Annotated in this window: 311 protein-coding genes and 1 pseudogene (1 of these 312 running past the window's edge); 199 read left to right on the top strand and 113 right to left on the bottom strand. The window is 65.5% G+C overall.

Annotation, left to right across the window (positions count from 1 at the left end):
- Positions 1-68 precede the first annotated feature (68 nt).
- Positions 69-1661 carry a serine/threonine-protein kinase gene (locus B2747_RS04475; protein ID WP_291157251.1) on the top strand — a complete coding sequence of 531 codons (1593 nt, stop codon included), beginning with the start codon at positions 69-71 and terminating at the stop codon, positions 1659-1661.
- 176 nt (positions 1662-1837) lie between these two features.
- Here B2747_RS04475 and B2747_RS04470 read toward each other — a convergent pair whose 3' ends face one another.
- The gene (locus B2747_RS04470; RefSeq protein ID WP_291157250.1) at positions 1838-2806 is read right to left on the bottom strand and encodes an acyl-ACP desaturase; all 969 of its coding nucleotides are present in this window, start codon (positions 2804-2806) and stop codon (positions 1838-1840) included.
- A gap of 105 nt (positions 2807-2911) precedes the next feature.
- On the opposite strand from B2747_RS04470, the gene B2747_RS04465 reads away from it, so the two are divergent.
- From B2747_RS04465 to B2747_RS04450, 4 genes are all read left to right on the top strand, one after another.
- Positions 2912-4717 (top strand): ABC transporter ATP-binding protein, encoded by a 1806-nt coding sequence (locus B2747_RS04465; RefSeq protein ID WP_291157249.1) that lies wholly within the window; start codon positions 2912-2914, stop codon positions 4715-4717.
- 90 nt (positions 4718-4807) lie between these two features.
- Complete coding sequence (locus B2747_RS04460) at positions 4808-6352, top strand: DEAD/DEAH box helicase (protein WP_291157248.1); 1545 nt, start codon at positions 4808-4810, stop codon at positions 6350-6352.
- A 27-nt stretch (positions 6353-6379) separates the two neighbouring features.
- Positions 6380-7027: a YigZ family protein gene (locus B2747_RS04455; protein WP_291157247.1), complete on the top strand. Its 648-nt coding sequence runs from the start codon at positions 6380-6382 to the stop codon at positions 7025-7027.
- A 25-nt stretch (positions 7028-7052) separates the two neighbouring features.
- A complete protein-coding gene (locus B2747_RS04450; RefSeq protein WP_291157246.1) occupies positions 7053-7469 on the top strand; it encodes a PaaI family thioesterase in 417 nt (138 codons plus the stop codon).
- Between the two features lie 12 nt (positions 7470-7481).
- Here B2747_RS04450 and B2747_RS04445 read toward each other — a convergent pair whose 3' ends face one another.
- The 3 genes from B2747_RS04445 to B2747_RS04435 all read right to left on the bottom strand — a co-directional run bounded on the left by B2747_RS04445 (position 7482) and on the right by B2747_RS04435 (position 9591).
- Positions 7482-8801: a TlpA family protein disulfide reductase gene (locus B2747_RS04445; RefSeq protein WP_291157245.1), complete on the bottom strand. Its 1320-nt coding sequence runs from the start codon at positions 8799-8801 to the stop codon at positions 7482-7484.
- Positions 8798-9313 (bottom strand): protein-disulfide reductase DsbD domain-containing protein, encoded by a 516-nt coding sequence (locus B2747_RS04440; RefSeq protein WP_291157244.1) that lies wholly within the window; start codon positions 9311-9313, stop codon positions 8798-8800. Before B2747_RS04440 ends, B2747_RS04445 begins: the two co-directional genes overlap by 4 nt.
- Positions 9314-9447: 134 nt before the next feature.
- The gene (locus tag B2747_RS04435; protein ID WP_291157243.1) at positions 9448-9591 is read right to left on the bottom strand and encodes a hypothetical protein; all 144 of its coding nucleotides are present in this window, start codon (positions 9589-9591) and stop codon (positions 9448-9450) included.
- Positions 9592-9842: 251 nt separating this feature from the next.
- On the opposite strand from B2747_RS04435, the gene metB reads away from it, so the two are divergent.
- A complete protein-coding gene (metB, locus tag B2747_RS04430) occupies positions 9843-11102 on the top strand; it encodes a cystathionine gamma-synthase (protein WP_291157242.1) in 1260 nt (419 codons plus the stop codon).
- On the opposite strand, the gene B2747_RS04425 is transcribed toward metB, so the two are convergent.
- Complete coding sequence (locus B2747_RS04425) at positions 11017-12681, bottom strand: formate--tetrahydrofolate ligase (protein WP_343125862.1); 1665 nt, start codon at positions 12679-12681, stop codon at positions 11017-11019. The two genes, metB and B2747_RS04425, sit on opposite strands and share 86 nt — an antisense overlap.
- Before the next feature lie 149 nt (positions 12682-12830).
- Here B2747_RS04425 and B2747_RS04420 point away from each other — a divergent pair, with 149 nt between their 5' ends.
- From B2747_RS04420 to B2747_RS04385, 8 genes are all read left to right on the top strand, one after another.
- Positions 12831-13466 (top strand): NAD(P)-dependent oxidoreductase, encoded by a 636-nt coding sequence (locus tag B2747_RS04420; protein ID WP_291157238.1) that lies wholly within the window; start codon positions 12831-12833, stop codon positions 13464-13466.
- An 84-nt stretch (positions 13467-13550) separates the two neighbouring features.
- Positions 13551-13973 carry a cupin domain-containing protein gene (locus tag B2747_RS04415; RefSeq protein WP_291157236.1) on the top strand — a complete coding sequence of 141 codons (423 nt, stop codon included), beginning with the start codon at positions 13551-13553 and terminating at the stop codon, positions 13971-13973.
- A complete protein-coding gene (locus B2747_RS04410) occupies positions 13973-14761 on the top strand; it encodes an SDR family oxidoreductase (RefSeq protein WP_291157234.1) in 789 nt (262 codons plus the stop codon). The genes B2747_RS04415 and B2747_RS04410 overlap by 1 nt, the downstream gene beginning before the upstream one ends.
- A gap of 39 nt (positions 14762-14800) precedes the next feature.
- Complete coding sequence (locus B2747_RS04405; protein ID WP_291157232.1) at positions 14801-15727, top strand: branched-chain amino acid transaminase; 927 nt, start codon at positions 14801-14803, stop codon at positions 15725-15727.
- Positions 15728-15766: 39 nt separating this feature from the next.
- Positions 15767-16303, top strand: coding sequence for a YaeQ family protein (locus B2747_RS04400; RefSeq protein WP_291157231.1), 537 nt, complete (start codon positions 15767-15769; stop codon positions 16301-16303).
- Positions 16304-16489: 186 nt separating this feature from the next.
- On the top strand, positions 16490-17665 hold the full coding sequence (locus tag B2747_RS04395) for a patatin-like phospholipase family protein (protein WP_291157230.1): 1176 nt from the start codon (positions 16490-16492) through the stop codon (positions 17663-17665).
- Positions 17662-18696 carry a sulfite oxidase gene (locus B2747_RS04390; protein ID WP_291157228.1) on the top strand — a complete coding sequence of 345 codons (1035 nt, stop codon included), beginning with the start codon at positions 17662-17664 and terminating at the stop codon, positions 18694-18696. Before B2747_RS04395 ends, B2747_RS04390 begins: the two co-directional genes overlap by 4 nt.
- A complete protein-coding gene (locus tag B2747_RS04385) occupies positions 18683-19231 on the top strand; it encodes a GNAT family N-acetyltransferase (RefSeq protein ID WP_291157226.1) in 549 nt (182 codons plus the stop codon). Before B2747_RS04390 ends, B2747_RS04385 begins: the two co-directional genes overlap by 14 nt.
- A gap of 18 nt (positions 19232-19249) precedes the next feature.
- On the opposite strand, the gene B2747_RS04380 is transcribed toward B2747_RS04385, so the two are convergent.
- From B2747_RS04380 to B2747_RS04365, 4 genes are all read right to left on the bottom strand, one after another.
- Positions 19250-19579 carry an FHA domain-containing protein gene (locus B2747_RS04380; RefSeq protein WP_291157224.1) on the bottom strand — a complete coding sequence of 110 codons (330 nt, stop codon included), beginning with the start codon at positions 19577-19579 and terminating at the stop codon, positions 19250-19252.
- 33 nt (positions 19580-19612) lie between these two features.
- Positions 19613-22144: a serine/threonine-protein kinase gene (locus B2747_RS04375; RefSeq protein WP_291157223.1), complete on the bottom strand. Its 2532-nt coding sequence runs from the start codon at positions 22142-22144 to the stop codon at positions 19613-19615.
- An 18-nt stretch (positions 22145-22162) separates the two neighbouring features.
- Positions 22163-22729, bottom strand: coding sequence for an ECF-type sigma factor (locus B2747_RS04370; protein WP_291157221.1), 567 nt, complete (start codon positions 22727-22729; stop codon positions 22163-22165).
- Positions 22730-22872: 143 nt separating this feature from the next.
- Positions 22873-23370, bottom strand: coding sequence for an SET domain-containing protein (locus tag B2747_RS04365; RefSeq protein ID WP_291157220.1), 498 nt, complete (start codon positions 23368-23370; stop codon positions 22873-22875).
- A 64-nt stretch (positions 23371-23434) separates the two neighbouring features.
- Here B2747_RS04365 and B2747_RS04360 point away from each other — a divergent pair, with 64 nt between their 5' ends.
- The 16 genes from B2747_RS04360 (at position 23435) to B2747_RS04285 (ending at position 41528) form a co-directional block, all read left to right on the top strand.
- Positions 23435-25204, top strand: coding sequence for a DEAD/DEAH box helicase (locus tag B2747_RS04360; RefSeq protein ID WP_291157219.1), 1770 nt, complete (start codon positions 23435-23437; stop codon positions 25202-25204).
- Between the two features lie 83 nt (positions 25205-25287).
- The gene (locus B2747_RS04355) at positions 25288-25776 is read left to right on the top strand and encodes a tyrosine-type recombinase/integrase (RefSeq protein ID WP_291157217.1); all 489 of its coding nucleotides are present in this window, start codon (positions 25288-25290) and stop codon (positions 25774-25776) included.
- Positions 25777-25806: 30 nt separating this feature from the next.
- On the top strand, positions 25807-26130 hold the full coding sequence (locus B2747_RS04350; protein ID WP_343125861.1) for a tyrosine-type recombinase/integrase: 324 nt from the start codon (positions 25807-25809) through the stop codon (positions 26128-26130).
- Between the two features lie 316 nt (positions 26131-26446).
- Positions 26447-27475 carry an IS21 family transposase gene (istA, locus tag B2747_RS04345; RefSeq protein WP_291157215.1) on the top strand — a complete coding sequence of 343 codons (1029 nt, stop codon included), beginning with the start codon at positions 26447-26449 and terminating at the stop codon, positions 27473-27475.
- Positions 27475-28293, top strand: a complete 819-nt coding sequence (gene istB, locus B2747_RS04340) for an IS21-like element helper ATPase IstB (RefSeq protein WP_291157214.1) — start codon at positions 27475-27477, stop codon at positions 28291-28293. The genes istA and istB overlap by 1 nt, the downstream gene beginning before the upstream one ends.
- 188 nt (positions 28294-28481) lie before the next feature.
- On the top strand, positions 28482-29357 hold the full coding sequence (locus B2747_RS04335) for a tyrosine-type recombinase/integrase (RefSeq protein WP_291157212.1): 876 nt from the start codon (positions 28482-28484) through the stop codon (positions 29355-29357).
- 27 nt (positions 29358-29384) lie between these two features.
- Positions 29385-30491 (top strand): IS91 family transposase, encoded by a 1107-nt coding sequence (locus B2747_RS04330; RefSeq protein ID WP_291157210.1) that lies wholly within the window; start codon positions 29385-29387, stop codon positions 30489-30491.
- A gap of 345 nt (positions 30492-30836) precedes the next feature.
- A complete protein-coding gene (locus B2747_RS04325; RefSeq protein WP_291157208.1) occupies positions 30837-31589 on the top strand; it encodes a hypothetical protein in 753 nt (250 codons plus the stop codon).
- Between the two features lie 762 nt (positions 31590-32351).
- Positions 32352-33437, top strand: coding sequence for an alpha/beta hydrolase family protein (locus tag B2747_RS04320; protein ID WP_291157206.1), 1086 nt, complete (start codon positions 32352-32354; stop codon positions 33435-33437).
- 162 nt (positions 33438-33599) lie between these two features.
- Complete coding sequence (locus B2747_RS04315) at positions 33600-34901, top strand: hypothetical protein (RefSeq protein ID WP_291157204.1); 1302 nt, start codon at positions 33600-33602, stop codon at positions 34899-34901.
- A gap of 324 nt (positions 34902-35225) precedes the next feature.
- Positions 35226-36755: an alpha/beta hydrolase gene (locus B2747_RS04310; RefSeq protein ID WP_291157203.1), complete on the top strand. Its 1530-nt coding sequence runs from the start codon at positions 35226-35228 to the stop codon at positions 36753-36755.
- Between the two features lie 238 nt (positions 36756-36993).
- On the top strand, positions 36994-37566 hold the full coding sequence (locus B2747_RS04305; protein WP_291157202.1) for a hypothetical protein: 573 nt from the start codon (positions 36994-36996) through the stop codon (positions 37564-37566).
- A gap of 500 nt (positions 37567-38066) precedes the next feature.
- Positions 38067-38450 (top strand): hypothetical protein, encoded by a 384-nt coding sequence (locus B2747_RS04300; RefSeq protein ID WP_291157201.1) that lies wholly within the window; start codon positions 38067-38069, stop codon positions 38448-38450.
- Positions 38451-38890: 440 nt separating this feature from the next.
- Positions 38891-39766: an Abi family protein gene (locus B2747_RS04295; RefSeq protein ID WP_291157200.1), complete on the top strand. Its 876-nt coding sequence runs from the start codon at positions 38891-38893 to the stop codon at positions 39764-39766.
- Between the two features lie 128 nt (positions 39767-39894).
- Positions 39895-40923: a hypothetical protein gene (locus B2747_RS04290; RefSeq protein ID WP_291157198.1), complete on the top strand. Its 1029-nt coding sequence runs from the start codon at positions 39895-39897 to the stop codon at positions 40921-40923.
- 152 nt (positions 40924-41075) lie between these two features.
- Positions 41076-41528 carry a DUF3291 domain-containing protein gene (locus tag B2747_RS04285; RefSeq protein ID WP_291157197.1) on the top strand — a complete coding sequence of 151 codons (453 nt, stop codon included), beginning with the start codon at positions 41076-41078 and terminating at the stop codon, positions 41526-41528.
- A gap of 700 nt (positions 41529-42228) precedes the next feature.
- On the opposite strand, the gene B2747_RS04280 is transcribed toward B2747_RS04285, so the two are convergent.
- The gene (locus tag B2747_RS04280; RefSeq protein ID WP_291157196.1) at positions 42229-43377 is read right to left on the bottom strand and encodes an IS481 family transposase; all 1149 of its coding nucleotides are present in this window, start codon (positions 43375-43377) and stop codon (positions 42229-42231) included.
- A 239-nt stretch (positions 43378-43616) separates the two neighbouring features.
- On the opposite strand from B2747_RS04280, the gene B2747_RS04275 reads away from it, so the two are divergent.
- From B2747_RS04275 to B2747_RS04255, 5 genes are all read left to right on the top strand, one after another.
- A complete protein-coding gene (locus B2747_RS04275) occupies positions 43617-44735 on the top strand; it encodes a toll/interleukin-1 receptor domain-containing protein (RefSeq protein WP_291157195.1) in 1119 nt (372 codons plus the stop codon).
- Positions 44736-44866: 131 nt separating this feature from the next.
- Positions 44867-45553, top strand: coding sequence for a DUF6946 family protein (locus B2747_RS04270; RefSeq protein WP_291157193.1), 687 nt, complete (start codon positions 44867-44869; stop codon positions 45551-45553).
- 266 nt (positions 45554-45819) lie between these two features.
- Positions 45820-46344, top strand: a complete 525-nt coding sequence (locus B2747_RS04265) for a hypothetical protein (RefSeq protein ID WP_291157192.1) — start codon at positions 45820-45822, stop codon at positions 46342-46344.
- Between the two features lie 444 nt (positions 46345-46788).
- The gene (locus tag B2747_RS04260) at positions 46789-48171 is read left to right on the top strand and encodes a carboxypeptidase regulatory-like domain-containing protein (protein ID WP_291157190.1); all 1383 of its coding nucleotides are present in this window, start codon (positions 46789-46791) and stop codon (positions 48169-48171) included.
- Positions 48172-48218: 47 nt separating this feature from the next.
- On the top strand, positions 48219-49454 hold the full coding sequence (locus B2747_RS04255) for a serine hydrolase domain-containing protein (RefSeq protein ID WP_291157188.1): 1236 nt from the start codon (positions 48219-48221) through the stop codon (positions 49452-49454).
- Between the two features lie 46 nt (positions 49455-49500).
- Here the strand turns inward: B2747_RS04255 and B2747_RS04250 are convergent, their stop codons facing one another.
- Positions 49501-50184, bottom strand: coding sequence for a carboxypeptidase-like regulatory domain-containing protein (locus B2747_RS04250; protein ID WP_291157186.1), 684 nt, complete (start codon positions 50182-50184; stop codon positions 49501-49503).
- Positions 50185-50518: 334 nt separating this feature from the next.
- On the opposite strand from B2747_RS04250, the gene B2747_RS04245 reads away from it, so the two are divergent.
- The 5 genes from B2747_RS04245 to B2747_RS04225 all read left to right on the top strand — a co-directional run bounded on the left by B2747_RS04245 (position 50519) and on the right by B2747_RS04225 (position 54890).
- The gene (locus B2747_RS04245) at positions 50519-50956 is read left to right on the top strand and encodes a hypothetical protein (RefSeq protein WP_291157184.1); all 438 of its coding nucleotides are present in this window, start codon (positions 50519-50521) and stop codon (positions 50954-50956) included.
- Positions 50957-50961: 5 nt separating this feature from the next.
- Entirely contained in the window at positions 50962-51408 is a 447-nt protein-coding gene (locus B2747_RS04240; RefSeq protein WP_291157182.1) for a hypothetical protein, read from the top strand.
- Between the two features lie 1210 nt (positions 51409-52618).
- Positions 52619-52960 carry a hypothetical protein gene (locus B2747_RS04235; protein ID WP_291157180.1) on the top strand — a complete coding sequence of 114 codons (342 nt, stop codon included), beginning with the start codon at positions 52619-52621 and terminating at the stop codon, positions 52958-52960.
- Positions 52961-53048: 88 nt separating this feature from the next.
- Positions 53049-53597 carry a hypothetical protein gene (locus B2747_RS04230; protein WP_291157178.1) on the top strand — a complete coding sequence of 183 codons (549 nt, stop codon included), beginning with the start codon at positions 53049-53051 and terminating at the stop codon, positions 53595-53597.
- Positions 53598-53624: 27 nt separating this feature from the next.
- Complete coding sequence (locus B2747_RS04225) at positions 53625-54890, top strand: hypothetical protein (RefSeq protein WP_291157177.1); 1266 nt, start codon at positions 53625-53627, stop codon at positions 54888-54890.
- A gap of 55 nt (positions 54891-54945) precedes the next feature.
- Here B2747_RS04225 and B2747_RS04220 read toward each other — a convergent pair whose 3' ends face one another.
- Both B2747_RS04220 and B2747_RS04215 read right to left on the bottom strand, forming a co-directional pair.
- Positions 54946-55305 carry a hypothetical protein gene (locus B2747_RS04220; RefSeq protein WP_291157175.1) on the bottom strand — a complete coding sequence of 120 codons (360 nt, stop codon included), beginning with the start codon at positions 55303-55305 and terminating at the stop codon, positions 54946-54948.
- Positions 55306-55640: 335 nt separating this feature from the next.
- Positions 55641-56318: a hypothetical protein gene (locus tag B2747_RS04215; protein WP_291157173.1), complete on the bottom strand. Its 678-nt coding sequence runs from the start codon at positions 56316-56318 to the stop codon at positions 55641-55643.
- 103 nt (positions 56319-56421) lie between these two features.
- Between B2747_RS04215 and B2747_RS04210 the strand changes: the two genes are divergently transcribed.
- The 9 genes from B2747_RS04210 (at position 56422) to B2747_RS04170 (ending at position 63696) form a co-directional block, all read left to right on the top strand.
- Positions 56422-56910, top strand: coding sequence for a hypothetical protein (locus B2747_RS04210; RefSeq protein ID WP_291157171.1), 489 nt, complete (start codon positions 56422-56424; stop codon positions 56908-56910).
- A 6-nt stretch (positions 56911-56916) separates the two neighbouring features.
- Entirely contained in the window at positions 56917-57390 is a 474-nt protein-coding gene (locus tag B2747_RS04205) for a hypothetical protein (protein WP_291157169.1), read from the top strand.
- A 102-nt stretch (positions 57391-57492) separates the two neighbouring features.
- Complete coding sequence (locus B2747_RS04200; RefSeq protein ID WP_291157167.1) at positions 57493-58125, top strand: pyridoxamine 5'-phosphate oxidase family protein; 633 nt, start codon at positions 57493-57495, stop codon at positions 58123-58125.
- 146 nt (positions 58126-58271) lie between these two features.
- A complete protein-coding gene (locus tag B2747_RS04195) occupies positions 58272-59567 on the top strand; it encodes an aldo/keto reductase (RefSeq protein WP_291157165.1) in 1296 nt (431 codons plus the stop codon).
- 438 nt (positions 59568-60005) lie between these two features.
- Complete coding sequence (locus B2747_RS04190; protein WP_291157164.1) at positions 60006-60176, top strand: hypothetical protein; 171 nt, start codon at positions 60006-60008, stop codon at positions 60174-60176.
- A 50-nt stretch (positions 60177-60226) separates the two neighbouring features.
- Entirely contained in the window at positions 60227-60769 is a 543-nt protein-coding gene (locus B2747_RS04185) for a hypothetical protein (RefSeq protein ID WP_291157162.1), read from the top strand.
- Positions 60770-60793: 24 nt separating this feature from the next.
- Positions 60794-61228 carry an alpha/beta hydrolase family protein gene (locus tag B2747_RS04180; protein ID WP_291157160.1) on the top strand — a complete coding sequence of 145 codons (435 nt, stop codon included), beginning with the start codon at positions 60794-60796 and terminating at the stop codon, positions 61226-61228.
- Between the two features lie 99 nt (positions 61229-61327).
- The gene (locus B2747_RS04175; protein WP_291157158.1) at positions 61328-62758 is read left to right on the top strand and encodes an RluA family pseudouridine synthase; all 1431 of its coding nucleotides are present in this window, start codon (positions 61328-61330) and stop codon (positions 62756-62758) included.
- A 26-nt stretch (positions 62759-62784) separates the two neighbouring features.
- Positions 62785-63696, top strand: a complete 912-nt coding sequence (locus B2747_RS04170; protein WP_291157157.1) for a hypothetical protein — start codon at positions 62785-62787, stop codon at positions 63694-63696.
- On the opposite strand, the gene B2747_RS04165 is transcribed toward B2747_RS04170, so the two are convergent.
- Both B2747_RS04165 and B2747_RS04160 read right to left on the bottom strand, forming a co-directional pair.
- Complete coding sequence (locus tag B2747_RS04165) at positions 63693-64226, bottom strand: type II toxin-antitoxin system VapC family toxin (RefSeq protein ID WP_291157156.1); 534 nt, start codon at positions 64224-64226, stop codon at positions 63693-63695. The two genes, B2747_RS04170 and B2747_RS04165, sit on opposite strands and share 4 nt — an antisense overlap.
- A gap of 1 nt (position 64227) precedes the next feature.
- On the bottom strand, positions 64228-64545 hold the full coding sequence (locus B2747_RS04160) for a type II toxin-antitoxin system Phd/YefM family antitoxin (RefSeq protein ID WP_291157155.1): 318 nt from the start codon (positions 64543-64545) through the stop codon (positions 64228-64230).
- A gap of 91 nt (positions 64546-64636) precedes the next feature.
- Here B2747_RS04160 and B2747_RS04155 point away from each other — a divergent pair, with 91 nt between their 5' ends.
- The 3 genes from B2747_RS04155 (at position 64637) to B2747_RS04145 (ending at position 66424) form a co-directional block, all read left to right on the top strand.
- Positions 64637-65278 (top strand): hypothetical protein, encoded by a 642-nt coding sequence (locus tag B2747_RS04155; protein ID WP_291157153.1) that lies wholly within the window; start codon positions 64637-64639, stop codon positions 65276-65278.
- A gap of 245 nt (positions 65279-65523) precedes the next feature.
- Complete coding sequence (locus tag B2747_RS04150; protein WP_291157151.1) at positions 65524-65946, top strand: hypothetical protein; 423 nt, start codon at positions 65524-65526, stop codon at positions 65944-65946.
- 193 nt (positions 65947-66139) lie between these two features.
- Positions 66140-66424, top strand: a complete 285-nt coding sequence (locus B2747_RS04145; RefSeq protein ID WP_291157256.1) for a helix-hairpin-helix domain-containing protein — start codon at positions 66140-66142, stop codon at positions 66422-66424.
- A gap of 39 nt (positions 66425-66463) precedes the next feature.
- Here B2747_RS04145 and B2747_RS04140 read toward each other — a convergent pair whose 3' ends face one another.
- Positions 66464-67600, bottom strand: a complete 1137-nt coding sequence (locus B2747_RS04140; RefSeq protein WP_291157149.1) for a serine hydrolase domain-containing protein — start codon at positions 67598-67600, stop codon at positions 66464-66466.
- Positions 67601-67770: 170 nt separating this feature from the next.
- Between B2747_RS04140 and B2747_RS04135 the strand changes: the two genes are divergently transcribed.
- The 8 genes from B2747_RS04135 (at position 67771) to B2747_RS04100 (ending at position 75026) form a co-directional block, all read left to right on the top strand.
- Positions 67771-68718, top strand: coding sequence for an alpha/beta fold hydrolase (locus B2747_RS04135; protein ID WP_291157147.1), 948 nt, complete (start codon positions 67771-67773; stop codon positions 68716-68718).
- 831 nt (positions 68719-69549) lie between these two features.
- Positions 69550-69975 (top strand): hypothetical protein, encoded by a 426-nt coding sequence (locus B2747_RS04130; RefSeq protein ID WP_291157145.1) that lies wholly within the window; start codon positions 69550-69552, stop codon positions 69973-69975.
- Positions 69976-70096: 121 nt separating this feature from the next.
- Positions 70097-70480 carry a hypothetical protein gene (locus B2747_RS04125; RefSeq protein WP_291157143.1) on the top strand — a complete coding sequence of 128 codons (384 nt, stop codon included), beginning with the start codon at positions 70097-70099 and terminating at the stop codon, positions 70478-70480.
- Positions 70481-70605: 125 nt separating this feature from the next.
- Complete coding sequence (gene ggt / locus B2747_RS04120) at positions 70606-72267, top strand: gamma-glutamyltransferase (RefSeq protein ID WP_291157141.1); 1662 nt, start codon at positions 70606-70608, stop codon at positions 72265-72267.
- 29 nt (positions 72268-72296) lie between these two features.
- Positions 72297-73103: a 5'-nucleotidase, lipoprotein e(P4) family gene (locus tag B2747_RS04115; protein WP_291157139.1), complete on the top strand. Its 807-nt coding sequence runs from the start codon at positions 72297-72299 to the stop codon at positions 73101-73103.
- A gap of 34 nt (positions 73104-73137) precedes the next feature.
- Positions 73138-73605: a DUF1269 domain-containing protein gene (locus B2747_RS04110; RefSeq protein ID WP_291157138.1), complete on the top strand. Its 468-nt coding sequence runs from the start codon at positions 73138-73140 to the stop codon at positions 73603-73605.
- 37 nt (positions 73606-73642) lie between these two features.
- Positions 73643-74368 carry an SDR family oxidoreductase gene (locus B2747_RS04105; protein ID WP_291157136.1) on the top strand — a complete coding sequence of 242 codons (726 nt, stop codon included), beginning with the start codon at positions 73643-73645 and terminating at the stop codon, positions 74366-74368.
- Positions 74369-74507: 139 nt separating this feature from the next.
- Positions 74508-75026: a cupin domain-containing protein gene (locus B2747_RS04100; protein ID WP_291157135.1), complete on the top strand. Its 519-nt coding sequence runs from the start codon at positions 74508-74510 to the stop codon at positions 75024-75026.
- A gap of 115 nt (positions 75027-75141) precedes the next feature.
- Here the strand turns inward: B2747_RS04100 and B2747_RS04095 are convergent, their stop codons facing one another.
- Positions 75142-75864, bottom strand: coding sequence for an ArsR/SmtB family transcription factor (locus B2747_RS04095; RefSeq protein ID WP_291157134.1), 723 nt, complete (start codon positions 75862-75864; stop codon positions 75142-75144).
- Positions 75865-75929: 65 nt separating this feature from the next.
- Between B2747_RS04095 and B2747_RS04090 the strand changes: the two genes are divergently transcribed.
- From B2747_RS04090 to B2747_RS04050, 9 genes are all read left to right on the top strand, one after another.
- Positions 75930-76253, top strand: coding sequence for an NIPSNAP family protein (locus B2747_RS04090; RefSeq protein ID WP_291157133.1), 324 nt, complete (start codon positions 75930-75932; stop codon positions 76251-76253).
- Positions 76250-76594: an antibiotic biosynthesis monooxygenase family protein gene (locus tag B2747_RS04085; RefSeq protein ID WP_291157132.1), complete on the top strand. Its 345-nt coding sequence runs from the start codon at positions 76250-76252 to the stop codon at positions 76592-76594. The genes B2747_RS04090 and B2747_RS04085 overlap by 4 nt, the downstream gene beginning before the upstream one ends.
- A gap of 116 nt (positions 76595-76710) precedes the next feature.
- A complete protein-coding gene (locus tag B2747_RS04080; protein ID WP_291157131.1) occupies positions 76711-77940 on the top strand; it encodes a serine hydrolase domain-containing protein in 1230 nt (409 codons plus the stop codon).
- 22 nt (positions 77941-77962) lie between these two features.
- Positions 77963-78379, top strand: coding sequence for a hypothetical protein (locus tag B2747_RS04075; protein ID WP_291157130.1), 417 nt, complete (start codon positions 77963-77965; stop codon positions 78377-78379).
- Between the two features lie 39 nt (positions 78380-78418).
- Positions 78419-78979 carry an ECF-type sigma factor gene (locus B2747_RS04070; protein ID WP_291157129.1) on the top strand — a complete coding sequence of 187 codons (561 nt, stop codon included), beginning with the start codon at positions 78419-78421 and terminating at the stop codon, positions 78977-78979.
- 107 nt (positions 78980-79086) lie between these two features.
- Entirely contained in the window at positions 79087-81747 is a 2661-nt protein-coding gene (locus tag B2747_RS04065; protein ID WP_291157127.1) for a serine/threonine protein kinase, read from the top strand.
- Positions 81748-81820: 73 nt separating this feature from the next.
- The gene (locus B2747_RS04060; RefSeq protein ID WP_291157125.1) at positions 81821-82504 is read left to right on the top strand and encodes a PEP-CTERM sorting domain-containing protein; all 684 of its coding nucleotides are present in this window, start codon (positions 81821-81823) and stop codon (positions 82502-82504) included.
- A gap of 222 nt (positions 82505-82726) precedes the next feature.
- Positions 82727-83080, top strand: coding sequence for a type II toxin-antitoxin system PemK/MazF family toxin (locus tag B2747_RS04055; protein WP_291157123.1), 354 nt, complete (start codon positions 82727-82729; stop codon positions 83078-83080).
- Between the two features lie 69 nt (positions 83081-83149).
- Entirely contained in the window at positions 83150-83626 is a 477-nt protein-coding gene (locus tag B2747_RS04050; RefSeq protein WP_291157122.1) for a GNAT family N-acetyltransferase, read from the top strand.
- Positions 83627-83673: 47 nt separating this feature from the next.
- Here B2747_RS04050 and B2747_RS04045 read toward each other — a convergent pair whose 3' ends face one another.
- On the bottom strand, positions 83674-84660 hold the full coding sequence (locus B2747_RS04045) for an NAD(P)-dependent alcohol dehydrogenase (RefSeq protein WP_291157121.1): 987 nt from the start codon (positions 84658-84660) through the stop codon (positions 83674-83676).
- Positions 84657-85403 carry a hypothetical protein gene (locus B2747_RS04040; RefSeq protein ID WP_291157120.1) on the bottom strand — a complete coding sequence of 249 codons (747 nt, stop codon included), beginning with the start codon at positions 85401-85403 and terminating at the stop codon, positions 84657-84659. The genes B2747_RS04045 and B2747_RS04040 overlap by 4 nt, the downstream gene beginning before the upstream one ends.
- Positions 85404-85534: 131 nt before the next feature.
- Here B2747_RS04040 and B2747_RS04035 point away from each other — a divergent pair, with 131 nt between their 5' ends.
- The 5 genes from B2747_RS04035 (at position 85535) to B2747_RS04015 (ending at position 90462) form a co-directional block, all read left to right on the top strand.
- Positions 85535-86188: a TetR/AcrR family transcriptional regulator gene (locus tag B2747_RS04035; RefSeq protein WP_291157119.1), complete on the top strand. Its 654-nt coding sequence runs from the start codon at positions 85535-85537 to the stop codon at positions 86186-86188.
- Positions 86189-86204: 16 nt separating this feature from the next.
- Complete coding sequence (locus B2747_RS04030; RefSeq protein ID WP_291157118.1) at positions 86205-86750, top strand: DUF7010 family protein; 546 nt, start codon at positions 86205-86207, stop codon at positions 86748-86750.
- Positions 86751-86823: 73 nt separating this feature from the next.
- Positions 86824-87876, top strand: a complete 1053-nt coding sequence (locus tag B2747_RS04025) for a serine hydrolase domain-containing protein (RefSeq protein WP_291157117.1) — start codon at positions 86824-86826, stop codon at positions 87874-87876.
- Positions 87877-87950: 74 nt separating this feature from the next.
- Positions 87951-89285 carry a glycosyltransferase gene (locus B2747_RS04020; RefSeq protein WP_291157116.1) on the top strand — a complete coding sequence of 445 codons (1335 nt, stop codon included), beginning with the start codon at positions 87951-87953 and terminating at the stop codon, positions 89283-89285.
- Positions 89286-89316: 31 nt separating this feature from the next.
- Complete coding sequence (locus B2747_RS04015; RefSeq protein WP_291157115.1) at positions 89317-90462, top strand: COX15/CtaA family protein; 1146 nt, start codon at positions 89317-89319, stop codon at positions 90460-90462.
- Here B2747_RS04015 and B2747_RS04010 read toward each other — a convergent pair.
- Positions 90392-91663 (bottom strand): ABC transporter permease, encoded by a 1272-nt coding sequence (locus tag B2747_RS04010; RefSeq protein ID WP_291157114.1) that lies wholly within the window; start codon positions 91661-91663, stop codon positions 90392-90394. The two genes, B2747_RS04015 and B2747_RS04010, sit on opposite strands and share 71 nt — an antisense overlap.
- Before the next feature lie 3 nt (positions 91664-91666).
- Complete coding sequence (locus tag B2747_RS04005; RefSeq protein ID WP_291157113.1) at positions 91667-92908, bottom strand: ABC transporter permease; 1242 nt, start codon at positions 92906-92908, stop codon at positions 91667-91669.
- 158 nt (positions 92909-93066) lie between these two features.
- On the opposite strand from B2747_RS04005, the gene B2747_RS04000 reads away from it, so the two are divergent.
- A complete protein-coding gene (locus B2747_RS04000; RefSeq protein WP_291157112.1) occupies positions 93067-93609 on the top strand; it encodes a hypothetical protein in 543 nt (180 codons plus the stop codon).
- Positions 93610-93713: 104 nt separating this feature from the next.
- Here B2747_RS04000 and B2747_RS03995 read toward each other — a convergent pair whose 3' ends face one another.
- On the bottom strand, positions 93714-94601 hold the full coding sequence (locus B2747_RS03995) for a DUF2306 domain-containing protein (RefSeq protein WP_291157111.1): 888 nt from the start codon (positions 94599-94601) through the stop codon (positions 93714-93716).
- Positions 94602-94715: 114 nt separating this feature from the next.
- On the opposite strand from B2747_RS03995, the gene B2747_RS03990 reads away from it, so the two are divergent.
- The 4 genes from B2747_RS03990 (at position 94716) to B2747_RS03975 (ending at position 98592) form a co-directional block, all read left to right on the top strand.
- Positions 94716-95846, top strand: coding sequence for an AraC family transcriptional regulator (locus tag B2747_RS03990; RefSeq protein WP_291157100.1), 1131 nt, complete (start codon positions 94716-94718; stop codon positions 95844-95846).
- 32 nt (positions 95847-95878) lie between these two features.
- The gene (locus tag B2747_RS03985; protein ID WP_291157098.1) at positions 95879-96418 is read left to right on the top strand and encodes a GNAT family N-acetyltransferase; all 540 of its coding nucleotides are present in this window, start codon (positions 95879-95881) and stop codon (positions 96416-96418) included.
- A gap of 862 nt (positions 96419-97280) precedes the next feature.
- Complete coding sequence (locus tag B2747_RS03980; protein ID WP_291157096.1) at positions 97281-97907, top strand: PEP-CTERM sorting domain-containing protein; 627 nt, start codon at positions 97281-97283, stop codon at positions 97905-97907.
- A gap of 91 nt (positions 97908-97998) precedes the next feature.
- Positions 97999-98592 (top strand): ECF-type sigma factor, encoded by a 594-nt coding sequence (locus B2747_RS03975; RefSeq protein WP_291157094.1) that lies wholly within the window; start codon positions 97999-98001, stop codon positions 98590-98592.
- Here B2747_RS03975 and B2747_RS03970 read toward each other — a convergent pair.
- The 4 genes from B2747_RS03970 to B2747_RS03955 are packed head-to-tail and all read right to left on the bottom strand — an operon-like array spanning position 98550 to position 103789.
- Positions 98550-101099: a serine/threonine-protein kinase gene (locus B2747_RS03970; protein ID WP_291157092.1), complete on the bottom strand. Its 2550-nt coding sequence runs from the start codon at positions 101097-101099 to the stop codon at positions 98550-98552. The genes B2747_RS03975 and B2747_RS03970 overlap by 43 nt on opposite strands.
- A gap of 50 nt (positions 101100-101149) precedes the next feature.
- Entirely contained in the window at positions 101150-101986 is an 837-nt protein-coding gene (locus B2747_RS03965) for a LytR/AlgR family response regulator transcription factor (protein ID WP_291157091.1), read from the bottom strand.
- Positions 101987-102006: 20 nt separating this feature from the next.
- Complete coding sequence (locus B2747_RS03960; protein WP_291157089.1) at positions 102007-103167, bottom strand: sensor histidine kinase; 1161 nt, start codon at positions 103165-103167, stop codon at positions 102007-102009.
- Positions 103168-103198: 31 nt separating this feature from the next.
- Positions 103199-103789: a hypothetical protein gene (locus B2747_RS03955; protein ID WP_291157087.1), complete on the bottom strand. Its 591-nt coding sequence runs from the start codon at positions 103787-103789 to the stop codon at positions 103199-103201.
- Positions 103790-103908: 119 nt separating this feature from the next.
- Between B2747_RS03955 and B2747_RS03950 the strand changes: the two genes are divergently transcribed.
- The gene (locus B2747_RS03950; protein ID WP_291157085.1) at positions 103909-104331 is read left to right on the top strand and encodes a VOC family protein; all 423 of its coding nucleotides are present in this window, start codon (positions 103909-103911) and stop codon (positions 104329-104331) included.
- Positions 104332-104357: 26 nt separating this feature from the next.
- Positions 104358-104651 carry a hypothetical protein gene (locus B2747_RS03945; protein WP_291157083.1) on the top strand — a complete coding sequence of 98 codons (294 nt, stop codon included), beginning with the start codon at positions 104358-104360 and terminating at the stop codon, positions 104649-104651.
- Positions 104652-104666: 15 nt separating this feature from the next.
- On the opposite strand, the gene B2747_RS03940 is transcribed toward B2747_RS03945, so the two are convergent.
- Positions 104667-104825, bottom strand: a complete 159-nt coding sequence (locus tag B2747_RS03940; RefSeq protein WP_291157082.1) for a hypothetical protein — start codon at positions 104823-104825, stop codon at positions 104667-104669.
- Positions 104826-104907: 82 nt separating this feature from the next.
- Between B2747_RS03940 and B2747_RS03935 the strand changes: the two genes are divergently transcribed.
- From B2747_RS03935 to B2747_RS03890, 10 genes are all read left to right on the top strand, one after another.
- Positions 104908-105306, top strand: a complete 399-nt coding sequence (locus tag B2747_RS03935; RefSeq protein ID WP_291157080.1) for a YciI family protein — start codon at positions 104908-104910, stop codon at positions 105304-105306.
- Entirely contained in the window at positions 105303-106586 is a 1284-nt protein-coding gene (locus tag B2747_RS03930) for an RNA polymerase sigma factor (RefSeq protein WP_291157078.1), read from the top strand. The genes B2747_RS03935 and B2747_RS03930 overlap by 4 nt, the downstream gene beginning before the upstream one ends.
- 9 nt (positions 106587-106595) lie before the next feature.
- Positions 106596-107156, top strand: a complete 561-nt coding sequence (locus B2747_RS03925; protein WP_291157077.1) for a dihydrofolate reductase family protein — start codon at positions 106596-106598, stop codon at positions 107154-107156.
- Positions 107157-107212: 56 nt separating this feature from the next.
- A complete protein-coding gene (locus B2747_RS03920; protein ID WP_291157076.1) occupies positions 107213-107632 on the top strand; it encodes an ankyrin repeat domain-containing protein in 420 nt (139 codons plus the stop codon).
- A gap of 30 nt (positions 107633-107662) precedes the next feature.
- Positions 107663-108337, top strand: a complete 675-nt coding sequence (locus B2747_RS03915) for a hypothetical protein (RefSeq protein ID WP_291157075.1) — start codon at positions 107663-107665, stop codon at positions 108335-108337.
- A gap of 18 nt (positions 108338-108355) precedes the next feature.
- The gene (locus B2747_RS03910) at positions 108356-109180 is read left to right on the top strand and encodes a trypsin-like serine protease (RefSeq protein WP_291157074.1); all 825 of its coding nucleotides are present in this window, start codon (positions 108356-108358) and stop codon (positions 109178-109180) included.
- Positions 109181-109217: 37 nt separating this feature from the next.
- Positions 109218-109619, top strand: coding sequence for a VOC family protein (locus B2747_RS03905; protein ID WP_291157073.1), 402 nt, complete (start codon positions 109218-109220; stop codon positions 109617-109619).
- A 68-nt stretch (positions 109620-109687) separates the two neighbouring features.
- Complete coding sequence (locus B2747_RS03900; protein WP_291157071.1) at positions 109688-110119, top strand: GNAT family N-acetyltransferase; 432 nt, start codon at positions 109688-109690, stop codon at positions 110117-110119.
- Positions 110100-110618, top strand: a complete 519-nt coding sequence (locus tag B2747_RS03895; RefSeq protein WP_291157070.1) for a hypothetical protein — start codon at positions 110100-110102, stop codon at positions 110616-110618. The genes B2747_RS03900 and B2747_RS03895 overlap by 20 nt, the downstream gene beginning before the upstream one ends.
- 51 nt (positions 110619-110669) lie before the next feature.
- The gene (locus B2747_RS03890) at positions 110670-110861 is read left to right on the top strand and encodes a Clp protease N-terminal domain-containing protein (protein WP_291157069.1); all 192 of its coding nucleotides are present in this window, start codon (positions 110670-110672) and stop codon (positions 110859-110861) included.
- Positions 110862-110946: 85 nt separating this feature from the next.
- Here the strand turns inward: B2747_RS03890 and B2747_RS03885 are convergent, their stop codons facing one another.
- The gene (locus B2747_RS03885; protein ID WP_291157067.1) at positions 110947-111609 is read right to left on the bottom strand and encodes a DNA-3-methyladenine glycosylase family protein; all 663 of its coding nucleotides are present in this window, start codon (positions 111607-111609) and stop codon (positions 110947-110949) included.
- A gap of 205 nt (positions 111610-111814) precedes the next feature.
- Here B2747_RS03885 and B2747_RS03880 point away from each other — a divergent pair, with 205 nt between their 5' ends.
- Complete coding sequence (locus B2747_RS03880; RefSeq protein WP_291157066.1) at positions 111815-112984, top strand: sensor histidine kinase; 1170 nt, start codon at positions 111815-111817, stop codon at positions 112982-112984.
- A 10-nt stretch (positions 112985-112994) separates the two neighbouring features.
- Here the strand turns inward: B2747_RS03880 and B2747_RS03875 are convergent, their stop codons facing one another.
- Positions 112995-113816 (bottom strand): hypothetical protein, encoded by an 822-nt coding sequence (locus tag B2747_RS03875; protein WP_291157064.1) that lies wholly within the window; start codon positions 113814-113816, stop codon positions 112995-112997.
- A 558-nt stretch (positions 113817-114374) separates the two neighbouring features.
- Here B2747_RS03875 and B2747_RS03870 point away from each other — a divergent pair.
- The 4 genes from B2747_RS03870 to B2747_RS03855 all read left to right on the top strand — a co-directional run bounded on the left by B2747_RS03870 (position 114375) and on the right by B2747_RS03855 (position 117745).
- The gene (locus B2747_RS03870; protein ID WP_291157062.1) at positions 114375-116090 is read left to right on the top strand and encodes a sensor histidine kinase; all 1716 of its coding nucleotides are present in this window, start codon (positions 114375-114377) and stop codon (positions 116088-116090) included.
- Positions 116087-116767, top strand: coding sequence for a response regulator transcription factor (locus B2747_RS03865; RefSeq protein WP_291157060.1), 681 nt, complete (start codon positions 116087-116089; stop codon positions 116765-116767). Before B2747_RS03870 ends, B2747_RS03865 begins: the two co-directional genes overlap by 4 nt.
- Positions 116768-116795: 28 nt before the next feature.
- Positions 116796-117242, top strand: a complete 447-nt coding sequence (locus B2747_RS03860; protein WP_291157058.1) for a GNAT family N-acetyltransferase — start codon at positions 116796-116798, stop codon at positions 117240-117242.
- Between the two features lie 71 nt (positions 117243-117313).
- Entirely contained in the window at positions 117314-117745 is a 432-nt protein-coding gene (locus B2747_RS03855) for a nuclear transport factor 2 family protein (protein ID WP_291157056.1), read from the top strand.
- An 81-nt stretch (positions 117746-117826) separates the two neighbouring features.
- Here the strand turns inward: B2747_RS03855 and B2747_RS03850 are convergent, their stop codons facing one another.
- Positions 117827-118207 (bottom strand): VOC family protein, encoded by a 381-nt coding sequence (locus B2747_RS03850; protein WP_291157054.1) that lies wholly within the window; start codon positions 118205-118207, stop codon positions 117827-117829.
- A gap of 243 nt (positions 118208-118450) precedes the next feature.
- Between B2747_RS03850 and B2747_RS03845 the strand changes: the two genes are divergently transcribed.
- The 3 genes from B2747_RS03845 to B2747_RS03835 all read left to right on the top strand — a co-directional run bounded on the left by B2747_RS03845 (position 118451) and on the right by B2747_RS03835 (position 119818).
- Complete coding sequence (locus tag B2747_RS03845) at positions 118451-118990, top strand: GrpB family protein (RefSeq protein WP_291157052.1); 540 nt, start codon at positions 118451-118453, stop codon at positions 118988-118990.
- 116 nt (positions 118991-119106) lie between these two features.
- A complete protein-coding gene (locus B2747_RS03840; protein ID WP_291157050.1) occupies positions 119107-119484 on the top strand; it encodes a VOC family protein in 378 nt (125 codons plus the stop codon).
- A 16-nt stretch (positions 119485-119500) separates the two neighbouring features.
- The gene (locus B2747_RS03835; protein WP_291157048.1) at positions 119501-119818 is read left to right on the top strand and encodes a hypothetical protein; all 318 of its coding nucleotides are present in this window, start codon (positions 119501-119503) and stop codon (positions 119816-119818) included.
- Positions 119819-119845: 27 nt separating this feature from the next.
- Here the strand turns inward: B2747_RS03835 and B2747_RS03830 are convergent, their stop codons facing one another.
- Entirely contained in the window at positions 119846-120544 is a 699-nt protein-coding gene (locus B2747_RS03830) for a VIT1/CCC1 transporter family protein (RefSeq protein WP_291157046.1), read from the bottom strand.
- A gap of 126 nt (positions 120545-120670) precedes the next feature.
- Positions 120671-122401, bottom strand: a complete 1731-nt coding sequence (locus B2747_RS03825; protein WP_291157044.1) for a PQQ-binding-like beta-propeller repeat protein — start codon at positions 122399-122401, stop codon at positions 120671-120673.
- A gap of 158 nt (positions 122402-122559) precedes the next feature.
- Here B2747_RS03825 and B2747_RS03820 point away from each other — a divergent pair, with 158 nt between their 5' ends.
- From B2747_RS03820 to B2747_RS03805, 4 genes are all read left to right on the top strand, one after another.
- Positions 122560-123681 (top strand): sensor histidine kinase, encoded by a 1122-nt coding sequence (locus tag B2747_RS03820; protein WP_291157043.1) that lies wholly within the window; start codon positions 122560-122562, stop codon positions 123679-123681.
- Between the two features lie 5 nt (positions 123682-123686).
- Entirely contained in the window at positions 123687-124457 is a 771-nt protein-coding gene (locus B2747_RS03815) for a LytR/AlgR family response regulator transcription factor (RefSeq protein ID WP_291157041.1), read from the top strand.
- A gap of 60 nt (positions 124458-124517) precedes the next feature.
- The gene (locus tag B2747_RS03810) at positions 124518-125576 is read left to right on the top strand and encodes a MaoC/PaaZ C-terminal domain-containing protein (RefSeq protein ID WP_291157039.1); all 1059 of its coding nucleotides are present in this window, start codon (positions 124518-124520) and stop codon (positions 125574-125576) included.
- Positions 125577-125638: 62 nt separating this feature from the next.
- Positions 125639-126607: a serine aminopeptidase domain-containing protein gene (locus tag B2747_RS03805; protein ID WP_291157038.1), complete on the top strand. Its 969-nt coding sequence runs from the start codon at positions 125639-125641 to the stop codon at positions 126605-126607.
- Positions 126608-126633: 26 nt separating this feature from the next.
- Here B2747_RS03805 and B2747_RS03800 read toward each other — a convergent pair whose 3' ends face one another.
- Positions 126634-127110, bottom strand: coding sequence for a DUF2214 family protein (locus tag B2747_RS03800; protein ID WP_291157037.1), 477 nt, complete (start codon positions 127108-127110; stop codon positions 126634-126636).
- Positions 127111-127125: 15 nt separating this feature from the next.
- On the bottom strand, positions 127126-127611 hold the full coding sequence (locus B2747_RS03795; protein WP_291157035.1) for a DUF2141 domain-containing protein: 486 nt from the start codon (positions 127609-127611) through the stop codon (positions 127126-127128).
- A 100-nt stretch (positions 127612-127711) separates the two neighbouring features.
- Here B2747_RS03795 and B2747_RS03790 point away from each other — a divergent pair, with 100 nt between their 5' ends.
- Complete coding sequence (locus B2747_RS03790; protein WP_291157033.1) at positions 127712-128293, top strand: TetR/AcrR family transcriptional regulator; 582 nt, start codon at positions 127712-127714, stop codon at positions 128291-128293.
- Positions 128294-128381: 88 nt separating this feature from the next.
- Here the strand turns inward: B2747_RS03790 and B2747_RS03785 are convergent, their stop codons facing one another.
- Positions 128382-128879: a DUF2938 domain-containing protein gene (locus B2747_RS03785; protein ID WP_291157032.1), complete on the bottom strand. Its 498-nt coding sequence runs from the start codon at positions 128877-128879 to the stop codon at positions 128382-128384.
- 72 nt (positions 128880-128951) lie between these two features.
- Between B2747_RS03785 and B2747_RS03780 the strand changes: the two genes are divergently transcribed.
- Entirely contained in the window at positions 128952-129392 is a 441-nt protein-coding gene (locus tag B2747_RS03780; RefSeq protein ID WP_291157031.1) for a helix-turn-helix domain-containing protein, read from the top strand.
- Here B2747_RS03780 and B2747_RS03775 read toward each other — a convergent pair.
- From B2747_RS03775 to B2747_RS03765, 3 genes are all read right to left on the bottom strand, one after another.
- The gene (locus B2747_RS03775) at positions 129379-129897 is read right to left on the bottom strand and encodes an SRPBCC domain-containing protein (RefSeq protein WP_291157030.1); all 519 of its coding nucleotides are present in this window, start codon (positions 129895-129897) and stop codon (positions 129379-129381) included. The two genes, B2747_RS03780 and B2747_RS03775, sit on opposite strands and share 14 nt — an antisense overlap.
- Complete coding sequence (locus tag B2747_RS03770) at positions 129894-130235, bottom strand: ArsR/SmtB family transcription factor (protein ID WP_291157029.1); 342 nt, start codon at positions 130233-130235, stop codon at positions 129894-129896. Before B2747_RS03770 ends, B2747_RS03775 begins: the two co-directional genes overlap by 4 nt.
- A gap of 151 nt (positions 130236-130386) precedes the next feature.
- The gene (locus B2747_RS03765) at positions 130387-131604 is read right to left on the bottom strand and encodes a hypothetical protein (RefSeq protein WP_291157028.1); all 1218 of its coding nucleotides are present in this window, start codon (positions 131602-131604) and stop codon (positions 130387-130389) included.
- Between the two features lie 212 nt (positions 131605-131816).
- On the opposite strand from B2747_RS03765, the gene B2747_RS03760 reads away from it, so the two are divergent.
- Together B2747_RS03760 and B2747_RS03755 are read left to right on the top strand one after the other, a co-directional pair.
- The gene (locus B2747_RS03760; RefSeq protein ID WP_291157026.1) at positions 131817-132791 is read left to right on the top strand and encodes an SGNH/GDSL hydrolase family protein; all 975 of its coding nucleotides are present in this window, start codon (positions 131817-131819) and stop codon (positions 132789-132791) included.
- Between the two features lie 42 nt (positions 132792-132833).
- On the top strand, positions 132834-134456 hold the full coding sequence (locus B2747_RS03755) for an ABC-F family ATP-binding cassette domain-containing protein (protein WP_291157023.1): 1623 nt from the start codon (positions 132834-132836) through the stop codon (positions 134454-134456).
- A gap of 33 nt (positions 134457-134489) precedes the next feature.
- On the opposite strand, the gene B2747_RS03750 is transcribed toward B2747_RS03755, so the two are convergent.
- The gene (locus B2747_RS03750) at positions 134490-135362 is read right to left on the bottom strand and encodes a sulfite exporter TauE/SafE family protein (protein ID WP_291157021.1); all 873 of its coding nucleotides are present in this window, start codon (positions 135360-135362) and stop codon (positions 134490-134492) included.
- Between the two features lie 125 nt (positions 135363-135487).
- Between B2747_RS03750 and B2747_RS03745 the strand changes: the two genes are divergently transcribed.
- Together B2747_RS03745 and B2747_RS03740 are read left to right on the top strand one after the other, a co-directional pair.
- Positions 135488-135835: a TIGR04076 family protein gene (locus tag B2747_RS03745; protein ID WP_291157019.1), complete on the top strand. Its 348-nt coding sequence runs from the start codon at positions 135488-135490 to the stop codon at positions 135833-135835.
- Complete coding sequence (locus B2747_RS03740) at positions 135832-136899, top strand: aldo/keto reductase (RefSeq protein WP_291157017.1); 1068 nt, start codon at positions 135832-135834, stop codon at positions 136897-136899. Before B2747_RS03745 ends, B2747_RS03740 begins: the two co-directional genes overlap by 4 nt.
- Before the next feature lie 36 nt (positions 136900-136935).
- On the opposite strand, the gene B2747_RS03735 is transcribed toward B2747_RS03740, so the two are convergent.
- The gene (locus tag B2747_RS03735; RefSeq protein WP_291157015.1) at positions 136936-138396 is read right to left on the bottom strand and encodes an alpha/beta fold hydrolase; all 1461 of its coding nucleotides are present in this window, start codon (positions 138394-138396) and stop codon (positions 136936-136938) included.
- 251 nt (positions 138397-138647) lie between these two features.
- Between B2747_RS03735 and B2747_RS03730 the strand changes: the two genes are divergently transcribed.
- From B2747_RS03730 to B2747_RS03715, 4 genes are all read left to right on the top strand, one after another.
- On the top strand, positions 138648-140459 hold the full coding sequence (locus B2747_RS03730) for a histidine kinase (RefSeq protein WP_291157013.1): 1812 nt from the start codon (positions 138648-138650) through the stop codon (positions 140457-140459).
- Positions 140456-141154 (top strand): LytR/AlgR family response regulator transcription factor, encoded by a 699-nt coding sequence (locus tag B2747_RS03725; protein WP_291157011.1) that lies wholly within the window; start codon positions 140456-140458, stop codon positions 141152-141154. Before B2747_RS03730 ends, B2747_RS03725 begins: the two co-directional genes overlap by 4 nt.
- A 245-nt stretch (positions 141155-141399) precedes the next feature.
- Positions 141400-143514: an outer membrane protein gene (locus tag B2747_RS03720; protein ID WP_291157009.1), complete on the top strand. Its 2115-nt coding sequence runs from the start codon at positions 141400-141402 to the stop codon at positions 143512-143514.
- 102 nt (positions 143515-143616) lie between these two features.
- Positions 143617-151773, top strand: coding sequence for a GH36-type glycosyl hydrolase domain-containing protein (locus B2747_RS03715; protein WP_291157008.1), 8157 nt, complete (start codon positions 143617-143619; stop codon positions 151771-151773).
- 52 nt (positions 151774-151825) lie between these two features.
- Here B2747_RS03715 and B2747_RS03710 read toward each other — a convergent pair whose 3' ends face one another.
- Both B2747_RS03710 and B2747_RS03705 read right to left on the bottom strand, forming a co-directional pair.
- A complete protein-coding gene (locus tag B2747_RS03710) occupies positions 151826-153238 on the bottom strand; it encodes a Glu/Leu/Phe/Val family dehydrogenase (protein ID WP_291157006.1) in 1413 nt (470 codons plus the stop codon).
- A 73-nt stretch (positions 153239-153311) separates the two neighbouring features.
- Positions 153312-154256, bottom strand: a complete 945-nt coding sequence (locus B2747_RS03705) for an OmpA family protein (RefSeq protein WP_291157004.1) — start codon at positions 154254-154256, stop codon at positions 153312-153314.
- A 163-nt stretch (positions 154257-154419) separates the two neighbouring features.
- Between B2747_RS03705 and B2747_RS03700 the strand changes: the two genes are divergently transcribed.
- Positions 154420-155322, top strand: a complete 903-nt coding sequence (locus tag B2747_RS03700) for an alpha/beta hydrolase family protein (RefSeq protein ID WP_291157002.1) — start codon at positions 154420-154422, stop codon at positions 155320-155322.
- Between the two features lie 37 nt (positions 155323-155359).
- Here the strand turns inward: B2747_RS03700 and B2747_RS03695 are convergent, their stop codons facing one another.
- The 3 genes from B2747_RS03695 to B2747_RS03685 form a co-directional block, all read right to left on the bottom strand.
- Positions 155360-155695, bottom strand: coding sequence for a DUF6691 family protein (locus B2747_RS03695; RefSeq protein ID WP_414652174.1), 336 nt, complete (start codon positions 155693-155695; stop codon positions 155360-155362).
- Positions 155696-155820: 125 nt separating this feature from the next.
- On the bottom strand, positions 155821-156285 hold the full coding sequence (locus tag B2747_RS03690; protein WP_291156998.1) for a YeeE/YedE family protein: 465 nt from the start codon (positions 156283-156285) through the stop codon (positions 155821-155823).
- A 33-nt stretch (positions 156286-156318) separates the two neighbouring features.
- On the bottom strand, positions 156319-156615 hold the full coding sequence (locus B2747_RS03685; RefSeq protein ID WP_291156997.1) for a hypothetical protein: 297 nt from the start codon (positions 156613-156615) through the stop codon (positions 156319-156321).
- Between the two features lie 200 nt (positions 156616-156815).
- Between B2747_RS03685 and B2747_RS03680 the strand changes: the two genes are divergently transcribed.
- On the top strand, positions 156816-157373 hold the full coding sequence (locus B2747_RS03680; RefSeq protein WP_291156996.1) for a DUF6624 domain-containing protein: 558 nt from the start codon (positions 156816-156818) through the stop codon (positions 157371-157373).
- 21 nt (positions 157374-157394) lie between these two features.
- Here B2747_RS03680 and B2747_RS03675 read toward each other — a convergent pair whose 3' ends face one another.
- On the bottom strand, positions 157395-157745 hold the full coding sequence (locus B2747_RS03675; protein ID WP_291156995.1) for a hypothetical protein: 351 nt from the start codon (positions 157743-157745) through the stop codon (positions 157395-157397).
- 133 nt (positions 157746-157878) lie between these two features.
- Between B2747_RS03675 and B2747_RS03670 the strand changes: the two genes are divergently transcribed.
- Positions 157879-158577: a helix-turn-helix transcriptional regulator gene (locus B2747_RS03670; protein WP_343125859.1), complete on the top strand. Its 699-nt coding sequence runs from the start codon at positions 157879-157881 to the stop codon at positions 158575-158577.
- 24 nt (positions 158578-158601) lie between these two features.
- Here B2747_RS03670 and B2747_RS03665 read toward each other — a convergent pair whose 3' ends face one another.
- Entirely contained in the window at positions 158602-160986 is a 2385-nt protein-coding gene (locus B2747_RS03665) for an FAD-dependent oxidoreductase (protein WP_291157254.1), read from the bottom strand.
- An 86-nt stretch (positions 160987-161072) separates the two neighbouring features.
- Here B2747_RS03665 and B2747_RS03660 point away from each other — a divergent pair, with 86 nt between their 5' ends.
- The 3 genes from B2747_RS03660 (at position 161073) to B2747_RS03650 (ending at position 163953) form a co-directional block, all read left to right on the top strand.
- Positions 161073-161825 (top strand): SDR family NAD(P)-dependent oxidoreductase, encoded by a 753-nt coding sequence (locus B2747_RS03660; RefSeq protein ID WP_291156993.1) that lies wholly within the window; start codon positions 161073-161075, stop codon positions 161823-161825.
- 299 nt (positions 161826-162124) lie between these two features.
- Positions 162125-162475, top strand: a complete 351-nt coding sequence (locus B2747_RS03655; RefSeq protein ID WP_291156991.1) for a DUF4332 domain-containing protein — start codon at positions 162125-162127, stop codon at positions 162473-162475.
- Positions 162476-162558: 83 nt separating this feature from the next.
- Entirely contained in the window at positions 162559-163953 is a 1395-nt protein-coding gene (locus B2747_RS03650; protein ID WP_291156990.1) for an alpha/beta fold hydrolase, read from the top strand.
- Positions 163954-163988: 35 nt separating this feature from the next.
- On the opposite strand, the gene B2747_RS03645 is transcribed toward B2747_RS03650, so the two are convergent.
- Positions 163989-165113 (bottom strand): EAL domain-containing protein, encoded by a 1125-nt coding sequence (locus B2747_RS03645; RefSeq protein WP_291156989.1) that lies wholly within the window; start codon positions 165111-165113, stop codon positions 163989-163991.
- 261 nt (positions 165114-165374) lie between these two features.
- Here B2747_RS03645 and B2747_RS03640 point away from each other — a divergent pair, with 261 nt between their 5' ends.
- From B2747_RS03640 to B2747_RS03610, 7 genes are all read left to right on the top strand, one after another.
- Positions 165375-166202: an alpha/beta fold hydrolase gene (locus B2747_RS03640; protein ID WP_291156988.1), complete on the top strand. Its 828-nt coding sequence runs from the start codon at positions 165375-165377 to the stop codon at positions 166200-166202.
- 153 nt (positions 166203-166355) lie between these two features.
- Positions 166356-169592, top strand: a complete 3237-nt coding sequence (locus B2747_RS03635) for a WD40/YVTN/BNR-like repeat-containing protein (protein WP_291156987.1) — start codon at positions 166356-166358, stop codon at positions 169590-169592.
- A gap of 210 nt (positions 169593-169802) precedes the next feature.
- The gene (locus tag B2747_RS03630; protein WP_291156985.1) at positions 169803-170357 is read left to right on the top strand and encodes a hypothetical protein; all 555 of its coding nucleotides are present in this window, start codon (positions 169803-169805) and stop codon (positions 170355-170357) included.
- On the top strand, positions 170357-170974 hold the full coding sequence (locus B2747_RS03625) for a hypothetical protein (protein ID WP_291156983.1): 618 nt from the start codon (positions 170357-170359) through the stop codon (positions 170972-170974). Before B2747_RS03630 ends, B2747_RS03625 begins: the two co-directional genes overlap by 1 nt.
- A 62-nt stretch (positions 170975-171036) precedes the next feature.
- Positions 171037-171567 (top strand): ECF-type sigma factor, encoded by a 531-nt coding sequence (locus tag B2747_RS03620; protein ID WP_291156981.1) that lies wholly within the window; start codon positions 171037-171039, stop codon positions 171565-171567.
- Positions 171568-171585: 18 nt separating this feature from the next.
- A complete protein-coding gene (locus B2747_RS03615; RefSeq protein WP_291156979.1) occupies positions 171586-174276 on the top strand; it encodes a serine/threonine-protein kinase in 2691 nt (896 codons plus the stop codon).
- Positions 174277-174319: 43 nt separating this feature from the next.
- Positions 174320-174814, top strand: a complete 495-nt coding sequence (locus B2747_RS03610; protein WP_291156977.1) for a hypothetical protein — start codon at positions 174320-174322, stop codon at positions 174812-174814.
- Positions 174815-174886: 72 nt separating this feature from the next.
- Here the strand turns inward: B2747_RS03610 and B2747_RS03605 are convergent, their stop codons facing one another.
- Together B2747_RS03605 and B2747_RS03600 are read right to left on the bottom strand one after the other, a co-directional pair.
- Positions 174887-176269 (bottom strand): amidohydrolase family protein, encoded by a 1383-nt coding sequence (locus B2747_RS03605; RefSeq protein ID WP_291156975.1) that lies wholly within the window; start codon positions 176267-176269, stop codon positions 174887-174889.
- Positions 176270-176307: 38 nt separating this feature from the next.
- Positions 176308-179304, bottom strand: a complete 2997-nt coding sequence (locus tag B2747_RS03600) for an amidohydrolase family protein (RefSeq protein WP_291156973.1) — start codon at positions 179302-179304, stop codon at positions 176308-176310.
- 246 nt (positions 179305-179550) lie between these two features.
- On the opposite strand from B2747_RS03600, the gene B2747_RS03595 reads away from it, so the two are divergent.
- Positions 179551-180195 carry a fatty acid desaturase CarF family protein gene (locus B2747_RS03595; RefSeq protein WP_291156971.1) on the top strand — a complete coding sequence of 215 codons (645 nt, stop codon included), beginning with the start codon at positions 179551-179553 and terminating at the stop codon, positions 180193-180195.
- A gap of 30 nt (positions 180196-180225) precedes the next feature.
- Here the strand turns inward: B2747_RS03595 and B2747_RS03590 are convergent, their stop codons facing one another.
- Positions 180226-182022 carry a cytochrome b N-terminal domain-containing protein gene (locus B2747_RS03590; RefSeq protein ID WP_291156969.1) on the bottom strand — a complete coding sequence of 599 codons (1797 nt, stop codon included), beginning with the start codon at positions 182020-182022 and terminating at the stop codon, positions 180226-180228.
- Complete coding sequence (locus tag B2747_RS03585; protein ID WP_291156967.1) at positions 182022-182558, bottom strand: Rieske 2Fe-2S domain-containing protein; 537 nt, start codon at positions 182556-182558, stop codon at positions 182022-182024. Before B2747_RS03585 ends, B2747_RS03590 begins: the two co-directional genes overlap by 1 nt.
- Positions 182559-182778: 220 nt before the next feature.
- Here B2747_RS03585 and B2747_RS03580 point away from each other — a divergent pair, with 220 nt between their 5' ends.
- The 4 genes from B2747_RS03580 to B2747_RS03565 all read left to right on the top strand — a co-directional run bounded on the left by B2747_RS03580 (position 182779) and on the right by B2747_RS03565 (position 184828).
- Positions 182779-183237 (top strand): cytochrome b562, encoded by a 459-nt coding sequence (locus tag B2747_RS03580; protein ID WP_291156965.1) that lies wholly within the window; start codon positions 182779-182781, stop codon positions 183235-183237.
- Between the two features lie 92 nt (positions 183238-183329).
- Positions 183330-183788 (top strand): cytochrome b562, encoded by a 459-nt coding sequence (locus B2747_RS03575; RefSeq protein WP_291156963.1) that lies wholly within the window; start codon positions 183330-183332, stop codon positions 183786-183788.
- Position 183789: 1 nt separating this feature from the next.
- On the top strand, positions 183790-184185 hold the full coding sequence (locus B2747_RS03570; RefSeq protein WP_291156961.1) for a hypothetical protein: 396 nt from the start codon (positions 183790-183792) through the stop codon (positions 184183-184185).
- 85 nt (positions 184186-184270) lie between these two features.
- The gene (locus B2747_RS03565; RefSeq protein ID WP_291156959.1) at positions 184271-184828 is read left to right on the top strand and encodes a DinB family protein; all 558 of its coding nucleotides are present in this window, start codon (positions 184271-184273) and stop codon (positions 184826-184828) included.
- A 348-nt stretch (positions 184829-185176) separates the two neighbouring features.
- Here the strand turns inward: B2747_RS03565 and B2747_RS20125 are convergent.
- Positions 185177-185680, bottom strand: a pseudogene (locus B2747_RS20125) (fasciclin domain-containing protein); the annotation flags it as partial.
- Positions 185681-185945: 265 nt separating this feature from the next.
- On the opposite strand from B2747_RS20125, the gene B2747_RS03555 reads away from it, so the two are divergent.
- Both B2747_RS03555 and B2747_RS03550 read left to right on the top strand, forming a co-directional pair.
- Positions 185946-186524, top strand: a complete 579-nt coding sequence (locus tag B2747_RS03555) for an RNA polymerase sigma factor (protein WP_291156957.1) — start codon at positions 185946-185948, stop codon at positions 186522-186524.
- Positions 186521-187303, top strand: a complete 783-nt coding sequence (locus B2747_RS03550) for an anti-sigma factor domain-containing protein (protein WP_291156955.1) — start codon at positions 186521-186523, stop codon at positions 187301-187303. The genes B2747_RS03555 and B2747_RS03550 overlap by 4 nt, the downstream gene beginning before the upstream one ends.
- 27 nt (positions 187304-187330) lie before the next feature.
- On the opposite strand, the gene B2747_RS03545 is transcribed toward B2747_RS03550, so the two are convergent.
- Together B2747_RS03545 and B2747_RS03540 are read right to left on the bottom strand one after the other, a co-directional pair.
- On the bottom strand, positions 187331-188653 hold the full coding sequence (locus tag B2747_RS03545; RefSeq protein ID WP_291156953.1) for an OmpA family protein: 1323 nt from the start codon (positions 188651-188653) through the stop codon (positions 187331-187333).
- Positions 188650-190281, bottom strand: coding sequence for an FAD-dependent monooxygenase (locus B2747_RS03540; protein ID WP_291156951.1), 1632 nt, complete (start codon positions 190279-190281; stop codon positions 188650-188652). The genes B2747_RS03545 and B2747_RS03540 overlap by 4 nt, the downstream gene beginning before the upstream one ends.
- Before the next feature lie 145 nt (positions 190282-190426).
- On the opposite strand from B2747_RS03540, the gene B2747_RS03535 reads away from it, so the two are divergent.
- From B2747_RS03535 to B2747_RS03520, 4 genes are all read left to right on the top strand, one after another.
- Positions 190427-191953, top strand: a complete 1527-nt coding sequence (locus B2747_RS03535) for a cryptochrome/deoxyribodipyrimidine photo-lyase family protein (RefSeq protein WP_291156949.1) — start codon at positions 190427-190429, stop codon at positions 191951-191953.
- Positions 191954-192015: 62 nt separating this feature from the next.
- A complete protein-coding gene (locus B2747_RS03530) occupies positions 192016-192822 on the top strand; it encodes an SDR family NAD(P)-dependent oxidoreductase (RefSeq protein WP_291156947.1) in 807 nt (268 codons plus the stop codon).
- Positions 192819-193343: a hypothetical protein gene (locus B2747_RS03525; RefSeq protein ID WP_291156945.1), complete on the top strand. Its 525-nt coding sequence runs from the start codon at positions 192819-192821 to the stop codon at positions 193341-193343. The genes B2747_RS03530 and B2747_RS03525 overlap by 4 nt, the downstream gene beginning before the upstream one ends.
- Positions 193344-193456: 113 nt before the next feature.
- Positions 193457-194254, top strand: coding sequence for an Ig-like domain-containing protein (locus B2747_RS03520; RefSeq protein ID WP_291156943.1), 798 nt, complete (start codon positions 193457-193459; stop codon positions 194252-194254).
- Between the two features lie 185 nt (positions 194255-194439).
- On the opposite strand, the gene B2747_RS03515 is transcribed toward B2747_RS03520, so the two are convergent.
- Positions 194440-195810 (bottom strand): esterase/lipase family protein, encoded by a 1371-nt coding sequence (locus B2747_RS03515; protein ID WP_291156941.1) that lies wholly within the window; start codon positions 195808-195810, stop codon positions 194440-194442.
- 170 nt (positions 195811-195980) lie between these two features.
- Here B2747_RS03515 and B2747_RS03510 point away from each other — a divergent pair, with 170 nt between their 5' ends.
- The 3 genes from B2747_RS03510 (at position 195981) to B2747_RS03500 (ending at position 199538) form a co-directional block, all read left to right on the top strand.
- Entirely contained in the window at positions 195981-196496 is a 516-nt protein-coding gene (locus B2747_RS03510) for a DUF2231 domain-containing protein (RefSeq protein WP_291156939.1), read from the top strand.
- Between the two features lie 38 nt (positions 196497-196534).
- Positions 196535-198673: a penicillin acylase family protein gene (locus B2747_RS03505; RefSeq protein ID WP_291156937.1), complete on the top strand. Its 2139-nt coding sequence runs from the start codon at positions 196535-196537 to the stop codon at positions 198671-198673.
- Between the two features lie 64 nt (positions 198674-198737).
- The gene (locus B2747_RS03500; protein WP_291156935.1) at positions 198738-199538 is read left to right on the top strand and encodes an APH(3') family aminoglycoside O-phosphotransferase; all 801 of its coding nucleotides are present in this window, start codon (positions 198738-198740) and stop codon (positions 199536-199538) included.
- A gap of 15 nt (positions 199539-199553) precedes the next feature.
- Here the strand turns inward: B2747_RS03500 and B2747_RS03495 are convergent, their stop codons facing one another.
- Together B2747_RS03495 and B2747_RS03490 are read right to left on the bottom strand one after the other, a co-directional pair.
- Positions 199554-200354, bottom strand: coding sequence for an exodeoxyribonuclease III (locus B2747_RS03495; RefSeq protein ID WP_291156933.1), 801 nt, complete (start codon positions 200352-200354; stop codon positions 199554-199556).
- Positions 200355-200454: 100 nt separating this feature from the next.
- Complete coding sequence (locus tag B2747_RS03490; protein WP_291156931.1) at positions 200455-200913, bottom strand: SRPBCC family protein; 459 nt, start codon at positions 200911-200913, stop codon at positions 200455-200457.
- Between the two features lie 93 nt (positions 200914-201006).
- On the opposite strand from B2747_RS03490, the gene B2747_RS03485 reads away from it, so the two are divergent.
- The 5 genes from B2747_RS03485 to B2747_RS03465 all read left to right on the top strand — a co-directional run bounded on the left by B2747_RS03485 (position 201007) and on the right by B2747_RS03465 (position 205754).
- Positions 201007-201495 carry a winged helix-turn-helix transcriptional regulator gene (locus tag B2747_RS03485; RefSeq protein WP_291156929.1) on the top strand — a complete coding sequence of 163 codons (489 nt, stop codon included), beginning with the start codon at positions 201007-201009 and terminating at the stop codon, positions 201493-201495.
- Positions 201496-201560: 65 nt separating this feature from the next.
- Positions 201561-201887 (top strand): ArsR/SmtB family transcription factor, encoded by a 327-nt coding sequence (locus tag B2747_RS03480; RefSeq protein WP_291156927.1) that lies wholly within the window; start codon positions 201561-201563, stop codon positions 201885-201887.
- Positions 201887-202327: an SRPBCC family protein gene (locus tag B2747_RS03475; RefSeq protein ID WP_291156925.1), complete on the top strand. Its 441-nt coding sequence runs from the start codon at positions 201887-201889 to the stop codon at positions 202325-202327. The genes B2747_RS03480 and B2747_RS03475 overlap by 1 nt, the downstream gene beginning before the upstream one ends.
- A complete protein-coding gene (locus B2747_RS03470; protein ID WP_291156922.1) occupies positions 202324-204741 on the top strand; it encodes an excinuclease ABC subunit UvrA in 2418 nt (805 codons plus the stop codon). Before B2747_RS03475 ends, B2747_RS03470 begins: the two co-directional genes overlap by 4 nt.
- 68 nt (positions 204742-204809) lie before the next feature.
- Positions 204810-205754: an alpha/beta hydrolase family protein gene (locus B2747_RS03465; protein WP_291156920.1), complete on the top strand. Its 945-nt coding sequence runs from the start codon at positions 204810-204812 to the stop codon at positions 205752-205754.
- Here the strand turns inward: B2747_RS03465 and B2747_RS03460 are convergent.
- On the bottom strand, positions 205679-206278 hold the full coding sequence (locus tag B2747_RS03460) for a hypothetical protein (protein ID WP_291156918.1): 600 nt from the start codon (positions 206276-206278) through the stop codon (positions 205679-205681). The two genes, B2747_RS03465 and B2747_RS03460, sit on opposite strands and share 76 nt — an antisense overlap.
- Positions 206279-206362: 84 nt before the next feature.
- Here B2747_RS03460 and B2747_RS03455 point away from each other — a divergent pair, with 84 nt between their 5' ends.
- The 3 genes from B2747_RS03455 (at position 206363) to uppS (ending at position 208177) form a co-directional block, all read left to right on the top strand.
- Complete coding sequence (locus B2747_RS03455) at positions 206363-206995, top strand: hypothetical protein (RefSeq protein WP_291156916.1); 633 nt, start codon at positions 206363-206365, stop codon at positions 206993-206995.
- A 109-nt stretch (positions 206996-207104) separates the two neighbouring features.
- Positions 207105-207407, top strand: coding sequence for a winged helix-turn-helix domain-containing protein (locus tag B2747_RS03450; RefSeq protein ID WP_291156914.1), 303 nt, complete (start codon positions 207105-207107; stop codon positions 207405-207407).
- Entirely contained in the window at positions 207404-208177 is a 774-nt protein-coding gene (uppS, locus tag B2747_RS03445) for a polyprenyl diphosphate synthase (protein ID WP_291156912.1), read from the top strand. Before B2747_RS03450 ends, uppS begins: the two co-directional genes overlap by 4 nt.
- On the opposite strand, the gene B2747_RS03440 is transcribed toward uppS, so the two are convergent.
- Complete coding sequence (locus tag B2747_RS03440) at positions 208090-209367, bottom strand: NAD(P)/FAD-dependent oxidoreductase (RefSeq protein WP_291156910.1); 1278 nt, start codon at positions 209365-209367, stop codon at positions 208090-208092. The two genes, uppS and B2747_RS03440, sit on opposite strands and share 88 nt — an antisense overlap.
- Before the next feature lie 180 nt (positions 209368-209547).
- Entirely contained in the window at positions 209548-211770 is a 2223-nt protein-coding gene (katG, locus tag B2747_RS03435; RefSeq protein ID WP_291156908.1) for a catalase/peroxidase HPI, read from the bottom strand.
- A 158-nt stretch (positions 211771-211928) separates the two neighbouring features.
- On the opposite strand from katG, the gene B2747_RS03430 reads away from it, so the two are divergent.
- Both B2747_RS03430 and B2747_RS03425 read left to right on the top strand, forming a co-directional pair.
- Positions 211929-212816 (top strand): LysR family transcriptional regulator, encoded by an 888-nt coding sequence (locus tag B2747_RS03430; RefSeq protein ID WP_291156906.1) that lies wholly within the window; start codon positions 211929-211931, stop codon positions 212814-212816.
- Between the two features lie 31 nt (positions 212817-212847).
- Complete coding sequence (locus B2747_RS03425) at positions 212848-213432, top strand: DUF5655 domain-containing protein (RefSeq protein WP_291156904.1); 585 nt, start codon at positions 212848-212850, stop codon at positions 213430-213432.
- A 43-nt stretch (positions 213433-213475) separates the two neighbouring features.
- On the opposite strand, the gene B2747_RS03420 is transcribed toward B2747_RS03425, so the two are convergent.
- A complete protein-coding gene (locus tag B2747_RS03420; protein ID WP_291156902.1) occupies positions 213476-216778 on the bottom strand; it encodes a S41 family peptidase in 3303 nt (1100 codons plus the stop codon).
- Between the two features lie 137 nt (positions 216779-216915).
- On the opposite strand from B2747_RS03420, the gene B2747_RS03415 reads away from it, so the two are divergent.
- From B2747_RS03415 to B2747_RS03370, 10 genes are all read left to right on the top strand, one after another.
- Positions 216916-217746: an alpha/beta family hydrolase gene (locus B2747_RS03415; RefSeq protein ID WP_291156900.1), complete on the top strand. Its 831-nt coding sequence runs from the start codon at positions 216916-216918 to the stop codon at positions 217744-217746.
- Between the two features lie 5 nt (positions 217747-217751).
- Entirely contained in the window at positions 217752-219599 is a 1848-nt protein-coding gene (locus B2747_RS03410; protein WP_291156898.1) for a serine/threonine-protein kinase, read from the top strand.
- Between the two features lie 42 nt (positions 219600-219641).
- Complete coding sequence (locus tag B2747_RS03405) at positions 219642-220157, top strand: hypothetical protein (RefSeq protein WP_291156896.1); 516 nt, start codon at positions 219642-219644, stop codon at positions 220155-220157.
- Positions 220158-220372: 215 nt separating this feature from the next.
- Positions 220373-222070, top strand: a complete 1698-nt coding sequence (locus B2747_RS03400) for an ABC-F family ATP-binding cassette domain-containing protein (protein ID WP_291156880.1) — start codon at positions 220373-220375, stop codon at positions 222068-222070.
- 51 nt (positions 222071-222121) lie between these two features.
- The gene (locus tag B2747_RS03395) at positions 222122-222595 is read left to right on the top strand and encodes a DinB family protein (protein ID WP_291156879.1); all 474 of its coding nucleotides are present in this window, start codon (positions 222122-222124) and stop codon (positions 222593-222595) included.
- A gap of 153 nt (positions 222596-222748) precedes the next feature.
- The gene (locus tag B2747_RS03390) at positions 222749-223420 is read left to right on the top strand and encodes a hypothetical protein (RefSeq protein WP_291156878.1); all 672 of its coding nucleotides are present in this window, start codon (positions 222749-222751) and stop codon (positions 223418-223420) included.
- Entirely contained in the window at positions 223417-223854 is a 438-nt protein-coding gene (locus B2747_RS03385) for a cbb3-type cytochrome c oxidase subunit I (RefSeq protein WP_291156876.1), read from the top strand. Before B2747_RS03390 ends, B2747_RS03385 begins: the two co-directional genes overlap by 4 nt.
- Before the next feature lie 101 nt (positions 223855-223955).
- Positions 223956-224789: a hypothetical protein gene (locus tag B2747_RS03380; RefSeq protein ID WP_291156874.1), complete on the top strand. Its 834-nt coding sequence runs from the start codon at positions 223956-223958 to the stop codon at positions 224787-224789.
- Positions 224789-225343: a DUF1697 domain-containing protein gene (locus B2747_RS03375; protein WP_291157253.1), complete on the top strand. Its 555-nt coding sequence runs from the start codon at positions 224789-224791 to the stop codon at positions 225341-225343. Before B2747_RS03380 ends, B2747_RS03375 begins: the two co-directional genes overlap by 1 nt.
- 22 nt (positions 225344-225365) lie before the next feature.
- The gene (locus B2747_RS03370) at positions 225366-225911 is read left to right on the top strand and encodes a GNAT family N-acetyltransferase (protein WP_291156872.1); all 546 of its coding nucleotides are present in this window, start codon (positions 225366-225368) and stop codon (positions 225909-225911) included.
- On the opposite strand, the gene B2747_RS03365 is transcribed toward B2747_RS03370, so the two are convergent.
- Positions 225881-228433, bottom strand: coding sequence for a serine/threonine-protein kinase (locus B2747_RS03365; protein WP_291156870.1), 2553 nt, complete (start codon positions 228431-228433; stop codon positions 225881-225883). The two genes, B2747_RS03370 and B2747_RS03365, sit on opposite strands and share 31 nt — an antisense overlap.
- Positions 228434-228442: 9 nt before the next feature.
- Positions 228443-231631 carry a choice-of-anchor Q domain-containing protein gene (locus B2747_RS03360; protein ID WP_291156868.1) on the bottom strand — a complete coding sequence of 1063 codons (3189 nt, stop codon included), beginning with the start codon at positions 231629-231631 and terminating at the stop codon, positions 228443-228445.
- A gap of 209 nt (positions 231632-231840) precedes the next feature.
- On the opposite strand from B2747_RS03360, the gene B2747_RS03355 reads away from it, so the two are divergent.
- On the top strand, positions 231841-232260 hold the full coding sequence (locus B2747_RS03355; RefSeq protein WP_291156866.1) for a hypothetical protein: 420 nt from the start codon (positions 231841-231843) through the stop codon (positions 232258-232260).
- A 31-nt stretch (positions 232261-232291) separates the two neighbouring features.
- Here B2747_RS03355 and B2747_RS03350 read toward each other — a convergent pair whose 3' ends face one another.
- The gene (locus tag B2747_RS03350; protein WP_291156865.1) at positions 232292-233020 is read right to left on the bottom strand and encodes a DUF4159 domain-containing protein; all 729 of its coding nucleotides are present in this window, start codon (positions 233018-233020) and stop codon (positions 232292-232294) included.
- Positions 233021-233200: 180 nt separating this feature from the next.
- On the opposite strand from B2747_RS03350, the gene B2747_RS03345 reads away from it, so the two are divergent.
- Both B2747_RS03345 and B2747_RS03340 read left to right on the top strand, forming a co-directional pair.
- Complete coding sequence (locus B2747_RS03345) at positions 233201-233632, top strand: DUF1801 domain-containing protein (RefSeq protein ID WP_291156863.1); 432 nt, start codon at positions 233201-233203, stop codon at positions 233630-233632.
- Positions 233633-233646: 14 nt separating this feature from the next.
- Positions 233647-234855: an ankyrin repeat domain-containing protein gene (locus tag B2747_RS03340; RefSeq protein ID WP_291157252.1), complete on the top strand. Its 1209-nt coding sequence runs from the start codon at positions 233647-233649 to the stop codon at positions 234853-234855.
- Here the strand turns inward: B2747_RS03340 and moeB are convergent.
- Positions 234828-235958, bottom strand: coding sequence for a molybdopterin-synthase adenylyltransferase MoeB (gene moeB / locus B2747_RS03335; RefSeq protein ID WP_291156862.1), 1131 nt, complete (start codon positions 235956-235958; stop codon positions 234828-234830). The two genes, B2747_RS03340 and moeB, sit on opposite strands and share 28 nt — an antisense overlap.
- 165 nt (positions 235959-236123) lie before the next feature.
- Here moeB and B2747_RS03330 point away from each other — a divergent pair, with 165 nt between their 5' ends.
- Positions 236124-237239 carry a WD40/YVTN/BNR-like repeat-containing protein gene (locus tag B2747_RS03330; RefSeq protein ID WP_343125857.1) on the top strand — a complete coding sequence of 372 codons (1116 nt, stop codon included), beginning with the start codon at positions 236124-236126 and terminating at the stop codon, positions 237237-237239.
- Entirely contained in the window at positions 237232-237573 is a 342-nt protein-coding gene (locus B2747_RS03325; protein ID WP_291156859.1) for a MoaD/ThiS family protein, read from the top strand. The genes B2747_RS03330 and B2747_RS03325 overlap by 8 nt, the downstream gene beginning before the upstream one ends.
- A 22-nt stretch (positions 237574-237595) precedes the next feature.
- Here the strand turns inward: B2747_RS03325 and B2747_RS03320 are convergent, their stop codons facing one another.
- The 5 genes from B2747_RS03320 to B2747_RS03300 form a co-directional block, all read right to left on the bottom strand.
- Positions 237596-238231, bottom strand: coding sequence for a hypothetical protein (locus B2747_RS03320; RefSeq protein ID WP_291156857.1), 636 nt, complete (start codon positions 238229-238231; stop codon positions 237596-237598).
- Positions 238232-238242: 11 nt separating this feature from the next.
- Positions 238243-238908, bottom strand: a complete 666-nt coding sequence (locus B2747_RS03315; RefSeq protein WP_291156855.1) for a YceI family protein — start codon at positions 238906-238908, stop codon at positions 238243-238245.
- 90 nt (positions 238909-238998) lie between these two features.
- A complete protein-coding gene (locus B2747_RS03310; protein ID WP_291156853.1) occupies positions 238999-239853 on the bottom strand; it encodes a DUF4097 family beta strand repeat-containing protein in 855 nt (284 codons plus the stop codon).
- Positions 239850-240467 (bottom strand): hypothetical protein, encoded by a 618-nt coding sequence (locus B2747_RS03305; protein WP_291156851.1) that lies wholly within the window; start codon positions 240465-240467, stop codon positions 239850-239852. Before B2747_RS03305 ends, B2747_RS03310 begins: the two co-directional genes overlap by 4 nt.
- Positions 240464-241027, bottom strand: a complete 564-nt coding sequence (locus tag B2747_RS03300) for an RNA polymerase sigma factor (protein ID WP_291156850.1) — start codon at positions 241025-241027, stop codon at positions 240464-240466. Before B2747_RS03300 ends, B2747_RS03305 begins: the two co-directional genes overlap by 4 nt.
- Before the next feature lie 206 nt (positions 241028-241233).
- Here B2747_RS03300 and B2747_RS03295 point away from each other — a divergent pair, with 206 nt between their 5' ends.
- Complete coding sequence (locus B2747_RS03295) at positions 241234-241827, top strand: hypothetical protein (protein WP_291156849.1); 594 nt, start codon at positions 241234-241236, stop codon at positions 241825-241827.
- Here B2747_RS03295 and B2747_RS03290 read toward each other — a convergent pair.
- Positions 241740-242312 carry a DUF5655 domain-containing protein gene (locus B2747_RS03290; RefSeq protein WP_291156848.1) on the bottom strand — a complete coding sequence of 191 codons (573 nt, stop codon included), beginning with the start codon at positions 242310-242312 and terminating at the stop codon, positions 241740-241742. The genes B2747_RS03295 and B2747_RS03290 overlap by 88 nt on opposite strands.
- A gap of 53 nt (positions 242313-242365) precedes the next feature.
- Here B2747_RS03290 and B2747_RS03285 point away from each other — a divergent pair, with 53 nt between their 5' ends.
- The 3 genes from B2747_RS03285 (at position 242366) to B2747_RS03275 (ending at position 243909) form a co-directional block, all read left to right on the top strand.
- Positions 242366-242731, top strand: coding sequence for a tRNA-binding protein (locus tag B2747_RS03285; RefSeq protein WP_291156846.1), 366 nt, complete (start codon positions 242366-242368; stop codon positions 242729-242731).
- A 26-nt stretch (positions 242732-242757) separates the two neighbouring features.
- Positions 242758-243228 (top strand): helix-turn-helix transcriptional regulator, encoded by a 471-nt coding sequence (locus B2747_RS03280; RefSeq protein ID WP_291156845.1) that lies wholly within the window; start codon positions 242758-242760, stop codon positions 243226-243228.
- Positions 243229-243390: 162 nt separating this feature from the next.
- Positions 243391-243909, top strand: a complete 519-nt coding sequence (locus B2747_RS03275) for a DUF4199 domain-containing protein (RefSeq protein ID WP_291156844.1) — start codon at positions 243391-243393, stop codon at positions 243907-243909.
- Here the strand turns inward: B2747_RS03275 and B2747_RS03270 are convergent.
- A complete protein-coding gene (locus B2747_RS03270) occupies positions 243887-244858 on the bottom strand; it encodes a peptidoglycan recognition protein family protein (protein WP_291156842.1) in 972 nt (323 codons plus the stop codon). The two genes, B2747_RS03275 and B2747_RS03270, sit on opposite strands and share 23 nt — an antisense overlap.
- 225 nt (positions 244859-245083) lie before the next feature.
- Between B2747_RS03270 and B2747_RS03265 the strand changes: the two genes are divergently transcribed.
- The 3 genes from B2747_RS03265 to B2747_RS03255 are packed head-to-tail and all read left to right on the top strand — an operon-like array spanning position 245084 to position 251318.
- A complete protein-coding gene (locus B2747_RS03265; protein ID WP_291156841.1) occupies positions 245084-246994 on the top strand; it encodes a DUF5689 domain-containing protein in 1911 nt (636 codons plus the stop codon).
- On the top strand, positions 246991-247977 hold the full coding sequence (locus B2747_RS03260) for a hypothetical protein (protein ID WP_291156840.1): 987 nt from the start codon (positions 246991-246993) through the stop codon (positions 247975-247977). The genes B2747_RS03265 and B2747_RS03260 overlap by 4 nt, the downstream gene beginning before the upstream one ends.
- A gap of 11 nt (positions 247978-247988) precedes the next feature.
- Positions 247989-251318, top strand: a complete 3330-nt coding sequence (locus B2747_RS03255; RefSeq protein ID WP_291156838.1) for a TonB-dependent receptor — start codon at positions 247989-247991, stop codon at positions 251316-251318.
- A gap of 307 nt (positions 251319-251625) precedes the next feature.
- Here B2747_RS03255 and B2747_RS03250 read toward each other — a convergent pair whose 3' ends face one another.
- A complete protein-coding gene (locus tag B2747_RS03250) occupies positions 251626-252525 on the bottom strand; it encodes an endonuclease I family protein (protein WP_291156836.1) in 900 nt (299 codons plus the stop codon).
- Between the two features lie 50 nt (positions 252526-252575).
- On the opposite strand from B2747_RS03250, the gene B2747_RS03245 reads away from it, so the two are divergent.
- From B2747_RS03245 to B2747_RS03235, 3 genes are all read left to right on the top strand, one after another.
- Positions 252576-253103: a DinB family protein gene (locus B2747_RS03245; protein ID WP_291156835.1), complete on the top strand. Its 528-nt coding sequence runs from the start codon at positions 252576-252578 to the stop codon at positions 253101-253103.
- Positions 253104-253268: 165 nt separating this feature from the next.
- Positions 253269-254216 (top strand): hypothetical protein, encoded by a 948-nt coding sequence (locus B2747_RS03240; RefSeq protein ID WP_291156833.1) that lies wholly within the window; start codon positions 253269-253271, stop codon positions 254214-254216.
- A 53-nt stretch (positions 254217-254269) separates the two neighbouring features.
- The gene (locus B2747_RS03235) at positions 254270-254659 is read left to right on the top strand and encodes a YccF domain-containing protein (protein WP_291156831.1); all 390 of its coding nucleotides are present in this window, start codon (positions 254270-254272) and stop codon (positions 254657-254659) included.
- Between the two features lie 100 nt (positions 254660-254759).
- Here the strand turns inward: B2747_RS03235 and B2747_RS03230 are convergent, their stop codons facing one another.
- Positions 254760-256217, bottom strand: a complete 1458-nt coding sequence (locus B2747_RS03230; protein ID WP_291156829.1) for a carboxypeptidase regulatory-like domain-containing protein — start codon at positions 256215-256217, stop codon at positions 254760-254762.
- Positions 256218-256339: 122 nt separating this feature from the next.
- Here B2747_RS03230 and B2747_RS03225 point away from each other — a divergent pair, with 122 nt between their 5' ends.
- A complete protein-coding gene (locus B2747_RS03225) occupies positions 256340-257254 on the top strand; it encodes a hypothetical protein (RefSeq protein WP_291156827.1) in 915 nt (304 codons plus the stop codon).
- Positions 257255-257285: 31 nt separating this feature from the next.
- Here the strand turns inward: B2747_RS03225 and B2747_RS03220 are convergent, their stop codons facing one another.
- Both B2747_RS03220 and B2747_RS03215 read right to left on the bottom strand, forming a co-directional pair.
- Positions 257286-258881: an endonuclease/exonuclease/phosphatase family protein gene (locus B2747_RS03220; RefSeq protein ID WP_291156825.1), complete on the bottom strand. Its 1596-nt coding sequence runs from the start codon at positions 258879-258881 to the stop codon at positions 257286-257288.
- 34 nt (positions 258882-258915) lie between these two features.
- Positions 258916-260187, bottom strand: coding sequence for a VanZ family protein (locus tag B2747_RS03215; RefSeq protein ID WP_291156823.1), 1272 nt, complete (start codon positions 260185-260187; stop codon positions 258916-258918).
- Between the two features lie 81 nt (positions 260188-260268).
- Here B2747_RS03215 and B2747_RS03210 point away from each other — a divergent pair, with 81 nt between their 5' ends.
- Genes B2747_RS03210 through B2747_RS03195 form a run of 4 tightly spaced genes read left to right on the top strand, consistent with a single transcriptional unit; the run spans position 260269 to position 268265 of the window.
- Complete coding sequence (locus B2747_RS03210; protein WP_291156822.1) at positions 260269-263466, top strand: WD40/YVTN/BNR-like repeat-containing protein; 3198 nt, start codon at positions 260269-260271, stop codon at positions 263464-263466.
- A complete protein-coding gene (locus B2747_RS03205; protein ID WP_291156821.1) occupies positions 263463-264725 on the top strand; it encodes a serine hydrolase domain-containing protein in 1263 nt (420 codons plus the stop codon). The genes B2747_RS03210 and B2747_RS03205 overlap by 4 nt, the downstream gene beginning before the upstream one ends.
- A gap of 47 nt (positions 264726-264772) precedes the next feature.
- The gene (locus B2747_RS03200; RefSeq protein ID WP_291156819.1) at positions 264773-265663 is read left to right on the top strand and encodes a DUF808 domain-containing protein; all 891 of its coding nucleotides are present in this window, start codon (positions 264773-264775) and stop codon (positions 265661-265663) included.
- Between the two features lie 22 nt (positions 265664-265685).
- Positions 265686-268265: a CHAT domain-containing protein gene (locus B2747_RS03195; RefSeq protein ID WP_291156817.1), complete on the top strand. Its 2580-nt coding sequence runs from the start codon at positions 265686-265688 to the stop codon at positions 268263-268265.
- Here B2747_RS03195 and B2747_RS03190 read toward each other — a convergent pair.
- Both B2747_RS03190 and B2747_RS03185 read right to left on the bottom strand, forming a co-directional pair.
- On the bottom strand, positions 268249-269028 hold the full coding sequence (locus B2747_RS03190; RefSeq protein WP_291156815.1) for a hypothetical protein: 780 nt from the start codon (positions 269026-269028) through the stop codon (positions 268249-268251). The two genes, B2747_RS03195 and B2747_RS03190, sit on opposite strands and share 17 nt — an antisense overlap.
- A complete protein-coding gene (locus B2747_RS03185) occupies positions 269025-269549 on the bottom strand; it encodes an RNA polymerase sigma factor (protein ID WP_291156813.1) in 525 nt (174 codons plus the stop codon). The genes B2747_RS03190 and B2747_RS03185 overlap by 4 nt, the downstream gene beginning before the upstream one ends.
- A gap of 133 nt (positions 269550-269682) precedes the next feature.
- On the opposite strand from B2747_RS03185, the gene B2747_RS03180 reads away from it, so the two are divergent.
- Positions 269683-270552 carry a PEP-CTERM sorting domain-containing protein gene (locus B2747_RS03180; RefSeq protein WP_291156811.1) on the top strand — a complete coding sequence of 290 codons (870 nt, stop codon included), beginning with the start codon at positions 269683-269685 and terminating at the stop codon, positions 270550-270552.
- Between the two features lie 135 nt (positions 270553-270687).
- On the opposite strand, the gene B2747_RS03175 is transcribed toward B2747_RS03180, so the two are convergent.
- The 4 genes from B2747_RS03175 to B2747_RS03160 form a co-directional block, all read right to left on the bottom strand.
- Positions 270688-271449 carry a DUF481 domain-containing protein gene (locus B2747_RS03175; protein ID WP_291156809.1) on the bottom strand — a complete coding sequence of 254 codons (762 nt, stop codon included), beginning with the start codon at positions 271447-271449 and terminating at the stop codon, positions 270688-270690.
- 9 nt (positions 271450-271458) lie between these two features.
- Positions 271459-272265: a DUF481 domain-containing protein gene (locus tag B2747_RS03170; protein WP_291156807.1), complete on the bottom strand. Its 807-nt coding sequence runs from the start codon at positions 272263-272265 to the stop codon at positions 271459-271461.
- Positions 272266-272287: 22 nt separating this feature from the next.
- Positions 272288-273193 carry a pirin family protein gene (locus tag B2747_RS03165; protein WP_291156806.1) on the bottom strand — a complete coding sequence of 302 codons (906 nt, stop codon included), beginning with the start codon at positions 273191-273193 and terminating at the stop codon, positions 272288-272290.
- A gap of 83 nt (positions 273194-273276) precedes the next feature.
- Complete coding sequence (locus tag B2747_RS03160) at positions 273277-275124, bottom strand: serine/threonine-protein kinase (RefSeq protein ID WP_291156805.1); 1848 nt, start codon at positions 275122-275124, stop codon at positions 273277-273279.
- Between the two features lie 129 nt (positions 275125-275253).
- On the opposite strand from B2747_RS03160, the gene B2747_RS03155 reads away from it, so the two are divergent.
- Positions 275254-277869, top strand: coding sequence for a GAF domain-containing protein (locus B2747_RS03155; RefSeq protein WP_291156804.1), 2616 nt, complete (start codon positions 275254-275256; stop codon positions 277867-277869).
- Here B2747_RS03155 and B2747_RS03150 read toward each other — a convergent pair.
- The 4 genes from B2747_RS03150 to B2747_RS03135 form a co-directional block, all read right to left on the bottom strand.
- Positions 277853-279061: an efflux RND transporter periplasmic adaptor subunit gene (locus B2747_RS03150; protein WP_291156802.1), complete on the bottom strand. Its 1209-nt coding sequence runs from the start codon at positions 279059-279061 to the stop codon at positions 277853-277855. The two genes, B2747_RS03155 and B2747_RS03150, sit on opposite strands and share 17 nt — an antisense overlap.
- Positions 279062-279126: 65 nt before the next feature.
- Entirely contained in the window at positions 279127-282327 is a 3201-nt protein-coding gene (locus B2747_RS03145) for an efflux RND transporter permease subunit (RefSeq protein WP_291156801.1), read from the bottom strand.
- Between the two features lie 209 nt (positions 282328-282536).
- Positions 282537-282815 (bottom strand): rhodanese-like domain-containing protein, encoded by a 279-nt coding sequence (locus tag B2747_RS03140; protein ID WP_291156799.1) that lies wholly within the window; start codon positions 282813-282815, stop codon positions 282537-282539.
- Positions 282816-283165: 350 nt separating this feature from the next.
- On the bottom strand, positions 283166-285769 hold the full coding sequence (locus B2747_RS03135; RefSeq protein WP_291156797.1) for a zinc-dependent metalloprotease: 2604 nt from the start codon (positions 285767-285769) through the stop codon (positions 283166-283168).
- Positions 285770-286015: 246 nt separating this feature from the next.
- Between B2747_RS03135 and bla the strand changes: the two genes are divergently transcribed.
- Positions 286016-286891: a subclass B3 metallo-beta-lactamase gene (gene bla / locus B2747_RS03130; protein ID WP_291156795.1), complete on the top strand. Its 876-nt coding sequence runs from the start codon at positions 286016-286018 to the stop codon at positions 286889-286891.
- Positions 286892-286946: 55 nt separating this feature from the next.
- Here bla and B2747_RS03125 read toward each other — a convergent pair whose 3' ends face one another.
- The 8 genes from B2747_RS03125 to B2747_RS03090 form a co-directional block, all read right to left on the bottom strand.
- The gene (locus B2747_RS03125) at positions 286947-290318 is read right to left on the bottom strand and encodes a DEAD/DEAH box helicase (protein ID WP_291156794.1); all 3372 of its coding nucleotides are present in this window, start codon (positions 290316-290318) and stop codon (positions 286947-286949) included.
- Positions 290319-290363: 45 nt separating this feature from the next.
- Entirely contained in the window at positions 290364-291308 is a 945-nt protein-coding gene (locus B2747_RS03120; protein WP_291156792.1) for a creatininase family protein, read from the bottom strand.
- 104 nt (positions 291309-291412) lie between these two features.
- On the bottom strand, positions 291413-293989 hold the full coding sequence (locus tag B2747_RS03115) for a zinc-dependent metalloprotease (RefSeq protein WP_291156790.1): 2577 nt from the start codon (positions 293987-293989) through the stop codon (positions 291413-291415).
- A gap of 317 nt (positions 293990-294306) precedes the next feature.
- A complete protein-coding gene (locus B2747_RS03110) occupies positions 294307-294957 on the bottom strand; it encodes a hypothetical protein (protein WP_291156787.1) in 651 nt (216 codons plus the stop codon).
- 87 nt (positions 294958-295044) lie between these two features.
- Positions 295045-295938: an alpha/beta hydrolase family protein gene (locus tag B2747_RS03105; protein ID WP_291156785.1), complete on the bottom strand. Its 894-nt coding sequence runs from the start codon at positions 295936-295938 to the stop codon at positions 295045-295047.
- An 818-nt stretch (positions 295939-296756) separates the two neighbouring features.
- Positions 296757-298397 carry an alpha/beta hydrolase family protein gene (locus tag B2747_RS03100; RefSeq protein ID WP_291156782.1) on the bottom strand — a complete coding sequence of 547 codons (1641 nt, stop codon included), beginning with the start codon at positions 298395-298397 and terminating at the stop codon, positions 296757-296759.
- Positions 298394-298639: a hypothetical protein gene (locus B2747_RS03095; RefSeq protein ID WP_291156780.1), complete on the bottom strand. Its 246-nt coding sequence runs from the start codon at positions 298637-298639 to the stop codon at positions 298394-298396. The genes B2747_RS03100 and B2747_RS03095 overlap by 4 nt, the downstream gene beginning before the upstream one ends.
- Before the next feature lie 24 nt (positions 298640-298663).
- Entirely contained in the window at positions 298664-299533 is an 870-nt protein-coding gene (locus B2747_RS03090) for an SPFH domain-containing protein (protein ID WP_291156777.1), read from the bottom strand.
- A gap of 194 nt (positions 299534-299727) precedes the next feature.
- On the opposite strand from B2747_RS03090, the gene B2747_RS03085 reads away from it, so the two are divergent.
- Entirely contained in the window at positions 299728-302991 is a 3264-nt protein-coding gene (locus tag B2747_RS03085) for a VPS10 domain-containing protein (protein ID WP_291156773.1), read from the top strand.
- Between the two features lie 110 nt (positions 302992-303101).
- Complete coding sequence (locus B2747_RS03080; protein ID WP_291156770.1) at positions 303102-305153, top strand: PAS domain-containing protein; 2052 nt, start codon at positions 303102-303104, stop codon at positions 305151-305153.
- On the opposite strand, the gene B2747_RS03075 is transcribed toward B2747_RS03080, so the two are convergent.
- From B2747_RS03075 to B2747_RS03050, 6 genes are all read right to left on the bottom strand, one after another.
- Positions 305150-306316 carry an MFS transporter gene (locus tag B2747_RS03075; RefSeq protein WP_291156768.1) on the bottom strand — a complete coding sequence of 389 codons (1167 nt, stop codon included), beginning with the start codon at positions 306314-306316 and terminating at the stop codon, positions 305150-305152. The two genes, B2747_RS03080 and B2747_RS03075, sit on opposite strands and share 4 nt — an antisense overlap.
- A gap of 22 nt (positions 306317-306338) precedes the next feature.
- On the bottom strand, positions 306339-306878 hold the full coding sequence (locus B2747_RS03070) for a hypothetical protein (protein WP_291156766.1): 540 nt from the start codon (positions 306876-306878) through the stop codon (positions 306339-306341).
- Positions 306875-308773, bottom strand: coding sequence for an ATP-binding protein (locus tag B2747_RS03065; protein ID WP_291156763.1), 1899 nt, complete (start codon positions 308771-308773; stop codon positions 306875-306877). The genes B2747_RS03070 and B2747_RS03065 overlap by 4 nt, the downstream gene beginning before the upstream one ends.
- A gap of 60 nt (positions 308774-308833) precedes the next feature.
- Positions 308834-309748, bottom strand: coding sequence for an enoyl-[acyl-carrier-protein] reductase (locus B2747_RS03060; RefSeq protein ID WP_291156760.1), 915 nt, complete (start codon positions 309746-309748; stop codon positions 308834-308836).
- A gap of 21 nt (positions 309749-309769) precedes the next feature.
- Entirely contained in the window at positions 309770-310849 is a 1080-nt protein-coding gene (locus B2747_RS03055) for an L-threonylcarbamoyladenylate synthase (RefSeq protein ID WP_291156757.1), read from the bottom strand.
- Positions 310850-310924: 75 nt separating this feature from the next.
- Positions 310925-311191 (bottom strand): putative signal transducing protein, encoded by a 267-nt coding sequence (locus B2747_RS03050; protein WP_291156755.1) that lies wholly within the window; start codon positions 311189-311191, stop codon positions 310925-310927.
- An 84-nt stretch (positions 311192-311275) separates the two neighbouring features.
- Here B2747_RS03050 and B2747_RS03045 point away from each other — a divergent pair, with 84 nt between their 5' ends.
- Positions 311276-311806, top strand: a complete 531-nt coding sequence (locus B2747_RS03045) for a 2'-5' RNA ligase family protein (protein WP_291156752.1) — start codon at positions 311276-311278, stop codon at positions 311804-311806.
- Between the two features lie 40 nt (positions 311807-311846).
- On the opposite strand, the gene B2747_RS03040 is transcribed toward B2747_RS03045, so the two are convergent.
- A complete protein-coding gene (locus B2747_RS03040) occupies positions 311847-312329 on the bottom strand; it encodes a hypothetical protein (RefSeq protein ID WP_291156749.1) in 483 nt (160 codons plus the stop codon).
- A gap of 235 nt (positions 312330-312564) precedes the next feature.
- Complete coding sequence (locus B2747_RS03035; RefSeq protein ID WP_291156746.1) at positions 312565-313755, bottom strand: mannose-1-phosphate guanylyltransferase; 1191 nt, start codon at positions 313753-313755, stop codon at positions 312565-312567.
- Positions 313756-313852: 97 nt separating this feature from the next.
- On the opposite strand from B2747_RS03035, the gene B2747_RS03030 reads away from it, so the two are divergent.
- Genes B2747_RS03030 through B2747_RS03020 form a run of 3 tightly spaced genes read left to right on the top strand, consistent with a single transcriptional unit; the run spans position 313853 to position 316863 of the window.
- Positions 313853-314878, top strand: coding sequence for a DUF1835 domain-containing protein (locus tag B2747_RS03030; RefSeq protein WP_291156743.1), 1026 nt, complete (start codon positions 313853-313855; stop codon positions 314876-314878).
- 29 nt (positions 314879-314907) lie between these two features.
- Complete coding sequence (locus B2747_RS03025) at positions 314908-316407, top strand: pyridoxal phosphate-dependent decarboxylase family protein (RefSeq protein WP_291156740.1); 1500 nt, start codon at positions 314908-314910, stop codon at positions 316405-316407.
- A gap of 9 nt (positions 316408-316416) precedes the next feature.
- Entirely contained in the window at positions 316417-316863 is a 447-nt protein-coding gene (locus B2747_RS03020; protein WP_291156737.1) for a DUF1569 domain-containing protein, read from the top strand.
- 217 nt (positions 316864-317080) lie between these two features.
- Here B2747_RS03020 and B2747_RS03015 read toward each other — a convergent pair whose 3' ends face one another.
- The 7 genes from B2747_RS03015 to B2747_RS02985 all read right to left on the bottom strand — a co-directional run bounded on the left by B2747_RS03015 (position 317081) and on the right by B2747_RS02985 (position 326454).
- A complete protein-coding gene (locus tag B2747_RS03015; protein WP_291156734.1) occupies positions 317081-319819 on the bottom strand; it encodes a response regulator in 2739 nt (912 codons plus the stop codon).
- Positions 319820-319823: 4 nt separating this feature from the next.
- Positions 319824-321005, bottom strand: coding sequence for an ABC transporter substrate-binding protein (locus B2747_RS03010; RefSeq protein ID WP_291156731.1), 1182 nt, complete (start codon positions 321003-321005; stop codon positions 319824-319826).
- Between the two features lie 57 nt (positions 321006-321062).
- Positions 321063-323132 carry a hybrid sensor histidine kinase/response regulator gene (locus tag B2747_RS03005; protein ID WP_291156729.1) on the bottom strand — a complete coding sequence of 690 codons (2070 nt, stop codon included), beginning with the start codon at positions 323130-323132 and terminating at the stop codon, positions 321063-321065.
- On the bottom strand, positions 323129-324268 hold the full coding sequence (locus B2747_RS03000; RefSeq protein ID WP_291156726.1) for an ABC transporter substrate-binding protein: 1140 nt from the start codon (positions 324266-324268) through the stop codon (positions 323129-323131). The genes B2747_RS03005 and B2747_RS03000 overlap by 4 nt, the downstream gene beginning before the upstream one ends.
- A 195-nt stretch (positions 324269-324463) precedes the next feature.
- Positions 324464-324664, bottom strand: a complete 201-nt coding sequence (locus B2747_RS02995; RefSeq protein WP_291156723.1) for a hypothetical protein — start codon at positions 324662-324664, stop codon at positions 324464-324466.
- Between the two features lie 181 nt (positions 324665-324845).
- On the bottom strand, positions 324846-325484 hold the full coding sequence (locus tag B2747_RS02990; RefSeq protein WP_291156721.1) for an alpha/beta hydrolase: 639 nt from the start codon (positions 325482-325484) through the stop codon (positions 324846-324848).
- A gap of 25 nt (positions 325485-325509) precedes the next feature.
- Positions 325510-326454, bottom strand: coding sequence for a ring-cleaving dioxygenase (locus B2747_RS02985; protein ID WP_291156718.1), 945 nt, complete (start codon positions 326452-326454; stop codon positions 325510-325512).
- A 134-nt stretch (positions 326455-326588) separates the two neighbouring features.
- Between B2747_RS02985 and B2747_RS02980 the strand changes: the two genes are divergently transcribed.
- Complete coding sequence (locus B2747_RS02980; protein ID WP_291156715.1) at positions 326589-327926, top strand: M1 family aminopeptidase; 1338 nt, start codon at positions 326589-326591, stop codon at positions 327924-327926.
- Between the two features lie 135 nt (positions 327927-328061).
- Here the strand turns inward: B2747_RS02980 and B2747_RS02975 are convergent, their stop codons facing one another.
- The 3 genes from B2747_RS02975 to B2747_RS02965 form a co-directional block, all read right to left on the bottom strand.
- A complete protein-coding gene (locus B2747_RS02975; RefSeq protein WP_291156713.1) occupies positions 328062-329114 on the bottom strand; it encodes a LacI family DNA-binding transcriptional regulator in 1053 nt (350 codons plus the stop codon).
- Positions 329115-329128: 14 nt separating this feature from the next.
- Positions 329129-329629, bottom strand: coding sequence for a TlpA family protein disulfide reductase (locus tag B2747_RS02970; RefSeq protein WP_291156712.1), 501 nt, complete (start codon positions 329627-329629; stop codon positions 329129-329131).
- 90 nt (positions 329630-329719) lie between these two features.
- Positions 329720-330457 carry a cytochrome c biogenesis protein CcdA gene (locus tag B2747_RS02965; protein WP_291156710.1) on the bottom strand — a complete coding sequence of 246 codons (738 nt, stop codon included), beginning with the start codon at positions 330455-330457 and terminating at the stop codon, positions 329720-329722.
- 155 nt (positions 330458-330612) lie between these two features.
- Between B2747_RS02965 and B2747_RS02960 the strand changes: the two genes are divergently transcribed.
- The 9 genes from B2747_RS02960 to mads7 form a co-directional block, all read left to right on the top strand.
- Positions 330613-331191 (top strand): RNA polymerase sigma factor, encoded by a 579-nt coding sequence (locus B2747_RS02960; RefSeq protein ID WP_291156708.1) that lies wholly within the window; start codon positions 330613-330615, stop codon positions 331189-331191.
- Positions 331188-331517 carry a zf-HC2 domain-containing protein gene (locus B2747_RS02955; protein ID WP_291156706.1) on the top strand — a complete coding sequence of 110 codons (330 nt, stop codon included), beginning with the start codon at positions 331188-331190 and terminating at the stop codon, positions 331515-331517. Before B2747_RS02960 ends, B2747_RS02955 begins: the two co-directional genes overlap by 4 nt.
- 60 nt (positions 331518-331577) lie before the next feature.
- Positions 331578-333248: an energy-dependent translational throttle protein EttA gene (ettA, locus tag B2747_RS02950; protein WP_291156702.1), complete on the top strand. Its 1671-nt coding sequence runs from the start codon at positions 331578-331580 to the stop codon at positions 333246-333248.
- Positions 333249-333890: 642 nt separating this feature from the next.
- The gene (gene mads2, locus B2747_RS02945; protein WP_291156700.1) at positions 333891-335960 is read left to right on the top strand and encodes a methylation-associated defense system DNA methyltransferase MAD2; all 2070 of its coding nucleotides are present in this window, start codon (positions 333891-333893) and stop codon (positions 335958-335960) included.
- Positions 335957-337246 (top strand): methylation-associated defense system AAA family ATPase MAD3, encoded by a 1290-nt coding sequence (gene mads3, locus B2747_RS02940; protein ID WP_291156697.1) that lies wholly within the window; start codon positions 335957-335959, stop codon positions 337244-337246. Before mads2 ends, mads3 begins: the two co-directional genes overlap by 4 nt.
- Before the next feature lie 11 nt (positions 337247-337257).
- Entirely contained in the window at positions 337258-337887 is a 630-nt protein-coding gene (mads4, locus tag B2747_RS02935) for a methylation-associated defense system protein MAD4 (RefSeq protein ID WP_291156694.1), read from the top strand.
- Entirely contained in the window at positions 337884-339296 is a 1413-nt protein-coding gene (mads5, locus tag B2747_RS02930) for a methylation-associated defense system restriction endonuclease subunit S MAD5 (RefSeq protein ID WP_291156691.1), read from the top strand. The genes mads4 and mads5 overlap by 4 nt, the downstream gene beginning before the upstream one ends.
- Positions 339296-343471 carry a methylation-associated defense system protein kinase MAD6 gene (mads6, locus tag B2747_RS02925; RefSeq protein ID WP_414652168.1) on the top strand — a complete coding sequence of 1392 codons (4176 nt, stop codon included), beginning with the start codon at positions 339296-339298 and terminating at the stop codon, positions 343469-343471. Before mads5 ends, mads6 begins: the two co-directional genes overlap by 1 nt.
- Positions 343471-344910 carry the 5' portion of a methylation-associated defense system protein MAD7 gene (mads7, locus tag B2747_RS02920; RefSeq protein ID WP_291156685.1) on the top strand. 246 nt of this gene lie beyond the right edge of the window, so 1440 of the gene's 1686 nt are visible here — the first part of the coding sequence; its start codon is at positions 343471-343473; its stop codon lies off the right edge, out of view. The genes mads6 and mads7 overlap by 1 nt, the downstream gene beginning before the upstream one ends.

Here is a 344910-nt window from a genome sequence, read left to right as displayed (position 1 = left end):
TCTGATCCTCACACCTTCAGTTCAACCCCAGCCGACGAAAACCAGACAAAGGCGGTAGCTTCGCCCACGTGACCCTCCCAACCTCCCTCGACCACATCCGCCAGGCCGTCGGCCACCGCTTCGACATCGAGCGGGCCATCGGCCAGGGCGGTATGGGTACCGTGTACCTGGCCCGCGACCGGCAGCTCGACCGGCCCGTGGCGCTCAAGGTGTTGCCCGCCGAGTACACGCGGCAGAGCGACTTGCGTGAGCGCTTTCTGCGCGAGACGCGCACCGCCGCGGCCTTTTCGCACCCGAACATCGTCCCGGTCTTCAGTATCGAGGACCACGGCGACGTGTTGGCCTACGCCATGGGCTTTGTGGAGGGCGAAACACTGGCCGAGTTGGTGGTGCGCAGCGGGCCGATGCCGGTACGGGACGTGGTGCGCGTGCTGCAGGACATTGGTTATGCGCTGGCCTACGCACACGGCCGCGGTGTAGTGCATCGCGACATCAAGCCCGACAACATCATGATCGAGCGCGCCACGGGACGTGCGCTGCTCATGGATTTTGGTATCTCGCGTTCGGTGCACTCGGTGCCCATGACGGCGCAAACCAACACCGCGCTTACCCGCGTGGGTGAAGTGGTGGGCACACCCGAGTTCATGAGCCCCGAGCAGGCGGCGGGCGACACGCTCGACGGACGCAGTGATCTCTACTCGCTGGGCCTCACGGCGTGGTTCGCGCTCACGGGACAGAGCGCCATGCAGGGCGAGAACACGCAGAAGGTGCTGGTCAAGCAGCTCACCGAGAACGTACCGCCGGTGTCGCAACGGCGTCCCGATGTGCCCGTGGCGTTGTCGCGGATCGTGGAGCAGTGCGTTGCCAAGGAGCCGGCCTCGCGATTTGCGTCGGCGGAGGCGCTTGTTGAGGCGCTCGATGCGTCGACACTTCGTGCGGTGGACGTCCCGCTTCCGGTGCGCTTGCTGGCGCAGGATCTGAGTCAGGTGTCCATCGTGGTGGGCTTCGTGGCCCTGCTCATGCCCCTCGCGTACAACGTGTTGGTGAACAGTGGCGCCGGTGATCTGGACGTCGTGATGCCGCTGGTGCTGGTCGCGGCCATCGTGTGGGGCCGCGTGGCGCAGACGGTGCAGCAGGCGCGTCGACTGTTTCTGCGCGGTTTCACGGTGGACGGCGTGCTGCACGGATTCGGTGGCCTGCGTGCCGAGCGTGATGCGGAGCGTGCCCAGCTCAAGGCCGATGCGGCGGTGCGGGCAAAGCGCCGTCGTCAGCAGGTGATGTTCGCGGGCATGATCGTGGCCGCTGTGCTGCTGCGGCAATGGGTACTGGCGGCGATGCGCACGGAGCTCAGCCCGGGTTGGTATGGCGTGTCGCTACCCGGTGTGATCATTCTCTACTCCGTGTATGTGATGTCCGGCATCAGCATTGTGGGGCTGCTGCGTTCGCCGCTGCGGCCGTCAATTGGTGAGCGTCTGTTCGGTTGGATCTGGGCGGGGTGGCCAGGCCGTATTCTGCTCTCGCTGCTGGCCGGGACACGCGGCACCGTAGACGCGCCTTCGCCTCGTGCGGTGGCACCGGCACCGGTAGCCAGTGGGTTGGAGCAGCGGGTGGCGGCGCTGGAGGCCTGGCAGCGCAAGGTGTCTGGCTCCGGATCGGGTTGAATTCACAGGCATCGTTGACAGAAGGTGTGAGGATCAGAGGATCTGGGGATAAGAGGGCGGGCCCGGGGGGCACTCGATAAGTGAGTGTCCCCCGGGCCCGCTCTCCAATCCTCCGATCCTCCCATCCTCACACCTTCTGTTCCAACGACGCCAGCCGACGCCAGCCGACGCCAGCCCTACTCCATCGCGAATTCCCGCGCGAACGCGACGTTGAACTGGAAGGTCTTGGCCTTGCTGCGTGTCTCCATGGCATCGGCAATGCGCTCGAGGCGCGCCGTGATACCCATGATCTTCTCCTGCGCCTTCTTGCCGGCCTCGTTCAGCCCCTCGACCTTGTCGAGCGCCCAGAACTTGATGAGGTCTTCCACGATCCGGATGTACTCGCGCGGCCCGTAAATGCCGGCGCGGCGAATGACATCGGCCATCTCGCGGAAGTGTGGCATGTTCACACCGGGCATGTCGATGCTGGGCATGACGAGCGACGCCGAGATCATGGCGTTGCTGGGGTCACGATCGAGCACCCGCTGGAAGATCTCGCGGTAGAACACGTAGTGGCGCGCTTCTTCCTTGGCCACGTTGGACAGCACCGTGCCGATGAGCGGCTCGTACTCGCTGGCGATCTTGCCGGTGTTGGCATGACTCACCTGCGTGGCCCGCTCCTGCAGCGAGGTGTACACGAACACGCGGTACGGGTCCTTGTCCCACTGGGGCTCGAAACCGGCCTTGAGGTACTCGAACTGCATGCGCTCCAGCACGGGGTTGTCGAGAATGCGACTCTCGCGTGCATAATCGTGCAGGATGGCGCCGTGCCGGTCTTCCTCGGCCGTCCACAGGTTGTTCCACTTGGCCCAGAACGTGTCACCGCCCAGGTAGGTGGCCAGCAGACGATGGAAGTGCGGGAGCCCTTCCTCGGTCAGCGTATTGAGCGCGAGGGCCACGCGGGCGGGCATGGAGATGCCGCGGGCGCGCTCCCGGAGCTGCTTGGCGTGCAGATCGGGGTCGGTATCGGGTTCGGGCGCCAGGACTTCGGACGGGAACCACAGGATGCGCTTGGCTTCGTGGGCGGCCATCAGCTGCTCGACATCGGGCTCGAGGTCAGCGAGCACTTCCACCTTGGCCAGGATCTCTTGACTCGGTATGAACATGCGTTCCTGAAAGTGAGGGCACTACGTCCCTGAAAGATACAGGGCCCGGGGAGGAGAAGCGACCGGGGCCGCTACGGGTTTCTATCTGGACGCTACATTGCAGTAATGACCCCACCCAAGAACAAGCCGAAGTACGATACCAAGCGCGCCTGGGGGGAAGCCCGGGCGCTGATGTGGGCGCACCGCCGCTCGGTCGGAATCGGCCTCGTGTTGATGCTCATCAGTCGGGCCAGTGGTTTTGTGTTGCCGTACTCCACCAAGATGGTGCTCGACGAGGTGCTGCCCTCGCGCGATGTGCGTCTGCTGGGCTGGATTGCACTGGCCGGCCTTGGCGCCACGCTGGTGCAGGCGCTCACGGGCTTTGCGCTCTCGCAGGTGGTGAGCGTGGCGGCGCAGCAGGCCATTGCCCGCCTGCGTGAAGAAGTGCAGGGGCATCTCATCCGTCTGCCCGTGCGTTACTTCGACAGCACCAAGAGCGGTGTGCTGGTGTCGCGTGTCATGACCGACCCCGAAGGCATCCGCAACCTCATCGGCACGGGGCTTATTCAGCTCACCGGTGGCATACTGAGTGCGCTGGGCGCGTTTGGTGTGCTGCTCTATCTCAACTGGCGCATGACGCTGGCGGCCGTCGTGCCGCTCGTGGCATTCAGCGCCGGCATGAGCATCGCCTTCAAGCGCCTGCGTCCGATCTTCCGCGAGCGCAGTGTCATCCAGTCGGAAGTGACCGGTCGTCTCACCGAAACACTCGGTGGAATCCGGCTCATCAAGGTGTACACGGCCGAAGAACGCGAGAAGGCCGTGTTCGGTGAAGGTGTGCAGCGACTCTTTCGCAACATCGCCAAGACCATCACCGGAACGTCACTCACCGGCACCCTGGGATTTGCGGTGGTCGGCGTAATTGGCGTCATCACCATGTATCAGGGCGGCGCCGACGTGATTGCCGGCCGCATGACGCTCGGCAGTCTCATCACCTTCGTGATTTTCATTGCCATGGTGACGGCGCCGCTGGTGCAGGTGGCCAGCATCGGCACGCAGATCACCGAAGCCTTTGCGGGACTCGATCGCATTCGTGAACTGCGTGACATGGCCACCGAAGATCAGGAAGACGCCAGCAAGCAGGACGTGCCCTCGGTGGTGGGACGCGTGCAGTTCGACGACGTGTCCTTCGAGTACGAGGAGGGCGTGCCGGTGCTGCAGCACGTGAGCTTCGTGGCACCGGCCGGCACCACCACGGCGCTGGTGGGATCGAGTGGCAGCGGCAAGAGCACACTCATCTCGCTCATCATGGCCTTCGCGCAGCCGCAGAAGGGGCGCATTCTGGTGGACGGTACGGCGGTCAGTGATCTCAAGCTGCGCGACTATCGCCGGCACCTCGGTGTGGTCATGCAGGACAACTTCCTTTTCGACGGCACGGTCAAGGACAACATCGCCTTCACCAAGCCCGGCGCCACCGATGAGGAAGTGATGGCCGTGGCCAAGATCGCCAACGCGCACGACTTCATCATGGGCTTCCCGCAACAATACGACACGATCGTGGGCGAGCGCGGTGTGAAGCTCTCGGGTGGTCAGCGGCAGCGCGTGGCTATCGCGCGCGCCATTCTCGCCGACCCGCGTGTGCTCATTCTCGATGAAGCCACCTCCAGTCTCGACTCGGAGAGCGAGCATCTCATCCAGGAAGGCCTGCGTCGTCTGCGTGCAGGACGCACGACGTTCGTCATCGCCCACCGGCTCTCCACCATCACCAGCGCCGATCAGATTCTCGTGCTGGAGAAGGGGCAGATCGTGGAGCGGGGTTCACATCAGGAGCTGCTCAAACTCGGCGGGCGTTACAGCGATCTGTACAACCGGCAGTATCAGCTCGAGCGCGATCAGTTCATCAATCCGGGTGAAGAGATCGCCGCGACGGGCTGACTTCTGCCGTTTCAGCAGGAAATGGGCTGACTCGTCCCCACCGCGTGTCGGAACTGATTAGGTTTATGGTTTACCCGAATCAGGACCCGAGTGACCGCCACGACGACATTTACCTCCCTGCAGCTTGATCCGAGTCTGCTGCAGGGCTTGAAGGATCTGGGCTTTGCCCGCCCCACGCCCATTCAGGGCGAGGCCATTCCACCGGCCCTGCAGGGCAAGGACGTACTCGCCTGCGCCATGACTGGCAGCGGCAAGACCTACGCCTTCCTGCTGCCCATTCTGCATCAGCTGCTCACGCGCAAGCGCGGCAAGACCCGCGCGCTCGTGCTCACACCCACGCGTGAGCTGGCTGCGCAGATTCTCGAAAGCTTCAACGACATCGCCACCCACACGCCGCTCACCGGCGCCGCCGTGTTCGGCGGCGTGGGCATGGGCCCGCAGGAACATGCCTTCCGCAGCGGCGTGGACGTGCTCATCGCCACGCCCGGTCGCCTGCTCGATCACTTCCGGCAGCCGTATGCCAAGCTCGACGAACTCGAGTTTCTCGTGCTCGACGAAGCCGATCGCATGCTCGACATGGGCTTCCTGCCCGAGATCAAGCGCATCCTGCGGCATCTGCCCAACACCAAGCGGCAGACGCTGTTCTTCAGCGCGACCATGCCGGCGCCCATTGCGGCGCTGTCGCAGGAGATGCTGAACAAGCCGGTCACGCTCAACCTCCAGCGTCAGGCCGCACCCGCCAAGGGCATCACGCAGGCCGTGTATCCGGTGTCGCAGGACCTCAAGAGCGCGCTGCTCGTGGCGCTGCTCAAGCGCGGCGACATGCCGCAGGCCCTGGTGTTCACCCGCACCAAGCATCGCGCCAACCGTTTGGCGTCGCAGTTGGTGACGGCTGGCATCAAGGCCGAGCGCATTCACGGCAATCGCTCGCAATCACAGCGCACGCAGGCGCTGGCCGGCTTCAAGGACGGCACGTATCAGGTGCTGGTGGCCACCGACATTGCCGCGCGTGGCATCGATGTCGAAGCGCTCGGCCACGTGGTCAACTTCGACGTGCCCGTGGCGTCGGAAGACTATATCCATCGCGTGGGTCGTACGGCGCGCGCCGAAGCGACCGGTGAAGCGTTCACCTTCGTGAGTCCGGAAGAAGAGGACGAACTCAAGGCCATCGAACGCGCCATCAAGAAGCAGTTGCCGCGCGTGACGGTGCCCGACTTCGACTACACGGCGCGTCCGCAGGCCAAGCTCGAAGTGCCGCTGGCCGAGCGCATTGCCGAGATCCGCAAGAAGAAGGCGGAGGATCGGGCGCGTGCGGCCGCGAAGGTGGCGCGCCGTGAAGCCGCGCAAAAGGAAGAGGCGGATCGTCGCGCGTCCAAGGACGCGCGCAAGCCTGCCGGCCGCAGCGGGCCGCCGCGTGATCGTGGTCCGCGCGCGGAAGGCGGTAGTGCGTCGAGTGGTCGACCGTCGAGCGGTCGTCCCGCCGGTGGTGGCTCGTCCGGTGGTCGGTCGTCTGGCGGTTCGTCGTCGAGTGGCCGTTCCGCGGGTGGTCGTACATCGAGCGGTCGCCCGTCCAGTGGTCGTCCGTCCGGTGGTCGCTCGTCGGCGCCGCGTGGCGACAACCCGTACAAGGCATAAGTCGGCCAGCGAGCGATGACGGGCTCAGTGCCTGACGCGCGCGCTCCCGATGCGCGCTATCCGGTGCCGATTGGCCGGCATCGGGTGGAGTCCGTCATCGATCGCAGTCGCTTCATCTGCACCATTGCGCGCGTGCGCACGGTGGACGACGCGCAGGCCTTCATTCGCGCCATGAATGCGGAGTTTGCCGACGCCACGCACAATTGCTGGGCCTATGTGGTAGGCGCGCCGGGGAGCACCGATCGCATAGGCTTGAGTGACGACGGCGAGCCGCACGGCACGGCCGGGCGTCCCATGCTGACTGTGCTGCAGCACTGCGGTGTCGGGGAGATTGCCGCCGTGGTCACGCGCTACTACGGTGGCATCAAGCTGGGTACGGGCGGCCTGGTGAAGGCGTATGGTGGCGCCGTGCAGGAGGCCCTGGCCACGCTGCCCACCGAGGAGCGGGTGGACACGGTCACGGTCAGCTTTGCCGTGGGCTACATGCATGTGGGCGCGGTGCAACAACTGCTGCCCGAGGTCAACGCCGAGGTGCTGCAGCAGGACTTTGGTGTGGAGGCGCAGTTTGTGCTGCGGCTGCCGCGTGTGGACCTGCCCGTGCTCAGCAACCACATTGGCAATCTCACGCGCGGCGCGGTGCAGCCGCGTGAAGTGAACGCTGAATCACCGACGTGATACGGTCGCGTCGCGGAGCACATACATGAGCATGACGGTTGCGCAGGCCAACGCACGCGCCGAGGGCCACTTCCCCGGGCACCTTGGCATTCATTTCACACGTGTTGAGCATGGTCGTGTGGATGGCCGCATGGCCGTGCGCGCCGAGTTCATGGCGCCCAACGGCTATCTGCATGCCGGGTCGGTGGTGACACTTGCGGACACCTGTGCCGGCTTCGGCTGCAACGCCTCACTGCCCGAGGGCGCGGCAGGCTACACCACCGTCGAGCTCAAGTCCAATTTCCTGGGCACCACGCGCGATGGCACGCTGACCTGCACCGCCACGCTGGTGCACGGCGGGCGCAGCACCCAGGTGTGGGACGCCACGGTGACACACGCAGAAACGGGCAAGACGCTGGCGCTGTTTCGCTGCACGCAGTTCGTGTTGTACGCCGCGCCCTGAGCTGACGCGCGGCTAACGCCCCTCCGCCAGCAGACGCTCCACGATGGCGCGGTAGTCGGCCACCATGGCGTCGTGGTGTGGGCCACTGGACTTGGCCGCAAACCCGGTGCGCACCGCGCGGACCCGGCCATCACGTCCGAGGAAGAACGTCGCCGGCCAGGTGTTCAGATTCACCGCCAACGGAATGCGCGCTGCCACCTCGCGTGGTGTGCCGGCAATGAGATACGGATAGGTCACGCCATACCGCCGGACAAAGGCCCGCACCCGCGCCAGATCCTGCAGCTCCTCGGCGTCCTCGAAATCCAGGGCGACCACCTCGAGGCCACGTGCCCCATACTCGGCGTACAGCGCCGTGAGGAAGGGTGCCTCGTCGTGGCAGTTGGGGCACCAGGTGCCGGTGACATTCACCACCACCACCTTGCCCGCAAAGCGCGCGTCGCGATCGCTGACACGTCGTCCCTCCACGTCGGGGAAGTCGAACGTGAAGCGCGCCGTGGAATCCCGCACGCCAGTGAAGGTGCGCACATCGGCTGGTGCCTCAAGGCCACGCGCCACCCGTTCGGCTTCACGCCAGGCGACATACACACGGGCCGGTCCACGCGGCGAACGCTGCGTCACATGCAGTGCACCATCTGAGTGCGGGCGCAATTCGAGCACGCCAGGACGCGTGCCATCGAAGTGCGAAAGACGAAAGACGGAATCCTGCCAACGGCCGACATGCGCGCCGGCGTCACCGTCCACTCGCAGCACGGTGGCCGTGACCTCGGCACCCTGCTGCGTCACCACCAGCCGCCAGGCATTCTCGCCCTTGGCTGAGGACACGGGCAGCAACCAGGTACCGTGGACGTCTGGTGCTGTGCGCTGTGTGGCATTGGCGTCGGCCTGCACGGGTGCCGACGACTGCGGCTCGGCCGTCACTCGCACCGAATCACCTCGACGTGGCGTCACCCACCAGCCGGCAAAGGCGCGGCCGCGAGAGTCACCTGGCGAACCGCCCGTGATCACGCCGCGCAGCAGCGCCGCCAGATGGTCAAAGTGCACCACGACGGAATCGCCAGCGCGGACGACGCGTGTGGAGATGATGGAATCGACGCCGTTGTAAAGCGCGAGCACCGGTTGTGTGGCCGGCCCAGACCAGGCAAACGTGAACGGCACCTGCAGCGAGTCGTAGTGCAGCACGGCCTGCCAGCGGTTGCGCTGCGTTTGCGTCGTGGGCGCCGCAGATGCCGGGGCAGATTGCCCATGCGCGAGGCGTGCGGCCAGCAGCGGCGCCACGCTGAGCAGACTCGTGGCCAGCAGAAACATCGTGCGGGTGAGTGGACGACGGCTCATCGTGCCACCTCCGTGGACAGCACTTCGACCTGGGTGGGTGGCAGGCAGAGTGTGGCGCTGCAGGCCTGATAGCGCACGGCCAGACGGGGCGCCCGACGGAAAAGCGTGCGCCCGTGCCGTTCGAGTGGCACGAGAATCACGGCGCCACTGTTGTACCACTCCACGGGGATGCCAAACACCGAGGTCTGTTGCCGCTCCGGCGCAGGACCGCGCGGTGCGCCACGCAGTTGCCACCCGCTGTCCTCGCTACTGCGGATGCGCAGCGGGTAGGGACCACTGGGTTCCTGCGTGAGCGCGTACACGTGCCAACCCGCATCGATGTGCAGCGTGAGCCGAGCGACGGTGGTGTCGTGCACGGCCGCCGTGTGTGTGGCGTCCCATCGCACGGTGGGCCCCTGACGCGGATGTCCGGCGGCGCGAGTGCGCGAAGGTGAGGCGAGGGCGCCCGCCGCGAGTGCCGCGTCCAGCGACAGGGGAAGGGTGAGACCGAGCGCGAGCAGACGAAGAGACATACGAGATCCTGGCGAAGTGAAAAACGACGCTCAGGGGTGTAGCGGTTCATCGCGCGATGAACGGCCAGAAAGCAAAACGCCCACCCCTGAGCAGGGGCGGGCGTGCACACACAAGTGAAACGGGGAACGCGCGTTCAGCGCGTCATGCCGATGCTCACCTGCTGGCGCATCACCGGCAGAGCCCTGCCGCGTGCTGCATGGTCATGCAGACGACAGGGACAACACCCGACCACATGGGCCGGAGGCATCGGTGAGGTGCGGCGCGAGGGTTCGATCATGATTCAATGCCTAACGCCACATGTGGCCATTCGTCAAGCGCCGCGACGTGCGGCACGCTTGACACCACTCTGCGATCGCGATAGGGTACACAGACAACCGAAGGTCCTGCAGCAGCCGTCCGTGGTGATTTGCCGCTATTGCCGCCACGTAAAACAAGGTGCTAAAACGCAAACACGCCCGGCGGCGCATCGTCCGGGCGTTTCTGTTTTGGTCACCTCGTGCATGCCACTCCCGCTCTCCGAGGTGTTCCATGTCCGAAGTGTCGACGTTTCGTGCCCCGCGCACCCGTGCCGTGCGGGCGGGCATCGATCGTGATGTTGCCCATGGCGCGGTGGTGCCGCCCATTCACCTGTCGTCGAACTTCTCGTTCGCGGGCTTTGCCGCGCCGCGCCCCTTCGACTACACCCGCAGTGGCAACCCCACGCGCTCGCTGCTGGCGGATGCCATCGCCGATCTCGAAGGGGGCGCCGGCGCGATCATCACGTCGAGTGGCATGAGCGCCATTGCGCTGGTGCTGCAGCTCGTGCCCACCGGTGGCCGCGTGCTCTGTGCGCACGACTGTTACGGCGGTACGTGGCGACTGCTGCACTCGCTCTCGCAGCGGGGCCACTTCACACTCGACCTCGTCGATCTCACCGCGCCCGAGGTGGGGGAACGGATACGCGAGGCACAGCCGGATCTGGTGTGGATCGAAACGCCCAGCAACCCGCTGCTGCGCATCACCGATCTGCGGGTCGTCTGTGGTGCGGCGCAGGCCGTGGGCGCCGTCGCGGTGGCTGACAACACCTTCCTTTCGCCAGCCCGCCAGCGTCCGCTCTCGTTGGGGTCCGATGTCGTGGTGCACTCCACCACCAAGTATCTCAATGGCCACAGTGACGTGGTGGGCGGTGCGGTGGTGGCGCGTGATGCCGTGCTGCTCGAGCAGCTCGGATTCTGGGCCAACTGTCTCGGCGTAACCGGCGCACCATTCGACAGCTATCTCACGCTGCGTGGTCTGCGCACTCTGCACCCCCGTCTTGCCCTGCACGAGGAGAATGCCGACGCCATCGTGGCGCGACTGGCACAACACGAGGCGGTGGAGACGGTGTACTACCCGGGCCTCGCGTCGCATCCGGGGCACGCCATTGCGCGCCGCCAGCAGGATGGCTTTGGCGCCATGATCGGGGTGACGCTGCGTGGCGGCTACGAAGCGGCACGCATTGTTGCCACGGCGCTCGAGTGTTTCACGCTGGCCGAATCACTGGGTGGCGTGGAAAGTCTCGTCGCCCATCCCGCTACCATGACACACGCGTCCATGGCACCCGAAGCCCGTGCGGCGGCGGGAATCACCGACGGGCTGCTGCGTCTCAGTGTGGGCATCGAAGACGCGGGCGATCTCGTGCGGGATGTCACGCGGGCGCTCGATGCGGCGGCCAAGGCATCGCCTAACTCAAACCCTCGATCGTCCCGTCCGGCCGAAGCCGCATGCCCTCGGCCGCCGGCACCTTGGCCAGACCCGGCATGGTCATGATGTCGCCGCACTTGGCCACCACGAAGCCGGCACCCGCTGATCCGTACACCTCGTTGACCGTGATACGGAAGCCCGTGGGCACGTTGAGCTTCGTGGGGTCGTCGGTGAGGGAGTACTGCGTCTTGGCCATGCACACCGGCGTGTTGGCCATGCCGTTGGTCTCCAGCCAGTCGATGGCCTTGTCGGCCGCGGGCGAGAAGTCCACGCCGTCGGCGCCGTACACTTTCTGTGCCACGGTACGCACCTTGTCGCGAATGGGCAGTGCGGTGTCGTAGAGCGGCGCATATCGGGCCGTGCGGCGATCCAACAGCGTGAGCACCTCGCGCGCCAACTGCTCGCCGCCCGCACCGCCCTCGGCCCACACATCGCACAGGGCCACCGGCACACCCAGTCCTTCCACATACTCGCGGACCATGCGCAGTTCGGCGTCGGTGTCGGACAGCCGACGGTTGATGGCCACCACCACCGGCACGCCGAACTGCTGCACGTTGCGCACGTGATGCGCCACATGCGGCAGGCCACGTTCCAGGGCGGCCACGTTCTCCTCGTTGAGCTGCGTCTTGGGCACACCGCCCTGCATCTTGAGCGAACGCACCGTGGCCACCAGTACCGCGGCTTCCGGGTTGAGCTCCCCAAAGCGGCACTTGATGTCGAAGAACTTCTCGGCGCCCAGGTCGCTGCCAAAGCCCGCCTCAGTGACCACGATGTCGCCCAGTGCGAGCCCGGCGCGTGTGGCCACCAACGAGTTGCAGCCGTGCGCGATGTTGCCAAACGGGCCGCAGTGCAGAATGGCTGGCCCGCCTTCGAGCGTCTGCACGAGATTGGGACGCAGCGCATCCTTGAGCAGGAGCGACATGGCGCCCGTGGCCTTGAAGTCGCGCGCGCGCACGGGGGTCTTGTCCTTGCCACTCGTCGTGCCCACCACGATCTCACCCAGGCGCCGCTCGAGATCTTCGCGGCTGCTCGCCAGCGCGAGAATGGCCATGATCTCGCTGGCAGGAATGATGACCCAGCGCTCTTCGCGCATGGTGCCGTTGCCGGCGCCCACGCCAATGATGGCGCTGCGCAGAGAGCGGTCATTCATGTCGATGGTGCGCGGCCAGGTCACGGCCTTGGGATTGAGCCCCAGCGCATTGCCGTGATAGAACTGGTTGTCCACCAGCGCCGAGAGCAGCGCGTGGGCGCTGGCTATGGCATGGAAGTCGCCGGTGAAATGCAGGTTGATGTCGTCCATGGGCAGCACCTGCGAATAGCCACCGCCCGCCGCGCCGCCCTTGACGCCAAAGACGGGCCCGAGACTGGGTTCACGCATACAGAGCACGGCATTGTGTCCCAGTCGGCGGAACGCCTGTGAGAGGCCAACGCTCACGGTGCTTTTGCCTTCACCGGCCGGTGTGGGATTGATGGCCGTAACCAGCACCAGACGCCCCTTGGCCGGCTGCGAGGCCAACTCCAGCGGCAGCTTGGCCTTGTACTTCCCGTACAGGTCGATGTCGTCTTCCCCGAGCCCCAACTCGGCGGCGACGTCGCGGATATGCCGCATGCGGGCCTGCTGGGCGATCTCGATGTCGGAAGGCACGACCTTGTTGGGTGCTGTCATGGCGAGAGTTGGCGTCCGAGTGCAAGTTCAGGGGATATGTACCGCCCTCCCCTCGTCGATACCGTTGCCGGTGATTGTGCCTCCGCACCCGGCTTTGCACAACAGGCCCCCGCAAACCGGGTGGTCACATGATCATTGCACTGTTCGGCGCCTCCGGGCGCCTCGGACAGTGTGTCATTGAGGCGGCCACCGAGGCCGGCCACACGCTGCGACTGCATTACCGCGCCAAGCCCGCCGAAGACGTTCCCGAATTCAGTACCGTGGTGGTCGGGCGTCTGGATGACCCCACGGCCGTGCGCGAAGTGCTGCGTGGATCCGACGCGGCGGTGGTGGTGCTGGGGCACAAGCCCGATGCCCGCGTGCCGTACATTGCCGAGGCCACGAAGCTCATCGTCAGCACCATGAAGACGCTCGAGCAGTCACGTCTGCTGGTGGTGACGGGTGCCATGATCGGTGAGCAGACCGGCGCCGTCGGACTCGGCATGCGTCTGCTCGGCATGGCCACGCGTTCGCGCAGCGCCGACGGCATGATGGAAGACCGCGACGAGCAGGAGCGGCGCGTGAAGGCCAGTCGCCTCGACGGCTGGACCGTCATCAAGCCACCGCGTCTCTCCGACGGACCGGCCACCGACGTGGACGCCGGCGCCACGCAGGGTGTGGGGTTGCGCAGCTCGGTGTCGCGCAAGGCGCTTGCGCGGTTCATCGTGAAGGAACTCGAAGCGCCGCAGTTCAAGCAGCAGGTGGCCTACGTGGCCGGTCGCTGAACACACCTCGCTGAAGCAACCTCGCTGAAGCAACCTCGCTGAAGCAATCTCGCGGCTCTGTTTCACCCTCCGCCTCACCAACTCATGTCCGACGTACGCAAGCATGTCTGGGACGACATGCCCATCGAGGAACTCACGCCCGACATCGGTCGTCGCCTCATCTGGTCCGAGCAGCAGATGCTCGCGCATGTGTACCTCAAGAAGGGCGCCATCGTGCCCGCGCATGATCATGTGAACGAGCAGTTCACCTATGTGGTGAACGGCTGGCTGCGCTTCTGGGTGGGTGAGCACGCCGATCATCCGGGCAGCGAGTACATCGACATCAAGTCGGGCGAAGTGCTCGTCATTCCCAGTCACGTGCGGCACCGCGCCGAGGCCATGGAAGACACGCTCGACGTGGACATCTTCAATCCGCCGCGTCAGGACTGGATCAACAAGGAAGACAGCTATCTGCGCACCGGACTGCCCATGGGCAACGTGCCCGACGGTTCGCAGGGCGCGCGCTGATGGACTTCGGCATCAGGGGACGGGTGGCGCTGGTGTGTGGCGCCAGTCGCGGCATCGCCTACGCCACCGCGGAGGAGTTGGCACGTGAGGGCTGCGATCTCTTCATCTGCTCGCGTGATGAGGCGTCGCTGAACGCGGCGGCCAGCAAGCTGCGTGCGCTGGGAGTGCGGGTGGAGCAGCAGGTGGCCGACCTGGCCACCGCCGACGGCATTGCGCAGGTGGTGGACGCGGTGAGGCAGAGCTTTGGCCACGTGGACATTCTCGTGTGCAACACCGGCGGTCCGCCAACGGGCGCTCCGCTGACGCACGACTGGGCCGCCTGGACCAAGGCCAGCGAGTTGCTGCTGCGCAGCGTGGTGGAGCTCACCCGCGCCTTCGTGCCGGGCATGCAGGAGCGAAAGTGGGGACGGGTGGTGACCATTACGTCGCTGGCCGTGAAACGCCCGCAACCTGCGCTGGTGCTGAGCAACAGTCTGCGTGCGGCCGTGACGGGCTATCTGCGCACGTTGGCCAACGACGTGGGCAAGGATGGTGTGACCGTGAACACGGTGCTGCCGGGCTTCACTGCCACCGAACGACTGGATGCGCTGGCCGAGGCCAACAGCAGCCGCACCGGGCAGTCGCGTGACGCGATTTTCAGCGGCTGGGCCGCGGAATCGCCACTCGGACGCATTGGACGTCCCGAGGAGTTGGCGGCCGTGATAGCTTTCCTCTGTTCGGATCGTGCGGGGTTCATGACGGGGCAGGCGATTCTCGCCGACGGCGGCGCCATCAACGCCCTGCTCTGACCTCGTGTTGTCGTCGCCTCACTATCAGCAGCGATTCCCATGAGCCGCATCACCGAGACGCAGTGGATCTGGCGCGATGGCCAGTTCATCCCTTGGGCCGACGCCACCGTGCATGTGCTGGCCCACTCCGTGCAGTTCGGCTCTTCGGCCTTCGAGGGCATCCGGGCGTACAGCACGCCCAAGGGCCCGGCCATCTTCCGTCTGCGTGAACACCTCGAGCGTCTGTACCACTCCTGCCGCATCTATCGCATGGACATTCCGTTCAGCATGGATCAGCTGGTGGAAGCCTCGCGTGATCTGGTGGTGCGCAACGGACTCGAGTCCTGCTACATCCGGCCCATGGTGGTGCGCGGCTACGGCACGGCGGGCATGGTGCCCATCGGCGCGCCCATCGAGGTGTACATCCCCTGCTGGCCCTGGGGGGCGTACCTCGGCGACGAAGCGCTCGAAGCCGGTGTGGACGCCTGCGTCAGCACCTGGCATCGCGTGGAGCCCAACACGATTCCCGCGATGGCCAAGATTGCCGGCAACTATCTGAGCGGTCAGCTCATCAAGATGGAAGCGCTGGCCAACGGCTACGCCGAAGGCATCGCCCTCTCGCCCAGCGGCATGGTGAGCGAAGGCTCGGGCCAGAACGTGTTCATCGTGTCCAAGGGCACGATCATCACCACGCCACTCGACGGCAGCATTCTGGGCGGCATCACGCGGGCCACCATCATGCAGCTCGCGGGTGATCTCGGCATTCCGGTGCGTGAGTTGCACATCCCGCGCGAAATGCTCTACATGGCCGACGAGGTGTTCTTCACCGGCACGGCGGCAGAACTCACGCCCGTGCGCAGCGTGGACAAGATCACCGTCGGCGCCGGCAAGGTGGGCCCCATCACGCGTCAGCTGCAGCAGCAGTACCTCGGCATCGCGAAGGGCACCATCGAAGACCGTCACGGCTGGCTGACGTACTGCAAGTGAGCGGTGATCGTGGGGACGTGAGCGCAGGCGGGTATTGAGATGGCGCTCACGTCCACCATGTATGTGCTCTCGGTGAATCTCTCGCACGTGGACCGTCACGTGTACGAGTCGTTCGAGCTGCGCATGGCCATGCATCCGTCCGAATCGCCCGAGTACTTCGTGGCGCGGCTGCTGGCCTATTGTCTCGAGTACGCCGAAGGCATCGGCTTCTCCAAGGGGGTCTCAGACCCCGACGATCCCACGGTGAGTGTACGCGATCTCACGGGCAGCATCACCACCTGGATCGAGATCGGGGCACCCGACGCCGCGCGCCTGCACAAGGCCAGCAAGGCGGCGCCGCGTGTGGCCGTGTACACGCACAAGGAGCCCACTCGCTGGCTGGAGCAGTTGGCAGGCCAGCGCATTCACAAGGCGGAGCAGATTGAAATCGTGGCGCTCGACCGCGATCTCATCGACGCGCTGGTGGAACGCCTCGACCGGCGCATGGCGTTGGACGTGAGTGTCACGGACGGCACGATGTACGTGACGGTGGGTGGGGCGGTGCTTACCGGGGAGCTGCTTCGCGTTGGGATCTGAGTTCTGGTGAGGATCCAAGGAACTGATGGTGTGAGGATTGGAGGATCTGGGGATAGGAGAGGCGGCCGGCCGGGGCTCGCCTTGGTTGGGAGCTCCGGCCGGCCGCCCCTCCAAGCCTCGGATCCTCCAATCCTCACACCTTCATCTTCCGGATCCTCCAGTCCACCGAGATCTCCGAATACGGCAATGCGTCTCCTCCCCCTCGCTCTCCTCCTCCTCTTCACCAGCGCCTGCGCGGCCATCAAGCGTCCGCCGGCCACGGTCGCCTCGCTCACCGCCGAGTCGACCACGCTGGCCACGCGTGACCGCACACTGCGTGACTCGGTCATCGCGCGACTGGTGCGCCGGGCCGAACGACGCGGCGATCGCCACCTCGATGTGCTGCTGCTTTCGGGTGGTGGTCAGAACGGAGCTTATGGCGCGGGCTTTCTGCGAGGGTGGCAGCGGCGCAGTGAGGGCGCCATGCCGCGCTTCGACCTGGTGAGTGGCATCAGCACCGGCGCGCTGCAGGCGCCGTATGCGCTGCTGGGTACTCGCGCGTCGCTTGATACCATTTCAGCGCTGTACGCACGCGCGGCGACCAGCATTGCGCCCACCTTCGATTGGTGGTTCTGGATTCGGCGCACCGGCGGCCTGGTCAACACCGGTCGCTTCGATCGCACGCTGGAGCAGGCCATCGACGGAGATTTCCGCACGGAGCTGCGCGAAGCATTTGCCGATGATCGTCAGATCATCTTTGGCACTACGGACTTTGACCTGGGCATCGGGCAGCTCTGGAGTCTGGGTGATGAGCTCGACAGCAGTGAGGTCGGCCTGCGTCGGGCGCGCACGCTGCTCAAGGCGGCCACTGCCATTCCGGCCATCTTCCCGCCGGTGGTGGTGGACGGTCATGTGCACGCCGACGGCGGCGTGGTGGAGAACGTGCTGCCGGTGCTCGGCCTGGCCGACTATCGCCGCCTCGGTGAGGCCCTCACGGCGCGCGGACTGCGTGACGTGACCGTGCGATTGTGGGTGGTGCTCAATGTGTGGTCGCACGCCGACCCGCGAGTCATCGCGCCGTCCAATCGTGGACAGATGGATGCGCGCTCCACCACGCTGTTGTTCTACTTGCACCAACCCTCCACGCTCGAGAAGCTCGATTATCTCGCGCGCGCCGTCTCGGCGGAGGTGCCGGGACTTCGCCTCGAAATGCGCGTCACGGCCATCCCGTCTGAACAGTCGGTGGCGCCGGGCGCGGACAAGCTCTTCAACCGCAGTTTCATGCAGCGTCTGGACTCGCTGGGCTTTGCGCGCGCGCAGAGCGGCAATCCGTGGGATGTGGTGCCAAGCGCCTTCGTGCGACCGGAGGCACCGCGCCGGTGAGTGAGAACCCGTCGCTGAACGTGGTGCGCGCGCATCCACTCTGTGCAGAAACACCGCCGGCGGTGCTGACACTGCCCTACACGCCAGCCGCCAGCGTGTATGTGCGCAGCAACTTTCCCACGCCCGCCCTCGATGCCTCGCATCGCGTGACGGTACGTGGCGCCGTGCAGAACGCACGCGAGTTTGTCGTGGCGGAGTTTGCCGACTGGCCGCAGCACGAATTGCTCGTCACCATGGAGTGTGCGGGCAACTGGCGACTGGGCATGGAGCCGGTGCCAGAAGGGGAGCCCTGGAGCTGGGGCGCCGTGAGCACCACCCGCTGGCGCGGTGTGCGACTGGCCGATGTGCTGGCAAGAGTCGGCGTGCAGCCGGATGTGGTGGAGGTAGTGGCCGTTGGTGCCGACAGTGGCCCGCGTGATGATGCCACCGAGCCCGGCGCGGTGACGTTTGCGCGTGCGCTGCCCATTGAAGTGGCCATGCACCCCGACACGCTGCTGGCCACGCACATGGATGGACAGCCGCTCACGCCCGATCACGGGGCGCCGCTGCGCCTGGTCGTGCCAGGCTGGTATGGCATGGCCAGTGTGAAGTGGGTGGCGGCGCTGGAGCTGGTCACCGCACCGTTCACGGGATACTTCCAGCGTCAGCGCTATGTGTACCGCACCAGCAACGGTGTGGAACCGGTTACGCGCGCGCGCGTCAAGAGTTTTGTGGTGTCGCCGGCGCCCAACGCCCGCTGCGATGCCGAGGTGATGTTGCGTGGGTGGGCGTGGTCGGGTTATGCGCCCATTGCCGAGGTGTCTGTGCAGGTTGGCGACGGTCCCTGGCTGACGGCTGCACTTGCACCGTCCGCGTCGGACTATGCGTGGACCGAGTTCACCTTGTCGCTGTCACTGCCTAGGGGTACGGTCACGCTGCGCACGCGTGCGCGCGACAGCGTAGGCAACGTGCAGCCCGAGCAGGCCGAGTGGAACGACCTGGGCTACGGCAACAACGCCATCCGGTCCTTCACGCTGCATGTCGCAGACTGAGTTCGCGCCGCTGGTGCACATTCGTGCCGGCACCGAGCAGGATGCCGAACTGCTGGCGCCGTTTGCGCGGCGCGTGTTCGACGCCACCTTTGCCGCCGACAACGACCCGGTGGCACTGGGCGCGTACATGGACGGCGCCTTCAACGTGGCGCGTCAGCGCGAGGAGTTGGGCAATCCGGCGTGCACCGTGCTGCTGGCGTACATGCATGACACGCTGGCTGCCTGGGCCCTGCTGCGCGATGACGTGGCGCCGCCCAATGACAGCCCCGTGCCCGGTGCGCGTCCGCTGTATCTCAATCGCTTCTATGTCGACCACGCCTGGCACGGCCGCGGCGTAGCGGTGGCACTCATGGCAGCTGTGCACGAGGCCACGCGCGCGCGTGGGTACGATGCCCTGTGGCTGAGCACCTGGGAGCGCAACACACGCGCCATCCGCTTCTACGAGCGCGAGGGCTTTACCGTTGTGGGCACGACCTGGTTTCAGCTGGGGGAAGAGCTGCAGCGCGACTACGTGCTGGGGCGCACGCTCGACTGAATCGGCGTGCGTTTGGCGTCAGTGCGGTAGCTCAACCCGAAGCAGCGGACCGTCGGCGCCCAGCATGATTTCATCACCATGGGTGAGCACGCGTAACTGCACGGGCTGACCGTTCACGCGTGTGCCCGCGGTGGACGCGAGATCAAACAGGTGCCACGAAAGCGGCGAATCACTGGCCAGCCACAGCAGCGCGTGCCGGCGACTCACCATGCGCGGCGTGTCGTCGTCAAAGGCCACGATGGCTGACTCGCTGCGCCCGATGAGTGCGGTGCCGCCGCTGTCGAGCTGCACACAGTCCACCGCGCCACGTCGCGGGCCCTGCAGGTGCACCAGACGGAGTTCTTGCATGTCCGTTGACGCGCAAAGCGGCGCGCGCCGGGGTCAGCGTGCTCCGCTGCGCGCTTTCCACTCCGCCGCTTCGCGCTCACGCCCCGTGGCCTCGAAGAGCAGTACCAGCCGGCGCGCAATGGCCACCGAATAGGGCGCCGACGCGCCGTGTGTGGCCACCACACCCTCGTAGCCCCGCCGCAGCAAACGCTCGGCCTCGGCGTAGCGCCGCACCAAAAGCAGATGCGCGCCCACCGTTGCTTCGGCACTGGCCACCGCCCAATGACCCGCCGGCATGCCCTGACGGCGCAGCTCCCAGGCGCGACGCAGCGCGGCCTCGCCCTCCGCGTACTGCCCCAGCGAATCGTGGGCAGCGGCCACAAACTGCAGCACCGACGCCGATGTCGGGTCGGTTGCCGGCAGCACCGTGCCAATGGCCTGCACCACGGGCTGTGCCACCTCGAGCGCTCCGCGGTAGTCGCCGCTGCGCACCCGCAAGCGCACCGCATTCGCCCGCGCGCGCAGGTAGGTGGTGTGCTCCGGCCCCAGCGAGGCCTCGAGGATGGGTAGCGCGTGACGCATGAGCGAGTCCGCTGCCGCATACTGACCACGCTCTTCAAGAATGCTGGCGAGGCCCCGTTCGAACTCGGCATACCGTGGGCGCTGTGTCGCGCCGCGCAGCGAACTGTCCGACAACGCCACGCGCTGCAACGATTCGGCCTCGGCCAGCTTGACCTGGTACACACGCCAGATGGCCAGATTGGACAGCGCAAGTGGCACACCGGCACGCGTGGCCGAGTCGCGACTGCTACGCCTGAGCGCCAGCTCTTCCTGTGCGAGTTGTTCGGCACGCGCGACATCGCCGTTGCCATCGAGCAATCGTGCGAGATTGCCCATGGCATCGGCCAGACGACGTTCATCACGCGGCGTGTGCTGCCGCAGCATGCGTACCGCACTGTCCAGCAGGGTCACGCCGCGCGGCACCTCACCCAGCGCTTCGGCAATGTTGCCGCGCAGCGCCAGCACCTCGGCTGTGCGCGGGTGTGCAGCGCCTAGCGTGCGTTGCCGGAGTGCCAATGCATCGAGCGCCTGGCTGTCGGCCGTGGCCCACTCGCCCAGAGCGTAGTAGGCATTGGCCAGCGTGAGATGAAGGTCGCCGGCAATGTCCGGGGCTACCTCACTCGTACGCAGCCGCCGCGCGGCGGCGTCGAGTGTACTGCGCACGCTCAGCGCGCGTCCGCCGATGTCCGGGTCGGCCGAAGCCAGCATGTCCTGCAGAAAGGTATTCACCGCGGCGGTGCGCTGCTGCTCGCGACGCGCATCCCGTGCGGCCAGTGTAGACCACCAGGCGGCGCCAAGCAGGGCGAGCAGCGCAATGCTGGCGGCGGCTGTTTCAAATGGCCGGCGACGCAACACACGCCACACCCGCTCGGCGCGCGAGGGCAGGCGCGCCGCCACGCGCTTGCCGTCCAGCCAGGCGGTGAGATCCGCGGCCAACTGCTGCACGGTGGCATAGCGATCGCGCGGTGACTTCTCGAGAGCCTTGAGCACGATGGCATCGAGGTCGCCCCGGAGTGCGCGGGCCCGCAGCGCATCGGGCGCGGCCTGCGCGAGGACCGCGCGTGACGGTGGCGCGACGCTGCGCTGCGTGACCAGCTCGAGCTGTTCGGCCCAGGGCTTGCCACGCAGCGTGTACGGGCGTGTGTCCGTCAGCAATTCGTACAGCACCACACCCAAGGCATAAACATCGGTGGTCAATTGCGGGGGCTCGCCCAGAAACTGCTCGGGGCTCGCGTAGTCGGGCGTGAGCGCGCGCAGGTTGGCCTCCGTGGGCGGCAACGCGTCGAGGTCGTCGGCCTCGCGCAGCAGGCGCGCGATGCCGAAGTCCAGCAGCCGCACAATGCCGTCAGTGGAGACGAGGATGTTGCCGGGCTTGAGATCACGGTGCACCACCAGGCGCCCGTGCGCGTGCGCGACGGCCGCGCACACGCCCAGCATGAGGCGCACACGGGCGCGTGTATCGAGCGCGGCGCGCTGCACATGTTGGGTGATGGGCACACCGTCCACGTACTCCATCACGATGTAGGGCTGCCCGTCGTCAGTGAGACCACCATCGAGCAATGCGGCAATGTTGGGGTGCCGCAGTGAAGCAAGAATCTGCCGTTCGTAGCGAAAGCGCTGCACGGCCAGCGCCGACCCGGCGTCGCGCCGCAGCAACTTGAGGGCCACACGCATGCGGAACTGCGCATCGTTGCGCTCGGCTTCGAACACGGCGCCCATGCCGCCGCGGCCAATGAGGCGCGTGATGCGATACGGTCCCACGCTGCGGCCGATCAGGTCGTCGTCCGACTCGATGCGCGCCATGCCCTGCGGCGGGGAGATCTGCCAGGGCGTGCCCAGCGCATCATCATCGGTGGCGAGGGCCAGCAGCTCCTGCACGTCGCGCCGAAGCGCCGGATCGTGCGCGGTGCGCGCGTCCAGCCAGCGGCTGCGCTCGTTTGCGGGCAGGGCGTCGGCTTCGTCAAAGAGCGCGCGCACCAGGCGCAGGCGCTCGGCGTCGCGGTCCGTGGAGTCCGCCGTGCTCATGAGACGCTCATGCGACGCTCATGCCGCACTGTCCAGGGCGCGCCGGAGAAAGGCCTGCGCGTAACGCCAGTCGCGCTTGGCCGTGGACAGCGACACATCGAGTGTGGTGGATACCTCCTCCATGCTCAGTCCTCCGAAGAAGCGCAGCTCCACCACCTGCGCTGCGCGGGCATCGTGTCTGGCGAGATTGGCGAGTGCTTCGTCCAGTAGGTCGAGCCGCTCGTCCTGGTCCTCGAAGCCGGTGAGCGTGTCAGGTGGTGGCGGGGCCTGACGCTTGAGGGCACGACGCCGGCGCGCGTGGTCGATGAGCAATCGTCTGATGACTTGCGCCGCGAGCCGATAGAACTGCGAGCGGTTCTGCCAGCTCACCTCCGACTGGCGCGTGAGGCGCAGGAAGGCCTCGTGCACGAGTACCGTGGTTTGCAGCGTGTGCCCGTCGCCCTCATGCCGCAGCGCATTGGCGGCCACGCGGTGCAGTTGTCCGTACACGGCGCGTGCGAGCCGGTCGAGCAGGGCAGGGTCGCCGTCGGCCGCCGCCTGCAGGAGCTGCGTGACCTCTGTCTCGTCGAGGGAGCTGGTCGACATGACAAACCGGGGGAGTGCGGAGACCCGCGAAATCGTCGTTGGCGCGGGCGCAGCAATAGTGCAGGCCATGCCCCATGACGCGCAAATCACGTGTGGCGGGGGTCAGCGCTCGGCGGGTCCGTCCCCGCCGGCCTTTGGTGGGCTCAGCGCTTCCTGGCCAGCATGGTGCCACGGCAGGTAATGGCGCCGCAGTGGCAGGGGTAGCGCTTCTTGGCGGCCGGCGTGTGGCGCTCGGGCAGGATGAAGGCGTAGTCGTAGACCAGCTCCTCGCCCACCTCGATGTCGTGAATGGTCTCAATCCAGAGCCGCTGCGCGTCTACCACCACGTCGCAATTGGGGGCGCAGGAGTGATTGAGAAAACGCGCCTCGTTGCCGTTCACCGAGGCGTCCACCACCACCTCGTCATCAATGGCAAAAAGAAAGGTGTGGTGCCGCTGCTCGGGGGTGTCCGGGTAGCGGGCCTCGGCCTCGGCGGGCGTGAGGCGCTCGCCGGCGTATTCAATGAGTCGGGTGCCGGCGGGAATGGCGCGAGTGGCAAAGGCGCCCAGACCCTGAATGGCGCTGGGGCGGATTTCGAAGGGGAAATCGGAGGAAGGCGCGCCCTCTGGGGGCGGGGTTGTGGTGTCACGGTGCGGGCCCATGTGGACAAATCTCACCGTTTGGGGCCGCGCTGGGGTAGATTTCAGGGCTACAGGAGAGTTTTACATGAACACATCAGACGCGGGCACGACGCCCGAGAGCGTCGTTTCCGAGTCGGTCGGCACGTTTGCCGCGATCGGGGTAGATCCGCGCATTGCCCAGGCGCTGACGGCGCTGGGATACGAAGAGCCCACGCCGGTCCAGCGGGCGTCCATTCCCCCGCTGCTTGAAGGGCGCGACGTGCTGGCCCAGGCGGCCACGGGTACGGGCAAGACGGCCGCCTTTTCCCTGCCGCTGCTGACGCGGGTGGGCAACGGACATCGCAGCGAGGGCGGGCCCTCGGTGCTCATTCTGGTCCCCACGCGCGAGCTGGCCATGCAGGTGGCCGAGGCGGTGCATCGCTACGGCAAGCCGCTGGGGCTCAACGCGTTGGCCGTGTATGGCGGTGCCAGCATGGACCTGCAGGTGCGGGCCCTGCGCCGCGGGGTGGATACCGTGATTGCCACGCCGGGTCGTGCGCTCGACCACATCAAGCGTGGCACGCTGCAGCTGGCCACACTGCGTGCGGTGGTGCTGGACGAAGCCGACGAAATGCTGGACATGGGTTTTGCCGACGAGCTCGAGGCCATTCTGCAGGCCACGCCGAGCACCAAGCAGACCGCCCTGTTCAGTGCCACGCTGCCGCCGCGCATCGCGGGCATTGCGCGCACCTATCTGCAGAACCCCGTGCACGTCACGGTGGAGCGCGAGGTGGTGGCCGAGGGTGAGACGGCGCGTGTGCGTCAGGTGGCCTACATCGTGCCGCGTGCGCACAAGATGCCGGCGCTGGCTCGTGTGCTGGACATCGAGCAGCCCACGAGTGCCATCGTGTTCTGCCGCACGCGCACCGAAGTGGACGAGTTGAGCGAGACGCTCACCGGTCGCGGTCTGCGTGCTGAGTCGCTGCATGGTGGCTTGTCGCAGGACCAGCGTGACCGTGTGATGCAGAAGTTCCGCGCCAAGAAGGTGGACCTGCTCATTGCCACCGACGTGGCGGCGCGTGGTCTCGACGTGAAGCATGTCAGTCACGTCGTCAACTTCGACGTGCCGGCCGACGCGGAAACCTATGTGCATCGCATCGGGCGCACGGGTCGTGCGGGCCGTGAGGGTGTGGCCATTACCCTGGCCGAGCCGCGTGAGCATCGATTGCTGCGCAACATCGAGCGGCAGACCAGTCAGCGTATCGAGATGGCGCAGGTGCCCACGGTGGCGGACCTGCGCGCGCATCGCACCGAGCTGGTGAAGGCCACCTTGCGTGAGGCCCTGCTGGAAGGTGGACTCGACGCGCATCGTGGCATGGTGGAGAGTCTGGCGGCCGAGTTCGACATCATGGACATCGCGGCGGCGGCGGTGAAGCTGGTGGCCGCGCGTGATGAGGGTGAGGAGGCCGAGATTCCGGCGGTGGCGCCGCGCAGCGAGCGTCCCAGTGGTGATCGCTACGCCGATCGGGGCGGTGATTCACGCTCGTTCGATCGTGGGTCGTCGCGTGGTCCGTCGCGCGGTCGCGAGGGTGGCCGTGAGAGCGGCGGCCGTTCGCGTCGTGAGCCCGGTTTTGCCGCGGCCAAGTTGTGGATTGGTGCGGGCCGCAAGCTCAAGATCCGTCCGGGCGATCTGGTGGGTGCGATTGCCAACGAGGCGGGTTTGGACGCAAGCAACATCGGGTCCATCCAGATTGCCGACAACTTCAGCACGGTGGAAGTGCCTGAGGCCGCGGCGGAGGACGTGATTGCCGCGCTCAAGCGCAGCAAGATCAAGGGTCTCAAGGTGCAGGTGCGCCGGGATCGGATGGGGCGCTGAGGCGCACCGGGGCGGCGTTGAGATGATGCCGCCAGTGAACAAATGATGACGGGACATGCGCGGCGCGGAGGTATGGTGCTGGCATGTCCCGTTTTCTGTTGTCCAGGTCGCCGCTGCTTTTCCTGTATCGCGACGTGTTGGAGCGGCCACTGCCGAGCCTGCCAACACTGGAAGCGGCGCCTCGGCCTACGGTGTTGCCCAATGTGCTTCCGCCCGAGGGCGTGATGCGGGTGCTGACGAAGATGCAGGGAGTGACGCGCCTTATGACGCAGGTGATGTACGGATCCGGGCTCCGCTTGATGGAGTGCTGTACCCTGCGATGTCAGGACCTGCGTCTCGACCGGCGCGAGATACTGGTGCGCAACACCAAGGGTGGTCGGCATCGCATCACCATGATTCCCGACGCGCTGATTGGGCCCCTGGGCCAGCAGATGGAAAGTGCGCGACGCACGATGGGCCGGCTGGCGGCGGCTGGCGGCGGGTATGTGGAGTTGCCGCATGCGTTCGGGATAAAGTCGCCGCGGTCGTCACATCACTGGGTGTGGATGTGGCTCTTTCCGGCCGCGCGGTAGTACTGGCACGCCGAGAGTCGGCAGTGGCGCATTCACCACCTGCACCAGTCGGTGGTGCAGCGGGCGGTGGGCGAGGCCGCGCGTCGGGCAGGCCTCAATCAGCGTGTGGGTTGCCACACCCTGCGTCATTCATTTGCCACCCATTTGCTCGAGTCGGGTTACGACATCCGCACGGTGCAGGAACTGCTGGGGCACAAGGACGTGAAGACCACCATGCTCTACACCCACGTTCTCAACCGGGGCGGGCGGGGAGTGCGCAGCCCACTGGATTCGGTGCTGGGACGAAACGTGGCCGCGAGCGATGGGGGTGCCTCTCCGGCTCTCTCTCGCGCCGCCCCCGCTATACCGCGATAACCGCAGCATAACGCGGACTGGCGCAACTTACGATTCGGGTCGTAAGTTGGCGGGAGTCAACAGGATTGCGCCAAGTCCGCTCGAAGAAGTGGGGGATGTTATGCTGTAGAATCGAGCGGTAGAAGCGCCGTGGCGCAGTAGTTTGGCGCGGTCTAATATGCGTTGAACTAAACCGCTGCGCGGTAGTTGTCAGTGCCGATTGAAAATTGCACAGAAGTGCCGACCGAAATTGCACACTCGGGACGCCTCCTGAGCGTCTGACTCAAGACGCTCCCCTGTGGGATTATTGGCCTCTTGCCCTTGAGGGAGGAGGTCGGTGTACAGCTGGGAGACCCTGGTGTTACTCAGGCATTTGTTGGAGTCCGGGCAGCCCAAAGCGGCCATTGCCCGAGAGTTGGGGATCAGTCGCCGACTGGTCTATCACCTGATCAGGACGGGTCAGGTAGATCGGGAGTTCGCGGTGGAGGCGCCGCGGCAGCGTCGGCAGAACCCGGGCAAGCTGGCCCCGTTTGTCCCGCTGATTCACGAGCGGCTGACGGCGTTTCCCGCGCTGTCGGCGACGCGCTTGTTGGCCGAGTGTCGGGCGGCCGGCTACACGGGCGGCTACTCGCAGCTGACCGCGTTGGTACGGCAGGTGCGCCCCCGCGAAGAGCCCGAGCCGCTCGTTCGGTTCGAGACCGAGCCGGGCGTGCAGGCGCAGTTCGACTTCGCCGAGTTTCGATTTCCGTGGGGGAAGCGGTACGCCGTGCTGGTGGTGCTCGGCTATTCGCGATTGCTCTACGTCGAGTGGGTGGCGCGGCAGACCGCGTGGACCGTGATGCAAGCGCTGGAGCGGGCGTTCGCGTTCTTTGGCGGCGTGCCCCTCGAAGTGCTGTTCGATCAGCTGAAAGCCGTCATTGTCGAGGATCATCGCGGTACCGGCGGCCGGCTGCTCGAAAACGCGGAGTTCGCGCGCTTCGCGGCGCACTGGGGCTTTCGCATTCGCGCGTGTCAGCCGTATCGCGCCCAAACGAAAGGCAAAGTGGAGCGGCCGGTGCGCTACCTGCGCGAGAATTTCGTGTACGGCCGCGAGTTTCTGGGCGACGGGGATCTTGCTGCGCAGACGCTCCCGTGGCTCGAGAGCGTCGCGAATGTGCGCGTGCATGGGACGACGCGCGAACAGCCCCTGGTGCGCTTCCAGCGCGACGAGCAGGCCACGCTGCAGCCGCTCGCGCCGCGGCCGTATCGCTCGCTCGTGCTCGAGCCCACGCCGCCCGTGCGCAGCACGACCGTCGTGGCCACGCCCGTGAGCGTGGAGCGGCGTCGGCTCACCGCGTACGCCGACCTGATCGCGGAGGCCGTCTGATGCCGCCCCTCGCGCCCACGTCCCTGCGCGACCGCCTGCGCACGCAGCTCGCCGATCTCAAGATGCCCGGCGCCCTCGAGGCGCTCGACGACATCCTACGGCAGGTCGATGGGGGCCAGCTCGCCGCCGGCGAGGCGATCAGCGCCGTGCTGCACTCGCAGATCCGGCTCCGCAATCAGCGCCGCTTGCAGACGGCCATGCGCAGTGCCCGCCTGCCCGCGGTGAAGACGCTCGGCGATTTCGACTTCAGCTTCCAGCCGAGCATTAAGCGCGAGCAACTCGACAATCTCCACACGCTGAGCTTTCTGGATCGCAAGGAGAACGTGGTCTTCCTCGGGCCCCCGGGCGTCGGCAAAACGCATCTCGCGATCAGTCTCGCCATCGCGGCCGCCGAGTACGGACGGCGTGTCTATTACGCGACGCTCGCCGATCTCATCACCTCACTCGAAGAGGCGCAGCAGGCCGGGCACCTCACGCGGCGCCTGCGCACGCTCGTCTTTCCGAGCCTCATGGTGATCGACGAGATCGGCTATCTGCCGATCTCCCGGACCGGCGCCCAGCTCTTCTTCCAGCTCATGAGCCGGCGCTACGAGCATGCCTCGACGGTGCTGACCAGCAACAAGGGCTTTGAGGAGTGGGGCGACGTCTTCGGCGACGAGACCATGGCCGCCGCGCTCATCGACCGCCTGCTCCACCACTGCCACATCGTGAACATCCGCGGCAACAGCTACCGCATGCGGCAGCACCGCGATCTCGCGCTCCGCCGCAGCGAGCCCGACCCTGAACCGGCGCGGCGTCCCCGCCGCCAGGAGCGCTAACCGCCACCCCGGGCCGGCCCCCCGCCGGGTGTGCAATTTCAATCAGCAGAAGTGTGCAATTTCAATCGGCGTTGACAGTAGTTTGTGGTTGAGGACGGTTCCTTTCGAGGGACCGTCCTTTTGTGTATCGGCCGGTCGTCGTAACGTCGTGGGAGCAGGTCGTTTCTTTCCCACAAACGGAGGTTGTGATGCAGACGCTCACCGACCGGATGGGCGAAGACATGCGGCTGCGCGGCTTCGCGCCGAGGACGCAGCAGGCGTACCGCGGTGCCGTGACGGGGTTGGCGACGCACTTTGCGCGATCGCCGGACACCCTGGACACATTGTCAGAAGACGAGCTGCGCCGCTTCTTCTTGGAGTTGGTTACGACGCGCCAAGTCTCGCGCAGTACGCTGATCGTCTACCGGAGCGGCATTCGCTTTCTGTACGAAGTGACCTTGCAGCGGACGTGGCCGGTCTTCGATCTCGTCCGCCCGGCGAAGCGCCATACGCTGCCCAATGTGCTTGCCGTGGCGGAAGTGCAGCAGCTGCTGACCGCGGTGCGCGATGCGCAGGCGCGCATGACGTTGACGTTGATCTACTCGTGCGGGCTGCGCCTGTCTGAGGGGATATCCCTACGGACGCGCGACATCGACCGGGCGCGGATGGTCGTGCACGTCCGCGCGGGAAAGGGCGGGCGGGATCGTTATGTGCCGCTCCCCCTGCGCACACTCGAGCTCTTGAGTGCGTACTGGCGGGCGGTACCGGTCGCGCGGCGTCGCGCCGCCACCACGAGCGGCTGGCTGTTCCCCAATCGCGAGGCGACCGGACCGTTGCATCCCTGCAGCCTGCAGAAGACGTTTGCCGCCGTGGTGCGGGCGAGTGGGCTCACCAAACACGCCTCGGTGCATACCTTGCGCCATTCGTATGCGACGCACTTGCTGGAGTGTGGGGTCCATCTGCGCACCATTCAAGAGCTGCTCGGGCATCGCAGCCCCGCGACGACCGCCGTGTACACGCACATCACGCCGACGGTCACGAGTGCGCTGCATGCGACGGTCAACGCCCTGATGGCGACGTTGTAACCCCGCGCCGGCGTCCGGAGCGGAGGCATGTCTGTCGCGACGGCCGTGCGGCGGTTTGGCCCAGCGTACGCGGCGCGTTTTGGCGCGGCGATGCCGGCGGGCCATCGGCGTGCCCTCGACGATCTCGCGGCCTGTCGCACCGCCGCGATGGGCGGACACGTCACGCAGTGTGACACGTGCGGGGCCGAACACTTCGTGTACCATTCCTGTCGACATCGTCAGTGCCCGACGTGTCATGGCGTCAGTACGCGCGCGTGGACCGCCGCGCGCGAGCGCGAGCTGCTGCCCGTGCCGTACTTCCACGTGGTGTTTACCCTGCCGGCCGAGCTGCGGCCCATCGTCCGTGCGCATCAACGCGTGTTGTTGGGGACATTGATGCAGACGGCGGCCGAAGCGCTCCAGCGGCTCGCGGCGGACGCGCACTATCTCGGGGGCACCGTGGGCGTGCTGGCCGTGCTGCACACGTGGACACGCACGCTCGCGTATCATCCGCATGTGCACTGTCTCGTCCCCGGCGGGGCCCTCGCTCCAGACGGGACATGGCGACGGGCGCGAGGCCAGTACTTGGTGCCGGTGCGGGCCCTGTCGGTCGGATTCCGCGCGCGGTTCCTGTTGCGATGGAAACGGCTCCTCCCTGACGTGGCTATCCCCGCCACGGTCTGGAAGAAGCCGTGGGTGGTGTACGCGAAACCGACGGTGCAGGGTGCCGACTGCGTGCTGCGCTATCTCGCGCGCTATGTGCATCGCGCGGCCATCACCGATGCGCGCATTCTCCACGTCGATCGCCGTGCGGTCACCTTCCGCTACGCGAATGCGACCACCGGTAGCTGGCGGACGATGACGTTGTGCGGCGACGAGTTTCTCCGGCGCTTCCTGCAGCATGTCCTGCCGCGCGGCTTCCATAAAGTCCGCTACTATGGCTTCTGGCGGCCTCAGGCCGCGGGTATCCGCGAGGCCTTACAAGAACGCCTCACGCCAGTTTCGGTCTCCACACCACGCACGGCGCGGGCTGAAGCGCCGCCTGCGACCCTCGCGCTGGTCCCCCGCTGCACGCAGTGCGGCCAGGGCCACCTGTACCGGACGCGGGCGCTGCGTCGAGCGAGTCACACCTTGGCTCGGTTGGATCCGGCATGACGCGTCTCCCGCGCGCTCACGTCGCCCCCACTACCGGTGCACCCGCTTGCCGGATGCGCCGCCGCGGCGTGCCCACGCGTCAGCCGACACCCCCTTTCGGTCTCGGCGACTGGCTCGTGGTCATCGCCGCAACCATACGTCGGCTCTTGTCTCAGCCACCAGCAGATCGCCGGGCTGCCATCCGCACACTGGCGGCGGGCTCACACCCGCAGCAAACTCCATAGTCGCCCCCTCCCGCGGTTCAGTTCAACGGAGGTTTGGCGTCGGCTGCGCGACGCAAAACCTCTATTTTGTTAGGTGCGCCAACGCAACCCTAGGACAACTAGGTCTTCGACTCATGGCTAGATGATCATGCTTGACTTGCCCGCAGGCAATCTTGGAGAGGCGATCAATATCGCTATCACCATAGTGGGTGCAGGCATCGTTACGCTGTTCACGGCCGGTAGAGCCGCTAGGCGCGCGGTAGCCGATGAACTGACCAAGCTTCGCAACGCAAGAGGGTTTGAACGCCGCGCTCGTTGGTACGAACGGGCCCGCAGAGAACTTCGAGCCCTTGGCGGTTACGGAGGTATGCTTATGAAGGCGACGGTAGATGTCGAGTATGGTGTGGGCGATGGCTTGGATTCGCCTCTCCATGAAGAGCACAAGCGTGCCGTAAGCACCGTGCAAGAACTAATTCTCGATGCGGTTGTGTACGCGACACCGGAGACGGTAGCCACACTAACACACTTGAACGAGGCGCTTGAAGAGCTGTCGCCTCAGCTCGTCATTCTGACGGGAGCGATCCAAGAAAATTCGGAGGCGTCGGCTATGGCGCTTGCGCTCAGCGAAGCGTTCGGAGACAATATTCCACCCGAAGCTAGGTCGCTTGCTGACGAGCGAGTAAAAGCTGGGCTGTGCGTATCAAGCATCCATGCAAGGATGACGCTTGCGATGCATCATGTTCTTCGTGAAACGAGGACGCTTCACGGCTATTCGGATATTGACGGTGAGCTCGACATTCCCGGAGGCGTAATTGTGGACGCAACTCTTGATCCAATCCCGCCCAGTGCATCTCGCTCTCGATCTAAGGTGTCGCGACGACGTCCGGGCACCTAACGGACCGCTGCTGCCGGCGGGCCAATTCGGTAGGCGGCGTGCGCGCGGCGCCCGCCCGCCGCAATTTGTTGTAGCTGCCCCGCGGCAGAGCGCTGGGCGTTAGGCAGAATCCCGTGGGAGCACCACTATGGTGACCCAGTTGATCTCACCAACATGCGAGGTGACGTGAAGAGGCTGCAACGCATCGTGCGCGGCGTGCTCGGGATGGCAATCACGTGGGGCGTCGCGTGGAGCATGCTGGCGTTTTCGATCCGCATCGCTCGCCACCTTACGCATCCAATCGAGCCCACGTGGGGTGACTTGTTGGTGAACAGTATCCTGCCTGCAAGCCGGTTTGGTCTCGTATATGGGGCCGCAATGGGTGCGCTGGTCGGTGTGTTGCTTGCGGCCACGTCCGTGCGCGTCAAATCAGTTCAGAGCCTCTCGATCCCACGGGTTGGCGCCTTGGGGGCCATTGTATCGGTTGTTGCGCACTTCGCCGTCACGGGACTCACGTACAGCGGCGTCGGACTTCTGTTGCTCTCGGGCGCGTTGGGTTTTGGTGTCTTATCCGGCACGGTCCTCGTTGCACGACGAGCGAAGACGCTCCCTGCCGCACCCGTATTCGGTGAGTTACCCTCTGCCTAACGTGCCGTTGCAGCTGACGGCGGCATTTCGGGTTGCGGCCATTGCTCGCTCCGTTCGCTGGCCGCATCGTTTCTGTAAGCCGCCGCCGCTGAACGCTGGGCGTTACACGGACTGAACCGGGAACCTCTTGCGCGCATGAATCGCCACCCTCTCGCTCTGCTCCTCCTTCTCGTTCTCGCGACGGCGTGCGCCAACGCTGATATCCGCGTTCAGCCCGTCGGTCGCATCACGCGGCACTACGTGGATTCCAGTCGCACCGACTGGGATGGCCGGGTCGGACGCCCATTAGTGACTCGCGTGTGGTACCCCGCGCGTGCCGGCAGCGAGGAATCCGCGTGGGCAGCAGGCGTGTTCCGCTTTGGGCGGAGCGCGCCAGACGCTCCGTTCGCCGACGATGCGCGGCGTCCGCTCATCGTGCTGTCACACGGCACGGGCGGGAGCGCTGCGCAACTGTCGTGGCTGGCCGAGGCGCTCGCAATTGAGGGCTTCATCGTCGCGGGGGTTGACCATCACGGTAATGCGGCGACCGAAGCGGCGTACCGACTTGGAGGCTTCGTACTTCCCGGCGAACGCGCCCGAGATCTCTCGGTGTTGGTGGATCTTCTTCTGGCGGACAGCCTTCTCGGGGCTCGTGTCGACACGAGCAGCATCGGAGCGGCCGGATTCTCGCTGGGCGGATTCTCTGTTCTCGCGCTCGCTGGAGCCCACCTGCCACCGGACGAATGGCAACGTCGATGCACGCTGGAGCCGAACGTTCCGTGGTGTGTGCTGCCCCCCGAGGCTCCCTTCACGCTGCGCGACATCGATTCGTTGCGACGCAGCGACGCGGCGTTTCAGGCTGCGGTATCTCGTGGCCGTGAGGTGACCCGGGATGCGCGCATCGCTGCCGTGTTCGCTATGGCACCGGCGCTCCTGCCGGTGACCGACACGCTCACCCTTCGCACAATCAGTGTGCCGGTGTACGTGCTTCTCGGTGATGACGACAAGCAGGTTCCACCGGAGATCACCACGAGCGTTGTCACCGCGCAGCTTCGAAGCGCACAGCTCTCACGATTGCCGGGGGTTTCGCACTACGCGTTCCTTGCGGAGTGTACGTGGCGCGGACGAATCTTCGCGCGTGCGTTATGCGCCTCGGACGGCGTCGATCGTGGTGAAGTACACGTGCGCGCAGCGCGTGAAGCGCTCACCTTCTTCCGCACGCATCTGCGGCGCGCCGACTGACGCGTAGATTCTCTCCGGCCGGTTGCTGCGGAATGCCCTGGGCGCAGCACGATGCCTCTTCAAGAGGCCGCAAAACCCCTGGTCCGATCCCGCGCCGTGTAACGACGCTTGCTGCCGACGAGCGCAGGTGCGGTAGCGGTTGGGGGGCCACTGCTCCACTTTATGAAAGGTCTGCAGCGGCCCCGCAACCGCATTTTGTGGGAACGCTCGCAGCAGAAGCACACCTTCGGCGGAGTCACAGGTCAACACATGGACAGCAGCTTTCGCCAATCGATACTCGTTGCCTTGTGTTTCGGCGCATCGATCGCGCTTACTCCCGCTCATGCACAAACCGCGGGCGACAACGCATCATCACGGGCGTTAGCACTTGGTTTCGCGGTTGACACGATGGTGGTGCCAGGAAGTTGGTGGGGCGTTGATCCGGCACGTGCGTCGTTACCGGATGTTGTCCGTGCTTGGCGCGACTACATATTGATGCGCCACGATGCCTCCCTTCGGTCCTCGTTCTGGTCCGACGCCGATCGCGCTCGAAGCACGGATCCTGATCCGCTCATGACCTCTGAGTCGTACCTCCTCGATGGTCGACCACTTCTCGTCGAAGCGGTACCCCTGGTCGCAGGTAGTTCAGACCGTTGGCTGCTCCGAACCGTTTACGTCGGTGGAGGTTCAACGGCTCGTCCGGGATTGTTTGGAATGGAGCGCAGCTACATCGTGAGAGAAGTCGACAAAGACGGCCGACACCGCTGGGTGCTCGCGAGTCCACTCCCTTTCGAAACGGCTGGATGGCGTCGAGTCCGTGTTGGTCTGATCGAATACGTGGTGCACCCGACACATCGCTTTGACGCAGCGCGCGCTCGCGGGACCGCGCAATGGGCTGAAGCGCTTCTGCGACGCTTCGGCATCACCGACAGATCACCGGTGACATACTATCAGGTGCCGGACCTGCAGGCAGGATTTCGGGTGCTGGGCCTTGAGTGGGTGCTCAGTGCTGATCGCGTCGGGGGTCGTGCCAGTCCGGATCGACGATTCGTCATTGCTGGTGACCCGCGCTACGGTGAAGCGTACCACCACGAACTCGTTCACGTGCTACTGCATCCATTGGTGCAGGAGCGCTCGGCGCTCGCGAGCGAAGGCATCGCGTATTGGCTCGGTGGCGCACGCGGCCTGACGTTTGTCGAAATGATGCGCAGTCTTGCCGTCTTCCTCTCCGATCGCCCTAACACTAAGCTCGCGGATGTCCTGTCGAATCAGGCTGACGGTGCGATCGGGAGTGCCACACTCCCGATGGTCGCGGCGCTGCTCGAATTGACGTACCGACGCAGTGGTGACGGTGGCGTTCTGCGCGTAATCGAGGCGCTCGGGGGCAAAGAGCCGACTATCACGGGTCTCGCCCGTGCACTCGACACTACTCCGCAGCAGTTGGAGGCTGACCTGGGAAGTCTAATTCAGAGCTTCGCGCGGTGATGCTCGCCGTTGGAATCATCGCCGCCGAACAGAGCATTGCCGCTGACAGCGCGATTCGGTGTGCGGCTGGCGGGCGCCGAGCTTGCGCCCGGCGCCCTTCCGGCCGCACTTATTTGTAGCGCTGCAGCAGAATGCTGTGCGTTACGCCGACGCGCGCGTATCCAGGGAGCTTCCGATGCTATCGACGCGTTGCGATCCGTGTGGTGTCGAGTACCCGGAGCGCGCCGAATCCTGTCCGGCGCAATTCAACCAAGCGCCTCTCCGAGCCGCCGTAGAACGGGCCGTAGCTGAAACCGCGTTCGGGGGGCATTCGTAGTGCGGGACATGACCTCTCATCCACGTATCGTCGGCCGTCGGTTCGTCGCACTGCTTGTTTCAGCAGCCATGCTCAGTGCCAGTGCAAGACTCACCGCGCAGACGCCGGTCGCCGACTCGGCTCTTACTCTCTGGCAGCAACGGAACAGCGCACTCGCGACATCGGCCTTCGCAGCGACGTGGCAGACGACACCGTCGGATTTCCGCCGCACATGGGACGCCGCGCTCGAGTCTGAACGCAGTGCGCTCGCGCAATACCGCGACCGCCTCACCGCGAGCCAGTTCGACGAGGAGCTGCTGCGCCTCCGCCTGCGGCACGCGTGGGGGCGGGTCCTGTGGCCATACTTCCACTGGCGTGAGAGCGACGCGACGGATGTGGTCCGCGACGTCGGACTGGACTCGCTCATCGGAACCCTGCCGCTCGACGACGATCGCTGGTGGGCGTTGCCGGAACACGGCGAGTTGCGAGGTGCGCTGGTGCACGAGCACGCGCGCACGCTACGCGCGCGCCGCCCGGCACTGCATAGCGGCGACGCGCAATGGCTTCGCGCCGAGTTCGCAGCGGCGCTGGAACTGTTCCGCAGTGAGTCGGCTCAGCGGCGTGTCACCACTGCACTGCTCCTCACGCACCTCGACGACAACAATGAACGTGGCGTTGACTCGGTCTATGCCCAGTGGGTCGCACTTCGCCCGGACTCGGCAACGCGCCAGCGTGTCGATTCATTGATCGCCGCCCACCACGCCGCGCGTGCTGGGCATGCGGTCGACACCTATCGACGGATCGACGACGTTCCACTAGAACTGCATATCTTGCGACCAACCGCCGGCGACACCAGCGGCATGCGTCCTGCCATGCTCTGGTTCCATGGCGGTTCAGGAACGTCGGGCAGTTGGAGCCACTCACCGGGCATCGTCCGCGAACTCAGGCGGCTCGGCCTCATCGTCGTGAGCGTGGAGTACCGCACTTCTAGCCGGTTCGACGCTGGCCCGATTGAACCGGCCGATGACGCACGCGCGGCATTCGAGTATGTCCAGCGCAATGCGGCCCGCCTTCGAATCGATCCCACACGGATCGGGGTCGCCGGCTTCTCGTCCGGCGCGGGCATCGCGCTCTGGCTCGGCACGCGCGGCCACTCCGTGCACGCGCTCGACACCGATGTCGCGCCGACCGAGCGTCGGTATCCGGCCGCTGTGATCACCAGCGGCGTGTGCGTGGATCCCGCTGGTCCTAAGGAGGACGGCTACTTCCGCAAACGTGTGAGTGCGCGCGCGCCGGTTCGGCTCTTCTCACCAATCGACCTCATCGCTGCCGGTCAGCCACGCACGCTGATGATTCACGCCGCGAAGGATGAGTATTGCGACTTTACCGACGCTGAACGGTTCAGTGTGATGTCGGCTGCGGTCGGGAATGACGTGAGGTTCGTGCCGGTACCCAATGCGACGCATTTCTTCGGTTTCTACGATCGATCCGGTCAAGCGATTATGCGCAGCGCGATTGAGGACGCGCTGGTTCAGTGGGGCTGGTTGCACCGCCAGTGATTCACAGTCCCCTGCGCCGTTTCTCAATATGCGCGGCTACAGCGACTGCGCCTCTTGTCCGTCTATTCAGGGCGGCATAACGAAGCTTGCTGCCGACGAGCGCGGGGTGCGGTAGCGGTTGTGGGTCCTCGGCATCATCTTCTGTAAGGTTTGCCGAGGCCCCACAACCGCATTCTATGGGAGCGCTCGCAGCAGAAGCACACGTTTGGCAGCTTCAACCTGACTGAAAGAGGGAACAATGGATTCATCAGAACAAGCGCTCTCGGAGCAAGTCTACGAGCTCAAGCAGCAGCTTCGGCGTACGCAAACGGTTGGATTACTCATGGGGCTGGGAACAGCCTTGGTGGCGCTTTCGGCATTCGTGGGTCAGGCTCCGACCTCGGACATTGTGCGCACTCGACAGCTCGTCATCGAAGACTCGGCCGGCCGAGATCGGATCGTGCTCGGCGCGCCAATGCGCGACAATTTCCAACGCATGTCTCCTTCGACCGGGATGGCGATCCGTGACTCGGCTGGCAACGAACGCTTTGGCCTCGGGCTGAATCAGCGTGGCGATATCGGCATGGGCTTTGACGCGCCTCCTTGCACCAGCCAGCCGTGCAACCCGGAGCGGATCAATATCACTGCTTCGAACACCGGCGGCGCTCAGATTCGCTTTCTCGATCGAGAGACCGGGGTCGCAGCGAGAATGGAGCTTGCCCCCGACGATCGCGTGTACCTTCGCTTCATGAAAGTGACGGATGATTCAATTCGGACGCGTAGCCTCAGTCTCTTGGGGGACACGGCTACCGCCGTGGCGCGACAGCGGTAGGTGTGCGCTGAACACCGACTCCGCGACGTACGATTCGCTGCCTCAGCTGCCTAACCTTGCGTAGCTGCAGGCAAACGCTACGAAGATCAACGTGGCGACCGCGGGGCGTTCGCTGTAACCTCACAGGATGGTGCGAACGCCCCGCTTGTTTCCGGTTGGGGGCGTTTGCTGCAGAACGTGAGCGTTACACACCCCACGGGTCTTGTGTGACCATGGAGGTCCTGCACGCCGCATCGGTGCTCGCTCGCCACCGGCCGACCGTCGTTGTCGCGGTGGCTGGCACGTCCGGGTCATGGAACACTCGGTGGGCGATGGGTTATTTGAGACAAGAGCTGTATCCGGTAGCGCGTGATCATTTTTCTTCGCTTCACATGCGCGTTCTCGTCGCCCTCGCATGCGCCGTCAGCGTCTCCGCCTGCAGTCTTGCCCCGCAGTTGAGCCCTCGCGCCCTGGGGTGCTACGCCGTGGAGCTGGACTCATTCCCCGCCGTCTTCCGTCACATGCTTGTGCCGCCGCCGCCGGACCTGGTGCGGCTGGACACAATCAATGGTGGCCAGCTCGAGGTGCCCACGGCCTGGCTGGAAGGTCAGGGGCTCAACACCCGGTCGGCCCTCCTTAGGCAGAGCCGTCCGGGGTGGCGCATTCAGGACGGGACCGTGCAACTCGAGCGCGTAGCGTTCTCCCTGCTGCCCCCTGACTCGCTGGTGCTCAGCTTCAGCGGAGGGGTCGCCAGCCTCACCGCCGTGCTGGGGGCCGACAGCACCGGGAACTGGCACGGCTGGGCGTTCTCCGTCAACAGCGCCTCGCCACGTGGCGAGCCACTCGTGCCCATGCGCCTGATCCGCCGCGACTGCGGGCGGACGCCACTCGGCATTTCGCGATAGCATCGGTCCACCCCGCGGCCATCTCCGCGTCTGCGCAACCGGTCCCTGCGCGAGGGTGCCGCCGCGGGCCGCCGGCTGGCGATGTCGTCGCGGCACACGCGCGCCACCGCCGTCGCGATCGGGGTGCGGCGTTGCTGGGGGTGTCCAACGATGCGTTGCTGCAGTCAAACGCTGCCAGCACTGGTGTGGCGAGCGCGGGGCGTTCGCGATAGCGTCAAGGGCCGGTGCGAACGCCTCGCTTGCATTGGCGTAGGCGTTTGCTGCAGAACGCGAGCGCTAGCTGGTATTCGCTTCCGATAGTCGGGAATCTACTATTGCCCAGTGCTTGACATTGGGCCGGCTGCCGCTAGACTCATTAGTAATCATAGCCCCCACGCCTCTTTAGGGTTCGCCCTAAATGCGCACCAGGGGGCTTGTTTCTTGTACCTACTTAGCTGCCAATGAGCCATACCGTAAGAGCATACGGAAAGCCGGCCAAGACCCCCTCTGACCTTGTCGCGCACATCCAGCGTAGAGGACTTGCAGTAACTGATGTGGCCGCCTGTGAGGCGGCCCTCTCTTTTGTAGGCTATTACCGGCTGCTCATTTATATGAGGCCGCTGCAGTTACTGCCGTCCAAAGCGTTCAAGGGTGGTACCAGCTTTGACGACGTTCTGGCGCTATACAACTTCGATCGAGAGTTGCGCCTGCTGTGTTTGGATGCAGTGGAAAAAGTTGAGGTTGCACTGCGAGCCGCCATTATCAACACGCTCGCTGTAGCCCACGGACCGCACTTTCATTGTGAGTCTGTCCACTACCAAGACTACGAAGCGTTCTCAGGCTTTCTGCGAATAGCGGCTGACGCGAAGTACCTTGCGATACATCACTACAAACAACGCTATAACTCGCCTCCGATTGCGCCCATCTGGGCGATCTCGGAGGCGATAACATACGGTGTGCTTTCTCGCCTGTACTCCGGGTTGCATCTAGACAATCGCAAACTCGTCGCAAAACAGTTTGGCTATGACGAAGCCATTTTGGTCTCATGGTTTCGATCGCTGAATGTGCTGCGTAACATGTGCGCGCACCATAACCGCCTCTGGAATGCTACCATCGAAGTCGATAAGCCAAGAATCGCCAAAGCGCTGAAAACTGAGTTCACAAATACCAATACTTTTCACGCGCGGGCCATCGTTCTCGTGGCTCTCTTGGCCGTGATTGATCCTACGTCCGACTGGAAACACCGGCTAAAGGCTTTAACGGCACGATACCCTGTTGTCAGCTCCTCAGCGATGGGATTCCCAAGCGGTTGGCAGGGCCGCGCGTTTTGGTCGTGACCACGAGGGAATGTGCCAGCTAACGTGCGTTGCAGCTGACAAAGCGGCCAATGCTGCCTGCCCTGGAGGCGGACTCCGAGTGGCCGCTTTGCAGCTGAACTTGGGCGCTAAGACCGCATTCCACCGCCATGTATTCCAACTGCCTCTTCTGTCCCTCATCACTCGGCAGGAACCGGGCGCTGGAGCACTTCCCGGTAGGCCGCCGGATCGCCTTCGACCTCGCGCGAGGCCGGATCTGGGCGGTGTGCCCGCGGTGCGGGCGATGGAACCTCTGTCCGTTCGACGAACGATGGGAGGCGCTCGACGATTGCGCGCGCCTTTCGGAGACGGCGCTGGTCCAGGAGGCCACGTCCGACATCTCGCTCTTGCGTCACCGCTCGGGACTGACGCTGATACAGGTTGGCCGACCGACGCTGGGCGAGCTCGTCAGTTGGCGATACGCTCGCAACCTCGTTCGACGGCGCAGGGGCTTCGTGGTGACCATGGCGGCGCTTGGTACCGTCAGTGCCGCGGGCCTGCTTGGTGTTGCGACAGGTGGCGGCGGCGCGTTCTCGCTTCTCGGGTCGTTTGCGGTTTTCCGTACTGTGTGGGAACTCTCACGACCCGTCATCGACGTGACTACGGCGGATGGGACCTGTCTGCAAGTCACCGCGCCGGCGGCCCGGGCGCTGTGCTTCGCCCCGGATGAGTCGGCGGGAGTCGCGCTCCGCGTCCGGACCAAGAATGTGGGCTTCCAAGACGTCTCAGGGCAGGACGTCGGCATCCTGCTTGCCCGGGCGATGCCTTACATCAACGAGACCGGCGGAACGGCGGATTCCGCGCTGTCAGCCGCCCAGGAGATCGCGGAGCGGGGAGGAACTGAGGGGTTCCTGAACTCCGTCGCCTCGGACGCGGCGCTTCACCGACGGTCGGTCCTCGGCCGTGGGTCTCAGGAGCGGAGAGTGGGCGCCATCTACAAGTTTCCCAAGAACCTGCAGCTGGGCCTCGAAGCCGCCAGCCAGATGCGCCAGGAAGACCTCGTGCTTTCCGGTGAGATGCGTTCCATACTCGCCGAGTGGCGTTCGGCGGAAGAAGTGGCCGAGATCGCCGACAACCTGCTGGAGCCTCCGGGATGGGATGACTTCAAGCGGACGCATCGGTCGGACAGAACACGATAGCTGCGGTCTAACCCGCGTTGGTGCGGACGGCGCTATGGGGAAGCAGCCGCAGGAGACGCCGGCTGGTGCACGCGCCCTCAGCCGCATTTGATTGTAGTGCCGCCGCACAACGCCAGTCGTTATACGGACCAAGCCTGCCGCATCGACATCGAATGGACTTCCAGCTCGCGCAACTCAACATCGGACGCTTGGTGGCCCCGCTCGAAGCGCCTGAGATTGCGGACTTCGTTGCCGCACTCGACGAGATCAACGCGCTTGCCGACGCCGCGCCCGGCTTCATCTGGCGCTTTCAGACCGAAACCGGCGACGCCACCGCCGTGCGGCCCTATGCCGACGACCGCATCATCGTCAACTTCTCCGTCTGGGAGTCGCTCGAGGCGCTGCACCAGTACGTCTATCGTAGCGGCCACGCGGAAGTTCTCGCGCGTCGACGGGAATGGTTCAGCCGGATGGCCGAGGCGTTTCTCGTACTCTGGTGGGTGCCCGCAGGCCACCGGCCTTCGCCTGAGGAAGCGGTCGCGCGCCTGGAGGATCTCCGCCGCGTCGGTCCCAGCCCCAACGCGTTCACGTTCAAACAGCCGTTTCCGCCCCCGTCCTCCTTTTGAGTCGGCTGCCTTTTCATGGAAGCGGCTGCAGCAGAAGCACACGTTAGCCTGTCACCTCCATGAAATACTTGATCCTGTTCCCTGTAGCGTTGGCGACTGCATGCGGCTCGGCGCGTCAAGCATTCCGCGCTCCAGACCAGTGCAATCGCCAGACCTTCCGCGATGCGGCGGTCTACGACTCCTCACAGTGGCGGGCGTTGGAAGGACACTTTCGGATCTTCCAGGTAGACACGGTGAACGGACGCGTTTCCGAAGTGGAGACTGTGCAACTCGCGGCGCCGGATAGCACTGCGCGGGCCCCCTTCGTAAGGCCACGCCGGAAGATTCGCCGCGGTGTTTTCGTGGCCGACTCTACGCCACTCCCGATCCCGCAACTCGTGGGGGTCGAACGCACGGCACCGTTCGTACAATTCGATCTGTCATGGAGACTCTACTCCGATCGGACGCTGGTACACGGATGTCCGATTACCTACCTGTGTTTCGATGATTCTCCGACACGGTACGCCATTACGCACGTATCCGGCACGGGCTTCTTCGGCGCATGGGACAATCCGATGAACGGGAACTACAGGCTCTACGATCCCAAGACCAATCGCATACTTCCTTCGCCATCGGGATACTTCTGCGCCGTCAGACGCTGAGCAACCGGGGAGATGGGTAACAGAGTAAACCGGCAACATGGGTAACACGTTCGAGCGGGTTACCCGCGAATGATGTAGTCCCGTTCGTCGAGCTTGGCCAAGAGGACGGTGTTGAAGAAGATGGACCAAATCCCATCATCGGTCTCTTCCAATCCAATGTGGTGATTGGTGAGCGACTGGGCGATGAACAGCAGTCGATGCTGGAAGCGGAACGTCCCTCCCGTGGTGATCTTCTTGACGAGGAAGTGTCCAGGGTACTCTTGGGCCGGGAGTCGTTTCGGGTACGGACGCGGCGAACTCGCGTAGTGTGTGGCCGGCGTCTCGCCGCCCAAGTACTCGTGCGGCCGTTCGGTGTTGTACTCGCGCCGGAAGGCGTCGAACGCGCGCTGCTGTGCCGCGGCATTGGCTCGCGGTGGGCGGATGGCTGCGCGCTTGAGGGTGCGGTGCATGCGCTCATGCGCACCGTTCTGTTGTGGTCGTCCAGGATGAATGCGTTGGTGCTGAATGCCGAGCCGCATCCACCAGACATTGAGCTGCGAGAGGCCGTGAATGCCGGTCGTGGCAAACGGCACCCCGTTGTCGGTGCGGATGGCCAAGGGCAATCCATACTCGCGGAAGGCGCGCTCGAAGAACGGTTTGACGCCGACGCCCTTGGTGGAGAGGAGCCCGCGACACGTGAGCAGGAAGCGCGTGTGCTGATCGGCAATCGTGAGGGGATAGCACCAGATGCCATCACGCGTCGTGAATTGGCCCTTGAAGTCGGCCGTCCACAGATCGTTGGGCGTCGTCGTCACGGGCGCCACCACCCCCGGGTGTTGATGTGGGCGCCGACGCCGACGCTTGACCACCAAACCGCGGCGCGCGAGCAAATCCCCCGCCGTACTCGTCGCCGGCCATTCGATGTCTGGATGCCGGGCGGCAAGCCAGTCGAGCAGCTTCGCTGGCCCCCAGTCCGGATGCTTCTTTCGCGCCTGACACAGATGCTCCGCCACGACGTCGCTGAGGCGATGCGGACAGGTGTGGGGCGCTCGACTCCGATCCGCCAGCCCGCGCCGTCCGCCGTCGGCGAACCGCTCGAGCCACTTGTAGCCGGTCTTGCGACTGATCCCATAGCGAGCGCAGAGCTCGGACATGGAATAGAAGCCCTCCTGATAGTCTTCGATGAACTGCTGGCGCTGCTCCACCGGTGCGGTCTCCAACCACGGCATCGTCGCTCCTCGCGGGGTACGAAGCGAAGATGCAGTTTGAATGGAGTGTTACCCATGCTGCCGGTTTGTTCTGTTACCTATCTACCCGGTTTGTACCGGTGAGTGTTCGAACGTGCCGTCTCACCCAGTGTTGCAGCAGACGAGCGGGCTATTCTGCGTTCGCTTCGCTCGCTCTATTTCATCCGCTCGCAGCTGAACACAAAGCGTTAAGCGTACCTACCCGACTTCCGCGATAACCAATGATCAGAAAGGACTGGACCCTGCTGTTCAGCGATTACGACCTGCGCTCAGTGCTAGACGATCAGCTGAAGGGCGTCGCTGAGCGTGTCCGCACGATCCCTGAGTCCGGATTCGCGTCGCGCACTGATGAAGACCTCGCCGCAATGACAGCTTCCGAACTCGTCGTAAGACCCATCTTGCTTCATGACGACCAAATCGAAGTGTCCACGCGCGACGTCAAGATCGACGTCAGCCACGACTTCAATCGCGCCCACAACCCGTGGGGACCAACGATCGTTGATGGACTTGAGGTCTGCTACCATCTCCCATTCAGCGGAGACCCTCAAGTATTAAGATGCCGGCCAAGCACATATACACTGAATGGTGCGCGGGCTGTGATTGGCAAAGACGAGTTACGGTTCCCGTACGATTCTCCGGGTCGCGACGTCGCCGCAACAAAAAAGTGGTTTGACGAAGATCTCACCAGGCTGAAGGAGTGGCTTGGTTGGGTTGACGCGCAGGTTGCGGAGTACAACCGCCAGCTTGAGCCCGCGGTTCGAGCGGCCGTAGCGGCCCGGCGCAGCGAGATCGAGAAGTCTCGGGCCGACGTTGAGGCGCTCGGCTTCAAGATACGCACCTCCACTTCTGGACCGTCTGCTCCCGCAACGGATCCAAGTACGGCCAAGGAGAAGCGGAGTGCGCGCCGCACGGCGGCTCGTCGAAAGTACGATGTCGCGCTCTCGTTCGCCGGAGAAGACCGCGAGTACGTTGAAAAGGTCGCAGATGCTCTACGCGAGGCCGGCGTGGACGTGTTCTACGACCGATACGAGCAGACAAATCTTTGGGGCAAGGATCTCGCCGAGCACTTTGGACACGTCTATGGACAAGACGCGAGCTTTGTCGTCATGTTCTCTTCACGACACTACGCCGCCAAAGCTTGGCCCAATCACGAGAAGAGCCATGCCCTCGCAACCCACCTCAAGGGCGTGGGCGGCAGGATGCTACCCGTGCGCTTCGACGATACGGACATTCCTGGAGTCCCCGGTACAATCGGTTACCTTGACCTCAGAGTGCTAACGCCCGAACAGCTGGCGGAGCTGGTTCGGCAGAAGATTGACGCCGATGCGCCTGACACATGACGACGCTTGCTGCTGACGGCCACGTTGTTGATGCAGCCGTTGCGCAGCCGCATCTTAGTGGGGTTTCCGCAGCAGAAGCGAACTTTATACCGACCTGAGAGAGATTCGTGTCGCGACTAGTTGTGCCTACAATGGGCCCCAGCGACTGGCGCCGCCTGCTTGCGAATCCGGCGACGCAGTGGCGACAGACTAAGTCCGCATTCGAGGCTGCCGTCGCGTGGGAAGCAGCTCGCGGGTCGGAGCGCGGCATCCCGCCTGCGGTCGCGGCCACCCTTGATGCAGAGCCAATATTCAGTGGCGCATCGCTTCTGCTGGGCATCCCCGAGCATCAGGTCGAGCTGGAAGGCGGCGGGCACGCATCGCAAACTGACTTCTGGGCCCTCTTTGCAACAAAGTCCGGAGTTGTGTCCGTGGCAGTCGAGGCGAAGGCCGGTGAGCCCTTTGACCGCCCAGTCGCTGAGTGGCTCGCCGATGCCTCGGAGAAGAGCGGTAAGCCCGCGCGGCTCGCCCAGCTGTGCAACATCCTTGAAATCAGCAGACAGGATACGGAGAGCCTCCGCTACCAGCTGATGCATCGGCCTGTCGCCGCGATTCTTGAAGCCGTGCGCTTCCAAGTCCCGCGTGCGCTGTTCCTGGTGCACGCATTTGGCGACAACGACGCATCGCTTGGCGACTACCAGCGCTGGGCTCGCTATCTCGGCGTCGAAGCCGACGCCAACCGTGTCCACCACGTCGGCCTTCGCTTCGGGATCGATTTCTGGATTGGCTGGGTCGGTGTGGCGCCGGCCGACGATCAGACTGTGCGCGCGGCGGTATAACGACGCTTGATGCTGACAGCCGCAGGTGCGGATTGGGTTGGGCGGGGCATCCATGATGGCCTAAGTCGGTTGCGGACGCCCTGCCAAACCCTTCTTGTCGGAGCGGCCGCAGCAGAAGCATACGCTATGCTGACCATTCACCATGGAAGCGGTATCTAGGACATGAGAGTACGCGACCTTCTGATGCGTACCGTACTGCTTTTCAGCTTGACGGTAGCGACCGCTGAGGCACAGCCAGCGCGATCACGTCCGTTCGGATGACAGAAATGCCGCTGACACTTTGGCGCGGCGATCAGCTGCTTGGCGAACTGCGAACGCGGGCGCCGGACCCGCATGAGCCTCCCCGCCGTCCAGACAGACCGCAAACACTGTCGGCAATCCTCGTAGCCGCACCGCACGCGCAGCCTATGGGCGTGTGGCAAGTACAGCTGCCTCTTCCAGGATCGTCCTCAATCCACCAGTATCCCGTTGAGCCGGACATCGTTGCCGAGCGATCGCGCCATGGTCCCGGCCGCGAGGTAAATACCGGCCACGTCGTGCTCCAGCCGATGTCTCCAGAGGAAGCCAAGGGGGTTCCTCGCGACGTCCAACTCACCGTGCAGGATGCCGGCGGGCGAGTGCATCTCCCGCTGCAGATCCGACTGCAGGAGCTGCGATATGAGCCCGAGCACGACGAGATCGCCTTGCGCGAGGTTCCCGCAGAGGCCCTGATGGACGGCAGCATTTGGTGGGCCATCGTCGTGTTCGCATCGGAGATCGACATGCCTGCCACATCGCTACCCTGTAGCTGACATAGCGGCACAAGGTGCGCCTTCGCCGCTGGAGCCACCCCATACCGGGTCTGGCACGAGCTAGGGAACACCGGCTCGCAAGGTCAGGTACAAGGCGCTTACCTGGTTGTGGGGGACGGCGCGACGCTGGTCCTGCAGGTTCCGTTTGGCATCCGTGAATACCTGTCAGGGCGGGCCGAACTGGCGGGGCCGGTGATCGAGCCGTATGCTCTACGCGAAGGCGATCAGCCCGATTGAAATTCCCAGCCCGCGCACGATCCCGACGACGTGCTCGGCGTGACTCGAACGCCGCAGTGTGATGGAGAATCGCAAGTGATGACGCACCGTACGAACTTCCTGGTCGCTGTCATGGTCACATGTCTGAGCACGCTCGGCGCCGCGCCTGTCCACGCGCAAGAGCAAGAGCAGGAGCAAGCGTCCCCGTCGCCGGGTCGTCCTGGCCGCGTGGACATCACGAGCGTGGACAGCATCACCGGAGTGCCGCTTGCGGGCGCGAGCGTACGTCTCGTGTCGGTACTCGATACGACACGCGTGCACGACGCCACGCTCGATGCGCGCGGACGCGCACGGGTGGACAACCTGCCGGCCGGGCCGTGGGTGCTCACGGCGCGTCACGCACGTCTCGACACACTCGGTGTGGGCAGCGTGGCGGTGCCGTTCACCGTGCGGGCCGGGCGTGGCGTGACCGTGCGCGCGGCGGTGCCGTCGGTGAACACCCTCGTGGCGCGCGTGTGCGGAAGCGCGGCCATTCCGGGCACCGGCTATCTGTTCGGCACCGTGCGGCGCGCCGTGCCGACCAGCGCGCCGCCGCGCGCGGCAGCGACGGTCAGCGAGCTGCCGCCCAGCGCCGGGCAGGTGACGGCGCAGTGGCTCGACCTGCGCATCGAGGAGGGGCGTGTCGAACGCACCATCGTGACCACCGACGTGCCGGTCGGTGACAACGGCCGCTACGTGGTGTGCGGCGTGCCCACTGAGACCACCGTCCGGCTGCGCGCGCTGGGAGCCGACGCGGCGAGCGGCGTGGCCACGTTCACGTCGTCGGCCACCGCCATTGCGCCGCGCGATCTGGTGCTGGGGCGTGCGGACGCGGTCGCGGCCACCTCGAGCGGCCCGCGGGCGCCGGAAGACAGCGGCGTCGTGGACATCGTGCTGCGTGGCGAGGGTGGGGTGCGCGGCACCGTGCAGACAGACGACGGACGTCCGCTTGCCAACGCCATGGTCGGGTTGGGTTCGACCGGCCTTGAAACGCGTACCGACAGTGCGGGGCGCTTCGTGCTGACGGCCACACCCACCGGCACCTGGACGCTTGATGTGCGCGCGCTGGGTTACGCGCCGCAGCAGCAGTCGGTAGACCTCGTGCCCGGCGACACCGTGGCGCAGGTGGTGGCGATGGCGCGTGCAGAGGTCATGGATACGGTGCGGGTGCGTGCGAACGCGATTCTGCGCACTGCGCTCGGGCGCAATCTCGCGGCCTTTGAAGAGCGACAGCGCATGGGCATCGGCCGGTTCGTTGGGCCTGCCGACCTGGAAGAGATGGTGCTGTTCCGCTTCACTGACGTGCTGCGCGAGATGCCGGGTGTGCGGCTCGAGATGCGCGGTAGGAGTACTGATCGCGTGATCACGATGCGCGGCACTCGGGGCGGGTGCGTGCCCACCGTGTTCGTTGACCGAATGCGCATGCCCGGCACCGAGGCGCTCGACAGCTTCATCCTGCCGGACAACGTGGCGGCGGTCGAGGTGTACCAGACCGGCTTCGTCCCGGCAGAGTTCCAGGACATCTTCAGCGGCTGCGGCACGATTGTGGTGTGGACGGGTCCGCGGCGGTGAGGGGGAGGCTGCTGCGAATGCGGCAGAGGTTGGCGTTCGTGTACTGCGTGGTCGCCGTGCTCGCGGCATGCAAAACGGACGCTCCCACCGAGAACTCCCCGGTCGATACGCCCGCGCCCGCGCCTGTAACAGACCGCGAAGGAATTCCTGTTTCGACGCCGGCTGCCGAGGGCATCAGCGACTCCGCGCTCAAGGTCTTGATCGCCAACGCGTCGGCGGAGCGCAGCGAAGGCGTAGTCATCCTGCGAAACGGCAAGGTCGTGTATGAGAACTACTTTGGTCGCATCGACGCGCCGATCATGGCGATGTCAGCGAGCAAGTCGTTCGTTGGCCTGGCGTTCGGATTCCTGCTCGCGGATCGCAAGCTCGCCTCGCTCGATGAACCGGTGGTGAAGCAGTTGCCGACGTTCGCCGACGCCGATCCGCGCAAGGCGAGCATCACGTACCGCCACCTGCTGTCACATACTTCCGGCCTCGATCCGACGCGGGACATGGGCGACATCGAAGCCAAGGCCATCGTGTCGCGCACGCTCTTCGCGCCGGGGACCGGATGGCAGTACAACAACGCGGGCGTCGATCTCCTCGCGCTGTTGGCGGGGCGTCTGGCGGGCAAGCCGATGGACCAGTACCTGAATGAGAAGCTGTTTGTCCCCATGGGCATCACGAGCGTCAGTTGGGTGCGTGATCTGCACGGCGTTCCCCTTGGCGCCGGCGAGATGCGGATTCGGCCGCTCGACCTGGCGAAGGTCGGACAGGCGATTCTCGATGGTGGTCAGTGGCAGGGAAAGCAGGTGATCCCGCTGGATTGGATGGCCGCGTCCGCCGCGGCGTCGACGACCTTTGCGCCGGAGTACGGGCTGCTTTGGTGGCGCCTCGTGAACTACACCGCGATCGGCATCACGTCGGACCTGCTGACCCAGTGGCGATCCATGGGCGCGCCCGATTCGACGATGGCGAAACTGCAACCGCTCGTGGCTGAGTCATACACGGCGCCGAGCGCGTACTACGCCGCGATGGCAGCGCGACTGACGCCAGCGGAGTACACCGCATTCATGAAGTGGCTCGGCGCCACCAATCACATGCCGTACTTTCGCGTCCTGGGCACGACTCCGTCGCTCGGCATTTCCGCGCAAGGGTGGCTTGGACAGTACCTCACGATCTTTCCGGAAAAGGGGCTGGTCGCGGTGCGCATGCGCCGAGCGCTCGCGGAAGACTACACGTCACCGACCGAGCAGTTTGGCTATCGCGCATTCCCATCGAACGTCTTCAGGCTCGTGCCCTAGGCGTCCAGCTTCAGTAGATGGAGCACTGCGCATACACGCCGCACGCTCATCGCAGCTTCCTCCACACCAGGATGAATATGCGACACCTGGTCGTCCCGCCGTACTTTGCGGGAACGGTCGCACCCGTATGGACCTCAAGGGCCGCGATCTCTTCGGGCAGCACGAGATTCGGATCGGATCCTACCACCGGGACGCCGTCAAGAATGAGGCACCGAGCGCCGCGGAATCTCGGGCCGGGTAGCCGTCTGTCGAGTACATCGGCCAACGGGGTGCCAGGAAACTCCTGAAATACCGTCGAGTCCATGAAGCTCCCGAGTCCGATCTTCTTGCGTTCCTCATACTCTGCCATCCGCGCGGCCCGCATCCCGCCGGTGGCTTCGACCTTTACCGTTTCGAGTTGCTGCGTGGTCGGCGTGAGCATGAGGTCCGCTTCGGCGGTATCGGACTGCGCAATATCGATTGCAAACAGCAGTGAGTCGTAGCCGACGGCGCGGACGAGCGCGATGTGCTTGCCTGCCGGCAATTGCGTGAGACGGATGTTGCCAAGCGAATCGCTCCTCGCGGTGCGCTCGAGCCCGGGCAGCAGAATACTCGCCTCAGCGATTGGTCGTTCGGTGCGCGCGTCGAGGATGCGCGCAGTGAACAGGGATGTCGCCGCCGGTGTCTGTGCGCAAAGCGGCGCGGCCAGGCCTGCACATAGTGCCATCAGGAATGCACCTCGCCAGCTCATTGTCGCCTCTTGTCGTAAGGAGTGTACTGCACCCGGTAACTGGTCATGGAACTGCAACGGAGCGGGAATACAGTCGAACCCAGGAAATTCTCGAGTCTGAACTACTTCCGGTCTTCATACGCCCGGATTGGACATCAGATCGGGTTGCTCGATTCTAGACTCGCGACCGATGGCGTCAAGAGCACCGAGGGGCGGGCTTGGGCGCGCTCCCTGATTGAAACTCCCCCAGCAGAAGCCAGCGTTGGACGGCCCGGAACTTTGCCATGTTCGGGGCAGTACTGGGTGCGAGAATCGTCCACTGCAATCCGCATCATTCTTCTCGCCTGAAACTGCCATGCCACGACTGCCGTCCATGTTTCGCCGCATTCCCACGACGCTGGCTATCGCGAGCATGCTCTCCGCGTGCGGAGGCGACACGCCAACAGAGACGAATGTGCTGGCGGGGAGCTATCGCGCGACCACCTTCCGTGTCACGCCATCCGGACAGGCCGCGACTGACGTGCTCGCGCAAAGCGGCTCCCTGACGATCACGATCGGCACGGACAATGCAACCAGCGGTTCACTCGTTCTCCCGGCCAGTGTCACGGGCGGGACGGCCCTGACGGAGAACATGGCCGGTACGGCCGTGCGCACGGGCAATGCTGTGCAGTTTCAGCAGGCGGCGGATACGTTTGTTCGCGACCTGACGTGGACGGTGAGTGGCAATGCGCTGACCGTGGCGGATCAGACGGTGGGGAGCGCGCGCTTTGCGATCACACTGACACGGCAGTAGCCTCAGTGAACGAAGATTCAACCGTATTCCTGTCTGTCGAGGCTGCCCGCGAGGTGCTGGCGCGTGCGACGGTACTTGACGCTGCGCGACATGAGTCGATCTCGCTTGTGCGACTGCGCGACGCTGCGCAAGAGGCGGGAATCGGAGTCGACGCACTCGATCGCGCAGTTGCCGAGGTGATCGAGCGCTCGGGCGACCAGGAGCGTGCCCCGCTCTGGGTCCGACGAAAGCTGTTTGGTGTGGTTGATCGCGCCGGAGCCATGGTCTTCTACTGGCTGTTCGTCCTGATGACACTGGGGGTACCAGTGTATCTGTTGGTTGCCCCGGGGCGCGCCACGCTTGCTCAAAGACTGACAGCGGCGATCGTTATGGGGATCATCACCACGTACATGACCTGGAGTACCGCGCGTGCAATCCGATGGGCAGACCGGCACGGTTGGGACAAGATCTGACAATCCGTTCACCATGCACCTATCACGTCGGGGCTAACGCTGCTTGCTGCAGCGGGACGACGTTTCGGAAGCGCGCTACGCGCGCTTCTTGATTGAGCGTCCGCTGCAGAAGCCGGTATTTTCGCGTCCAAACCACAACTTCCATTGCTCCGAGGATCATGACCTGGCGATACGACGACCCGCGATGGGCGCGACTTGACCATACCTTCGTGCTTCTGACGTCCGCACTCTTCGTTGCGAGCGTACTCGCCTGGCAAGGGGTTCCGGTGTTCGGCGGTGAGCCTCCGTTTCGGTCACTCGGCTCAGTGTTTCTCTCGGGAGCCATGTTGCTCCAGGCGGTCGCCGCACACTTTTCCCGAAGGCGCATGTACGTGGTAACTACAGCTTGTTGGCCACTCTCAATGGTGGGCCTATGGTTCAGCGCAACGACTCGCTAACGGCGGGCCGCTGTAGAAGGCCCGCTGCGGACGATGCCCCAAGCGCGTACCTTCATGGGAGCGCCGCAGCAAAGCGTTGCGCGTTGTGCACTATGCAGCGAATCACGCGAGGTGGAGTATGATGCAGAGAATCCGCGCTATTGTTCGCGATACGGCGAAAGTTTGCTCGTGTGTCTGTTCGGGCACCGCTCTCTTGCTTGTGGGCTGTCGGGATCTCTTGGGACCGAACCGCGAGGTGATGGTCGAGGTGCAGGGACACTATGTCGCCGGTTTCGAGTCGAGCGGCTTCGCGCCGTGCAATTCCGAACGCGGATGGTGGGTTGAGTCGACGGACGCTGTGCCAGAGTTCAGACGGTTTCTTTCCACCCTTCCACCTGTACAAGGACCGTACGTCATTGGCACGTACCCGCCGCCAGTGTTTGTGCGCTGGCGGGGAGTCAGGAGCCGCAAGGGCGAGTACGGTCACCTTGGTGCGATGCCCTACAAGTTCGAGCCACGCGCACTCGTCTTTGTTCGAGCCAAAGGGGAGAACGACTGCGCGAGCAGCTCGCAGCGATAGCGAGAAGGGCAAGGTTTCAAACATGTCCCGAATTGTGCGATTCTGTTCCGTCCTAACCGTAACAGCGGTTGGCGCATGCGGCGGGTCTCGTGACGACGCGCCATCCGCGCGGGTGGCGTCGCGTGGGGCGCTCCGGGAAGAGGCCGTGGGTTGCTGGCAGTTGTTCAATCAATTTGGTACATCGCCACCGGATGCTTATTGGGCTCCCACCTTCGTGCAGCTCGATACCGTGCTGGCTGGGACTGCTCACGGCGTCGGTGTTCGACTCGCACATCGATTCGATGAGAAGTGGGCGGCGTTGCCGCTGAACATGGAACCAGAAATCAACGGACTAAACACCTGGCAATCTGACAGCGGGAGTGATTCTATTCGCATCGGTTTCAACAACATGTTCAGTGGATCGGAGTTCGTCATGTCGTTGCGTTCTCGTGCAGCGGGGGGCGACACGATGCGAGGCCATCACGCGCAGTTCTCGGATGATATGCGCGATCCATTCAGAAGGTTGGGCGCCGCGTACGCGGTACGTGTCGAGTGCCGCGGGCATCGCGGTGTGTGACGGTGCGGCGCTGCTCCCCGTATCGTGGGGGATCCGACGTTCGACTCTCGCGCAAGAGCGCGCGGGCCGTACACATACGACCGGGCTGATGCTCGGCTATGGGACGGAAACCAACGTGGTCACGACTCAGCCAGGCGTACCCAGCAGCGCCAACGAGCACGTGGTCGGCCAAGGCCTCACACTCGGCTATGGCTTCACACGGCAATGGGCGGCGTACATCAATGCAGGCTGGGGCGGTTTCCAGACGACGGGGGGGAACCGAACAGGCGTCGGCTCGGTGGATATTGGGGCGCGCTACCATGCACCGACCGTCTTTCGCGTCATCACCCCGTTCCTACAAGGCGGTCTCTCAAGCCGCACGTTGAGTCGTGATCGTCTTGAGGCATCTACCGGACGTGTGGAGGACGGTATGTCGTGGCGCACGCTGGCGGCGTTTGGCTTCGGCGCGAACGTCCATGTCACGCGTAGCCTCGCGCTTACCGGCATGTCCACGTGGGGCGCGATGTCCGGCGGAATCGCAAGTCCGCGTCTGCACGTGGGTGTCACACTCCTGCCGGGTGCTTGGCGACGCGGAACTGTGGATCTGGTTGACCGTGCGATGAGCCGCCTTTCGACCTTTTCGCGCGTACATAGGTGAAGCGACACTCACCCGGTGCCCATGCCCATGTTTCCACGAATCCGATCTCACCTGCCGTTCGGCCGCTTCCTGCTACTCTGCGCGGTACTGTTCGGCTGCGATGCCACTGCCGAGGACAACTCCAACCGGCAGGGCGATGGGACCGGCGATGCCGCATTCAGTGACTCCATGGGCATGCGCGCGGGCAAGGGGTCAGGGAGATCGGTGAGGCCCACCACGCCGCTGCCACCCGATGCACTCATGCTGCAGCGCGTGAGCATCGATGACCCCGGCGTGATCGCGGCCATGCCGGCGATGTCGGTACTTGTGCCCATGGGCTGGCGCAGTACGGGCGGCGTCATTGCGGGATCCGGCCCCTGCAGCGCGCCGTACTCGGTGAACTGGCAGGCCACCTCTCCCGATGGACGGTCGACCATCTTGATCTTCCCCACCGAGGTGTGGGCGACGTCGAACACTGCAGGGAGCGGTGATTGCATGCCCGCCTCCTTCGCCAGTGCGCGCGAATATCTCGAAGCGCGCGTACAGCGCGCCTATCAGGGCGTCCGCATCATGGACTATCGCGAGCGTCCGGACTACGCGAGTTCCGCCGCTGACTACGCGCAGCGCACGCAGCAGATGATCAATTCGATGGGGCTGTCGATGCGGGTGCGTGCCGACGGCGGTGAAATTCTGTTTGCCTACACGCAGGACGGCGAGGAGATGCGGGGCGTGGCCGGTGTGTCGGCCGTGTTCTTTGCGTCGCAACTGCCGAATCCGATGGGTGGCACGCCGCTGATGTCCTCCTCAGGTGAAACGCTCGGCTCGTTCGCGGCGTCGGCGCCCGAAGGCCAACTGGACTTCGCCCTCGTCGAAGCCGCGCGTCGTTCGATCGTGCCGAACGGTGCGTGGCTGGAGCGACTCTTCGCGTTGCAGCAGCAGCTTGGTGCGGCCGCCGTTCAGGGCACGCGCGAACGTGCTGCCATCATCGTGGCTGGCGGTGCAGCCGCCACCAAGTCCAACATCGAAAGTTTCCAGCGCATGTCCGGGTTTGATCGCGCCACCAGCGGCTCGGGTGGCGGCGAACTGTATCCCGGGGAGTCCACAGACGATCGCATGCAGCGCCGCAGTCTCGAGGCGATCCGCGGTGTGGACACCTATATGGATCCCGTCAGCAATAGCCCCGTGCAACTCGATCACACCTACGGTAACGCGTGGCGTGTCCACGGGCAGGACGCGTACATCCTGACCAAGAATCCCAACTTCAATCCCGGCCAATACGGCATCGAGGCGACGCAAATGAAGGTGATCCCATGACCTCGCGGAGCATTCGCGGCTGACCGGATGTCATGCAATACAGCGCCGCGCGTGATCAACGCGGTGTCATCAACGCGGTGAGCGCCGCCTTCCACTCCGCGCCTGACTGACGGCTGCTGCGCATATCGCCGCCGTCATCCGGCGCGCTGTACTCGGGAAGATTTCCCGGTCGTGCGAATGAGAGGCGATAGGTCTCAGACCCGATGCGGAGCTTCATGCCGCCGCCGAAATAGTACCAGGGAAACGTTGCGCTGGTGAGCTCACTGAGTGCCGCGTCTAGCAGTCTGGCGCCATCACGCGTCTCGAACACGATCCGCCCATTCGTCAGCGTCAGCTCTCCAGCAACACTTCGCGTCAACCCCGAGAGAAGCCATGCCGGCGAACGAATGGCACGTGGATCGTGATGCGCCGTCATCCACCCTCCACGAGCCGGGCCAGCTTCCCGAGCGACTCTTCCCAGCCGCGCTCCGTTTGGAGTGTCGTTGTGATACGCCTCTCCGCCGTGATGGCAGGATGTTTCGCTTCCAACCAGAGTCGTTCCATGACGAAGGATATGTCGTCCGGAATCCTTCACTGCGGTATCCCGTCTCGGGATCCAGTGAGGATAGGAATTTCAGAAGGGGGTCGGTCGAGTATACGGTGTTCCCACCGACCGCGCGAGCACCGGCTGGCGGGCGGCGGCCTACCTGCACTCGTCGTGGCCGTCGTGCTCCTGTACAAACATCGGCCGAGTCGCCGCCGAGTCGTCGACTACGGCGCGCCGATGCGCCCGGTGACGGTGATGGGCGCCGGCACTGAGGTGGCGGACTGTCCGATCTGCACCTCCCGCGGCCGACGAATGCGCTGCGTGCCGGTGAAGCGGAACGTCGCCGTAAATGGGTTGAGCGATGTCACGGTGATCGAGCCGTCGTCGAGGAAAAAGGTATCCTCATGATCGGCACCTACGGGAATGATGAGGCGTGCCTGAAGGCTGGTGGCCGATGGCACGGTACCTTCGCGATGCACGCGATAGGTCCCGGTCTCCAGGCGACCGAACACGTTCATGGTGAGTTGCGATGACGACGCCAATGTCGTAATCGACTGAACAAGCACGACCGGAGTGAGGTCGACCACGTACTCCCGACCGTTCACAGTCTCACGATAGGCCACCAATTGGGTGGGTAGCGACAACGTCGTGCCGGTCAGCTCCATCGTCGTGCTGCCTGCCGTGGACAGCGTGAACGCGGCGCCGGCCTGCGGTATGGTGGGGCCGCTGTCGTTGCATGCCAGTGAGATTGCCAGCAGTGCGAGCAGGCTGAGGCGTATGTAGGTGCGGGTCATTGTAGGCAGGGAACGGGAATGAAGGGATGTCGTGGCGAACACCACTGGCGGCATCCGGCGGATGCGGAATGTTCCCATAGTTCGCATTGTCGTGCGCAGGTGCTGCATCTGTTGGATCAACGGCCATGAGGGCGTGACAGATGGCTTGGCGCACTGGACGTGCAGTCCGTCCCTCCCAAACACAGACGGCGATCGCGCGTAGATTCTCTCCATGCCCACCATTCTCCCGCTTCTCCTGATCGCGGCAATCGTTGCCGCGATGCCCGGCGCCCTACGCGCGCAGCCGACTGCAGACGAGAAGGCCGTCATCGCCATTGCGGATTCCGCCCTCGCCGCCATCAGCCGCGGGGACGCGGTGGCGTTCACCAACCTCATGGTTCCCGAAGCGATGCTGTATCCCACATCCACGCGGGACGGCGTCACCATCTACCGGGCACGCACTCGCGAGGCGCAGCGCGCGGCGAACCTCAGCGGCGTGGTAGAGCGCGGCTTTGCGCCCATGGCGCGGGTGAGTGGCGGTGTGGCAATGGTCTGGATGCCGTACGACCTGTATGTCAACGGCAACTGGTCCCACTGCGGCGCCGATGTGTTCACGTTGGTGAAGAGCGCCGGCATGTGGCGCATTGCGTCCATGGCGTGGAGCGCTGAGCAGCCTCCTGTTTGCGAAAAGCACCCCGCGGGGCCGCCGCCGAGGCCATGATCGGCGATGAGATACGGTGTCGTGGCGTTGTGGCAACTCACGGGAATGGCGTGCACGCTCGGCGTGGGCGCACTGCTGGTTTTCAGTACCAACATGATCGCGGGACAGGGAGCAACAACCAGCCTCCGTCTCCTACCTCACGATCTTCTTTGGCTGTTCTCCGGCGTTATCCTGATCACGCCGCTGTCCCTCGTGGTTCTCTGGGCATGGGTCCGAGCGTGCGGGAGGTTTCCGGCCCTTGAGGGCTCGCCGCAACGTGCCATCATGAACCTGGTTGCTGTGGCGATGATCCTCGCGATGCTGGCTGGAGCCATCAGCAGCTGGGAAGCGAGTATCGCGACGTTCCTTGACGAGACGTTCTCTGTCGCGCGAGCGGTGATCGGGTGGGCAACTGTCGGTGTGGTGCTGCCGCGTGTTCTCGTACCTGTGCTCCGGCCCGGACGGATCACGCAGCCAAGAGACGTGGTGAAGCGCGCCTGAGTTCTACGTACGTAGTTCAGCAAGCTCGGCAACATTGCACGATATGCGGGGGCGCCGCGCCGCAGTCGCACTTCAGCGTCCACCAGCCACCTGAGAGAACATATGTCCGGAACTGGTTTCAACCGCGGCGAGATCGATTCCCTGGATGCACTCTTGGCTCTGTTTGGCCCCGTGCAGGAAGCGTCACGTCGCAAGGAAGTCACCACGCTGCCGCTGGTCTACCAGGAGATGCTGCGCGCGTCGCCCTTCTGTGTGCTGGCCACCGCTGGCCCGGACGGCATGGATGCGTCGCCGCGGGGCGATGCGCCCGGATTTGTGGCAGTCGTCGACGAGCAGACCCTGCACCTACCGGAGCGGCGCGGGAACAACCGAATCGACAGCCTGCGCAACATCCTCCACGACCCTCGGGTGGCCATGCTCTTCCTCATCCCCGGCCGCGGTGAAACGCTGCGGATCAATGGGCGCGCCACGGTTCTCGCGGATCCGGCTGTGCTGGCGCCATACGCCGTCTCGGGCCGGCTGCCGACCTGCGTCGTGGAGGTGCGCGTCGAGGCCGCGTTCTTCCAGTGCGCGCGCGCCATACAGCGAAGCCGCCTCTGGGCGCCGGTGTCTCCAGAGTCGCTCGCGCACGTACCGTCGGCGGGCGAGATGCTCGCAGCGCTCACCGAGGGCGCGCTCGGCGGTCCCGCCTACGATGCGGAACTTCCCGCACGGCAGCAAGCGACGCTGTACTGACGGCACGCGCTGCCGTTTTCGCCGTGCCCACTTACACATTGCAAACACAATCCGAACACTTCCACCACCTCCATTTCCACGCGCCCGGGGTCTCAATTGAGGCAGCCGTAGTCGCCTCAGCTCACAACCCGCACGGAGATTCCGGGATGCTCTCACGTCGTGAATGGCTTGGCACCACCCTCGGCGCCGGTGCGGCGCTCGCGCTGACACCGGAAATGCGGCGCGCCCTGTCCGTACTGGCGCAGACTGACGGCACGCTCATCCAACGGGCCATTCCGTCAACCGGTGAGCTGCTTCCGGCTGTTGGCTTGTCGTTCTCCAATCACGTGTCCTGTGCGGACCCCGCCGCGCTCAAGGCCGTGCTCAAGGCGTTTGCGGACAACGGTGGCCGCGTGTTCGACGCCATGCATGGAAATACCGCCGCCGAGAACTTTCACATCAATGCGGCCGGCGAACTCGGTGTCCGGCAAAAGCTCTTCTGGTCGGTGCGCGGCTTTGCGCCTGCCCCCGGTGGCCCGCCACAGCCCACCGCCGAGGGCGCCAAGGCGCAGATCGCGTCGTTGCTTGAGCGGCTCAACGTGTCGAAGCTCGATCTCGCCATGGTGAACCCGGGCAGCGGCACCGCACACCTCGACGTGCTCAAGGCGGAGAAGAAGGCGGGTCGCATCCGGTACATCGGCGCTCAGGTAATCAGCGACAATCTCTACCCCCAGCTCGAAGCGGTCATGCGCAACGAGCCCATCGACTTCATCGGCGTCGACTACGATGTGGGCAACCGCGCCCGCGTCGAGGACACCATCCTGCCACTCGCGCTCGAGCGCAAGATCGGCGTGATGGCATTCTTCCCGCTGGGTGCCAATGCCGGGACGAGTTGCGGTGCCCTGAGCCGCAACCTGTTCGCGCGTGTCGGGACGACCCCGCTTCCTGAATGGGCGGCCGAGTTCGACGCGCGCACCTGGGCGCAGTTCTTCCTCAAGTACGTCATCAGCCACCCCGCCGTGACCGTTGCACGGGTTGGCACGACCAAGACGGCGCACATGATCGACAACATCGGCGGGGGCATTGGCCGATTGCCGGACGAGGCGACGCGCAAGCGCATGGCGGCGTTCATCGATGCATTGCCTGCGCTGCCGCCGCTGCCACAGAATCCCGCCGCCGCGCCGGGCATCGCGGTCTCCTCAGCCATCCTCAAGCGTTATGTCGGGCAGTATGCGGCGGCTTCCGGCTTCACGGCCACCTTCCGTCTCGATGGAGACCGGCTGTGGGTCAAGCCCGGCACCAATCCCGAGGCGCCCCTGAACGCGCGGTCGGAGACCCGCTTCCAGGATCCACGCGGACCGATGTTCGAATTCCAGGTCGACTCACAGAGCGAGGTCGCCGGCGTCGTGCTGGAGCAGCAGGGGCCGCAGGGGCCAACTCGCGTGCGTCTCGACCGCAAGTAGAAGGGCCGCCTTCAAAATCGAGCTTAACGAACAACAGTTGGAGTCCCAGCGCGAGAAACCTCGTCGGGTGACCGAGGGACAGCAATTCGTTGACGGTTCATGGTGCGGCGCGCAAGCTTGAGAGTACACAACCGGTCGTGCGCGCGCAGTCGCCGGCGGCGGACTCGACGGGCTTTCGCGCGGGGCAGTGGGGCGCAGGGTTCTCGCTCGGGAGCAATTTCTGCCCGGTCGCTTCTCATGAGGCGTATACCCATCGTGCTCCCCGGTACCGACGTGTTGATGTACCGCATTTCGTATGGACCGCCGCTCGATTGTCCCAGCGGGTGCTTCTACGCGCAAGCCTACCTTGCGAAGGTGGGCAGTCGAGTCGGCTGGTTGCCCGGTGCGAGCCCGGTACCGATGCGAAGGAGATTTCCCGTGCAGGCGCAGGATTCAACCGTGTTCACCGCGACGGTGTTCAGTCAACTCAAGGACCGTGATGCCAACGCGCGCTTCGCCCTCGCGCTTGCCATTGTGTGTGCTGCGGAAACGCCAGAGTCCTTCAGGAGGAAACTCGTTGCCGACGTCCCCAATGCAAATAATCCGCAGTTCTGTACACATTTAGGATGAAGGAATGTGAAGGCGGGGGGTGGGGGGCGCGATACCGCTCGGGACCTCCGATGCCGTCGTTCCTGACGGCCCGCCGGTCGTTCATGCAGACACGAGGACGCTACATGACATCCGACGACCTGAATCGAAGTCTCCCCACACTGTTTCGGGAACTCGTCTACGGTGCGCCCCCGACCGGTGCTTTCGTGCTGAATCCCGGTGATGGCGGGCTTCTTGTGGCGCTGGACGGCTTATCCTCGTCAGAGGCCTCGAAGTCAAGCAATGAGGGCGCGTCCATCGCTGCCCATGTCGAGCATCTGCGCTATGGCCTTTCGTTGATGAACCGCTGGGCCGCCGGGGAGAAGAACCCGTTCGCGGACGCGGACTGGACGGCGTCATGGGAGCGCAGGGCGGTATCGGATGTCGAGTGGGCAGCGTTGCGGCAGAGTCTGCGCGAGGAGGCCGAGCGGTGGTATGCTGCGCTCCAGGAATCACGCAAAGTTGTCGGTGTCGCGTTGGACGGCGTGATCGGTAGTGTGATGCACGTGGCGTACCATCTGGGAGCAATTCGTCAAATTGCTTCCGGCGCTCGGGGGCCCAGGGCCGACGCCTGACGATTTCGCCTGTCCAGGATGCGCATGCCTTCCGTCGCTGCGCGCCGCCCTCGCTTCCAGGTGCTGCTGGCCAGCCCCGCCGTCTCCACGGGTGTCGAACAGTACTACAGCGATCTCTCCGGCGACGGGTCGCGTCCCCCACAAGTATCCGATCGACGTGAGCTCGAGGCGCGTGTCCTCGCATATGCGGGACGACGCGGATACGACCCCGTTCCGGTCCTCGCCAGATCCACGGTCCCCACACTCTGGCTGCTCGGCGACCGTGACATGAGCGTGCCCACCTTCGCATCACGCCGCGTGCTGGACTCGCTGTCGGGCACCGGCGTGTCCATGCACACCGTGGTCAACTTTCCGAACGCCGACCACTTCCTTCGCGATGCCGACGGGGGGCCGCAACCGCCCGTGTGGAACGAAATGATGTCGTGGCTGCGGACACAGGGCGTCGTCCGCGGGCCGTAGCGGCGCTCGCAGCCGACGGCCACGCATCATCAGGCGCCAGGTCGGTGCGCGGCGAGTCCACCAGGCGACACGAGGTAGCGGTGCGATATCTTTCCCGCTGTGATTCCCTTTTCACCCGCCCCGCACACCGACGACGTCCCCACGCGGTTCCCGACCCCGTTCGACCGGAGGGCCGTGCACCCGTTGGCGCGGCGTGCCGCGCTCGAACTTGCCGATGCTGTTGAGTCGCAGTATGCGAGCGAATGGCGCCTGCACGAGCCCGGCAATGGCAAGATGTTCGGGGTGCTCGTGGTGGCAGCGCCCGACGGCACCATCGGCTATTTGCGCGGCTTCTCCGGAATGGTGAATGGGCAGTGGGAGATCGACGGCTGGGCGCCGCCCACCTTCGATCGCGTGCAGCGCGACCGCGTGTGGATTGACGGTGAAGCGGAGATGCTGGCGTTCAGCGCGCGACGCGCGGCGCTGCTCGCGTCGGGGTCCGAAGGCGCGAACACGGCGGTGGCGACTCGTGTCGACGCGGCCGTGCGCGAACTCGACGCCGTACGCACGCAGCGCTCGCGCATCCTCATGGCGCAGATTCAGGACAGCTATCACTTCGCCAACGCACGCGGTGAGGTGCGAGCGCTGCGCGACCTGTTCGTCCCAGCTGAACCACCCGCGGGCGCAGGCGACTGTGCAGCGCCGAAGCTGCTGGCCCATGCGTATCGCCTGGGGCTCACGCCACTGGCGCTCGCGGAACTGTGGCTGGGCGCGCCGTCCACAACCGGCGATCGCCGCGCGGGTGTGTTCTACGCCGCCTGTCGCGGCAAGTGTCTGCCCATCCTCACACACATGCTGGGTGGACTCCCCGCCGATTCGCCCCCGCTCTTCGGCTCGGCGGCCATCGACCCCGCCGAGCCATTGGCAATGTACGAGGACGAGCACCTGCTGGTGGTGAACAAGCCAAGTGGTCTGCTCACGGTGCCAGGCCGCAGTGCGGCGCTGCAGGATTGTGTGGTGAGTCGGCTGCGGGCGCGCTACCCCGACGCCACGGGGCCGCTGGTGGTGCATCGCCTCGACATGGACACCTCGGGGCTGCTGCTGGTGGCCAAGACACTCGATGTGGCCAAGGCGCTGCAGCGACTGTTCTCATTGCGCGAGGTTGAGAAGCACTACGTGGCGTGGCTGGACGGCGAGGTGGCAGGCGAACAGGGGCGCATCACCCTGCCGCTGCGCATCGATGTCGATGATCGGCCGCGCAACATTCATGACCCCGTGTTCGGAAAGCCGGCTGACACCGAATGGCAGGTGTTGGTGCGCGAGCCGGGGCGCACGCGGGTGCGCTTCACGCCGCACACGGGCCGCTCGCATCAGCTGCGGGTGCATGCCGCGCATCCGCTGGGACTGGATGCGCCCATCGTGGGTGACCGGCTGTACGGACGCACACCACCGCACGACGACGAGCGGCTGCTGTTGCACGCCGAGCATATGGCATTTGTGCATCCGGTGACGGGCGCGCCGGTGGTGGTGCAGCAAACGGCGCCGTTCTGACGAGATCTTGCATGCACGGTTCGGATATGTCTGCACCAGATCGCTTGTTCCGCGGTGACACAGTGCTCACAACCGCCGAGTGGCAGGCGCGCGCGGCCGCGCACCTCGCGCGCGTGGAAGTGTACACGCGCCCCCGTCGTGAGCGGCGGGCGCGCGGGGCGTCGCATCCGGTGCACGACTTCCTGTTCCAGTACTACAGCTATTCCCCCGCCAAGCTGGAAGCGTGGCACCCTTCATCGGGAGAGGGCTTGGTGGACAGCACCGAGGCGCGCGAGCGCTTCCCTGAACCGGTGTACGTCGCCGCCGATGGCGTCATTGGGCGCATGCCCGGCGCGATGAGCAGCGCCGAGCGTGACACCTTGGTGAAGGTGCTGGATGTGCTGCGCGCCACGCACGAACGACCGGCGCAGTTCGGCTGCTACGGCATGCACGAGTGGGCCATGGTCTACGGTGGGCACGACGTACGGCATGCGCAGGTTGCGCCACTCCGGATGCCGCAGGCGGAGCTCGATGCGTTTGTGGAGAGTCGGCCGGTCCTGTGCAGCCACTTCGAGGCGTTCCGATTTTTCGCGCCGGCCGCCAAACCGCTCAATCGCGTGCTGCTCACCTGGGAGACACGACACGACCTGGAGCAGCCCGGCTGCATTCACGCCAACATGGACCTCTACCGGTGGGCGTTCACCTGCATGCCCTGGGTGGGCAGCGAGCTGCTGTGGCAGTGCTTCGCGTTGGCGGCCGAATTGCGCGTGCTCGACATGGAAGCCGGCCCCTATGACCTACGGTCCTTTGGCGTCGAGCCAGTGCGCGTGGAGACACCCGAGGGGCGCGAGGAATACCAGCGGCGGCAGCGTGCGTTGAGTGAGCAGGCGCGCGGGCTGCGAGCGGCGTTGATCGACGCGATAGGGGCGGTACTTGAGGCTGGAGCGGGCCGCCGCTAACGCGCGTCGCACACCGGGATGCCCGGCGTGCGACGCGCGTAGTCGATGATCCCACGATCACAGGTCATCAGCGCCGCACCGAGCGTTTGGGCGTGGGCGATGAGGATGCGGTCGGCCGGATCGCCGTGCGGTTCTCCGGGGAGGCGGGTGCTGTGCACCAGCACGTCGCGCGTCACAGGCACCGACACGATCCCTGGCGCCGTAGCGGCGCGGTCGAGCCAGATGCCGACATCCGTGGTGAGTCGCAGCCGACCCTTGTTGACCAACATGGCGACCTCCCAATACGAAAAGTCGCTCACGAGAAGTCGCTGTGCGGCGGCGGCACGTTCGATGAGTCGGATCGTGTGGTTCGGGAGTGCACCCGACGATGGGTCGAGCGTCCAGATCCAGACGTGGGTATCGAGGAGGAGTGGGGTCTCGCGTGCGGGGGCATCACTGGCGCGCCACGCGGCGGGAAGCCCGACGTAGGTCGGTTCCGGCTCGCCTACTGTGCGCCGTCTCTTTGCGACCGGTGACTTCCTGGCCGGCATGTCAGCGACGCCGCGCGGCCAGGGGATCCGTGAACGATTCCCCCCAGAGTGACTCGTCAGCCGATACGATATCGCCGTGGCTCGCCACACTCGCCGCGAGAAAGCCTACTGGTGAAATTGCCGGCGGCTCGACGGCGGATACCCGCACCACCGGCCGCCCGTGCTTGGTCACGATCAGTTCAGACCGCGTGCGCGCGATCTCGTCCATCAGTTCGAGGCAGGTGGCCTTGAACGTGGTGGCGGAAACCTCAAGTGCGGGGGGGCGCCGCGAGGGGCGAGTCGGCTTTCGACGCATGGTGAGTTCGGGCAAAATGGTCATATTAATATGACCACTATGCACTGAGGCGACAAGACTGTCCGCCTTGCGCCCTGAGCTTGCGCGGGCCACACTCCCGGGACATGAGGTGGCGTTGACCGAGACTTCGCGAACATTCCATTGGGGCTGGCTGGCGGTCGCGCTGGCCGGCGTGCTTCTCCCGGCGCTGGCTATGCTGCGCGTTGATACGATGACGCTGGCAGCGCAAAGTGGCCCGATTCTCGCTGCCGGTCTGATGGGCACGGGCATGATCGCTGCGGCGGTCGCGGCGCGTTTCTGGATGGGCGTGGCGCTCGCGCTGACAACAGGCGTGGGCTTCATTGCCCTGGCGCAGCGCCTGGGCATGGCGCCGCTGGTGCATCCGCTGTCCACCACGCTGGCGCTGCTGGTGGCCAGCATCAGCTTCGCCGCGCGCGGCACCCTGTTCACGCGCGCGCATCCCCGTCACGGCTGGATCATCGCGGTGCTGGTGGTGTGTGGAGAGGCGGCGACGCTGCTTACTGCGGCGTGGCTGCCGGACTGGTTGCTGGTGCTGCTACCGGCGCAGTGGGCCAGCGCGGCCATTGCGACGGCCATTGTCGGGAGCGGGACGCGGGCTGCGTTGGCGGTGCTGATGGCGCTGGCGGGCACGGCCGCTACCACACTGCTGGTGGCGCGTCTCTTGCCACGCAAATGGCCGTATGCGCTCATGTTCACCGCGTGGCTCGCGCTGTCGGCGTACGTCGCGCGGAGTTGAACCAACGCGCAAGTTGTATGTCTGTTCTCTGATCCGTCATTTGGACGGATAGGGCTCTCCGGTCTTCGCAGAGCCGCACTCGCGCTGCTTGCTGCTCTCGACCGCCAACTCGGAGCGCAGAGCGGTATTGTCTCCGCGCTGAAAAGGCTGGCGAGCACATCACCAGCTGCGCCTTCAGGATTCGGCATATGGCATCTGACCGGTGGACCACTTCGAAGGAGAGCCTTGCGGCTCCGATCAGAGCCATGCTGGTCGGCATTGCACTCTCGGCAATGGCGGCGTGCAATGCCTTCACCGGTGACGCGTACCGCACAGGACCAGCGCTCATCGTCTTCTACCGGGATACCGCCACGATCGCAGCGCCTGATACCGTCGTTCGCGGTGAGGACTTTGCCGTCAGCATCAGGACCTTTGGCGGCGGCTGTACACGCGAGACGGTGCGGGCTGACGTGTCGGTCACGGGATCACTGGCTGAGATCAAACCGCTCAACCGTACGCGTAACGCCAGCGTTTGTACTTCAGATCTCCTGTATCTTGAGCATAACGTACGCGTGCGCTTCAATGTCGCTGGGCGGGTCGTGCTTCGCGTGATCGGGGAGCAGAGTGGCCCATCCACCGGTGGAGCCAACTGGCCCGCAGTTCTCGAGCGATCGATTGTCGTGCGTTAGGCAATTATCTGCGGTAGATCGGCCTGACGAATGCCTCGGCCGGCGCAGCGGACGTTCGACGCGCTCGCGCTGTCCTGGATCTGTACTGCGAAGCCCGATCGCCTTGCAGTCTGCCAGCTGCTCCCGAATGACGATGAGCGCACGTACCCTCGCAGAGTTCATGCTCGCCCATGCGTAACTCGACAGTCACCCCCTGAGCCACGTCAAACGCAACCCCGCCCAATCGCTCGCCGACCTGCGCAACGTGGGCAAGGCGGCCCTCAGTGACTTCGCCGTCCTGGGTATCACCACGCTGGCGGAACTCGCAGCGAGTGATCCCGACGTGCTTCATCAGACACTCGAACGCGCCACGGGCAAGCGTCAGGATCCGTGCGTGCGCGACGTGTTCGCTGCGACCATCCACCAGGCACGCACCGGGGAAGCGCTCGACTGGTGGCACTTCACTCCCGAACGCACGGGCGGCGTTCGAAAGCCGTAGAACCCAGGGATATCGGCTACGCCGCCGTGGGACTTTCGTTCATCGGACAGCTCGCCGTATCTGCACGGCAAGATCATACAGCATGCTTTCGACGCCGGCCTGGTTCGTGAGGAGCACGAGTGCATAGCCCGCATCGGGCCGCACTTCGATGTAGCTGCTCGATCCGAACGTTCCGCCCGATGCGCGAAGTACCAGCGCACCGTCGCGGCCAGGCGACATGCGCCAATTGAAGCCCAGGCCCGTGCCTGCCGATTCTCCGGTCGCCTGCTGGCTCAGTCGCAGCGCCGCTGATGTTGAGGCCAGCTGCGCACGCGCGAATCGCGCCATATCCGCACTGCTGTACCGCAGCCCGCCGGCGGACCGGATATACCGACTGTCGATGGCCGGCATCACCACACCAGCGGCATTGCATCCGGCAACGGCGGCACGGCCGCGCCCGGAACCGGTGCCACTGTTCATGCCGAACGGCTCTTCGATGTACGTCTGGATCAGCTTCTCGTAGGGTTGTGCAAAGACCTTCTCGAGTATGAAGCCGACCAGGGTTGCGGCGACGTTCGAATGCCGCGATGTGACGCCAGGCGTGTGATCGAGCGTCACGTGATGCAGGTCGGTGAGCAACTGTCGTGCGCCGTAGCGCTGCCAACGCTCTACGATCGCACGTGGCGCACGGTTGGGACCCTCCGTCTGTACGAGGGAGGTCAGGTCAGGAATATTGTCGGGTAAACCAGAGGTTGTTTCCACCAGGTGAACCAGGCGAACGGGCGTCCCATCGCGCTGCAGATTCGGATACTCCTCGGTCAGATACTTTCGGATGTCATCCTGAAGTTCGACGCGCCCCTCTGCTACCGCGTTGGCCAGCAGCAATGACGAGAACACCTTCGTGATCGAGCCAATCTCGTAAACCGTGTTCTGGTTTGGGGATTGAGCACAGGCTGACGGTCCACCTGCGAAGTTGAAGTAGCGAACGGTGTCATCTCGCACGATGGCCACGGACAAACCGCCGGCCCTGTTGTTGGCAACGAACTGTTCGCCTAATCGCTGCAGCGCACTGCTGTCTATCGCGATGGCATCCTGCGAACCTTGCGCGGTGAGTCCTGCGTTCGGACTTGTCAGAAGCAATGCAGTCGCCACGACAGAACAAAGGCGACGGCAATAAATGCCTGGAATCGACGGCATGTGGAGAGGCTTGAAGTGGTGGCGAAACATCGTGTGCTCGTGCCGCACCCTCAAGGGGCGAGCTCCCATCCAACTGCACTCCTGAGCGTCAGGCTGCATCAGCAATCTGCTGACAGCGCGGTTCGGATCTGGCCGATATCGTGGAGGCAGGCAACAATCGGGAGGGTTTCATGCGCAGAACGCTGCTGCGACTAGCCGGAGCACTGCTGGGACTCGTGGCGGTCGCCATCGGCGGCAGCTACGCGTGGGATATGCGCCAGTCATATGCGCGAATCCGCGGCAAGAGCCGGGTGATCTCGACGGCGTACGGCGACATCGAGTACGCGACCGGTGGTGCGGGAGTTCCCGTGCTGGTCGTGCATGGGGGCGGCGGCGGCTTCGACCAGGGGCGGCTGCTCGTCGACGCGCTGCTTGGCAATGATGTCCGCTGGATTGCGCCGTCGCGCTTCGGCTATCTGGGCTCCTCGATGCCCGACGGTGCCACCTGGGACGACCAGGCTGCGGCCTTCGTGGCCTTGCTCGACCATCTCCAGATTGAGCGTGTGGCCGTGGTCGCGCTGTCCGAGGGCGGCCCATCGACGCTCTTGCTCGCCGCGCAATATCCCGAGCGGGTATCGTCGCTGACCTGCCTGTCGTGCGGCGCGGTGGCGTCGGCGTCTGCCGACCACGCCGAGGCGAACAAGAATGGCAACACGCTGCGACGGGTCTTTTCCCACGACTACACGTACTGGGGCATTGCGAAATTCTTCAAGCCACAGCTCATGCGTGTGCTGGGTGCCAGCGATGCCGTGGTGGCCGGACTCACACCTGAGGCGCGCGGGTTGGTGTATCGGCTGATTGATGAAATGAACCCGGCCGCGCCGCGGTCCGCGGGTGTGGTGTTCGACAACACGGCAACCCTACCCGGCAAGCGGATTGCGTCGATTGTGGCGCCGACGCTCATCGTGCACGCGAGGGACGACCTGCTGCAGCTGTACCACAATGCAGAGTTCGCAGCGCAGACCATCCCGGGGGCCAGGTTGATGAGCTTTGAGGCCGGTGGGCATGTGCTGGTGGTGGTGCAGCAGCAGGCAGTGGGCGAGGCCGTACGGGCGCAGGTTCGAACGGGCTGGCCGTAAGCATATCGCCCTCGCCATCTTGAAGGTCGAGGGGCGTTCGGTTCTGGCGATACTCCAATTCAAAGCAGATGACCTTTCGACTTGCACTCGCTTGCATTCCCGCCTTCGGGGCGTGCGCCATTCTCGATCCGGGGGGAGACTGCACCCTCATTGGCGGCGAAAGCGGACTCACAGTACGTGTGAGCAACGTCACATCGCCGATCACTCGCATCGACGTCAGTCCAGTCGCCCCCGGGGGACAGCCAGCCTACGTGGCCGACTGCGCCAGACTAGTGAGCGGATGCGACCACGGAGTATTCTTTCCGGAGTACAGCGCACCGAGTGCCGGCATCACGGTCGCATCCGCAGCGGGCACGGTATCCGGAACCACGAGGCTGGAGTATAAGGTCTCGTACCCGAACGGCCCCAACTGCGCGCCACGCGTGGTCAGCGCAACCGCAACCATCGATGTGCGCAACGGGTCCGTGGTCAATGGGAGGTGAGCCTGGTTGATCACCCGATGGGTCGCTGGACTTTGCGTTGACTGCCTACTGCACGTTAACCATGATGCGCAGCGCGAAGGATGAACGAATCCTGTCGGGTGGCGGCCGATATCTTCGAGCGTATCCGCATCGGCGACATGCACTTGTGCACCTGGCAGTCGTCGCGCGGGTCTGGCGAGACGGTGTTGGGTGACCCCAAGCGAGGGGGCATCCAAGGTCTCGTAGAACGACCAAGGGTTCCTCCCAGAGGCGGTTCCAGACAGCTCCCTTGACCTCGAGGCTCCGACTCTTCGAGGTTGTAGTCTGAGAGGTTCCTGCGGGCGACACCCTGCGCACCGAGCTCAAGGGCATGGCCTTCGAGCCGACCGAGCGGTTGCCAATCACCTTGACACGGCTACGCGATCACGGGTTTGCCTACCAGAAGCCTGACTCCGTGATGTACACCACGCCAGATGGCACGCGTGCACTCGGTGTGCTCGGCGTACGGGAGTTGGTCATCGGCGTTGAAGACACGGCGACTGCACTCGTGCAATGGCGGCAGTTCCTCGAAACACCGGCGCAGGAGAAACACGGTGTATTGACGTTCCCTCGCGGGCCGGCGCTGCGATTCGTCGAGGCGCCCACCGGGGGCATCCTCGAGATGGCAGTACGCGTGAGGTCGCTCGAACACGCGGAACGAGTGCTGGTGGACAAGGGCATGCTCCGGAAGGATGGTGGACATGTGATGATCGCCGTGCCGAACGCCGGTGGACTTCGTGTTCGACTTGTGCAATGAGCCATAAGCACGCCAACCGCCACAGAAGCCCAGCGGGACGCGGAGTTCTGTGCGGCGATATATTGGCCGTAACATGGGTTTGCCAGTTGACCAGCGACTCGAGGCTCTACTTTCAGCGCAGATGATTTCTTCACTTGTGAATCGAACGAGCGCTGCGGTGCTCGCCGTCGCGGGCTTCCCGCTTCTCTTTGCCTCCGACGTGGTGCTCCCGCATCTCGTGCCGGGCCTGCCGGTCCACGCGAGCTGGCTCGGTCAGCTTCTCGCGGCCGCATGGCTCAGTGTTGCCTTCTACAACTGGAACACGCGCGACACGATACTCGGCGGCATCTATGGACGCCCCGCTGTACTGCTCAACCTTGGCGTCTACTTCATCAGTGCGCTCTCACTCATCAAGGGTGACGTCGGATCTCCGCTCGTTCGACTGGGGGCTATCCCGTGTGCTCTGCTCGCAGCGGTGTACGCCCTGCTGCTGCTGCGCGGTCCACTTGATCGACCCAAAGCATGAGCACGAATCGGCGGCCGATCATCGCGATGATCTTCCGCCACCCGCGCCGCTGTAGCCATCTTCCGGTGCCGGCCCTTCACGCTTCGTGCGGCATCGATCGCTCCACTCTCCCTTCGGCCGAATCCATGCGCCGCTCCGCCCGGCTCGTCCTGCCACTGCTGCTGCCCGTGGCAACGCTCACCGCTCAGCGCCCCACCACCCTCGCCGGCCGCTCGACCGTCTACGCCCCTCACGCCATGGTCGCGACCAGCCAACCGCTGGCGTCGGCTGCGGCGCTCGAAGTGCTGCGCACCGGTGGCAACGCTGTCGATGCGGCCGTTGCCGCTTCTGCGGTGCTCGGTGTGACGGAACCGCACATGACGGGCCTCGGCGGCGACATGTTCGCGATCGTGTGGCTCGCCAAGGAACAACGGCTGGTCGCCATCAACGCGAGCGGACGTGCGGGCTCACGCATGTTGCGCGACACCTTGATTGCCCGCGGCTTTCGCGCCGGCTCACAGCAGGGCGCGATGTCGGTAACCGTGCCGGGCGCACTGGCCGGCTGGGACACCCTGCTGCGCCGCCACGGCACGAGGACGCTGGCCCAGATGCTACAGCCCGCCATCGGCTACGCCCGCGATGGCTTCCCCGTCACGCCAATCATTGCCGCGCAGTGGGGCGAGCAGACCGAGCTCCTGGAACGCGATGCGGCGGCGACGGCGACTTACCTGCCGGGTGGCCGCGCACCGCGGGCTGGCGAATGGTTTCGCAACCCCGACCTGGCGCGCACCATGCAGGCCATCGCCGACAGCGGCGTCGCGCACTTCTACACGGGTACGCTGGGTCGCCGCATCGTGGACCACGTACAGCGACTCGGCGGCTTCATCACCGCCGAGGATATGCGCACCAACGCGCCGACCTGGATCACGCCCATCTCTGTACCCTTCCGCGGGTATCGCGTGTGGGAGCTGCCGCCCAACAATCAGGGAGTGGCCGCACTCGAGATGCTGCGCATCCTCGAGCCCTACGACTTGAAGGCGATGGGTCACAACTCGCCGGCCTACCTGCACCATCTGATCGAGGCCAAGAAGCTCGCCTACGCGGATCTCGATCGCTTCGTCGGCGACGCCGACCACCTGGAGCTCACGGCTGAACAGATGCTGAACGACACGTTCATCTCAGCGCGCCGGCAGCTGCTCAACCCGACGCGCGCGCAGGAACGTGTGGATCCCGGCCCGAGCCGGACGCGCAGCGAGACGGTGTATCTCGCCACGGCCGACGCCGAAGGCAACATGGTGTCGTTCATCAACTCCATCTACGACTACTTCGGCTCGGGCGTGGTGGTGCCGGGTACCGGGTTTGCGCTGCACAACCGTGGGGCAGGCTTCTCGCTCACGGAAGGGCTGCCCAATACGGTCGCGCCGGGCAAACGGCCCTTTCACACGCTGATTCCCGGCTTTGTCACCCAGACCGTGAACGGCCGCGAGCAGGCCTATATGAGCTTCGGGCTCATGGGTGGTGGCGTGCAGGCGCAGGGACACGTGCAAATGCTGCTGAATCACTTCGTGTTCGGGATGGACATCCAGGCGGCGATCGATGCGCCGCGGTTCCGGCACTACAACGGCTATCGTGTCGCACTTGAGGCGCCATTCACCGACGACGTGCGTGCCGCGCTGGAGGCGAAGGGGCATGTGCTGATCGAGCAGCCGCCCATTGCGTTTGGCGGAGCGCAGGCCATTCTCCGGCTGCCACGTGGCTACTCGGCAGGCAGCGACCCGCGCAAGGATGGACTGGCCATCGGCCACTAAGTTCTCTTCTCACTCTTCCCTGTTTCGCCATGCCGCACCCCGTCCATCTGACAACGCGCATTGCGCGACGCCTGTGCGCAGTCGGTGTCAGTGCGTTTGCGTTGATCTCCTGCGCCACCACCTCGCACACGTCATCCACTGGGATGGGCGCCGGAGCGACGGGCGCCGAGGCAGCGGCGACCATGCCGCGCCCGGCGGCTGCGAGAATCGGCAACGACATCCGGTGGTTTCGATCGTCGGCCGAGCAGCGCGCCGCGTTTCTTCAGGCGTACCGCGTCGCCGGTGAGCGGCTGGTGGCGCTCTCCGAAGGACGCAGCAGGGGCACGTGGGGCGTCATTCTCGACGCCGACGAAACGGTGCTCGACAACAGTCGCTACCAGCAGGAGCGCGCGCTCGTGGACTCCGGATATACCGAGGCGAGCTGGTCACGCTGGGTGGCGCGCCGCGAGGCTACGGCGCTCCCGGGCTCGCTCACGTTCATCCGCAATGTGCAGACACGCGGTGGACGCGTTGCGATCGTCACCAACCGCACAGCGGCGGAGTGCGACGACACACGCGCAAACCTGCGCGCGGAAGGTATCGAGGCCGATGTCGTGCTGTGCAAGGCGGAAACGAGCGACAAGAATCCGCGCTTCGCGCAGGTCGCCGCCGGAGTGAACGGGCTCCCACCGCTCGAGGTGATCATGTGGATCGGTGACAACATTCAGGACTTCCCCGGGATGGCGCAGGTGCCGATGCGCGCAGCGCCCGAGAGCGCGTACGCCGACTTCGGGCGGCGGTTTGTGCTGCTCCCCAACCCCATGTATGGGAGTTGGGAGCGCAATCCGCTACCGTAGCGTTCACAGCCACTCCAGGTCCACAGGAGATCACATGTCCGAATCCATTGCCCGCCGCATCGTCGTCGCCAGCTTCACGACGCCGACCGGCGCCGAGAGCGCCCGCGATCTTCTGAAGGGTGCCGCCGTTGGTCTTGGTAACGTCGCCGTGGTCACGCGAAAGCCGAGCGGCGAGGTAGCGTTCAGCGAAACAGAGGACTGGGGCGTGGGGAAGAGCGCGCTGATCGGGGCGATTGCCGGTCTTCTGCTTCCCGGCGTCGGTACCATCACCTTGGCTGCCGGCGGCGCGATTGCTGCCTACTTCATCGATCTGGGCTTCCCCGACGCATTGCTGCGACAGTTGGGAGAAGGGCTCGCGCCCGACACGTCCATGCTCATTGCGCTGGTGGCTGACGCCGACATTGAACGCGCGACGAGCGTGATTGCCATGAGCCACGGCAGCGTGATCGGTTCGACCACGGAGAGCGACCTGACAGCAGCGATCACGAAGATGCGCGGCTAGAGCGGCCGCTCCGGGACTACTCTGACACAGGCACAAGATGATTCAGGATCTCAAGGGTAGGACCGCCGTCGTTACCGGCGGCAGCAAGGGCATCGGCTACGCAATCGCCGCTTCGCTGGCGGCCGCCGGCTGCAACGTGAGCATTTCCTCGCGCCATGCGAGCGAGGTCGAGCGCGCGGCGCGTGAACTGTCGGAGCGTGGTGCGGGTACCGTGGAAGGCATCGTGTGTGATGTCCGCAACCGCGACGATGTGCGACGCATGATCGATCGCACGGTCGAGCGATTTGGCGGGCTGCAAATCCTCGTCAACAACGCCGGCGTCGGGAGATTCGCGCCCATGAGCGAGCTCACGCCGGAGGATTGGGACCAAGTCATTCGAACCAACCTTGACGGCGTGTACTTCTGTTGCCACGCCGCGATTCCGCATCTCCGGAACAACGACGACAGTTGGATCATCAACATCGCTTCGCTCGCCGGCAAGAACCCGTTGCCGGGTGGCGCAGCGTACAACGCATCCAAGTTCGGACTCGTCGGCTTCAGCGAGGCGCTGATGCTCGACGTGCGACAGTACGGCATCCGCGTGAACTACATCATGCCGGGCAGTGTGGCCACGCATTTCAATGATCACACGCCGAGCGACGCCGATGCGTGGAAAATCCAGCCGGAGGACATCGCGGAGCTCGTGATGGGGCTCGTGCGGTTTCCGTCGAGGTCGCTACCGTCGCGCATCGAGATCCGGCCGACCAAGCCGCCGCGGCGGTAGGGCGGCACGGCAGGACCGTGCCCCGAGCGGCCCTACCACGCCACAACTCCACAATATCTCCGAACTATATCCGGCAAAAACGATGACTGCGTCCAGATCACGTACCACCTGCCTGCTACTCACCGCCCCGGCGCTGTTCGTGCTCGCATCGACGGCACGCGGCCAGGTCACCGCGGAACTGCACACAGCCTCGCGGCCCCAAATTGTCAGGCCTGAGGATGGCGAGCGGCGTATTCTGCCAGATGGTCGCGCGATTCGCCTCAAAGTCGGGCCTGCGGCGACCGGGGCAGGTTACCTGTTCGTTGGCGCCGAGGAACTGCCGCCTGGGAGTCGCGTGCCGCGTCATCGACACGAGTTGGACGAGGAGGTGCTCATTGTTCAGCAGGGAGAGGTGACGTTTCTGTTGAACGATACGGCTCATGTGGCGCCAGCCGGCAGCGTCGTATACCTGCCGCCGCGGAACTGGATCACTGTGGAAAACCGGAGCAATGCGCCGGCGCGGATCATGTTCGTATTTCCACGTGGTGCCGTGGAGCGGTGTTTTCAGTTCATTGGTCGTTCGGTGGCCGACAGCGCAGCGGCCCGCGCGCCTGTCCAAACACCCGCTGCGGCGGCGGAAGAACGACACAGCTGCCAGATGACCTACCGGAGTCCATGATCCTCATCGCGATGACTGGCAGCTCGCCGTGAGAGTGGAATCGACGTGCGCCGGCAGGTGACGCCGTTCGCTCCGTGGGTCGTGCTGGATACGTTGCGCCTTGAGCAGCGTCCGTTCAAAGAAGCCGCACGCCGAACTCCCTCTGCAGCGCCCGTCGCCCATCATTGCTGAGGCGCAACGCCCGTGTGCCGGGCATTCGCACAAACCAGCCGCGCTCGAGCACCAGCGCAAGCAGCGCGCTGCCCAGCGCACCCGCCACGTGATGGCGTCGCTCACTCCAGTCGAGACACATGCGCGCAAAGTGACGGCGCCGCGCCGTGGCTTGCTCTGCAATTGCGTCGGTATCGATCCCGAGCGCGGCGAAGCGGTCACGTCCCGCTGCGGTGACACGATAGCCGAGGCCTTCTTCCATGAGCGCACGATTGTCCAGCAGCGCGCTGGTGATCGCCACACCGGCCTGTCCGGCCAGATGATCGTAACAGCTGCGCGCAAGTCGCATGGCGCCCGTGGGTCCGACCTGGCGCGCTGATGGCTGCGTTGTGCCCCCGACGACAGCCATGGTCTCAAGCAACTCTGCGACGCCCGGATGAATCAGGCGCAGATAGCGGTGACGTCCCGTCTGCTCCACGCCAAGCCATCCCGCTTCCACGAGACGCGCCAGATGTTCGCTGGCGGTGGATGGGCGAATGCCGGCAATGCGTGCGAGGTCGCCGGCGGGAAGACGGCGACCATCCATGAGCGCCCACAGCATGGCCACGCGTGAGGGATCGGCGAGCAGCTCGGCGGTGGGGACCACCGCGGCGTCAGGTTGTGGCACCGAACGGCGCGATCTCGGCATACGACCAAAGATCGCCGGCAAATGCTTCGGCGGCTACCGAAATGATCACGTGCCATACTGGCCGCATGACCATTACCTGCTTCATCCGATACGAGATCGACCCGTTTCAGCGGGACGCCTTTCGCCGCTACGCCGAAGCGTGGGGCCACATCATTCCTCGACTGGGCGGCGCCCTGCTGGGATACTTTCTCCCCCACGAGGGAACCAACAACGTGGCCTGGGGCCTGATCGGCTTCGAGAGTCTCGCCGAGTACGAGGCCTACCGCACACGTCTCAAGGCAGATCCCGAGGGACGGGCAAACTTTGCCATGGCGCAGGAGCTACGCTTCATCCTGAAGGAGGAGCGCAGCTTTGTGGAGTTCGTCCCAGGCACGCGGCGTCTCTCATGATTGCGGTGCTCTTCGAGGTGTGGCCGGCAGAGGGGCGCCGGTCAGAGTACCTCGATCTGGCGGCTGAGCTCAAGCCGCTGCTGCACGCGGTGGACGGGTTCGTCGCGGTGGAGCGATTTGAGAGCCTCGCCGAGCCGGGCAAGCTGTTGTCACTGAGCGTGTTTCGCGACGAAGTGGCGGTGCAGGCCTGGCGCAGTATCGCCGAGCACCGGGTGGCGCAGATGCGTGGCCGGTCGGGCATTTTTCGAGACTACCGACTGCGTGTGTCGCATGTCGTGCGCGACTACGGGCTGCACGAGCGGGACGAGGCCCCAAGTGACAGTCGTCGGGCCCACGAGTGATTGCCCCACCTTATGCGTTTGGTCCGCGAAACCCCGCCGCATGCGGCCTCGTAGTCGGCGTACCATGCGCTCGCCGTGCGCGAGAGCCCCCGCGCATCCCACCGCCGGAATTGCCCATGTCACTCAGAATTCTCCGCTGCCATTCGCGTGGCGCGCGCCTGGCCTTGCTCAGCGGTGCGGCGCTCGTCAGCCCATTCGGCCTGCTGCGTTCACAATCCGTTGAGCCCTCGGCGGCTCTGGACAGTGTCATTCGGCAACACATGGCGTCTGCGAACATCATGGGGGTCGCCGCGGCGGTGATAGTGAACAAGCAGGTCGTGTGGTCGCGCGGCTTTGGTTACGCCGACATCGCGCGAACCCGACCGTTCACACCCGCCACCATCATGAACGTCGGCTCCATTGCCAAGACGTTCACCGGGGTGGCCATGATGCGCGCGGTGCAGGAGGGCAAGTTGTCGCTCGACGAGGACATCAACCGCTACCTGCCATTTCGCGTCGAGAATCCCCAACGCCCGGGTGCCGTCATTACGCTGCGCCATCTCGCCACGCATACTTCGAGCATAACCGACCGCTGGGCTGTGTACTCGCGAACGTATCATTACGGCGGGGATGCGCCCGAACCGCTGGATCGATTCCTCACGCAATATTTCACGCCGAACGGCGCGTACTACGCCCGGGACAACTTTCTTGCCGCCAAGCCCGGGCAGTTGCGCGAGTACTCCAACATTGGCGCCGCGCTGGCCGGATACATTGTGGAGCGTGCCGTGGGGGAGCCACTCAATCGCTATACGCGCCGGCACATCTTCACGCCGCTTGGCATGACGACGAGTGGCTGGTTTCTGTCTGAAGTGGACACGACGCGGCATTCCACGCTCTTCGTATCCCAGAACGGTCACGTCATTCCGATCCCTCCATATGGTGGCACCACGTATCCGGATGGCGGGGTGCGGACTTCGGTGGCGGAACTGTCACGCTTCTTTGTGGCGCTGCTCGACACCGGGGCGTATCAGGGGGTGCGCATTCTGGACGCCAAACATGCCGCGGAAATGGTACGCTTTCAGTTCAACGATACCAACCGTCCCGAGAACTTTCCCGCTGTCGACGGTAACTCCGGCCTCTTCTGGCGTACCAAGTTTGGCGGGCGACGTGTCGGCCACGGTGGAAACGATCCCGGGCTGCAGACGGAGATGCTGGCGGATCCCAGCGGCCGTTTCGGCGTGGTGCTCTTTGTGAACACGTCCGTGAGCGGGGAAGATGGGCGCGCAGTGGCGGGCATTCTGGATGCGGTGTGGAAGGACGCGGAGGCGCGTGCGTCATTGGGAGCCGCTGGGCAGCGCGAGCGCTAGCGTTCAACACTCTTGGTCAATCATGTCCATTACTGTTGAATACCCGGATCCCGTGGTGACGAGCTTCCTGTCGCGTGTTCGGTTGCTGGCAGCGGAACCGGACGAGCCGAGTTGGGCGGAGCGACGTCGCAGGGTTTTTCAGGCCGATGGGTGGAAACGCCGCGTCATCGGACTTGTGGCGCTCGCCCTCAATGCCACCCTTCTGGATTTCATTGTCGCCCAACATACCTGGTTGGTAGGGTCGCGTAAGGCGTGGATTGCGTATCGCGCGCTCTTTAGTGATCTGAGGCGGGCCGGCTGGGGCCGGGAGCGTCTTGCTCCGATTGCCCAGGGTCTGTACGCCGTTCGCAATCGCCGAGGTAGCGCGAAGGTTGTCCGGCTGTACGACCTGACCATGCAGTCGCGCATTCCCCGTCAGAGCATAGGCTGGATCGAGTAAGGTTCTGTCCATTGCCGCCTCAAAGTACATATTGGAGAGATGAACGCGAATTCACCGAATCTTACGGAGCTTCTGCGAGCAGCCCAGGCTGGAGATCAGACTGCCGCCGATTCGGCATCCAGGATGGTGTACCACGAACTTCGCACGCTTGCGGCCGGCTTCATCGGACGAGAGCGCGACGACCACACCTTGCAGCCAACGGCCTTGGTGCACGAGGCGTACCTTCGGCTGCTTGGACAGGAAGTCCCATGGCGTAATCGTTCGCATTTCTTCGGCATTGCTGCCCAGATGATGCGACGCATTCTGGTGGACCATGCGCGCCGTAGCTCGGCTGCCCGGCGGGATCGTGCGAAGATGGTCCCGTTGGCTGAGGCCGACGTCCTGCCCGCTGACGCGATCCAGGATGTGCTTGATGTACACGAGGCTCTGAGTCGGCTCGAACAGATGGACCCTCGTCAGGCGCGTGTCGTGGAGCTCAAGTTCTTCGTGGGCCTGTCGCTTGATGAGATTGCGGACGTCCTCGGCATATCGCCAGCCACGGTAAGCCGCGAATGGATGCTTGCCCGACGATGGCTGCATCGTGAGATCTCGGAGCGCTGAGCGCCAGGCACCGGCGACGCTGAACCGAGCAAGGCAGTGGGCGTGAGGGAGAATGCCTCCTGAATGCGCGTTCTAGGGATGACCGACACCGCACAAGGCTTTCACCCATGATGCCTGACGCACGCTCTGCGGCGAATTCCGCACCAGCCCCACATCGCGCTCCAGAGCTCACTCCTGAAGAGTGGGCGCCACTCAAGGCGGTCTGGGAACGTTGCGCCACGCCAACAGATCCCGATGCCGTGTCGCGACTGGACACGGGCGATCTCTCACCGGCTGCTCTTCGCGTCCTGCAGGACCTCCTCGCGCTGGATTCTACGGTTGGTGAACGATTCGAGCGCCCGGCCCATGAGCGCCTTGGGTTGATGTCAGCCGGCAACGCCGAAGATTTGACGCTCCCGACCATGGTCGGACGCCGACTCGGTCCATATCGTGTCCTCGACTTGGTCGGGCGGGGCGGGATGGGCGCTGTGTACGAGGCGGAGCGGGCCGACCTTGTCTACCGGCAGCGCGTTGCGATCAAGACCCTGTGGCGCGGCGCTGACAGTGCGGTCCTCCTGCAGCGGTTTCGCTCCGAGCGGCAGATCCTCGCTGCGCTGCAACACCCCAACATTGCGCAGCTGCTCGACGGCGGAAGCACCGACGAGGGGACACCGTGGCTGGCCATGGAATTCGTGGAAGGTACACCGATCGATGAATGGTGTGATGCACGGACACTCGACATTCCGGCGCGACTCGACCTTTTTCGCGATGTGTGCGCTGCTGTGCAGCATGCGCATCAACGTCTCGTCGTCCATCGTGATCTCAAGCCGTCGAACATTCTCGTTTCGCCCGAGGGTGTGGTAAAGCTGCTGGACTTCGGCGTCGCAAAACTGATCGCACCCAACGACGAGGTCAGTACCTTGACCAATGCTGGACTGTCTCCGCTTACGGCGGCCTATGCAGCACCGGAACAGCTTGACGAGGTTCCGCCCTCCACTGCGACAGACATCTTTGCACTGGGTGCCATCCTCACCTGCCTGTTGGCCGGTGAACCGCCACGGGATGTGGCCGGACTTTCCGCCGCCGACCGCCTGCTGGCGATTCGCGAGCGGCCACTCCGCCAGCCGAGTGCAATCGCAGCGCTTGCGTCAATGCCGAGAGTCTCCGCTCGTCGCTACTCCGCCCGCGGCAAGCTGGCAGCGGCGTTGCGCGGTGATCTGGACGCGATTGCCGGGAAGGCGCTCCATCGCGAGCCGGCGCGCCGATACGCGAGCGCCGAGGCACTGAGTGATGACGTGCGACGCTATCTGCGCCGCGAGCGGGTCCTCGCACGACCAGACAGCACAGGCTATCGTGTCTGGTCGTTCGTCCGTCGCCAGCGCGTGCTCACGACGGCGGTCTTGGGTGTCCTGGCGTCCGTCACCGTTTCTGGTGGCGTGGCGTGGAGGCAGGCACGCGTCGCGAAGGCGGAAGCGCTGCGCGCGGAGCGAGCCGCAGCCTTCCTCTCGGGACTCGTGACCGGTACCGACGCCACTTCGTATGACCCACTCGTGCGACTGGCCCCGAACGGTACCGTTTCGCAGCTACTCGACAGTGCGCTTTCCCGCATTCCACGGGAGCTCTCCGATGATGATCGAACTCGGGCTCGGCTCTACACGGCCATCGGTGCCAGTCTGGTAGGTCAGGGCCGCCCACTTTCTGCCTTGGCCGTGCTGGATTCGGCACAACGCCTGGCGGTTCAGGCCTATGGCATCACGAGTATCGCGTTCGCGCGCGCCAGACTGGAACATGCCGCTGTGCAGCTTGACCTCGGCGGCCCCGCCGCCACTACCGGGGCTCTACGCGAGGTCGAGGCGGTAGCCGCAGCGCACCCAAGTGACCGTGAGCTGGCGGCGCGTATCGCCCTCTTTCGTTCGTCGCGCGCCATGCAACTGGGACGGGTGCGAGAAGCCGATTCGCTCGCTCTTGCCGTTCTCTCGAGTGAGCGTGGTGGCGCCCGCAGCATTCTCTCGCTTCGCGCGGAAGCGATGCGCCTATACGCATCAAGCTGGATACGGCGGGATCCACGGGACTACCTGCGTCGTGCTCGCGCGGTGCAAGCCTTGGCCGACTCGCTGGACTTGGACGTGACCAACGAAACCACGTCAGCACGAAACGCCGAGTTCGAGTCCCTCTTGGTCCTCGGACGTGCAGATGAGGCACGTGCGGTGCTCCCGCGGCTACGGGCGAGCATGGGGACTCGCAGTGATACGACCGCGGTCAATCGTGCGTGGACCGGCTATCAGCGCATATACCTCGCTACCGTATTGTCCGATACGATGAGCCGGCGGGTTGCGGCAAAGGAGTTGCACACGCTGCTGCGCTCGGATCCGCCGCTTGGCATCACCCTGTGGTTGCTTGCAACCGGCGCCATAGTGAACGAAGCGTTGACACGAAAGGACACAGCGGCCGCTCTCGACGTAGCGCGGCGTGCTGTCGCCCGGGTCGTGCCAACCGCGTCTCCGCTGTTTGCTACGTTCGCCATGTGGCACCTCGCCCAAGCCGAGACAGCGGCCGGAAATCCGGCGAGGGCACTCGCGGCAGTGGCGGAGGGGCAACGATGGCTGGCGGAAGCGCCTGATCTCGCCAGCATGCAGCCGGTCCTGGGTGAGGTAGAGCTCAAGGCGCTCGTTGCGCTCGGCCGAACGGTGCAGGCTGAACAGGTTCGGGCCCGTCTACCCAAGCCCGGCAGTATCCCACCGTGCACGGCCGGCGGAAGCTGGAAAGGGTGCCCGGATCAACTGCCGTGAGGGAATTGGCGCTCCGCTCACGCGTGAGAGAGAGCGGATCCATACCCCTTACCCCTGGACGGAGATTCATCACATGCTGCAAAAGTCTGTAGGCTTCCCTGCGCTACTTGTTGGAACCGGGTGTCTCTTGTGGGCGACATCCATAGCCAATGCTCAAGTGATCTATTCCGAGAACTTCAGTGGCGGGTTGCCGAGCAACGCGGCTTACCCACTCGGCGCCCCGATGTTTGGCACGACGGTGACGCCCACGGTTGGCAATGTGTACCTGCTACCCGCCAACCCTCCAGCATTCGGGACCACGAACTCACTGGGACTTTGGGCATCCAGCGCTGTTGGCGATGCAACAGCTCGCAGCTCTGCCACCTTGGGCCTGCTTGGCGGCTGGGAATACACAGTGAGTTTCGACATGAAGTCGAACGGTCTCGGGCAGCCGCATACGGGCGGATCGTGGTCGCTGCTGATGGCGCTTGGTGCGGGGACACAGCTGTTCGGTGGCACCGGCGAGACAGATTGGCTGTCGCAGAGCTTCATCTACACACCGACTGAGAACGAAGCGAACGCCATCTTCAGCTTCACGGCATCAAGCGTTGGCACGGGAATTCGATCGACGCCGGTCCTGCTGGACAATCTGCTCATCACCGCCCGGCAACTGCCGTCGCCACCCCCGAGCACGGTGCCCGAGCCGTCTTCACTTTCGCTGATGGCCCTCGGCCTTGCGGGCGCAGTGCTAGTCGGAGCACGGCGTCGCATCGCCTGAGACACTTCGGGCCACGATCGTGCGCGTTTGACACCAATGCCAATTGACGCCGGGCTGCTGTGCGCATCGGCAGCAGCCCGGTTCGCGTATACCCACACGCAATGAGACTCGCGAACGCGTGACGCCCGGGTTATGGTGTGTCGTGAACTACCTCTGACCAAAGCCCTGACTGGCGAGAGTCCCGTGGATCGAGTTGTAGAGCCTCAGCCCTATTCCCGGATAGTGAGTCGTGGCGAGATCTTCTGGGTCGCCGCCGACGAGTCCAAGGGGGCCGTGCCGGGGGTCGCTCACCCGCATGTGATTGTCCAGGAGGATGTCTTCAATCACTCCCGCATCAGCACGGTCATTGTGTGTGCGCTCAGCACCAACCTCCACAAGGCGACCGAACCGGGCAATGTCCTGCTGGATCCGGGAGAAGGGGGCCTCGAGCGACAGAGCGTTGTCGTGGCTTCCCAGATCTCCTGCATCTACAAGGCACGATTGGGTTCGCACATCGGCTCGCTGTCGCAGGCACGCGTGGATCAGGTGATCGCCGGTCTGCGCTTTGTGCAGGAATCGTTTCAGAGGCGAGGCTGACGTAGCCGGAGCGCGTGGGCCGAAGGTACCCGGGTGGCTACCGGCTCATGCCCGTTCACACAAGACATCATGAATCCAGTCATCATCCGCCCAGCCGAACGTCGTGATCTCGTCGCGATCGGCCGCCTCGCCGCGTTGCTCGTGGACACCCATCACGCCCTCGATCCGCAGCGTTTCATCGCCCCGACGCCCGACACGCCCAAAGGCTACGCGCAGTACCTCGGTTCGCAGCTTCGTCGTGCTGACAGTGTGCTGCTGGTGGCTGAGGACGAGGGGGTTGTCGGGTATGCCTGGGCACGGATGGAGGGTATGGACTGGATGACCCTGCGCGGACCAGCCGGCGTGCTCAACGACATCGTGGTGGATCCGATGGCGCGAGGGCGCGGCATCGGTCGCCAACTACTGGGCGCGATCATCGCCGAACTGACCACTCGCGGCGCCCCACGCGTGGTGCTGTCCACGGCCGCGCGGAACGAGGCGGCCCAACGACTCTTCCTGTCGGCGGGGTTCCGGCCAACAATGGTGGAGATGACGCGGGAGGGCTGATTGGCGCTCGCTCGGCCGAGCGACAGGGTTGGCACACTGTCGTCGCTCTACATGGCGTGCGTCACGATCACAGTCCCCCGTTTCCGCCCGGTATCAACCCGCGCATGCGCGGCGGCAACTTCGCTGAACGGGAAGCGGGAGTCGATGAGCGGCGTGAAACGTCCGTCCACCGCCATGTCCACCAAGGTCTGCAGGTCGTCCACCCGCTCAGCTGTCGGGCCGGCCACCACCCGATGTGCTGAGGTGATGTTCACCCACGGGGCACGCAGCATCTCGGGTAGCGTGGCCAGCACCAGCAGCAGACGTCCCCGTGCTGCCAGGACCGGGCGCACGCGGCTATACGGTGCGTTGCCCACGGTATCGGCAATGATGTCGTACTGCTGGCCGCCTGCAGCGAAGTCGACGCGTGTGTAGTCAATCGTGCGGGCAGCGCCGAGCTGCTGCATGGCTTCTGTATTGGCGCTGCTGCACACGGCCGTAACCTCCGCACCGGCCTGGACGGCGATCTGCACCATGGCTGAGCCCACGGTTCCCGATGCGCCGTTGATCAGCACACGGTCTCCCGCGCGCAGTACACCACGCCGAAAGAAGTCGAGTGCCGTGGTGCCGCCAAATGGGAGTGCCGCTGCTGTTTCATACGACAGTGCAGATGGTTTGTGTACCATCACACCATCCGCGCGTACGCGGCAGTACTCCGCGTGCGCGCCCAGCTTGGCGCCCGTGAACGCGACCACCGCGTCTCCCACGGTGAACGTGTGAACGCCAGCACCAACCTCCACGACGTCACCAGCCAGTTCGCTGCCAAGCACTGGCTGACGTGGTGCGTTCATGCCGAATGCCAGTCGCCCGGCAGCACCAAACCCGTGCGGCATACTCAGGCTGCGAATTCGCCAATCGGCCGACGTTACCGTCGCAGCACGCACCCGAATGAGGACATCATTCGCACCGGGCACCGGTTTGGGACATTCCTCCAGCCTGACCACGCTGGGCGGCCCGTATTGTCGATAGACCGCCGCCTTCATGAGTGATGTCATGGTGTCGATGTTGAGGGACGACGTCCCCAGCCCAATGTGGTGGTCACGCCAATGCGAATGGCAAAGAGGCTTGCCGTCGAGCGCTTGATGTCAAAGCCGAGCAAGCCATCGGGTTGGTCCGTCAGTCCGCCCTTGATGAGATACCTTCGTTCACCGTGGTGTTCGTAGCTCACACCTGCATCGATGGTGGCGCGGCGATGCACGGGCAACTGTAGTCCGATACCACCACTCAATACCACGCCCCCGTCACCAAAGTTTTCGTCGGCGGCGACGAAGTCCGGAACGAGGCCGCCTCCCAGCCCGCTGACGGTGGCGAAGCGACTCACGCCAACCAGCCCGTAGCCAAAGGTCCGGACTTTCCCGACTGGTACAGTGAACTGCGGCCCGAGCGCCATTGAGAAGATGCCGTTGGCCGTGGTGAGGTTGACGGCCACACGACAGTGAGGCGCCGTTCCGACGCAACTGCGCTGGCTTTCGTGTCCGTAGTTGAGCCATCCCGCCTGCATGCGCAAAGAAGTCAGGCCATGGCGGTCGAGCCGAAGCAAGACGTGCGCCTGTCCTCCCGCTGCGTTCTTCACCCGCTGCTTGAAGGCACCAACGGGCTGGCCAATGTCGGCCGCGAAGCCGACGTGCCAGCGAGGCGGGCTCAGGGTGGTCGAATCGGTGACGGGCGAGCTCACCTGCCCCGCGGCAGGGGATGCCAAAGTGGTCAGCCCGGCGAGGGCGGAAAGAAGACGACGCATGGGGAGTCCGGGGGCTGCGAGAAGAACTTACAGTGTACATAGAAGCGTACGCTGTAAGTATGGCGAGGTCAAGCTGTTTCGTCCGTTCCGCGCGCTTGCCTTACGCTGTCAGCACCGGTAGTGTCTCCCGCATGCCCTCCTCACGCCGCGCGCCATTGAGTCGCGACCGCATTCTGCGTGCCGCCATCAAGCTTGCCGACCGGCACGGCCTCGAGGCCCTTTCCATGCGCAAGCTGGCCACGACGCTCAAGGTCGAGGCCATGTCGCTCTACAATCACGTGGCGAACAAGGACGAGTTGCTCGACGGCATGGTCGATGTGGTGATCGGCGAAATCATGCGGCCCACGCCCGGCAGTGACTGGAAGGCCGCCATGCGCGCCCGCGCGCATTCGGCACTGGCGGTCATGACGGCCCATCCCTGGGCTCCCATGCTGGTGGTGTCGCGTATCAGCGTCGGCCCCAACATGCTCGCGTACCTCGATGCCACGCTGGGCACGCTGCGTGAGGCGGGCTTCTCATGGCACGAAACGGACCGGGCGTGGAATGCCATGGACAACTACACCTATGGTTTCGCGCTGCAGCAGCAGAACTTCCCTGTGAACCCCGATGAATACGCGTCGGCTGCCGCTGCCTATCTGCCCATGCTGCCGGCCAGTCTGTACCCGTACATGCATGAGATCACCGTGCGCGTAGCCGACGGTTCACATGATGGCACCCTCGACTTTGCCTTCGGACTTGAGCTGATCCTTGACGGACTCGAACGTGTCCGTGGCGCGCGACCGTAGCTCAACGGAACCAGAAATGAACACTCTCACTGTAGGAGCGGCGCAGGCCGACATGCGCCGTGGGTATCTGTCCGGCGCACCAGGTGTGCTGGTCTCTGGCCTGGTCTGGCTTGCGGCAGGCCTCGTGACGGCCCTGGTGTCCGACAAGATTGGTGTGCTGACCCTCCTGATGGGCGGCGCCGCCATTCACCCGATTGGCGTGGGTATTGCCAAGTTGTTCGGGGCTTCGGGCACGCACGAATCCGGGAATCCGCTCGGCACACTCGCAGCAGAGACCACATTCTGGCTTCTCGCCGGGTGCGCCATTGCCTACGGTGTTCATGTACTCCGAGTCGAATGGTTCTTCCCGGTCATGCTGCTGGTCATCGGCGGGCGCTACGTGACCTTCCAGACCGTCTATGGACTACGTGCGTACTGGATATGCGGAGCGCTGCTGTGCACGGCAGGTCTTGTCCTGGCGCTGACGCGCGCGCCATCCGTTGTTGGTGCGCTCAGCGGCGCAGCCATCGAGCTCGTCTTCGCCGGCATGCTGTTTGTGCAGTCAAGGCGCCGTGCGTCCTGACTTTACTCGTACTGAATGCGAGCGACTGCAGACAGCGTCGCGGTGTCTGCTTGTAGCCTGCGCCACACTGGGATTGCTCCATGGTCGCGCCCAGGCACAGCAGACGGCCTCGGCGGACGCGGTCACCACCGTGGATTCGCTGATTCGCGTCGAGATGAGCACCCGGCACCTGCCAGGGCTGGCGCTGGCCGTTGTGCGAGATGGGCAGATTATTCTCGCGCGGGGCTACGGCTTTGCCGACATCGAGCGCGGTGTCCCGGTCACTGCCGAGACACGCTTTCAGGCTGCATCAATCACCAAGTCGTTTACGGCGCTGGCCACCATGCAACTCGTCGAGCAGGGTCGGGTGGCAATGGATGCCCAAGTGGGTCGCTACCTGCCGCAGCTCCCCAAGGCGTGGCATGCCGTGACTGTGCGGCAGCTGCTGGCGCATACATCGGGTATACCGAGCATCTCAGCGTTCGAGCGACCACCATGCCCAACTGCCAAGTCGCAGGCAGACTACGTGTTGGGTGATGTGCTCGCCGAGGTAGCGTGTCTGCCCTTGGAGTTTCCGCCGGGCGAACGCTGGGAGTACGGCGACACCAACTACTACTTGCTTGGGCTACTCATTGCCGCGGTCAGCGGCATGTCGTACGAGGCGTTTCTTGCCCAGGGCATTCTCACTCCCCTTGGCATGACAGCCACGCGCCTGCAGCGGCGCACGCCCGAAGCCGATGTGGCACGAGGTTACCGGTGGCAGTCCGGTCGATACGAGGCAGCGCCGTCGCTCGATCCGATTGTAGATGAGGCCAACGGGGCGCTCGTGTCGACTGTGCACGACCTGGCTCGTTTGGACGCGGCGCTCTACGGCGAGCAGTTGTTGCCACAACGTACGCTGGCCACGATGTGGACGCCGGCCGAAACACGCGAGGGCCTGGCGCCCTACGGACTGGGCTTCGGACTGACGCCGTTCCGTGGCAAGCGCCGCGTGGGCCACACGGGTGGCGCACCGGGAAGCAGCACGGCCATCAGCCGCTTTCCGGACGAGCGGCTTACGGTCATTCTGCTGTCCAATGGTGAGCAGCCGCCCGGCAAGGTGCTCGAACTCGCGCACGCCGTCGCCGCGCTGTACCTGAAGCCATGAGCATAGCGGCGCGCACACTGACGCCTGCAGGTTCCGTTCATACTCGCTCGTCCGCAGCCAGGACCTGACCCTGCATGCGCATCCTGATCGCAACCATCGGCACCCGTGGCGACGTGCAGCCCTACCTGGCCCTGGCTCGAGGCCTCAAGGCTGCCGGTCACGACGTGGCTCTCTGCACGTGCGAACGGTACGCGCCGTGGATTCGGCAGTTCGGTGTTGCACATTTGCCGCTCGACGACAGCCTGCTGCGGCTTCTCGAGTCGCCGGCAGGCCGTCTGCTCATTGGCCAGCTCGACAGCGTGTGGGGCGGACTCAGGACCGCGTGGTCGGTGTTTCAGCAGGTGCGGCCAATGAATGAGCGCCTCGTCGCAGATGCCTGGGCTGCCAGCGAAGCATGGCGGCCGGATGTCATCGTCTACCATCCCAAGCTGTTCTGCATGCCGTCGATCAGCGCGAAGCGTGGTATTCCCGCCGTGCTGGCGCCACTGATCCCGATGCAGGTCGCCACGGGTGATGTGCCGTTCTGGGGTATGCCGAAGCTGCCATTGGGCAGGCGTTACAACCGACTCACCTGGCGTGTGGTGGAATCACTCACGGCGCGTGGGACGCGCGGCTATCTCCGGACATGGCGAAAGGCACACGACCCACAGGGACACTCGCGCCACAGTTCACCCAGTCAATTGCAGCCGGGTGTGCCCATCACGGTGCTGCATGGTTACAGTGACGCTGTCTCGCCGCGCCCACACGACTGGCCATCACACGCATACGTCAGCGGGTACTGGTTTCTCGACGACGCGGTGGACAGTGACGGCGCCACGTGGCAGCCGCCGCCGGCGCTGCTGCGCTTTCTGGAGCACGGTCCAGCGCCGGTGTATATCGGCTTTGGCAGCATGGCCAGTGCCGATGCCGCGGATGCCACGCGGCGCATTCTCGCGGCGGTTTCGCAGGCCGGTGTTCGCGCGGTGCTCGCGCGCGGCTGGGGTGGCCTCGTAGACGCGGCCTTGCCCAGCAACGTGTTTGCGCTGGACGAAGCACCGCACACCTGGCTCTTTCCGCGCATGGCAGCCGTTGTCCACCATGGCGGCGCGGGTACGACCGCCGCTGGACTGCGCGCCGGTTGTCCGACCCTGATCTGTCCATTCGGACTCGACCAGCCATTCTGGGGTGATCGTATCGCAAAGCTCGGCGCGGGTCCCGCACCGCTCCCGCAGAAGCGACTCCACGCCGAGTCGCTGGGGGCAGCACTTGCGGAGCTGGTTTCGCAGCCCCGTTTCAAGGAAGCCGCCACGCGGATTGCCGCCGCCATGCAGGCGCAGGACGGAATGGCCACGGCCGTCGCGTTGATCGAGCGGGTTGTCGGCGAGCAGCGCCGCGTTCGGACTGACGGTGCAGGGACCGCCGTCCCTTGACCCCCACCGCCCCCCCTGTCAGGGTTCAGGGGTGGCTACCACAACCGACCTCGGACTGCCCGGCGCCCTGCCTGACCGCGATCGACTCGCGCTGCGCCGTTGGCTGATGGCCTCCATCATTGCCGTGTTCTTTGCGGTGGCGGTGGGTGGCATTACCCGTCTCACCGAAAGCGGACTCTCCATCACCGAATGGAAACCGGTATCCGGTGCGCTGCCGCCTTCCGACGACGCGGCGTGGGCGCTTGAGCTCGAAAAATTCCGGCAGATTCCGCAGGCGAGCAGCACGCATGCCGGCATCACCATGTCCGAGTTCAAGTGGATCTACTGGTGGGAGTGGTTCCACCGGAACGTCGCCCGCACCGTCGGGCTGGTCTTCGCCATTCCGTATCTCGTGTTCCTCGTGCAGGGGCGCCTGCCCAAGTCGCTTCGCGTGCGACTCGCCGCGCTGCCGTTGCTTACCGCTGGTCAGGGTGCGCTGGGCTGGTACATGGTGCAGAGCGGACTCGTCGAACGCGTCAGTGTGAGTTCGTATCGTCTCACGGCGCACCTCGGACTCGCCCTTGGCATTCTCGCGGTCGCGGTGTGGACCTACAGCGAACTGCGCGCACGCAGTGACGCCGAACTGCGCGAAGCGTCGCAGACGTCGCACGGCTGGCGCACGGCGCTCGTTGCGGCCACCACGCTGCTCGGAATCACCGTGCTTTCCGGCGGCTTTGTGGCCGGACTGCGTGGCGGCAAGGTGTTCAACGAGTTTCCGCTCATGGGTGGCCAGGTGGTGCCACCCGGTTATGGGATGCTCTCACCGTGGTGGTCCAACGCGTTCGAGAACCCCGCGGCTGCGCAGTTCCATCACCGACTGCTCGCCATGACGGTGACCGCGCTGGTGCTTGCGCTGGCCTGGCGTGCACGGCAGGGGGCGCTTCCGCAGATGGTGCAGCGCGCGGTGTTCGGCTTTGCCACGGTCATCACGTTGCAGCTCGTGCTTGGCATCACCACGCTGCTGCTGGCCGTACCCATTCCGCTTGGCGTGCTGCACCAGTTCACCGGCGTACTGGCGCTTACGGCAGCGTTGATTGCCACGCAGCGCGCGGTGGCCACGACCGCCGCTACTCGTGCCGCAACGCTGCCACCGGATCGAGTTTCGCCGCCCGCATGGCCGGCACCATCCCAAAGATGACACCGGTGACGGCGCTGGCACCCAGCGCCGCAACAATGGATGACAGTGGTGTCGTGGCGGGAATCTCGGGCCACGCCGTGCGAATGCCCACGGCCGTGAGAATGCCGAGGATGAGGCCCACCGAGGCGCCGATGCTGGTGAGTGTCACGGCCTCGACGAGGAACTGCCAGAGGATGGTGCCGCGTGTTGCGCCCAGCGCCTTGCGCACGCCGATCTCACGCGTGCGCTCGGTGACCGAGATCATCATGATGGCCACCACGCCCACCCCGCCGACCAGCAGTCCAACCGATGAGAGGGCCAGCCCGATGAGGAAGAAGGTCCCGAACAGTTCGTCGTAGATCTCCATCAGCCGGTCCTGCGTGACGACCGCAAAGTTGCTGGGCTGACTCGGACGCAGTCCACGTGCGCCACGCAATGCTGCCGTGACATCGTCCACGCCCTGCTCAGCCGTCACCCCCGCGCGTGGTCGCACGATCAGGTTGTTGCCAAGCACCCACATGTTCAGGGCATTCTTGCCGGTGGTCCACGGAATGATGGCTTTGGGGTCGTTGCCTTCACCCGCTGATGTGGGGGTTCCCATCGGGCTCGCGGTGTAGTCGTAGACACCGATCACGGTGAACTGCACACCGTCGATGAATATCCGCTTGTCGATCGGGTCCGAGTCATAGAACAGCCGTTGTGCCAGCTTCGTATTGAGGATCACCACGCGGGCTGCGGCCTCGTATTCCGCGGCGGTGAAGCTCCGTCCCGGGTTGATGTCGCCGGCGTCCACGTCGGTCCAGTTGGCGGAGTACGCCTCGATGCCCGCGTCGAGCTGACGGTCCTTGTAGCGGAACTTGCCGCCCGTGGCCACGTGTGCCGTGACCGAACGAATAGTCGGCAGACGCTCGAGCATCCGCACTTCGTCCAGCGTGATCATGGGGTTGCGGCGTTCCGGGCAGGTTTCGTCGGTACCGTCGCACACCTGGAAGCCGCCAATCGGCCGCCGGTACACAAAGAAGGACGTCGGCCCTGCCGCTTCGACATCGCGCGCAAAGCTTTCATTGACCCCCTGCACGACCGACGACAAGGCCACGACGACATACACGCCAACGGCGACGCCCATGATGGTGAGTCCGGCGCGCACCTTGTTGGCGCGCAGTGCACTCATCGCGATCTTGACGCCTTCGAAGACACTCAGGATTCTGGCTGCAGCGCTCATGGCCTACTCCTGACGCAGCGCGTCGATGGGGTCGAGCCGCGAGGCGCGGCGCGCGGGATAGACGCCGGACACGATACCGACACCAAGTCCGAGCATCGTGGCCACCACCAGAGACCAGGGCGCGACCGCTGCGGGCAGTGGTGTGGTGGCCTGAATGACCCACGCGGCACCAAGCCCCAGACCAATGCCGACCACGGCTCCGAGTGTACTGAGTGTTGCGGCCTCGACCAGGAATTGCCGCATGATGTCCTTGCGGCGCGCGCCGAGGGATTTGCGAATGCCAATCTCCCGTGTCCGCTCCGCCACGGCCACCAGCATGATGTTCATGATGACCATGCCCCCGACTACGAGGCCGATCATCGGCAGTGCCGTGCCGGCAATGGTCATGACGTTCTTGACCTCATTGAAGTCCTCGAGCGCGGACTCCGAGGTTTCGATGGAGAAATTGTCCCGCTGTCCCGGTCGGAGATGGCGGCGCGCGCGCATGGCTTCGCGCACCATCTCCATGCCGTCGAACATGGCTGTGGTGCTCGAGGCTTTCAGCATCATGCCGTCGATGTCGCCGCGTGGATTGGTAATGCGCCCCAGGCCGGATTCGAGCGGGCCAATGATCAAGCGGTCCATGGACATGCCGAACAGCGACCCCTGCTTGTCGATGCGTCCGACCACCGTGTAGGGCACGCCGCGGACGCGCAGCTCACGGCCAATCGGATCAAGATCCGGGAAGAAGAAGGTCGCCACCTCGTCGCCAATCACGATCACGTTCGCGCCAAGACGATACTCCTCCTGGGCAATTGCACGGCCCGCGACGATGTCGTAGTTCTTGATCTGGAAGTAGTCGCCTTCGACCGCGTAGATGGTCGTCTGGCGTGGGCGCGGCGCGTAAATGCTCGACACCGTGGCATTCGCGTCGGTTTCGATGGCCCACTTCACGTCTTTCGGCAGCACGTTGACGACGTGTCGGGCGTCGTGGCTGTACATCAGCGGCCAGCGCTGCATGTCCCGCCACTCTTCTTCGGTTTCCGGCCCCGTGAAGTCGGGCCAGCGACGGAGCGTGAAGGTGTTGGCGCCAATGAAGCGACCGATGAAGTCTTCTTCGACGTAGGTGGACATGCCCTCGACGATCGAGACCACGGCGACCAGGAACATCACGCCGATGGTGACACCGAGGAGGGTGAAGAAGCTCTTGAGCTTCTGCACACGGATCTGACCCAGCGCCAAGCGAACGGCTTCGAAGAGGGGCATGGGGGGCGACGCGAGGGAGGAAGGGCGGGAGTCCGGCAGCCATCGGCGCTGCGGTAGCCGTTCCTACGGTGCGAGCGCAGATTCAGTGTCAGCTGTCGTGTGCGCCGGGTGCTGGGACCAGTCGCGCAGACTGCCGCAATCGTCTGATGAGGCACCACGTGCGACTTGGCATTCTCATTGCGCTGCTGGCATTCCTGCCTGCGCATCTCAAGGCACAGGCTGTCTCTTCAATCGTGTCATTTGGACTCGCAAATCCGTCGGGCGGCTTGGGCGAGTTCAGGAACACGGGACCGGTTGCACGCGCCGGTGTAGTGCTTGGCCATCCGCGTCGTGTCTCGCAATGGCGCGTTGAAATGGAGTATGCGAGGATGACTGGCCGCGAACAGTCTCCATCGTTGGCTTCGCGTGATGCGGACATCACAAGCCTTGGGCTCTTCGGTACCATTACGATTGGTCCGCGGACGCCCCACTGGGCGCCTTACTTCGCGCTTGGCGCTGGACTTCAGCGTCTCAACACAGTTGGTGTGCGCAATCCTTATGGCACGACCCCCGGCGTGCGCACGGGCTTTGGTCTCACCGGGCGGCATCACACGCGTCACGTCTTTCTGGAGGTGTTGGTGCACGCCAACCTCACCGATCACGGGGCCGGTGACTACGCGATCGGGTACTTCTTTCCGGTAGTGGCCGGTGTGCGTTTCTAATGCGCATGATGATCCATGCCGCGTTCGACACACCATCCCGCTTGGTGTTGTGGGCGACGTGTGCGTGCAGCGATCTGACGGGGGCAACAGCGCAACCCGGATCGTCAATGCCACACCCGCAGCATGCGGGACATCCAGAGCACAAGTACCGCGGCAATGGCGCCACACACCAGAAGCAGCGCCACGCCGATCATCACGCCCGACGCCACACGGTGCCGCGTGCGCGAGGTACTGCGCTCGGCCCAACGGTAGGTCTCGAACACCGACAATGGACCGAACACGTACACGGTGAAGGCGAGCGTGGTGAGGAACGGGCCGCTGAAGGTGCTGGGGGTGAAGCCGACCGGCGCCCGGAACACCAGCAACCAGAGCGCGAGAAACATCCGGAAGTAGAGCACGCCATTGCCCACCAGGAAGGCTCGCAGGGCCCAGGTGCGGTGCTCGGCAAATCGCCGGCCGCGCGCCGTGCGCCACGCCATGATGGCGCACACAAACAGCAGCAACGCGTTGATCGTGATGGCAATGTGCTGTAAGCGGTCGCCCACCGTGCCGCGAACCCACACCAGCCACAGTCCGCTGATGGCTGCGATGTAGCATCCGCCCAGGTAGAGCCGTCCGCTCAAGCGATGCAGCGCGGGAGCACGTTGCCGTACCCGCTGCGACAGCTGGATGGCGCCGAGCAACAGAATCAGCACGGCAAACGCGAGGTGCAGAACCATTGCCGTGTTGCCGGCCCGATCACCGGCTACCCAGCCCTTGGCACTGAGCTGCGACCAGGCGGCCACGTTTCCAGCGATGACCGTCCGGCCGAACGTTGCCAGGAGGTAGAGTACGAAAAGCGCCTGCGCGAGAAGCAGGCTGCCAATGAGCCAGCGCCCATGACGCCGAAGTTGGGCACGGGTCTGCTCGGGCTCAGGGGCGGTGGGGATGTTGGGGGCGGCGTCTGGCACCGTGGCGAATGACGTCGCCGCGAAACCGTCGACGTCCGCCATCCGTCGGGACTGGGAAGTGTTCACAGAGTCTGGCATGGTGTGCTTCGATGCATGGGGTCGCTTTCATGCTGGCCAGGCCCATTCGCCAACACCATGACAGCTGGTCGCGAAACCATGACATCGGGTCCCAGCATGCACGACGAAGAGCAGGCAACCGGCACCGTGTCGGCCGGATACGCCAAGGGTGTTCTGGATTTCGCCATGCACTGTGGAGTGCCATCCCAGGACCTCCTGCGCGCTGCCCAACTCGACGATCGCGCACTGGAGACGCCTGAACGCCGTCTGCCGCTTGCCACGTTGCGCGCGCTGTTCGACACCGCGGCCACGTTGCTCGGCGATCCGACGTTTGCCCTGCGCTTCGGTGTGGGCGTGCCGTGCGCACAACTCACCTTGGCTTCGGCGTTGGCGGCGGCACGGCCTGAAGCCCCTGCCGGTCCGGGCGCAGCCGGCAACAGCTCGTCGTCGCTTACGCTTCGTGATGCACTCGATGGTCTGAACCGGTATGCCACGCTGGCGGTGGACTTCGGAGCACGGACTCCATCCCAGCGCTACCGCTTCGTCGAGGACAACTGCGGGGTGTGGCTGGAGGATCAGCGACCGGCCAGCGGGGCCTACCACTGGCCGGCGCTCACCGAATCGGTGTTTGCCCGCTTCAGCACCGGTATTCGCCGGCGCGGTGGGGAGACGATCGTTCGCGCCTTGCAGGTGACGCACGATGCGCCCGTCGATCGCCTGCATCGTGACGCCTATGACGTGGTCCTTCGGGTGCCGGTGACATTCAGTGCGCCCCGCAACGCGCTATGCCTCGACCCCGCGTTCCTCGCGCGGCCGCTCGAACCGCTGGCGGCACCCGTACAGGCGGTGCTGGTTCGTCATGCTGATGCGCTGCTGCGGCAGATGCAACAGGATGCGACGTGGAGCCGGCGTGTGACCGATGTGCTGCGTGTCGTTCTGCCGCGCGATGCCTCTGACTCCGGCCTGTCGGCGCTTGGCGTGGTATGCCGCACGTTGTCGGTCAGCCGGCAGACCCTGCACCGGCACCTGCGAGGAGAAGGCACGACGTTTGCCAGATTGCACGACGAGGTTCGCCGCGAAGTGGCCGATGCGCTGCTGCGCCGAGGTGAACTGACCGTCGATGCCGTGGCTGCTCGTGTGGGCTTTTCCGAATCGGCGGCGTTCTCGCGCGCGTACAAGCGGTGGACCGGTCGACGGCCAAGCGAGGTTTCCCGTCCACGACGGGTATAGCCGGCGCGCGGCCACCCACGTTACTTGCTGATATGGCCGACATCTTTCCCTACCACGTCCGCCCCTTTATTGCCACCGACGCCCTGTCGCTCTTCGCGGCGGTTCGCGCATCGCTCGACGAACTGGTGTCCACCATGCCCTGGTGCTCGCCCGAGTACTCGCTCGCGCAGGCCGAGGCGTGGGTGACGTTCTCGCAGCAGGCCTGGGCCGCGCGCACGGAGTTCCCGCTTGGCATATTCGAGACGGCGAGTGGCGCAGTCGTGGGTGGGGCAGGCATCAATCACATCAACCGCATGCACCGCTTCGGCAATCTCGGCTATTGGGTCGCCACGCCACATACCGGACGCGGTGTGGCCCGCTTTGCTGCGCGGGAAGCTGCCCGACTGGCTTTTGGAGAGATCGGGCTCTCGCGCGTGGAGATTGTCACGCTCACGCACAATCTGGCGAGTCAGCGCGTGGCAGAATCACTCGGCGCCACGAGGGAGTGTGTGGCGCGCAACCGATTGGTGATCAATGGCACAGCGCACGATGCTGTCGTGTACTCGCTCATTCCGTCGGACCTGCCGCCGTAGAGCTGCTCCTGCTGAGCGGTTCGCGGTGTGGCACAGTAGTTCAGGCATCTCCCGAGGTGGGGTATATTGAACCTTGTCTGGGAGAAGTGGGCGATGGACGACTGGCCAGCGTGTCGCGCCCATGTCAAGTCGATTGAGACCCAGTTCCAAACATGTGCAGTCAGGAGATGCGGCGATGTCAATCTGGCGTTCTCGAGGTGGCCTGATGGCGTGTGTATCGCTGCTCATACTCGGATGCGACGGAGCAGGCAACCATATCGTGGATGACTGGGGCCCTCCGGCGGGTTACGGAGTGGTCGCTGGAACCGTGCGCATGGCCAACGGCACGCCCGTTGGCAACGCCGAAGTACTCGTCAGTCGCTGTGGTGGACCCGCTGGGGGGTTCTTCGCCGTCGATCTCACGGATCGGGATGGTCACTTTCGCGCTGCGGGCACACTGCCACCTGCCGGCGTCCTGCCTGCCGGAATAGCCGACACGCTGCGACTGAAGTGCTCTGTGTTCTTTGATCGCACCGGTGTTGTGCGAGACAGCGTGGTCGTTCGTTTCGGAAGGACACCTGAGTCAGCGCCGACACAGGTGGTGAACCTGATATGGCCCTGATCATGCAACTTCCGTGGTCTTGCACCACACATTTCAGTACATGCGACAAGTGGGGAAATAACGGCTCATCGCTGTCCCGATGAACATCCTGGACATGAAGTCTGAGCCATTTTGCCGGACTTCCGCGCCTGTACTTGGTACGCCCTCGGCTTGTATCCCGCCTCAGCCGGTATTCGACCGGAAAAGCGTCCTGCCTACCATGTGCCGCCAGGAGATCCCACCGTGTTTCGATCGCTTCGCCGCCTCACTGTCAGCCGTCTGATGCGCCTGACATCAACCGCTCGACTGGCCCCGCTAGCCGCCCTTCTGCTGCTCACAGGGCCGGTTGCCGCTTCAGCGCAGAACGTGGCACTGAACAAGTCCGCCTTCTCCAATGACCTGCTATCTGGGTGCCCGACCTGTGTTGCGTCCCTCGCCGTGGACGACGACAAGGTGGGTACCTTCGCCAGCGGCATCTATCATTCGGCACAGGTCAGCGTAGCGAATCCGGTGATGTGGTGGTACGTGGATCTCGGCGCCAGCTACGACATCCAGAGCATCACCTTCTGGAACCGCGTCGACAATGGCACCGAGAATCGCATCATCGGTGCTACGCTCGGCATCTTTGCCGATGTGCCGTTCGGTAACTCCTCACCCGTGGCGGTGTGGAGCACCACGTTCACAAGTGGTGGTGATGAGCAGCAGACATTTTCCCCACTGACGGCGCAGACCGGTCGCTATGTTGGCATCAGTCAGTCGACGCTCAACAGCTATCTCAACTTCGCAGAAGTCGAGGTGTTCGGGACACTCACGCCACCGGCGACCTCCGTTCCGGAGCCAGCTACGTGGGTACTTCTCGCGGCGGGCTTGTCGGGGCTTGGCGTCGTCGCTCGACGTCGCAGGGCCTGATCGGCGTACAAGGTGACCGGAGCGAGGGCGCGCCAGTTTGCGCAGGGTGTCCCCTCGCCGAGGACGGCGTGGCGCGACAAATTCAGGCGCCATGTCCTCCTCCCCTCCGTTGTCCGACATCACGCAACTTCTTGAAGCCTATGCCAGCGGCGACGCCGGAGCGGCCGAGTCTCTGGTTCGTGTCGTGTATGCCGAGCTGAAAGTTCTGGCATCCGCCGCTTTGCGTCGTGAGCACCGCGACCATACGTGGCAGCCGACGGACCTGGTGCACGAGGCCTACATCCGCTTGCTCGGGGGGCGGCAGCCCGCATGGACGGGCCGTCACCACTTCTTCGGAGTATCTGCGCGTCTCATGCGACAGCTTCTGGTTGAGCATGCGCGTGCGCGCCAGGCCCAGCGACGCAATGGTGGCGTCCAGATTGCTCTGCATGATGTGTCGGATGATATGGTAGGTCGATCCACGCTCGGTACGCTTGACCTGCTGGTGCTTGACGATGCTCTGGAGCGGCTTGGGGAGATTGAGCTGCGCGCAGTACGAGTCGTCGAACTGCGATACTTCGCCGGCTTGTCGCTTGAAGAGGTGGCCAAGGTGCTGGGTGTGTCGTTGGCCACGGTCAAGCGCGACTGGACCTTTGCGCGCGCCTATTTGCGCGACGCGCTCGACGAGGACGCAGTATCTGGCTGAGACGGTGTGCCGCCTGCACCGAGCTCTCGCAGCTTCGTCCGGATGGAGTCTCGCTGTGCCTCGGGCACATCGCGGGCCATCAATTCCGCTAGAGTCTTGCGCCAGTGGCCCACGGCCGCATTGCGCTTACCCTGAGCCAGCTCTGTTTGGGCGAGGACCTCATTGGCCAGCACGCGACTGCGCCAGAACGGGTCGGACTTAGCGCTGCCCCGCGCGCGATTGGCATGCGCAACGGCGTCTTGTGCCTCGCGCGCCGCCTGATCACGACGACCTTGATCGAGTGACAACTTGGCCTGCAATGCATGCCACTCGACGTCCACAACGGGCCATTTCGTGAGCGGAGGCGGCAACATGTCGATCTCCGTGCGGGCCGAGTCCAGCTGGTGCCGTGCGTCTGTATAGCGGGCAGATGGCAGCAGGGCACTCCGCACGCGCTGCAGACGAAAGTCAATGCGTGTGGTGCTCGAGTGCATGGAAATCAGGGTGGCAAACAGCGAGTCGGCCTCGGCATGGCGACCGTCGAATGCGGCCAAGCTTGCGTATATGCGCAGCGGCGCCGCGTCTGAGCGGCCAGACGCCCTAGAGTGGGCCGCAAGTCGCTCGGCCAGACTGGCAGCGGCGTCGCGCTTTCCCTGATGCAGCAGTGCGCGCGCCAGCACTTCTTCCGAGACGACATGTGCGATGTGGGTGGAATCGTAGCGCGCCAGAATAACTGCAACGGACTCGCGCGCAAGTGACTCCCCCAGTTGATACTCTCCACGCGCGATGGCGAAGCTCGCTGCCGTCTCCAGCATGTACGGCAGGTTGTTGCCCTCGTCCCGCGCGCGCTGCATTTCCAATGCGCCTCGCACGAGAGAGTCGGCGCGATCCCAGTCTCCGCGCTGCCACGCCCCGATCATGGCGTAGTACATGGCGTCTGCGATCTTGGGGTGCGGGGCGCGGAATACGCGCTCACGGATGACCAACGACGAATCGAAGTGACGTCCCATCTCCGCGTAGCGTCCGAGCGCCCGATACGTATCGGCCAGCGTATGATGGATGTCGCCACGTGTCTCCGGTTCCTCGGCCAGCTCACGATCCATGCGCGCTGCGGCCATTTCGAGTGCGCGCAGCACGGTAACATCCGGACCCTTCTCCGCGCTGCTCACATACCACGACGGGTTGGCGGTGGCCAACACACTCTGGAGAAACTGGTTGATGCGTTGCGCACGCACCGTGGCGGCGGCGGATCGTGCCCGCTCCGTCTCTGCGCGAAGCGCCAGGGCCCGCGCGCTTCGGGCCTGCTGCACCGCCATCGTGGTGGTAGTGAGCAACGCGATGGCCACGACGGTGGCCAGCGTGGCTGCTGTGCGGTGGCGGTGAAGGAAGCGTCTGGCCCGATAGCCTGCCGTGATGGGGCGAGCCCGCACCGGTTGACCAGCCAGCGCCAGCTGCAAGTCCTCAGCGAAGGCACCGGCTGTTGCGTAGCGCTCCGCCGGGTCCACCCGAAGCGCCTTGAGGAGCACCGCGTCGAGGTCCCCGGCGGCCGGCACGTTGAGGCGCAGGCCACGGCGGCTGGCGACCACCGAAGGTGCGACGGGCGGTGCATTGCAAACCATGCGTTCGGCGGCCGCCGGTGACAGATCTTCCACCGCGTGAGGGCGTGCCCCCGTGATGAGTTCATATGCCAAGACGCCCAGCCCCCACACGTCGGTTGCGGTGGTGATGCGCGCTCGCCGCCACTGTTCGGGGGCGGCGTAGGCTGGGGTCAGTGCGGGCATGGTGCGTGCTGCCAGCGCGCCCCGCTGCATGACGTCCGGGTCGAGCACCTTGGCCACCCCGAAATCGAGCAGCTTGACCAGCCCTTCCGGCGTCACGAGCACATTGGACGGCTTGAGATCGCGGTGCACGACGAGATTGCGATGCGCATAGTCGACGGCGGCGCATACATCCTGCAGCAGGCGAATCCGCGCTTTGAGTGTGAGTCGCCGTTCGGCGCAGTGAACGGTGATGGGCTGTCCTGCCACATGCTCCATGACGAGGTATGCGCGTCCATCCTCCGTGAGACCGCCGTCGTACAAATGGGCTATGTTGGGATGCGACAGGCGCGCGAGGACGTCGCGCTCAGTTACAATGGCCTCGGCCATCGCGGCGCGAGTCGCCACGTGTGACACTTTCAGCGCCACCACGCGCTGCAGTCCGGCATCGTCGAGCACGGCCCGATAGACCACGGCCATGCCCCCTTCTCCAATGCGGTCCTCGATGCGATAGCGGCCAATGCGTGTTGGTGGCGCGAGCAGCGAGTCGACATCCTGCAGGGCACCGAACCCGTCGAGCGCTTCCGCCGCGGTGCCCTCGAGAAATCCAGATGTGCGCTCGTGCGCGAGCAGGAGACGGCGCACAACGATCTCCACGTCTGGGGAGGTGGTGGCAAGGCGCGCGAGAAACGTGGCACGCGGTTCGCCATCCAGCAGGAGCGCCTGCTCGAAGCAGGAGCGGATGCGATGCCACTCGGTTGGACCGGACATGTGCTACAGGTACGCCGCTTCGCGTCGCTGCGCAACTACTCCGGTTGAGATCATCCCAGCAGGCGTCGCAGGTCGTCCCGATAGCTGCGGCTCGAGGTGAGCCGGGTCCCGTCTGTCATGGTCAGTTCGTATTCGCCGTGACCGCAAGGTGTGAGTCGGCGAATCCGGTCAATGCGTACCAGGTGCGAACGGTGTATGCGCACGAACTCCGCCGGATCAAGGCGTGACGCCAGCAGCTGCAGAGACTCACGCACGAGGTGCCGTCGTCCGCCGGCAATCACCGCCACGTAGTTGCCATCCGCCTCTACCCGGTCCACATCGGCGACCGCCACGAAGTACAGCCCCTGCGCGTCACGCACCACGAGACGCTTCGGATAGGTCCCCTTTGCATTGATCTCCCGCGGGGTCTGGGCCCTCACGCGGTCGGTGGTGTCGGCGGTCGTGGCCAGCGTGTCCAGGAGTCGCTTCATGGCGCGATCGAAGCGATCGATGTCGACCGGCTTGACGAGATAATCGACCACGTCGAGATCAAAGGCCCGGATGGCGTGTTCTTCGCTGGCGGTGACCAGCACCACGAGGGGCGGACGCTCCGCGGCCCACGGTGCTTCGCGGACCAGGGCCTCGATGGTGGCGATTCCGTCGAGGCCGGGCATGCGGATGTCGAGCAGCAACACGTCGGCAGGCCCGTCACGAAGCGCTGCCAGCACGGCCGTGCCGCTGCCGCATTCCGCGGTGAGGGCGAACTCGGGGTGTCTGGCCAACAAGGTGCGCAGACGGGCCCTCGCGAGTGGCTCGTCGTCGGCAATGAGCACGTTCCAACGGGGGCTGACCGTCGAGGGCACATCATCACCCGGCGCTTGCATGGGCTGGCTCATAGGCAGACTCATGGACTGGCTCATGGGCTGGTTCATGTGGCAGACGCTGCCGACTCCGTCCGCGCGTCACGATACGGCAGGGTGACCCGTGCGCGTATGCCGCCCTCGGGCGGCGGCTCGAGCACCAGCGACGACTGCGCCGCATACAACTGCCGCAGGCGATCTCTGGTGATGCGGAGCCCCATGCCTTGATTCGTTTCCGCTTCTGCTGGTCCAGTCCGCGTTTCGGCGTTCGCCACGAGACCCACGCCATCGTCCTGCACCATCAACGCGAGCTGGTCACCAACGCGTGACGCCGCGATGCGCAGGCGTCCACCCGACACCCGACTCGCCAGCCCGTGCTCATAGGCGTTCTCGACCAGGGGCTGCAGAACCAGGTATGGTACTGTGGCGCCAAGTACCGCGTCTTCCACGTGCCACTCTACGCTGATGCGATCGCCAAACCGCAGTTGCATGAGTTCCACATAGCGCGCCAGCAGGTCCAGCTCGCGCTCGAGTGTATGCTCCTCCGCCTGATCGTGCAGAATCACACGCAGCAGCTCGGCGAATCGCGTGAGCATGCGGTCGGCCGCCATTGGGTCGGCATGCAGAAGCGTGGTCACCGCGTTCAGCACATTGAAGACAAAGTGTGGCTGCAGTTGGGTGCGAAGCGCTGCCAGCCGTGCTTCGGCCAGGCCTCGCGCCAGGGCGGCTTCCCGCCGCTCCCGAGCACGTTCCGCGCGATAGTAGTGCACGGCATGCAACAGCGCGACCATCACGAGAAAGACCGTGAAGTAGGTGAGGATGCGCGCGAACGCGCTGGCCTGACCGTCTGCTACGCCACTCAACACGACCACGACCGGACTGAACACGACGTGGCGCAGCCACGCCGCGGTCATCGTGCCAAGCAGCAGCAGTCCGGCGTTGCGCCAGGGGTGCGGGCGGCCAACCGGAAAGCGACGAACCAGTGCCGCGAGTGGCGGCAGCAGGGGCAGGCAGGTCCACCACATGGCCAGCGACCAGCCCAACTGCTGTGTCCACTCCGGTTCCTCGCCACGGTCGATGGACGCGATACTGCCGCGCAACGCAAACAGGATGGCGAAGAACGTCGTCAGGACGACGGCTCCCACCGGCACGATGTATCGCTCCACCCTGGAGTCTGCTACAGGCTCCACCGCATGGACCGACGTGGGTTCTTCTCCGGAAGTCGTCACACTGGAGTATCGAGGCCGGTGCAGGCGGCGATCAAGGGGACGGCGCGGGCTGGCTACGGCGCGTGGCAATCATCGGCAGGCGCGCCCCGCCATGATACTCCACGATGCCTTCCATGCGGCGTCCGCCGTCAGTCAGGCGGGCGAGGAAGCGCACGTCGCCCTCCCGCGAGGCCACGACCATTCGCAACGAATCGCCGGTTACCGTGAAGGGACGGACGGCCAGCGTGTTGGTCAGGTACATGGTGATGGAACCCGCCCATCCCCGGTCCACCGGGCCGAGTGCAAAGAAGCCGGGGGAAGAGCGCTCGCCCACGCGCATGGTGAAGTCCCAGAGGCCCTGCAGGTCGGGGGCGTCTGTCGCTGCGGACGCCTCTGCCGTGCGCGTTGCGGGCATGGGCCGCGTGGGCTGCCCGCTGACGTTTCGGGCGGTCAGTGCCGACGTGATCAGCAGTGCGGCGAACATGATGCCGGCGCGCATGGTGGCGGTGTGCATGGTGCGTTGCTCGGGTGTGCGATGGGTGATGTCCGTAGCATAGGCGCGCCCGCCACCCGGAATTGCCGCGAGTACGCGAAGCGGACGCCAGGCGTGCTCAGGCGGACGCTGCGCGTTGTGAACTGACACCGTCCCAGGTGCCTGGGCCCACCGAGGCGTTCTGTTTCTGGCCTCACGCGCGCCGCGGCCGCATCATTGTGGCTCATCGATGATCAGGAACAGAACCCGCGTCGCGGAGCGCATGCCAAATGAACAAGGTCACACCCTTTCTGATGTTCAACGATCAACTCGAGGCGGCGATGGCATTCTATACCGCCACGTTCCCCGACTCGGAGATCCGGAGTGTGGCGCGCACGGGAAGCGATGGTCCCGTCTCGTCGGCAGAGTTTGTTGTTGGCGGCCAGCTCTTCATGGGCTACAACGGCGGTCCGTACTTCACTTTCTCGGAAGGGGTCTCGCTGTATGTGGACTGTGCGGATCAGGCCGAGGTTGACGCGTACTGGGATCGGCTGGTGGCGGCCGGTGCAACGCCAACCGCCTGCGGCTGGATCAAGGATCCGTTCGGTCTCTCCTGGCAGATCGTGCCGCGTCGCTTCACGGAGCTCATCCGTGATCCGAATGCCGCCAAGGTGCAGGCCGTTATGGACGCGATGATGACAGGTGAAGCTTGATGTGGCGGCGCTGGAGCGTGCGTATCATGACGCGTAGTTCGCGCAACATCAGACGGCTCGTCCGCTGTCTGTCCGGTCTGTTGCTGCCTTCGTCGGTGCTGTTGGCCCAACAGCCCGCGAAGGCGGACTCCCTGGCAAATTCGCGGGAGCTGTCTGCGTTCGAGGGCGTGTATCAGTATCGCGATGGCCTCGATCTGAGCATGGTGAACGGTGGAGGTCGTCTCGTCGCCATCATCGGCGAGGCCAAGTATCCTCTGCGCCGCATTGCACCGGACACGTTTGCCAATGGCGCCGGCGACCGCATTCCATTCGGGCGCTGATGGCAAACCCGCCCGCTATCGCTGTACGGCGCCAATGGCTGCCGACGATGGCCTTCGCGTGCTGCCACCGGCGTCCGGGACGCTGCCCTGTGACGCCGCCGCCGCCTCGCTGAGTCCATAGAGGCCGTTTGGGATTTGCTGCTTCCTGGGCGACCCGGCATGTCGAGAACTCACCGCGGGCTCCGACTATCCCATGCAAGCGCCGCACGACGGCACCGTCGCACACGCCAACATCGGCTTTCGAGGGAGGAGACCCATGAAGTACCTGCTCATGATGCACGCGCCGCGAGGAACCGGGAACTACGAGATCTTCAGTTGGTCCCAGGAGGACTTCAAGGCCCATATGGATCACTTGAACCGGATCAACCGGGAACTCAAGGATGCTGGGGAATGGATCGATGTGCACGCGCTGATGCCGCCCAGTGAGGCAAAGCTGGTGCGCGCGGGCGCCAATGGGGAGCCGGTGACGGATGGTCCATTCCCGGAAGCAAAGGAGTTTCTCGCGGGTTACTGGATCGTGGATGTGGCTTCACCCGAGCGTGCCTACGAAATCGCGGCGATGGCGTCGGCCGCTCCGGGACCTGGTGGGGTGCCCCTGAACATGCCGATCGAGGTGCGGCGTGTCATGGGCGGTGCGCCCCCTGACGAAGCGTGAGCTCCGACACGCCTACCACGAGCGTTGAGCAGCTGCTACGCGATCTGGCGCCGCAGGTGCTCAGCGCCGTGGCGCGCCGTCATGAGGACTTTGCGGCAGCCGAGGATGCGGTGCAGGAGGCTCTGTTCGCGGCGGCGCAGCAGTGGCCGGCCGAAGGTATTCCTGCCAACCCCCGTGGCTGGTTGTACCACGTCACCACGCGGCGTCTCACGGACCACTTGCGCAGCGAGCTGGCCCGACGACGTCGTGAGGACGCCCTCGCGAGCCACGCGTGGGCGGAATGGTCTTTCGTCGCGCCACCCGACGCAGACGTCGAGGTCGAGCAGGACGATGCGCTTGTGCTGCTGTTCATGTGCTGCCACCCCGCACTCACACTGGCCTCGGCGGTTGCCCTGACACTCCGCGCCGTCGGGGGACTGACGACCTCGGAGATCGCCGGGGCCTTCTTTGTGCCGGAAGCGACCATGGCGCAGCGAATCAGTCGGGCGAAGCAGACCATCCAACGCTCGGGGATTCCCTTTCGCACACCAACGGACGCTGAGCGGGCCGAGCGATTGCGAAGTGTGCTGCACATTCTGTACCTGATATTCAACGAAGGGTACGCGAGCAGTGCCGGCCCTGACCTCCATCGGACTGATCTTTCCGGAGAAGCCATTCGATTGACGCGCATGCTGCGCGGGCTGTTGCCGAACGATGCCGAGGTTTCGGGGCTCCTCGCGCTCATGCTGCTCACCGATGCCCGGCGTGCTGCGCGCACTGGTGAGCACGGGGAACTGATTCCTCTTGATGAGCAGGATCGGTCGCAGTGGGATCGCGCCCGGATCACTGAAGGGCTTGCAGTACTCGACGGAGCGCTCAAGCGGAACCCGCCCGGACCCTACCAGATTCAGGCGGCCATTGCGGCACTTCACGACGAGGCGCCGAGCTTTCAGTCGACCGACTGGCCACAGATTCTGGCGCTGTACACGCTGCTCGAGCAGCTGGCCAGCAGTCCCATGGTGTTGTTGAGCCAGGCGGTCGCGATTGCCATGGTGCACGGCCCAAACGTCGGACTCGACAGGCTGACGCAGCTCGAAGCAGGCGGGCGACTGATCGGGCACTACCGTCTCGATGCTGTTCGCGCGCATCTGTTCGAGATGGCTGGACACCTTGATCGTGCCAGTGCGCACTATCGGGCGGCTGCGGCCCGTACAGCCAGTCTACCGGAGCAAGGCTATCTGTTGCGCAAGGCGTCGTCTGCGGCCGCCTCGCATGTAGCAGCCACCGATGCCAGCGGCTAGACTATCGTCATGGGCATCCTCACTTTCTGCCTCAACCTCACGCTGGATGGTTGCGTCGACCATCGGGTAGGCATCGCCGATGGCGAAACACACGCGTTCTATACCGCCCTCATGAATGAGAGCGGTGCGATGCTGTGGGGGCGCGTTACCTACGAGATGATGGAGAGCTACTGGCCGGCCGTGGCTCGCGGTGAGGTGGAGGCGCCGGCAGCAATTCGCGAGTGGGCGGTGCAGCTGGAGTCCAAGCCCAAGTACGTGGTGTCGTCCACGCGCCAGGTCTATCCGTGGACCAACAGTCACCACATTGCCGGCGATCTGCGTGCGGGCGTGCAGGCGCTCAAGGACGCGACGCCCGCCGGTGTGCTGGTGGGGAGTGGCCAGCTGGCTACGGCGCTCGACCAGCTGGAACTGATTGACGAATACCGGTTCCTGATGCATCCGCGTATTGCCGGTCACGGTCCCACGCTCTACCAGCAGGGCCTGCCGACCACGCGCCGCCTCACTCTGGTGTCGGCCATGCCGCTGCAGAATGGTGTGGTGGCCATGCACTACCGACCTGCCGCCCCATGACGACGCACACGGACACCCCGCTTGGCTCGTCATACATCAGCAATCGATTCTGACCGATGGCGCACCAGAAGGACTCGCGAACGCTCGACGAGTTGCTGCAGGTTGCGGCAGACGTGCTGTTTCCTGCGGGCAACTCTCCTGCAGCGCACTCGGTGCACATGACCGGCAGTGATGGCGATACGGCGCTGCACGTCTATCTCTGGCGGAACGACCCATGGGCCGTGCGGTATCTGCTTCAGCACGGTGCCAATCCCAACGCCGTGGGTGACATGGGGGAAACGCCGTTGCATGTCGCTGCGCGGTCGGCTCCAGCTGAGACGATCGCGGAGCTGCTCACCGCCGGAGCGAAGGAGACGGTGATCTCGGAGTTTGCGCAGACGCCGGCGCAACTCGCCGACAGCAGAGGGCGTCTGGCTGTCTATCGCGACGCGCAGCGCATGGCAAAGTCGAGTTTGCGCAGGCGCCCCGTACGGTGAGTCGTTGTACCAATCAATCGAGGATGACGGATGCGTGGCGTGATAGGTGTACTGGCCCTGCTGCTCGGGCCACATGCGGCGATGGCGCAGGAGCGGGCCAGCGATCCGGTGTCGGCAGCCATGGCGGCGCTGAATGTGGTGCTGCCGCGTGAGGCCGAGCAGGAACTAGCCCTCTCTGCGGCACCGGTGCATCTGCGGGCTGACGCCAGCGTGTATGTGTTTGGTGCTCGGGGCTTCGAGCGCGTACGCAGCGGACGCAACGGCTTCAGCTGTCTGGTCAACCGTGACGCCTTCTTCTATGGCGCGTCGGCATTCAAGCCGACGTGTTGGGACGCGGCCGGCGAGGACACGTACCTGCCGGTCATGCTCAAGGTTGGTGAACTGCTGGCGTCCGGTGCATCGCATGAGACCATTGCGCGCGCCATCGACACCGGATTTGCCGCAGGCACATTCAGGCGGCCAAGCGGTGGCGGTGTGGCCTACATGCTGGCGGGTGACGTGGTGCTCGATCCCCGCACCGGCCGTGTGACGCGCCAACTCTACCCGGGCCACTACATGTTTTACGCAGCAGGCGCCACAAGTGCGCAGCTCGGGTACTCGGCTGATGGGGCGCGGTCGGATGCTACCTTGCCGTTCGTGTTCTCCGGCGGAGCCGGGGGGGTGCATGGACTCAGTTATATCATTGCGGTGCGCCACTCTCCCTAACTCTTCTGCATCGTCTCCATGCGTCGACGTCTCGTGTTGATCGGTCTTGCACTCGTGGTGCTGTCCTCGGCGGGTGGTGCCATTGTCGTCCGCCACGATGTAGACGATGCGAAGTATCGCGTTCCCGCTTCGGTGTTCCCGGCGCTGGTGGACATGCCGGGTGAGGGCCATGGCGTCCTCATCGCGCCACAGTGGGTGGTAACTGCAGCGCACGCGGTGACGTGGCAGTCGGAGATCCGGCAGGTGATGCTCAATGGGCGCGCGCGCAACGTGGAGCGACTCGTGATTCACCCTGGCTACCGCAAACCCGTGCAAGCGCTGCTGGATCAGGCGCTCGCCACCTGGGATTGGACGCTGTTCCGATCACAACTTGCCGCGTCGGACGATATCGCCTTGCTCAAGCTGTCAGACCCCGTGACTGATGTGGCGGCGGTGACCGTCAACTCGGGTGAGGGAGAGTACGGCCAGATCGTCCAGATCATCGGCAAGGGAGCAACCGGCAATGGCGAGTCCGGCTATGCGTTCAGCGACCCACACCGCACCACGCTGCGGCGTGCATACAACCGGATCAGCTCGGCATATGGTCGATGGATCTGCTATGTGTTCGATGCGCCGCCGGACGCGCTCCCCTTGGAGGGCGGTTCTGGCAGTGGCGATAGCGGCGGGCCTGTACTTCTGCAATCGGGTCAGGACTGGGTATTGGCCGGGCTGACCTCGTGGTCTGATCCGCAGAGCACCGCGCGGGTTCCGGGGCGGTATGGACAAGTAAGTTGCAATGTCCGGCTCAGCCACTACCGGGAGTGGATAACGGGCGTCATGACAGGAGTCACGACAGGAACGTAGTGTGCAGGTGGCCGGTCCTTCACCAACGAGGTGTGTCTTGAGTACGTCTTCGCTCGCGTTTGCGTGTGCCGTGGTGTACACGGACGATGTGGCCCGCTCGGTGGATTTCTATGTGCAGGCGACGGGTCTCGAACCAAGCTACTATGATCGCGACCTTGGGTTTGCGATGCTTGGCGCTGACCAGACGGTTGCCATTGCGTCGCATGCTGCGGGTGAGCTGATGCTTGCCGACGGCTATGACGATGTCAGGAGCAATGGAGTGCGTGGTACGGAGATCGCCTTCTGGGCACCGGATGTCGCCGTTGCCTTCTCGCGTGCGCTCGAAGCTGGGGCATCAGCCCTGACCCCGCCCCGCGACATGCCGTGGGGGCAAACCGTTGCCTACGTGCAGGCACCGGAAGGCACCGTCATCGGGTTCATATCCCGTACTCAACCTTGACGCAGACCCAATACCTGCATCGCCAGCGCTGCGAGTCACCCAATCACCACCTTCCTGCTGACGCTACAATGCAGCCCACTCTGGTCACTGCGCGGCTGGTGCTTCGACCGGCAACCGAAACGGATGGTGAGGCTCTCTGGACTCTGTGGACGGATCCCCTGGTTCGCCGGTTTCTCTGGGACGATCGGGTGATCGATCGCAACGAGGCCATGGCCACCGTCACAGAATGTTGCGCGCTGGCGCCGCAGGCGCTCGGTCTCTGGATGCTCGAGGCGAACCGTAACGAGGCATCACCGTCTCCCTTCCCAGATGGAACCGTGGTCGGATGTGCCGGTCTGCTTCCGGTCAGCGTGGCTGGAGAATTTGAGCCACAGCTTGCAGGGCTGATCGAACCGTTGGTCCCCTCGCGCCGAAGACGACAGGGTGGCACGGCCTGTGGTACCCTGAATATGCCCGACACCCAACGACCCTCCTTTGCCTATGCCTTCCTTTTCTGTTGAGTACGAACGCCTCTGGTCGCAGCGCGCCCGTGCATTGGGGCGCGATCTCACGGCGGAGGAAGCGAGGCAGCTTGAGGGGGAGCTATTTCAGGCGTGGATCGACGCGGAGCGCTTTGATGAGCTCATCCGGACCATTCATGCGAATCACGGACACAGTGGTGGGGGCGAGGACATTGTCGTCCTTGGTTACCATTTGCGTGAACGAAAGGATCGGGATCGGATCCATCAGTTCTTCGGTGGCCTCATTTCACGCCGGGTGAAAGCGTTCTATCAATGGTGGCCCAAAGCTGAAGAGGGTCACATCGGCAGCATGCGCGAAGCCGCGCGTGCGTCCGCTGAGGCCATGGATGCCTATTCGGAGTACTACATCAGTCTGGACAGCCTTGGCCTGCATGACGAGAAGGAACGGCTGCGGGAGGAGATGCGGCAGTTTCAGGCGCGTCTGCCGGTCAAGTCGGTACTGCCACGCACACGACCACGGCACGAGGAGCCAACGTGATGAACCGACCCTACCTCACGACACGCGCCCATCGCGCATTCGCCTTGGCCCATGACCTGGCGATGGCCGGAGGCTGACGCCATGGGGACGGAGCAGTACAGCACGGAGCACCTGCTGCTCGCACTTCTCCGCGATTCGGACTCGGCCGTATCGCAGGTTCTGGCCAGACACGGTGTGTCATACGCGCTGCTGCGCAAGGACCTGCTGCACGTGTATCAGCAGTCGAAGCAGCATGCGGTCTGATCCGAATCCCGGTGGTATGGTGGTGTGTCACCGACCAAGGCATTCAGCGCGAGCCGCTCAGCGCGAGCCGCTCAGCGCGAGGTCTTCAGCGCGAGGCGCGTTGCGACAGATACCCATGCCACAGCAGCCGCGCCGCCACCGATCGCCAGGGTGCCCACTGTGCTGCATGCGCGGTGAGCGCCTCCTGCGCCGGGCGCGACGGCCAGTCCAACAGACGGTGGGCCGCGTCAGCCAGCGCCACATCACCATGCGGCCAGACATCGAGTTCGCGCAGCGCCACCAGACGATACACGTCGGCCGTCCACGGGCCGACGCCTCGAATGGCCAGCAGCGCCGCGCGCGCCTCGGTGCCAGGCAGTCGATCGATTGTACCAAGGCGTAGTCGTCCGGCCATCATGTCCTGCGCGAGGCCATGGACATATGAGGCCTTCTGCCGAGTGAATCCCACCCGGCGCAATCCGTCTTCACCCAGCGCCGCGACATGGCGGGCGGAGAGCCGCCCACCCCGTACACCGCCGGCCTCACACAGCCGCCGGTAGACCGCCCGGGCCGATACCAGCGACACCTGCTGCTCGAGGATCAGCCGTACGAGGGTCGGAAACCCGGGCGCGCGCACCCAGAGTGGCGGCGGACCATGGGCCTGGACCAGACGCGCAAAGCCCGGCTCCACGCGAACGAGAGTCGCGGTGCCCTCGCGCAGCGTGTCTGCCGTAAGCCGAGAATGGTCGAGTCTGTCTGTGGTGTCCACTGAGTGCAAATCGGGGTATGTTCTGCAGGAAAGTGTACACCAAGGTGCGTATAGCCGGCTGACGTGGCTTTCCTTCTCCCGACAAACTGACCCGATGACTGTTCCGGCTCTTACCGTCGCTGTCTGGTCTATCTCCTCGGGTGTTGTGCAATACGGCGCACACGGGGTTCCGGCGGGTCTGTCGCCCGCAGCGCATCAATTGTTCATGGCCGCCGATATCATCACGGCAATCTCGTACTTCGCAATCGCCGCCACGATCCTCGTGCTGGTGGTGCGTCTGCGGGATCAGCTGCCGTTTCAGGTGGTCTTTGTTCTTTTTGGCGCGTTCATTGTGCTCTGTGGTGCAACCCACGTCATGGGGGTGCTCCCGCTGGGCGACAACCGCGGTGCCGTGGAGACCACCACCATGGTCGCCACCGCGGCGGTGTCGCTGCTCACGGCCATCATTCTTCCCCCCTTGTTGCCGCGTGTCGAAGCGCTGGTTCGTGATGCCGCGCTGTCGCGTCAACGCGAGCGTGAGCAGGCGCGGGCCGATGCGCTCGCCGAGTCCAACGAGCTTCTGGTGGCGCAGGCCGCTGATCTGCAGCGTGTCAACGACGCCCTGGCGGCCAGTTTACGGGAACGGGAGCGCTTGGAGTCGCACCTGCAACAAGTGCAGAAGATGGAAGTGCTGGGGCGCCTGGCCAGCGGTGTGGCGCACGATTTCAACAATCTGCTGACGGTCATCCAGGGTAATCTCGAACTGGCACGTGACGAACCCAAGGATGGCAGAACCGATACGACTTACCTCGATGAAATCGAACAGGCCACACAGCAAGCCGCCGAGCTCACTCGTCGACTGCTGGCCTTCGGTCGCAGAGCCCCGTCGCAGACCTCGCGTACCACACTCGATCAGTTGCTGGTCGCTGAGCGACGTCTGCTGGAGCGGGTGTTGCCAGCCAATATTCAGCTCGATCTGCGGACGGGAGTCGCCGACGGGCTGGTGGAAGTCGATGTGAACCTGATGCAACAGGCCATTCTGAACCTGATCATCAATGCTCGCGATGCCACGACCAGCGCAGGTCGAACCAGTGGGACGGTAACCGTCGAAACGGGTGTGCGCGTGGTCCATGAGGAGACGCTACCGACATTTCCACCGGTCGGGCCTGGCACGTACATGACCGTGGCGGTGATGGACGAGGGTACGGGCATGAGCACGGAAACGCTCGAGAAGTGCTTCGATCCGTTCTTTACGACCAAGGAACCGGGCAAGGGAACGGGACTCGGCCTTTCCATGCTCTACGACGCCATGGTCAAGTCGGGTGGCGGTGTGCATGTGGACACCGCTGTGGGGCGGGGCACGACCTTCACGCTGCTGTTGCCGAAGGTCGCGTGATCGGGTTCAACTACCGGGCTTCTTCCAACAATTCGGCGTAGTGAATGACTTCGCACTCCGGGCACACGCCGTGGCTGAAGGCCACGACGTGACGATCGGAGAAGTAGCGCTCCAAGGGCTGCCAGACATCGTGCTGGTCACGAATGGCCTTGCAGTGCGCGCAAATGGGCAGGTAGCCACTGAGCGCCTGTGACAACGCGATCTCCAATCGATGTCGCGCCTCGTCGCGCTCCATGGTCGCGCGGCGATGAAAGAGCAGCAGGGCGCTGAATCCCACGCCAAGCTGTGCGCCATGCGCCAGCATGAACATGAAAGGCGCCCACCCGGGCTCCGACGACAGCCACGGGAAGGTCAGATTGGCAATGCCGATCAGCGTCAGGAATGCGCCGACGAATACTGCCGACCGACCCCACTGCCGTCTGGTCAGGGTGATCTTGGCGGCCGTGACAATCGTGGCCGTCGAAAACAGGAGATAGTGCGGTACACCGACAGCGCCGGCAATGATGACGTCACCGGCAAGCACCTCCCACAGCAGCACCAGAAAGTCCGCGGCAAACGTCGCCAACCACCAGCGTGGCATGGGGCGTTCCAGTAGCGCGTAGCCACCCTGCAACAGAAAGTAGCCACGCGCGATGGCCATGAGCGGCACCACGTGCGCGGCGACGTCATACTGGTAGTTGTCCAAAACCAGCGCGATCAGGTACCGCGCCGCCCAAATGGCCGACGCAATGGCCCAGTAGCCAAGCCAACGCTCCCGGTAGTTGCTCCACATGAGCGCAAACACCCCAGTGAGGATGAGAGCGCTGAGAAAAGGGCCGGTGACGAGCGACATAGGGGCGGACGGCTGAGTTCGTTGACGTGCCCATCATTATCGTCTGTTGGGGCGTAAAGGGCCCGCTAAGAAATTCGAACAGCAGGTTGTCCGGTCCCACTGCACATGTCAGCGGCCCCGTCGGGCACGTAGGGCGAGCGCCCGCGCCACTGCGAGTCGCTGGGAGTCGCTGGGAGTCGCTGGGAGTCGCCGCGAAGCTGCTGTCTGCCTGCACAGCCGTTGTGAAGGCCAATGGTGCCGGGTTGACGCGTCCGCCACGAAAGTGGCGCTGCCCCTCAAAGAAAGACGTGAGTGCTGCCACGGAAGACGTACCGAGCGATGGCAGCTTCCCGCCGGCGCCAAGGGACAGACCGAGCCACTCACGACGTGAGAGCATGTGCGCACTCCATGGAGGTGGGGGCGCACCAGATACTGGTCCGTTGCCAGGTAGCGCACCTTCGACAGTATGACGTGGCCGCCGGCCCTCCCGGTGTTGGCGGATTGTAAGAGTTGTGTTCGCACTGCGTTGCCATCGGCACGTGACGACCCGCTGCGTTGGTTGCTGCGTAGATTCCGGGCGTGAAGCACCGCTCGCCGCGTCCTCCCGCTCTGACCCCGTCCATCATGATTGGACTGGTGTGCTTTGCCGTGGGGTTGACGGCGTTGCTGGCCTATCGCGCGGTCGAGGCATCGCGGGCTCAGCACGAATTGACGGAGCGCACTCTCCAGGAGTACGCGGGCTTTGCGGCGTTTCAACTCAAGAGCGCCACTATGGCGCGCATGATGGGCCAGCACCGGCAGGCGCTCGACCCGGTGGTGCGTTGGATCAACGCCCGTGGCCCAACGCCGGTGCTTGGTGCAGAGCGCCTCGCGCAACTGGTGAAAGAGCAGGGCACCATCTGCCGCTGCCTCGACGGCATCAGCTTCTTCTATCAGGTCACGTTTGCCGACCGCCGCATTGAGGCCAGTGCTTCCGCGCTTGCAACGTCGGATGCTTTGCGCCGGATCCGCGATACCGTACTGGCGCAGGTGCAGGGGCCGAGTCGTGTGGAACCGGCCTTTGCCAATCCGTCTGGCACGCGACCGATCGGCGTGCCGCTGACTTCGCAGTATCTGGTCACGATCTTCGGAGCGATCGACGCGCGCCCCTATCTGTTCACGCATGCCGTGTCCGTCGACACGAGCGGGATACCACTGCTTGCCTACGGTTTCGCCGTGCCGGCCGAGACGCCGGTGTCACGTGCGGTGCAACTGGTGCTGTCGTCGCAGCCGGTGCTGCCCAGCACCCTCACGCGTGGGTTGCACATCGATTCCATCCTGACCATCACGGTGCGTACCCCTGCACGTGCACTGGTCTATCGCAATCGCGTGGCTACCGACACACGCTACGCGGCCAGCGACTCTCTCGAGCCGCGACAGGGCGGACTGCAGTTTGAGGTTGCCATCGTGCCGACAGCGGCCGGTCAGCTCATCATTGGTGGGCTGCCACGTTCGCGGCTCCCGGAGATTCTGGCCACGGCAGTTCTCGCGGTCATGCTGCTCGGGTTGCTGTTCTACCAGTATCGTCGACAGGAGGAGTTGGGACGGCTGCGCGACGAGTTTGTTTCGGGCGTTTCTCACGAGCTGCGCACGCCATTGTCTCAGATCCGTCTGCTGGCTGAACTGCTGCGACTGGGCAAGGTGCCCACCGAGGAGCGGCGTGACCGTTCATTGCGCATCATCGATCAGGAGGCGCGCCGTCTGACGTTTCTGGTGGAGAGCATACTCAGCTTCACCAGCTCGCAACGCGCTTCGCTTTCGCCAACGGCGACCGACATCAGCGTAGACGTTGAGGAGATCGTATCCGGATTTGAACCACTGGCCACGGCACGGGGCGTGCGACTGCTGCTGCAACTTGCACCAGCACTCACCGCCGACGTAGACCGTGGAGCGCTACGTCAGGTGCTACTCAACTTGCTGGACAACGCCGTGCGCTACGGGCCAACCGGGCAGACCGTCACCGTCGCGACTGCCCGCGCGGGGGCCCGCTGGACGCTCGAAGTGACCGACGAGGGGCCCGGAGTGCCGGCAAGCGAACGGGAGGCCATATTCGCTCCGTACTATCGCCTGTCGCGTGACATGGGTGGTGCCGTCGGTGGCACCGGCATCGGGCTTGCTGTGGTGCGTCGTTTGGTGCGGGCACACGGAGGCGATGTGCAGGTGCAATCCGTCAACGAATCCGATACTGGCGTGGCGGCGGGTGCACGCTTTGTCGTGTCACTGCCCCTCAGCATGATGGAGACACGCACGACGTGACCCGCATCCTGGTCATAGAGGACAACGCGGATCTCGCCTTTGCCGTGACCACCGCGCTGCAGAGTGAAGGATTCGATGTGGCCGTGGCCGGTACCGGCCCCGACGGCGTAGACCGTGCGCGACAACGGGACGCGGATCTCATCATCCTCGATCTCATGCTGCCCGGCTTTGATGGGTATCGCGTGATTCGCGAACTGCGGGGCGAAGGCATTGAGGCGCCCATTCTCGTGCTGACCGCGCGCGGCGAGGAAGCGGACAAAGTTCGCGGACTGCGCCTCGGCGCCGACGATTATGTAACCAAACCATTCGGGGCCATGGAGTTGCTGGCCCGCGTCGAGGCACTGCTGCGTCGTGCACGCCATTCCGTGGCTGCCTCGCCGTCCGCCCGTTTTGGCGATATCGTGGTCAATCGGCCGGCGCGCAGCGTCGCGCGCGCCGGTACTCCCGTGGCACTGACCCCCAAGGAGTACGAGCTGCTGGTGGCCCTGATGGATCGGGCAGGTAGCGTGGTGACCCGCGGGGATCTGTTGCGCGCCGTGTGGGGGTATCAACAGGACGTCAGTACCCGCACGGTGGACATTCACATTTCCGAGCTGCGGGCGAAGCTTGAGCCGGTGCCGGCCAAACCCGTGCATATCATCACGGTGCGCAAGGTGGGGTATCGGTTCGAAGTCTAGCGGCGTTTCACTTCGACAGATTGTGCGCATGACCTCCACAGACATCAGGCGACTCACCCGCAAGGACGTCCCGCAGGCGCAGGCGACGCTCCAGCTCATGCATGCCGTCTTTGAGGAACCCTCGTCGCTGCTGTCCGACGCCTATGTCGGCACGCTGCTGGAGCGTGCCGACTTCTGGCTGCTGGGCGCATTCCTGGGCGAGCAGCCTGTAGGCGGACTCACCGCGCACGTGCTCCCGATGACGCGACGTGAGAGTCGCGAGCTGTTCATCTACGACTTGGCGGTACATGCAGACTATCAGCGCCGCGGGATCGGCCGCGCGCTGGTCGAAACGCTGCGGGTGCTGGGATCGGCCGAGGGCATTGACGTGACCTTCGTGCCGGCGGACAACGAAGATGATCACGCCCTGGCGTTCTACGAGGCCCTGGGCGGCGAGGCGGCGCCGGTGACGATCTTCACATTCGGTGCGGACTAGATGTATCGTGTCGGCCATTCCTGGGCCGCATCGTGCTTCACGGCGGCACCTCACGACCTTCGATTCCTCTCATGACCGAACTCAGTGTATCAGATCTGAACCTCCTGCAGTCGGTGCTGATTGGCCCAGCCGATCCCGACATCGTGACGCTCGAGGCTCGACTGCGTGCCGCGCAGGTCTCGGCCGATGTGTCCGCGCTCGACACACTCATCGCCGAGAATCTGCTGTTCACCGGTCCAGATGGTCAGTTGGCCTCAAAAGCCGACGACCTGGCCATGCATCGTTCAGGTGCGGTTCGCATCCGGGCGCATGAACCGGAGGAACTTCGCATTCGCCGTGTGGGCGCCGACGTTGCGGTGGTGGCATTGCGCGCGCGCCTTACGGTGGAGGCCAATGGTGCGCTCGTGATGCAAGGCCCGGTACGCTACACCCGCATGTGGGCACGCGAGGTCGATGGCGTCTGGCGTGTCGTTGCAGGGCATGTGAGCGCCATTCCCGGCTGATTCGTCCCGCAACTGCTCCATTGCCGCGCGTCGGCGCCCCGCGCGTCGGCGCACCGGACGCCGACGGGCGGGGGGCCAAGTTCACTTCATGGAGTTGAGGCCGAACAGGTTCCCTTCGGTATCCACGCAGATCGACACCCAGCCAAAGGGGCCAATGGAGAACTTGGGCCGCAGCACGGTCCCCTTGGCGGCAGTCACCCTCGGCTCGATGACGGCGCAGTCATCCACGCTGAAGTACACCATCGTGCCGCCTGCTCCGGGTCGCGCATGCGCGGACTTGACCAGCGCCCCGGCGGCACCGTAGGTGCTCATGTTGCCGGAGAAACTGCGCATGATGGTTTCGCCGGTTGGATCGCCCATGGCTTCGAGAGTCTGCGCGAACACTGCCTCGTAGAACGCGACGGCGCGCTCCATATCGTCAACGTAGATGTCGAACCAGCCCACGGCGTTGGGTTGCTGCATGTCCATCTCCTCATCGTGAAAGGGAAGCGAGTGGACATGCTAGACAGACCGGCGCGACCTGTATTGTAGAAATCAGACATCGTCCGGTGCCGAGAAGCGGCCTCGATACCTGGCGGGCGTGTATCGACCGGAGGTCTTCGGTTGGCGCATGGTGGGGAATATCATACAACACCCTGGCGCAAGCGCAGATTGAGAGATACGCGCCGGATTGACTCGACGGCACGACATTCAGCGGAGACCGGCATGACCCGGGTTGAGGTTCGCGCGTACGATTCCGACTGGCCACAGCAGTTCGCGCAGATTCACTCGTTGATCTGGCCCGCTGTTCACCATCTGGCGCTGAGCCTCGAGCATGTGGGTAGCACCGCCGTGCCTGGACTGGCAGCCAAACCGGTCATCGATGCCTGTCTCGTCGTGTCCTCACGCGACGACATTCCGTCCATTATTTCGGCGCTGGCCGCGATTGGATATCGGCATCGTGGCGATCTGGGCATTCCGGACCGTGAAGCCTTCCATGCGCCAGACGGTCTGCCGCGTCATCACCTGTATGCCAGTCATCGGGACAGTCTGAGCTGCCGGAACCAGTTGGGGCTGCGCAACCTGCTTCGCGCCGACCCTGTCCTGGCCCGGGCATACGGCGAGCTCAAGCAGCAGCTTGCCCGTCAGCATGCGGACGACATGACGCGCTATGTGGCCGGGAAGACGGATTTCATTCTCTCAGCACTGCGTCGTGTCGGGCTCACGGACGAAGAGCTCACCGCCGTTCGCGCGCTGAATTCATAGGGCGGTTGGCGCGCGGGTTTCTTGCCGACTGCTCGTTTTGGCCGCATGCTATGTGCTTGACGGTCAATCCGATTGCCGGTTGCCGATGCGCACGCCATAGCCTCGAGGGTCGCTTCATGCTCAGCAGCAGCGCGCCAGTTGCCTTTCTCGCCACCGCCATGCCGGATCGCGCGCGGGCATTCTACGCCGACACGCTGGGCCTGCCGGTCTTGTCGGATGATGAGTTTTCGGTGGTGTTTGATATGGACGGCGTTCCACTGCGATTGCAGAAGGTGCGTGAACTGACTCCGCATCCCTTCACCGCGCTCGGCTGGCAGGTGGGGAATGCGGTAGAGGTCGCAGCGGCGCTGCGTGCGCGCGGTGTGGTGTTCGAGCGCTATCCGTTTCTGCAGCAGGATGCCAACGATCTCTGGCAGGCGCCCGGCGGCGCACGTGTGGCGTGGTTCAAGGATCCGGATGGCAATCTGCTGTCGATCACGGACGTCCCGCGATAACTGGAGGTAGAGCGTCATGTTTGAGCATGAACAGCAGCAGAACGCAGCGCCTGACGAATCATCGAGGGACGCCGCGCTGACACCATCTCCCCTGCGCTACAGTGGCGGTGCGGTGATTCTTCTTGGCCTCGGCGTGTTCATCGCCTGGCTGGCCATGGCACCTATGCATGCGGTGTCGAGCGCCGATGCCTGTGATGCGGCGTTCAAGAACGCACGCTCGCGGACGGATACGATTGCGGCGGCGCTGTTGTCGTTTCCCGATCCCAGCGGCCGTCACCTCAAGCGGCGTTGTGGCGAAACCCAGAAGGTCGTGGCGGCCGCGCCCTGGCGTTGAACGTGCGAGGTCGCTTGCAGGGCCGGCTTACACCGGCTCGCCCACCAGGCGCCCTACGCCGGCAGTGAGCAGCAGCGCCATGGCACTCCACAGCACCACGCGCGTTGCACCGCGCCAGCGACCTGCGCCCCCTGCGCCAGCGGCCAACGCACCCAGGCCCGCCAGCGCCACCAGCGATCCCGCCGATACGACCGTGACAACAGCCTTTGCCGGAACCATCAGCGCCAACGACAGCGGGAGAGCGGCCCCCACCGCAAAGGTGGCGGCAGAAGCCAGCGCTGCCTGCACGGGCCGCGCCGACAGTGCCTCGGTGATCCCGAGTTCGTCCCGCGCGTGGGCTTCCAGTGCATTGTATGCCGTGAGTTGCTCGGCCACCTGACGCGCGAGCGTGTCGTCGAGACCACGCGCCCGGTAGATGGCTGTCAATTCGTCCAACTCATGCGCGGGATCGTCGATCAACTCTTGCCGCTCGCGTTTGAGATCGGCCTGCTCGGTGTCGGCCTGTGAACTCACGGAGATGTACTCACCGGCGGCCATCGACATGGCCCCCGCCACGAGACCCGCGAGCCCCGTGACGAGGAGGCCGTGGCGCTCCGTACCGGCGGCGGCAACGCCCACAACCAGTGCTGCGGTGGAGACAATGCCGTCGTTGGCGCCGAGTACCGAGGCCCGGAGCCAGCCGACGCGATGTGTGAAGTGTCGTTCGGGATGCACGGTGCGTGGCATGACGACTCCCTTGGAAGATGTGGGAGACGCTAGCACGCATTGAGCCGTGTGGCCAGTTGGCACACGACGCGTATGCCCGGTGTCCGCCGGCCGGTTCTCCGTTTGGCTTTCTGATGTCGATGGGCGTTATCGCGTCGTCCCCGCGTTGCGCGCGTTACCGCTGCGCGTGTTGCCGCTGCCGCCACCGCGCGCCACGCGCGTGAATGCCAGAAACACGTTGCCGGGCATGGCGCCATAGAGTCCATATCCCGCGCCGACATAGAGACTGTTGCCCACGATGACCGGTCCGCCGACGTCAAGCGACCCGCCGCGTCCACCGCTGCCGTTGACCGTCGGGTAGTCGCGCACCATGTCCTGATCCCACACGATGCGTCCACTGCGCGCGTCGTATCCACGCAAATGTCCGTCGAGCGCGCCCGACCAGACCATACCATGGGCCACGGTCACGGCCGCGCTTTGTGCCGGGCTGCAGCCCGGACGCTTGTCGCACACGGGAGCGGGAGCGCGCCATTGGAGGGCACCTGTGCGAACGTCCAACGCCACGAGACCACCACCGGCGGATGCGTCGGCCACGAGGCGCATGCCGCCGGGCGCGGTGGAGTCGGCCACAGCCGAGATGAGCTGGCCGCCGTAGGCAGCAAACACCAATCGCCCGTCGGTGGCCGAGCCCCAGTGCAGTCCACCGAGCTTGCCACCCGGGCCTACCTGATACTCCCAGCGTGTGGCTCCCTCACGGTCGGGATCGAGGGCGCGCAGCATGCCGCTCTTGGCGCCAACGAGCAGGCTGCGTCCGCCGCCCGGCAAGTCCACCAGTATGGGCGGCTGCCCGATGTCGGCATCGGGACCATCGGCCTCCGGGCAGTTGTACTTGCCGGGCACATCGCAACTCACGTTGTAGCCGTCGCGTGCCGTGAACTGCCGGCTCCACACCACGGTACCGGTGGCAAGATCCAGCGCCATCACCGCATCGCTGCGTGCGCTCTGTGGGGCAGAGTAGTTGTTGCCCGTGCCGAAATACAACCGCCCACGTTGCTCGTCGACGGTGGGTGTGGACCAGACCGCAGCGCCCGAGGGACCTATGACATCGGCCCCCGACTTGCTCTTGCCGTTTGCAGATGGCGTTTCATCAATGGTATAGGTCTTCCACTTCTGCGCGCCCGTGCGCGCATCGAGGGCCACCACGCTACCACGGAAGGTGCAGCAGGCATACTTGGGTTGCAGCGGCATGGCCGACTCATACGATGATACGCCCACGTACAGCACGCCGCGGTGCAACTGTGGCGTACCAGTAACGATCGCCATGGGATGCGCATCGACACGCGCCGTCCACACGATGGCGCCGGTACTGGCCCGCAGCGCCAGTACCCGTCCCATGGCATCACCCACAAAGAGCAATTGCGCTGCGCCACTGCTGTCGCTGAGCAGTACCGCGCTGGTTCGCACCGGCGCGCCCACGGCCGTTCGCCACCACTGACAGCCACGCTCGGCGTCGAGGGCCCATACGCTGCCGCCCTCACTGGTTACGTAGACGCGGCCGTTCATCACGGTGGCTTGTGAGCGTGCGTTGCCCACCTCACCCAGCCAAAGCGCCCAGCGCAACACGAGCGAATCGGACGCGGCCCGCGTAGCCGGGGTGCCAGCGCGGGTGTTGCGCACGTTGCCGCCCCAGGTGGTCCAGCTCTCCCGCGAGGCCCTCACGCCAATAGGCGTGCTGGTGGGCGTGCAGGCTGGGGCATCGAGTCGGGAGCGGGCGGCGGTGGTCGCGGGCGTGGTGGTCGATTGCGCGCGGGTGACGTAGATGGGCAGGACGTGCAGGGCGGCACACACCCACAGACTGGCAAGACGATGAGTCAGCATGAGACGGGGGCATGGGGAAGACTGGACGTGCATCGTATCCCTGTCGGTACGTGTGGCCCCGGGGGCAGTGATTCGCTTGCTCTCCCGCCGTGTGGCGAACGGCAGCATTCATGTCGTGAGCGGCTGTCCGGTTGTGTGCGGGCCGTCTACACTTCGGCATGGCCAACGATGTTGCCACGCCATTGGTGGACGCTGCGGTGCGCGTGCCTGGTGCGCGGCTCCGCACACGACTCGCCGTGTGGAGCGTGCCCGCTCTCATGGGAGTGTTGTACGTCCAGCGGCTCGGTGCAACCCGCGAGCCGGGTGTACCCAGTTGGAAGCTCATGCTCATCGGGCTGTCCATCTGGTACGCCTGGGTGCTGTTCACGCCCGTCGTCGAGCGCCTGGCAGACCGCTGGCCGCTCCGCGGCCGTCGGCTGGCCTGGCATGTGGGGTTGCATCTGTCAGGGGCCGTGGTCTTCACCGCGTTGCAGGCCTTTACGGCCTTCCTGAGCAGTGCACTGCTCGGTACGGCGCCGTGGTCGTTGGTGGGCTTTGTGGTGGCCGAATGGTTTCTCGTGCTGCTTCCGGCCGGTGTGGTGGTGTACGGCGCCGTGGTGGCCTTTCGTCAGGCCACCGTGACGCGCGTACGGCTCGAGCAGCGGGAACGGCACGCGGAACAGCTCATGCTGGCGCTGCGCGACGCACAGCTGACAGCGCTGCGCGCTCAGTTGCAGCCTCATTTCCTGTTCAACACCCTCACGGCCATCACGGCGCTGGTGCGTGACGGAGAGTCGGCACGCGCGGCGTCGGCACTCGAGCAGCTCAGTGTGTTGCTCAGGAGCGCCCTGCGGGCCAGCGATCATCACGAGGTCCCACTGCACGAGGAGGTCGCGCGGCTCGGCCACTATCTACGCATCGAGGAGATGCGTCTTGGACGCGTGGTGATGTTCACGGCCGACGTGCCAGCCGATGCGGCAGATGCGTTGGTACCGGCGTGGATTCTGCAGCCGTTGGTCGAGAACAGTGTGCGACATGGTCTGCGCAACCGTGCCGACAGTGGTGCGTTGCAGTTGGTGGCCCGCGTCGAGGGCGATGATTTACGTGTGACATTGCGCGACGATGGCGCGGGGCTTTCGCCGGACTGGGAGCAGCGGGCGGCGCTGGGCTATGGCCTGGCCAACTCGCGCGCGCGCCTTGGCACCTTGCATGGCGAGCGGGCCTCGCTTCATTTGCTCGGCGTCTCGCCACGCGGAGTCGAGGTCACGCTGGTGCTGCCGTATCGCCGGGAGGCAGCGTAACGCCGATGGCGGAGCAGGCAACGGACGCGGTACTACGGCTGATGCTGGTGGACGATGAACCGCTCTCGCGCCGGGCGCTGCGCCAGCTGCTCGACCTGCGAACTGATGTGGCCGTGGTGATCGAATGCGCCGATGCCGCCAGTGCGCGGGCGCATCTCGACATGGTGGATGCCGTGTTGCTGGACATCGAGATGCCCGGTGTGTCGGGGCTCGAACTGGCGCGCGAGGTGGGCGCACGGCCGCTGCCGGCCGTGGTGTTCGTCACGGCCTTTGACCGCTACGCCGTACCGGCATTCGCTACCGAGGCGCTGGACTACCTCTGCAAGCCGGTCACCATGCTGGAGCTCGATCGGGCGCTGCAGCGTATTCGCGCGCATGTGACACGTCATTGTCCGCCAGCGCCGCCCGTTCCGACGTCTCCGGTGCCGCTGCTCGTGCGGACCGGACGCACCGAGGAACTGGTGGCGCTCGAGCAGGTGGACTGTGCGGAGGCCGACGATGTGTATGTGGCGGTGCATGTGGGAGCGCGTCGCTGGCTCGTGCGGCAATCCATGGCGACGCTGCTGGCGTCGCTCCCGTCGGATGAGTTCTTGCGCGTGCATCGCTCGTGGATCGTGCGCCGGGGGGCGGTGCAGGCGCTGCGCAGCGGACGCGGCGGTCTGCATCTCGTGCTGCACTCCGGGAAGCAGGTGCCGGTGAGTCGCCGTCAGGCTGCGCGGGTGCGGGCCTGGTTGCGGCAGGATGCGGCACATGGCGCTAAATTGTCCCGGAAATAGGAACGGGCCGGGTTGCCCAGGCTCCGGGTGCTGCGCTGCATTCAACACGTCGACTGTCACATGAGTGATCCCTCGTCCAGAACTGAGCGGCCATCATCGGCATCGCATGTGGAGCGACTGAAAGGTCAGCGTCTCTCCACGTTCACCTCGGGCATCGGTGTCACGCTGCAGCGCGTTCCCGACTCGCTCATGCTCCCGCTGCCAGGCGTGACGCAGGCGTTGCACTATCGTTGGGCGTACTGGACATCCACCGTGCGCAATCTGCGCGCCACGCACGGGCTGCGTACGGATGGCGTGCGCTTGTATGGTGCGCCCGTGACCATCACGCCGGCGCTGCGTGCACGATGGCAGCGACTGTTCAACGAAACGGGCGATCGCAGCGACCCCGATGTGCCGGTGCCGTACCTGTACAACCAGAGTGTCGGCACTCTGCTCTACACACGGCTCCTGGCTGACCTGGGCATCAACTTCCGGCATCTGCTGCATGTGCAGCACGAGACCAAGCACTGGGCCAGTGTACTGGACTGGGTGAACACCGACCGACAGGAACTGCACGCGTCCGTGCGCGGAGCCTGGAAGCTCGGAGACGGCAAGGCGATGATCGCGCTGCGCATTGCCATCCATCGCTCCCGCCACGACGGCGGACACTTGCTCGGTACGGTGAACGATCGCTTCATCATCCGCAACGTACCTGAGGCGGATCTGGAGCGGCTTGAGTCGGGGCGCGCGCTGCTGCGCACGCTGGCCGAACTGCGCCGCAAGGACCCGCAACTCGACGCGACGCAGCCCGGCAGTGTGGTGGGCGCCATTCGCGTTCCGTCTGACATGGGCAAGCGATTCGGCCAAGTGTCCGGTGACTTCAATCCGGTGCACACGACGGCGTGGGCCGCCAAGCTGTTTGGCGTCAAGCGTCCGTTTCTCCAGGGTCTCGGCTTGCGCAACGCCATGATCCGACAGCTGGCCTTGCACGGCCGGCCACTGGTGCGATTCACCATGTCATTCGCGAGCCCGGCCTATCTCGATCAGACGCTGCGGGTCGTCATGCAGGGGGACGCGTTCGAACTGGTGGACGAGAGTGGACAGGTGGTGGCGTTTGGTGCGGGGAACGAGGAAACATGAGTACGGGGGTGACGTGGTTTCCCCGCGGTGCGAGGTCCGATGATGGGTCTGTTGCTGACGTCATGAGGCGAACGTTTCTCAGCGTCGCCGTGGCGTTGGCGATCATTGGGGTCCATCAGCCTGCGCTGATGGCGCAGGGCACGGCATCTGGTGTGTCGACGCCGGCCAGTGAGGCGCGGGAAGCACTGGCACGCGCCTATCTGCGTATGGACCGCGCTTACGCTGCTGCCGATTCACTGGGGCGCATCAGTGACTCCACCCGCATGCGGGTGAATCGGACGTTTGATCGTGCCACCTTCAGCTTCTTTGGCGGACGCTTTGCGGCGGCGGTGGCGGCCATCGATTCGTCGGTTCAACTGCTGGCCGTTGCCAGCGGTGTGCCCTCGCCTTCCGTCACCGCGGTGCCGGCCCTTTCGGCATTTCCCGGGGACTCGCGACGCAGCCTGCGTGTGCGCGATGACCTGATCATCCCCATGCGCGTGGTGGCGGCCCCCGCCCTCGTGGCCTCCAAGCGCCCGCTCGGTGTGCTGCTTGCACTGCACGGTGCCGGTGGCGACGAGAACATGTTCGTGGACGCGTACGGGCAGGGCATTGCCGCGCGTCTTGCTGCCGAGCAGGGGCTGGTGCTGGTATCGCCCACCACCACGCCGTTCGTACAGTCGGCCGAGCCTTTCGATTCTTTGCTGGCCGTGCTGCGTCGTGAATTGCGCATTGACACCACGCGTGTGTTCGTGATGGGACACTCCATGGGCGCCGGGGCGGCGGCCAGTCTGGCGCGGGCGCGACCGTCGCACATTGCCGCGGTGGTCTGTCTGGCCGGCGGCGCGTCCGTATCCGTGCCCGGCGCGCCGCCCATGCTGTTCATCGGCGCCGCACTTGATCCCATTATTCCAGCTGCACGGGTTCGCGCGGCCGCTGAGGGCACGCCTACCGGTCGCTACGAAGAACTCGCCGGCGAGGGGCACACGCTCATGGTACGGCGTGGAGTGCTGCGTGGTCTGGCGTGGCTGGCGGAGCAGCGACCGCGCTGAGTGGTGTCGACTCGCGGTCCAGCGTGCTAGCGCGCGCCGTAACCTCGCGCCACCATGCTTGCGGTCACTACCATGGCCACGCTCAACGCGATCTGCACGTGGCTGATGCGCGCCATGATGAGCGCATGACCGGCCATCGCCGACATGGCAGGCAGTTGGCCGCGCGCTTCAGCCACGCGCCAGCGAATGAGGGTGATCATCGGCCACAGCTCGAGCAGGAGAATCAGGCCGAGCAGACCCATCTTCGTCCAGAACACGGGCTGTGCCCAATAGTACGCCGAGGCCTTTTCGGTACCGGCGAAGGCCCGCCACAGGCCGGTGCTCACCCAGAGCATGGCTGCGACGGCCCACCAGTTGTCTGCATGAAACACCCGTGCGAGTGTTCTCCCCGACGCGTGGTCCGGCGTTGAGAGCGCCGAGAGATGGCGGGCACGCGCGTAGATGGCGCCGAGGCCGATGCCCAGCGCCAGCAGGTGCAGGACGGCCAATACGAGTCGCAGCATGATGAGGGCTCCGGTTCAGTAGGTGAGGCGCACGACGACGCGCGTGTCACCGCTATGGACGATCTCCGCCTCGCGGAAACGCGGCGCGCGCAAGCGAGGTCGCGGGTCGTTGGTGGCGGCCCAGCCCTCCTGTGGCAAACCAAGGCGCGTGTCGAGTTTCTCATTGCCATTCTCGTCGTGATGCACGGCCACGGCGTAGCGGCCGGTGGGCAGACCGGTGAAGCGCACACTGTCACTGGTGGCTTTCATGGGCACTCGCGTTGTACGCAGGGCCTGCGACTGGTCGCTGGGGAAGCCCTCGGCGCGGTCATACAGCGCGACGCGCAACTGTCCGCGCACATTGCGGCCCCCCTCGATCACCACAGTCAAGCTGCCAGGTGCGGGAGCCTGGGCTGCAGCGCGATTGCTGCACAGCCCCAGGCAAACGCCGAGGAGGATGGTGGCCAGTGGTTGCCGTGGCAGGCAGGTGGAGGGAGTGCGGCGAATACCGTATTCGGACATGGTAGCTGGGGAGACGATGTGGTGCTTTGGGCTAATGTTGGCACTGACAACATAAATTCCGCATGTTGACGGTGTCAACACCGCAGGGCAGCTTTGCGTGATGAGCGATCATGCGGCTCCCTATCACCACGGCGACCTGCGCCAGGCGTTGTTGTCGGCGGCGCGCGAGGTACTGGAACGCAACGGCCCGGCGTCCCTGAGCCTTCGCGACCTCGCGCGCCAGCTTGGCGTGTCTCACAACGCGCCGTACCGGCACTTCGCCGATCGCGACGCATTGTTGGATGCGCTGAGTGCCGAGGGCTTCGCGCGCCTCGCCGAGTCGCTGCAGCACGTCCGAGGTGACACGGCGACGGAGCGGATCGCCGCCATGGGTCAGACCTACGTGGCCTTCGCCGATGCGCATCCGGGCCTCTTCGCGCTGATGTTCCAGCCCGTTGATGCGACGGCGCGGCCGGAGACCGTGCCCATTGCGACGCGTACGCTCGATCTCCTGCGCGCCGGCATCCGTGAGGCCACGGGGGCTGAGGATTCCGTGGATGTGGCCACCTTGTGGGCGTTGGTGCATGGACTTTCGGCGTTGCGTGCGAACGCGCACCAGCTGTTCATGGAGCCTGCGATGATTCGCGAGGTCACGGCGCGTGCGGCCGAGGCGTTGGTTCAACGGGCGCGGGTCACGCGGTGACGCGTGCCACGACCCAGGGATGCGCATGGGGATATCCGAAGTGAATGGGAGATGGTGACCGAAGTGAGCGGGTCGGGCTGCGGCCGCATCAGCCGGCCAGGGGTGCCAATCGGGATAGCGTCCATGCGGCGAGGTAGAGCCCGAGCCCGTAGATCGCGTGCGTGATGGCGCTTTGTGTGCGCGCGGCCCACGGCTTCGCCGTGCGTGACGCAGCAAACCCCGCTCCCATGGCGGGCTGCATGAGACACAGCGGAGCGGCGAGCGTGGTCATGCCAACACCCATGGCCAGCCCGGGTGTGGGTCGCTCAAGCCAGTCGGTGCCGCCGCACCACACCAGCAACGCGGCGAACATCAGGCCAATGCCGTAGTGTGCCAGCCAGCCAATGGCATGCTCATACGGGAGCGAGGGCGACGCGGCGATGGACGCGTGGCGGAATCGCCCGCGCGGCATGTAGGCGAACCAGCGCCCGATCAGCCGGTAGTTGGCACGGGGGAATCCGAACAGGGGCTCGCGCAGCATGCCCCACAGGTCCATGAACAGGGTGGCGAGCACGCCGATGAGCGCGGTACGTATGGCAAGGGACATGTGGCCTCCGGGTTGCGGGAAACGGCGGACGGAGGCAGCATACGACTTCAAGTCGACTTGAGGTCAAGCACCATGATGGACATCGGCGAAGTGGCCCGCCACACGGGTCTGCGCGCCTCGGCCTTGCGCCACTACGAATCCCTGGGCCTCATTCGGTCCGCCTCACGCCACGGACTGCGCCGGCAGTTTGCCGACGATGTGCTGGATCGATTGGCATTCATCGCGCTTGGACAATCGGTCGGCCTTTCGCTCGACGAGATCGGCCAGATGCTGGGGGCCGACGGCACGCTGTCTGTTGACCGATCGTTGCTGCGCGCGCGCGCCGACGAGTTCTCACGGCAGATCCGGCGGTTGACGGCCATGCGCGACGGCCTGCGACACGCTGCAGACTGTCGCGCACAGCATCATCTGGCCTGCCCGACGTTTCAGCGACTGATTCGCGGCGTCAGGCAACGCACATCCAGATCGCCCAGTGCAACATCTGGGCGCACGCGGCCCGTTACCCGCGATTGAGCACCAGCACGTGATTCACCAACTGGTCCACCGCCATCTCCGTCCCCTGGTAGAAGCCTGAGGTCCTGTTGGCTTCGCAATCGGCTTCGCTGCGATGCAGGGCCGTGAAGATGTAGCGGGTGCCGCGTCCGACAGCCTCCATGGTAACAATGGCGGTGATGGGGATGTCATCAAACACCGCCGGGCGATAACCGGGAAACAGCATGGAGGTCCAGGCGAGCCGTTGCTGCGGCACGACGTCCAGAAAGCAACCAAGGTTGGGGAACGCTGCGCCGTCCCCTACGGCAATGTCGACGCGAAAGGCGCCCCCTGGTCGCAGATCCATCTCGGCGTACGCCACCCGCCCCCACGCTTTGGGCATGTACCATTCGGCGACATGCTCCGGCTTCGTCAGCGCTTCCCATACGAGCGCAATGGGCGCATCGATGAAGCGCTCGATCGCGAAGTCCCGCTTGGGGTCGAACGCAAACGTGGTACTCGCTGTGGGGCTCTGTGGCGCGCTCACGGTGTCGCCTCTCTGGTCTTGAGGTGGTGGACGTGCTGCTCGAATCGATCGAGTCGGGACTCCCACACCGCGCGGCGTGCGCTGAGCCAGTCTTCTGCCAGCTTGAGCCGTTCTGGCGTAAGCTCGTAGGTGCGAATGCGCCCCTGCTTGTTCGACGTCACCAGACGACTTCGCTCCAGCACCGAGAGATGCTGAACAAAGGACGGCAGTTGCATGTCGAAGGGTTCCGCCAGTTCGCTGACGGTGGCCGGACCGACCGACAGTCGTTCGAGCACCTTGCGTCGGGTCGGATTGGAGAGTGCGGCAAACACCGCATCGGCAACTGCAGCTCGGGCCATGGCTGGACGGGGCAAGAGACGGGTGGGTGCACGCAGTCTACGGTCGTCCAACACTTTTGTAAATACCTAAGTATTGGAATCCGCCATCGTTCGGTCAGAATGGGCTCTCGAGACTCAGCCAGGTGGACGCGCGATACCCCGTACCGCGCGCTCAGTCGCCCGGGTACACCACCCAGAGTGCGGGCCGCCCGATATTGCAGTGCACCACGCGGCCCAGCACACTGCCCGTCACCAGCGAGGACAGCAGGGTGAGTCGCGTCTGCTGATGGCCGCCGCGATTCTCTGCCGTCGCGTCATCGTGCAGACGTCGCACGCGGTTGCCGGCTGACGCCACCGGATGAAAGATCGATTCCACCAGTGCCGTGCGTTCCGGCTCGTCATCCTGCCACTGGTCGAGCTGTGAAATGACCCGCGCCGTGTCCTCCACCCCAACCACGCGCGCCGCCTCGGCGTCTGCGTGATAGACCGCCGGCCGTGACATCGTCGGCAGCAACAGCACGGCCACGAACGACCACACGGTGCTCATCGCCGGCAACGACACCCACAGCCGTGCATCGTCCCAGCCAAAGGGCAGCAGCGAGACGCTCAACCACAGGCCCAACGCGGGCCACAGCACGGCCGCCCACCAGCCGCGCATGCGCGCGCCGGAACGCAGTTGCACGCCGCGGCGCACCCACTGCACACGACGCAGGGTCTGCATGTCGCTGCCAGTCCAGCGAGCCGGAATCCACAAGGTCGGTCGCAGCGACCCAAGCCATCCGCCCACGAACGCTTCGTCTGCGGCCTCCACCACGCGGATGGCCCGCGCGTCGAGACCGGCGTTCTTCACTTCGTCGTTCAACGCCGCGGGAAGTGAGCGGACCGGCAGGCGATTCACCCATCGTGCCAACAGCCCCTGCGCCGTCAACACCAGCATGGACACGCCAACCGTCGTGAGCACCGCGGCACGCGTGCCACCAGCGATACCGGCGCTGATCACTGCCGCCATGGATGTCGCAGACAGCAGCGCCAATACCAGCACGCCGCGCAGCCATGACCCCATCCAGATGGAGAGCGGCGGAACCTGTCGAATGGCACGACGTCCGCCCGCATACTCCACCGGCAGCAACAGCAGCGCATGCACCAGATACACGGCCATCGTCAGCGCGAACACCGACAATGCGATGCCGCCGAGTCCCGGCTGCATGCGCCAGCTCGCATCCAGCGGGATCCACGCCTGCCAAACGGCCAGCAGCAGCGCCCCAGCCAGCAGCACGGAGCTCCCCACCCCGGTGATGCCAAGCCGCAGCCGCCGTCGGGCGAAGGGCAGGGCGTGAGCAGACGATGTGGCTGACGGAGCCGAGGCGAAACGCGCGGACGAGGACGACATGACACAGCGGATGGGGCGGGTCGCAGTCGGTCATCGTGCCCGAACGCACGACGGTCTGTGACGTCGGTAAAAATCACGGGGCGCGGTGATGGTTCCTGATATGCGCAGCGCATGAGCCGAAACGCAGGAATTTCTCGCGTGAATGCATACGTCCGTGCAGGACCCTGGCCCTGCGCCGTTCACGTTCTGCTCCCCCTGTGCACGAGGCCCGCATGTTTCGCCGACTGTTGTTCGCTCTGGTTGCGCTGGTATTGCCCGCTGCGCCGGTGCTCGCCCAGCCGCTCTACTCTGACGTGTTCTTCTTCGGGACCAGTGCACTCGACACCGGCAATTGGCTGTTGGACGATGATCTGAAGAACCACCCCGCAGCGCCGACCGCAGACAAGGGTTACTACGACGGGCGCTGGCAGTCTGGACCGGCGTTCTCCGACTATCTGGCCCAGGCGCTCGGCCACGACGCCATGCCTTCGCTGGCCGGAGGTCAGAACTACGCCTATGGCTTCGGTTGGGTGGGCCCACTCGCTGGGGAAGCGGCTCCAACTCCAGGCACACTACGGGCGCAGACCGCGCTCTATTTCAGCTCGCAGGTGACGTCGGCGCTCACCGACTACAGCAGTGTGCTGCCGTCCGATGCCTTGTACGTCATCAACATCGGATCCAACGATTTCGATTTCTTCGGCCGCACCACCGCGCAGGCCGGCGTCGTGGCCGGCGCCGCGGTGTCACAGATCCAGCGCCTGGTCAATGCGGGCGCCACCAACTTTCTGGTGCAAACACTGGGTGGCGCCGTCGACCCGTTTCTCGCCTACAACGCGGCCCTGCTTGGCGGCCTGTCGAGCATCAGCGGCATCACACTGACGGTACTCGACACCCGCGTGTTCAATCAAACGGTGCTGCTGGCCCCCGGGTATCTGGCCGGGCTGGGTATCACGAGCTTTGGCAGCTGTAATACCGACGCCGCCTGCCTCGAAGCAGCCATTGCCGCCACCACGGCGGGCGACCCCTATCTGGACAGTCCCTACCTGTTGTTCGACACCGTGCACCGCAATCCGAAAGTCTCGCAGGCCATGGCCCGTTATGCAGTGGCGCAGTTGCCGGTCCAGGTTCCCGAGCCGGCCAGCGCGTCGCTTCTGGTTGTGTCGGCGCTCGGGCTCGGTCTCGTGGGGTGGCGGCAGCGGAGGCATTAGCTTTCGGGTTTCCGTGGCTTTCCCCGAAAACTCCGTGCGCGCGTGACCCTCATCTCCTGCTCCAACATCGGCATTTCCTTCGGCGCCACCGAGCTGCTCAAGGACATCACTTTCACCGTGGCCGAAGGCGAACGCTGGGGCATCATCGGGCGCAACGGGGCGGGCAAGACGTCCATCTTTGGCGTCATCACGGGTGACCGGCAGCCCACCACCGGCAGTGTGGCGCGCAAGCCCGGCATGCGACACGCCCTGCTCGACCAGCACCGCGCGTTCGAGGGGGCGACCACGGTCTGGGAGGCGGGAGCCGCCGCGTGGCGTGAGGTCATCGCGCTCGAGCAGCGCATCGCTGAGCAGGCCATGCAGCTGGGTGAGCTGGGTGACAAGGTCACGGACGCCATGCTGGAGCAGTTCGGCCGCGACCAGGAGCGCTTTGCCGATCTGGGCGGCTACATCTACCACTCGCGCGTGGACGCGGTGCTGCAGGGTCTTGGTTTCGATGCCGAGGAATCGAAGACGCGTCTCGTGTCCACGCTGTCCGGTGGAGAACGCGGGCGTGTGGGTCTGGCGGCGCAGCTCATTGCGCCAGCCGACCTGCTGATGCTCGACGAGCCCACCAACCATCTCGATCTCGAGACCATTGCGTGGTTGCAGGACTGGCTCAAGGAGTGCGATGAAACGGTGCTGGTGGTGTCACACGACCGTGCGTTTCTCGATGCCATCTGCACGAACATTCTGCACATCGAGGCCAAGTCCTGCGAGTCGTATAAAGGCAACTACAGCCAGTTCGTACCGCAGCGTGCCGAACGTCGCCTCACGCGTGAGCGCGAGCTCGAGAAGCAGCGTGCGTATGTGAAGAAGGAAGAGGAGTATATCCGTCGCAACATCGCCGGTGTGAACTCCTTTCAGGCCAAGGGCAAGCGCAAGCGTCTCGAGCGCCTGCCGCGTTTGGCGCCGCCTCCCGGTGATCCGGCGGCCATGTCGCTCGAGTTCAAGGTGGCCGAGCGCGGCGGTGATCAGGTCATCGACATCAAGGACCTGCGCGTGGAAGTCCCCGGCCGGGTGCTGGTGGAGGACTTCACGGCGGTGCTGCGCCGCAACGACTTCGTGGCGCTGGTCGGTCCGAACGGCGCCGGCAAGTCCTCGTTCATTGCGAGCATCATGGGAGACCGCGCGCCCTCTGGCGGTCAGGCGCGTGTCGGTAGTTCCATCACGCCGGCATACTTCCGTCAGGACCTGAGCGACCTGCCGCTCAACCTGTCCATGTTCGACGCCATCCAGGCGCAGCGTCCGCTCTGGAGCCGCGGGTCGGTGCAGAATCACCTGGGGGCTTTCGGCTTCAGTGGCGAAGAAGTGTTCCGCGAGATCCGCACGCTGAGCGGTGGCGAACGCGCCCGCATGGCCATGGCGCTCATGACGCTGTCCGGCGCAAACCTGCTCGTACTGGACGAGCCCACGAATCACCTCGATGTCGAGAACATCGAGGTACTCGAGGACGCGCTGGAGGAGTACGAAGGCACGGTGCTGATCGTGAGCCACGACCGTGCGTTCCTGCGCGAGGTGGCCACGCGCGTTTGGTGGTTCGACGGTCCGAAGCTCAAGGACTTCGACGGGCCATTTGCGGACTGGGAAGAGACGGTGGAGCGGAAGCGGCTGGCGGTGCGCTGACCCGCGTTGCGGCCCTTCACGCAGCGGCCGGATTCACGGCCGCTGCGGCGGCCGCATGGCGTCGCGTATCATGGTGAGGGCGGCATACACCACCACGCCGATGACCAGCCAGCGAAGCGCCGCAATGGGCAGGTTGGTGACCAGCAGCGCCGCCACCACGACGCCGGGAATGCCGCCCAGCACCAGACCGAGTGCGGGTTGGTTCACCTGTCGCTGCCGTTTGACGAAGGCGATGCCGCCGATGAGCGCGGCGAACGCACCGCTCCCCATCATGATCGGAAAGGCTGCGCGCGGGTCCATGCCCAGGGCGGCCAGCAGCACGAAGGTCGGTCCATAGTTGCCGATGCCAAGCATGATGAGCGCGCCCAGCACGAGATTCACCCCAAGTGCCAGCCAGAGCGCGCCGCCGTCCAGTGTGAGGGCCGTGCCTCCCTCCGGCATGCGGCCCAGTTGCGACACTGTCATGAACAGCGCGGCCACCAGCAGGGCCACAGCCATCCCAACCTGGATGGGCCGACGCGGTAGCCGAGACACGATACCGGCGCCAAGCCAACCACCGAACAGCGCGGTGCTGATCATGAGCAGCAACAGCAGCGGATCGATATCCACTTTGGCGATGAAGATGAACGCCTGCGTGGCCACGGTGAGTGTGAGCCCGACGATCATGGTGCCGGGCAGCCGCTCGTCGGGCACCATGCGCAGTGCCTTGAACAGCGTGGTGGTGGTGGCGAGGGAGCCGATGCCGAGGGTGTCGAGAAAGCTCACCGCAAACCCGATGAGCAGTTGCACCCATGTTGGCCGAAGGCGCTCTGTGCCGTGGCCTCTGAGCGAACGCCACCAGTGCCACACGAAGAGTGCGGAGAGCAGCCCGAGGGCGGACAGGAGCAGCAGGCGAATATCCGGCATGGAGCACCAAGCTACCGTGTATCGCGCAGCCTTGCTGCGCTGCGGACGCGTTGCATTGCTGAGGCAGGGGGCCAGCCGTTAGCATAGCCCGGGAGCATGCCCACTGACACCGGCACGAGGGAGCCATGAGCAGCAACGACGAATTCACCCTGTACGACCTCCGCGTGGAGGTGGTGGCCAATCGTGGACGCATGATGTGCCGCGAGCGCATCGGCGACTACTTCGAGGTGAAGTCCGGCACCATCAGCATGCCGGCCGGTCAGGGATTCCCGCTGTATGCCATGGCGGCGCTGCTGCCCCTCCTGCCAGCCAAGCAGCGCCCCACGCATCCCAATGACTGGATGACCACCGACAGTGACATCGCCTGTCCCGATGTGCATTGCGGCGCGGTGTTTCGCATTTCCCGCACGACAACGCGCACGCTGCGGCACTCCGAGGAGAGCGGCGAAGCACTGCCCGGCGCTTCGGCATGACCACGCATGTGACGCCTCGCCGGTTGCTCGCAGCGGGCTACGATATTCCACCGGTCATTGCCGGCGCGTGGCAGCTCTCTCAAGGGCACTCCCAACAGACCCTGGATCAGGGCGCCCTGTTTCGCACCTGGGACATGCTGGCGGCGCATGGCTGCGATACACTGGATTGTGCCGACATCTACACCGGCGTGGAGTCGCTCATTGGCGACTATCGCGCCGCGCGGCCGGGGCGCCGCATTCAGGTACACACCAAGTTCGTGCCCGATCGTGATGCGCTGAGCACGGTGGATCGCGCCTATGTGACGCGCATCGTGGACCGCTCACTTGCGCGACTGCGCACCGAGGCCCTGGACCTGGTGCAATTTCATTGGTGGCGATACGAGGTGCCGGGCATGCTGGAGGTGGCGGGCTATCTGGACGAGCTGCGCCAGGCCGGCAAGATCCGCCACATGGCACTCACCAACACCAATACCGACCAGACGCGCGCGCTGCTTGACGCCGGCATTCCTCTGGTGGCGACGCAGGTGCAATACTCGGTACTTGATCGACGTCCCGCGTCGTCGCTGGCGCCCCTCGCCGTGGCTCGTGGCCTGCAGCTGTTGTGTTATGGGTCGGTGGCGGGTGGATTTCTGGGTGAGGCGTGGCGCGGAGCGAGCGCGCCGACTGACGATCTCGAGAATCGTTCACTGGTCAAGTATCGGTTGATCATCGACGATTGCGGCGGCTGGGCGGCCTTCCAGCGGCTCCTCGAGGTGCTGGCCGACATCGCGAGTCGCCATGCTGTCGGTATCGCCAACGTCGCGCAGCGCTGGGTACTCGACCAGCCCGGCGTGGGCGCGGTGATTGTGGGCTTTCGTGGTGAGGCCAGCGCCCGTCGCACGCTGGCCACACTCGGACTCGCACTTACCGCCGACGATCACGCACAGCTGCGCGAGGTACTCGACACGCTTTCCCTTCCGGCTGGTGATGTGTATGACGCCGAGCGCGACCCCTCGAGCGTGCATGCGGGCATCATCCGGTACAATCTGAACGCGGCGGCCGGCAACGACACGTTGGACTCGTAGCGGCGGACTGCCGGCCGCGGCGTTCCTTCGCATACCTCATGCGCCCGGCGGCCGCGCGGGGATGCGAAGCAGCTTCGTGCGCAGCGTTCCCCCGCGGACCGACTCGCCCGCGAAGAAGCGCGACAGCCGCTGCGCAATGGTGGCAGAGGAGGTCCACAGGTCGTCATCGTGTCCGGCCTGATCGAGTATCAGATGCCGGGCATTCCGGAACCCCTGCATGACCTCGCGCGCATTGGATACCGGCGTGCGGCCATCCATGGTACCGCTCACAAACAGGGCGGGCACATCGCTGGTGACGGGGGCACGGAATCCGTCACCGAGGTCAGGCAGGCCCAGGTCCTCACCAAGCGTGAGCCACGGAAAGTTGAGCGCTTCGCCCAGAACACTTTGCTGCTGATCGCGCAGGACCGCTGTGCGGCGAGCGGGTGAGGCACCGGATGCCACGTCCATGACCAGCGGCATGGCCGAGAACCGCGCGAGTTGACTGCGCACCTGCCAGGCAAACTGTGCAAACAGGCTCGGATCCCCGCGGTGCAGCGCGCCCAGCATCACCGGCAGCAGCGAACTGGTTTGCGTGCGCCCGATCATGGCCGCCACCACCAGTTGCAGGTCGAAGGTACCGAGGTGGACAGGTGGTGCCTCCATCGGGGCACCGGGAATTCGCACGACCAATGGCGCCGACTCGAGACGTTCCAGCGCCCGACGCAGCACAAACCACAGGTCGCGTGTGTGCACCTGCGCCGCGCGGTCGCGTCCAGCCCAGCGGTGCAGGCGATCAATGAGTCGATCCGCTTCGAGTGGTGACTTGAGCGTATGGTCGGGGCCTTCCGTACCCATGAGCACCACGCGCGCCACCTGCGCGGGATACGCTCGCACGACGGCCAGCGCGAGGTGCGTACCATAGCTCATGCCCCAGAGGCTGATCTGTGGGACGCCAAGCGCCTGACGTACCAACTCCACGTCGTGTGCGCTCTGTATGGTGGTGTAGGCCGCGAGATCCACGCCTTGCTTGCGCCAGGCGTTCACACAGCGCGCCGCTTCGGCCTTCATGATGGTGGCGGCCTCTGATGGCCCGAGGGCACGAACGACGGGCCATATCGGCTGCGATGTTCCTGGGCAGGGTGGGGGCGGTTCAGAGCGTCCGGTGCCACGCTGGTCGAGCAGGATCACGTCCGCATGCTGACGTACGGCATCAAACACGGGCCATCGGACGCCTCGTGCGGCATCAATGCCTGATCCACCAGGGCCGCCAGCCAGATAGACCACGGGCGGCGCGGTGGCTACGCCCACGGCTTTGAGTCGCACAAAACGCAATACCATCGACGGCCCGGTTGGGTCTTCGTGATGGCGCGGCACGTTCACACTGCCCAACTCGGCTGGCACCTCGCCATGCCCGCGGGTGGCCAGCGTGAACGGTTCAAGCGTGAGGTTGGGTGTCGACGGCGAACGCTGTGCGCTGACCGGCCTGGTCATGGTGGCCGAGGCAGAGATGGCCATCGCCAGCAGGAGACCGACGATTCGTGGGCGCGGATCGGCAGCGCGCCGGAGCGAATTGAACGCGCAACACCGGGACGTATCGCCGGGACTGGAGACGCAGCAGAAACGCGCAGGCATGGAGTGACTCCGTCGAAGACTGTGCCTCGTATGCTGGCACTGGACCGGCGGAGTGTGCGAACCACGTCGCCCAACGGCTCTGCGAGGCCGATGAACGTCTCATGCAGGGTCCGCCGTGCAATTACATTCGCGGCATGGTTCGTTCGCGCGTCCGTCTCGGACTGGTGGCCTCGGGTCTCGCCGGCCTGTTGTGGATGGCCCACTGGCTTGCCACGCCCCCGGCCGGTGTTCCGGTAGCACGCCGCGAGATGCGACTCATGGCGCCGGAAGGGAACGCGCGCGTCGGCGAGGCACCGTGGAGGTCATTTGATGATGCCGTGCTGGTTGGGTGGCGGGGGCCCTACGAGCTGCGGTACCAGTTTCAGATTGCCGACGCCGATGCCGCGGTACCGCTTGGGGTGCACATCGCTCTGCGCGCGGGTTTCACGGCTTCTTGGGATGGCGTCGCGCTGCCGCCCAATGGGCAACCCGGCAACGATCGCGCGAGCGAAAGGCCGGGTCGCGTGGATTGGGTGGTGCCCGTTCCGTCGGGCTTCTCGCAGCCGGGCACACACGAACTGCGACTCGTCGCCTCGAGTCACGGGTTGGCGACGTCCCTCCGCTCGAGCGATGCGCGCGTTCGGGTCGCCGCGTACGACGCACTCCTGGCGGCGCCGTATCGCGCCTGGCTGATTCCGCTCATGGCCATGGGCTGCGTGTTGGCTGGCGCATGCTATGTGGCCGTGATTCTCCTGGGGTCACCAAAGCCGAGCCAGTCCAGTGGTCTGCTGCTCAGCATGGCCGGCAGTGGTGTGCTCCTGAGCATGGCCGAGGGCTGGCGCGCTCTCGTGGGCTATGCCTATCCGTGGCACGGGTTGCGTCTGTCAGTTGTTCTGGCGCTGACGGCACTCACGATGGGCCTGATGGTCGGTTATTTCGCCTCGCGCTTCTCCACGCCTCGTTGGTTCCTGCGGCCGCCCTGGTCAGTCGGTATTGCGGCGCTGATCGGGCTCCCATTCGTACTGGGCCTCGCGCACTTCGATGCGACGGTGTGGTTGCTCCACATGATGGGACTCTCGCTGTCGCTGTTCATCACGGTGCGCACGGCACGACTCGCGGGGCGCGCATCTGACACGCGGCCTCGGACATCGCCCGACACGGTCGCCGCGCTCATCGCCACCGCACTGGTCGCCGCGGCGCTCGACCCGTCGGCCTATATCGACGGGTTGTACACCATATCCCTGGCGGTAATCATGGCTGTTGTGCTGCTGGGGCATGCAACCCACCAGCGCGAGATTGCAGCCAGGGCCCTGGCCCTCGAGAACAGCCGCGTGCGACTCACCAGCGCGCTGCTGCGCAAGAGCATTCAACCGCACTGGCTCATGAACACGCTGACCTCGCTGCAAGAGCTCATCGAGGTGGACCCCTCGCGCGCCAGTCGCCTCGTGGATCTGCTCGGTGATGAGTTTCGAATGGTGACCGAAGCCAGCACACGTTCGCTCATTGCGGCGCGGCGTGAGTTGCAGCTATGTCAGACACATCTTGCCATTGTTTCGCTGGCGCTGCCTGCGCCGCGGCGTCTGGACGTGGAAGGGGAAGACCTGCTTGAGGGTGTTGCGCTGCCCCCCGGCATTCTTCACACGCTCGTTGAAAACGGACTGACACACGGCGGGGTGGACGCACCGACAGCGGGTCCGGATTTCACGTTGACGGTTCGCCGAACCCCTGACGTGTTGATATTGACACTGCGGACCCCAGCGGCGAAACAGTCTGCCGCACTACGCGAGACCGCACCTGAACCGGCTCGCGGCACTGGTACGCAGTTTGTGGAGGCGAGTCTCGAGGCGGCGTTTCCCTCGCAGTGGCGGCTCGAGCAGGGAGAATCCAACGGACGGTGGCAGACCACGATTGCGCTGCCGTACACCGCCGCGCGCCATCTGCACGATACGGACGGGCGCGTCGTATGAGTGAGCGTTTACTCATTGTCGAAGACGAGCCCCTCGTCCGACAGCGGCTGGAGCGCCTGTGCCGCGAGATACTGGGCAAAGGAGCCCGCATTCATACGGCAGACCGTGTAGAGGACGCCGCCGACTTGCTGCGAGCGCGCCCCATTGATGTGCTGCTGCTCGATCTCAATCTGCGGGGAGAGAACGGCTTTGCCGTGCTGCAGCAGGCTGCAGCCTGCGCCTTCCACACCATCGTGATCTCAGCGTACACGGAGCGCGCACTTGAAGCCTTTTCGCACGGGGTGGTGGACTTTGTGCCCAAGCCCTTCACCCGTGAACGCCTGCAGCAGGCGCTCGATCGCGCCCGAGGGCAAGGGATGTCCACGCGCGCGCTTCGTCATCTCGGCGTGTGGCGCGGTGCGAATGTGCAGTTCGTCGACGTCGCGGATGTCTGTTGCATCACGGCCGACGGTGACTACAGTCTGCTGCAACTCCGTGATGGACGACGCCTGCTGCATGACAAGTCGCTTGACCGGCTCGAATCGCTGCTCCCGGCATCGTTTCATCGGGTGCATCGATCCCATCTCGTCAATCTTGTTTACGCGGATCGTCTTGAGGTGCAGAGCGGGAGCCGGTATACCCTGTACCTGCGCCACGGCCTTGCTGTGCCGGTTGGCCGATCGCGCGTGGAGCAGCTGCGGGAGCGCCTGGGATAGCGGCACGATGTGATGGATGGGTCCGCCCCGCCTCCATCCTTGGAGCCATGCGCCGCCATCGCCGAGGGCCCATCATGCAGATGGTCATGCAGACGCACGCTGGACGCGTGTGCGCATCCCCGCAGAAGCGGCGAGATACCGGCGGTTGATCGGTACCGCGCAACGGCACGGCAAACAGGCGACCTCATGCGCCGACCCATTTGCCGATGCACCGCGCTGCTGCCTCCCAAACCATCGGTGCTCTCATGTTCAATGCGCACAGGTTCCGACGTGCCACGCGCAGTCGGCGCGTCGCACTGCTGTCCGCGCTCACCGTAATGGGCAGTCAAGCGCTGCCCGCGCAACAGGTTGGCGTGTCCATTCTCCCCACGGCGCAGCGCATCCAGTGGGCGGATGCGTTCCCGCTGCGCGATGACTATCTGTACGGCGGTCGGGTGGCGCTGCGCTTCGGCAAATGGGTCGAGCTGCAGCCCTTCTACTTTCAGCGTGACGGTCTCGCCGTCGACTCGGCACGCGCCAACTCGGTGTTCGGTCCGCTCGCGACCGGCCGTTCGGTTGATGTAAAGCACTACGGCAGCACCGTGCAGTTCAATCTCGGTGATGCCGCATTCGTACCCTTCGCCCGCGTTGGCGCCGGCGTGCTACGCTTCGAACCCGATTCCGCTGCCCGGCAGGATCGCATCACGGTGAGTGCCGGCGGTGGCGTGCGATTCGGATTCGCCGGACTCAATGCGGAGATCTATGCGGAGCAGATGGGCTTCCGCATGAATCCACGCACGTTGTTCGGACCCGATACCAGCACTGACGCCAGTCTCACCACGCTGCGCAACCTCGTATACGGCGCCGCGGTGACCATTCCGCTCAGCACCATGCGGGAAGACGAAGTCAACACCGGTGGGTTGAGCGGCTCCAGTGCACCGATCGAACCGTTCGTGGGTCGACTGCGCTATGACGGCGGCCATCGCTTGCCGAACCTCGAGGTGGCCGGTGTGCGCGCTGGTATCGATTTCTCCCAGGTCTTTGGCATCCGTGGCTTCTACTGGCGCGGGGTGAACGACGACCGTGACGGACCAGCACCTGTGGCCGGCTACGGTGGCGAGGCCCAGTTCACGCTCTCCACGGGCGCTGGCCTCTCGCCATATCTGGTGGTGGGCGCAGGACAGATCGACTACAAGGACAACTTCGCGGATTCCTTGGGGTTGTCCCGTGCCGACAAGACCGCGTTCATCCTCGGCGGTGGCGCAAGCTTTCGGCTGACCGATCGCATCCGGGTGAACGGAGCCATCCGCGACTACATCATGACGCTCGATGACGATCTGGACGAGGTGGCCAGCACCGGCGACCTCACGCACAACACCATGCTGACGGCCGGCTTCACCATCAGCCTGGGTGGGCGTTCGCTCCCGGACAAGGATGAACGTGTTGTCGCGTCGACACGCAATCGGTCCACCATGCCGCGCGCACAGCCGCCGCGTGCTCTTCCCGCCACCCGTGACTCATTGCAGGCCACGCGTGACAGTCTGCGTGCGATGCGCGACTCGAGCGCGCGGAACGATCGCATGGCTCCCATGCGTCGCATGGATGCCGAGGGGCGCTGGATCACCGTGCCCGTCCCCGTGCAGGGCGAAGTCATTCTGCGCTACGGCTATCCGCCGCGCCGTGATGGTCGGGACAGCATCATGGAACGTCGAATGGACTCCATGCAGATGCGTCAGGATTCGGTGATGCGGCCCCAGGTCACACCGCCTGGTCCGGATATCACCGCAGAACTTCGCGAGATCGAACGACGTCTTTCAGCCCGCATCGACGCGTTGCAGCGAGCAGTACCGGCAGCCGTGCCGGCTCCGGTGACGCCTGCCGTCCCGCCTGCGGCCGCGCCTCCAGTGGTCCTGTTGCCAGCCGCTACGACACCTGAGCGGGACAACACGCCGGTGTTCCAACGCCTTCAGCAAACACGCGCCAGTGACCTGCGTCCCTACATCGGACTTGCCTTCGATGACGGAGATGGGCAGTTCGTGATCGGTTCACGTGCCGATCTTGGCCCGGTACGCCGCAACAGCGGCTGGCACTTCATGCCGGAGTTGGCGGTGGGCATCGGCGGAGGGGATGTCTCGCTGCTGGCCTTCGCGAACGCGCAGTATGAACTCGCCGCGCTCGGCGGCATGCGCAGTGTGCGACCCTACCTCACGCTTGGTGGCGGCATCTATTCACCCACCGTCCTCGGCCTCAACACCGCGGTGGGTTCCAGTTTTCCAGTGCGCAGCACCTCCCGCAGTCCGCTCTTGGTGAACGTGGAAGTGCAAGGCATCAACCTCTTCAACAGCACGCGCCTTCTGGTGGGCGTGCGACGCGGTCGCTGAGGACAGACGATTTGGCGGGGCTACCCGGGTTAGATTACGGGTATCCCCGCTTGGCACAGGGGCGACAGATGTACTGCCTCGTGCCGTTGGTATCGTCTCATCGTGTTCTTCAACACGTCGGACTTCCGTTTCTGGCGCCTGTCGCGCCGAACCATGGTCGGTGAGGATATGCTCGCCGGTCCCATCCGCGGCGAACTCCTCGGCCCGGAGCATCTGGCGGAACGCGCCCGCGATCTGGCGACCGGTCAACAGATTGCCGATCGGCCGCGCGCGACACACGCCCCGCTGCTGGCTCGACTGGAGGACACGCGGCGACTGCTGGCGATGGCCTACGGCAGTCTGCTGGCACACAACGATGCGCAGCGAGACACGCCGAGCGATGCGCGCAATGACGTGGGACCGGCTGGTGAATGGCTGCTCGACAACTACCATGTCATCGAAGAGCACATTCACGAAGTGCGTGCGAGTCTGCCGCGTCGCTACTATCGGGAGTTGCCGGAACTGGCGACCGGTCCCCTGGCCGACTATCCGCGCGTGTACGAGCTGGCCATTACGCTCATCTCGCACAGCGAAGGGCGCATCGACGAGGCAAACCTCGAGAACTTTCTCTCGGCCTTCCAGGATGGCGCCGGACTGACGCTTGGCGAGTTGTGGGCCGTACCCGCCATGTTGCGGCTGGGATTGATCGAGAATGTGCGTCGCATGAGTCTGCGAACCACGCAGCGACTGGCGGAGGTGGCGCGGGCTGACGAAGCGGCCGCTCACATCACCATCGCTGCCGCCGAGGGGCGAGCCGCGATGGAACTCGCACTCGAACGCTTCACGGCCGATCCGCCGGCACTCACCGACACGTTCGTTGCGCGCTTCCTGCACCGCCTGCGCATCGAGGGCGGCGCACTGCCCGCGGTTGTCCGGCTGCAACACTGGATTGCCGAAGAGGCGCTGAGCGCAGAGGACGCCACCGCGCGCGCCACGCAGCGTCTGGCGCTCACCCAGGTCGTGATGGCCAACAGCATCACCAGCCTGCGTGTCGTCGGCCGTCTCGACTGGCGTCTTCTGGTGGAGCGGCAGAGTCGGGTGGACGCCGTATTGCGTGCCGATCACGAGAACGCGTATGGCCGGATGACATTCGAGTCGCGTGACGCCTATCGGCATGTGGTGGAGCGCGTGGCCAGACAGAGCGGTTGGAGTGAGACCGATGTGGCGGCCGAAGTGTTGCGGCGTGCCCGTAACGGAGACGGACGTCAGGGCCATGTAGGCTACTGGCTGGTGGATGATGGCCTCCTCGAACTCGAGCACCACACCGGCTGTCGGGTGAGCACGTGGGACGCGATCCGACGATGGATTCTCCGTCACCCGAACGTGGTGTTCGTGGGTGGCGTGCTGGCAGCTACTGGTGTGGCGCTGACGCTGGTGCTGTGGATGGCGGGGCCGGAGGCACGTCGCGCCTGGCCCTTCGTGCTGTTGCTGGCGCTGCTGCCGGCCAGCGACATCGCTGTGCACGTGGTCAATCGCCTGCTCAGTGCCATGCTGCCGCCGCGACGCCTGCCCAAACTCGATCTGCTCACGCACGGAGTGCCCGCGGCATGCCGGACGGCAGTTGTCATGCCCACGCTGTTCGACTCGGTCGAGCAGGTACAGGACATCCTGTCGAACCTCGAGGTGCAGTACCTCGCCAATCGGCAGCCGCATCTGCACTTCGCCGTGTTGAGCGACTTCACTGATGCCGCCACCGAACACACGCCGGCCGATGCCGACATCCTCCGTGCAGCGGTGGACGGTGTGAGCGCCCTCAATGTGCGATATGCGGCCGAGGTCGACGACGCCTTTCATCTCATACATCGACCGCGCCGCTGGAACGCCGCCGAGGGCGTCTGGATGGGCTGGGAACGCAAGCGGGGCAAGCTGGAGGAGTTCAACCGCTTCGTGCTCAGCGGTGCGCGAGACGGTTTCACGGTCATGGTGGGCGATTCAGCTGTACTACGCCATGTGCGCTACGTCATCACGCTCGACGCCGACACCGTGCTACCGCCGGAGGCCGCGCCATTGCTCGTGGGAGCGATGGCCCATCCGCTCAACCGCGCGGTGTATGACGCCGACCGCGGCCGGGTGGTGAAGGGTCACGGCATCCTGCAGCCGCGTGTCGGCGTGTCGTTGCCCAGCGCGCACCGCTCGCGCTTCGCAGCCATTCATTCGGGCGAGCCGGGGGTGGACCCCTACACCACGGCCGTGTCGGATGTGTACCAGGACCTCTTTGATGAGGGCAGTTTCACCGGCAAGGGCATCTACGACGTGGCGGTGTTCGAGCGTGCCACGCGCGGTCGCTTTCCCGAGAACACTCTCCTCTCGCACGATCTCATCGAGGGCAACTACGCGCGCGCCGGCCTGGTGACCGATGTCGTGGTCTACGACGACTATCCCAGTCGGTATGCGACCTATGCCCGACGCAAGCATCGCTGGATTCGCGGCGACTGGCAGCTGCTGCCGTGGCTCACACGCACGGTGCCAGGTCCCGACGGTCCCGAACGCAATCGGCTCTCCCTGGTGTCGCGCTGGAAGATTCTCGACAACCTGCGGCGCAGTCTCGTGGAACTGGGGCAGCTGGCCTTCCTGCTTGGTGGTTTGCTGCTGGTACCCGGGTCGTCACTGCGCTGGGCCACGCTGGCGTTGGCGGCGGTGGCGGCACCCTGGATCATGTCGCTGCTCTTTGCGCTCGTACGCCCACCATGGGGCAAGTCCTGGCGCGCCTACTACGCGGCTGTCGCGCGCGATGCCCGCGCCAGCGCGCAGCAGGTGTTGCTCACGCTGGTGCTGCTGCCGCATCAAGCCTGGTTGTCGGCCGATGCCATTGCCCGGACGCTCTGGCGGGTCTTCGTTTCGCATCGCCATCTGCTCGAATGGCAATCGGCCTCGGAAAGTGAGCGCGTCGTCGACGCGAAGCCGGTGCCGGCGCGGCGCGGCCTCGCTGCGCGGGTGCTGGCTCTGCTCGACGCGCCTGGCACCTCACGCGATCGTCCGCTCAGCGCGCACGGACGCGAGCGTGCCCTGCAGTATGCCCGCATGCACTGGGCTTTCTTCGAACACTTCGTGAGCGCCGAGACGCATTGGCTGGTGCCGGACAACATGCAGGACGATCCGGAACAGGTGGTGGCCATGCGCACCTCCCCCACCAACATGGGGCTGCATCTGCTGGCCATTGTCAGCGCGCAGGATCTCGGCTTCATCACACGCGAAGACATGACCGGTCGACTGGAGCGCACCATGGCGACCATGGCGCGTCTTCAGCGTCAACGCGGTCACTACCTGAACTGGTACGATCTGCGTGATCTCTCGGTGCTGGAGCCGGCCTACATCTCCACCGTGGACAGCGGCAACCTCGCCGGCCATCTGCTGGCGTTGCGTCAGGCCTGTCTCGGCATGGCCCGTGAAGCCGACGTGGATGAGGCGCTGCGCGAGCGTTTGCTGGTCCTGGCCGACTTCGCACGCGATGACGTGACGGCGATGGAGTTCGACTTCCTCTTCGACGCGAGGCTGCGCCTTTTCGCCATCGGTGCCGCCGCCGACACGGGGGTGCTTGATGCGTCGCACTATGATCTGCTGGCTTCGGAGGCGCGTCTGGCAAGCTTCGTGGCCATTGCCAAGCATGACGCGCCGGTGGAGCACTGGTTCCGGTTGGGTCGCCGTCTCACCTGGACGGCTGGCGCTCCGGCCCTGGCGTCGTGGACGGGCAGCATGTTCGAGTATCTCATGCCGCTGCTGGTCATGCGTGCGCTGCCGGGCACCGTGCTCGCGCAGACCTACGAGGGCGCGCTCATCCGCCAGATGGCCGATGGCAGAACCCGTGGCGTTCCCTGGGGCATGAGTGAGAGTGCCCACAACGTGCGCGATCGTCATCGCACGTATCAGTATCGTGCATTCGGCGTGCCGGATCTCGCACTCAAGCGGGGACTGGATCGCGATCTGGTGGTGGCGCCGTACGCGTCGGTGCTGGCCATGATGCTCGATCCCACTGAGGCCCTGGAAAATCTGACCCGTCTGGAGACGCTGGGAGCCCTCGGGCCCTACGGGTTTCGCGACGCGGTGGACTACACGCGGCCAGCCGCCGGACAACGCCACGCGGTCGTGCACAACTACATGGCGCACCATATCGGCATGAGCCTTGTCGCGTTCACCAACGTGCTGCGGGACTCGGTGTGGCAGCAACGTTTCCATGACGACCCGCTGATGCGTTCGGTGGAGTTTCTGCTGCACGAGCGCGTGCCGCGTGAAGTGGTAGTGCAGACGCCGCGGGCGTCACGGCCTGATGACGGGCTGCCGGCGGCGGACCTCGACCGTCCGGTGGTGCGCGAATTCGACTCCCCCGATACCGCCACCCCTCATCTGGCCATTCTCGGACATCAGCCCTACACCGTCATGCTCACGACCAGCGGTGCGGGATACAGTCATCACGACGGCCTCGCGGTCAACCGCTGGCAGGCAGACGGGACGCGGGATGTCAGTGGCCAGTTCTGTTATGTGAAAGATCTGACCACCGATCGCACGTGGTCCACGGCACACCAGCCGGTGTGTGCGCCCGCCGATCGCTGGCATGCGTGGTTTGCCACCGATCGGGTGACCTTCGAGCGACGAGACGGGGCCATCGACACACGGACGGAGATTGCGGTGGTGCCGCAGGACGCGGCTGAGGTGCGGCGCATCACGCTCACCAACACCGGCCGCAGTCCGCGCGAAGTGGAACTCACGAGTTACGGCGAAGTGGTACTGGCTTCGGCTGACGCCGATCGCGCGCACCCGGCCTTCGGCAACCTGTTCGTGGAGACCGCGTGGCATGCGTGGTGCGGAGCCATCACGGCCACCCGTCGCCCGCGCTCCGCGCTGGAGCCGCCACGGTGGTTTGTACATGTGGTGGCAACGGACCGCGAGCGTGTGGGGGACGTCAGCTGTGAAACCGATCGCGCCCGATTCCTTGGGCGCGGCCGCTCCACGCGGAATCCACTCGCGCTCGAGGTGGACGGCCCCCTCTCCGGCACGACCGGCGCGGTGCTTGATCCCATCTTTGCGCTGCGCACGCGCCTGCGCCTCGAACCCGGGCAGGTGGCCTCGGTGGCCTACACCAGTCTGGTGGGCGATAGCCGCGAGCGCGCCTTTGCCTTGGCCGACCGCTATCGCGATCCGCACGCAGCGCAGCGCGCGCTCGATCTGGCGTGGATCTCGAGTCAGGTGGAGCTGCGCGAACTGGGCCTCACGCCCGCCGATGCCGCAGTGTTCCAGGAGCTCGGCAGTGCGATGCTGTTCGGGCATCCCGTGCTGCGCGCCTCGCAGGCCGACCTGCGTCGCAATCGGGGTTCGCAGTCGCTCTTGTGGAGTGCGGGCGTGTCGGGTGACCGCGCCATTTTGCTGGCCACTATCGACAGCGCGGATGGACTGCCCACGCTGCGCGAACTGCTGGCCGCCCATCGGTTCCTGCATCGGCGTGGCCTGCTGATCGATCTCGTCATTCTCGATGAACGGGCGCCCAGTTATCTGCAGGACCTCGCAGATCGCATCGCCGCCGCGGCACATGCGGTGAGTGACTCCGGGTTGCTGGAGCGTCCAGGCGGGGTGTTCGTGCGTCGTCGAGACCTGCTCAGCGCCGACACGCTACTCATGTTGCGCACCACCGCGCGCCTGCAGTTGTCGTGCGATGGGCGCGCACTCAGCCGCATCCTCGCGGCGGCGGCCCCGCCTACATCGGCGTCCACTGCCGTCACGGTGATTCCGCGCGCGCTTGGCGTGCGCGCACCCACGCCCCGTCCATCGCCGGCGCGCGGCAACGCGCCGCCCGATGCGTCGGTCCTTCCACACCAATCCTTCCCCAACGGATTCGGCGCCCTGACATCGACCGGCGCCTTTGCCATCCAGGTGCACGGGGATACGCTGCCACCGGCTCCGTGGGCCAACGTGGTGGCCAATCCGCAGGGCGGATTCCTGGTCACCGAGCGTGGAGGTGGCTGCACCTGGGCCGGCAACAGCTACTTCTATCGGCTCACACCCTGGCACAATGACCCGGTGAGCGATCCGCCGGGGGAAGTGGTGTATCTGCGGGATGAGGTCTCGGGTGCGGTCTGGAGCCCCACCCCCGCCCCCATGCGCTCGTCCGCGCCCTACAACGTGCAGCACGATACCGGGTGCACCACCTTCGATCATGTACGCGACGGTGTGGCCACGCAGTACACGCTTGGCATGATCGACGACACCGCCGTGAAAGTGGGCCGACTGCTCGTGACCAACATCACCGATCGGCCGCGGCGCCTTACGCTGACCACGTACGTGGAGTGGGTGCTGGGTGTGCAGCGTGAACAGACGCAGCACCAGGTGCACACGGCCTTTGATCGCGCCAGCGGTGCGGTGCTGGCACGCAACACCTTCGATCCGGAGTTTGCCAAGTGGACGGCGTTTCACGCCATCAGCGAACCGGTCATCGAGCATACTGGCAGCCGGCGCGAGTTTCTGGGCCGTCATGGTACCGTGGAGGCGCCGGGTATCCTGGCCAATGGCTTGCCGCTGGCCGGTCAGACTGGCGCCGGTCTCGATCCCTGCGCCGCTCTGCGTTGCGTGCTGGAGCTGGCACCCGGCGAATCGCGGGAAGTGATGCTGCTGTTGGGCGCTGCGCCCAGTGAGGCTGAGGCCCTCGCATTGCTGACGCGCTTTCGTGCCGTGGAGCCGGCGCGGGCGGCGCTCGATACCTCGGTCACGCAGTGGCGGGAACGCCTCGGGGCGTTGGTGGTGCAGACGCCGGAGCCCAGCTTCGACGTGATGCTGAACCAGTGGAGTTTGTATCAGACCGTGAGTTGTCGGCTGTGGGCGCGCTCCGCGCTCTACCAGAGCAGTGGTGCCTACGGCTTCCGCGATCAGTTGCAGGACGTCATGGCGCTGGTGTACACGGAGCCGGCACTGGCGCGTGCGCACATTCTGCGCAGTGCCGCGCGTCAGTTTGTGGAAGGCGACGTGCAGCACTGGTGGCATCCGCAGAGTGGTCGCGGCGTGCGCACCCGCTTCTCGGACGACCTCGTGTGGCTGCCCTATGTGGTGGACCACTATGTGCGGACCACCGGCGATGCGAGTGTGCTGGAGGTCGAGGTGCCCTATCTCACCATGCGCCGCCTGCAACCCGACGAACACGAGATCTACGATCTGCCGTCAGTGAGTGACGACGTGGGATCGCTGGCAGATCACTGTCACCGGGCCTTGCAGCATGCCTGTACCACCGGAGTTCATGGTCTGCCGCTCATGGGCGGTGGAGACTGGAACGACGGCATGAACCGCGTGGGCGTGGAGGGGCGCGGGGAAAGCGTATGGCTGGCGTGGCTGCTCATCGCCACGCTGCGGGCCTTCGCGGAGCGCAGCACGGCCGAGCGTGCCGCGACATACCGGGCGCAGGCCGAGGCCTATCGGGTTGCCGTGGAAACGCACGGGTGGGACGGAGCCTGGTATCGACGGGCGTACTTCGACGATGGTACACCACTGGGTTCAAGTGGCAATGCGGAGTGCCGCATCGATGCCATCGCGCAGAGCTGGAGCGTGATATCGGGCGCGGGAAGGCCAGAGCGTCAGGCCATGGCCATGGAGGCACTGGAGGAGCATCTGGTGCGCGAGGCGCAGCGCATGATTCTGCTGCTCACCCCGCCCTTTGATGTGTCCACACACGACCCCGGATACATCAAGGGCTATCTGCCGGGCGTACGAGAGAACGGCGCCCAGTACACGCATGCCGCGTGGTGGGCGGTGCTGGCCACCGCACTACAGGGACGCGGCGAGCGGGCCTTCGAGCTCTTTCAGATGATCAATCCGCTGTCGCACGCGCGCACACCGGCAGAGGTGGCGGTGTACAAGGTGGAACCCTACGTGGTGGCTGCCGATGTGTACACCGCTGCCGGCCAGGAAGGGCGCGGCGGATGGACCTGGTATACAGGCTCCGCGAGCTGGATGTATCGCGTGGGCCTCGAGGGCATCCTTGGCTTTGATCGGCATGGCGACCTTCTGCGCATTCGGCCCCTCGCACCGCCGACCTGGAGCACCTACACGCTGACCTATCGCGTGGGGCGCAGCACCTGGCTGATCACCGTGCACCACGACGGGATCAGTGCGCGCGAAGAGGGATGCGTCACGGTGGATGGCGTCGATCTGGCCGGACCGTGGATCCCGCTGGTGGACGACGCGGCGCAGCACGTCGTGGAGGTGTGGCATAGTCCGCGGCGCGCCGCCTCACGGCTTACGTGAGTGTGTTGCACACCGGCCGCCGCACGAGATGCGCGGCGGCCGGGAGACGACATCAGGGGAAGATGCCCATATCCACGTAGCTCTGCGCCACCTTGTCGATGGCGTTCACCATGGCGGCGGTTCGCAGCGTGACTTCCGGCTTGCCAATACGCCGGTGAACCTCGACGAGCTGGCGGTAGGCCACGATCATGGACTCCGCCAGACCAGAGGCCACGAGATCCTGCTCGTCTGCGCCCTCCGTGAGCGCCAACGCTTCCGCCTCGGTAAACGTGGTACCGGTCTTGCCCTCGATGGCGCGCAGCAACTTGCGCAACGTTTCTTCCTCGTGGCGCTTCTGCATGCGGCCGAAGCGTACGTGCGACAGGTTCTTGAGCCACTCGAAGTACGACACGATCACGCCGCCGGCGTTGAGCCATACGTCGGGCAGTACAAGCACGCCGCGCTCGGCGAACACGGCCTCGGCCTCGGGTGTGGTGGGGCCGTTGGCGGCTTCGGCGATGATCTTGGCCTGAATACGCGGCGCGTTCTCGCCGGTGAGCTGATGCTCGAGGGCCGCAGGCACGAGGATGTCACAAGGCAGCTCGAGGGCCGCCATGGAATCGGCCATGTCGGTGGCGCCGGGGAAGCCCAGCAGCTTGCCGTGTTCCTTGCGCCACGCATCGAGGGCCACGATGTCGAGTCCCTGCTCATTGGCCACGGCGCCGTTGTATTCGGCTACCGCCACCACCTTGGCGCCAGCTTCGTGCAGGAAGCGCGCGGCCCAATATCCCACGTTACCGAGGCCCTGCACGATGACCCGCTTGCCCTCGAGACCGCGGCTGAGGCCGAGCTTCTTCATGGCCTCGCCATCGTCACAGGCTTCACGCAGTCCGTAGAACACCCCGCGGCCGGTGGCTTCGGTGCGGCCACGAATACCGCCCTGTGCCAGCGGCTTGGCCGTTACGCAGGCAATGGCGTCGAGCTCACCATTGGCGAGTGAGGCGTAAGTATCGGCAATCCACGCCATCTCCTTGGACGAGGTGCCATAGTCGGGCGCCGGCACGTCGATGCCGGGGCCGATGAAGCGCTTGCGGACCAGCTCGAAGGTGTAGCGGCGCGTGATGCGCTCGAGTTCCGCCTCGGAGTACTGACGACGGTCGATCTTGACGCCACCCTTGGCGCCACCAAAGGGCACATCCACGATGGCGCACTTGTACGTCATGAGCGCGGCAAGCGCCTGGACTTCGTCGTCGGTGACGTTGGGCGCGTAGCGAATGCCGCCCTTGGTGGGCGACTTGTGCTGCGAGTGTTCGGCGCGCCAGCCCTGAATGACTTCGATGCTGCCGTTGTCGCGGCGGATAGGGAAGCTGACAAAATAGACGGCGTTGCAGGCGCGGATCTGTGCCAGCAGCGTGGGGTCGTGTTGGGTATGCGAGGCCGCGCGGTCAAACGCGTCGTTGACCTGGGCCAGAAAGCTCGTGGACATGGGTCGAGAGCAGAGGTGGGAACAGCAAAACGTCCCTGAAACTTAGCGCATCCGTGCGCGCGATGCCGCCATCTCAGCGTATCAGCAGGTCCACGCGCCGATTGCGTGCCTTGTTGGCGGGCGTGTCGTTGGGCGCCACTGGCCGGCGTTCACCATGTCCACGAACGCGCAGCACACTGCGCTCGACGCCGGCGGCGGCCAGCGCATCGCGCACCGCGGAGGCACGCGCCAGCGACAGGGCGTCGTTGGCTGCATTGTCGCCATCGCTGTCCGTGTGGCCCTCGATCAGCACGCGCGTGGCCCGGCGTTCCCGAATGATCGCCGCCGCGTTGGCGATGGCACCGTTGGCTTCGGCCTTGAGCGTACTGGAAGCGACATCGAACAACACGGCCGCATCGAGTGCGAGGCGCAGCGCCGAACCTACCGCTGCCACGGCGTCGATGTCAGCGCCCGAGTGCCGGCCGCCGCAGGTTCGGCTTCGGTTGGTGAGCCGCACATAGCGATACGCTTCATCGGGGTCAATGACACCGCTGAGTTCCAGCTCTGCGCGTGCGCCTTCGACGCGCCCCACCTCGAGCCACGTTCGCCCGTCTACCGAGACCGCCAGTTCCGTGGCTTCGACGGCAGGTCCCACTTCAAAGACGTACAGATCGGGACCGTCCACGTCGACGAGGGCGTTGTCGTCGAAACGCAGCACCAGCACGCCATCGCAGCCCAGCGAGAGAAAGCCGGGCGCTGTGGTGCGCGTGTAATCCGGTTCACCGAGCGCGAAACGGGGCTGCGCCCAATCCCCTTCTGAGGGTCGGGCTCCCGGCGCGAAGGACACCACGGAGTCGGCGAAAGATGCCGCGCCCTGGGGCAGGCAAATGGCGCGCCGCCCCTGACCATACACCTTGCCACTGCAGGCGGGCGCCGCACGGGATTGCGCGAGCAGCGCGTTGGGCGTCACCACGCCGACGAACGCCGCCGCGACGGTGGTGAATACGGCGCACAAAGCCACACGCCACTGGGTGTGCATGCGAATGCCTCCGTTGTGTGGGGGACAGCGCCCGTGCGGACGCGCGTTGTCACCCTACTATGTCCCCGATGTCCGCGCCCTGGCAAGCAACACGCATGTCACTGGCGCAGCCGCGCGGCGGCAGCGATGATTGACGCCGTCTCCTGCCACAGTGAACTGACCGATGCGATACGCGTTACCCACCGTTGTCTTTGCATCCCTCGCAAGCCTCCTCATCGGCGCATCAACGGCCAAGGCCCAGCGACTCCGTCCACGTGATGTTGATACGCTGCCAAGTCGCACACCCGACGCGGTGGTGTCGTATGGCACGGATTCTCTCCAGGTGGGTGAACTGCGTCTACCCAAAGGCCAGGGGCCGTTCCCGCTGGTCGTGGTCATTCACGGTGGGTGCTGGACGCGCGGCTTTGCGACCCGACGCAATACTGCGGCCGTGGCCAGCGCGCTGGTCGATGACGGCATGGCCACATGGAACGTGGAGTATCGGCAGGCTGGTGATCCGGGTGGTGGCTGGCCCAACAGTTATCGCGACATCGCGTCGGCGGTGGATCATGCGCGCACGCTGGCCACGCGCTATCCGATCGACACCAGCCACGTGGTGGTCATCGGACACTCGGCCGGTGCTCATCTCGCACTCTGGGCTGCGGCACGTCATACGCTGCCGGCCAGCAGTGTGGTACGGGGCGACAATCCCCTACGCGTGCATGCGGCCGTGGCCATTGATGGGCCGGGTGATCTGGCCGGTCTGGTTGGTCGTGATGCAGAGATCTGCGGCAGGCCGGTGATCGCGCCGTTCATGGGAGGAACGCCGAGCGAAGTCTCTGCACGCTACGCGGAGGGCTCACCGCTCGCACGTCTGCCGTTTGGTGCGGCGCAGTATCTCGTAAGTGCGACGGTGCTCACCGCCGACGAAGCCAAGGCCTACCAGTCGGCGGCGCAACGTGCGGGTGACCGGGTCACGCTGCTCGATGCACCGGAGGGCGGACACTTCGGTGTGATTGCCCCGGGCACACGGTTCTGGCCGCCGGTCGCGGCGTTCATTCGGCAGGCAGTGGGTCTGCACCGCTGACCAAAGGGCACCTCATCACGGCACGCAGTTGCGAAGCCTACTTTGACGTGAGGCCCTGCACCAGCGCGCCGAGTGCGATGCCCGCGATCGCGTACAGCAGTTCCCAGCTGCCGGCGCCGAGTCCCGCAATGGCGGGGCCGGGACATACGCCGCAGATGCCCCAACCGATGCCGAAGATGGCGGCGCCGATGATGGTCTGCCGATCCATGATGGACTCGTGCTGTCCGAACACACCACCGAGCAGTGGTGTCGTGCGCAGGCGCGGCAGCATGCGATAGGCCACGAAGGTGACCAGCACGGCGCCGCCAAGCACCAGCATCAGGCCAAAGTCCTGCAGCGTGAGAAAGTCGAGCACCACACGCGGCTGAATCATGGTGGAGAGTGACAGGCCAAACCCGAACAGCACTCCCGCCACCGTGGCGGCAAGCAACTGGCCACGCGCGCGTACGGGAACGCGCGAGGTGCTGGTGGCCTGTCCGGTCGTGAACGACGTGGTGCTCATGCCGAAGCCACGCGTGAAAGCAGGTTCGCGGTCACGATGGCCGTGAGCATGAATGTGCACACGGCCAGCAGTGACGGTCGGTTGAGTGAGGCCAGTCCACAGATGCCATGCCCCGAGGTGCAACCGCGCGAGAGGCGGGCGCCGTAGCCCACCAGGACACCGCCAATCAGCAGCCGCAGTGGCGAGAGTTCGACAGCGACACGGGCGCCGCCGCCCAGCAGGAACCACCACAGCGCCGCACCAAGTATCAGGCCACCCGCGTACGCCAGCCGCCACTGCCTACTGTTCACGAGGCGCGGCTGCTGGAAGAACGGCGTGCGCAGAATCCACGACCATGTGGACGAGTAGACGCTGCTCATGCCACCGATGAGACCGGTGATCGCGAAGAGCAGCGAAACACCGCTGCCGATGAGCAGGCCGCCGATGAGATAGTGCTGCCAGCCGTTGGGAAAGAATGCCATGCCTTCAGTATGGCCCCGACGCACGCGCTGGGGCTACCAGGCGATGCCCAACTGCAGGCCGTCGCGACCGCGGCTCTTGCCACGCGAAACCTCCACGCGCGACAAGGCACTGAGGGCGAGCGGAATGGGCGGGCCGTTCGGACGCGATACGGTCAGCGAGTCGCCGCTGCGCGACCGCACAACCCCCTGCAGGCCACCCGCGACATCGCTTCCGCGCACCCGGACCCGCGTGCCGGGCTGCAGCTCGGCGAGTTGCGCTGCGAGGGGCCGTGCCGGCATGGACGTAAGCAGCATGGTCAACGCCACAAGGAGCGCCGAGGCGTGGTGCAAGCGATTCCTCCGTGAGAAGAGCCGTGGTGAGAACGTGCGTGGGATGCCATACTATGGCAACCGATCGTGTGTCACCGTCCTTTCAACATTCCATGCCCCGAACGCAGGTCAGGCTGTTGGTTGTGTCCGTTGCATTCTGCGGCAGCGCGTGCATCGCTGATGCGGATCGCCGAGCACCGGTGGCGGATACAACGCGCACGGTGTCCGGTTCTTCCAGTCCGTGGCCGATCGCCGTGACCGATTCGCTGTTGCGCTTCGGCGAGGAGGACCAGCGTGGGCGTGACGCGTTGGTGAAGGCGGTGGAAGCGCAGGATACCGCAGTCCTGTTCGCCTCGTTGCGTGCAGACAGTGTCCGCAGTCGTTGGCTGAAGGACCAGGTCGCCCGGCTCGGATGGCCACCGACCGTTGCAGGTTCGGATTCCGCGGCACAAGCGGCCTGGCTCATCCTGCAGCACAGTCCCGACACCGCATGGCAAGCGGGCATGTTGCCGGAGCTCGAACGCCTGGCCTCAACTGGCGCACTGCCGCCGGATGATGTGGCGATGCTGGCTGACCGGGTGATGGTCAAACGTGGTGCCCCGCAGCGCTACGCGACGCAGTTCACGCTGCTGGACGGGAAGTTGGTGCCCGAACCCATCGGCGACACGACAGGCCTCGACGCACGACGCGCCGCCGTGGGGCTACCGCCCATGACCGACTACGTGCGACGCATGCAGGAACAGTTCAAGGTGCCAGTGGTGTGGCCGCCGCCACGCTGAGGCGACGGCGGCCCGCTCCGTTCAATACAGCCGCACGCGCTGCGCCAGCGCCATGCTGCCGTCCTTCATGCAGCGGAAGTAGGCGCCAAACACCGGATCACGTGGCGCCTGGGCCATGATGGCCTGCACCGTTTCCTGATTGCGCCAGAACACGAGGTCGGCCCATTGACCGCCTTCGAGCCGAACGAGCTCGCGGTGCACGAAGCCGGGATGATGGCGCAGCACCTCCTCGTGCAAGCGATCGGAGGCGGAAAGCAGTTCGGCTTCGCTCACGCCATCCGCAAGGCGGAACGGAGCCCACTCCACCACCACGTTGGCGTCAAGAAAGGCAGCGGGCAGCGAAGACATCGGGACAGGGGATGCGGCAGTCATGGCGGAATCCTCCGGTACGCGGGATGAACTACAGTCGATGAATCCGCAGAATGCCACCAAATATGCCGAAGTATGTCATATTTGATTCATGCCCACGATTCGCACACAGAGCCGCGGCGACCGCTGTGAGTAGATCGCCCGCGAACTGCGGGATCGACCTGGCATCACCGCCGAGATGCTGGCCGAGGAGTTCGGTGTAAGCCCGCGCAGTATCTTTCGCGATCTGGACCGCCTCCGCGATCGCGGCTATCCCGTCGAGTCGTCGCGCGGGCGCGGAGGCGGCCTGCGTCTGCGCGGCAACTGGGGTCTGGGCATGGTGCAGCTGCGGCGCGAAGAGGCGCTATGCGCCCTGCTGGCGCTGGCCGTGGCCGAGCGTCTCGGTCTCCCGATGTTCGGCCACGAGACGGCACGGGCAAGGCGCAAGCTGGCGGACGTGTTTCCGGCGAGCGAGCGCCGAAGACTTGCTCCGCTCCGCGAGCGTATCCTGCTGGGCAGTCCGGCCTCGCCGTCGGTACGCGCCTCGTACATCACGCCCGATGGGCCCGCGATGCGCAGCCTGCAGGCCGCCTTTGTCGACGAGCGAGTCGTGACGGCCACCTACACGCGAGACGACGGCACCACCACCAGACGACGGCTGGAACCGCACGCGCTGCTCATCTGCTGGCCGGTGTGGTATGTGCTGGCTCATGACCACCTGCGACAGGAGCCGCGCACCTTCAGGCTGGACCGATTCGAACGCGTGGACGTTGAGACGCAGCAATTCCGTTCACGTCCCCAGGACATCGGCCTCGACGTACTGGCACGCCACGGCGTCCGTGTTGAACCGGTGTAAGGCGCCGCACCAACACACGCGCGTCTATCGACTCAGCACCCGTCCCGCCATGGCCACACCACTCAGCCACGCGGCCTCGGCGTCGCGTGCCGTGTTCATCGGACCCCACGCAAAGTCGCCCCCCACGCCAAGGGCGTCCTCCGACGAGAAGAGGCAACTCGCCGTGATGCCACGCTCGACGCGCGCATAGCGCCATCGATGGGCCACCGCGTGCACCACGTTGCCCGCAATCTGCAGCCGATCCCGGAGTGCCTCGCTCATCTGCGACGCCACCGTGGACGCGTCGGCTTCCAAATGCTCGCGGCTCCACGTTGCCGACGCCTGCACCACCCAGGCCTCATCGGATGAGCGGCCCGGTCGGACGTTCTGACGCCATCCGCGGCTGAGCATGGCATGCTTCTCCTCAGGCAACGCCCCGTTGTGCAGCGCGTCGGTGATACGCACAGGCGGCGGGCCGTCAAAGACGATCATGCTGCTCCAGCAGGGACTCATCTCCACGTCATGCAGGGCCTGCTGCAGTTGCTCAACGCCACCGCCGGACGACGCCACAGTATTCAGCAGCGTTCTGGCCTGCGGCGCCGGAACGGCCAGCACCAGCACGTCAGCTTCATGGGCCACACCCGTGGTATCGCGAACAATCCACTGCATGCGAGACCGCTCGATCGACGCGGCCTGCACGCCGGTGTGTACGGTCAAACCACGCGCCAGATGCCGTGCGAGTCCGCTCATGCCGTCGCGTCCAACCCAGTGCGTACCCAGTCGCGACAACACCGCGTCGTGCTCCCAGGACTCAGCATGGCGGGCCAGTCGCGCATCCTGCCAGGCGATGCCGGGTGCGCCATGATCGAACTTCCACTGCCCCTCACGGCGTGTGCTGGTGCGACCACCCACGCCACGACTCTTGTCGAGGAGCGTAACGGGCAGGCCATGATCGTGCAGCGTGCGCGCGCAGGCCAATCCGGCGAGTCCCGCGCCAACGACCAGCACTCGAGGCACACGCTCGCTGCGCGGCCGGGTTACATGCCGCTGATAGCGCGCCAGATCAAGGCGCTTGAGGTGCTCCGACGTCGGGCGCGGACGCACCGTGCCCAGGATGCGCACCGGCGGAGTGAACGGTCTGTCGAACTGGCCCAGGCACCAGAGCAGGCCTCCGTACGATGCCGGATCACGGCCATCGAGCGCATAGCGGTGATTGAGATCGACCAGGCGATCGAGCGCCTGCTCGGCGTTGTCCGACCAGAGTGGGATGGCCTTGCCCCAGGTCATGCGCACGTTGTTGTGCAACTCGCCGTGCCGCAGCAGTGAAGTCTGGGTGGCATCCCAGAGCGCATCGCCGGACTGCGCGCGCGCGAGTGCTTCCCATGAGAGCACCGTGCGCGAGTCGCGCTCGTGTTTGGCCAGTGTCTCGCGCGCCCATACCGGCACGGCCTCAATGGTGGTGGGTGAGGGATGCCAGTAGCAGAAGGCGTAGGCCAGCTCACGCCACACCAGCAGTTCATCCAGATACTTGGCGGGCCCGTCGCCAACAAGCGTGGTGCACTCACGCGCCAGACGAAGCGGCGACACCATGCCATAGTGCAGGTAGGCCGACATGCGGCTCACACCTTCGATGGTGGCGTCATTGCGCTTGGCGGCATAGCGCGCGAGGCCACCGCTTTGCTTGAACGTCTCCCAGCGCGCATAGCCGGCGGCGGTGCCGCCTTCCGTGTGCGGCACCGGACCCACGCCATGATCGATCTCGCACTGCGCCACCAGTTCGGCGATGTCGGCGTCCACAAAGCGCACCGGCGTGAACGGCAGGTCGCGCGGCGTGAACGGCGGGGTATGCGGCGCCACATCGCGCCAGGGTCGCCCCACACGTTCGTCGCGCAGGTGCGCGGTGGCATCGCGAAAGGCAAAGGCACGCGTGTGCGCGGTGCCCACCAGCGGCATGGGCACCACGCAGGCCGTGTCCACACTCCACACGGGGCAGGGCGCGTCGTCGGCCAGTCCCTCGGTCAACCAGTCGAGCGGCGGGACCGGCATGGTTTCCGTCACCAGCAGCGCTGCGCGCGTGAGCAGGGTCTTGAGCGCCTTCTGCCGGTGTCCGGGCCGCTCGAGATGAAACGCATAGCCGATGCCGCGCGCCGCGCATTCGGCTTCCACATCACGCGCGCCTTCGAGAATGAAGGTATGGTGCCGGTCGGAGGCGTAGGGATAGCGCTCCGACAGCGCGTGATACACGAACACCGGTAGACCGAGACGCCGGCCCGCGTCCAGGGCGACGTCGAGTGCAGGGTTCTCGTGGGCGCGTACGGCGGTGCGCATCCAGTACAGCACATACTCGGCCTGTGCATTGGCCGGCTGATGCGCCGAGTACGCGGTGATGCGCTCGGCCAGATGTTCGGAGAAGTCGTCGGGTCGGATCACGGTGGACAACGCGCGGTGCCTCAGGCGAGTGCCCTGTCCCGGACACCAGCGGGAACTCTCACTGTGGCAATGGGCATTCCGCTGCCATGAGCCATGCATCGACCTTTCTGCTTCTTGGCGGCGCCGGCGGCATCGGCGCGGCCACGGCCCGTCGTCTTGTTGCCGCAGGACACCGCGTGGTGCTGGCGGGTCGCTCGGCGGCTCCCATGGACGCGCTGGCCGCAGAACTGGGCGCCGGTGTGCTGGCGACACACGTCGCAGACCTGACCACTTTCGACGCGGTGGAACAGGCAGCCCAGGCCGCGCAGGCGGCGGCGCCGGCAGACGCCCCACTGGTCGGTGTGGCCAATCTCGTGGGGTCGATTCTGCTCAAGCCTGCCCACCTGACACGTGAGGATGAGTATGCGCAGGTCATTGCGCAGAATCTCACGAGCGCGTTCGCCACGGTACGCGCGGCAGCCAAGGTGCTGCCCAGTGGCGGGTCTGTCGTGCTGGTGGCCACCGCGGCCGCGCGTCATGGATTGGCCAATCACGAGGCCATCGCGGCCGCGAAGGGCGGAGTGATTGGGCTCATGCGATCGACAGCCGCCACCTATGCCTCGCGTGGGTTGCGCTGCAATGTGGTGGCGCCCGGACTGGTGCGCACGCCGATGGCTGCGCGCATCACGGGAAACGAGGCGGCCGAGAAGGCGTCGGCGTCCCTGCATGCGCTGGGGCGCATTGGCGAGGCGGATGATGTGGCGCCGGCGGTGGCCTGGTTGCTGGGCGCTGACGCCGCGTGGGTGACCGGTCAGGTGATCGGTGTGGACGGTGGCTTGGCTACCGTGCGGAGTCGCTGAGGGGAATCGCGCGCCGTCGGCCTACCCCCGATGGTGCTCAATGTTCCGCGTAAAGCATTGTGTTTCAACATCTTGAGCCCTTGGCCTGAAGCCGGGATTCTGTTATGATGTTGGGGTAGGTCAATGACGCGCGACACGTCAATGGACGGCACTCTGGCGCCAGAGGCGACATGCCACGGACCATCCGACTGGCGCTCCGATCGTATCGACGATCACGCCCGAACCTTCAGGGCGACGAAGCGAACCGCAACGGGCACTGCATATCGGCAACCTTGCCATGCATGCCAGGGAGGATCGACATGATGAACTCGCTCGAACAGATCAACGGCATTGGCCCCAATTACGCCCGACTTCTCGAGGCGTCGGGCATCGAGGACGTGGCCACGTTGAGCCAGCGCAAGCCGGAGAATCTCGTGAACCTCATGGATCGCGTGAATCGCGAACAACACCTCATTCGCGCCATTCCGCCCGAGAAGACTGTGGCCCAGTGGGTGCAGCGCGCACGGGAGCTGGCTGGGAATGTGGCGCCTGAATCCGCGCCGTTGTCACCGGAGCCGTCGCCGACCCCGGCGTTCACCGCGATGAATGCCACGATGGCATCACGTAACGAACCTTCACCATGGCTGGCACGACCCGTGCACTCGAGCTGATCGCGCAGCATACTTGAGCATCGGCGGCGCGCTGGTGTGATCGGGCGGGCCCGCCCGTTTTCACTCCAGTCGGTGAATTCTGCATGACGCGGATGTTCAACCTCATCGCGGCCCGCTTGCCTGCGGCAATGCTGGCCCTGTCATTGATCAGTGACAGCACGGAACGGGCGCAGAGTCGGCGGTTCGCTGCCGAGGCTGCGCCCGTTCCCATTGTATTCGTGCACGGTAATGGCGATCACGCCGGCTTGTGGGACAACACCATCTGGCGCTTCGAAAGCAACGGCTATCCCCGCGATCGGCTGTACGCCGTCGATCTGCCCCACCCGCTGGCGAGTTCCACGCCGTCGGCACGGGAGACCAATCGCAGCACGCCGGATGATCAGGCGGCGGCGTTGGCTGCCTTCGTGACCCGGGTGTTGATTCGCACCGGGGCCAGCAAGGTGGCGCTGGTGGGCAGTTCCCGTGGTGGGCTGACCATCCGCCACTATGTGCGGTTTGGCGGCGGCGCGGCACATGTGTCGCATGTGATTACCTGTGGCACGCCCAATCACGGCGTCATGGCGTCGGCCAGCATGCAACCGGAGAACGAGTTCAACGGGTTCTCACCGTATCTCCGTGCACTGAATGGCGGGAGCGAAGTGGTGCGCGATGTGCGCTTTCTGGCGCTGCGTTCCGACTCGCTGGACAAGTACGCGCAGGCGACGGGTGCGGCACTCGGGGCGCCGGGTATGCAGACCGGTGTCGATGCCATGTCTCCGGCGCTCAAGGGCGCAACAAACATCGTGTTGCCGGGCACCGACCACCGCGAAGTGGCCTTCGGACCGGAAGCCTTTGCTGCGCAGTATCGATTCATTACCGGACGTGCCCCACGCACGCTGGATATCGAGCCGGAGAGCGTCATTGTGCTGAACGGCATGGTGAGTGGCACGGTGGCTGGTGCGCCAACCAATCTGCCGCTGCGAGGTGCGCAGGTGCTGGTACACGAAACCGATGCGGCGACCGGAAAACGTGTCGCAGAAGCCGTGCACCGCGTGACCACGCGCGACGATGGACAGTGGGGGCCATTCCGTGCGCGTGCCGGTGCGGTGTACGAGTTCGAAGTGGTGGCGCCGGACAGCAGTGTGCTGCTGCATCTCTATCGTGCGCCGTTTCTGCGCAGCAGTCAGGTGGTCAACCTGCGACTACCAGCCGCGCCGGCACGGCGCGTGGCAGTCGGTCCGTCCAATGCGGACAGTGTCGCGGTACAGGTCATCCGCCCGCGCGGCTATCTGGGGGTCGGACGCGATACCCTACGCTTCGATGGTGAGCTGGCGCGCGGCATTGCGCCGGGCGTGCCCACAGTGGATCGCAGTGTGCGGTGGTTCGAGGCGTCGCAACCGCGCAGTGTCCGCACGGAATTCAATGGCCAGACACTCGTGGTGCGTACGCAGCCTGTGGACAGGCGACGCGTGGTAGTGGCCGAGTTCCAGGAGGAGTAACTCGGCCGCCGGCTAATCTTCCATTCTGCTACGCGCTACGCGCTGCGCCGCAGTGCGTCGGCGTGGCGCGGTGCCGCAGCCGGTTTGGCAATGAGATAGCCCTGCACGAACTTCGCGCCGTGTTCGCGCACCCAATCCAGTTCGCCCTGCGTCTCGATGCCTTCAGCCAGCGCATCAATGCCCAGCGAAGTGGCGACGTTCAGCAGGTTGGCTGCAATGCGCGCCTTGTACGGATCCTTGTCGACATCCCGGATGAGCTCCATGTCGAGCTTGAGGATGTCGGGGCGCAAGAGATGGATGAGGTTGAGCGAAGAGTACCCAGCGCCCACGTCGTCCAGCGCAATGCGGAAGCCGGCGCCACGATAGTAGTCGAGAATGCGTCGGAGGTGCGAGGCATCGTGCGCACGTTCCGTCTCCACCAGTTCGAACACCACCTGATCGCGTGACATGCCCGCCTTGTCGATGGCGGCCACCGTGCTGCGGAGGCAGGCCTGGGGATCGTAGATGGCGGTGGGTGCGAAGTTCACGAACAGTGCGCCCTGCAGCGCATGCTGCACCGAGGCGGCTATGGCCGAGCGTCGTGCGGCGAGGTCGAGCTGGAAGAGCAGTCCCGCGCCGCGCGCGGTGTCGAACAACTGCCCCGGTGAGACGAAGCTGCCATCGGGGGCCACGCCACGCAGGAGCGCCTCGTGCCCATAGATACGATCGGGCACGTGGGCATGTACGATGGGCTGGAAGTGCGACGTGAGGCGGCGCTCCTCCAGCAGGTTGATGAGCCAGCCGCTGCGCACGCGGGTGACAATGCGCGCCAGGGGCTCCACCCGGGCCAGGTCATCGGGGCTGGGCAGGTGCTGCGGGGCGCAAAGCAGAGCGCGGGTGTCTTCGCGTTCAATGCCGGAGAGCGCCTCTTCGAGTGCCAGGGCGATCTGCTCACCGTTGTGCTCATCCCACAGAAAGCTGAGCCCCCCGCCAACTGTCTTGTCCGCAGAGACACCGAAGTCGCGGAACACCGCACGCGCCTTGCCGCCCACATGGCCGGTGGGGAACCAGCAGTGCAGCGTCTGCGCCTCCACCGGGATCGGCGGCAGCTGTTCGCAGCGGCGACAGGCGTTGTCGGCAGGGGCCGACACGGCCGCCGTGGGCAAGGGAACTGAGGGCACGAGGGACTTTGGCGGAAATGCGAAAACCCGCGCCTCGCCTCATCGTCGGGGCGCCGTCGGGCAGCGTTCTGTACTCCAGATGGTAGACGATTGGCGAGGATACGGTGTCACACCCAGGAACGGCTGGTCCCACGCTTACCGCAAGCGCCCAGCGACCCGCAGAGCTACTTTGGACCCGCCATCGGTTCCTCTGAATTTTCGGCAATTACAGGAGAACGTGTGCGTACACGACGTGGTTGCGTGCCGGTCTGGGTGACGGCGATGTCCCTGTGCCTGATTCAGTCAGGGTTCCCGGCCGACGAGGCGGTTGCCCAGCGTACTCCCCGTCTGCCGTCGGCCACCTCCGCGTTGCACCGTATAAACGGCGCCGACCTCTACGTGGAAACCCTCGGCTCCGGTCCGCCACTCGTCCTGCTGCACGGCTTCTTCGGGTGTGGCGCAACCTGGGCGCCGCATATCGAACGGTTGGCCGAACGGTTTCAACTCATCGTGCCTGACCTGCGTGGTCACGGACGCTCCTCGTTTCCAGACAAGCAGTATTCACACCGACAAACGGGTCGGGATCTGCTGGGCCTGCTGGACCAGCTGGGGCTGTCGCGCGTGCGGGCGCTCGGCATCAGCAGCGGCGGCATGACCTTGTTGCATGCGGCGATGTCGCAGCCGAATCGGTTTGAGTCGCTCGTGCTCATCGGGGCCACCACGCATTTCCCCGATGAAGCGCGTGCCATCATGGCGCAAACCACCTCGCTCGATGCCATCCCACCCGATGTGGTGGCTGAACTGCGGGCCTGTGTCGCACGAGGTGAGCCGCAGATGTTGGATCTCGTCCGGACGTTTCACGGGTTCAAGGACAGTCGAGACGACATGAACCTCACCGAGCAGGACCTGCGCCGCATCACGGCACGAACGCTGGTGGTGCACGGTGATCGCGACCCCTTCTTTCCCGTGCGCATTCCGGCTGCCACGTACGCTGGGTTGACCAAGGGGCAGTTGTGGATCGTGCCCAACGGCGACCATGTCCCCATATTCGGGCCACATGCCGCATCGTTCCAGTCGGAAGTGCTGCGCTTTCTGACGCCCCGGCGCTGATCGCATACGACGCGCTGTTTGTACCCGTTCCAGTTGGCGGTAGGCTGATGGGTTGCGTGAACCCCCTTGGTCCGGCGCGATAACGCTTGCCAAGTCCAGCTCGATAGCGTTGCGTAGGGAGTTCGCCCGTCGACCACTCCCACCCCGCTTCGCGTGACTTCCATTCCGCCCACCACCCTGGCCACCGCACGTCGCGTCGCGACCGCGGCACTGGCCGTTTCGCTGGTGTCTCCCAGTACGTCGGCCTTCGCGCAACGCCCACAGGCCGGCGCGTCGGCATCCGCCGACACGTCCTTCGACGTGAAGTGGCGCAACCTCGGCCCCAATCAGGCGGGGCGCATGACCGCGGTGGCCGGCAGCACGGCCCGGCCCGATGAGTACTACATGGGCACCACCGGTGGTGGCGTCTGGAAGACCACCGATGGCGGCAAGACCGTGGCGCCCGTGACCGACGCCTACTTCGGCGGCACCATCGGCAGCATTGCGGTGCAGCAGAGCAATCCCGATGTGGTGTGGGTGGGTGGTGGCGAGACTCCCATTCGCGGCAATGTGAGTCACGGTGACGGCGTGTGGAGGAGCACGGACGCCGGCAAGACCTGGCAGTACATGGGTCTCAAGGAAACGCAGTACATCGCGCGCGTGCTCATTCACCCGGGCAATCCCGACATCGTGTATGTGGGCGCCCTGGGTCATGTCTTCGGTCCCAACAAGGACCGCGGCGTGTTCCGCACCACCGATGGTGGCAAGACGTGGAAGAACATCCTGTTCCGCAACGACAGCACCGGTGTGGCGGACATGATTCTCGATCCGAGCAATCCGCGCATCATCTACGCCACCTTCTGGGAGGTGGGCCGCAAGCCGTGGCAGCTCGTGAGCGGCGGCATGCACAGCGGCATCTTCAAGAGCACGGACGGCGGCGATACGTGGACGGAGCTTACGCGCAACCCGGGACTGCCGCAGAGCGGGCCACTGGGTGCCATTGGCATCACCGTGAGTCCGGCCAAGCCGAGCCGCCTCTGGGCGATCATCGAGCACGAGCCCAACGGTGGCGTGTACCGCAGCGACGACGCCGGCGCGACCTGGCAGTTCATGACGGGCGACCGCAATCTGCGGCAGCGCGCCTGGTACTACAGCAAGCTGTACGCTGACCCGAAGGACACGAACGTGGTGTATGGCCCGCAGGTCAGTCCGCTGGTGTCGCGTGATGGCGGCAAGACCTTCCGCCGCGGATTTGGTGGCGGGGACAATCACGACATCTGGATTGATCCCACCAACCCGGAGCGCATCGCGGTCGCGCACGACAATGGGCTCATCGTCACCAAGGACGGCGGCAAGACCAGCCAGCGTGTGGCTGCGCCCACCGGTCAGTACTATCACGTACACCTCACCAATCACTTCCCCTACCACGTGTGCGGCGCCAAGCAGGACGCCGGCTCGAGTTGCGGGCCGGTGCGCGCGGCAGCTGGTGGCGGACGTGGTGGATTCGGCGGATTTGGTGGTGGCGCCGCGCCGGCGGCCGCTCCCAGCGGATTCAGTGAGTTTTATGGCGTGGCGGGCGGCGAAAGTGGCTACGTGAGCAGCGATCCGCGCGATCCGGACATCACCTACGGCGCCAACTACGGTGGCAGCATGGACATGCTGAACCGTCGCACCGGCAAGAGCCTGTCGCTCGACCCGTGGCCACTCAACCCCATGGGCCACGACGCCAAGGACAGCAAGTACCGCTTCCAGTGGACCTATCCCATCGTGCATTCGCCGCACGATCCGAACACGATCTATGTGGGTTCCAACGTGGTGTTCCGCTCCACTGATCGCGGCATGTCGTGGACGCCCATTTCGCGTGACCTCACGCGCAACGATCCGCGCACACTCGGTCCCTCCGGCGGTCCCATCACCAAGGACCAGACCAGTGTCGAGTACTACGGCACGGTGTTCACCCTGGCCGAGTCGAAGCTGGTGAAAGGTTTGATCTGGACCGGCAGCGACGATGGGCTCATTCATGTGTCGCGCGACAATGGCGTCACTTGGAAGAACGTCACACCCAAGGGTCTGCCCGAGTGGATGCGCTGGAGCATCATCGAGGCCGGGCAGCACGCGCCCGGCACGGCCTATGTGGCCGGCAATCGCTATCAGCTCGACGACTTCACGCCCTACCTGTTCAAGACTACGGACTACGGCGTGACCTGGACGAAGATCACCAGCGGCATCACGGCCGATCACTTCACGCGCGCCATTCGTGAAGACCTGCATCGTCCCGGCATGCTGTATGCCGCCACTGAACGCGGCGTGTGGGTGAGCTACAATGCCGGCGCGACCTGGCAGAGCCTGCAGAAGAACCTGCCGCCGGTGCCCGTGCACGACATGCTGCTGCGTGATGATGACCTGGCCATTGCCACGCACGGCCGCGCCTTCTGGGTGATGGAGAATCTCACCAGTCTGCGTTGGGCTGACAGCGCCGCGGCCGTGGCCGGCAATGCGCCGTATCTCTACAAGCCGGTGCCGGTGTATCGCCTGAACGGACAGACGCAGCCCACGTTCACGTATCGCCTGCCGGCTGACAGTCTGGTGGTCAAGTTCGAGTTCTACGATGCCGCCGGCAAGCTGGTGGGCACGGCTGCCAGCAACGATACCACGCGCGCTGCGGCCGATCCTCGTTTCGCCGAGATGGGCTTCACGCCGCCGGCGCCGCCCAAGCCCGGCAACCGCAAGGGCGTCAACCGCTTCACCTACACGATGCGGCATCCGGATGCGGTGACGTTCCGCGGCATGATCACCTGGGCCGGTCGTGGCAACGGGCCCTCCATGGCGCCCGGCGCGTACCGCGTGCGCATGACGGCCGGCAACAGTGCGCCGGTGAGCTACGAGTTCCGTGTGCTGCCCGATCCGCGCAGTGACGCGACGGAAGCCGATCTCAAGGAACAGGTGCGCTTCGCCCTGCAGATTCGCGACAAGATTACCGCGGCCAACCAGGGTGTGATCGAAAGTCGCAACCTCAAGCGTGATCTCACCGATCGCACGGAGAAGATGACGGCCGTGCCGGCTTTCGCGCCGCTGGCCAAGCGTCTGGCTGATTCGTTGAACGTCGTGGAAGACTCGCTGTATCAGACGAAGAACCAGAGCGGTCAGGATCCGCTCAACTTCCCCATTCGCCTCAACGATCAGTTGGCCGGGTTGATGGGCTTCGTCATGAGCGGCGAGCGTCGGCCGGCCAAGCAGGCCTACGACGTGTGGAACGTGCTGGCGCCCAAGACCGACGGTGAGCTGGCGCGCATGGAACGCTTCATCACGCTGCAGTTGCCGCGCATCAACGCCATGCTCAAAGCGGCGGGCCAGCCGGAGATCGTGCGCAGCAAGACTGAAGGACCGGCGCCGAGGGCTGTGACGCCGTAGGGTAAGCCGTCGCGTCACGCTGGCCGGTAGCGCGCCGTCGCGGGATGCGTGCGAGAGGGGTTCAAGCGTCGGGGCACCTGAGCATCGGTGCCCCGATTGGCCTTAGTGCAGGTCGGATGACGGGGTTTTCCGCGCGATTGCGCAATGCAGATGGTCGGACGTCGTACCGGCATTCCGCCCCTCCCTCTGAATCCCTCGCCGAGTGTGCCCATGCCTGCCTCCCGCTCACGCCTTCGTGCTCCCACCATCGCGGCGCTCCTTCTGCTGAACAGTTTCGCCGCAACCGCGGTCGCCGAAGCGCAGGGTTTTGCTACCGGCGCCGTCTACGCTGGGCCGCGTATCTGGACCGGAAACCTCAATGGGGCCACCGCCATCGGCGTGCAGGCTGAAAAAGGTCTGACCGCGCCGGGCAAGTACGGACCAGGCGTCATCTCCGCCGGTCTCGGTGTCGATTGGTATTCATGGGACTTCACCTATCCCGGCGGCAAGTACGAGTACTCCGTGGTGCCCATCCAGGCATTCTCCAACTACCACTTCGCGGTCAAGTCGCAGCCAAAGCTCGACCCGTATGCGGGATTGGCGTTGGTGTATTCAGTCGTCAACGCCACGGTGACGGGACTCGGGTCGGCCAGTGCGAGTGCCAGCGGTACTGACATCGCCGGTCAGGTGGGTGCACGTTGGTTTTTCACCGAGAAGTTCGCCGCGCAAGGACAACTGGGTTTTGGCTACGGTACGCTCTCCGTGGGGGCCACATGGAAGTTCTGATGAGAAATCTCCCGCGGCGTCTGTCACGCGGGGTTCTGCCGCCTGTGCTGATCGCGCTGCTTGCCGCGGCATGCGGTGGTGGTGATGACAACCCTGGCAGCAGCACCGGGACGCCAACTGGTCCCAGTACCAACTGCGCCATTACGCCACCAACCGGCACCATGACGGCTCAGCTCAATGGCGCCGCCTTCACCGCCAACTTCAGTACCCAGGCCACCATCCAGAACGCTACCGCCCTTGGCCCGAACATCGTGCAGATATCTGGCGTGGGCTGCGTGGACGGCACAGCCACGCGTGTGCAGCAGGTGCTCATCACCATCGGACGGCTGACCCCCATTACACCGGGCACCTACGCTTTGGATGCCGCAGCGCAGTCCCAACCCCCCGGCAGCGGTTACTCGGGTATCGGCACCTACGCTTCGGCGCCCAATCTCTGGTACACCAACCTCAACAGTGCCGCTGGTGCCGGCTCGGGTTCGATCACCTTCACCACCGTCACCGCCACACGACTCGCGGGTACGTTCTCACTCGTACTGGCGCCGGCGCCAAGCAACGGCGCGGGATTCACAAACCGCGTCACTGTCAGCAACGGCGCGTTCGATATCTCCACCCGCTGAGCTGTCAGGGCTGGTGCGCTGTATGGCTCGCGGATTGCGGAGCCAGCCCGCAAGTTCAGCGAATGCCCGTCGATGCGCCGGATCGCAAAGAACTCGATCATCTGTTCAGCGTGACCTACGAAGAGCTGCGGCGCCTCGCGGCAGCGGTGCGCCGCAGCGATCCGGGTGCATCCATCACGCCAACTGCGCTCGTGAACGAGGCGTGGCTCAAGCTGGCGCGCACCCCCCAGGTGGCCAACACCTCGCCTCTGCATTTTCAGCGCATCGCGGCACGCGCCATGCGCCAGGTGCTCATCGAGGCGGCCAGACGGCGCATGGCCGGCAAGCGCGACGCATCGGCGTGGCATGTCACATTCGACGCCGAATCGGCAAACGCCGCACTCGATGCCGAAGGACTGATAGCGCTGGATGCCGCCATGGAGCGATTGGCGCAGCGTTCACCACGGCAGGCGCAGTTGGTGGAAGCACGGTTCTTCGGTGGGCTCAGTGTGCCGGACACCGCGCAGGTGCTCGGCATCAGCGAATCCACCGTGTTGCGTGACTGGCGACTGGCTCGCGCCTGGCTGGCCCGCGAACTGGCGGCCTTCCGCTGATCACGCCGGAGACGCCAGATGTCGGACTCCGTCTTGCATACCCCAGATCCCGAGGCAGACGCGCAATGGCTGCGTTTGCACGCGGTATTCGACGCAACCGTGGACCTGGAGCCGTCAGCGCGCGAAGCCGTGCTGCGCACGCTGTGTGGCGACGACGCAGGCCTGATGCGCGAAGTGCGCGATCTTCTTGACGCGCATGACGCCGGGCTACCGCTGCTCGATCGCAATCAGGCCGAGTTGGCGGCCGGATTCATTGGGGATCGGCCATTTCTTGTGGGGGCGCCTACCCATGTTGGTCCATATCGCCTGCTGCAGCTGCTGGGTGAAGGCGGCATGGGTGTGGTGTATGCGGCAGAGCGCGATGATGTGGGGCGCCGTGTGGCCATCAAGCTGCTGCGCGATGCCTGGTTGTCGCCGGCGCGCCGCGCGCGCTTCATCACCGAGCAGCGGGCGCTCGCGCAGCTCGACCATCCGCATATTGCGCGTTTGTACGACGCGGGCACGCTGGGCGACGGGACGCCGTGGTTCGTCATGGAGCTGGTGGAAGGTCAGCCTCTCACGACCTGGGTCGAGCAACGTCAGGCGCCACTGAGTGCGCGGCTTGCGCTCTTTCGGGATGTCGCGTCAGCGGTTCAGCATGCACACGATCAGGCCATCGTGCACCGTGATCTCAAACCGTCGAATGTGTTGGTCACGGAGAGCGGAACGGCCAAGCTGCTGGACTTTGGCATAGCAAAGCGCCTCGTCGCCGATCAGCGCAGCGGGGTGCAAGCGGCGGATATCACGCGCACGGGGCTGCGCTTCATGACGCCGGTATACGCCGCGCCGGAACAATTGCGCGGCGAGCGCGTTGGCGTATTCACCGATGTATATGCGTTGGGCGCCTTGCTGCATGAGATGGTGACCGGGCGCCCACCGTACAATGCCGAAGGCCTCGCAGCGTCCGATCTCGAACGGCGTATGCTGGAGGAGTCGCCGCCGCCACCGTCGGTGATAGTGCAGCGGGAGCATCCGGAGCGAGTGTCGTGGCTCTCGGCGCCGCGGTGGCGCGAGCTCGACCTGTTGTGCGCCACTGCCATGCAGAAGGATCCAACACGACGCTATCGCAGTGTGGATGCGCTCCTGCGGGATGTTGCACACTTCGAGGCGCATGAACCGCTGGATGCGCATCCGGAATCCACCGGCTATCGCCTCCGTCGGCTTTTGTATCGGCGCCGCCGCGGCGTGGGCGCCGCAGCGCTGCTGGTGGGCGCCGCCATCGTGGCGACGGCCAACTACACGGTGCGTATTCAGCGGGCGCGCGATGCCGCGGTGCTCGAGGCGGAACGACGCGCGCGGCTTCAAGACTTTCTCCTCTCGCTCTTCAGTGGCGACGATGACGCGGGGCCGGCTGACAGTCTGCGGGTGGTGACGCTGATTGACCGCGGGGTGGAGGAGGCCCGCTTGCTGCGCCATGATCCGGCGGCTCAGGCCGACCTGCTGCAGTCATTGGCCAGTGTGAACCAGAAGCTTGGACGATTCGAGCGCGCCGACTCGTTGCTGAGCGAAGCGATCGAGGCACAGGATCGTGCGCCAGCAGGTAATGCCGCTGCACGCGCTGCCCTGTGGTTGACGCGTGCCGACCTGCGCATTGACCAGGCGCGCTTCGCTGAGGCGGACTCGGCCCTCAAATATGCCACGCGCCTATCCGTGGCAGCTCCGGCGTTGCTCAGGTCACGAATACTCTGGACCATCGGCCGGCGGCTCGAGGAGGAGGGCAAGTACGACTCGGCCACCGCGCAGCTGCAACAGGCACTCGCCACATATCCGGCTGGCGATCCCGAACCCGCCACGCGTGCCGCGATGCTGGGCGAGCTGGCCAACGTGCATTTCTATGCCGGGCGTTATGACGCAAGCGATTCGCTCAATCGCCTGGCACTCGCCATTCACGAGGCACGCGGAGGAGCGCGCCACCCGGCCGTCGCGGAGATCTTTGTGAATCTGGGTGCGAGCGATTTCGAGCGGGGACGTTATGCCGAAGCTGACGCGTGGTATCGCCGCGCGTTTTCCATTGATTCGGCCTTCTACGGTGTACAGCACTTTCGCACCGCAGCTACGCTGGTGATGCGGGGGCGGACGCTGCTTCGACTCGAAGAGTTCGACGCAGCGGAACGGCTGCTCAAGCAGGCGCACGCGGTACAGCGAGCCACGTTTGGCGACCGGCATCCGAGAGTAGCCAGTATTCTGAACGAGCTGGGCAACGGCGCGATCACGCGTCAGGCGTACGACAGTGCCGATGCATACTTCACACGAATGGCGGCCGTGTATCGCGCCGCCAACGGCGATGCCCATTTCACCGTGGCGGTGGCGCTGTCCAATCGCGCCACGGTGTATACAGAACAAGGGCAGTTTGCGCGGGCTGAGGCCATCTACCGGGACGTCGTGCGGCGATTTACGCGCGCGCAGGGCGCGGACCACGTCAATACGGGCATTGCGCGCATCAAGCTGGGGCGTTCGCTCATGCGCCAGCGCCGCTGGCGCGACGGCATTGTCGAGAGCGAAGCGGGTTATGAAGTGGTGAGCCGGCAGTCCGAGCCTGGTATCAGCTTCCTGCAGGCCGCCCGCAAGGATCTTGCTGAGGCATACACTGCCCTCGCGCAGCCAACCGCTGCAGCCCGTTGGCTGCAGGAGTGGGAGCGGTATGGACCCCGGGGTGCGGAGCGACGGTAAAGGCATTGGTGCTTCATCATGTCTCACCAGAATCCGAAATTCCATGCGTTCTACTGCTCGCCTCCTGACAAGCCTGTTGCTTGCGTCGGCGCCACTCACTCTGCCCGCGCAGACCTGGACCGGCGTGCTCACCGGCCTTGAAGCCACACCGGCCAACGACTCGCCAGCTCTTGGCAATCTGACCCTGACACTCGATGGCACCTCGCTGCTCGTGCAGCTGACGTGGCATGACGTGAAGCAGATTGTGCAGGGGGTGCAGGTGTACAGCACACCACCGCGCACACCCATGGATCGGTCATCGCAGGTGCTGGCCTTCCCGTTTCTCGAGCCTGCTGCCAGCGGTTCCTACAACTTCCGCATCGATCTCACCGATCGCATGCCATTCGGTAATGCATTTCTCAAGACGCACGGCAACTCGGTGGAGCGCGCGCGTTCGGCGCTGACGGCCGTGCTCGACTCTGGATACGTCGCGATGATCACGCAGCCCGGTCCAAGTATTGAGATCGCGGCGCGTCTGGGCAGAACCGAGGATCGTTGAACGCAACGCGGGGCACCGAATAGTCGGTGCCCCGCGTTGTGCTTCAGACCTGCCAGACTGAGACGCGATCGCTCAGCTCGCGATCTTCTTCTTGTTCTGGTTGATCTTCTCCATGTACTTCTTGAAGAACTGCTTCTGCATGTCGTTCATGTCAATCTCACGCCCCTGGATGTACGACTGGATGATGTTCGTCGTCATGTCGAGCGGCGTGCCGGTCGTTATCACCAGCGTGGCTTCCTTGCCCACCTCGAGCGAACCCACCTTGTCCGCCACACCCATGAACTCGGCGGCATTGATGGTCACCGCCTTGAGCGCTTCCTCTTCGGGCAAACCAAACGCCACCGCCACACCCGCGTCCCAGGGCAGGCGATAGCTGTAGAGCGCATCGCCGTCACCGGCGATGGCGAACTTCACGCCGGCCTTGTAGAGCGCGGCCGGTGTGGCGTAGGCCTCGTCGTACGCATCGTCACTGCGCGACGGCGCTGACATGGTGGCCGTGAGGATGACCGGCACGTTCTCCGCCTTGAGCCGCGGCGCCACCTTGATGGCGTTGCGGCCGCCACGAATGACCAGCTTCACGCCTTCCTGCTTGGCCCAGGTGATGGCGTCGTTGATCTGTGCCACACCGTCAGCGGCCACGACCACCGGGATCTCGCCGTTGAGCGCCGGGATCATCGCCGCGTAGCGCGAGTCGGTGCGTACGGGCTGCCCGGCCTTGATGGCGTCCCGATAGGCGCGCGCCTCGCCGAAGAAGTTGCGGATCTCCTCCACCTGCTCGGCGTAGGTCTTCGGTGCGCGCTGCGGCTGTCCGCCAAAACCCGGCGGCGGACCGCCACCGAAGCGACGCGGCCGCGCGTTGGGGTCGGGCCAGTTCACGTTGAGCGCCGCGGCGCCCTTCATGCTCATCTCTTCCCAGGTCCAGCCTTCGAGCGAAATGGCCGACGACAGGCCGGAGATGAGTCCACCCCCCGGCGTCGCGAAGGCCACCAGCACGCCAGCCGAGCGCGTGGTACCGATGTGCCGGCTCTCCACGTTGATGGCCACTTCGGGGCGGGCGTTCGGATTGAAGTCGCCGAGCTCGTTGATGTCGTTGGAGACATCCACCGCGCCGATCTCGGTGATACCCACCGTGCTGTAGGCGTCGATGAGGCCGGGGTAGATGTGCTTGCCCGTGACGTCCACGACCTTGGCGCCACGCGGCGTGGCCACCTCGGCGCCGCCGATCGCGGTGATCTTTCCGCGCTCGAGCACGATGGTGCCGTTGGTGATCGTGCCCTTGGTCACCGTGTGAATGGTGGCGCCCCTGAGCACCACCGGCACATCCTGCGCGGCGGTCGGGATGACCACCTGCGCGTCAGCGACGACGGCAGTCACCGTGGTGACCGCGACGCCCGCCACGAGCATGCTCGCCGTGAAGGCCGCCGCACGCGCGGCAATGCGCAAAGCCGAGTGCATCGGAAACGTCCGGTTGGAAGTAGAGAGAATTGGCATGATCAGTTGCTCCCCGGGCCACGGCCGCGCGCCGGAGCGGCGCCAGCGGCCGGCGCCGCGTCGGCGCTGGCCGCGATCACCGCCTGGATGAGCTGCGCGCGCTGCTTGGCCACTTCTTCACGCAGCACCTTGTCTTCGTCGAGCGAGAAGTAACGGCGGCCATCCACCCAGGTCTGCTCGGCCTTGGTGAACTGCGAGAGCGGGTAGCCGTTCCAGATCACGAAGTCGGCGTCCTTGCCGGCCTCCAGCGAGCCGATGCGCTTGTCGATGGCAATGGCCTTGGCCGCGTTGATGGTGACGGTGTTGAGTGCGTCGATCTCCGTCACGCCACTGCGCAGCAGCTTGCCCGCTTCCCAATTCATGCGGGTGGAGATCTCGTTGTCGTCGGAGTGCAGCGACGTCACCACGCCCGCTTCGAGCAGCATCTTGGCGTTGTAGCTCGTGGCATCATAGGCCTCGAGCTTGAAGGCGCCCCAGTCGCTCCACACCACGGCGGCCACGCCCGACTTCTTGAGTTCGTCGGCGATCTTGTACGCTTCCACACCGTGCTGCAGCGTCTGCACACGGAAGCCGAATTCTTCGGCCAGACGCACGAGCGCAAGGAACTCGTCGCCGCGATAGCCGTGCGAGCTCACCAGCAGCTTCTGGTTGAGGATGTCGAGGATGGCTTCCATGCGCAGGTCGCGGCGCGGTGGCAGCCCCGTCTTGGTCTTCTCCCAGGCTTTCCACTCCTTCTCGTAATCACGCGCGGCGAGGAAATGGTCGCGAATGATTTCCTGCACGCCCATGCGGGTGTTCGGATAACGCGTGGGCGCACGCTTCGGGTTTTCGCCGAGCGCAAACTTCACCGTGCGCGGCGCGTTCTCGATCTTGTATTCATCGGGCAGCGAACCCCAACGCGTCTTCACGAACACGTTCTCGCCACCGATGGGGTTGGCCGAGCCGTGCTTGATCATCGTGGTGGTGAGACCACCGGCGAGCTGGCGGTAGAACCAGATGTTGTTGTGCGTGATGACGTCGCCCATCTGCACTTCAGGCACGATGGCGAAGCCGCTTTCGTTCACGCTGCTCACACCGCCGTGCGTGTGCGGATCGATGAGGCCCGGCGTCACATGCTTGCCGGTGCCGTCAATTTCAATTGCGCCTGCGGGAGCGGACAGCTTCTGTCCCACGCGCACCACCTTGCCGTTCTGCACGAGCAGGTCGGCGTTTTCCATCTTGCCCTGCGGCCCCGACGTCCACACCGTGGCGTTGCGCACGATGACCGCAGCCGGCTGGGCTGGCGGTGCGCTGCGACCGAACTCCATGCTCGGACGAATGAAGGGCAGGTCGATCTTCGGGACCTTGACTGCCACGGCGCCGCGCGCGGCACCCTGGAACGGTTCCGTGCGCGTGCCCTTGTAGCTCGCGTCGGTGCCGGTGGGCAGGGACATGGTGCCGAAGAACTCTTCGCCGCGAACCGCGCCGGAGAGCAGCACGGCGCCCTCGAGGCCGAGCTGTTCGCCGTTGAAGGTGGCCTCCAGGCGACCCGTTTCGGCGATGATGCGCACGCCGGTGAGGTTCACCGGACGACGGCTTGGCATTTCGATGGTGCCGCGAATGCGGTTGAGCGGTCCTTCGAGGCGCAGCGTGGCGCTCTTGAAGGTGCCCTGATCATCCGACGCAATGGTCCAGGTGCCGCGCGGATCGACCTGCGGCGGACGGGTCACACCGTAGCGCGTGCCCTGCACCCACACGTCGCGAATGCTGGCCTCCTCGGTGAACAGATCGCCTTCGCTCACAACGAGGTTGGCCACCTTGCCCACGGCGATGGTGCCATGCGTCTTGTCGATGCCGAGAATGCCGGCGGGCACGGTGGTGAGCGCGGCGAGTGCCTTGTCGGGCGCGAGGCCGCGGGCCACGGCCACGCGCAGGTTGGGGAAGAACTGGTTGAGTGACGATAGCCCGTCGGCCGTGAGCGCGAACGGAATGTTGTTGCTGGCGAGCTGCCCGGGGTTGGTGGGCGCGAGGTACCAGTGGCGCAGGTCGCCGAGCGAGACGTTGTCGGCCGCCTCGGGGTTGCTGAGGGCGGGCGCGTCCGGGAAGGCGAGCGGCACGATGAGCGGCTGCGTGCGCGACTTGAGCACGTCAATGAGACGGTACTCCTGGCCGTTGCCACGGAACCACGGCGTGAGCTTGTAGTCGCTCGCAATCTTGAACGCGCGCAGGTACTCCTCTTCACTTTCGGTCTGGAAGAGCACCGGCTGCTGTCCCTTGACCGCCTTGCCGAGGGCGGCGAGCGCCTCGCTGGTTTCAGGGGGCAGGATGGAGCGGCCGCTCGTCTCGTAGGTACCCCAGGCGCGCATGTACCACTCGGCGTCGAGCAGCGTCTGCTTCATGAGCGCCGTGGTGCCCATGGTGGAGTTGGGGTACGTGCCACCAAGAGCGAAGGAGCGCGAGAAGCCAACGCTCTGCGCGAGGTCGGGGCGCAGCACGCGCTCGCGCACACCGGCGTCGCCGAGGTGCACCACCGAGGCCGTGCCGCGGAAGATGCCCTGGCGGGGCACGGCGAGCGCGGCGCCGAAGCCGAGGGAACGCAGTGAGGAGCGGCGGGTGGTGTCCTCCTTGGCGTTGGAGGTGGTGCTGAACCACGCGCGCACCTGCGGATTCCAGTGCGTGGGGCCCACGTCACCGCCCTGCTGGGGCGCGTCGCCCCCGAGGTCGGCGTGGGCGTCGATGAAGCCCGGGTAGACCGTGAGGCCCTTGAGGTCCCAGACGCGGGCGCCGGCCGGGGCGGCCGCATTAGCGCCAACCGCGGTAACGATGCCGTTGCGGATGACGATGGTGGCGTTGTCGAGCGTTTGGCCGGGCGCGGTGACGACACGGGCGCCAACCAGGGCGTGATAACCCGTGGCATTGGTGCGAAGACCCGTTACCGGCTCGGTGCGGGACGATTGCTGGGCCTCGAGCGTGGTGGCGGCAAATGCCGTGACGCCGAGGAGGGTACGAAACACTCTCACGAGGGGCTCCCGGTGACGGCCGAAGGGCGGGCCGTCGGTGACGAAATGGAGGGCGAGGACCGGCGCTGCGCGTCGGACGCCAAAGGCAACGCGGGCCAGCCCGTATATGTTGGCGTGTCGAGGGGCTGAGGGCAAATAACCAGGACGGTTTCGGCCCCGCCCAGCGTGGGAGGCTACGTCAAATGACGCATGGTCCCAATGGCAGCGGAGATGGAGAATGGAGGTGTCCACCATACCGGAGCCTTCATGTCCGTCCCCTCCATCCTGCTCATTCCTGGCCAGATTGCCTTGGTCTGGCTCATCGCTGATTTCATCACGGGTTTTGTACACTGGCTCGAGGATGCGTACGGCAATCCCGACCTGCCCGTGTTGGGTCAACACATGACGCGCCCCAACTTGCTGCACCACTACGCGCCGCGCGCCATCGTGGACAACAGCTGGTTCCGGAGCGCGCGCGGTTTGCTGGCCATCTGCGCGTTGCTTGGCCTGTTGGCTGCGGCGCTCGGTGTGTTCAACTGGATGGTGGCGCTCGGATTGTTTCTCTCGGCCAATGCCAACGAGGTACACAAGTGGAGTCATCGCACACGCCGGGAGAATGGCCCTGTGGTGCGTCTGCTGCAGCGACTGCGTCTTGTGCAGTCACCGTCGCATCATCATCGGCACCATGCGCACGAAAAGAACAGCAACTACTGCATTCTGACGGACTTTCTCAATCCCGTGCTGGAGCGCGTGCAGTTCTGGTCGCGGCTCGAGTGGGTCGTACTGCAGGTGTTCGGCGTGCCGCGGCGCGATGAGGACGCGGTGGCGGCGCGTCTGGTTGCTGAGGCGCCCGAGACGTTCGGGCCGTACCTGCCCATCGTGGTGCGGCGTTTGGGGCGGCACCACGAATAGGGCAGGCTTCACCCTCGCTGCGACCAGCACCTACCGTTGGGCGGCCTTGCGTCCGGGTGTGTACCACTCGCCGCGAATCCAGTCCACCACCATCTCGATTTCCTTCTGCGTGAGACTCTTCTCGACGCCGTAGCTGGGCATGCGATCGTTGTCCCGCCCGAAGAAACGCGGATGCGCCGGATCGTTCACAAAGGCAATCATCCAGTCACGCGATGCCCAGCCCGTGAGGTCGGGACTGTCGGTGCCCACATCCTCGAACGTGTGACACGAGGCGCAGCCGTAATCGGTGTTGCGAATGAATGCAGTGCCCAGCGCAATGCGCGCGCTGTCGCGCACATCGACCTCAGCCTGCGACGGCAACTTGGCCTGCGCCGACAGGGCCAGCACCACGTTCTGGCGCATGGTGACTTCGTCTTCGCCCTCGGGGATGTGATCGGCCAGCCACATGGCCATGTCTCCTTCGGCGTGATACGTGCCGCCCCAGTAGCGCGCCGTGAGAATGGTGTCGGCGTGCAGGAAGCCACTCACCCAGGCGCGCGAACCGAAGCCCTTGAGATCGGACGCCGAGATGGAATCCGTGGGCAGCGCATTGCCGAGCCCATCGTGCCCGTCGAAGCGATGGCACGAGGCGCAGTTGCGTGAGAAGATGCGCGGACCCTGCGTGTACGCGTCTTCGCGCATGAGCGTGAGCGCGCCGGTGATGGGCACACCACCCGACGCGAGCACCACCGCACGCTCGGCGTCGCGGCGCGAGACCGCTTTGGCCACCTGATACTCGGCGTCGTTGCGATCGGCGGACACGGCCTGCCAAGTGAGCAGCGCCACGCCGGCCAGCAGCACACCAAGGAAGCCGAGGTTGAAGCGATGACCGAGGCGCCAGCGCCCGATGATGGGCATGGCGACAATGATCAGCAACACCAGCGTGGGCAGGATGATGGCGCCGATGATTTCCGTCTTGCCCGGGAAATACTTGAGGAACTGGAACAGGAAGAGGAAATACCACTCGGGCCGCGCGGCCGAGAACTGCTCGGCCGGGTCGGCGGGAGCGCCCAGTGGCGCGCCGTGTTCGCGCACGACAAAGAACACCACGGCGGCGAGCACGGCGAGACAGGCGACCGCATCGCGTAGCACCTGCTCGGGCCAGAAGCCTTCGTCGGGTCCCTTGGGCGGCAGCTTGGGCGTGATGCCATGCTTCCGGAAGAGATACACGTGCCCGACGATGAGCAGGATGATGAGGCCGGGAATGAGGCCGGCATGCAGCGCAAAGAATCGGGTGAGCGTGTGGTGGCCGTAGGCCACGCCACCCACGACGACCGTTTGCATGGATTGCCCCACCACGGGACTCATGCCCACGAGATTGGTGGAGACGGCGGTGGACCAGTAGCCGTTCTGATCCCAGGGCAGCAGATAGCCCGTGAGGGAAAGCGCGAGAATGAGCAGCAGCAGCGCCACGCCAAACCAGAAGTTCACTTCGCGTGGGGCCTTGTACGCGCCGTCGATGACCACCTGCATGAGATGCAGCACGAGCAGCACGGTCATGGCCTGGGCCACGAAGTGATGCAACCCACGCAGGAACCAGCCCCCCATCATCTGGTGCTGGATGAAGTACACGCTCTCCCAGGCCGTCTGCGAACTGGGGCTGTACGACATCCACAGAAAAGTGCCCGTGATGACCTGCACCACGAAGAAAAACGTGAGCGTACTGCCCCACACATAGCGCCAGCGCGCGCCGCCCGGCACGTTCTCGAAGAGCACCTCGTGCAGCAGGCCCTTATAGCCCGTGCGCGAGTCGAGCCACTGCCTCCAGTCGTTCAGTCGATTGGCCATCAGACGGGAATCTTGTCCGGTGAGCCTTTGCGGAAGTTCTGGAAGCGCACCCAGACCTCACCGTCGCGCACTTCGGCCTCGAGCGCGTCCATGGCGCGCGGACTCGGGCTCTTGGGGTCGGCGATGCTGCCGTCGAGCGCGAAGGCACTCTTGTGACAGGGACAGAAGTAGCCCGACGACGCGGCATTGTAGCCCACCGAACAGCCAAGATGCGGACAGACGGTGTTGAGCACGCGCACGGTGTTCTCGCCCGTCTTCTGAATGTAGACCGAGCCCACGGGCACATTCTCGGTGCGATTCCAGGCGTCGACGAGTGTGTCGAGGACGGGGAACTTGCGCGGCTCGCCCGAGTCGGGCAGGGCCGAGAGCGCGGTGATGCGCACGAGGCCCCGGGTGTCCGTCTTGCGGCGGAGCGGGTCGAAGACGGTGAACAGGCCGGCCACGGGGGCCACGACGGAAATGAGGCCACCCACCACGACAGCGGCGGCCTTGGTGACGAAGTTGCGCCGGTCGGGCGCCTGATCGGACTCGGTCATGGGCGAGGGCAACGAGGCGGGAGGACCGGCGTGGGGCGTGTACTCACAAGTGCTCACCCTCCGAACAGCCGGTCCCGGTTGGGGTACTACGCAATGTGCGGGTGGTTCGCTGGTTCGGCCACAGCCTCTCGCCAGTCAGCGAACCGGGCGAGCCATCCGTATGTACCAGTGCCGTCCATCGCTTCATCCTGCCTACGGTCCGACTCAGCCCCTGCCTGCCATGCTCCTGCGATTCCGGTCTCTCGGTACACTGTCGCTGCTCGCCCTCGCGCTCACGTCGTCGGCTCTGCAGGCCCAGAGCGACGAAGAGACGCCATTGGGCAAGAAGATGGCCGCCATCAACACGGCCTTCAAAGCCATCGGGCGGCAGATCGAGGACCCTGCAAAGAATGCGAGCACGCTTGAGCAGATCACGGTCATGGAGACCAACGCCAAGGCGGCGCTGACGCTCGAACCCGAAAAGAAGGCGCAGGTGCCGGCGGCCCAGCAGGCCAAGTTCGTGGCCGACTACAAGGCGGGCATCCAGAAGTTCATCGATACCGCGGTCAAGCTGCGCACGGCCGTCAAGGCAGGCAAGAACGCCGAAGCCGTGGCCATCGTGGATGAGATGAAGGCGCAGCAGCGGGAGTCGCACAAGGAGTTCCGTATCCGGAAGGCGGGGGCGCCGCCGGCGCAGTAATTTTTGTGCACGACCGTTGGTTGCTGAGCGCCCCGTTTCGGTCGGTCCGAACGGGGCGTTTGCATTGTGCCTCCCTTTCTCCCTGCCCTGTCATGTTGCTGCGATTCCGCTCTCTCGGTGCGCTGGCCGCGCTGGCCCTTGCGTTCACCACCTCGGCGCTGCGTGCGCAGTCCACCGAAGACAAGACGCCGCTCGGTAAGAAGATGTCGGCCATGAATGCCGCATTCCGAACCATCGGTCAGCAGGTCGCCGATTCCAGCAAGAACGCGAGCACCCTGGAGCAGGTCACCATCTTCGAGACGAACGCCAAGGAGGCGCTGGCATTCGAGCCGGAGAAGAAGGCGCAGATCGAGTCGGCGGGGCAGGAGAAGTTCGTGGCCGACTTCAGGGCTGGTCTGCAAAAGCTCATTGATACTGCCGCGAAGCTGCACGAGGCCGTGGCGGCGGGCAAGAACGCGGACGCGGCGGCCATCGTGGAGCAGATGCGCACCATGCAGCGGGAATCACATCAGGTGTTCCGTATCCGCCGGCCGCCGCCGCCGGGGAAGTAACATGCAAACGGTGTCCACGCGGCGCGACATGGTGACCGTGGCGTTGATGCTCCTTGGAATTGCTGTCGCGATCTGGCTGTACAACGTGCTGCCCTCAGCGTTCCCCGTGCCGGCCCGGCTCACCATTGCCGGATGGAGCGGTGTGGGTCTGGTCTATCTCAGCACGCTTGTGGAGACATGGCCGGATCGACGGACTTCACGCAAGGCGTATGGGCATCTTGCCCTCGCAATCACCATGTGGCTCTCGGCTGCGAGCAACTATCTGCGCGAAGCCGGTTCCCCGGCGGGCAGACCATGGTCCTGGACGCTCCTCGCTTTGCACATTCCCCTGTTGGCGTTTGCCTACTCATGCCTGTGGCGCGATAACCGGAGCCACGCGGTGACGCCTCCGTCCTGAGGCCTTCACAAGCGGCGCACGACGTATTCGTGACACTGGAAACGGGGCAGGGCACCGTCTGGGGCCCTGCCCCGTTTTTATTGCCATGGGTCCAACGTCGGTCCTACCGCCATTGTCCCGCGCCTGGAGAAATGCCGAGCGCGAACATGACGAAGTCGTATCGCGGTTTCGCGATACGCTGCGCTGTTTCTCACAGGCCAACTGGCATCGCGAACCCGCGCCCGGGCGATGGAGTGCGGCGGCCCTGGCGCTGCACGTGTGTCAGTCCTACGAACTGGGTGCCGTCGCAGCACGTGGCGGACCGAGCATGGCACTGCGCAGTCCACGATCGCTGGCGTTCGTTTCCCGGCACGTGTTGCTGCGGCTGATGCTGGCCACGGGCACGTTCCCGCGCGAGGCACCGGCGCCGCGAGAGGTGCGGCCTGACTTGCAGGATGCCACGACGCTTCGCGTTGAGGACGTCGTGGCACGCCTGCACCATGCCAGTGCGGATGCCCTGACGGCGCTGCGCGCGCCCAATGCCGCGCCGTTCACGCACGCCTATTTCGGCACGCTCTCGCCGTACCATACGCTGCGATTGCTGAGCGCACACACACGCCACCATACGCAGGGGTTGGATGCGAGGCTGCTGCTGCGATCCTGACGTGCACGAGGGTCCGCGTCAGTGCGCGCGCGTCGTCGCCATGCGCCGCCGTCCGCTCTCGAGACTGCGGTCCGCGTCATCAATGGCACGCCGCAGCACCCAGGCCTTCTCCTCCTGATCGCGCTCCCGGTCCGCATCACGCAAGCCCCGCTCCAGTGCACGACGTGCGGTCCCGTCGACGCGATTGCCAAGTGCCAGCACGCTGCGCGCAGCCACTTCGTAGATGGCCGCCGTGGCCTCGACGTTGCCGTCGTTGAAGAGCGGTGCCCCACGTCGCACGGCAAGGCTCAGCAGCTCACGCGCCGCACGTGCATCGGACGCCCGATCGGGTTCATCGGCCGACACACGGTCTGGCGGCAGCAGCACCTCGTCGATGACGTGAATGACGCCATTGGTGGCTGGTACATCGGCGCGCAGCACGGCAGCCGAGTTGATGCGCAGTGTGCTGCCTTCGCTGCGAATGCGCACGCTGCGTCCTTCCACGGTGCTGGCACTGTTCAGGCGACGTGCCTGAGAGGCTGTGACCCGTCCGGGTACGACATGATAAAGCAGAATGCTGCGCAGCTGCTCCACGTTTTCCGGCTTGAGCAGGTTCTCGACCGTACCCGCGGGCAGCTTGCGAAAGGCTTCGTCCGTTGGGGCAAACACGGTGAACGGACCGTTGCCGAGTAACGTGGACGTCAGGCCCGCGGCCTCGAGGGCCGTAACGAGCGTGGCGAACTGCCCCGCGCTGCGCGCCACGGTGGGAATGTCCCCGCGCTGGGCGGCGACGGGGGAAACGGACAGACAGAGCAGGGAGGCGGCGGGCAGCAGCGCACGCCGCAGGCGCGCGGAACGACGAATGGGCAGCATGGGAACACCTCGCGAGGCATGAGGAACGTGGGAATGACCGGGGCACGGCCCGGGTTGATCCGGCGTGCATGGCGGTATTCGCTGCCCAAACCGATTCCGGATGCACCGGCATCCCAAGCCCTGGTGGTGCATCCAAACCACCCTCTGCAGTCGAACTCTCTCGTGGCCGGGGACTCCCCTCCGGTCATCGTGCCCGCTCTGCGAACCAGCCTGACATCCGTGCCGTTCAATTTCCGTGGCCACCCCCTCCGTCACTTCGCTTTCCATGTTCACGTCCGACCTCACGCCAGGTGAAGAGGTCGCGCCGCTGCTCGGTCGTATTGCGAGTGGCGACGAGCGGGCGGTGCGTGAGTGTGTGTTGCGCTACGGCCCCATGGTGATGGCGCTCGCGCGCCGCTGGTCCACCGATCGCGCGGATGCCGAGGATGCCGTGCAGGACATCTTCTTCGATCTGTGGAAGACGGCGGCGCGCTACGATGCCTCCCGATCGAGCGAGCGCGGGTTCGTGATGTTGCTGGCACGTCGCCGACTCATCGACCGGCATCGCAAGCGCCTGCGCATGGTGCGCACCGAGTCGGTGGAGGCCGGCTTCGACCTGCCGGATGTGCCCTCGGAGGAGGGGGTGGCCGTGACGGACGCCGTGTCTGCACAGGACGCATTGGCCACATTGACGCCGATGCAGCGGCGGTGTATCGAGCGCCACCTGCTCGATGGTCGCACGCACGAAGAGATCGCCAAGGAGCAAGCTTTGCCGCTGGGAACGGTCAAATCGCACATCCGCCGCGGCCTGCTGCGCGCGCGGGCACTCCTCACGGGTCAGCGCGAATCGCAGGAGGAGCGATGAACAGCCACTCACCGGATCACGAACCGGCTCGCATGGATCTGCATGCACTGGAGCCAACGGTGGCCGAGCTCACGGCGGTGCTTGCTCGTCAGGCGGCTGAACACGACGCCAGTGCGCCGACTGGCGCCTCCGAATTCTCGGCGGATTTTGCGGAGCGCTTGATCGCGGACGGCGAAGCGATGGTCGGAAGTTGGCGCCGGTCTGCTCTCCCGCTCGCTGCATCGTCTGGTGGTGGTCCGACGAACATTCGGCCAGCACGCCGTCGTCGTGCGCTGTTCGTGTGGGCCTTGGCGACGGCCGCCGGCCTGGCGGTGCTGCTGCCGCGTCTTGCTCCGCTATGGCAGAACACCGTAGCCGATGCTGCGGCGCCCGTCTCTGGTCCGTCAGCGGCGCAGTTGTTTGCGGAACTGCGCGCTGACCCGGCGGTCGTGCCGGTGCGCTGGGCCGAGTCCGAAGACCCGGCCGCAATGAATGCCGACGGGGAGGTTTGGTGGGATGCCGCACGGCAGCGCGGCGTGCTGCGCATCCGTGGCCTCGTGCCCAACGATCCGCGTCTGGCGCAGTACCAGCTCTGGATTGTCGATGCCGAGCGCGACGCGCGCTATCCGGTGGATGGTGGCGTGTTCGACATTGGCCGCGATGGCGAGGTACTGGTGGTTATCGACGCGCGCGTGCCGGTGCGTCGGGCTACCCTGTTTGCCGTGACGCTCGAAGTGCCCGGTGGGGTGGTGGTGTCCACGCGTGAACGTCTCGTGTTGACGGCGGCGGTTGGTGGATGATACACCCGCCAACGGCCAACTCGTCGTTCAGCGCTTCACCAACTCCACGCGTCGATTCTGCTGACGCCCTTCGGGTGTGGTGTTGGGTGCGGCAGGCGCCGCTTGTCCTCGGCCTGTGGCCGTGAGTCGCGATCCATCGATGCCATACTGCGACACGAGCGCGGCGCGTACCGCGTCGGCCCGCTTCTGTGACAGCGCCAAATTGGCCGCCGCTGCGCCCACGTTGTCGGTGTGCCCCTCAATGGTGAGCTGGAGATCGGTGTGCTCGTTCAGCATGGCCGCGATTTCCTTGAGCGTCGGGGTGCTTTCCGGCCGGATGACGTCCTTGCCCGTATCGAAGTAGATACCCTGCGTGGCCACCCGTCCCGACTCGGCCAGCGCGTCATAGAGCTTTCGGCCGCCGCCTGCGAGCCGCACGTTGCGAATGAAGATGGGGTCCTCTTCGGTACCGTCACACCAGAAGTGCACCCGATCACTGCGCGTATGGGTGAGATTGGGTACGTTGACGACCCGCTTGGCATCGATGTACGACTTGACATACATGCCGTCCACCATGATGCGCGCCTGATACGGCACGCCAACACCCTCATCATCCTTGGCGTCGACGCGCGTGACGTCGCCGTTCTGCCGGGTGTAGCCTCCGTCGTGGCGCGCCGAGAAGTTGAGATACGGCGGCTCACTCTGACCACCCGGATAGACCCAGCACTCGCCGTCGGTCCCGAGCAGTTCGAACTCGAGTGTCCAGCGAGACGGGAGCGGGCCGGCGGCCTTGACGGCAAACTCATTGGGCTTGCCGTTGCCGCGCACCCAGCGTTCGCCTTCGATCTCCACAATCTCCCAGTTGCCACCCACGGCCTCGAGGGCGCGCGGAAAATCACCGACGACGTCCTTGCTGAAGTCGGTGACGACGAGCGGCTTTTCACCGGGCACGAAGTCGTAGTTGGCCCAGGCCGATGCCGCAGCCGGACGTCGCGGTGCAGGCCGAGCAGTCGCCTCGGTTTCCGAATCGGCGGCCTCCGCGGCCTTCTTGGCCGCGTTCTTCTCAACCGCCACATCCGCCGGGATGGTCTTGCCTGCCTTGTCGGTCCGCACCACGGTGCGGCCCTCGTCACGCGCCTTGCTGATGCACTCCGTGTCGGTCACCACGCATTTGACCACGTTCACGCTGCCGTCGATGGCCTTGTCGACCGCTTCGTCGGTCTTGCGGTTGAGTGCGTCTTCGCCGCGTTGTTTGGCGCGCTCGGCTGCGCGCTGCTTGAGTCGTTCACCGAGACTTTGAGCACTTGAAACGGACGGCATACCGCCAAGTGCGACGGCCGCAAACAGAACAAGGTGAGAGCGCATCATCATGTCGCGAGGGGAGGGTTACTGGGAATTGGAATTTCCGACATGAAACTATGTCCATCTTTCGACGCGGCAAGCGGTGTCGTGTTTACGGTGCAGCCGTGCCACTGCACCAACGCCTCAGCGAGCCCGGATGTCCCGCCCTCGCTGACCCAGGCGACATGCCCGTCCGGTCGCACGAGGAGTCCACGTGGTGGTGTCACTTCACCGATGACCGGAAGCACCCAGCGTTCCCGGCACTCGGCATTGATCATGCGCACGTGCTGCGTCCACGGTCCGATGTCGATGCTGTCTTGCACGCCCAGGTCGATGAGCAGCGGGCGGGCATCATGCAGCAGCGTGGCGATGTGCGTTGGACCATCGGCCGTGTGAAGCCGCAGATCCGGAATGCGGCGACCGAGCAGGGGATGCCCATGGCCCAGATCGTAGTGCACATCGAGTCCGGCAAGCATGGCCGCCACTGCCACCCGGGGTTCGTTCATGACAAGCCACGACGCGACGCTCTCACGCAGCGCCTCGGTTTGCGCGTCCGTACGCAGCAGGGCGGACTGCGCGCGGGTGTTCTGCAGCACGCGGGCCGCCACCGGATGGCGCTCGCGCTGGTAGCTGTCGAGTAGCGTCTCATCGGAGATGCCACGCACCACCTGCGCGAGCTTCCAACCCAGATTGAAGGCGTCTTGCATGCCCAGGTTGAGTCCCTGGCCACCGGTGGGGTAATGCACATGCGCCGCATCGCCAGCGACCAGCAGGCGCCCCACGCGATACGGCGATGCCTGACGCGCGGCGTCCGTGAACCATGACAACCAGCTGGCATCGTGTGCGCCGAAGTCCTGGCCGTACACCTCACGCAGGCGCTGACACACCTCGTCCAATGTCGGTGCCGTGCGACGTTCGACGCCGGCTTCCGTGAGCATCACACGAGCGCGAACGGTGCCGGGTACCGCATTGGAGGCGCCGCCGCCCGTCTCGGGCAATGGACCGATGGCATGGATGCCCAGCACGTCGCGCTTCAGTCCCCACGCCGGCGTCTCACGCAGGCGCAGCTCGGCCAGTATGTGACAGATGCTTGGTGGCGATCCCTCGAAGGCCATACCGGCCGCACGGCGCACCACACTGTGCGCACCGTCGCAGCCCACGACCCACGCGCCGCGGAGCACCTCGCCGTCGTCAAGCGGCACCGTTACCGCATGCTCGTCCTGCATGAGCTGCGCCACCACGGTATTCCGACGAATGCTGACCCCGCATTTCGTCGCCCAGGCAAGCAGCTGTCGCTCAATATCCTGCTGTGAAAGCGCCAGGCCGTACGGGTGTCGCGTGGGGAAGTCGCTGATGTCGAGTGGCATCCAGGCAAAGCCCACGATCTGCGCGGGCGCACCTGCGGCCAGGAACGGCGCGAGCGCGCCGCGGGTCTCGAGCAGCTCGAGGGTACGGGCGTGCAGGCCGCCGGCGCGCGAACCGTCAAGGTCCTGATTCGCCCGACGCTCGAGCACGAGGACGTTCACTTTGGCAATGGCCAATTCGGCGGCGAGGGTGAGTCCGGTCGGGCCAGCACCAACGATGATGACGTCAGCGTCCAAACCTGTTGACGACGGCGACCGAGAGCCGGACAGGATGGCCGGGGGAAGTGTGCTCATGGTTGCGCTCCGGTGTGGGTGAACAACGGCACCGACAGTACCATGCCCCCGGGTCCTTGCCGCAAGCCGTGGGGGTGGCTACATCTTCGTTGTGGCGAGAGAGGCCGGCGGTGAACCATCCGCGCCCTTGCCCCGTTGGCACAGCATGGCTGTCCAACTTGTTTGGTTGAAGCGCGACCTGCGCCTCCATGACCACGCACCGTTTGCCGCTGCGGCACGTCAGGGCCCGGTGGTAGCGCTCTATGTGTTCGAGCCCAGCATGGTGCGCGCACCGGATCATGATGTGCAGCATTTCCGCTTCATTTCGGACGCACTGACGGAACTGCGGCAGCGTCTCGTCAAACGCGGTGGTGCGTTGCTCATTCGCACGGGAGAACTCCCGGCCGTGATGGAGCAGGTCGTGCAGGAGGTCGGCGCCGAGTGCGTGTGGGCGCATGAGGAAACCGGCAATGCGCTCAGCTACGCCCGCGATCGCCGCGTGCGCGCCTGGGCCAGAGCCCGCGGACTCCCGTTTCGCGAATTGCCGGGGAGTGGTGTGATACGGCGGCTGGACTCGCGTGATGGCTGGGCTGAGCGTTGGGAGGCCTTTGTACGAGCGCCGGTGGCCAATCCACCGCAGCAGTTTGCGGCACTTCCCTGGTTTCAGGCACCGGATGGGAAGGCAGCACCGGAAGCCGGTGTCGTTCCCACGCCGGCATCACTCGGCGTGCAGAATGCCTCCACGCGGCCAGTGCAATCCGCGGCCGGAGAACGTGCCGCGCGCGAAACCCTGCACAGCTTTCTCACGGCGCGCGGTGAAGACTATCGTCGCGCGATGTCATCACCGGTGTCAGCCTTCTCCGCCTGCTCTCGAGTCAGTGCGCATCTCGCGTTTGGCACCATGTCCGGCAGGCAAGCGTGGCAGGCGGCGCAGCGACGACGCGCGGAGTTGCTAGACGATCGGCCGGGCCACGCGGCATGGCTGGCCTCGCTCCAGTCGTTCACGGCCCGACTGGCCTGGCGTGATCACTTCATGCAGAAACTCGAAGATGAGCCACGCATCGAGTACGAGGAGTTCTCACGCGCCTATCAGGGCCTCCGCTCCGAAGAACCCGACGGCGCACGACTGGATGCGTGGATTGAGGGTCGCACGGGCTATCCGTTCGTCGATGCCTGCATGCGGGCCCTGCGCGCGCATGGCTGGATCAACTTCCGCATGCGCGCGATGCTCGTGTCCTTTGCCTCGTATCATCTCTGGTTGCCGTGGCAGGCCACATCCAAGGCACTGGCGCCGCACTTTCTGGACTACGAGCCGGGTATTCACTACTCGCAGTTCCAGATGCAGTCGGGCACGACGGGCATCAACACCGTCCGCATCTACAATCCCTACAAGCAGGGGCTGGAGCACGACCCCGACGGGGCCTTCATCCGGCATTGGGTACCGGAGCTGGAATCGGTACCGGTGGACTTTGTGCATGCCCCACACGAGATGCCGGCCCTGATGGCCGGAATGACCGGTTTGCGTCTCGGACTCGACTATCCGTGGCCGATCGTGGATCACGCTTCGGCATATCGCGAAGCGCGCGATCGTGTGCACGCCGTACGCCGCAGTCTCGCGGCGCGGGCCGAAGCGGCGTCCGTGTACGCCATGCACGGCTCGCGCAAAGAGCCGCTGCACAAGCGGACGCGCTGAGCGATGCGCTGAGCGACGCGCGGCTGCTGTCGGTACGCCGCGCCGCTCCGTACTTTCCCGCCATGCCCAACTCCCGTTCTCTCGCGGTGGTGACCGGCGCCACCGCCGGCATTGGTCACGTATTTGCGCAGCGACTTGCTGCGGCCGGCCATGATCTCCTGCTGGTGGCGCGTGATGCGGAGCGACTGCGCGACGTGTGCCAGGCATTGCAGGCCGAGTGGTCCGTGCAGGCGGAGGCCTTTGTGGCCGACCTCTCCACGGACGAGGACATTGCGCGGCTGGCCGAGCGATTGCGGGTGGAGTCGAATGGCACAACGGGGCGGCAGATGGTGCTGGTGAGCAATGCCGGATTCGGAACCCGCGGCACCATCATCACCGCGGATCCTGACAAGCAACGGCGCATGCTGCGTCTGCATGTGCAAGCCACCCACGAGCTGGTGAGTGCGGTGGTACCCGGTATGGTGGCACGTGGCGCGGGCACGATCATCGTGGTGGCCAGCGTGGCCAGTTGGTCGCCAACGGCCGGCAATGTGAACTACAACGCCACCAAGGCCTATCAACGCGTGTACTGTGAAGCGCTGGCGACCGAGCTTGTGGACAGTGGTGTGTCCGTGCAGGCGCTGTGTCCGGGCTTCACGTATACGGAGTTCCACGATCGCCTGGGCAGTGGCCGCAAGGGCATTCCGTCATGGGCCTGGCTGTCGGCTGACCGCGTGGTCGATGAGAGTCTGGCGCAGGTTGCGCGAAAAGGGGCGGTGGTCTGCGTCCCGGGGAAGCGATTCAAACTCATTGTGTTCTTGCTCAAGCATGCCATGTGGATGCTGGGCAGCCTTCGCCAACGCTATCGACGGGATCGGCTCAAGGTATGATGCACCCTCTTCCACGTCTTGTTGGGCTGGTGATGGGATTGGCCATGAGCGCCAATCTGGCGTTGTCGCAAACTACGCAGGCGGGCGGCAGCGGATCGCCGTATCTGCTCAGTGTGTCGGTCGGCATACCCGCCGCGTACGGCGAAACGGCCCGCGAGCTTTACACGCTTGGTGTCCAGTGGACACAGTGGAAGCCGGGTCGGCTGTCTGCCGATGTCGCAGTGGGTACCATGCCGCGGTTGCTGGCCAACAGTGTATTGGGCATCGGCCTGCGTGGCGGTGCGGCGCTCCCGCTTGAACTCACACGAGGGGCATATCTGCTGCCATCGGCGGGAGTCAGCGTGATTGGGGTCGCCGGTGGAGGCGTGACCGACGGGGCGTATGGCCCGCATGTGGGACTGGCGACAGTGCTGCTGGGCCAGAACAATCTTGGCCTGCGGGCCGGCGCCACCTGGAACCTGTTTCGCGAAGCCCGGGAAGGGGTGTGGTTGCTGGAGCTTGGGGTCGCCATTCGCCGCTGAGCACGGCAAATGCTGAGCTCGTGCGCCGAGCGGTGTGTGACAGGAGAGGCTGGCGGCAGGTAGGGTGTGCACACGAGTCGCTGCGCCTCTTCACCTGCACCTCGAGCATTCATATGTCAAAAAGCACGCTGTTCGCTTCACACCAACTTCTGCGTTCACCCGCTGCGGCAGTCTTGGCGCTGACCTTGCTGGCCGCCTGCGACGAGCGCGCAACCGAACCCCTGCCACCGCCTGCGGATCAACCCGATCGCGTCGAGCAAATTGACCTGCGTCAGGCCACGTTCCGGCTCGGTCAGGGCGATAGTGCCAGTATCCAGCCGCGTCTCGTGGGTCGCAACGGCCGCGAACTGACGGGACGTACCGTGCGCTACACGATCGATGATTCGCTCATTGCGGGCATCGATTCCACGGGGCGACTGATCGCAAAGGGCTCCGGCATTACCACTGTGCGTGTTGCCAGCGAGGGTGTGAACGCATCAGCGCGCGTTGAGGTGCTGCCTGGCGCTCGTGTGCATGCCCTCATGCGCCAGGACGGTCGCGATATCCCCATCCTCGTCGCCAGCGACTCCGTGGAATGGGATGGAGTGCCGGAATACCACGAGGTGTGGCTCGAGAGCGGCCGGCTCAAGTTCATCGCCGGTGCGCAGCCACGGTACGAAGTGGAGTTGCGGTACGTGGAGTACAACGTGCGCGACGTGGACGGCCGGCGGGAAAAGCAGCTCCGCTTGGTGCAGCGCGAGACAGACTTTGGCACGGTGCAGCTCGATGCGCAGGGCGCTGTGCGCATGACGTCCGAGTTTGTCTGGCCCCTCGAGCATCGCGCGACACGAACCGCCGATGGCTACACCTTGCGGTATCGCGTGGCGGGAACGAACGATGTGCTCACCCTCAGTTATCGCGCTGGCCCCTGATGAAGGAGCCGCCCGCTCCCGGACGAGCGGGCGGCGTGGTTGGACTGAAAGCAGGCCGAGCACGGTGTCGAGCTGGCTGAAGCGCCCGATCCATCGTGCTTCGAGATGTTGCAGCAACGTGCGGGCCTGTGCGATTCGGACGGGGGCGGCGCGCACCAGGCGCTCGCGGCCGCGGCCTCGCGCCATCAGTCCACGAGCCAGCGCGTCACCTCGTTGGGTAGCGTGTAGTCCAGTGGCATGGGCTCGCGGTTGAGCACGATCTCGATGAGCGTGGTGGTGAACGGGTGGAAGAGTGTCGTGTCCGCGTCGATCTGATTCTGCAGCATGATCTGGGCATCCCAGCGCTTGCCGGGAGTGCCCGGCGCGACGTTGAGCATCTCTGAGCCGGTCCCGTAGTAGCTCACAAAGTCCGTGCCGGTGGTGGCAATGACCTTGAGCATGAAGGTGCCGGTCTTGAGATCGCCCAGATCGTCAAGCTTGACGTGGAAGCAGCGCAGGCTCTTGTCCCGTGCGAAGACATGCACGTCCACCGCAAACTCCTTCCAGCGCTGCTTGTGCAGGTCACCCACGAAGAACTGGAGATTCCAGTCGGGAATGGCGTCGCCGCGTTCGTCCACCGCGCGAATGATGAACTGCTGATAGGGCGTGAGCCCCTCGAGTGCCGTCTTGGTGCGCTTGCGCGCGTCTTTCATGTACTGCTCGAAACTCGCGGCGCTGTCCACGGCCAAGGCCTTCTCCACGAGATCAATGAGCAAGTCGCCAGGATCCTTGACGATGCTGCCGTGATCCTTGCCCTCAATGGGGATGAAATCAATATCGACGTTGCGGAACGGTTCGGTCTTGGCACGCGGCGCATTGGCTTCACGCCGCCGCTCGGTGAGATCGAGGATGAATTTTCGGGAGTTGAGCGGCGTGCCGGCCCAGCGCACGGTGCCGTCCGTTCCCGGCTCGTTGATGAGCTTGCGGATGCCGCCGTAGGACTTGGTGCCACAGAACACAAACACGTACGGTGTGCGCTTGGTGGGACCGTAAAAGGGATCGTCGCCGAAGAGGTCGCGGTGCGCGAGATCCCAGGTGAAGCGACTGCCCAGTTCGAGGCCGAACAGCACCTCATCGCCGGCTTCCATGAAGTCCGGTGAAAGCAGATTCTTGTCGCCCTTGAATACGGACCCGATGAAGCTGCGCCCCTTGTGCGCGAGCGGTGAGCCGAAGGTGGCCGGCGCCAATGCGATGAGGTTGCGAAGCGGCGACTGCGCCGCGCCATACTGGGTGAGCCAGGCCCGAATGACCAGCATGCCCGTGGAATGCACGATGGCATCGAAGGCTTGCCCCTCCTTGAGACTGGTTTGCAGGCGCAGCGCGCGATCGAAGCCCTCGGCGATATCCTTGATCGAGATCTCGTTGGTGAGCGAACGATAGCTGCAGATGTGCACCTGACCCGGGTCGTAGCCGAGCCGGTTGACGAGAAGGTCACGCCAGCCGCGAAAGCTCTCGCCCTTGTCGCTGTAGCCGTGAATGATGACGATGGGACGCTTGGGCATTGCGATGGTCTCCATGGGACGGATTGATTGCCAGAAGTCCCCCACGATACGGCGCACACTGCGGCCCGTCCATTCCCCCGACGCTGGCATGGGGAAATCCCCTACGAAACTTTGGTCTGTCCGACGTATGCATGGTACGACCGGCGGTGATCTGAGTCCGACGGCTTCCACGACAGGAGATACGCATGCTGGCCTCGTTCATGCCCGACCCGTTGCACGCCGCGTTGGTGCACATGCCGGTGGCTTTCGCGGTATTGGCACCGGTGGCTGCAGCCGGCGCGCTGCTGCTGGTGTCGCGCGGTGCGGATGTGCCGCGCAGCTGGGGAATGGTGGTCGTGCTGCTAACCTTGTTGTCCGTGAGTGCCGTGGTCGCCAAATCCACGGGTGAGGATCAGGAGGACCGCGTGGAAGAGGTGGTGCCGCACGCAGCCATCGAAACGCACGAAGAGGCAGCGGATGTCTTCACCATCGGGTCTTTTGTCCTGCTGGCGGTCGCGGCTGTCGGACTCGTGCGCGGCCAGATGGGACGGTGGGCTCGGCTGACCGCGACACTCGGCACGCTGGCCCTGCTCTGGGCCGGCTACGCGGTGGGCCACTCGGGTGGACGGCTGGTGTATCAGCACGGGGCCGCGGCGGTGTACCGCGATTCCACGCTGTCCGGCGCTGCTCCACCCACTGGCGAGTCAGCGCGCGATCGCTGAGCCATTCCGCAGCACGGGCCAGGGCGCATACTTAGGGGATGACATCACCCGTCATCCCCTTGCTCGCGCTGTGTCTCAGCGCGCTCGTTGCGTCAAACACGCTATCGGGACAGTCCGCTTCGTCGCCAGCGCCGGATTCCAGCACGCCACTCATCCGTCGCACCGAGTATGGCGTACCACACGTCACGGCCGCGAACTTCCGCGGCATTGGCGTGGGACTGGGCTACGCCATGAGCGAGGACTACGGTGAGCGTGTGCTGCGCGTCCTGTTGCGCAACAAGGGCTGGATGGGACGGGTGTTTGGCACAGACAGCATGGGTGGCGATTGGAACGCGCTGCTGGCCGTGCAGCGCGTGCGCGAGACGTATCATCTGCTGGACGCCGACACACGTGCGGTGTACGAGGGCTTTGCCGACGGGGTGAATCGCTGGATTCGTACCAACCGTGCGGCGCTGCCGGCCTGGGCCGAGCCGGCATTCACGGGACATGACGTGGCAGCCGGCGACATCGGGCAGGCCAACGTGACGGCGGCGCAGCGCCTCGTCCTGCGAAGGCTGCGCAGCGACAGTCTATCGGCAGCGGCGTCTCCAGCGCGTGACGAGCCCGCATACAGTGAAGACGGATCAAACGCCTGGGCGCTCGCGCCAAGCCGCACCACGTCGGGGCGTGCCATCCTGTTGCGCAATCCGCATCTCTCGTGGACGGCCGGCTATTGGGAAGCCCACGTCACCGTGCCGGGGAAACTCGATTTCTACGGCGATTTCCGCATTGGTGGGCCCTTTGGCGTGATTGCCGGCTTCAACCGCAATCTGGGCTGGGCCACCACCAACAACGCCACCGATCTCGACGAAGTGTACGCGCTCGATGTCGATCCGTCTGACAGTCTGCGCTATGTCTTCGACGGCGTATCGCAGCCCCTGCATGTGGAGTCACTCACCGTGTTGGTGCGTGGTGCTGCGGGCCTCGTGCCACGCACCCGCGTGCAGTGGAGCACGCCGCTTGGTCCGGTGGTGCATCGCACACCCGGCACGCTCTACGTGGTGCGGGCCGGTCCGGCTGGTGAGTACCGCGGGGGCCAGCAGTTCCTGGCCATGATGCGTGCGCGCTCGCTGCGCGAATGGAAGGCGGCACTGGCGATGCGCGCACGGGCCACCAGCAACCTCACGTATGCGGATCGCGCGGGCAACATCTTCACGATCTGGATGGCCAGCCTGCCCAGTCTCCCGCATGCGGCCACTGGCGACAGCCTCTTCACGCGCGCTCGCACGTCGAATGACATCTGGACGCGACTGCTGCCACTCGATTCCCTGCCGCAGTTTCTCAATCCACGCGGCGGCTATGTGCACAACGAGAACGATCCACCGCACTTTGGCAACCTGCGCGCCGTACTCGACACCTCGCGCTTTCCGGCCAACGTGGAGCGCGGCGCGTTCGATCTGCGCAGTCAACTAGCCGTGCAGCTGGTTGGTGGCAACGACAAGCTGTCGCTTGCCGAAGTGATGCGGCGCAAACATTCGTATCGCATGCTGCTGGCCGATCGCGTGAAGCCCGACCTGCTTCGTGCGCTGCGGGCCGACTCGACCACTCCGGCACTCGCCAATGCCACGCGGCTGTTGACGCGCTGGGACAACACCGTGTCGCCGGACAGTCGTGGCAGCACGCTGTTCGAAACGTGGTGGCGCCTGTACACAGCGGCCGCGCGCGATAGCGCCTTCGCCGAGCCATGGCGCTGGGCGCAACTTGCCACGACGCCGCGCGGATTGGGTCGTCCTGATCTCGTGCGCTCCAGCATGCTGGCCGCCATCGATACCATGCAGGCGCGCTGGGGCACTCCGGACGTGGCCTGGGGCGACGTGCACCGGGTCCGGCGCGGTGCGGTGGATGTGCCCGTGGGCGGCTGCAGCGGCGCGCTGGGCTGCTTTCGGGTCCTGGGCTACGAGCGTGCGCCCGACGGCAAACTCGCCGCCAACACCGGCGACGGATGGGTGTTGGCCGTGGAGTTCGGTGCCACAGGGCCGCGAGCCTACTCGGTGTTGGCCTATGGGCAAAGCGACAATCCCGCCTCGCCACACCATGCCGATCAAGCGGAGATGTTTGCCCGAGGGCAGTACAAGCCGGTGTGGTTCACCGAGGCCGAAGTTCGTGCGCACACTCAGCGCACGTACAGACCGGAATAGTCCCTCGAGCAGGACGTCGGACGGCGCTCGTGAAACCGGCGTATTGGCCGTCCGTTGTGCTGGCATGAGCGACGCTACGGTCAACCTCACCAGTCTCCCGGCCGATCTGCGGACGCGTCTGGCCGGATACACCGCCACCCCAGTGACGACCGGCGAATCGGGGGGCGAGGTGCACCGTCTCTCGGCGCCGGGGCTACCCGACTGCTTTCTCAAGGCGGGTCGTGGCAGCGTGTCCGACGACATCACCCACGAAATGCTGCGGCTCACGTGGCTTGATGGGCGACTGCCGGCGCCGCGCGTGCTGCATTTTGTGCGTAATGACGACCACGCCGCGCTGCTTTCAACCGCGCTGCCTGGCGTGGCGGCCGCCGAGTGGTTGGCGGCGCATCCGGAACGCGCCGCTGACGCCGTGCACAGCATCGCAAAGTTTCTGCGCCAGTTGCACGCGCTCCCGGTGGAGCATTGCCCCTTCGAGGCGGGGCATGTGTTGCGCTTGGCGGCTGCGCGTCAGCGCCTCGACGCCGGTCTTGTGGACGAGGAGGATTTCGACGAGGCGCGGGCAGGCATGTCAGCCGAAGCGGTGTGGACAGCGATGCAGGCCATGTTGCCACTCTCGTTCGAGCGGGTGGTCACGCATGGCGACTTCTCGCTCGACAACATCTTCCTCGCAGACGGTCGCGTGACCGGTTGTCTTGACGTGGGCCGACTGGGTGTAGCCGACCCCTATCAGGACGTGGCGATACTGTGGAACAACCTGTCCGAGCTTGGCGCCGAGCTGCAGGAGACGTGGCTGTCGGCGTTCGGTATGATGCCGCCTGACAACGCACGTCTCGCATTCCACTGCTGCCTCGACGAATTCTTCTGACCCGCCGACGTCGCGTCAGTCGATGTCGAGTGTGATGCTCACCGGGCAATGATCACTGCCCATGATTTCGGGATGGATGTCAGCGGCACGTACCTTGTTGCGAAGCGTGCCGGACACCAGCACGTAGTCGATGCGCCAACCGATGTTCCGCGCACGCGCATTGGCGCGGTGACTCCACCAGCTGTAGTGCCCATTGCCTTCGCGAAAGAGACGCAGCGTGTCCACAAAGCCCGCGTCCACAAAAGCCTGAAAGCCCGCGCGCTCCTCGTCGGTGAAGCCCTTCTTCCCCCGGTTCGGCTTGGGGTTGGCGAGATCGAGTTCGGTGTGCGCGACATTGAGATCACCGCAGAACACCACCGGCTTCTTCTTTTCCAGAGCCTTGCAGTGCGCGAGAAACGCCGGGTCCCAGTGCGCATGACGCAGTGGCAAGCGGCTCAGGTCTTCCTTGGCGTTTGGTGTGTACACCGTCACCACGTAGCACTGCTCGAATTCGGCCGTGATGACCCGGCCTTCGCTGGCACTGTCGCGGCCTTCGTCATCGACGAGGTTGTACTTCTTCGCGATGGTCTTCGAGAAGCCGTTCTGCACCGACAGCGGCTTGGTGCGCGAGAAGATGGCCGTGCCCGAGTAGCCCTTGGTGCTCGCCGAGTTCCAGTACTCGTGGTAGTCCGGAAGGTCGATGTCCACCTGACTCTGCTCCGACTTGGTTTCCTGCAGGCAGAGCACGTCGGGACGGTGCGCCTCAATGAAGGGAAGAAACACGCCCTTGTTGATGACCGAGCGCAGGCCGTTGACGTTCCACGAGTAGATCTTCATTGGACGACAGAGAGGGTGACGGCGGGCACGCTGCGCCGTACTGCGTGGCGCGGCGTGCAGACGCCGCGAAAGATACCGCCGTGTGCCGCCAGGCAGGATGTCAGTTCCAGTTGTCGATCTTGAGATCGTCGGGCGCGGGACGGCCGGTGCCGGTTTCCACGTAGGCGCGCAGACTGAGCAGAAAGGTCGCCCACTTCATGCTGCAGTGCGCCATGAAGGGCACAGCCTCGCGCCAACCGCGGTGCGCAAACAGCACGATGCTGTGTTCACCCTCCTGCGCAATGTGGAATTCGATATCCGTGCCCACCCACTCCTCGGGGCCTTCAATGACGTGCCAGCGAACACGCTGCCCGGGGACCAGGTCGCGGACTTCGTAAACAAAGGCGCCGACTTCCGTGCCATCAGGGGCGTGGAAGCGCGAGGTGATGCGTTCACCAACAGTGCTGGTGCCGGTGGTGGCGCGCGTCCACCAGCCGGCGATGCCCGATACGGTGGCAAGCGCGTCGTACACGGTGGCGAGTGGCGCGGTGGTACCGAGGCGATGGATGATGTCGGGCATGGGTGTGGGCGGGGACAAGGGGGAGTCTTCGTTACTTGCATGATGCTAGTACTTGCGCTAGCGTCATGCAAGCGTCCGTTCTAGGCTTCTGACATGCTCGGACGCACTTACGACCGTGAGGTTTGCTCCGCCGCCCGTGCCCTTGAGGTGGTGGGCGAGCGCTGGAGTCTGCTCATTCTCCGCAATGCCGCCTTTGCCGGCTGCACGCGATTCACCGATTTCCAACAGCGGCTCGGTGTGGCCCCCAACATCCTCTCGGTCCGCCTCGCGCTCTTTGTTGAGGAAGGACTGATGGAGACCATGCTCGGCGAGAGCGGTCACCTGGAGTACCACTTGACCCGGAAGGGGCAGGATCTCACGCCGGCCATTGTTGCTCTTACCGCCTGGGGCGATCGCTGGGCGGCGCCCGACGGGCCGCCTATCGCCTATGGGCATGCCGGCTGCGAGGGCATCGTCCGCATGCAACTCGTTTGCGAACGCTGCGGCGAGCAGGTGGAGGCGCCGCAACTCACTGCGCGCCCAACTGCTGCCATGGCAGCCGCGCGCCAACGGCGTCGGCTACCGCCGTTGCCGCCGCGCTGATCGCCGTCACCCATCGATGCGAAGCTCTGTTGACATTGCATAAGCGATGGCTTATTGATTGACCCATGCCCACCACCGCTGAACGCGAAGACCGAGTGTTCTCCGCTCTGGCCGATCCGAGTCGACGTGCGATCTTCGAGTCGCTGACTCGCGGCGAGGCAGCCGTGAAGGATCTCACGGCTCGATTCGACATCTCGCAACCTGCCGTGTCGCAGCACCTCGCCGTGCTCAAGGAGGCCGGTCTCGTGACTGGCCGCCGCGATGGTCGCCAGGTGTTCTACCGTGTGGAGCCCAAGGGCATGAAGCCCCTCATTGACTGGCTGACGCACTATCGGGCATTCTGGCTCGATCGCGTGGGTCGCCTCGAACGCCTGCTGGAGACGCTCGACTGATGACGCTGCGCGATACCACCGCCCCCGACCAGACCCACGCGCTCGCCTTCGAATTCGATCTGCCGCACCCGCCTGAAAAGGTCTGGCGTGCGCTCACCACCCCGGAACTGTTGGCCGAATGGCTGCTGCCTGTCATCGGCTGGGACACGCAGCCCGGCACAGCATTCACCTTCAAGACGCAGCCCTATCCAGGCTGGGATGGCACCGTGAACTGCCGTCTGCTCGACTATGAGCCGCACACGCGACTGCGCTACGCCTGGACGGTGCCCATGCTCGACACCGAGGTCAGCTTCACGCTTACCCCAACGGCAACGGGCACACACCTGCTGTTGGTGCAGTCCGGCTTCCGCGAAGACCAGAAGCAGAACTGGGGCGGCGCGCGTTATGGTTGGAAGATGATGGGCGGCAAGCTCGTGGCCCTGTTGGACGCGCTGCCATGAGCCCGCGCGCGCACGACGACACTCTTCACCCGGCCGACCAGCACGACCGCATTCGCATTCGCGGCGCCCGCGAGAACAACCTGCGCGGCATCGATCTCGAGTTGCCCAAACGACGGCTCACCGTCTTTGCCGGCGTTTCCGGTTCCGGCAAGTCATCGCTGGTCTTCGGCACGATCGCCGCCGAGTCGCAGCGGCTCATCAACGAAACGTACAGCGCGTTTCTGCAGGGCTTCATGCCGTCCATCGGGCGTCCCGACGTGGACGCGCTGGATGGACTGACCACGGCCATCATCGTGGATCAGGAGCGCATGGGCGCGAATGTGCGCTCCACCGTCGGCACGGCCACCGACGCCAACGCCATGCTGCGCGTGCTGTTCAGCCGTCTTGCCACACCACGTCTGGGTTCGCCCAACGCCTACTCCTTCAACGTGCCGTCCGTGCGCGCCGTGGGCACCATGACGGTGGAGAAGGGCAGCGCCAAGACCGAGAAGAAGGTTTTCGAGGTGCTGGGCGGCATGTGCCCGCGCTGCGAAGGCATGGGGGTCATCAACGACATCGACCGCACGCAGCTCTACGACGCGCGCAAGTCGCTGAGCGAAGGCGCCATCACGGTGCCGGGCTACACTGCAGAGGGCTGGCAGGCTCGCATGTTCGAAGCGGCGGGCCTCGACATCAGCAAGCCCATCGCGCGCTACAACAAGAAAGAGCTCGATCTCCTGCTGCATCAGGAGCCGATGAAGGTGAAGGTGGCCGGCGCCAACCTCACCTACGAGGGACTCCTTCCGCGCATCCAGAAGTCCTTCCTTTCGAAGGACGTGGAGGCCATGCAGCCCCACATCCGTGCCTTCGTGGAACGCGCCGTCACCTTCACCACCTGCCCGGATTGTCAGGGGACGCGGCTCAACGACAGCGCGCGCAGCTCACGGATCGGTGCGCACAACATGGCCGATGTCTGTGCCATGCAGATCAGCGACCTCGCCGAGTGGGTGCGCAGTCTGCGGGAGCCGAGCGTCGCGCCGCTGCTGGCCAAGCTGCAGCACACGCTGGACAGCTTCGTGGAAGTGGGTCTGGGCTATCTCAGTCTCGACCGCGCGTCGGGCACGTTGTCAGGCGGCGAAGCGCAGCGGACCAAGATGATCCGCCATCTGGGGTCGGCGCTCACTGACGTCACCTACGTGTTCGACGAGCCGTCCATTGGTCTGCATCCGCACGACATCCAGCGCATGAACGCGCTGCTGCTGCGGCTGCGCGACCAGGGCAATACCGTACTGGTGGTGGAGCACAAGCCCGAGACCATTGCCATTGCCGACACCGTGGTCGAACTGGGCCCCGGCGCTGGCACGTCCGGTGGGCAGGTGGTGTTTCAGGGCACGGTGGAAGCGCTCAAGCAGAGTGGAACGCTGACCGGTCGGCACCTCGAGACCCGCGCGCAGCTCAAACCCACGGTCCGCCGATCCACCGGGGCGCTCAAGGTGCGGGATGCGCACACGCACAACCTGCAGCATGTCAACGTGGACATTCCGCTGGGCGTGCTGGTGGTGGTGACCGGTGTGGCCGGCTCGGGCAAGAGTTCGCTCATTCATGGATCGGTGAGCGGCCAGAGCGGTGTGGTGACCGTGGATCAGAGCGCCATCAAGGGGTCACGGCGCAGCAACCCCGCCACCTACACCGATGCGCTCGAGCCCATTCGCAAGGCCTTTGCCAAGGCCAATGGGGTGAAGCCGGCGCTGTTCAGCGCCAACTCGGAAGGTGCCTGTCCGACCTGCAACGGCGCCGGCGTGATCTACACGGACCTTGGCATGATGGCGGGTGTGAGTTCACCCTGCGAAGATTGCGCGGGGCGACGCTTTCAGGCCTCGGTGCTGGCCTATCGTCTGGCGGGCAAGAACATCGCCGATGTCTACGATCTGTCGGTTGACGAGGCGCTCGACTTCTTCAGCGACGGCGACGCGCGCACGCCGGCCGCGGCGGCCATTCTGCAGCGGCTCGTCGATGTGGGCCTCGGGTACATCCGCCTGGGGCAGCCACTCACCACGTTGTCCGGCGGTGAACGCCAGCGTCTCAAGCTGGCCACGCACATGGGAACCGACGCGTCGGTCTATGTGCTCGATGAACCCACCACGGGTCTGCATCTCGCCGACCTGCAGCATCTGCTCGCGCTGCTTGACCGTCTGGTGGACAGCGGCAAGTCGGTGATTGTCATCGAGCATCATCTCGCTGTCATGGCGCACGCCGACTGGCTCATCGACATGGGGCCCGGCGCGGGACATGATGGCGGTCGTGTGGTGTTCGAGGGCACGCCGGCGGACTTGGTCGCGCGCGCCGCAAACGACACGGGCTCACTCACCGGCCGGCATCTGCGCGAATACGTCGGCGCCGGCACGCCGCAGCCGAAGTCCCGCAGGAAACCCTGATCGCGAGGGCGGGGTCATAAGGTATACCTTTAGGGTTGACCGTTCCCCGCATCGCGATTGAGGAATACATGCACATCTCCACCTGGGCGGGCTGCCTGCTGTGTGCCGCTGGTCTGTTCCATGGCGCAGTGCGCGGTGCGTCCGATGGCGGGTCACCTGCGCAGCCGCCGGCAAAGGCCGCGCCGCTCACGCTGTTTGACTATGACCGGCGTGCGGCGCTCGATGTGCGGCGGTCACCAGTCGCCACAAGCGACTCGGCGTTCGAACAATTCGCCATCAGCTACGCGAGTCCCGATGGCGGTGTGGTCAGCGGGATGATGCTCAGGCCACGCGCCGTCGTACGCCCGCGAGCCGGTGTCGTGGTGCTGCACGGGTTACCCGGCACGGCCGAGCGTGCGCTGCTGTCCCAGGGCCCCGCTCTCGCGCGCGCTGGGGCCGTGGTGCTGGCCATTGATGCGCCCTGGGTACGGCGTGGCGGCCGGCCGGACTTCACACCCCGCGACAGTGTGGAGCAGGTGCAACTCATTCGCGATCTGCGACGGGCCGTGGATGTGTTGATCGCATACGAGCAAGTGGACTCCACCCACGTCGGGTTCATCGGCGGCAGCTATGGCGGCGCCATGGGCACGCTGTTCGTGGCCGCCGAACCGCGTCTTGCTGCGGCGGTGCTGTTTGTGGCTGATGGTGGGCTGGTGTCCCATTCGATGGGGGCAGACGGCGCGCCGCTCGGCCCACTGGTCGGGCTCTCCGAAGAAGCGCGCGCGCGATGGCTCAGGGCCATGCTGCCCATTGAACCGGTGCGCTTTGCTTCCTACATCACACGCACGCCCCTGCTGCTGCAGAACGGACGACAGGACGAGTTTGTCCCGCCCGAGGCTGCGTCCGCACTGCACGCCGCCATCACCTCACCCAAGACCGTCGAGTGGTACGAGTCGGGTCACGGCCTGCCGCGTGCGGCACTCGATTCGCGAGTGCGCTGGTTGTCGTCAAAACTCGGATTGGCGACACCGTGAGAAAAGGGCAGGGCATGCGGCGTGGCCGCATCGCTGAGCAACGTGTCGCGCAGCGTGTTCTGCAGGGCCTGTGTATCCCGTTGTGCCGCGCGGCGGGCGAGCCAGAATGAGCACACGGCGGACGCCACACTGAAGGTGATGAGCACGGCGATGGCAGCCGGCAATCGCCAGCTGCCGTCGGGGTCGCCGCCGGGGCCGTTGTCCAGCAACGACAGGGCCGGGACGGCGCTGAGCAGCATGCCGCCTCCGACACCCCAGAGCGCCACCTCGCCGAACCCGATCTCGCGCAGCGGCCGCTTGCGGCCGGCGAAGCGCACCACGGCGGCGTAGCAGAGTCCGCCCACAAAGCCGGGTATGGCCATGGCCGGCAGTGGCGCGTCGAAGACCTCGAAGAACCAGCCCAACGGCAGGGTGGGCACCAGCACACTGAGTACGCCGATGGACAGGCCGGCGACTGCCCAACCCATTGCCCAGGTTGCGGCAGTACCAAGGGCAGCGCGAATTCGCGAAAGTCGATGGGCCATACGGGAATCCGGAGGGAGGGTGGCGTTCTACTTTACAGTACAAAGCACTTGACGAGCAAGTCCCATCCGGAGATACTCCAACCCATGAGCCCCACTTCCGGCGAGCCGCCGGCCCTGCATCAGCGCGCGCTTCAGGACCTGTCCTACATCCGGCGGACCATGGAGGGCGCGGCAGCATTTACCGACGTGCCCGGCTGGGGCCTCGTTGGTGTGGGCGGTGTTGCCCTGGTGGCCGCATGGCTCGCCTCCAGCCCGGCGACTCCGATGGCGTGGCTGCTCACCTGGCTTGGCGCGGCAGTGGTGGCGGTGACGGCCGGTGGACTGGCCATGCAACGCAAGATGCGCCGACGCCTCGTTGACGGGGGGAGCCTGCAGCTCACCACGCCGCTCCGGAAATTCCTGTTGGGCTTCTGGCCGGCGGTGGCCGTTGGCGCCGTGCTCACGCTGGCCCTGCTGGAGCCCTCCAGGCCCGGACTGGTCGATCGCGCGGCCCATCCGCTGTTGCCAGGCGTCTGGCTCCTCCTGTACGGCCTGGGTGTGACCACAGCCGGTGCCTATTCCATTCGCGCCGTCCCCGTCATGGGACTCGCGTTCATGGCCCTTGGCGCGGTGGCCCTGTGGTGGCCTTCCCTCGACGGTAACCTGATGATGGCGCTCGGCTTTGGTGGTCTCCAGATCGGCTTTGGCGCACATATCGCTCGGCGGCACGGTGGCTAAGCGCCCCGCCGCCGCGGCCCGCACTCGCGACGCCAGCACCGCACAGAGCGCGGGTCCCCACGCCACGACACCGGAACCAGCGGCCGCGTTGACGTCCGTTGAGGGCAACATGGCCATTCCCATCGCACTCGATCGGGTCATTCACGAGCGCATGCGCCTGGCCATCGTGAGTGCCCTCGCCGTCCACGAATCGTTGACCTTCAACGAGCTCAAGAGTCTACTGGAAGCATCCGACGGCAATGTGTCGGTGCATGCCCGCAAGCTCGAGGAGGCCGGATACGTGACCTGTGACAAGGGGTTCGACGGCCGCATTCCACGCACCGTCTACCGGCTCACCGCCGATGGACGCTCGGCACTCGAGCGCTATCTCGCCCACATGGAAGCCCTCATCAAACAGGTCGGAGGCGCATGACCCCGCGCACGCTGGTGCCATCACACGTGGCCGTCATCATGGACGGCAATGGTCGTTGGGCATCGAGTCGCGGACGGCCGCGCTGGATGGGGCATGCACGCGGCGCGCGCACGGCGCGCGAAGTGGTGGCGCACTGCGCGCGCCTGGGCGTGGACCATCTCTCGCTGTATGCGTTCTCCAGTGACAACTGGAAGCGGCCTCGCGAAGAGGTGGGCTTTCTGCTGGAGCTCTTTGCGTCGCACCTCGAGTCGCAGTTGGCCGACTTGCTGCAGCACGGGATTCGGCTCAGCATCTTCGGGCGGCGCGATCGTTTGCCGGCAGCGCTGGTGCAGGCCATCGCCCACGCCGAGGCGCGCACCGCGCACGGCACCCGCATGCATTTGCGTGTGGCCATTGACTACTCGAGCCGCGCAGCCATTGCCGAGGCCTTCGCGCAGAGCGCTGTGAACGACTCGATGGTCACGTTGGATGCGGCCACACCCGCTCAGTCGCTGCTGCCGCCGGTGGACTTGCTGGTGCGCACAGGCGGCGAGCGTCGTCTGTCAGACTTCCTGCTCTGGGAGTGCGCGTACGCCGAGCTCGCGTTCCTCGACGTGCCGTTCCCCGATCTGACCACCGAACATCTCGATACGGTCTTTGCCGACTACGCGAAGCGCGAGCGGCGTTACGGTGCGGCGCCCGGTCAGACGGTTGCGGTGGGTGATGACGAAGCGCTTGCGGCGGCCGTGCCGGCGGCGCGTCCCGTGGCCCAGGCCCAGAAGAAGTTGTAGCCACCGATCGGGCCGAAGGCGTCGAGGACTTCCCCGCAGAGAAAGAGGCCCGCGTGACGCTTGCTCTGCATGCTGCGCGGGTCCACCTCGGCCAATGAAACGCCGCCTCCGGTGACTTCGGCCTTCTTGTAGCCTTCATCGCCGTTCCACGGCAGCGCGCCCTGCACCAGGGTGTCGACAAGGCGACGCCGTTCATCGCGGGTGAGCTCGGCGAGTGTGCGTGTGGGTTCCACACGCGCCTCCGTCAGCAGCACGGTGGCCAGGCGATCCGGCAACTCCGCACGCAACAGCGTGTTGACCTGTCGTGTGCTGCTGCCCCCGTCACGTGCAAGCAGGCGCGATTCCCACGCGTCGGCATCGAGCGCGGTCCATTGCACGCGCAGGGACGCGGGCGGTTCCGTGTGTGACTGACGCGAACGCACCAGGACGTGCGACACGTTCAGTGCGGCTGGTCCGCTGTAGCCACGATGGGTGAAGAGAAATCCGCCACGTGCCGACGCGCTATGCCCGCCTCCCCGCGCGTCGAGCGTCACCGCGAACGAAATGCCCGACAGGTCGGCGAAGCGGGCATCGTTTGATGTGATGGGCGTAAGCGCCGCGTAGGTGGGATGCAGCACATGGCCGAGGCGCTGGAGCATACCAAGACCCGTACCGTCGCTTCCGGTGGCCGGTACCGACAAGCCGCCGGTGGCCACGATGACGGCATCGGCATGCAGGGGGGCATCTTCGGTGGTGTGAACGGCCCAGCGCGCGCCATCGACCTGAGAGTCCGCCGGCACGATGTCCGTGACCGTGGTCTCCATGCGCAACTGCACGCCGCGTCGGACCGCCAGCGCCAGCAACCCATCGCGCACATCGCGCGCGCGGTGCGAAGCGGGGAACAGTTTGGCCGATTCGACCTCCTCCTCGAGTTCAATACCGACTTCGTTCTCGAAGAACGCCCGCTGCTCGGCCAGCGGCCAGGCGCGCAGCATCTTGCGCAGTGTGTTGGGCGATGAGTCCGTCACGAACCGCGATTCGTCGAGGCGTGCCGGCAGCACATTGCAGCGACCGCCCCCGCTGATGAGGATCTTGCGGCCGCCGTCGCGGGTGCGTTCGATCAGTGTCGTGTGCGCGCCGTGCGTGGCGGCGAAGATGGCGGCCATGGTGCCGGCGGCGCCTGCGCCGATGACGATTACATGTGGGGGCATCCCCGTATTCTAGTCGGAGCAGGATCTTTGCATCAAAACAGACGGTGTGAGGATCGGAGGATTTGAGGATAGGAGAGGCGGGCGGCGAGGGACACTCGCCATGAGGTCCCTCGCCGCCCGCCCCTCCAATCCCCGGATCCTCCGATCCTCACACCGTCTGTTCTCCGATCCTCCGGAAGATCAGAAGCGATCGAGCTCCATCACCTTCGTCCACGCCGCCACGAAGTCCGACACGAACTTCTGCTTGCTGTCGTTCTGCGCATACACCTCGGACAGCGCGCGCAGTTCCGAGTTGGAGCCGAAGATGAGATCGACGCGCGTGGCCGTCCACTTCACGTCCCCCGTGCTGCGATCGCGGCCTTCGTATACGTCGGCGCCAGGCGCTACCGGCTTCCACGCCGTGCCCATGTCGAGCAGGTTGACGAAGAAGTCGTTGCTCAGCGTCTCCGGACGATCGGTGAACACGCCGTGCTTGGCCGCGGCGTAGTTGGCGCCGAGCACGCGCAGGCCACCTACCAGCACGGTCATCTCGGGCGCAGTGAGCGTGAGCAGCTGCGCCTTGTCCACCAGCAGTTCTTCCGGCGAGGTGGTGTACCGGGCCTTCTGATAGTTGCGGAAGCCATCAGCCTGCGGCTCGAGCACCGCATACGACTCCACGTCGGTCTGCTCCTGCGAGGCATCCATGCGGCCCGGCGTGAAGGGCACGCTCACCACAAAGCCCGCGCGTTCGGCCGCCTGCTCAATGGCTGCCGCGCCGCCAAGCACGATGAGATCGGCCAGCGAGACCTTCTTGCCGCCGGTGGCCGACGCGTTGAATTCGGCCTGGATGGTCTCGTAGATCTCGAGCGCCTTGGCCAGCTTGGCCGGCTGGTTGACCTCCCAGTTGCGCGCCGGATTGAGACGGATGCGCGCACCATTGGCGCCCCCGCGCTTGTCGGAGCCGCGGAAGGTGGACGCCGCTGACCACGCCACGTACACGAGGTGCGAGATGGACAGACCCGAGGCCAGAATCTTGCTCTTGAGCGCATCGATGTCCTGCGCGTCGATGAGCGGGTGATTCACGGCCGGAATCGGGTCCTGCCACAGCAGGTCTTCCTGCGGCACGAGCGGGCCGAGGTAGCGGGCCTTCGGGCCCATGTCACGGTGCGTGAGCTTGAACCACGCGCGCGCAAAGGCGTCGTGGAATTCCTGCGGGTTGGCGTGGAAACGCTTGGAGATCTCGAGATACTTGGGGTCGGTGCGCAGTGCGATGTCGGCCGTGGACATGGCGGGCCGCACCTTCTTGCCCGGCACGTGCGCGTCCGGCACAACGAGCGAGGCCTCCTTGTCGGTGGGCTCCCAGATGTGCGCGCCGGCCGGACTCTTGGTGAGCTCCCACTCAAAGCCGAAGAGCGTGTCGAAGTAGCCGTTGTCCCACTTGATGGGGTTGGGTGTCCACGCGCCTTCGAGACCCGACGTGGTGGTGTGCTCACCCTTGCCGCTGCCGAAGCTGTTGAGCCACCCGAAGCCCATGGCTTCAATGGGGGCGCCTTCGGGCTCGGGGCCAACGAGCGCCGTGTCACCGGCACCGTGCATCTTGCCGAAGGTGTGACCGCCGGCCACAAGGGCCACCGTCTCCTCGTCGTTCATGGCCATGCGCGCAAACGTCTCGCGAATGTCGCGCGCCGAGGCCATCGGGTCGGGCTTGCCGTCGGGACCTTCAGGGTTCACGTAGATGAGGCCCATCTGCACGGCGGCCAGCGGGTTCTCGAGCTCGCGGTCACCGGAGTAGCGGCTGTTTTCCTTCTCGCTGGTGGCGAGCCACTCGCCCTCGCTGCCCCAATAAATGTCCTGCTCGGGCTCCCAGACATCCTCACGACCGAAGCCGAAGCCGAAGGGCTTGAATCCCATCGTTTCCATGCCCACGTCGGCGGCAAGGATCATCAGATCCGCCCACGAAATCTTGTTGCCGTACTTCTGCTTGATGGGCCACAGGAGACGGCGGGCCTTGTCGAGATTGCCGTTGTCCGGCCAGCTGTTGAGCGGCGCAAAACGCTGCGTGCCACTGCCGGCGCCGCCGCGGCCGTCGGCCGTGCGATACGTGCCCGCGCTGTGCCAGGCCATGCGCACGAAGAACGGGCCATAGTGCCCGTAGTCGGCCGGCCACCAGTCCTTGGAGTCCGTCTGGAGCTGCACCAGATCGGCCTTGAGCGCCTCGACGTCGAGATCCTTGAGCGCCTCGCGGTACGAAAAACCGGGCAGGGGATTCGACAGTGACGAGTGCTGACGCAGAATGCCGAGGTTGAGCGCGTTGGGCCACCAGTCGCGGTTACCGCGACCCGCCATGGAGGTCGCGCGCGCCGGCGCGCCATGGCCATGCATCACGGGGCACTTGCCACCGGTTTCGCTCTTGTGTCCTTCCATCGGTCCGTCTCCGTACGTGCTGCGTGGATGGGTCCTGCAGAAATAGGGGGGCCGGTCCATGGACCGGGTCAGCCGTTGAACGTTAGGGATTCCAGCCATAGTCAGCAATGGGCTTTGGTCTATATTTGTCATAGATAATTGCTATAGCTTTATCTGGTATGGACAGCACACTTCTGCGCGCCTTCCTCGAAACGGCCGACTCCGGTGCTCTGAGCCGTGCCGCCTCCCAACTGGGTCTGTCGCAGCCATCGCTGACGGCCCAGATCCAGCGCCTCGAACGGCACCTTGGCGTCGAACTCTTCGATCGCCATGGGCGTGGCGTGACGTTGACGGATGCCGGGCGTGCGCTGTATCCGCGGGCCCGGCGTCTGCTCGACGAGCTGCGCGAGACGGAGGACGCGGTGCGGCGGGAGGGTCTGGACGGCCCTGATACGCTGCGCGTGGGCGCCATTCCGACGGTGGCGCCCTATGTGTTGCCGGCCGCCCTCCGGCGCATGCAGGTGCGCAATGCGGCGACTCGCGTGGAGCTGCGAGAAGACTACAGCGCCGTGTTGGCGCGCCTGCTGCACGAGGGCGAGCTCGATGTGCTCATCGCGGCGCAGCCCTATCCGTTTGAGCATGTCGCGATCGAGTCACTGGGCAGCGACGCGCTGGTGGTGGCGGTGCCGGCATCGCATCCGGCCGCGCGCGCGGGGCGCATCACGCTGGCCCAGCTGCGCGATACGCCGGCGGTGACACTCGACCCGGCGCACTGTCTGGGCGAACAGGTGGCCGGCTTCTGCAGCCGTCAGCAGGTGCTGCCGTCGGTGGTGTGCCGCAGCGCGCAACTGGCTACCGTGCTCGAGTTGGTGGGTGCGGAGGTGGGGCTGTCCATTGTGCCGGCCATGGCTGCCGCTCGGCACAACACACCGCAGTGCGCGTACGTGCCGCTCGCAGACCACACGCTGCACCGCGAGATCGTGGCCGTGTGGCGACGTGGGGCGCAGCGCAGCGCGGTGGCCGAGGCCTTTGTGGACTGCGTGCGCGAGGTGGTACGCGGGCGCTAGACTAGTGCGACCCACTGCCCCGAGGATCGTGATGCGCCCCAAGAGGCCCAACAGCCCCAATGACATGATGCAGGCCGTCTCGGCCAGTATGCAGGAACGGACGGGCAAGACACTCGAGGAATGGGTGGCGCTGGTGCAAGCCAGCGGACTCGACGCACTCGATCAGAACGCCGTGCGTCGCTGGCTCAAGAGCACGCATGGTGTGCTGCAGAACTCGCAGTGGGCCATTGCCGATGCCGCAGCGCGTGCGGCGGGGTGGACGGCGCCCACGGTAGACGAATACGTGGCGCAGCAGTACGACGGCGCCAAGGCTGCGCTGCGTCCCGTGTATGATCGACTGCAGGCCTTGCTCACCGCGCTGGGCCCCGACGTAGTGGTCGAGGGGCGCGCCACCTACATCCCGTTCGTGCGCGCGCGCCAGTTCGTGGCGGTGGCTGCGGCAACCAGGACGCGGGTGGATGTCGGGCTTCGATACACCAAGGCGCCGCGGTCAACGCTGCTGGTTGAATCCGCGGCGCCTGGTCAGGCCACGCACAAGTTGTCGCTGCAGACGGTATCGGACATTACCACCGAGGTGGAGCAGTTGCTGCGCGCGGCGTACGAGCAGAACGGGTAGTTCAACGCGTACGCCGCACCCGCGTCTGCGCGGCAACCGGCCCTTAGCGCCGACGCGCGGGCCGGGTCATGGGCGGCGGCGTGATGCGACGTACACCCTGCGTGTCCACCGCCTTGAGCACCTCGCTCACTGCACGCTCCAACTGCGGATCGCGCCCGGCGGCTGCGCTCTTCTCGTCCACGATCACCTCGATGTCAGGCGCCACGCCCTCATTCTCGGCGATCCACTGGTTGTTGACGGGATCGAACACGCGAATGACCGGCGCGGTGACACTGAGCCCGTTGACCATGGGGTAGTGCGACGCGGCACTCACCAGACCGCCCCAGGTGCGGGTGCCAACAATGACGCCGGCCTTCTGCTGACGGAACGCCCACGGGAAGTAGTCACCGCCGCTGCCGGCGCGTTCGTTCACGATGAGTGCCTTGGGCCCGAGCACGCCCTGCGGCAGTGCCGAGGGGGCGCCACCGGGCACATGATTGGTGAGTGCGCCGCGCAGGCTGCGCGTGAGATAGTCCACCATGTAGTCATCGAGTGACCCGCCGCCGTTGTAGCGCTCGTCGATGATCGCGCCCTGCCGATCCTGCTGGGCAAACACATAGCGATCAAAGCTGGTGGTGCCCGGCGCGCTGGTGTTGGGAATCCAGGCATACGCCAGACGCCCCCGGGACAGCGAATCGACCTTGCGGCGATTGTCTTCCACCCAGGCGCGCTGACGCAAGGCGTTCTCGTTGCCCGCGGGCACCACCGTGATGCTCCACGCGCTGTCGGTGCTGGGCCGCGAGTTGATGAGCAAGGTGGTCTGCCGGTCGGCGGTCCCGTCGAGCAGACGATAGGGATCATCGTTGGCCGTGAGCGCGTCCCCGTTGACGGCGAGCAGATAGTCTCCGGCCTTCACGCGCAATCCCGGTCGGTCGAGTGGCGCACCAAGGCCGGGATTCCAGCTCTCGGTGGTGAGGATGCGCGCGATGCGCCAGCGGCCGTTCTCGAGAACGAGATCGGCACCCAGCGTACCAACGCGCGACGTGTCCACCGGCGGCAGGTCACCGGCGCTCACGTAGCTGTGTCCCACGGACAGCTCGCCGTTCACGAGATCCACCACATAGGCCAGGTCAGCCTGATGGCGAATGTGCGGCACGAGTGGGCGATAGCGTTCACGCACCGCATCCCAGTCGTTGCCGTGCATGTCGGGATCGTAGAAGAAATCCCGTTCGAAGTGCCAGACTTCGTCGAACACCTGTCGCCATTCGGCCAGCCGATCCAGCTGCATGCGCAGCGCCACGGCGACCGTGCCACGACCCGCCTGCGGCGGCGCTTCCGTGCCGGTCACGGTCCACTGCTGCCCATTCTGCAGCAGGATCTTCTTGCCATCGTGCGAGACGGAGACGCGGCTGACGCCGCGCGTGAAGACCTCCGTCTTGCCGTCGGCGAGGTTGAACTTGTGGAGCGTGACGCCGGGCTGATTCTCCACGCGCTCACTGACAAAAACGACACCCTTGCCGGCCGTCTGTACGTCAGCGTAGCGGCGCACGGGCAGCGAGGTGACCACGATGCGACGATCGAGGCCCTCGAGATCGATGCGCACCTGCACCGCACCCGTGTCGGGCTTGGGCGGCGGCGGCGCGGCCTCTTCATCGCTCTTGTGCGGGAAGGGCGTGGGATCACCGCTGCGCAGCACCATCACGTACACCCCGTACTGCGGATCGGCGAGACCGGCGCTGGTGTTGGCCCAGCCACTGGCCAGGCCCAGGTTCGTGCTGGCCAGGAACCAGAGATGGCGTCCGTCCTTGTCGAAGGCCGGCTGCACGGCATGCGCCATGGCGTCGGTCAGTGGCGAGACCGTACCCGTCTCAGAATTCCACGCCGTGATGCGACGGAAGTTGTTGGGATAGGTCTTGCTGTACGCCAGCCACTTCGAGTCGGGTGACCACGAAAGGCCCATGCTGCCACGATCGTTGGACGCGCCGCCGACATCGGCCGTGCTGATGCGGCCGCTGGCGACATCCACGATGCGCACCCGCGTGACATGGTCGACAAACGCGAGGCGCTTGCCATCAGGCGACCAGACGGGCTCCCAGGCCATCTTCGATTCACCAAGCTCGATGCGCCTCGGCGTGCCGGTGCCGTCCTGATTGGCGATGTGCAGGCGATACCCACTGCCCTCATCACTGAACCAGGCCACCTGCTTGCCATCGGGTGACCAGCTGGGCGCGCGGTCGGCGGCGCCGGAACTGCGTGTGAGATTGCGTGTGTCGCCCTGCTCAACGGGCACAGTGAACACTTCACCGCGCGCTTCGAAGAGAATGCGCTTGCCGGTGGGGGAAAGCGACGCCGCGGCCACACTGCGCGTGACGTCCTCCCAGCGTGTGGCCGCCCAGGGGAAGTCGCCGCGCACGGTGATGGCCACGCGCTGGGATCGGCCGGTCGCCGGGTCGAGTGTGTGAAGGTAGCCGTCCTGCTCGAACACCAACTGTCCTCCGCCGGCGCCCAGCCACTTCACGTCCACATCACGAAAGCGCGTGATTTGCGACAGGGCTTTCGACGCGATGTCATAGGCCCACACGTTGCTGACCCAATCACGATCGGACAGGAAATACACCTTGCCGTTCAGCACATGCGGCTGCAGGTCCGTGCTGCGATCGGGATTGGGGATGAGTGTTTCTTCCTTGCTCTGCACATCGAGCAGGCGCAGCGGGATGTTCTGTCCGCCGCGGTACGAGCGCCACTCGGGATCCCAGCGCGTCATGCGATCCACCACGACCGTGCGCCCATCGGGCGCCCAGCGTCCGTCGAAGCCCCAGCCGACGGTCACGGGTGTGGATGGGCCACCGCTCCGCGACACCGACCAGAGGCGATGATACGCCGAGGGCGCCGTCCCATAGGTGGTGGCGTACAGCACGCGCTGTCCATCGGGACTCCAGCCACGCGCCAGCGCCGGGGCGGGATACCAGGTGAGACGCTGTGGTTCGCCGCCCTGCGCACTCACCACATACACGGCGGGTGTGCCGCTGCGATTGGACGTAAAGGCAATCCACTGGCCATCGGGGGAGAGGCGCGGGTCGCTCTCGACGGCCGCCGTACTGGTGATGCGTCGCGCGACACCGCCACTGCGATCCACGATCCAGACATCGGATCCGTAGGTGAAGGCAATGTGGGTGGACGAGATGGAGGGCTGTCGCAGCAGACGTGTGGGTTCGTCAGTGCGCGGCGTGGTGGTCTGCGCCGTGAGCGGGGCGGGCAGTAGGGCGGACAGCGACGCGGACAGCGACGCGGACAGCGACAGGCTGGCGATGAATGCCAGGCAGAGGCGCAGCGTGTCGCCTTGAGACGGAACGTGGCAGGATCGCATGAGGCGGGGGATAAGGTGTACGTTCCAAGCTCTGCCCGAGGGCAGGGCGTGGCAAGTCGGAAACCGCATGTGCGCGCACCGCGTAGGAGGCACTGCCTCCCCAGCACCCGATGTGCCACCCTCCCACGAGTCCCCTCATGAACCGCGCCCGCAATCGCGACCGCAAGAGCGACCGCTGGCTTTCACGCATTCGGCGTGTCTGGATTACCGCCGGACTGGTGTTCACGGTGGTCTTCACTGGCTGGTCACTCTGGGCCTATCGCGCGGACGCCGATGCACACGCCGCGCTGGCCAGCGATGATCAGGTGATGGTGCAACACGACGACGGGGTGTGGTCGTTTGTCCCCACGCGTGGCGATTCGTCCCGACGTGACGGTGCTGCGCTGGTATTCTTTCCGGGGGCGTTGGTGGACCCGGTGGCGTATGCGCCGCTGCTGCGCGCGGTGGCCGCCGGCGGGTACCGCGCGTATCTCGTGGAGATTCCGCGCCGTGCCGCGTTTGGCGGCACAGATTCCCCGGAGCTCGAGGCGCGCCTCGCGCGCGTGGTGGCTGGCGCCGCGTCTCCGGCCCGCTGGGTGGCGGCGGGGCATTCGAAGGGCGGTGTGGTCGCGAGTACCGTCGCTTCGCAGCAGCGGCCGGGTTTCTCCGGGCTCGTACTCATTGGCACGTCGCATCCGCGGGACGTGGACCTCAGCGGACTCACGGTGCCCGTGACAAAAATTGTGGGCACGCATGACGGACTGGCGAGTCGCGCGGAGGTGGAGAGCAATCGTGGCAAGCTGCCGCTTTCGACGCGCTGGGAGTGGGTCGAGGGGGGCAATCACTCGCAGTTCGGCTGGTACGGATTCCAGCCGGGTGATCGCTGGCCGCACATCACGGCGGACGCGCAGCGGGACCTCATGATTCGCCGGGTCCTGGACATGCTCGCCGACGTGACGGGACATCCACCCTCGCTGCCGTTATCGTAGAGGGCATGAGCTCGGCCACGCAGGAGTTCCTCACCGTTCAATCGGCGCTGATTGGCGAATATTCGCTGCAGCGCGAGCTGGGGCGTGGTGGCATGGGGGTCGTGTACCTCGCACGCGATGTCCAGCTCGACCGCGATGTGGCCATCAAGGTGCTGCCACCGGAGCTTGCTGCCAATGCCGTGGCGCGCGAGCGCTTTCTGCGCGAGGCCCGTACGGCCGCCGGCCTGTCACACCCGCACATCGTGCCCATTCACCGTGTCGGTGAAGCGCAGGGCGTGGTGTTCTTCGTGATGAGTTACATCGCCGGCGAAACGCTCGGACAGCGCCTGCGCACGCAGGGACCGCTGCCGCCGGGCGATGTGGCGCGCGTACTGCGCGAAGTGGCATGGGCGCTGGCTTACGCACACGGCCGCGGCATTGTCCATCGGGACATCAAACCCGACAACATCCTCATCGAAGAAGGCAGCGGCCGCGCGATGGTGACGGACTTCGGCATTGCCTCGGACATGGAGCGCGCTGCGCTGACCCCCGCGCCGCTGATGGGGACGGCGCACTACATCAGTCCCGAACATGCGTCTGGCGCAGCGCTCGACGGACGCAGTGATCTGTACGCGCTGGGCGTGGTTGGTTACCTCGCACTCAGCGGTCGCTATCCGTTTGACGGCGAGACCGTGCCCGCCCTGCTGTTGGCACAGGCCACGCAGTCTGCCCCCAGTCTGCGCACGGTTGCTCCCGGTGTTCCGGCGGCACTCGAGGCGGCCATTGCCCGTTGTCTGGCTCGCGATCCGGCCGAGCGCTTTGCCGATGGCGAAGCCTTGGCGGCAGCGCTGGCGCCTGCGCCGGAGCCGCGCAGCCAGCTCGCACCGGGACTTCGCGCCTGGCTGGCTGCGCGCAACCCGCTGATGCTGCCATACAGTGGGTGGATGGCCGGCTTCAGTGTGCTCACCGCGGGCAATCTGGTGGCATGGGTCACAGGCAATCGTCCCGACGGCCCCGCTGACATTGCGCTGCTGGCTGGTATTGCCGCGGCGCCACTGCTGCCCATCATCGGATATCACATCAACCAGGCACGCCGCCAGTTTCGTGCCGGTCATTCCCTTGCCGATCTGCGCGCGGCCATCGACGTGGCGCGGCGCGAGCGGGTGGAGGCGGCGGCGCTGTCGCACGCGGATACCGAGTCGCCCGTACATCGTGCGCTGCGCTATGCCACGTTCGCTTCCACGTCATGGCTCGCAGTGACGGTGGGGCTCGTGGTGCAAGGTGTGCTGCACGAGAATCGCTCGCCCATCTGGATGGTGTTGTCGCCGGTCGGTGCCACGCTGCTCACGGTGGCGGTGAGCAATGCACTCGATGTGCGCTTCGTCTCGCCGCGTGTGCGCGAGTGGTGGATGTCGGGAATCAGGGATCGACTCTGGAACAGCCGGGTTGGTGCGTGGCTCTCGCGCAAGCTGGGCGCGCCGTCGCGCTCGCGGGCGCTGGAAGCCGGTGGGTTCCGCGCGACGGAAGTGGCGCTGGGTGTCGCCGCGCAGGACCTGTACGAGGCCCTGCCGTCGGCTCAGCGTGAGGCGCTCACGGACCTGCCGGCCACCCTGGCGGCGCTCGAGGCAGAAGCGGCGGATGCACGCGCGGCGGTGGCGCTGCTCGACGGTGCCGCGCGCGAGGCGGCTGCGCAGCGGCTGGCCAGGGCGGTGGCGGCGCTCGAAACGTTGCGGCTCGACTTGTTGCGTCTGCACGCCGGCTCCACCGATCTGGCGCCACTCACCACACTGATCGACGCCGTTCGTCACCTGGGGGACGAAGTGGATCGCCTGGTGGATGCGCGCGCCGACGTTGATCGCTTGCTGCCACCCTGACGACGCGCGATATATCGAGGGAGTCTTTTCAGGAGGCCAATCATGATTCGAGCAGGTGCACGAGCTGTGGCAGGCTGGCGTATGGCGGCGGTCGCCGCCGTCTCTTTGGGTGCCGCATGGGGCTGCCGCGACGCGGTCGGACCGACGGCCGCTCCCCCCGAGGTACAGGCGCTTGGGGACACGCTGGTGGGTGAGCGTCGCAGCTCAGGCAACGTGGAGTTCCTCGCCTTTGCGATGCCGGTGCGGGTGCGCAACACCACCGGCGCCGCGTTGCGCTTCGAAGAGTGTGCCACGGTGGTGGAGCAGCAGGCCGCGCCGGGAAGCTGGCGCCGCGCTTGGTCGCCGCTCTGTGCGTTTTCGCCGAGCAACGTGGACATTGCGCCCGGTGAAACGCGCTTGTTCGTGATGGAAGTGCACGCCGTGCTGTCCGGACCGTCTGCGCCGCCAGGGGATGGGGCCGTGCAGACAGGGGCGGTGCGTGCGCAGGTGGCACTGACCGGTCCGGCCGGCGCGGTCTCCGCGGCCACAAACGCCGTGGTGTTGCGCGTGCCGAAGTGACGCCACGCACGACCCGCAGGTAGATTGGCAGCATAGCAGGACCGTTGAATTTCCCTGGCCCATGTGGCGTGTTGCGCGACGAGCGAAACACGCCCATGCGCCGGTGGGCGGTATTCCCCGAGCAGTGAGGCGCCACATGGACAGCACCCGGATCACGACTTCGACTCGCAGGCATCACTCCGATGCCCTGCCCCGAACGACTGTCTGGGAAATCCATGTCTCGTCCATCGTCCGCGTGGCTCGTTGCCACGGCCGTCTCCTGCCATCGGCCTGACGGCACTCCACTTCTCGCCGAGATTCACTTCGCGCTCGACAGCGAGCGCGTAGGCCTCATCGGACCAAACGGATCCGGCAAGAGCACGCTGCTGGCCGTGTTGAGCGGCGCTCGGCAGCCCGATGCGGGGCAGGTCACGCGCCGCGGCCGAGTGGCGGTGCTTTCGCAGTTGGCCACACCGCTGCCGACTGCTGCCTTCGGCGCGCCATTCACCGACGACACGGTCGCGCAGCGTCTGGGCAAGGCCGACGTGCTGGCTGCGCTCGCGCGTTGCGCGTTGGGCGAGGGCTCGGCGGAGGACGTGCAGCGCATTGGCACCGAGTGGGATCTCGCCGAGCGTCTTGAAGCGCTGCTGCACTCTTTTGATCTGGGACACATTCGGCTCGATCGACACTGGTCCAGTTTGAGTGGTGGCGAGGCCACACGCATGCGCCTGGCGGCGTTGCTGCTCGATGCGCCCGACGTGCTCGTGCTCGATGAGCCCACCAATGATCTCGACGCGGCGCATCGCGACGCGGTGTACACGCTGGTGCGCACGTGGCCACGGGCCCTGGTCGTGGCCACGCATGACCGTCAGTTGCTCGATCACGTGGATCGCATCGAGGCGGTGGAGCGGGGCACACTGCGACGCTATGGTGGCAATTACGCGCACTATCGTGCGGAGCGCGCGTTGCAGCGTGAGGCGGCAGAGCGGGAGTTCAGCAGTGCACTGGCTGCCCGCGACAAGGTGGAGCGCGCCCAGCAGGCCGCCAAGGAACGACAGGATCGCCGCGACGCCGCAGGACGCCGTGCCCGGGCCCGCGGCGGGCAGGCAAAGATTCTGCTGGGTATGCAGGCGGAACGCAGCGAGGGCACCGGGGCACGTCTGCAAGGCATTCGCCAACGGGAGAACGACGAAGCGTCCGCACGCGTGCGTGAGGCGCAGGCGCTGCTCGAGGAGGCGGTGCCTCTGGCGTTTCCCGTGGTCTCGAGCGAACTGGCCGCTGGCACGCTCGTGTTCGCGATGCACGATGCCACGCTGGGCGTGGGCGAGCCCGCCGAGGAACTGGTGGCAGGGTTCACATTCGAGTTGCGTGGTCCGGAGCGGGTGGCGGTGCTGGGGCCCAACGGCAGTGGCAAGTCTACCCTGCTGCGCGTGCTGTCTGGTGAGCGCGCGCCCATGCGGGCGCTGCGCGTGCATCGCGGCGTCCCGGTGGAGGAGGTGGTCTATCTCGATCAGCAGGTAACGGTGCTGTCGCGACACGGTTCGCTGCTGCGAGCCATGCAGCACATGGCGGCCATGCGCGGTGGGGCGTTCATGGTGCCGGACGAGACCGCGCTGCGTGGCGCGCTGGCCCGGTTTGGCTTTCGTCGCGACATGGCTTTTCGCGCCGCCAACGCGCTGAGTGGCGGGGAACGCATGCGGGCCGCGCTGGCCTGTGTGCTGGGTGTGCCGGGAGTACCCGCCCCACGTCTCCTGCTGCTGGACGAGCCAACCAATCACCTCGATCTCGACAGTCTGGAGGCATTGGAATCCGTCCTGCAGCAGTTCGATGGGGCGCTGGTGGTGGCGTCGCATGATGAGCGGTTTCTGGACCGCATTGCCGTTGACCGGCGGGTGCTGATGCCTGGCCGGCAAGGCTTGACAGGATCCGAATAAACACCGAAGTTCGACCTCCCCGGTTTCACTCCCCATCACCGAGGTCCTGTCATGTCCACCACCGTTGCCGCGCTGTTTCCTGCCGACCTGCTCGCACACTGGCAGGGTCACCGCCGCCTCACACGCCGCGTCATCGAGGCGTTCCCTGACGAGTCGCTTCACAGCTTCAGCGTTGGCGGGATGCGTCCGTTTGCGGCGCTGGCCAGCGAAATGCTGGCTATTGCCGTGCCCATGTTGCGCGAGATCGTGTCGGGTGAGCCGGCCAGCTACGCCGAGGTGGTGCCGGCCAGCAAAGCCGAACTGCTGGCCGCCTGGGATGCCGCCACGTCGGAGCTCGACGCGTGGTTTGCGAAGGTGCCGTCCGACAAGTTCGCCGAAACGCTGACCGTGTTTGGGCAGTTCACCGGGCCGGTGTGGAGCCACATCGCCTACGCCATCGACAACGAAGTGCATCATCGGGCGCAGGGTTACGTGTATCTGCGTGCACTGGGCATCGAACCGCCGGCGTTTTGGCATCGGGACTGAGTGACACGCTTGCTTCGCACCGGTCCGCAGCCGAGGTTGGGTAGTCCTTCGCGCGTCATGTAGCGGGTTCACGATCTCGGGAGTGCCATGGAGCGCGCCGTCTCAACGCGCGGCCGATCCGGCCGGACCCCGCAGTTTCTGATCATGGGTGGGGTGGCCTTACTGGCAACCCTGCTCGGTTTCGGCGGGACCTACCTCGTCCCGGTAAGTCGGGGTGAGTTTTCCGGGTCATGGACGCTGCATGTGCACGGTGCGCTTGCCATGGGTTGGGTCCTCATGTTCGCGCTGCAGCCCATCCTTGTGCACACACACCGGCTGCGTTGGCACCGCCAGTTAGGCCGTGTGGCGGTGCCGTTGGCACTCGCGGTTGCCGTCACCATGATTCCCGCCGGCCTGACCCAGGTGCGGCGGGATCTGGCGCAGGGCGGTGGGGATTCCGCCATCTCCACGCTGCTCGGCGTGTTCACCTCCGGGGCGTTGTTCGTTGGCCTGGTGGTGGCGGGGTATCGCACGCGCCGCACGCCCGAGGCCCACGCGCGCTGGATGTTGCTGGCCACGCTGGTGGTGATCTGGCCTGCCTGGTTCCGGTTTCGTCATTGGCTTCCGTGGGTACCACGTCCGGAGATCTGGTTGGCGCTGGTGCTCGCGGATGTGTGGATTTTGCTGGCCATGATGCACGACCGAGTGGTGCGCGGGGCGGTGCATCCCGTTCTGCTTTGGGGCGGGCTGTTTGTCATCCTCGAACAGACCGCAGAGGTGCTGTTGTTCGACAGCCCACCGTGGCGCGCGCTCGCACACATCGCGTGGCGGGTGCTTGGACCATGAATGCTCTGGTTCGCCGCTACCTCCGCACGGCCATCGTCTTCCTCGCCCTTGGTGTGGGGCTGGGCGTGTGGCTCATGGTCGCTCGCGAGTTCGGCGCGGCTGTGCCCATGCGACTGCGGAGCGCGCACACGCACGCGCTGCTGGTGGGGTTCGTGATGCTCATGATCACCGGCGTTGCCCTGTGGATGTTTCCGCGTCCGCGCCCTGAGGATCAGGTCTTTCGTCCGATCCTGGCTGCGCTGGCCTGGTGGGGCATCGCGGGCGGAACGGCGCTGCGGGTTGCACTCGAAATCACCTTGGCGCCGCTTCCCGCCCTCCCATGGCGTGTGGCGCTGGTCGCGGCCGGCATCGTGCAGGCGCTAGGCATGTTGCTGTTCTTTGCCACCATGTGGACACGCATTCGCGCGAGTGGTGCGCTCAGCGAGCGCCGCTGAACTTCCGGTTGCCGCGCGGTACATTCCGTCTCGGCCCTCACCGCTGACCACGCGCGTCGGCTCACACTTGTCCAGTTGGATCACGCAGGATCCGGAGTCCGATGTCGCAGGAAACGGTCATCTATCTCGTCAACCTGATCATCGGGCTCATTCTGGCTGGTGTCATGAGCCAGTACTGGCGGCTCGAAGCGGCTGGCATGTCGCTGCGACCGTGGATCGTTGCGGCGTGGGTTCTGACGGCCGCCGATCTCATGTTCGTCATGCGGGCCGGTCTGCCACCCGATGTCGTGCCGCGCATGCTGCCCACGCTCATGGTGACGGCTGGTCACGTGGCGCTGCTGGTCGCGGCGGTACGCAGCACCGAACGTGCACTCTCTTTGCGCTGGGCGGCGGGGCTGGTTGGCGTGCATCTCGCGATGCTGCTGCTGGTGGGAACCGTGGCTGCGTTGAACGGGTGGCGCACGGTATTGAACGGCGTATTCTGGGGCGGCCTTTCGCTCGTTGCTGCTGCCACGCTGTGGCGTGGGCCGGAGCGCTTGCGTGTGGTGATGCGATTCCCGGCGGTCGTGCTGGCCCTGCAGGGCATCTTCCATGCTGTTCGCTCGGCACTGGCCACGCAGGCCGCAGTGGACCCGGACGCCGGCAGCCGCGCCGTAGTGCAGATTCTGGGCGACGTGGAAGTGAGCCTCTTCATGGTCGCCCTGTTTGTTGGCGTGCTCGTGGCCTATCTGCGACAGAGCAATATCGAACTGCGACTCGCGCTCGAGAACGTGCACCAGCTTTCGTCCATGCTCCCGCTGTGCTCCTGGTGCAACAAGGTGCGTGACGACGACGGCTATTGGCGACGGATCGAGGAGTATCTCTCGGAGCACAAGGTGAGTGTGACGCACGCGCTCTGCGAGTCCTGTGCCACCAAACATTTCGATCGGGTGTGATGCGCTGGGTCGCCCTGCTTCGCGGCATCAACGTGGGCGGGAACAACATCATTCCCATGGCCGATCTGCGCGCCTGCGTCAGTGCGCTGGGATTCACAGGCGTGGCGACGTACATCCAGAGCGGCAATGTGCTCTTTGATGCGCCGGGCCGTCATGCCACTGTGGTAAAGACGCTGGAACAAGCGCTCAGCACCTCGTTCAACTATCAGGCCAAACTGGTGCTGCGTTCAGCCGCAGAAATGCAGGAGGTGCTTGATGACGCGCCAGAAGGATTTGGCAGCGATCGCACGCAGTTCAAGTACGACGTGCTCTTTGCGCGACCCGGTGTGGATGTCGCCGCCGTGCTTGCCGAGGTGCCAGTTCATCCCGAGGTGGACGTCGCCACGGCCGGGCGGCATGCGCTGTACTACCGGCGGTTCATTGCGCGCGAAACCAGTAGCCGCTTGAGTCGACTGGTGCAGATGCCGGTGTACAAGGAGCTGACTGTGCGCAACTGGAACACCACGCTGCGCCTCGTGCAGATGGCCACGTCTGTGCAGACATCCGACGCCTGATCGCCCGAAGCCCTTTCCACGCATGTCGCTCCGGTTCCGTGATGCCACGCTCGAAGACGTTCCGCAGATCGCTGCGCTGCAAAACGCTGCGGCGGGTGCGCTGGTGGCGCAGTTTGGCGATGGGCCATGGGGTGGGCCGTTTTCGGAACGCGGCGTTGCGCTCGCCTTGCGCCACGCCCGTCTTCGTGTCGGCGTCGAAGCCAAGAGGATCGTGTGCTGCCTGCGCCTTGCGCAGAAGAAGCCGTGGGCCATAGACGTCGCCCACTTCACGCCGGCAACACGGGCGCTCTATCTCACGAACATGGCGGTGGCGGTGGCCCATCAGCGCAAAGGTGTGGGTCGACACGCGCTCGACGATGCCAAGACCATCGTGCGGGAGTGGCCCGCGCAATCCATCCGACTTGACGCGTGGGATGCACCAGCCGGCGCTGGCGGCTTCTACGAAGCGTGCGGCTTCATCTCACGCGGCGCGGTGGTCTATCGCGGGACGCCGCTGCGCTACTATGAATGGCTGATCGAGCAGGACAGCGCGCCGGCTCACGATGGATCCTTGCTTCGGGCCGACTGACGCCGCGCCTCCCATTTGGCCGCCTCGTCGGGACGTCCCCACGCGGTGTACAGCATGCCCAGTCGCCGCCAGACGTCCTGCACGGGTTCGATGTCCGGCGAAAGCTCGGCGCTCAACTGACGCTCCGCCGGCAGCAGCAGGTCTTCGGCGTCCCGGAACTTGCCGCCCAGTACCAGCGTCTCGCCAAGCGCGCTGCGCGTGGACGCGAGAATCCAGTGTCCCGGCGGCAGGGCTGCTGTGCGCACTTGCAGTGCTTGACGCACCAATTGCTCGCCGGCCGCTGCCGAGTCGAGATGCGCAAGAGACAGGCCCAGGTGCATCATGGCCGCGCCAACAGCCACGTGCGTATCCTCGAGTGACTTGCCTCGTAGCGACAGCACACGCCGGGTCCACCGTGTGGATTCGCGATACTGTTCGCGCCGCCGCAGGTGATCACCGTAGTTGAGCATGGACATGGCGAGCAGGGGATGGTCAGGACCAAGCAATTGCTCGCGCAGGCGGATGACTTCGCGGTACGTGGCACCGGCTGAATCCATCTGTCCGAGGCGCTCGAGCAAACCAGCTCGAACCGCCAGTATTGGCAGGAGGCTGCTGCCATTGGCGGCGCCGGCTCGCTTGGCCAGACGAATGGCCGATTGCAGCAAGGTGTCAGCAATCTGGTGATTGCCGAGGTCACTCTCCACCACGGCGAGCGATACCCAGGTGGGAATGGCCGCCTCCGCATCATCGGGGAAGTAGCGCCGGTGCATGTCGAGCGACTCGTAGAACAGCGGCCGGGCTTCGGCGTTGCGACCCAGTCGCGCCAAGGTTTGTGCGCGCGTATCAAGCAGCGTGGCGCGATCGAGCGGCGTGACGTCCGTGCGCCGACGATGCAGGCTGTCGACACGTTGCAGCACGGAATCGGCGGACACATAGTTGCCCTCTTCCCAGCGCGCGATACCGAGATCGAGGAGTACACGTTCGGCACGCGGGTCACCCTTGGGTGCCGCAAGCTGCCATGCGGCCAGACTGCGCAGGTACTGCGAGTCGGCAGTGGCATATTCGCCAAGCGACACATAGGTGCCGCCGATGATGTGCCGCAGCTCGGCTTCGAGCGCAGGCGACGCGGGTGCGCGATCAAGCCGCGCGGCGGCTGAGTCGAGCACGTCACGCACCCGTGCATCGGGGCCCAACTGTCCGGGCTTGGCGGCGCCGAGCATTTCCGTGAGGAAGGTCTGGACTTCCGTGGCGCGCGCGCCCTCGGCGCCAGCGCGTCGCGCTTGTTGCAGGGCCGCCGCCGTGCCTCCAACGAGCGATACCAGTGTCACCGCGGCCGCTGCGGTCTCCACGCGACGACGGCGAACGAACTTGCCGAGTCGGTATCCGACACTGTCTGCTTGTGCGCGCACCGGCCGGCCGGCAAGGTGTCGCGTCACATCGTCCATGAGTGCGTCGACCGTGGCGTACCGGCGATCCGGCTCCTTGCGCAGCGCCATGGCCAGGATGGCATCGATGTCGCCATGCACTGCGCGGCGCAGCCGATCGGCCGATCGACCCCCAAGCGTGGCGGCGCGGGCGTCGGTGAGTGCCGTGCTCAGGCGGGGTGCGGGTGTACTCTCGACCGCACGCTCCATGGCTGCCAGCGACATACCGTGCAGCGAAATCGGACGGGCACCGGCAATGAGTTCGAACAGCAACACCCCCAAGGCATAGACATCGGCGGCCGTGCCAACGGGCTCGCCACGAATCTGCTCGGGGGCGGCGTACTCCGGCGTGAAGACGCGCGCACCTACCGCGGTGTGTGGGGCATCCGGCTCGTCTGCTTCGTCGCTGGCGTGCAGCAGGCGTGCGATACCGAAGTCGAGCAGCTTGACGGCCCCGTCGTCGGTGACGAGGATGTTGCCGGGCTTGAGATCCCGATGCACAATGAGCCGCCGGTGGGCGGCACGCACGGCATCGCACACCTCGAGGAAGAGTCGCAACCGGGTGTCCAGATCCACCTTCCGGTTGTCGCACCAGAGCGTGATGGGTGCGCCGTCGATGTACTCCATGACGAAGTACGGCTGCCCATCCGGCGTGACACCGCCGTCGAGCAGCGCGGCAATGCGTGGATGCTGCAGTGTGGCAAGAATCTGACGCTCGGTGCGGAAACGACGCGCCGCCGCATCGCCATCGGCGATGCGGCGGAGAAACTTGATGGCCACGCGCTGGCGATATTGATCATCAGCGCGCACGCCTTCGTGCACCGTGCCCATACCACCGGCACCAATGCGTCGGCCAACCGCCCAGGGGCCGAGTCGCAGGCCCTCCTGGTTGGGCGACGACGTGGTCGCGCCCAACCCTGAAGAATCGAACGACGCATCGCTGTCGTGCAGCGCCAGCAGTGCCTGCAACTCGTCGGCCATGTCCTGATCGCGACTCGACACCTCCGACAGGAAGGCTTCGCGCGACTCGGCCGTGACCTGAACGGCCTGATGAAAGAGGGCCTCGAGTTCTGCCACCCGCGTTGGTGACAGCGTGTGATGGCGTGGGCTGGTGCTCATGCCCCTACGCTACTTCTTGCCCGGCCGGACGGTAAGCCGAGCCCCCGCCGGCGCGGTGGCCCCGAACTCGAAGGCTCCACTGTCGCAGGCTCCCACGCGGGCGAAGCCGCGCTGGTCGGTGACGGGGCACGCGCTCGCGACCCCGGCGTTGATGGCGGCGCTGCCCTCCAGCAGGGCGTGCGTCAGTGTGCCGCCGCCGTTGTTGGCCAGACTCGCACTGACACCCACGGTGGCGTTGCGACGATCACTGGCCTGCGTGAACGTGGTGCAGGTGGTGTCGCCATTCACGTTGCCACCGGACGAGGTAATCGTGCTGGTGCCTCCGCGCCCACAATCTCCGGCGTTCTGGCCGATGCGGTTGTTGCTGAGCACGAGATTGGTCACGGTCAAAGCGCCGGCGTTGTTGGTGCCGATACCGGCCCCGTAGTCGGTGGCGGTGTTGCCCACGAACGTGCTGTTGATGATGCTGGCGGCACCGGTGGCCGCGACGCCACCGCCGGTCACCGCGGAGTTGCCGGAGAACGTGCTGTTGCGAATGACGGTGTTGGCCAGGGAGGCCGAGAACACACCTCCACCGATGGCAGCTGGTGCGCTGTTGCCAACAAAGGTGCTGTTTTCGATCGTGGTGTTGACACCGGCAGTGATGCCGCCGCCACTCGCACCCGTCGCGGTGTTGCCGCGCAGCAGTAGTCCGCGCAATGTGGCCGGTGCGCCTGGGGCGACCAACTGCAGGCCGCCACCCTGTGTGGCCGCCGTGTTCTCGATGAACTCCGTACCCGTGACCGTAAGGGCCGTCTGTCCCGCCTTCCACAGACCACCGCCGACGGCTGTGGCCTGGTTGCGCTGAACGCGACCACCCTCGATCACGATGGTGATGGGTCCGTTGAACCCAAACGCCCCACCATTGAGCCCGCGATTCTCTTCGGCTACGACGTTGCGCATTGTCACCGTGCCACCCGTGAGGCCCAGGACCGCACCGCCGCTTTGCACCGCGGTATTGCCCGTCATGGTCACGTTCTGCAACAACGTGGTGCTGTTGTCGGTGTACACGCCTCCGCCGCCGCCGACGGCCGCACGGTTCGTCGAGATGGAGCCACCGCTGATGCTGACATTGGCCGACGCGGCGATGAAGACACCACCACCGCCCTGACCGGCTTCGTTGTCGGCAATGGCGACGTTGGTCAGTGTGCTTGGACGTCCGGAGCTGAACGCCAGCGCGCCGCCGACTACCGCCGCCCGGTTGCCGGACATGGAGCCACCGGTGATGGTGAGCATCGCATTCCCACTGCCCGCAATGGCTCCGCCGTTGCCCGATGTGTCCGCGCGATTGCCGGTGATGGCCACGTTGGCCAGGGCGATCTCAGCGTCCGTGATGAGGTTCATGGCGCCCCCGCCACTGCGGCCCGCGTAGTTGTTGCGCATGGCGCCGCCAGTTTGCGTGTACTTGCCACCAAAGAGCAGCGCCGCACCGCCGCGCTGACTGGCGATGTTGTTTTCGATGATGACTTCGCTGAGCACGTATGCCGGGCTGTTTCCCTCGAGGCCGGCGCCGCCCGGCGCCCGATTGCCGCTGATGATGCTGTTGACGATGCCGGCTTCGGCCGGCGCCCGCACGTTGAATCCACCGCCCGACACGGCCGCGACATTGTCGCTGATGGTGGAGTTGCTGACAATGAGCCGCGCTTCGCCGTCAGCCATGATGCCTCCGCCCAGTCCCGCGTTGGAAGACAGGGCACGATTGTTGGTGACGGTAACGCTGTCGAGCGTGAGTGAGCCGCTGAATACGCGCAGGCCACCACCGATCGACGAGGTGTTCTCATTGTCGGCGATGCGACTGCGGCGGATGGTGATACTGCTGCCCACTTCAACCGCTACGCCGGCGCCAAAGGCGTTGGTGCCAGTGGCCCGGTTGCCCACGACTTCGATGTCCGTGAACACGCCGCGTCCACCGCGAATGGCCAGAATGCCACCACCCACACTACCGGCGGTTTCGTTCTCACGCACATGCACCTCGCGCATGGTCACGACCGCCGAATCGTCAATGGCCAGACCACCACCACCGAGACGGCGTCCACCGCGCAGCGTCATGCCGCGCAGGGAAACGTCAGCCTTGTTGCTCACATACAACACGCCGCGTGGTGCGGCTTGCGTGGCGGCGGCATTGATGGTGAGCTGTGACGGGCCGGCGCCAACCACATCGGCGTCCTCGGTGATGAATGGCAGTCCGCTGCTGAGTGTAATGGTGCTGGGCGCGGTGGTCACCACAAGAATGGAATCGCGATTGGCGTTCGCGTTCGCAGCGTTGATGGCTTCGCGCAAGGTGCAATGCTGCAAGGTGCAGGCGCCGTCGTCGCTGTCATCGAGCACCGCCACGCGATAGACGGGGCGCACCGTGATGGTGGCGGTGCCACTGCGCGACGTGTCGCGCACGCTGGTGGCGCGCACCACACAGCTGCTGCCACTGGTGGGCGCGGTGTACTGCACGGTGTTGCCGCTGCCGGTGACACTGCCGCAGGAGGCCTGCCAGGTCACGCCCGGCACGCTGGTGCCGGTGACCGTTGCCGTGAGTGTGGTGGACTCTGTGCGCAGCAGCGCCGATGCGGTGGACGCCACGGCAACCGTGACCGGCGTGACGGTGGCATTCAGCGTGACGCGACGTGTGGGGTCGAGCACGCTGGTGGCCGTGATCGTGTAGCTGCCGCCGGCGAGCGGCGCGGCCCATTGCACGCTGCCTCCGCTGCCGATGATGCTGCCGGCTGAGGCGGTCCAGGTCACGGCCGTGTTGGCCGCGTTGGCCACCGTGACGGCCACCGGCACCGTATCGCCCGCTCCAACCGTGAGCGTCGCGGGATTGAGCGTGAGCCCCACCGGATTGACCGTGATGCTGGCCGAGGCGCTCTTGGTCGGATCGGCGGTGCTCGTGGCCGTGACGGTGTAGCTGCCACCGGCTCCCGGCGCGGTCCACGAGGCGCTCGCGCCATTGGGTGTGATGGTGCCCGCGGAGGCCGTCCACGTCACTGCAGTGGAGGTCGCGTTGGCCACGGTGGCCGAGAACTCGGTGGCGGCCCCGGCGTTGACGGTGGCAGTCGAAGGTGTGATCGACACCACAACCGGCGGTGGGGGCGTCGTGGGGCCGCTATCACCGCCACCACAGGCGGCGAGCGCGGCAACCAACAGAAGCAAGGGAGAGCGGGACATGGCGAGGGCGTCCGGAGGGAAGAATGGACGGCCGACCCTGATGACGGCCTGTTGGTCACGCGCAGGACGGCGGCATTTCGGCTCATGTGTGTCCCGGTGCACTTGGGCCCGGCGCAGACCCGGCGGACCGCCGGGCCAGCGGATCTTTCGCTTGGCTCACGACATTGAACATGTTATCCATCTTCATCTCTCCCTCATCCCAACGCGCCATGTCCGTGCGAGCGCACCGCTTGTCCCACCGTTGGCTGCCTTGGCTCTTTGTGCCATTCGCCAGCGCCTGTTTGGGCTTTACGCAGATCGAGAACAGTGATGTCTCGGGGTACGCCCTCATCCGAGGCAGCGTGTCGCGTGCCGACGGCACCCCGGTGCCCAACGCGGACATTGGGCTGTCTTGCGTAGGCAGCACACCCGATGCCTTCGGCCAAACGGTGGTGGGTGACGCCAACGGACGCTTCGAGATTCCGATCGCGGCGCCAGCCGGATTTCAGCCGCTCGAGGGGAACACCCGCGTCTGTCGCGTCCTGACACCGATCATCGGCACCCCGCAGGCCCAGGTGACCGTGACCGTGCGCTTCAGTGGCTCGGAGTCATCGCGTCCACTGACCGAAGTGGCGCTCGTTGTGCCCTGAGCGGTAGCGCCGCTCCATCGGCGGCGCTCCATCAATGGGTGAGACCGTACACCACATAGTTGGTGGCAAACTTGTACGCGTCATTGGAGAGATTCACGGGATACCAGCCGTCGCCCGACCACTCCATGTAGTCGCCAATATCGTTGTTGTAGTTGATCACGACCTGCAGGCGTCGTGATGGGTCGTTGTCCTCGTGGATGCCCAGATACATGGCACGCGCCGATGGCGTGGCGGGATGATGCATGCCGTCGAGCGACTTGATGCTGAAGAAGGTGTTGAACACCGGGTGTGATACATCCAGCGGTTCGATGCGGCCCTCGGGCAGCACCTTCTTCATGGCCGCGTCGAACACCGCCCACTGCCGTTCAAAGTAGAAATCGTCGACGATGAGAAAGCCGCCCTTGAGAATCCATTTGCGCAGTGCGGCCGCTTCCTCGTCGGTGGGATACCAGTAGCCGGGTTCGGTGAGGTAGGCCACCGGATAGTGCGCGAGCGCCGGATCGTCCAGCACGTGCACGTTGCTGGTGGTCTTGTGCAGACGCAGCGTGGACAGATCGCCCAGGATGGCCATGAAGTTCCGCTCCATCTGCGGATAGTCGGCATTCCACGCCAGACGATAGCCCTGCGTATAGCGCAGCCGCACAAAGGTGAAGCGTCCGTCGTAGGGCTGATTGGGCAACACGAACGCCCGACGCTGTGACCACGCAATGGGCGCGGCCACGAGTCCCAACACGAGGGCGAACAGCAGGAAGCGGCGCATGGGGCGCGGCAGGTGGAGGGACGGGCAGCAGCCCGGCAGAAGCGGTACGTTCTGTGGTGCCATCTACAATACGGCTCGGCAGCCTCCGGCGTTCCGCCTTCCGGCGTTCCGTTCCGGCGTTCCGTGGGGATGGCGGCCGGCGCGTGTGGGACGGCTGCGGACCGTGAACCGGGAGACAACATGTACGAGCTCAAGACCAAGGCCACCGACGCCAGCATCCTGCAGTACCTGCAGGGCATCCCGTCGGACGAGCGACGGGCCGACTGTGAAGTGCTCATCGACCTGATGTCGCGTATCACGGGCAGTCCGCCGGTGCTCTGGGGGCCCAGCATCGTGGGCTTCGGGCGCTACCACTACAAGTACGACAGCGGCCACGAGGGCGACATGTGCGTGGTGGGCTTCGCGTCGCGCAAGAACGAGCTGGTGGTCTACCTCATGGCCGGCTACGACGAACCCGATGCGCAGGCACTGCTCGCGCGACTGGGCAAGGTGCGCACCGGCAAGTCCTGTCTCTACATCAAGCGTCTCGCGGGCGCTGACCTGGACGCGCTGGAAACGCTCATTCGCAACTCGGTGGAGTTCATCCGCACCCGCTACGGCATGACGACGTGACGGGGCAGGCCGTGATGGACGAATTCTTTTCTCTGCTCGAACGCGGCGACGGCGGCGCGCTGCTGCAGTATGGCGCGGCGCATCCGGAGCTGGCCGTGACGGATGCGCACTTGGCGGCCGCGCTGGGCCGGGCCGATGTGCTGCGCGGGTTGCTGGTTCGTGATACCGAGGCCGTGCGACGCACGGCAGGACCGCAGGCCTTCACACCATTGTTGACCGCCTGCGCCTCGCCACTGCATGGACGCAGCAGCGTGCACGACGCCGCGCTCGACGAGACGGTGGCCGTGCTGCTTGCTGCCGGCGCCGATCCCAATGCGCGCGAGTCACGATATGGGGTCTCCGCGCTGTACTTCGTGACGGGACATCGCGAGGTACCATCGGTCGCGCGTCGGCTGCTGGCTGCCGGCGCTACACCAAACGACGGCGAGTCAGTGTTTCACGCGGCCGAGCATTTTCACGAAGCGGCACTGGCCTTGCTGCTCGAGTATCACGTGGATCTCAATCACGTGGGCGATTGGGGCAATACACCGCTGTACTTTCTGCTGCGCTGGTTTGATATCGCAGAGGGATCGGCGGTGCGGCGCGGATTCGATTGGCTGCTGCAACATGGCGCCAATCCCAACGTGCGCTCATCGGCCATGCAGGAGACCGCACTGCATGTGGCCGCGTGGCAGGGGCAGTCTGTCGATGTGTTGCGGGCCCTGTTGGCGCATGGCGCCGATGTGACGCTTCGTCGAGCTGACGGTATGAGCGCGTGGCGCTTGGCCGCGCGCCGGGGCTTTGCAGAGCTGGCTGAGCTGCTGGAGAAGGCTGGTTCACCGGTTGAGCCGCTCTCCCCGGATGAGCAACTGCTCGCGGCCTGTGGTCGTGGTGACGCCAGTGCGGCGCGTGCGGCCGTGACGGCCGGATGGTTTGCCCGGCTGTCCGAAGATGATCAACGGTTGCTGCCATGGGCGGCGTCGCGCGGCCGCGAAGACAGCGTGCGCGCGTGTTTGGCGGTCGGCTGGCCGGTGGATGTTCAAGACGGCATGGGGGCCACCGCGCTGCACTGGGCGGCCATGCACGGCCGTAGTGGACTGGTGGCGGCGCTGCTCGATGCGGGCGCACCGCGGCATTTGCGCGATCACGAGCATCAGGCCACGCCGCGCGGTTGGGCGGAGTTCGGGCGGGACGTTGTGCCGCGTGAGGAAGGAGACTACGTGGGTACGCTTGCGTTGTTGTAGAGGCTCCACGCGCTCATGCCGCCTGCGAGCGAATACACGCGCTCGCAGCCAGCGCTGACAAGCGTGGCAGCCGCCTTCCGACTGCGAACACCGCCGGCACAGATGCACACGATGGGCCGCGTCGTGTCGAGAAGCGGCACGGCGTCGAGCACGGTGGTCAGAGGCCAGGCCTGCGCACCTGGAATCATGCCCTGTGCCGTCTCGAACGGCTCGCGTACATCGAGCAACTGAACGGGGCGGCCTTCACGCAGCCAGCGCTGCAGTTCGGCAGGCGTGAGTTCGGCCACGTCGTCGTTTGGCAATCCAGGCGTCGGTGTGCCACAGAACGCGTCGTAGTCTGCGAGTGCGGTGAGCGTACGCGTGCCACAGGCCGGACACTCGGGATCGCGCGATACCGGAACAACCTGCGGCTGCATGTGCAGGGCGTCCAACATGAACAGACGCCCCACGAGTGGCTCACCGATGCCAAGCAGGAGCTTGAGTGTTTCCGTGGCCTGCACGAGTCCCAACAGACCGGGCAATACGCCGAGCACACCACCGACAGCACAACTGGGGACGAGATCGGCTGGAGGGGGCGACGGGTACAGGCAGCGATAGCAGGGCCCGTGTGGCGTACAGAACACCGACGCCTGACCATCAAAGCGAAAGATGGACGCGTGCACGTTGGGTCGACCCGCGAGCACACAGGCGTCGTTGACGAGATAGCGGGTGGCGAAGGTGTCGGCGCCATCCACGATCACATCGTAGTCTCCCACCAGACCCAGCGCGTTGTCGCGTGTGAGCCAAGTGTCGTACAGCTCGAGCCGCACCAGGGGGTTGAGTTGCTGCAGTCGATCGCGCGCGCTTTCCACCTTGGGTCGTGCAATGTCTGCCGTGCCGTGCAACACCTGGCGATGCAGGTTGCTGACATCCACGCGGTCGTGGTCCACCAGACCGAGACGGCCCACACCGGCCGCCGCCAGGTACAGCGCGGCGGGTGATCCGAGTCCGCCCACACCAACCAGTAGCACGCTGGCCTGTTGCAGTCGCTGCTGGCCGGCCTCGCCGACCTCTGGCAGACTCAGCTGGCGCTGATAACGGGCGCGTTCCTCGTTGCTCAGCATAGGTGGGACGAGTGGAAGTCAACGACCCGAACGTGGCGGCGCGCGATCGCTGGAACGATGAGTTCGAGGCGGTTGCGTGGTCGAATGCACAATCCTACTCGGCGAACGCGTGGCGTGCGACCAAACCGCCAGTATGTTCTGCCAATCCCCAGCATCGGAGCGATGATGAGTCAGGTGCGCGTACTGGTCGGCACTCGCAAGGGTGCATTCGTGCTGACCAGCGATGAAGGCCGCAGCCGCTGGACCGTAGACGGCCCCCATTTTCCGGGATGGGAGGTGTATCACGTGAAGGGTTCGCCTGTCGATCCCGATCGCATCTGGGCATCGCAATCCAGCGGCTGGTTCGGTCAGGTCATGCAGCGCAGTGATGACGGTGGCCGCACATGGACGGCGGTGGACAACCACTTTGCGTATGACGGCGTGCCCGGCACGCACCAGTGGTACGACGGCACGCCACATCCCTGGGAGTTCAAGCGCGTGTGGCATCTCGAGCCCTCGCTCACGGATCGCGATACCGTGTATGCCGGTGTGGAAGACGCGGCGCTGTTTCGCAGCACCGATGCCGGTGCGAGTTGGCAGGAGTTGTCGGGACTCCGCGGTCACGGTTCCGGTCCGCACTGGCAGCCAGGGGCCGGTGGACTCTGCCTGCACACGATATTGCTCGATCCCAGCGACGCCAATCGCCTGTATGTGGCCATCTCTGCAGCTGGCGCGTTTCGCTCACGTGACGGCGGGGAAACCTGGGAGCCCATCAACAAGGGACTGCGCTCCGGTGAAATCCCGCAGGGTGACGCAGAAGTTGGACACTGCGTGCATCGTCTGGCCATGCATCCCTCCAATCCGAAGCGGCTGTACATGCAAAAGCATTGGGACGTCATGCGCAGCGACGATGGCGGAGATTCCTGGTACGAAGTCAGTGGCAATCTGCCCACCGATTTCGGCTTTCCCATCGATGTACACGCGCACGAACCGGACACGATTTACGTCGTGCCCATCACCAGCGACGCGCATCACTTCCCGCCCGACGGCAAACTGCGCGTGTGGCGTAGTCGCAGTGGGGGCAACACCTGGGAAGAGTTGTCGCGGGGACTGCCGGAGCAGCACAGCTACGTGAACGTGCTGCGCGACGCGATGGCGGTAGACCGACTACCCTCGTGCGGAGTGTACTTCGGAACGACCGGCGGGCAGGTGTATGTCTCGCCCGATGGTGGCGATCACTGGCAGGCCATCGTGCACGACTTGCCGCCGGTGCTGAGTGTGGAGGTGCAGACACTTGACTGATGGCGCGAACGGCGTGGGGACTGACGCGGTGCGACAGCAGGTGCGGGTGGTGTTGCCGTCGCCGCTGCGTGCGCTGTCCGGCGCCGCGGCCGAGGTGACGCTGGAAGTGCCGGCTCCCGCAACCATCGCGGCGGTGCTCGACGTGGTGGAGGCGCGCTGGCCCATGCTGCGCGGCACCATTCGAGATCACGAGGGCGGTGCGCGCCGTGCCTTTGTGCGCTTCTACGCCAACGGGGCGGACTGGTCGCATCACGCCATGGAGACCCCGCTGCCCGAGGTGGTGCAGCGGGGTGAGGTGCCGCTGTTGGTGGTAGGCGCCATGGCTGGCGGCTGACGCCCACGCATCGTGTTACCGCTCAGCGCGTTCCGGGTGGCTGCAGTGTCACGATACGCACCGCCTGCCAGACACCACGACGATCCTTGGTGGCGTGCACCACACCCGGGCCGCCAGCCATCGTCTGTGCCGCGCGAACGGCCGGCGTAAGCCGCGGGTCGTCATCGAACAACAGGTCGTTGATATAGAAACCCTGCTGGCCGGGGAACTGCACCACGATGTGCACGTGTGCCGGTTCGGTGCTTCCCGGATACGGTCCCGGCCTGATACTGCGTACGGTGATACGACCGGTGCTGTCAGGTCGTGCCCAGCCGTGCAGCACGCCGTGGAAGCGAAAGCAGCCCGTGGCTCCCGGCGCCCGTCGGTAGTGGCCTGAGGCATCCGTGTGGTAGATGTACACCACGAGGTTCTGCAGTGGGCGACCCTGTGGCGCGCGGAAGTGCAACGCGAACTCCAACGGTTCGCCGCGTTCTGTGGACGTGGCCAATGTCAGCGACGACGGCAGGCTGCGATCACCCTGAGGCGGGGCCGGAGGCTGGCAGGCGGCATCGTCCGGTGAGTTCTGCGCGCCGGCGCTGCGGGTTGTACCGGCAAGCGCCGCGCCCAGCAAAAGCGCGGCTCGCACAACCCGGCGAAACGAGGCGGACATGCTCGTCATGTGGCGCGTCCTCACAGTGAAGCCCGCGCGCTGCCGACGCGCGCCAGGATGTCGAACTCGAGATGAATGACGTCGTCCACGAGATCATTCGTGATGCGCGAGCCGCGAAAGGCCACGCCCCACTGCATCCGGTCCAGGGTGGCGCGCGCGGTGGCGTGCAGTCTTGTGGGTTCGAACGACCACACGGTTGCATCGAAGGCAAACGGACGCGTCACACCGCGCAGGGTGAGCTGTCCCTCCAGCCTTGCCAGGTTGCCGCCGCGCGTCGTGACCCGCTGCACGTCGAAACGTGCCGTGGGGTGGCGCTGTACGTCGAAGAAATCGGCCGCCAACAGGTGCGTAGTGAGTTTTCGCCGTGCTTCGGATTCACCAAGCGGCATGTCGGTGACCGCAATGCTGCGCATGTCCAGTTCGAACACGCCACCGCGCAGCTCGGCTCGGCGTGTGTCATAGTCGAGCGTGCCATTGCGCAGGCGCACGGTGCCCGCATGCGCGCCACGTCCACCAAACTTGGTGCCGCGCCAGCGAACCACCGAGGCGGCCGTGTCCACCACCGCATTGCCCTTGAAGCGTGGAACCAGCCGCGTCGCGGGCAACTCTTCCCGGTCGACGGCGGATTCCGCGATGAATATCAGAGGCAACAGCAAGACAGTGGCGAAATGCGCGACGCGAATCATACGCGGCTCCTGTGAAGTGGTGGTGAACGACACAGGAGAGATGCCGGCAGACGTCGCGTCGTTTACCGGCTCGCTGCGATCGAGGAACGGCTATCGTGTGTCATCGCTCACGCGTGCCGTGACATTGCCCTTGAATGAACGTGCAATGATGTGGCCATGCGTGGCAGAACCGCGCAGTGCCTTGCCACTCACGGTGCCACTGCGCGAACTGAGATCGAGCAGCGGCATGCGCGATCTGGGCACTCGAACATCGAGGACGCCATTGTGCGACTGCAGTTCGAGTGTGCCGCCCGGGGCCACACCGTCCACTCCGATGCGGCCCCCAATGGTTTCCACTCGCCCTTCTGCAGCCGAACCCAGCACGCTTACGTCGCCGCTCACGGTGGACACGGACGTGGTGGCGCGGATGCGACGCAGCGAAACGGCGCCGCGGCTACCACGCACACGGAGGTTGCCCGTCGCGTCTGAAACGGTCACCGGCGCGTCGATGGACTCCACCGAGGTGTTGCCTGCCACGTCACGCACGACAATGGAGCCGCGCACGGTGTAGGCCTCGAGTTCCTCACGCGTGCCCGACACCTGCATGCTGCCGTCAATCATCTTGATCCAGACACGCGCCCGCCGTGGAACGCGAACCTGCACGCTGGCCTGTGGCAAGGTGGAGTCCGCGTTGGAGCGCGCTTCGATGCCCAGTTTGATGTGCGTGCGGGCGCCGCCGCCAAACAGCGAGGCGTTGGCGCCGAGTTGACCCTCGAGGTGCACCGAGTCCCGATCCCAGGTTTCGACAGTGAGGCGGCCTGACGGGACGTACAGTCGCATGGTCACGTCGGAGGTGGTGGCAAAGCCACGTGACACCGGTTGCTCGCCGCGAGCACGCGTCAGGATGCTCGCGGCGCCAAGCATGGGCAGCAGCGTCAGCAGACTGAGCACAGTGCGCGGCATCATTCCGTCACGCTCCTGATGCGCTGGGTCAGCTCTTCACGTCGCGCATCGAGTGTGGCACGAAAGGCACGGAGCTCCGCGTCCTCGGGATGGCGCGCCAGCTCGGCATCGAGTTCGTTGGCCGCGGCATCCAGCGCCGCGAATTCTGGCGAGGCCTCACGGCTGGCCAATTGCAGCGCGGTGCGCATGGGGGCGGAACCGGCGGCCTCGAGCGCGTCACGCATGGCATCGTCCGGAGCCGGTACGGGCGTCGACTCCGACGCGACCGACGAGCCGGACGACACGGCAGCAACCGAATGGCCGGACGAGTCGCGCGGCGCATCGCGCGGCGCATCGCGCAGCACGACTGACACGACAAGTACCGCCGCTGCCGCGAGCGACGCCGCGAAGGCCCAGCGTCTACGCGACTGTTGTTGGTGCTGCCCCTGATCGTGCTGATTTGGCGAGAGCCGCCGCTCAGGAGCCCGGGTGTTGTCAGGCTTGACCACTGCAATGGCCGCGAGGACATGCTGGCGCATGGCCGCCTCTTCGTCAGCGGTCGGTCGAAGCGAATCGGATTGCGCGGCCGCGTCCCACCGCGCGCGCAGATCGGCGCCCTCAGCGTCGAAGTCAGTCATCGATCGAGCATCCCGCGCAGCAGGCGCCGCGCACGAAAGAGATGGGCCTTGCAGGTACCCTCGGCAATGCCGAGCTGTGTGGCGATGTCGGCGTGCGGATAGCCTGCGATGTCGTGCAGCACGAACACCGCACGCGCGCCGGCTGGCAGCCGGGACACGGCCTGCGCGATGTCGAGACGCAGGGCGGAGTCGGACGGCGCCGCCTGCACGTTCTCGAGAGGGGACGACGTGCCGTCGCCGCCAAGATCGGCCTCGATGGCCACGCGCAGCGCCCGTCGCCGGAATGAGCGCGCATCGGTGAGCATGAGGTTGACGGCAATACGATGCAACCAGGTGCCGAAACTGCTCTCACCGCGAAAGCCGGGCAGCGCTTCCCACGCGCGCACAAACGCGTCCTGCACGAGCTCCGTGGCGGCCTGGCGATTGCCGGTGAGGCCGAGGCAGAACGCGAAGAGTGGCTGCACGTGTGCCTCATACAATCGTGCGAATGCGCCCGCATCGCCCTCTCGGGCGGCGCGGATATCATCGGCGGCGGAGCCGTCGATGCGGGCGTCGGTCACGGTTTGCGGTGCAACCAGAGGTACATCCAACCAGAAGGGAGAGTCGTCTGCCCGCTTGGATGCCGGTGGGCGGGCTGGGGTTTATCCGGACGGGCAACGCCGCCAAAGTAGCCGTCGGTCACGGTCGATGGGCTGTTGAGCCCAATCATGCGCGTGGGAACGCGAGGCCAGCGTAGCCTTCCGGGAACCTCACCACTTCCCAGGCCATGATCCCGATATTCAACCGCTTCTTCCCCTCTGGGTTGCTGCTGTACACAGTCACGCTGCTGGGTGGCGCGGCGCCATACACGCTCCGTGCGCAAGATGGCGGTCAGCGCAGTGGCCGTTTCCAGGTACAGTGGAAGCCGGAGAGCAGCGATGGTCCCGTGCGTATCCGCGGTGAAGCCAAAGCGGTGCTCGAGGTAATTGCGCAAGGCGATTCCACGTCAGTTCGACTGGAGATGACGCAGCGCGCCGATGGCCAGCCCAGCAGTGAGGTGCATTCCTTTCCGGCCCAGTGGCAGGGGGACACGCTGGTCTTCACCCAGACCGTCAACTCGCAGGTGAGCGCCGCCGGTCAGCAAATGCCCATGACAGCCTATAGCGATTGGCGCGTGCTGATCACCGGCGACGAGCTGCGTGGCACGCTGTTCATGCACCTGCCGGGCATCAGCATCGATGTGCCACCCTTCGTCGTGTCGGGGCGGCGTGAAGCGCCCCGATTCGAAAGGCCTCAGCCCGCCGCGGCAAACGCAAGCGACAGCCAGCCTCGCAGATCCGCATCCACCTGGGCCACATCGCTGATGCGCACCTTGTACTGACACATCTGGCCGGCCGGCAGCGCTTCCAGTCGATCGGTGGCATCGACGCCCTTCATGTTGAGTCCTACTTCGACACGCGTGTTGGTGGCGGGACCCACCATGCAGAACTGCTTCTTGCGGCGGTAGCTGACGTACGTCTTCTTGGGCGCGGCCTCGAATTCGCCCAGCTCGTTCAGTATCGCAAGCAAGGCCTCATGAATTGGACGCAGCGCCGCTTTGGGGCCGACGTACAGCGTGCTGAGCACGTCGGCCTCGTCGCCAACTGCTGCCGGTGCCGGCGCGGCTACCGCCTGCTTGACCGTGTGCACGAGTGTGTTGGCGTCACCGTGACCCATGCCCAGCGTCGTCTTGAGCATGGCTACGAGCTCGCCGTGCTTAGTGAGGCCGCTGCCCCGAATGATCTGTGCCAACTCGTCGAGCGACTTGCCCGCGCGCTGCTGGATGTTGACCAGTTGGGTGGCCAGTGCCTTGTCGAGATCTGCCATGGCTAGTTTCTCCGCTGACCGTTCAGGAAACAACTTCAGATGTGGAGACTGCTATGAGCCCTGCTGCCGAAGACGGCGCGCGTCAGGAAATCACCTGGGACGACTTCATGCGTGTGGAACTGCGCGTTGGACGCGTGCTGGCGGCTGAACCGTTTCCCGAAGCCCGCAAACCGGCGTACAAGCTCCAAGTGGATTTCGGGCCTGAGATCGGAATCCGCAAGTCGAGCGCACAGATCACGGTGCTGTACTCGCCCGAGGACCTGGTGGGCCGTCTGGTCGTGGCGGTGGTGAACTTTCCGCGCAAGCAGATCGGCCCCTTCATGTCCGAGTGCCTGGTGACGGGCTTTCACAACGCCGACGGTCATGTCGCGCTCTGTATCCCCGAGCAGGACGTGCCACTGGGCTCGCGGTTGCTGTAGCGCGATCGGCTGGCCCAACTTACCGCATGCGCCGTCACGTGCTCTGGTATGGTCTGGCCGCCGGCCTGCTCATCGTCCTCCTCCGATTGGTGGAGTACCGCTGGCTGGTACTCACCCACTCCTTTGAGATCTACGGCGCACTGCTGGCCATCATCTTTGCCGCCGTCGGCATTTGGGTGGGTCTGCGGCTCACCACCCCCAAGGTGGTGGTGGAAGAGCGCATCGAGCTGCGGGAGGTGCCGGGCACCGTCACGCAGGCACCGGCGGCGGACTTCAGTCGCGACGACAATCAGGTCGCGGCGCTCGGCGTAACCCCGCGCGAACTGGAAATTCTGGGGCTTCTGGCCGAAGGCCTCAGCAATCGCGAAATCGCGGAACGCCTGTTCGTCAGCGAGAATACGGTCAAGACACACGCGAGTCGCCTCTTCGACAAGCTGGAGGTACGACGTCGCACGCAAGCCGTGCAGCGTGGTCAGCAGCTGCGACTCATTCCCTGATCCCGTCGACTCCAGGTCATCCGGTCATCCGTTCGGGTCATCCATTCGGGTCATCCATTCGGGTGATTTTGCAACAACTCCCCACAAAATCACCCGTTCGGGCGACTGACGACCCGCGCCCTCCCACCCAAGTTGGCCGGCGAACCCCAAACCGGAGTCTGCATGCGCAAGATCGTCGTCACGTTTGGCCTCATTGCCGGGGCCATCATGTCCGCCATGATGCTCGTCCTCGTCCCCTTCGAAGGGGACTTCTGGATGGAGTACGGCGCCTACTTTGGCTACACCGGCATGGTGATGGCCTTCCTGCTCGTTTATGTGGGCATCCGGCGCTATCGCGACACCGAAGCGGGCGGGCGCATTGCGTTCTGGCCCGCCGCCAAGGTGGGGGCACTCATCATGCTGGTGGCCACCTGCTGCTATGTAGCCACGTGGGAAGTGATCTACTACAAGTTCAAGCCCGATTTTGCCCAGGTGTACGGCGACTATCAGGTGCGGAAGATGCGCGCGGCGGGCGCCAGCGAAGCCGAGGTCGCGGCCACGCAGGCGGAGATGACGCAGTTCGCCGAGATGTACAAGAACCCGCTGGTGAACATCGGGTTCACGTTTCTCGAGCCGCTGCCGGTTGGGTTGCTGGCGGTGCTGATTTCGGCGGGCCTGCTCAGCCGCCCGCGGCGCGCGTGAGCCGTTCGCTCACCATACGGCGCAGTGTGCCGTCTTCGAGATAGCGCCGGAGGTGCACACCCGGACAGCCCGTCTGTGCATAGTGGTAGTGCCCCCCGATACGGTCGACCGGCAGGTTGTTGACGCGCAGCGCCCAGGCCATGAGATCGGCAATGGCGGCCAGTTGCTGCGCTGACGGCTCCTGCTGGTCGTAGTTGCCGATCATGCTGATGAGGAAGTGACCGGATGGATCGTAGGTGGTGTTGGTCTCCCCCATGAAGCGCCAGTCGCGACCCTCGTACACGTCGCCTTCGAGGTCGAGCAGGAAGTGGTAGGGGACATCCCACCAGTTGCGCTCGCGCGCGCCCCAGGCCTGCAGGTTGCGCAGGCGCTGCCCCGGGTCCTCGTCGGGGCGCAGCACCCGCGCGTCGCCGGTATGATGCAGCGTGACGTGCGTGATGACATGCGGAATGCGCAGGCGTCGGTCCGCCCCGCCAGCCGTAGTGGCGTTGGCAATGGACGCGGGCAGCGAGGACAGCGTGGCCACTTCGAGGGCTACAAGTCCTGCCCCCAGCTCACCGGGACCGTAAATCGCCACCACGGCCAGATGGCGACCATTCCAGTTGTAGGCTTCGGTCTCGCGCACGAGGCGTTCGTGTCGCTGCCCATCGGCTTCGAGACGGAGCAGCGCCTGATCGACCGGCGTTTGCCCACTGGAGTCCGTCGCTACGCGCAGCACGGTCACCGTGAGGTCGTGAAACTGCAGCGACTCTCCGGCCTTCTTATTGCGCCGCATGGCATCTGCCGCATGACCCAGCGGGGCTTGGGCCTGCCAGGTGGTGTGCGAAATGACGCCTGGGGGCAGGCGGTGTTGCGTCCCCTCCGGCGAAGTAGGCTGCGCCGAGTAATTGCCTGGTCCAACCAGATGGGTGGCGAGCACGAGCCACCAGGTGAAGAACGTGGTCGGCATGGCGGGGCGACGGTGGTGGGGAGAGGCGAGGGTAACCGTTCGGTGGCGAACGATAAGCCGGCACCCATTGGGACGGCTTCGCGTTCATATTGTAGGCCGTTACGCCCTTGTGACACCCCGCGCCCCGGGCTCCGACTCTCGGCTGTTTGTTTTCCCGAGTCGGCAATCCCGTGTGCACGGGTGCCGTCATCCGCTGGAACGTACGCAGCTCTTTCCAACTCTCGCATGCCCTTTTCGAATCCTCCCGCAGGAGTCCCGATCGCGCGCTGGCGCGGACGGGCGCTTCTCCCGGGCCTGTGCGGTGCCGCCGCGATGATGCTGGCGGCCTGCAACGAGGCGGTCGCGCCTCCGGGTCGGTCGGCAGACGTGAACATTCGCGTCTATCTCGACCGCGACAACAGCGGCTCCTTTACTGCGGCGGACAGTGGTCTGGCCGGCGTCGCCCTGACCCTCGCGCCCACGGATGCCGGCAGCGGCACCGCGCTCGCGGCCACCTCAGGCGCCAATGGCGTGGCGGCGTTTGCGCAGGTCGCGCCGGGCGCCTACACCCTCACCCTGCCGACCACGGTGCCCGCCGGCGCCGTGCTCACCACCACCACTGCGCCGCGCGTGGTGGTCAGTGCCACCGGGGATGTGCGCGCGGACGATGTGCGCTACGGTTGGCTGCCGGGCACCATCAGCGGTCGCATTTTCCGTGACGATGACGGCAACGGCACGTTCAGCACGGGCGACACGCCCGGCGCGGGCCTGTTTGCCGTGCTGCGCCGCGGTAGCGCACGGCTCGACTCGGTGCTCGCGGATGAGCAGGGGGCCTTCCGCTTCGACTTCCTCGCGCCCGGCAGCTACACGGTGGCGCTCGAGAATCCGGCCACGATTGCCTACGCCGATGGCGCGTCGCGCACCGTGAGTGTGGCGGCCGGCGCCACGGCGTCGGTCAACGGTGTGTTCACCGGCGCGCTCATCATACCCATTGCCGAAGCACGCGCACGCGCCGTGGGCGCCACGGTGGCCATTGTGGGCAACCTCACCGTGCGACCGGGTCGCTTCACGTCGGGCTCGGGTGGTGTGAACTCCGAGATCTGGGTGCAGGATGCGACGGGCGGCATTGCGGCCTTCAGCGTACCGACGGCCGACAGTGCGCAGTATCGCCTCGGCGACCAGCTCGAAATCACGGGCACGCGCAGCGTGTTCAGCGCGCAGTCGCAGGTCACGGTGACGCGGGTGCGCAATCTGGGCGCCGGCACGCCGGTGGTGCCGGTGGCGCAGAGCGCGGCGCAGGCCAAGACCCTGCAGCGCGATGGCCAACTGGTCCGCGTGCCCAATCTCACGGTCATCAACATCCCGACCGGCACGGGCGCAGCGTTCACGGTGCTCACCACGGATGCGGCGGGCGACACGCTCGAAGTTCGCGTCGCCGGTACCGGGACGGGCCTTTCGCGCGCCAGCTTCACGCTTGGCAGCCGCTACAACGTGACCGGCATCCTCACGCGCTTCAACGCCATCGCGCAGATCAAGATTCGCGATGCTGCCGATCTCGAAGCGGGCGTGCCCATCACGCCCATTGGCACGGTGCGCACGTCGGGCGTGAACAACACCACGTATACCATCAGCGGCCGCGTGTCGGCGGCACCTGGCGCGTTCACGAGCGGCACGAACAACGTGAACTCCGAGATCTGGGTGCAGGACGCCACGGGCGGCATCGCCGTGTTCAGTGTGCCCACTGCCGACAGCACCACGCTGCCGGTTGGCGCACTGGTGGAAGTCACGGGTTCACGCAGTGCCTTCAGCGGACAGCTTCAGCTGGGTACGCCGACGGTGGTGCGCACCGGTGCTGTAGCGGCGCTCACGCCAGTGACCGTGACAGCGGCCCAGGCCGCCGCCCGCACCAATGAAGGCCAACTCGTGCGCATTGCCGGCTTCACCGTCACCACGGTGCAGACCGGTACGGCCACGGCCTTCACGGTGACCGGTACGGTGGACGGCGTCACGCTGCAGGTGCGCGTGGGCGGTCCGCTGCGCGGTCTCTCGCGCAGCAACTTCGTTGTCGGCAACACGTACACCGTGACCGGCATTCTCACTCAGTTCAACGGCACGGCGCAGATCAAGCCGCGCTCGGCCGCGGATGTGACGCCATGACCCGCATGCGAACCAGTCTCCTGATGCTTGGTGCGGTGCTCAGCGCCGCCTGTGTCGAAGATCCGGCCCCGGTAACGGCGCTCGAGGAAACGGGCCAGGTGTCCGGCATCCTCTTCTTCGATCGCGACAACAACAACGTGTACACGCCCACGGCGGGCGACTCCATCATGCCCGGCGTCACGGTGCGCGTGCTCGACCGCGGCACCACGCGTGTGCTCGGACAGGCGGTGTCTGGCGCCAACGGCCGCTACGAAATCGCGGTGCCGGTGGGCACACACGACCTCGACGTCGTCCGCAGCTCGGCCATCGTGGCCGGCAACTTCGTGTGGTGTGGTGCGGCGCCCAGTGTGTATGCGAACGAAGCCACGTTCGTGCCGACGCCGCTCAAGTTCGGTTGTGTCATTCGTGTCAACGTGGCCAAGCAGGCCGCGCAGGGTGCGAGCGTGACCATTGCCGGCATCGTGACCGCGCAGCCCGGACGCTACCGTGCGGCCAACGACAACCTGTACCTGCAGGACCCGACCGGCGGCATCCAGGTGTTCGGTGTGCCGGCGAGCCTCGGTCTGCAGGAAGGCGACAGCATCGAGGTGACGGGTACGCTGGCCACCTTCAACACCCAGCTGCAGATCACGTCGCCGCGCGTCGCGCCGAACATCAAACGTGGGGCCACGGTGCCCGACGCGGTGCAACTCACCACGGCGCAATTGGCCGCGACCACCAATCCGCTGGCGCCCAACGTGGGCCGGCTGGTGCGTGTGCGTCGTGTGACCGTTGGTGCGTTTGCCAGTGGCAACGCGCCCATCAACGACGGCAGCGGCGCGGCGCAGGTACGCCTCGACGGCAATGCCAACACCACCATCGGGACGGCCCGCTTCGAAGCCGGCAAGTGCTATGACATCACCGGTATCGTGGGCTTCTTCAACAATGCGACGCAGCTCCAGCCGCGCGGCGCGTTCGACGTGACGGAGGTTTCGTGTCAGTAACTCGTGCTCGTATGGCGCTCCCGCTGCTGGGTGCGCTGGTGGTCACGTCGCCCGTGGTGGCGCCGATGGCCGATTGGCTTCCCGTTGCGCCCGCGCGCCTGATGGCACAGGAAACCACGGGCTCCATCCGTGGTGTGGTGACGGGGCCGGACAACCGGCCGCTGGCCGGTGCCACCTTGACGGCCACCAATACCGAGACCGGCCTCGTGCGCAACGCCGTGGCCGGTGAAGACGGTGCCTATGTCATTCGCCTGCTGCCCTCGGGTACGTACAAGGTGAGTGTGCGGCGCCTCGGCAGTCAGCAGCAGGAACGCACCGGCATTCGCGTAACCGTGGGCAGCAGCACGCCGGTCAACTTCGCACTCAGCGAAGCGGCCGCGCAGCTCGGCGCGGTGCAGGTGCGCGCGTCGCAGCAGGTGGACGTGGCGGACGGTGGTGTGAAGCAGGCCGTGTCGCAGGAAGAAATCCAGAACCTGCCCACGCTGGGTCGTGACTTCACGGACTTCATCAACCTGTCCGGCCTCGTGAGCCCGACGCCCGAAACCACCACGGGCGGGCAGTTCTCCATCGCCGGTGCGCGTCCGTCGCAGACCAACGTGCAGCTCGACGGTGTGGACGCCAACAACACGTTCTTCGGTGAGAACCGGGGCGGCAGCCGCATTCCGTTCAACTTCTCGATCGAGTCGGTGAAGGAGTTCCAGATCATCACCAACGGCTTCGACGTGGAGTACGGCAACTACGCCGGCGGCATCGTGAACATCATCTCCAAGGGTGGTACCAATCGCCGCAAGGTTACGGCGTATGGCAACTACCGCGGTGATGCGCTCACGTCGGAGAACTTCAACGGCACGCCGGTCAACAACTTCAACGTGCAGCAGTACGCCTTCCAGGCGGAAGGCCCGCTCGTGAAGGACAAGTTGTTCTGGCTGGTGTCGGTGGATGGTCAGCGCCGCCGCGAGCCGTTTGTGCCCAACGGCCCCGACGCGCTGCTGGTGCAGGCGGCCGACTTCGAACGCCGCGCCGATGCGGCGGCCACGCCGGCCGAAGCCTCGTCGCTTCGGGCCTCCGCGGTGCGCGCGCGCCAGACGGCCGATTCGCTGGGTCGTTTCTTCAGCATCCTGAACGACCGCTACGGCATCGGCAATCCGGCCGGCGCGTACAATGAGTTTGCCACGCGCAACGACGTGCTCACGCTGTTCGCGCGCATCGACTGGAACATCAACAGCAAGCACCGCCTGTCGCTGCGCAACAACTACTCCAACTACGACAACGGCAACGAAACCTTTGGTGGTACCGCCATCGGTGGCCTGTCGCAGACGGAGTCGTTCAAGAACCGCACGAACTCGCTGGTGGGTGAGCTCAACAGCACGCTCGGTGATCGGGCCACGAATGTGTTCCGCTTCCAGTACTCGGGTGAGGAGCGTCCGCGTGTGGGCGCCGACCTCAAGCCGCAGTTGCGCGTGAACAACGTCATCCCCGGCACGGCCTACGCCTGGGGCGGCAACAGCCTCGCGTTCCGCAACAATCTCATCGAGAACAAGATCCAGATCGTGAACAATACGACCGTGGATCTGGGCCGTCACACGCTCAAGTTCGGCACCAACAACATCATCGCGCACTACGAGAACGACTTCTGGAACCAGGGGTCGGGCTTCTACACCTTCGACAACCTTGCCGCGCTCGAGGCGTATCGCCCGCTGCAGTACACGCGCAACGTGCGCTCCGACGGCCAGGTGCCGCGTGCGGTGTTCGACACCTACGAGTACTCGGCGTATGCGCAGGATCAGTGGCGTGTGACGCCGCGCCTGCTGGCCACGCTGGGTCTGCGTTACGATCTCTCGCGCTTCGGCGATGCGCCGGGCCGCGTGATCGACGCCGAGCGCGCGTTTGGTATCGAGACCGGCATCGCGCCGCTCGACAAGAACAACATCTCGCCGCGTGTCGCGCTGGCCTGGGATCGCAAGGGTGACGCGAGTGAAGTGTGGCGCGCCGGTGCGGGTCTCTTTTACGGCCGTTTGCCGGCCGTGCTCGGCTCGAACGTGGGCATCACCGACGTACCACTGCAGAACCTGGCCTGCACGGGCAGCGCGGCCGATGGGGACGCCAACGCGCCGCCGCCGGTGAATGGCTACCGCGACTGGGCAGCCAACGGTGACAACAACCCGTTCAACTGTGCGGGCGCGGCAGGCATCGGTGGCATTCCCGAGTACTCGTTCTGGACGCAGGGCTTCGAGATTCCGGAGACGTACCGCGGCAATGTCGGCTACGAGCGTCAGTTGGGTCGGAAGACACGGGTGTCGGCCGACTACCTGTATGCGTTCACGTCGAACCTGTACACGGTGCGCAACACCAACCTGCGGCAGCCGCTGTTCTCGCTGGCCAATGAAGGGAACCGCCAGGTGTACGTGCCGATCGGCGCCTTCCGCCCCAATGCGGCGGCCGGCAACGAGCGGCTCATCAACACCGACTTCGGTAATCTCTTCCAGAACTTCTATGACGGCCGCGCGCGTTCACAGGCGCTGACGTTCAACCTCGATCATCGCCTGGCCGAGGAGTCGTCGCTGCGCGCCTCGTACACCTGGACGACGGCCGACGACAACGGGTCGTTCTCCTGCTGCACGTCATTCGCGGGTTGGAGCGAGTCCCGCATCGGTGCGGCTGGCCCCAACGACATCGGCGGCATCGGCGCGACGGACAAGGCCTGGGGCCCCTCGGGCTTCGTGCGCAATCACACCATCATTCTCTCCGGCTTCACCAAGCTCCCGCTTGGCTTCCGTCTCAGCGGCATCTTCCGCATGCAGAGCGGCACGCCCTGGGGCCCGGAGCAGGGTGGTGACCTGAACGCCGATGGTCTTTCGTTCAACGACCGCCCGTTCATCTTCGCGCCGGAGGACTTCCCGGTGGCGATTCCCACCAACGTGACGGGTTCACAGGCGCAGGCCGAGTACGTGGCGGCGCAGCGCGAGATCTACCGCGGTTATCTCAACGACAACAAGTGCGTCGGCGACTACGTGGGGCAGATCATTCCGCGCAACACCTGCCGCCAGCCGTGGTTCAACCGTCTCGACCTGTCGCTGCGCAACCGCATTCCCACGCGTGCGGGCCAGAACGCTGAGCTGTCGATCGACTTCTTCAACGTGCTCAACGGCCTGAACAAGAACTGGGGCCGCTACGAGTCCGTGTCGGCGGCGCGCCGCAATCTGATGGTGCCGGTGTCCTACGATCCGACGGGCGAGACGATTCGCTACAACCTCACCGACTTCTTCGGTGACCGCACGCCGTTGGGAGGGAACCTCCTCCTGCAGTTCTCGATGCAGGTCGGCATTCGGTACACGTTCTGATCTTTCGGCAGCCCGGGTCCCGACGTCTCACCGCCATTTGTCAGATGGTGAGATGTCGGGATGTGGGAGTCGGGAAGATCAGATACGGTATAGATGAATGAGAGGACAGCAACCAACGAGGTGAGAGTCGCGATCGTGTGCGGCTGGGGACTGCGGTTGCGGTCGACCCCGACCCCGACCCCGACCCCGACCGCCCGTCGAGTCGAACACGATCGCGACTCTCACTTCGTTGGTTGCAGTTCTCTCATTCATCCATTTCTGTCTCATCTCGCATCGTCTCAACTCCCAGATCCGAGAATCCCACCTCTCAATTAAGCGGAAGCGCCGGAAGGAGATCGGGTAGCTCCGGCCAGTCTATGAATGGATTGCGATTGCCCTGCGCTCTGAACACCGCATCATTGCGCGCACGCTCCCACGCGTCCACCGGATCTTCCCGCGCCCAAGCCAGCAGCAGGTCTCGTTCCTGCGCGAAGTTGAGCACGCTGTAGCCACTGGGTCGGTCGGTGTGATAACGCAGATAGAAGTACAGCAGTCCACGCGCGATGTCGCCGCGCACACTGGGCCGGGGCTCGAACACCAACTGGCCGCTGTTGCCGGTCGCGTAGCCCAGCCGACTCACTTCGCTTTGCCCGGCAGGCGGTGTGCTGGTCCACAGCACCGTGCCGCGTACGAGGCCAAACGGATAGTTCTGCCGTCGCTCATTGGCGGCCGAGTCGGAGCTGAAGAGATGGTGCAGGTCACTGAGTGCAGGGTCCACTTCGGCGCCGCGGCTGCGTGGCCAGGTGTGCTCCGTATTGATCCGCGCATTGAACGCCGTGGCACGCGTGGTGACCCCCACGGCTTCACGGCCCGTGTAGAGATCGATAATCCACGGCCGCGTGCCGCGATCGACAAAGGCGTACAGCGAGTCGCGGGCGGCGGTGTAGCCCAACAGACGCTGCCCGCGCACCGCCTGCTGCAGAGCCGCCAGCAGCGCCGCATCGCACTTGTTGCGTGCCGCGTCGTAGTAGGCTGCCTGCGCCGCCGGCGGCGTGGTGGTGCACGTGTTGACGGGCGGCGGCGTGGTGGGCGCGTCGCTGCTGCTGCAGGCCGCCAACAGCATGGCGGCGAAGGGCGCGATGGCGACCAGGGCCGAGAGGCGGCGTGGTCTGGCCCAGACAGTCCAAGCAGCTGGCGCAGTTTCGAGAGGCGAGATAGCGTGCGACATCCCATAAGATGTCACTGAACGCGACGCCCCCGACAGACCCGGAGTGTGGCATGTCACCCACCCGCGCCCTGCTGCAGCACCTGCTGGCCACCATCGCCTATCGCACCCAGAAGGCGCTGCGTGGTGCCCCCGATGACTTTGGCGATTTCCGCGCCGCGCATCATGTGCGGACGCCGCACGAACTGCTCTGGCACATGACGGGCCTCATGGGTTATGCGCGCACCATGCTGCACGGCGGCGACTACGCGCCGCCCGCCACGCCCACCTGGCGCGATGAGGTCGCACGTTTTCACGAACAGTTGGCGCTCTTGCGCGACGACTTGGCCAACGCCTCGCTCACCGCGCGCATCAGCGATGAGCAGTTCCTGCAGGGTCCCCTTGCTGATTGCCTCACCCACGTCGGGCAACTGGCCATGCTGCGGCGCATGCACGGCGTGCCGGTGCCCAGCGAGAACTTCATTATGGCCGACGTGCGGCCTGACAATGTGAGCGCGGCGCAGCCGCTGCCGGCGGCGCCAGACGCCTGGTGGCGTCCGGATCAGCCGCCCCTGCCTCCCGGGCCCAATCCCGCGGGTTGACCAGCATCTCGCCCACCGCGGCTTCCTGAAACGCGCGCGCACCGGCTTTCGCCTGAATAGTCAGGACATCGGGCGCAGGACCCGGTGCGGCACGTGGCGCGTGGCGCCGATGGAGCGGGGATGCAGGGCATAGATCGAATTTTTCGCGGCAGATGGTTTCGCCGCATGTGGATGGTGCTGTTACTCAGTGTCATGCAGGACACCGCGCTTTGGGCACAGCGTGGAACGCAGAGTCGGGCGCAAAGCGGTGCGCAAAGCGGTGCGCAAAGCGGTACGCGCGTGGATTGGCGCGCCGATGATCCGGCGCGTCTGGCCTGGCTCGAAGCGCACGGACGCCGGGTGTCGCGCACCCACGTGGTGCTTACTGTTCCGCGTGACAGCATGCGCGCTGCGCATCAGGAGGCACTGGCCGATTCGTTGGAGCGCGGCCTGCAGGCCTTACACGAGCTGGTGCAGTCCCCGCACGCCTGGCAGCGGCACGGCAAAGTGGCCGTGCACATTCTGCTCGCTCCCGGCCGCTTTGTGTCGCATGCCAACGGCGATGGCCGCGTGTTCATTCCCTTCAGCGTGGCGGCGCGTGGCGAAGCCCCGTATCTGCACGAGAGCGCGCATGTGCTGCTGACGGCGCCGGCCCCGTTCTTTGTGTGGGAGCATGACACACCCCCGGCTCGTCAGGCGGTGGGAAACCGCACGGCACAGTGGCTGCTCGAGGGTCTGCCCAACGTGCTGGCCGCGCGTGCCGCGCAGGTGGCCGGTCTGCGTGAGTACAACGTGTTTGCCACAACGGCCGCAGGTTCGGTGCACGCCACCTGTGCCGAGCGCACGCGCGAGGCGCCACGCGCCGCGATGCGTGAGGCCGTGGGGAGCGAAGGCATGGTGACCGGATTGAACGGTGAGGCCCGCGGTGAGCTGGCGCCGGCCTACTACACCTGCGCCGAGTCCTTCGTGACCTTCCTCGTCGATCAGTTGGGTCTAAGGGCCGTGGTCGAGCTGGCCCCGCACATGACCCACGACACCTGGCGCACCGCGCTCGAACGTCTCGCGGCCGCGTCGCTGGAGGACCTGAAGGCGCTGTGGCAGAAACACCTGATGGCGGCGACTCGTACGGAGTGAGAGGGGCCACCGCTGGTCCACGGCCCACCACCACTTCCACACGGGAGCAGAACATGGCGCTGCTGGGCAACATTCTCTGGTTCGTGCTGGGCGGTGGGTTCTTCGCCTGGCTGGGATGGTTGCTGGCCGGCGTCCTGTTGGCCATCACCGTAGTGGGACTGCCCTGGGCGTTTGCGGCGTTTCGCATTGCCGGTTTTGCCGCGTTCCCCTTTGGGCGCACGCTGGTGGACGCACGCGATGTCGACGAAATGCGCGTGCCGGGCACCGGCATTGCCAACGTGCTCTGGTTCGTGTTCGCCGGCCTGTGGCTGTGGATCGCGCACGTCCTGGCTGGAATCGGCTACTGCCTCACCATCATCGGCATTCCATTCGGATTGGCGCACTTCAAGCTAGCCCAGGTCTGCCTCGCGCCGCTGGGCAAGCGCAGCATGCCCACGGCCTGAGACGCGACTGGCCCGTACACACAAACCGCCGCTGCACAGAACTCGTGCAGCGGCGGTTTGCCGTATCAGTCGTAGTGGACTCGCCGACCGGTGGTCGAGCTCAACGCGTCCAGACCACGATGCTGCCGCACTCCTGCATGCCCAGTTGGAACTGCGCCGGCACCGTGCCCGCGTGGTAGACCTCGATGGCGAAAATGTTGCTGGGGCCGTAGAACGAATCGAGATCCTGCACAGTGAATCCGGGGATGGGGAAGCCGTTCACCACGTAAAGCGGACTGCAGCGGGAGGAAATCGCGCCGCGCAAGAACAGGGTGTTGCCCGGACCGTTGAGGTCACGCTCCACGAACACGCCGCGGGTCATGCGCAAGGCGTCCGACACCGTCATCGAGTTCTTGAGCATGGGGTCGTTGAACGTCATGAAAATGCCTGAGGTGCTGCGGGCGCGATCCTTGATGTCCTCGGCCAGCGTGTAGCGCGGATAGAGCGCCACCGTCTTCACGGTGTCCAGCACCGACTTGAGCGTGTTGAGATCGGTGGTGAGCGATTCCATGTCGCTGCGTATATCGAGCGTTTGCCGCGCCGGGAAATAGCCCACCGCGCGCACGTCCACGAGGCGGGTGCCCACGGGCGCGTCGGGCAGCACCCACTCCCCCCTGTCGTTGGTGCGCGTGCTGGGGCCGTTCACGAAGCGCACCTCGGCGTCGGCCAGCGGACGCTGCGAGTCGGCACGACGCACCACACCCCGCAGGGTTGTCGTGCCGCCCCCCACAAAGAGCTCGCGGCGCATGAAGCCTTCCTCCGTCATCTGCGCTTCCACGAGGTCGGTGCTGTCACCGCCCACACCGGCCCGCACGGCCACAATGCCGGGGCTGGGCACGCCGCAGATGGCAAACCATCCGTCGGCCTGCGTGGTGACGGTGCGCCGCGGCGAGCGCTTGGCGAGGCCGGTCTTGCTCAGGGAGTACTCCAGCCACTCGCCGCTCACCGTGGCACCCTCAACGGGCTGGCCCGTCAGCGGATCGCGCACATGGCCCATGAGCACCGAGCCGTTGCGGCCAGCGCCGCACACGGCCGACCGGATGCGCGACGGGGACGGTACCGCGAGGTACGCGCCCACACTGTCCGGCGCAGCAATGGTCAGCGTCTGCGCCACCGGCGCCAGCCCCAATGAGTCGAGCTTGGGGTGATGGAAGCCGATGGCATAGCGCCCGCTCGGCACCTCACGAAAGACAAACTGCCCCAGTGAGTCGCTGCGCACGGTGAGACCAAAGGTCCCCGCGTCGTCGGCTGCGCGAAGCTGCACCCAGGCCCCCGGTAGGGGGGCGCCACGCAGGCTGTCGTAGACGATGCCACCCACCTTGGCCACCTGCGCAACGCGCCCAGCGCGTGTTGTGTGGCCGGCCGAGGCGGCGGTGACCGAGGCGAGCGTGGTGGCTGGCTGCACGGGCGCGCCGGCCTGCTGGGCGCCGGCCTCAGTGAACGCCAAACCCATGGCGGTCAGCAGCGTGGCAATGGGGCGGACGTTTCGAGCGACCGCGGGTTGGGCAGACTGACTCATGACATGGCCCGGAGGAGGGGAGACCGTGGAAAGTACCGTTCAGGAGGGATTGGGGCGAGTTTCCACCCACCTGCGTACCCCGGGCGGAAACCGGGTTCCACGGTTGGCGACGAGGAGGGGGGATGATCGGACGGGGAGCAGCTCGACTGGGACGAGGCACGGCCGTGGCACTCGGGCTGGTCAGTCTGGTTGCCGGGGTGATGCCGGCCCAGCGCAGTCCCATGCAGGAGGATCTGCGGCTGCATGCCCGTCTCGCGCCGGCGCCGCTCGCCGGCGATTCGGTGTTGCTCACGTTGCCGGGTGGAGGACGCGGCATGCTGTTTGTGCCCCGCGCGCTAGCTCGGCGCGACCGACAGCTGCTGCTGCTGCACTTTCACGGCGCGCCCTGGCTGGTGCGTCAGGCCGCAGCAGCGCAGAAGCCGGGCATGCCGGTCGCCACATTCTCCCTGGGCGCGGGATCGGGCGTGTACGACCGCAGCTTTCGCGAGCCGGGCGCCATGGACCGTGTCATGGCGCAGGTGCAGCGTGGGCTCGACTCACTGGCTGGCCGCGCGGTGCGTATCGAGCGGGTGGTGTTGAGCGGATTCTCCGCCGGTCATGGCGCCATTCGCGTGATACTGCGTGACAGCACATGGGCCGCGCGTGTGCATGCGGTGCTGTTGCTGGACGGCATGCATACGTCGTATGTGCCGGAGGGCCAGGCGCTGGCTGACGGTGGCACACTCGATTCGCTCAACCTGCTGTCGCTTACCGCGTTTGCGCGTCGGGCCGCCGCAGGGCAGTCCCGCATGCTGGTCACGCACTCCGAGATTTTTCCCGGCACGTACGCGAGCACCACCGAAACCGCGCAGTGGATGTTGCACGCTCTTGGACTTCGCGCAAAGCCCGTACTGGCCTGGGGCCCGCGTGGCATGCAGCAACTCAGCGACACGCGAGTGGGCAAGCTGCGTGTGATGGGGTTTGCCGGCACCAGCGCACCCGATCACATCGATCACCTGCACGCCATGCCAGAAATGCTGCGTCTCCTGTTGCGTTGAGTACTTCGGTGTAGAGTGCGTCCCCGAATACTCAGCGCCTGAGGTCGGTCACCACGATGAAGTGATCACTCACCTGCGCAAACGTCCCGCGGGTCATGCGGAGTCGCTTGAGAAGTCGGTCGCTGAGATCCTCGGTCGTAAAGACGAAGCCGCCAACCTGACGGAACCCACGGTAGTAGGTGAGATCCAGCCAGCCCGGCGCAAACTGTGCCGCCACCTCGCTGGACCAGGTCACGGCCGAAGGCTGATTGAGTCGCTGCACAATCGACGGAAGCATCCAGCCCGTCACATCCTCGATCAGCTGCGGGCCGAGAAGACGGACCGATTCGAAGCTCCCCACGGGATTGAAGTCGCCACCGAGCACGATGGGAGGATGTTCTCCGCCGTGCGCCTCACGATAGGCGTCCACCACCCGCCGCACATGCCGTCGAATGGCCCGCGCCTGCAGCACGCGCAGCGCATCCTGCACGTTGCCCGCGTACCCGCCGCTCTGCAGATCGAGCGGCACAAACAGCACCTCGCGTCCATCCACGTCCACCCAGGCACCGGTGCTCGAGATCTGTGCCTGCTGCTCGATGTCGATGAGGCGATGCGCTGCGGCGGGCACCAGACGCCTGAGACTGTCGAGTGCACCGGGCTCATACTGCATTCGCGCCATGCTCGGCTCGGGCCGCACGGCGCGGCGACGCGCCGCCACCACGGTGCGCTGTCTCCCGCCACTGCCGGCAATGACGAATTGCCAGGGGCCCAGCTTTCGCAGCGGTGGCAGGTTGAAGAAAGCGCGCAGCGAATCGGGGGTGACCTGTTCGTACACCTCATCGAGCATCAGCACATCAGGCACAAGCGCGGCCAGCAGCCGGGCATGCATGGCGGGCTTTCGGAACGAGCCCTCCGACACATTCCATTGTGCCACGCGCAGCGCGCCGGCCGGTGGTGCGGGAATCCCGACCGCGCGTGGGCGCGCGCTGGACTGAGGCGGCGTGGTACTGCGATAGCGGACCGTGGCCGACCGGTGCACGACCGAATCCGCGCTGACATACACCGCGGTGATGGCCGCGAGCGGATCCACATGGCCGAACTGCCCCCGTGGACGGCGGGCCATGCGCACTTCGAACTGATCGGAGCTCCAGGTGGGCAGCGCGACCAGATCGAGTTCGTAGGGTGAACGGAAAGCGCCAAGTCCATCCGGCGTGACCTCACGCAGCGCAAAACCGGCACCACGCCCATTCTGCGCCTTGTCGAGCCGCGAAAAGTCGATGGCAAATTCCACGTTGGGGACGCCATAGGCGGTTCCTCCGCCAAAACCTCCAATCGACGAAACGAGCACATGTAGTGTGCCCGGCATGGCCTGAAGGTTCACGCTGTCGCGGAACACGAGGCGCAGCGCGAGGGTGCCTGACGCATCCTGCATCTGCACACAGGCCAATGGTGATGGGGCATCCATGGACAGGAGCGTGGGTGTGCCCGTCCAGTCGTAGGATTCCCCGTCGAGGCCAATGCCGTCGAACGGCAGCCACATCGGCGGTGGACCATCAACCCCCATCGGTTGTGGCGAGGTCCGACAGGCTCCCAGCCACACGACGCTGCTCAGCAGCGCGATGGCCCGACGTGCCGTGCGCATGGTCATTGGATGTGCGGTGGCGAGTGGTGCGAAGACCTGCCTACGATGGGCCGCTGTGTGGCGGCGTGTGCCGCACAACCAACGCCTGAACATGTGCCCGCTGCAAGACATAGAGCCATGCACCGAAAATCGCAGCTACCTGCGTCAGGAGCAACAACGAGAAGCTGGCACCGCTGTCCGCCCGGAAGCCGCGAGCGGCCTGCAACATGAGTGAAACGGGTAGCGCCCAGGCAATGGAACGCAACCAGTCTCTCGAAAGCGTGCGCCTGTCACGTCCATGGAATTCCGCGCTCATGTATCCCACCAGCGTAAAGGCGGCCACCTGCTCGAGTGCGCGGTAGACCATCCCTTCATTGAGCGAGAGACCCGGCAACACCAACGCCCAACTTCCTTGCCAGCGCAGTGACAGCTCGGCCATCGGCCAGAGTGCCGACAGGGTGAGATAGGCCGCAAACACCGGCAACAACAGTCTCAGTGTTGGCAATTCAAAGCGGCGGGCCTCGGCGCGATCGGGTGCGGACACCTCGAGCATACGAAACGTGGCCAGACTGCGGAGCAGCGCCGTGCCAACGAGCATGGTGGCACAGGCGAGGCCCAATGCGGTGTCGCGCCCAACCGCCAGTGGCAGCGCCACCACCGCCCAACCCACGAGGGAGATCAACAGCCATCGTCGCGACGCAGCCGTTGACGTCCCGCGTTCCGCCAACTGCGGGGCCACATACGCGGCTTGCACTGTTCCCAGAATGGCGCCGGCCATCATCACCGGCAGCAGAACCAACCAGCGTCGCGCCTCGGTGTCTGCGCCCAATCCAACGAGCCACACCAACGGCACGAGTTGGTACACCAGGCCCATGAGCGGCAGTTCGAGCGCGAAGGATCGCACGGCCTCGCTACCGGGAAGATGCCGCGCCAACCGGGCAAACAGCGCGGCCCCGGCGGCTGCGCCCACGGTATTGGTGAGGAGGTCCAGTGGCGAGGAGTAGCGCTGCGGGGCGAACAACTGCGCCACTTCAATGCCGGCGCTGAGCGCCGCACCAAGCAGCACCACTCGAGGCCAGTCCGTCGGGGCGCCGCGGGGCCGAGTGAGCTGGTAGACAAAGCCGAACGGCACGAACATCAGCACGTTCATGACGATGTCCGAGCGGTTCCAGATCGTGGTCCACCCGTGTGCCGGGGTGGACTGGAAATCAAAGGGCGCCAGGGTGATGATGCCGACCATGAGCGCGAGATAGCCGAGCAGGGCCCGGCCAAGCTGAAGGGCCGTCTGGTCGGCGGCGCGTCGCAGTGCAAAGGGTCGGGGCAACTCGGGCATGGCCGGGAATATCGACGGAGAGTCCACCCTGTGCAGCCCGGGCTGGTAGAATAGGAAGGTCTCCTCCCACCAAACGTCACCATGTCTATCCTGCCTCAGCGTCGCGCCCTGCGCGCGGCGCTCACGCCCGTCGCCCTGGCGACCGGCGTCCTCACGGTCGGCGCTCTGGCCACCGCACCACTCCATGCCCAGCGTGGACCATCGGCCGCCGTATCCGGCACCGCCGCGTTGTCCGCCTTTGACTCCACCACCTTCACGGCGCTCCGTTGGCGCAACGTGGGGCCCTGGCGGGGTGGACGCTCGGTGGCCGTGGCCGGTCTGCCGTCCAATCCGCTGACCTACTTCGCGGGTTACACCGGCGGTGGCCTCTGGCGGACGGATGATGCGGGCATCTCGTGGCGCAACATCTCCGATGGCTGGTTTGCTAGCGGGTCCATTGGTGCCATTGCCGTGGCGCCCAGCGACGAGAACGTGCTCTACGTTGGCACCGGCGAACATGCCATTCGCGGACAGTCGTCCACCTATGGCAACGGGGTGTACAAGAGCACCGATCAGGGACGCAACTGGACGCACGTCGGCCTTGCCGCGACGCGACAGATCTCCGCGGTGCGCGTGCATCCGGGCAACCCCGACGTGGTGTATGTGGCCGCACAGGGTGAGCGCTGGAAGGGCACGAGTGAGCGCGGCATTTATCGCAGCACCGACGGCGGCAAGACCTGGACGCTGGTGCTCAAGGGCGAGAATGCCACGAGTGGCGCCAGCGATCTGTCCATGGACCCCAGCAATCCGCGCATTCTGTATGCGGCGTTCTGGGATCATCAGCGCATGCCCTGGATGGTGCGCTCGGGTGGCGCGGGCAGCGGTATCTGGAAGAGCAGCGACGGTGGCGACACCTGGACGCGGCTCAGCGAGGGCCTGCCGCGCCTGATGGGCAAGATCGGCGTGTCGGTGTCACCGGCCAATCCCGATCGGGTGTACGCCATTGTCGAAGCGGAGAACGGCGGCCTGTTTCGCAGTGACGATGCCGGGCGCACATGGCGCCTGCAGTCGGGCGACCGTCTCATCCAGACGCGCTCGTGGTACTACATGAAGCTCACGGCCGACCCGAAGAACGCCGACGTGGTGTGGGTGAACAACGCGCCGCTGCTGCGCAGCATCGATGGTGGGCGCACCTTCGCCGCGGTGCCGGCCACGCATGGTGACAATCACGGCCTGTGGATCAACCCCGCCGACTCGCGCTATCTCATCAACGCCAACGACGGCGGCGCGTCGATTTCGCTCGATGGTGGCCGCAGTTGGAGCAGTCAGGACAATCAGCCGACGGCGCAGTTCTATCATGTGAGCGTGGACGACGATTTCCCGTACAAGCTCTACGGCGGCCAGCAGGACAACTCCTCGGTCATCATCGCATCGCGCAGTGACGGGGGGGCCATCGGCATCCGTGACTGGAAGGAAGGCCCGGGCTGCGAGAGCGCCAACATCGGTGTGCACCCGGCACAGTCACGCTACGTGTACGGCGGCTGCTATCAGGGCATCATCGACGAGCTCGATCAGCAGACGGGCCTCTCGCGGGCCATCATGCCCTGGCCGGAGATGAACCTCACCGAGCCGACCGACAAGACCAAGTACCGCTTCAACTGGACTGCGCCCATTCACGTGTCGCAGCATGACGCGAGCGTGGTGTATCACGGCGGCAATGTGCTCTTCCGCAGCACGACACGCGGCCAGCAGTGGATGCCCATCTCTCCCGACCTGACGCGCAACGACAAGACGCGTCAGGGCTGGGGCGGCGGCCCCATCACCAACGAAGGCGCCGGTGGGGAGGTGTACGGCACCATTGTGGTCATTGAAGAGTCGCCGCATGATGCGCGCACGCTGTATGTGGGTACCGACGACGGTCTCATTCAGCGCACGCGTGATGGCGGGGCCACCTGGAGCAATGTCACTCCCGCGGCATGGGGCGATGGCCTCGTCAACGAGATCGCCATCTCGCCGCATGATGCGGCCACCGTGTACGTGGCGTTCCGCAAGGACCGCCTCGGTGATCCCACCCCGCACGTGTTCATGTCGAAAGACTACGGCGCCACCTGGACGCGTCTCGTGAATGGCCTGCGCGACGGTGAGCCGGTGCGTGTGGTGCGCGAGGACCCGGCGCAGCGCGGTCTGTTGTATGCCGGCACGGAAACGGGCGTCTATGTGTCGTTCGACGGCGGCGCGCGCTGGATGCCGTTCCGCGGCAACTTCCCCGTGGTGCCGGTGACCGATCTGCAGGTGCGTCACGGGGATCTCATCGCCGCCACCGAGGGGCGGGCGTTCTGGATTCTCGACGACCTGTCGGTGCTGCGTCAGCGTTCGGCTGCCATGGCCGCCACCGGTGCGCATCTCTATGCGCCGCGCGAGGCGGTGCTGTTTGCCGGCAGTGGCGGCTTTGGCGCACCATCCAATGCCGGACGCAACCCGCCCTACGGCGCCACGGTGTACTTCCGCATGCCGGCTGTGCCGGACAGCGCAGCGACCGTCACGCTGCAGTTCCTCGACAGCAAGGGGGCGGTGGTGCGCAGCTTTGCGTCGCGCGGTGACTCACTCAATCGCCTGGTGGTGCGTCCGGGACTCAACACCTTCAGCTGGAACCTCCGCCGTGCGGCGCCCGCGCGTGTGGGGAACGTACTGCTCTTTGGTGCGCCGGGTGACGGGGGCGCGCGCGTGAGCCCGGGTGACTACAGCGTGCGTCTCAGCGTGGGCTCCGCCTCGCAGACGCAGCCACTCAAGGTGGTGCAGGATCCGCGGCTCACCGTGCCGGCCGCGGTGCTGGCCGAGCGCGACTCGGTGGCCAATCTGCTGGCGTCACGCATCGATGAGATTCACTCGGCCGTGCATCGTTTGCGCGACGTGAAGACGCAGGTGCAGGGCTACGTGACCCGCGCGGCCAACACCACGGCTGCAGACACCATCACAAAGGCTGGCCGCGCACTCAATGCGACGCTCGACACCATCGATCCCAAACTGACCACCAAGGCGGCCAACGGGCAGGACATCATCAACTACGCCAACGGCATCAACGGCCAGTATGGCTTCCTGTTGGGGCAGGTGGAGGGCAACACTACACTCACGCAGCCGGTGAAGGATCGCCTCGCCGAACTGGAAAAGGTGTGGGAGACCATTCGCCGTGAGGTGGAGCGCGTGGAAACGGTGGATGTGCCGGCCTTCAATGCGCTGCTCAAGGCCAACAACGTGCCCGGCGTGGTGACGCCGGCCAAGCCCAAGGGGCCGATCGCATGATGTGCCGTACGTTGAAGCAGCAGCGGGCCCGCGTGGTGGCGGGTCTGTTGCTGCTCGGTGCCGGAGGCCCAACGGCCGACGCGCAGAATCGCGCACGCGCGGCGGTCACACCGTATGTGCCGCCCGCCGGTAGTTGGGAACGTCGCAGTCCCTCCGCGCTCGGTCTCGATTCGATCAAGCTGGCCGAGGCGGTGGCCTTTGCCATCAGCAAGGAGAGCCGCAGTCCGCGTGACCTCGAGCTCAATCACTACGCGACGTTCGGGCGTGAGCCGTTGGGCGACCCTATTGGCCCGCTGCCGCCGCGCGGCGATGCCACCGGCATCATTGTGAAGGGCGGTTACGTGGTGGCCACCTGGGGCAATCCCAACGCACAGGAAACCACCAACTCGGTCACCAAGAGTTTCCTGAGTTCCGTGGTGGGCTTGGCGGTGGACGCGGGCAAGATTCGCAGCGTACACGACACGGTGGCGCACTATGTGCCACCCATCGTGCGCGCGCGGCCCAACGGCACGGGCTATGCGCGTGACTGGCCGGGCACCGATCGTTTGCTCATGCCGTTCGATACGCCGCACAACCGCACGATCACCTGGGATCACCTGCTGCGTCAGGTGAGTGACTGGGAAGGCACGCTCTGGGGCAAGCCGGAGTGGGCCGACCGTCCCGCGCAGAACGCGGCCACCTGGACCACGCGTCCGCGTGTGGCGCCGGGCAGTGCGTACGAGTACAACGACACGCGCGTGAACGTGCTGGCGCTGGCCGCGCTGCAGGTCTGGCGACGTCCGCTGCCCGAGGTGCTCAAGGAGCGTCTCATGGACCCCATCGGGGCGTCGGACACCTGGCGCTGGTATGGCTACGACAATTCGTGGATCGTGCTTGACGGCCGCGAGGTGCAGAGTGTGAGCGGTGGTGGGCACTGGGGCGGCGGCATGATTCTGAACGCCTGGGACATGGCCCGCTTTGGCCTGCTCACGCAGCGGCGGGGCAAGTGGGGCGATCGGCAGATTCTGAGCGAGGCGTGGGTGACGCAGGCGCTCACGCCCACGCCGGCCCAGAAGACCTACGGCTACATGAACTGGTTCGTGAATCCGGACCGTTCGTATCTGGCCGCCGCCCCGCCGGAGGCGATTGTCCATGTCGGGGCCGGCAACAACTTCATTTACGTGGATCCGGTCAACGATCTTGTGGCGGTGGTGCGCTGGATGGACACCAATGCCAGCCTCAATCAGTTCGTCGAGAAACTGCTGGCCGCCAGGCGCTGATGCCCGACGGCACCTGACCACTCGCTCTTCACCTCCTTGATTCGCACATGGCTTCGAGCCTGCTGATTCTGCTGGACGACATCACATCGATGCTGGACGATGTGGCCACGCTGACCAAGGTGGCCGCCACCAAGACGTCCGGCGTGATGGGTGATGACCTGGCCCTCAATGCGGAGCAGGCGTCGGGTGTGCGGGTGGAGCGCGAGTTGCCGGTGGTCTGGGCGGTGGCCAAGGGGTCGCTGCTCAACAAGGTCATTCTGGTGCCGGTCGCGCTCCTCATCAGCGCCTTTGCGCCCCAGGCGGTGATGCCGCTCATGGTCATCGGCGGACTGTTTCTGTGCTATGAGGGCGTGGAGAAGCTGCTGCACAAGGCGCTGCATCCGGAGGAGAAACACAGTGCGGCGCCGGCGCTGGCACATCCCGAGCTCAGCGACGCGCAGTTGGTGGCCATTGAACAGGGCAAGATCAAGGGCGCCATTCGGACCGACTTCGTGCTCTCGGCAGAGATCATCGTGATTTCGCTGGGCACGATGGCCACGGCGCCCATGGCACAGCAGGTCATGGCTTTGAGCCTGGTGAGCATTGCCGCCACGGTATTTGTGTACGGCCTGGTGGCCGGCATCGTGAAGATCGATGACTTGGGTCTGCGGCTGCACGAGAAGGGGCGGGCCATGGGCGCCGTGCTGCTACGGTTGGCGCCCAAGCTCATGAAAGCGCTATCGGTGCTGGGAACGGCCGCGATGTTCACGGTGGGCGGTGGTATCATCGCCCATGGTTGGCACGCGGCCGATGTGTGGCTGGAGAGCATCGCTCATCACACCGGTCCGGTGGCTCCGGTAGCGAAGGCGGTATTGGATGCCCTGTTGGGCGTCGTGGCGGGCGCTGTGCTGGTAGGGGTCATGCAGTTGGTTGCGCGGTTGCGCCGACGGGCGGCGTAGGCGTCCCGAGCTCATGAACACCATGACGTTGCGCGCTGCGATGATGCGCCGCTCATGGGTGGTGGTTTGTGGACTCGGTGTCTGTGCGGCACGCGCGGTCGTCGCGCAGGACGCGCCGCCGCGCTCGGCTGCTGACTCGGTCAAGTTCGCTGAGGCGCTGCTCAATCATGCGGCGCTGGTGCTGCGTTCCGTCGGGCCCGACAGCAGCACCCGTGTGTATCGGGCCTCGCGTGCTCTCATTCCGCAGGGCGACTCCACGCTGGCGGTACGCGCGGAATGTGCGGAGCAGCAGGTGGCCCTGCAGACGCGTCGCCGCATTGCCGATTCGGTCTGGACACGGCTCCGGGCCGCTGCGGCGTTCTCGCCCCGTCTCAGCGCCGACTGTGGATTCATTCAGGCGCGCTACCTCGAATCCCTCGGGTTTCAGCGGCGAGCGCTGCTGTTGCTCGATACCGTGGCTGCCAACTTCGAGACGGTGCAGCACTGGCAGAACCTGTCGGCGGTGCGGCAGTGGCAGGGCACACTCAACATTGCCGGTGGCTACTACTACTGGGCGCGCAAGCATCTCGACACCGCCCTTGTCCTCGCACGATTGAGCGGCAGTGTGGCCGGAGAAGGCTGGGCACTGCAGGAGCTCGGTCGCATGACGCAGCGGCTTGGTGCACCAGAGGATGCGGCACGGTACTTCGCCGACGCCACTGCGCGCTTCACGCAGGCAGGCGACCGACTCGGGGTGCTGTATGCGCGCCGTGCGATCGCGGAAGGCTTGCTCTTGCGCGGACACTTGAGCGACGCGGATTCGTCCCTCGAGCAGGTAGCCCGCGATGCGCAGGTACTGGCACCGGCCATGGAAGTGTTCACCCTGGTGGCTCGCGCCGACTTGCATCGTCAGCGCGCGCGTGGCGACGTCACGGACAGTCTGCTGGATCGTGCCCAACAGCTCGTGGTGCAGCGCAATGTGCCAGGTTGGACGGCCGAGGTGCAGTATCAGCGTGCGGTACGCGACATGGAGCGTGGGCGTCTTGGCGTCGCGCAGGCACGCCTCGACAGTCTTCTCGCGCGCAGGCTGTTTGGACCGGCGCGATTCGAGGTGCTCATGCGAAAGGCCGAAGTCCATGCGCGAGGTGGTCAGTTTGATTCGGCTACCGCCGTCTTTGCTCAGGCTCGCATCACGCTCGATCGTTGGCGCAGGGAGTTCCCGGACCGCGCGCAAGCTCTGGCGGTATTGCAGGATCGGGCGTTCGACTGGGATCGCGATCTGGGGACTGCCACCATGATTGACCTGTTTGTGCGTGGTGGACGTGTGCACGAGGCGCTGGCGATGGCAGAATGGCGTCGCGTACGCGGGCAGGAACAGCAGATGCTGCAGCGCAGCGGACTCGGCGTCGATGCCGTGCAGGGCACCACGATTCCTGTGGCGGGTAGATCTGAGGCCGCCGTCGACTCTGTCATGGATTTCGCGCGGCTTCCCACCTTGAGTCGCGCCGCCCTTTCACCGCAGCAGGCTGTGGTGACGTTCGTGATGGGCCAGGGGGGTGAGCCGGGCACGGCCTTCGTTCTCACGCGCGACACGGTGCGCGCGGTGAGCTTGGTGCCCATCGATTCACTGCGGGATGATCTCACCACCCTTCAGGGATTCCTCGAGGTCGGCCGCGAACCGGCGTCGACGCTGCAGCGCGTGTCTGACGCCATCTGGGCCCCCGTCATGTCCGCCATGCCGAGCTCTGTGGTCGAGGTGCAACTGATCCCCGATGGGGCACTGCATCGGGTGCCGTTTGGCGCTCTGCGTCTTCCCGATGGCAGGCGCGCTCAGGAACGCTTCATCATCTCGCACGCGGCCTCCGTTGAGGATGCGCTGGGGGCCGTGCCTCGAGTGGCACGGCGCAGCGAGCGTGCCGGGCCGTTGCTCATTGGCGCGCCGCAGCGCATGCCGCGCCTCGCAGAGGCGGACTCGGGAATGCGGGAGTGGGCCCCCCTGCCCGGTGCACGCGAGGAGTTGCGTGCGCTGTCTGCCAGGCTGGCCGGTGCGCGTGTGTTCATGGGTGACGACGCCACGGCAGAACGCCTGAGCACTGAGCGACAGTACGGTGGGCCGCTACTGCATCTCGCCACGCACGTGACGGCGCGCACGGGGTCGTATGAGCAGACGGCGGTGGCGCTGCAGCCCACCGCGAGGCACGACGGGTTGCTGCGCCTGCCGGCGTTTGCCTCGTCACCGCTGCCGTTCGATCTGGTGGTGCTGTCGGCCTGTGCGAGCAGCGACGGCGTGATGCAGGTCGGGCAGGGTCTGCACGGGCTGGTAAGTGCGGCGCTCGACGCCGGCGCGCGCGGGGTGGTGGCCACGCGCTGGGATGTGAGCGACACGGCCATGACGCGCTTCATGGTGGCGCTGTACGACACGTTGGCGGTGCAGCCCAATGTGGCCGAGGCGCTGACCGCGGTACGCCGCGAGTTTGCGGCACGTGGCGAAAGCCCGGCCATCTGGGCCGCGGTTGAGTACTACGGCGACGCCAAGCTGCGGCTGGAGCTGCCGCGTCGCGCGCCGTCGGCGTGGTCGCGGTTCACCACCACACTGCAGCGCTGGCTCAGCGGTTCGCGTTGAGGCTGCGCAAGTCGCTGCGGGTGGTCTGCCCGTCGGCCATGCGCGCCGTGACCCACCACCCGGCCACGCGCTGCCGATCACTGGCGTTGGCAATGGTGACAAGCGCCGTCGTATCGGCGGTGGCCACCGATACCACACGCTGACCATCTGCGTCCATCACCTCGGCCATGTACGACGCTGCCAAGGGCACCGGCCGCCAAACGAGACGCAGCGTGTCCAAGGTGACCGGGGCGCCTTCGGCAGGCGAAACGGGTAGTGGGACGCTGGAGGCGGCGCCGCGCGTCTCAGCCGCTTCGTTATCGGCCGTGGAGTTCCGGCTGTTCCACACGGGAATGCCTACGGCCAACACCAGCGCGGCAGCCAAGGGCATGATCCACCACCGGTTGGTGGGCCGTGTGTCGGCGCCCGCCTTGCCCGATGCGCCAGGTGTCCGCTGATCGGCACGGCGTTCGCCCGCGGGTGTGGCCTTGCTCCCCGACTGGAGGGTGTCGTGCGCGGCGCTGCGCAGCGCGTACAGCATGGCCACGTCATCGGCGGCACCGCGCAGAAGGGCGCGATCCAGATCGCGCACCATATCGTCTTCTGACAACGTCCCGTTGAGAACGGCAGCAATATCGGCCGGCTCTGGTGGCGGCTGAGGCACCACGGCATCAGCACTGAGCGGGCCAGCGGCCTGCGGGCTTGACGCGCCCCCGCGCAGCCGCTGCCATGCCGCGCGCAGTTCGTCGTCTGTAGGAGGCTGCTTCGAGCGATTGGCGGTCATGCGGTGCCTTCCATGGCAGTGAGGGCCTCGCGCAGATCGTCGAGTCCACGATACAGCAGGTTCCGAACCTTGGCCTCCGACCAGCCCGTCATGCTGCTCATGTCCTCGCGCGTGTAGCCCTCGAGGTGGAGCAGCACCAGCACCCGGCGATTGGGCGCCAGTGTGTCCAACGCGCGGCGCAGCTTGCTGGCCAGCGCGTCGCGCTCGCTGTGGTCCGTCGGCGCCACCTGCAGAGTACTCGGCACGACGCCCGCTGCGTGCTCAGCGTCGAGCGACGTGTGCGAGTGCCGCCGCTTGCGGCGCAGGTGGTCCACGACGGCCGAGGTCACGACCCGCACGAAATAAGACGCCGTGAGGGTGGCGAGATTCTCACCGGTCGGATGGGCCTTCCAGAGCCTGATGCGGACGTCCTGCACCACGTCGTCCACCTCGGTGGCGTCGAGCCCGCGGGTTCGCGCCACCTGGCGGGCCAGGGCGTCGAACTTTTCGAGGAGCTGGTCGAGGGCGGAGGCGGGGGGCATCGCCCGATAGTATAGCGCCCTGTCCCGCTTCATGGTCGGCCAGTCGGGTCAGCAAGGTGGCAATGTGGCGCAAATGCATCACTCGGGGTGGCGGTGAGAATCCCACGGGCCATCGAGCGGTGATTGAAGGTGCATGACGATCATGCCGACGATCACCGTCTGCCTCACCGTTCACACCGAGACTCGAATGCCGACCGTTCGCTCACTACTGGCTCCCCTGATTGGGAGCGCACTCCTTGCGTCCTCCGCGCAAGGGCAGAGTATCGCCACACAATACGAGACTGGCACGGCCTACACCACGACCAGTCTCACCGGCTTCTCCACCTCGGGCGCCGCGATGGCCGGCATGCTCGTCACGGCCAGGTTCGCGTCCGGCGACGTGTTCCAGGGGACGTGGGGCAACCTCGGGACGCAGGTCTACGGGGGGGCATCGTTCAGCGCGTACGGGGTGTCCGGCCTCTGGGGCTCACTCGCCTTTCCCACCGCGGGCGACAGCAATGACAACTTCTGGTTCCTGCGGCTCGCTTCGGGCGACTACGGTGCGCTGCTGGAACTGACGCTCAACGGAGCGCCCGGGCGCACGCTGTTCGATTGCCGGTTCACAACAAGTGGGTGCGACAACTTCGCAGGCACGCTCGTGAACGGTACTCCGGGGTCATCAGGTGCCATTGCGGCCCAGGTGGCAAAGACCAACCAATTCGTCGCACAGATTGGCAGCCACAACCTGTTCGACGCCTCCGACGTGCTTGGTGTCTATTCCAACTCGGTGTCCCTCACCGGCAATCCGCCAGTCGGCGATCTGTTCGAACAGTTCTCGTTGCGTTTTGACGGCGGCATGACGATTGATCAGGGACTCTTCCTTTTTGCGGTCGATACCGACAACGCTGCGGTCGGCGCCGTGATCGTTCCGACCACCCCTGTGCCTGAACCCTCGTCCTTGGTCCTGCTCGTTGGCGCATTCGGCGGACTCGCACTGGCTGCGTGTCGCCGCCGCGTCGCCTGACGCATCATTGATCGTGCCGAGGATCGTCAGCTCTCAGTGACCCCAATGCGTTGACGCCCAATACGCATCGAGGCGACGTCCCGGATGGGGTGTCGCCTCGTTTGCACAGGATGAGATTCCGGGTGGCAGCTGATGTCAGTACGAGAACGTCAGCCCGCTGGAAAAGAAGGTGTCGGTCTTCTTGAGTACCACCCCATTGCGCTCGGGCGGCGTGGAGTTGTAGCGCACGAGATAGCCGAACTTGAGCCCAAGGCGCTTGGACAGCGGGGCCACAATGGAGGACTCGGTATTCACCAGGTACACGCCGCTTTCCGAAAGATTCGGCAGGTACTCGGCCGTCTGCTGGAAGAAAGCCAGCTCGGAGAAGCTGTGCTTGTAGTCGAGGCCCACGCGCGCGGCGGGGAAGTGGCGCTTCCCGGCCGTGGTCGAACCCGGCGTGAGGTTCACCTGAAAGGCCGAGCCACCGATCTGCATGTTGAGCTTGTCCTTGGGCGCGACAATGAGCTTGGCGTCGAGACCAAAGCCCTCCTCGAAACGACTGGCGATACCCTGCAGCACATTGCGGTCGAAGCGTGTGGCCACGAACAGGCCAAGGCGTGGGGTGAGCGTGCGTTCGGCACGCAGGCCGCCGTTCCAGAAGTTCGCGTTCACCTTGTTGTCTGCCTCGCCGTAGAAGAAGGCGAGATCCTGGCCCAGCGCCCAGCCCTTGAGTGAGTACTTCAGCTTGTTGCCGAAGTTCGTGGTGAGGGCGTTGGCATTGCCGTTGGTCTGCGCAAATCCCGCATTGCCCGAGACTTCGAGGTTCTTCTTGGGCGCATCGGCGGCCTGGGCGCCGGCCACCGACGCCAGCAGCAGGGACAGGACCAGCGCACGCGTCGTCGCGGCACGGATGGGCATGACGTGTACTCAGAAGGTGAGGGTGAGACCCGACGAGAAGAACGTGTCGGTCGTTTTCAGCTGCAGGTTGTTGCGAACGGGCGGATCGGAATTGTAACGCACGATATACCCGATCTTGAGGCCCACGCTCTTGGTAATGGGGGCCACCACCGCGCTCTCGGCGTTCACGAAGTATGACGAGGTGCTGTCTCCCACCGCCGGCAGGTACTCCGCCGTTTGCTGCACGTACGCCACGTCGGTGAGCTTGCGGCGATAGTCCACGGCGGCGCGTGCCGCTGGAAACGCACGCGAGGCTCGCGCCACGGAACCCGGTGTCAGTTCCTGACTGAAGAACGACCCGCCCAGCGCAACGTTGAGCCGGTTCCACTTGTCATCCAGCGCCGCCACCGTCACGCCAAAGCCCTGCTGATAGCGATTTTCGATGCCCTGCACCACGTTGCGGTCGTAGCGCGTGGCCATGAAGAGTGCGACACGCGCGGCCACGGTGCGATCGGCCCGCAACCCGCCGTTCCAGAAGTTCGTGTTGACCTTGCTATTGGCTTCGCCGTAGAAAAAGGCCAAGTCCTGCTGGAAGGACCAACCCGCAATCGTGTACTTGAGCTTGTTGCTGACATTTGTGGCCAGCGCCGATGCGTTGCCGTTGGTCTGCGAGAAGCCCAGGGTCGCGTTGAAGTCAACGCGCTTCTTCTTGGGCGCAGGTTTCGGGGCCGGGTTCCCGGTCGGATTGCCCGTCGTGGCCGGCACCGCCTGCGCGGACAACGCGGCCGCACCTAGCACCACCAAACAACAGGCATGACGTACAACGCGTGGAATCACGATAGACACGGGTTCACGGTGTTCAGTCCTTGATGAACGTCCCGGCGCGCAGCTCGCGCACTGCCTGCTCCAACTCGGCCTGGGTGTTCATCACGATGGGCCCGTACCACGCCACCGGTTCCTTGATGGGAGCGCCGCTCACGAGCAGGAAGCGGATGCCCTCGCTGCCCGCACGCACGACGACCTCGTCGCCGGAATCGAACAACACCAGCGATCGGTTGCCCGACATGTCGCGCACCAGATCGTCGTCGTTACCGGCGCTGCGCTCGGTCAGCACACCCATCGGATCGGAAGCGTGGCGAAACGTGCCACTCCCCTCGAAAATGTAGGCGAATGTGCTGCGATATGCGTCCACCGGCAGTGACTTTTTCACTCCGGCGGGCACGGACACGTCGAGATAGCAGGGATCGGCCGCAATGCCGTCCACCGGGCCGCGCTTCCCCCAGAACTCGCCACAGATCACGCGCACGCGCGTGCCATCGTCGTCCATGATCTCGGCGATGTCGCCCGACTGCACGTCCTGGTAGCGCGGCGCCGTCATCTTGAGTGACGACGGCAGGTTGGCCCAGAGCTGGAAGCCGTGCATGCGACCCTGAGGATCGCCCTGCGGCATTTCGTGATGCACGATGCCGCGCCCAGCCGTCATCCACTGCACGTCACCCGCACCCAGCATGCCACGATTGCCGAGCGAGTCGGCGTGCTCCACCTGCCCCGCCAGCACGTAGGTGATGGTTTCAATACCACGATGCGGATGCCAGGGAAATCCCTGGGCATACTGCCGGGGCACGTCGTTACGGAAGTCGTCGAACAGCAGAAACGGGTCCGTTTCGCTGGTGTCGCCGAAACCGAAGGCTCGATGCAGGTGCACGCCGGCGCCTTCGATGGTGGGCTGTGCGCTGGCGATGCGACGAACAGGACGAATGGACATGACGGCTCCCGAAACGGTGGCCCCTCAATATAACTCAGTTGTGAGGGACGATCCGGTTAACGTATCTTGTGTGAAGCCAGCCTTCAGTACCCGAGCGTCGGATCGATCGGTCGGGGCGCGGGCCGATCACCCAGCGTGCCGAAGAGATTGAAGGCGCGCATGCCCAGCTCGATGCCGGCGAGCGCCGCGTTGAGTTCCTCGGCGGCCTTGCGCATCTCCCATCGGTAGAGTGGACCGGCCATGGCGACGGCGGCCAACCCGGCGAGCAGCGCGCCGGTGGCCGCCGGACCTATGAGCGCGGCGCCCACCATGGCCAGCGCCTTCTTGGCCACCACTGCCCCTACCACGCCTCCGCCACTGCCAAAGGCGGACATCACCGCGCCGTACCCGAAGAGGTTGGCCGTGAGGCCGCGCCGCAGATCGATGGCCATGGTGACTTCGGTGGCGCGCGGATCACCGGGCACGCTGGCAAGACTCACACGCACTTCGGGGACATAGACCCCGTAGCGCGTCCAGGTCCACTTGTAGTCACCGCCCACCATGTCGGGCAACGCGAACACCAGCACCCCGCCGTCGAGTGGATGGCCGCCCAGCGTATCGCGCAGGTGCAGCAGCCAGGGCGAAGACTGGAAGGTGCGTCCCATGGCGGGCAGTACCTCGCCGGGTGCGGCGCGAATGATGCGACTGACCGACAAGGTGCGCTGCGCCGTGCCAAGGAGTCGCGTGGCCACACGATCACGCCATGGCGAGAGCGGCTCGGCGAGTGCCGTACCGGCGGGCGCCGCACGCAGTTCATCCAGTGCGAGTGCGACATAGCGTTGCGAGATACCCGCTTCCACTGCGGCCGCTTCCACGTCCCGCAGGCGAAAGGCGTCGCTGCTGATTGAGACGGCGGGTGCTTCGTCGGCCTCGGTATCGGCGCTGCCCACGGGGCGCAGCGCGCGCGTTTCATCACGGCGGATGCGCGCCTCGAGTCGCGATGCCGCCTCCGCCTGCAGTTCGGCCGCGCGGCGCCACACCGCCATGGCTTCGGCACTCGACAGCGCCTTCTCGGCCGCGGCCGGCCGCTGGTCCAGCGACTCGAGCGCCTTGCCCAGCGCATCCGCCAACGCCTCGCCGGTGGGAAAGCGGGCGTCGGCGCGTTTGCGCAGACACTGATCGATGACCGCTGCGAGTGCCGGTGGCACGTCGGGCGCCACGCTGCGGAGCAGCGGCGGATCCTGGGTGGCATGCGCCAGCAGCACCTTCTGCGGCATGTTGCTGTCGAAGGGCAGGCGCCCACTGAGGGCGAGAAAGCCAATGCACCCGAGCGCGTACAGGTCGCTGCGTCCGTCGAGTGGCTCACCGGCCGACTGCTCAGGACTCATGAAGTGCACGCTGCCCAGTACCAGTCCATCCTGCGTGAGTGCGGCGTTGAATTCGGCGCGTGCAATACCGAAGTCACTCACGAATGCGCGGCCTGTGCCGCGCTCAATCAGGATGTTGTCGGGTTTGACATCACGATGGACAATGCCGCGCGCGTGCGCGTACGCCAGCGCCCAGGCGGTTTCACGCAGCACACGCACGACTTCCGCAGGCGGCAGCGTGCCACGCGCGCGAATGCGCTCGCCCAGGGTCTCGCCGTCGACGTAGCCCATGGCGAAGAAGGCGAAGCCCTGCACTTCGTCGGCGCTGAAGACCGGCACGATGTGCGGATGGGAGAGCTGGGCGGCCATGCGCGCTTCGCGCAGGAAGCGCTCGCGGATTTCCGGGCTGGCCGCCAGCGTCGGGGGCAACACCTTGAGCGCGACCAGGCGGTCCAATCGCTCGTCCTGCGCCAGCAGCACAATACCCATCCCACCGCGTCCCAATTCGCGTTGGATGAGGTATTGCCCACGAATGGCCTCACGCAGTGGCCCCAGCTCGGTCGGCAGTTCCGAAGATCCCTTCATGATGAGCAAACCTACGGCCCCGGGGCCCTCGGGTTCCAGACCATGAGACGGAGCTTCTCGCTGGAGAGCCTCTGGCGGGGCGACGACTTCGGGTGCTAGACCAAGAGCAGCATCCCCTCACCTGCCAACATGCCCCCTCTGGCACAGGACGAAGTCGCGCGAATCGCGGAGCTGCATTCCTTCGCGATCATGGACACGCCACCCGAGCCGCGCTTCGACGCCATCGTGGCTCTCGCCGCAGAACTTTGTGGTACGCCGTATGCCCTGATCACGTTGCTCGACGACCAGCGGCAGTGGTTCAAGGCCCGGGTGGGTTTTGCCGATCCGGAAACACCACGTGAAGATTCCTTCTGCCAGTACGCGCTCAATCGGCGCGGCCTGCTGGAGGTGCCGGATACGCTGCTTGATCCGCGGTTCCGCGAGAATCGCTATGTCGTGAATGACCCGAACCTGCGCTTCTATGCGGGAGCCCCGCTGACGGCGCCCTCGGGGCACGTGCTGGGTACGCTCTGCGTCATCGACACGGCGCCTCGCACGTTGACGGACACGCAGCGCCGGGCACTCGAAACCCTCAGTGCGCTCGTGATGACGGAACTGCAGTTGCGCCGCGCTCTGACTGCGCAGGAGGAGCTGACACACGCGCTGGAGAAACAGAACCGGGAGCTGGTGGACGCGCAGGCTGTGGCCAGAGTGGGCAGCTGGGTCACTGACCTCCGTTCGTTGGAGGTACGCTGGTCTTTGGAGGTGCACCGGATCTTCCAGACGGACCCGGACCACTTCGAGGTCACGCACGCATCATTTCTCGAGCGTGTGCACCCGGACGATCGGGCCAAGGTGGATGCGGCCTTTGCAGCCTCGGTGTCGCACACGGATCCCTGCGTGCTCGAGCATCGCATCGTGCTGCCAACCGGCGAAACTCGCCTGCTGGAGGAGCGCTGGCAGTCCCATCGCGAAGCGGACGGTCGCATCACGCAGGCCATTGGCACCTGTCATGACATCACGGAGGCGCGGGCCGCCGAACAGCGTCTGCGCCGCCTGACGCGCATGTATGCGTTGCTGAGTGAGATCAACGACGCCATCGTGCACACGCCGGATCGCGGACAGCTCTACCAGCGTGTGTGCGAAATTGCCGTGACCACTGGCGGCATGCGGGCCGCGTGGATCGGGCTCAAGAGTGGGGACGTGCCGGAGTTGTTCATCGTGGCTTCGGCGGGGGCCGTGGCGTCCTACCTCACGGAGCGGCGCATTACCTGGACCGATACCCCGGAAGGTCAGGGCCCAACCGGTCGCGCCATTCGTGGCAATCGTCGCAGTATTTGCAATGACATCGCGAACGATTCCATCATGTTGCCGTGGCGAGACGCGGCGCTGGAAGCCGGGTACCGTGCGTCGGCGAGCTTTCCGCTGCGGCGCGATGGGCAGGCCATTGGCGCGCTGTCCCTCTATGCGGACGCGGTGGATTCGTTCGACGCCGAAGAAGTGGCGGTGCTCGACAAGCTCGCGGCCAATCTGGACTTTGCGCTTGGTGCCATTGACCGTGAAGAAGCGCGGCGCATGGCGCAGCGTGAGCGGGAGCAGCTTGAACAGCAGCTGCTGCGGGCGCAGCGACTCGAAAGCATCGGCACACTGGCGGGTGGCATTGCGCACGATCTCAACAACGTGCTCACCCCCATTGTGTTCTCCATCGATATGTTGCGCGATGGGGTGACCGACGACGACCTGCTGCCCGTTCTCGACGAGATCGGACGCAGCGCGCGTCGTGGTGCGGACATGGTGAGGCAGCTGCTGCTGTTTGCCCGTGGATCGGAGACCGAGCGTCGTCCCATGTCGGTGGACATCGTGCTGCTGGACATTGTGGCCACGATGCAGGAGACCTTCCCGCGCTCCATCACGGTGCGAACCGAATTGGCAAATGACCTGCCGTGGGTGGTGGGTGATCGCACCCAGCTGCATCAGGTCGTGCTCAATCTCTGCGTGAACGCGCGTGATGCGATGCCGGCCGGTGGCACGCTCACGCTCTCGGCAAGCCGGATGCAGATCGAAGCCGGTGATCCGTCCGTGCCGCCGGATGTGGAGGCCGGTTCGTATGTCCTCATCGAGGTGGCCGATACGGGTACCGGCATGGACGAAGACACGCAGCAGCGCATCTTCGACCCGTTTTTCACCACCAAGGCCGTTGGTGAGGGCACCGGGCTCGGTTTGTCCACGTCACGGTCCATTGTCACCAGCCACGGCGGCTTCATTCAGGTCCGCAGTACGCCGGGGGAGGGTTCCACCTTTCGCATTGGCGTACCGGCCGTCGTCCGCCAGAGTGCCGAATTGCCGCCGTCTGTCACGTCGCAGCTGCCGCGCGGTAGTGGAGAACGTGTGCTGCTCGTGGACGACGAAGCGCCCATTCGCCATCTGGCGGCAACGCTGCTCACGTCGTATGGCTATATCCTGACCGTTGCAGAGAACGGCGAAGAGGCACTGAACGCTTTTGCAGCGGCGCCCTCGGAGTTCGACGTCGTGGTCACCGACCTCATGATGCCGGTGATGGACGGAGTCGAGTTCATCAAGGCGGCGCGGGTCCTGCGTCCTGACCTGCCCATCATTGCCTCCAGCGGCTTCCACGACGAATCACGGCGTGAGGCCGTGGAAGCCCTGCTGGTGTCGGAGTTCCTGCCCAAGCCCTACACGGCCGAGGCCATGTTGCGCGCGCTGCGCCACGTGCTGCACGGCCAGGCGGTTACGGCGCTGCCTTGACGGCAGCCGGTGCTGCGGAAGGAGTGGCGGCAGGTGTTGCAGACGGTGCGGCGCCACCTCGGACGGTCGCGCGAACCCGCTGACCACTGGTCAACGACTCGGCGGGATTGACGACGAGCTGATCGCCAGCCTCGAGGGCACCCGAGACCTCAAGCGTGGTGCCGAAGTCGCGAGTGACGGTGATGGGCACGAGCGCGATGCTGTCGCCCTCGACGCGCGCCACCTGTGTGCCATCGCCGCGCACGATGAGTGCAATGGCCGGAATGCGCAGCGCCGGCGATCCAGCCGGAATAGCCAGCTGCACCTGCGCAAACATGCCGGGCAGGAGCTGGCGTCGTGTGTTGGGGATCTGCACTTCCACCAGCAGGGTGCGCGAGCTGGGTTCGATGGCGCCAGCCGTGCGCACAACCCGACCCACAAACGCGCTATCGCCCAGATCGCGGATGAGCACGCGGGTGGCGAGGCCCACGCGCAGACGAGGTGCCGCACTCTGAGGCACCTGCAGCATGACGCGCACGGTGTCCGTTTGCACCAGCGTGAGCAGCGGTCGCGCCGTGGCCGCCGCGCCGGCCACCACCAGAGATCCCAGGTCGATGTTGCGCGCTGTGACCACGCCATTGAAGGGGGCGGTCAGCGCACCAAATCGCTGCTGCTCCCGCAAGTTGGCGAGATTGGCGCGCGCCGCCCGCACATTGGCCTCCGTCACGTTGGCCGTGGCCTGACGTTCGTCGAGTTCCTGCGGCGTCACCACACCCTGGCCGGCCAATTGTGTCCAGCGCGTGAGTGACGTGCGGGCCAGTGCGGCACTGGCCTCAGTCTGCGCCACCACCGCCTCCGCCTGTCGCAACTGCTCAAGCAACTCGGGTTGATCGAGCACCACCAGCGTATCCCCACGGCGCACGGTCGAGCCGATGTCAACGCGCAACGCGCGCACGAATCCGTTGGTGCGCGCAAAGATGGCCGTCTCGTGCAGTCCACTGAGCGTGCCGGGAACTTCATACGGGCGACTGGCTGTGTCACGCTGCACCGATTCGGTGAACACCGCCGGCGGCGCGACGGCCTCCTTTTGCTCTGCGGCGCGCGCCTTGGATTGTGCAAGCCGGGGCAGCAAACCCGCCACCGCCAAACCGATGAACAGTACCGCCAGCACGATGGGTACCACTCGGCCGTGACGTGTGCGGGTGGGGCGCATGCGGTGGCGAAAGGCGGGGTGGCGAAGTGCGCGGTGGCGAAGTGCGCGAGAATGAGACGACGACATCACGACGCCAACTCCGGCGTGGAAGACAGGGCAACCGATGAACCGGCAGCGTGCGCACGAGCAGCCCGCAGCCGGCTGTACACGATGGGCAGCACCGTGAGTGTGGCCACGGTGGCGAAACTGAGGCCGCCGATGACGGCGCGGCCCAATGGGGCATTCTGCTCGCCGCCTTCGCCGAAGCCGAGCGCCATCGGCACCATGCCGACAATCATCGCCGCAGCGGTCATGATGACGGGTCTGAGTCGCGTGCTGGCCGCGTCGAGCGCGGCGTCGAAGGCGCTCAGCCCATCGGCCATGCGCTCGTTGGCAAAGGCCACCACGAGAATGCCGTTGGCGGTGGCCACTCCCATACTCATGATGGCGCCCATGAAGGCCGGGACACTGATGGTATTGCCGGCGGCGAACAGCGCCCAGAGCACACCGGACAGCGCGACGGGCAACGCCATGCTGATGATGAGCGGATCCAGCCAGGACTGGAAGTTCACCACCATGATGAGATACACGAGCACGATGGCAAAGGCGAGACCAGTGGCCAGGCCGGCGTACGATGTCCGCATGGCTGCCACCTGGCCGCGCATGACCAGCGTGGTGCCGCGCGGCAGCGTGGACTGCAGGGAGTCCAGCACCACATCGATATCGCTCGCCACGGCGCCAAGATCCCGATCCTGCACGTTGGCGAACACGTCGAACACCGGCGCCACATCATAGTGACTCACGACGGCCACCGCTGAGCCGCGGGACATTGTGGCCACATTCTCGAAGAGTTGTGGCGTTCCGCCCACGCCCGCCACCGGTGTGCGCGCCAGCGCCTCAAGGGAGTTGATGCGGTACTGTGGGGTCTGTACGCTCACGGTGTACTGCACACCGTTCTGCGGATTGAGCCACACGTTGGGCTGTGTCTGCCCGCTCGATGCCAGGGACACGAGCAAATCGCTGGCCACGTCGCGTTGCGAGAGATTGAGGGCCGCCGCCCGTGTACGGTCGACGGTGAGATTGAGCTGCGGGGCTTCGAGACGCTGCTGCAGGTACACATCCACGGCGCCGGGAATCTGTCGCACGCGCCGTTCAATGGTGCGCGCCACCTCGATGTTGGCCGCGCGATTGCTGCCCACCACCTGCACGTTCACCGGCGCCGGCAGTCCGGCGTTGAGGATCTGACTGACGATGTCGGCCGACTGGAAGAAGGCCAGCACCTGCGGGTACTCCGCTCGCAGCATGCGGCGGATGGCCCGGATGTAGCCGTCGGTGGTGCCGGTACGATCGCGTTCGAGCACGATGAGAATGTCAGCGTCGGTTACGCCCGTTGTGGGATTGTCGCTGTAGGCGAGGTTGGTGACGCTGGACGAGCTGATGCCGATGTTGTCGATGATGGTGCCGAGATCGCCTTCGGGAATGATGGCCCGAATGCGATCCTCCACGGCGGCCACGATGCGTGCCGTTTCTTCCACGCGGGTGCCGACGGGCGCACGCAGGTGCAGGCGAATCTGGCCGGCGTCCACCGAGGGGAAGAAGTCGCGGCCCAGGAAAGGCACGAGCGCCAGCGCCGCCACCAGTACCACACCCGCCGTGACGAGAACCGAGGCCGGACGCTCGAGCACACGCCGCAGGGTGAGACGATACTGCACGCGCCTCGTCTCGAACCACTGTTCGAAGTGGTGATGCAATCGCGAGAACGGACCGGGCGGTTTCGGCATGCCCGCGCGCCGGGCTTCGAGCGCCCGCTCACGACGCATGGCATAGCGCACCAGCGTCGGCACCAGTGTGCGCGAAATGACATACGACGCCAGCATGGCGAAGACCACTGCCATGGCCAGGGGCTTGAACAGCGCTCCCGCGGCACCGCTCAGAAAGAAGATCGGCACGAACACGATGCAGATGGCCAACGTGGACACCAGTGTCGGGATGGCAATCTGCCCGGCGCCCAGCCTGATGGCCTGATCGATGTCCGGCTCGTGTTCCTGCACGCGGTGAATGTTCTCAATGCCCACCGTCGCGTCATCCACCAGCACGCCAACGGCGAGTGCGAGACCGCCGAGCGTCATCACGTTGAGCGTCTGGCCGAGCGCGGCCAGGACTGTGACCGAGACGAGAATGGACAACGGGATGCTGAGCGCGACAATGAGTGTGCTGCGCCAGCTGCCAAGGAACAGCAGGATCATGGCCGCGGTGAGACAGGCGGCAATGAGCGCTTCGATGACCACACCCTTGAGTGCAGCCTTGACGAACAGCGACTGGTCGGCGAGCACATCCACCGTCAGCGCCGCCGGCAGCGTGGCCAGCACTCCAGGGAGTGCGGCGCGCACGCGATTGACGACGTCGATGGTTGAAGCCCCACCTGACTTGAGCACGGTGATGAGCGCGCCGCGTACACCGTCACGGTGCACGATGTTGGTCTGCACGGCGTAGCCGTCACGTACCTGCGCCACATCACGAACGCGCACGAGGCCCCCATTGACCATGCGCACCGGCAGGTCATTGAGTGCCTCCAGCACATCGGGACTGCCATTGAGGCGCACGGCGTACTCCCGCTCACCGATCTTGGCCGTACCGCCGGGCAGCACGAGGTTCTGCGCGCTGATGGCGTCGGAGACGTCGGTGGGCGAGAGGCCGCGTGCAAGCAACGCGTCCGGATCGAGATCGACATTGATGAGTCGGGCGCGCCCTCCGTAAGGCTGCGGCACGCTCGCGCCGCGCACGGTGGCAAGACGCGTACGGATGCCGTTCGTGCCCAGATCGTAGAGCTGCTGTTCGCTCAGCGAATCACCGCCCAGCGCGAGCTGCAGCACCGGCACGTTGGCCGCGTTGTAGCGCACAATGAACGGTGCCGTGGCGCCCGGCGGCATGATGCGCAGAATGGCCTGCGACACCGCGGCCATCTGCGCCACGGCACTCTCGATGCGTGCGCCCGGCTGGAAGAACACCTTGATGACGGTGATGCCGGCGAGTGACTGGGATTCGATATGCTCGACGTCATTGACCGTGGTGGTCACGGCCCGCTCATAGGGCGTGCTGAACCGCCGCTCCATCTCCTCGGGTGGCAGGCCGTTATAGGCCCAGATGACCGAGACCACCGGGATGTCGAGCTCCGGCAGGATGTCGGTGGGCATGCGCAGCGCCGAGAGGACACCGAAGAGCACGACCAGCAACGCGCCGACGATGAAAGTGTACGGGCGGCGCAGGGCCAGTTCGACAATCCACATGGGCCAGGAGCAGGGGCGGGGGAGAGAGGGCTACGGGAGAATACGCGCGGGGGAGGGAATGTGCTCGGGTGTGGGGTGGGGGCGGGAATGGGGACAGCCGCCAGGCGCGTGCACGCCCGGCGACGCGATCCACAGCCGTGAGCCGTGCGAGGTGAGTTCTGGGTGTGGGTGGTGCATGCTGCGGTATCACGCGATCCACAACGTGCGTCCTACTCCTCGTACTCCGCCCTCGCGGCCACGTACCCCCCGCCATCGGTCACCTGGGTGTAGCCGGCCGCTTCGAGGATCTGCCGCGCCATGGCCGAGCGTCCGCCGCTTGCGCAATACACGAGAAGACGCGCGTCACGCGGCAGCCCGAGTGTGTCGAGTCCTTCGGGCAGTGTATCAACCGGCACACAGCGGGCGCCGGGCAGATGGCCGAGCCAGAACTCGACCTTGGTGCGAACATCGATGACGGCGTCGACGGGCGTTGAGCGGAAAGTTGGCATGGGATCGGATCGGTGTAGGGTGCTATATATACGCATATAGGTATAGATAAGATGATTGGAGGGACCGCGCAACCTATGACCCGATCCACAGCCGTGGGCTCTGGGCTCTGGGCTATGAGTGAGCGTGGTTCATGCTGCCGCATCACACAATTCGAACGGTGCGGATCGTGTGATGTTGCCGCCACACCACTCACACTCACCACCCAAGACGCACGGCTCACAGCTGTGGATCGGGTTCTGAGTTCTGGGTGATGGGTACTGGGCCATGCGCAACACGCCCTCCAGAAACCACAACGCACGACCCGGTCTCCCAGGTCGTGCGTCGTGTGTGCGTCGAAACCGACCAGCGCCTACTTGGTCGGATCCAGCATCGCCTTGATCTGATCCCGCGCGTCCTGCAGATGCGCGCGCGACGCCCGGTCACTGGTGCGGCCCACGGCCGCCGCCAGCTCACGGTCCAACGTACGCATTTCGTCCTTGAGCAGCGGGCGGAAGTCGCGCGTGTTCACCGCGCCACCACCGAGGAGCTGCGCAATCGCCTGCTCCTGCGCGCTCGGCGCCGGCGGTTTGATCTTCGTCGCCATGGCTTCGAGGTACAGCGTCTGGAGACGACGACGATACGGCGTGATGTTCTGGCCGCCGTAGATCTCCTTCCAGAGCCCACGACGCAGGTCCGTCAGCATGTCGCCCAGCGTGTACAGCTCGGCGCGGTTCGTGGCCGTGGCCTCGAGCTCCACCATGCGCTGCAGCCGGCCGTTGTTCACCAGATTGCTCAGCACGCGCGCCTGCGCGCCGGCCACGCGGTTGATGTTGCCGTCCGACTCGAGCTTGCGCAGCGTCGGCACGTCAATGAGGTAGGTGGGCGTGGTAAACACCTGATCGTTCAGGAACTTCATGGCGTCCACCTGACGCTTGCGCGAGACCGGCGTCCACACCGGACCCGGCTGGCTCACGCGCTTCTCCTGACGGTCCACACCACCCACGATCTTCACCACGTGGTTGGCTTCGAGCGTCCACTGCCCGATCACCCCGTCGTAGGTCTCGCGCAGCAGCGAGAAGTCCTTCGTCTTGTCGGCCGTGGAGGCGCCCTCCACCAGCTTCATGACGCGGGCAATGTTCTTGAAGCCCAGCGTGCTCGCACGCACGGCATCGGCATCACCCACGGCTTCGGTCTGTTCACCCGGATCGGCCTGACCTGCGCTGGCGTCGTCGGCAAAGCGGTACCAGGGCGTCGCGTCCTGCATGCGCGACCACTCGTCGAGCGTCGGCAGTTCGGCATCGGGCGTGCGCGCACCGGGAATGGGCTTGTACCCCCACATGGTGGCGTAGAGATCGTACGGGCCGACCTTCGGGACCAGCGACTCGAGCGGGAGATTGTCCTCAGGCTGCGCGACGTAGTTGAAACGCGCGTAGTCCATGATGCTCGGCGAGTGCCCCATCTTTGCCACCCAGGTCTTGCTGCGGATGGAGTCGAGCGGGTACATCGAGCTGCCCTTGAAGTTGTGGCGGAAGCCAAGCGTGTGACCGACTTCGTGCGCCACCACGAACTGCACCAGACGACCCATCAGGGAGTCGGGGAAGGGGAACTTCTGCGCGCGCGGGTCGAGATGGCCCACCTGCGAGAAGTACCACTCACGCTGCAGGTCGAGAATGTTGTGATACATCTGCACGTCGGCGTCGAGGATCTCGCCGGTGCGCGGATCGACAAGGCTCGGGCCCTGCGCGTTGGCCGTCGGCGACGGCAGCCAGCGCACCATCGTCACGCTCGCGTCTTCACCCGACACGTCGGGATTGTTGGCCGGCACATCGGCCGCCACGATGCCCTTGGCAAAGCCGGCAGCTTCGAACGCCTGCTGCCACTCCTCAATGCCCGCACGAATGAACGGCTTGAGGTATTCGGGCGTGGCCGGGTCGACGTAGTACGTGATGGGCTTCTTCGGCACGCACAGGTTACCCTGCTTCTGCTCACTGCACTCGAGGCGCCAGCGCTTGATGTAGTCGCGCGACACCACACGCTGCTCCCGTGAACCGAAGTCGCGCTTGGGCGTGATGAAGTAACCCACGCGGCGGTCGTAGAGACGCGGCATCATGGGCTCGTCGGGCAGCCGCACGATGGAGAACGTGAACGCTTCGGTGACCGCGCGGCCCGTGGCGCCGCCCAGACCCGGAATGGGCAGACCGGCCAGTGGATTGGCGCCGCCGGGAGCCGGCGTGTAGGTCTGCACGGCCGTCACGTTCACGTTGCGCGAGAACGCCGCAAACTTGTCCACGTAGGAGCGCGCGGCGTCCACCGTGGCGCGGCGGCCGCGGGCGGTGAACTCCTGCACGCCGCCGGTGAACATGCGCGTCACATCCACCACGACACTGCTGTCCTTCCCGTACGACTCCACGTTGAGCGTGGCGATGATGGGGAAGATGGAGATGAGGTCCATGGCCTGACGCGACTGCTGCGCGCTGTCCGAGGCCACGTTGAGATAGCTGGCCTCACGCACGTCGATGCGATTCTCGCGCCGATCGAAGCGGATGACGCGCTCCGGGCCATAAAGGCTGCCCGAGATGGCTTCGTTCGTGCCCGCGAGCACGGTGGTGACGAGGAAGTCCTTGCTCAGCTGCGACGCGGGAATCTCGAAGTAGAGGCGCGCGCCCACCTGATGCACGTCGAACACGCCCTTCTTGCTCTTGGCGCGTGCGGTGATGACGGAGGCATAGGGGCGCGGATTTGGCTCGCCCTGACCGCCGCCGAGGGCACCGGCGAGCTGAGCGAGATTGGGCGCGCCACCAGCGGGCGGCTGACCGGTCGGCGTGGTGGGGCCACCCGGCGCGTTGGTCGGGCGGGCCGTGGTGTTGGCGGTGGGACGATTGCCCGGGGCAGGAGAGGCAGCGGGCTTCGGTGCCGAGCGGCAGGCACCGAGCGCGAGCCCGGTCACCGCGAGCGGCAGGAGGCGAAAGCGCATTGAACCTGAAAAAAAGAGGGAGGGACGAACCGCGCCGTTGGCGAGGTGACTGCAGTTTACGGCCAAAAGCACGCGATCGGCAGGGGAGACCAACGGACGAAACCTTGTCGAATTGGCCGTGGTAGTGGATCCTGCCTTCTCTCCCCGATTCCACCCACCATCACGCCGCTCAAGCGCATGCAACGGTTCCTCCCGCGTGCAGGTCAAGTCGCCGCTTTTCTGACTGGACTTGTCGTCCAGACCGCTTTGCCTCCCAACGCAGTGCACGCACAGGGCAAGAGCCCGGAGCCCGTCGACGTCAGTGCCACGCGCTGCGACGGCTGTGCCGAATGGAACGAGCCGCAACGCCCGTTTCGTGTGCATGGCAACACCTGGTATGTGGGCACGCGCGGCCTGAGTGCCATGCTGATTACATCGCCGGCAGGCCATGTGCTTATCGACGGCGGGCTGCCCGAATCGGCTCCGCTCATTGCCGCCAGTATTCGCGCGCTGGGCTTCAAGCTCGAAGACGTGAAGCTGCTGCTCAACTCACACGCGCACTTCGATCATGCGGGTGGCCTGGCGGCACTGCAGCGCGCGTCCGGCGCCGAGGCGGTCCTGCACCCGTGGAGCGCCAAGGTGCTGCGCATGGGCACGTCGCTGCCGGACGATCCGCAGTTCGGATTGTATCTCCCGTTTCCCGGTGTGCGCGCCGCGCGTGAACTGAGCGACCGGCAGGTGGTTCGTCTGGGAGATCTCGCGCTCACCGCCCATTTCACGGGTGGCCATACACCCGGTGGCACGAGTTGGACATGGCGCAGCTGCGACGGTGGCGTGTGTTGGGACATGGCGTATGCCGACAGCCAGTCTCCTATCTCCGAAGACGGATTCAAGTTCACCGGCAGCACACGCTATCCGAGCGGCATTGCCGACTTCGAGCGTGGACATGCGCGCATTGAAAGCCTGCCCTGTGATGTGCTGATCGTGCCGCATCCTGGCGCAGTCAGTTTGTTCGACAAACTGGCCAGGCGGGACGCAGGGGATGCCAACGCGCTGCGCAATCCGTCTGCCTGCCGCGAGTATGCGGCCCTGGCGCGTCAGCGACTCGCGGAGCGGCTCGGGAAGGAGCGTCAACGCAATTGATGATCGACAGGCTAGTGCTGAAAGGGTGAGGCACTTGCCACGAGCCCATGACGCGTCAACTCAACAGCAACTCCAGTTCCTCGCGGCCAATGGACGCCAATCCACCCCGATCACCGGAGAGAATGGCATCCGCCAACGCCCGCTTGTTTGCCTGCAGGGCGAGGATCTTCTCCTCGATGGTGTCGCGCGCCACCAACCGCGTCGCCACGACTGGCCGCGTGCGACCAATACGGTGCGCCCGATCGATGGCCTGCGCTTCCACCGCCGGATTCCACCACGGATCGAGCAGGTACACGAAATCGGCGGCGGTGAGGTTGAGGCCATGACCGCCCGCCTTGAGACTGATGAGAAAAACCGGCAGGTCCTTCTCCTGCTGAAATCGCTGTACACGCGCCTGTCGGTCCTTCGTCCTTCCGTCGAGATACTCGTAGGCAATGCCCGCGGCATCGAGTGCGTTGCGCACCAGTGCGAGCAGCGACGTGAACTGCGAGAACACGAGGGCCTTGTGGCCTTCAGCTGCCACTTCGACAAGCGTTGGTAACAATGCATCGAGCTTGGCGCTCGGCAGCGCGCTCTTGCGCGGATCGGCCAATACCGGGTGACACGCGGCCTGCCTCAGGCGCAACAAGCCCTCCAGTACGTGCAACTTCGACTTGGCCAGCCCCTGCGATTCGACTGTCGCCAGGACTTCCGCCCGCACCTTCTTCCGAAGCTGCTCGTAGAACGCGCGTTGCTTTGGCTCCATTTCCACTTCCAACGTGCGTTCAATGCGCGCCGGCAGTTCCGGCGCCACGTCCGTCTTGCTGCGCCGCATGATGACCGGACGCAGGGCACGCGACAACGCGTCGCTCACTCCAGGCTCGGCGGATCCCTGCCGGAGCGAAGAAATGAAGCGCGCCGAGTGGCCCAGCATGCCGGGATTGAGGAAGTCGATGAGACTCCACAACTCCTCGAGTCGGTTTTCGACCGGCGTACCGGTCATCGCCAGTCTGTGCGACGCCTGCAATACGCGACAGGCCTTGGCCGTGGCGGTACCCTGATTCTTGATGGCTTGGGCCTCATCAAGAATCACGTAGTCGAACGCAATCTCGGCCAAGTGTACGGCATCGCGGCGCAGCGTTCCGTAGGTCACCAACGCCACGTCCACACCTTCGGCGTCGAAAGACGAGTCGTGCCGGGCGGCGCTACTCCAATCCACCACGCGCAGCGACGGCGCAAAGCGGGCCGCTTCGGATCGCCAGTTGAATACCAGGGAACGGGGAACCACTACGAGCGAGGGACCACAGCCATCCACACGACGGCTTTCCAGGAGGGCCAGCACCTGCACCGTCTTGCCCAATCCCATGTCGTCTGCCAGACATCCGCCAAACCCGAACTGCCGCAAGAAGTGCATCCAACCGAGGCCATCCTGCTGATACGGACGCAGCGCGCCAACGAACGACGGTGGAGGCGTTGCCGGTGCCACCCGCTCAAAGCGGCGGAGGGCGTCCCGCTGCTGTGTGTACACCGCGTCGACATCGACTTCGGGCAGACTCGCGAGCAGTGCATCCAGCAGCGCAAGCTGCGATCGACGGAAGCGCGTGCTTTGCGCTTGGCGCTCGCCACTGGCCAACAGTGGTCCAAGGCTGCGCAACCATTCGTCGGGTAACAGACCGACCCCACCATCAGGGAGCGTCAGCAGATCGTCGCCGCGCCGCTTTGCCTCCAACACGTCGACGAGTGGCACCTGCAGATCGCCATACGACACGGTACCATCGAGGTCGAACCAGTCGATACCGGAGCGCACACGCGCCTGCACCGCCCCCGGTGCACGGAAGGCGCGCCCATCGGCCTCCACCCACCAGCCCTCGCTGGCCAATTGCTGTGCCAAACGTCGCATGCCGGTGCGCGCCAGCAGCATGGGGGCTGCGGTCATGCCACCGTACGGTCGCGCCTGACGGGGCGCCGAGATTCCAAGTTGCTGAAGTCGGACGACGGCAGCGCGTTCCGACTCCGGGTCACGGTGAATGAGCCGCCGCGAAGGCGCATCAAAACACGTCGTGACGGCATCGTCTACACCAACCTCGGTCTGTCCGTACCGAAAGGCCAGTTGCACGGCCACCATCGGCCCGGCGTTGTAGCGACGCCACGGTTCAGGGTCGGGCACAAAGCGCACACCAGGCACTGGCGCGGTCTGTACTGTTTCTATCTGCCAGTCAGAAGGAAGCTCAAGGGTCGGCACCTGTGGCATGGCAAAGATCCGCTCCAGCAACGGTGCGGGATTGTCGCCAACCGGAATCTGGTGCAAATCCCACAGGGGACTTGCCAGCGCCCACTGTTGCTTCCAGTCCACGTGTGACAATTGGTCGTCGAAGAGACAGAGGCCGGCGGGATGGATCCACAGGGCGTCGCTCAGGGCACGGCGCTGGTTGCTGCGCACCAGACTCGCACTCAAAGCATACGCCGACGTCCGCTCCCCAACCGATACCACCACGCGCCACGGCTCATCTGCCGACTCGGCTACATACTGCGCGTCGCGATACTCCGGTGGCGATCCAGCGAGGCGCACACGCAACTGGCCCGTGGCATTGAGGAGAGGGAGGAGTGCCCCGATGGCGTGCTGTCCCACGGTGAATGTGGCGCGCGCATTGCCATAACCCGGAATGGGGGACACGCCGAGCAAGGCGCGCGCTACCAGCTGATCCCGCGGGTCGGGAGCCGTCAGCCATACCTCGGTAGTGAAGCCGAACTTCTTCGGAGTCGACCACGTCCCATCCCGACCTCTCCGTTCGGTCATCACTTCAATCAGAACGTGCAGCGGCCCAAACGAGACCACGCTGGCGTCGATCACATATACGATACGACGATCATCCGGCCAGGAGTTGCGAGCTGTGCGTGTCGTTTGCCGAGCAATACGTGCTTCCTGCTCCGCCCGCATCGCCCATGTGGCGCGATCAATGACACTGTGCCAGAGCGGTACTGCCGGCTGAACCGTTGGGTACGGAGCCCTTTGGTGCGAGCGCAACCCGCTGGAAGGGACCTCGACATCTTCGACCAACTCGTACCCATCATCGTCGAAGGTATCGTCCTCGTCCTCCGGCACCTCGAACCCTTCCTCAGTCCACGCCACCGGTACGAGCCGGACACTCGTAGCGTTGTTCAGCGCGGCATTGAGTGCCGCAGCCGAGGTTGAACGTTCGAGTAGACGCAGTGTGGCCCACAGATGTTTGCAGAAGTTGCCGTCGTCTGCATGGGGGCAGGAGCACCCAAGCTCTGCCCGTTTCTTGGTGACCGCGACCTCCACAAAGTACGTCTCGCTGCCATCCACCTCGGCGACGGCCAGCGTATCACTGATTTCGAGAAGGCGAACGGCAGACCCACGTGCAATCGCCTCGCCGCGTTCGCTGGACGGCGCGGAAAAGTATCGGGAGATAACCGGGCTGGGCATGGGATGAACTTACAGCCCATGCTCAACCCGTGGCGCGTACGATGGTTACTTTCGTCCGACACTCGCCCGGTACGCAGCGATGGCGTTGACCGTCGTGGTCACCCGCAGGTCGGCAACCTTGCGGCCGAGGTCCTGCAGCCACTCGAGGGACTGGAACTTGATGCCGTTGATCTCGTCCTGCCCCACCTTCTTGCGCTGCTCGTAGCGGATACTCACCGGATCGGCGAGGGCCAGCGTGGCGTCGATGCCCAGTTCCTCGTGCAACCCGCTGGTTCCGGTGCTGGCACCGATCTTGATGCCCTCGGGGATCTTGAGGTCGTTCTGGATGTACGGCTGCACCACGCTCGTGTGGTTGTAGTACTCGGGCACATGCTTGAAGTACACCTTGTCCGGACTGTCGGCGTACAGCTTGGTCAGCGAATCAGCGGCCGCCTGCATGCCCCGCGCGTTGCCGCCGCTGTCGCCGAGATAGTAGATCTCCGTGAAGCCCATGCTGCGCAGGTAGTTGCCCATGTCGAACAGCATCGCGGTGTACGTGGCCTGCGACAGCATCGGTCCGGCGCGGCCGGGCTGAATGGCCGATCCGGCATTGCCCGGCTCCAGCGTGACCAGCGGCGCCACCAGCGTCTTGCCCAGGCGGCGCGCGATCATCTCGCCGAGCAGCCGGTTGTTGATATTGTGCTTGTTCATGGAGAGGTTGTCGTCGTTGTTTTCGACGCCACCCGTCATGATCAGCACGGTGGTGTAGCCATCCTTGAGCAGATCGCGGAACTCGGGTCGGGTCAGCTCTTCGAGCCATACCGTGTTGATGCCTTCGATGCTGCGCGGCTTGTTGGCCTGCGCCGCGCGTTGCGCCGCGCGCTGCTCGGGGGGCACGCCACCCGCTGCAGACGCGGCACCCGAGCCCGCGGCTTGTGCGCCGAGCGACACCGCGAGGCAGGGCAGGGCGAGCACGCTCAGCAGAAATCGCGGGATGGGGCGAGGCATCATGGACTCCAGGGGAAGGTGGGATGAGTCTCTGGCAAAGCGGGGCGGGACGCGCCTCGCGTCCCGCCCCGTTCAACATGCGTGCAGATTGACCAAAACGCTGAGACTTACTTCTCCGTGCTCAGCATCTTCTTGATCTGATCCCGCGCGTCCTGCAGATGCGCGCGGGTCATCGTGTCGCTCGTGCGGCCAATGGCCGCGGCCAGCGACGCGTCGAGCGCCCGCATCTCGGCCTTGAGAATCGGACGGAAGTCGGCCGTGCCGACCGGCGCCTGCTGGCCGAAGCCACCACCACCACCCTGACCACCCGGGGCCGGAGCCGGCGGGTTGATCTTGGTGTTCATGGTCTCGAGATACACACGCTGCAACCGGCGGCGGAACGCATCGATGGGCGCGCCGCTGCTCAGCTCCTTCCACAGACCGGCGCGCACGTCGGCGAGGAAGCTGGCCACCGGATACACATCACGCTTGTTGACCGCCAGCGCCTCGAACTCGAGCATGCGCTGCAAGCGATCGTTGGACAGCAGGCTGCCGAGCGAACGCACCTGGGCATTGCCCACCCGATTGAGACTGCCGCTGGGCTCGAGCTTGCTCAGGATGCTGCGGTCGAGCAACCAGGTGGGCGTGGTGTAGGCGTTGTCGAGGAGGTACTGCACCGCCGCCTTCTGCCGCGCCGGCTCCACCGGTGTGAACACCGGGCCGCTCTGCCCCACGCGCTTCTCCTGCTTGTACTGTCCGCCCACGATACGCGCCACATGGCCCATCTCGGTGGCCCACTGCCCCACCGTGCGGCCGTAGAGTTCTTCGAGGTCATCGAAGGTGCTGCCTTCCTTCCACGCCGTGGCCTTCTCCAGCATGGCCATGGTGCGCTTGAGGTTCTTCACGCCCAACGTGGTGGCCTTCACGGCATCCGCATCGCCCACGGCCTCCGACTGCTCACCCGGGTCGGGGCCAGCCGCGCCGTTGTCACCCGAGAAGCGATACCACGGAATGCTGTCCTGCATGCGCGCCCACTTGTCGAGCGTGGGCAGTTCGGCTTCCGGCGTGCGCGCGTTCGCAATGGGCGTGTAGCCCCACATGACGGCGTAGTGATCGTAAGGACCGACCTTCGGGATCAGGTCCTCGAGGTCGATGTTGTCCTCGGGCTGCGCCACATAGTTGAAGCGCGAGTAGTCCATGAGGGTGGGCGTGTGACCCATCTTCTTCACGAACGTGCGGCTGCGCACCGAGTCCACGGGATACATGGAGCTCGCCTTGAAGTTGTGCGGGAAGCCGAGCGTGTGACCCACTTCGTGCGCCGTCACGTACTGCAGCAGGCGGCCCGTCAGCGTGTCCGGGAAGGGCAGCTTCTGCGCGCGCGGGTCGAGATGGCCCACCTGCGTGAAGTACCAGGACCGCGTGAGGTTCATGACGTTGAGATACGTCTGCACGTCGGCGTCGAGAATCTCACCCGTGCGCGGATCGCGCAGCGACGGACCCACGGCGTTCTCGGTGGCCGAGGGCAGCCAGCGCACCATGCTCACGGTCGCGTCTTCGCCGCTGAAGTCGGGATCGTTGGCCGGCGCTTCGGCGGCCACGATACCCTTGTGGAAACCGGCGGCTTCGAACGCGGGCTGCCACTCCTCGATGCCCTTGCGAATCCAGGGCTTGAGCCAGGCCGGTGTGGCCGGGTCGAGATAGTAGGTGATGGGCTTCTTGGGTACGCAGAGATTGCCCACCTTCTGGTCGCTGCACTCGAGACGCCAGCGGCCGATGTAGCGCTTGGTCTCGACGCGCTGCGTGGCGCCGCTGAAGTCACGCTGCGTGACGCCGAAGTAGCCCACGCGCTCGTCGAGCAGACGCGGCATCATGGGATTCTCGGGCAGCTTGGCCACGGAGAAGGTGTACTTCTCGGTGGTCGGGCCGGCTGCGGCCGCGTTGCCACCGCCAGGCCCGCCGCCGGGCGCACCACCCTGCGGCGTGAAGGTCTGCACGGCGGTCACGTTCACGTTGCGGGCGTAGGCGGAGAACTTCTCCACGTAACTGCGCGCCGCGTCCACCTGCGCGCGCGCGCCCAGCGCCGTGTACTCCGGTACGCCGCCCGTGAACAGCCGGGTGACTTCCACCACGGCCGCACTGTCGGGGCCGTAGGCCTCCACGTTGAGCGCGGCGAGGATGCGTGTGACACCAATCAGTTCGGCGGCCAGACGCTGCGAGGCCGCCGTGTCGCTGATGATGTCGCGATAGCGCGCCTCGCGCAGCAGGATGCGATGGTCGCGGCGTTCGAAGCGCACGACGTTGTTGCCGCCCTGCGTGCCACGTAGGCCGATCTCATTGGGTGTGCCGGCCAGCGTGCTGACGATGACGAAGTCCTTGCCGAGTTCCGCGCGCGGAATCTCGAAGAACAGACGCGATCCCACCTGATGCACCTTGAACACACCGTTCTTGGTGACGGCGCGGCCGGTGACGATGCTGGCGTAGGGGCGTGGCTGGGGGTCCTGGCCGGCCTGAGCGCCGCCGGCACCGCCACCGCCGCCGGCGGGGGGCTGGGCGGCGCCGTTACCGGACGTGCCACCCGGAGCCGCACCGCCACGCGGGCCGGTCTGGTTGGGAGTGGGCGTCGGCGCGGGGGCCGGCTTGGGCTTGGGAGCGCAGGCGCCGAGGGTCATGCCGGCGGCTGCGAGCGTGAGGGGAAGGAATCGCATGGTACCGAGCTGTCGGTGGGAAACGACGCCCGGGGCAAGATCACCCGGGACGACGAAATAACGCGGTCGCGGGGGGAAATGTTGTTAATTCGGGATTAGAGGCGGGCGCTTGTCGGAACAGCAGTCGGGGTCGGGGTGCGCCATCCGCAGTCTTGGGCTGTGAGCTGTGGGTGGTGAGTTTGCGTGGTTCATGCTTCCGCATCACGCGATCCGGAAGTTGTGGATCGCGCGATCCCGCCGCCAAGCCACTCACACCCATCACCCACGGCTCACGTCGCAGGACTGCGGATCGCGCACCCGGACCTTGACCGCTGTGTTCACCTTAAGCGCACTATCCGCGAATTCTGATTTGGAATATCCACCGTCTCCGGCAACCCGTCCTTGGCCCACGTGATCGTGTACACGGTCTTGCCGAGGGTCAGCACACTCTTGCCGCTCTGCTGCGCGAGCTCCGCCAGTGCCGTCTGCGCGCCGGTGGTGAGCACGACGGGGATGCGATCGAGCTCGCGGCGCTTGCCGTAGTCGGCCACAAAGGCCGTATGCAGCACCGAGGCGTTCACCAACGGCACCACGTCGGGCATCGGCACCTGCACGGCCTGCTGGCTCACCGTCTTGCCGGTGGTGATGGCCACGCGCAGCGAGTCGCCGGCAATGGCAAAGGTCACGTCCTGAATGGCCGTGGTACTCGTGGGCGTTTGCAATACCCGAATGCGCAGCGCACCGAGCCGGTTGTTGGCCTGGCGGTAGTGCGTCCACTCGATGAGCGGCTGATTGCGCATGGCCAGTCGTCCCGTGGACTGCCCCGCCTGCACGCTGAGCGCTTCGGTGCCCAGTGTGTCGCCAGCGCGCAGATATACGTAGCTGGCGGTTGAGGCAGACGCGGTCTGCGCGCCCAGGCGCGCAGGACTGAGGCCAGCCAGAATCAGCAGACCAAGCGGGGCGAGCAATCGCCGGGAGGGAAGACGCATCCCGGAAAACTAATCAGCGCCGAGGTCGTCCTGTGGACCTCGGCGCTGTGTCGTAACCGAGCGCCCCGTCGGGCGCGATGAATCGGGTCAGGGCCTGAGCGTCTGCACCAGCCAGTCGGCCAGTGCGCCCCGTACGTCACCACGAACTCGCAGGTCCCTCAGCTTCCCATAGTTGAACACGAGGCCAGACGTGTCATGCACCATGAGGTGATTGACCTCCGGGAAGACTCTGACGGTCACCTTCGAGTTGCCGGACTCTCTGAGCGCACGTTGCACCAAGCCCGCCTGGTCTACCGGCACCTGAGTATCCGTTGCGCCCTGCAGGATGAGCACCGGCTGCTTCATCAACTGCAGCGCCGGGATGGGGTCGTAGGTCAGCCAGAAACGCGTCCACGGGTCTGCCGTGCGGACCGCCACGTCTTGCCTACCGGGCACGGTGCCGATGATCGAGTCGCGCTGGGCGGGGGGCAACAGTGAGTCGGCGTCCAGCATGATGCGAATCTGATGCTTCGCAATGTCCCGCCCCTTCTCTGCCGGTGCAGCAATCAGGACGACTGCGGCAATACCAGAATCACGCGCGGCGATCATAGGTGCGATGATGCCGCCCTCACTGTGTCCTGCCAAGGCGATGCGCCGCGGATCGACGTCCTGGCGCGTACGCAGATACGCCACCACGCTGGCTACGTCGTCGGCAAAGTCAGCACTGGTAGCCGTATCGCGCAGCGCGCCCCGGCCACCGCTCGCGCCCACGCCGCGGTCGTCGTAACGCAGCACGGCAATGCCACGACGGCCCAGCGTATCGGCAAAATCACGGAACGGCGCGTAGCCACGCACCGTGGCGCTGCGCGAGTCGCGATCCTGCGGCCCACTGCCACCGATGGTGACCACCACCGGCACCGGTCCACGTGCGCCACGTGGCCGCGTGAGTGTGCCGGCGAGAGAGAAACCATGCGGCGTGGGAATGATCACGTCTTCGGACATGTACGGTGCGTCGGCGGGCGCGGCGTAGCTCAATGTTGTCGGGGAGGGCGCCACGCTCGACGCCGACTCCGTGCGCACGATTCGCAATCTCTGTGCGGCGAGGCGTATTTGGTGTGGAGCCCCGTCCCGCCATTCAGTTACGATGGACAGACCCGCCAATGTGCTGACCGTGCTGTCTCCCGCACCAGCAACCGCAAGGTCCATCGTTTGCCCATCATTTGTCGTAAAGATCGGCAGCGTACTGCGGCCAAGCTTTCGAGCCATAGAGGTAATCAGCGCCATGTGCAGCGCCGATTGATTGATCAACGGGGTGGTCCCAGAGCGAGAGGGTGCAGCCTTCCGCTGCGAGAGGCCGGACGCCGTGCCTTCCATCACCATGCTGTCCGCAGCCTGAGTGAATACAAAGCGCTGTATTGCCGGACTGCCACTCGGTGAACCAGGTGCAAACACCGAAAGGTTCAGCGGACCAAGTGTCACGCCGTCGGCCGATACAACATGCTGCCACTCGATACGCACCTGCCCTCGCAGGTCGAGTACGCCAGCAATCGCGCGCGGGTCAATTGTGATGGCTTCTGTGGCTATAGTGTCGTTGCCACGCAAATACACATACCGCATCGCACCGTCACCGGCTGTCGGCGCAGACTGTGCGCGTACCGCACGCGGCATTGACAGTCCGGCGACGGCGGTCAGCACCGTCACCACCATGCCCCACACGCAACCACCACCACGCGAAGAACGAACGAAAAACATGAAAACTCCGATTGGGTCAATGTTGGGAGAAACCACCCACCAAGCAGCAAAATACGCGTTGTGGCCTCTCAGCGCCTGAGCGTCTGCACCAGCCAGTCGGCGACACTGCCGAGCACTTCGGGGCGCACACGCACCGTCGCCAGTCGCGCGTATCCCTGCGGCGCGCCCGACGGGTCATCGAGCAGCAGATGATTCGTGTTCGGAAAGCGCCGCAGCGTGACCTGACGATTCCCCGCTGCCCGAATGGTGGCGGCCAGCGTATCCGCCTGCTCGGGTGTGACCTGCATGTCCGTGTCGCCCTGTACAATCAGCACCGGCTGCCGCAGCCGACGCACTGTGGCCAGCGGATCGGTGGCCATGAAGTAGCCCATCCACCGGTTGCTGCGAGCCAGCGAATCGAGCGCGGCGGGCACCGTGGCGCGCAACGAGTCGCGCTGGCGATCGCTGAGTCCGGGTGCGGCTGCGATACCCAGACCGTTCTGATACTCCAGAATGCGCCGCCCATTGTACGCCGGCCCTGCCAGCAGCACGACCGCTCGAACGCGCGCATCGGCCACCGCCGCCAGCGGCGCAATCAGTCCACCTTCACTGTGGCCCAAGAGGGCGATGCGCGTGCTGTCCACGTCGGGCCGCGTGCGCAGATACGCCACCACACTGGCCACGTCGTCGGCAAAGTCGGCGCTGGTGGCCGTGTCACGCAGCGCACCCTTGCCGCCGCTCGCACCCACACCGCGGTCGTCGTAGCGCAGCACCGCAATGCCGCGGCGTCCCAGCGTATCGGCAAAATCACGGAACGGCGCGTAGCCACGCACCGTGGCGATGCGCGAGTCCCGGTCCTGCGGCCCGCTGCCGCTGATGGTGACCACCACCGGAACTCGGCCACTCACACCTCGCGGACGCGTGAGCGTGCCGGCGAGAGAGAAACCATGCGGCGTGGGGATGATCACGTCTTCTGACGTATATGGCGCATTGGCTGGCGCGGCGTAGCTGATGACCTCGGCCGTGCTGGGCAGCGCGGGCGCAGACGACGCGACACGCACAGCCCGCAGATTCTGCGCGGGCACCAGAATCTCAACCGGCACGCCGTTCGACCACACCGCCTGAATGGCCAGGCCGGCAAGCGTGGTGGTGCTGGTGTCGCCACGGAAGGCAAACGTGGCCTCCATGGTTTGTCCGCCCGATGTCATGAACAGGGGCGCCGACGCAAGCGCGAGTCGCCTGGCCTGCGCGGTGAGCAGCGCCGTGTGAAACACGGACCGGCCCATCACCGGCAGCGCGCCAGCCTGGCTGCGCGCCACCTGCTGCTGACTGCGGCCGCCCTGCGTGATGGACACAATCACACTGTCGCCCTGTGGCGTGAAGACAAACTCCTGCACCGCTGCGGCGCCCTCCGCAGCGCCCGGGGCAAAGACCTTGAGTGTCAGTGCGCCGAGTCGCCCGTTGCTCATCGCATGCGACCACTCCACACGCGGCTGATTGCGATACTGCAGCACACCGTGGGCCGCCTCACTGGTGAGTGTGACGCGTTCCGTGGCGAGCGTGTCCTTGCCCAGCAGATACACGTACTGCATCGCGCCGCTGCCGGACGCCGGCGCCGACTGTGAGCGGATCGCACGCGGCATGAGCAGTCCGGCGGCGAGCGCCAGCACCACCAGCACCAACATGCCCCACACCAAACGACCACCGCGGGATAGACGCACGAAAATCATGACGACTCCGAATCGGACACTGGAGGTGAGGGCAAATCACGGGCCGACGCGGGCGACGCGTCGTCCGGCTGAGGGGACACGGCAGGACCGGCCTTCGGCGCGCGCCCCGCATCGCGGAGCGCGCGCCGCAGCAGAAATTCGATCTGCCCGTTGAGGCTGCGCAGATCGTCGTTGGCCCAACGCTGCACCGCGTCCAGCACCTCGCGGTCCACGCGCAGGAGAAACGACTTGCGATCAGCCATGATCCGGTCGGTCCGTCAAGAGATTCAGGTGTACAGCGATCCGGTGTTCACCACCGGCTGCGCCGCACGATCGGAGCAGAGCACGACGAGCAGGTTGCTCACCATGGCCGCGCGCCGCTCGCCATCGAGGTCGATGATGTTCTTCTCCCGCAGGGAGTCGAGCGCCATCTCCACCATGCCCACCGCGCCTTCCACGATGGTCTGGCGCGCCGCCACGATGGCACTGGCCTGCTGGCGCTGCAGCATGGCCGCCGCGATCTCGGGCGCGTAGGCCAGGTGACTGATGCGCGCTTCAATCACGTCCACGCCGGCCTTGGCCAGCCGCTCGTGCAGCGCTTCCATGAGCCCCTTGGATACCTCCGCCGTGTGCGTGCTGAGCGTGATCTCGTCGGTGCCGTGCGCATCGTAGGGATACGAGGAGGCCAGCGCGCGCAGCGCCGACTCACTCTGCACCGACACGTATTGTACGTAGTCGTTCACCTCGAACACCGCTTCGGCCGTGTCGATGACCTTCCAGACCACGATGGCGCCGATTTCCACCGGGTTCGAGCGCGCGTCGTTCACCTTGAGCTTGTTGGTCTCGAAGTTCCGCACACGCAGCGACACCGTCTGCTTGCTCATGAACGGATTGACCCACCAGAGCCCGGGGCGCCGCTCGGTGCCGCGGTAGTTGCCAAAGAGGGTCAGCACCTTGCCTTCGTTGGGGGCCACGGTGAAGAGGCCAGGCAGACCAAGAAAGGCCACGGTGAGAACGCCCAGCCCGGTGAAGAGCTGCGGCAGGTTCTTGGAGCGGGCGCCAAAGATGAAGATCGCCGCCCCGGCCGCGATGCCGAGGACGAGAACACCCGCCATCAGGATGCCGGGGGTGGGGCGAGGGGTCGTTTCACGGAGCATTGCAGGAACTCCTGGAGGGGAGTGGAACGGGTTGGTATTGAAGTGATATCACTTCGATAGTGCCTACGCCAGTCGGTTGGTCCCGGTTTCAGCCGGAATTGGCCGGTTTTCAGCGCTCCCTCCCGCTCCAGCGTTGCCAGAGAGAGCTTAACGCCAGATGAACGGGCTCTTTCCCACCTTTGGAGGTTTCAGCCGTGAAGCACGCGTTCGTGCGCACGGCAGCCCTGGTTACGGCTGCCCTGCCTCTCTTCCCCCTCGCCGCCCAAACCCGTCCCGCGGCCACGCGGCCGACGGTAGTGGCCCAACGGGCGGCAGTGCCGGCCCTGGCGGCTGGCTTCGACACGGCCGCGCTGTCCGCCATCCGTTGGCGTGAGATTGGTCCCTACCGTGGCGGTCGCTCGGTGGCGGCGGCCGGTTCGGTGGCCCGTCCGCAGGAATACTGGATGGGCACCGTGGGCGGCGGCGTCTTCAAGACCACCGACGGCGGCAAGAACTGGACGCCGATGACTGACAAGTACTTCGGCGGCACCATTGGCGCGGTGGCGGTGGCTCCCAGCAATCCCGACGTCGTGTACGTGGGCGGCGGCGAGTTCGCCATTCGCGGCAACGTGTCGCACGGTGACGGCATGTGGAAGACCACCGACGGTGGAAAGACCTGGACCAACATCGGCCTCAATGACACGCGCCAGATCGCCAAGGTGCGTGTGCATCCCACCAACCCGGATCTCGTCTACGTGGCGGCACAGGGTCATGTGTGGGGCCCCAACGCCGAGCGTGGCATCTTCCGCAGCAAGGACGGTGGCAAGTCCTGGCAGAAGGTGCTCTTCCGCGACGATTCCACCGGCGCGGCCGACCTCGTCATGGACCCCACCAACCCCAACGTGCTCTACGCCGGCTTCTGGCAGGCGCATCGCAAGCCGTGGATGCTGGTGTCGGGCGGGAAGGGGTCGGGCATGTTCAAGACCACCGACGGTGGTGACACCTGGACGGAAATCACGAAGAACCCCGGCCTGCCCAAGGGCCTCTGGGGCAACATCGGTATCAGCGTGAGCGGCAACGGCCGCCGTGTGTATGCGCTCATCGAAGCCGATGAGGGCGGCGTGTACCGCTCTGACGACGCCGGCGCGACGTGGCAGCGCGTCAACGACGAACGCAAACTGCGTCAGCGCGCGTGGTACTACACCAAGATCTACGCTGACCCCAAGAACCCCGACGTGGTGTACGCCAGCAACGTGCAGTTCCAGGTGTCGCGCGATGGTGGCAAGACCTGGAGCAACATCAACACGGGGCACAGCGATTCGCACGATCTCTGGATTGCGCCGGATGATCCGAACCGCATGATCGAGGCCAATGACGGCGGCGCCAACGTCACGACCGACGGGGGCAAGACCTTCACCGATCTCGACTTCGCCACGGCGCAGTTCTATCACGTCACCACCACGAACCACTTCCCGTATCAGATCTGCGGCGCGCAGCAGGACAACAGCACGCTCTGCGGTCCGTCGCGCGCACCGGGTGGCATCACCATCGACATGTGGAAGGACGCGGGTGGTGGTGAGTCGGGCTTCATTGCCGCGCTGCCCAACAATCCGGACATCGTGTTTGCCGGCAGCTACGGCGGCTATCTCACGCGCAAGGACATGCGCACCGGCATGACGCGCGATGTGAATCCGTGGCCGCTCAACCCCATGGGTCACGATGCGAAGGATGCCAAGTACCGCATGCAGTGGACCTTCCCCATCGTCGTGAGCCCGCATGACCCGCGCACGCTGTATGTGGGCTCGAGCGTGCTCTTCAAGACCACGAACGAGGGTGACAGCTACACGGCCATCAGCCCCGACCTCTCGCGCAACGATCCGCGCACGCTGGGCCCCTCGGGCGGACCCATCACCAAGGACCAGACCAGCGTCGAGTACTACGGCACGGTGTTCGCCATTGCCGAGTCGCCGGTGCTCAAGGGCACCATCTGGGCCGGTACCGACGACGGCCTCGTGCACGTCACGCGCAACGGGGGCGTGAGCTGGACCAACGTCACGCCGCCGCTGCTCAAGGAGCGTGAGTGGGCGCGCATCTCCATCATCGAAGCCTCGCGCTTCAACGCCGGCACGGCGTATGTGGCCGCGAATCGCTTCCAGATGGATGACAACGAGCCCTACCTCTTCAAGACCACGGACTTCGGCAAGACCTGGACGCGCATCGACGGCAGCGGCAAGGCCAATGGCATCCCGGCGCACGAATTCACGCGCGTCATTCGCGAAGACGAAGTCCGTCCGGGCCTGCTCTTTGCCGGCACCGAGCGCGGCATCTGGGCGTCACTTGATGACGGTGCAACCTGGTTCTCGATGCAGCGCAACATGCCCATCGTGCCCGTGCACGATCTGGCCATCAAGGAGGGCGACCTCATTGCCGGTACGCATGGCCGTTCGTTCTATGTCATCGACGACATCGGCGTGCTGCGTCAGTTGAGCGCCGATGTGCTGGCCAAGAAGGCGCATCTGTTCACGCCGCGTCCGTCGTACCGTATCAACTGGGGCGGGGGCTTCGGCCGCGGCGGCGACACGCAGGTGGGGCAGAATCCGCCCAGCGGCGCCATCGTGTACTACTGGCTCAAGGACAAGGCCAACAAGGTCACCATCGAGTTCCGCGACTCCACAGGCCGCACCATCAAGTCGTTCGCGAGCGACATGCAGCAGGCGGCGGCCGGCCCCGGTGGACGTCGTTCGGTGGCGGGCGATCGGCCGCCCACCAACAACGTGGGCATGAACACCTTCTCGTGGAATCTGCGCGAGCCCGATGCCACGACCTTCCCCGGCATGATCATGTGGGCGGGCGTGACCAACGGACCGCTGGTGCCGCCGGGCAACTACACGGTGCGTCTGCTGGTTGACGGTGCGCCGGCCGGTGATGCGCGCCTCGTCGTGCGCAAGGATCCGCGCAGCGACGCCACGCAGGCCGACCTCGTGGCGCAGTACAAGTTGCTCATCGCCATTCGTGACCGCACCACCGACGCCAACGATGCGGTGCGCACCGTGCGCAACGTGCGTCAGCAGGCGGTGTCGCGCATGAATCAGGTGGGCGCCGATTCGGCGCGCTACGCGCAGCTGGTGAAGACGCTCGACCAGCGCATCAGCGCCATGGAAGCGGAGATCTACCAGGTCAAGAACCAGTCGGGCCAGGATCCGCTCAACTACCCGATCAAGGTGAACAACCAGATCGCCGCGCTGGCCGGTGTGGTGGGCAGCGCCGAGGCCCGGCCCACGAAGCAGTCTCAGCAGGTGTTCGACCTGCTGACCAAGGAACTCGAGGGCTATCTGGTGGAGCTGCGCAAGGCATACCAGGAGCTCATTCCACCAATCGACGAAATCCTCAAGAAGAACGGGCATCCGGCCATTGAGGTGAAGCCAGCCGACACGCCTGCTGCGCGCAACACTAGCGCGGAAGAGGAAATGGGCGTGTAATTGAGGTATCGCCGTCGGGTGGCCCCCAATGGGGCCACTCGGCGGCCGCGGTCCGACAGAGCGCCGGATCGTTCGTACGGTTCGTGCCTCGCCGAGGACCCGTGCAATCCATGCCGACAGGGGGCGACGCCGCTCCCACGATCTTTGAGAAACGCCGTGGCGGGGATCGCCGCGCCGATCAGCAAGCGCGCTTCGAGCTGGCGCTCGACGCCTCGGGCGTCGGCATGTGGGACTGGGATCTGTCCTCCGATCTCATTGCCTGGGATGAGCGCACCTGCGCCATCTTCGGAGTCCCGCCCCGCGCCGCCATTCGCTATGAACGCTTCCTCGCCCTGATCGACGAGGAGGACCGCGAGCCCACCAAGCAGTTGGTAAGTCGTGCCATCGATCCCATGGGTGACGGCCGCTTCGCCACCGAATATCGCATCACCACGCCGGATGGCGCATCACGCATCATCTCCGCGCGCGGTCGGGCGTTGTTCGTGGAACACGACGGTCAGCGCAAGGCCACGCGCTTCGTGGGCACGGTGCTCGACATCACCGAGCGCAAGCGTCTCGATGCCGAACGGGAGCGCGCCATCGTGGCGCTGCGCGACAGTGAACAGCGCTATGCGCTGGCCGCGCGCGCCACCGACAGCGCGATCTGGGACTGGGATGTGCCGGGCAACCGCCTGGTGTGGAGCGACGGAATTGAGCGGGTGTTTGGCTATTCGCGCGCCGACGTCGAGAACACGCTGTCGTGGTGGGCCGAGCGCGTGCATCCGGATGACCACGCGCGCGCCGTGCACACGTTGCTGGACCTGAGTCGCACGGTGCAACCCGACCACGTGGCCGATCAGCACGCCGCTTGGCACGCGGCGTATCGCTTTCGGCGCGCCGATGGTGGCTGGAGTGCCGTGGTGGATCGCGGGTATGCGGTGCGAGATGACGAGGGTCGCGTCCTGCGCATGATTGGCGCCATGGAAGACGAAACCGAGCGTGAACGTCTCGAGGAGCGTTTGCGACAGGCGCAAAAAATGGAAGCGGTGGGACAGTTGGCCGGTGGCATTGCGCACGACTTCAACAACCTGCTCACGGTCATCTCGGGCAATCTCGCGTTTGCGCAGGACGATCTGCCCACCGGTCACCCGGTTCGACGCGACCTCGAGGAGATTGGGCGCGCCACGGAGCGCGCGCGTGAGCTGGTGCGGCAGTTGCTGGCCTTCAGTCGCAAGCAGACGGTCACGCTGCAACCGCTCGACGTGAGTGAGGTGGTGCGAGGCGCCGAGTCGCTGCTGCGCCGCGTCATTGGTGAGGAGATCGTGTTGGATGTGCATCTCGACACCAGCCTACCACCCATTCGGGGCAACCGTGGCCAGCTCGAACAGGTACTGCTCAACCTCGCCGTGAATGCGCGGGACGCCATGCTCACCGAGGCGCACGGCTCGCATGGGCGTGGCGGCACGCTCAGCATTGATTCCGCGCTGGTGCATGTCGCGCCCGATGATGCGGCGCGTCTGGGCGGCATGCCATCAGGGCCGGCCGTGCGTCTGCGCGTAAAGGACTCCGGTCACGGCATGGACGACGTCACGCGGGCCCGCGCGTTCGAGCCGTTCTTCACGACCAAGGCCGTGGGTTCGGGCACCGGGCTCGGATTGGCCACCGTGTTCGGTATTGTGCAGCAGTTTGGTGGCGCCATTACCGTGGATAGTGAAGCGGGCCGCGGTACCGTGTTCAATTTGTATTTCCCGGTGGCGTCCGGCGCACGCTCGCCGGTCGCGCACACACCACGCGTGGTGCCGCGCCGCTCGGATGGAGCGACCATTCTGCTTGTTGAGGACGAAAGTGCCGTGCGATCGGCGGCGCGGCGCATGCTCGAGCGACAGGGACACACGGTGCTCGAGGCCAGACATGGCGCCGATGGGCTGCTGGTATGGCACGAACATCGCCACGAAATCGATCTCGTCGTCACCGATTTGCGCATGCCGGAGATGGGAGGCCGCGAGTTGGTCGAACGGCTGCGGCTCGAGTCGCCGGCGTTGCCCGTGGTGTACGTGAGTGGCTACTCGGAGCAGAGTCTGCCCGACGCGTCGGGCGCCGAAACCGTTTTTCTCGAGAAGCCCTTCACCATGGAGCAGCTGCTCAACGCGGTGGAGCGTGTGCGTGGGGTACGCGACGTCTAGGCGGGCGCACGCTGCAGGCGCCGGATGCTGAGTACGCCCAGCAATGGGCCCACGGCAAGCATGGCAAAGGCCACGGGCCAGCCGGACCAGGCCACCACACGCGGCACCAACTGAATGACACCGGCCGTGAGCAGAAAACCAATGGAGGTCTGCAGCGTGAGCGCCGTACCCACGGCGTGCGGTGGCACACTCTCGGTGACCAGCACCGAGAACTGCGCGCTGTCGGCAATGATGAAAAATCCCCACACCAGCGCGAGCGGTACCAGCAGCCAGAGGCTGCGGCCGAAGCCCAGCCCCATGAGCAGTGCACAGCTCCCACTCACGGTCATGGCCGTGTTCACCAACCACGGCCGCCCGCGTCGGTCAGCCATGATGCCGCCCCAAAGGCAACCAAGTCCGCCCACTGCCAGCATACCGAACGACACCAGCGACGCCAGCGATTCGGTCGATGCGGTCGTTCCGCCGGATGACGCGACGACGCTGGCCGTGATGAAGGCCGCAATCCACGTCCACGCCGCGTACAACTCGATCATGTGACCCAGGTACCCGCCCAGCGCGAGCCGCCAGGAACGTCCAGTGGCGACGTCATGCACAAGACGCCAGGAGAACGGGCGCGGCGGAAACGGATAGGGGCCTTCCCGATAGCCGAACCACACGAGCAGCGCGGCCACAACGGCGCCACCCGAGGCCGTGCCCAACACCACCGCGTTGCTGGCCTCTGGAAACGCATGCACCAGATACGGCACACCTTTCCCCACGGTCAACGCGCCAACGATGGTGCCAACGGCGAGGCCACGCTGCACGCGAAACCAGGTGGCGATCATCTTCATGGCCGGCGGATACACACCAGCCAGCGCCACGCCGGTGCCAAATCGCCAGAGCAGGGCTGCACTCAAGGAGTCAGCGCCCAGCAGCAGCGCGTTGCAGAGCGCTCCACCTACCGCACTCCAGGCAAACAGACGCCGCGACGGCACGATATCGGCCAGATTGAGCAACGCCGACATGGCCGTTCCGGCCACAAAGCCCAACTGCACGATGGTGGTGAGCCAGCCGGTTGCCGCGGCATCAAGCTGCCACGCAACCGCATAGCGACTGGATAGCGCACTGCCGGCAAACCACAGCGACATGCCCAGCAACTCGGCCGTCGCCAACAGCGCCAGCATGCGCCAGCGCTCGGGCGCGCTGTCAGTCAGCGGAGCGGCGGGAGGCGCTGACCAGTCGGCCAATGGTTTCGCTCACGTCGGTGGCGCGCTCGTCCACGCCGAACTGCTGCGCCACGGCTTCGAGAAACGTGTCCACACGTCCCGCGCCGCGGTCCACGCTGCGCACCATGCGCATGACGGGATTGCCCATCGATGACTGCTCGGCCAGCACCAGGAGGGAGGCCACCGCCGTTTGCTCCTCGCCCTGTGGAATCAGGCCGGTTTGTGCGAGTGGCAGCACCGCCAGCTGCCACTGTCCCGTGACCACGTTGTCGTCGTCGAGCACATCGAGCACCAGCTGCACCGCGTCCTGTTCCTGCACCACACGCATGTTGGGCAGCGATGCACACCAGCGCGGCGGGCCGTCCACCTGCCGCACGACGGGCCAGGCCTCGTCCGGCGTGACGGGCAGGCGAATGCCGCGCACGACGCGACGCTGTTTGGGTGCCATCATGCCGCCGAGCATCAGGGCCACCACCACGGCCACCACAAGGCCCATCACCAGCAGGATCCAGTTCATCATGACACGGTCACCGGCGTACGCAGTCCCTTTGATTCGTCGATGGCCAGACGCACGCGGCGCGCGAGTTCCAGCGAGGTAAAGGGTTTGGGTAGCAGACTGCGATCATCGCCTTCCAGCACACCGCGCTCGAGCAGCGCGTCATCGGTGTAGCCAGAGATGAACAGTACCGGCGTGCCGGGACGCAGGCGAACGACGCGGTCCGCCACCTCACGACCATGCAGACCGGGCATGACCACATCGCTCACCAGCAGGTGAATGACGCCGGGATACTCACGCGAAATGGCAATGGCGGCCTCTCCGTGATCGGCCACCAGCACGCGATAGCCGCGACGTTCGAGCGCGGCCGCGGCCACACTGCGCACCGTATCCTCGTCCTCTACCAGCAGCACGGTTTCCGTACCCGCGAGCTGCTCGTGGTATTCCTCCACAGGAGGCAGCGTCACCACGGCATCGCTGAGTCGTGGCAGCAGCAGATACATGGTGGTGCCTTCGCCCGGGGCCGAGTCGACACGGATTTCACCGCCTGCCTGGTCGATCATGCTGTAGGCCAACGCCAGACCAAGACCCGAACCCTTGCCCTCGTCTTTGGTGGTGTAGAAAGGCTCGAAGATGTGCGCCTGCACGTCCTCCGTCATGCCAATGCCGGTGTCGCGTACGCGAATGCAAAGCCAATCCTGCGTCGGGTCGAGGTTGAGGCGCCGCACGTCGAAGGGCTCCAGCACCAGCGTGTCCACCGACAGACGCCCGCCGTCTGGCATGGCATCGCGGGCGTTGGCTGCCAGGTTGAGCAGCACCTGCTCGAGTTGTCCGACGTCGGCACGTGCCGTCCCCACCTGTTCATTGAGCGTGCATTCCAGCGCGATATTCTCGCCGATGACGCGGCGCAGCAGGCGGTGCATGCCGCGCACCACGTCGTTGGGGTCGAAGACCGTGGGCTGCACCACGTGACGCCGGCTCATCGACAGGATCTGCTGCGACAACTCCGTGCCACGTACTGCCAGCGCTCGCACTTCGCCGATGTCCCGGCGAATGGCGCTATCCGGCGCCAACTGCGGCAGCAGCAGGTCGCAGTACCCGAGCATGGCCGTCAGCAGATTGTTGAAGTCGTGCGCGATGCCACCGGCAAAGGTGCCAATGGCCTCGAGCTTCTGCGACTGACGCAGTTGTTCCTCACTGCGGGCCAGCGCCCGCTCGGCTTCGCGGCGGGCCGATACATCGATGCCCACGGACAACCAGCTTGCGCGACCCAGACGGCGTGTCGAGGTGGTGATGACATCCATCTCCACACGCTCGCCGCTGGCCGTGCGATGGGTCCAGGTGCCGGCAGCCTGTCTCGATTCGAGGAAGGGGAGCCGCGCCTGACCGAAACGCGCGCGCTCTGACTCGTCGATCAGATCGAGAATGGTGAGGCCAAGAAAACGCTCGCGATCGTAGCCGTACTTGTCGATCGCGGCTTCGTTGACGGCGAGAATGTTGGTGGTTTCCGCGTCCCAGGCCCACATGGGGAGCGGATTCGAGTCGAACAGAAACCGATAGCGACGCTCATTGTCGGCCAGCGCGGCGTTGCGGCGCTCGACGGTGTCGGCCATGTGATTGAGCGCCACGGCCAACTGACCGATCTCGTCGCTCGAGCGCACCTGGGAGCGGTGACCGGCCATGCCGGCCGAGAGGGCCTGCGCATCGTGAATGAGGGCTTCCACCGACTGCACCATGCTGGAGCCGAGCACGAAGGCCAAGCCGAAGGAGAAGGCCATGGCCGCCGCAATGAGCGCCGGCCCGGTCCATCCGCCCCGCAGAGGTTCCACCAACCATGCCACAATGGTGGGCGGCAGCGTGGCCACCAGCACCATGATGAACAGCCGCGCGCGCAAACCGAAGCCTCGCGCGGACGGCATAACTGACGATGGATGGTCCGATGAGGACCGGTCGGTGGAAGCCACGTGCGGAGGTGGAGCTTAGCGCGGGTCGCGCGCCGTGTCTGGCGGTGCCACGGCCATGCCCATGGCGTGGTAGCCCTTGTCGACGTACACGGTGCTGCCCGTGATGCCACTGGCCAGCGGGCTGCAGAGAAACGCCGCCGTGGTGCCGACTTCGCGCGCCGAGAGTTCTTCAGGCAGCGGCGAGTTGGCCGCGCAGTAACGCACCATGGTGTCAATGATGCCGATGGCCGATGCGGCACGCGACGCATACGGACCCGCAGAGATCGTGTTCACGCGCAGTCCCCACTTGCGGCCCGCTTCGTAGGCCAGCACGCGCGTGTCACTCTCGAGCTGGGCCTTGGCTGACGACATGCCGCCGCCGTATCCGGGAATGGCCCGCTCACTGGCCATGTAGGTCAGCGACGCCACCGCGCCGCCGGGGCGCATGAGCGGCCCAAGGCGCTGCACCATGGACACAAACGAATACGCGCTGGCGCTCGAGGCGGCGAGATAACCGCTGCGCGAGACTTCAAGCAGCGGCTTCTTCACTTCGGGACCGTTGGCCAGCGAGTGAAACACGATGTCGAGGGGCTGCTCGCCGAAGTCGGCCGCAAGGCGCGAGGCCAGACCGTCGATGGAGAAGTCGCCCAGTTCCTTGTAGCGCTTGTTCTCGCGGATCTCTTCGGGGGCGCTGTCCAGCGTGTCGAACACGGCGTCGAGCGGATAGATGCGCTCGAACGTCAGCAGCGAGCCGTCGGGCATGCGCCGCGAGTCGTCGAGCTTGCCGCGCTCCAGCAGATTGAGAAAGATGTTGAGCGCCGGCGGCCATGTGGCCACACACACGCTGGCGCCCGCTTCGGCGAAAGCCTTGGCAATCGCCCAGCCGAAGCCGTTGTCGTCGGCAACGCCAGCCACGAGGGCGCGCTTGCCGGTCAGGTCGATGGGTAGCATGACAGGAATAATACTCGGAGTTCAACGCGCAGCGCGGCGTACCCGGTCACGAACCGCGTCCCAGGCGGGATCGTCAGCCGGCGGCGCCTCGAGCAGAATGAGGGCGGCGTCGTGTGCATCCGCCTCATGCAGTGCCGCATACAGGCCGGCGGCATAGCGCGCCGGATCATCGGGCAGAAGTTGCTCCTGCATGGGGACCGGGCTCGGATGCCGCCATGGGCCGGTGCGCAGCAACGCCACGATCCCGTTCGGCCCATGGGATGACCCATGTGACGACGCACTGGCAGCGGCCCGGGCTTCCAGCGCGGCAGCCACCTCCCCGCGCTGATCCGCGTCGAAGAGCCACACGTCGGCGCGGGGCGCATAGTGCCGATCGGCCATGCCCGGCGCTCGCGGTGTGTCGGCCTGGTCCAGTTGTGTGAGGTCGTGCTCCACATGCCGCGCCGTGGCGTGACGCACCATCACACCCAGTGGATTCAGCACCTCCTGCAGTCCTTCGCGCCCCAGCATGCCGGGACGCAGAATCACCACATCGTCGCCGGTGCAGTCCACCACCGTGCTTTCGATGCCCACCCGACACGTACCGCCATCGAGCACCAGCGGCGCCCGCTCGCCGAGTGAGCGCACGACGTGCGCCGCCGTGGTGGGGCTGATGTGCGTGAAGCGATTGGCGCTCGGCGCGGCCACCGGCACCCCAGCTGCGCGCAACAGCGCCAGCGCCACGGGATGGTCGGGCACACGCAGGCCGACGGCATCGAGGCCCGCGGTCACGACATCGGGCACATGGGACGCCCGTGGCACCACCAGCGTGAGAGGGCCGGGCCAGAAGGCCGTGGCCAGTGCCTCGGCGCTCGCCGGCCAGTGGCGGGCCAAGTGACGTGCCTCTGCGATGCTGGCCACGTGGGCAATGACCGGGTTCCATGCCGGACGTCCCTTGGCGGCGTAAATGCGCGCAACCGCATCCGCGTCGAGCGCGTTGGCGCCGAGGCCGTAGACGGTCTCGGTGGGGAAGGCCACGAGGTCGCCGCGCCTGAGACGCGCGGCGGCCTCCGCCAGCACCTCTGGGTCGGGATGATGTGGGTCCACAACGACAACGGTCATGCTGCAAGCTAGATGGGGCGACAAGTCACGCGCCGGTTCGCGGCCTCGCTGCCCCGCTGCAACGCGGGCGACGGTCTACCGCCCCGTCACGTCGTCGGTGAACTGCCCGTCGTCGAGCGGTTCGCCTTCGAAAGGCGAATCGAGAATGCGCAGCGCCTGAATGGAGTCGCCTGCGCGCACGGCGAGTCGCACGGGAAAGAGCATGTGCATGGGGGGCAGCATGCCGCCGGCATCGTCGCGCAACACCACAGCGGGGATTTCGTGTGCTTCCAGCACACTGCGTGCGACGAGCGCTTCCATCTCGTTCACGTATTCACGAATGATCACCATGGCCTGTCCCATGTGGCGAACATAGCGCGCACCGCAGCACTTGGTGAGGGGACGCCTGGCCCCACGATGTGCACGAGGTCGCTACATTGCGAGGCTATGGCAGCATCGTTCGGCATCTTTGTGCTGGCGGAGTTGCCGGGTGAGGCCGGCAAGATCGTGCGGGCCATTCAGCAGCAGTATGACCGCAAGCTGGCCCGGCTCACGCCTCCGCACGTGACTCTCGTGGGCTCATCTGGTGTGGGCGCCATACCCACCGATACGCCCGTGGCTCGCATTCGCGAAGCGCTGGAGCCCATCTGCGCCACCACGGCGCCCATGGAACTGCCCTTTGGTCTGCCGCACCGGTTCATGCAGACCAACATCGTGTCACTGCCGCTCGATCCGCACGGTCCACTGCGCGCGCTGCATGAACGCATCGCCACGAGCGGCCTGCCCTTCAAGCCGGCGCGTTTCATGTTCTCGCCGCACTGCACGCTCACGTTCTATCCCACGTTGACGCCGGCCCGAGAGCGGGAACTGCTGGCCATTCGCGTCACGGCACCGGCCCGCATTGAAGCGCTGCAGGTGTATCTGACACGGGACCCGCAGCCCAGCACGCTGCTGTTTTCGCTCCCGCTGCTGGGCTGACCTTCACCGAATACGCCGCCGCGCATTCGGTGCAGGGAAATCAGGCGCGGGTGTCGGGACGCAGCTTCTGATACGCCGCCGTGTTCTGCTTGAGGCCAAGCAGCGCCGACGCTTCGAGCTCGTAGTCGAGATGCAGATCGCCGAAGGCATCACCATTCTGCGAAAGCTGACGCGAGGCCTTCTCCGCGAAGCTGTGACGACGCAGATACTCGCGGGCCGAAAGCCACATGGCGTTGGCGGCGGCGCGCACATCGGGCTGATCGGATACCGTCGCCTTCGCGGCCTTCTTCTCGAATTCCGTCACGGCTTCGGCCAGCGCGAGATCGATGGTGTCCACCATGGCCAGCGCGGCCGCCAGCTCCGCCTTCCCCACAGCCAGAGCCATCAGCTTGGAGAGCCGCTCATGCTGCCGGCAGGTTTCCGCTGCGGTTCGGGCCAATCCGTCGCAGCAGGCCAACGGGCCGGACGTCTGGGTGTCGTCATCCGTATACACGGACGACGTGGTGGAGCGCGTACTGGGCATGATTCCGGAAAGGTGGGAGACAGCGAGGCGCACGCGCACCGGGGCGCGGCGCGATGTACCGGGGATGAACCTCTTGTGATCTAGTCAGCAGACCCGGTCAATCGGTAGTGGGGGGCGCGCATCCACCGCGTCACCATTCGTGAGAGCAAGCCACACGCTCACGCGACGCGCTCCGGCGACGCGCTCCGGCGACGCGCTCCGGCGACGCGCTCCTGTGACGCGCTCCGGCGACGCGTTACCCGATCGGGGGGCCACCCGGATTGGAGCGCAGACTGCCCGGCAGCGCGTTGAGCAGTGGCGCGAGTTCGGTGGCGCGTTCCTGCGTGGTCACGAAGGTGAGGCCGGCGAGACTCACGACAATCATGCCGCTGATGCCGTACGCCACCACACAGGTGCCGTCAGCGTGAATCACATTGCCGGTGCAGTCGATGCAATGCGCCTGACCCATGACGCCATTGCCGAAGTCGTCGAGCTCGCGCACACGACGCAGCGAGGCCCAGGTGCCCACGTCGTCCCACGCAAAGTCCGCCGGCAGCACCACCAGACGGCGCGTGCGCTCCAGCAGGCCCCGGTCGATGGACACGGACGTGACCAACTCGGCGAAAGTGGTCATCTCGCCCTGTTCGAGTTTAGTCCAGGCATGCTGCAACTCCCCCGTGTGCTGCTTCAACTCCTCCAGCACAACCCGCGCACGCCAGACAAAGATGCCCGTGTTCCAGAGCGCGCCCTTTTCGATGAGCACATCGGCGAGTGTGGCGGTGGGCTTCTCCACAAAGTGCTCGACGTGACAGGCCCCGCCCTCGGCCCGCGAGACGAAGGGATCCACGAGCGCGGCCGGCTGCAGATAGCCAAAGCCGGTTTCCGGCCGCGTGGGTGTGGCGCCCAGGGCCACCAACTGCGGCTCGTTGGCGGCGAGCGCCGCTGCGCGACGCAGCGTGTCACGCAGGACGTCCGGATATCCCACCGCGAGGTCCGCATGCAGGGCCACGAACACCGTGTCGGGGCCGGCGCGGCGCGCCACCTCGTGGGCGCCCCAGGCCAGGGCCGCCGCCGTGCCGAGTGGTCGCGGCTCCACCAGCATGTTGCCACGCGGCACCTCGGGAATGGCCTCGTGCAGCGCGTCCACAATGTCGGCACTGGTGACGATCAGGACCCGTTCAGCCGGGACCAGCGGCGAGAGCCGGGCGACCGTGTCGGCAATGAGCGGACGCTCGTTGACCAGCGGCAGGAGCTGCTTGGGGCGTTGCGGGGTGCTGAGCGGCCAGAAGCGGGTGCCGATGCCTCCGGCGAATACCACGGCCCACATAGCCGTCCCCACATCGAGCAAGGGGTCCATCTCGAAGTCTTCGAGCGTTCCGACCGCCACCGCCGCCTCCGTGGGCGCGGTGGTCGGGGCGCGGGGCGTCACGATGCGGGGCTCGGACATCGGAGGAACCTGGACGCAGAAATCAGGGACGGAGAGTGGCGTATCCCGTGGGGACCCGCCAACATAAGGAGTCGATTCGTGGAACATACGTCATAACATGCGAACCCTGCACCTCACCAACGGCGATCATGCGGCCGAGGCCCTCGGCCAGTCGGGCCTGACGGGGGACATTCTCCCCTGGCGCGACGTACTGCACGATGGCCCCGTCCCGGACGATCGCGACGCGGCAATTTTCCGGCGCGTCCGAGCCGAGTTCCTGGCCGGTCGCGGCTGGAGCACCAGCGACATGGTGCTGGCCTCGCTGATTGAACGCGACGCCCGCCTCGACAGCGTGAAGGCTGACGAGGAGCTGGTTCTCTGGTTCGAGCCCGACCTCTACGACCAGCTGCAGCTCATGCAGGTCCTCGCGCGTCTCGCGCGCCGCGAGGAGCCACTGCCACGCGTCAGCATCGCACCGGCGGACTGTTTGCTGGGGCCATTGGCGCCGGAAAACTTCCCGTCGCTGTACGAGGCGCGGCGGGACCTCGACGCCACCGACGTGACCACGGGAGCCGAGGCCTGGCAGGCCTTCACGTCGGACACGCCGGACATCGTCCACACGGTCACCACCCGACTCGACGCGCAGCGCAGTGCCCGCACCTATGCCGATGATCCGGCGGTGCGCCTGCCGTATCTCAGCTCGGCGCTGCGGCGCGTGCTCGAAGAATTCCCCGATACGCAGGCGGGTCTGTCGCGCACCGAGCGACAGGTCTGCGAGATTCTCGCCAACGGCCCGCGCACGCTGCGCACCGTGTTCCAGGCACAGCAGAAGGCCGAGTCCTGGGTGTGGCTTGGTGATTCGAGCTTTGCGTGGTATGTGCAGCGCCTCAGCGACTGCGCCAATCCGCTGGTCCTTCATGCCAACGGCTCGCGTGTCGTGACCTCGTCGCGCACGGCAGGCGGCAAGAGCTTCTGGGAGCGCCCGGTGGAACTCACACCGCTCGGGCACGACGTGGTGCGCGATCGCGCCGATCAGGTGCAGCTCAATGGCATCGATCGCTGGATCGGTGGCGTGCACTGTCAGACCACGCGCCACTGGCGCTGGGACCCGCACCATCATCATATCGCACCGAGTCGCGTCTGACCGACGCGTCTGGTCATCGGAGTCACCCCATGGCGTCGGACCCGCGTCCGCTGACGGAGCCGCCGGTCGATCCGCTGGCGTTGCTCGAGTCGGATACCACGCTGGACGCAGCGCGACCGCTGCTGGAGCTGGTGGCCACGTACTTCGCGGAAACGCGGGCGGGTGAGGGCGCGGTCAGCACCTGGCACAGTGCCGAGGTCATCGCGGACCGCCTGGCCACCGAGATGCCGCGCAATCCGCGTCCGCTGGCCGATGTGGCGCGTCGACTGGCCTCGATGCTGCTGGTGGATGTCAATCGCCTCGCGCATCCCATGTACATCGGGCATCAGGTCTCGGCGCCATTGCCCGCGGCCGTGTGGACCGAGGCCCTCATCAGCGCGCTCAATCAGTCGCAGGCGGTGCGCGAGATGTCGCCGTCGTTCACGCCACTCGAGCATCAGGTCATCGAGTGGATGACGGATCTCATCGGTTGGGACGCGCGCGCCGGTGGCACGATGACGAGCGGCGGGACCGAAGCCACACTGACGGCACTGCTCGCGGCGCGTGCGCGCGCCATTCCCAACGTGTGGGACCGTGGCGTGGGTCCCCGTCCGCCCGTGCTGGTGTGTGGTGAACACGCGCACTATGCGGTGACACGTGCAGCCGGTGTGATGGGTCTTGGCCAATCGCATGTGGTGGTCATTCCCAGCGACGGGCAGCGAATGAGCGTGCCGCAGTTGCGCGCCAGACTGGCCGAACTGCGCCATGAGCACAAGCAGGTGATGGCGGTGGTGGCGACCGCTGGTTGCACGTCCACGGGCGCGTTTGACGACATCGAGGCGATTGCCGACGCCTGTGCGGCCTTTGCCGACGACAACGGGCCGCTCTGGCTGCATGTCGACGCCGCGCATGGTGGCGGGGCGCTGCTCTCACCACGCGAACGCCCGCGTCTGGCCGGTCTCGCCCGCGCCCGCTCGGTGGCCTGGGATCCGCACAAGACGCTGCTGCTGCCGCTCTCGGCCGGCATGCTGCTCGTGCGGGAAGAGCATGACCTCGAGCGTGCCTATGCGCAGAGCGCGCCCTATCTCTTCACGCCGTCGGAGGACGCGCGCGCCTGGGATATGGGGCCGCGCAGCTTTCAGTGTTCCCGTCGCGCCGATGTGCTCAAGGTGTGGGTGGCATTTGAACGCTACGGCAGTCAGGCACTGGGCGCGCTGTACGAGCGACTCTGCGACATGGCGCGCTATCTGCACGAGCGCCTGTCGACACACGAGCAGTTCATGCCACTCCACGTGCCCGAATCGAATATCCTGTGCTTCTCCTGGCAGCCGCCGGGTGAGGCGGATGCGGCCGAGCGGGATGTGCTGACCGATGCCCTGCGGGAGCGCTACAATCGCAGTGGGCGCGGATGGATCACGGCCACCACGCTTGGTGGGCGTCGCGTGCTGCGCATCACGGTCATGAACGCGCGTACGGACCGGGTGCACCTCGATGCGCTGGTGTCGGGTCTCGAGGCCGAAGCGCAACGTGTGCTGCAGCATCACCGCTGAAGGGGTGACATGTCTACGCTGACTGATCCGGCCGCGCGCCGCGAGCTCATCGCGCGCGTGCAGCAGTTGGACCTCGACGCCCAGCCGGCCTGGGGGCGCATGAACGCGCCACGCATGTTGGCGCACTGCGCCGACGCGCTGCGCATGGCCTACGGCGATGTGCACTGCACGGCCAAGCGTGTGCCGTTTGTGCGCACGGCACTGGTCAAGCGGCTCATGTTGTACGTGCTGCCGTTTCCGAAGAACGCCCCCACCGCGCGCGAGCTGCTGAGCCGCGCGCCGGGCGAAGGCGACGCCGAGCGCGAAGCGGTGGTGGCACTGATTGCGCGCTTCGAACAGGAAATGGGGCGTGCGTCGTGGCCCGAGCACCCGCTCTTTGGTGGACTCGATGAACGAGAGTGGGGACGACTGGCCTACAAGCATCTGGACCACCACCTCACGCAGTTCCGGGTCTGATGCTCTGGGAGGTCGGACCGCGTTGGGCCTAGGCCAGCAGTCGGCGCAACCCCGACCAAGACCCCGACCCCCACCCCGACCCCGACCCCGACCAAGACCCCGACCAAGACCCCGACCGCGCGTGTCTCGCTCGCCGTTTCTTACCGCGGTGCCACCTTACGCCGTCCACCTTACAAGGTCCCATTTCTCAACCATCTCATCTCCCAGCCCTCACGTCTCACATCACAACGCGAAGGACCGCAGCCCGCAACTGACTCGTCGAATAAGGTTTTTGTAGAAACGTCACGTACCCATCCTGCCCAATTTCCCGCAGCGCATCCTCGTGATCGTATCCGCTGGCAATAATGACCGGCAGCGTCGCATGCGTGCGCCGAATCTCACTCAGCACTTCGATGCCACTCATCCCCGGCATCGTGAGATCGAGCAGTACGACGCTGAGACGCGCTGCGGCGCTGCGAAAGCGGGCCACACCCGTCTCCCCATCCTCCGCCTCCAATACATCGAGCCCGATGCGCGACAGCACACGGTGCGCGACATGCCGGATGGACGCCTCATCGTCCACCACGAGCACGGTGCCACGAACTTCGCCGCTCGCAGTCCCCGCGGGTTCTGCCATCGCCAGCACCGGCGCGGGAGCCTCGCGCAAGTAGATGTCAAAGCGCGTGCCCTCGCCCAGCACCGAGTGCAGTTCCAGCACGCCGCCCAATGAGCGCACAATGCCACGCACCGCGCTGAGCCCGAGACCGCGGCCCGACGACTTGGTGGAGAAGAACGGATCGAAAATGCGCTCGCGTACGGCGTCCGGGATTCCCGGACCGGTGTCCGCCACCGTCACACAGATCCATCCGTGCGCACCCTCGTGTACCTCGTCGTGCGCGCCGTCACGCGCCACGTCAACGGCATCAGGCCGCAGACGCGGCGGCTGGGCACCGATGCGCGCGGACAGGGTCACGCTGCCGTTCACCTCACCGATTGCCTCGGCGGCGTTGGTGAGCAGGTTGAGCAGCACCTGCGAGAGCTGCGCCGGATCGGCGCTCACCCAGAGTGCGTGCGGCATGGGCTCCACCTCCATGCGCACCTTCTTGGTCTGTGCCGCACGGACGAGCGGCACAATGTCGTTCACGACCTGACGCACGTCGATGGTGTCGCGGCGCAGACTGGCCCGTCCCGCGTACGCCAGCATTTGCCGCGTGAGTTCTGCCGCGCGGCGACTGGCCGCGCCAATACGATCGAGCGCGCCGCGTGTTTCTTCGGGATCGTCCAGGGCATCACGCGCCAGCTCCACATTGCCCAGGATGGCGCCAAGAATGTTGTTGAAGTCATGCGCGATGCCACCGGCCATCACACCGAGGCTTTCGAGTTTCTGCGCCTGCTGAACACTGGCGTCACGCGCGCGCCGTTCGGCTTCGGCTCGCGCACGTTCGGTGAGATCCGTGCCAATGAGACCGATGGCATAGGTGCTGCCGTCGGTATGCACCAGCGGGAACGCCACCACCTGCCAGCCATGCGGACCGGCTGGCGAGTCGAGTTCGACCTCCTGCTCGATGACCGCTTCGCTGGCGCGCGCGCGGGTGATGAGCGGACCCAACACCGCCGCCGTTTCTCCAAGTGCCGCGTGCACTTCACGACCCACGGCCGCATCCGCCGCAATGCCCGAGAGCGACGCAAGCCGCGCGTTGGCCAGTCGCACACGACCGTCGAGACCCACGACAAGCACCAGCGTGGACGTGTTGTTCACCACGTCCTGCAACAGCTCGCGACTGGCCTGCGCCTTGTCCAGCGCCGCCTGCGTGGCGTCGACCTGCGTCTCGAGACTGGCATACAACGAGCGCAGGCGCGCCGTCATCACATTGAATGACCGCGCCAGCTGCCCCACCTCGTCGTGACCGGCTTCCGGTGCATTGGCCGAGAAATCTCCGCCCGCCACCGCCTCCGCCGCCCGGGCCACACTGAGCACGGGACGCGAAAACCGTCGCGTGATGGCCACCACGCCAAATGCCATGAGCGCAGTGGCCGCAAGTCCGAGCACAAGCGAGTAACCCATGAGCGCGCGCGCCGGTGCGAAGGCCTCAACCTGTGGCGTCTCGAGAATGAGCGCGAGCTGAAGTTCCGGTATCCAGCGCCACGCCCCGACGACCGGCTTGCCAGCATAGTCGGTGTACAGACCCGACCCCATGGTGCCAGCCAGCGCCGAATCGATGGCCACGCTGTGCACACCGCGCTCCACCCCTTCGCGGCCAAAGCGCGCCGCCGACACGAAGTCGGCGAGATCGTTGATGAGATACGCTTCGATGGTGGGAGGCTGCGGCGTGATGCTGCCCACACGTCGCACGGCACCCGACTGTCTGCTGCGGTCGGATCCTTCGGTGTTCGGAGCCCGTCGACGCAGCGTATTCTCCATCTGCGCCAGGTCCAGATGCACCGCCAGCACCGCCAGTGTGCTGTCACCGCGGCGGATGGGCGTGGCTACGGTGAGTCGGGGCCGTCCAGTGCCACCCGCATAGTAAATGGACTTGACGAACGTGGTATCAAGGCCGCGCGTGAAGTACTCTTCGCCCACGGCATAACTGCCGAGGGTAGCCGGATTGGTGGACCGCACCACCTGCCCACCCGACGCGGCAATGACCTGCATCTCTTCGGCGGCCAGTACGATGGGCGGCAGCCCCTGCCAGCGCACCGGGTCCGGCGTACGGGGAACCGGACCACCGTGCAACGCCAGTTCGCGGCCCAGCAGCACGACGGCCTCGCGTTGACGAGCCAGCCACTCCGTGAGTCGCGTGGCATCTTCCGACGCCTGACCTTCCAACTGCGCCAGCAAACGCTCCCGCAGCGCGCGCTCTGCCGCACGGTAGGCCAGGGCCCCACTGACACCCACGAGCAAGACGCCCACGGCAAACACGGCCGCCGACAGGCGGGCCGGAAAGCTGCGCGACAGACGTGTGCTCAGTGGAAACATGACCTTATCGGCGCGGCTCGATCACCGCGCGCAGCAGGGTCGAGTCACCGCGAACCTCGAGTATGGTGGCACTGCGCTTCGGATTGCCGTTGCCGCCAAAGGTGTAGCTGGCCATGGCCCCTTCGTAGGCACCGAAGTGATGCACGCTGTCAGCCAACGCACGGCCGCTGCGCACACCGGCGCGCGTGGCCGCGCGCGCGAGCAGATGAATGGCGTCGTATGTGGCCACGGCCGCCGCACGCGGCGCCTCGGCCTTCGGCTCTGCGAACCACTGCTGCATGAAGTATTGCGCGCCCGGACGCTCGGCGCGGCGATCCCAGTTGGCCACGATGATGGTGCCACTCAGATCCGGAATGCGCGCCATGGAAACCGCGTCCCATGAGTCACTGCCCAACACGCGACCACGGAATCCGGATGCCCGCAAGCGACGCAGCATCACACTGTCGCGCGGTGACAGATCGGGCAGCAGCAGCACCTCGGGAGCCTGAGCCAACAGGCGACCTACCTCGGGCACATGCGCGGTGGTGTCATCAGCGGCGTGGGTTTCGCGCGCCACCAACCGGCCACCGAGCTCCTCGAAGGTGGTGCCGAACAACGCAACGATTTCTCCACCGTAGGCACTTGCCGCGTTGTGCATGGCCGCAGCGCGGCGCACACCCAGTGAATCGAAGATGAACCGCGCCAGCACTTCACCCTGCACGGCGTCGAGGAAGGCCATGCGACTCACCAGCGGTCGACCCTCCGTCACCGCCGGGCTCGAGGCCATCGGCGCAATCATCGGGACGTTGGCGGCGTCGGCCACCACCGCGGCGGTGACGGCCAGTCGACTGAACTGCGGGCCCACAACCACGTCCACCGAATCGCGATTGATCAATGCGCGCATGGCCGCCGCTGCTTCGTCCGATCGTGCGCCGGTATTGCGCGAGATGAGCCGCACCTCATGGGCCACGCCACCGATGACCACGCCGCCCGCCGCGTTCAATTCGTCGACGGCAATGCGCGCGCCACGCTCGGCCGGCAAACCCGACGCCTCGCCCAGACGGCCCTCGAGTGTTCCCAGCAAGCCGACGCGCCAGACCGGCTTCGGCTCGGGTCGGCAGGCCAGAGCGAAGCTCGCCGCACACACCAGCAGCCACTGCGCCGCACGTGGTGGCCACGCCGTGAATTGTGTCGGGACTGGGCGCATCTCTGACCGGGTGAAATAATGGCAGGACCTGCGCAGCCGCGTGGCTGCGCGGGGTCCTTACCGAGTGGCGGCGGCCGGCGGCGCGTCCAGCAGACGCCGCACCTGTTCGAGATACTCGCGCACATCGAACGGCTTCGCAATCAGGGCCGTCGGATGGGCGCTGGCGAAGCGTTGCAGCTCCGGTGCTTCCACGTCGCCGGTCACGAACGCGAAGCGTGGCACGAGGGCCGGACGATGTTGCTCGATCCACTCGTACAGCACGAGGCCGCTCGCCGCCGGCATCTTCACGTCACAGAGCACCACGTGCACGTGGCGGACATCCAGCGCTGCCTGGGCTTCGGCCACGCTGCCGCATAGCACAACGTCCACGCCAAGCCGGCGCAGCAGGAGGTCCTGCGCGCGCAGCAGGGGCGCTTCGTCGTCCACGACCATTACGCAGGCACGCGGCGGTGCCGCGCCGACCTTGGCGTGCGGCGCCATGGGAAACACACTGTCGACGACGACCGGCGTGGTGACGGGCGTGGGCAGCGGCGGGACGTGATCGGTGACACAGCCCGACGCGGGAAGCAGCGCCGGATCGGCCAATCGAAACGTGAGCGTGAAGCGTGCGCCGCCCCCGTCGATGTTCTCCGCCGTGACACTGCCGCCAAAGGTCGTCATGAAGCGGTCGACCAGTGCCAGACCGAGTCCGGTGCCTTCGCCCACATCCTTGGTGGTGTAGAACGCCTCGAACACCCGCGACGGATCGCGCAGGCCTGGACCATTGTCGCTGATGGTCACCACAAAGCTCGCGGCCTCTCGGCGTGCGTCCACGCGTACGACACCCACGGCCCCGTCATCGCGCACCTGATTGGACAACGCATCGAGCGCGTTGTTGAGCACGTTGAGCAGCACACCCTGCAGGTGCTGTCGTTCGGCCATGACGCAGGCGTCCGCAAAACCGGCGACTTCCAGTCGAACGCCAGCGGCGGCGAAGGCGAACTGCCGGAGCTCCGTGACCACGTCGAGCGATTCGCGGAACGGGACCGGCCGCACCTCACTGTCGCCGCGCCGCGCAAACTGCAGCAGGCTGCGCACCAGCAATCGCGCACGCCGCGCTTCATGCAGAATGGGCGCGACATAGTGCACATCCAGCTCGGCGGTCGTTGGTGCTGCTCCCTCGCGAAGTCGCGAGGCCAGCAACTCGCTGGAGGCCAGCACGGTGGCCAGGGGGTTGTTGAGCTCGTGCGCCAGACCGGCCGTCATGCGCCCGATGGCGGACAGCGTTTCGCTGCGCACCAGTTCGTCCTTGGTGGTGCGGACTTCGGCCAACGCCTCGGAGAGTGAGCTGTTGCGCGTTTCGAGATCGGCCCGTGCACTGGCGAGACGCGCCGACATGGCGTTGAAGGAGTCCGCGAGTTGGGCAAACTCCTGATCGGAAGCGGCCGGTAGTCGCACATCCCGGTCGCCCGCGCCCACGCGCGCGACCGCTTCGCCAAACAGTTCGAGCGGCATGGTCACGCGTCGGCGCACAAAACGCGCCACCACCAGCACCTGCGCCAACGCAAAGATGGCCACCAGCAGGACCAGCGAGACCGTCACGCGCCGCATGGTGTCGGCCTGTGTGTCCACCAGCGACTCGAGCGCGCGTTCCCGCATGGTCACGAAATCGCGCAGCACATCAAGCAGGGTGAAGGCGTGACGCCGCATGTCGGCACTCGCATCCACCGAGTACGAGCTGGTGCTCGATGCCGCACTCATGACCCGACGCGCGGCCACCTCGAGTTGCTGATGCTCCTCCTTGACACGTTCGATCTGCTGGCGTTCCTGCGTCGAGAGCGGACGCGAGAGATAGCCACGCAGATGCTCGTACACCGCGCTACCCACCGAGTCGAAGCGGGCCACCTGCTCGCTGCGACGGGTCGGTGCGGGATCGCCGGCTATGGAGATCTGCTGCATGACGCCGCGAATGACGGCGTCGCCGATTCGCTGCTCTTCCAGTACGCCCAGCGTCGTGACGCGCAGTTGCTGCTGCGCCCGGCTGCTGTACACAGCAAGACCAGCCAGCAGCAGGGCCGTGGTGAGCGCGGACCAGACACCAACCAGCGCCAGACGACGGCGCAGAGAACGCCGAGCGGACTGGTTCACGGCCTGCGTCCCTGGGAGGCACGCGCGCGCAGCGAATCATCGGGCGCCGGGATGGTGCGCACGACCAACGGGCGCTGCATGTCCCCATCGGCCGTGAATGTCACGCTGCCGGACACGCCGACAAACGCCGGACGCTCGCGACCCAAGCCATCGAGCCACTGCCGCACGGCCTCACCGCTCTCTGCGCCATCGCGGATTGCACGCAGCAGCAGCCGCGCGGCGTCGTAGGTCAGCACTTCCGCGGCACCGGGACTGTAGCCAAATCGCGCGGCAAATCGGTCGGCAAAGGCGCGCAGATCAGGCGTGGCGTTGAGATCGAGAAAGTCCACGTACTGCACGCCGGTGAGTACGCCGTCGGCATTGCCGCGCACCGTCCACGCCGTGGTGGCATCGCTCCCCAGTACCGTCACGTCGCCCAGATCCCGCCGAATGGACGGCAGCACGGCGTGCAAGGTGGTCGGGCGGCCAATCCACACGATCACCTGCGGGCGAGCCGCCGCCACTGGCGCCACATCGGCATTCACCGACGTCCCGCGCTCCTGTCCGTCGAGATGCGGCAGTTCTGCCACCAGCGGATAGGCCAACGTGTCCAGCGCACGGCGGAAGCTGCTGCGCAGACCGCGCCCGTAGTCGTCGTTCACGTACATCACCGCCACACGTGTGCCATGCGCAAAGCCCCGCGCGATGGCCTGCGCGAGGGCCGGACCCTGTTCCGCGTCACTGGGCACCATGCGATACGAGAAGGCACCAGCCGTGCCGTACAACTCGGAGGTCGATGTGGGCGCCATCTGCACCACGGCCGCGTCGTTGTAGGTTTGCGCCGCCGCGAGACTCGCACTGCTGTTCATGTGTCCGATCACGGCCACCACACGGGGCTGCTGCACGAGCTGTGTGGCCAGCTCGATCGATGTTGCGGCGCGCGCATTGGGTTCGCCATTCAGAATGGTGTCGGCCACCACACGGCCGTATTGCACCGAATCGTCAGCAACCGCCAGGCGCACCGCGTCATTCAGTGAATATCCCACCACGGTGCCAATGGCCGGTCGGCCAACGCGCGGCGCGTCGCAGGCTTGGAGCACGCCTGCGAGCATCAGCGAGACCAGAGCGCATTGCGTCCGAAGTGGAGAGACCTTCATGGGCGGAGACTCGGGACCGCATCGGTTCGGCGAGGACCCTGCTTCGAGATGCCCGATCCGTGAGATCAATATCGGAAGTATCGGCGGTCCGTCCCGTCAACTTCAATGGAACGGCGGAAATGCCGGCCGACCTGAGGCAAACAACAACGGGCCGCCCGAGGGCAGCCCGTTGTTGGTCCAGCGCCTGACCGTGGATCAGTCGCCAAACACCGACGCGTCAGAGGGAGCTTGCTCGCTGCCGTAGGTCACCGACGACGGCGGCACTTCGGCGCCGAGGCGCGTGGAGATGGCAAAGCCGGCAAAGCCAAGAAAGCAGACGCCGATGGTGAGCACCGCACGATGAATGAGCTTCATCGCGTGCGCCTCGTGGGCGTCGTCGCAAAGTTCTTCGAACATGAGACCGTGATGCGAGGAAAAGTCGAGACTACCGTGCGGAAACCGGACAACGGCCTCAAGTATCGGCAGCTGCACCACAGAATTGCAGGGGGCTCCCGCTTGTCCTCGGACTGCACGCAGCTGTCAGGGTCGAACCGCGTTGGGGTGGGACGAAAATGCGTCGTCGCACCCTGAATGCGCGTCAGTCGACCCAGCCGGCCATCCAAGCACGTGCGGCCTCGAATTCATCCGGCGTGATGCCGTGCCCGCCGGCCGTCCAATGCACCGTTACGTCGGCGCCAGCGCTTTGCAGCAGGGCGGCGAGGCGCTCCACCTGTGGCACGGGTACCAGCGGATCGTTGCGCCCCGCGCCGATGAACACGCGCACCCCCGGCAATGCGGGTGGGACATCGGGTTCGAATGGCAGCATGGGGCTCAGCAGCACCGCGCCATGGAGACCCGGCAGGCCGCGCAACAGCTGCGACGCCGCAATGTTGGCACCGTTGCTGAAGCCCGTGGCAATCACACGCCCGGTGGGTAGCGCGTGGGCCTCGAGCGCGAGTGGCAGCCAGGTGGCCAGCTCGGTGGTGCGCAGCGCAAGGTCTTTTTGGTCGAGCACCCCTTCGGCGTGACGACGGAAGAATCGCGGCATGCCACGCTCACTGACATTGCCGCGCGGACTCAGGAGCGCGGCACCGGGCAGCAGTTGCTCACCCAGCGGCAACAGGTCGCGTTCGTCGCCCCCTGTGCCATGCAGCAGCAGCAGCGTGGTGTCCACGCCGCGCGCAGGGCGCGCGACGTGAACGAAAGAGTCCGTGGTAACGGGAAGGGTACTGGTCATGATTCCGTGTTGGACAGGGCGCCGCTCAGCCGAGCGGCACCAGGTTGGCTTCGATCTCCTCGCGATGCGGCTCCATGAACGGCGCCAGCACCAGCTTCTCACCCAGCGTCTCCGCCGGCTCGTCTACCGCGAAGCCCGGTCCGTCCGAGGCCAGCTCGAACAGAATGCCGTTGGGCTCACGGAAGTAGAGACTGCGGAACCAGTGCCGGTCCACCTTGCCGCTGTTGCGGATGCCCAGCGTATTCAGGCGATCGGCCCAGGCGTCGTAGTCCGCGTCCGGCGTGCGCAGTGCCACATGGTGCACCCCGCCCGCGCCACCACGCGCCGGCGAGAGCTCGGGCTGCCGCGCGATGTGCAACTCGGCCGCCGCACCACCTGGGCCCATTTCGTAAACCTCGACGGTGTTGCTGGGCCGCTCGGGATGCGCATAACTCCGCACCGGGCGAAGACCCAGCTTCTGCAGAATGCCGTCGGTGGGCCCGAGGCTGGGCACACTGAGGCTGATGGGACCCAGGCCGCGCACCTGATAGGTGGCAGGGACCGGGCTCTTTTCCCACGGGTGTGCCTCGCCCACGCCGCCGTCGTCGATGAGCGTGAGCCGCTGGCCCTCCGGGTCTTCGAAGTCGATGACCAACCGGCCGTCGCGCTCCTCGATGGCGCTATGCCGCACGCCGTGGTCCGTGAGGTGCGTGTCCCAGAACTGCAGGGCGTCCAAGCCGTTCACCCGCAACGCGGTGCGGGTGATGGACCGGGTGCCGCGCACCTCGGGCAACACGGGAAAGTCGAAGAAGGTCAGATCCGAACCGGGCGAGCCGACCTTGTCGGCGTAGAACAGGTGGTAGGCGCTGGCGTCGTCCTGATTGACGCTGCGCTTGACCAACCGCATGCCCATGATCTGCGTGTAGAAGCGGTAGTTGTCGCGAATCCTGGCCGAAACCGCGGTCAGGTGATGAATTCCGGTGAGCTGCATACAGGCTCCAGTTGAAGGCTGACAGTATCTTAGTGCTGAGATGTTAGGGTGTCAAGAGTCAACTGTTCGTCACCCCAAACCGGTTTTTGGCGAGCTGGTCTGAACCCTTGAGGCCCCCTGCCTGTCCAAGCGGCATGAGACATTTGCTTTTTCGTCTGACCTTGCCCGCGGTAGTCACCCTGTTCGGGGCCTGCGGAACCCGCTCAGCCCCACCTCCGGTATCGCCTGAATCGCAGCCGGGGGCCTTCTATGACGGCACCGTGTTGCTCGACCCGGCCACCGGCAGGCTCTCGGCGCGCTGGACCGTCGCCGAGACCGACCCGACCGTCGACAGCACGGTGTTGCTGCTCAACGCCGGACTCGTGCTCGACTCCGCCAACGGCGCCGCGCTGGCCGCACACCAGAGCGGTACCGAGCGCGGACTCGGTCGTCATGTGCTGCGCTGGCGCAAAGCGGCCGGAACGGGCGCTGCCGCCTCACCACGCCGCGCCACGCTGCATGTGCGCGGCACGTTGCAGTTCAGCGACGACCGCATAAATGGCGCGTCGGCTGAGTGGCTGGAGCTCGGCCTCGACAGCTTCTGGTTTCCCGTGTTTGCCGACTTCGCGCACGATGTGGTAGGGACCGCGCGGCTGGTCCTGCCGCCGGATGCCGCGCGTCGTGTGCGCACGAGTGCGGCGCTCAGCATGCGCGGCGACACGGTGGTGCTGCACAATGCGCGGCCGCTGCCGGACTTTGCCCTCGTTGCGGCTCGTGGGCTGCAATCCACCACAGCCGGCGCGGTGGCGGTCCATCATGTGTCGGCGAGCAGCGCCGACGTGCAGCGCTACCTCACGTCCACGCGCAACTGCGCCGAGTGGTTGAACACCAACTACGGTGCACATCAACCACTCGCCAAGGCCGACATCGTGCTCGCGCCGCGCACGGGACCTGGCTACGCACGTGCGGGTTACATCGTCATTTCGGCCAACGAACTCACGCGTCGTGACACATTGCCTGGCGCCGAACTACGCGCGGAGGTCGCGCGCAGTCTGTTTCTCTGCCACGAACTCGCCCACACCTGGGCCACGGGCGCCAACAGCAGCGGGCCGGACAACTGGCTCAATGAGGGACTTGCCGAGTTTGTGGCGCTGCGCGCTGTGCGCCATCTGCACGGCGACAGCACGTACCGCGCACATCTGACGCGCTATGCGCAGCTGTCCGCGCAGCAGTTGGCGTCGGTACCGCCCGCGCAGCAGGCCGTCTGGCGTGCCGGTGCGGTTGCACGACCGAACGCGGTGGTGTCGTATCGCAAGGCGCCCGTGCTGCTCGACTCGCTCGCGCGGCGCATCGGGGAGTCACGCATGGACTATCTGCTCGCGCGCTGGTTTGCGACGAGCGGGCCACGCGACACGCCGGGGTTTCTGGCGGTGCTGGAGCGGCAGACGGAGCGGGAGAGTCGTGAGTGGTTTGAGGGAATACTGGGAAGGTGAGCGGGTGGGATGCTCAGTCGCGAACCGCGGTACGCGATCCACAGCCGTGAGCCGTGGGCAATGGGTCATGAGTGTGCGTGGCTCATGCTGCCGCATCACAGAATCCGGGAGTTGCGGATCGCGTGATTCCGACCCTCAGTCTTCGCTATCCAACTCCGCCAGCATCCTCTTCGCCGCCCCACAACTCGACCGAATGACCAACTCCGCCGGCAGCACCTCATGCCGAGCCGGTACCGCCCCGCCTCCGCTCCGTAGCGCCTCAATCAGTCGCAGCGCCGCGCGCTCACCCAGACTGTAAATCGGCATCCGCACCGTCGTGAGCGGTGGCGTCAGAAAACGTGTCATCGGGATGTCATCGAACCCCGTGACCGCAATGTCCTCCGGCACGCGCAAGTCGGCGTCGCGCACGGCCGCAATCGCACCCACGGCCATGGTGTCGTTGGCCGCAAAGATCGCGTCCGGCCGCACGCCGTCGGCCAGCAGTTCGGAAATGGCCTCGTACGCCGCGTCCATCCGGTACTCACCTGGCAGCTCCCGCAGCTCCACGTCGTCATACCAGTTGGCCACCTCACGCACGGCATGCAGACGCTCGGCGGCATCCACCTGACCTAGCGGGCCGCGCAGAAACACGATGTAGCGATGGCCCAGCGAGAGCAGATGTTTCATCATGCTCGCGGCGCCCTGGAAATTGTTGACCGACAGCGCGGCAAACGCCCCCACATCACTGCCCGCGCCCACGAGTACGGTGGGATAGCGATCGGCGACTTCGGACAGCGTCGCGCGTGCCGTCACCGATGGTGATACGGCCAGAAAGCCATCCACGCGCCCGCGCATGTTGCTGACGGCCGCGGCAATTTCGTGTGCCTCGCGGCGCGCGCTCGTGATGAGTGTGAGAAAGCCGTGGCGCTTGGCGGTTTCGTCGATGCCGCGAATGAACTCGGAGAAGAATTCGCCGTAGAGTTCGGGCAACAGCACGCCGAGGGTGCGCGTGCGTCGCAGCAGCGGTGTGCGGCCCGGGCCCTGCGGCGCGTAGCCCATGCGCTCCACAACGGCCCGCACCTTGTCGCGCGTGTCGTCGGTGACGCGCGCGGCGTCATTGAGCACACGCGAGACCGTGGCAATGGACACGCCCGCGGCCTTGGCCACGTCGCGAATGGTCACCGACGCCGGACGGGTCTCCTCGTGCATGGCTCGCGCGCCGCTCAGAGTGCCTTGCGAATGGCGGCCTCGAGATCCTGCGTGCCGCCCACGCCGGTGTAGACCACGGTGCCGGTCTTGTCCACGACCACCACGTAGCTGGTGGCCGGCACATCATAGGCGCCGCTCACGGTTCCCTTGCGGTCGTACAGCAAGACACCGGGCATCTTGTTGGCGGCCTGCCAGGCCTTCACGCGCTCGATGGACTGATTCACCGACACCGCCACCGTCACGAACTGCACGGTCTTGCCGTGTGTGGCGATGGCCTTGCGCATGGCCGGCTCGAGCTGCTTGCAGTTGCCGCACCAGGTGGCCCAGAACTCGATCACCACCGGCTGCTTGCCGATGTAGTTCGACAGGTCGACGGTCTGACCGGTGAGCGTTTCCAAGGGGCCACCGGGGGCCTTGTCACCCACCGGGATGCCGGAGTCCTGGGCGAAGGCGGGCATGGCGGCCACGGCCACGATGGCGGCAGCGCGACGGAACGCGTTGAGAAGATCAGTCATGAGTTCTGTGTTCAGGTTTCGCGTTCTGAGTGGACCCATGACCCGGAACCCGTACTCAGAACCCGAAACTGATCGGTTATGTGCAGTTCGCTAGAAATACACCTGCCCCATCTTCACCAGATAGTACTCCGCCATCGCGATCATCACGAAGGCAAAGCCCTTCTTCACGGTGAGCATCCACGCGCCGGCGCGCGGCAGGCGGCTGAGTGTTCCGGCCGATACCCCGACCGCCACCAGAAGGGTGCACATCCCCAGCGAAAACACGAACAGGTAGGTGAAGCCCAGGCCCGCCGACCGCGTGGTGGACACCCAGGTGAGCACGGCGGCCATGACTGGCGCCGAACAGGGCGCGGCCACGAGGCCCGAAGCGGCGCCCATGACAAAGGCGCCGGCCGCCCGTCCGCCCGTGCCCGCGTAGGCGGCCCGCTGCATGACCGCCGCCGGCACCCGTACCGGTATCACGTCCAGCATGGACAGCCCCGCCAGCATGAGCAGGTTGGCCATGACAAAAAACGCCCAGGGGTTGCTGGACACGGTGCCGAACATTGTACCCGTCAGCCCGGCTAGCAGTCCCAGGCCGGCGTACACCGACGCCAGCCCCACCACATATACCATGGACAGGCCCAAAGGTCGCCACCGTGACGCCTTGGTGATTCCTGCCTGTTCCGATGATGACTGACCTCCAACGATGGCCGCCGTAATCGGAATCATGGGGTACACGCAGGGCGTGAGGCTGGTGAGCACCCCCGCGCCGAACAGCAGGGGCAGCGCGGCGGCCGGGTTGCCGGACAGTTGGGCGGTGATATCGGTGAGCTGAAGCAGAGCCATATGGCAGGATACGGGGCGGGTACGTGGACCGTTCCCGGAAAGCTACGTCAAAAGCCGCCATGGACAGGGGGCGGGTCCACCCGTCACAATTGCCTGAGGGCTTTGGACGTTCACGATGAACGTTCGCGGCCCTTGCCGACTTGACCGGGAAGACGATGGCTGGAGCAGCAAATCCCGCCGAACATCCGGACTTCGAGTCCTCCACCTTGCCCTACCTGCCTCGGCTGCTGCAGTACGCGCGCCGGCTCACGGGCAATGATGCGGAGGCCGAGGATCTGGTGCAGTCCACCTACCTCAACGCCTTGCGCGGCTGGCACACCTTCCAGCCGGGCTCCGATGTGGCGCGCTGGTTGTTCACGGTGTGCCGCAACACCTTCTTCCGCTCACGGCGAAAGAAGGACGACAGCGTGTCGCTGGAGTCGCCCGAGCTGGAGAGTCTGGCCGGGGCGCGTGAAGCCGCCACCTTCCTCGGGCAACTGGGCGACGACTGGCAGCAGCAGCCTGACCTCGCGGCAGCCATCGACACGGCCATTGCGGCCTTGCCGGATTCCCTGCGGGTGCTGGTCATGATGATCGACGTGGAAGGCTACAGCTACGAGGAGGCCGCGCAGGCCGAGGGGATTCCGGTGGGCACCGTGCGCTCTCGGCTCTATCGGGCGCGAAGGCAGTTGCAGCAGGCACTGGCGCAGTACGCGGAAGACTTGGGACTGCGCACGGGAGGGCAGGGCGCATGAGCGGGAACGACTATCAGTACCAACACAATCAGGACGCGCCGTGTCTGGACGGGGGCGCCGGGCAGAACGGCATCGACTGTCGTGAGACCTCGCGTCGGCTCTGGGCCTATCTCGACGGCGAACTGACGGCCCTGTCGCAGGAGGAAGTGCAGGCCCACCTCACGCATTGCACGGGCTGCCTGCACCTCACGGAGACCCAGCGTCGCTTTCTGGGGCTGCTGCACATTGACCAGAGCACCACTGCCGGGCGGGAGGCGCAGGCCGCCGCGCTCAAGGCCAAGGTACTGGCGCGTCTGGCCGAAGCGAGGGCGCAGGGCCTGCCGTAGCCGGAGACCGGACGGGTTATACTTCAGGGTTCCGTTCTTCCCTGCACCCCGTCCGCACCCATGGCTCCGCAATTCATCTACGTCATGAAGGGCCTGCGCAAGGTCGTTCCACCCTCGCGCATCATCCTCGACGATATCTGGTTGTCCTTTTATCCCGGCGCGAAGATCGGCGTGCTGGGTCCGAACGGCGCGGGCAAGTCCTCGCTGCTGCGCATCATGGCCGGTGTGGACACCGAGTTTCAGGGCGAGGCCTGGGCGCACAAGGGCACGCGCATCGGCTATCTGCCGCAGGAGCCCGAGCTCGACGCGACGCTCGATGTGCGCGGCAACGTGGAGCTGGCCGTCAAGGCCCAGCGTGATGCGCTGAACGAGTTCAACGCCATCTCACTGCAGTTCGCCGAGCCCGATGCCGATTTCGACAAGCTCATGGAGCGGCAGGGCAAGCTGCAGGAGTACATCGACCAGCACGATCTCTGGAACCTCGACAACAAGATCGACGTGGCCATGGATGCGCTGCGTCTGCCGCCGGGTGATTCACCGGTGACCAATCTGTCGGGTGGTGAGAAGCGTCGTGTGGCGCTCTGCAAGATCCTGCTGGAAGAGCCGGACATGCTGCTGCTCGACGAGCCCACCAACCACCTCGACGCCGAGAGCGTGGCGTGGCTGGAGCATCATCTCGAGCGCTTCCCGGGTACGGTCGTGGCCATCACCCACGATCGCTACTTCCTCGACAACGTGGCCAAGTGGATCCTCGAGCTCGACCGCGGCAAGGGTGTGCCGTACGAGGGCAACTACAGCGGCTGGCTGGAGCAGAAGCAGCAGCGTCTCGCGCAGGAAGAGAAGCACGCCAGCGCGCGTCAGAAGACCCTCGAGAAGGAACTCGAGTGGGTGCGCATGTCGCCGCGTGCGCGGCAGGCCAAGAACAAGGCCCGTCTGCAGGCCTACGAGGATCTGGCCAGCGAGGCGCAGAACGATCGGGTCATGCAAAACGAAATCGTCATTCCGCCGGCGCCGCGCCTCGGCAACGACGTGGTGCGCGCGAAGGGCCTGCGCAAGGCATTTGGCGACAAGCTGCTGTTCGACAATCTCAACTTCGACCTGCCGCGCGCGGGCATCGTGGGCATCATCGGTCCCAACGGCGCCGGCAAGACCACACTGTTCCGCATGATCAACGGGCTCGAGAAGCCCGATGCCGGCGAACTCGTGGTGGGCGAGACGGTGCAGATCTCGTATCAGGATCAGCACCGCACGCTCGAGGGCAAGCGCACGCTGTGGGAAGAAATTTCGGGTGGACGCGAAACCATTCCCGTGGGCAAGCGCGAACTCAATTCGCGTGCCTATGCGGCGAGCTTCAACTTCAGGGGCGCCGACCAGCAGAAGCTGGTGGCCAACCTGTCGGGTGGTGAGCGCAATCGCTTGCATCTCGCCAAGACGGTGATGCAGGGCGGCAACCTGCTGCTGCTCGACGAGCCCACCAACGATCTCGACGTGGATACGTTGCGTGCGCTCGAAGACGCCGTGCTCGATTTCTCAGGCTGCGCGGTGATCATCTCTCACGATCGCTGGTTCCTGGATCGTGTGGCCACGCACATTCTGGCCTTCGAGGGGGACAGCGAGGTGGTGTGGTTCGAGGGCAATTACTTCGCGTACATCGAGGACCTGAAGCGTCGCAAGGGTCCGGATGCCGACCAGCCGCATCGCATCAAGTACAAGAAGCTGGTGCGGTCGTAACTCTCATGGGGCGCCGGTCATGTCTCGGGTGAGCGATACGAGCGCGGAGGCGGAAGCCGTACGGCTGGCCGCGTTGCGCGCACGTTCACCCGAGGCACGATTGCGGGATGCGCTGGAGTTGAGTGAGATCGTGCACGCAGCGGCGATAGCGCGACTTCGCGCTCGCCATCCCGAAATGTCCATGGTGGATTTGGCGTTTCTAGTTTGTGAGACGGGGACGGGGAACGCGTGTTAGTCCAAGGGGAACTACTGGCCGTTCCTCGAGGACCGGAAGCGGCGGAAGGGGCCGGGCAAGGAGCGCCGGCTCGCGGGTGGCCGGCTGGATCTAAGTAACCACGCTAGGGATGCCTGCGCATGTCTGCTCGTCGCGCACGACCTCCTGACTGGTCAAGCTGTAGCCCCTCAGCCGTACGAATTGCATTTGGCGGTTAAGGAAGGGTGGATCTGGGTGGCGAAGCCTGGGGCGAACGCTGAGGCAATATCTGGAGGCTAACCGTGCGCGCGCGTCGCGTCGCTCGTAACTTTACGATGGAACATTCTGGGGGCCGCCACGCAACTCGTACGAGGCAGCTCCAGTGCGCATGTCAGAGCTAGTCGCCCAGGCCAAACCGGCAAACCTCACCTTATATATAGACAACGTTAGTGTCGAACATCGAAGCCCCGCATGATGAACAAGACGAGCTGACCTCCTTGGAAGAGGGGACACTGCTCGACTACATCACCGGCGAGCCGGTGAAGGACACGCCAAAGGAGCAGGTTCGCCAACGTATCGCGCGAGCACTCTTCCACGAGTACGGTATCTCGGTCGAGGACATGGTCCCCGACTACAAGTTGAAGGTCGACGGCCGCAAGAAGTCCATCGATATCGCCATCTTCGAGACCGGTACCGACAAGACTCCCGAAAACCTTCGCCGCGTGGTCATTTGCGACAAGGAGCCCAAGACTGGGTCAAAGGGTGCCTACAAGATGCGCGATCACAAACAGGCCGAGAAGGAGTTCGGCCTGCTCTACGCGGTGATGGGTCAAGAGGACGCCGAGAACTGCCGCTGGGGCCTGTGGACCAACGGTCTCGACTTCTTCTTCTTTGAGAAGGAGACCACGAAGTTCGACGTCAAGTTCCACCCGCGCGGCGACTGGCCCATGGCCGACGGCACGCTCGGCAGCCGCACCGTCGCCTCCACCGCGCAGCTGCGCCGCGCCGATCGCGACATGCTGCTGACGGCCTTCCGCCGCTGCCACAACTACATACACGGCAACGAGGGCATGCCGAAGGACGCCGCCTTCTGGCAGTTCCTCTACCTGATCTTCGCCAAGCTCCACGATGAGCGCCGCCCGAAGGACCAGCCCCCGCGGTTCTGGGCTGGTATGTTCGAGAAGCAGGTGGGTGGCAAGAAACAGCTCGTCGACGAGCAGTTCGACCCCGACGGCCAGAAGGCCATCCGCGCCCGCGTCAAGCAGCTCGTCGATGAGGTCGCGAAGAAGTACAAAGACACCGTTTTCCGCGATAACCCGCCCCGCATCACGCTATCGGACCGCGCCCTCGCGTTCATCGTCGGCGAGCTTGCCAAGTATGACCTCGGGCGTACGGCCCTCGATGCCAAGGGCGCGGCCTACCAGGAGCTGGTGAAGCACAACATCCGCGGCGACCGCGGGCAATACTTCACCCCCCGGGGCCCGGTCGACCTCATGGTCGAGATGCTCGACCCCAAGCCTCACGAGCGCGTTATGGACCCGGCATGCGGCACCGGCGGTTTCCTCGTGTCAACCCTCAAGCACATCGATTCCCGGCTTCACGACGAGACAAACGTTCCGTCTGGGGAGGAGTCGACCGACGACTTCTTTTCCATTCAGGAACGGCTCATCAACTTCGCGGAACACAACCTCTTCGGCGCCGACTTCGATCCCTTCCTGGTGCGAGCGGCGCAGATGAACATCCTCATGGCCAGCAACGGTCAGGCCCGGGTGTTCAACATGAACTCGCTCGAGTTCCCCGTCGGCCACCTCCAAGGCGTCTCCGAGGCCAAAGGCAAGGCAGACCTCGGCACGATGGACGTGGTGATGACGAACCCTCCATTCGGGTCGAACATCCCCGTCGCCGATCCGAACATCCTGCGCCACTACGAGCTGGCGCATATCTGGGAGCGGACCGAGGACGGGGGGTTCCGGAACACGGGCCGGCTTCAGGGCAGCGTGGCGCCGGAGGTGCTCTTCATCGAACGCAGCCTCGACTGGCTCAAGGCCGGCGGGCGCGCCGGCATTGTCCTCCCCGACGGCATCCTCGGCAACCCCGGCGACGAGTACATCCGCTGGTGGCTGCTGCGGCATTGCTGGATTCTCGCCAGCGTGGACCTGCCGGTGGAGGTGTTCATCGTCGAGGCGAACGTGAACATCCTGACCAGCCTGCTCTTCCTCAAGAAGAAGACCGACGAGGAGATCCGCGCGGAGGACCTCGGCCAGAAGGTCGACTACCCGGTGTTTATGGCCGTCGCCGAAAAGGTCGGCTTCGACCGGCGGGGGAACACGCTCTACAAGCGCGGACCCGACGGCGAGGAGCTCGTCGAAGAAGTCGAGCACCGCGAGCGCATCCGCGTAAATGGACACTCCGTGGTCCGCGTGCTCCGGCGGAAGGAGAAGACCGTCGACGACGACCTGCCGCGCATCGCGGAGGCGTTTCGCGAGTTTCGCGAGGTCTACCCGGAGCCTGGCAAATGATTTCGCGAATCGACGCCACCAACTATCGGTGCTTCGAACGACTCGGAATAAACTTCGGAGCATTCGCGGTTGTTGCCGGATCCAACGGGTCTGGAAAAACGACCCTGCTCGACATCCCTATGCTGCTCGGCGACTTGCTGCGCTCTCGCAACGTTGCGCAGGCTTTCGTGGCTCGCATGCTCGGGAGAGGGGCGCGCGCTACGAGCCTTACGGAAGTCCCGTTCCGCTCCGAGCGCAATAGCTTCACGCTCGGCATAGAAGCGAAATTGCCCGATCACATCGCGACGGCGCTCGTCGATGCAGCTCCTGCCCCGGTCCGCCACGCACCGGACAAGCACCCGACCCACATTCGGTACGAGCTCCGCCTCGAGGTTGAAAGCGGAAACCAGATCACTGTGCGAAACGAGTACCTTTTCGTGTTCCCCCTGTCGGAGTCCTACGAGTTAAGACGTCTCCCCATGCAGGGAGAAAACGCGGACCAAGACGACTGGCGGTTCATCCTGAAGCGCGACGTACACAGCGAGCAAACGTCCGAGGTGGTGATTCGACCGGAGACGAAAGGAGCTAAGGAAAAGGAGACGCAAGTCGACCGCACCGTCGCGGCGCTCCCACGCCTCCAATACGAGGCGGAGATGGAGTTCGCCGCCGGGCGATGGCTCCTCGATCAGCTGCTGACCGGCGGACTGTTCTTTGACCCTAAGTGGACCGAACTACGAGCAGCTGCCCCTCCGGGCCTAGACCGCACCCTGATGGCCTCTGGTGAGAACCTTCCTTGGCTGGCCCTTGGCTTATTTCGAAACGATCCGGAGCGCTTTGCGATGTGGGTCGGGCACGTTCAAACGGCGCTTCCTCAGATCTCCGATATCTCCGTGCACGAACGCGAGGAAGACCACCATGCGTACTTCCGAGTGACCTACGAAGGTGGTTTCTCGGTGACCTCGTCTGGACTGTCGGAAGGCACGCTTCGCATCATGGCGTTCACTCTAGTCGCGTACCTGCTAGATCCCCCTTCGCTGCTCGTCGTGGAGGAGCCTGAGAACAGCGTTCATCCTCAAGCGATTGAAGCAATCATGCAGTCGTTGCGGTCGCTCTACGATGGCCAGGTCTGGGTCTCAACCCACTCTCCGGTGGTACTCGCGGACGGCGAACTCTCCGACCTGGTGATCTCCCGTCTCGAACGGAGTGGTGCGGCTACTGTTCTACGTGGCGTGGACCATCCCCGACTTGCGCAGTGGAAGGGTGCGATCGATCTGGGAAGCCTGTTCGCGACAGGGGTATTCGAATGAGGGACCTCCTAGTGTATGTCGCTGACGGCAATATGGCAGAGGCCGTCGGTGGACTCCTCGATCGGAATCAGGCGCACCTCGTGATCGGCTGCGCACCCTTCACGTTCGACAGTCGAATCGACATCAAAATAGCGAAAGGACAGAACGACCCCGGGGTGTACACGCGCGCTGACGCGCTCATGCAACCCTACGCAACAGAGTATGCCCGCGCCGTCGTCATCATTGACGAAGAGTGGGAAGGCAGCCCAGGAGCCGCAGCCATTTCAGAACGGCTTCGGGAGCACTTGAGCGCTGCGGGTTGGCCCCAAGAGCGAACCCTTGTTCTGGTCGTATCGCCTGAGTCCGACATCTGGTTATGGTCAGACTCACCACATACGGCCACCGCCCTCGGTTGGGCTTCCTGGGACGCACTCAGACCTGCGCTGGAGGAGGAAGGTCTTCTGGTGCGTGAGCAGAAGAAGCCGAGCCGTCCAAAGGAGGCGGCTGAGTGGGCATTGGGGAATGGCCCAAAGCGAATCCCGCGTTCGTCCAAGCTCTTCCGGGAGGTCTCAGGGAAAGTCTCGGTCAAGCGGTGCGAGGACGACGCTCTCAGCGTGTTCATTAACCAGCTTCGAACGTGGTTTCCGGTGGAGGGCGCATGAAGGTCAAGAACATCCCCAGCGCCTGGATGCATCGTGATGGCCGACGCTTCGACTGTGGACCGTACATGTCTGGTGCACTTGAAGCGAAGATTCGCCTGGAGGGGCTCGCATGCCGTAAAGATCGGCTCGCGGACCTGACGACGGGTCGCGCCGCCGGCATCTACAACGGCCCACAGTTTGTTCGGAACTTTGTGAATGACCCTGCGCACGGAGTGCCGTTCCTCGGCACGTCTTCGATGCTTCGAGCTGATCTGAGCGACCTACCTTTGCTCCGAAAGCGTGATGCGCAGTCGGCGAAGCTCGCACACCTCCGCATCGACCCCGGCATGACGCTGATCTCCTGCTCGGGAACCATCGGGCGCATGGTCTACGCGCGACCTGACATGGCAGGTATGTGGAGCAACCAAGACATTCTAAAAGTAGTTCCCGATGCCGAGAAGGTTAGCGCGGGCTACCTCTACGCCTTCCTCAGCAGCAAGTTCGGCGTCCCGCTGGTCACCTCCGGCACCTACGGCGCGATCATCCAGCATATTGAGCCTCAGCACATCGCCGACCTGCCTGTTCCGCGGCTCGGTGATCGGGCGGAGGGTGAGGCTCATCGACTGGTGCAGAAAGCGGCGACGGCTCTGAGTCAGCATGCAGAGCTAATGCGCATGGCGACCTCCCAACTGCTTCAAGCAGTCGGTTTGACCGAAATAGTCGATAAAGAGTGGCAGGGTGATTCATCTGCCCTCGGATGGCGTGAGCTGGGACTCTCCAGTGAGAGTCTGCGCGCCTTCAATTACGATCCGCGTGCCCGTCGCATTTGGGACCAAATCACAGAAGCACGACACAGCGAACTCGGAGAACTCTGCGACTCCAGACTTTTCAAAGGAAAGATCATCTTTAAGAGGATTGATGCCGCGCCGGAGTTCGGGCTTCGGTTGATTGGACAACGTCAGGCGTTCCAGGTTCGGCCGGAGGGTCGGTGGATATCTGCTTCGTCGGTGGACGGGCTAGGGCTCCAAGTGCCTGCCGGATCGACGCTCATTCCGTCGCATGGGACGCTTGGCGAGCAGGAACTGTACTGTCGCGCAGTTCTTGTCACAAAAGGGACTTCTAGATTCGCTTTCAGTGGTGACTTTTTCCGATGCGTGCCGATTCGTTCCCGAATCGAGCCAGGATTCCTATACGCATACATGCGCTCTCGACTCGCATTTCGACTTCTTCGCTCAATCAGCACAGGCAGTAAGCAGCAAGAACAGCATGTCGTCATGATGCGACGATTTCCGATACCCAGACTTGGCACCGAAGAAGAGTCGCGAATCGCCGCGATGGTCGACCAAGCCGGTCTCCTCTTTGATGTCGCTGTGGAATCTGAGTCTGCGGCCCGCGCTCTCGTCGAGCGCACCATCGAGGAGGCAGCCTGATGGCAACGGTGGTCCCCATAGGCGAGCCCGTGAACGACGCCGAACGTCAGGCGATCGCGCACCTGCGGGACCACCTGCCGAGCAGCTACGTCGTCTTCCACAACTTCGAGATCCGCCGCGAAGGTGAGACCTTCGAGGTCGACATCGCGGTGCTCACCCCGCACGCGCTGTACTTGGTCGACGTTAAGGGCACGCGCGGGCTCATCGATGTCTACGGGCCCAAGTGGTACCCCGAAGGACGGCAGCCCTACACCTCGCCGCTCGTGAAGCTGCGGGGCCACGCGCGGACGGTGAAGGGCATCCTCACCGAGAGCCAACCGGGAAGACGCGACCTCGAGGACGTTTTCGTCGAGGCGGCCGTCCTGCTCACGGCCACCGATGCGCACCTCGTCGACCAGGGCAGCCGCGACATCGACAACGTCACGACGCTCAAGAAGTCCGCGTCGTTCTTCCAGAACGCGACCCGTATCCCGGCGCGCTTCGAGAAGAACATCTCGCGTCTTCACGGCATGGTGCGTAGTGCCTTGGTCGGCGTGGCCAAGCCGCGCTCGGGACCGCTCGTGCTCGGGGACTGGGAGGTTGTGGAGCGGCTTGGCGCCAGCGACATCTTCACCGAGTACCGCGCCATCAACACCTTCGCCGGCAAGCGCGGCGGCACCGCACTCTTGCGCGCCTACCAGGCCGATCCCTACCTCACCGACCGCGAGTCGCGTGAGAAGCAGAAGGCCCGCATCGCCAATGCCTTCTTCGCACTCAACCGACTCCCGGGACACCCGCTCATCGCCGGTGCCAAGAGCTTCTTCGCGACTGAGGGCGAAGACCGCTACGTGCTCGTGACGGAAGACGTGTCGGGGCAGGCGCTGCGCCTGCACATCGACAAGCCGGCTCTGGCGCTGACCCTTGACCAGAAGCTGCGGGTCGCCCGCGAGCTGCTCGAAGCGCTGGCCTTCTGCCACAGCCACGAGGTCGTGCACCGCGATCTCTCGCCGAGCACCATCCTGCTAGGCGGCGACGGCCACATCCGGCTCACCGGCTTCGATCACGCGCGCGCTGGTACCGACCGCAGCCTCACCATAGCAGCGGAGATCGTCGAGAAGATCGACGCGAACTACGCCGCCCCCGAGACCTGGAACGAGCCCGCAAACGCGAGCCCTTCATCGGACGTGTTCGGCGCGGGCCTCGTCCTCTACGAGCTCTTTACCGGGCAGCGGCCTTTCGGCTCGCCAACCGAGCTGTTCGACCAGGGCGGCGTGTTCCCCGTCAAGCCGTCGGCGCACCGCGCCGAGATCGCGCCGCCGCTCGACGAATGGCTACAGCGGCTGTGCACCTTCGACTCGGATCAGCGGCTGAGCGCCGCCGCGGCGCTCGAAGCCCTCGACGAGGCCCTCGCCGCATCGGTGCCCGAGGAGGAGGTCGCACCGCCGCCGGCCGAGTCGACGCCCCGTAGGCCGCCTTCCACTCCGCCGTCTCCGCCGATCGACTGGACCAACGTCCCGCGGGGCACCCTGCTCGCAGGCAAGCTAGAGGTGCAAGCCAAGCTCGGCCGCGGCACCTTCGGCGTCGTCTACAAGGTGGTCGACACCCTCGGCGACGTGACCCGGGCGTTGAAGCTCATCCTCCGCGACCGCCACTCGACGCTGGAGCGGCTCAAGAAAGAGTACAAGACCCTTGTCCACTTGCCCGAGCACCCGCACGTCGTGCGTGTGATCGACGCCAACGTGCTCCCGGGGGAAGGGCCGCCGTACATGCTCTTTGAGTACGTCGACGGCGAGGACGTGGGCGACCTGATCCACGACGCCCGCTTCGCGGCGGAAGACGCGCTCGTGCTCCTGCGCCAGGTGGCCGAGGGCCTCATCCACCTGCACCGCGAGGGCGTCTACCACTGCGACATCAAGCCCCACAACCTGCTGTGGACGGTTCGGGGCGCAAAGATCATCGACTTCAACGTCTCGGTGCGGACGGAGGACAACGGCCACGGAGGTGGCTCGCGCCGCTACCTCCCACCGGATCTCGATCTGGCCGAGCTGCCGTCGCCGAGTGAGCTGGTCGACCGCGATCTTTATGCGCTGGGCCTCACGGTCTACGAGGCGCTGACGGGCAACTATCCGTGGAAGTCGACCTCGCCGCCGCCGGCCACCCCCGCGCCGGACCCGCGACAGATACCCGGCCTCTCCGACCTGGCGCCCGAGCTCACCGCCGTCGTGCTGAAGGCCATCGCACCCAAGCGGGCGGCCCGTTTCGCGTCGGCTTCGGCGCTCCTCGAGGCGCTGGAGGACGTCACCCGCGCCCGTCGTGAGCCAACCGCCGAGAGCTCCGACTCCCTGCTCGTGCCCGAGCTCGGCGGCACGCTGCCGGCCAACACGAACCCCTTCGTGAGCTACCTGCTCACGCTCTACAGCCAGAGCCCGCAGACCAACGCCGGCACGCGCGGCCTCGATGACCTCGGACGTCGCACATACGTCCCGACGCTGCTCGACGATGGCCTGATGTCCGACGTCATCGCGGGGAAGTTCAAGCTGGTGTTGATCACCGGCAACGCGGGGGACGGCAAGACTGCGTTCTTGCAGCAGCTCGAGGCGCAGGCGGGCGAACAGGCCCAGCTCCTGTCGAGCGAGGCGCTGCTGAATGGCCGGCGCTTCAAGACGGTCCAGCGGACCTTCCTCACCAACTACGACGGCTCGCAGGACGAGGACACGCGCGGCAACGACGAGGTGCTGCGCGAGTTCTTCGCCCCCTTCAAGGGCAATGACCCGGCCGCCTGGCCCGACGTGGAGACCCGTCTCGTCGCGATCAACGAAGGCCGCCTCATCGACTTTCTGCAGACGGAGCGGGCGGCCTTCCCCGCACTGCTCCGGATCGTCGAGGAGGGCCTACTCACCGGCGGAGACGCGCACGGCGTCGCGGTCGTGAACCTGAACCTGCGCAGCGTGGTCGCCCAACGCGACGCCTCCGATGACTCGATACTCGAGCGTCAGATGCGGCTGCTGACCCACCCGATGTTCTGGGGCGCGTGCCAGAGCTGCGATCTCAAGGACCGCTGCTACGCCCTTCATAACGCGCAGACCTTCCAGGACCGGACGGCGGGGCCGCAGGTGCTGGAGCGCCTCAAGACGCTCTACACGCTGACGCACCTTCGAGGTCGCCTGCACATCACGCTGCGGGACCTTCGGTCTGCTCTGGCATTCATGCTTACCTCAGCGCGCGACTGCGCCGAGATTCACAAGCTTTACGCCGAGGGGCGGCGCGATGCAATCGCCGCGGGCTTCTACTTCAACTCGTGGATGGGCGCTGAGTCAGCCAGCGTCGATCGACTGCTCACGTTGCTGCAAGACATGGACGTCGGCGCGGCGAGCGACCCGCGGCTCGATCGCAGCCTCGACTTCGTGAGCCCGTCCCAGGATCGCAGCCGCTTCGGCTTCGCCGACCGTGGGCGCTACGACCACGACGTGTTGCGGGCTCTTTACGAGAACCTTCCGCGCGACTTCTCCGGAAAACCTACCCCGTACCGCACCGAGACCCACCGCCGCTACGTCGCGATGGCTCGTCGACGCGCGTTCTTCGAGCGCCGCGACGGCGGCTGGCGGGCGATGCTGCCGTACCGCTCCGGAGACCGGATGCTGAAGATGGTGCGCCGCGAGGCGATGCCCGAGCTGGCGCTCCCCGAAGTGCTCCAGGCCATCAACCGCGGCGAAGGGCTCCTCGATCCGACGCGCCTCGGCGGCAGCCTCGCGCTGCAGGTTCGCCAAGTCGAGCGTGGCACGATTCGGTCCTACCGACTCTACGACGCCGACCGGTTTGAGCTCACCATCCGCGACGGGGCCAGCCGAGCGCGGTTCGTCGAGCACATGCCCGACGCCCTCGTGCTGAGCTTCGACGACCAGGGCAACCAGGCGGAGCTCGTCATCAACCTCGACGTGTTCGAGATGCTCGAGCGCCTCAACCACGGCTATCGGCCGAGCCTCGAGGAGGAACAGGGCTACTACCTGAGCCTCGCCGTCTTCAAGAACGTCCTCGGTTCGGCGCCCTACCAAGAGGTGCTTCTGACGACCACGGGCCACGACTTCTACCGCGTTGAACGCCACCAGGATGGGCGCCTCGAGATGGCACACCTGCCGGCTCAATCACCCGCTGTGCTCTTGGAAGCCGCGGCAGACCTAGCTCCGGAGGTGCGCTGATGGGCCTGTCGAGCAAGGACCGCGCGTTCAATACCAAGAAGGTGTCCTACTTGGACTTCAAGCAACTCGAGATGGACCGTGTGCTGACGGCGCTCTTCGCCCGCCTTGCGCATAACGGCTTCCCGAGTCGGCTCAAGCGCCGGTTTGAGCTCTCGGTCGAGGCCTTCGTCGACGAGTTCCTGGAGCACCCGGAGTGGTTCACCGGCTTCGCCCAGCATCGCGAGATCCTCGAGCGCTGGGTGGAGACCCACCTGATGGACGTGGTGAACCGAGGGAAGGCGAGCCAGGCCGTCGCGGCCCCGCGTCCGCTTCACGGGTTCACCTACCGTTTCCGCAACCCGAAGCACTCGCGCGACTACGGTGCGGCGCAGCATCTCTACGAGACGCTCTACCACGCGCGAAAGGGCGCCGGTCAGGCGGCGATCGAGCAGCTCAATCGGTTCTTCTTCCAGGGCCACGACAAGGTCACCGGACGCACCGATGGCGCCACCGTGCTCGATGTCGAGACCCAGGCGCTCCTGCGCCTCACCGAGCAGGTGGAGGACGCACCCGACACTCGCAGCGGGCGCGACAGCTTCACCCCGATGTGCATCGGCGCAGCGGACCTGCTGGCTGAGGACATCAAGCGTCTGCTCTTCTATGATCGGCACATCCCGCGCTCGGTGATGGTCGACTACCTGAAGGTGCTCCTCGCCTTCCACCTCGCGCTCTACCACCTGCGCCTGTTCAAGTTGCTGCCGGCCCAGGTGAAGCGACGAGGCGCCGACTCTATCTGCGCACCGAGCGCCTGCCCGATGGACCCGCGCAGCGCCGACAACCCGCATGGTGACTGCCCCTACCGCGTCGGTGTGTTCGTTGACGTGGCAGGTCAGCCCGAGATGCCAGCGGCTCGGCTCGCCGTGCGCAGCGCCGACGTCCAATACCGACGCATCCCTTCGTTCGTGAAGGCCTACTTCACCTTCAAGAAGCTCGACGAGTTCGGGGAGTCGTTGGTGAAGACCGGCAAGCTGCATCGCCCCAAAAGCGAGGAGCTCGGCGTGGCCGACGTGCTGCAGCTCCTCGAGCCGCTGCACAAGGACGAGCGTGCCAAGTTCTTCGGCGCCCGGGTCTACGCGCTGGTTCAGGACTCGGCCGGCAACACCGAGACGGACCTCGACCCGGAGCTGAAGGCGGTCCTCGATCTCAAGCTGTCGGAGTTCGAGACGTACATCGAGATGCTCGTGGCGCTTCGCGGGAAGTTCCACCGCCAGTACATCACCGAGTGCATCGACTCGCTGCTGATGAAGAACCGTCCGGGCGCCCTCATCACCCAAGGGCGGACGAAGGGCGCTCCGCGGCGCTTCGTGCTCGACAGCCGGCTGCTCGAGGTGCTGCTCCAGATCGCGGTGCTCCGGCAGGACACCCCAAGCGGCCCCTTCTACACGGGCGAGCTGCGCATC

The organism is Gemmatimonas sp. UBA7669 (assembly GCF_002483225.1).
Classification (GTDB): Bacteria; Gemmatimonadota; Gemmatimonadetes; order Gemmatimonadales; family Gemmatimonadaceae; genus Gemmatimonas.
This window is presented reverse-complemented; position numbering and strand designations above follow the sequence as displayed.

Coding starts and splice junctions, on each gene's coding strand:
- B2747_RS03395 (WP_291156879.1), top strand. CDS start 222,122: ATGTCCACCACCGTTGCCGCGCTGTTTCCTGCCGACCTGCTCGCACAC.
- B2747_RS03745 (WP_291157019.1), top strand. CDS start 135,488: ATGAGCAGCAACGACGAATTCACCCTGTACGACCTCCGCGTGGAGGTG.
- B2747_RS03070 (WP_291156766.1), bottom strand. CDS start 306,878: ATGATGAACTGGATCCTGCTGGTGATGGGCCTTGTGGTGGCCGTGGTG.
- B2747_RS03830 (WP_291157046.1), bottom strand. CDS start 120,544: ATGCCACGCACCGTGCATCCCGAACGACACTTCACACATCGCGTCGGC.
- B2747_RS03765 (WP_291157028.1), bottom strand. CDS start 131,604: ATGTCGTCCTCGTCCGCGCGTTTCGCCTCGGCTCCGTCAGCCACATCG.
- uppS (WP_291156912.1), top strand. CDS start 207,404: ATGACCCCGCGCACGCTGGTGCCATCACACGTGGCCGTCATCATGGAC.
- metB (WP_291157242.1), top strand. CDS start 9,843: ATGTCCGAAGTGTCGACGTTTCGTGCCCCGCGCACCCGTGCCGTGCGG.
- B2747_RS04420 (WP_291157238.1), top strand. CDS start 12,831: ATGATCATTGCACTGTTCGGCGCCTCCGGGCGCCTCGGACAGTGTGTC.
- B2747_RS03030 (WP_291156743.1), top strand. CDS start 313,853: ATGCGAACCCTGCACCTCACCAACGGCGATCATGCGGCCGAGGCCCTC.
- B2747_RS03900 (WP_291157071.1), top strand. CDS start 109,688: ATGCAGCCCACTCTGGTCACTGCGCGGCTGGTGCTTCGACCGGCAACC.
- B2747_RS02980 (WP_291156715.1), top strand. CDS start 326,589: ATGAGACATTTGCTTTTTCGTCTGACCTTGCCCGCGGTAGTCACCCTG.
- B2747_RS03790 (WP_291157033.1), top strand. CDS start 127,712: ATGAGCGATCATGCGGCTCCCTATCACCACGGCGACCTGCGCCAGGCG.
- B2747_RS03555 (WP_291156957.1), top strand. CDS start 185,946: ATGTTCACGTCCGACCTCACGCCAGGTGAAGAGGTCGCGCCGCTGCTC.
- B2747_RS04125 (WP_291157143.1), top strand. CDS start 70,097: ATGATTTCTTCACTTGTGAATCGAACGAGCGCTGCGGTGCTCGCCGTC.
- B2747_RS03780 (WP_291157031.1), top strand. CDS start 128,952: ATGATGGACATCGGCGAAGTGGCCCGCCACACGGGTCTGCGCGCCTCG.
- B2747_RS03505 (WP_291156937.1), top strand. CDS start 196,535: ATGACATCACCCGTCATCCCCTTGCTCGCGCTGTGTCTCAGCGCGCTC.
- B2747_RS03995 (WP_291157111.1), bottom strand. CDS start 94,601: ATGGCGGACGTCGACGGTTTCGCGGCGACGTCATTCGCCACGGTGCCA.
- B2747_RS04160 (WP_291157155.1), bottom strand. CDS start 64,545: ATGACCATTTTGCCCGAACTCACCATGCGTCGAAAGCCGACTCGCCCC.
- B2747_RS03740 (WP_291157017.1), top strand. CDS start 135,832: ATGACCACGCATGTGACGCCTCGCCGGTTGCTCGCAGCGGGCTACGAT.
- B2747_RS04325 (WP_291157208.1), top strand. CDS start 30,837: ATGATCATGCTTGACTTGCCCGCAGGCAATCTTGGAGAGGCGATCAAT.
- B2747_RS03855 (WP_291157056.1), top strand. CDS start 117,314: ATGACCGAACTCAGTGTATCAGATCTGAACCTCCTGCAGTCGGTGCTG.
- B2747_RS03675 (WP_291156995.1), bottom strand. CDS start 157,745: ATGACTGCCGCATCCCCTGTCCCGATGTCTTCGCTGCCCGCTGCCTTT.
- B2747_RS03450 (WP_291156914.1), top strand. CDS start 207,105: ATGGCCATTCCCATCGCACTCGATCGGGTCATTCACGAGCGCATGCGC.
- B2747_RS03970 (WP_291157092.1), bottom strand. CDS start 101,099: ATGTCCGGTCCAACCGAGTGGCATCGCATCCGCTCCTGCTTCGAGCAG.
- B2747_RS03125 (WP_291156794.1), bottom strand. CDS start 290,318: ATGCCCAGCCCGGTTATCTCCCGATACTTTTCCGCGCCGTCCAGCGAA.
- B2747_RS03920 (WP_291157076.1), top strand. CDS start 107,213: ATGGCGCACCAGAAGGACTCGCGAACGCTCGACGAGTTGCTGCAGGTT.
- B2747_RS04245 (WP_291157184.1), top strand. CDS start 50,519: ATGCCACGACTGCCGTCCATGTTTCGCCGCATTCCCACGACGCTGGCT.
- B2747_RS03365 (WP_291156870.1), bottom strand. CDS start 228,433: ATGAGCACCAGCCCACGCCATCACACGCTGTCACCAACGCGGGTGGCA.
- B2747_RS03690 (WP_291156998.1), bottom strand. CDS start 156,285: ATGGCATTCTTTCCCAACGGCTGGCAGCACTATCTCATCGGCGGCCTG.
- B2747_RS03330 (WP_343125857.1), top strand. CDS start 236,124: ATGAGTCAGGTGCGCGTACTGGTCGGCACTCGCAAGGGTGCATTCGTG.
- B2747_RS02960 (WP_291156708.1), top strand. CDS start 330,613: ATGGCTGGAGCAGCAAATCCCGCCGAACATCCGGACTTCGAGTCCTCC.
- B2747_RS03105 (WP_291156785.1), bottom strand. CDS start 295,938: ATGTCCGAAGACGTGATCATTCCCACGCCGCATGGTTTCTCTCTCGCC.
- B2747_RS03965 (WP_291157091.1), bottom strand. CDS start 101,986: ATGAGTCTGCCTATGAGCCAGCCCATGCAAGCGCCGGGTGATGATGTG.
- B2747_RS03620 (WP_291156981.1), top strand. CDS start 171,037: ATGCCCGTCGATGCGCCGGATCGCAAAGAACTCGATCATCTGTTCAGC.
- B2747_RS03975 (WP_291157094.1), top strand. CDS start 97,999: ATGTCCTCCTCCCCTCCGTTGTCCGACATCACGCAACTTCTTGAAGCC.
- B2747_RS04300 (WP_291157201.1), top strand. CDS start 38,067: ATGCTTGTGCCGCCGCCGCCGGACCTGGTGCGGCTGGACACAATCAAT.
- B2747_RS03250 (WP_291156836.1), bottom strand. CDS start 252,525: ATGTCGCACGCTATCTCGCCTCTCGAAACTGCGCCAGCTGCTTGGACT.
- B2747_RS03875 (WP_291157064.1), bottom strand. CDS start 113,816: ATGTCGCTCGTCACCGGCCCTTTTCTCAGCGCTCTCATCCTCACTGGG.
- B2747_RS03025 (WP_291156740.1), top strand. CDS start 314,908: ATGGCGTCGGACCCGCGTCCGCTGACGGAGCCGCCGGTCGATCCGCTG.
- B2747_RS03605 (WP_291156975.1), bottom strand. CDS start 176,269: ATGCACTCGGCTTTGCGCATTGCCGCGCGTGCGGCGGCCTTCACGGCG.
- B2747_RS03370 (WP_291156872.1), top strand. CDS start 225,366: ATGTCGCTCCGGTTCCGTGATGCCACGCTCGAAGACGTTCCGCAGATC.
- B2747_RS03495 (WP_291156933.1), bottom strand. CDS start 200,354: ATGAAGATCTACTCGTGGAACGTCAACGGCCTGCGCTCGGTCATCAAC.
- B2747_RS03455 (WP_291156916.1), top strand. CDS start 206,363: ATGAGCCCCACTTCCGGCGAGCCGCCGGCCCTGCATCAGCGCGCGCTT.
- mads3 (WP_291156697.1), top strand. CDS start 335,957: ATGATTTCGCGAATCGACGCCACCAACTATCGGTGCTTCGAACGACTC.
- B2747_RS03425 (WP_291156904.1), top strand. CDS start 212,848: ATGCGCCCCAAGAGGCCCAACAGCCCCAATGACATGATGCAGGCCGTC.
- B2747_RS04180 (WP_291157160.1), top strand. CDS start 60,794: ATGCCTTCCGTCGCTGCGCGCCGCCCTCGCTTCCAGGTGCTGCTGGCC.
- B2747_RS03310 (WP_291156853.1), bottom strand. CDS start 239,853: ATGATGCCGCGCACTGTGCTCAGTCTGCTGACGCTGCTGCCCATGCTT.
- B2747_RS03580 (WP_291156965.1), top strand. CDS start 182,779: ATGCTCCTGCGATTCCGGTCTCTCGGTACACTGTCGCTGCTCGCCCTC.
- B2747_RS03095 (WP_291156780.1), bottom strand. CDS start 298,639: ATGGCTGATCGCAAGTCGTTTCTCCTGCGCGTGGACCGCGAGGTGCTG.
- B2747_RS03150 (WP_291156802.1), bottom strand. CDS start 279,061: ATGCGCCCCACCCGCACACGTCACGGCCGAGTGGTACCCATCGTGCTG.
- B2747_RS03985 (WP_291157098.1), top strand. CDS start 95,879: ATGGCCGACATCTTTCCCTACCACGTCCGCCCCTTTATTGCCACCGAC.
- B2747_RS03350 (WP_291156865.1), bottom strand. CDS start 233,020: ATGCGCCGCTTCCTGCTGTTCGCCCTCGTGTTGGGACTCGTGGCCGCG.
- B2747_RS03055 (WP_291156757.1), bottom strand. CDS start 310,849: ATGACCGTTGTCGTTGTGGACCCACATCATCCCGACCCAGAGGTGCTG.
- B2747_RS03735 (WP_291157015.1), bottom strand. CDS start 138,396: ATGGCCATCTCTGCCTCGGCCACCATGACCAGGCCGGTCAGCGCACAG.
- mads6 (WP_414652168.1), top strand. CDS start 339,296: ATGGCAACGGTGGTCCCCATAGGCGAGCCCGTGAACGACGCCGAACGT.
- B2747_RS03305 (WP_291156851.1), bottom strand. CDS start 240,467: ATGACTGACTTCGACGCTGAGGGCGCCGATCTGCGCGCGCGGTGGGAC.
- B2747_RS03145 (WP_291156801.1), bottom strand. CDS start 282,327: ATGTGGATTGTCGAACTGGCCCTGCGCCGCCCGTACACTTTCATCGTC.
- B2747_RS04150 (WP_291157151.1), top strand. CDS start 65,524: ATGCTGGTCGGCATTGCACTCTCGGCAATGGCGGCGTGCAATGCCTTC.
- B2747_RS04265 (WP_291157192.1), top strand. CDS start 45,820: ATGCCGCTGACACTTTGGCGCGGCGATCAGCTGCTTGGCGAACTGCGA.
- B2747_RS04275 (WP_291157195.1), top strand. CDS start 43,617: ATGATCAGAAAGGACTGGACCCTGCTGTTCAGCGATTACGACCTGCGC.
- B2747_RS04045 (WP_291157121.1), bottom strand. CDS start 84,660: ATGACATCACTCATGAAGGCGGCGGTCTATCGACAATACGGGCCGCCC.
- B2747_RS03080 (WP_291156770.1), top strand. CDS start 303,102: ATGCCGACAGGGGGCGACGCCGCTCCCACGATCTTTGAGAAACGCCGT.
- B2747_RS03430 (WP_291156906.1), top strand. CDS start 211,929: ATGGACAGCACACTTCTGCGCGCCTTCCTCGAAACGGCCGACTCCGGT.
- B2747_RS04165 (WP_291157156.1), bottom strand. CDS start 64,226: ATGCCGGCCAGGAAGTCACCGGTCGCAAAGAGACGGCGCACAGTAGGC.
- B2747_RS03270 (WP_291156842.1), bottom strand. CDS start 244,858: ATGCCGACCACGTTCTTCACCTGGTGGCTCGTGCTCGCCACCCATCTG.
- katG (WP_291156908.1), bottom strand. CDS start 211,770: ATGGAAGGACACAAGAGCGAAACCGGTGGCAAGTGCCCCGTGATGCAT.
- B2747_RS04215 (WP_291157173.1), bottom strand. CDS start 56,318: ATGCAGCACCTGCGCACGACAATGCGAACTATGGGAACATTCCGCATC.
- B2747_RS03915 (WP_291157075.1), top strand. CDS start 107,663: ATGCGTGGCGTGATAGGTGTACTGGCCCTGCTGCTCGGGCCACATGCG.
- B2747_RS03385 (WP_291156876.1), top strand. CDS start 223,417: ATGAATGCTCTGGTTCGCCGCTACCTCCGCACGGCCATCGTCTTCCTC.
- B2747_RS03770 (WP_291157029.1), bottom strand. CDS start 130,235: ATGGCCCGAGCTGCAGTTGCCGATGCGGTGTTTGCCGCACTCTCCAAT.
- B2747_RS04405 (WP_291157232.1), top strand. CDS start 14,801: ATGAGCCGCATCACCGAGACGCAGTGGATCTGGCGCGATGGCCAGTTC.
- B2747_RS04090 (WP_291157133.1), top strand. CDS start 75,930: ATGACCATTACCTGCTTCATCCGATACGAGATCGACCCGTTTCAGCGG.
- B2747_RS03895 (WP_291157070.1), top strand. CDS start 110,100: ATGCCTTCCTTTTCTGTTGAGTACGAACGCCTCTGGTCGCAGCGCGCC.
- ettA (WP_291156702.1), top strand. CDS start 331,578: ATGGCTCCGCAATTCATCTACGTCATGAAGGGCCTGCGCAAGGTCGTT.
- B2747_RS03275 (WP_291156844.1), top strand. CDS start 243,391: ATGCGCAAGATCGTCGTCACGTTTGGCCTCATTGCCGGGGCCATCATG.
- B2747_RS04200 (WP_291157167.1), top strand. CDS start 57,493: ATGTCCGGAACTGGTTTCAACCGCGGCGAGATCGATTCCCTGGATGCA.
- B2747_RS04330 (WP_291157210.1), top strand. CDS start 29,385: ATGTCTGTCGCGACGGCCGTGCGGCGGTTTGGCCCAGCGTACGCGGCG.
- B2747_RS04065 (WP_291157127.1), top strand. CDS start 79,087: ATGATGCCTGACGCACGCTCTGCGGCGAATTCCGCACCAGCCCCACAT.
- B2747_RS03035 (WP_291156746.1), bottom strand. CDS start 313,755: ATGTCCGAGCCCCGCATCGTGACGCCCCGCGCCCCGACCACCGCGCCC.
- B2747_RS03255 (WP_291156838.1), top strand. CDS start 247,989: ATGGCGCTCCCGCTGCTGGGTGCGCTGGTGGTCACGTCGCCCGTGGTG.
- B2747_RS03440 (WP_291156910.1), bottom strand. CDS start 209,367: ATGCCCCCACATGTAATCGTCATCGGCGCAGGCGCCGCCGGCACCATG.
- B2747_RS04385 (WP_291157226.1), top strand. CDS start 18,683: ATGTCGCAGACTGAGTTCGCGCCGCTGGTGCACATTCGTGCCGGCACC.
- B2747_RS03420 (WP_291156902.1), bottom strand. CDS start 216,778: ATGCGATCCTGCCACGTTCCGTCTCAAGGCGACACGCTGCGCCTCTGC.
- B2747_RS04135 (WP_291157147.1), top strand. CDS start 67,771: ATGCGCAGAACGCTGCTGCGACTAGCCGGAGCACTGCTGGGACTCGTG.
- B2747_RS03175 (WP_291156809.1), bottom strand. CDS start 271,449: ATGCCCATCCGTGCCGCGACGACGCGTGCGCTGGTCCTGTCCCTGCTG.
- B2747_RS04270 (WP_291157193.1), top strand. CDS start 44,867: ATGGGCCCCAGCGACTGGCGCCGCCTGCTTGCGAATCCGGCGACGCAG.
- B2747_RS04395 (WP_291157230.1), top strand. CDS start 16,490: ATGCGTCTCCTCCCCCTCGCTCTCCTCCTCCTCTTCACCAGCGCCTGC.
- B2747_RS04225 (WP_291157177.1), top strand. CDS start 53,625: ATGTTTCCACGAATCCGATCTCACCTGCCGTTCGGCCGCTTCCTGCTA.
- B2747_RS03945 (WP_291157083.1), top strand. CDS start 104,358: ATGACGCGTAGTTCGCGCAACATCAGACGGCTCGTCCGCTGTCTGTCC.
- B2747_RS03810 (WP_291157039.1), top strand. CDS start 124,518: ATGAGTGATCCCTCGTCCAGAACTGAGCGGCCATCATCGGCATCGCAT.
- B2747_RS04280 (WP_291157196.1), bottom strand. CDS start 43,377: ATGCCGTGGTTGGAGACCGCACCGGTGGAGCAGCGCCAGCAGTTCATC.
- B2747_RS03185 (WP_291156813.1), bottom strand. CDS start 269,549: ATGCCCCCCGCCTCCGCCCTCGACCAGCTCCTCGAAAAGTTCGACGCC.
- B2747_RS04250 (WP_291157186.1), bottom strand. CDS start 50,184: ATGAGCTGGCGAGGTGCATTCCTGATGGCACTATGTGCAGGCCTGGCC.
- B2747_RS04095 (WP_291157134.1), bottom strand. CDS start 75,864: ATGCCGAGATCGCGCCGTTCGGTGCCACAACCTGACGCCGCGGTGGTC.
- B2747_RS03530 (WP_291156947.1), top strand. CDS start 192,016: ATGCCCAACTCCCGTTCTCTCGCGGTGGTGACCGGCGCCACCGCCGGC.
- B2747_RS03115 (WP_291156790.1), bottom strand. CDS start 293,989: ATGCGATTCCTTCCCCTCACGCTCGCAGCCGCCGGCATGACCCTCGGC.
- B2747_RS03760 (WP_291157026.1), top strand. CDS start 131,817: ATGTTTCGCCGACTGTTGTTCGCTCTGGTTGCGCTGGTATTGCCCGCT.
- B2747_RS03500 (WP_291156935.1), top strand. CDS start 198,738: ATGAGCGACGCTACGGTCAACCTCACCAGTCTCCCGGCCGATCTGCGG.
- B2747_RS03535 (WP_291156949.1), top strand. CDS start 190,427: ATGGCTGTCCAACTTGTTTGGTTGAAGCGCGACCTGCGCCTCCATGAC.
- B2747_RS04205 (WP_291157169.1), top strand. CDS start 56,917: ATGAGATACGGTGTCGTGGCGTTGTGGCAACTCACGGGAATGGCGTGC.
- B2747_RS04040 (WP_291157120.1), bottom strand. CDS start 85,403: ATGCGTCGTCTTCTTTCCGCCCTCGCCGGGCTGACCACTTTGGCATCC.
- B2747_RS03590 (WP_291156969.1), bottom strand. CDS start 182,022: ATGGCCAATCGACTGAACGACTGGAGGCAGTGGCTCGACTCGCGCACG.
- B2747_RS03160 (WP_291156805.1), bottom strand. CDS start 275,124: ATGAAGGGATCTTCGGAACTGCCGACCGAGCTGGGGCCACTGCGTGAG.
- B2747_RS03880 (WP_291157066.1), top strand. CDS start 111,815: ATGGCCGCCGATATCATCACGGCAATCTCGTACTTCGCAATCGCCGCC.
- B2747_RS03585 (WP_291156967.1), bottom strand. CDS start 182,558: ATGACCGAGTCCGATCAGGCGCCCGACCGGCGCAACTTCGTCACCAAG.
- B2747_RS03245 (WP_291156835.1), top strand. CDS start 252,576: ATGTCACCCACCCGCGCCCTGCTGCAGCACCTGCTGGCCACCATCGCC.
- B2747_RS03695 (WP_414652174.1), bottom strand. CDS start 155,695: ATGATTCAGCCGCGTGTGGTGCTCGACTTTCTCACGCTGCAGGACTTT.
- B2747_RS03110 (WP_291156787.1), bottom strand. CDS start 294,957: ATGCGTCTTCCCTCCCGGCGATTGCTCGCCCCGCTTGGTCTGCTGATT.
- B2747_RS04335 (WP_291157212.1), top strand. CDS start 28,482: ATGCAGACGCTCACCGACCGGATGGGCGAAGACATGCGGCTGCGCGGC.
- B2747_RS04400 (WP_291157231.1), top strand. CDS start 15,767: ATGGCGCTCACGTCCACCATGTATGTGCTCTCGGTGAATCTCTCGCAC.
- B2747_RS03235 (WP_291156831.1), top strand. CDS start 254,270: ATGGCGCTGCTGGGCAACATTCTCTGGTTCGTGCTGGGCGGTGGGTTC.
- B2747_RS03860 (WP_291157058.1), top strand. CDS start 116,796: ATGACCTCCACAGACATCAGGCGACTCACCCGCAAGGACGTCCCGCAG.
- B2747_RS03240 (WP_291156833.1), top strand. CDS start 253,269: ATGTGGATGGTGCTGTTACTCAGTGTCATGCAGGACACCGCGCTTTGG.
- B2747_RS03155 (WP_291156804.1), top strand. CDS start 275,254: ATGCCCCCTCTGGCACAGGACGAAGTCGCGCGAATCGCGGAGCTGCAT.
- B2747_RS03480 (WP_291156927.1), top strand. CDS start 201,561: ATGCCCACCACCGCTGAACGCGAAGACCGAGTGTTCTCCGCTCTGGCC.
- B2747_RS04285 (WP_291157197.1), top strand. CDS start 41,076: ATGGACTTCCAGCTCGCGCAACTCAACATCGGACGCTTGGTGGCCCCG.
- B2747_RS04035 (WP_291157119.1), top strand. CDS start 85,535: ATGCCCTCCTCACGCCGCGCGCCATTGAGTCGCGACCGCATTCTGCGT.
- B2747_RS03660 (WP_291156993.1), top strand. CDS start 161,073: ATGAGCCATGCATCGACCTTTCTGCTTCTTGGCGGCGCCGGCGGCATC.
- B2747_RS04410 (WP_291157234.1), top strand. CDS start 13,973: ATGGACTTCGGCATCAGGGGACGGGTGGCGCTGGTGTGTGGCGCCAGT.
- B2747_RS04465 (WP_291157249.1), top strand. CDS start 2,912: ATGACCCCACCCAAGAACAAGCCGAAGTACGATACCAAGCGCGCCTGG.
- B2747_RS04070 (WP_291157129.1), top strand. CDS start 78,419: ATGAACGCGAATTCACCGAATCTTACGGAGCTTCTGCGAGCAGCCCAG.
- B2747_RS04365 (WP_291157220.1), bottom strand. CDS start 23,370: ATGGGCCCGCACCGTGACACCACAACCCCGCCCCCAGAGGGCGCGCCT.
- B2747_RS03720 (WP_291157009.1), top strand. CDS start 141,400: ATGTTCAATGCGCACAGGTTCCGACGTGCCACGCGCAGTCGGCGCGTC.
- B2747_RS03045 (WP_291156752.1), top strand. CDS start 311,276: ATGGCAGCATCGTTCGGCATCTTTGTGCTGGCGGAGTTGCCGGGTGAG.
- B2747_RS04005 (WP_291157113.1), bottom strand. CDS start 92,908: ATGCCCCTCTTCGAAGCCGTTCGCTTGGCGCTGGGTCAGATCCGTGTG.
- B2747_RS02975 (WP_291156713.1), bottom strand. CDS start 329,114: ATGCACGAGGAGACCCGTCCGGCGTCGGTGACCATTCGCGACGTGGCC.
- B2747_RS04305 (WP_291157202.1), top strand. CDS start 36,994: ATGGATTCATCAGAACAAGCGCTCTCGGAGCAAGTCTACGAGCTCAAG.
- B2747_RS03050 (WP_291156755.1), bottom strand. CDS start 311,191: ATGGGACAGGCCATGGTGATCATTCGTGAATACGTGAACGAGATGGAA.
- B2747_RS02955 (WP_291156706.1), top strand. CDS start 331,188: ATGAGCGGGAACGACTATCAGTACCAACACAATCAGGACGCGCCGTGT.
- B2747_RS03610 (WP_291156977.1), top strand. CDS start 174,320: ATGCGTTCTACTGCTCGCCTCCTGACAAGCCTGTTGCTTGCGTCGGCG.
- B2747_RS03040 (WP_291156749.1), bottom strand. CDS start 312,329: ATGCCCAGTACGCGCTCCACCACGTCGTCCGTGTATACGGATGACGAC.
- B2747_RS04010 (WP_291157114.1), bottom strand. CDS start 91,663: ATGAGCGCTGCAGCCAGAATCCTGAGTGTCTTCGAAGGCGTCAAGATC.
- B2747_RS03140 (WP_291156799.1), bottom strand. CDS start 282,815: ATGCCAACTTTCCGCTCAACGCCCGTCGACGCCGTCATCGATGTTCGC.
- B2747_RS03380 (WP_291156874.1), top strand. CDS start 223,956: ATGTCGCAGGAAACGGTCATCTATCTCGTCAACCTGATCATCGGGCTC.
- B2747_RS03290 (WP_291156848.1), bottom strand. CDS start 242,312: ATGGCAGATCTCGACAAGGCACTGGCCACCCAACTGGTCAACATCCAG.
- B2747_RS03415 (WP_291156900.1), top strand. CDS start 216,916: ATGAACCGCGCCCGCAATCGCGACCGCAAGAGCGACCGCTGGCTTTCA.
- B2747_RS04360 (WP_291157219.1), top strand. CDS start 23,435: ATGAACACATCAGACGCGGGCACGACGCCCGAGAGCGTCGTTTCCGAG.
- B2747_RS03615 (WP_291156979.1), top strand. CDS start 171,586: ATGTCGGACTCCGTCTTGCATACCCCAGATCCCGAGGCAGACGCGCAA.
- B2747_RS03845 (WP_291157052.1), top strand. CDS start 118,451: ATGACCCGGGTTGAGGTTCGCGCGTACGATTCCGACTGGCCACAGCAG.
- B2747_RS04030 (WP_291157118.1), top strand. CDS start 86,205: ATGAACACTCTCACTGTAGGAGCGGCGCAGGCCGACATGCGCCGTGGG.
- B2747_RS03840 (WP_291157050.1), top strand. CDS start 119,107: ATGCTCAGCAGCAGCGCGCCAGTTGCCTTTCTCGCCACCGCCATGCCG.
- B2747_RS03990 (WP_291157100.1), top strand. CDS start 94,716: ATGACATCGGGTCCCAGCATGCACGACGAAGAGCAGGCAACCGGCACC.
- B2747_RS04130 (WP_291157145.1), top strand. CDS start 69,550: ATGGCCTTCGAGCCGACCGAGCGGTTGCCAATCACCTTGACACGGCTA.
- B2747_RS03785 (WP_291157032.1), bottom strand. CDS start 128,879: ATGTCCCTTGCCATACGTACCGCGCTCATCGGCGTGCTCGCCACCCTG.
- B2747_RS03120 (WP_291156792.1), bottom strand. CDS start 291,308: ATGATGCCTCGCCCCATCCCGCGATTTCTGCTGAGCGTGCTCGCCCTG.
- B2747_RS03265 (WP_291156841.1), top strand. CDS start 245,084: ATGCCCTTTTCGAATCCTCCCGCAGGAGTCCCGATCGCGCGCTGGCGC.
- B2747_RS03210 (WP_291156822.1), top strand. CDS start 260,269: ATGTCTATCCTGCCTCAGCGTCGCGCCCTGCGCGCGGCGCTCACGCCC.
- B2747_RS04075 (WP_291157130.1), top strand. CDS start 77,963: ATGTCCATTACTGTTGAATACCCGGATCCCGTGGTGACGAGCTTCCTG.
- B2747_RS03980 (WP_291157096.1), top strand. CDS start 97,281: ATGCGCCTGACATCAACCGCTCGACTGGCCCCGCTAGCCGCCCTTCTG.
- B2747_RS03825 (WP_291157044.1), bottom strand. CDS start 122,401: ATGCTGACTCATCGTCTTGCCAGTCTGTGGGTGTGTGCCGCCCTGCAC.
- B2747_RS03345 (WP_291156863.1), top strand. CDS start 233,201: ATGTACGAGCTCAAGACCAAGGCCACCGACGCCAGCATCCTGCAGTAC.
- B2747_RS04445 (WP_291157245.1), bottom strand. CDS start 8,801: ATGAGCCGTCGTCCACTCACCCGCACGATGTTTCTGCTGGCCACGAGT.
- B2747_RS04110 (WP_291157138.1), top strand. CDS start 73,138: ATGTCCGAATCCATTGCCCGCCGCATCGTCGTCGCCAGCTTCACGACG.
- B2747_RS03795 (WP_291157035.1), bottom strand. CDS start 127,611: ATGTCCGAATACGGTATTCGCCGCACTCCCTCCACCTGCCTGCCACGG.
- B2747_RS03650 (WP_291156990.1), top strand. CDS start 162,559: ATGACGCGGATGTTCAACCTCATCGCGGCCCGCTTGCCTGCGGCAATG.
- B2747_RS03180 (WP_291156811.1), top strand. CDS start 269,683: ATGACGATCATGCCGACGATCACCGTCTGCCTCACCGTTCACACCGAG.
- B2747_RS03215 (WP_291156823.1), bottom strand. CDS start 260,187: ATGCCCGAGTTGCCCCGACCCTTTGCACTGCGACGCGCCGCCGACCAG.
- B2747_RS03020 (WP_291156737.1), top strand. CDS start 316,417: ATGTCTACGCTGACTGATCCGGCCGCGCGCCGCGAGCTCATCGCGCGC.
- B2747_RS03355 (WP_291156866.1), top strand. CDS start 231,841: ATGTCCGTGCGAGCGCACCGCTTGTCCCACCGTTGGCTGCCTTGGCTC.
- B2747_RS03935 (WP_291157080.1), top strand. CDS start 104,908: ATGAAGTACCTGCTCATGATGCACGCGCCGCGAGGAACCGGGAACTAC.
- B2747_RS03540 (WP_291156951.1), bottom strand. CDS start 190,281: ATGAGCACACTTCCCCCGGCCATCCTGTCCGGCTCTCGGTCGCCGTCG.
- B2747_RS03545 (WP_291156953.1), bottom strand. CDS start 188,653: ATGATGATGCGCTCTCACCTTGTTCTGTTTGCGGCCGTCGCACTTGGC.
- B2747_RS03565 (WP_291156959.1), top strand. CDS start 184,271: ATGGGTCCAACGTCGGTCCTACCGCCATTGTCCCGCGCCTGGAGAAAT.
- B2747_RS02995 (WP_291156723.1), bottom strand. CDS start 324,664: ATGTTCGAAGAACTTTGCGACGACGCCCACGAGGCGCACGCGATGAAG.
- B2747_RS03525 (WP_291156945.1), top strand. CDS start 192,819: ATGATGCACCCTCTTCCACGTCTTGTTGGGCTGGTGATGGGATTGGCC.
- B2747_RS03280 (WP_291156845.1), top strand. CDS start 242,758: ATGCGCCGTCACGTGCTCTGGTATGGTCTGGCCGCCGGCCTGCTCATC.
- B2747_RS03710 (WP_291157006.1), bottom strand. CDS start 153,238: ATGTCCACGAGCTTTCTGGCCCAGGTCAACGACGCGTTTGACCGCGCG.
- B2747_RS03460 (WP_291156918.1), bottom strand. CDS start 206,278: ATGGCCCATCGACTTTCGCGAATTCGCGCTGCCCTTGGTACTGCCGCA.
- B2747_RS04140 (WP_291157149.1), bottom strand. CDS start 67,600: ATGCCGTCGATTCCAGGCATTTATTGCCGTCGCCTTTGTTCTGTCGTG.
- B2747_RS03470 (WP_291156922.1), top strand. CDS start 202,324: ATGAGCCCGCGCGCGCACGACGACACTCTTCACCCGGCCGACCAGCAC.
- B2747_RS04020 (WP_291157116.1), top strand. CDS start 87,951: ATGCGCATCCTGATCGCAACCATCGGCACCCGTGGCGACGTGCAGCCC.
- B2747_RS03510 (WP_291156939.1), top strand. CDS start 195,981: ATGCTGGCCTCGTTCATGCCCGACCCGTTGCACGCCGCGTTGGTGCAC.
- B2747_RS03230 (WP_291156829.1), bottom strand. CDS start 256,217: ATGAGTCAGTCTGCCCAACCCGCGGTCGCTCGAAACGTCCGCCCCATT.
- B2747_RS04085 (WP_291157132.1), top strand. CDS start 76,250: ATGATTGCGGTGCTCTTCGAGGTGTGGCCGGCAGAGGGGCGCCGGTCA.
- B2747_RS03375 (WP_291157253.1), top strand. CDS start 224,789: ATGCGCTGGGTCGCCCTGCTTCGCGGCATCAACGTGGGCGGGAACAAC.
- B2747_RS03800 (WP_291157037.1), bottom strand. CDS start 127,110: ATGCTGCGACTCGTATTGGCCGTCCTGCACCTGCTGGCGCTGGGCATC.
- B2747_RS02985 (WP_291156718.1), bottom strand. CDS start 326,454: ATGCAGCTCACCGGAATTCATCACCTGACCGCGGTTTCGGCCAGGATT.
- B2747_RS02970 (WP_291156712.1), bottom strand. CDS start 329,629: ATGACTGATCTTCTCAACGCGTTCCGTCGCGCTGCCGCCATCGTGGCC.
- B2747_RS03805 (WP_291157038.1), top strand. CDS start 125,639: ATGAGGCGAACGTTTCTCAGCGTCGCCGTGGCGTTGGCGATCATTGGG.
- B2747_RS03950 (WP_291157085.1), top strand. CDS start 103,909: ATGAACAAGGTCACACCCTTTCTGATGTTCAACGATCAACTCGAGGCG.
- B2747_RS04185 (WP_291157162.1), top strand. CDS start 60,227: ATGCCGTCGTTCCTGACGGCCCGCCGGTCGTTCATGCAGACACGAGGA.
- B2747_RS03925 (WP_291157077.1), top strand. CDS start 106,596: ATGGGCATCCTCACTTTCTGCCTCAACCTCACGCTGGATGGTTGCGTC.
- B2747_RS03850 (WP_291157054.1), bottom strand. CDS start 118,207: ATGCAGCAACCCAACGCCGTGGGCTGGTTCGACATCTACGTTGACGAT.
- B2747_RS03655 (WP_291156991.1), top strand. CDS start 162,125: ATGATGAACTCGCTCGAACAGATCAACGGCATTGGCCCCAATTACGCC.
- B2747_RS03165 (WP_291156806.1), bottom strand. CDS start 273,193: ATGTCCATTCGTCCTGTTCGTCGCATCGCCAGCGCACAGCCCACCATC.
- B2747_RS04450 (WP_291157246.1), top strand. CDS start 7,053: ATGAGCATGACGGTTGCGCAGGCCAACGCACGCGCCGAGGGCCACTTC.
- B2747_RS04470 (WP_291157250.1), bottom strand. CDS start 2,806: ATGTTCATACCGAGTCAAGAGATCCTGGCCAAGGTGGAAGTGCTCGCT.
- B2747_RS04170 (WP_291157157.1), top strand. CDS start 62,785: ATGTCTGCACCAGATCGCTTGTTCCGCGGTGACACAGTGCTCACAACC.
- istB (WP_291157214.1), top strand. CDS start 27,475: ATGCCGCCCCTCGCGCCCACGTCCCTGCGCGACCGCCTGCGCACGCAG.
- B2747_RS03405 (WP_291156896.1), top strand. CDS start 219,642: ATGATTCGAGCAGGTGCACGAGCTGTGGCAGGCTGGCGTATGGCGGCG.
- B2747_RS03490 (WP_291156931.1), bottom strand. CDS start 200,913: ATGCCCGACATCATCCATCGCCTCGGTACCACCGCGCCACTCGCCACC.
- B2747_RS03015 (WP_291156734.1), bottom strand. CDS start 319,819: ATGTTTCCACTGAGCACACGTCTGTCGCGCAGCTTTCCGGCCCGCCTG.
- B2747_RS03575 (WP_291156963.1), top strand. CDS start 183,330: ATGTTGCTGCGATTCCGCTCTCTCGGTGCGCTGGCCGCGCTGGCCCTT.
- B2747_RS04220 (WP_291157175.1), bottom strand. CDS start 55,305: ATGACGGCGCATCACGATCCACGTGCCATTCGTTCGCCGGCATGGCTT.
- B2747_RS03630 (WP_291156985.1), top strand. CDS start 169,803: ATGCCTGCCTCCCGCTCACGCCTTCGTGCTCCCACCATCGCGGCGCTC.
- B2747_RS02990 (WP_291156721.1), bottom strand. CDS start 325,484: ATGACCAGTACCCTTCCCGTTACCACGGACTCTTTCGTTCACGTCGCG.
- B2747_RS04080 (WP_291157131.1), top strand. CDS start 76,711: ATGTCACTCAGAATTCTCCGCTGCCATTCGCGTGGCGCGCGCCTGGCC.
- B2747_RS02965 (WP_291156710.1), bottom strand. CDS start 330,457: ATGGCTCTGCTTCAGCTCACCGATATCACCGCCCAACTGTCCGGCAAC.
- B2747_RS03000 (WP_291156726.1), bottom strand. CDS start 324,268: ATGAAGGTCTCTCCACTTCGGACGCAATGCGCTCTGGTCTCGCTGATG.
- B2747_RS03225 (WP_291156827.1), top strand. CDS start 256,340: ATGATCGGACGGGGAGCAGCTCGACTGGGACGAGGCACGGCCGTGGCA.
- B2747_RS03625 (WP_291156983.1), top strand. CDS start 170,357: ATGAGAAATCTCCCGCGGCGTCTGTCACGCGGGGTTCTGCCGCCTGTG.
- B2747_RS04195 (WP_291157165.1), top strand. CDS start 58,272: ATGCTCTCACGTCGTGAATGGCTTGGCACCACCCTCGGCGCCGGTGCG.
- B2747_RS03200 (WP_291156819.1), top strand. CDS start 264,773: ATGGCTTCGAGCCTGCTGATTCTGCTGGACGACATCACATCGATGCTG.
- B2747_RS03820 (WP_291157043.1), top strand. CDS start 122,560: ATGGCCAACGATGTTGCCACGCCATTGGTGGACGCTGCGGTGCGCGTG.
- mads5 (WP_291156691.1), top strand. CDS start 337,884: ATGAAGGTCAAGAACATCCCCAGCGCCTGGATGCATCGTGATGGCCGA.
- B2747_RS04295 (WP_291157200.1), top strand. CDS start 38,891: ATGAGCCATACCGTAAGAGCATACGGAAAGCCGGCCAAGACCCCCTCT.
- B2747_RS03220 (WP_291156825.1), bottom strand. CDS start 258,881: ATGACCATGCGCACGGCACGTCGGGCCATCGCGCTGCTGAGCAGCGTC.
- B2747_RS03835 (WP_291157048.1), top strand. CDS start 119,501: ATGTTTGAGCATGAACAGCAGCAGAACGCAGCGCCTGACGAATCATCG.
- B2747_RS04380 (WP_291157224.1), bottom strand. CDS start 19,579: ATGCAAGAACTCCGTCTGGTGCACCTGCAGGGCCCGCGACGTGGCGCG.
- B2747_RS03910 (WP_291157074.1), top strand. CDS start 108,356: ATGCGTCGACGTCTCGTGTTGATCGGTCTTGCACTCGTGGTGCTGTCC.
- B2747_RS04230 (WP_291157178.1), top strand. CDS start 53,049: ATGCTCGGCTATGGGACGGAAACCAACGTGGTCACGACTCAGCCAGGC.
- B2747_RS04105 (WP_291157136.1), top strand. CDS start 73,643: ATGATTCAGGATCTCAAGGGTAGGACCGCCGTCGTTACCGGCGGCAGC.
- B2747_RS04440 (WP_291157244.1), bottom strand. CDS start 9,313: ATGTCTCTTCGTCTGCTCGCGCTCGGTCTCACCCTTCCCCTGTCGCTG.
- B2747_RS04370 (WP_291157221.1), bottom strand. CDS start 22,729: ATGTCGACCAGCTCCCTCGACGAGACAGAGGTCACGCAGCTCCTGCAG.
- B2747_RS03320 (WP_291156857.1), bottom strand. CDS start 238,231: ATGACGAGCATGTCCGCCTCGTTTCGCCGGGTTGTGCGAGCCGCGCTT.
- B2747_RS03550 (WP_291156955.1), top strand. CDS start 186,521: ATGAACAGCCACTCACCGGATCACGAACCGGCTCGCATGGATCTGCAT.
- B2747_RS04415 (WP_291157236.1), top strand. CDS start 13,551: ATGTCCGACGTACGCAAGCATGTCTGGGACGACATGCCCATCGAGGAA.
- B2747_RS04210 (WP_291157171.1), top strand. CDS start 56,422: ATGCCCACCATTCTCCCGCTTCTCCTGATCGCGGCAATCGTTGCCGCG.
- B2747_RS03100 (WP_291156782.1), bottom strand. CDS start 298,397: ATGATTTTCGTGCGTCTATCCCGCGGTGGTCGTTTGGTGTGGGGCATG.
- B2747_RS04310 (WP_291157203.1), top strand. CDS start 35,226: ATGACCTCTCATCCACGTATCGTCGGCCGTCGGTTCGTCGCACTGCTT.
- B2747_RS03195 (WP_291156817.1), top strand. CDS start 265,686: ATGACGTTGCGCGCTGCGATGATGCGCCGCTCATGGGTGGTGGTTTGT.
- B2747_RS03065 (WP_291156763.1), bottom strand. CDS start 308,773: ATGCCGTCCGCGCGAGGCTTCGGTTTGCGCGCGCGGCTGTTCATCATG.
- B2747_RS04050 (WP_291157122.1), top strand. CDS start 83,150: ATGAATCCAGTCATCATCCGCCCAGCCGAACGTCGTGATCTCGTCGCG.
- B2747_RS03485 (WP_291156929.1), top strand. CDS start 201,007: ATGCTCGGACGCACTTACGACCGTGAGGTTTGCTCCGCCGCCCGTGCC.
- ggt (WP_291157141.1), top strand. CDS start 70,606: ATGCGCCGCTCCGCCCGGCTCGTCCTGCCACTGCTGCTGCCCGTGGCA.
- B2747_RS03700 (WP_291157002.1), top strand. CDS start 154,420: ATGCGATACGCGTTACCCACCGTTGTCTTTGCATCCCTCGCAAGCCTC.
- B2747_RS03410 (WP_291156898.1), top strand. CDS start 217,752: ATGAGCTCGGCCACGCAGGAGTTCCTCACCGTTCAATCGGCGCTGATT.
- B2747_RS03725 (WP_291157011.1), top strand. CDS start 140,456: ATGAGTGAGCGTTTACTCATTGTCGAAGACGAGCCCCTCGTCCGACAG.
- B2747_RS03135 (WP_291156797.1), bottom strand. CDS start 285,769: ATGCGCTTTCGCCTCCTGCCGCTCGCGGTGACCGGGCTCGCGCTCGGT.
- B2747_RS03260 (WP_291156840.1), top strand. CDS start 246,991: ATGACCCGCATGCGAACCAGTCTCCTGATGCTTGGTGCGGTGCTCAGC.
- B2747_RS04315 (WP_291157204.1), top strand. CDS start 33,600: ATGAAAGGTCTGCAGCGGCCCCGCAACCGCATTTTGTGGGAACGCTCG.
- B2747_RS04355 (WP_291157217.1), top strand. CDS start 25,288: ATGTCCCGTTTTCTGTTGTCCAGGTCGCCGCTGCTTTTCCTGTATCGC.
- B2747_RS03730 (WP_291157013.1), top strand. CDS start 138,648: ATGGTTCGTTCGCGCGTCCGTCTCGGACTGGTGGCCTCGGGTCTCGCC.
- B2747_RS03640 (WP_291156988.1), top strand. CDS start 165,375: ATGTCCCTGTGCCTGATTCAGTCAGGGTTCCCGGCCGACGAGGCGGTT.
- B2747_RS03315 (WP_291156855.1), bottom strand. CDS start 238,908: ATGATTCGCGTCGCGCATTTCGCCACTGTCTTGCTGTTGCCTCTGATA.
- B2747_RS03400 (WP_291156880.1), top strand. CDS start 220,373: ATGTCTCGTCCATCGTCCGCGTGGCTCGTTGCCACGGCCGTCTCCTGC.
- B2747_RS03475 (WP_291156925.1), top strand. CDS start 201,887: ATGACGCTGCGCGATACCACCGCCCCCGACCAGACCCACGCGCTCGCC.
- B2747_RS03705 (WP_291157004.1), bottom strand. CDS start 154,256: ATGCACACCCAGTGGCGTGTGGCTTTGTGCGCCGTATTCACCACCGTC.
- B2747_RS03570 (WP_291156961.1), top strand. CDS start 183,790: ATGCAAACGGTGTCCACGCGGCGCGACATGGTGACCGTGGCGTTGATG.
- B2747_RS03295 (WP_291156849.1), top strand. CDS start 241,234: ATGATCCCGATATTCAACCGCTTCTTCCCCTCTGGGTTGCTGCTGTAC.
- B2747_RS03205 (WP_291156821.1), top strand. CDS start 263,463: ATGATGTGCCGTACGTTGAAGCAGCAGCGGGCCCGCGTGGTGGCGGGT.
- B2747_RS04320 (WP_291157206.1), top strand. CDS start 32,352: ATGAATCGCCACCCTCTCGCTCTGCTCCTCCTTCTCGTTCTCGCGACG.
- B2747_RS03285 (WP_291156846.1), top strand. CDS start 242,366: ATGAGCCCTGCTGCCGAAGACGGCGCGCGTCAGGAAATCACCTGGGAC.
- B2747_RS03010 (WP_291156731.1), bottom strand. CDS start 321,005: ATGCGCCCAGTCCCGACACAATTCACGGCGTGGCCACCACGTGCGGCG.
- B2747_RS03520 (WP_291156943.1), top strand. CDS start 193,457: ATGTCAAAAAGCACGCTGTTCGCTTCACACCAACTTCTGCGTTCACCC.
- B2747_RS03815 (WP_291157041.1), top strand. CDS start 123,687: ATGGCGGAGCAGGCAACGGACGCGGTACTACGGCTGATGCTGGTGGAC.
- B2747_RS03515 (WP_291156941.1), bottom strand. CDS start 195,810: ATGGAGACCATCGCAATGCCCAAGCGTCCCATCGTCATCATTCACGGC.
- B2747_RS03060 (WP_291156760.1), bottom strand. CDS start 309,748: ATGCTACCCATCGACCTGACCGGCAAGCGCGCCCTCGTGGCTGGCGTT.
- B2747_RS03750 (WP_291157021.1), bottom strand. CDS start 135,362: ATGCCGGATATTCGCCTGCTGCTCCTGTCCGCCCTCGGGCTGCTCTCC.
- moeB (WP_291156862.1), bottom strand. CDS start 235,958: ATGCTGAGCAACGAGGAACGCGCCCGTTATCAGCGCCAGCTGAGTCTG.
- B2747_RS04115 (WP_291157139.1), top strand. CDS start 72,297: ATGCCGCACCCCGTCCATCTGACAACGCGCATTGCGCGACGCCTGTGC.
- B2747_RS04375 (WP_291157223.1), bottom strand. CDS start 22,144: ATGAGCACGGCGGACTCCACGGACCGCGACGCCGAGCGCCTGCGCCTG.
- B2747_RS03190 (WP_291156815.1), bottom strand. CDS start 269,028: ATGACCGCCAATCGCTCGAAGCAGCCTCCTACAGACGACGAACTGCGC.
- B2747_RS04060 (WP_291157125.1), top strand. CDS start 81,821: ATGCTGCAAAAGTCTGTAGGCTTCCCTGCGCTACTTGTTGGAACCGGG.
- B2747_RS03595 (WP_291156971.1), top strand. CDS start 179,551: ATGTCCGTCCCCTCCATCCTGCTCATTCCTGGCCAGATTGCCTTGGTC.
- B2747_RS03090 (WP_291156777.1), bottom strand. CDS start 299,533: ATGCTCCGTGAAACGACCCCTCGCCCCACCCCCGGCATCCTGATGGCG.
- B2747_RS03360 (WP_291156868.1), bottom strand. CDS start 231,631: ATGTCCCGCTCTCCCTTGCTTCTGTTGGTTGCCGCGCTCGCCGCCTGT.
- B2747_RS03890 (WP_291157069.1), top strand. CDS start 110,670: ATGACCTGGCGATGGCCGGAGGCTGACGCCATGGGGACGGAGCAGTAC.
- B2747_RS03340 (WP_291157252.1), top strand. CDS start 233,647: ATGGACGAATTCTTTTCTCTGCTCGAACGCGGCGACGGCGGCGCGCTG.
- B2747_RS04435 (WP_291157243.1), bottom strand. CDS start 9,591: ATGATCGAACCCTCGCGCCGCACCTCACCGATGCCTCCGGCCCATGTG.
- B2747_RS04290 (WP_291157198.1), top strand. CDS start 39,895: ATGTATTCCAACTGCCTCTTCTGTCCCTCATCACTCGGCAGGAACCGG.
- B2747_RS03075 (WP_291156768.1), bottom strand. CDS start 306,316: ATGCTGGCGCTGTTGGCGACGGCCGAGTTGCTGGGCATGTCGCTGTGG.
- B2747_RS03465 (WP_291156920.1), top strand. CDS start 204,810: ATGCACATCTCCACCTGGGCGGGCTGCCTGCTGTGTGCCGCTGGTCTG.